Annotated in this window: 400 protein-coding genes, 7 tRNA genes, 3 rRNA genes, 4 pseudogenes and 3 riboswitches (2 of these 417 running past the window's edge); of the genes and pseudogenes, 252 read left to right on the forward strand and 162 right to left on the reverse strand. The window is 70.9% G+C overall.

Annotated features, from left to right (window positions below; all coding sequences use genetic code 11):
- Both ACVHNB_RS06055 and ACVHNB_RS06060 read left to right on the forward strand, forming a co-directional pair.
- On the forward strand, positions 1 to 1,651 hold the 3' portion of the coding sequence (locus tag ACVHNB_RS06055; RefSeq protein WP_456227567.1) for a tetratricopeptide repeat protein. 158 nt of this gene lie to the left of the window's left edge; only the last 1,651 of its 1,809 coding nucleotides appear in the window; its start codon lies beyond the left edge, outside the window; the stop codon is at positions 1,649 to 1,651.
- A gap of 123 nt (positions 1,652 to 1,774) precedes the next feature.
- Positions 1,775 to 1,848, forward strand: a tRNA-Met gene (locus ACVHNB_RS06060).
- A gap of 57 nt (positions 1,849 to 1,905) precedes the next feature.
- Here the strand turns inward: ACVHNB_RS06060 and ACVHNB_RS06065 are convergent.
- From ACVHNB_RS06065 to ACVHNB_RS06080, 4 genes are all read right to left on the reverse strand, one after another.
- Positions 1,906 to 3,042: an ABC transporter substrate-binding protein gene (locus ACVHNB_RS06065; RefSeq protein ID WP_428952428.1), complete on the reverse strand. Its 1,137-nt coding sequence runs from the start codon at positions 3,040 to 3,042 to the stop codon at positions 1,906 to 1,908.
- Positions 3,043 to 3,087: 45 nt separating this feature from the next.
- Positions 3,088 to 3,954, reverse strand: a complete 867-nt coding sequence (locus tag ACVHNB_RS06070) for an ABC transporter permease (protein WP_428952427.1) — start codon at positions 3,952 to 3,954, stop codon at positions 3,088 to 3,090.
- Complete coding sequence (locus tag ACVHNB_RS06075; RefSeq protein WP_456227568.1) at positions 3,951 to 4,706, reverse strand: ABC transporter ATP-binding protein; 756 nt, start codon at positions 4,704 to 4,706, stop codon at positions 3,951 to 3,953. Before ACVHNB_RS06075 ends, ACVHNB_RS06070 begins: the two co-directional genes overlap by 4 nt.
- A gap of 302 nt (positions 4,707 to 5,008) precedes the next feature.
- On the reverse strand, positions 5,009 to 5,428 hold the full coding sequence (locus ACVHNB_RS06080) for a Fur family transcriptional regulator (RefSeq protein ID WP_428952425.1): 420 nt from the start codon (positions 5,426 to 5,428) through the stop codon (positions 5,009 to 5,011).
- A 135-nt stretch (positions 5,429 to 5,563) separates the two neighbouring features.
- Between ACVHNB_RS06080 and katG the strand changes: the two genes are divergently transcribed.
- Positions 5,564 to 7,780: a catalase/peroxidase HPI gene (gene katG / locus ACVHNB_RS06085; protein ID WP_456227569.1), complete on the forward strand. Its 2,217-nt coding sequence runs from the start codon at positions 5,564 to 5,566 to the stop codon at positions 7,778 to 7,780.
- 175 nt (positions 7,781 to 7,955) lie between these two features.
- On the opposite strand, the gene ACVHNB_RS06090 is transcribed toward katG, so the two are convergent.
- Positions 7,956 to 8,357: a CBS domain-containing protein gene (locus ACVHNB_RS06090; protein WP_428952423.1), complete on the reverse strand. Its 402-nt coding sequence runs from the start codon at positions 8,355 to 8,357 to the stop codon at positions 7,956 to 7,958.
- A gap of 168 nt (positions 8,358 to 8,525) precedes the next feature.
- Positions 8,526 to 9,323 (reverse strand): histidinol-phosphatase, encoded by a 798-nt coding sequence (gene hisN, locus ACVHNB_RS06095; protein ID WP_428952422.1) that lies wholly within the window; start codon positions 9,321 to 9,323, stop codon positions 8,526 to 8,528.
- A 151-nt stretch (positions 9,324 to 9,474) separates the two neighbouring features.
- Between hisN and ACVHNB_RS06100 the strand changes: the two genes are divergently transcribed.
- Positions 9,475 to 10,086 (forward strand): TetR/AcrR family transcriptional regulator, encoded by a 612-nt coding sequence (locus ACVHNB_RS06100; RefSeq protein WP_456227570.1) that lies wholly within the window; start codon positions 9,475 to 9,477, stop codon positions 10,084 to 10,086.
- On the opposite strand, the gene ACVHNB_RS06105 is transcribed toward ACVHNB_RS06100, so the two are convergent.
- A complete protein-coding gene (locus tag ACVHNB_RS06105; protein WP_428952420.1) occupies positions 10,079 to 11,764 on the reverse strand; it encodes an ABC transporter family substrate-binding protein in 1,686 nt (561 codons plus the stop codon). The genes ACVHNB_RS06100 and ACVHNB_RS06105 overlap by 8 nt on opposite strands.
- Positions 11,765 to 11,967: 203 nt before the next feature.
- Here ACVHNB_RS06105 and ACVHNB_RS06110 point away from each other — a divergent pair, with 203 nt between their 5' ends.
- From ACVHNB_RS06110 to ACVHNB_RS06120, 3 genes are read left to right on the forward strand one after another with little or no spacing between them, the layout of a single operon-like run.
- Positions 11,968 to 12,951: an ABC transporter permease gene (locus ACVHNB_RS06110; protein WP_428952419.1), complete on the forward strand. Its 984-nt coding sequence runs from the start codon at positions 11,968 to 11,970 to the stop codon at positions 12,949 to 12,951.
- 13 nt (positions 12,952 to 12,964) lie between these two features.
- Positions 12,965 to 13,870: an ABC transporter permease gene (locus ACVHNB_RS06115; RefSeq protein ID WP_456227571.1), complete on the forward strand. Its 906-nt coding sequence runs from the start codon at positions 12,965 to 12,967 to the stop codon at positions 13,868 to 13,870.
- Positions 13,860 to 15,884 (forward strand): dipeptide ABC transporter ATP-binding protein, encoded by a 2,025-nt coding sequence (locus ACVHNB_RS06120; protein WP_456227572.1) that lies wholly within the window; start codon positions 13,860 to 13,862, stop codon positions 15,882 to 15,884. Before ACVHNB_RS06115 ends, ACVHNB_RS06120 begins: the two co-directional genes overlap by 11 nt.
- A 28-nt stretch (positions 15,885 to 15,912) precedes the next feature.
- Here ACVHNB_RS06120 and ACVHNB_RS06125 read toward each other — a convergent pair whose 3' ends face one another.
- From ACVHNB_RS06125 to ACVHNB_RS06140, 4 genes are all read right to left on the reverse strand, one after another.
- On the reverse strand, positions 15,913 to 16,236 hold the full coding sequence (locus tag ACVHNB_RS06125; RefSeq protein ID WP_188336959.1) for a DMT family transporter: 324 nt from the start codon (positions 16,234 to 16,236) through the stop codon (positions 15,913 to 15,915).
- A 128-nt stretch (positions 16,237 to 16,364) separates the two neighbouring features.
- Positions 16,365 to 17,375 carry a ribosome small subunit-dependent GTPase A gene (gene rsgA, locus ACVHNB_RS06130; protein WP_428952416.1) on the reverse strand — a complete coding sequence of 337 codons (1,011 nt, stop codon included), beginning with the start codon at positions 17,373 to 17,375 and terminating at the stop codon, positions 16,365 to 16,367.
- A gap of 11 nt (positions 17,376 to 17,386) precedes the next feature.
- Positions 17,387 to 18,718 carry a 3-phosphoshikimate 1-carboxyvinyltransferase gene (aroA, locus tag ACVHNB_RS06135; protein ID WP_428952415.1) on the reverse strand — a complete coding sequence of 444 codons (1,332 nt, stop codon included), beginning with the start codon at positions 18,716 to 18,718 and terminating at the stop codon, positions 17,387 to 17,389.
- Between the two features lie 36 nt (positions 18,719 to 18,754).
- Positions 18,755 to 19,456 carry a M50 family metallopeptidase gene (locus tag ACVHNB_RS06140; protein ID WP_428952414.1) on the reverse strand — a complete coding sequence of 234 codons (702 nt, stop codon included), beginning with the start codon at positions 19,454 to 19,456 and terminating at the stop codon, positions 18,755 to 18,757.
- A 60-nt stretch (positions 19,457 to 19,516) separates the two neighbouring features.
- Between ACVHNB_RS06140 and ACVHNB_RS06145 the strand changes: the two genes are divergently transcribed.
- The 10 genes from ACVHNB_RS06145 (at position 19,517) to ACVHNB_RS06190 (ending at position 30,181) form a co-directional block, all read left to right on the forward strand.
- Complete coding sequence (locus tag ACVHNB_RS06145) at positions 19,517 to 20,332, forward strand: SOS response-associated peptidase (protein WP_428952413.1); 816 nt, start codon at positions 19,517 to 19,519, stop codon at positions 20,330 to 20,332.
- Positions 20,333 to 20,902: 570 nt separating this feature from the next.
- On the forward strand, positions 20,903 to 21,553 hold the full coding sequence (locus tag ACVHNB_RS06150) for an alpha/beta hydrolase family protein (protein WP_428952412.1): 651 nt from the start codon (positions 20,903 to 20,905) through the stop codon (positions 21,551 to 21,553).
- Positions 21,554 to 21,782: 229 nt separating this feature from the next.
- Positions 21,783 to 22,457 (forward strand): RNA polymerase sigma factor SigR, encoded by a 675-nt coding sequence (sigR, locus tag ACVHNB_RS06155; protein ID WP_428952411.1) that lies wholly within the window; start codon positions 21,783 to 21,785, stop codon positions 22,455 to 22,457.
- Positions 22,454 to 22,744 carry a mycothiol system anti-sigma-R factor gene (rsrA, locus tag ACVHNB_RS06160; RefSeq protein WP_428952410.1) on the forward strand — a complete coding sequence of 97 codons (291 nt, stop codon included), beginning with the start codon at positions 22,454 to 22,456 and terminating at the stop codon, positions 22,742 to 22,744. Before sigR ends, rsrA begins: the two co-directional genes overlap by 4 nt.
- A gap of 177 nt (positions 22,745 to 22,921) precedes the next feature.
- Positions 22,922 to 24,253 (forward strand): HD-GYP domain-containing protein, encoded by a 1,332-nt coding sequence (locus tag ACVHNB_RS06165; protein WP_428952409.1) that lies wholly within the window; start codon positions 22,922 to 22,924, stop codon positions 24,251 to 24,253.
- Positions 24,254 to 24,315: 62 nt separating this feature from the next.
- On the forward strand, positions 24,316 to 25,542 hold the full coding sequence (locus ACVHNB_RS06170; RefSeq protein WP_428957556.1) for an HD-GYP domain-containing protein: 1,227 nt from the start codon (positions 24,316 to 24,318) through the stop codon (positions 25,540 to 25,542).
- A gap of 108 nt (positions 25,543 to 25,650) precedes the next feature.
- Positions 25,651 to 26,631, forward strand: a complete 981-nt coding sequence (locus tag ACVHNB_RS06175) for a tetratricopeptide repeat protein (protein ID WP_428952408.1) — start codon at positions 25,651 to 25,653, stop codon at positions 26,629 to 26,631.
- A gap of 126 nt (positions 26,632 to 26,757) precedes the next feature.
- On the forward strand, positions 26,758 to 27,417 hold the full coding sequence (def, locus tag ACVHNB_RS06180) for a peptide deformylase (protein ID WP_428952407.1): 660 nt from the start codon (positions 26,758 to 26,760) through the stop codon (positions 27,415 to 27,417).
- A 302-nt stretch (positions 27,418 to 27,719) separates the two neighbouring features.
- Positions 27,720 to 28,805, forward strand: a complete 1,086-nt coding sequence (locus tag ACVHNB_RS06185) for a terpene synthase family protein (protein ID WP_428952406.1) — start codon at positions 27,720 to 27,722, stop codon at positions 28,803 to 28,805.
- A complete protein-coding gene (locus ACVHNB_RS06190; protein WP_428952405.1) occupies positions 28,802 to 30,181 on the forward strand; it encodes a bifunctional albaflavenone monooxygenase/terpene synthase in 1,380 nt (459 codons plus the stop codon). The genes ACVHNB_RS06185 and ACVHNB_RS06190 overlap by 4 nt, the downstream gene beginning before the upstream one ends.
- Before the next feature lie 48 nt (positions 30,182 to 30,229).
- Here ACVHNB_RS06190 and ACVHNB_RS06195 read toward each other — a convergent pair whose 3' ends face one another.
- A complete protein-coding gene (locus ACVHNB_RS06195) occupies positions 30,230 to 31,219 on the reverse strand; it encodes a GlxA family transcriptional regulator (RefSeq protein WP_428952404.1) in 990 nt (329 codons plus the stop codon).
- Between the two features lie 94 nt (positions 31,220 to 31,313).
- Between ACVHNB_RS06195 and ACVHNB_RS06200 the strand changes: the two genes are divergently transcribed.
- Positions 31,314 to 31,481, forward strand: a complete 168-nt coding sequence (locus tag ACVHNB_RS06200) for a hypothetical protein (RefSeq protein ID WP_456227573.1) — start codon at positions 31,314 to 31,316, stop codon at positions 31,479 to 31,481.
- Here the strand turns inward: ACVHNB_RS06200 and ACVHNB_RS06205 are convergent.
- Positions 31,478 to 32,497, reverse strand: a complete 1,020-nt coding sequence (locus ACVHNB_RS06205) for a ribonucleotide-diphosphate reductase subunit beta (RefSeq protein WP_428952402.1) — start codon at positions 32,495 to 32,497, stop codon at positions 31,478 to 31,480. The two genes, ACVHNB_RS06200 and ACVHNB_RS06205, sit on opposite strands and share 4 nt — an antisense overlap.
- A complete protein-coding gene (locus ACVHNB_RS06210) occupies positions 32,497 to 34,863 on the reverse strand; it encodes a ribonucleoside-diphosphate reductase subunit alpha (protein WP_428952401.1) in 2,367 nt (788 codons plus the stop codon). Before ACVHNB_RS06210 ends, ACVHNB_RS06205 begins: the two co-directional genes overlap by 1 nt.
- 121 nt (positions 34,864 to 34,984) lie before the next feature.
- Positions 34,985 to 35,115, reverse strand: a riboswitch (cobalamin riboswitch).
- Positions 35,116 to 35,200: 85 nt separating this feature from the next.
- Here ACVHNB_RS06210 and ACVHNB_RS06215 point away from each other — a divergent pair.
- Positions 35,201 to 36,040 carry a hypothetical protein gene (locus tag ACVHNB_RS06215; protein WP_456227574.1) on the forward strand — a complete coding sequence of 280 codons (840 nt, stop codon included), beginning with the start codon at positions 35,201 to 35,203 and terminating at the stop codon, positions 36,038 to 36,040.
- Positions 36,041 to 36,061: 21 nt separating this feature from the next.
- On the opposite strand, the gene ACVHNB_RS06220 is transcribed toward ACVHNB_RS06215, so the two are convergent.
- The 6 genes from ACVHNB_RS06220 to ACVHNB_RS06245 form a co-directional block, all read right to left on the reverse strand.
- Positions 36,062 to 37,042: a nucleoside hydrolase gene (locus ACVHNB_RS06220; RefSeq protein WP_456227575.1), complete on the reverse strand. Its 981-nt coding sequence runs from the start codon at positions 37,040 to 37,042 to the stop codon at positions 36,062 to 36,064.
- A gap of 96 nt (positions 37,043 to 37,138) precedes the next feature.
- A complete protein-coding gene (mctP, locus tag ACVHNB_RS06225; protein ID WP_428952398.1) occupies positions 37,139 to 38,761 on the reverse strand; it encodes a monocarboxylate uptake permease MctP in 1,623 nt (540 codons plus the stop codon).
- Positions 38,758 to 39,015: a DUF3311 domain-containing protein gene (locus ACVHNB_RS06230; RefSeq protein ID WP_428952397.1), complete on the reverse strand. Its 258-nt coding sequence runs from the start codon at positions 39,013 to 39,015 to the stop codon at positions 38,758 to 38,760. The genes mctP and ACVHNB_RS06230 overlap by 4 nt, the downstream gene beginning before the upstream one ends.
- A 116-nt stretch (positions 39,016 to 39,131) precedes the next feature.
- Positions 39,132 to 39,335, reverse strand: coding sequence for a YbdD/YjiX family protein (locus ACVHNB_RS06235; protein WP_428952396.1), 204 nt, complete (start codon positions 39,333 to 39,335; stop codon positions 39,132 to 39,134).
- Positions 39,304 to 41,463, reverse strand: coding sequence for a carbon starvation CstA family protein (locus ACVHNB_RS06240; RefSeq protein ID WP_428952395.1), 2,160 nt, complete (start codon positions 41,461 to 41,463; stop codon positions 39,304 to 39,306). The genes ACVHNB_RS06235 and ACVHNB_RS06240 overlap by 32 nt, the downstream gene beginning before the upstream one ends.
- A gap of 81 nt (positions 41,464 to 41,544) precedes the next feature.
- Positions 41,545 to 42,309: a GntR family transcriptional regulator gene (locus ACVHNB_RS06245; RefSeq protein ID WP_428952394.1), complete on the reverse strand. Its 765-nt coding sequence runs from the start codon at positions 42,307 to 42,309 to the stop codon at positions 41,545 to 41,547.
- Between the two features lie 406 nt (positions 42,310 to 42,715).
- Here ACVHNB_RS06245 and ACVHNB_RS06250 point away from each other — a divergent pair, with 406 nt between their 5' ends.
- From ACVHNB_RS06250 to ACVHNB_RS06265, 4 genes are all read left to right on the forward strand, one after another.
- Entirely contained in the window at positions 42,716 to 43,993 is a 1,278-nt protein-coding gene (locus ACVHNB_RS06250) for an extracellular solute-binding protein (protein ID WP_456227576.1), read from the forward strand.
- Between the two features lie 83 nt (positions 43,994 to 44,076).
- Positions 44,077 to 45,069 carry a carbohydrate ABC transporter permease gene (locus ACVHNB_RS06255; protein ID WP_428952392.1) on the forward strand — a complete coding sequence of 331 codons (993 nt, stop codon included), beginning with the start codon at positions 44,077 to 44,079 and terminating at the stop codon, positions 45,067 to 45,069.
- Positions 45,066 to 45,896 (forward strand): carbohydrate ABC transporter permease, encoded by an 831-nt coding sequence (locus ACVHNB_RS06260; protein WP_428952391.1) that lies wholly within the window; start codon positions 45,066 to 45,068, stop codon positions 45,894 to 45,896. The genes ACVHNB_RS06255 and ACVHNB_RS06260 overlap by 4 nt, the downstream gene beginning before the upstream one ends.
- 9 nt (positions 45,897 to 45,905) lie before the next feature.
- A complete protein-coding gene (locus ACVHNB_RS06265) occupies positions 45,906 to 47,408 on the forward strand; it encodes a glycoside hydrolase family 3 protein (RefSeq protein ID WP_428952390.1) in 1,503 nt (500 codons plus the stop codon).
- Between the two features lie 99 nt (positions 47,409 to 47,507).
- On the opposite strand, the gene nagB is transcribed toward ACVHNB_RS06265, so the two are convergent.
- Entirely contained in the window at positions 47,508 to 48,293 is a 786-nt protein-coding gene (gene nagB / locus ACVHNB_RS06270; RefSeq protein ID WP_428952389.1) for a glucosamine-6-phosphate deaminase, read from the reverse strand.
- A 317-nt stretch (positions 48,294 to 48,610) separates the two neighbouring features.
- Between nagB and ACVHNB_RS06275 the strand changes: the two genes are divergently transcribed.
- The 3 genes from ACVHNB_RS06275 (at position 48,611) to ACVHNB_RS06285 (ending at position 52,206) form a co-directional block, all read left to right on the forward strand.
- Entirely contained in the window at positions 48,611 to 49,723 is a 1,113-nt protein-coding gene (locus ACVHNB_RS06275; RefSeq protein WP_456227577.1) for an SIS domain-containing protein, read from the forward strand.
- Positions 49,724 to 49,775: 52 nt separating this feature from the next.
- A complete protein-coding gene (locus tag ACVHNB_RS06280; protein WP_428952387.1) occupies positions 49,776 to 50,399 on the forward strand; it encodes a TetR/AcrR family transcriptional regulator in 624 nt (207 codons plus the stop codon).
- A gap of 340 nt (positions 50,400 to 50,739) precedes the next feature.
- Positions 50,740 to 52,206: a sensor histidine kinase gene (locus ACVHNB_RS06285; RefSeq protein WP_428957555.1), complete on the forward strand. Its 1,467-nt coding sequence runs from the start codon at positions 50,740 to 50,742 to the stop codon at positions 52,204 to 52,206.
- 235 nt (positions 52,207 to 52,441) lie between these two features.
- Here ACVHNB_RS06285 and ACVHNB_RS06290 read toward each other — a convergent pair whose 3' ends face one another.
- Positions 52,442 to 52,699: a WhiB family transcriptional regulator gene (locus ACVHNB_RS06290; protein ID WP_016639615.1), complete on the reverse strand. Its 258-nt coding sequence runs from the start codon at positions 52,697 to 52,699 to the stop codon at positions 52,442 to 52,444.
- Between the two features lie 319 nt (positions 52,700 to 53,018).
- Positions 53,019 to 53,987 (reverse strand): diacylglycerol/lipid kinase family protein, encoded by a 969-nt coding sequence (locus tag ACVHNB_RS06295; RefSeq protein WP_428952386.1) that lies wholly within the window; start codon positions 53,985 to 53,987, stop codon positions 53,019 to 53,021.
- 126 nt (positions 53,988 to 54,113) lie between these two features.
- On the opposite strand from ACVHNB_RS06295, the gene ACVHNB_RS06300 reads away from it, so the two are divergent.
- Positions 54,114 to 54,566: a hypothetical protein gene (locus ACVHNB_RS06300; protein ID WP_428952385.1), complete on the forward strand. Its 453-nt coding sequence runs from the start codon at positions 54,114 to 54,116 to the stop codon at positions 54,564 to 54,566.
- A gap of 75 nt (positions 54,567 to 54,641) precedes the next feature.
- Here the strand turns inward: ACVHNB_RS06300 and ACVHNB_RS06305 are convergent, their stop codons facing one another.
- From ACVHNB_RS06305 to ACVHNB_RS06315, 3 genes are all read right to left on the reverse strand, one after another.
- Positions 54,642 to 55,667, reverse strand: coding sequence for an RNA polymerase sigma factor SigF (locus ACVHNB_RS06305; protein ID WP_428952384.1), 1,026 nt, complete (start codon positions 55,665 to 55,667; stop codon positions 54,642 to 54,644).
- The gene (locus ACVHNB_RS06310; protein ID WP_428952383.1) at positions 55,664 to 56,077 is read right to left on the reverse strand and encodes an ATP-binding protein; all 414 of its coding nucleotides are present in this window, start codon (positions 56,075 to 56,077) and stop codon (positions 55,664 to 55,666) included. Before ACVHNB_RS06310 ends, ACVHNB_RS06305 begins: the two co-directional genes overlap by 4 nt.
- A 263-nt stretch (positions 56,078 to 56,340) precedes the next feature.
- Positions 56,341 to 56,601 carry a UBP-type zinc finger domain-containing protein gene (locus ACVHNB_RS06315; RefSeq protein ID WP_428952382.1) on the reverse strand — a complete coding sequence of 87 codons (261 nt, stop codon included), beginning with the start codon at positions 56,599 to 56,601 and terminating at the stop codon, positions 56,341 to 56,343.
- 51 nt (positions 56,602 to 56,652) lie between these two features.
- Between ACVHNB_RS06315 and ACVHNB_RS06320 the strand changes: the two genes are divergently transcribed.
- Positions 56,653 to 58,251, forward strand: coding sequence for a Na+/H+ antiporter (locus ACVHNB_RS06320; RefSeq protein WP_456227578.1), 1,599 nt, complete (start codon positions 56,653 to 56,655; stop codon positions 58,249 to 58,251).
- On the opposite strand, the gene ACVHNB_RS06325 is transcribed toward ACVHNB_RS06320, so the two are convergent.
- The 3 genes from ACVHNB_RS06325 to ACVHNB_RS06335 form a co-directional block, all read right to left on the reverse strand.
- Positions 58,230 to 59,171 (reverse strand): 1-aminocyclopropane-1-carboxylate deaminase/D-cysteine desulfhydrase, encoded by a 942-nt coding sequence (locus ACVHNB_RS06325; protein ID WP_456227579.1) that lies wholly within the window; start codon positions 59,169 to 59,171, stop codon positions 58,230 to 58,232. The genes ACVHNB_RS06320 and ACVHNB_RS06325 overlap by 22 nt on opposite strands.
- A 38-nt stretch (positions 59,172 to 59,209) precedes the next feature.
- Positions 59,210 to 59,800 carry an N-acetylmuramoyl-L-alanine amidase gene (locus tag ACVHNB_RS06330; RefSeq protein WP_456227580.1) on the reverse strand — a complete coding sequence of 197 codons (591 nt, stop codon included), beginning with the start codon at positions 59,798 to 59,800 and terminating at the stop codon, positions 59,210 to 59,212.
- Between the two features lie 151 nt (positions 59,801 to 59,951).
- A complete protein-coding gene (locus ACVHNB_RS06335) occupies positions 59,952 to 60,185 on the reverse strand; it encodes a hypothetical protein (RefSeq protein ID WP_428952378.1) in 234 nt (77 codons plus the stop codon).
- 188 nt (positions 60,186 to 60,373) lie between these two features.
- Between ACVHNB_RS06335 and ACVHNB_RS06340 the strand changes: the two genes are divergently transcribed.
- From ACVHNB_RS06340 to ACVHNB_RS06350, 3 genes are all read left to right on the forward strand, one after another.
- Positions 60,374 to 61,780, forward strand: coding sequence for a family 2B encapsulin nanocompartment shell protein (locus ACVHNB_RS06340; RefSeq protein WP_428952377.1), 1,407 nt, complete (start codon positions 60,374 to 60,376; stop codon positions 61,778 to 61,780).
- A gap of 112 nt (positions 61,781 to 61,892) precedes the next feature.
- A complete protein-coding gene (locus ACVHNB_RS06345; RefSeq protein WP_456227581.1) occupies positions 61,893 to 63,053 on the forward strand; it encodes a family 2 encapsulin nanocompartment cargo protein polyprenyl transferase in 1,161 nt (386 codons plus the stop codon).
- A gap of 227 nt (positions 63,054 to 63,280) precedes the next feature.
- Entirely contained in the window at positions 63,281 to 63,904 is a 624-nt protein-coding gene (locus ACVHNB_RS06350; protein ID WP_456227582.1) for a GNAT family N-acetyltransferase, read from the forward strand.
- Between the two features lie 19 nt (positions 63,905 to 63,923).
- On the opposite strand, the gene ACVHNB_RS06355 is transcribed toward ACVHNB_RS06350, so the two are convergent.
- Positions 63,924 to 64,514: a TetR/AcrR family transcriptional regulator gene (locus ACVHNB_RS06355; protein ID WP_456227583.1), complete on the reverse strand. Its 591-nt coding sequence runs from the start codon at positions 64,512 to 64,514 to the stop codon at positions 63,924 to 63,926.
- A 167-nt stretch (positions 64,515 to 64,681) separates the two neighbouring features.
- On the opposite strand from ACVHNB_RS06355, the gene ACVHNB_RS06360 reads away from it, so the two are divergent.
- From ACVHNB_RS06360 to ACVHNB_RS06385, 6 genes and pseudogenes are all read left to right on the forward strand, one after another.
- Positions 64,682 to 65,269 carry a dihydrofolate reductase family protein gene (locus ACVHNB_RS06360; RefSeq protein WP_428952373.1) on the forward strand — a complete coding sequence of 196 codons (588 nt, stop codon included), beginning with the start codon at positions 64,682 to 64,684 and terminating at the stop codon, positions 65,267 to 65,269.
- Between the two features lie 134 nt (positions 65,270 to 65,403).
- Positions 65,404 to 65,820: a YciI family protein gene (locus ACVHNB_RS06365; RefSeq protein ID WP_456227584.1), complete on the forward strand. Its 417-nt coding sequence runs from the start codon at positions 65,404 to 65,406 to the stop codon at positions 65,818 to 65,820.
- Positions 65,817 to 67,055, forward strand: coding sequence for an RNA polymerase sigma factor (locus ACVHNB_RS06370; RefSeq protein WP_428957554.1), 1,239 nt, complete (start codon positions 65,817 to 65,819; stop codon positions 67,053 to 67,055). The genes ACVHNB_RS06365 and ACVHNB_RS06370 overlap by 4 nt, the downstream gene beginning before the upstream one ends.
- Before the next feature lie 25 nt (positions 67,056 to 67,080).
- A pseudogene (locus ACVHNB_RS06375) lies at positions 67,081 to 67,416 on the forward strand (DUF952 domain-containing protein); the annotation flags it as partial.
- 18 nt (positions 67,417 to 67,434) lie between these two features.
- Positions 67,435 to 67,983: a sugar O-acetyltransferase gene (locus tag ACVHNB_RS06380; RefSeq protein ID WP_428957553.1), complete on the forward strand. Its 549-nt coding sequence runs from the start codon at positions 67,435 to 67,437 to the stop codon at positions 67,981 to 67,983.
- Complete coding sequence (locus ACVHNB_RS06385) at positions 67,980 to 68,897, forward strand: hypothetical protein (protein ID WP_456227585.1); 918 nt, start codon at positions 67,980 to 67,982, stop codon at positions 68,895 to 68,897. Before ACVHNB_RS06380 ends, ACVHNB_RS06385 begins: the two co-directional genes overlap by 4 nt.
- Before the next feature lie 22 nt (positions 68,898 to 68,919).
- Here ACVHNB_RS06385 and ACVHNB_RS06390 read toward each other — a convergent pair whose 3' ends face one another.
- A complete protein-coding gene (locus tag ACVHNB_RS06390) occupies positions 68,920 to 69,747 on the reverse strand; it encodes a hypothetical protein (protein WP_456227586.1) in 828 nt (275 codons plus the stop codon).
- Positions 69,748 to 70,036: 289 nt separating this feature from the next.
- Here ACVHNB_RS06390 and ACVHNB_RS06395 point away from each other — a divergent pair, with 289 nt between their 5' ends.
- Complete coding sequence (locus ACVHNB_RS06395) at positions 70,037 to 70,552, forward strand: hypothetical protein (RefSeq protein WP_428952369.1); 516 nt, start codon at positions 70,037 to 70,039, stop codon at positions 70,550 to 70,552.
- 122 nt (positions 70,553 to 70,674) lie between these two features.
- Here ACVHNB_RS06395 and sodN read toward each other — a convergent pair whose 3' ends face one another.
- Positions 70,675 to 71,070, reverse strand: coding sequence for a superoxide dismutase, Ni (sodN, locus tag ACVHNB_RS06400; RefSeq protein WP_428952368.1), 396 nt, complete (start codon positions 71,068 to 71,070; stop codon positions 70,675 to 70,677).
- Positions 71,071 to 71,237: 167 nt separating this feature from the next.
- On the opposite strand from sodN, the gene sodX reads away from it, so the two are divergent.
- On the forward strand, positions 71,238 to 71,681 hold the full coding sequence (gene sodX, locus ACVHNB_RS06405; RefSeq protein ID WP_428952367.1) for a nickel-type superoxide dismutase maturation protease: 444 nt from the start codon (positions 71,238 to 71,240) through the stop codon (positions 71,679 to 71,681).
- On the opposite strand, the gene ACVHNB_RS06410 is transcribed toward sodX, so the two are convergent.
- Positions 71,585 to 72,214 carry a CGNR zinc finger domain-containing protein gene (locus ACVHNB_RS06410; RefSeq protein ID WP_428952366.1) on the reverse strand — a complete coding sequence of 210 codons (630 nt, stop codon included), beginning with the start codon at positions 72,212 to 72,214 and terminating at the stop codon, positions 71,585 to 71,587. The two genes, sodX and ACVHNB_RS06410, sit on opposite strands and share 97 nt — an antisense overlap.
- A gap of 123 nt (positions 72,215 to 72,337) precedes the next feature.
- Between ACVHNB_RS06410 and ACVHNB_RS06415 the strand changes: the two genes are divergently transcribed.
- Positions 72,338 to 73,108 (forward strand): class I SAM-dependent methyltransferase, encoded by a 771-nt coding sequence (locus ACVHNB_RS06415; protein WP_428952365.1) that lies wholly within the window; start codon positions 72,338 to 72,340, stop codon positions 73,106 to 73,108.
- A gap of 135 nt (positions 73,109 to 73,243) precedes the next feature.
- Here the strand turns inward: ACVHNB_RS06415 and ACVHNB_RS06420 are convergent, their stop codons facing one another.
- The 3 genes from ACVHNB_RS06420 to ACVHNB_RS06430 are packed head-to-tail and all read right to left on the reverse strand — an operon-like array spanning position 73,244 to position 75,966.
- Entirely contained in the window at positions 73,244 to 73,996 is a 753-nt protein-coding gene (locus ACVHNB_RS06420) for an amino acid ABC transporter ATP-binding protein (RefSeq protein ID WP_428957552.1), read from the reverse strand.
- 11 nt (positions 73,997 to 74,007) lie between these two features.
- Complete coding sequence (locus tag ACVHNB_RS06425) at positions 74,008 to 74,961, reverse strand: amino acid ABC transporter permease (protein WP_428952364.1); 954 nt, start codon at positions 74,959 to 74,961, stop codon at positions 74,008 to 74,010.
- A 42-nt stretch (positions 74,962 to 75,003) separates the two neighbouring features.
- The gene (locus ACVHNB_RS06430; RefSeq protein WP_428952363.1) at positions 75,004 to 75,966 is read right to left on the reverse strand and encodes an ABC transporter substrate-binding protein; all 963 of its coding nucleotides are present in this window, start codon (positions 75,964 to 75,966) and stop codon (positions 75,004 to 75,006) included.
- A gap of 565 nt (positions 75,967 to 76,531) precedes the next feature.
- Here ACVHNB_RS06430 and ACVHNB_RS06435 point away from each other — a divergent pair.
- The 4 genes from ACVHNB_RS06435 to ACVHNB_RS06450 all read left to right on the forward strand — a co-directional run bounded on the left by ACVHNB_RS06435 (position 76,532) and on the right by ACVHNB_RS06450 (position 79,759).
- Positions 76,532 to 77,755: an NAD(P)-dependent malic enzyme gene (locus ACVHNB_RS06435; RefSeq protein WP_428952362.1), complete on the forward strand. Its 1,224-nt coding sequence runs from the start codon at positions 76,532 to 76,534 to the stop codon at positions 77,753 to 77,755.
- A 174-nt stretch (positions 77,756 to 77,929) separates the two neighbouring features.
- Positions 77,930 to 78,892, forward strand: coding sequence for a zinc-binding dehydrogenase (locus ACVHNB_RS06440; protein ID WP_428952361.1), 963 nt, complete (start codon positions 77,930 to 77,932; stop codon positions 78,890 to 78,892).
- A 100-nt stretch (positions 78,893 to 78,992) separates the two neighbouring features.
- Positions 78,993 to 79,202 (forward strand): helix-turn-helix domain-containing protein, encoded by a 210-nt coding sequence (locus tag ACVHNB_RS06445; RefSeq protein ID WP_207827323.1) that lies wholly within the window; start codon positions 78,993 to 78,995, stop codon positions 79,200 to 79,202.
- Positions 79,202 to 79,759: a Clp protease N-terminal domain-containing protein gene (locus ACVHNB_RS06450; protein ID WP_456228843.1), complete on the forward strand. Its 558-nt coding sequence runs from the start codon at positions 79,202 to 79,204 to the stop codon at positions 79,757 to 79,759. Before ACVHNB_RS06445 ends, ACVHNB_RS06450 begins: the two co-directional genes overlap by 1 nt.
- A gap of 28 nt (positions 79,760 to 79,787) precedes the next feature.
- Here ACVHNB_RS06450 and ACVHNB_RS06455 read toward each other — a convergent pair whose 3' ends face one another.
- Both ACVHNB_RS06455 and ACVHNB_RS06460 read right to left on the reverse strand, forming a co-directional pair.
- Positions 79,788 to 80,819: a helix-turn-helix transcriptional regulator gene (locus tag ACVHNB_RS06455; protein WP_456227587.1), complete on the reverse strand. Its 1,032-nt coding sequence runs from the start codon at positions 80,817 to 80,819 to the stop codon at positions 79,788 to 79,790.
- Position 80,820: 1 nt separating this feature from the next.
- Complete coding sequence (locus tag ACVHNB_RS06460; protein WP_456227588.1) at positions 80,821 to 81,696, reverse strand: DUF4097 family beta strand repeat-containing protein; 876 nt, start codon at positions 81,694 to 81,696, stop codon at positions 80,821 to 80,823.
- A 167-nt stretch (positions 81,697 to 81,863) separates the two neighbouring features.
- Here ACVHNB_RS06460 and ACVHNB_RS06465 point away from each other — a divergent pair, with 167 nt between their 5' ends.
- Positions 81,864 to 82,688 carry a hypothetical protein gene (locus ACVHNB_RS06465; protein WP_456227589.1) on the forward strand — a complete coding sequence of 275 codons (825 nt, stop codon included), beginning with the start codon at positions 81,864 to 81,866 and terminating at the stop codon, positions 82,686 to 82,688.
- A 12-nt stretch (positions 82,689 to 82,700) separates the two neighbouring features.
- On the opposite strand, the gene ACVHNB_RS06470 is transcribed toward ACVHNB_RS06465, so the two are convergent.
- Complete coding sequence (locus ACVHNB_RS06470) at positions 82,701 to 82,883, reverse strand: DUF6104 family protein (RefSeq protein ID WP_003961784.1); 183 nt, start codon at positions 82,881 to 82,883, stop codon at positions 82,701 to 82,703.
- A gap of 169 nt (positions 82,884 to 83,052) precedes the next feature.
- On the opposite strand from ACVHNB_RS06470, the gene ACVHNB_RS06475 reads away from it, so the two are divergent.
- The 7 genes from ACVHNB_RS06475 (at position 83,053) to fxsT (ending at position 94,600) form a co-directional block, all read left to right on the forward strand.
- On the forward strand, positions 83,053 to 83,451 hold the full coding sequence (locus tag ACVHNB_RS06475) for a CU044_2847 family protein (protein ID WP_428952357.1): 399 nt from the start codon (positions 83,053 to 83,055) through the stop codon (positions 83,449 to 83,451).
- Complete coding sequence (locus ACVHNB_RS06480) at positions 83,451 to 85,580, forward strand: VMAP-C domain-containing protein (RefSeq protein WP_456227590.1); 2,130 nt, start codon at positions 83,451 to 83,453, stop codon at positions 85,578 to 85,580. The genes ACVHNB_RS06475 and ACVHNB_RS06480 overlap by 1 nt, the downstream gene beginning before the upstream one ends.
- A 121-nt stretch (positions 85,581 to 85,701) precedes the next feature.
- A complete protein-coding gene (locus tag ACVHNB_RS06485) occupies positions 85,702 to 86,718 on the forward strand; it encodes an AAA family ATPase (protein ID WP_428952355.1) in 1,017 nt (338 codons plus the stop codon).
- 5 nt (positions 86,719 to 86,723) lie between these two features.
- Positions 86,724 to 89,981, forward strand: coding sequence for an SAV_2336 N-terminal domain-related protein (locus ACVHNB_RS06490; protein WP_456227591.1), 3,258 nt, complete (start codon positions 86,724 to 86,726; stop codon positions 89,979 to 89,981).
- A 67-nt stretch (positions 89,982 to 90,048) separates the two neighbouring features.
- Positions 90,049 to 90,228: a YxD-tail cyclophane-containing RiPP peptide gene (locus ACVHNB_RS06495; protein ID WP_456227592.1), complete on the forward strand. Its 180-nt coding sequence runs from the start codon at positions 90,049 to 90,051 to the stop codon at positions 90,226 to 90,228.
- 27 nt (positions 90,229 to 90,255) lie between these two features.
- Positions 90,256 to 91,512, forward strand: coding sequence for an FxsB family cyclophane-forming radical SAM/SPASM peptide maturase (locus tag ACVHNB_RS06500; protein ID WP_456227593.1), 1,257 nt, complete (start codon positions 90,256 to 90,258; stop codon positions 91,510 to 91,512).
- A 127-nt stretch (positions 91,513 to 91,639) separates the two neighbouring features.
- The gene (fxsT, locus tag ACVHNB_RS06505) at positions 91,640 to 94,600 is read left to right on the forward strand and encodes an FxSxx-COOH system tetratricopeptide repeat protein (RefSeq protein ID WP_456227594.1); all 2,961 of its coding nucleotides are present in this window, start codon (positions 91,640 to 91,642) and stop codon (positions 94,598 to 94,600) included.
- An 83-nt stretch (positions 94,601 to 94,683) separates the two neighbouring features.
- Here fxsT and ACVHNB_RS06510 read toward each other — a convergent pair whose 3' ends face one another.
- From ACVHNB_RS06510 to ACVHNB_RS06525, 4 genes are all read right to left on the reverse strand, one after another.
- The gene (locus ACVHNB_RS06510; protein WP_456227595.1) at positions 94,684 to 98,487 is read right to left on the reverse strand and encodes a multifunctional oxoglutarate decarboxylase/oxoglutarate dehydrogenase thiamine pyrophosphate-binding subunit/dihydrolipoyllysine-residue succinyltransferase subunit; all 3,804 of its coding nucleotides are present in this window, start codon (positions 98,485 to 98,487) and stop codon (positions 94,684 to 94,686) included.
- Between the two features lie 240 nt (positions 98,488 to 98,727).
- Complete coding sequence (locus ACVHNB_RS06515; RefSeq protein WP_428957549.1) at positions 98,728 to 99,786, reverse strand: HAMP domain-containing sensor histidine kinase; 1,059 nt, start codon at positions 99,784 to 99,786, stop codon at positions 98,728 to 98,730.
- 74 nt (positions 99,787 to 99,860) lie between these two features.
- Positions 99,861 to 100,598: a response regulator transcription factor gene (locus tag ACVHNB_RS06520; protein ID WP_428952343.1), complete on the reverse strand. Its 738-nt coding sequence runs from the start codon at positions 100,596 to 100,598 to the stop codon at positions 99,861 to 99,863.
- 94 nt (positions 100,599 to 100,692) lie between these two features.
- Positions 100,693 to 101,397, reverse strand: coding sequence for a spermidine synthase family protein (locus ACVHNB_RS06525; protein ID WP_428952342.1), 705 nt, complete (start codon positions 101,395 to 101,397; stop codon positions 100,693 to 100,695).
- 220 nt (positions 101,398 to 101,617) lie between these two features.
- Here ACVHNB_RS06525 and ACVHNB_RS06530 point away from each other — a divergent pair, with 220 nt between their 5' ends.
- Positions 101,618 to 102,421 carry a rhomboid-like protein gene (locus ACVHNB_RS06530; RefSeq protein ID WP_428952341.1) on the forward strand — a complete coding sequence of 268 codons (804 nt, stop codon included), beginning with the start codon at positions 101,618 to 101,620 and terminating at the stop codon, positions 102,419 to 102,421.
- A 28-nt stretch (positions 102,422 to 102,449) separates the two neighbouring features.
- On the opposite strand, the pseudogene ACVHNB_RS06535 reads toward ACVHNB_RS06530, so the two are convergent.
- The 3 genes and pseudogenes from ACVHNB_RS06535 to ACVHNB_RS06545 all read right to left on the reverse strand — a co-directional run.
- Positions 102,450 to 103,451: pseudogene (locus tag ACVHNB_RS06535) on the reverse strand (DUF3626 domain-containing protein); the annotation flags it as partial.
- A 93-nt stretch (positions 103,452 to 103,544) separates the two neighbouring features.
- Positions 103,545 to 104,501 (reverse strand): IS481 family transposase, encoded by a 957-nt coding sequence (locus ACVHNB_RS06540; RefSeq protein WP_456226486.1) that lies wholly within the window; start codon positions 104,499 to 104,501, stop codon positions 103,545 to 103,547.
- A gap of 101 nt (positions 104,502 to 104,602) precedes the next feature.
- Positions 104,603 to 105,253 carry a GNAT family N-acetyltransferase gene (locus ACVHNB_RS06545; protein WP_456227596.1) on the reverse strand — a complete coding sequence of 217 codons (651 nt, stop codon included), beginning with the start codon at positions 105,251 to 105,253 and terminating at the stop codon, positions 104,603 to 104,605.
- 177 nt (positions 105,254 to 105,430) lie between these two features.
- Between ACVHNB_RS06545 and lon the strand changes: the two genes are divergently transcribed.
- Complete coding sequence (gene lon, locus ACVHNB_RS06550; RefSeq protein ID WP_428952339.1) at positions 105,431 to 107,851, forward strand: endopeptidase La; 2,421 nt, start codon at positions 105,431 to 105,433, stop codon at positions 107,849 to 107,851.
- A 139-nt stretch (positions 107,852 to 107,990) separates the two neighbouring features.
- On the opposite strand, the gene ACVHNB_RS06555 is transcribed toward lon, so the two are convergent.
- A complete protein-coding gene (locus ACVHNB_RS06555) occupies positions 107,991 to 108,812 on the reverse strand; it encodes a lysozyme (protein WP_428952338.1) in 822 nt (273 codons plus the stop codon).
- 269 nt (positions 108,813 to 109,081) lie between these two features.
- Here ACVHNB_RS06555 and ACVHNB_RS06560 point away from each other — a divergent pair, with 269 nt between their 5' ends.
- Positions 109,082 to 109,582: a MarR family winged helix-turn-helix transcriptional regulator gene (locus ACVHNB_RS06560; protein WP_428957548.1), complete on the forward strand. Its 501-nt coding sequence runs from the start codon at positions 109,082 to 109,084 to the stop codon at positions 109,580 to 109,582.
- Positions 109,583 to 109,665: 83 nt separating this feature from the next.
- Here ACVHNB_RS06560 and ACVHNB_RS06565 read toward each other — a convergent pair whose 3' ends face one another.
- Positions 109,666 to 110,454, reverse strand: a complete 789-nt coding sequence (locus ACVHNB_RS06565; protein WP_428952337.1) for a protein phosphatase 2C domain-containing protein — start codon at positions 110,452 to 110,454, stop codon at positions 109,666 to 109,668.
- 475 nt (positions 110,455 to 110,929) lie between these two features.
- Here ACVHNB_RS06565 and ACVHNB_RS06570 point away from each other — a divergent pair, with 475 nt between their 5' ends.
- Genes ACVHNB_RS06570 through ACVHNB_RS06590 form a run of 5 tightly spaced genes read left to right on the forward strand, consistent with a single transcriptional unit; the run spans position 110,930 to position 116,421 of the window.
- Positions 110,930 to 113,623 carry a nitrate- and nitrite sensing domain-containing protein gene (locus tag ACVHNB_RS06570; RefSeq protein ID WP_456227597.1) on the forward strand — a complete coding sequence of 898 codons (2,694 nt, stop codon included), beginning with the start codon at positions 110,930 to 110,932 and terminating at the stop codon, positions 113,621 to 113,623.
- On the forward strand, positions 113,620 to 114,111 hold the full coding sequence (locus ACVHNB_RS06575; protein ID WP_428952335.1) for a roadblock/LC7 domain-containing protein: 492 nt from the start codon (positions 113,620 to 113,622) through the stop codon (positions 114,109 to 114,111). Before ACVHNB_RS06570 ends, ACVHNB_RS06575 begins: the two co-directional genes overlap by 4 nt.
- Positions 114,108 to 114,512 carry a DUF742 domain-containing protein gene (locus ACVHNB_RS06580; protein ID WP_324766390.1) on the forward strand — a complete coding sequence of 135 codons (405 nt, stop codon included), beginning with the start codon at positions 114,108 to 114,110 and terminating at the stop codon, positions 114,510 to 114,512. The genes ACVHNB_RS06575 and ACVHNB_RS06580 overlap by 4 nt, the downstream gene beginning before the upstream one ends.
- Entirely contained in the window at positions 114,493 to 115,122 is a 630-nt protein-coding gene (locus tag ACVHNB_RS06585) for a GTP-binding protein (RefSeq protein ID WP_428952334.1), read from the forward strand. Before ACVHNB_RS06580 ends, ACVHNB_RS06585 begins: the two co-directional genes overlap by 20 nt.
- Positions 115,123 to 115,164: 42 nt before the next feature.
- Positions 115,165 to 116,421: a styrene monooxygenase/indole monooxygenase family protein gene (locus ACVHNB_RS06590; protein ID WP_428952333.1), complete on the forward strand. Its 1,257-nt coding sequence runs from the start codon at positions 115,165 to 115,167 to the stop codon at positions 116,419 to 116,421.
- Positions 116,422 to 116,488: 67 nt separating this feature from the next.
- Here the strand turns inward: ACVHNB_RS06590 and ACVHNB_RS06595 are convergent, their stop codons facing one another.
- From ACVHNB_RS06595 to ACVHNB_RS06615, 5 genes are all read right to left on the reverse strand, one after another.
- Positions 116,489 to 117,097, reverse strand: a complete 609-nt coding sequence (locus tag ACVHNB_RS06595; protein ID WP_456227598.1) for a DUF4232 domain-containing protein — start codon at positions 117,095 to 117,097, stop codon at positions 116,489 to 116,491.
- Positions 117,098 to 117,479: 382 nt separating this feature from the next.
- On the reverse strand, positions 117,480 to 118,616 hold the full coding sequence (locus ACVHNB_RS06600; RefSeq protein ID WP_456227599.1) for an NlpC/P60 family protein: 1,137 nt from the start codon (positions 118,614 to 118,616) through the stop codon (positions 117,480 to 117,482).
- Between the two features lie 196 nt (positions 118,617 to 118,812).
- Positions 118,813 to 119,088: a hypothetical protein gene (locus tag ACVHNB_RS06605; RefSeq protein WP_428952330.1), complete on the reverse strand. Its 276-nt coding sequence runs from the start codon at positions 119,086 to 119,088 to the stop codon at positions 118,813 to 118,815.
- A 10-nt stretch (positions 119,089 to 119,098) separates the two neighbouring features.
- The gene (locus tag ACVHNB_RS06610) at positions 119,099 to 119,824 is read right to left on the reverse strand and encodes a TetR/AcrR family transcriptional regulator (RefSeq protein WP_428952329.1); all 726 of its coding nucleotides are present in this window, start codon (positions 119,822 to 119,824) and stop codon (positions 119,099 to 119,101) included.
- A 110-nt stretch (positions 119,825 to 119,934) separates the two neighbouring features.
- A complete protein-coding gene (locus ACVHNB_RS06615) occupies positions 119,935 to 120,873 on the reverse strand; it encodes an AurF N-oxygenase family protein (protein ID WP_428952328.1) in 939 nt (312 codons plus the stop codon).
- A gap of 124 nt (positions 120,874 to 120,997) precedes the next feature.
- Between ACVHNB_RS06615 and ACVHNB_RS06620 the strand changes: the two genes are divergently transcribed.
- Positions 120,998 to 122,113, forward strand: coding sequence for a ferritin-like domain-containing protein (locus tag ACVHNB_RS06620; RefSeq protein WP_456227600.1), 1,116 nt, complete (start codon positions 120,998 to 121,000; stop codon positions 122,111 to 122,113).
- 5 nt (positions 122,114 to 122,118) lie between these two features.
- Here ACVHNB_RS06620 and ACVHNB_RS06625 read toward each other — a convergent pair whose 3' ends face one another.
- The 7 genes from ACVHNB_RS06625 to ACVHNB_RS06655 all read right to left on the reverse strand — a co-directional run bounded on the left by ACVHNB_RS06625 (position 122,119) and on the right by ACVHNB_RS06655 (position 128,516).
- On the reverse strand, positions 122,119 to 123,591 hold the full coding sequence (locus ACVHNB_RS06625; RefSeq protein WP_428952326.1) for a penicillin-binding transpeptidase domain-containing protein: 1,473 nt from the start codon (positions 123,589 to 123,591) through the stop codon (positions 122,119 to 122,121).
- Complete coding sequence (locus ACVHNB_RS06630; RefSeq protein ID WP_456227601.1) at positions 123,588 to 124,979, reverse strand: FtsW/RodA/SpoVE family cell cycle protein; 1,392 nt, start codon at positions 124,977 to 124,979, stop codon at positions 123,588 to 123,590. Before ACVHNB_RS06630 ends, ACVHNB_RS06625 begins: the two co-directional genes overlap by 4 nt.
- Positions 124,980 to 125,019: 40 nt before the next feature.
- Positions 125,020 to 125,385: an SH3 domain-containing protein gene (locus tag ACVHNB_RS06635; RefSeq protein WP_428952324.1), complete on the reverse strand. Its 366-nt coding sequence runs from the start codon at positions 125,383 to 125,385 to the stop codon at positions 125,020 to 125,022.
- A gap of 137 nt (positions 125,386 to 125,522) precedes the next feature.
- Entirely contained in the window at positions 125,523 to 126,794 is a 1,272-nt protein-coding gene (locus ACVHNB_RS06640) for an ATP-binding protein (RefSeq protein ID WP_428952323.1), read from the reverse strand.
- Positions 126,791 to 127,540: a hypothetical protein gene (locus ACVHNB_RS06645; protein ID WP_428952322.1), complete on the reverse strand. Its 750-nt coding sequence runs from the start codon at positions 127,538 to 127,540 to the stop codon at positions 126,791 to 126,793. Before ACVHNB_RS06645 ends, ACVHNB_RS06640 begins: the two co-directional genes overlap by 4 nt.
- Positions 127,541 to 127,568: 28 nt before the next feature.
- Positions 127,569 to 128,189, reverse strand: a complete 621-nt coding sequence (locus tag ACVHNB_RS06650; RefSeq protein ID WP_428952321.1) for a class F sortase — start codon at positions 128,187 to 128,189, stop codon at positions 127,569 to 127,571.
- A 33-nt stretch (positions 128,190 to 128,222) separates the two neighbouring features.
- Positions 128,223 to 128,516, reverse strand: coding sequence for a hypothetical protein (locus tag ACVHNB_RS06655; protein ID WP_456227602.1), 294 nt, complete (start codon positions 128,514 to 128,516; stop codon positions 128,223 to 128,225).
- Between the two features lie 261 nt (positions 128,517 to 128,777).
- Between ACVHNB_RS06655 and ACVHNB_RS06660 the strand changes: the two genes are divergently transcribed.
- On the forward strand, positions 128,778 to 129,581 hold the full coding sequence (locus tag ACVHNB_RS06660; protein ID WP_428952319.1) for an NERD domain-containing protein: 804 nt from the start codon (positions 128,778 to 128,780) through the stop codon (positions 129,579 to 129,581).
- Positions 129,582 to 129,609: 28 nt separating this feature from the next.
- Here the strand turns inward: ACVHNB_RS06660 and ACVHNB_RS06665 are convergent, their stop codons facing one another.
- On the reverse strand, positions 129,610 to 130,500 hold the full coding sequence (locus ACVHNB_RS06665; protein ID WP_428952318.1) for an ATP-dependent DNA ligase: 891 nt from the start codon (positions 130,498 to 130,500) through the stop codon (positions 129,610 to 129,612).
- The gene (ligD, locus tag ACVHNB_RS06670; protein WP_428952317.1) at positions 130,497 to 131,381 is read right to left on the reverse strand and encodes a non-homologous end-joining DNA ligase; all 885 of its coding nucleotides are present in this window, start codon (positions 131,379 to 131,381) and stop codon (positions 130,497 to 130,499) included. The genes ACVHNB_RS06665 and ligD overlap by 4 nt, the downstream gene beginning before the upstream one ends.
- A 73-nt stretch (positions 131,382 to 131,454) precedes the next feature.
- Here ligD and ku point away from each other — a divergent pair, with 73 nt between their 5' ends.
- Positions 131,455 to 132,525, forward strand: coding sequence for a non-homologous end joining protein Ku (gene ku, locus ACVHNB_RS06675; protein ID WP_456227603.1), 1,071 nt, complete (start codon positions 131,455 to 131,457; stop codon positions 132,523 to 132,525).
- An 80-nt stretch (positions 132,526 to 132,605) separates the two neighbouring features.
- Here ku and ACVHNB_RS06680 read toward each other — a convergent pair whose 3' ends face one another.
- A complete protein-coding gene (locus ACVHNB_RS06680; protein WP_428952315.1) occupies positions 132,606 to 133,757 on the reverse strand; it encodes an acyltransferase family protein in 1,152 nt (383 codons plus the stop codon).
- Between the two features lie 248 nt (positions 133,758 to 134,005).
- Between ACVHNB_RS06680 and ACVHNB_RS06685 the strand changes: the two genes are divergently transcribed.
- From ACVHNB_RS06685 to ACVHNB_RS06705, 5 genes are all read left to right on the forward strand, one after another.
- The gene (locus tag ACVHNB_RS06685) at positions 134,006 to 134,401 is read left to right on the forward strand and encodes a BlaI/MecI/CopY family transcriptional regulator (RefSeq protein ID WP_428952314.1); all 396 of its coding nucleotides are present in this window, start codon (positions 134,006 to 134,008) and stop codon (positions 134,399 to 134,401) included.
- A gap of 3 nt (positions 134,402 to 134,404) precedes the next feature.
- The gene (locus tag ACVHNB_RS06690) at positions 134,405 to 135,328 is read left to right on the forward strand and encodes a M56 family metallopeptidase (protein ID WP_456227604.1); all 924 of its coding nucleotides are present in this window, start codon (positions 134,405 to 134,407) and stop codon (positions 135,326 to 135,328) included.
- Between the two features lie 316 nt (positions 135,329 to 135,644).
- Positions 135,645 to 136,724, forward strand: coding sequence for a hypothetical protein (locus ACVHNB_RS06695; RefSeq protein WP_456227605.1), 1,080 nt, complete (start codon positions 135,645 to 135,647; stop codon positions 136,722 to 136,724).
- Positions 136,721 to 136,948, forward strand: a complete 228-nt coding sequence (locus ACVHNB_RS06700) for a hypothetical protein (RefSeq protein ID WP_456227606.1) — start codon at positions 136,721 to 136,723, stop codon at positions 136,946 to 136,948. Before ACVHNB_RS06695 ends, ACVHNB_RS06700 begins: the two co-directional genes overlap by 4 nt.
- A 1,474-nt stretch (positions 136,949 to 138,422) precedes the next feature.
- On the forward strand, positions 138,423 to 139,070 hold the full coding sequence (locus ACVHNB_RS06705; protein WP_456228844.1) for a nucleoside monophosphate kinase: 648 nt from the start codon (positions 138,423 to 138,425) through the stop codon (positions 139,068 to 139,070).
- Between the two features lie 15 nt (positions 139,071 to 139,085).
- Here the strand turns inward: ACVHNB_RS06705 and ACVHNB_RS06710 are convergent, their stop codons facing one another.
- Together ACVHNB_RS06710 and ACVHNB_RS06715 are read right to left on the reverse strand one after the other, a co-directional pair.
- Complete coding sequence (locus tag ACVHNB_RS06710) at positions 139,086 to 139,655, reverse strand: GNAT family N-acetyltransferase (RefSeq protein ID WP_456227607.1); 570 nt, start codon at positions 139,653 to 139,655, stop codon at positions 139,086 to 139,088.
- A complete protein-coding gene (locus ACVHNB_RS06715) occupies positions 139,652 to 140,425 on the reverse strand; it encodes a GntR family transcriptional regulator (RefSeq protein ID WP_456227608.1) in 774 nt (257 codons plus the stop codon). The genes ACVHNB_RS06710 and ACVHNB_RS06715 overlap by 4 nt, the downstream gene beginning before the upstream one ends.
- A 613-nt stretch (positions 140,426 to 141,038) precedes the next feature.
- On the opposite strand from ACVHNB_RS06715, the gene ACVHNB_RS06720 reads away from it, so the two are divergent.
- The 13 genes from ACVHNB_RS06720 to ACVHNB_RS06780 all read left to right on the forward strand — a co-directional run bounded on the left by ACVHNB_RS06720 (position 141,039) and on the right by ACVHNB_RS06780 (position 151,220).
- Complete coding sequence (locus ACVHNB_RS06720; RefSeq protein WP_456227609.1) at positions 141,039 to 141,224, forward strand: hypothetical protein; 186 nt, start codon at positions 141,039 to 141,041, stop codon at positions 141,222 to 141,224.
- 170 nt (positions 141,225 to 141,394) lie between these two features.
- Positions 141,395 to 141,664 carry a DUF6284 family protein gene (locus ACVHNB_RS06725; protein WP_456227610.1) on the forward strand — a complete coding sequence of 90 codons (270 nt, stop codon included), beginning with the start codon at positions 141,395 to 141,397 and terminating at the stop codon, positions 141,662 to 141,664.
- A gap of 65 nt (positions 141,665 to 141,729) precedes the next feature.
- Complete coding sequence (locus ACVHNB_RS06730) at positions 141,730 to 142,767, forward strand: conjugal transfer protein (RefSeq protein ID WP_456228845.1); 1,038 nt, start codon at positions 141,730 to 141,732, stop codon at positions 142,765 to 142,767.
- A complete protein-coding gene (locus tag ACVHNB_RS06735; protein WP_456227611.1) occupies positions 142,767 to 143,150 on the forward strand; it encodes an RRQRL motif-containing zinc-binding protein in 384 nt (127 codons plus the stop codon). Before ACVHNB_RS06730 ends, ACVHNB_RS06735 begins: the two co-directional genes overlap by 1 nt.
- A gap of 28 nt (positions 143,151 to 143,178) precedes the next feature.
- Positions 143,179 to 143,718, forward strand: coding sequence for a hypothetical protein (locus ACVHNB_RS06740; protein WP_456227612.1), 540 nt, complete (start codon positions 143,179 to 143,181; stop codon positions 143,716 to 143,718).
- Between the two features lie 83 nt (positions 143,719 to 143,801).
- Positions 143,802 to 145,910 carry an ATP-binding protein gene (locus ACVHNB_RS06745; RefSeq protein WP_456227613.1) on the forward strand — a complete coding sequence of 703 codons (2,109 nt, stop codon included), beginning with the start codon at positions 143,802 to 143,804 and terminating at the stop codon, positions 145,908 to 145,910.
- Between the two features lie 206 nt (positions 145,911 to 146,116).
- Positions 146,117 to 146,566: a hypothetical protein gene (locus ACVHNB_RS06750; RefSeq protein WP_456227614.1), complete on the forward strand. Its 450-nt coding sequence runs from the start codon at positions 146,117 to 146,119 to the stop codon at positions 146,564 to 146,566.
- A gap of 18 nt (positions 146,567 to 146,584) precedes the next feature.
- The gene (locus ACVHNB_RS06755; RefSeq protein WP_456227615.1) at positions 146,585 to 146,851 is read left to right on the forward strand and encodes a hypothetical protein; all 267 of its coding nucleotides are present in this window, start codon (positions 146,585 to 146,587) and stop codon (positions 146,849 to 146,851) included.
- A 90-nt stretch (positions 146,852 to 146,941) separates the two neighbouring features.
- Positions 146,942 to 147,862, forward strand: a complete 921-nt coding sequence (locus tag ACVHNB_RS06760; protein ID WP_456227616.1) for a bifunctional DNA primase/polymerase — start codon at positions 146,942 to 146,944, stop codon at positions 147,860 to 147,862.
- Complete coding sequence (locus ACVHNB_RS06765; protein ID WP_456227617.1) at positions 147,859 to 148,215, forward strand: hypothetical protein; 357 nt, start codon at positions 147,859 to 147,861, stop codon at positions 148,213 to 148,215. The genes ACVHNB_RS06760 and ACVHNB_RS06765 overlap by 4 nt, the downstream gene beginning before the upstream one ends.
- The gene (locus tag ACVHNB_RS06770) at positions 148,212 to 149,357 is read left to right on the forward strand and encodes a DUF3631 domain-containing protein (protein ID WP_456227618.1); all 1,146 of its coding nucleotides are present in this window, start codon (positions 148,212 to 148,214) and stop codon (positions 149,355 to 149,357) included. The genes ACVHNB_RS06765 and ACVHNB_RS06770 overlap by 4 nt, the downstream gene beginning before the upstream one ends.
- Before the next feature lie 196 nt (positions 149,358 to 149,553).
- On the forward strand, positions 149,554 to 149,748 hold the full coding sequence (locus ACVHNB_RS06775; RefSeq protein ID WP_456227619.1) for a helix-turn-helix transcriptional regulator: 195 nt from the start codon (positions 149,554 to 149,556) through the stop codon (positions 149,746 to 149,748).
- A complete protein-coding gene (locus ACVHNB_RS06780) occupies positions 149,745 to 151,220 on the forward strand; it encodes a tyrosine-type recombinase/integrase (RefSeq protein WP_456227620.1) in 1,476 nt (491 codons plus the stop codon). Before ACVHNB_RS06775 ends, ACVHNB_RS06780 begins: the two co-directional genes overlap by 4 nt.
- A gap of 133 nt (positions 151,221 to 151,353) precedes the next feature.
- On the opposite strand, the gene ACVHNB_RS06785 is transcribed toward ACVHNB_RS06780, so the two are convergent.
- Positions 151,354 to 151,425 (reverse strand) — tRNA-Arg (locus ACVHNB_RS06785).
- 491 nt (positions 151,426 to 151,916) lie between these two features.
- On the opposite strand from ACVHNB_RS06785, the gene ACVHNB_RS06790 reads away from it, so the two are divergent.
- From ACVHNB_RS06790 to ACVHNB_RS06915, 26 genes are all read left to right on the forward strand, one after another.
- Positions 151,917 to 152,423 (forward strand): response regulator, encoded by a 507-nt coding sequence (locus ACVHNB_RS06790; protein ID WP_456227621.1) that lies wholly within the window; start codon positions 151,917 to 151,919, stop codon positions 152,421 to 152,423.
- A 328-nt stretch (positions 152,424 to 152,751) separates the two neighbouring features.
- A complete protein-coding gene (gene nrtL / locus ACVHNB_RS06795; protein WP_456227622.1) occupies positions 152,752 to 153,783 on the forward strand; it encodes an ArgS-related anticodon-binding protein NrtL in 1,032 nt (343 codons plus the stop codon).
- 26 nt (positions 153,784 to 153,809) lie between these two features.
- The gene (gene lysA, locus ACVHNB_RS06800; protein ID WP_428952308.1) at positions 153,810 to 155,201 is read left to right on the forward strand and encodes a diaminopimelate decarboxylase; all 1,392 of its coding nucleotides are present in this window, start codon (positions 153,810 to 153,812) and stop codon (positions 155,199 to 155,201) included.
- Positions 155,202 to 155,318: 117 nt separating this feature from the next.
- Entirely contained in the window at positions 155,319 to 156,611 is a 1,293-nt protein-coding gene (locus tag ACVHNB_RS06805; RefSeq protein ID WP_428952307.1) for a homoserine dehydrogenase, read from the forward strand.
- A gap of 14 nt (positions 156,612 to 156,625) precedes the next feature.
- Entirely contained in the window at positions 156,626 to 157,684 is a 1,059-nt protein-coding gene (gene thrC / locus ACVHNB_RS06810; RefSeq protein ID WP_428957547.1) for a threonine synthase, read from the forward strand.
- 366 nt (positions 157,685 to 158,050) lie between these two features.
- The gene (gene thrB, locus ACVHNB_RS06815; RefSeq protein WP_428952306.1) at positions 158,051 to 158,968 is read left to right on the forward strand and encodes a homoserine kinase; all 918 of its coding nucleotides are present in this window, start codon (positions 158,051 to 158,053) and stop codon (positions 158,966 to 158,968) included.
- A gap of 400 nt (positions 158,969 to 159,368) precedes the next feature.
- Positions 159,369 to 161,411: a transcription termination factor Rho gene (gene rho, locus ACVHNB_RS06820; protein WP_428952305.1), complete on the forward strand. Its 2,043-nt coding sequence runs from the start codon at positions 159,369 to 159,371 to the stop codon at positions 161,409 to 161,411.
- 317 nt (positions 161,412 to 161,728) lie between these two features.
- A complete protein-coding gene (locus ACVHNB_RS06825; RefSeq protein WP_428952304.1) occupies positions 161,729 to 162,829 on the forward strand; it encodes an LCP family protein in 1,101 nt (366 codons plus the stop codon).
- A 144-nt stretch (positions 162,830 to 162,973) separates the two neighbouring features.
- Entirely contained in the window at positions 162,974 to 163,195 is a 222-nt protein-coding gene (gene rpmE / locus ACVHNB_RS06830; RefSeq protein WP_018535357.1) for a 50S ribosomal protein L31, read from the forward strand.
- A 119-nt stretch (positions 163,196 to 163,314) separates the two neighbouring features.
- Positions 163,315 to 164,391 carry a peptide chain release factor 1 gene (prfA, locus tag ACVHNB_RS06835; protein ID WP_428952303.1) on the forward strand — a complete coding sequence of 359 codons (1,077 nt, stop codon included), beginning with the start codon at positions 163,315 to 163,317 and terminating at the stop codon, positions 164,389 to 164,391.
- A 37-nt stretch (positions 164,392 to 164,428) separates the two neighbouring features.
- The gene (gene prmC, locus ACVHNB_RS06840; RefSeq protein WP_428952302.1) at positions 164,429 to 165,274 is read left to right on the forward strand and encodes a peptide chain release factor N(5)-glutamine methyltransferase; all 846 of its coding nucleotides are present in this window, start codon (positions 164,429 to 164,431) and stop codon (positions 165,272 to 165,274) included.
- A 50-nt stretch (positions 165,275 to 165,324) separates the two neighbouring features.
- Positions 165,325 to 165,972, forward strand: a complete 648-nt coding sequence (locus tag ACVHNB_RS06845; protein ID WP_428952301.1) for an L-threonylcarbamoyladenylate synthase — start codon at positions 165,325 to 165,327, stop codon at positions 165,970 to 165,972.
- The gene (locus tag ACVHNB_RS06850) at positions 165,969 to 166,655 is read left to right on the forward strand and encodes an arsenate reductase/protein-tyrosine-phosphatase family protein (RefSeq protein WP_456227623.1); all 687 of its coding nucleotides are present in this window, start codon (positions 165,969 to 165,971) and stop codon (positions 166,653 to 166,655) included. The genes ACVHNB_RS06845 and ACVHNB_RS06850 overlap by 4 nt, the downstream gene beginning before the upstream one ends.
- A gap of 137 nt (positions 166,656 to 166,792) precedes the next feature.
- The gene (locus tag ACVHNB_RS06855; RefSeq protein WP_456227624.1) at positions 166,793 to 168,037 is read left to right on the forward strand and encodes a serine hydroxymethyltransferase; all 1,245 of its coding nucleotides are present in this window, start codon (positions 166,793 to 166,795) and stop codon (positions 168,035 to 168,037) included.
- Between the two features lie 157 nt (positions 168,038 to 168,194).
- Entirely contained in the window at positions 168,195 to 169,508 is a 1,314-nt protein-coding gene (locus ACVHNB_RS06860) for an MraY family glycosyltransferase (protein ID WP_428952298.1), read from the forward strand.
- 173 nt (positions 169,509 to 169,681) lie between these two features.
- Positions 169,682 to 170,023, forward strand: a complete 342-nt coding sequence (locus tag ACVHNB_RS06865) for a hypothetical protein (RefSeq protein WP_428952297.1) — start codon at positions 169,682 to 169,684, stop codon at positions 170,021 to 170,023.
- 404 nt (positions 170,024 to 170,427) lie between these two features.
- Positions 170,428 to 170,865: a hypothetical protein gene (locus tag ACVHNB_RS06870; RefSeq protein ID WP_428952296.1), complete on the forward strand. Its 438-nt coding sequence runs from the start codon at positions 170,428 to 170,430 to the stop codon at positions 170,863 to 170,865.
- Between the two features lie 225 nt (positions 170,866 to 171,090).
- Positions 171,091 to 171,912: a F0F1 ATP synthase subunit A gene (gene atpB / locus ACVHNB_RS06875; RefSeq protein ID WP_428952295.1), complete on the forward strand. Its 822-nt coding sequence runs from the start codon at positions 171,091 to 171,093 to the stop codon at positions 171,910 to 171,912.
- 73 nt (positions 171,913 to 171,985) lie between these two features.
- Positions 171,986 to 172,210 carry an ATP synthase F0 subunit C gene (atpE, locus tag ACVHNB_RS06880; protein WP_018521144.1) on the forward strand — a complete coding sequence of 75 codons (225 nt, stop codon included), beginning with the start codon at positions 171,986 to 171,988 and terminating at the stop codon, positions 172,208 to 172,210.
- 43 nt (positions 172,211 to 172,253) lie between these two features.
- A complete protein-coding gene (locus tag ACVHNB_RS06885) occupies positions 172,254 to 172,799 on the forward strand; it encodes a F0F1 ATP synthase subunit B (protein WP_428952294.1) in 546 nt (181 codons plus the stop codon).
- Positions 172,796 to 173,617, forward strand: coding sequence for a F0F1 ATP synthase subunit delta (locus ACVHNB_RS06890; RefSeq protein WP_428952293.1), 822 nt, complete (start codon positions 172,796 to 172,798; stop codon positions 173,615 to 173,617). The genes ACVHNB_RS06885 and ACVHNB_RS06890 overlap by 4 nt, the downstream gene beginning before the upstream one ends.
- 114 nt (positions 173,618 to 173,731) lie before the next feature.
- Entirely contained in the window at positions 173,732 to 175,327 is a 1,596-nt protein-coding gene (gene atpA, locus ACVHNB_RS06895) for a F0F1 ATP synthase subunit alpha (RefSeq protein WP_428952292.1), read from the forward strand.
- A 21-nt stretch (positions 175,328 to 175,348) separates the two neighbouring features.
- Positions 175,349 to 176,269 (forward strand): F0F1 ATP synthase subunit gamma, encoded by a 921-nt coding sequence (locus tag ACVHNB_RS06900; protein WP_428952291.1) that lies wholly within the window; start codon positions 175,349 to 175,351, stop codon positions 176,267 to 176,269.
- Positions 176,269 to 177,705, forward strand: coding sequence for a F0F1 ATP synthase subunit beta (atpD, locus tag ACVHNB_RS06905; protein WP_428952290.1), 1,437 nt, complete (start codon positions 176,269 to 176,271; stop codon positions 177,703 to 177,705). Before ACVHNB_RS06900 ends, atpD begins: the two co-directional genes overlap by 1 nt.
- 114 nt (positions 177,706 to 177,819) lie before the next feature.
- Positions 177,820 to 178,194: a F0F1 ATP synthase subunit epsilon gene (locus tag ACVHNB_RS06910; RefSeq protein ID WP_428952289.1), complete on the forward strand. Its 375-nt coding sequence runs from the start codon at positions 177,820 to 177,822 to the stop codon at positions 178,192 to 178,194.
- Positions 178,195 to 178,343: 149 nt separating this feature from the next.
- Positions 178,344 to 178,799, forward strand: a complete 456-nt coding sequence (locus tag ACVHNB_RS06915) for a DUF2550 domain-containing protein (protein ID WP_428952288.1) — start codon at positions 178,344 to 178,346, stop codon at positions 178,797 to 178,799.
- Between the two features lie 85 nt (positions 178,800 to 178,884).
- On the opposite strand, the gene ACVHNB_RS06920 is transcribed toward ACVHNB_RS06915, so the two are convergent.
- The 3 genes from ACVHNB_RS06920 to ACVHNB_RS06930 all read right to left on the reverse strand — a co-directional run bounded on the left by ACVHNB_RS06920 (position 178,885) and on the right by ACVHNB_RS06930 (position 182,745).
- Positions 178,885 to 180,744 (reverse strand): glycosyl hydrolase family 18 protein, encoded by a 1,860-nt coding sequence (locus ACVHNB_RS06920; protein ID WP_428952287.1) that lies wholly within the window; start codon positions 180,742 to 180,744, stop codon positions 178,885 to 178,887.
- Positions 180,745 to 180,886: 142 nt separating this feature from the next.
- Complete coding sequence (locus tag ACVHNB_RS06925) at positions 180,887 to 181,561, reverse strand: response regulator (RefSeq protein ID WP_456227625.1); 675 nt, start codon at positions 181,559 to 181,561, stop codon at positions 180,887 to 180,889.
- A complete protein-coding gene (locus ACVHNB_RS06930) occupies positions 181,558 to 182,745 on the reverse strand; it encodes a sensor histidine kinase (protein ID WP_456227626.1) in 1,188 nt (395 codons plus the stop codon). The genes ACVHNB_RS06925 and ACVHNB_RS06930 overlap by 4 nt, the downstream gene beginning before the upstream one ends.
- A 163-nt stretch (positions 182,746 to 182,908) precedes the next feature.
- On the opposite strand from ACVHNB_RS06930, the gene ACVHNB_RS06935 reads away from it, so the two are divergent.
- On the forward strand, positions 182,909 to 183,460 hold the full coding sequence (locus ACVHNB_RS06935; RefSeq protein WP_456227627.1) for a hypothetical protein: 552 nt from the start codon (positions 182,909 to 182,911) through the stop codon (positions 183,458 to 183,460).
- Here the strand turns inward: ACVHNB_RS06935 and ACVHNB_RS06940 are convergent.
- From ACVHNB_RS06940 to ACVHNB_RS06950, 3 genes are read right to left on the reverse strand one after another with little or no spacing between them, the layout of a single operon-like run.
- Complete coding sequence (locus ACVHNB_RS06940) at positions 183,457 to 184,029, reverse strand: cob(I)yrinic acid a,c-diamide adenosyltransferase (RefSeq protein ID WP_428952283.1); 573 nt, start codon at positions 184,027 to 184,029, stop codon at positions 183,457 to 183,459. The genes ACVHNB_RS06935 and ACVHNB_RS06940 overlap by 4 nt on opposite strands.
- 13 nt (positions 184,030 to 184,042) lie before the next feature.
- Positions 184,043 to 184,816, reverse strand: a complete 774-nt coding sequence (locus ACVHNB_RS06945) for an ABC transporter permease (RefSeq protein ID WP_456227628.1) — start codon at positions 184,814 to 184,816, stop codon at positions 184,043 to 184,045.
- A 5-nt stretch (positions 184,817 to 184,821) separates the two neighbouring features.
- Positions 184,822 to 185,604, reverse strand: coding sequence for an ABC transporter ATP-binding protein (locus tag ACVHNB_RS06950; RefSeq protein WP_456227629.1), 783 nt, complete (start codon positions 185,602 to 185,604; stop codon positions 184,822 to 184,824).
- An 82-nt stretch (positions 185,605 to 185,686) separates the two neighbouring features.
- On the opposite strand from ACVHNB_RS06950, the gene ACVHNB_RS06955 reads away from it, so the two are divergent.
- The 4 genes from ACVHNB_RS06955 to ACVHNB_RS06970 all read left to right on the forward strand — a co-directional run bounded on the left by ACVHNB_RS06955 (position 185,687) and on the right by ACVHNB_RS06970 (position 190,620).
- On the forward strand, positions 185,687 to 186,325 hold the full coding sequence (locus tag ACVHNB_RS06955; RefSeq protein WP_428952280.1) for a TetR/AcrR family transcriptional regulator: 639 nt from the start codon (positions 185,687 to 185,689) through the stop codon (positions 186,323 to 186,325).
- Between the two features lie 159 nt (positions 186,326 to 186,484).
- Positions 186,485 to 187,336: a 3-hydroxyacyl-CoA dehydrogenase family protein gene (locus ACVHNB_RS06960; RefSeq protein ID WP_428952279.1), complete on the forward strand. Its 852-nt coding sequence runs from the start codon at positions 186,485 to 186,487 to the stop codon at positions 187,334 to 187,336.
- 171 nt (positions 187,337 to 187,507) lie between these two features.
- Positions 187,508 to 187,831: an STAS domain-containing protein gene (locus tag ACVHNB_RS06965; protein ID WP_428952278.1), complete on the forward strand. Its 324-nt coding sequence runs from the start codon at positions 187,508 to 187,510 to the stop codon at positions 187,829 to 187,831.
- Between the two features lie 251 nt (positions 187,832 to 188,082).
- Positions 188,083 to 190,620 (forward strand): ATP-binding protein, encoded by a 2,538-nt coding sequence (locus ACVHNB_RS06970; protein ID WP_456227630.1) that lies wholly within the window; start codon positions 188,083 to 188,085, stop codon positions 190,618 to 190,620.
- 60 nt (positions 190,621 to 190,680) lie between these two features.
- On the opposite strand, the gene nucS is transcribed toward ACVHNB_RS06970, so the two are convergent.
- A complete protein-coding gene (nucS, locus tag ACVHNB_RS06975; RefSeq protein ID WP_456227631.1) occupies positions 190,681 to 191,352 on the reverse strand; it encodes an endonuclease NucS in 672 nt (223 codons plus the stop codon).
- A gap of 241 nt (positions 191,353 to 191,593) precedes the next feature.
- Between nucS and ACVHNB_RS06980 the strand changes: the two genes are divergently transcribed.
- Complete coding sequence (locus tag ACVHNB_RS06980; RefSeq protein WP_428952276.1) at positions 191,594 to 191,986, forward strand: SCO5389 family protein; 393 nt, start codon at positions 191,594 to 191,596, stop codon at positions 191,984 to 191,986.
- 101 nt (positions 191,987 to 192,087) lie between these two features.
- Here the strand turns inward: ACVHNB_RS06980 and ACVHNB_RS06985 are convergent, their stop codons facing one another.
- Positions 192,088 to 193,122, reverse strand: coding sequence for an LLM class flavin-dependent oxidoreductase (locus tag ACVHNB_RS06985; protein ID WP_428952275.1), 1,035 nt, complete (start codon positions 193,120 to 193,122; stop codon positions 192,088 to 192,090).
- A gap of 213 nt (positions 193,123 to 193,335) precedes the next feature.
- Between ACVHNB_RS06985 and ACVHNB_RS06990 the strand changes: the two genes are divergently transcribed.
- Positions 193,336 to 193,665, forward strand: coding sequence for an ATP/GTP-binding protein (locus tag ACVHNB_RS06990; RefSeq protein ID WP_428952274.1), 330 nt, complete (start codon positions 193,336 to 193,338; stop codon positions 193,663 to 193,665).
- A gap of 14 nt (positions 193,666 to 193,679) precedes the next feature.
- Here ACVHNB_RS06990 and ACVHNB_RS06995 read toward each other — a convergent pair whose 3' ends face one another.
- The 8 genes from ACVHNB_RS06995 to mce all read right to left on the reverse strand — a co-directional run bounded on the left by ACVHNB_RS06995 (position 193,680) and on the right by mce (position 204,206).
- The gene (locus tag ACVHNB_RS06995; protein WP_428952273.1) at positions 193,680 to 194,546 is read right to left on the reverse strand and encodes an ABC transporter permease; all 867 of its coding nucleotides are present in this window, start codon (positions 194,544 to 194,546) and stop codon (positions 193,680 to 193,682) included.
- Positions 194,543 to 195,670, reverse strand: a complete 1,128-nt coding sequence (locus tag ACVHNB_RS07000) for an ATP-binding cassette domain-containing protein (RefSeq protein WP_428952272.1) — start codon at positions 195,668 to 195,670, stop codon at positions 194,543 to 194,545. Before ACVHNB_RS07000 ends, ACVHNB_RS06995 begins: the two co-directional genes overlap by 4 nt.
- Positions 195,671 to 195,784: 114 nt before the next feature.
- Positions 195,785 to 196,534: a hypothetical protein gene (locus tag ACVHNB_RS07005; protein WP_428952271.1), complete on the reverse strand. Its 750-nt coding sequence runs from the start codon at positions 196,532 to 196,534 to the stop codon at positions 195,785 to 195,787.
- A gap of 27 nt (positions 196,535 to 196,561) precedes the next feature.
- Entirely contained in the window at positions 196,562 to 197,332 is a 771-nt protein-coding gene (locus tag ACVHNB_RS07010) for an ABC transporter permease subunit (RefSeq protein ID WP_428952270.1), read from the reverse strand.
- A gap of 1 nt (position 197,333) precedes the next feature.
- Positions 197,334 to 198,332, reverse strand: coding sequence for an ABC transporter ATP-binding protein (locus ACVHNB_RS07015; RefSeq protein ID WP_456227632.1), 999 nt, complete (start codon positions 198,330 to 198,332; stop codon positions 197,334 to 197,336).
- A 73-nt stretch (positions 198,333 to 198,405) separates the two neighbouring features.
- A complete protein-coding gene (locus ACVHNB_RS07020) occupies positions 198,406 to 199,341 on the reverse strand; it encodes a coiled-coil domain-containing protein (RefSeq protein ID WP_018535394.1) in 936 nt (311 codons plus the stop codon).
- 183 nt (positions 199,342 to 199,524) lie between these two features.
- Entirely contained in the window at positions 199,525 to 203,511 is a 3,987-nt protein-coding gene (scy, locus tag ACVHNB_RS07025) for a polarized growth protein Scy (protein ID WP_456227633.1), read from the reverse strand.
- Positions 203,512 to 203,765: 254 nt separating this feature from the next.
- Positions 203,766 to 204,206, reverse strand: a complete 441-nt coding sequence (gene mce / locus ACVHNB_RS07030) for a methylmalonyl-CoA epimerase (RefSeq protein WP_428952267.1) — start codon at positions 204,204 to 204,206, stop codon at positions 203,766 to 203,768.
- Between the two features lie 137 nt (positions 204,207 to 204,343).
- On the opposite strand from mce, the gene ACVHNB_RS07035 reads away from it, so the two are divergent.
- From ACVHNB_RS07035 to ACVHNB_RS07045, 3 genes are all read left to right on the forward strand, one after another.
- Positions 204,344 to 205,546, forward strand: a complete 1,203-nt coding sequence (locus ACVHNB_RS07035; protein WP_428952266.1) for an acetyl-CoA C-acetyltransferase — start codon at positions 204,344 to 204,346, stop codon at positions 205,544 to 205,546.
- A gap of 64 nt (positions 205,547 to 205,610) precedes the next feature.
- Positions 205,611 to 206,567: a methylmalonyl Co-A mutase-associated GTPase MeaB gene (gene meaB / locus ACVHNB_RS07040; protein WP_456227634.1), complete on the forward strand. Its 957-nt coding sequence runs from the start codon at positions 205,611 to 205,613 to the stop codon at positions 206,565 to 206,567.
- 121 nt (positions 206,568 to 206,688) lie between these two features.
- Positions 206,689 to 207,879 carry an MFS transporter gene (locus ACVHNB_RS07045; RefSeq protein WP_428952264.1) on the forward strand — a complete coding sequence of 397 codons (1,191 nt, stop codon included), beginning with the start codon at positions 206,689 to 206,691 and terminating at the stop codon, positions 207,877 to 207,879.
- A gap of 35 nt (positions 207,880 to 207,914) precedes the next feature.
- Here ACVHNB_RS07045 and ACVHNB_RS07050 read toward each other — a convergent pair whose 3' ends face one another.
- On the reverse strand, positions 207,915 to 208,553 hold the full coding sequence (locus ACVHNB_RS07050) for a PepSY domain-containing protein (protein ID WP_456227635.1): 639 nt from the start codon (positions 208,551 to 208,553) through the stop codon (positions 207,915 to 207,917).
- A 123-nt stretch (positions 208,554 to 208,676) separates the two neighbouring features.
- Between ACVHNB_RS07050 and ACVHNB_RS07055 the strand changes: the two genes are divergently transcribed.
- Positions 208,677 to 209,348: a response regulator transcription factor gene (locus ACVHNB_RS07055; RefSeq protein ID WP_428952262.1), complete on the forward strand. Its 672-nt coding sequence runs from the start codon at positions 208,677 to 208,679 to the stop codon at positions 209,346 to 209,348.
- Entirely contained in the window at positions 209,345 to 210,766 is a 1,422-nt protein-coding gene (locus ACVHNB_RS07060) for an ATP-binding protein (protein WP_456227636.1), read from the forward strand. Before ACVHNB_RS07055 ends, ACVHNB_RS07060 begins: the two co-directional genes overlap by 4 nt.
- 76 nt (positions 210,767 to 210,842) lie before the next feature.
- Here the strand turns inward: ACVHNB_RS07060 and ACVHNB_RS07065 are convergent, their stop codons facing one another.
- From ACVHNB_RS07065 to ACVHNB_RS07080, 4 genes are all read right to left on the reverse strand, one after another.
- Complete coding sequence (locus tag ACVHNB_RS07065) at positions 210,843 to 211,319, reverse strand: MarR family winged helix-turn-helix transcriptional regulator (protein WP_428952260.1); 477 nt, start codon at positions 211,317 to 211,319, stop codon at positions 210,843 to 210,845.
- Positions 211,320 to 211,448: 129 nt separating this feature from the next.
- The gene (locus ACVHNB_RS07070; protein ID WP_428957546.1) at positions 211,449 to 212,198 is read right to left on the reverse strand and encodes an AIM24 family protein; all 750 of its coding nucleotides are present in this window, start codon (positions 212,196 to 212,198) and stop codon (positions 211,449 to 211,451) included.
- 23 nt (positions 212,199 to 212,221) lie between these two features.
- Positions 212,222 to 212,872, reverse strand: a complete 651-nt coding sequence (locus ACVHNB_RS07075) for an AIM24 family protein (RefSeq protein WP_428952259.1) — start codon at positions 212,870 to 212,872, stop codon at positions 212,222 to 212,224.
- A complete protein-coding gene (locus tag ACVHNB_RS07080; protein WP_428952258.1) occupies positions 212,872 to 213,510 on the reverse strand; it encodes an AIM24 family protein in 639 nt (212 codons plus the stop codon). The genes ACVHNB_RS07075 and ACVHNB_RS07080 overlap by 1 nt, the downstream gene beginning before the upstream one ends.
- A 139-nt stretch (positions 213,511 to 213,649) precedes the next feature.
- Here ACVHNB_RS07080 and ACVHNB_RS07085 point away from each other — a divergent pair, with 139 nt between their 5' ends.
- The 4 genes from ACVHNB_RS07085 to glxA all read left to right on the forward strand — a co-directional run bounded on the left by ACVHNB_RS07085 (position 213,650) and on the right by glxA (position 218,131).
- The gene (locus tag ACVHNB_RS07085) at positions 213,650 to 214,003 is read left to right on the forward strand and encodes a DUF3817 domain-containing protein (protein ID WP_428952257.1); all 354 of its coding nucleotides are present in this window, start codon (positions 213,650 to 213,652) and stop codon (positions 214,001 to 214,003) included.
- Positions 214,000 to 214,296 (forward strand): MTH1187 family thiamine-binding protein, encoded by a 297-nt coding sequence (locus ACVHNB_RS07090; RefSeq protein ID WP_428952256.1) that lies wholly within the window; start codon positions 214,000 to 214,002, stop codon positions 214,294 to 214,296. Before ACVHNB_RS07085 ends, ACVHNB_RS07090 begins: the two co-directional genes overlap by 4 nt.
- Positions 214,297 to 214,408: 112 nt before the next feature.
- The gene (locus tag ACVHNB_RS07095; RefSeq protein WP_428952255.1) at positions 214,409 to 216,160 is read left to right on the forward strand and encodes a glycosyltransferase family 2 protein; all 1,752 of its coding nucleotides are present in this window, start codon (positions 214,409 to 214,411) and stop codon (positions 216,158 to 216,160) included.
- Between the two features lie 3 nt (positions 216,161 to 216,163).
- Complete coding sequence (gene glxA / locus ACVHNB_RS07100; protein ID WP_456227637.1) at positions 216,164 to 218,131, forward strand: radical copper oxidase GlxA; 1,968 nt, start codon at positions 216,164 to 216,166, stop codon at positions 218,129 to 218,131.
- A 28-nt stretch (positions 218,132 to 218,159) separates the two neighbouring features.
- Here glxA and ACVHNB_RS07105 read toward each other — a convergent pair whose 3' ends face one another.
- Positions 218,160 to 219,197, reverse strand: coding sequence for a glycoside hydrolase family 6 protein (locus ACVHNB_RS07105; RefSeq protein WP_428952253.1), 1,038 nt, complete (start codon positions 219,195 to 219,197; stop codon positions 218,160 to 218,162).
- 172 nt (positions 219,198 to 219,369) lie between these two features.
- Here ACVHNB_RS07105 and ACVHNB_RS07110 point away from each other — a divergent pair, with 172 nt between their 5' ends.
- The 4 genes from ACVHNB_RS07110 to ACVHNB_RS07125 all read left to right on the forward strand — a co-directional run bounded on the left by ACVHNB_RS07110 (position 219,370) and on the right by ACVHNB_RS07125 (position 223,362).
- A complete protein-coding gene (locus tag ACVHNB_RS07110) occupies positions 219,370 to 219,879 on the forward strand; it encodes a MarR family winged helix-turn-helix transcriptional regulator (protein ID WP_428952252.1) in 510 nt (169 codons plus the stop codon).
- Positions 219,880 to 219,935: 56 nt separating this feature from the next.
- Entirely contained in the window at positions 219,936 to 220,277 is a 342-nt protein-coding gene (locus ACVHNB_RS07115) for a DUF3817 domain-containing protein (RefSeq protein ID WP_428952251.1), read from the forward strand.
- Between the two features lie 83 nt (positions 220,278 to 220,360).
- Positions 220,361 to 222,061, forward strand: a complete 1,701-nt coding sequence (locus tag ACVHNB_RS07120) for an acyl-CoA mutase large subunit family protein (RefSeq protein ID WP_428957545.1) — start codon at positions 220,361 to 220,363, stop codon at positions 222,059 to 222,061.
- A 215-nt stretch (positions 222,062 to 222,276) separates the two neighbouring features.
- Positions 222,277 to 223,362, forward strand: coding sequence for an alpha/beta fold hydrolase (locus ACVHNB_RS07125; protein ID WP_456227638.1), 1,086 nt, complete (start codon positions 222,277 to 222,279; stop codon positions 223,360 to 223,362).
- A gap of 18 nt (positions 223,363 to 223,380) precedes the next feature.
- Here the strand turns inward: ACVHNB_RS07125 and ACVHNB_RS07130 are convergent, their stop codons facing one another.
- Positions 223,381 to 224,751 (reverse strand): sensor histidine kinase, encoded by a 1,371-nt coding sequence (locus ACVHNB_RS07130; RefSeq protein WP_456227639.1) that lies wholly within the window; start codon positions 224,749 to 224,751, stop codon positions 223,381 to 223,383.
- Positions 224,748 to 225,461 (reverse strand): response regulator transcription factor, encoded by a 714-nt coding sequence (locus ACVHNB_RS07135; protein ID WP_428952248.1) that lies wholly within the window; start codon positions 225,459 to 225,461, stop codon positions 224,748 to 224,750. Before ACVHNB_RS07135 ends, ACVHNB_RS07130 begins: the two co-directional genes overlap by 4 nt.
- Before the next feature lie 88 nt (positions 225,462 to 225,549).
- Here ACVHNB_RS07135 and ACVHNB_RS07140 point away from each other — a divergent pair, with 88 nt between their 5' ends.
- Both ACVHNB_RS07140 and ACVHNB_RS07145 read left to right on the forward strand, forming a co-directional pair.
- Positions 225,550 to 226,683 carry a UDP-N-acetylglucosamine--N-acetylmuramyl-(pentapeptide) pyrophosphoryl-undecaprenol N-acetylglucosamine transferase gene (locus ACVHNB_RS07140; RefSeq protein WP_456228846.1) on the forward strand — a complete coding sequence of 378 codons (1,134 nt, stop codon included), beginning with the start codon at positions 225,550 to 225,552 and terminating at the stop codon, positions 226,681 to 226,683.
- Positions 226,680 to 227,678 carry a GDP-mannose 4,6-dehydratase gene (locus ACVHNB_RS07145; protein WP_428952247.1) on the forward strand — a complete coding sequence of 333 codons (999 nt, stop codon included), beginning with the start codon at positions 226,680 to 226,682 and terminating at the stop codon, positions 227,676 to 227,678. The genes ACVHNB_RS07140 and ACVHNB_RS07145 overlap by 4 nt, the downstream gene beginning before the upstream one ends.
- Positions 227,679 to 227,899: 221 nt before the next feature.
- Here ACVHNB_RS07145 and ACVHNB_RS07150 read toward each other — a convergent pair whose 3' ends face one another.
- A complete protein-coding gene (locus tag ACVHNB_RS07150; RefSeq protein ID WP_428952246.1) occupies positions 227,900 to 228,517 on the reverse strand; it encodes a TetR/AcrR family transcriptional regulator in 618 nt (205 codons plus the stop codon).
- 296 nt (positions 228,518 to 228,813) lie between these two features.
- On the opposite strand from ACVHNB_RS07150, the gene ACVHNB_RS07155 reads away from it, so the two are divergent.
- From ACVHNB_RS07155 to ACVHNB_RS07170, 4 genes are all read left to right on the forward strand, one after another.
- On the forward strand, positions 228,814 to 229,791 hold the full coding sequence (locus ACVHNB_RS07155) for a tetratricopeptide repeat protein (protein ID WP_428952245.1): 978 nt from the start codon (positions 228,814 to 228,816) through the stop codon (positions 229,789 to 229,791).
- A 641-nt stretch (positions 229,792 to 230,432) separates the two neighbouring features.
- Positions 230,433 to 231,050: a DUF6230 family protein gene (locus ACVHNB_RS07160; RefSeq protein WP_428952244.1), complete on the forward strand. Its 618-nt coding sequence runs from the start codon at positions 230,433 to 230,435 to the stop codon at positions 231,048 to 231,050.
- 156 nt (positions 231,051 to 231,206) lie between these two features.
- Entirely contained in the window at positions 231,207 to 231,767 is a 561-nt protein-coding gene (locus tag ACVHNB_RS07165) for a DUF6114 domain-containing protein (protein WP_428952243.1), read from the forward strand.
- Positions 231,768 to 231,861: 94 nt separating this feature from the next.
- A complete protein-coding gene (locus ACVHNB_RS07170; RefSeq protein ID WP_456227640.1) occupies positions 231,862 to 233,034 on the forward strand; it encodes a hypothetical protein in 1,173 nt (390 codons plus the stop codon).
- Positions 233,035 to 233,133: 99 nt separating this feature from the next.
- On the opposite strand, the gene pyk is transcribed toward ACVHNB_RS07170, so the two are convergent.
- The 3 genes from pyk to pta form a co-directional block, all read right to left on the reverse strand.
- Positions 233,134 to 234,564, reverse strand: a complete 1,431-nt coding sequence (gene pyk / locus ACVHNB_RS07175; protein ID WP_428952241.1) for a pyruvate kinase — start codon at positions 234,562 to 234,564, stop codon at positions 233,134 to 233,136.
- Between the two features lie 74 nt (positions 234,565 to 234,638).
- Positions 234,639 to 235,865 (reverse strand): acetate kinase, encoded by a 1,227-nt coding sequence (locus tag ACVHNB_RS07180; RefSeq protein WP_428952240.1) that lies wholly within the window; start codon positions 235,863 to 235,865, stop codon positions 234,639 to 234,641.
- Complete coding sequence (gene pta / locus ACVHNB_RS07185; protein ID WP_428952239.1) at positions 235,862 to 237,952, reverse strand: phosphate acetyltransferase; 2,091 nt, start codon at positions 237,950 to 237,952, stop codon at positions 235,862 to 235,864. The genes ACVHNB_RS07180 and pta overlap by 4 nt, the downstream gene beginning before the upstream one ends.
- 303 nt (positions 237,953 to 238,255) lie before the next feature.
- Here pta and ACVHNB_RS07190 point away from each other — a divergent pair, with 303 nt between their 5' ends.
- On the forward strand, positions 238,256 to 239,281 hold the full coding sequence (locus ACVHNB_RS07190) for a 6-phosphofructokinase (RefSeq protein WP_428952238.1): 1,026 nt from the start codon (positions 238,256 to 238,258) through the stop codon (positions 239,279 to 239,281).
- A 49-nt stretch (positions 239,282 to 239,330) separates the two neighbouring features.
- Here the strand turns inward: ACVHNB_RS07190 and ACVHNB_RS07195 are convergent, their stop codons facing one another.
- The 4 genes from ACVHNB_RS07195 to ACVHNB_RS07210 all read right to left on the reverse strand — a co-directional run bounded on the left by ACVHNB_RS07195 (position 239,331) and on the right by ACVHNB_RS07210 (position 243,274).
- A complete protein-coding gene (locus ACVHNB_RS07195) occupies positions 239,331 to 239,951 on the reverse strand; it encodes an XRE family transcriptional regulator (protein WP_428957543.1) in 621 nt (206 codons plus the stop codon).
- Positions 239,952 to 240,120: 169 nt separating this feature from the next.
- On the reverse strand, positions 240,121 to 240,948 hold the full coding sequence (locus ACVHNB_RS07200) for a carbohydrate ABC transporter permease (protein WP_456227641.1): 828 nt from the start codon (positions 240,946 to 240,948) through the stop codon (positions 240,121 to 240,123).
- Positions 240,949 to 241,755, reverse strand: a complete 807-nt coding sequence (locus ACVHNB_RS07205; RefSeq protein ID WP_456228847.1) for a carbohydrate ABC transporter permease — start codon at positions 241,753 to 241,755, stop codon at positions 240,949 to 240,951.
- Positions 241,756 to 241,900: 145 nt separating this feature from the next.
- On the reverse strand, positions 241,901 to 243,274 hold the full coding sequence (locus tag ACVHNB_RS07210) for an extracellular solute-binding protein (RefSeq protein WP_428952235.1): 1,374 nt from the start codon (positions 243,272 to 243,274) through the stop codon (positions 241,901 to 241,903).
- A gap of 223 nt (positions 243,275 to 243,497) precedes the next feature.
- On the opposite strand from ACVHNB_RS07210, the gene ACVHNB_RS07215 reads away from it, so the two are divergent.
- Positions 243,498 to 244,541 (forward strand): YncE family protein, encoded by a 1,044-nt coding sequence (locus ACVHNB_RS07215; protein WP_456227642.1) that lies wholly within the window; start codon positions 243,498 to 243,500, stop codon positions 244,539 to 244,541.
- Between the two features lie 3 nt (positions 244,542 to 244,544).
- Here ACVHNB_RS07215 and ACVHNB_RS07220 read toward each other — a convergent pair whose 3' ends face one another.
- Both ACVHNB_RS07220 and ACVHNB_RS07225 read right to left on the reverse strand, forming a co-directional pair.
- Positions 244,545 to 245,222 carry a response regulator gene (locus ACVHNB_RS07220; RefSeq protein WP_428952233.1) on the reverse strand — a complete coding sequence of 226 codons (678 nt, stop codon included), beginning with the start codon at positions 245,220 to 245,222 and terminating at the stop codon, positions 244,545 to 244,547.
- On the reverse strand, positions 245,219 to 246,886 hold the full coding sequence (locus tag ACVHNB_RS07225; RefSeq protein ID WP_456227643.1) for a sensor histidine kinase: 1,668 nt from the start codon (positions 246,884 to 246,886) through the stop codon (positions 245,219 to 245,221). Before ACVHNB_RS07225 ends, ACVHNB_RS07220 begins: the two co-directional genes overlap by 4 nt.
- Positions 246,887 to 247,095: 209 nt before the next feature.
- Between ACVHNB_RS07225 and ACVHNB_RS07230 the strand changes: the two genes are divergently transcribed.
- The 4 genes from ACVHNB_RS07230 to rrf all read left to right on the forward strand — a co-directional run bounded on the left by ACVHNB_RS07230 (position 247,096) and on the right by rrf (position 254,364).
- Positions 247,096 to 248,493, forward strand: coding sequence for a cation:dicarboxylate symporter family transporter (locus tag ACVHNB_RS07230; protein WP_428952231.1), 1,398 nt, complete (start codon positions 247,096 to 247,098; stop codon positions 248,491 to 248,493).
- A gap of 710 nt (positions 248,494 to 249,203) precedes the next feature.
- Positions 249,204 to 250,729 (forward strand): 16S ribosomal RNA (locus ACVHNB_RS07235).
- Between the two features lie 308 nt (positions 250,730 to 251,037).
- Positions 251,038 to 254,158 (forward strand): 23S ribosomal RNA (locus tag ACVHNB_RS07240).
- Between the two features lie 89 nt (positions 254,159 to 254,247).
- Positions 254,248 to 254,364: ribosomal RNA gene (rrf, locus tag ACVHNB_RS07245) — 5S ribosomal RNA — on the forward strand.
- The 16S, 23S and 5S rRNA genes sit together here, the layout of an rRNA operon.
- A 64-nt stretch (positions 254,365 to 254,428) precedes the next feature.
- Here the strand turns inward: rrf and ACVHNB_RS07250 are convergent.
- Positions 254,429 to 255,031 (reverse strand): TetR/AcrR family transcriptional regulator, encoded by a 603-nt coding sequence (locus tag ACVHNB_RS07250; protein WP_428952230.1) that lies wholly within the window; start codon positions 255,029 to 255,031, stop codon positions 254,429 to 254,431.
- A gap of 159 nt (positions 255,032 to 255,190) precedes the next feature.
- Between ACVHNB_RS07250 and ACVHNB_RS07255 the strand changes: the two genes are divergently transcribed.
- From ACVHNB_RS07255 to ACVHNB_RS07280, 6 genes are all read left to right on the forward strand, one after another.
- The gene (locus ACVHNB_RS07255) at positions 255,191 to 256,885 is read left to right on the forward strand and encodes an MFS transporter (protein ID WP_456227644.1); all 1,695 of its coding nucleotides are present in this window, start codon (positions 255,191 to 255,193) and stop codon (positions 256,883 to 256,885) included.
- 160 nt (positions 256,886 to 257,045) lie between these two features.
- The gene (locus ACVHNB_RS07260; protein ID WP_428952228.1) at positions 257,046 to 257,594 is read left to right on the forward strand and encodes a cysteine hydrolase family protein; all 549 of its coding nucleotides are present in this window, start codon (positions 257,046 to 257,048) and stop codon (positions 257,592 to 257,594) included.
- A gap of 88 nt (positions 257,595 to 257,682) precedes the next feature.
- Positions 257,683 to 258,045, forward strand: a complete 363-nt coding sequence (locus tag ACVHNB_RS07265) for a hypothetical protein (RefSeq protein WP_456227645.1) — start codon at positions 257,683 to 257,685, stop codon at positions 258,043 to 258,045.
- Positions 258,046 to 258,266: 221 nt separating this feature from the next.
- Positions 258,267 to 258,716 (forward strand): MerR family transcriptional regulator, encoded by a 450-nt coding sequence (locus ACVHNB_RS07270; protein WP_428952226.1) that lies wholly within the window; start codon positions 258,267 to 258,269, stop codon positions 258,714 to 258,716.
- Positions 258,717 to 258,718: 2 nt separating this feature from the next.
- The gene (gene trxA / locus ACVHNB_RS07275) at positions 258,719 to 259,033 is read left to right on the forward strand and encodes a thioredoxin (protein WP_428952225.1); all 315 of its coding nucleotides are present in this window, start codon (positions 258,719 to 258,721) and stop codon (positions 259,031 to 259,033) included.
- A gap of 168 nt (positions 259,034 to 259,201) precedes the next feature.
- Positions 259,202 to 261,445 carry a HelD family protein gene (locus ACVHNB_RS07280; RefSeq protein WP_428957542.1) on the forward strand — a complete coding sequence of 748 codons (2,244 nt, stop codon included), beginning with the start codon at positions 259,202 to 259,204 and terminating at the stop codon, positions 261,443 to 261,445.
- Here the strand turns inward: ACVHNB_RS07280 and glgB are convergent.
- The 6 genes from glgB to ACVHNB_RS07310 all read right to left on the reverse strand — a co-directional run bounded on the left by glgB (position 261,432) and on the right by ACVHNB_RS07310 (position 271,182).
- Positions 261,432 to 263,654 carry a 1,4-alpha-glucan branching enzyme gene (gene glgB, locus ACVHNB_RS07285; RefSeq protein WP_456227646.1) on the reverse strand — a complete coding sequence of 741 codons (2,223 nt, stop codon included), beginning with the start codon at positions 263,652 to 263,654 and terminating at the stop codon, positions 261,432 to 261,434. The genes ACVHNB_RS07280 and glgB overlap by 14 nt on opposite strands.
- A gap of 122 nt (positions 263,655 to 263,776) precedes the next feature.
- Complete coding sequence (locus ACVHNB_RS07290) at positions 263,777 to 265,159, reverse strand: maltokinase N-terminal cap-like domain-containing protein (protein ID WP_456227647.1); 1,383 nt, start codon at positions 265,157 to 265,159, stop codon at positions 263,777 to 263,779.
- A gap of 176 nt (positions 265,160 to 265,335) precedes the next feature.
- Positions 265,336 to 265,779, reverse strand: a complete 444-nt coding sequence (locus ACVHNB_RS07295) for a hypothetical protein (protein ID WP_428952222.1) — start codon at positions 265,777 to 265,779, stop codon at positions 265,336 to 265,338.
- 57 nt (positions 265,780 to 265,836) lie between these two features.
- Positions 265,837 to 267,537, reverse strand: a complete 1,701-nt coding sequence (gene treS, locus ACVHNB_RS07300) for a maltose alpha-D-glucosyltransferase (protein ID WP_428952221.1) — start codon at positions 267,535 to 267,537, stop codon at positions 265,837 to 265,839.
- A gap of 37 nt (positions 267,538 to 267,574) precedes the next feature.
- Positions 267,575 to 269,758: a maltotransferase domain-containing protein gene (locus ACVHNB_RS07305; RefSeq protein ID WP_456227648.1), complete on the reverse strand. Its 2,184-nt coding sequence runs from the start codon at positions 269,756 to 269,758 to the stop codon at positions 267,575 to 267,577.
- 206 nt (positions 269,759 to 269,964) lie between these two features.
- Positions 269,965 to 271,182 carry a S8 family peptidase gene (locus ACVHNB_RS07310; RefSeq protein WP_428952219.1) on the reverse strand — a complete coding sequence of 406 codons (1,218 nt, stop codon included), beginning with the start codon at positions 271,180 to 271,182 and terminating at the stop codon, positions 269,965 to 269,967.
- 268 nt (positions 271,183 to 271,450) lie between these two features.
- On the opposite strand from ACVHNB_RS07310, the gene ACVHNB_RS07315 reads away from it, so the two are divergent.
- The 3 genes from ACVHNB_RS07315 to ACVHNB_RS07325 all read left to right on the forward strand — a co-directional run bounded on the left by ACVHNB_RS07315 (position 271,451) and on the right by ACVHNB_RS07325 (position 275,667).
- A complete protein-coding gene (locus ACVHNB_RS07315; protein WP_428952218.1) occupies positions 271,451 to 272,023 on the forward strand; it encodes a maltokinase N-terminal cap-like domain-containing protein in 573 nt (190 codons plus the stop codon).
- A gap of 107 nt (positions 272,024 to 272,130) precedes the next feature.
- Complete coding sequence (locus tag ACVHNB_RS07320; protein WP_428952217.1) at positions 272,131 to 272,658, forward strand: hypothetical protein; 528 nt, start codon at positions 272,131 to 272,133, stop codon at positions 272,656 to 272,658.
- A 390-nt stretch (positions 272,659 to 273,048) separates the two neighbouring features.
- The gene (locus ACVHNB_RS07325; protein WP_428952216.1) at positions 273,049 to 275,667 is read left to right on the forward strand and encodes a glycosyltransferase family 1 protein; all 2,619 of its coding nucleotides are present in this window, start codon (positions 273,049 to 273,051) and stop codon (positions 275,665 to 275,667) included.
- An 18-nt stretch (positions 275,668 to 275,685) separates the two neighbouring features.
- On the opposite strand, the gene ACVHNB_RS07330 is transcribed toward ACVHNB_RS07325, so the two are convergent.
- The 5 genes from ACVHNB_RS07330 to ACVHNB_RS07350 form a co-directional block, all read right to left on the reverse strand.
- Positions 275,686 to 278,964: an NACHT domain-containing protein gene (locus ACVHNB_RS07330; protein WP_428952215.1), complete on the reverse strand. Its 3,279-nt coding sequence runs from the start codon at positions 278,962 to 278,964 to the stop codon at positions 275,686 to 275,688.
- Between the two features lie 117 nt (positions 278,965 to 279,081).
- The gene (locus tag ACVHNB_RS07335) at positions 279,082 to 280,647 is read right to left on the reverse strand and encodes a M4 family metallopeptidase (RefSeq protein WP_428952214.1); all 1,566 of its coding nucleotides are present in this window, start codon (positions 280,645 to 280,647) and stop codon (positions 279,082 to 279,084) included.
- Positions 280,648 to 280,916: 269 nt separating this feature from the next.
- Positions 280,917 to 282,995 (reverse strand): M4 family metallopeptidase, encoded by a 2,079-nt coding sequence (locus ACVHNB_RS07340; protein ID WP_428952213.1) that lies wholly within the window; start codon positions 282,993 to 282,995, stop codon positions 280,917 to 280,919.
- A gap of 603 nt (positions 282,996 to 283,598) precedes the next feature.
- A complete protein-coding gene (locus ACVHNB_RS07345; RefSeq protein WP_456227649.1) occupies positions 283,599 to 285,482 on the reverse strand; it encodes an ABC transporter ATP-binding protein in 1,884 nt (627 codons plus the stop codon).
- Positions 285,479 to 287,335 (reverse strand): ABC transporter ATP-binding protein, encoded by a 1,857-nt coding sequence (locus tag ACVHNB_RS07350; RefSeq protein WP_428952211.1) that lies wholly within the window; start codon positions 287,333 to 287,335, stop codon positions 285,479 to 285,481. Before ACVHNB_RS07350 ends, ACVHNB_RS07345 begins: the two co-directional genes overlap by 4 nt.
- A 162-nt stretch (positions 287,336 to 287,497) precedes the next feature.
- Here ACVHNB_RS07350 and ACVHNB_RS07355 point away from each other — a divergent pair, with 162 nt between their 5' ends.
- From ACVHNB_RS07355 to ACVHNB_RS07370, 4 genes are read left to right on the forward strand one after another with little or no spacing between them, the layout of a single operon-like run.
- Entirely contained in the window at positions 287,498 to 288,418 is a 921-nt protein-coding gene (locus tag ACVHNB_RS07355; protein ID WP_428952210.1) for an ABC transporter ATP-binding protein, read from the forward strand.
- On the forward strand, positions 288,415 to 289,197 hold the full coding sequence (locus ACVHNB_RS07360) for an ABC transporter permease (RefSeq protein ID WP_428952209.1): 783 nt from the start codon (positions 288,415 to 288,417) through the stop codon (positions 289,195 to 289,197). The genes ACVHNB_RS07355 and ACVHNB_RS07360 overlap by 4 nt, the downstream gene beginning before the upstream one ends.
- 37 nt (positions 289,198 to 289,234) lie before the next feature.
- Positions 289,235 to 290,527: a sensor histidine kinase gene (locus ACVHNB_RS07365; protein WP_456227650.1), complete on the forward strand. Its 1,293-nt coding sequence runs from the start codon at positions 289,235 to 289,237 to the stop codon at positions 290,525 to 290,527.
- Complete coding sequence (locus ACVHNB_RS07370; RefSeq protein ID WP_428952207.1) at positions 290,520 to 291,161, forward strand: response regulator; 642 nt, start codon at positions 290,520 to 290,522, stop codon at positions 291,159 to 291,161. Before ACVHNB_RS07365 ends, ACVHNB_RS07370 begins: the two co-directional genes overlap by 8 nt.
- On the opposite strand, the gene ACVHNB_RS07375 is transcribed toward ACVHNB_RS07370, so the two are convergent.
- Positions 291,158 to 292,273, reverse strand: coding sequence for a haloacid dehalogenase-like hydrolase (locus ACVHNB_RS07375; protein WP_456227651.1), 1,116 nt, complete (start codon positions 292,271 to 292,273; stop codon positions 291,158 to 291,160). The two genes, ACVHNB_RS07370 and ACVHNB_RS07375, sit on opposite strands and share 4 nt — an antisense overlap.
- A gap of 145 nt (positions 292,274 to 292,418) precedes the next feature.
- On the opposite strand from ACVHNB_RS07375, the gene ACVHNB_RS07380 reads away from it, so the two are divergent.
- Positions 292,419 to 293,288, forward strand: coding sequence for a helix-turn-helix domain-containing protein (locus ACVHNB_RS07380; protein ID WP_428952205.1), 870 nt, complete (start codon positions 292,419 to 292,421; stop codon positions 293,286 to 293,288).
- A complete protein-coding gene (locus ACVHNB_RS07385) occupies positions 293,285 to 293,704 on the forward strand; it encodes a VOC family protein (RefSeq protein WP_456227652.1) in 420 nt (139 codons plus the stop codon). The genes ACVHNB_RS07380 and ACVHNB_RS07385 overlap by 4 nt, the downstream gene beginning before the upstream one ends.
- A 74-nt stretch (positions 293,705 to 293,778) precedes the next feature.
- On the opposite strand, the gene glgX is transcribed toward ACVHNB_RS07385, so the two are convergent.
- The gene (gene glgX / locus ACVHNB_RS07390) at positions 293,779 to 296,058 is read right to left on the reverse strand and encodes a glycogen debranching protein GlgX (RefSeq protein ID WP_456227653.1); all 2,280 of its coding nucleotides are present in this window, start codon (positions 296,056 to 296,058) and stop codon (positions 293,779 to 293,781) included.
- Between the two features lie 146 nt (positions 296,059 to 296,204).
- On the opposite strand from glgX, the gene ACVHNB_RS07395 reads away from it, so the two are divergent.
- The 6 genes from ACVHNB_RS07395 (at position 296,205) to ACVHNB_RS07420 (ending at position 302,685) form a co-directional block, all read left to right on the forward strand.
- On the forward strand, positions 296,205 to 297,422 hold the full coding sequence (locus ACVHNB_RS07395) for a L,D-transpeptidase (RefSeq protein ID WP_428952202.1): 1,218 nt from the start codon (positions 296,205 to 296,207) through the stop codon (positions 297,420 to 297,422).
- Positions 297,423 to 297,590: 168 nt separating this feature from the next.
- Positions 297,591 to 298,784: a L,D-transpeptidase gene (locus tag ACVHNB_RS07400; protein ID WP_428952201.1), complete on the forward strand. Its 1,194-nt coding sequence runs from the start codon at positions 297,591 to 297,593 to the stop codon at positions 298,782 to 298,784.
- Between the two features lie 43 nt (positions 298,785 to 298,827).
- Positions 298,828 to 299,595 (forward strand): enoyl-CoA hydratase/isomerase family protein, encoded by a 768-nt coding sequence (locus ACVHNB_RS07405; protein WP_428952200.1) that lies wholly within the window; start codon positions 298,828 to 298,830, stop codon positions 299,593 to 299,595.
- A gap of 283 nt (positions 299,596 to 299,878) precedes the next feature.
- Positions 299,879 to 300,382, forward strand: coding sequence for an ATP-binding protein (locus tag ACVHNB_RS07410; RefSeq protein WP_428952199.1), 504 nt, complete (start codon positions 299,879 to 299,881; stop codon positions 300,380 to 300,382).
- A 309-nt stretch (positions 300,383 to 300,691) separates the two neighbouring features.
- Positions 300,692 to 301,516 (forward strand): polysaccharide deacetylase family protein, encoded by an 825-nt coding sequence (locus tag ACVHNB_RS07415; RefSeq protein WP_456227654.1) that lies wholly within the window; start codon positions 300,692 to 300,694, stop codon positions 301,514 to 301,516.
- Entirely contained in the window at positions 301,513 to 302,685 is a 1,173-nt protein-coding gene (locus ACVHNB_RS07420; RefSeq protein WP_428952197.1) for a YVTN family beta-propeller repeat protein, read from the forward strand. Before ACVHNB_RS07415 ends, ACVHNB_RS07420 begins: the two co-directional genes overlap by 4 nt.
- A gap of 11 nt (positions 302,686 to 302,696) precedes the next feature.
- Here ACVHNB_RS07420 and ACVHNB_RS07425 read toward each other — a convergent pair whose 3' ends face one another.
- A complete protein-coding gene (locus ACVHNB_RS07425; protein ID WP_428952196.1) occupies positions 302,697 to 303,335 on the reverse strand; it encodes a GNAT family N-acetyltransferase in 639 nt (212 codons plus the stop codon).
- Positions 303,336 to 303,386: 51 nt separating this feature from the next.
- Between ACVHNB_RS07425 and ACVHNB_RS07430 the strand changes: the two genes are divergently transcribed.
- On the forward strand, positions 303,387 to 304,301 hold the full coding sequence (locus ACVHNB_RS07430) for a helix-turn-helix domain-containing protein (protein WP_456227655.1): 915 nt from the start codon (positions 303,387 to 303,389) through the stop codon (positions 304,299 to 304,301).
- A gap of 47 nt (positions 304,302 to 304,348) precedes the next feature.
- Positions 304,349 to 304,564 carry an EF-hand domain-containing protein gene (locus ACVHNB_RS07435; protein ID WP_456227656.1) on the forward strand — a complete coding sequence of 72 codons (216 nt, stop codon included), beginning with the start codon at positions 304,349 to 304,351 and terminating at the stop codon, positions 304,562 to 304,564.
- 82 nt (positions 304,565 to 304,646) lie between these two features.
- Here ACVHNB_RS07435 and ACVHNB_RS07440 read toward each other — a convergent pair.
- Positions 304,647 to 305,717, reverse strand: a pseudogene (locus ACVHNB_RS07440) (2-isopropylmalate synthase); the annotation flags it as partial.
- Positions 305,718 to 305,987: 270 nt separating this feature from the next.
- On the opposite strand from ACVHNB_RS07440, the gene ACVHNB_RS07445 reads away from it, so the two are divergent.
- A complete protein-coding gene (locus ACVHNB_RS07445) occupies positions 305,988 to 306,647 on the forward strand; it encodes an NADPH-dependent F420 reductase (protein ID WP_456227657.1) in 660 nt (219 codons plus the stop codon).
- Positions 306,648 to 306,668: 21 nt separating this feature from the next.
- On the opposite strand, the gene ACVHNB_RS07450 is transcribed toward ACVHNB_RS07445, so the two are convergent.
- Positions 306,669 to 307,220 (reverse strand): glycoside hydrolase family 25 protein, encoded by a 552-nt coding sequence (locus tag ACVHNB_RS07450; protein ID WP_456228848.1) that lies wholly within the window; start codon positions 307,218 to 307,220, stop codon positions 306,669 to 306,671.
- Between the two features lie 245 nt (positions 307,221 to 307,465).
- Between ACVHNB_RS07450 and ACVHNB_RS07455 the strand changes: the two genes are divergently transcribed.
- On the forward strand, positions 307,466 to 308,458 hold the full coding sequence (locus ACVHNB_RS07455; protein WP_428957540.1) for a L,D-transpeptidase: 993 nt from the start codon (positions 307,466 to 307,468) through the stop codon (positions 308,456 to 308,458).
- A gap of 15 nt (positions 308,459 to 308,473) precedes the next feature.
- Here the strand turns inward: ACVHNB_RS07455 and ACVHNB_RS07460 are convergent, their stop codons facing one another.
- The 4 genes from ACVHNB_RS07460 to gcvT form a co-directional block, all read right to left on the reverse strand.
- A complete protein-coding gene (locus tag ACVHNB_RS07460; RefSeq protein WP_428952192.1) occupies positions 308,474 to 309,844 on the reverse strand; it encodes an L-serine ammonia-lyase in 1,371 nt (456 codons plus the stop codon).
- A gap of 165 nt (positions 309,845 to 310,009) precedes the next feature.
- Entirely contained in the window at positions 310,010 to 311,275 is a 1,266-nt protein-coding gene (gene glyA / locus ACVHNB_RS07465; RefSeq protein ID WP_428952191.1) for a serine hydroxymethyltransferase, read from the reverse strand.
- 6 nt (positions 311,276 to 311,281) lie between these two features.
- The gene (gene gcvH / locus ACVHNB_RS07470; protein ID WP_428952190.1) at positions 311,282 to 311,659 is read right to left on the reverse strand and encodes a glycine cleavage system protein GcvH; all 378 of its coding nucleotides are present in this window, start codon (positions 311,657 to 311,659) and stop codon (positions 311,282 to 311,284) included.
- A gap of 68 nt (positions 311,660 to 311,727) precedes the next feature.
- The gene (gcvT, locus tag ACVHNB_RS07475) at positions 311,728 to 312,834 is read right to left on the reverse strand and encodes a glycine cleavage system aminomethyltransferase GcvT (protein ID WP_428952189.1); all 1,107 of its coding nucleotides are present in this window, start codon (positions 312,832 to 312,834) and stop codon (positions 311,728 to 311,730) included.
- 53 nt (positions 312,835 to 312,887) lie between these two features.
- A riboswitch (glycine riboswitch) is annotated at positions 312,888 to 313,006 on the reverse strand.
- Positions 313,007 to 313,117: riboswitch (glycine riboswitch) on the reverse strand. It abuts the riboswitch before it with no gap.
- Between the two features lie 141 nt (positions 313,118 to 313,258).
- Here gcvT and ACVHNB_RS07480 point away from each other — a divergent pair.
- From ACVHNB_RS07480 to ACVHNB_RS07530, 11 genes are all read left to right on the forward strand, one after another.
- Complete coding sequence (locus ACVHNB_RS07480) at positions 313,259 to 313,912, forward strand: AAA family ATPase (protein ID WP_456227658.1); 654 nt, start codon at positions 313,259 to 313,261, stop codon at positions 313,910 to 313,912.
- A gap of 40 nt (positions 313,913 to 313,952) precedes the next feature.
- Positions 313,953 to 314,729, forward strand: coding sequence for an enhanced serine sensitivity protein SseB (locus tag ACVHNB_RS07485; RefSeq protein WP_428952187.1), 777 nt, complete (start codon positions 313,953 to 313,955; stop codon positions 314,727 to 314,729).
- A 116-nt stretch (positions 314,730 to 314,845) separates the two neighbouring features.
- Positions 314,846 to 315,646, forward strand: coding sequence for an enhanced serine sensitivity protein SseB C-terminal domain-containing protein (locus ACVHNB_RS07490; protein ID WP_428952186.1), 801 nt, complete (start codon positions 314,846 to 314,848; stop codon positions 315,644 to 315,646).
- A 433-nt stretch (positions 315,647 to 316,079) separates the two neighbouring features.
- A complete protein-coding gene (locus ACVHNB_RS07495) occupies positions 316,080 to 317,078 on the forward strand; it encodes an ABC transporter permease (RefSeq protein ID WP_428952185.1) in 999 nt (332 codons plus the stop codon).
- A 57-nt stretch (positions 317,079 to 317,135) separates the two neighbouring features.
- Entirely contained in the window at positions 317,136 to 318,887 is a 1,752-nt protein-coding gene (locus ACVHNB_RS07500; protein WP_456227659.1) for an ABC transporter substrate-binding protein, read from the forward strand.
- Between the two features lie 72 nt (positions 318,888 to 318,959).
- Positions 318,960 to 319,967 carry an ABC transporter permease gene (locus ACVHNB_RS07505; protein ID WP_428952183.1) on the forward strand — a complete coding sequence of 336 codons (1,008 nt, stop codon included), beginning with the start codon at positions 318,960 to 318,962 and terminating at the stop codon, positions 319,965 to 319,967.
- Positions 319,964 to 321,058: an ABC transporter ATP-binding protein gene (locus ACVHNB_RS07510; RefSeq protein WP_428952182.1), complete on the forward strand. Its 1,095-nt coding sequence runs from the start codon at positions 319,964 to 319,966 to the stop codon at positions 321,056 to 321,058. The genes ACVHNB_RS07505 and ACVHNB_RS07510 overlap by 4 nt, the downstream gene beginning before the upstream one ends.
- Positions 321,055 to 322,305 (forward strand): ABC transporter ATP-binding protein, encoded by a 1,251-nt coding sequence (locus ACVHNB_RS07515; RefSeq protein WP_428952181.1) that lies wholly within the window; start codon positions 321,055 to 321,057, stop codon positions 322,303 to 322,305. The genes ACVHNB_RS07510 and ACVHNB_RS07515 overlap by 4 nt, the downstream gene beginning before the upstream one ends.
- 82 nt (positions 322,306 to 322,387) lie before the next feature.
- On the forward strand, positions 322,388 to 323,059 hold the full coding sequence (locus tag ACVHNB_RS07520) for a trimeric intracellular cation channel family protein (protein ID WP_428952180.1): 672 nt from the start codon (positions 322,388 to 322,390) through the stop codon (positions 323,057 to 323,059).
- 74 nt (positions 323,060 to 323,133) lie between these two features.
- The gene (locus ACVHNB_RS07525; protein ID WP_428952179.1) at positions 323,134 to 323,994 is read left to right on the forward strand and encodes a thioesterase family protein; all 861 of its coding nucleotides are present in this window, start codon (positions 323,134 to 323,136) and stop codon (positions 323,992 to 323,994) included.
- 99 nt (positions 323,995 to 324,093) lie between these two features.
- Positions 324,094 to 325,071, forward strand: a complete 978-nt coding sequence (locus ACVHNB_RS07530; protein ID WP_428952178.1) for a helix-turn-helix transcriptional regulator — start codon at positions 324,094 to 324,096, stop codon at positions 325,069 to 325,071.
- Here ACVHNB_RS07530 and ACVHNB_RS07535 read toward each other — a convergent pair.
- Positions 325,031 to 325,882, reverse strand: a complete 852-nt coding sequence (locus ACVHNB_RS07535) for an alpha/beta fold hydrolase (protein WP_428952177.1) — start codon at positions 325,880 to 325,882, stop codon at positions 325,031 to 325,033. The genes ACVHNB_RS07530 and ACVHNB_RS07535 overlap by 41 nt on opposite strands.
- Positions 325,883 to 325,948: 66 nt before the next feature.
- A complete protein-coding gene (locus tag ACVHNB_RS07540; RefSeq protein ID WP_456227660.1) occupies positions 325,949 to 326,566 on the reverse strand; it encodes a TetR family transcriptional regulator in 618 nt (205 codons plus the stop codon).
- 112 nt (positions 326,567 to 326,678) lie between these two features.
- Here ACVHNB_RS07540 and ACVHNB_RS07545 point away from each other — a divergent pair, with 112 nt between their 5' ends.
- The 3 genes from ACVHNB_RS07545 (at position 326,679) to ACVHNB_RS07555 (ending at position 328,520) form a co-directional block, all read left to right on the forward strand.
- A complete protein-coding gene (locus ACVHNB_RS07545) occupies positions 326,679 to 326,837 on the forward strand; it encodes a hypothetical protein (RefSeq protein ID WP_428952175.1) in 159 nt (52 codons plus the stop codon).
- 121 nt (positions 326,838 to 326,958) lie between these two features.
- Positions 326,959 to 327,267: a hypothetical protein gene (locus ACVHNB_RS07550; RefSeq protein ID WP_428952174.1), complete on the forward strand. Its 309-nt coding sequence runs from the start codon at positions 326,959 to 326,961 to the stop codon at positions 327,265 to 327,267.
- A gap of 83 nt (positions 327,268 to 327,350) precedes the next feature.
- Positions 327,351 to 328,520 (forward strand): cysteine desulfurase family protein, encoded by a 1,170-nt coding sequence (locus ACVHNB_RS07555; protein ID WP_456227661.1) that lies wholly within the window; start codon positions 327,351 to 327,353, stop codon positions 328,518 to 328,520.
- A 128-nt stretch (positions 328,521 to 328,648) separates the two neighbouring features.
- On the opposite strand, the gene ACVHNB_RS07560 is transcribed toward ACVHNB_RS07555, so the two are convergent.
- Positions 328,649 to 329,335 (reverse strand): N-acetylmuramoyl-L-alanine amidase, encoded by a 687-nt coding sequence (locus ACVHNB_RS07560; protein WP_456227662.1) that lies wholly within the window; start codon positions 329,333 to 329,335, stop codon positions 328,649 to 328,651.
- Positions 329,336 to 329,420: 85 nt separating this feature from the next.
- Between ACVHNB_RS07560 and mnmA the strand changes: the two genes are divergently transcribed.
- Positions 329,421 to 330,557, forward strand: coding sequence for a tRNA 2-thiouridine(34) synthase MnmA (gene mnmA / locus ACVHNB_RS07565; protein WP_456227663.1), 1,137 nt, complete (start codon positions 329,421 to 329,423; stop codon positions 330,555 to 330,557).
- Between the two features lie 52 nt (positions 330,558 to 330,609).
- Here mnmA and ACVHNB_RS07570 read toward each other — a convergent pair whose 3' ends face one another.
- The 5 genes from ACVHNB_RS07570 to ACVHNB_RS07590 form a co-directional block, all read right to left on the reverse strand.
- Positions 330,610 to 330,888, reverse strand: a complete 279-nt coding sequence (locus tag ACVHNB_RS07570; protein WP_456227664.1) for a hypothetical protein — start codon at positions 330,886 to 330,888, stop codon at positions 330,610 to 330,612.
- Between the two features lie 30 nt (positions 330,889 to 330,918).
- A complete protein-coding gene (locus tag ACVHNB_RS07575) occupies positions 330,919 to 332,037 on the reverse strand; it encodes a hypothetical protein (RefSeq protein WP_456227665.1) in 1,119 nt (372 codons plus the stop codon).
- Positions 332,034 to 332,387, reverse strand: a complete 354-nt coding sequence (locus ACVHNB_RS07580; RefSeq protein WP_428952168.1) for a hypothetical protein — start codon at positions 332,385 to 332,387, stop codon at positions 332,034 to 332,036. The genes ACVHNB_RS07575 and ACVHNB_RS07580 overlap by 4 nt, the downstream gene beginning before the upstream one ends.
- Before the next feature lie 196 nt (positions 332,388 to 332,583).
- Positions 332,584 to 332,958 carry a hypothetical protein gene (locus ACVHNB_RS07585; RefSeq protein WP_428952167.1) on the reverse strand — a complete coding sequence of 125 codons (375 nt, stop codon included), beginning with the start codon at positions 332,956 to 332,958 and terminating at the stop codon, positions 332,584 to 332,586.
- A gap of 39 nt (positions 332,959 to 332,997) precedes the next feature.
- The gene (locus ACVHNB_RS07590) at positions 332,998 to 333,324 is read right to left on the reverse strand and encodes a DUF427 domain-containing protein (RefSeq protein WP_456227666.1); all 327 of its coding nucleotides are present in this window, start codon (positions 333,322 to 333,324) and stop codon (positions 332,998 to 333,000) included.
- Between the two features lie 154 nt (positions 333,325 to 333,478).
- On the opposite strand from ACVHNB_RS07590, the gene ACVHNB_RS07595 reads away from it, so the two are divergent.
- From ACVHNB_RS07595 to ACVHNB_RS07675, 17 genes are all read left to right on the forward strand, one after another.
- Entirely contained in the window at positions 333,479 to 334,018 is a 540-nt protein-coding gene (locus tag ACVHNB_RS07595) for an LOG family protein (RefSeq protein ID WP_428952165.1), read from the forward strand.
- A gap of 7 nt (positions 334,019 to 334,025) precedes the next feature.
- Complete coding sequence (locus tag ACVHNB_RS07600; protein ID WP_456227667.1) at positions 334,026 to 334,724, forward strand: SDR family oxidoreductase; 699 nt, start codon at positions 334,026 to 334,028, stop codon at positions 334,722 to 334,724.
- A gap of 63 nt (positions 334,725 to 334,787) precedes the next feature.
- Positions 334,788 to 335,795, forward strand: a complete 1,008-nt coding sequence (locus tag ACVHNB_RS07605) for a methionine synthase (protein ID WP_456227668.1) — start codon at positions 334,788 to 334,790, stop codon at positions 335,793 to 335,795.
- 32 nt (positions 335,796 to 335,827) lie between these two features.
- A complete protein-coding gene (ligA, locus tag ACVHNB_RS07610; RefSeq protein ID WP_456227669.1) occupies positions 335,828 to 338,068 on the forward strand; it encodes an NAD-dependent DNA ligase LigA in 2,241 nt (746 codons plus the stop codon).
- 231 nt (positions 338,069 to 338,299) lie between these two features.
- Positions 338,300 to 340,783 carry a putative bifunctional diguanylate cyclase/phosphodiesterase gene (locus tag ACVHNB_RS07615; RefSeq protein WP_428952161.1) on the forward strand — a complete coding sequence of 828 codons (2,484 nt, stop codon included), beginning with the start codon at positions 338,300 to 338,302 and terminating at the stop codon, positions 340,781 to 340,783.
- Positions 340,784 to 341,062: 279 nt separating this feature from the next.
- Positions 341,063 to 341,359 (forward strand): Asp-tRNA(Asn)/Glu-tRNA(Gln) amidotransferase subunit GatC, encoded by a 297-nt coding sequence (gatC, locus tag ACVHNB_RS07620; protein ID WP_018531282.1) that lies wholly within the window; start codon positions 341,063 to 341,065, stop codon positions 341,357 to 341,359.
- Between the two features lie 5 nt (positions 341,360 to 341,364).
- The gene (gatA, locus tag ACVHNB_RS07625; RefSeq protein ID WP_456227670.1) at positions 341,365 to 342,858 is read left to right on the forward strand and encodes an Asp-tRNA(Asn)/Glu-tRNA(Gln) amidotransferase subunit GatA; all 1,494 of its coding nucleotides are present in this window, start codon (positions 341,365 to 341,367) and stop codon (positions 342,856 to 342,858) included.
- Between the two features lie 5 nt (positions 342,859 to 342,863).
- Positions 342,864 to 343,097, forward strand: coding sequence for a hypothetical protein (locus ACVHNB_RS07630; RefSeq protein WP_266873138.1), 234 nt, complete (start codon positions 342,864 to 342,866; stop codon positions 343,095 to 343,097).
- Positions 343,098 to 343,113: 16 nt separating this feature from the next.
- A complete protein-coding gene (gene gatB / locus ACVHNB_RS07635; protein ID WP_428952159.1) occupies positions 343,114 to 344,628 on the forward strand; it encodes an Asp-tRNA(Asn)/Glu-tRNA(Gln) amidotransferase subunit GatB in 1,515 nt (504 codons plus the stop codon).
- Between the two features lie 115 nt (positions 344,629 to 344,743).
- Positions 344,744 to 345,982, forward strand: coding sequence for an SLC13 family permease (locus ACVHNB_RS07640; RefSeq protein ID WP_456227671.1), 1,239 nt, complete (start codon positions 344,744 to 344,746; stop codon positions 345,980 to 345,982).
- A gap of 205 nt (positions 345,983 to 346,187) precedes the next feature.
- Positions 346,188 to 348,218 carry a phosphocholine-specific phospholipase C gene (locus tag ACVHNB_RS07645; RefSeq protein ID WP_456228849.1) on the forward strand — a complete coding sequence of 677 codons (2,031 nt, stop codon included), beginning with the start codon at positions 346,188 to 346,190 and terminating at the stop codon, positions 348,216 to 348,218.
- Between the two features lie 177 nt (positions 348,219 to 348,395).
- Positions 348,396 to 350,657 carry an MMPL family transporter gene (locus ACVHNB_RS07650; RefSeq protein ID WP_456227672.1) on the forward strand — a complete coding sequence of 754 codons (2,262 nt, stop codon included), beginning with the start codon at positions 348,396 to 348,398 and terminating at the stop codon, positions 350,655 to 350,657.
- The gene (locus tag ACVHNB_RS07655; RefSeq protein ID WP_428952155.1) at positions 350,635 to 351,204 is read left to right on the forward strand and encodes a GNAT family N-acetyltransferase; all 570 of its coding nucleotides are present in this window, start codon (positions 350,635 to 350,637) and stop codon (positions 351,202 to 351,204) included. Before ACVHNB_RS07650 ends, ACVHNB_RS07655 begins: the two co-directional genes overlap by 23 nt.
- Before the next feature lie 35 nt (positions 351,205 to 351,239).
- Complete coding sequence (locus ACVHNB_RS07660; protein WP_456227673.1) at positions 351,240 to 351,875, forward strand: hypothetical protein; 636 nt, start codon at positions 351,240 to 351,242, stop codon at positions 351,873 to 351,875.
- Positions 351,876 to 352,110: 235 nt separating this feature from the next.
- Positions 352,111 to 352,293, forward strand: a complete 183-nt coding sequence (locus ACVHNB_RS07665; protein WP_456227674.1) for a hypothetical protein — start codon at positions 352,111 to 352,113, stop codon at positions 352,291 to 352,293.
- A gap of 158 nt (positions 352,294 to 352,451) precedes the next feature.
- Positions 352,452 to 355,553, forward strand: coding sequence for a helix-turn-helix transcriptional regulator (locus tag ACVHNB_RS07670; RefSeq protein WP_456227675.1), 3,102 nt, complete (start codon positions 352,452 to 352,454; stop codon positions 355,551 to 355,553).
- A gap of 74 nt (positions 355,554 to 355,627) precedes the next feature.
- Complete coding sequence (locus tag ACVHNB_RS07675; protein WP_456228850.1) at positions 355,628 to 355,900, forward strand: DUF6191 domain-containing protein; 273 nt, start codon at positions 355,628 to 355,630, stop codon at positions 355,898 to 355,900.
- Positions 355,901 to 355,914: 14 nt separating this feature from the next.
- Here ACVHNB_RS07675 and ACVHNB_RS07680 read toward each other — a convergent pair whose 3' ends face one another.
- Together ACVHNB_RS07680 and ACVHNB_RS07685 are read right to left on the reverse strand one after the other, a co-directional pair.
- Positions 355,915 to 357,087, reverse strand: a complete 1,173-nt coding sequence (locus ACVHNB_RS07680) for a PQQ-dependent sugar dehydrogenase (RefSeq protein WP_456227676.1) — start codon at positions 357,085 to 357,087, stop codon at positions 355,915 to 355,917.
- A gap of 118 nt (positions 357,088 to 357,205) precedes the next feature.
- On the reverse strand, positions 357,206 to 358,207 hold the full coding sequence (locus tag ACVHNB_RS07685) for an aldo/keto reductase (RefSeq protein ID WP_428952151.1): 1,002 nt from the start codon (positions 358,205 to 358,207) through the stop codon (positions 357,206 to 357,208).
- A gap of 76 nt (positions 358,208 to 358,283) precedes the next feature.
- Here ACVHNB_RS07685 and ACVHNB_RS07690 point away from each other — a divergent pair, with 76 nt between their 5' ends.
- The 6 genes from ACVHNB_RS07690 to serA all read left to right on the forward strand — a co-directional run bounded on the left by ACVHNB_RS07690 (position 358,284) and on the right by serA (position 368,133).
- Positions 358,284 to 359,222 carry a 2-hydroxyacid dehydrogenase gene (locus ACVHNB_RS07690; protein WP_428952150.1) on the forward strand — a complete coding sequence of 313 codons (939 nt, stop codon included), beginning with the start codon at positions 358,284 to 358,286 and terminating at the stop codon, positions 359,220 to 359,222.
- Positions 359,223 to 359,662: 440 nt separating this feature from the next.
- Entirely contained in the window at positions 359,663 to 362,521 is a 2,859-nt protein-coding gene (locus ACVHNB_RS07695; protein WP_428952149.1) for a putative bifunctional diguanylate cyclase/phosphodiesterase, read from the forward strand.
- A 243-nt stretch (positions 362,522 to 362,764) separates the two neighbouring features.
- Entirely contained in the window at positions 362,765 to 364,615 is a 1,851-nt protein-coding gene (locus ACVHNB_RS07700; RefSeq protein ID WP_456227677.1) for an acetolactate synthase large subunit, read from the forward strand.
- A 29-nt stretch (positions 364,616 to 364,644) separates the two neighbouring features.
- On the forward strand, positions 364,645 to 365,172 hold the full coding sequence (gene ilvN, locus ACVHNB_RS07705; protein WP_363198694.1) for an acetolactate synthase small subunit: 528 nt from the start codon (positions 364,645 to 364,647) through the stop codon (positions 365,170 to 365,172).
- Between the two features lie 99 nt (positions 365,173 to 365,271).
- Positions 365,272 to 366,273 carry a ketol-acid reductoisomerase gene (gene ilvC / locus ACVHNB_RS07710; RefSeq protein ID WP_365511181.1) on the forward strand — a complete coding sequence of 334 codons (1,002 nt, stop codon included), beginning with the start codon at positions 365,272 to 365,274 and terminating at the stop codon, positions 366,271 to 366,273.
- Between the two features lie 258 nt (positions 366,274 to 366,531).
- Positions 366,532 to 368,133, forward strand: a complete 1,602-nt coding sequence (gene serA, locus ACVHNB_RS07715) for a phosphoglycerate dehydrogenase (protein WP_428952147.1) — start codon at positions 366,532 to 366,534, stop codon at positions 368,131 to 368,133.
- A gap of 82 nt (positions 368,134 to 368,215) precedes the next feature.
- On the opposite strand, the gene ACVHNB_RS07720 is transcribed toward serA, so the two are convergent.
- The gene (locus tag ACVHNB_RS07720; protein ID WP_456227678.1) at positions 368,216 to 371,203 is read right to left on the reverse strand and encodes a helix-turn-helix transcriptional regulator; all 2,988 of its coding nucleotides are present in this window, start codon (positions 371,201 to 371,203) and stop codon (positions 368,216 to 368,218) included.
- Positions 371,204 to 371,326: 123 nt separating this feature from the next.
- On the reverse strand, positions 371,327 to 372,910 hold the full coding sequence (locus ACVHNB_RS07725; RefSeq protein ID WP_456227679.1) for an MFS transporter: 1,584 nt from the start codon (positions 372,908 to 372,910) through the stop codon (positions 371,327 to 371,329).
- A gap of 83 nt (positions 372,911 to 372,993) precedes the next feature.
- Between ACVHNB_RS07725 and ACVHNB_RS07730 the strand changes: the two genes are divergently transcribed.
- From ACVHNB_RS07730 to ACVHNB_RS07740, 3 genes are all read left to right on the forward strand, one after another.
- On the forward strand, positions 372,994 to 373,575 hold the full coding sequence (locus ACVHNB_RS07730) for a TetR/AcrR family transcriptional regulator (RefSeq protein ID WP_456227680.1): 582 nt from the start codon (positions 372,994 to 372,996) through the stop codon (positions 373,573 to 373,575).
- A 129-nt stretch (positions 373,576 to 373,704) separates the two neighbouring features.
- Positions 373,705 to 374,004, forward strand: a complete 300-nt coding sequence (locus ACVHNB_RS07735) for a TetR/AcrR family transcriptional regulator C-terminal domain-containing protein (RefSeq protein ID WP_456227681.1) — start codon at positions 373,705 to 373,707, stop codon at positions 374,002 to 374,004.
- 371 nt (positions 374,005 to 374,375) lie between these two features.
- Positions 374,376 to 377,822: an nSTAND1 domain-containing NTPase gene (locus ACVHNB_RS07740; RefSeq protein WP_456227682.1), complete on the forward strand. Its 3,447-nt coding sequence runs from the start codon at positions 374,376 to 374,378 to the stop codon at positions 377,820 to 377,822.
- 281 nt (positions 377,823 to 378,103) lie between these two features.
- Here the strand turns inward: ACVHNB_RS07740 and ACVHNB_RS07745 are convergent, their stop codons facing one another.
- Positions 378,104 to 379,270 carry a PucR family transcriptional regulator gene (locus ACVHNB_RS07745; RefSeq protein ID WP_456227683.1) on the reverse strand — a complete coding sequence of 389 codons (1,167 nt, stop codon included), beginning with the start codon at positions 379,268 to 379,270 and terminating at the stop codon, positions 378,104 to 378,106.
- A gap of 185 nt (positions 379,271 to 379,455) precedes the next feature.
- Here ACVHNB_RS07745 and ACVHNB_RS07750 point away from each other — a divergent pair, with 185 nt between their 5' ends.
- Positions 379,456 to 380,382, forward strand: a complete 927-nt coding sequence (locus ACVHNB_RS07750) for a proline dehydrogenase family protein (RefSeq protein ID WP_428952141.1) — start codon at positions 379,456 to 379,458, stop codon at positions 380,380 to 380,382.
- Between the two features lie 62 nt (positions 380,383 to 380,444).
- Complete coding sequence (gene pruA / locus ACVHNB_RS07755) at positions 380,445 to 382,076, forward strand: L-glutamate gamma-semialdehyde dehydrogenase (RefSeq protein WP_456228851.1); 1,632 nt, start codon at positions 380,445 to 380,447, stop codon at positions 382,074 to 382,076.
- A gap of 81 nt (positions 382,077 to 382,157) precedes the next feature.
- Here pruA and ACVHNB_RS07760 read toward each other — a convergent pair whose 3' ends face one another.
- Positions 382,158 to 382,529 carry a MerR family transcriptional regulator gene (locus ACVHNB_RS07760; protein WP_428952140.1) on the reverse strand — a complete coding sequence of 124 codons (372 nt, stop codon included), beginning with the start codon at positions 382,527 to 382,529 and terminating at the stop codon, positions 382,158 to 382,160.
- 57 nt (positions 382,530 to 382,586) lie between these two features.
- On the opposite strand from ACVHNB_RS07760, the gene ACVHNB_RS07765 reads away from it, so the two are divergent.
- The 4 genes and pseudogenes from ACVHNB_RS07765 (at position 382,587) to ACVHNB_RS07780 (ending at position 384,769) form a co-directional block, all read left to right on the forward strand.
- Positions 382,587 to 383,699: an alkene reductase gene (locus tag ACVHNB_RS07765; RefSeq protein WP_428952139.1), complete on the forward strand. Its 1,113-nt coding sequence runs from the start codon at positions 382,587 to 382,589 to the stop codon at positions 383,697 to 383,699.
- Positions 383,696 to 384,280 carry a GNAT family N-acetyltransferase gene (locus ACVHNB_RS07770; RefSeq protein WP_456227684.1) on the forward strand — a complete coding sequence of 195 codons (585 nt, stop codon included), beginning with the start codon at positions 383,696 to 383,698 and terminating at the stop codon, positions 384,278 to 384,280. The genes ACVHNB_RS07765 and ACVHNB_RS07770 overlap by 4 nt, the downstream gene beginning before the upstream one ends.
- 14 nt (positions 384,281 to 384,294) lie before the next feature.
- A pseudogene (locus ACVHNB_RS07775) lies at positions 384,295 to 384,411 on the forward strand (LysR family transcriptional regulator); the annotation flags it as partial.
- A gap of 214 nt (positions 384,412 to 384,625) precedes the next feature.
- Positions 384,626 to 384,769: a hypothetical protein gene (locus ACVHNB_RS07780; protein ID WP_428952137.1), complete on the forward strand. Its 144-nt coding sequence runs from the start codon at positions 384,626 to 384,628 to the stop codon at positions 384,767 to 384,769.
- Positions 384,770 to 384,773: 4 nt separating this feature from the next.
- Here the strand turns inward: ACVHNB_RS07780 and ACVHNB_RS07785 are convergent, their stop codons facing one another.
- A complete protein-coding gene (locus tag ACVHNB_RS07785; RefSeq protein ID WP_456227685.1) occupies positions 384,774 to 386,342 on the reverse strand; it encodes a purple acid phosphatase family protein in 1,569 nt (522 codons plus the stop codon).
- Between the two features lie 155 nt (positions 386,343 to 386,497).
- On the opposite strand from ACVHNB_RS07785, the gene ACVHNB_RS07790 reads away from it, so the two are divergent.
- A complete protein-coding gene (locus tag ACVHNB_RS07790) occupies positions 386,498 to 387,538 on the forward strand; it encodes a 3-isopropylmalate dehydrogenase (protein WP_428952135.1) in 1,041 nt (346 codons plus the stop codon).
- A gap of 259 nt (positions 387,539 to 387,797) precedes the next feature.
- Positions 387,798 to 388,886 (forward strand): branched-chain amino acid aminotransferase, encoded by a 1,089-nt coding sequence (locus tag ACVHNB_RS07795; protein ID WP_428952134.1) that lies wholly within the window; start codon positions 387,798 to 387,800, stop codon positions 388,884 to 388,886.
- Positions 388,887 to 388,964: 78 nt separating this feature from the next.
- Here the strand turns inward: ACVHNB_RS07795 and ACVHNB_RS07800 are convergent, their stop codons facing one another.
- Positions 388,965 to 390,128 (reverse strand): FAD-dependent oxidoreductase, encoded by a 1,164-nt coding sequence (locus ACVHNB_RS07800; protein WP_456227686.1) that lies wholly within the window; start codon positions 390,126 to 390,128, stop codon positions 388,965 to 388,967.
- A gap of 147 nt (positions 390,129 to 390,275) precedes the next feature.
- Positions 390,276 to 390,968 (reverse strand): TetR/AcrR family transcriptional regulator, encoded by a 693-nt coding sequence (locus ACVHNB_RS07805; RefSeq protein ID WP_456227687.1) that lies wholly within the window; start codon positions 390,966 to 390,968, stop codon positions 390,276 to 390,278.
- A 131-nt stretch (positions 390,969 to 391,099) separates the two neighbouring features.
- Here ACVHNB_RS07805 and ureA point away from each other — a divergent pair, with 131 nt between their 5' ends.
- From ureA to ACVHNB_RS07830, 5 genes are all read left to right on the forward strand, one after another.
- Positions 391,100 to 391,819 (forward strand): urease subunit gamma, encoded by a 720-nt coding sequence (ureA, locus tag ACVHNB_RS07810; RefSeq protein ID WP_456227688.1) that lies wholly within the window; start codon positions 391,100 to 391,102, stop codon positions 391,817 to 391,819.
- Positions 391,816 to 393,528: an urease subunit alpha gene (locus tag ACVHNB_RS07815; protein ID WP_428952130.1), complete on the forward strand. Its 1,713-nt coding sequence runs from the start codon at positions 391,816 to 391,818 to the stop codon at positions 393,526 to 393,528. The genes ureA and ACVHNB_RS07815 overlap by 4 nt, the downstream gene beginning before the upstream one ends.
- A 10-nt stretch (positions 393,529 to 393,538) precedes the next feature.
- Complete coding sequence (locus tag ACVHNB_RS07820; RefSeq protein WP_428952129.1) at positions 393,539 to 394,564, forward strand: agmatine deiminase family protein; 1,026 nt, start codon at positions 393,539 to 393,541, stop codon at positions 394,562 to 394,564.
- 55 nt (positions 394,565 to 394,619) lie between these two features.
- A complete protein-coding gene (locus ACVHNB_RS07825) occupies positions 394,620 to 395,168 on the forward strand; it encodes a TetR/AcrR family transcriptional regulator (protein ID WP_456228852.1) in 549 nt (182 codons plus the stop codon).
- Positions 395,169 to 395,313: 145 nt separating this feature from the next.
- Complete coding sequence (locus ACVHNB_RS07830) at positions 395,314 to 396,612, forward strand: TolB family protein (RefSeq protein WP_456227689.1); 1,299 nt, start codon at positions 395,314 to 395,316, stop codon at positions 396,610 to 396,612.
- Here ACVHNB_RS07830 and ACVHNB_RS07835 read toward each other — a convergent pair.
- From ACVHNB_RS07835 to ACVHNB_RS07845, 3 genes are read right to left on the reverse strand one after another with little or no spacing between them, the layout of a single operon-like run.
- The gene (locus ACVHNB_RS07835) at positions 396,599 to 397,462 is read right to left on the reverse strand and encodes a 5-oxoprolinase subunit C family protein (protein WP_456227690.1); all 864 of its coding nucleotides are present in this window, start codon (positions 397,460 to 397,462) and stop codon (positions 396,599 to 396,601) included. The two genes, ACVHNB_RS07830 and ACVHNB_RS07835, sit on opposite strands and share 14 nt — an antisense overlap.
- Positions 397,459 to 398,181: a 5-oxoprolinase subunit B family protein gene (locus tag ACVHNB_RS07840; protein ID WP_456227691.1), complete on the reverse strand. Its 723-nt coding sequence runs from the start codon at positions 398,179 to 398,181 to the stop codon at positions 397,459 to 397,461. The genes ACVHNB_RS07835 and ACVHNB_RS07840 overlap by 4 nt, the downstream gene beginning before the upstream one ends.
- Entirely contained in the window at positions 398,178 to 398,930 is a 753-nt protein-coding gene (locus tag ACVHNB_RS07845; RefSeq protein WP_428957534.1) for a LamB/YcsF family protein, read from the reverse strand. Before ACVHNB_RS07845 ends, ACVHNB_RS07840 begins: the two co-directional genes overlap by 4 nt.
- Before the next feature lie 224 nt (positions 398,931 to 399,154).
- Here ACVHNB_RS07845 and ACVHNB_RS07850 point away from each other — a divergent pair, with 224 nt between their 5' ends.
- The 6 genes from ACVHNB_RS07850 (at position 399,155) to cimA (ending at position 406,043) form a co-directional block, all read left to right on the forward strand.
- Positions 399,155 to 399,898, forward strand: coding sequence for a DUF969 domain-containing protein (locus ACVHNB_RS07850; protein ID WP_428952125.1), 744 nt, complete (start codon positions 399,155 to 399,157; stop codon positions 399,896 to 399,898).
- Positions 399,895 to 400,860, forward strand: a complete 966-nt coding sequence (locus ACVHNB_RS07855) for a DUF979 domain-containing protein (RefSeq protein WP_428952124.1) — start codon at positions 399,895 to 399,897, stop codon at positions 400,858 to 400,860. Before ACVHNB_RS07850 ends, ACVHNB_RS07855 begins: the two co-directional genes overlap by 4 nt.
- A gap of 19 nt (positions 400,861 to 400,879) precedes the next feature.
- Positions 400,880 to 401,524 (forward strand): pyroglutamyl-peptidase I, encoded by a 645-nt coding sequence (gene pcp / locus ACVHNB_RS07860; protein ID WP_456227692.1) that lies wholly within the window; start codon positions 400,880 to 400,882, stop codon positions 401,522 to 401,524.
- 205 nt (positions 401,525 to 401,729) lie between these two features.
- Complete coding sequence (locus tag ACVHNB_RS07865) at positions 401,730 to 402,701, forward strand: DUF2891 domain-containing protein (RefSeq protein WP_456227693.1); 972 nt, start codon at positions 401,730 to 401,732, stop codon at positions 402,699 to 402,701.
- A gap of 92 nt (positions 402,702 to 402,793) precedes the next feature.
- Positions 402,794 to 404,107, forward strand: coding sequence for an MFS transporter (locus ACVHNB_RS07870; RefSeq protein ID WP_428952121.1), 1,314 nt, complete (start codon positions 402,794 to 402,796; stop codon positions 404,105 to 404,107).
- A gap of 316 nt (positions 404,108 to 404,423) precedes the next feature.
- The gene (gene cimA / locus ACVHNB_RS07875) at positions 404,424 to 406,043 is read left to right on the forward strand and encodes a citramalate synthase (RefSeq protein WP_428952120.1); all 1,620 of its coding nucleotides are present in this window, start codon (positions 404,424 to 404,426) and stop codon (positions 406,041 to 406,043) included.
- A 95-nt stretch (positions 406,044 to 406,138) separates the two neighbouring features.
- Here the strand turns inward: cimA and ACVHNB_RS07880 are convergent, their stop codons facing one another.
- The gene (locus ACVHNB_RS07880; protein ID WP_428952119.1) at positions 406,139 to 408,016 is read right to left on the reverse strand and encodes an RICIN domain-containing protein; all 1,878 of its coding nucleotides are present in this window, start codon (positions 408,014 to 408,016) and stop codon (positions 406,139 to 406,141) included.
- Positions 408,017 to 408,180: 164 nt separating this feature from the next.
- Between ACVHNB_RS07880 and ACVHNB_RS07885 the strand changes: the two genes are divergently transcribed.
- Positions 408,181 to 409,551 carry a hypothetical protein gene (locus tag ACVHNB_RS07885; protein WP_428952118.1) on the forward strand — a complete coding sequence of 457 codons (1,371 nt, stop codon included), beginning with the start codon at positions 408,181 to 408,183 and terminating at the stop codon, positions 409,549 to 409,551.
- Between the two features lie 24 nt (positions 409,552 to 409,575).
- On the opposite strand, the gene ACVHNB_RS07890 is transcribed toward ACVHNB_RS07885, so the two are convergent.
- The 3 genes from ACVHNB_RS07890 to ACVHNB_RS07900 all read right to left on the reverse strand — a co-directional run bounded on the left by ACVHNB_RS07890 (position 409,576) and on the right by ACVHNB_RS07900 (position 413,366).
- Positions 409,576 to 410,148 carry a shikimate kinase gene (locus ACVHNB_RS07890; RefSeq protein ID WP_456227694.1) on the reverse strand — a complete coding sequence of 191 codons (573 nt, stop codon included), beginning with the start codon at positions 410,146 to 410,148 and terminating at the stop codon, positions 409,576 to 409,578.
- 94 nt (positions 410,149 to 410,242) lie between these two features.
- Positions 410,243 to 411,868: a cytochrome bc1 complex cytochrome b subunit gene (gene qcrB / locus ACVHNB_RS07895; protein ID WP_456227695.1), complete on the reverse strand. Its 1,626-nt coding sequence runs from the start codon at positions 411,866 to 411,868 to the stop codon at positions 410,243 to 410,245.
- 121 nt (positions 411,869 to 411,989) lie between these two features.
- Entirely contained in the window at positions 411,990 to 413,366 is a 1,377-nt protein-coding gene (locus tag ACVHNB_RS07900) for an oxidoreductase (protein WP_456227696.1), read from the reverse strand.
- A gap of 373 nt (positions 413,367 to 413,739) precedes the next feature.
- Between ACVHNB_RS07900 and ACVHNB_RS07905 the strand changes: the two genes are divergently transcribed.
- The 5 genes from ACVHNB_RS07905 to ACVHNB_RS07925 all read left to right on the forward strand — a co-directional run bounded on the left by ACVHNB_RS07905 (position 413,740) and on the right by ACVHNB_RS07925 (position 418,291).
- Positions 413,740 to 413,868 carry a keywimysin-related RiPP gene (locus ACVHNB_RS07905; RefSeq protein ID WP_428952114.1) on the forward strand — a complete coding sequence of 43 codons (129 nt, stop codon included), beginning with the start codon at positions 413,740 to 413,742 and terminating at the stop codon, positions 413,866 to 413,868.
- Between the two features lie 74 nt (positions 413,869 to 413,942).
- Positions 413,943 to 415,856: an asparagine synthase-related protein gene (locus tag ACVHNB_RS07910; RefSeq protein WP_456227697.1), complete on the forward strand. Its 1,914-nt coding sequence runs from the start codon at positions 413,943 to 413,945 to the stop codon at positions 415,854 to 415,856.
- The gene (locus ACVHNB_RS07915) at positions 415,853 to 416,104 is read left to right on the forward strand and encodes a lasso peptide biosynthesis PqqD family chaperone (protein WP_428952112.1); all 252 of its coding nucleotides are present in this window, start codon (positions 415,853 to 415,855) and stop codon (positions 416,102 to 416,104) included. Before ACVHNB_RS07910 ends, ACVHNB_RS07915 begins: the two co-directional genes overlap by 4 nt.
- Positions 416,101 to 416,574 (forward strand): lasso peptide biosynthesis B2 protein, encoded by a 474-nt coding sequence (locus tag ACVHNB_RS07920; protein ID WP_428952111.1) that lies wholly within the window; start codon positions 416,101 to 416,103, stop codon positions 416,572 to 416,574. The genes ACVHNB_RS07915 and ACVHNB_RS07920 overlap by 4 nt, the downstream gene beginning before the upstream one ends.
- Positions 416,564 to 418,291 (forward strand): ABC transporter ATP-binding protein, encoded by a 1,728-nt coding sequence (locus tag ACVHNB_RS07925; RefSeq protein ID WP_428952110.1) that lies wholly within the window; start codon positions 416,564 to 416,566, stop codon positions 418,289 to 418,291. Before ACVHNB_RS07920 ends, ACVHNB_RS07925 begins: the two co-directional genes overlap by 11 nt.
- Positions 418,292 to 418,307: 16 nt before the next feature.
- Here ACVHNB_RS07925 and ACVHNB_RS07930 read toward each other — a convergent pair whose 3' ends face one another.
- Positions 418,308 to 418,919, reverse strand: coding sequence for a YceI family protein (locus tag ACVHNB_RS07930; RefSeq protein ID WP_428952109.1), 612 nt, complete (start codon positions 418,917 to 418,919; stop codon positions 418,308 to 418,310).
- 251 nt (positions 418,920 to 419,170) lie between these two features.
- Between ACVHNB_RS07930 and ACVHNB_RS07935 the strand changes: the two genes are divergently transcribed.
- The gene (locus ACVHNB_RS07935; protein ID WP_428952108.1) at positions 419,171 to 419,680 is read left to right on the forward strand and encodes a hypothetical protein; all 510 of its coding nucleotides are present in this window, start codon (positions 419,171 to 419,173) and stop codon (positions 419,678 to 419,680) included.
- An 18-nt stretch (positions 419,681 to 419,698) separates the two neighbouring features.
- Here the strand turns inward: ACVHNB_RS07935 and ACVHNB_RS07940 are convergent, their stop codons facing one another.
- On the reverse strand, positions 419,699 to 420,121 hold the full coding sequence (locus ACVHNB_RS07940) for a MarR family winged helix-turn-helix transcriptional regulator (RefSeq protein ID WP_428952107.1): 423 nt from the start codon (positions 420,119 to 420,121) through the stop codon (positions 419,699 to 419,701).
- A gap of 189 nt (positions 420,122 to 420,310) precedes the next feature.
- On the opposite strand from ACVHNB_RS07940, the gene eno reads away from it, so the two are divergent.
- From eno to ACVHNB_RS07960, 4 genes are all read left to right on the forward strand, one after another.
- Positions 420,311 to 421,651 carry a phosphopyruvate hydratase gene (gene eno, locus ACVHNB_RS07945; RefSeq protein WP_428952106.1) on the forward strand — a complete coding sequence of 447 codons (1,341 nt, stop codon included), beginning with the start codon at positions 420,311 to 420,313 and terminating at the stop codon, positions 421,649 to 421,651.
- Between the two features lie 83 nt (positions 421,652 to 421,734).
- Complete coding sequence (locus ACVHNB_RS07950; RefSeq protein ID WP_456227698.1) at positions 421,735 to 425,556, forward strand: endo-alpha-N-acetylgalactosaminidase family protein; 3,822 nt, start codon at positions 421,735 to 421,737, stop codon at positions 425,554 to 425,556.
- A gap of 170 nt (positions 425,557 to 425,726) precedes the next feature.
- A complete protein-coding gene (locus ACVHNB_RS07955) occupies positions 425,727 to 427,322 on the forward strand; it encodes an acyl-CoA carboxylase subunit beta (protein ID WP_428952104.1) in 1,596 nt (531 codons plus the stop codon).
- Positions 427,323 to 427,373: 51 nt separating this feature from the next.
- Positions 427,374 to 427,562 (forward strand): acyl-CoA carboxylase subunit epsilon, encoded by a 189-nt coding sequence (locus ACVHNB_RS07960; RefSeq protein WP_428952103.1) that lies wholly within the window; start codon positions 427,374 to 427,376, stop codon positions 427,560 to 427,562.
- A gap of 87 nt (positions 427,563 to 427,649) precedes the next feature.
- On the opposite strand, the gene ACVHNB_RS07965 is transcribed toward ACVHNB_RS07960, so the two are convergent.
- From ACVHNB_RS07965 to ACVHNB_RS07975, 3 genes are read right to left on the reverse strand one after another with little or no spacing between them, the layout of a single operon-like run.
- Complete coding sequence (locus ACVHNB_RS07965; protein ID WP_428952102.1) at positions 427,650 to 427,907, reverse strand: DUF397 domain-containing protein; 258 nt, start codon at positions 427,905 to 427,907, stop codon at positions 427,650 to 427,652.
- On the reverse strand, positions 427,904 to 428,134 hold the full coding sequence (locus ACVHNB_RS07970) for a DUF397 domain-containing protein (RefSeq protein ID WP_428952101.1): 231 nt from the start codon (positions 428,132 to 428,134) through the stop codon (positions 427,904 to 427,906). Before ACVHNB_RS07970 ends, ACVHNB_RS07965 begins: the two co-directional genes overlap by 4 nt.
- Positions 428,134 to 428,991: a helix-turn-helix domain-containing protein gene (locus ACVHNB_RS07975; protein WP_428952100.1), complete on the reverse strand. Its 858-nt coding sequence runs from the start codon at positions 428,989 to 428,991 to the stop codon at positions 428,134 to 428,136. Before ACVHNB_RS07975 ends, ACVHNB_RS07970 begins: the two co-directional genes overlap by 1 nt.
- 173 nt (positions 428,992 to 429,164) lie before the next feature.
- On the opposite strand from ACVHNB_RS07975, the gene ACVHNB_RS07980 reads away from it, so the two are divergent.
- Positions 429,165 to 429,611 carry an ATP-binding protein gene (locus tag ACVHNB_RS07980; protein WP_428952099.1) on the forward strand — a complete coding sequence of 149 codons (447 nt, stop codon included), beginning with the start codon at positions 429,165 to 429,167 and terminating at the stop codon, positions 429,609 to 429,611.
- A gap of 600 nt (positions 429,612 to 430,211) precedes the next feature.
- Here the strand turns inward: ACVHNB_RS07980 and ACVHNB_RS07985 are convergent.
- The 9 genes from ACVHNB_RS07985 to ACVHNB_RS08025 all read right to left on the reverse strand — a co-directional run bounded on the left by ACVHNB_RS07985 (position 430,212) and on the right by ACVHNB_RS08025 (position 441,956).
- Positions 430,212 to 430,688 (reverse strand): RNA polymerase sigma factor, encoded by a 477-nt coding sequence (locus ACVHNB_RS07985; protein WP_456227699.1) that lies wholly within the window; start codon positions 430,686 to 430,688, stop codon positions 430,212 to 430,214.
- Between the two features lie 562 nt (positions 430,689 to 431,250).
- A complete protein-coding gene (locus ACVHNB_RS07990) occupies positions 431,251 to 431,838 on the reverse strand; it encodes a GTP-binding protein (protein ID WP_428952097.1) in 588 nt (195 codons plus the stop codon).
- Positions 431,819 to 432,403 carry a DUF742 domain-containing protein gene (locus ACVHNB_RS07995; RefSeq protein WP_428952096.1) on the reverse strand — a complete coding sequence of 195 codons (585 nt, stop codon included), beginning with the start codon at positions 432,401 to 432,403 and terminating at the stop codon, positions 431,819 to 431,821. Before ACVHNB_RS07995 ends, ACVHNB_RS07990 begins: the two co-directional genes overlap by 20 nt.
- Before the next feature lie 93 nt (positions 432,404 to 432,496).
- Positions 432,497 to 432,910, reverse strand: a complete 414-nt coding sequence (locus tag ACVHNB_RS08000; RefSeq protein ID WP_026057603.1) for a roadblock/LC7 domain-containing protein — start codon at positions 432,908 to 432,910, stop codon at positions 432,497 to 432,499.
- Between the two features lie 84 nt (positions 432,911 to 432,994).
- Complete coding sequence (locus ACVHNB_RS08005; protein WP_456227700.1) at positions 432,995 to 436,156, reverse strand: nitrate- and nitrite sensing domain-containing protein; 3,162 nt, start codon at positions 436,154 to 436,156, stop codon at positions 432,995 to 432,997.
- 372 nt (positions 436,157 to 436,528) lie between these two features.
- Positions 436,529 to 437,119: a GTP-binding protein gene (locus ACVHNB_RS08010; RefSeq protein WP_324775236.1), complete on the reverse strand. Its 591-nt coding sequence runs from the start codon at positions 437,117 to 437,119 to the stop codon at positions 436,529 to 436,531.
- Positions 437,100 to 437,513: a DUF742 domain-containing protein gene (locus tag ACVHNB_RS08015; protein WP_428952095.1), complete on the reverse strand. Its 414-nt coding sequence runs from the start codon at positions 437,511 to 437,513 to the stop codon at positions 437,100 to 437,102. The genes ACVHNB_RS08010 and ACVHNB_RS08015 overlap by 20 nt, the downstream gene beginning before the upstream one ends.
- Before the next feature lie 183 nt (positions 437,514 to 437,696).
- Positions 437,697 to 438,110, reverse strand: coding sequence for a roadblock/LC7 domain-containing protein (locus ACVHNB_RS08020; RefSeq protein WP_164305831.1), 414 nt, complete (start codon positions 438,108 to 438,110; stop codon positions 437,697 to 437,699).
- A gap of 9 nt (positions 438,111 to 438,119) precedes the next feature.
- On the reverse strand, positions 438,120 to 441,956 hold the full coding sequence (locus ACVHNB_RS08025; RefSeq protein ID WP_456227701.1) for a nitrate- and nitrite sensing domain-containing protein: 3,837 nt from the start codon (positions 441,954 to 441,956) through the stop codon (positions 438,120 to 438,122).
- 600 nt (positions 441,957 to 442,556) lie between these two features.
- Between ACVHNB_RS08025 and ACVHNB_RS08030 the strand changes: the two genes are divergently transcribed.
- The 9 genes from ACVHNB_RS08030 (at position 442,557) to ACVHNB_RS08070 (ending at position 446,493) form a co-directional block, all read left to right on the forward strand.
- On the forward strand, positions 442,557 to 442,730 hold the full coding sequence (locus tag ACVHNB_RS08030) for a hypothetical protein (RefSeq protein ID WP_428952093.1): 174 nt from the start codon (positions 442,557 to 442,559) through the stop codon (positions 442,728 to 442,730).
- 71 nt (positions 442,731 to 442,801) lie between these two features.
- Complete coding sequence (locus ACVHNB_RS08035) at positions 442,802 to 443,587, forward strand: fumarylacetoacetate hydrolase family protein (RefSeq protein WP_428952092.1); 786 nt, start codon at positions 442,802 to 442,804, stop codon at positions 443,585 to 443,587.
- The gene (gene gltX, locus ACVHNB_RS08040; RefSeq protein WP_428952091.1) at positions 443,580 to 445,064 is read left to right on the forward strand and encodes a glutamate--tRNA ligase; all 1,485 of its coding nucleotides are present in this window, start codon (positions 443,580 to 443,582) and stop codon (positions 445,062 to 445,064) included. Before ACVHNB_RS08035 ends, gltX begins: the two co-directional genes overlap by 8 nt.
- Before the next feature lie 69 nt (positions 445,065 to 445,133).
- Entirely contained in the window at positions 445,134 to 445,865 is a 732-nt protein-coding gene (locus ACVHNB_RS08045) for an HAD family hydrolase (RefSeq protein WP_456227702.1), read from the forward strand.
- A gap of 90 nt (positions 445,866 to 445,955) precedes the next feature.
- A tRNA-Gln gene (locus ACVHNB_RS08050) sits at positions 445,956 to 446,027 on the forward strand.
- Positions 446,028 to 446,068: 41 nt separating this feature from the next.
- Positions 446,069 to 446,141, forward strand: a tRNA-Glu gene (locus ACVHNB_RS08055).
- Positions 446,142 to 446,203: 62 nt separating this feature from the next.
- Positions 446,204 to 446,276: transfer RNA gene (locus ACVHNB_RS08060), tRNA-Glu, on the forward strand.
- A gap of 32 nt (positions 446,277 to 446,308) precedes the next feature.
- A tRNA-Gln gene (locus ACVHNB_RS08065) sits at positions 446,309 to 446,380 on the forward strand.
- A gap of 40 nt (positions 446,381 to 446,420) precedes the next feature.
- Positions 446,421 to 446,493, forward strand: a tRNA-Glu gene (locus ACVHNB_RS08070).
- A gap of 152 nt (positions 446,494 to 446,645) precedes the next feature.
- Here ACVHNB_RS08070 and ndgR read toward each other — a convergent pair.
- Positions 446,646 to 447,362, reverse strand: coding sequence for an IclR family transcriptional regulator NdgR (ndgR, locus tag ACVHNB_RS08075; RefSeq protein ID WP_026245909.1), 717 nt, complete (start codon positions 447,360 to 447,362; stop codon positions 446,646 to 446,648).
- Positions 447,363 to 447,548: 186 nt separating this feature from the next.
- On the opposite strand from ndgR, the gene leuC reads away from it, so the two are divergent.
- The 4 genes from leuC to ACVHNB_RS08095 all read left to right on the forward strand — a co-directional run bounded on the left by leuC (position 447,549) and on the right by ACVHNB_RS08095 (position 450,944).
- Positions 447,549 to 448,973 carry a 3-isopropylmalate dehydratase large subunit gene (gene leuC / locus ACVHNB_RS08080; RefSeq protein ID WP_428952089.1) on the forward strand — a complete coding sequence of 475 codons (1,425 nt, stop codon included), beginning with the start codon at positions 447,549 to 447,551 and terminating at the stop codon, positions 448,971 to 448,973.
- Between the two features lie 6 nt (positions 448,974 to 448,979).
- Positions 448,980 to 449,573, forward strand: coding sequence for a 3-isopropylmalate dehydratase small subunit (gene leuD, locus ACVHNB_RS08085; protein ID WP_428952088.1), 594 nt, complete (start codon positions 448,980 to 448,982; stop codon positions 449,571 to 449,573).
- Positions 449,574 to 449,897: 324 nt separating this feature from the next.
- The gene (locus ACVHNB_RS08090) at positions 449,898 to 450,137 is read left to right on the forward strand and encodes an SCO5555 family protein (protein ID WP_428952087.1); all 240 of its coding nucleotides are present in this window, start codon (positions 449,898 to 449,900) and stop codon (positions 450,135 to 450,137) included.
- Between the two features lie 132 nt (positions 450,138 to 450,269).
- Positions 450,270 to 450,944 carry an HU family DNA-binding protein gene (locus tag ACVHNB_RS08095; protein WP_428952086.1) on the forward strand — a complete coding sequence of 225 codons (675 nt, stop codon included), beginning with the start codon at positions 450,270 to 450,272 and terminating at the stop codon, positions 450,942 to 450,944.
- 111 nt (positions 450,945 to 451,055) lie between these two features.
- Here ACVHNB_RS08095 and ACVHNB_RS08100 read toward each other — a convergent pair whose 3' ends face one another.
- On the reverse strand, positions 451,056 to 451,259 hold the full coding sequence (locus ACVHNB_RS08100) for a hypothetical protein (protein WP_428952085.1): 204 nt from the start codon (positions 451,257 to 451,259) through the stop codon (positions 451,056 to 451,058).
- Between the two features lie 13 nt (positions 451,260 to 451,272).
- The gene (gene cofC / locus ACVHNB_RS08105; protein WP_428952084.1) at positions 451,273 to 451,905 is read right to left on the reverse strand and encodes a 2-phospho-L-lactate guanylyltransferase; all 633 of its coding nucleotides are present in this window, start codon (positions 451,903 to 451,905) and stop codon (positions 451,273 to 451,275) included.
- 135 nt (positions 451,906 to 452,040) lie between these two features.
- Between cofC and ACVHNB_RS08110 the strand changes: the two genes are divergently transcribed.
- From ACVHNB_RS08110 to ACVHNB_RS08120, 3 genes are all read left to right on the forward strand, one after another.
- Complete coding sequence (locus ACVHNB_RS08110; protein WP_428952083.1) at positions 452,041 to 452,802, forward strand: lysophospholipid acyltransferase family protein; 762 nt, start codon at positions 452,041 to 452,043, stop codon at positions 452,800 to 452,802.
- Positions 452,799 to 453,809 (forward strand): NAD(P)H-dependent glycerol-3-phosphate dehydrogenase, encoded by a 1,011-nt coding sequence (locus ACVHNB_RS08115; protein ID WP_456227703.1) that lies wholly within the window; start codon positions 452,799 to 452,801, stop codon positions 453,807 to 453,809. The genes ACVHNB_RS08110 and ACVHNB_RS08115 overlap by 4 nt, the downstream gene beginning before the upstream one ends.
- A 69-nt stretch (positions 453,810 to 453,878) precedes the next feature.
- A protein-coding gene (locus ACVHNB_RS08120) for a D-alanine--D-alanine ligase family protein (protein WP_456227704.1) crosses the window boundary here: on the forward strand, positions 453,879 to 455,004 show its 5' portion. It continues 47 nt past the right edge of the window; 1,126 of the gene's 1,173 nt are visible here — the first part of the coding sequence; its start codon is at positions 453,879 to 453,881; its stop codon lies off the right edge, out of view.

Raw genomic sequence — 455,004 nt, forward strand, 5'->3', positions numbered from 1 at the left:
GCTGCGCCGCGGTGATCTCGACGGAGCCGAGCCCCTGCTGCGTGCCGCCACGGGCGCCGGTGACCGTGCCGCCGCCAACAACCTGGGTGTCCTGCTCCACCAGCGCGGCTACCCGGACGAGGCCGCCGGATGGTGGCGGGTCGCCGCCGTCGCCGGTTCGGCCCCCGCCGCGCACGCGCTGGGCCGTCACTTCCGTGAGCGCGGCGACGAGCCCGCCGCCGAGTACTGGCTGCGCCAGGCCGCCGAGCAGGGCCACACGCTCGGCGCGTACGCCCTGGCCGACCTCCTGGAGCACCGCAGCGACGTCGGCGCCGAGCGCTGGATGCGGGTCGCCGCCGAGCGCGGGCACCGCGAGGCCGCGTACCGGCTCGCCCGCGCCCTCGACCGCCAGGCCGCGCAGCTCGGCCCCGAGGACGTCCTGGTCACCGACGAGCACAAGAAGCCCGCCGCAGAGGCCGAGCAGTGGTACCGGCAGGCTGCCGCCCGCGGGCACCGCCGCGGCGCGCTGCACCTCGGCGCGATCCTGGAGAAGCGCGGCGACCTGAAGGAGGCCGGGCGCTGGTACCTGACGTCCGCCAAGGACGGCGAGCCGCGCGCCGCGTGCGCCCTCGCGTTCCTGCTGCGCGATGCCGGGGACGAGGAGAGCGCCGCCGTGTGGTGGCTGCGCGCCGCGCAGGACGGCGACGGCAACGCGGCGAACGCGCTGGGCGCGCTGCACGCCCGGCGCGGCGAGACCCAGACGGCCGAGCGCTGGTACCGCGCCGCCATGGACGCGGGCGACAACAACGGCGCGTACAACCTCGGCCTGCTGTGCGCCGAGCAGAAGCGCACCGCGCAGGCCGAGAGCTGGTACCGCCGCGCCGCCTACGCGGGTCACCGCGAAGCGGCCAACGCGCTGGCCGTGCTGCTCCTGCAGAACGGTGACGCGGTCGGCGCCGAGCCCTGGTTCTCCAAGGCCGCCGAGGCCGGCAGCGTCGACGCCGCCTTCAACCTCGGCATCCTGTACGCGGGCCGGGACGACGAGGCGGCCGCGCTCCAGTGGTACGAGCGGGCCGCCGCGGGCGGACACACGGAAGCCGCGCTGCAGGCCGGCATCGCGCGCCTGCGCGAGGGCGACGAGCCGAGCGCCGAGCGGCATCTGCGCTGCGCCGCGGGCGGCGGCAGCCCCGAGGCGGCGTACCGGCTCGCCTCGCTGCTCGACGTGCGCCGTCCGCCCGCTGTCCGGCACGAGCTGGGCGAGCCGGTCACGGAGAAGAGCGAGTGCGAGGAGTGGTACGAGCGGGCCGCCGAGCACGGGCACCGGCGCGCGCAGGTGCGCGTCGGCATGCTCGCCGCCGTGCGCGGTGACGTCGTCGAGGCGGCGCGCTGGTACCGGGAGGCCGCGGAGGCCGGCTCGCGCAACGGCGCGTTCAACCTCGGGCTGCTGCTGGCCCGCGAGGGGAGCGAGCCGGAGGCGGCCCTGTGGTGGACGCGGGCCGCGGACGCCGGGCACGGTCGGGCCGCGCTCAGACTCGCCCTGCTGTGCGCGCGGCGCGGCGATCTGGTCGACGGTCAGAAGTGGGCTTCCCGGGCCGTCGAGCTCGGACCGGCCGAGGTGGCCGAGCGGGCGGGACGGCTGCGCGACGCCCTGCGGCAAGAGCTGTCGGCCTGAGCTGTCGGCGTGGGCCGTCGGCCTGAGCCGTCGGGTGCGCAGGGCCCGGGGACCTGGGGTCCTGCGGCTCCGGGGTACGGATTTGCGCTGGTCGGAGCGGTCCCGTAAGGTTGTGTTCACCGACGCGGGGTGGAGCAGCTCGGTAGCTCGCTGGGCTCATAACCCAGAGGTCGCAGGTTCAAATCCTGTCCCCGCTACTGAAGACCTGAGGCCCGGAACCATTGGTTCCGGGCCTCAGGTGTGTCTCCGGCTCCCTACGAGGTGTGGCCCACCGCCTCCTCGTACAGCCGCCGGTCCACCGTCCTCGACTCCGGCAGCGGATCGCCCTTCGAGACGCCCGCCGCTTTGTACGCGGCCTGGAGGCGGTCCGTCGTGCCGGACCGGATCTCCCAGTCCATGCGCAGCGACGGCGTCGACTCGAGGACCGTCTTGTCCGTCTTCAGCAGGCCGGCCAGCTCGGTCACGAACGCGGGGTCCTTCTTGTAGTCACCCGCGAAGTACGTGTTCACGGTACGTATGTAGGCGCGCAGGAACGCGACGCCCGCGTCCGGGTCCTCCTTGAGCAGTTTCGGGCCGAACAGGAGGCCGCCGAGCGGTTCGCCCTCCGGCTGGCCGCCGAGGAACGCGAAGCGCTTGTCGCCGTCGACCTTGCGCCAGACCGGGTCGAGCAGCCAGGCCGAGTCGACGCCGCCGTTCTGCAGCGCGGTCAGCACGTCGGCCGAGCCCAGCTGCTGGAACTGGATCTTGTCGAGGCCGCCGCCGTGCTTCTTCAGCGCGGTGTTCATGGGGTACGAGATGACGGAACCCTTGCCGATCATCGTGCCCATCTTGCGTCCGGCCATGTCGACGCGGGACGCGGTCTGCCCCTCTTTGAGGCGTACCCACAGGCCGCTTCTGGACTTCGGGTCGGGGGAGAAGTTCCCGGCGACCCACTTGATGTCGAAGCCGCCGAGGATGCCGTTCATGACGGCCGCCTCGGGCGCGGCCCACTGGGCGTCGATGTCGCCCTTGGCGAGCAGGGGGAGGGCGTCGGGTGTGGGCAGGACCTTCAACGTCACATCGAGGCCCTCTTTCTTGAACTCGCCCTTCTTGACGGCCATTTCGAGCGGGGCCACGTACTCGGCGGCGAGCGTGCCCGTCGCGATCGTCAGCTTGCGGGTCCTGGCGAGCTTGACCGGGGCGGGGGCGCCCTCGGCGCAGCGGGCCGGTTTCCGGTCCGGGGCGAGGTCCGACGGGTCGGTCCAGCTTCCCTTGCCGCAGCCGTCGACCGCTTTGATCGTGCGGGGTTTCGCGGCGGCGTCCGAGGGGCCGTCGTTCGTGGCGCAGGCCGTCGCGGTGGCGAGCAGGGCGCCGGTCAGCAGCAGGGACGTACCGATGGAGCGCGTGCGCATGGAGCCTCCGTACACGTCATACGTAACACGTAACCGGAAAGGGATTCAGGACTGGCCGCGGCCGCGGTCGCGCGGTGCCCAGGGGGTGAGCAGCCGCCCCGCGAGGCGCACCAGCTCGGAGAAGACGACGCCGAGCACGGCCACGCAGACGATGCCGACGAACATGACGTCGTTCTGGAAGAGGGCGCGGGCGTCGAAGATGAGGTGGCCGAGGCCGTTCGCCGCGGCGATCTGCTCCGAGGCGACGATCACGAGGACCGCGACGCCCGCCGCGATGCGGGCCCCCACGAGGACGGCGGGCAGGGAGGCCGGGAGCAGGACGTGGCGGAACATCTGCCACGGGGAGGCGCCGAAGACCCGGCCCGCGTCGCGGTGTCCGGAAGGGACGGCGAGGACCGCCGCCATCGTCGAGATCCATACGAAGAAGAAGACCGTCGCCGCGACGAGCGCGACCTGGGGGCCCTCGCCGAGGCCGAACATGTTCAGGAACACGGGGAGCAGGGCCAGCTTCGGGACGACGTACAGCGCGTCGAGAAGGGGTTCGAGTGCGGCCCGTACCAAGGAGATCGAGCCCATGAGCAGGCCCAGGAGATAGCCCGTCACCGTGCCGATCGCGTAGCCCGCCAGGACGCGCTTGAGTGTGGCCCGCACGTCCGGCCACAGATCGCCGTCGGCGGCCCGGTCCCAGCCGTCGGCGAGGATCGTGGAAGGGGCCGGGTAGACGCGGTCGTCGATCCAGGACCGCGTGGCCGCGAGCTGCCAGAGCAGGACCAGGGCGAGGGGGACGGCGATCGCGAGGGAGAGTTCGAGGGCGCGGCGCCTGCGGCGGGTGCGTGCGGGGCGGAGCTCCTGGGGGCCGGGGGAGCGGACCAGGACGTCGTCGCCCTTGGCGGGGGTGGTGGCCGTCGTCATGCCGGGACCGCCTCCTGGTGCACCTCGCCACGCAGCAGATCCCACAACTCGCCCTTGAGCGCGGTGAATTCGGGGGTGTCGCGGATGTCCCCGGTGCGCGGGCGGGCGAACGGCGGGCGGCGTTCGGCGATCACCCGGCCGGGGCGGGCCGACATGACCAGGACGCGGTCGCCGAGGACGATCGCCTCCTCCAGGCTGTGCGTGATGAACAGGGTGGTGGTGCGGGTGGTCTGGGTGAGGGCGAGGAGTTCGTCCTGCAGGATCGTGCGCAGCTGCGCGTCGAGCGCGGCGAAGGGCTCGTCCATGAGCAGGATCTCCGGCTCGACCGCCAGGGCCCGCGCGATCGCCACGCGTTGGCGCATGCCGCCGGAGAGCGCGGACGGATAGGCGTCCGCGAAGTCGGCCAGGCCCATGCGGGTCAGCCAGTCGCGCGCCCGGGCGTTCGCCTCGCGGCGCGGGACCTTCTGGATGTCGAGGCCGAAGCGGACGTTCGCGAGGACCGTCTTCCAGTCGTAGATGCCGTAGTCCTGGAAGATCATCGCGGCCGGGCGGGGATCGGCGGTGCGGATCTCCAGGGTGCCGGTGGAGGGGCGGGTGATTCCGGCGGCGATGCGCAGGAGCGTCGACTTGCCGCAGCCGGAGGGGCCGACGACGCAGACGAACTCGCCGGGGGCGACCGTGAGGCCCAGAGGGCCGAGGGCGTGCGTGGGGCCGAAGGTTCGGGTGAGGTCGGTGGCGCGGAGTTTGTGCACGGGGCCCTCCGGGGGTGCGGATGGGTTCTGGTGGGCGCCCGCGAGAATATGACGGTGCGTCAGATTGCGGAAGGGGTCCGTGCGTTGTGCAGGTTTGTTGCCGGGTGCGGGGCGGGGTGGGGTGCTCGCGCAGTTCCCCGCGTCCCTCGGATGCGGGTGTGTGGGGGGGGGCGATCATGTAGTTCCCCGCGTCCCTCGGGTGAGGGTGTGGGGGGCGATCGCGCAGATCCCCGCGTTCCTTTGGGGTGCATCGAGAAGGCCCGCACCTCTTCGGTGCGGGCCTTGTCGGGAGCTGTGTCTCGCTACGCCTGTGTCGCGCAGGTCGGGCAGACGCCTCGGTACGTGACCTCCACGTCCGAGATCGTGAAGCCGAAGCGCTCGGAGTCGGGGAGGGCCGTCAGCGGGTTCCCCGTCGGGTGGACGTCGCGGATCTGGCCGCACTGGGCGCAGACCAGGTGCTGGTGCGGGCGGTGCGCGTTCGGGTCGTAGCGCTTCGCGCGCTTGTCCGTGGCGACCTCGATGACCTCGCCGAGCGACACCATCTCGCCCAGGGTGTTGTAGACCGTGGCCCGGGAGATCTCGGGGAGCTTCGCGGCGGCGCGCGCGTGCACCTCGTCCGCTGTCAGGTGGACGTGGTCCCCGTCGAGGACCTCGGCCACGACGCGCCGCTGCGCGGTCATGCGCCAGCCGCGTCCGCGCAGTCGTTCCAGAAGGTCACTCATAAAACCAGCCTAACAGCAAGGGGACTGAGTCCCGATCGAGTGTGACTTTGGAGCCTTACTTGACTTAGACATTGTCCATTGTAGGATCACGATTGGCTGAGGCCAAGCGACAGGACAGACTCCGGAAGGGTTCGCATGACCGAGAACCATGAAGCAATCGTCACGGACGCGAAGACGGAGGAGACGGGTGGTTGCCCGGTCGCGCACGGCCGTGCCAAGCACCCGACCCAGGGCGGCGGCAACACCCAGTGGTGGCCGGAGCGCCTCAACCTGAAGATCCTTGCGAAGAACCCGGCGGTGGCGAACCCGCTCGGTGAGGACTTCGACTACGCCGAGGCGTTCAACGAACTGGACCTCCCGGCCGTGAAGCGGGACATCGCCGAGGTGCTGACCACCTCGCAGGACTGGTGGCCCGCCGACTTCGGCAACTACGGCCCGCTCATGATCCGCATGGCCTGGCACAGCGCGGGCACGTACCGCATCAGCGACGGCCGTGGTGGCGCCGGCGCCGGTCAGCAGCGGTTCGCCCCGCTCAACAGCTGGCCGGACAACGGCAACCTGGACAAGGCCCGCCGCCTGCTGTGGCCCGTCAAGCAGAAGTACGGCCAGTCCCTCTCCTGGGCCGACCTGCTGATCCTCACCGGCAACGTCGCGCTGGAGACCATGGGCTTCAAGACCTTCGGTTTCGCCGGCGGCCGCCCCGACGTATGGGAGTCCGAGGAGGACGTCTACTGGGGCCCCGAGACCACCTGGCTCGGCGACGAGCGCTACACCGGCGACCGCGAGCTGGAGAGCCCGCTCGGCGCCGTGCAGATGGGCCTCATCTACGTGAACCCCGAGGGTCCCAACGGGAACCCGGACCCGATCGCCGCGGCCCGCGACATCCGTGAGACGTTCCGCCGCATGGCGATGAACGACGAGGAGACCGTCGCCCTCATCGCCGGTGGCCACACCTTCGGCAAGACCCACGGCGCGGGCCCCGCGGACAACGTCGGCGCCGACCCCGAGGCCGCCTCGATCGAGCAGCAGGGCCTCGGCTGGGCCAGCACGTACGGCACCGGCAAGGGCGGCGACGCCATCACCAGTGGCCTCGAGGTGACCTGGACCAGCACCCCGACCCAGTGGGGCGGCGAGTTCTTCAAGAACCTCTTCGGCTACGAGTGGGAGCTCACCCAGAGCCCCGCCGGCGCCAACCAGTGGGTCGCGAAGGACGCCGAGGCGACCATCCCGAACGCCCATGACGCGTCGAAGAAGCAGCTCCCGACGATGCTCACCACCGACCTGTCGCTGCGCTTCGACCCGATCTACGAGCCGATCTCGCGCCGCTTCCACGAGAACCCGGAGGAGTTCGCGGACGCCTTCGCCCGCGCCTGGTACAAGCTGACGCACCGTGACATGGGTCCGGTCGTCCGCTACCTCGGCCCGGAGGTCCCCTCCGAGGAGCTGCTCTGGCAGGACCCGCTGCCGCAGCGCACCGGTGAGGTCGTCGACGCCGCGGACATCGCCTCCCTCAAGGAGCAGGTCCTCGCCTCGGACCTCACGGTCGCGCAGCTGGTCTCGGCCGCCTGGGCCTCGGCCTCCTCCTTCCGCGGCAGCGACAAGCGCGGCGGTGCCAACGGCGCCCGTGTGCGCCTGGAGCCGCAGCGCAACTGGGAGGTCAACAACCCGGACGAGCTGGCGCAGGTGCTGCGCACGCTCGAAGGCATCCAGGAGTCCTTCAACGCGCAGGGCGGCAAGCAGGTCTCCCTGGCCGACCTGATCGTGCTCGCGGGCACCGCGGCCGTCGAGAAGGCGGCCAAGGACGGCGGCTTCGACGTCGAGGTGGCCTTCACCCCGGGCCGCGTGGACGCCACGCAGGAGAAGACGGACGTCGAGTCGTTCGCCGCGCTCGAGCCGTCCTCCGACGGTTTCCGCAACTACGTCGGCAAGGGCAACCGCCTGCCGGCCGAGTACCTGCTGCTCGACAAGGCGAACCTGCTGACGCTGAGCGCCCCCGAGATGACCGTCCTCGTCGGCGGTCTGCGCGTCCTCGGCGCCAACAGCGGCCAGTCGAAGCACGGCGTCCTCACGGACAGGCCGGGCACGCTGACGAACGACTACTACGTCAACCTGCTGGACCTGGGCACGACGTGGAAGTCGACGTCCGCCGCGCAGGACGAGTTCGAGGGCCGCGACGCGAGCGGTGCGGTCAAGTGGACCGGCACCCGTGCCGACCTGGTCTTCGGCTCGAACTCCGAGCTGCGCGCGCTCGCCGAGGTCTACGCGAGCGACGACGCCAAGGAGAAGTTCGTGAAGGACTTCGCCGCGGCGTGGAGCAAGGTCATGGACCTGGACCGGTTCGACCTGGTCTGAGTCCGGCCCGACGGTGCCCGGCCCGCACCGGGCCGGTCCGACGGTGACTTCGGCGGGCGCCGGGTGACGGCCGCGGTCATGGCCCTTCGCGGCCGCTCGCCCCGGCATCCGCCGTAAGGCAGGAGGGCCGGTTCCCCACGGGGAACCGGCCCTCCTCGTCATGTCAGGACGGGCCCTAGACCGTCAGGGGCGGTGCGTGCCGCCTGGCCGGTGTCCAGCAGCGGATGATGTCGCGGACCGAGACGATGCCGACCGGCTCCCGGCCGTCGAGCACGATGAGATGGCGGAAGCCGCCATGGGTCATGGCGTCCGCCGCGTCCACCAGGGTCCAGGCCGGGGCGGCGAACACGACGTCGGTGGTGGTGTGGGTGCCGGCCGTCTCGCGGTCCGGGTCCTGGTTCAGGCCGAGGGAGTTGAGGATGTCCCGCTCGGTCAGGATGCCGATGCCGGAGCCGTCCGGGTCGAGGACGACGGCCGCTCCGACGCGGCGCGTCGACATCAGCCGGGCCGCCTGGCGCAGGGTGTGGGTGGGTCCGATGGTGAGGACCATCGTGCTCATGGCGTCACGGACGAGCATGGATGGAGCCACCTTCCTGTGTGAGGTACCTGTGGAACCGATCCGGGAACGAGAAAAGGTTCACAAGTTCACAAGTGGGGGGACTCTCAGAGTTACAGGTAAAGGGAGTGTCAACAAGAGGGCGCGGGAGGCGAGTTCAGGGGCGCCCAGGAGTCGTACGGACGCCGGTCAGCGCGCGGAGAGGTAGCTCAGCAGCTCGTCGTGGAGCAGCCCGTTCGACGCCGCCGCGTTGCCGCTGTGCGGGCCCGGGCGCCCGTCGAGGCCGGTGAAGGAGCCGCCCGCCTCGGTGACCACGATGGCGGTCGCCGCCATGTCCCACAGCGACAGCTCCGGCTCCGCGCACAGGTCGATCGAGCCCTCGGCGACCATCATGTACGGCCAGAAGTCGCCGTAGCCGCGGGTGCGCCACACCGCGCGGGTCAGGTCCAGGAACCCGTCGAGGCGGCCCTGCTCCTCCCAGCCGGTCAGCGAGGAGTACGCGAAGGAGGCGTCGGCCAGCCGGTTCACCTTGGAGGCGTGCAGCCGGGACGCCGAGGTCAGGCTGCGGCCCGTGTAGGCGCCCGCGCCCTTCGCCGCCCACCAGCGCCGGCCGAGCGCGGGGGCCGAGACCACGCCGACGACCGGCTGGTAGCCGCCCTCGCCCGCCTCCATCAGGGAGATGAGCGTGGCCCAGACCGGGACGCCGCGGACGTAGTTCTTGGTCCCGTCGATCGGGTCGATGACCCAGCGGCGCGGGCCCGTGCCCTCGACGCCGTACTCCTCGCCGAGGACCGCGTCGCGCGGCCGCGCCCGCTGCAGATGGCCACGGATCAACTCCTCGGCGGCCTTGTCGGCCTCGCTCACCGGCGTCATGTCCGGCTTGGTCTCCACCTTCAGGTCGAGTGCCTTGAACCGGTCCATCGTGGCGGCGTCCGCGGCATCGGCGAGAACGTGGGCGAGGCGCAGATCATCGTGGTAGTCGGGCATGACTGCACAGTATCGATCGTGGTCCGTCCGGGGCCACAGGGCCTATGTCCGTACACGGACGTAGGCGCCTCGCACGGGCTATTGACAGTGCGGACAAGCCCGTCAACTCTGGCGGCAAGCCGTACGAAAGCGGCGGCCCGGGGAGGCGACGATGCCTGCAGCGCGGGAATCCTTACTGGACGCGGCCTACACGGCGCTCGCGCGGCGCCCCTGGTCAGGGGTGCGGATGGTCGACGTGGCGGCGGTCGCCGGGGTGTCCCGGCAGACCCTCTACAACGAGTTCGGCAGCAAGGAGGGGCTGGCCCGCGCCCTGGTGCGGCGCGAGGCCGACGCCTACCTCGCGGGCGTCGACCGGGCCCTGAGGGAAGGCGGGCTCGACACGGTCGCCGAGTGGACGGTGGCGAGCGCCCGCCGTAATCCGCTGGTGCGGGCCGCGCTCACCGGCTGCTGGAGCGAGCGGCTGCCCTCGCCGACGCTGTCCGCGGTGCCGTCCTCCTCGGCCGTGCCCGCGCAGCGCCGCGCGGACGGTCCGCTGCCCGCACCCGCCGACCTCATCGCCGCCGTACGCGACCGGGCCCTGGCCGTGCTCGGGGCGGCCGGCGCGGCCAAGACGGACCTGGAGGCCCTCGCCCGGGACTGCGAACTGGCGGCGCGGATCGCGCTCTCGTGCGTCATGGTGCCGCCGGGGGAGGGCGGGGCCGCACGCATGGTGCGCGAGGCGCTCCGCGCGGGACGCCCGAGCCCCGCCCCGGGCGCTACTTGAGCCAGCCGATCTTCGTGTAGTCGCTGCTGGCGAGGCCCTCGGCGCCGTAGTTCGCGAGACCCGAGCGGACCGCGAGGATCTGCGGGCGCTGGTACAGCTCGATGGAGTGGCCGAGCTTCCACAGCTCCTTGTCGGCCTCGTTGTAGAGCTTGTTCGCCTCGGCGGTGTCGGTGGTCCGCTGGGCCTTCTTCAGTAGCCCGTCGATCTTCGGGGAGCCGATGGAGCCGTAGTTCTGGAGCAGGTTCTTGCCCTGCGGCTGCAGGAACGTGGGCACGATGGTCGACTTGAACACGGCGTCCACGTTGCGGAAGCTCGTGATGTCGAAGGTGCCGGTGTTCACGAACTTCGGGAAGTAGTCGTTCGCCGGGACCTTCTTCAGCGTGACCTTGATGCCGACCGCCGCCAGCTGCTGCTGCACCAGCTCCGCCTGGTCGACCTGCGCCGACGCGCTGCCCGCGCTCAGCGTGTACTCCAGGGTGAGCTGCTTGCCGCCCTTGGTGCGCGGCTCGCCCTCACCGGCCGACTTCCAGCCGGCCGCGTCCAGCAGCTTGTTCGCCTTCTCGGGGTCGTACGTCCCGTACTCGCCCGCGTTGTTCTCGTACCCCTCCTGGTTCGGCATGAAGAAGTGGTTGTCGAGCGGCTTCAGTTCGAAGGAGAGGTCCTTGCTGAAGGCGGTGTTGATGCCCTTGCGGTCGATCGCGTTGCCGAGCGCCTGGCGCACACGGACGTCCTTCAGCGGGCCGTGCGCGCCGTTCAGCGCGATGTGCACCTCGTCCCAGCGGGCGCCCCGCCGGATGTCCGTGTCCTTCGCCTTCACGAGCCGCTTGTAGTCCTCCGGCAGCAGCGCGGTGGCGAAGTCGATCTCCTTGTTGAGATACGCCTCGGTGCTCGCCGTGAAGTCGATGACGCGGTAGACGACCGAGTCCAGCCTGGGCTTCGGGCCCCACCAATGGGGGTCGGGCGTGATCGTCACGGTCTGCGCCGTCTTGTCGTACGACGTGATCCTGAAGGCGTTGCCGGAGACCGGCACCTTCTCCTGCCACGCCGCGTTGAACTTCTTCGGCGTGCTCGTGTACGCCGCCGGGTACAGCGGGTCGAACAGGCGCTGCCAGTCCGCGTACGGCTGGTCGAAGGTGATCCGTACACCGTGGGCGTCCTTGCCCCGCTCGACCTCGGAGATCTGGTCGTAGCCGGAGGTGTCGGCCACTTCGTACGCCTTGTCGCGCCCGCTCTGCGCCTTCCACTGGGAGGCGAAGTCCTTCCAGCTCAGCGGCGTTCCGTCGGACCACTTCGCCTTCGGGTTCAGCTCGTACTCGACGACTTGGGGGTCCGTGGAGACGACCTTCGCCGAGGTCAGGAAGTTCGGGTTGGCGTGGACGGCGCCCTTCGCGTCGGAGTCGAAGAGGTCGGGCAGGACCGCGCCGATGATCTCCTGGGTGTCGCCCTGGGCGCCGTCGGGGGTGTTGACGTTGTACTGGACGGGCCACTGCGTGATGTACGTCTTCAGCGTCCCGCCCTGCTTGAGATCGCTCACCGGGTGCGCGTTGATGTCCTGCCCGTCCACCGCCGGCGCGGCCTGCTTCTTCACCGGCTTGTCGTCGTCGGAGGACCCGCAGCCCGCGACCACCAGGGTGGCCGACAGGGCAGCGGCTATGGCGGTGACGGTGGTTCTGCGCATGGTCAGTCTTCCTCCGGGTCGTGCGCGGCCGGATCCGCGGCCGCAGTCGGCGCGACCGTAAGCCCGCGGAAGCGGCCCGTGGAAGGGCTCCCGGGAGATGACATGTGCTCTTCATAGTGCGGCAACAAAACGCGATCATGCTTGCTGCTGCGCGTCGATGACCTGCATGAATACCGGCACGACGGAAGACGGGGGCAGAACGGGTGTGGGGTTATCTGGCGAAGCGGACCGGCTACTACGCCGTCCTGCTCGCCGTCGCCGTCGGCCTCTCGTACCTGATCGCCTCGCTGGCCCTGGACCCGCGCGCGTACTACGAAGGCCGCCAGCCGCCGCTCTCCGCCGCCTCGGTCGACCATCACCTCACCGCGATCGGCGTCAACGACCACAGGCCGCTGCCCGCCCGGTTCCTCTCCTGGGCCGGGCACGCCGTCCGCGGCGACCTGGGGCGGACCATCGACGGGTCGTCCGTCAGCGCCGAGTTCGGCCGCCGGATCGGGGTGAGCCTGCGCCTGCTGCTGCTCGGCACGGTCGCCGGCACCGTCCTCGGAGTGCTCGCCGGGGCGTGGACGGCGGTCCGCCAGTACCGGCTGTCCGACCGGGCCCTGACGGTCGCCTCGTTCGCCCTGCTCTCCACCCCCGTGTTCCTGCTGGCCGTGCTGCTCAAGATCGGCGCGATCTGGTTCAACCAGCAGACAGGCACGGACATCATCCAGTTCACCGGCGAGAAGAGCCCCGGCGTCGACTCCGGAATCTGGGCGGTACTGAAGGACCGCTCGGTGCACCTGCTGCTGCCGACGGTCTCCATCGCCCTCGGCGCCATCGCCTCCTACAGCCGCTACCAGCGCTCCTCGATGCTCGACGTCCTCGGCGCCGACTATCTGCGCACGGCCCGCGCGAAGGGCCTGCGGCACCGCACGGTGCTGCTGCGGCACGGACTGCGCACGGCTCTCATCCCCATGTCCACCTTCTTCAGCTACGGCTTCCTCGCCCTGTTCACCGGCGCCACCTTCACGGAGACGATCTTCGGCTGGCACGGCATGGGCGAGTGGTTCGTCTCCGCCATCGGCAAGAACGACGTCAACTCCGTCGTCGCCGTCAACGTCTTCGCCGCCGTGGTCGTGCTGCTGTCCGGCTTCCTCGCCGACGCCCTGCACGCCGCACTCGACCCGCGCGTCCGCCGCGCCTGAGTGAGCAACCGCCATGACAGCCATCCCTGTTGAGACACCGCCCGTCGCCCGCCCCCGGGGCCGCGGCTCCGTCGTCGCCCGCCGCTTCCTGCGCAACCGGAGCGCCCTCGCCGGAGCCTGCGTCCTGCTCCTCCTCGCCGCCCTCGCCGTGCTCGGCCCGCACCTCACCTCATGGACGTACGAGAAGGTCGACTACACGGCGCTGCGCGCGGCGCCCTCGGCCGACCACTGGTGGGGCACCAACCGCATCGGCCAGGACGTCTTCGCGCAGACCGTGCGCGGGCTGCAGAAATCCCTGGTCATCGGGGTGCTCGTGGCCCTGTTCGCGACCGGGCTCGCCGCGTTCGTCGGCGCGTGCGCCGGGTACTTCGGGGGCTGGGCGGACCGCCTGCTGATGTTCGTGGTCGACCTGCTCCTCGTCTTCCCCTCCTTCCTCATCATCGCGATCGTCTCGCCGCGGCTGCGCGGGGCCGGCTGGTTCGCGTTCGTGGGGCTGCTCGCCGTGTTCGGGTGGATGATCACGGCACGGGTCGTGCGGTCCATGACGGTGTCGCTGAAGGAGCGCGAATTCGTGCGCGCGGCACGGTACATGGGCGTCGGACCGTTCACGGTGATCCGGCGGCACGTGCTGCCGAACATCGCCTCGTTCCTCATCATCGACGCCACCATCGCCGTCGGCGGCGCGGTGATGAGCGAGACGGCCCTGTCCTACTTCGGGTTCGGCGTCCAGGCACCGGACGTCTCGCTCGGCACTCTCATCGCCTCGACGACCGGGGCCGCGATCACCTACCCCTGGATGTTCTTCTTCCCGGCCGGCCTGCTGATCGTCTTCGTCCTCGCGGTGAATCTGGTGGGCGACGGGCTGCGCGACGCGCTCGACCCGTCCGCCTCGGGAAAGGGCGCGCGCCGTGCTGCTTGAAGTGACCGACCTGCACGTCGAGTTCGACGGGAAGCCCGCCGTGCGAGGCGTCGACCTGAGCCTTCGGCGGGGTGAAGTCCTCGGCCTCGTGGGGGAGTCGGGGTCCGGCAAGTCGGCGACCGCACTCGCGCTCCTCGGTCTGCTGCCGGGCAACGCGACGGTACGAGGATCGGTGCGCCTCGACGGACAGGAACTGGTCGGGGCGTCCGACCGGGACCTGTCGCGGGTGCGCGGCGCGCGGATCGGCGTGGTCTTCCAGGACCCGCTGTCCGCGTTCACGCCCGTGTACCGGATCGGCGACCAGATCGCCGAGGCCGTGCGCGCGCACCGGGACGTCTCGCGCGAGGCCGCCCGCGAGCGGGCCGTCGAACTCCTCGACCTGGTCGGCATCCCGCGGGCCCGGGAGCGGGCGGACGCCTACCCGCACGAGTTCTCCGGCGGCATGCGGCAGCGCGCGATGATCGCGATGGCCATGGCGAACGACCCCGACGTCATCGTCGCCGACGAGCCGACGACCGCGCTGGACGTGACGATCCAGGCCCAGGTCCTCGACGTGCTGCGCACCGCCCGGCGGGAGACGGGCGCCGCCTTGGTGCTGGTCAGCCACGACCTGGGCGTGGTCGCCGGGACGGCCGACCGGGTGGCCGTGATGTACGCGGGCCGGGTGGTGGAGAACGGGCCCGTGGACGAGGTGTTCCGGGCGCCCGGGATGCCGTACACGCTCGGGCTGCTCGGCGCGGTGCCCCGGATCGACGAGGCGGCCCAGGTGCTGGTCCCGGTGCCCGGAGCGGCGCCGGGCGCGGGCGAGCCGGGGCAGGGGTGCGCCTTCGCGCCGCGCTGCCCGCTGGCCGAGGAGCGGTGCCTGGCGGGCGTGCCGGAGCCGGAGGCGGTGGGCGCCGGGCACACCGCGGCGTGCCTGCGGTCGGGGGAGGTGGCGGGGCTCGCGCCCAGGGACGTGTTCCCGGTGCCCGAGATCCCCCGGCCCGACAGCCACCTGCCGGACAGCAAGGCGGTATTGAAGGTACGCGGACTGGCCAGGACCTTCCCCGTGCACAAGGGGACCGCATTCAAGCGACGCGTGGGCAGCGTGTACGCCGTCGACGGCGTCGACCTCGACATCGGGCGCGGCGAGACCCTCGCTCTGGTCGGCGAGTCCGGCTCCGGGAAGTCGACCACGCTCTTCGAACTGCTGGAGCTGAAGCGGCCCGAGGGCGGCGACATCGAGCTGTTCGGGCGGTCCGTGGACGGACTCGGCACGGCCGGACGGCGGGCCGTGCGACAGCGCGTGCAGATCGTCTTCCAGGACCCGATGGCCTCGCTCGACCCGCGCATGCCCGTCGGCGACATCGTCACCGAGCCGCTGCGCGCGCAGGGCACCGACCGGGCCACCGCCGCGCGGCGCGCTCCCGCACTCCTCGAACTCGTCGGGCTCGACCCCGCGCACACGGAGCGCTATCCGTACGAGTTCTCCGGCGGGCAGCGCCAGCGGATCGGCATCGCGCGGGCCCTCTCGGTGGAGCCGGACCTGCTGGTCCTGGACGAGCCGGTGTCCGCGCTCGACGTGTCGGTGCAGGCGGGCGTGCTGAACCTGCTGCGCCGGCTGAAGGCGGAGCTGGGCCTCGCGTACCTCTTCGTCTCGCACGACCTGTCCGTGGTGCGGCACATCGCGGACCGGGTGAGCGTCATGTACCTCGGGCGGACCGTGGAGTCCGGGCCGGTCCAGGACGTCTTCGAGCGCCCGCTGCACCCGTACACCCAGGCGCTGCTGTCGGCGGTACCGGTGCCGGACCCGCCCCGGGAGCGGGCGCGGCAGCGGGAGCGGATCCTGCTGGCGGGGGACCCACCGAGCCCCACGGAGCGCTACGCGGGGTGCCGGTTCCGGGCGCGGTGTGCGGTGTACGCCGAGCTGGGGGCGCCGGAGCGGGCCCGGTGCGAGGGGGAGGTGCCGGTGGCGCCGGACCCCGGGCACCACGGGGCCGCGTGTCACTTCCCCCGGGTGCGGGAGGTCGTGTGAGCGGTGCGCCGGTGCGCCCGGCGCGGGGTCAGTGCGCCGACCCCGACAGCTGGAGACCGATCACGCCCGCGATCACCAGACTGATCGAGACGATCTTCAGGGTGGAGACCACGTCGCCGAGGAAGACCATGCCGTAGATCGCCGTGCCCGCCGCTCCGATGCCCGTCCACACCGCGTACGCCGGTCCCACGTCGAGCTTCTTCAGGGACAGCGTCAGCAGACCGAAGCTGCCCAGCGCGAAGGAGGCGAACGCGACCGTCGGCCACAGGCGGGTGAAGCCGTGCGAGAGCTTCAGACAGACGGCGAAACCGGTCTCCAGGATCCCCGCGACGATGACCAGCAGCCACGCCATGTGATGTGCCTCCCGCGTTCCACTGATCTCGTACGGCTTCGATCTTGCGTCCGGCTTGGTGCGATTATGCCTTTACCGGAGCGCCGGGGCAGCAAACAAGACAGAGGTCAGCGCGTGGCGGCCGGGGTTCAGTCGCCCTCGCGGCGCTCGCGCGTGGCCAGCAGCCGGCGCAGCGAGTACAGACGCGCCGGGTCCGCGTGCCCCTCCGCCACCCAGGCGTCCAGGGCGCAGTCCGGCTCGTCGTGGCTGCACGCGCGCGGACAGTTCTCGGTGCCGGCCTCCAGGTCCGGGAACGCGTGGATGACGCGCGACGGGTCCACGTGGAACAGGCCGAACGAGCGCACGCCCGGGGTGTCGACGACCCAGCCCGCGTCGTCCGACAGGGGGAGCGCCAGCGCCGACGTGGTCGTGTGGCGGCCGCGGCCCGTGACCGCGTTGACATGGCCCGTCGTACGCCGCCGGTCCTCCGGGACCAGGGCGTTGACCAGCGTCGTCTTGCCGACACCGGAGTGCCCGACGAACGCCGTGACCTTGCCGTCGAGCTGCTCGCGCACCCGCGCCACCGCCGTGCCGTTCTCCAGCTCCTCGCGGCTGGTCACCACGTACGGGATGTCGAGATCCCCGTACAGGCCGAGCAGCTTGTCCGGCGAGGCCAGATCCGACTTCGTCAGGACCAGCAGCGGGTCGAGCCCGCCGTCGTACGCCGCGACCAGACAGCGGTCGATCATGCGGGGGCGCGGCTCGGGGTCGGCCAGCGCGGTGACGATGGCGAGCTGGTCGGCGTTGGCGACGACGACGCGCTCGTAGGGGTCGTCGTCGTCCGCCGTGCGGCGCAGGACGGACGTGCGCGGCTCGATCCGGACGATGCGGGCGAGGGTGTCCTTCTTGCCCGACAGGTCGCCGACGACGGACACCCGGTCGCCCACGACCGCCGCCTTGCGGCCCAGCTCACGGGCCTTCATCGCCGTCACCGGGATGTCGTCGATGAGAACGGTCAGCCGCCCCCGGTCGACGGTGAGGACCATGCCCTCCGCCGCGTCCTCGTGCTTGGGCCGGATGTTCGTCCGCGGCCGGTTGCCCTTGCGGTTCGGGCGCTGGCGGATGTCGTCCTCGTCGGTGTGCTTGCCGTAGCGGCGCATCGCGATGTTCCCTACGCCCCGAGCATTCCGGTCCACATGTCGGGAAAGTCCGGCAGCGTCTTGGCCGTCGTCGCCACGTTCTCGATCTGCACGCCGTCCACGGCCAGGCCGATGATCGCGCCCGCCGTCGCCATGCGGTGGTCGTCGTACGTGTGGAAGATCCCGCCGTGCAGGCGGCGCGGGCGGATGTGCAGACCGTCGGCGGTCTCCGTCACGTCACCGCCCAGCTCGTTGATCTCCTTGGTGAGCGCGGCCAGCCGGTCCGTCTCGTGCAGGCGCAGGTGCGCGACGCCGCGCAGCGTGGAGGGGCCGTCGGCCAGGGCCGCGACCGCGGCGATGCCCGGGGTCAGCTCGCCGACCTCGCTCAGGTCCACGTCGATCCCGTGGACCGAGCCGGAGCCGGTGAACTCCAGGCCCTGCGCCGTGAGCTCGCAGGACCCGCCCATCTGCGTGAAGATGTCGCGCAGCGCGTCACCGGGCTGCGTGGTGTGCGCCGGCCAGTCGGGGATCGTGACCGTGCCGCCGGTGACCAGCGCCGCGGCCAGGAACGGCTGGGCGTTGGAGAGGTCCGGCTCGATGGTGATGTCCCGGCCGAGCAGGGCGCCCGGCGTCACCCGCCACACATTGGCCTCACCGCCCGACTCCGGGGTGTCGACCTGGGCGCCGACCGCGCGCAGCATGTCGACCGTCATCCGGATGTGCGGCATGGAGGGCAGTGAGGAGCCGGTGTGCCGGACCTCCACGCCCTGGTTGAAGCGCGGCGCGGACAGCAGCAGCGCCGACACGAACTGGGACGACGACGAGGCGTCGATCTCCACCGGGCCGCCGTCGAGAGCGCCGCCGCCGTGCACCGTCAGCGGCAGCGCGCCCCGGCCGTCGTCGTCGATCCGGGCGCCGAGCGCGCGCAGCGCGTCGATCACGCCGTGCAGCGGCCGCTCGTACGAACGGGGGTCGCCGTCGAACCGGATCGGCCCGTCGGCGAGCGCCGCGACCGGCGGCAGGAAGCGCATGACCGTGCCCGCGTTGCCCACGTCGACCGTGGCCGGGCCCTGGAGACCGGAGGGGATGACGCGCCAGGCCTCGCCCGAGCCGCCCGCGACGGAGGAGCTGGAGGACACCGTCTCCTCGATGCCCACGCCCATCGCGCGCAGCGCGCCCGCCATCAGCAGGGTGTCGCGGGAGCGCAGCGGGCGGCGCAGCCAGCCCGGCTCCGCGGCGAGCGCGGCCAGGACGAGGGCCCGGTTGGTGACGGACTTGGACCCCGGCACCGAGACGGTCGCGTCGACGGCTCCGCTCGCGAGAGGGGCGGGCCAGAGTGCGGTGGGCGCGGGGTTCGAGGTCATGCCTTTACTTTAGTGGGCCCATCCGGAGCCACCCGTTCACAGGTCCAGCAGCCAGCGGCCCCCGCCCAGCAGTGAGCACAGTGAGACGGCGTGGAAGAAAAAGAGCCACATTCCCGCGGGGACGTGCGTGAGGCGGGAGAGCTGGTCGGCGTCCGAGTCGCCGGCCCCGCCGCGACGGCGCTTCGACTGGAGCTCGAAGGCCGGCCGTACGCCGCCCAGGAGCAGGAACCAGACGACCGCGTACGCGAACGCCGCCTGGACCTGGGGGCCGGCCAGCCAGGAGACCAGGAGGAACGCGCCGCCGGTGACGACGACCGTCAGCACCCCGTACGCGTTCCTGATCATCACCAGCATCGCCACGAGCAGGGCCGTCGCCAGCCAGAGCAGGAGCGTGATGTGGCCGCTCCCCAGGAGGGCCGCGCCGCCGAGGCCGAGCAGCGGCGGGGCCGTGTACCCGGCCGCCGCGGTCAGGATCATGCCGAGGCCGGTCGGTCTGCCACGGCTGACCGTGAGGCCGCTGGTGTCCGAGTGCAGCCTGATGCCGTCGAGGCGGCGGCCCATGAGCAGCGCGATCAGGCCGTGGCCGCCCTCGTGGGCGATGGTGATGGCGTTGCGGGAGAGCCGCCAGATGTTGTGCGGGACGATCGCTGCGAGCGCGACGACGCCGGTGGCGATGACCACCCACTGGTCGGGGTCGGACTGGGTACCGAAGATCCGGTCCCAGAGGCTGGCGTCCATTTTTTGGCGGCGCTCCCGTTCGGTGGTGGGTCTGCTTCTCGCTCTGGCACTGTGGCACGTATGTGCGGACGGTATGCATCGAGTCGTAGGCCCGAGGATCTCGCAGGAATCTTTGAGATCGAGAAGTGGGAGCCGGAGGAGACCCTGGCGCCCGACTACAACGTGGCCCCTACGAAGGAGGTCTACGCCGTCCTCGATCGTCCGGTGAAAGACGCCGAGGACCCCCGTCCGGTTCGCCAGTTGCGCACGCTGAAGTGGGGGCTGGTGCCGTCGTGGGCGAAGACGCCCGAGGGCGGGGCCCGGATGATCAACGCGCGGGCCGAGACCGTGCACGAGAAGCCGTCGTACCGGCGGGCCTTCTCCACGCGGCGCTGCATTCTGCCCGCCGACGGCTATTACGAGTGGGTGACCGGGGTCGGGGAGCGGGACCTGGAGGTCGAGGGGAAGAAGAAGCGGCCGCGCAAGCAGCCGTACTTCGTGACGCCGGCGGACGGGTCGGTGTTCGCGATGGCCGGCCTGTACGAGTTCTGGCGCGACCGGACGCTGCCGGACGAGCATCCGCTGGCCTGGTGGGTGACGTGCTCGGTGATCACGACGGAGGCGGAGACCGCGCCGCTCGGGGTCGCGCCGAAGGAGGGGCCGCGGTCGCTCGCCGACATCCATCCGCGGATGCCGCTGATGCTGACGCCGGACCGGTGGGACGCGTGGCTGGACCCGGGGCGGACCGACGTGGACGATCTGCGGTCCCTGCTGGCGGCTCCGCCGGAGGGGCTGATGCGGGCGTACCCCGTGTCGACCGCCGTCAGCAACGTCCGTAACAACGGGGCGGAGCTGTTGACGGAGCTGGAGGGGCCGGAGGAGGGCACCTTGTTCTGACGTGGAGGGCTGGGCGGCTTGTTCGGGGCGGGGCGGGGCGGGACGGGGCGGGGCTGGGTGCGCCGTCCGTTGTGGGGTGGGGCGGGGCCGCGTCGGCGTACCTCCTCGGCCGGCTGGGTCTCGTCGCCTCCGTACGCCGTAGGCGCGTCATCCGGCGCTGAGTTCCCGCTGTGTCCTGCGGGGGCACCCCGACACGTCCCCTCCCGCCGGCTTGCGGCCTCCGCCCGGTGGGGCTTTCGACGCCGCTGGCTCATGTCCTTGCCGCTCGCGCGCGGCTGACCGCCGGTGGGGCTTTCGACGCCGCTGGCTCATGTCCTTGCCGCTCGTACGCGGCTGACCGCCGGTGGGCTGCCGCCCCGCCCGAGCAGGCGCCGCCCCGTCTTGGGCAGTCTGCCGCCTGGGGCGGCAGGGTGGGCAAGGCGGCAGCCCAGCGCCGGGCCACCGTTCAAGCAGGCCCGAGGGCAAGGCGGCAGCCCAGCGCCGGGCCACCGTTCAAGCAGGCCCGAGGGCAAGGCGGCAGCCCCGCGCCGGGTGACCGTTCAAGCAGGCCCGAGGGTGCACCATGATCCGATGAGCCGTACTGAGACCGTGCCCACCGACACCGGCGATGCCCGCATCACCTGGTACCCCGCCACCGCCCCCCACCTGGTCCTGGCGGCGAGCCACGGCGCGGGCGGCGGCATCGAGGCCAGGGACCTGCAGGCCCTCGCCGGCACCCTCCCGGCCCACGGAGTGACCGTCGCTCTTGTGGAGCAGCCCTGGCGCGTGGCCGGGAAGAAGGTGGCCCCGGCCCCGAAGACCCTCGACACGGGCTGGCGGGGCGTATGGCCCGCCCTCGCCGCAGCCGGCCTCCCCGTCGCCGCCGGAGGCAGAAGCGCCGGCGCCCGCGTCGCCTGCCGCACGGCGAAGGAGCTCGGCGCGGCCGCCGTGCTCGCGCTCTCCTTCCCCCTGCACCCGCCCGGCAAGCCCGAGAAGTCCCGCGCCGAGGAACTGCTGGGCGCCGGGGTGCCCACACTTGTCGTCCAGGGCGGGAACGACCCCTTCGGCAAGCCCGCGGAGTTCCCGGAATCCGATGCGTACGAGCTCGTCGAAGTGCCGTACGGGGATCACGGGTTCGCCGTGCCGAAGCGCGCCGGCATCGGGCAGGACGAGGCCCTCGCCGTCCTCACCGACGCCGTCACCGCGTGGACCCGGTCACTCGTCCGGCCGCCGGGAATGTAGAGCACGGGACTGCTGTTGTGCGGACTGTCGGTGCACACAGTTCGTACGAGAGGAAGTCCGCCGCATGGGTTCGACCATCTGCCCGAGCCGCGCCACCACTCCTGACCTGGAGTGGAGCGTGCTGAGCGCGGCCAAGACCGCTCCTATTCGGGCGGCGGGCGGACCGGATCGTCGTCTATCCTCCGATTCGAGTGGGACCTCTTTGGGTCCTGCGACGTCGTTTGAGGAGGTGGGTCCGGTCACAGGGACCGACGCAGGGACCGAACACGGCCAGGCGGACGAGGGGCCCGAGCCTGTGGAGAGCGCTGCCGAGCGCAGCGCGCGCTTCGAGCGGGACGCGCTGGAATTCCTCGACCAGATGTACTCGGCCGCCCTGCGCATGACGCGCAATCCGGCGGACGCAGAGGACCTGGTGCAGGAGACGTATGCCAAGGCGTACGCGTCGTTCCACCAGTTCCGTGAGGGTACGAACCTCAAGGCGTGGCTGTACCGGATCCTGACGAACACCTTCATCAACTCGTACCGCAAGAAGCAGCGCGAGCCCCAGCGCAGTGCCGCCGAGGAGATCGAGGACTGGCAGCTGGCGCGCGCCGAGTCGCACATGTCGACCGGTCTGCGCTCCGCCGAGTCGCAGGCGCTCGACCATCTGCCCGACTCCGATGTGAAGCGCGCGCTCCAGGCGATCCCCGAGGAATTCCGCATCGCGGTCTATCTCGCCGACGTAGAGGGCTTTGCGTACAAGGAGATCGCGGACATCATGGGGACACCCATCGGAACGGTGATGTCCCGGCTCCACCGGGGCCGTCGCCAGCTGCGCGGCATGCTCGAGGACTACGCCCGTGACCGCGGGCTCGTCCCGGCCGGCGCCGGAGAGTCGAACGAAGCGAAAGGCTCGGGCTCATGAGCTGCGGAGAGCCGCACGAGACGGACTGCAGTGAGGTCCTCGACCATCTCTATGAGTTCCTTGACCATGAGATGCCGGACTCCGACTGCACCAAGTTCGAGGTGCACTTCGAGGAGTGCTCCCCGTGCCTGGAGAAGTACGGCCTGGAGCAGGCCGTGAAGAAGCTGGTCAAGCGGTGCTGCGGGCATGACGACGTGCCGACGGACCTTCGGGCCAAGGTCATGGGGCGCATCGATCTGATCCGCTCCGGGCAGGCCACGCCCGACGAGGGCACGCCCCTCGCCTGAAGCTGAGGCGCGGGCAACTTCCGCATCGTGCGCGGGGGTTGGCCCCGTCCGCCACCCGGTTCACCCGATCGTGCTAATCCGGGGCCTCAGGCCCCGGCAATCCCCGCGATGCCGCCCGGAGGGCGCGGATCGCGTCCTATTCTCCGTGAACTGAACGCCACGGGGAGGGAGTTGGGCATGCGGTCGGTTCCGCCGGTGGCCCGCGCGTACGTACTCCTGACGGTCGTCGGCGCCCTCGTGTGCGCCGCTCCGGCCGTCTCCCGCGACACCTCCTGGTCCGCCGTGGCGCTGCTCGCCTGCGTGTACGCGGGCTGCGAGCAGGTCGGCCGCTGCCGGCTCGTCGGCCGGCGCGCCCCCAAAGGCATGGGCACGTTCTTCCCGGTACTGCTTGCAGGAGCGTTTCTGCTGCCGCCCGCGGCCGCCGCTCTCGTCGCCGTGCCCGGCGCCCTCCTCGCCCGGGTGGAACAGCGGCCCCGACGGCTGCGCCGCCTGTGGCGGGCGGCCCAGCTCGCCCTCGGCATCGGAGCGGCCGCGGAGGTCTTCGGCGCCCTCGGCGGCTCGGACGCCGTCTCCGGGGCCCGCCTCCCGTACGCGCTCGTGCCCGCTGCCGCCGCGGTGCTCACCTTCTGTGTCGTGCTCACCGTCCTCGACGGCGGCATCCTCGCCGCCGCCGAGCGCGTACCGCTGCGCTCCGCCTGGCGCGGCCTCTTCCTGCGGTCCCTGGCGCCGGTGGCCGTGCACGGTCTTGCGGGTCTGCTGATGGCGGTGCTGTGGGCGAGTTCCTACGGGCCGGTGGCCTCGCTGCTCGTGCTGCTGCCGATGTACATCTCCTGCTGGGTGTTCGCCCAGTACCAGCGCGAGCGCGCCGCTCATCAGGCGACCATCCGGGCCCTCGTCCAGGCCGTCGACATCAAGGACGGATACACGCGCGGGCACAGCGAGCGCGTCGGGCAGGCGTCCATGATGATCGCCAGGGAACTGGGCATGGCCGACGAGCGGGTGGAGGTCCTGCGGTTCGCCGGGATCCTGCACGACGTGGGCAAACTCGGCGTCCCCACCCGGCTGTTGCGCAAGGACGGGCCGCTCACCCCAGAGGAGCGCGAGATCATCCAGCTGCATCCCGAGTACGGGCACGAGATGGTGCGCGGCATCGGCTTCCTCGGCGAGGCCCGGGCGGCGATCCTGCACCACCACGAACGGCTCGACGGCAGCGGGTACCCGTACGGGCTCGCGGGGACGCAGATCCCGGAGTTCGCGCGGGTGGTGGCGGTGGCCGACGCGTTCGACGCCATGACGTCCACGCGCACGTACTCGCGGGCGCGGCCCGTGGACGTCGCCCTGGCGGAGCTGGAGCGGTGCGCGGGCTCGCAGTTCGACCCGGTGATGGTGCGGGCGCTGGTGCGGGTCCTCGGGCGGGACGGCTGGCATCCGGTGGTGACCGCCGACGAGAGCGTGCTGCCCGCACCCCGCCCGCAAGGCGTGGCCGTACCGGGGGCGGCCTCCCGGTGACGGCCTGGGCACCCGCCCGGGGCGGCAGCGCGGCCGGGGCGGCGGCGCGGGTGCCCGCTGCCGTGGTCCTCGTCCGCGTCCTCGCCGGCGCGGTCACCCTGCTCGCCCTCGGCGACACCGTCTGGCACGGGCTCGCCGACCGCGGGGTCGCCCTCGCCTTCGGGCTCCTCGTCGCCGTGGGGGAGCTGGCGCGCTGGGGCGGCGGCGAGGACCGGGAGTCCGCGCCGCTGGGGGCCGCGGGGGCCCTCGCGTACGCGCTGCTCGGCGAGGCGGCCGGCCGGCCCACGCACCACGGCGTGCTCCAGGTCGTCACGGTCGCCGTCGCGGGCGCGCTCGTCGGGTGCGTCCCGCACGTGGCCCGCGGCAAGGGGCCCTCGTTCGACCACATGGCGCGCCGGGTGCTCACCGTCGCCTTCGCCGCCGTCTGCTTCCAACCGCTCTACAACCAGGGAAAATTGGAGGAGTGGTTCGGCGACGGGGCGTCCTACGCGCTGCTCGTCGCCGGGCTGCTCGTGCTCACGGCGCTGTGCGACGCCGTGCTGGCCGCCGCCCTGGCCCACGCGCGCACCCGCTGGCCGTTCGGGCCGCTGCTGCGCGACGAACTGCGGGCGATGCTCGGCATCGGGTCGGCCGTCTGCGCCACGGGGGCCGTCATGGCGCTCGCGGTCGCCGTCGCCGGGGTGTGGGCGCTGCCCGTCATCAGTCTGCCGCTGCTCCTCACCCAGCTGGCCTTCCGGCGCTACTCCGCGGTGAAGGCCACCTACCGCCAGACCATCGCCTCGCTGGCCCGCGCCACCGAGATCGCCGGTTACACGCCGCACGGGCACGCCCACCGGGTGGCCGCGCTGAGCCGGTCGATAGGCCGTGACCTGGGGCTCTCCGGGCCCGATCTGACCGTTCTGGAGTACGCGGCCCTGATGCACGACATCGGGCAGCTGTCGCTGCTCGACCCGGTCGCCCAGGGCGCCACGGCCGGGCTGCCCGCCGCCCAGCAGCGCCGTATCGCCCTGCTCGGCGGCGCCGTCGTCCGGCAGACCGGAGTGGACGCCCAGGTCGCCGTGGTGGTCGAGCGGCAGGCCGATCCCTACCGGGAACAGCCGCTCACCGCGCGGATTGTGCGGACAGCGAACGCGTACGACGAAATGGCCAGGGAAGAGGGCCCCCAGGGCCCGCTCACGGCCCTGGAACGGCTGCGTCTGGCCACGGGCCGGGACTATCAGCCCGAGGTCGTCGAGGCGCTGGCCAGAGTGGTCGCGCACCCCGGTCTGAGCCTAGGGTCGGCTGGGTAACCCATGGGTAATGAGCGGGCGTCCGACCGTACGTGGTTGGATGCGAAGGAGCCCACAAAAGAGGAGTGTCCAGGGGGCACAGGCCTCGAGTATCGGCAGGCGGGAATCGTGAGGATCTTCGGCAAGGGACGACACCGGCCCTCCGCCTCGTGGCGGCAGGCCACGGACCGCGCGTTCACGCTGATCGGGGACGGCCGGTACGAGGACGCGGGCGCCCTGCTCACCCGCGCCGCGGACCTGGAGCCCTGGCTGTCGGAGTCCTGGTTCAACCTCGCCCTGCTGCACAAGTTCCGGCACGACTGGGAGCAGGCGCGCGCCGCGGGCCTGCGGGCCGTCGCGCTCCTCGACCGGGAGACCGGCGCCCCGGACTGGTGGAACGTGGGGATCGCCGCTACCGCCCTGCAGGACTGGCCGCTGGCCCGGCGGGCCTGGCAGGCGTACGGGCTGAAGGTGCCCGGTGGCGCGACCGCCGCGGGCGAACCGACCGGCATGGACCTGGGCAGCGCCGCCGTGCGGCTGTCGCCCGAGGGCGAGGCCGAGGTGGTGTGGGGGCGGCGGCTCGACCCCGCCCGCATCGAGGTGCTGTCCATTCCGCTGCCCTCGTCCGGGCGGCGCTGGGGCGAGGTCGTGCTGCACGACGGGGTGCCCCACGGGGAGCGGACCACCGCGACCGGGCACTCGTACCCGGTGTTCGACGAGATCGAGCTGTGGGCGCCCTCGCCGGTGCCGACCTGGGTGGTGCTCCTGGAGGCCGCCACCGAGTCCGACCGGGACGCCCTGGAGCGGCTCGCGGCCGATGCCGGGTTCGCCGCCGAGGACTGGTCGTCGTCGGTGCGGCTGCTGTGCCGGATGTGCTCGGAGTCGCGGATGCCGTCCGACGAGGGCGACGGTGAGCACCTCGATCCGCACGACCACAGCGAGCCGGGGCATCCCGGGCCGCTGGGGCACCGGACCGACGGGCAGCTGTGGGTGCCGGAGCGGGAGTGCGGGGTGGCGGCGCCGGCTTCTCTGGTGCGGGGACTGCTGGACGGCTGGGTCGCGGACTCGCCGGACTCGCGGGACTGGCGGGATCTTGAAGAGGTCTGTTAGCCGCCGCGGCCGGGTGCGGGGTTCTGCGTCGCCCGCGCCGTTCCCCGCGCCCCTGACGGGCCGGTCCTGAGCTCCCCGTACTCTGGTAAAGACATCCCCCGTTCCCTAGGAAGGCTTACGTCCGTCATGGCGCAGCAGGACACCGATCAGCAGCACGTTGCGGGCGCGGGCGTGCTCCCCGTGGACGACGAGGGCTTCGTCATCGACACCGAGGACTGCGAGGCGCGGGAGGCGGCGTACCGGGAGCGCGGGACGTCGCGGCCGATCACCGTCGTCGGGAACCCCGTCCTGCACAAGGAGTGCAAGGACGTGACGGAGTTCGACGACGAGCTGGCCGCGCTGGTCGACGACATGTTCGCCAGCCAGCGCACCGCCGAGGGCGTGGGCCTCGCCGCCAACCAGATCGGTGTCGACCGCAAGGTCTTCGTCTACGACTGCCCGGACGACGAGGGCGTGCGTCACACCGGCGTCGTCGTCAACCCGGTCCTGCGGGAGCTGCCCGCCGACCAGCGCCGGCTCGACGACTCCAACGAGGGCTGCCTGTCCGTGCCGACGGCGTACGCCGAACTCGCCCGTCCCGACTACGCGGTGGTCACCGGGCAGGACGAGAAGGGCAACCCGATCACGGTGCGCGGCACCGGGTACTTCGCGCGCTGCCTGCAGCACGAGACGGACCACCTGTACGGGTACCTGTACATCGACCGCCTGTCGAAGCGGGAGCGGAAGAACGCCCTGAAGCAGATGGACGAGGGCACGCCCCGCTACCCCGTGGTCCCCAACGACTGAGCCCAGCGGGGCAGTTGCGCGCCGAGCGGCGCCTGGTACGGATGTTTCCGGCCAGGCGCCGCTCTTGTGCATGCCCGCACCCTTGCTTGTACGGCCGCGTGTGCGAACAGGACCGGCCGCATGTGACCCATATTCGGTCATGTAAGGGGACGATTCCGGCGGTGGGGGGTAGTGAGGGGAGCAAATCCGTTCCCAGAACGGTCAGTTGTAGTGCTGAATAGAAAGCGCGGGGATACGCAACGGCGCGCGCCCGGCACTGCGGGAGGGGCGTACGCCATCAGGCAGCAGAGAGGGGTTTGTTCGTGCCTGCTTATCCACAGACAGCGGTCCCACCGGCGCTGGCGCTTCCGGTGATCGAGGACGCGTTTCCTCGCAATCTGCACCCGTATTGGCCGAAGCTCCAGGAGAAGACCCGCTCCTGGCTGCTCGAAAAGCGCCTCATGCCTGCCGACAAGGTGGAGAAATATGCCGATGGTCTGTGCTACACGGACTTGATGGCGGGCTATTACATGGGTGCCCCCAACGAGGTGCTGGCCGCGATTTGCGACTACAGCGCGTGGTTCTTCGTCTGGGACGACCGGCACGACCGTGACGTGATCCACGGGCGGACGACGAGCTGGCGGCGGCTCGCCGTCCAGTTGCACGCGGCCACGGAGGCACCACAGCTTCACCTGCGTCACAAGGATCCGCTGGTCGCGGCCTTCGCGGAGAGCGTCGACCGGCTCTACGGCTCGCTGAGCCGGACGTGGAGCGCCCGGTTCGCCCGCCACTTCCACGTGGTGATCGACGCGTACGACCAGGAGTTCCACAACCGGATGACGGGCACCGTTCCGTCCGTCGACGAGTACATTTCCCTGCGCAGGAATACGTTCGCGCACTGGATATGGCTCGACCTGCTGGAGCCGACCGCACAGTACGAACTCCCCGCGTGGGTGCGGAAGAATGCTGCTTTCACCCGTGCGGCACTCGCCTGCCAGGATTTCGCCGCCTGGTACAACGACCTGTGCTCATTGCCCAAGGAGCTCGCGGGCGACGAATTGCACAACCTCGGGATAAGCCTCATCAAGCACGAAGGGCTTTCCCTCCAGGAAGCAATCGTGGAAGTACGCCGAAGGGTTCAGGGAACCATCGAGGAATTCCTTGCCGCGGAGGTGGAGGTGGAGCAGCTCGCGGTCGCCACGGAAAATATCGGACCGCACGGCAGGGAACTCGCGACGGCCATCAGGTCGTGCGTGGGAAATATGCGGAACTGGTTCAGTTCCGTGTACTGGTTCCATCACGAATCCGGCCGCTACGCGGTCGACAGCTGGGACGACCGGTCCACGCCGCCCTACGTCACCGACGACGAGCCGACCGAACAGACCAACCAGGTAGGTGAGTGCGCATGACGGTCGAATCGACCCTGGCAGCGGCACCCGGTACGGACCCGGGGCAGCCGCCGCCCGCCCCCGGCGGCGCGCCGCTGATGGGCCACGCCTGGAACCTGCTGCGCGACCCGCTCGGCTTCCTGACCCGGCTGCGCGACGGCGGCGACGTCGTGCGGCTGAAGCTCGGCCCGAAGACGGCCTACGCGGTGTGCGACCCGGAGCTGGTCGCCACGCTGCTCAAGAGCCCGGACTTCCTGGTCGGGGGGCCGCTGTGGGAGACGATGGGCGTCCTGCTCGGCAAGGGCGTGGCGACCAGCAACGGGCCGCTGCACCGACGCCAGCGCCGGGCGATCCAGCCCGCGTTCCGGATGGACAAGATCCATGAGCACGCGACCGTGATGGAGGAGGAGGCGCGGGCGATGGCCGCGCGGTGGAGCGACGGGCAGACCGTCGACATCGCGGCCGAGGTGTTCCGCACGGCGACCCGGATCGTGGCCCGTTCCGTGCTCCAGGTCGAGTCCATCGACGAGCGGGCCGACCGGCTGAGCGCGGCGCTGCACACCGTCTTCGAGGGCCTGTACCGGAGGATGATCCTTTCCTTCGGCCCGCTGTACCGACTGCCACTTCCGGCCAATCGGCGATTCGAGAGCGCGCTGGCCGATTTGCATCGGCTGGTCGACGAGATCATCGCCGAGCGAAGGGCTTCGGGAAGCAATCCGGGCGATCTGCTCGCCGCATTGCTCGAGGACCGCGACGAGAATGGTGAAACCGTCAACGAACAGGAGGTGCACGACCAAGTCGTGTCCCTCGTCGTGGCCGGTGCCGAGAATGTCGCGAAGACCCTGACGTGGGTGTTCCAGCTTCTCGCCGAACACCCCGAGCAGGAAAAGCGGTTGCACGACGAGGTCAAATCCGTGACCGGTGGCAGGCCGGTCGCTTTCGGCGACCTCAAGGAACTCGCATATATGCGGAATCTGATCACCGAGTCCATGCGGATACGGCCCGCTGTCTGGATATTGACGCGGCTCGCCGCCGTCGACACGACACTCGGCGGGTATCGCATTCCGGCCGGTTCCGACATCGTCTACAGTCCGCTGGCCATGCAGCGCGACCCGCGCGCGTTCGCCGACCATCTGGCGTTCGACCCGGACCGCTGGCTGCCCGAACGCGCCGCGGACGTCACGCCGGCGGCGCACGCGCCGTTCAGCGTCGGCAACCGCAAGTGCCCCGGTGATCACTTCAGCATGGCCGAACTGTCCCTGGTCCTGGGCGCGGTGGTGTCCAAGTGGAGACTGGTTCCGACCGACAGGACGGACAGCACCGCCCGGATCGGCATCACGCTGCAGCCGCGCAGCGCGCTGCTGCGGGTCGAGGCGCGGGCCGCCTCGACGCCGTAGGGGCGCCGGGGCGCCGGTGAGGAGTCAGGCGCCGACGTCACCGGTGCCTCACGCGGACCGACGGCCCTCGGACAGGTGGCTGACCGACCGCACCCGGAACGTCCTCCGGAAGGCGTTGGGCGTCGTGCCCAGCGCCTTCATGAACTGGTGGCGCATCGCCGCCGCGTTGCCGAACCCGGCGCGGAAGGCGATCGCGTCCACCGTCTCGTCCGTGCTCTCCAGCAACTGCTGGGCGAACAGCACCCGTTGGCGCAGCAGCCAGCGGTACGGCGTCGTGCCCGTCTCCTGCTGGAAGCGGCGCGCGAAGGTGCGCGGTGACATGTGCGCCCGCGCCGCCAGCTCCTCGACGGTCACCGGCGCGTCCAGATGCCGCTCCATCCATGCCAGGACCTCGCCGACGGTGTCGCAGCGCGTCGCGGGCAACGGCCGCTCCACGTACTGGGCCTGGCCCCCGTCGCGGTGCGGCGGCACGACCATGCGGCGCGCTATCGCGTTGGCCACCTCGGAGCCGTGCTCGGTGCGCACGATGTGCAGGCAGGCATCGATGCCCGCGGCCGTCCCGGCGGAGGTGATGACCGGGCCCTCGTCGACGTACAGGACATCGGGGTCGACCCGGGTGCGCGGATACATGACGGAGAGCTCGCGCGCGTACCGCCAGTGGACCGCGCAGCGGCGGCCGTCAAGGAGTCCGGCCTCGCCGAGCACGAAGACCCCCGCGCAGAGGCTGAGCACGCGCGCGCCCCGGTCGACCGCCCGCCGCAGCGCGTCGAGCAGCTCGGGCGGGTACTGGTCGAACCGCCGCCCCGCCGAGGGGATCGCGATGAGGTCGGCCTCCTCCAGGCGCTCCAGGCCGTGCGGGGTCGAGACCGTCATACCGGGCACGTGCGTGGTGAGCGAGGGACCCTCCACGGAGGCGACCGCGAAGTCGTACACCGGAAGCCCGGCGTCGCTGCGGTCGAGGCCGAACACCTCGCAGACGACGCCGAGTTCGAAGGGATGCACACCGTCGAGCAGCACTGCGGCCACGTTCTTCAGCATGCCCGCCAGTGTGCCGCAGAGTTGGCAGTAAATCGAGGGTCAGTGACAGTCCTGCCACTGCCGGGCGGGGTCCGGCGGCGGGAGAGTGGAGGACATGAACACAGCGATGAACTACCTCACCGTCCTCTTCGTCTTCCTCCTCCTCGCCGCCCCGTCCCTGTACGGGATCGCCCACGACCGCCGCATCGACCGGCAGCTCCGGCAGGCGCGACGGGACGCCGAACAGGCCTCCCGCCGCGCCGAGTTCACCCGGGCCGCCTAGAACTCCTCGTCGAAACCGACCGAGCCCTCGACCGCGACCTGGTACGCCGAGGGCCGCCGCTCGAAGAAGTTGGTCAGCTCCTGGACACCCTGCAGCTCCATGAAGGAGAAGGGGTTCTCGGAGCCGTAGACGGGCGCGAAGCCGAGGCGCTGCAGGCGCTGGTCGGCGACGCACTCCAGGTACTGCCGCATCGACTCGGTGTTCATGCCCGGCAGCCCGTCCCCGCACAGATCGCGCCCGAACTGCAGCTCGGCGTCGACCGCCTCCCGCAGCATGTCGGTGACCTGCTGCTCCAGCGCGTCGTCGAACAGGTCCGGCTCCTCCTTGCGGACCGTGTCGACCACGTCGAAGGCGAAGCTCATGTGCATCGTCTCGTCGCGGAACACCCAGTTGGTGCCGGTCGCCAGGCCGTGCAGCAGGCCGCGCGAGCGGAACCAGTAGACGTAGGCGAAGGCGCCGTAGAAGAAGAGCCCCTCGATGCACGCCGCGAAGCAGATCAGGTTGAGGAGGAAGCGGCGCCGGTCCGCCTTGGTCTCCAGGCGGTCCAGCTTCTCGACCGAGTCCATCCACTTGAAGCAGAACTCGGCCTTCTCGCGGATGGACGGGATGTTCTCCACCGCCGCGAACGCCGCCGCCCGGTCGTCCGGATCGGGCAGATAGGTGTCGAGCAGCGTCAGATAGAACTGGACGTGCACGGCCTCCTCGAACAGCTGACGGCTCAGGTACAGCCGCGCCTCGGGGGAGTTGATGTGCTTGTAGAGCGTCAGGACCAGGTTGTTCGCCACGATCGAGTCGCCCGTCGCGAAGAACGCGACCAGCCGGCCGATCATGTGCTGCTCACCCGGGCTGAGCTTCGCGAGGTCGGCGACGTCCGAGTGGAGGTCGACCTCCTCGACGGTCCAGGTGTTCTTGATGGCGTCCCGGTAGCGCTCGTAGAAGTCCGGGTAGCGCATGGGACGCAGGGTCAGTTCGAAGCCCGGGTCGAGCAGGTTCTTCTCGGCAGTGGTGTCGGACATTACTGGCAGGCCTCGCAGGACTCGGGGTTTTCCAGGGAGCAGGCGACCGCGTCCGCCTCGACGACGGGCGTGGCGGTCTGCGCGGGGACGCTGGAGCGGCCCGCCGCGCGGGCGATGCGCGTCGCGGGGCGCGAGCGCAGGTAGTACGTCGTCTTCAGGCCCGACTTCCAGGCGTACGCGTACATGGAGGAGAGCTTGCCGATGGTCGGCGTCTCCATGAACAGGTTCAGGGACTGGGCCTGGTCGAGGTACGGGGTGCGCGCCGCCGCCATGTCGATGAGGCCGCGCTGCGGGATCTCCCACGCCGTGCGGTACAGCGCCCGCACCTCCTCGGGCACCCACGTGAAGCCCTGCACCGAGCCGTTGGACTCGCGCAGCGCCTCGCGGGTCTGCGCGTCCCACACGCCGAGCCGCTTCAGCTCGTCCACCAGGTACGAGTTGACCTGGAGGAACTCGCCGGACAGCGTCTCGCGCTTGAACAGGTTGGAGACCTGCGGCTCGATGCACTCGTAGACACCCGCGATGGACGCGATGGTGGCCGTCGGGGCGATCGCGAGCAGCAGCGAGTTGCGCATGCCGACCGCGGCGATACGTTCCCGCAGCGCGGCCCAGCGCTCCGGCCAGGTGAACTCGACGCCGTAGTGGTCGGGGTGCAGGACACCGCGCGCGGTCCGGGTCTTCTGCCAGGCGGGCAGCGGCCCGTTGCGCTCGGCGAGGTCGGCGGACGCCTCGTACGCGGCGAGCATGATGCGCTCGGCGATCCGCGTGGACAGCGCCCTGGCCTCGGGCGAGTCGAAGGGCAGCTTCAGCTTGAAGAAGACGTCCTGCAGGCCCATCGCGCCCAGACCCACCGGACGCCAGCGGGAGTTGGAGCGGCCCGCCTGCTCGGTCGGGTAGAAGTTGATGTCGACGACCCGGTCGAGGAACGTGACGGCCGTGCGGACGGTCTCGTCGAGCCGCTCCCAGTCGATGTCCCCGGTCGCCGTGTCCACGAAGGAACCCAGGTTCACGGAGCCGAGGTTGCAGACGGCCGTCTCCCCGTCGTCCGTCACCTCCAGGATCTCGGTGCACAGGTTCGAGGAGTGGACCGTGTGGCCGGGCTCCGCGGTCTGGTTGGCGGTCCGGTTGGCGGCGTCCTTGAAGGTCAGCCAGCCGTTGCCGGTCTGCGCGAGCGTGCGCATCATGCGGCCGTACAGGTCCCGTGCGGGGATGGTCTTCTGGGCCTTCCCCTCGGCCTCGGCCTTCCGGTACGCGGCGTCGAACTCCGCGCCCCACAGGTCGACCAGCTCGGGCACGTCGGCCGGCGAGAACAGCGACCAGGTGCCGCCCTCGTTGACCCGGCGCATGAACTCGTCGGGGATCCAGTGCGCGAGGTTCAGGTTGTGGGTGCGGCGCGCGTCCTCACCGGTGTTGTCGCGCAGCTCCAGGAACTCCTCGATGTCGGAGTGCCACGTCTCCAGGTAGACGGCGGCGGCGCCCTTGCGGCGCCCGCCCTGGTTCACGGCGGCGACCGACGCGTCCAGCGTCTTCAGGAACGGCACGATGCCGTTGGAGTGCCCGTTCGTGCCGCGGATCAGCGAACCCCGGCTGCGGATGCGGGAGTACGAGAGGCCGATGCCGCCCGCGTGCTTCGACAGCCGGGCCACCTGGTGGTAGCGGTCGTAGATCGAGTCCAGCTCGTCCAGCGGGGAGTCCAGCAGGTAACAGCTCGACATCTGCGGGTGCCGGGTGCCGGAGTTGAAGAGGGTGGGGGAGGAGGGCAGGTAGTCGAGGCGGCTCATCAGGCCGTACAGCGCGGCGACCTCGTCGACGGCGCGGGCGCTGTCGTCCTCGGCGAGACCGGCGGCGACGCGGAGCATGAAGTGCTGCGGGGTCTCGACGACCTGGCGGGTGATCGGGTGGCGCAGCAGGTAGCGGCTGTGCAGGGTGCGCAGGCCGAAGTAGCCGAAGCGGTCGTCCCCGGCCGGGTCGATCAGCGCGTTCAGCCGGGCGGCGTGGATCCGCACGAACTCGGCGGTGCGGTCGGCGACGAGCCCCTCGCGGTGGCCGACCGCGACCGACTCGGTGAACGAGGTCACGCCCTGCGAGGCGGCCTCGGCGGCGATGGAGAGCGTCAGGAGCCGGGCGGCCAGCCGGGAGTAGACGGGGTCCTCGGAGATGAGCCCGGCCGCTGCCTCGGTGGCGAGTCCGCGCAGCTCGGCCTCGTCGGCGCGGGCACTGCGGCCGCGCAGCGCGGCGGCTGCGACCCGGCCGGGGTCGGCGTCGGGGAGGTCGGCGGTCAGCTCGGTCAGGGTGCGCAGCAGCGCGGTCCCCGGAGCGTCGTCCGGTGCGGCTGAGACCGGTTCGGCGGGCGGCGCGATGGTCACGTGGAGGCTCTCCCTCGCTCGGCTCGGGGCCTGCGGGGAGGGAGTGGCTCGGGCGCACGGAGGCGCCGTCGTCACCGGCCCATTCCGCGAGGCCCGGACGTCGTCGACGCCCGGGCCGGACGGCTCGGGCGTGCTGTCGACAGGTCATCGGACTCACGCGGGCGCTTATGTGCGCTTACGTTCACCGTTGCGGGACAGTTCCGGATTTGCACCGGATTCCCCTGCGGCGACAGCGAGAGTGAGCATACATCTTGTGTCAGGCTTTCGCGGCAGGCCCACATCTTGTGTCGGATAGGGTGACGGCGATCTACGGGCGGGCGATCTTGGGGAGGGCTCGATGCGCGCGTGGCAGGGGACGGCCGTGGTGCCGCTGGTGACGGTGCTTCTGGCGGGGTGCGGCGGGGGAGCGGCGGACCGGGCCGCGGCCGGGCCGTCGTCGTCCGCCCCTTCGAAGACGTCCGCGAGTCCGAAGACGTCCGCGAGCCCGACGGCGCCGAGCCCCGAGGTGGTCCGGCCCACCGGCCCCGCGACCGCCCCGGGCCGGGACGCCGTCGCCGCGCCCCGGCAGGTCTTCACCGCCGAGCAGTTGAAGAAGGCGCTGCTGCCCGACGCCGCGTTCGGTACGGGGCTGGAGCGCGGGGAGACCCAGGCGGGCCCGTACGAGAGCACCCACGACCAGCGCAGCGGCCGCTGGTCGTACTGCCTGGACGCGGCCGGCGAGAAGGACCCGGCCTGGCTGGGCCCGGCGGCGTACCGGGGCGCCATGGCGCTGGCCCGCACCCAGTGGGTGGACCGTGCGACCCGGCCGCCGGAGGGGCACCTCGTGGCGACGCAGATGATCGTGTCGCTGCCCGTCGCCGAGGCCCGCGACCATCAGCGCGTCGAGCAGGACATCCTGCGGCACTGCCGGGAGTTCGCCTCCGACATGGAGGCGGGCTCGGCGACCGAGCGGTACGGGACCGTGCCGCTCAAGGGCCTGGGCGACGAGGCGTTCCTGGAGGTCCAGGACGTGATGTACGAGGGCGGGACGACCACCCGGTACCGCGCCCATGTGCGGGTCGGCGGAGTGCTCGTGCTCCTCCTCGGCGAGGAGGGCGCGGGCCGCGACGAGACCGTCCGCTGGGCCGCCCACCTCGCGCGCGAGGTGGGCGGGACGCTGTACGGCGCCGGCGCGTGAGCACCGGCCCCGGCGCCGGTGCTACCCGGCCGCGGGCCGCTTCAGGAGCGTGTTCACGAAGTCCTCGGTGAAGTTGCGCGGGCCCGTGCCCAGGGCGACCCGGCCGCGGTGCTCGGTGCGGGCGGCCACCAGGGGCGACTCCGAGTAGTACGCGCGCGGGTAGTCGGAGTCGTAGGGGACGAACACTGTCTTGCCGCGGGTGAGTTCGCTCGCGCACTCCACGACGACCGTGCCCTCGGCGGCGGTCACGAACGACTCGTCGGCGCACACCCCGACGGCCAGCGGGTCGTGCAGGGGGCTGCCCCCGGTCTCCTCGTACGCGCCGAGGTAGAAGCGCATCAGGCGCGCGGTCAGCTCCATGCCCTCGCCCGCCTCCTCCAGAGTCTTGAGCTCGTCGGGCCCGAACCGCCAGCCGTGCGTCGCGTCGAGCCCGACCATCGTGTACGGGATGCCCGACGACACGACCAGGTCCGCCGCGTCCGGGTCCGTCCACGCGTTGAACTCGGCGACCGGCGTGATGTTCCCGGGCACCTCGGCCGCCCCGCCCATGAAGACCAGCCGCTTCACGCGCCGGGCGAAGTCCGGGTCCTCGCTCAGGGCGAGCGCCACATTGGTGAGCGGGCCCGTCGCGCACACCGTCAGCTCCCCCTCGTACGCGCGCGAGAGCCTCAGCAGGGCCTGCGCGGAGGACTCGGGGTGCTCCGGCGCGGTCGAGTCCGGCAGCTGCTCCGTACCGAGTCCCGCGGAGCCGTGGAACTCGCCGGCGGCCGCGTACGGCAGGCGGGTCAGCGGGCGGCCGGCGCCCCGGTGCACCGTCACGTCGCCGTCGATGCCGAACGCCCGGGCGAGGGCCCGGCCGTTGCGGAAGGTCTGCCCGGCGGGCACGTTGCCGCCGACGGTCGTGTAGGCCTTGAGGTCCCACAGCCCCGTGCCGAGCAGGTACTGCAGTGCGACGGCGTCGTCGATTCCGGGATCGCTGTCGAGCACGATGGGGGCGGCCATGGTTCCTCCGGGGCAGATGGTGCGTTGTATCGATCACCGTAATGCGACGGGCCCCTCCGTGAAGGAGGGGCCCGTCGTCGGCGGGGGAGGCGATTCCTAGTGGCCGGAGGCCCCGACGGTGGGCAGGTCGACCTGCACGCCCTTGTCGCCGGCGTCCGCGGTGTAGTCCTCGGGGGACGTCTCGTCGACGCCCTCCGGGGCCTTCACGGCCTTCAGGACGAAGGTGAGGACCACGGTCACGATCACGTTCAGCACGAACGCGGTCAGACCGATGTAGCCGATCTCCCCGATGCCCGGGATCTCCTTCGAGGAGCCGCCGAAGTGCTTCTGCGTCGGCGAGGCCACCCCGTACGCGGCGAGGGTGCCGTAGACCATGCCGACCGCCCAGCCGGCGAGCAGCGCCCACCGGTGGAACCAGCGGGTGAACAGGCCGCCCACCAGCGCGGGCATGGTCTGCAGGATCCAGATGCCGCCGAGGAGCTGGAAGTTGATGGCGACGGTCTTGTCCATGGTCAGGACGAAGGCCAGCGCGCCGACCTTCACCAGCAGCGACACCAGCTTGGAGACCTTGGTCTCCTGCTGGGGCGTCGCGTCCGGCTTGAGGAAGTCCTTGTAGATGTTGCGGGTGAAGAGGTTCGCGGCGGCGATGGACATGATGGCCGCCGGGACCAGCGCGCCGATGCCGATGGCGGCGAAGGCCACACCCGCGAACCAGTCCGGGAACATGTCCTCGAACAGCTGCGGAATCGCCAACTGCCCGTTCTGCACCTTGATCCCGGCCGCGATCGCCATGAACCCGAGCAACGCGAGCAGGCCCAGCATGAGCGAGTACAGCGGCAGGATCGTGGTGTTGCGCCGGATGACCTCGCGGCTCTTGGACGACAGGGTCGCCGTGATCGAGTGCGGGTACATGAACAGCGCGAGGGCCGAGCCGAGCGCGAGCGTCGCGTACGTCCAGGTGCCCTGCGAGCCGGGCGCGAGCGCCCCGACGGGCTTCTCGGTCGCGGGGTTGATCGCCTCGAACTTCTTGCCCGCGGCGGCGAAGATGTCGTCGAACCCGCCCAGCTTGATCGGGATGTAGATGATGGCGACCGCGATCACGATGTAGATCAGCGTGTCCTTGACGAACGCGATCAGCGCGGGGGCCCGCAGACCCGACGAGTACGTGTACGCGGCCAGCACGCCGAAGGCGATGAGCAGCGGCAGGTCCTTGATGAACCAGTTGGTGTTCTCGCCGCCGCCGACGCCCATCACGTCCAGGACGGCCTGGATGCCGACCAGTTGGAGCGCGATGTACGGCATGGTGGCGAGGATGCCGGTGATCGCGACGGCCAGCGAGAGGCCCTTGGAACCGAACCGGCCGCGCACGAAGTCCGACGTGGTCACGTACCCGTGCTTGTGCGAGACCGACCACAGGCGGGGCAGGAAAGTGAAGATCAGGGGGTAGACGAGGATCGTGTACGGCACCGCGAAGAAGCCGGACGCGCCCGCCGCGTAGATCGCCGCGGGGACGGCCACGAAGGTGTACGCCGTGTAGAGGTCGCCGCCCAGCAGGAACCAGGTGATCCAGGTGCCGAACGACCGGCCGCCCAGGCCCCATTCGTCGAGCGAGTCGTTCTCGGACCGGCGCCAGCGCGCGGCCAGGAAGCCCATGACCGTGACGGCCAGGAAGAAGATGATGAAGACGGTGAGCGCGACACCGTTGACGCCGTCGTTCATCCCTGGCTCCCGGTGGCCTTGCGGGCGCGCTGGTCACGCTGCCACAGCTTGTACGCGGTCATCGTGAGCGCCGTCGAGATGAGCACCCAGAGCATCTGGTACCAGTAGAAGAACGGGATGCCGATGAAGGTCGGGTCGATCTTGGCGTAGGAGCTGACCCAGAGCATCGCCACGAACGGCGCGGCCAGGCACAGCGCGATGACTACGCGCACCGGTGTCACCACCGGTCTCCTCACTTCAGGCGCATCGGACATGTCGCGGCTCCGTCCCCTCGCTGGTCGCACTTATCTCGTGCTTAACGTGCGGGAAATCTAGGCGAGAGTCTTGATCTATGGAACCCCTGTCCGGATAACGGACGAGCTCTTTACCCTCAACAGCAGCGGAACCCGCGCCCCGGGTCCTTTTCCTGGCGGTCCGTCCGCATGCGCTCGAACTCGCGCCGCGAGGCCACGGAGGCACCCGGGTGCGCGGAGCGCGCGTGCGCGACATAGCGCTCGTACGCCGATTCGTCCGTCAACTCACGTACGTACCAGCGCACATGTCTAACCACCCGAAGCAGCACCGATGCCGGCATCGCGCGCCTCCTTCATCTCCGCCTTCTCCTGCCGGCTGGGGACGAGCCCGGCCGGTGCGATCAGCGTGGACTCGACGTACGGTGCCTCGCTGAGTTTCGACGATTCCGGATCCCGTACGTGCCTCAGGCACACCCGTGCCGCGTCCACGATCACCACGACGACGAGCACGGCGAGCGCGGCCGAAAGGACGCCGTCCACCGTGGAGTTGGTGACGACGGTGTGCATGTCGTCCATGGTCCGGGCGGGCGGCAGGACCTTCCCCGCGTCGATGGCGTCCTGGTAGTCCGAGCGCTGCTGGAAGAACCCGACGCGCGGATCGCCGGAGAAGACCTTCTGCCAGCTCGCGGTCAGGGTGACGGTGGCGTCCCAGGCGAGCGGGATCCCGGTGATCCAGGCCCACTTGAGCCGCCCGGACTTCACCAGCAGCGTGGTGCAGACGGTCAGCGCCACCGCGGCGAGCAGCTGGTTGGCGATGCCGAAGATCGGGAAGAGCTGGTTGATCCCGCCGAGCGGTTCGTGCACGCCGACCCAGAGGAAGTAGCCCCACAGGGCGACCACGAGGGCGCTGGTGAGCAGCAGGCCGGGCTTCCAGCTCACGTTCTTGAACGGCCTGTACACGTTGCCGAGCATGTCCTGGAGCATGAAGCGGCCCACGCGTGTCCCGGCGTCGAGCGCGGTCAGGATGAACAGCGCCTCGAACATGATCGCGAAGTGGTACCAGAAGGCGCGCAGTCCGTCCCCGGTCACCTTCGAGAAGATCTCTGAGACGCCGACGGCGAGGGTCGGCGCACCGCCCGTACGGGACAGCAGGCTCGACTCCTCGACCTGCTGGGCCGCCCGCGCCAGCTCCGCAGGTGAGATCGAGTAGCCCAGGTTCGCCACGGCCTGCGACGCGGACTGCACGGTGTCGCCGATGACGCCGGCCGGGGCGTTCATGGCGAAGTAGAGCCCCGGGTCGATGATCGAGGCCGCGACGAGCGCCATCACGGCCACGGACGACTCCATCAGCATGGAGCCGTAGCCGATCATCCGGACCTGCGTCTCCTTCTGGATCATCTTCGGCGTCGTGCCGGACGCGATGAGCGCGTGGAACCCGGAGAGCGCGCCGCACGCGATGGTGATGAAGACGAACGGGAACAGCGACCCCGCGAACACCGGCCCGTCCCCGCGCGAGGCGAAGCCGGTGACGGAGTCCATCTTCAGTGTCGGCAGCGTGACGACGACCCCGACGGCCAGCAGCGCGATCGTGCCCAGCTTCATGAAGGTCGACAGGTAGTCGCGCGGCGCGAGCAGCATCCACACCGGCAGCACCGAGGCGACGAAGCCGTACGCCACCAGCCAGATCACCAGCGTCGACGGCGCGAGCGTGAAGGTGTCCGCGAAGGACGACTCGGCGACCCAGCGCCCCGCGACGAGCGCGAACAGCAGCAACGCGACGCCGATCAGGGAGACTTCGCTCACCCGCCCGGGCCGCAGCACCCGCAGGTAGAACCCCATGAACAGCGCGATCGGGATCGTCATCGCGATGGAGAAGGTGCCCCAGGGGGACGCGGCCAGCGCGTTCACGATCACCAGCGCGAGCACCCCGAGCAGGATGATCATGATGGCGAACGCGGCGAGCAGCGCGGCGGCCCCGCCGAACGGGCCGATCTCCTCGCGCGCCATCTGCCCCAGCGAACGCCCGTCGCGCCGGGTGGAGAAGAACAGCACGACCATGTCCTGGACCGCGCCCGCGAAGATGACGCCGACGATGATCCAGATCGTCCCCGGCAGATACCCCATCTGCGCGGCGAGCACGGGTCCGACGAGCGGTCCGGCCCCGGCGATGGCGGCGAAGTGGTGGCCGAGCAGCACGCGCCGGTCGGTCGGGTGGAAGTCGATGCCGTTGTTCAGCCGCTCCGCGGGCGTGGCCCGGCGAGCGTCCACCCGCAGCACCTTGTGCGCGATGAACTTCGCGTAGAAGCGGTAGCCGATGGCGTACGAGCCGAGGGCGGCGGCCACCATCCACGCGGCGGAGATCTCCTCGCCGCGGGAGAGGGCGAGCACGGACCAGCCGGCCGCGCCGACGAGCGCGACAAGGGTCCACAGGGCGATGGTGCGCGGAGAGCGGCGAGATCCGGTACGCACGTGTGCGTCCTCCCGTCCATGCGACGACGGGAGGACCGTAGGGCAGAAAGGTGAGCCGCGCTACACCGCGTGCGGAGCCGTTCAGTCCATGGGCCGCTTGAGGCGCGCCACGAACTTGTAGCGGTCGCCCCGGTACACCGAGCGCACCCACTCCACCGGCTGGCCCGAGCCGTCGATGGAGTGGCGGGAGAGCATCAGCATCGGCAGGCCCACGTCGGTGCCGAGCAGGCCGGCCTCGCGCGGTGTGGCCAGCGATGTCTCGATGGTCTCCTCGGCCTCGGCGAGGTGGACGTCGTAGACCTCGGCCAGCGCCGTGTAGAGGGACGTGTACTTGACGAGCGACCTGCGCAGCGCCGGGAAGCGCTTGGCCGAGAGGTGCGTCGTCTCGATGGCCATCGGCTCGCCGCTGGCCAGCCGCAGCCGCTCGATGCGCAACACGCGTCCACCTGCGGAGATGTCGAGGAGCCCGGCGAGCGTGTCGTCGGCGGTGACGTACCCGATGTCGAGCAGCTGCGAGGTCGGCTCCAGGCCCTGCGCCCTCATGTCCTCGGTGTACGAGGTGAGTTGGAGGGCCTGTGACACCTTGGGCTTGGCGACGAAGGTGCCCTTGCCCTGGATGCGCTCCAGCCGGCCCTCGACGACCAGCTCCTGCAGGGCCTGGCGGACGGTGGTGCGGGAGGTGTCGAACTCGGCGGCGAGCGTGCGCTCCGGCGGCACCGGCGTGCCGGGCGGCAGGGTCTCCGTCATGTCGAGGAGGTGCTTCTTCAGGCGGTAGTACTTGGGCACGCGTGCGGTACGGACGGGCGCCCCGCTCTCGTTCTCCGCACTGCTGACGTCGGTGCTCATGCTCCGCCTTCCCGGCTCCGGTGCCGATGCGACCGGCGTACCCGTCGGTCACGGCTCACATCGTGGCACGGCTCGCTGCGGGGGACTCCCCGCACGCTCCGTGATCCCTCCTTATACCGTCCGGTGACCGTCTGGTCTAGTCCACGCTGCCGGGCGGTGGGAGCGGTCCCTCATTTCCGCTCAACACCCGTGCCGCGGTGGGCGGGTGTCGTTCCGATAACGGACGCACGGACCTTTCTCGGCCACTCTTGACACGCTTATTGGTCTGGGCCAAGCTCCCGGTACTGGTCTACACCATTAGTGGCCAGGTCCCAGTCCCATCAGCCGTATCCGCGTACGTATGTTGCGTACTCGCCGTATGTCATCGCTGTGGGTGGGGGGTTCAGGCATCCCTGAGGAGGGTGACATGAAGCGCAAGCTCATTGCGGCCGTCGGCGTCGCGGCGATGATGTCCGCGGTCGCGGCCTGTGGGGGCGACGACGGTGACAGCGGCAGCAAGGCGGGCCCGGACAGCTTCAAGGGCCAGACCCTGACGGTCTGGGCCATGGACGGCTCGACGCCGCCGAACTGGACCAAGGACCTCACGGCCGCCTTCGAGAAGAAGACCGGCGCCAAGCTGAAGTTCGAGACCCAGAAGTGGGACGGCATCCAGCAGAAGATCACGACCGCGCTGTCGGAGTCGACCCCGCCGGACGTCATCGAGGTCGGCAACACCCAGACCCCCGCCTACGCGGCCACCGGCGGCCTCGCCGACCTGAGCGACCTCAAGGAGGAGATCGGTTCGGACTGGACCGAGTCCGTCTCCAAGTCCTCGGTCTACGAGGGCAAGCAGTACGCCGCGCCGTGGTACTTCGCCAACCGCGTCGTCGTCTACAACAAGAAGGTCTGGGCCGACGCCGGCATCAAGGACACCCCGAAGACGCGCGACGAGTTCTACAAGGACCTCGAGGCCATCGGCAAGAAGACCAAGGCCGAGCCGATCTACCTGCCCGGTCAGAACTGGTACTTCTTCGACGGCCTGACCATCGGCCAGGGTGCCGACCTGGTGAAGAAGGAAGGCGACAAGTACGTCTCCAACCTGGGCGACCCGAAGGTCACCAAGGCCATGGAGATCTACAAGAAGTACGCCTCCTACTCCAAGGCCCCCAAGGACAAGGACGAGGCCACCCCGCAGCAGGCCGAGGTCTTCGCCAAGGGCAACGTCGGTGCCTTCATCGGCATGGGCTGGGAGGGCGGCACCGCCATCGCGGCCAACAAGAAGATCGAGAAGGACATCGGCTACTTCACCATCCCGGGTGAGACGGCCGACAAGCCCGAGGGCGTCTTCCTCGGCGGCTCGAACCTCGCCGTCGCCGCCGGCAGCAAGAAGCAGGAGCTGGCCAAGGAGTTCCTGAAGCTGGCGCTGTCCGACAAGTTCGAGGGCGGGCTCGCCAAGGAGAGCGGTGTCATCCCGAACAAGACGTCGCTCGAGTCCAACCTCAAGGGCAACGCCGTCGCCGAGGCCGCCGCTCCGGGCGCCGCGGTGGGTGGCACCACCCCGCTGATCCCCGAGTGGGCCGCGGTGGAGAACACCCCGAACCCGATCAAGAGCTACATGACCGCGGTGCTCAACGGCAAGTCGCCGGAGGAAGCCGCCAAGTCCGTCGAGGGCGAGATCAACAAGCGCCTCGCGCAGAAGAACTGATCACCCTCGGCCGGGGGCGCCCCTGACGGGGTGCCCCCGGCACAGGCGTGTCGACCGTACGGCCACGGAAGAGATGGCGAGTCATGTCAGTGCAGACTGAAGGCACGGACACGGCCGGGGTGACCGGTGTCCGCAAGACCGAGGCGCCGCCCCCGCGCAGGCCGGAGGGATCCGGCGAGAAACGACGCAAGGGCGCGCCCGCCCCCTACCTCCTGCTGCTGCCCGCCCTGGTGGCCACGATCGTCCTGCTGGGCTGGCCCCTGGTGAAGAACGGCATGCTGTCGTTCCAGAACCTCAATCCGCGCCAGCTGATCCTCCACCTGACCGAGTGGAACGGGGTCGAGAACTACAAAGAGGTCCTGGGCAGTTCGGACTTCTGGCGGGTCGTCCTCCGCTCGGTGATCTTCACCGCGGTCAACGTGGTGCTGATCATGCTGCTCGGCACCCTGGTGGGCCTGCTGCTCGCCCGGCTCGGCAAGAAGATGCGCCTGCTGCTGCTGTTCGGCCTGGTGCTCGCGTGGGCCATGCCGGTGCTCGCCGCGACCACCGTCTTCCAGTGGCTGTTCGCCCAGCGCTTCGGTGTCATCAACTCCGTGCTGGACTCGCTCGGCTGGCACTCCATGGCGGACCACAACTGGCTCGCCACCCAGCTGTCCACCTTCTCGGTGGTCACGCTCCTCATCGTCTGGCAGTCGATCCCGTTCGTGGCGATCAACCTGTACGCCGCCACGACCACCATCCCCAAGGAGCTGTACGAGGCCGCTTCGCTGGACGGTGCCGGCACGTGGAAGTCGTTCACCTCGGTGACCTTCCCGTTCCTCAAGCCGTTCCTGCTGGCCACGACGTTCCTCGAGGTCATCTGGGTCTTCAAGGCGTTCCCGCAGATCTTCGCGATGAACGAGGGCGGTCCTGACCGCCTCACCGAGACCCTGCCCATCTACGCCTTCGTCGAGGGCTTCGGCAACCAGCACTTCGGCATGGGCTCCGCCATCGCGTTCCTGACGATCCTGGTGCTGCTCGCGCTCACCTCGTACTACCTGCGTCTGGTGCTCAAGCAAGAGGAGGACGAGCTGTGAGGCGCTCACTCGTCGGACGGATCTGGCCGGGGACGGTCGCCGTCGCCCTGTTCGTCGTCTTCGCCTTCCCCGTCTACTGGATGTTCGCCACGGCCTTCAAGCCGACGAACGACATCGTCACGGACAGTCCGGTCTGGATCCCGACGAACGTCACGCTCGACCACTTCGACAAGGCGATCCACGCCGACCACTTCTGGACCCTGGTGGGCAACTCGCTCACCGTGACGATCCTCTCGGTGGTCTTCTCCCTGATCATCGCGCTGTTCGCGTCCTTCGCCCTGGCCCGCATGCGGTTCAAGGGACGGCGCGGCTTCATCATCGTCTTCATGATCGCGCAGATGGCCCCCTGGGAGGTCATGGTCATCGCGATCTACATGCTGGTCCGCGACAACGACATGCTGGACAGCCTGGTCCCGCTCACCGTCTTCTACATGATGATGGTGCTGCCCTTCACGATCCTGACGCTGCGCGGCTACGTCGCCGCGGTGCCCAAGGAGCTGGAGGAGTCCGCGATGGTCGACGGCTGCACCCGGCCGCAGGCCTTCATCAAGGTGATCTTCCCGCTGCTCGCGCCCGGCCTGATGGCCACCTCGCTGTTCGGCTTCATCACCGCCTGGAACGAGTTCCCGCTCGTCCTGATCCTCAACAAGGCCGTCGAGAAGCAGACGCTGCCGCTGTGGATCTCCCAGTTCCGCACCGCCTTCGGTGACGACTGGGGTGCGACGATGGCGGCGTCCTCGCTCTTCGCGATCCCGATCCTCATCCTCTTCGTCTTCCTGCAGCGCAAGGCCGTCAGCGGCCTCACCTCCGGCGCCGTGAAGGGATAACGCCACCTGATGACCACTCTCACCAGCGGCACCGACACGCTCACCCGCGACGCGCTGACCGTCCTGCAGCCGGGCTTCACCGGCACCACCGCCCCCGACTGGCTGCTGCGCCGCCTCGGTGAGGGCCTCGCGTCGGTCGGACTCTTCGGCCGCAACATCCAGACCGCCGAGCAAGTGGCCGCCCTGACCGCCCAGTTGAAGGCGGAACGCGGTGACCTCCTCGTCGCCATCGACGAGGAGAGCGGCGACGTCACCCGCCTCGAGGTCCGTACGGGCTCCTCGTTCCCCGGCAACCACGCCCTCGGCGCCGTCGACGACGTGGACCTCACCCGTGCCGTCGCCCACGAGCTCGGCCGCCGCCTCGCCGAGTGCGGCGTCAACCTCAACTGGGCGCCGTCCGCCGACGTCAACGCCAACCCCGACAACCCGGTCATCGGCGTCCGTTCCTTCGGCGCCGACACCTCGCTCGTGGCCCGGCACACCGCCGCGTACGTGGAGGGCATGCAGGCCGCCGGCGTCGCCGCCTGCACCAAGCACTTCCCCGGGCACGGCGACACGGGCGTCGACTCGCACCACGACATGCCGCTCATCGACGTCGGCCTCGACGTGCTGCACGCCCGCGACCTCGCCCCGTTCCGCGCGGCGATCGCGGCGGGCAGCCGGGCCGTGATGAGCGCCCACATCCTGGTCCCGGCCCTGGACCCGGACCGCCCGGCGACCCTGTCCCGCCGCATCCTCACGGGTCTGCTCCGCGAGGAACTCGGCTACGACGGCCTCATCGTCACCGACGGCATGGAGATGCAGGCCATCTCCTCGACGTACGGCATCGAGCGCGGCAGCGTGCTCGCCATCGCCGCCGGGGCCGACGCCATCTGCGTGGGCGGCGGCCTCTCCGACGAGGAGACGGTGAACCGGCTGCGGGACGCCCTCGTCACCGCCGTACGCACCGGCGAACTGCCCGAGGAACGGCTCGCGGACGCCGCCGCCCGGGTGCGTGCCCTGGCGGAGTGGACCGCGGCGGCGGGCCGGGCCGAGCGGTCGGCGGGCGCGTCGGGGGGCGCGTCCGGCACCGAGGTCGGCCTGGTCGCGGCCCGTCGCGCGGTCACCGTGACCCGCGACGGCTACGCCCCGCCGGTGCTGGACCCCGTGCACGTCGCGGCCTTCTCGCCGGTCGCCAACATCGCGGTCGGCGACGAGACCCCCTGGGGTGTCGCCGCCGAACTCGAGCGGCTCCTGCCCGGCACCACCACCGGCTCCTACACGGGCCCGGACGCGGGCGCGGCCGCACTGGCCGCGGCGGGCGAACAGCGCATCGTCGCCGTGGTCCGCGACGAACACCGTCACGCGTGGATGGCCGGGGCCCTGGACACCCTGCTCGCCGCGCGCCCGGACACGGTGGTCGTGGAGATGGGCGTGCCGCAGGCCCCGCCGCGGGGCGCGCTGCACATCGCCACGCACGGCGCGGCACGGGTGTGCGGGATCGCCGCCGCGGAGGTCATCGTCGCCGGCTAGCGGCCCGGGACACAGAGAAGGTGCCGGTCACCCCGCTCGGGGTGACCGGCACCTTCTCTGTGTCCGACGCGGTGATCCGGGCCGGCTTACACGCCTGGCTTACAGGCCCTGCCACTCCGGCTTGTTCACGTACGTGTGCCGGAAGTAGTCCGCGAGCTTCAGCTTGGACGCCGCCGCCTCGTCGACGACGACCGTCGCGTGCGGGTGCAGCTGCAGCGCCGACGCCGGCACGACCGAGGCGACCGGCCCCTCGACGGTCGCCGCCACGGCGTCCGCCTTGCCCTCGCCGGTGGCCAGCAGCACCAGGTGCCGGGCCTCCAGGATCGTGCCGATGCCCTGCGTGATGACGTGCCGCGGCACCTGGCTCAGGTCACCGTCGAAGAACCGCGCGTTGTCCGTGATGGTCTGCTCGGTCAGCGTCTTGATCCGGGTCCGGGAGGCGATCGACGAGCACGGCTCGTTGAACCCGATGTGCCCGTCGGTGCCGATGCCGAGCAGCTGCAGGTCGACGCCGCCCGCCTCGGCGAGCGCCTTGTCGTACGCCACGCACGCCGCCTGCACGTCGTCCGCGCTGCCGTCCGGGCCCATGAAGGAACCCTCGTCGAGCCCGAGCGGCTCCACGACCTCGCGCAGCACGGTCGCCCGGTACGACTCGGGGTGCCCGGTCGGCAGCCCCACGTACTCGTCGAGCTGGGCGATGCGGGCCTTCGACGCATCGACCTCACCGGCGCGCACCTTGGCCGTCAGCGCCTCGTAGATGGGCAGCGGGGTCGAGCCGGTGGCCACGCCGAGCAACGCGTCGGGCTTGCGCCGCAGCAGCTGGGCCATGGCCTCGGCGATCAGCTCGCCACCTGCCTTGGCGTCCGGAACGATCACAACTTCCACGCTGGGCCTGCCGTTCTGGTCGGAGGAGACTGAGGGGAATGTGGTATAGACCAATCTAGCAGAGCGAACCCCAGCCGGTCAGGCCCCGCGCGGGCCCCATTGCGTCCATGCTCGGCGCTGCGCCGGTGCTCGGCATGTCGAGGGGCCGGGCGTCAGGGAACGGCGGGGGCTCGGGGACCCGGTCGCCCGGCACCCGCGCCGCACCCCGGGGCCGCTCCGCTGGGCGGGCCGGACGGCGGGCGTTCACAGTGGAAGGTGCCGAAGGCGCCCGGACCACGTGGCCCGGGGGCCCGCGCCCACCCACAGGAGGTGCCCGCATGTCCGCCACGCCAGACACCCCACCCCCGCAGGACCGGCCGTCGGGTACTTTGTCGCGGGAGCCGGAGGGGGAGCGGCCCGGGCGGATCATGTCCCGCGAGATCCGCGAACAGCCCGACGTGCTGCGCCGCCTCCTCGACACCGGCGCCCCGCGCATCCAGGAGGTCGCCCGTCAGGTCGCCGCCCGCGGCCCCCGCTTCGTCCTGCTCGCCGCCCGCGGCACCTCGGACAACGCCGCTCTCTACGCCAAGTACCTCCTCGAGATCCGGCTCGGCCTGCCCTGCGGCCTCACCTCCATGTCCACCACGACGGCCTACGGAGCCCGGCCCGATCTGCGCGACGTCCTCGTGATCATCGTCAGCCAGTCCGGCGGTTCGCCCGACCTGGTCGCCTCGACGAAGGCCGCCCGCCGGGCCGGCGCGATCACCCTCGCCGTGACCAACAACCCGGACTCCCCGCTCGCCGCCGTCTGCGAGCACCACATCGACGTCCTCGCCGGACCGGAGAAGGCGCTCCCCGCGACCAAGACGTACACCGCCGCGCTGCTCGCGCTGTACCTCTTCGTCGAAGGGCTGCGCGGCGGCGACGGGTCGGCCGCCGCCGTGCTGCCCGGTCTCGCCGCCGACCTGATCGCCCGCGAGGACGAGGTCCGCACCCTCGCCGCCCGCTACCGCTTCGCCGACCGCATGGTGATCACCTCCCGCGGCTACGGCTATCCGACCGCCAAGGAAGCGGCCCTGAAGCTCATGGAGACCAGCTACATCCCGGCTCTCTCGTACTCCGGCGCCGATCTGCTGCACGGCCCGCTCGCCATGGTCGACAACGTCTCCCCGGTCATCGCCGTGGTGACCGACGGCCCGGGCGGGCGCGCGCTCCAGCCGGTGCTCGACCGGCTGCGCGGGCGCGGCGCCGACCTGGTGGTGATCGGCCCCGAGGCGCAGGTGGCTCAGGCCTCCGCCGGGTTCGTCCTGCCGACCGCAGGGGTGCCGGAGGAGCTGCAGCCGGTGCTGGAGATCCTGCCGCTGCAACGCCTCGCGTACGAGGTGACCATCGCCCGGGGCCAGGACCCGGACGCGCCGCGGGCCCTCGCGAAGGTCACGGAGACGCGGTAGCGGGGCCCCACGCCCGCCCTCGTTGTCTAGCGGGCGCTATAGAATTCGCCCCATGGCGACCAAGCAGCGCGGACGGCCCCGCTCCTTCGACCGGGATGCCGCCCTGGAGAAGGCCATGCGGGCCTTCTGGGAGCACGGGTACGAGGCGACCTCGGTCTCCGACCTGACCCGCGAGATGGGCATCGGCGCCCCCAGTCTGTACGCCGCCTTCGGTGACAAGCGGTCGTTGTTCGAGGAGGTCGTGCGGGTCTACGCCGTCACGCACGGCTCCCGGCCCGGCCGCGCCCTGACCGAGGAGCCCACGGCCCGCGGCGCCGTCGAGCGACTGCTGCGGGAGGCGGCCGACGAGTTCACCGACCCGTCCCATCCGCACGGCTGCCTCGTGATCCACGCCGCGGCGAACTGCGCGACCCCCGAGGTCGAGCAGGCCCTGCGCAAGCAGCGCGGCGCCAGCCTCGGCGCCATCGAGGACCGGCTGCGCCGGGGGGTGGCCGCCGGCGAGCTGCCGGAGCACACCGACGCGGCGGCGCTCGCCCGCTTCGTGGGAGCCGTCTTCCAGGGCATGTCCCAGCAGTCGCGGGACGGCGCGAGCAGGGCCGAGCTGGAGTCGATCGCCGGCCTCGCGATGGCCGCCTGGCCGGGCGGTGAACCGACGCGCCCCGGCACCCGTGAGTGAGGACGGGCGCCCCCGCGGGCTCGGAGGAAACGACGACAACAAACCTCTGCCGACGCATAGACATGGGAGAATGGTCTAGTCCACAATGCGTAATGAAGACCTCCGCCCTCCCCGCACAGGAGGACGGACAGAGGTTCCGCGCTCTCTGCCCTGACTGCGGCGGATCCTCGATCGGCACCCGGGAACCGCACACCTGGAAGCCGATGCACCTGAAGGGCTGCGGTGCCAGGGAAAGGGTTGAGGGTCCCGACCCCCGGCGCCGCGGCCCGTCGGTCTTTTCAGGAGCCTCCCGACTTTTCGGGCCCGTTCGGCCGCCGGGTACGCTCGGCTCGTGCCCTCCATGAACGATCTCGTACGCCAGCACACCGCCCTCGGTGACTCCGACCTCGAGTGGCTCCACCTGCTGGTCTCGGAGTGGCAGTTGCTCTCCGACCTCTCCTTCGCCGACCTCGTGCTGTGGGTGCCCACCCGCGACGGCACGCGCTACGTCTCCGTGGCGCAGATGCGTCCGAACACCGGGCCCACCTCCTACCAGGACGACATGGTCGGACATCTGGTGCCGCGCGGCCGCCGCCCCATGCTGGACGCCGCGCTCGACGAGGGCCGCATCGTGCGCGAGGGCGACCCCGAGTGGCGCGAAGAGGTCCCGGTGCGGGTCGAGTCCATCCCCGTACGCAGGGAGGGCCGGGTCCTCGGTGTCATCGCCCGCAACACGAACCTGCTGACCGTCCGCACGCCGTCCCGCCTGGAGCTGACCTATCTGCAGTCGGCCTCCGACCTGGCGCAGATGATCGCGGCCGGCTCCTTCCCGTTCCCGGGGCAGCAGGTGGACATGGACGCCTCCCCGCGCGTGGGCGACGGACTGATCCGGCTCGACGCCGACGGTGTCGTCCAGTACGCGTCGCCGAACGCCCTGTCCGCGTACCACCGGTTGGGCTTCTCGGCCGATCTGGTCGGACACCACCTGGGCCGGACCACGGCCGAACTGGCCCCGTCCCGCGGCCCGGTGGACGAGGCGCTCGCCAAGGTGGCCAGCGGGTGGGCGCCGCGCGAGTTCGAGATCGAGGGCGAGGAAGGGTCGATCCAGCTGCGCGCGATCCCGCTCAAGCCCAAGGGCGCGCGCATCGGATCACTGGTCCTGCTGCGGGACGTCACCGAACTGCGGCGCCGCGAGCGGGAGTTGATCACCAAGGACGCGACCATCCGGGAGATCCATCACCGGGTGAAGAACAATCTGCAGACCGTGGCCGCGCTGCTCCGGCTCCAGGCCCGGCGCATCGAGTCGGACCGGGGGCGCGAAGCGCTGGAGGAAGCCGTCCGGCGCGTCGGTTCCATCGCGATCGTGCACGAAACCCTCTCCCAGAACCTTGACGAGCGCGTGGAGTTCGACGAGATCGCCGACCGGGTGCTGGCCATGGTCGCCGAGATCTCGCCGGGCCAGGTGACCGGGCGGCGCACCGGCCGCTTCGGAATCCTGGACGCCGAGGTGGCGACCCCGCTGTCGATGGTCCTGACCGAAGTCCTGCAGAACGCGCTGGAGCACGGCTTCCGCCAGGGCGACACCGGCACCGTCGAGGTCTCGGCCGTGCGCGGCGGCACCAGCAAGGACGCCCGCCTGCTGATCACCGTTCAGGACGACGGCGTCGGTCTGCCCGAGAACTTCGACCCGAAGCGGGCCGGCAATCTGGGGCTGCAGATCGTACGCACGTTGGTGGAGGGCGAGTTGGGCGGAACGTTCGACATGGTTCCCGCACCCGAGCGCGGCACCCAGGTGGTCCTCGACATCCCGGTACGCACCCAGAAGTAGCTCCACCACATCCGCACATGTGACCCCGCCCGCAGATGTGGAGATGCTGCACAGAAGCAAACAGCAGTGAGCCCCGGACCGTTGAACGGTCCGGGGCTCACTGCTCGCGTTGCTCGGGTCATGTCCCGGGCTGAGCCTGGGGGAGCATCGGGGGTACTGCGCGCTGCGGCTCGGGGGCGGGAGATGCGTACTCGCTGTACGCGCCGCCGGGCTCAGGCTCGTGAGGGGTGGGGAATCAGGCGGAGGCCTGACGGGCCCGGTTGCGAGCGGCGCGGCGCTTCATCGCGCGGCGCTCGTCCTCGCTGAGGCCACCCCAGACGCCGGAGTCCTGGCCGGACTCGAGCGCCCACTGCAGGCACTGCTCCATGACGGGGCAGCGGCGGCAGACGGCCTTGGCTTCCTCGATCTGCAGCAGCGCAGGACCAGTGTTGCCGATGGGGAAGAAGAGCTCGGGGTCTTCTTCGCGGCAAACGGCGTTGTGACGCCAGTCCATGGCTGCTACCTCTCCTTGGTATTACATGCAGGTTGCTTGTGAATGTGAACGCTTTCACGAATCCCTCAACAAGTGAAGGGCCGAACGTCACATGGGCGACGGTGGTCCGTTGCTTTGAGGAGGGGATTCGGGCTCTCTGTGGGGCCGATGTTGCGGGCCGTCCCGAGCGCCATGTAGAGATTCGCAAACCTCGGCGGCGGATACAACCCCTTCTGGAAAGTTTTTTTTGATTCCTCGGTGTCGGCTAGGTCACAGCCGTACTTCCATGGGGTGGAGCCTGGCCCAAACGTTCGAGATAAAGGACTTTGGGCCCTTCCGCTCACACAATCACACGCAGTGCACGGCGTACGCCTGTGAACGTCACGCTCGTCCGCAGCCCCAGGTGGTCACCGTCCATCTGAAGGGGTAGCGGCACCTTGGAATGCAAGGTGAAGTCGGTGAGGTCGTGGAGCGTGACCGCGTTCCTGCCGCGGGGTCCGCGTTCGGGTGTCGACGTCAGCAGCTGGGTGCCGTAGCGGGCCACTGCGGGAGTCGACAGTTTCTTGAGTCCGAGCACGTCAAGGCCGGTGTCGAAGGATGCCTGGGGCGTCGGATAGAGCGGCCGGTTGCCCAGGAAGGACCACGGCGAGGTGTTGCTGACTATGGAGACGACCAGATCCGTGACCGGGTCCTCGCCCGGGCGTTCGAGCGTGATCGTGCCGTGCCGGCGGTCGGGCTCACCGAGGAACTGGCGCACGACCTGTCGCACATACAAGGCATGTGTCGAACGCTTGCCCCGCTCGCGCTGCTGCTCCACCCGGCCGACCACACCCGCGTCGAACCCGAGGCCCGCGCTGAAAGTGAACCAGCGGGACGGGACCGCCTCGTCCTCCGTGCCCGTGGTGCCCGCGGCGAGGCCGAGGCCCACCGTGCGCTCGCGGCCCTCGCGCAGGGCGTCCAGGAGCTGCCCCGTGGCCTCCACGGGCTCGTTCTGCAGCCCCAGGGCGCGCGCGAAGACGTTCGTGGAGCCGCCGGGCACGACGGCCAGGCCCGGCAGGCGGTCGAGGTCGGGGCCGTTGTGCAGCAGCCCGTTCACCACCTCGTTGACCGTGCCGTCGCCGCCGAGGGCGACGACCAGCTCGATGTCCTTGCTCTCCGCCGCCTGCCGGCCCAGGTCGCGGGCGTGGCCGCGGTACTCCGTGGTGACGGCCTCGAGCTTCATCTCGCTCGCCAGGGCGTGGATCAGGACATCGCGCGTGCGCGCACTGGTGGTGGTTGCCGCTGGATTGACCACAAGAAGTGCACGCATGCGATGCAGGGTACCTAGCGGCCTTGATCGCGCCCAGACCGAGGTAGGAGTCGGGTAAGAGTCCGGCGGGCCCGGGCCCGGGGTGCGCCCTGCGGGACGGCAGCGGGCGGGGGCTACTCTGCAAAGGTGACCTCAGAGCAGAACCCCGCCCCCGAGACCTCCGAAGAAGACGGCCCGCGCCCCGGCCGGCTGACCGCCGCGGCGGCCCTGGCCGGACTCGAGGGGGCCGCGCTCGTCGTGGGCGGTGCCTACATGCTGGTCGCCGGGCTCACCGGGAACCCCGACAACCCGGAGCAGGCCGTCACCGGCGGCGTGACCCTGATCGTGCTCGCGCTGCTGCCGCTGCTGGCCGCGCGCGGGCTGCTGGCCCGCAAGGGCTGGAGCCGCGGCCCCGCGATCATCACGCAGATCATGGCGCTGCCCGTCGCCTATACGTTGCTGCAGGCCGACAGCGTGGCCATCCCGGGCGGGATCGCGCTCGCCGCGGTGGCGATCGCCGCACTGGTGCTGCTGGTCAATCCGGCGACCACGCGCGCGCTGGGCATCCGCACGCCGGGGAGCGCACAGCAGCCCAAGTAGGCGCAATGGAGCGACACGAAGGCGCCCGGTGCGGTGAACGCACCGGGCGCCTTCATATGCGTACGTGCTCGGAGGTCACTCCTCGACCAGGAGCCTCTCGCGCAGCTGGGCCAGCGTGCGGGCCAGCAGGCGCGAGACGTGCATCTGGGAGATGCCCACTTCCTGGGCGATCTGCGACTGCGTCATGTTCCCGAAGAAGCGCAGCAGCAGGATGCGCTTCTCGCGCGGCGGCAGGTCCTCCAGGAGCGGCTTGAGGGACTCGCGGTACTCGACGCCCTCCAGCGCCTCGTCCTCGGCGCCCAGCGTGTCGGCGACCGCCGGGGACTCGTCGTCCGTGTCGGGGACGTCCAGGGACAGCGTGGAGTACGCGTTGGCCGACTCCAGGCCCTCCAGGACCTCCTCCTCCGAGATGGCCAGCTTCTCGGCCAGCTCGTGGACCGTGGGGGAGCGGCCGTGCAGCTGGGACAGCTCGGCCGTCGCCGTCGTCAGGGCCAGGCGCAGCTCCTGGAGGCGGCGCGGGACGCGCACGGCCCAGCCCTTGTCACGGAAGTGCCGCTTGATCTCGCCGACGACCGTCGGGGTCGCGTACGTGGAGAACTCGACGCCGCGCTCCGGGTCGAAGCGGTCGACCGACTTGATCAGGCCGATCGTCGCGACCTGGGTGAGGTCGTCCAGCGGCTCCCCGCGGTTGCGGAAACGGCGCGCCAGGTGCTCTACCAGGGGCAGGTGCATGCGCACGAGCTGATTGCGCAGCTCCGCGTACTCGACGCTGCCGTCCTTGAGAGTGCGCAGCTCGATGAACATCGCCCGCGCACCGCTGCGGTCGCGCGGATCGTGCCGGCCCTGCTGCTCACCGTGTCGCTCGTGGTCGCTCATCAATCCCGCCCGTCGCGCGTCCGATCCCCCAGGTCCCCCGCGAAGCCCGGTCCCGGGGGCCGACACTGCCTGCTGTGGCCCGTCGGCCGCCGGGTCCTCCGGGTGGGGCCGGGCCTGCTGCTCGGGAATACCGACGACCGGCCGCCGCACGCCGTCCGTGCCGCCGGCCGGGAGATCCCGTGTGCCGCGCTTGTCGTCCCGCACCGGACCGTCCCCGTTCATCACGTCGGGCCGGGGCCCGCGCCGCGCTTCTTGTAGAGGCTGATCGAGACGGTGTTGTCCTCGGCCACCGAGGAGTCGACCTGGCCCGCGAGGGCCGACAGCACCGTCCACGCGAAGGTGTCGCGCTCCGGCGCCCGGCCGTCGGTGGTCGGCGCGGAGACGGTCACCTCCAAGGAGTCGTCGACGAGACGGAACACGCAGCTGAGTACGGAGCCGGCGACGGCCTGCTGGAGCAGGATCGCGCAGGCCTCGTCGACCGCGATGCGCAGGTCCTCGATCTCGTCGAGGGTGAAGTCCAAACGCGCTGCGAGGCCGGCCGTGGCCGTCCGCAGCACCGACAGGTAGGCACCCGCAGCCGGCAGTCGGACTTCCACGAAGTCCTGATTCCCGGGCTCGCCTGCGATCTGGGACACCCTCACCTCCAAGGTGGTACAAGCACTTTCGGGCTCCGGAGGTCCTCCCCCGGGTGATGCGCCACATATATCTGCGGTGACGCTACCGCGCGCCCGACTTTCCTGTCCCGGGGACCCCCGGCCCGTTGCTGTCACTCATAGTAAGCCTACGGGTACGGACAGTGGCTAGAGGGTGTGCGGGCCCAATTGGAAAGAGCGGGCGCCGGGTTGACGTACCCAAGCACTCACCGGTCGAACCCCGACGCGGGTGCGGATCGCCCGTATCAGACAAGCACGTCGTCCACGAAGCACCAGCGCCAGCTCTCACCAGGCTCGAAGGTGCGCATCACGGGGTGGCCGGTCTCCTTGAAGTGCTCCGTCGCGTGCCGGTACGGCGAGGAGTCGCAGCAGCCGACGTGGCCGCAGATCAGACAAAGCCGCAGTTGCACAGGGTGACTGCCGACGGCGAGACACTCCGGACAGGTCTCACTGAGGGGAGCCGGTTCGGGGTGCGGCAGCGCGTCGACGTGCGAGCACTCGTTCATGATGGCCAGGTTACGACGGGCGGCGCGAAGAGGGATGGTGGAAAGCGGGCCATGGACGTATTGCCACTGGTGGGGCTGATCGCGGCGAGTGCCGCGGTGGCGGGGGCGGCACGCAGGACGCCGGTTCCGGCACCGCTCCTTCTTGTCGCGGTCGGGCTGGCGGCCTCCTATGTGCCGTGGATTCCGGAGTACACGCTCGACCCGCACATCGTGCTGCCGCTGATCCTGCCTCCGCTGCTGCACACCGCCGCTCTGGAGAGCTCCTATCTCGACCTACGGGCCAATATCAGGCCGGTCGCCCTGCTGTCGGTGGGCTACGTCCTGTTCGCCACGCTGGCGGTGGGCTGGCTCGCGTACGAGCTGATCCCGGACCTGCCGCTGACCGCGGCGCTCGTCCTGGGCGCGGTGGTCGCGCCGCCGGACGCGGTGGCCGCGACCGCGATCGCCCGCCGGGTGGGGCTGCCGTCGAAGCTCACCACGATCCTTCAGGGCGAGTCGCTCGTGAACGACGCGACCGCGATCACCGCCTACAAGGTGGCGCTCGCCGCCGCTGTGGGGGAGGGGGCCAGCTGGGCGGGCGGTATCCGGGAGTTCCTGGTGGCGGCCGTCGGCGGGGTCGGGGTCGGGCTGCTGCTGATGGTGCCGCTGCACTGGCTGCGCAAGCACCTCACCGAGGCCATCCTGCAGAACACGCTCTCGCTGCTGATCCCCTTCGTCGCGTACGCCGCCGCCGAGCAGGTGGGCGCCTCCGGGGTCCTCGCCGTCGTGACCGTCGCCCTGTATCTCGGGCACCGGTCCTGGCAGGTCGACTTCGAGACGCGGCTCCAGGAGGCCGCGGTGTGGAAGGTCGTCTCGTTCATCCTGGAGTCGGCCGTGTTCGCGCTCATCGGCCTCCAGTTGCGCGTCGTCCTGCAGGACCTCGGTGAGTACAGCGTGGGCCAGGCCCTCTGGTACGCGATCGCGGTGTTCGTCCTGGTGGTCGTGATCCGCTTCGTGTGGTCGTATCCGGCGACGTACCTGCCGTTGTGGCTGTCGTCGCGCATCCGGGAGCGGGAGAGCGACACCGACTGGAAGCGGCCGCTGATCGTGAGCTGGGCGGGGATGCGCGGTGTCGTGTCGCTGGCCATCGCGTTCTCCATCCCGCTCGTCACGGACGAGGGGGAGCCGTTCCCCGCACGCAACCTGGTGCTCTTCCTTACCTTCACCACCGTCATCGGCACCCTCGTCGTGCAGGGGCTCACGCTGCCGCCGCTCATCAAACTGCTGAAGCTCCCGGGCCGGAACGTGCAGGCCGAGACGCTCGCCGAGGCGCAGGCGCAGAACGTCGCCTCCACGGCCGCGGAGGAGCGCGTGGACGCGTTGATGCAGGACCGGCGCAACTGCCTGCCGCAGCCGCTCCAGGACCGTCTGCACACCGTTCTGGAGCGGCGCCGCAACTCCGTGTGGGAGCGGCTCGGCCAGCCCAACCCGGTGACCGGGGAGTCCGCCGACGACACGTACCGCAGGCTCGCGCGGGAGGCGATCGCCGCCGAGCGCGAGGTCTTCGTGCGGATGCGGGACGAGCGGCGGATCGACGACGAGATGATGCGGACCCTGCTGCGCAAGCTGGACCTGGAGGAGGCCGCCGCCTACCGGGAGGTCGACGACTGAGGGTCCTCGAACGGGCTCCCCGTGATGACGGCCGCCAGGGTCGTGCCGGATGCGAACGCGCCCTCCTCTGCGCGCGCGACGAGCGCGTACAGCATTTTGGCGACATAGAGCCGCTCGACCGGAAGGCCGTGGCGCTGCGCGAAATCGTCGGCGAAGGCGGCCAGCTCGGCCGGCACGCGCGCGTAGCCGCCGAAATGGAAGCGGTCCTCCATGCGCCAGGTGCCGCGGGGGCCGCCGAACGCCGCCGCTTGCAGGGCGCGGACGTCGGCCTCCAGGAAGCCGCCCTTGAGGACGGGGACGCCGAGGGCCGACTGGTCGGGCGCGAGCCCCGCGGCCAGACCCGCCAGGGTGCCGCCCGTGCCGCAGGCGAGCGCGATGACGTCGGCGCGGCCGCGCAGTTCCCGGCCGAGGTCCGTACAGCCCCGGACGGCGAGGGAGTTGCTGCCGCCTTCCGGGACCACGTACGCGTCGGCGGCGCCGGTGGAGTCGAGGAGCGCGGCGAGGACGCCGGGATCGCTCTTGTTCCGGTACGTCGATCTGTCGACGAAGTGCAGGCGCATGCCGTCGGCCGCGCAGCGGGCCAGGGACGGGTTGAGCGGGCGGTCGGCGAGCTCCTGGCCGCGGACGATGCCGAGGGTGGGCACGCCCAGGAGGCGGCCGGCGGCGGCCGTGGCCCGCAGATGGTTCGAGTAGGCGCCGCCGAAGGTGACGAGCGCGCGGCCTCGCGCCGCCGTCAGGTTCGGGGCGAGTTTGCGCCACTTGTTGCCGATCAGATCCGGGTGGATCAGGTCGTCCCGCTTGAGCAGCAGGCGCACGCCGCGGCGCGCGAAACGGTCGTCGTCGACCTCGGTGAGCGGCGAGGGCAGCCGGGGGCGCAGATCGGCGGTGGGCGGGCGGGGCACCCGGCCATTGTCGGACATGTGTCCGGGTGCCCGCGCGGCCGACGCGTCGTGGTGCGCTACTTGAGCCGGTCGCGCACACGCCCTCGCATCGACGCCATCGTGAAGCCCTTCGGGTCGACCTTCCCGGGCTGCCACTCCAGGTGCCCGATGACCGAGCGCTCCGTCCAGCCGTGGTGACGGCAGATCGCCGCGGCCGCCTTCTCGATGGCCTCCAGCTGGGCCGCCGGCCACGGGTCCTGCCCGTCGCCGAGGTTCTCGCACTCGAAGCCGTAGAAGTGGCGGTTGCCGTCCGTGTTCGCCTCGTTGTCGTGCGGCAGCGCCTTCTCCGCGATCACGGCCCGCAGCACGTCGTCGTCACCGAGCCCCGCGTGGTTCGCCCGCCCGTAGCCGACCAGATGGACCCGGCCGTCCTTGGTGATGACGCCGTGGCACAGCGGGCCCGGCAGGTCCGCGTGGCCTTTACGGCAGATGTCCACGGTGCGCGCGCTGCCCGAGGTGACGGTGTGATGGATCATCACGCCGTGCATCGGGCCCCAGGCGCCCTTGTGGTTGCGGTTGTGATGCTTCCAGTCGCCGACTTCGGCCACCGTCAGTCCCTCGCGCTTCAAGGCGGCGAGAAAACTGCTCGCGGACATGGGTGGGGCCATGGCCGTCTCCTTCGCGGGGCGCGACGGCCGCCGGTCGCGCACCGTCTCGTACCGCTTGCTTGTACCCGCAACTACCGCGCACGGACTACTCGTTCGTATTCCGTGCGAGCCGTTCCGGACACCGGTGGCCGGAGTGCGCTGCGCCGGGACCTCAGCCGCGCAGGAATCCGTCCCCGTTCGTCGCGATGTGTGCTTCGAGGGCCTGCAGCGCCTGCTGCGTGGCCTGCGGGCTGCCGGTGCCCTTGCGCTCCTCGTAGTACGCCGCGCCCAGCTTCTTGAGCAGGTCGCCGCCGGCCCGCTGTGCCTGTACGTCGTCCAGCTTCTGCTTGCCCTGCGTCAGGCCGCGCTGCGCCTGCTCCTTGGCACGGTCCAGGAAGCCCGCCATGGTCGTCTCCTCTGTCTGCTGTCTGCCGTTTCCCGATCAACGCGCGCCGGGATCTTCGAGTTCCGAAAAACGCGACCAATGCCCCGACTGCCCCAGATCCATTCCCGCTCATTTGTGTAATGGCGCGTGCACGATCCGTGCTGGAAGTCTTGTCCGCGCAGGTCAGTTCATGATCGGGAGGGCAATCCATGTCGGTAGGCGAAGAGATCCGCACGGAGCAGTCGGGGCCGCAGAAGAGCCTCGGGGCGTCCGCCGCGCGGAATCTGGCCACCACCACCAAGTCCGCGCCGCAGATGCAGGAGATCAGCTCCCGCTGGCTGCTGCGGACGCTGCCCTGGGTGAACGTGCAGGGCGGCACGTACCGGGTGAACCGGCGGTTGAGCTACTCGGTCGGTGACGGACGGATCACGTTCGTGAAGACAGGGGATCAGGTCCGGGTCATCCCGGCCGAGCTGGGGGAGCTGCCCGCGCTGCGGGACTTCGAGGACCCGGACGTCCTGGGGGAGCTCGCCCAGCGCTGTACGCAGCGGGAGTTCGCGGCCGGTGAGGTGCTGGCCTCGTTCGGCAGCCAGGCGGACGAGGTGTTTCTGCTCGCGCACGGCCGCGTGGAGAAGATCGGCACGGGGCCGTACGGCGACGACGCGGTGCTCGGCGTCCTCGCCGACGGCGCGTACTTCGGCGACCAGGCGCTGCTCGACCCGGAGACGATCTGGGAGTACACGGCCCGCGCGGTCACCGCGTGCACGGTGCTCACACTGCCGCGCCGCGACCTGGAGCAGATCGCGGAGCGGTCCGAGCCGCTGAGGGCCCATCTCCAGGCGCTGCGCTCGATCCCGGCGCAGCGGGCCAACAAATACGGGGAGAAGGAGATCGACCTCTCCGCGGGGCACGTCGGCGAGGCCGTGCTGCCCGGCACGTTCGTCGACTACGAGTCGGCGCCGCGCGAGTACGAACTGAGCGTCGCGCAGACCGTACTGCGCATCCACACGCGGGTCGCCGACCTCTACAACCAGCCCATGAACCAGACGGAGCACCAGCTCCGGCTCACCGTCGAGGCGTTGAAGGAGCGCCAGGAGCACGAGCTGATCAACAACAGGGAGTTCGGCCTGCTCAACAACTGCGAGTACGACCAGCGGCTGCAGCCGCACGACGGCGCGCCCAGCCCGGACGACATGGACGAGCTGCTCAGCAGGCGGCGCGGTTCCAAGATGTTCCTGGCGCACCCGAAGGCGATCGCCGCGTTCGGCCGGGAGTGCAACAAGCGGGGTCTGGTCCCCGAGAGCATCGACGTGGGCGGGCACCGCATCCCGACCTGGCGCGGTGTGCCGATCTACCCGTGCGCCAAGATCCCGATCTCGGAGGCGCGGACCACGTCCATCATCTGCATGCGTACGGGGGAGGACGAGCAGGGCGTCATCGGCCTGCGGCAGGCCGGCATCCCGGACGAGATCGAGCCGAGCCTGTCGGTGCGGTTCATGGGCATCAGCGAGCAGGCGATCATCTCGTACCTGGTGACCACGTACTACTCGGCGGCGGTCCTGGTGCCGGACGCGCTCGGAGTGCTGGAGAACGTCGAGATCGGCCGGTGGCGGTGACGATCCGCCCCCGGCACGTCGTGTCCCCGCCCGGAAGGGCGGGTACACCGAGGGGGTATGCGCCCAGCAGCAGCGGAACGGCCACCGTCCGTGGCCTCCCCGGGGTGAGCCCATGACACAGACGACCCAGACGACGCAGGCGCGAGCGACAGCTGAGTCCGCCGGGCCGGGCACAGCAGGAGAGGGGGCGTTGCCCGGCCCCGCGGGGGACGACGGCGCGGGCCGGGGCGGGGGAGAGGAGTGCGAGGCGCAGGAGGCGGCGCTGATCCTGGCGCAGACCAGGGCGTCCGTCGACCCCGAGATGCGCCGGGCCGTCGAGGCCCTGCCGGGGTCCATACGCCGCGTCGCCCGGTACCACTTCGGCTGGGAGCACGCGGACGGCACACCCGCGGCGGGGAACGGGGGCAAGGCCGTGCGGCCCGCTCTCGTCCTGGCCGCGGCGCGGGCCCTCGGCGGACGGGCCGAGCGGGTGGTACGGGCGGCGGCCGCCGTGGAGCTGACCCACAACTTCACGTTGCTGCACGACGACGTGATGGACCGGGACGCCACGCGCCGGCACCGGCCGACCGCGTGGACCGTGTTCGGGGACGCCGACGCCATCCTGACGGGCGACGCGCTGCAGGCACAGGCCCTGCGGCTGCTCGCCGAGGACGCGCATCCGGCGGCCCCGGCCGCGGCGGCCCGACTCGCCGCCTGCGTCGTGGAGTTGTGCGCGGGCCAGTCCACGGACGTGGCGCTGGAGGGGCGCGACCCGCGGGCGGTCTCGCTGGCGGAGACCCTGACCATGGCGGAGGCCAAGACCGGGGCGCTGCTCGGCTGCGCGTGCGCGATCGGCGGGCTGTACGCCGGGGCGGGGCAGGAGGAGGCCGCGGCGCTCGACGCGTTCGGGCGGGCGGCGGGGCTCGCCTTCCAGCTCATCGACGACGTGATCGGCATCTGGGGCGACCCGGCCCGCACCGGCAAGCCGGCCGGGGCCGACCTGGCCGTCCGCAAGAAGTCCCTGCCGGTCGTCGCGGCGCTCGCCTCCGGGGGCCCGGCCGCGGAGGAACTGGCCGCGCTGTACGGGCCACCGGGCCCGGGGAAGGAGGGCGAGGCCGAGCTGGAGGCGATCGCGATGGCCGTCGAGCGGGCCGGCGGGCGCGACTGGGCGCAGGCGCGGGCGGCGGACGAGATGGCGCGGGCGCTCGACCAGTTGGCGAGAGCGGTTCCGGTACCGGAGGAGGCGGGCGGGCTGCTGTCACTGGCGGAGTTCGTGACGCGGCGCGGCTATTGAGGGGGAGGTAATTGGGGGGGGCGCGGCCTGGGGTCGCGGTGACTCGTCGCCGCGGCCCCGGGCCGCTGCCGCAGCTCCGGGCCGCCGTGTCCGCCCCAGGGGCCGGGGCTGAAACCCGGGCCGCGATCCCGAGTGCGGGGCCCGTGTCCGGTGCGGGGAGTGATCGCTTAGGCTGCCAACGAGCGTACGAGCCAAGCCGGTTGGTGACGGGCCAGGGGGGATCCAGGGTGGGTGTGGGGATGCGGCGGGCGCAGGAGGCCGACCGGGACTTCGTCGTGGAGCTGCTCGACGAGGCGTTCATGGACGACCCGGTCAGCGGCTGGGTGTTCCCCGGCGAGGAGCACCGGCGGGCCCGGCACGCGGGCCTGATGGGGGTGTTCACCGATGTCACGTTCGCCGAGGGGTTCATCGATCTCGCGGAGGACGGCTCGGCCGTCGCGCTGTGGCTGGACGTCCCGGACGAGCCGCACGGCCCCGAGGGCGGCGAGGGCGCCGACGGTGACGAGGAGGACGTGCCCGCGCAGGTGCGGGCCGCCGTCGACCCCGACAACGAGCGGGTCGAGCAGATAGCCCGGTTGACGGACGCCATCCACCCGGTGGGCCGCGCGCACGTCTACCTGTGGATGATCGGCGTACGGCCGGACCGGCAGGGCGAGGGCCTGGGCACCGCGCTGATGGCGCCGGTCCTGGAGCGCTGCGACCGCGAGGGTCTGCCCGCCTATCTGGAGGCGAGCAACGCCCGCAGCCGAACCCTGTACGAGCGGCTCGGCTTCGTCTTCACCGGCACGGCTCTCGACCTGCCCGACGGCCCGTCGCTGTGGCCCATGTGGCGGGAGCCGCAGGCCGGCTGAGCCCGGACGCGGGGCTTGCTCACGCCTCGGGCACGATCCGCTCCACCAGGCGTTCCACCACGCCCTCCGGCACGCTCACGCCGGGGATCGCGCCGTCCAGCATGCCCGGCATCGTCAGGTGTTCCAGGATGAGCCCGAGCATGCCCAGATAGAGGAGGGTGATCTCCTCGGCGCCGCCGGGCAGTTCCGACTCGGCGTTGAACGCGATGCCGAAGTCGAGATCGCCGCGCAGCGACTTCATCAGGGACGCGCGCAGCTCGGGCCGTCGCCCGGCTTCGAGGCGCATCTCCATCATGGCGAGGAACCCGGTGCGGTCGCCCTGCGCGCGGCCGATCAGGTCGTACATGAACGCCAGGACCAGTTCCCGGTCCCTGGGCCGCTTCAGCAGGTCCTCGACGACCTTCGGGTCCGGGGCGAGCCGCTCGTGCAGCCAGCTGTCGATCTGGTGGAGCAGGTCGTCGCGGTTGGCGAAGTAGTTGGACGACGTGCCGGTCGGGACGCCCGCCGCCGTGTCCACCGCGCGGAAGGTCAGGCCGCGCGCACCCTCGGCCGCGAGCACCTCGACGGCCGCGTCCACGAGGGCGGCTCGGCGCTCCGGATTCCTCACCATGTCTGCCACTCCCATCCCCGGTCCCGGGAAAGCTCTTGCAACCACTACAGGTGAAGCACTATAACTGAAGTGGTTCGGGCGGAGTGTTTCGGGCGGAGTGCGCGGAGAGCCGCCGAGGACCGCTGAGAGTCGCCCACAGTCCTTGTCCTCCACGAAAAGAGACCAGCTTGCGCAAGCTCACGTACTTCGTCGCCGTGTCCGTCGACGGTTTCATCGGGGACGAGTCCGGTGACGGAATGATGTTCGTGCCGTTCGTCGACGAGGAGTTCCTGGGGTTCCTGAAGGAGGAGTACCCGGAGACGATCTCGACCGAGGGCCGCAAGATGCTCGGCTTCGACGGGATCACGAACAAGAAGTTCGACACCGTGCTCCAGGGCCGCGGCAGCTACCAGGTCGGTATCGACGCCGGCTTCCTCAGCCCGTACGGGCATCTGCGCGAGTACGTCGCCACGCGCAGCCTGAAGGAGTCCCCGCACCCGAACGTCGAGCTGATCCGCGACGACGTCGTCGGCACGGTGCGCGCGCTCAAGGCGGAAGAGAGCGAGCTGGGCATCTGGCTGTGCGGCGGCGCCCGGCTGGCGGGGCTGCTCGCGGACGAGATCGACGAGCTCGTGATCAAGACGTACCCGGTGGTCTTCGGCGCCGGCATGCCGATGTTCGCCGGCCGCGCATACGACCTCACCCGGTTCGACCTCGCGGAGAACCGCACGTTCGGGAACGGCGTGATCGTCCGCCGGTACAGCAGGAAGCGGTAGCGCTCCGCTGCCAGACTGGAGACCCGCGGAGAAAAAAGATGCGCGGGCGGTGTCGAGAGCGCTCCGGCCGCTCCGACGTCCCAGGTGAAGCCGCCCGCAGCGAGCGAGCGGCCGCACCGAAGGAGCGCAGGACCATGAAGTACATGCTGATGATCCAGGCCTCGCAGGCGGACTACGAGGCCATGGGCGGCAAGGCGTCACAGGGGGTTCCTGCCTGGGGCGAGAAGGACCTGCAGGCGATGTACGCCTTCATGGAGCAGCTCAACAACGATCTGGCCGAGACCGGCGAGATGATCGACGGGCAGGGTCTGGCCGAGCCGGCACAGACCCGGACCGTCTCCCCCGGCGGCGAAGGACGGCCCGTGATCAGCGACGGGCCGTACGGGGAGACGAAGGAACTCCTGTGCGGCTACTGGGTGCTGGACTGTCCGAACCTGGACCGGGTCACCGAGATCGCCGAGCGGATCCTCCAGTGCCCGGCGCCCGAGGGCTCGCCCGCCTACCCCGTCGTCATCCGGCCCGTCATGGAGGGCGGCGGCGACGTGTGCTGAGGCCCGACGCTCCGGACACCACCGAGGACCTGCTGCGCCGCCACGCGCCGCAGGTCCTCGGTGCGCTCGTGCGCCGGTACGGGCACTTCGACGCGGCCGAGGACGCCGTGCAGGAGGCGCTGCTCGCCGCCGCGCGGCAGTGGCCCGAGCGCGGGATCCCGGACAATCCGCGCGGCTGGCTGATCAAGGTCGCGTCCCGGCGCCTCACCGACGCGCTGCGCAGCGAGACGGCGCGGCGGCTGCGCGAACAGACGCAGGCCCAGCTGCTGCCGCGCGACGCCCACACGGCGCCGCCGCCGGACGCGCCGCGCGCCCCCGCCGAGGACGACACGCTCACCCTGCTCTATCTGTGCTGCCACCCGGACCTCAGTCCCGCGTCCCAGGTGGCGCTCACCCTCCGGGCGGTCGGCGGTCTGACCACCGCGGAGATCGCCCGCGCCTACCTGGTGCCCGAGGCGACGGCGGCGCAGCGGATCAGCCGGGCCAAGCGGCAGCTGCGCGGCGCGGAGTTCCGGCGGCCCGACCGCTGGCGGGAGCGGCTGCCCGCACTCCTCCAGGTGCTGTACCTGATCTTCAACGAGGGCCACACCGCGACCTCGGGCCCCGAAGTGCGCCGCGCCGACCTGGCCGCCGAGGCGATCCGGCTGGCCCGCGCCGTGCATGCCCTGCTGCCCGCCGACAGCGAGGTCACCGGGCTGCTCGCGCTGATGCTGCTCACCGACGCCCGGCGCGCGGCCCGCACCGACGCCGCCGGTGACCTGGTCCGGCTCGACGAGCAGGACCGGACCCTGTGGGACCGGGCCGCGATCGCCGAGGGCGTCGCGCTCGTCGAGCGGGCGCTGCCGCACGGGCCCGTCGGGCCGTATCAACTCCAGGCCGCCATCGCAGCCCTGCACGACGAGGCCGATCGCGCGCAGGACACCGACTGGCCGCAGATCCTCGCCCTCTACGACCTGCTCGTCCGGCTCGCGCCCGCCGGGGAGCCGATGGCCGCGCTCGGCCGGGCCGTCGCCGTCGCCATGGTGCACGGCCCGGCCGCCGGGCTCGCCGAGACCGACCGGCTGACCGACGCGCTCGGCGGACATCACCGGCTCGCCGCGGTCCGCGCGCACCTGCTGGAACGCGCCGGGGACCGCGACGGGGCCCGCACCGCCTACCAGGTCGCGGCCGCCTGCACGCTCAGCGGACCGGAGCAGCGGTATCTGCGGGTGCGCGCGGCCCGGCTCACCCCCTGACACAGCGGACTCATAGATTGGGCGCATGGCGATCGAACTGCTTCACATCACCGAGCGCGCCCTGTGGGAGAGCGCCCGGGCCACGGGCACGTACACGATGTCGACCCGCGGCAAGAGCCTCCAGGAGGTCGGGTTCATCCACTGCTCGTTCCCGCACCAGCTGCGCGGTGTCGCCGAGCTGCTGTACGGGACGGAGCCCGCGCCCGGCGAGCTGGTGGTCCTGGTCATCGACCGGGAGCTGCTCGACGTGCCGGTCCGGGTGGAGCCCGGGGAGCCCGGCGGGGCGGAATTCCCGCACATCTACGGCCCGTTGGCGGTCGCCGCGGTGACCGAGGTGCGTGACTGGCCGCGCCCCGAGAAGCGCAGCCAGAAGGAACGCATGCTCGCCGGTGACCTCTACCTCGCCGACGATCCCGACATCGAGGCCGACGCGCTGCGCGGCGCCGAGCTCGCCGAGCGCTACAACGCGAGCAGCGTCACCGACCTGCCCGCGCGCCGCGCCCTGCTCCACGAACTGATCGGCGAGGTCGGCGAGGACGTCGTGGTGCGCCCGCCGCTGTCCGTCGACCACGGGCGGTACATCAGCATCGGCGCGCGTACGTTCGTCAACTGCGGGGCCGTGATGCTGGACGTGGCGCCGATCCGGATCGGCGAGGACGTGCAGATCGGCCCGAACGTCCAACTCCTCACCCCCACGCATCCGTTGGAACCCGAGCCGCGCCGCGCCAAGTGGGAGGCGGCGAAGCCCATCACCCTCGGCGACAACGTGTGGCTCGGCGGCGGCGTCATCGTCTGCCCCGGCGTCACGATCGGCGCGAACACCGTAGTGGGCGCGGGCTCCGTCGTCACCCGGGACCTGCCGCCGGACGTGGTCGCCGTGGGCAACCCCGCGCGGGTCGTGCGGGGGCTCGGGGAGGCCGGGGCGTGAGACGACGGGGGGTGGCCTGCGTGGTCGCGGGGGCGGCACTGATCGGGTTCACCGGGGGCGACGGCTTCGCCGGCGGTCACGCGAAGACCTGGGCGGACGGGACGCCGGTCGTGTGGACGGACCAGGAGATGCCCGAACTGCCGCTGGAGAGGTACGAGTTCGACGGTACGGACAAGCAGGCGTACGACCGGATGGAGCGCGCGCGGCAGCTGCTCACGCAGCGCTGCATGGTCCGGCACGGCTTCGCCGACTTCCCGCGGGACCCGAAGTACCCGGGCTTCGGCAACCGGTACACCACCGTGATGGTCGCCGTCGGCACGGGACCCGTCGGCTCCTACGACCTGGAGAAGGCGCGGCGCTGGGGCTACGGCTGGGACCCGGGGAAAAAGGTCCGCCCGCGCGAGCCCGAGGGGCGGGAGATGACGACCGAGGAGTCCGCCGTCTACTACGGCGACCGGCGGGGCGAGCAGAGCGGCTGCGCCGGGGAGGCCTCCCGGCGGCTGGAGCGCGGTGTGCGGGACCGCAGGAACACGTGGGTGTACGTCTCCGGACGCGCCACCGCCGTCCGCAAGCAGGCCGGGCGGGACCCGCGCCTGCGCCGCGCCTACCGGGAGTGGGCGGACTGCGTCGTCGACAAGGGCTTCAAGCGGTACCCCGATCCCGTGAAGGCCTTCGGCGACAAGGCCTGGGGACGCGGCCAGGACGGCAACACCAGGCGCACGGAACGGGAGCTGGGCACGGCCGCCGCCGATGTCGAGTGCAAGCGTGCCCACAACACGGGCGGGGTGTGGTGGTCCGTGGTGAACCGCCTCCAGCGAGCCGAACTGACGCTCCACCGAAAGGAGTTCGCGGCGGTGCGCGCGGACCGGGACCGGATGCTCGCGAACGTGCGGGCGGTGCTCGAGACGGCCTGAGTCCGCCCGCGCCGCGCCCCGGCTAGCGAGCGACGGCCCCGCGCACCGACGCGGCCATCGCCCACACGAAGGCGTCCCGCGTCGCGTCGTCCAGCAGGTCGAGCGAGAGGTACGGGTTGAGGTCCTCCAGCTCCACGAGCAGCAGCTCGCCCTCCGGGGTGCGGCAGGCGTCGACGCGCTGGATGCCGTGCGGGAGGGTGTTCCACTCGATGAAACGGCGGGCGAACTCCCGGTCGGCGGCGGTGGGTTCGTACGGGCGCAGCTCCCAGCGCCGCCCCGGGTCCGGCGCGTACAAGGCGTACTGGAGCGTGTCGTCGACGAAGTAGAAGGAGACCTCGTACTGGAAGTCGACGTGCGGCTGCACCAACAGGCCGTCCGCGAAAGGCAGTTCGCCGAGCTCGGCCGGGGTGACGACGCGCAGGCCGATCGAGTCCGCGCCCAGCTTCGGCTTCGCCACGTAACGATCGGCCGCGGGCAGCCGCCGGAGGTCCGCGGCGCGGTCGACCGTCGGGATCACCGGGTACCCGGCGCCGGTCAGGTCCAGCAGGTACTGCTTGCCCGCCATGTCGGCGCGGCCGGTCAGCGGGTTGTAGACGTTCGTGCCCCGCTCCAGCGCCCGCGCGCGGAACGCCTCGTACGCGTCCTGGTAGCCGAGCACCGGCCCGCTGTTGCGGACCACGACCACGTCGAAGCCGTCCATGAGCGCGGCCGCGTCCAGGGGGTGGCACAGGGCGAGGTCGAACGACGGGCGGAGCCGGGACGTGAGGAAGATGTCCTCGTCGCAGTAGCGGCGGCCGCGGGCCTCGTAGGCGAGGTCGGTGACGTAGAGGACGCGCGGGTGGCGGGACATCGGTGACTCCTGGGTCGCGGTGTGGTCCGCCCATTCCACCAGGGGGAGGGGGGGACCGAACCGTGCGGTTCCATGGGGCCACGACCCGCGCCTTCCCGGCCGCGGTCGGCGGGACCCGCGGACCGGTTCGCGGAGCGGGACCTGCCGCTCCGCCGCCGGACTCTTTTCGTGTGACAAGCACACCGCCACGGGGCGGCGAGGGGCGAGATCCGGACATTCTGTGCATAGGTGAACGGGTTCGCGCGGGGTGTACCGCACCCCGTTCCCCGTTCACCGAAGGAAGCGCACCGTGACCTCTCGCTCGCTCACCCGGATCGCCGTCACCGCCGTCTCCCTGTTCGCCGTCGCCCTGCCGGGGGTGGCGCAGGCCGCCGATGCTGCGCCGAAGGGGCCGTGTCACCGGTACCAGGCGACCGTCAACCGGCACCAGGACCGTCTCGACGCGCTGAACGCGCAGATCGTCCCGGTCACGAAGAAGATCGAGCAGCTCGACCACGCGTACGAGGAGGCCAACAGCGCCGCCGAGTACCGCGCGACCGTCTGGGCCGAGGCCCGCGACTGGGTCACGTACCTGGAGGAGGACGAGTCGGGCGAGTTCTCCGCGGCCGACTACCAGCGCGCGGTCCAGGAGCGTGACGAGGCCCGCCAGGCGCTGGACAAGGCCAACGCGGAGGAGCGGAAGGCCTACGCGGCCCTGCGGGCCGTGCAGCAGGACCCGAAGCTGGTCGAGGAGCGCGCCAGGACGAAGAAGCTGCTGACCAGGGCCGAGAACGCGCTCGCCAAGTGCGAGGCGAACGCGGCCTGACGCCCGACCCATGCCGAAGGGGCCCGGCCGAGTTCGTCGGCCGGGCCCCTTCGGTGCGGCCCGGGACCCGCGAGGGTGCACCACCCGCCGGTCGGCCGGGGCCGGTGCCGGAACAGCCCGGATCAGGCCTTCTTGGTCTCCCAGAAGATCTTGTCGATCTGGGCGATGTAGTCCAGAGCCTTCTGGCCCGTGGCCGGGTCCGTCGAGCCCTTGGCGGCCGAGAGGGCCTTCAGGGTGTCGTTGACCAGCTGGTGCAGCTCCGGGTACTTCTCGAAGTGCGGGGGCTTGAAGTAGTCGCTCCACAGCACCGAGACGTGGTGCTTGGCGAGCTCGGCACGCTGCTCCTTGATGACCGTGGCGCGCGCCTGGAAGTGCACGTCGTCGTTGCCGGCCATCTTCTCCTGGACGGCCTTGACCGACTCGGCCTCGATGCGGGCCTGGGCCGGGTCGTACACGCCGCAGGGGAGGTCGCAGTGAGCGCTGGCCTTCACCTTGGGGGCGAACAGGCGGGAAAGCATGTTGCTGTCCTTCCTCGTGATCGTCTTCTCAGGTGGGACATTACTCCGTGCAGAACGGGTTTTCTCGAGTGCCCCCGGGGGCTTAGGACAAAAGTCCAGGGCGAGACTGGGACTGGTGGACGATGGGACCGGCGGATGGAAACCGGGGAGACCGGGGAGGATGTCTGATGCCCGAGGCGATCGAGGAAGCACGCGAGGCGAAAGTGCCGTTCCAGATCATCGAGGTGGTCGGTCCGTCCATGGTGCCGACCCTGTACCACGGTGACTGGATGCTGGTGCACTACGGCGCCCGGGTGCGGCCGGGCGACGTCGTCGTCCTGCGCCACCCCTTCCAGCAGGACCTTCTCGTCGTGAAGCGGATCGCCGAGCGGCGGGACGGCGGCTGGTGGGTGCTCGGGGACAACGCCGGGGCCGGCGGCGACAGCAGCGTGTACGGCGTCGTCCCGGACGACCTGGTGCTCGCCAAGGTCCGCGGCCGGCTGCGGCGGCGCAGGCCGTGGGCCGAGGGCGAGGGTCAGCGGTCCGTGGCGGCCGTGGTGTCCTGGGCGCTGCGCGCCGTGCGCCCGGTGCTGTCCGACCGGTCCGTCTCCAGGCGTTTGCGGGCCCGGTAGGCGGCGACGTTGGCGCGGGTCGCGCAGCGGTCCGAGCAGTAGCGGCGGGAGCGGTTCGTGGAGGTGTCCAGGTACGCGTTGCGGCACGGCGCCGCCTCGCACAGGCCGAGGCGGTCCACCCCGTACTCGGTGAGGTGGAAGGCGAGCCCCATCGCGGCGATGGAGGCGTAGCCGGCCGTCGCGTTGGACGGGTGGTCGGCCAGGTGCATGTGCCACAGCGGGCGCCCGTCGTCGTCCCGGTGGTTGTGACCGGAGATCTGCGGGCTCACCGGGAACTCCAGCAGGAGCGAGTTCAGCAGGTTCACCGCGAGCTCCTCGTCGCCGCTGTCGGCCGCGTCGAACACCGCGCGCAGACGGCCCCGGACGCTCCTGAAGCGGGTCAGATCGGAGTCCGTCGCGCGGCGGGCCGCCTCCTGGCTGGCGCCGAACAGGTCGCGCACCGCCTCCACGGAGGTCAGGTTGTCCTTGCCGCGGCCCGGCTCCTCGGTGTTGACGAGACGCACTGCGTAGTCCGAGTAATAGGCCAGTTCCACTTGTAGTCCTTACCGGGGCGGTCTATCGTCTGGGGCGAGCGAGAGTAATGCTCGCTCTGGCTTTCAGGGTATTACGCACCGTCGCTCGCGGTGCCGACCGTGTCGCTCGTACGGGAGGGCTTCATGACCGAGACCACCGCCGACACCCGGGCTGCCGACTGGCGGGCCTGGCAGGACAGCTGGGACCGGCAGCAGGAGTGGTACATGCCGGACCGCGAGGAGCGGTTCCGGGTGATGCTCGACATGGTCGAGGCGTGCGTGGGCCGGGCGCCCCGCGTGCTCGACCTCGCGTGCGGCACCGGCAGCATCACCGACCGGCTGCTCACCCGCTTCCCGGACGCCACGAGCGTCGGCGTCGACCTCGACCCGGCGCTGCTCGCCATCGCGCGCGGCACCTTCGACGGGGACGAGCGCGTCACCTTCGTGACGGCCGACCTCAAGGACCCGCAGTGGACGCAGGCGCTGCCGCACGACTCGTACGACGCCGTGCTCACCGCCACCGCCCTGCACTGGCTGCACTCCGGCCCTCTCGCGACGCTCTACGGTCAACTCGCCGGCCTCGTCCGCGACGGCGGCGTCTTCATGAACGCGGACCACATGATCGACCAGACGACGCCCCGGATCAACGCCGCGGAGCGTGCGCTTCGCCATGCGCGGATGGACGCGGCGAAGGCGGGCGGGGCGCTCGACTGGGCCGAGTGGTGGGCGCTGGCCGCTCAGGACCCGGTCCTGGCCGGTCCGACGGCCGAGCGGTTCGAGATCTACGGGGAGCATGCCGACGGGGACACGCCGCCGGCGGCGTGGCACGCGGAGGCGCTGCGCGGGGCAGGGTTCGGGGAGGCGCGGGTGGTGTGGGGCTCGCCCTCCGATGCGCTGGTGCTCGCGCTGAAGTGACGGTCGCGGCTGCGGGGTGAGCGTCTCGTCGCGGGCCGCGGCCCGGTGGGGCCGCGACCGCACCGGCCTCCCGCCCAAGAAGGGGCGCCCGGGGTCCACGACCCCGGGCGCCCCTTTCCTGTCGGCGTCGGACGACTACAGCACCTTGGAGAGGAACGACTGCGTCCGCTCGTGCTGAGGGTTCGTCAGAACATCGCGCGGGTGGCCCGATTCGACCACCACGCCCTCGTCCATGAAGACCAGGCTGTCGCCGACCTCGCGCGCGAAGCCCATTTCGTGCGTGACGACGACCATCGTCATGCCGGACTCGGCGAGGTCGCGCATGACGTCGAGGACGTCACCGACCAGCTCCGGGTCGAGCGCCGACGTCGGCTCGTCGAACAGCATCAGCTTCGGGTCCATCGCGAGCGCCCGGGCGATCGCGACGCGCTGCTGCTGGCCGCCGGAGAGCTGGGAGGGATAGTTGCCCGCCTTGTCGGCGAGGCCCACCCGGTCGAGCAGCTCCTGCGCGCGCGTCCTGGCCTGCGCCTTGGCGACGCCCTTGACCTGGACGGGCGCCTCCATGACGTTCTCCAGCGCCGTCAGGTGCGGGAAGAGGTTGAAGCGCTGGAACACCATGCCGATGTCGCGGCGCTTCAGGGCGACCTCCCGGTCGCGGAGCTCGTACAGCTTGTCGCCCTGCTGCCGGTAGCCGACCAGCTCGCCGTCGACGTACAGCCGGCCGGCGTTGACCTTCTCCAGGTGGTTGATGCACCGCAGGAAGGTCGACTTGCCGGAGCCGGAGGGGCCGATGAGGCAGAACACCTCGCCCTGCTTGACCTCCAGGTCGATGCCCTTGAGGACCTGCACGTTGCCGAAGGACTTGTGGACGCCCTCGGCCTTGACCATCGCGTTCGCGGTCATGCTCCCACCCCCGTGCCCGAACGGTTCGAGAAGGAGAGCATGTTGGCCTTCACCTTCTGCCAAGGCGTGTTCGGCAGCTGACGCAGGGTGCCCCGCGCGTAGTACCGCTCGATGTAGTACTGCCCGACGCTCAGGATCGACGTCATGATCAGGTACCAGGCCGCGGCGGTGAAGTACATCTCCACCGGCGAACCGGACTGCTGGCCGATGTCCTGGGCGTACCGGAAGAGTTCGTTGAACTGGACCGCCGCGACGAGCGAGGTGGTCTTCAGCATGTTGATGAACTCGTTGCCGGTCGGCGGCACGATCACCCGCATCGCCTGCGGGATCACGATGCGGCGCAGGGTCTTGGCGTGGCTCATGCCGAGCGCGTGCGACGCCTCGGTCTGGCCCTCGTCGACCGACATCAGGCCGGCGCGGCAGATCTCCGCCATGTACGCCGCCTCGTTGAGGCCCAGGCCGAGCAGGGCCGTGAGCAGCGGCGTCATGAAGGACGACCAGTAGTCCTTGTAGATCGGCCCGAGGTTGATGTACTCGAAGACCAGGCCCAGGTTGAACCAGATGAACAGCTGGACCAGGACCGGCGTGCCGCGGAAGAACCAGATGTAGAACCAGGCGATGGAGCTGGTCACCGGGTTCTTCGACAGGCGCATCACGGCGAGCGTGACACCGCCGACCACGCCGATCAGCATCGACAGGACGGTCAGCAGCAGGGTCTTGCCGACGCCCGTCAGGATGCGGTCGTCGAAGAAGTAGTCGGGGACCGCACCCCAGTTGATCTTGCCCTGGCCGAAGGCGTAGATGATCGAGCCGAGGAGCGCGAGGGCGACGACGGCGGCGAGGTACCGCCCGTAGTGCCGGACCGGAATGGCCCTGATGGCCTCCGGCGCGGCCGCGGGCGGCGGCGTGTCCTCGGGGCCGCCGCCCGTCTTCTCTATGTCAACAGACACGGATCTTGCCTTTCAACGACTTCGATGACGCGTCGTACGCGGTCACTTGCCGCCGTTGACGGTGGCTTCCTTCACGGCGCCGGCCTCGACGCCCCACTTGGCGATGACCTTGTCGTACTCGCCGTTCTTGATGATCGCGTCCAGCGCGGCCCGGAGCGCGTCGCGCAGTTCCGTGTTGCTCTTGGCGACGGCGATGCCGTACGGGGCGGCCTCGACCTGGTCGCCGACGATCTCGAAGTCCTTGCCGCCGCCCGAGGTCTTCACCGCGTACGCGGCGACCGGGAAGTCGGACGAACCGGCGTCGGCGCCGCCGGAGCGCAGCCGGGTCTGGGCCTGCTGGTCGTCGTCGAAGGCCTGGATGCCGAGCTTCTTGGAGCCGCACTTCTTGGCCTGCGCCTTGGCGAGGTCGTGGGAGACCGTGCCGCGCTGCACGACGATCTTCTTGCCGCACAGGTCTTCCCAGGTCTTGATGTCCTGGGTCTTGCCCTTGGGGGTGTAGATCGAGACGCCCGCGTTGAAGTAGTCGACGAAGTCGACGCCCTCGCCGACCTTCTTGCCGGTGTCCGAGTCCACGCCGTCCTGGCGGTCCTTGGTGTCGGTCATGGCCGACATGGCGATGTCGTAGCGGTTCGAGCGCAGGCCCGTGACCAGGGTGTCGAACGTGCCGTTCTGGAACTCGAACTTCACACCGAGCTGCTTGCCGAGCGCGTCGGCCAGGTCGGGGTCGATACCGATGGCCTTGCCGGACTTGTCCTTGAACTCGACCGGGGCGTAGGCGATGTCCGAGCCGACCCGGATGACGCCCTTGTCGCGGATCTCCTTGGGGAGCTTGTCCGCGAGCGGTGCGCTCTTGCTCGACGCGGAGCCGCTGTCGGCGTCCTTGTCCTTGGTCTGGTCACCGCAGCCGGTCAGCAGCAGGGTGCCGGCGACCGCGATCGCGCCGACCGCGGCTATCCGGGACTTCGCGGACTTCGCGGTCGTGCGACGGGTGGTGCTTGCGGTCATGGTGGGGTCCTCCGGCAGGGTGGGTGGAGTTGCCGTGTCGGTCGCCTTGGCACACACCTTCGGGTGTCGCGACCTCGCGTGATGACGGCATCTTGCCATTCGGACTGACCCGTGCAGGGCGTCAGAGATGTCAAAATCGGATAACAGGTGCGCCAAGAGCCCCAACAGGGCGGCATGTCACGGTGCATAGGGCCGCATCATCTGCGGACCCACTGTCCGGAGGCGGGAGATTCTCCGGCGAACTGCCCGCAGTCTCACCATTCGGGCGTGCTTCCACCGCGCTTCGAGCGCGACTTGATGACTTGTCCAGATATTCGGCTATGAGTCATGTCACCGGGCCGTGATCGATCACGTATGGGCTCGTCCGCAGCACCGTCCGTCAGGTAAGAAGGTTCTTTACACCCCTCATCCGGGGCTCAGGGCGCGCGTGCGGCGCGCCCGTCGCGTGCGGTCCCGTACAGCGGTTCACAAACGGGACCAGCTGGGCCGTACGCGGTGCCCGCCCGCTCCTCAACCAGGAGCGGACACCCTCAACTGATGTTTTAAGACTTAAGGGGTCAGACAAGTGGCAGCGGAGATCGTCAATCCTCGCAGCGACACCAGTACCGGCAACGAAGGCGACGTGGATCCCGTCGATTCCTTCGACCCGGCGTTCGCGCTGCACCGCGGCGGCAAGATGGCCGTGCAGGCCACCGTGCCGGTCCGTGACAAGGACGACCTGTCCCTGGCGTACACGCCCGGCGTCGCGAAGGTGTGCAGCGCGATCGCCGAGCAGCCGGAGCTCGTCCACGACTACACCTGGAAGCCGAACGTCGTGGCCGTGGTCACCGACGGCACGGCCGTGCTCGGCCTCGGGGACATCGGCCCCGAGGCGTCCCTCCCGGTGATGGAGGGCAAGGCCATTCTCTTCAAGCAGTTCGGCGGCGTGGACGCGGTGCCGATCGCGCTCGCGACGACCGACGTCGACGAGATCGTCGACACCGTCGTGCGCCTCGCGCCGTCCTTCGGCGGCGTCAACCTGGAGGACATCTCGGCGCCGCGCTGCTTCGAGATCGAGCGCAAGCTCCAGGAGAAGCTGGACATCCCGGTCTTCCACGACGACCAGCACGGCACCGCCGTGGTGACGCTGGCCGCGCTGAAGAACGCGGCCCGGCTCAGCGGGCGCTCGCTCGGCGAGCTGCGGGGCGTCATCTCCGGCGCCGGCGCGGCCGGTGTGGCGATCGCGAAGTTCCTGCTGGAGGCCGGTCTCGGTGACGTCGCGGTCACCGACCGCAAGGGCATCGTCAGCCGGGACCGCGAGGACCTCACGCCGGTCAAGCGCGAGCTCGCCGAGATCACGAACAAGGCGGGTCTGTCCGGCTCGCTGGAGGACGCCCTCGCGGGTGCCGACGTCTACATCGGCGTCTCCGGCGGTACGGTCCCCGAGCCCGCGGTCGCCTCGATGGCGCCGGGTGCCTTCGTCTTCGCGATGGCCAACCCGAACCCCGAGGTGCACCCCGACATCGCCCACAAGTACGCGGCCGTGGTCGCGACCGGGCGCTCGGACTTCCCGAACCAGATCAACAACGTGCTGGCGTTCCCCGGGATCTTCGCGGGCGCGCTGCAGGTGCGGGCCTCCCGGATCACCGAGACGATGAAGATCGCGGCCGCGGAGGCGCTGGCCGCGGTGGTCGGGGACGAGCTGACGGCCGAGTACGTCATCCCGTCGCCGTTCGACGAGCGGGTGGCGCCGGCGGTGACGGCCGCCGTCGCCGCCGCCGCGCGGGCCGAGGGCGTCGCGCGACGCTGAGTACCGCATGTGGTCGAGGCCCCGCTCCGGCGGGGCCTTCTCCATGCCCTTCCCCTGCCCTTCCCCTGCTCTTCCCGTGCTCGTCCAAGCCCTTTTCCGGGCTCCGCGCCAGGGGACGTGTGTCACAGGCGGAGGTGGTTCCCCGGCCCCCGCGCGGCGCCTATCGTCAAGGTCATGTTCGCTGCCTATGCCGCCCGCATCGACCGTGACCAGCCGCTGAACGGACTGGAGTTGGGGGAGCGGCCCGCCCCCGAGAACCGGCCCGGCTGGACCACCGTGAACGTCAGGGCCGCCTCCCTCAACCACCACGACCTGTGGTCCCTGCGCGGGGTCGGGCTCGGCGAGGAGGCGCTGCCCATGATCCTGGGCTGCGACGCCGCCGGGACCGACAGCGACGGCAACGAGGTCGTCCTGCACTCCGTCATCGGGCAGACCGGTTACGGGGTGGGGCCCCGCGAGGGCCGCTCCATCCTCACCGAGAAGTACCAGGGCACCTTCGCCGAGCAGGTCACCGTGCCCGAGTGGAACGTGCTGCCCAAGCCGAAGGAGCTCTCCTTCGAGGAGGCCGCGTGCCTGCCCACCGCATGGCTGACCGCGTACCGGATGCTCTTCACCAACGCCGGTGTGCGCCCCGGTGACTCGGTGCTGGTCCAGGGCGCGGGCGGCGGTGTCGCCACCGCCGCGATCGTGCTCGGCAAGGCGGCCGGTCTGCGGGTCTTCGCCACCAGCCGCGACGAGGCCAAGCGCAAGCGGGCCCTGGAGCTGGGGGCCGTGGAGGCCGTGGAGTCCGGGGCGCGGCTGTCGCAGCGGGTGGACGCCGTGATCGAGACGGTGGGCGCCGCCACCTGGTCGCACTCGGTCAAGTCCCTGAAGCCGGGCGGCACGCTGGTCATCTCGGGCGCGACCAGCGGACCGAGCCCGAAGGCCGCCGAGCTGAACCGCATCTTCTTCCTGGAGCTGAAGGTCGTCGGCTCGACCATGGGCTCCAAGGACGAGCTGGAGGACCTGCTGTCCTTCTGCGCCGCGACCGGAGTGCGGCCCGTCATCGACGAGGTGCTGCCCCTCGACCGGGCCCGCGAGGGCTTCGAGAAGATGGCCGGCGGCGAGCTGTTCGGGAAGGTCGTGCTGACCGTCTGAACCGCTTCGCGGAAAAGGGGCGCCGTGAAGGCGCCCCTTTTCCATACCCGTCATGTCAACTGTGGTTGACGCGGCGGGTGTGTCAACCTACATTGACATCATGACCGAGGCAACGGATCTCGCCGAGCAGGCGGGCGCCCGCGATCCGCGGGTCGGGCTGCGGGCGGTCGCCGCACTGCGGCGGCTGCTGGAGCAGCTGGAAGCGGTACAGGTGCGCAGCGCGCGCAATCAGGGCTGGTCGTGGCAGGAGATCGCGGCCGAGCTGGGAGTCAGCCGACAGGCCGTGCACAAGAAGTACGGGAGGCGATGATGTTCGAGCGGTTCACCAAGGGTGCCCGGGATGTGGTCAAGGGCGCCGTCGCCCACGCGGAGCGCGAGCGCGCCCCGTACATCGACGAGGGGCATCTGCTCCTCGCGGTCCTCGACGCCCGCGGCACCCGGGGCTCCTTCGTCCTCGGCGCGCTCGGTGCGGACGCCGAGGGGAAGCGCGCGGCCATCGGGGAGGCCCTCGTCGCCGCGCGCCGCCGGGCGGGCCTGAGCCAGGCGGACGCCGAGGCCCTCGCCGGGCTCGGCATCGACGTGGACGAGATCGTCGCCCGGGTCGAACAGGCCCATGGCGTCGGCGCGTTGAGCGGTGGCCGCCGGCTCGGCGGGCGGCGCCCCTTCGCCAAGGAGGCGAAGGGGGTCCTGGAGTCGTCCCTGCGGGCGGCCCTCGCGCACGGCGACCGGTCCATCGGCGACGAGCACCTCCTCCTCGCCCTCGCCTCCCGCCCCGGCATCGCGTCCGAGGTCCTCGCCGGGCACGGCGTGACCGTACCGGCGGTGGAGCGGGTGCTGTACGGCGGCGGGGAGGCGGCGGCGAGCTGAGCCGCCCCGGCGGCCCGCCGCCCGCGGCTCACGCCTTCGGCGCCCGCAGTGCCGCCCCGATGTGCGCGGCCGCCTCCGACAGATGGCGCCGGGCCGACCGGAGCTGGTCCTCGGAGACGCCGTGGTCGCGGGCCGCGTCGCGGATGTCGTCGCGGAAGCGGTCCAGGAGGCGGTCCAGGTCGCGGGCCGGGTCGCCGGTGGAGTCCGCCGTCGCCCAGGACGGGACGTACTCGGCGGGCACCTCGTCGGATGCCGGGCGGTACTCGGGCCCGGGCGGCGCAGGGGGCGTACGGCCGGAGTCCTTGCCGAGGTCCTTGCCGAAGGACTTGCCGAACTCGCCGAACTCCTTGGCCAGTTCGGACAGGCCCTCGCGCACGCCCGTCGGCCAGTCACCCCGCGCGAAGTGGTCCTGCACCTGGTCCTGGACCTGCTTGGCCACGCGCTGGAACTCCTCCTGCGCCTGGACCCGCACCCGGTCCTGGGCCTCCTTGGCCTGGCGGCGCGCCCGCTGCGCCTCCTCGCGGGCCCGGCGGCTCTCGTCCTTCGCGCGCCGCGCCTGCTCCTTCCACTCCTGCTTCGCGCGGCGCAGCTCCTCCTTGGCGGCGCGCCAGGAGTCCTTGTCCACGAAGTCCTTGAAGTCCCCGAAATCGGGGCCGGAGCCGGAACGGGCCCCGCCGGCCCCCGAGGTGGCCGCCCGCACCTCGCGGCGGAGCTCGCCCGCCGCGCCGCGCACGTCGTCCCGGATCTCGGCGGCCAGCTCGGCGACCGACTCCCGGATCTCCAGCTCCAGATCGGCCAGCTCACCGCTGCGGTCGGCCAGCTCGGCGCGGCCCGCGTCGGTGATCGCGTAGACCTTCCGGCCGCCCTCCGTGGTGTGCGTGACCAGGCCCTCGGACTCCAGCTTGGCCAGACGCGGGTAGACCGTGCCCGCCGAGGGCGCGTACAGCCCCTGGAAGCGCTCTTCCAGCAGGCGGATCACTTCATAGCCGTGGCGCGGGGCCTCGTCGAGGAGCTTGAGGAGGTACAGGCGCAGGCGGCCGTGGGCGAAGACGGGAGGCATGTCAGAGCACCTTCTTGTCGGCGGGCTGGTCCTTCGAGTCGTCCTGCGGCTCCGCGTCGAACGGCTCGTCCTCACCCGGCGGCCTGCGCAGCAGGGCGATCGAACCGGAGACCGTCGTCGCCTTCAGGCTGCCCGTGCCCGCGCCGAGCCGGCCCGTGATCTTGTGCGCGCCCCACTGGCCGGACACGCGCAGACCGTCGAACGCGTTGGACACCGCGCCGCTCGCCGTGTTCGCCTCGACCTCCGTGTCCGCCGGGTGCGGGATGCGGATGGCGATCTCGCCGGAGACGCTCGCCAGGCTCACGTCCGTCGGTCCGGCCGGGTCGAGGTCCACGATCATCGAGCCGCTGACCGTGTCCGCCTTCACGAAGGACCCCGAGCCCTCGACCACGGTCAGGTCGCCGGACACCGAATTGAACCGGAGGTCACCGGTGACCGCCTGGGCCTCGACGCTGCCGGAGACCGTGCTGGTGCGCACCGGGCCCGTGACGCCCACCAGGGTCGTGTCGCCGGTGACGCCCTTCACCTCCGTACGCCCCTCTATGCCGGAGACGACGGCGCCCGCGCCGACCACGCCCACCTCGACCCGGGTGCCGCTGGGCACGGCGAGCGTGACGACCGCGCTGCGGTGCCACCCCTTGGGGTCGAGCCACTTGAGGAAGCCCTTCCAGGGCAGATCGTCGTAGGCCACGGAGAGCGTGTCGTCCCGCTGCCGCACGATGAGCGGGGGCCCCTCGACGTCGGAGACCTCCAGACGGGCGGAACTCTCGTCCGTGCCCACCACGTTCACCGTTCCGTTCACGATGCGTACGTGCAGGGCCGTCACCGGCTCGTCGAAGGCGAGCTTCCGCGGCTCCGCGACGGACCACTCGGGCATGGTGCGACCTCCTCCGGAGTGAACGCGCCATATCGCGTCCTCTGCAAAACACGATATATCGCGGATGGGGAAAGTCAAGACAGGTCGCCGCGGGATCCGCCTCGCCCGCGGGCGGCGCGGGCGGACATCTGTGGTCCGATGCGGGCAAATTGCCCTAGCGTGGGGCCATGCCGTCGTCCCCTGAACCCGCCGGCGCGCTGCTCCTGTGCCGCGCCGACCCCGCCGCTGTCGGCCCCGCCGCCCAGCTGCTGCGCGAACGGATGCTGCTCGCCCCGGCCGGACCCGAGTGGAGCGTCCTCGTGCCCGAGTCGAAGCCCTGGCTCGCCGGGGCCGACGGCGGCGGCGAACCCGTCGACCGGGTCCTCGGCGGCTGGGCCGGCGCCCTCGCCGTCGGCGCGCCCTGGCCGGTGCTCGCCCTGTGGTGGGACGCCGACCGCAGCGGCTTCACCCTCGCCGCCGGCTTCCGCCGCCCCGTCGGCTACGTATGGCTGGCGAACGGCACCCCGGCCGGCGAGGGCGAGGCCATGCGCACCTTCGCCGCCCGCCTCGGCCTCGACCCGGTGCTCGACATGCAGTCCCTCGACGCCCTCACCGAGCCCGACACGGAGGCCGACGCCCGGGCCCGCATGCTCGGCCTGCTCGCCGTCCTCACCCGCACCGGGCTCACGCTCCCCGCGGGCCTGACCCCCGGCGAACCGGCCGACCGGCTGCGCGAGGTCGCCCGGGTGCAGCCGCACGCGGAGAGCGTCGAGTGGTCGGGATGGCGGGACGCCGTCCGCGCCGAGCTCGACGTCGTCGAGAACACCAGCATCGGCCCCTGGCTGCGCGGCCCCAGGGCGCGCTGCCTCGCCGCCGCCCAGCTGGCGGCCGGGGTGCCGCTCACGCTGCACGGCCTGCGGCGGCGCAGCGGGGGCTGGATCACCGCGGGGGCGCTGCTGCTGGTGCACGGGGCGCTCGGATTCGCGTACGACCGGATGCGCGCCCGCCCCTGAGGGCCCGGACGGCTACTCGTCCTCGTCCTCGTCGTCCAGACGCGCCAGCCACGTCGCCAGCCGTTCCACCGGCACCTCGAAGTCCGGGTTCAGGTCGACGAACGTCCGCAGCTGCTCGGCGAGCCACTCGAAGGTGACCTCCTCCTCGCCGCGCCTCTTCTCCAGTTCTTCGATGCCGCGGTCGGTGAAGTACAAGGGGTGCTCCGTGTGCCGGTGGATGCCGCTCTGGGCCGCTCTGTCCCCGCCAGGATAGGAGAGCGCGGGAGACTCTCGCCCCGTCGGCCGGTGCGGGTTAGCCTGATGAATCATCAATGCCTGTGAGGCGTACGTGATGCGGTGCGCCGCGGCGACGGGGGAGTGCGCCATGGGGGACGGGATAAGGCCGATACAGCTGCCGGACGGCACCGAGGTCTGGGTCAGAACCTCGCGGCTCGACGGACCCGGCGACGGCACCGACGATTACGACGACCTGTACGAGGACGTCGGCGTCTGGGAGACGGTGACCACCAAGGTCGAGGGGCTGAAGGAGACGGTCGAGGGCGTCGCCCGGTCGGTCCGCGCGGCCACCGCCGCGGCCGCGCCAGACGAGACCGCGGTGACCTTCGGCATCGAGGTCAGCGCCAAACCCGGGCGGGCCGTGGCCGTCCTCGCCGACGGCGAGGCCAAGGCGAACCTCTCGATCACCCTGACCTGGCAGCACGACCGGCGCCGTGCGGATCCCGGCGGCACCGGAGAAGGAGGCGGCGACCGGGCCGGGGCCTGATGCCGGCCCCCGACCGGGAGCCGCTGTGGCACCTCGCCGAGCAGGCGACCGTCGGCATGGGCCCGCCGCCCGCCGCGGCGGACCACGGCGGCCGGGACCTCCTCGCACCGCCCCGCGATCTGTGGGGCAGCGGCTTCTTCGTGGCGCCGGGCTGGGTGCTGACCTGCGCCCATGTGCTGGTCGACGGGACCGGGCGGCCGAGGCCGGGCGCCGCCGCGGGGCAGCCGGATGTCGGGGTGTACGTCGACGGCAGGGTGCTGCCGGGACGGCTCGCGTACTGCATGCCGCTGCCGCGCCGGTCCGTGCCGAGGAACGGCGGCGCCGGTGACCGGGAGACGTTCGCGTCCGCCGTCGAGGGCATCGAACCCGACCTCGCCCTGATCGCCCTGCTCGAACCGATGGAGCGCGAGCGCTGCGTCTGGCTCACCGACCGGCCGCCGGGCGAGTTCGCCCGCGACGACGGGGGCGGCGTCATCGGCCGGTTCGCGCCCAGGTCCCGCGACGGCGGGCACTGCGTCGTCGAACGGCTCACCTGCGGACACGGCAGCACGAAGGGCACCCGCATCAAGTTCGGGCTCAGCGTCGACATGCGGCCCGGCACCTCCGGCGGACCCCTCGTCGACCTGGAGCGCGGCGAGGTCGTCGGAGTGATCAAAGCCCGCTTCCGGGACGGGGGTTCGGGGCTCGCGGTCGCGGTCAGCGCCCTGCGCGAACTGTCGCCCGACGCGCACCTGGACGGCGCGCCGGACCTCGGACCCGAGCCGTACCACGAGCTGATGCGGCGGCACGACTCCTGGCACTGGCGGCGCCAGCACCCCGAGCACAGCGACGGCGAACCCACCTGGATCGACGTACAGCGCGAACTGCCCCGGCGGCGCGGCACCTGGGACGTCCTGGACCGCCTCGACGCGCTGCACCGCCTGGCCGGCGTGCCCGGACCGACCGCCCCCGCCGTCGTGCGGCAGCTCGCCAGGGACGCCCTGGGCCGGTCCCTCGGCCACCCCGTCGGACCCGTCAGCTGGCGCGACGGCCACGGCATGCTGCACGGCTTCGGCGGCCGCGACGACCTCGCCGTGCACCTGCGCTACCTCTCCCTCGTGGCCGGATGGATCACCGCCCACGCGGCCGGCGCCGAAGCCGCGGCCGCCGCGCGCGACCTGTACGAGTCCGTCATGCAGCGCGGACAGGCGCTCGGCGCCAAGGAACGGGCCGGGCTCGGCAGCCTGCGGCCCCGGCCCCGCGCCGTCCTGCTGGAGTTCGACCACGCGCCGCCGCCCGCCTACCTCGACGAGGGCGAGGTGGAGACCCGCCGGTACACCTGGACGCTCTTCAAGGGGTACGACGACGGGCGCTGGGAGCTGGCCGTGCCGCCGCCCGCCGAGGGACGCCCCTTCGAGCGGGCCAGGGCCGAGGCGCTGGACGCGCTCGCCGAAGTGCTGGCCGCGGCCGACGCGGCCCGGCCCGTGGAGGACCCGGTACCGCTCGAAGTCGCCCTGCCCGGCGTCGAGTTCGCCGCCACCGTCGCCGAGTGGGAGATCCGGGAGGACCCCCGCCCCAGCTCGCCGCGCAGCCCCATGGGGATCGACCGGCCCGTGGTGCTGCGCGACATCGAGCGGCGCGGCGAGGTGCTCGACCGGGACAGCGCCGCGGCGCTCGCCGAACGGTGGCAGGAGCGCTGGCGCGGCCTGGTCGGAGCGCCCCGCCTGGTACCGCTGCGCTCCGCCGCCGCACCGGCGCCGCTGCGCCGCCCCGACCTGCTGCGGGCGCCCCACGGATCCGTGCCCGTGCTGTGCCAGCAGGTCGGCGAGGGACCCGGCCACGACGCGGTCCAGCGGGCCGTGGGCCTGGGCTATCCGGTCGCCCTGTGGCGGGCGGACGGGCACCGGATCTCGGACGGCTGCGGCACCCGGTGCACCGCCTTCCACGACGGCGTCGAAGGGCTCCTGGACCGGGAGGGCGACGCCGTGCGCACCCTGCCGGGCCGGCTCTGGCGGCTGCGCAGCGAGCAGACCGACGAGTGGGTGCGCGGGGTGGTCCTCTTCTACGACAGCCCCGACCACCCCCTCCCGCAGGCGGCGGGCAGACCGCTCGAACCGCCCGGCTCCCGACCCGGCCGGAAACAGTCGTGAGCGGGTCGCGCGCCCGGCGCTCCCGCGGTCCAACACCCGCGCCCCCGGGCCGACTTGAAACAGACCAGAGGGGGCCGCGCCCCCGGTATTTTCGTGGCAGCCTGTCGCGGAGGGGGCCGACATGAGCGAGTGGCTGATCTACCGGGGCGCCGGAGCCCCGCACGACGAGATCCAGCGGCTCCCCCCACCACCGCCCTGGCGGGATTTCGACGGTGCGCCCGCGCTGCCCTCGCCCGGCGAGCTGGACAGCGCCTCCGTGCGCCGGCTCGGCGTGCGCAGCCGCCAGGCCCAGATGCACCGGCCCGGCGCCGAGGAGCGAGAGCTGGTCAACGCGGCCCTGTACCTGCGCAGACCGCTGCTCGTCACCGGGCAGCCCGGCAGCGGCAAGTCGACCATCGCGCACTCCGTCGCGTACGAGCTGAAGCTGGGCCGCGTCCTGTCCTGGCCCGTCGTCAGCCGCAGCACCCTGCGCGACGGCCTCTACCAGTACGACGCCATCGGGCGCCTGCAGGACCTCCAGATCCGCACCGCGCTCGGCGAGGACACCGCCGCGGGCATCGCCGACATCGGGCGCTACATCCGGCTCGGCCCGCTCGGCACCGCGCTGCTGGCCTACGACCGGCCGCGCGTCCTCCTCGTCGACGAGCTGGACAAGAGCGACATAGACCTGCCGAACGACCTGCTGAACGTGCTGGAGGAGGGCGAGTTCACCGTCCCCGAGCTGGAGCGGATCGCCGACGTCGCCCCCGAGGTCGAGGTGCTGACCGACGACGGAGCCAAGGTGACCGTGCGGCACGGCCGCATCCGCTGCCGCGCCTTCCCGTTCATCGTGCTGACCAGCAACGGCGAGCGGGACTTCCCCGCACCGCTGCGCCGGCGCTGCATCCAGCTGGAGATGACGCCGCCGGACGCCGAGCGGCTCGCCGGGATGGTGCGCGCCCACTTCGGCGAGGGCGCCGACCACGAACACGCCTCGCTCATCGAGCAGTTCCTCGACCGCGACCCCGGTGACGTCCTCGCGGTCGACCAGCTGCTCAACGCGATCCACCTGGTACGGCAGACGGGCTGGGACGAGGACAGCGGGGCCCGCGCCCGGCTGGCCGCGGAACTGATGCACCCGCTCGACCGGACCCGGTGACGGCGGTGCCCGGACAGGAGGCCCCCGACCCTCTCGCCCGGCTCGTCCGCACCCTCGACGAAGCAGGCACCCCCCTCGACAGCCGGGAGCTCGCCGACGCCCTCTGGCTGGCCCGCTGGACCCGCCCCGACAGCGCGCAGCGGCACCGGCCCGACGGGGCACCGGCGACCGGACAGCCGGCCGCCGAACCCCGGGAACCGCACCGCGACCCCGGTACGCACCGATCGGATCCGGCCAATCCCGGGCCGGCGCAGCCGACGGAGCCGCGCACCGCACCGGCCGGCGCGGCCGACCTCAGGGAGGCCGCGCCCGCCGAGGTGCCCGCCCCCTCGTCGACGTCCGAGCGCAGGCCCGGCGCCGCCGTGCTCCCCGGCCTGCCCCCGCTCCCCGCGCTGCGGCGCTCGCTGCGCTCCCTGCGCGCGTACCGCCCCTCGGGAGTGTTCGCGCCCAGCGAGCTCGACGAGATCGCCACGGCCGAACTCACCGCCACCACCGGCCTGGTGAGCCCGGTACGACGTCCCGTGCGGCGCCGCACCGCCGATCTGGTGCTGCTGATGGACGGTGCCCCGTCCATGGCGGTGTGGGACGGCCTGCTGGAGGAACTGCGCCGCGCCTGCGTCCAGGTCGGGGCGTTCCGCGACGTCGTCGTGCAGTACCTGCACCCGCTCGGCGCCGGCCTCGGCGTCACCGCGCAGCCCGGCCTCGGCCATGTGCTGCGCCCCGCGCAGGAGGTGTCCGACCCCTCGGGCCAGCGCGTGCACCTGCTGCTCAGCGACTGCACCGGGCCGCTGTGGCGCGACGGCACGTTCCAGCGGCTGCTGCGCGCCTGGGCGGCGACCGCCCCGCTCGCCGTACTGCAGCCCCTGCCGCGCCGGTTCTGGCAGCGGACCGCACTCCCGGCCACGGCAGGCATACTGACACGACGTCAAGGCCCGTACTGTGCACTGGAGTTCAGCCGACTCGGCCGGGGGAGCGAACCGGGACCGCCGCAGCCCGGCCTGCACGTCCCCGTCCTGATGCCCACCCCCGCCGCGCTCAGCACCTGGTCGCGCCTGGTGTCGGCCGACGGCGGACTGCGGCTGCGCGGCGCCGCGGCGCCCCTGGACCCCGCCGCGCACCCCGCCGAACCGGCCCCACTGCCCCCGGACCCGGCCGACGACGAGGCCGAGCGGCTCCTCGTGGAGTTCGACGAGACCGCCTCGCCCACCGCCCGCAACCTCGCCGTCCAGCTCTCCGCCGCGCCGCTCGCGCTGCCCGTGATGCGGCTGGTCCAGCGCACGATGCAGCCCGGCAGCGGCCCCGGCGAACTGGCCGAGATCCTGCTCGGCGGACTCGTCACCGAACGGCCGCCCGGCCCCGGACCGGGCCCCGGCCAGGAGCAGGAGAGCCGCACCGGCCCCTGGTTCGACTTCAAGCCGAAAGTGCGCACCCTGCTCCTGGAGCGGCTCAGCGCGGGCGAGGCGGCGCTCGTCCTCAAGCACTGCGCCCTGTACATCGAGCGGACCTTCGGCCGCGGCGCCCGCAACTACCCGGCCGCCGTCGTCGCCTACCTGGAAGGCACCGGGCGCCGCCCCGCCGGCGGCACCGACAGCGTCCCCGAACCCTTCGCGACGGTCTCGGACCTCGTGCTGCGCCACTTCGAACGCAGCCTCGCCGAACTGCCCGGCTCACCCCGGCTCCCCGGCCACCCCCTGCGCGCGGCCCAGAAGCGCCTGCGCCGCTACGAGAACGGGGGCGGCGCCGACGACCTCCTGGAGGCACTGCGCCTGCTCCGCACCCCGAAGGCCGCGGAGCACCCGGACGGGAACCGCCTGTACGCGCGAGCCCTGCTGCACGCCTGGCGGGAATGGCGGGACCCGCGGCAGCTCGCCGAGGCCGAGGACGTGGCGCGGCGCGAGGTCGACACCCTCGCCCGGCAGCCCGCGCCCGACCCCGGGGCGCTCGGCGCCGCCCGCCTCACGCTGGCCGAGGTGCTGCGGGCGCACGGCGAGGACCGGATCGCCGCGGCGGCCCGGCGGCGGCCCCCGGACGCCGCCGAGGAGCGGGCCCGCGGCGAGCTGCTGTTCGACGAAGCGCTGAGCCAGCTCGAACTCGCGCTGGAACAGCCCGGGTCGACCGCCACCACACGACTCGAATGCGCCGTGCTGCTCACCGCCCTGGTCAACCGCCGCCTGGACCGCTCACCCGCCGGCGACCTCGCGCCCCTCGACGTCTCCATCGCCCTCCTCGACCGCCTGACCCGGCACTGGCCCACCGCGCACCCGCCCGCCGACCTCTGGTACGCCCTGGGCCGGGCCCTGCTCCGGCGCGCCGAACTCGCCCCCGGCGCGACCCCCGAACAACGGGAACTCGCGCTGCGCGCCGCATCGGCCCTCGCGTCCGGGGTACAGCGCACAGGGGGCGCGAGTGGCAGCGGCGTACCCCCCGCGCGTGCGTTGTTTGATCTCGCCGAGGCACACGCGCTCGGCGCAGAGCCGTTCGGTTCCCCGGCGGAGGGGGAAGCCTTGAAGCGGGCCGCCCACGCGGCGCGGGCCGAAGGAGACACGCAACTGGAGGCGGCGGCGCGGGGCAGGCTCTCCGTATGGCTATGGAAACGTGACCAAGCGGAACTAGAGACGGCCGAGGCGGAGATGAAACGGGCACTGAGTCTGTTGCGACCGGGCGATCCACAACGAGCCGAACTTCTCGTCTCCTACGGTCAGATGCTGCTGGAGTCGCAGCGGGACCCCGAGGAGACCGACGACACGAACACGGTTTCCGAGGCCGTGCACAGCCTGCGCGAGGCCGTGGCCGACACCGCACCCAGCCACCCCTCCGCCATCGACCGCCGGCTCCTCCTCGCCGGCGCCCTGCGCAGGCGCTACCGCGCCGAGTCCATGATCGCCGACCTGTACGAGGCGTGCTGGACCCTGGACCAGGCACTGAGGGACACCGAAGGCGCCGCCCCGCGCGCCGCCGTCTGCCTCGAACTCGGCGTACTGCACCGCCTGCTGGCCCAGCGCACCCAGGAGCGCGAGGAATGGGTCCGCTCCGACGAGGCGTTCGCGCGGGCCGCGCAGGAGGCCGACGAGGCACGCGACCCGCGGACCGCGGCGCGGGCACTGCACGGACGCGGCGAGGTCCTGGAGTATCTCGCCGGCCCGGCCCGGGCCCTGGAGATGTACCGCGCGGCCAAGGAGCGCTGGACACGCACCCGCGCCGCCGACCCGGCCGAGACGCGCCTCACGGATGACCGGATCCGGCGGCTCGACGGCACGGAGTGACTCGTACGTGTTTCCGGGCCGGGGCGAGAGGGCATGCCCGGTGAGTTGATTGTCCCGAGGAGGCGATGTGCAGACCCCGGCCGCGAGCGCGTCCAGTGAGCCGCTGCCCGATTTCTCCGGGGTGGATCTGGCGGAGCTGCGGGACCGGAGTGAGCATCCTGTGCTGGGGGCGGTGCTGGACGGGCTCATGGAGCGGCCACGACCGGTGGGACGGACGGTGGCCATGTACGACGATTCGCCAGGCTGATCCGAGCCATGTGACGGGGGGCAGAGCGTGAGGCTCGACCGCGCGGCGCCGGGTGCACCGGGTGCCCTCGCCACCTGGCCGCTGCGCGACCTGGACGTGCCGGGGCTGCGCCGGTCCGGCGTACGGCCCGTGCCCTTCCGGCAGTTCGTGCTCAAGGTGCACAGCCGCTGCAACCTCGCCTGCTCGTACTGCTACATCTACGAGGGCGCGGACAGCACCTGGCGGGAGCGTCCCGTCCGGGTCGCCGACGCCACGATGCGGCACACCGCAGCCCGGATCGCCGAGCACGTCCGCGCCCACCGGCTCACCTCCGTACGCGTCGACCTGCACGGCGGGGAGCCCCTGCTCGCCGGTGCCGGACCCCTGCTGCGCCACATCGCCCTGCTGCGCGAGACGGTGCCCGCCGGCTGTTCCGTCGACTTCGGACTGCAGACCAACGGCACCCTGCTGACTCCGGAAACGCTGACGGGGCTCACCGCCGCCGGCGTCCGGATCGGGCTGAGCCTCGACGGCGGGAGCCCTCGGCACAATCTCCCGAGGGCCGATCACGCGGGCCGCCCGGCCTGGCCCGCCATGGCCCGGGCGGCCCGGCTGCTGAGCCGTCACCCCGAGGGGTACGCGGGCATCCTGTGCACCATCGACCTTGCCAACGACCCGCGCGACGTGGTGAGTTCACTCTTCGATCTGCGTCCGCCCGCCCTCGACCTGCTGCTCCCGCACGCCAACTGGAGCACCGTGCCGCCCGGTGTCGCCCCGGTCGACCCCGATACCCTGCGACTCCCGCACGAGCGTCCCACCCCGTACGGGGACTGGCTTGCCGAGGCCTTCGACCTGTGGTGGGGGCGGCGGGGGCGGCCCTCGGTACGGATCCGGCTGTTCTCCGAAATCATCGCGCTGTTGCTCGGCCGTCCCAGCGTGACCGAAGCCGTCGGCCTCTCCCCGGTGGCCACGGTCATCGTCGACACGGACGGCGCCATCGAGCAGGTCGATTCACTCAAGACGGCCTACGAGGGCGCCCCCGCCACCGGCCTCGACGTCCGCCGCAACACCTTCGACGAGGCACTCGACCACCCCGGCATAGCCGCCCGGCATCTGGGACGGGACGCCCTGGGCCAGGGGTGCCGCGACTGCCCGCTCGTCGCGGTGTGCGGCGGCGGCAACTACGCGCACCGCTACTCCACACGGAGCGGATTCCGGCATCCCACGGTCTACTGCGCCGACATGGCCCGTCTGATACGCCATGTCGCTGATCGCCTGAGCACCGTGATCGACGCGTCGCCGTAGGCCGCCCGGCCGAATACGGACGGTGCCCAACTCTTCGTCAGATCTTTCGGCTGGCCATGAACTACCGTGCCAGCAGCCCACGCTCCACCTCGCACGCCCATCGTTCGCAGGACAGGGAGACGGTCGCATGGCCGAGTTCATCACCATCAGTCACGCGGGTTCCAGCCGTCCCTGGGCGGCCTGGATCGCGCACGAACTGGAGCGGCAGGGCGTCGGTACCGCCATGCTGCGCTGGGATCCGGCGGTCGAGACCTCCCTCGTCGATGCCCTGACAGGTCTCCTCGAAGCGCCCGGCCGGATCCTGCTCGTCCTGGACGACTGGTACTTCGGGCTCGGCCCGCGGCCGATGACGGAGTGGGCGGAAGCCCTGCGCGAGGTGGTGTCCGCGCACGCCGACCGGTTCGCCGCGGTCAACATCGCCACGGGTGCGCTGCCGGCGGCGGCCGCGGGCCTCGCGCCGGTCAGTCTGCTCGGCCTCGACGCCCACGAGGCGAGCCGCCGACTGCTGCGCAGGCTCGGCCTCGAGCGGCCGCGCACGGCCGAGGGGAGCGAGGACGGCCCCCGCTTCCCCAACGACGACCAGGCGCAGTGGAACGTCCCCCCGCGCAACGAGCGCTTCACCGGCCGCGACGAGATCCTGGAGAAGATCCACGCCGTCTTCGCGGACAGCGGCGAGGGCGAACGCTGTGTGCTGCGCGGCATCTCGGGTGTGGGCAAGACACAGATCGCCCGCGAGTACGCGTACCGCTTCCGCAACGAGTACGACATCGTCTGGCAGGTCAACTCCGGCTATCCCGGCACCGCACGCGAGCAGCTCGCCGAACTCGCCATCCGGCTCGGCCTGCCCGCGGGCCGCGAGACCGGCGACCGGATCCGCGCCGTACAGAACACCCTGCGTAGTGGCCGCCCGTACCGGAACTGGCTGCTGATCTTCGACGGGGCGGACAACGTCGACGGCATCGAGGCGCTGCTGCCCGACGGCCCCGGCCATGTGCTGATCACCACCCTCACCCGGGACTGGGCCGCGTTCAGCCGCACCCAGGAGATCGAGGTCCACCCCTTCACCCGGCGCGAGAGCGTCGCCTTCGCCTGCCGTCGCGCGCCCCGGCTCAGCCCCGCGCAGGCGGACGCCCTCGCCGAGGCCGTGCAGGACCTCCCGCTCCTGGTCAACCAGACCGCGTCCTGGCTCGCCATCAACGAGACGATGCCCGTCGAGACGTACATCGAGAGCATCCGCAGCGGCAGGCCGAACGAGTTCGGGCTCAGCATCATCGACGACGACTACAAGAAGAGCGTGTGGACCAGCTGGTCCCTCACGCAGAACATGCTGCGCGAGAAGCACCCGGACGCCTCCGAACTCCTGAAGATCTTCGGCTTCTTCTCGCCCGACGCGATCCCCGTCGGCTTCATCCAGACCGCCCGGCCCGGCGACCTGCCGCCGCACCTGGAGGCACTCACCGCCGACCCGATCGGCTGGCACACCAACCTGCGCCGCCTGAACGAGGCGACCGCCGTGATGCGCATGGACTACCCGGCCGCCGACACCCGGATCGAGCAGGGTGTCGAGACCGTCCAGATGCACCACCTGTACCACAGCTATCTGCGCACGGGCATGCCCGAGACGGAGCGCGAGCAGGCCGCCGCGGCGGCCTGCCGGGTCCTGGTCAGCGCCTCGCCGCGCAACCCCAACGACACCCGCCTGTGGGAGCGTTACGCCCAGATCATTCCGCACCTGGACCACGCCGGGGTGTTCGACAGCGCCGACCCGGACGTCCAGGGCCTCGTCCTGGACTGCATCGACTATCTGCGCGTACGAGGAGAGTACTCGGCCGGACTCGAACTGATCCGGAAGGCGCTGCCCCGATGGCAGCAGCGCTTCCAGCCGACCGACCGCAGCCTGCTGCTCCTCGACTACTACCACTCGATCATGCTGCGCCGGGTCGGCCGCTACCGGGAGGCCGAGGCCGCGGGCCGCAACTCCGTGGCCCTGCTCGAGGAACACGCCCCGGAGAGCAACGAACTCCTGCTCGCCAAACAGGGGTTGGGCGGATCCCTGTGGGCGCTCGGCGCGTACGAAGAGGCGCGGGACCTGTTCGAGGAGGTGTGGGAGGCCTATCGCGGACTGTTGGGCGAACAGCATCCGCGGACCATGGGCGCGCACCACAACTACGCGGCAGTCCTGTCCCAGCTGGGGCATTACGAGGAGTCCCTCACCATCGAGCTCGCCGTCCTGCAGGCCCGGGAACGCGTCCTCAAGCTCCGCCACCCCCTCACGCTGGAGAGCGGCACCGTCTGCGCCAGCCTCATGCGCTGGCTCGGCCGTTACGCGGAGGCGTTGTCCCGCCAGGAGCAGAACGTCCGAGTCCACCGCCAGATCATGGACCTCTACCACCCCCAGACCCTGCGCGCCGAGCACAACCTCGCCCTCTGCCTGCGCCGCTCCGGCGAGTACCAGCAGGCCGAGTCACTGCTGATGACCGTCCTCACCCGCTCCGAACAGGTCCACGGACCCGGTCACCCGGACACCCTCGCCGTGCTCGCCGACTACGCGACCCTGCAGCGCTCCCACGGGGACCCCGGGCGGGCGAAGGAGCTGGCCGAGCGGGCCGTGGCCGGGTACTCCCTGCTGCTCGGCGACGGCCATCCCTTCTCCGCGGGTGTCCTCGGCAATCTCGCCCTGGTCCACGCCGAGTTCGGCGACCGCGACGAGTCGCTGCACATGGCGGAGCGGGCCCTGTCCCGGATGCGCGCGGCCGTCGGGGACCGGCATCCCTGGACGCTCGGGTGCTCGATGAACACCTCGGGTGCCCGCGCCCTCGCCGGCGATGTGGACGGCGCGGCGGAGCTCAGCCTCAGCACCGCCGAGACGGCCGGGGAGGTGCTCGGCGGGCGCCATCCCCTGACGCTCTCCGCGGGGGCCGCCTACGCCACCGATCTCCGGCTGCTGCGCCGCGGCAAGGAGGCGGGCGAGCGGGAGCAGGAGGTCATCCGCGCCCTGTCCGACACCCTAGGCGACCAACACCCCCACACCGTCAGCGTCCGCCGCCGCTTCCGCCCCTACTGGGACTTCGAACCCCAGCCGGTGTAGCGGCACACCCGGGTCGTCCGGACGCAGCAGGGCCCGGCACCCCCGAGGGGTGCCGGGCCCGACCGGTGTACGGGGGGCGAGACCTACGCCTCGAACACCTCACGCACCAGCTGCTCCTGCTCCGCCTGGTGGCGCTTCGCGGAGCCCACCGCCGGCGAGGAACCGTGCGGGCGGGAGATGCGGCGCAGCCGCTCGGCGCCCGGGACGTCGGCGCCGACCGCCAGGTCCAGGTGGTCGATCAGGTTGAGCGCGATGAACGGCCAGGCACCCTGGTTCGCCGGCTCCTCCTGCGCCCAGATGTACTTCTCGGCGTTCGGGTACTTGGCGATCTCGGCCTGGAGCTCGGTACCCGGCAGCGGGTACAGGCGCTCGACGCGGATGATGGCGGTGTCGGTGACACCGTTCTTCTTCCGCTCGGCCTCGAGGTCGTAGTACAGCTTGCCCGCGACGAAGACGACCTTGCGGACCGCGTTCGCGTCCACCGCGTCGTCGCCGATGACCGGACGGAAACCGCCCGACGTGAACTCCTCCACCTTCGACGCGGCGGCCTTGAGACGCAGCATCGACTTCGGGGTGAAGACCACCAGCGGCTTGTGGTGCGGGTTGTGCACCTGCCACCGCAGGAGGTGGAAGTAGTTCGACGGGAGCGTCGGCATCGCGACCGTCATGTTGTTCTGCGCGCAGAGCTGGAGGAAGCGCTCGACACGGGCCGAGGAGTGGTCCGGGCCCTGGCCCTCGTAGCCGTGCGGGAGCAGCAGGGTGACGCCGGACGTCTGGCCCCACTTCTGCTCGGCGGCCGAGATGTACTCGTCGACGACGGTCTGCGCGCCGTTGACGAAGTCACCGAACTGCGCTTCCCACATCACGAGGGACTCGGGACGCGCCAGCGAGTAGCCGTACTCGAAGCCCATGACCGCGTACTCGGAGAGCAGCGAGTCGTAGACGTTGTAGCGGGCCTGCTCGGGGGAGAGGTACAGCAGCGGCGTGTAGTCCTCGCCCGTCTCGCGGTCGATCAGCACCGCGTGGCGCTGGCCGAACGTGCCGCGGCGCGAGTCCTGGCCGGACAGGCGGACCGGGGTGCCCTCGAGGAGGAGCGAGCCGACGGCGAGGGTCTCGCCCATGCCCCAGTCGATCGTGCCGTCCTCGATCATCGCGGCACGGCGCTGCAGCTGCGGCAGCAGGCGCGGGTGCACCGTGACGTTGTCGGGGATGTTGACCTGGGACTCGGCGATGCGCTTGACGACCTCCTGGGAGATCGCGGTCTGCACGGCCACCGGGAACTCGGCCTGCGGGTCCGGGTGCTGGGACTCGCCCGGGTGCGCGACGGCCTCGCGGACCTCGGTGAAGACCTTCTCCAGCTGGCCCTGGAAGTCCTGCAGCGCCTGCTCGGCCTCTTCCAGGGTGATGTCGCCGCGACCGATGAGGGACTCGGTGTAGAGCTTGCGCACCGAGCGCTTCTTGTCGATCAGGTCGTACATCAGCGGCTGCGTGAACGCCGGGTTGTCCGACTCGTTGTGACCGCGGCGGCGGTAGCAGATGAGGTCGATCACGACGTCCTTGTTGAACGCCTGGCGGAACTCGAAGGCCAGACGGGCAACGCGGACGACGGCCTCGGGGTCGTCGCCGTTCACGTGGAAGATCGGCGCCTCGATCATGCGGGCCACGTCGGTGGCGTACATGGAGGAGCGCGACGACTCCGGGGCGGCGGTGAAGCCGACCTGGTTGTTGATGACGATGTGGACCGTGCCGCCCGTGCGGTAGCCGCGCAGCTGCGACATGTTCAGGGTCTCGGCCACGACGCCCTGGCCCGCGAAGGCCGCGTCACCGTGCAGGGCGACGGGCAGGACCGTGAAGTCCGTGCCGCCCTTGTTGATGATGTCCTGCTTGGCGCGGACGATGCCCTCGATGACCGGGTCGACCGTCTCCAGGTGGGACGGGTTCGCGGCCAGCGAGACGTTGATCTGCTCGCCGTCCAGGCCGGTGAAGGTGCCCTGGGCGCCCAAGTGGTACTTCACGTCGCCGGAGCCGTGCATCGACTTCGGGTCGAGGTTGCCCTCGAACTCGCGGAAGATCTGCGCGTACGACTTGCCGACGATGTTCGCCAGCACGTTCAGGCGGCCGCGGTGGGCCATGCCGATGACGACCTCGTCGAGGCGGGCCTCGGCGGCGGAGTCGATGACGGCGTCGAGCAGCGGGATGACCGACTCGCCGCCCTCGAGGGAGAAGCGCTTCTGGCCGACGTACTTGGTCTGCAGGAACGTCTCGAAGGCCTCGGCCGAGTTCAGGCGGCGCAGGATCCGCAGCTGCTCCTCGCGCTCCGGCTTGGAGTGCGCGCGCTCGATGCGGTCCTGGATCCACTTGCGCTGCTTCGGGTCCTGGATGTGCATGAACTCGACGCCGGTGGTGCGGCAGTACGAGTCGCGCAGCACACCGAGGATGTCGCGCAGCTTCATCATCGACTTGCCGGCGAAGCCGCCGACGGCGAACTCGCGCTCCAGGTCCCACAGCGTGAGCCCGTGCTCGGTGATGTCCAGGTCGGGGTGCTTGCGCTGCTGGTACTCCAGCGGGTCGGTGTCGGCCATGACGTGGCCGCGGACCCGGTAGGAGTGGATCAGCTCGAAGACGCGGGCGGCCTTGGTGACGTCGTCGTCGTGCGAGGCGTCGATGTCCTTGAGCCAGCGGACCGGCTCGTAGGGGATGCGCAGGGCCTTGAAGATCTCGTCGTAGAACTCGTTCTCACCGAGGAGGAGGTTCGCGACGATGCGCAGGAACTCGCCGGAGGCGGCGCCCTGGATGACCCGGTGGTCGTAGGTCGACGTGAGCGTCATGACCTTCGAGATGCCGAGCTTGTTCAGCGTGTCCTGGGACGTGCCCTGGAACTCGGCCGGGTAGTCCATGGAGCCGACGCCCATGATGACCGACTGGCCGGGCATCAGACGCGGGACCGAGTGGACGGTGCCGAGGCCGCCGGGGTTGGTCAGCGAGACCGTCACGCCGGAGAAGTCGTCCATCGTCAGCTTGCCGTCGCGGGCGCGGCGGACGATGTCCTCGTAGGCCTGCCAGAACTCGAAGAAGTTCAGCGTCTCGGCCTTCTTGATGCCGGCGACGACGAGCTGGCGGTCGCCGTTCGGCTTCACCAGGTCGATGGCCAGACCGAAGTTCACGTGGTCCGGCTTGACCAGGGTCGGCTTGCCGTCCTTCTCCTGGAAGGAGTAGTTCATCGACGGCATGGCCTTGATGGCCTGCACCATCGCGTACCCGATGAGGTGCGTGAAGGAGATCTTCCCGCCGCGGGCGCGCTTCAGGTGGTTGTTGATGACGATGCGGTTGTCGAACAGCAGCTTCACCGGGACGGCGCGCACGGACGTGGCCGTGGGGACCTCGATGGACGCGTTCATGTTCTTCGCGACGGCGGCGGCGGGACCGCGCAGCGTCACGAACTCGGGGCCGGCAGGGGCCTCGGTCGTCACTGGTTCAGCCTTCTTCGGTGCGGGGGTTGCGGGAGCGGGCTTCGCGGCGGGCGCGGGAGCCGGAGCGGCGGCAGCCTGTGCGGGAGCTGCGGCAGCGGGCTTCGCGGGGGCCGGAGCCTGAGCCGGGGCCTGCGCTGCGGGCGCGGGCTGGGCCGGGGCCGGAGCCGCGGCGGGGGCCGCGGGCTTCTGGGCCGGCGGCGCGGTCGGCGCAGCCCCCGCGGCCGCGGCACCGGGCTTGTAGTCGGCGAAGAAGTCCCACCAGGCTCGGTCTACCGAATTCGGGTCCTGGAGGTACTGCTGATAGATCTCGTCGACGAGCCACTCGTTGGGACCGAAGGCGGCGGCAGGGCTTTTGCCCTGCGCGGCTTGGTCGGTCTCGGTGGAGATGCTCGAGTTACTGGGGGACTGTGGCGACACGGCGGTAACCGCCCTCTTCCGCTTCTCACAAGGTGATGGACAGCGGGAATAAAGGCTACGCCTCCATCAGCGGCACGTGCAGACCGGGCCGGTGATCCGTCGCGTAAGTCACACTGGAAGCAGGGTTTCGGGCCGAGAAATGGCGGGAAACAAGCGGGGTTCCGGTACGTTCGGGCGCGCGCCCGGCGTGCTCGTGTACGCCTGCGCGCGGCTTGACCCGTGCCTGACCGAAACCCTACGTCAACTTTGCGTTCGGGGCTCTCCCGGAAGAGTGACCTTGATGCGGCAGCCCCGAGTCGATTCGGCCACACCTATCCGGCCGCCGTGGAGGTCCACGGCCCAGCGGGCGATGGCGAGGCCGAGGCCCGTGCCGCCGTCCCCCTTGCCCTTGGCCGTGTTTCCGGCGTTCCCCCGGTTGAAGCGCTCGAAGACCCGGTGCCACTCCGACTGCGGGATGCCCGGACCCTCGTCCAGCACCTCCAGCTCCAGGGACTCGGGGTAGGGGCCGCGCCGTGCCTGCACGGTGACGCGGCCGTGCGGCGGGGAGTGCTTCACCGCGTTGTCGATGAGATTCGCCACGACCTGGTGGATGCGCTCCGGATCGGCGTGCGCGGTCAGCTCGGGCGGCGAGACGTCGAGGTGGAGATGGACGTCCGTACGGGTATGGGTGCCGGAGCCGGAGGCGATGCCCGCGCGCTGGGACACCGCCATGTTCGCTTCCTTGAGCACGCCCGACAGGTACGGCCAGACCTCGAAGCGGCGGGCCTTGAGCGGGACCACGCCGTTGTCCAGGCGGGAGAGGTCCAGGAGCGTCTCGACCAGGCGGCCCAGGCGCTCCGTCTGCTTGAGCGCCGTGCGCATCGTCTCGGGGTCCGCGGACATCACGCCGTCCACGACGTTCTCCAGGACCGCGCGCAGGCCCGCGATCGGGGTGCGCAGCTCGTGCGAGACGTTCGCGACGAGCTCCTTGCGCTGCTCGTCCTGGGCCGCCAGCTCGTCGGCCATGCGGTTGATCGTGACCGCCAGGTCGCCGAGCTCGTCACGGCGGTCCGCACCCCGGACGCGGCGCGTGTAGTCGCCGTTCGAGATGGAGCGGGCCACCGTGTTCATCTCGTCGAGCGGCGCGGTGAGGCTGTGCGCCACGAACTGAGTGATCAGCAGGGTCGCGATGATCGAGAACACGGTGATGAAGCGCAGCTCCGTCGCCGTGTACATCGCCACCATGAGCAGGCCCGTGGTGATGAAGACGGAGACGACGACGAGCGTGCCGAGCTTCGCCTTGATCGAGAACGGCCGCAGACCGCCCGACGCCCAGTGCGCGGTGAGGGGATGCGGCCGGTGGGGGCGGCTGTACGGTGCCCGGTCCCCGGCGCTCATGGGGTCGGCGTCTCCAGCGCGTAGCCGACACCGTGCACGGTGCGGATGCGCTCCGCGCCGATCTTCCGGCGCAGCGCCTTGATGTGGCTGTCGACGGTGCGGGTGCCCGAGGCGTCGGCCCAGTCCCAGACCTCGGCGAGCAGCTGCTCGCGGGAGAGGACGGCACGGGGGGTGTTCGCCAGGCACACCAGGAGGTCGAACTCGGTCGGCGTCAGGTGCACGTCCTCGCTCCTGACCCGTACGCGACGCTGCGCGTGGTCGATCTCCAGCTCGCCGAGGCGGAGGATGCCGCTGCGCGGGGTCGACGCGGCGAGGGCCGCGCGCTCGACGCGGCGCAGCAGCACGTGGACTCTCGCGGCCAGCTCCCGCATGGAGAACGGCTTCGTCATGTAGTCGTCGGCGCCGACGCCGAGCCCGACGAGCATGTCCGTCTCGTCGTCGCGTGCCGTCAGCATCATGACCGGCACCGGTCGCTGCGCCTGCACGCGGCGGCAGACCTCGAGCCCGTCGAAGCCGGGCAGCATGATGTCGAGAATCAGCAGGTCCGGCTGCCATGCCTCGGCCGTGTCGACCGCGGCCGGCCCGTCCTGCGCGGTTTGCACGAGGAATCCCTCGGCCCGTAGCCGGGCGGCGATGGCGTCCACGATCGTGGGGTCGTCCTCGACGACGAGAATCCGTCGCTGGGCACCCGGGGTCGCCGTGCTGCCGTTCTGGGAGGTGTGTGTCTGCTCCATCGCCCCGCCCCTGAATGCGCGCCTTCGTGACGCGCTTGACGCTTGAATGATCTGGGTTTCGGACGTCAGCGTACGGGGAGTTACCGCCGGTCGGCTACGCGGCCCGTACTGCGAGGTGCACCACGTCGGGTACGCCTCGGACAACGGGGATCTCTTCGGTGCGGACCGCCTGGAATCCGGCATTCCGCAAGGTTCCTTCAAAATTTGCGGAGGGCTGTGCGGACCAGACGGCCAGCACGCCGCCCGGGTTCAGACGGGCCCGGCAGGCGGCCAGCCCCGCGGGTGAGTAGAGGCTGTTGTTGTCCTCGGTGACCGTCCAGTCCGGGCCGTTGTCGATGTCGAGGCAGAGGGCGTCGTAGGTCGTCGCCGTCGTGCGGACGTGCTCCACGAGGTCGGCCTCGACGATCTCCGTGCGGGGGTCCGCGACGGCGTCGGCGGACAGCGGGGCCAGGGGGCCGTCGAGGTGCCAGCCGATGATCGCCGGTTCGCGTTCGACGACGCTGATGCGGCCCCAGCGCGGGTTCGCCGCCGCGTGGGCCAGGGAGAAACCCACGCCGAGGCCGCCGATCAGGACGGCGGGCTCGGCCCGGTCGGCGGGCAGTGCGGCCAGCGCCGCGTCGATCAGCAGCCGCTCCGAGCGGCCGTCGGACGTGTCCATCAGGAACGTGCCGTTGGCGATGATCTGGAGCAGGTCGCCGTGGCGGCGCAGGACGACTTCGCCGTAGGGGCCGTCGCGGCGGTCCAGGACGACCGGGATGTCGAGCGGGTCGGGGCCTTCGGCGAGGTACGTGCTGCTCATCCGGCCATCCTCGCGCAGCGTGGGGGCGGCCGGCAGGCCTTTTCGGCCGGGCGCCGGCTGCCGCGGCCGGCCGCCGCGGCCCGGCCGGTGCGGACGGCTTGCGGACGCGGCCGGGGCCTGTGAGGTTGCTGTGGATCGCGTCTCACGTGGCGTCCGTCATAGACAGCGGTGCCGGGTGCGGCGAAGTGTGGGGTGGATCTGTACGAAAGGGGTGCCCCACGTGGAACCAGGCGTGACGGCCGGTGTCGAGGCGACACCCCCTCCCGACGTGCACGGTCCGCTGAACGGCATCCCGGCGCAGCCGCGGCCCCCGGCGCCGGAGGCGGCGCCGCGCAGGCGCTCCATACGGTTCCCGGCCGGCCGGCTGCTGCCGACGCCGACCGGGACCCCGTTCACCTTCGCCTACACCGCCGTGCTCCTCGGCACCTCGCTGTTCATGGAGTTCGCGAACCCGGACACCGTCGCGGCGGCGCTGCGGGCCTCCAGCACCGATGTCACCCATCTGGCCCAGTCCCCGCTGCTCGTCCTGGTGGCCAGCGCGCTGTGGATCGCGGGCGGCATCACCTCACCGTTCGTGATCGCCTTCGTGGTCGTGCTGACCGCGCTGGAGCGGCGCATCGGTGGGCTGCGCACCGCCGGTGTCTTCCTGCTCGGCCATGTCCTGGCGACCCTCGCCACCGAGATCCCGGTGGGCCTGTCGGTGATGGCGGGCCATCTCCCCGACAGCTCGCTGCACCGCCTCGACTACGGCATCAGCTTCGGCGTCGCCGCGAGCATCGGGGCACTGGCCGGGCTGCTCGCGCCGTGGCCGCGCCGGCTGGTCCTCGGCGGGTTCGGGGCGATGCTGGTCGAGGACCTGATCGCGTTCACCGACCCGATGACGAACTGGGGGCATCTGCTGGCCCTGGCGATCGGCGTCGCCACGTGGCCGCTGGTGCGCCGGTGGCGGACCCGGACGCGCCGGGCGTCCGCGCCGGGCGTGCGCTCGTCCCGAAGCGCACGACGCAGTGCCACAGCTGCTTGAGGTACTGCAGGACCTCGTCCGGTGTCCCGTACGCCGCCCAGTTCCCGGGTGATCTGACCGCGTCCGCGGCGGCCCGTCCGACGGCGGCCGCGTCGACGGCCCCGTTGTCGCCGTCCGCCACGAATCGTTCGCGCACGCGCGCCGCGACCGACGGCAGCGCGGGGCCGCGGAAGTCCGCGAGGTCCGGGTCCGGGACGTCGGGGCGCAGCTCGAACCCCGTGTGCCACTCCACGGGAAGGCCGATGCCGGTGAGCAGTTCGCCGGTGCGGGTGCCCCGGAACGAGGGGTCGAGGACGAGCGCCTCGGCGTCCCTGCGCAGGTCCACGTCGCCGTGCACCTGCGCCTCCACGTAGAAGTCGAGGGACCGGCCGACCCGGGGCGGCGCGGGCGGGTGCGGCAGAGCGTGGATCACCGCCGCCGGATCAGTGCCCGAGATCCCCAGCGACTGCCCGCTGTCCGCCGCGTCGGCCACCAGCGCGGCCAGCACCGGGTGCCATGCGTCGAAGGTGCCCAGGGCGGACGGCCCGACGTGGCTGTCCCCGAAGCAGAACGTCGACCGCTCGCCCACCCCGGCCCGCAGCCGCACATGGCACGAGCCGAACCGGGGAGCGGCCCCGTCGGCGTGCCGCATCACGTTCAGGGCGCCGTACTTGGGCCGCTCCACGGCGCCGGCACCCGTGTACGCCCCGCCGAACAGCCGCTCCTCCCAGCCGTCGCGCAGGCCGCCCGGGTGCGCGGTGCGGCTGCCGTTCGACAGGCCCGTCTCGTACTGGCCGCGGTACCGGCCGTCGGCGGCGAGCCGGTCGGCGACGGTGCTGCGCCGGTCCGCGAGCAGCCGGTCCGGATGGAAATTGAGGGTCACGCGCGCGTGGGCGCGCAGATTCGCGATCAGGGCGGCGGCCGCGTCCGGGCCGACGCCCCGCTCCCGCAGCCGGGCCAGGGCGGGGTCACGGCCCGCGCGCCCCGCCGCGCGCAGATGGCGCAGGGCGGCGTCCTGCGCGGCGGTCAGCAAGATCGTGGGCGCGGTCATCGCCGCAGTATCGGGCGGGCCCGCCGCGCCCGGCAAAGGAATTCGCCGGTGCTCCCGGGCCCCTCGCGGGCCGCCCGACCGCCTGATCAGGCCCTAGGTGTATTGACTCGCAGCGTTGTTGACGCGGCTGATGGGTGGGTGGCCGCCGAGTGCGGTGTGGCAGCGGTGGTGGTTGTAGGTGTGCAGGAAGTCTGCCAGGGCTGCTGTTCGTTCGTCGTTTGAGGTGTAGGGCCGCAGATAGGCCCATTCGTCGAGCAGGGTCCGGTTGAAGCGTTCGACCTTGCCGTTGGTCTGCGGCCGGTAGGCGCGGGTGAGTTTGCCGGCCGCCCCCAGGTCGGCCAGAGCCTCGCGCCAGGCGAAGCTTTTGCGGTAGGGCCAGGCGTTGTCGGTCAGGACCCGTTCGACGTGGTCGATGCCGTGTGCGGTGAAGAAGGCTGCCGCCCGCCGGAGGAAGGCTGCGCAGGTGGCGGCTTTCTCGTCGGGGTGGATCTCGCTGTAGGCGAGGCGGGTGTGGTCGTCGACGGCGGAGTGGATGTAGTCGAAGCCCATGTTGTTGCGGGTGACGCGGCCGGCCTGACGGCCCAGGACCTTGTGGCCGCCGCCGTCGGGGATCCGGCCGAGCTTCTTGACATCGACGTGGATCAGTTCGCCGGGCCGGTCTCGTTCGTAGCGGCGGATGACCTGCCCGGTGGGCCGGTCCAGGAAGGCCAGGCGGTTCAGCCCGTGGCGGGCCAGAATCCGGTGTGTGGTCGAGGCGGGCAGGCCCAGGATCGGGCCGATGCGGGCGGGTCCGAGCTTGCGGTCCTGGCGCAGCCGACACACCAGTTCCTCGGTCGTCGCCGCAGTGCGGTGCGGTGTGGTGAGGGGACGGCTGGAACGGTCATGCAGTCCTTGCTCGCCCTCGGTCCGCCAGCGGCGAACCCACTTGTGGGCCGTGACGCGCGAGATGCCCATCTCGGCCGCGACGTGCGCGACCGGACGGCCTGCGCGGACACGCTCGATGAGAAGCCGCCTGCCGAGAACGGTCAGCCGGGCATTACGGTGGGACACGAAGACCTCCGTGCGGTGCAGTCCTAGACAGCTCCACCACACCGGAGGTCTTCGCCATGATCAAGCCCAGTCGGTGTTAACAACGCTCGTGATCAATACACCTAGGCGCCCGCGTGCTTCGCGTTCGTCAGCGGTGCCACGATCCGCCAGCCCACCGACTCGTACAGGAGCCGTCCGTCGGGGGTGCAGGCGAGCACCGCGCGGGTCGCGCCCAGGGCGTGGGCCGCGGCGTGCAGCGTGCCCATGATCATCGTGCCGAGGCCCTTGCGGCGGTGGTGCTCGGACGTCTCGATCTGGTCGACGACCGCGCTCGCGCCGGTCGGGGCGACCTGGCCGCGCGCGGCGAACGCCCCGTCGGTGTCGGTGAGCAGGACGCGGGTGACGCCGGAGCGGGTCCAGGTGCGCAGCCGGTAGCCCGCGGGGACGTCCGGCGCGGCGGTGGCCGTCAGCTCCCGCGCCATCAGGAAGTCGCCCGAGCCGTAGGGGCGCCACTCGGGTCCGAGCCACGGCAGCACGCGCTCGGGGTCGGCGAAGACCTTGAGGTGGAAGGCGCGGGCGTGCGTCGACTCGGCCGCCTTGCGGACGTCGTCCTCGCGCACGCCGTCGTTCGTCGCGCCCAGGACGTGCCGGCCGACGTGCTCCTCGAGCCCCACATGGATCGTGTACCCCCAGGGCTCGGCGAGCGGGGGAGTGGCCCCGCGCGAGACGACCCAGCCGTCGACCCAGTCCCGTACGAGATCGTCGCCCGCCATGTGCACACTCCTCGGCCCGTGCGGCCTGTAATGGTCCGTTGCCTGGAGAGAACCTTACGAGGGTCGATTTCCGCTGTGACAGAGGCGATCGCTGAGAGCGAACGCGTGCTGGGGAACATCCACGGGCGCTCGTGCATTGAGTCGACATAGCTCAACTTGACTGCCGAAGGGGAGATCATGGCTTCGACGTCCACACCGCTCACCTTGCCCGTGCTGCCGCTCGACGACGAGGTCGTGCTGCCCGGAATGGTGGTGCCCCTGGACCTGAACGACACGGACGTACGCGCCGCGGTGGAGGCCGCCCAGGCCGCCGCCCGGTCCAGCGGATCCGGTGGGGGAACCAAGCCGAAGGTGCTGCTTGTTCCACGCATCGACGGCACGTACGCGAACACGGGGGTGCTCGGCACCGTCGAGCAGGTGGGACGCCTCGCCGACGGCGACCCCGGCGCCCTGATCCGCGCCCGCGGCCGCGTCCGCATCGGCGCGGGCACCACCGGGCCGGGCGCCGCCCTGTGGGTGGAGGGCCTGACCGTCGAGGAAGAGGTGCCCGAGCCGCTGCCCGGCTCCGTGACCGAGCTGGTCAAGGAGTACAAGGCGCTCGCCACGAACTGGCTGAAGAAGCGCGGCGCCTGGCAGGTCGTGGACCGCGTCCAGCAGATCGACGACGTGTCCGCGCTCGCCGACAACTCCGGCTACTCGCCCTTCCTGAGCACCGCCCAGAAGATCGAGCTCCTGGAGACCACCGACCCGGTCGCCCGCCTGAAGCTGGCCACCGCGCAGCTGCGCGAGCACCTCGCCGAGCAGGACGTCGCCGAGACCATCGCCAAGGACGTCCAGGAGGGCGTCGACAAGCAGCAGCGCGAGTTCCTGCTGCGCCGCCAGCTCGAAGCGGTCCGCAAGGAGCTGCGCGACCTGAACGGCGAGGCCGAGGGCGAGGAGTCCGACGACTACCGCGCCCGCGTCGAGGCCGCCGACCTGCCCGAGAAGGTCCGCGAGGCCGCGCTCAAGGAGGTCGAGAAGCTGGAGCGCTCCAGCGACCAGTCCCCCGAGGGCTCGTGGATCCGCACCTGGCTCGACACCGTCCTCGAACTGCCGTGGAACGAGCGGACCGAGGACCAGTACGACATCCCGGGCGCCCAGAGCGTCCTCGACGCCGAGCACTCCGGGCTGCAGGACGTGAAGGAGCGGATCACCGAGTACCTGGCCGTGCGCAAGCGGCGCGCGGACCGCGGGCTCGGCGTCGTCGGCGGGCGGCGCGGCGGTGCCGTGCTCGCGCTCGTCGGCCCGCCCGGCGTCGGCAAGACGTCGCTCGGCGAGTCCGTCGCGCACGCCATGGGCCGCAAGTTCGTCCGCGTCGCCCTCGGCGGCGTACGCGACGAGGCGGAGATCCGCGGCCACCGGCGTACGTACGTCGGCGCGCTGCCCGGCCGCATCGTCCGCGCCGTCAAGGAGGCCGGGTCGATGAACCCGGTCGTGCTCCTCGACGAGATCGACAAGGTCGGCTCCGACTTCCGCGGCGACCCGGCCGCGGCCCTGCTCGAAGTCCTCGACCCGGCGCAGAACCACACCTTCCGGGACCACTACCTGGAGGTCGAACTCGACCTGTCCGACGTCGTGTTCCTCGCGACGGCGAACGTGCTCGAAGCCATCCCGGAGGCCCTGCTCGACCGCATGGAGCTGGTCCGCCTCGACGGCTACACCGAGGACGAGAAGGTCGTCATCGCCCGCGACCACCTGGTGCCGCGCCAGCTGGAGCGCGCGGGTCTCGACAAGGACGAGGTCGTCATCGGCGAGGACGCGCTGCGCAAGCTGGCCGGCGAGTACACGCGCGAGGCCGGCGTGCGCAACCTGGAGCGGTCCGTCACGCGGGTGCTGCGCAAGGTGGCCGCCCAGCACGAACTCGGCGAGCGGGAGCTGCCGTTCACCGTCGGCGCGGACGACCTGCGCGCGCTCGTCGGACGGCCGCACCACGTGCCCGAGTCGGCGCAGGACCCGGCCGAGCGGCGCACCGCGGTGCCGGGTGTCGCGACCGGTCTCGCGGTCACCGGAGCGGGTGGTGACGTGCTCTTCGTCGAGGCGTCGCTGGCCGACCCGGAGACGGGCGCGGCCGGTCTGACCCTGACCGGTCAGCTCGGCGACGTCATGAAGGAGTCGGCGCAGATCGCGCTCTCCTTCCTGCGCTCGCACGGCGCCGAACTGGAGCTGCCCGTCGCGGACTTGAAGGAGCGCGGCGTGCACATCCACTTCCCGGCGGGCGCGGTCCCCAAGGACGGGCCGAGCGCGGGCGTCACCATGACGACCGCTCTCGCCTCGCTGCTGAGCGGGCGCCTGGTCCGCACGGACGTGGCGATGACCGGCGAGGTGTCGCTGACCGGGCGGGTGCTCCCCATCGGCGGCGTCAAGCAGAAGCTGCTCGCCGCGCACCGGGCCGGCATCACCACGGTGATCATCCCGAAGCGCAACGAGCCCGATCTGGACGACGTCCCGGCGGAGGTCCTGGAGAAGCTGGACGTGCACCCGGTGACGGATGTGCGCCAGGTCCTGGAGCTGGCCCTGGCTCCCGCCTCCGCGGACGTGGAGGTTCCGGTCGCGGCGTGACGGACGCGGGCGGATGACGAAGGCCCGGCCCCTTCCCGGGGGCCGGGCCTTCCGCGTGCTCCGAGGGCGCCGACCGGTCCGGGCCCGTGCGGGCTCTGCCCCGGACCCCGGTCCCCGATCGCCGGACGGGCTCGAACGGTCAGCCGTTGGCGAGCGCCTGGACCCGGTCCAGGGCGCCGTTGAACTTGTCGTGGTCGCCGACCGTCGGGCCGGTCGAGGTGTACTGCCACATCGTCTGGACGCCCCAGCCGGCCGGCAGGGTGCCCACGGTGGAGGCGTAACGGGCGATCCACAGCGGGTTGGTGGAGCCGAACGCGCCGGAGTTGCCGGTGCACTGGGTCCACCAGCTGGTGGCCGTGTAGATCACGGCGTCGCGGCCGGTGCGCGCCTTGTACTGGTTCACGAAGTCCCGGATCCACGTCACCATCGCGGCGGCCGTCTTGCCGTAGCACGCGGCGCCGTACGGGTTCCACTCGATGTCGAGCACACCCGGCAGCGTCTTGCCGTCCTTGGACCAGCCGCCGCCGTGGTCGACGAAGTAGTTGGCCTGGGTGGCCCCGCTCGTGGTGTCCGGCGTCGCGAAGTGGTACGCGCCGCGGATCATGCCCACGTTGTACGAACCGTTGTACTGCTGGGCGAAGTACGGGTTCGTGTAGTACGTGCCTTCGGTGGCCTTGGTGTAGGCCCACTTCACGCCGCTGCTCCAGAGTGTCGACCAGGCCACGTTGCCCTGGTGGCCGCTGACGTCGACCCCCTCGGTCTGGGTCACCCGGCCGACCGGGCCCTCACCGGTGTCGCCGTCGTGCTCGGCCACTCCCATGCCCATGTGGGCTTCACCCCGGGCGGGGACGTCGGCGGCCTGCGCGGCACTCGGCAGGGTGAACAGGAGGGAGAGGGCGGCGAGCAGGGCGCCGGCCGCGATGCTTCTGCGTCTGGGGGTTCCGGGTCTGTGCACGGGCATTGCATGCCTCCGAGGGCCTCGTGGGGGACCAGCGGGTCGCTGATCGGGGGACCTGTGCTGTGGTGACCTGTCGACATGTCGCCGTGACGCTACTGGTGTGGACATGCCATGCATGACGCTACGCATGTAGACCTGTGTGAGGGAAGGGGGCCTGGATGCTGCCGTTGGTCTACTCCTGCGAAATACTGACGGAGCTGCGGTAATGGCGGCGATTGGCGAAAACTTTCAGAATCGGGAAACCCGGGGAAACTCTGGCCATGGGCGCTGACGTGCACGAAGACGGGAACGGCGAGCGGCGGAACGCCGAACGCGACACGAATTCCGATGCCGCGCCGACTGGTGTGGACCACGAATTCCTCTCCCTGGAGCGAGAGTTGACCGTACTGCTGCGCCGCGCCCGGGCCTCCTCCGGCGAGATGGCCCGCGAGGTCCACCCGGACCTGGAGCCGGCCGCGTACGGGCTGCTCGTGCGCCTGGAGGAGTGCGGCGCGCAGCGGGCCACCGAACTCGCCGCGTACATCGGCGTCGGCAAGGCGACGATGAGCCGGCAGCTGCGCGCCCTGGAGGACCTCGGCTTCGTCGCCCGCGAACCCGACCCGGCCGACGGCCGCGCCTGGCTCGTCTCCCTCACGGAGCGCGGCCGGTCCGACTTCAGCCAGGTGCGGGACGCCCGGCGCATGCGGTACGTGCGGCAGCTCGCGGGGTGGGATCGGCGGGAGGTCGCCGAACTGGCCCGGCTGCTGCATCAGTTGAACGCCGGGGCCGAGTAGGCCTGGTCCGCCCGGCCTGCCCCCCCGGGCCCCGCTCCTCGATCGCCGGAGGGGATTGATCCATGCCGGAGGGGGCTCTGCGGCTACAGCTCCGCGTACACGACGCTCGCGTCGTCGTGGGTCTTGCCGCGGCGCAGATACGTCCGCGCTTGCGCGTCCGCGTCCTCCAGCGCGCGGACCCGGGCCACCGTCGCCTCCGCTCCCTCCTTGCGCACCAGCGCGAACAGCTCGGCCCAGTCGCCCTCGTGGAACTTCTCCACCCAGCGCGTCACCCCGTCGGTCAGCGCGGCCAGCGCCCGGACCTCGGCGCGGGGGAGTGCGCCGGTCACCGCCCGGTCCGCCACCGACGGGTCCGCCGCCGCCGTGAAGAAGCCGCCCTCCTTGTTGCGTACGGTCGCGTCCGCCACCTCGTCCGAGACCAGGGAGGTGCGCGGGACCCGGTCGAGGCGGTCGTCGAGCAGTGCGGTCACCGTGCCGTCCGGGGACTCGACCAGCAGCGCCGAGTCGGACAGCACCAGATGCTCGACCCGGTCCGCGTCCCAGCGGGCGAGGACGACGGTCGCCTGCGGAGTGCGCGGGTGAGAAAGGTCACAGGTCTCGCGGTGAACCCCGGCGGTCCGGGCGATCGCCGCCGCGAGGACGTCACGCAACGTCATATCCCGCCGCGAACTGGACAGTTCGGCCAGGGCGCCGCCCAGTCGGGCGGTGAACCAGGGGACGGAGTGCAGGCAGCCGTCGTCGCCGGCCGGCGGTGTGACGCCGTCGAGGACCACCAGCGATCCGCCCTGTCCGGAGGCCGGAACCGCCACCGATGCGTAGTCCTCGTTCGGGCGGGCGGGGTCACCGGGTTCGGTGGTCAGTTCGATGCGCATTCGGCCAGTCTGCACGAGGTCTTCACGGGGCCGGCCGATCGCCGCGAGTTGGCCTGCACCAGCAGGTCGACGCCGGTTTTGGGGCGGAATGATCGACTCCGACGGGGCGCGGCGGGGCATCTTGCCAAAGCCTGTGAAGGACGTCCAACCGGCGCACCGTGGAGGACTCGTGACCGTGCCGGGGGAACTTGCCCCTCAACTCCCCGTCGATGTTCACTCCTTCGGGTGGCGGGCAAGGTGATGTGCGCCCCCTGCTCAACGGCACTGGAATGGTCAGGAGCCATCCCAGCAGGGCGCGTGTGTTGACGGACCGTCACCTGGGCCCATGCGTACGACGAGTCAGGAATGCGAGCACCAGGTGCGGAACACCTCCGGCGGTAACAAGGCCAGTGGGCTGGATGGGCCGGACGGTGCGGGTGGCTCGGAATCGACCACGCCCGGTGCGGGCGGTCCGGGGCCGGCTCCGGCCTCCGGCGTGCCCGACACCCCCGTCGCCGCTGCTCCCGTCCCTGCCGCTCCCGTCGCCCAGGGCAAGCGCGCCCGCGTACGGAACCGGCTGATCGTCGCCGTCGCCGTCGTGGCCGCCGCCATCGCGGGCGCCGGTGCCCCCGCCATCATGGCCGCGTCCGGCCAGGTCGGGGAGTCACAAGGACTCGTCGACGACGCCCAGCGGACACAGCGCGCGCTCGCGCTCTCGCACGCCCTCGCCGACGAGCGGGACGAGGTCACCGCCTTCATCGCCGCCGGACGCCCCAAAGGCCAAGGGCTGAGCGAGGCCCGCAGCGCCCGTGTCGACCGGCAGGTGGACGAGCTGCGCGTCGACGCCGGCGGCTCGCTGCGGCGCACCGTCGACGACGTCGCCGCCGTCCGCCGCGCCGCCCTCACCGGCAAGGGCTCCGCCCTGGACGCGCACACCGCGTACTCCAAGACCATCACCGAACTGCACCGGCTCGCCGAGGAACTGGCCGACGCGATGCCGCCCCGCGCGGGCTCCGGCGCGCACGCGCTCGCCGACCTGGACCGGGCCGTCGACCAGGCCTCCGCCGCGCGCGGCCTGCTGCTCGCCGCGTACTCCGTGCCGCGGTCGACGTCCGGCACGACCGTCATCGACCCCGTCACCGGGCTGCCGAAGACCGTCGTGAACGAGGACTCCGCCGACAGCAGGCAGCGCGACGCACTGACCGCCGCCGCCCAGCAGGCCCGCGTCCGCGAGCAGGCCGCCCTGGACGACTTCCGGGACTCCGCCCCGGCCGCGTCCGTCGCCTCGTTCGACTCCACCGTCACCGGGCCCGACGTCACGAAGGCCGACAAGTACGCGGTGCGGCTCACCGACGCCCCGACGCTCTCCGACGACGAGCTGGCCTACAACAAGAAGAGCGTCGACGCCGCCCTGACCGCCCGCGTCGACCTGATGCGCGGCGCCGAGTCCGCGCTCGGGGACCAGCGCGTCAAGCAGCTGGAGCAGCTGCGTGACGACGACGTCACCGGCCTCGAGATCCGGATCGCGCTGGTCGGCGTCTGTCTCCTCGCCGCCGTCGGCTTCGCCATGGGCACGGCCCGGTCGCTGACCCGGCCGCTCGCCGTGCTGCGGATCGGCTCCACCCGCGTCGCCGGGTCCCCGGCGACCGAGGAACCCGTCAAGTTCACCGGGCGCAACGACGAGTTCGCCCAGGTCGTCCGCTCCGTCAACGCCCTGCACGCGCACGCCGTGGCCCTGCACGAGCGGCAGGGCACCCTGGAGTCCGACCGCAAGCACCTCATCGGCGAGCGCCAGCGCATGGCCGACGACCGCGACGCGCTGCGCGCCGAACTCGCCGCCGCGACCGAGCAGCTGGAGCGGGCCAGGCACTCCATCCACGGCACGTTCGTCAACCTCGCCCTGCGCACCCTCGGACTCGTCGAGCGGCAGCTCGGCGTCATCGAGGGCCTGGAGGAGCGCGAGCAGGACCCCGAGCGCCTCGCCACCCTCTTCAAGCTCGACCACTTCGCCACCGTCATGCGACGCCACAGCGAGAACCTGCTGGTCCTCGCCGGCGCCGAGCACGGCCAGCAGCACGCCGGATCCGTGCCGCTCGTCGACGTGCTGCGCGCCGCCGTCTCCGAGATCGAGCGCTACGAGCGGGTCCGCATCGCCGCGCTGCCGCCGCACGCGCACATCGCCGGGTTCGCCGCCGACGACCTCAGCCACCTCGTGGCCGAACTCCTGGAGAACGCCACGTCGTTCTCGCCGCCGGACGCCGCCGTCGAGGTCTCCGCCTGGCTGCTGGAGAACGGCGAGGTCATGCTCTCCGTCCAGGACGAGGGCATCGGCGTGACCGAGGAGAAGATGGGCGAGCTGAACGCGCGGCTCTCCTCCTTCTCGGCCGACCAGGCCCACGACCCGGAGGACGCCGACGGGCTCGGGCTCGGCCTGTACGTCGTCGCGCGGCTCGCCGCGCGGCACGGGCTGCGGGTCCGCCTGCGCGAGCAGAAGCAGGGAGGTGTCGCGGCCGTCGTCGTGCTGCCCACCACACTGCTCGCCGCCGTGCCCGCCGTCGCCTCGCCGCCGGCCGTGCCGGTGCCGGGCGGGGCGCCCGCGGTGCACCTGCCGGGCTCCGAGGCCGAGGCCAACTCCAATGTGCTCAGCGGCCGTTCCGCCGACCCGGTGACGGCGCCGATACCGGCGCCGGACGCCGCGGACCCGCTCATCGAGGCCGCCGAACAGGCCGTCCGCGAGGCCGAGTCCGGCGCCGCGGCCCCGGCGGAGTCCGAGTCCGAGACCACGATGGAGCTCGTCGCCCCGCTGACGGCCGCCGTCCCCGAGCCGGACACCCACGAGCGCACCCCGGACGAGAGCCCCGCCGAACCCGCGGCCGAGGCGGAGACCACGCCCGCGCCCGCCGCCGAGGTCCCGCCGCAGCACACCCCCCAGCGGGAGCGGCTCACCGACAAGGGGCTGCCCAAGCGCACCCCGAAGGTGACCGCGCCCGCCGCCGCTCCCAAGCCGCGCACCGGCTCCGTCGACGCGGACAAGCTGCGCCGCAGGCTCGGCGGCTTCCACCGCGGCGCCCAGGAGGGCCGGCGCGACGTGGAGGCCGAGATCCAGGACGGTACGGCCACGACCAGGGCCGGAGCACAGGAACGTAGTGGAGAAGCCAAGGGGGACACAGCCGAGGAGGCAAGCAGTTGACTGCGCCCCACCCTGCACTCAACAACCCCGCGCTCAGCACCGAAGCACGCAATCTGCACTGGCTGCTGACCAATCTGGTCGAGGAGGTGCCAGGGCTCCTCTCCGTCGCGGTCGTCTCGTCCGACGGGCTGCTCCTGCTCTCCTCCGACCCGGGAAGGAACAGCGAGGCCCCCGTCGACCACAGCGGCGGCCCCAAGGGCTCCAGCGCCGACCTGGCCACCATCGTGTCCGGCGTCGGCAGCCTCACCATCGGCGCCGCCAAGCTGATGGACGGCGGAGGCGTCAAGCAGACCATGGTGGCCATGGAGGAGGGCAGCCTCTTCGTCATGTCCATCAGCGACGGCTCCCTGCTCGGCGTGCACGCCACCCCGGACTGCGACATGAGCGTCGTCGCGTACCACATGGCGCTCTTCGTCGGCCGTGCCGGGCACGTCCTGACGCCCGAACTCCGCAGCGAACTGCGCCAGTCGATGGAGAGCACCCGGTGACCAGTCCGAAACTTCCGGTACGCGGCGGCGACCGCAAACCCGCCCGCGTACGCCCCTACTCCCTGACCGGCGGCCGCACCCGCTTCGGGCACGTGCTGCTCGTCGAGACGTTCATCGCGAGCACGGCCGCCATCGAAGGGCCCGACGAGCGCCTCGAAATAGGCAAGGGCACCCTGGCGGGCGTCATGCCGGAGATGCGGGCCATCGTCGAGCTGTGCCGCCGCATGCGCACGGTCGCCGAGATCGCCGCGCTCCTCAAGATGCCCCTGGGCGTGGTCCGCGTCCTGCTGAGCGACCTCGCCGACCAGGGAAAGATCCGCGTGTACGGAACCGGTCACGGCCCGGGACAGCCGGACCGCGCGCTCCTGGAAAGGGTGCTGAGTGGACTCCGCCGTCTCTGAGCTCTTCGCCGGACTCCCCGGCGAGGAGGAGCAGCTGCAGCCCTGGCAGACGGACCGGACCAGGGCCCCCATCGCCACGAAGATCGTGGTGGCGGGCGGCTTCGGCGTCGGCAAGACGACCCTGGTCACCGCCGTCTCCGAGATCCAGCCCCTCCAGACGGAGGCGCTGATGACCCAGGCGAGCGAGGACACCGACGACCTCACCGCGACGCCCGGCAAGACGACCACGACCGTGGCCATGGACTTCGGCCGCATCACGCTCGACGACGACCTGGTCCTGTACCTGTTCGGCACGCCGGGCCAGCAGCGGTTCTGGTTCATGTGGGACGACCTGGTGCGCGGCGCGATCGGTGCCGTCGTCCTCGCCGACACCCGCCGCCTGTCGGACTGCTTCCCCGCCCTCGACTACTTCGAGAGCTGCGGACTGCCGTACGTCGTGGCCGTCAACCACTTCGACGGATCAGAGGAGTTCGAGGCTGCCGACGTGCGGGAGGCCCTCACGGTGCCGCCGCACGTACCCGTGCTGATCATGGACGCGCGCCGCCGGATATCGGCGATCGAGACGCTGCTCGCCCTGGTCGGTCACGCCCTGGACGCCACCCCCGAATAACTTCCCCTGTCCGTAAGCCAGTTATCAGTTAGAGGCAGTCGTATGTCGCGGAAGATACTCGTCGTCGGAGCCGGCCAGTCCGGTCTCCAGCTCGCCCTGGGCCTGCAGTCCCACGGCTACGAGGTCACCCTGATGTCCAACCGCACCGCCGACGAGGTCCGCTCCGGCCGGGTCATGTCGACGCAGTGCATGTTCCACACCGCGCTCCAGCACGAGCGCGACCTGCAGCTCAACTTCTGGGAGTCGCAGGCCCCGAAGATCGAGGGCCTCGGCGTCTCCGTCGCCGCCCCGGGCTCCTTCGACCCCGGCCCCTCGCAGCGCGCCATCGACTGGGTCGGCAAGCTCGACGGCTACGCCCAGTCCGTCGACCAGCGCGTGAAGATGGCCGGCTGGATGGAGACGTTCGCGCAGCGCGGCGGCCAGCTCGTGATCCACGGCGCCGCCGTCTCCGACCTGGACTACTTCTCGCGTACGTACGACCTCGTGCTGGTCTCCGCGGGCAAGGGCGAACTGGTCTCGATGTTCGGCCGCGACGCGTCCCGGTCGCCGTACAGCGAGCCGCAGCGGGCCCTCGCGGTCGCCTACGTGCACGGCCTGGGCGTCCGCCCCGAGCACCCGGACTTCGACGCGGTGCGCTGCAACCTCGTGCCCGGTGTCGGCGAGCTCTTCATCATGCCGACGCTGACGACGACGGGCCGCGCGGACATCCTCTTCTGGGAGGGCATCCCCGGCGGGCCGCTCGACGCGTTCAAGGGTGTCAAGGACCCCTCCGAGCACCTGGCGCTGACCCTGGAGCTGATGGAGAAGTTCACGCCCTGGGAGTACGCGCGCGCCACGAAGGTCGAACTGACCGACGCCAACGGCACGCTGGCCGGCCGCTACGCCCCCACCGTCCGCAACCCCGTCGGCCGGCTGCCCGGCGGCGGCGCGGTCCTGGGCGTCGCCGACGTGGTCGTCGCCAACGACCCGATCACCGGCCAGGGCTCCAACTCGGCGTCCAAGTGCGCGGCCGCGTACCTCGCCTCGATCGTCGAGCGCGGTGACCAGCCGTTCGACGAGGAGTGGATGCAGTCGACGTTCGACCGGTACTGGGACACCGCCCAGCACGTCACGAAGTGGACGAACACGATGCTCCAGGCCCCGCCTGAGCACGTCCTCAACCTGATCGGTGCCGCGGGCCAGCTCCAGCCGGCGGCCGACCGCTTCGCGAACGGCTTCAACGACCCGTCCGACTTCGAGAACTTCTTCTACGAGCCCGAGAAGACGGGCGCCTATCTGGCGTCGCTGACGGGAGCCTGACGACCGGGCCCGCCGTGGCGAGGAGTCGTCCCTCGCCGCGGCGGGCCGCCGGGTGCGAAGCGCTCGGTCACTGCTTGCCGGTGCCGACCGGGTCGACCGTCACGGAGCTGTCGGCCTTGTCCGAGACGGGCAGGTTGACGGCGACCGGCAGCGTCTTGGAGTGGGTCTCGTTGGGCGGCGTGACGACCATGCTGGTGAAGTTCACGCCGCTGCCGCCGCTGTCGTTGCGCGGGTAGTGCAGGGTGAACCGGGTCTCCTCGCCGTTCTTGAGGACGACCACAGGGGCGGCGAGGCCGCTGCGCCCGGCGCTGATCGAGCCGCCGCCGTTCGCGGCCTTCAGGTCGACGCCGGGAAAGCCCTTGAGGGAACAGGCGTCGCCGGTGTTCTTGAAGCTCACCATGAGGGTGCCCTCGCCCATGCCGTGAGCGGAGTCGAAGTCGAGGTTCGCCGTCTTGCAGGGGCCGGTGTTGATCTGACCGCCGCCGCTGCCCTCGTCGGCCTGCGAGCCGGTGGCGTCGTCGCCGGTGCTCGTGGCGTTAGCGCCGTCCGAGGACGAGGACGAGGCGGACGCGGAGTCGTTCGTGCCCGCGGCGGAATCCCCGCTGCCCTGGCAGGCGGTGAGCGAGAGGCCCGCCGTCAGGGCCAGGGCGGCGAGGGTGAGCTTGCGAGCGCGCATCGTTTCTTCCTTTGCGGTCGGTACCTGCTGCTCGGTACGAGCGAGCCTTGCTGACCATGAGGACCCCGCCCGGCCCCCGGGCCGTTCCGTCCGGCCGCCGCCTTGTACATGCCTGTTACATGCGATTGCGCGGGGTGGGTGGATCCCGGGCCGGCGGTGCGTCGCCGGAACCCGGCGAAGCACCCCGGCTCGTACCCCAGTTCGGCCCGTGACATGGGCCCGAGCGCCGCCCCCGCCCCGGCGGCGACGCCCGTCCGGCGCCCCGTTCCCCTGTTCCCGCCCGGACGTGGGCGGCTGTCGGACGCCGGGACAGTTCCGTGACGCGGCGGGCATTGCACTCGGCGGACCCGGTGGACTCACCTGTTCCGCATGCGGCCGGTGGTCACTCGTCCCCGGGCGCCCCGGCCGCGGCGTACCCGGTGTCGCCGCCGTCCAGGGCCCCGGCCGGCAGCTCCGGCGCCCGGTAACCGGTCATCGGGCCGGCCCCCGGATCCGGCCGCACCGCCCCGAGCAGCGGATTCGCGGCGATCGGCGACACCTTGACGCGGGCCCCGGGCCGCGGCGCCTGCACCACCATCCCGTCGCCCAGGTACATCGCGACATGCGTGGCCTTGGGGAAGTACACGACGAGGTCACCGGGCCGCAGCTCGGACAGCGGCACCCGCGGCAGCGTCGCCCACTGCTCCTGCGACGTCCGCGGAATCACCTGCCCCGCGTGCGCCCACGCCTGCGAGGTGAGCCCGGAGCAGTCGAAGGCCTTCGGCCCCTCCGCGCCCCACACGTACGGCTTCCCGATCTGCCGCACCGCGTACGACAGCGCCGCGTCCCCGGCCCTCGACGGCGACCGGCCGACCGAACTGAGCGCCCCCGACGCCATGAACGACCGCTGCGCCTTCGCCATCCCCGCGTCCTCCAGCCGCGCCAGCTCGGCCAGCTGGTCGGCGGTGAGCGAGGCGAGCAGCTCCTCGACGTCCTTCAGCCGCTTCTGCACGGCGTCCCGGTCCTTCTTCTGCCGCTCGGCAAGCCCCATCTGACGGTCGAGCGCGGCCCGCGCCTCGGTGGCCAGCCCGTCCGCCTTCTTCTCGTCGCCCACCAGCCGGTCGACGGTGGCCTCCTGCTTCTTGGCGGCCCGCAGGATCACCCGCCCCTGGTCGAGCGCGTGCTCGGGGTCGCGGGCCAGCAGCAGTCGCACGTACGGGGAGATCTCGCTGCGCCCCTGGTACTGCTCCCGCGCGAGGCGCCCCGCCGCCACCCGGCTGCTGTGCAGCGAGCCGCGCGCCGTGGCCAGCTTCTTGGCGAGGGCCTCGGCCTCCTTGCGGCGCTCCTTCAGTTCCTCTTCGGTGGCGTTGTACGTCTCGGTGGCCTCCTCGGCCTCCTGGTACAGCGCCTGAAGATCCGTCAGCAGCTCGGCCACGGACTTCTCCCCGCCCGGCTCCGGCACCGCGTCGGCCGGCCCCGGCGCCAGCAGCACCCCCGCGACGGCCGCCGTGCACACCCACCGCACCAGCCTGACTGACACCTCATCACCTCCGGCGCCGGGCAGCGTTTGTGCCCCGCACCGTGTACATCAACAGACCGGCATCCGGTCCACGCGGCAGGCTGCGCGGTTCGGCGCAACTCCACCACTCCTCCGGAGGTCCCCCGGCGAGCCTTCTTTACGGCCCCACCACGAGGGGTGCTTCACCTGGTCGGCGAACCCGATCGCGGAGCCGCCTTCACGCCCCGCCGTCACGCCTCTTCGACCACGGCCACCGCACGGCCCGTTCCACCTTCCCGTCGGGCACGAACGCGTACCGCCACTTCTGCAGCCGGACGGCCTTCGTGCCGGGGACGGGTTCGCGTACGTACACGAGCACGGTGCCGGGCTCGCCGTCCGGGCCCGGCACCGGCACCTTGTACACCTTGGGCGGATTGCCGGTGGCGGTCACCAGGACGGGCAGCGTCCGTCCGTCCAGGGGGCCGCCGACAAAGGGGATGTCTTCGCTCTTCACGTCACCAGTGTCACAACAGATGCGCCGCGTCACTCACCACGGGCAGCACGCGCCGCGCGAGCTCGCCCACCGGGCCGTCCGGTGTCTCCAGGGCGAGGGCGTCGCGGACGACCTCGGCCGTCTGAGGGTCTCGGCCCGCCGTCGCCGTGAGGACCGCCATGAACTGGTCGACCAAGCCGTCCCGCAGCTCGTCCAGCGGCGGCTGCTTGTCCTCGTCGAGCCAGATCAGGGAGGCCGCCTCGACCGCGGTGATCCACATGCGGACCGTCATGCGCAGCCGCGGGCCGGGTTCGGCCACCGGCAGATGGCTGAGGATGTGGTCGGCGGCGGCCCGGCGCACCCCGTCCACGATCGCCGTCGTGCGGGAGGTCTCCACGACGCTGCCGCCCTGCAGCAGCGCCGCGAAGCCCATGTCGTGCCCGTCGACGAAGCCCAGGTAGCGGTCGAGCGCGCGGGTCAGGCGGGAGGTGAGCGGACCCTCGGGAGGCTCCGCGAAGCACTGCTCCAGCACGTCGGCCGCGGAGCGGAGCGCGGCCTCGTACAACTGCTGCTTGCCGCCCGGGAAGTAGCGGTAGACGAGCGGCCGCGAGACGCCCGCGGCCTCCGCCACGTCGTCGAGCGAGACCTCTTCGGGGGCGCGGTGCGCGAACAGGGACAGCGCCGCTTCGAGGAGCTGGGCGCGCCGTTCCTCGACGCTGAGCCTTCTGTAGGCGGGCGTGCCGGTCGCGGAGGTCATGCTTGGCAGCGTAACCGGCTCCTTCCGGGTGTCGTCCAGGCTGTGCCCCGCCAGGACGGCGGAGCCCACCGCGCCGGGGACCGCATCCCCGGGCGGCGCCCGCCCGGCTGTCAGGCCAGCAGCCCCGACGACCGCCACAGCTGCCGCCCCACGCCCCGCAGCACCCCGATGTCGTCCAGGAAGTCCGTGAGCCGCTTCGCCCCGGTCTGCATGATCTCGCGGCGGTGGCCGCTCGCCTTGACCTGGGCCATGGCCTCCTTCTTGTCGAGGCCGACGTTCGTATAGACCTCGGGGTTGATGAAGGCGACCGAGAAGACGCGGGCGAACTCGCCGGACGTGAGGCGCGTGAACTCCTGCGACCAGCGCGGCGCCGTCACCATCTGACGCCGCAACTCCTCACGCGCGTACCGGACATGGCGGGCCTCCTCGACCACGTGGATGCGCGTCACGCCACGCACCAGGGGCTGGACGCGCTCGTCCGGGAAGGTGAGACGCTGCATCCAGTCGAGGATCTCCTCGCCGAGCAGCGTCGCCGTGAAGGAACCCGGCGTCGTGGAGATCGTCTTGAAGAGACGGCCGAGATGGTGGTGGACGCGGGCCACCGGGTAGTGCGGCGTCTCGCCGCGCGTGATGAGCCGCGCGAACATCTTGGAGTGCCGGCACTCGTCCTCGATCTCGGTGAGGGCGTACCGGACGTGCGCGCTCGTCGCCGCCTTGTCGTAGACGTGCCGCACGAGCAGCTGCATCAGGATCAGCTCGAACCAGATGCCGAGCGAGGCGAGTGCCGCCGCCTCGTGCCGGGACAGGTCGATCCGCTGTTCCTCGCTCATCCTCTTCCACAGCGGGGTGCCGTACAGCGACACCAGCTCCGGCGGCCAGAACCACTTGCCGTCCTCGAACGGCGCGTCCCAGTCCAGTTCCTTGTCCGGGTCGAAGGAGTGCTTGGCGGAAGAGTCGAGCAGCCGCTCGGCCACCTGCTCCCGGTCCTTGAGCAGACCGAGCGCGTCACGCAGCCCTTCCAGCGCTTCGGCTTCCGTCATGGTCGTCATGGCACGTCCCGCTTCCGTGAGGGTTACCGGCGGTCACTTTTATGAGACTGCTTGTCAGCAAGGGCGTCAATCCCTTGCGCACGACTTGTTGACCCCGCGTCTACCACCGTGTGAGCCTGCCGGTATGTCGACGCATGAGCTGTACACCAGGGCGCCAGAAGAGCCCAACTGGTCGGTACCGTCGGCCAGTTCGGCCCGCTTCAGCTGGGATTACGACGACGGGCGCGACCGTCTGCTCGCCCTCTACCAAAAGGGCAAGGACAAGCAGTGGGACGGCGCCAAACGCATCGACTGGGACCTGGAGGTCGACCCGTACGACCCTCTCGGCACCCCGGACGAGGCGATGTCCCTGTACGGCACGCCCCACTGGGCGAAGATGACCGAGAAGGACAAGGGCGAGCTGCGCAAGCACTACGCCTCCTGGCAGTTCAGCCAGTTCCTGCACGGCGAGCAGGGCGCGATGGTGTGCGCGGCGCGCATCGTCGAGTCCGTGCCCGACCTCGACGCCAAGTTCTACTCGGCGACCCAGACCATGGACGAGGCGCGGCACGCGGAGATCTACGGCCGCTTCCTCCACGAGAAGATCGGGATGCTCTACCCGATCAACGACAACCTCCAGGCCCTGCTCGGCGACACGCTCCGTGACTCCCGCTGGGACATGCCGTACCTGGGCATGCAAGTCCTCATCGAGGGGCTGGCGCTGGCGGCGTTCGGCATGATCCGCGACACCACCGACAAGCCGCTGCCCAAGCAGATCCTCGCCTACGTGATGCAGGACGAGGCCCGCCACGTCGCCTTCGGGCGGATGGCGCTGCGCGACTACTACAAGCAGCTCACCGACGCCGAACTGCGCGAGCGCGAGGAGTTCGTCATCGAGGGCTGCTACCTGATGCGCGACCGGCTGCGCGGGGTGGAGGTCCTGGAGGACTTCGGTATTCCGAAGGCGCAGGCCGACGAGTACACCGAGCAGTCCGAATTCCTCGCGCTGTTCCGGCAGTTGCTGTTCTCGCGGATCGTGCCCTGCGTCAAGGACATCGGCCTGTGGGGCAAGCGCCTCCAACAGGCCTACGTCGACCTGGGGGTCTTCGAGATGGGCGACTCGAACCTGGACCTGCTCATGGCGCAGGACGAGGAGATCGCCGAGAAGCTGGACGCGGAGCGGTTCGCCGCCGAGGAGCACGACCGGGTCGCGGAGGTGGACGCGGCGATCAGCGCGGGATCGGAGGGCGCGGCGACGTAAGGACCCTACTGGTCGGCGGAGTTGAGCACCGCCTCCATCACCGCCCTGGCGATCGGCGCCGCGCTGCCGCCGCCGCTGACGTCCGCCCGGTCCGCCGCCGCGTCCTCCACCACCACGGCGACCGCCACCTGCGGCTGGGAGGCGTCGTCGGCCTGGGCGTAGGAGATGAACCAGGCGTACGGCACGCCCTCGTTGTTCACGCCGTTCTGCGCGGTGCCGGTCTTGCCGCCCACCGTCGCCCCGGGGATCTGCGCGTTCGTGCCGGTCCCCTTCGTCACCACGTCGACCATCATCTGCTGCAACTGGGTCGCCGTGTAGGGGGACATCGCCTGCTTGTAGGTCTTGCTGCCGGTGGTGGCGACGGTGTCGCCGTCGCTGGTCGTCGTCCGGTCGACCAGGTGCGGGGACATCAGCGTGCCGCCGTTGGCCACGGCCGCCGAGACCATCGCCATCTGCAGCGGCGTGGCCGCGGTGTCGTACTGGCCGATGGAGGAGAGCGCCAGCTGCGACTTGTTCATGTCCGTGTCGAAGTTGGACCTGGCGGCGGTCATCGGGATCCTGAGCCCGCTGTCGTTGAAGCCGAAGTTCTCCGACATCTTCACCATGTCGGAGAGACCGACCTCGACCCCGAGATGCGCGAACACCGTGTTGCAGGAGACCTGGAGCGCGTACTCCAGGGTCGCGTCCTCGCAGGCGGCGGACGCGGACTCGTTGGCCAGCTGGGTGGTGGTGCCCGGCAGCGTGTACGGGGACGGGGTGTCGGTCGGCGTGCTGACACCGTTGACGACGTTGTTCTCCAGCACGGCCGCGGCCGTGACCACCTTGAACGTCGAACCGGGCGGATACGTCTGCCGGATCGCCCGGTTGAGCATCGGCTGGTCGGGATCCGCGATCAGCCGCGCCCACGCGCCCGTCGTGGCCGAGCCGGTGCCCGCGATGTCCCCCGGGTCGTACGACGGCGTGGAGACGAGCGCCAGGATCTTCCCCGTCGCCGGGTCGACGGCCGCGACCGCGCCCTTCTTGCCGCCGAGCCCGGCGTACGCGGCCTGCTGCGCGGCGGCGTTGATGGTGGTCACCGCGTTGCCGCCGGGATCCTGGGTGCGGGAGATGTCGTTCCAGAACGGGATCGGGGAGAGCATCGGATCGGTCCCGGACAGGATGTCGTCCTCGGCGTTCTCGACGAACGTCGTGCCGTACGTCTGTGAGGCGTACCCGGTGACGGGGGAGTAGAGCGGGCCGTTCTTGTACGTGCGCTCGTAGCGCAGGGACTGGCCCGAGTCCCGGGAGCCGGTGACGGGCTTGCCGCCCACGAGGATGTCGCCGCGCGGCTGGTCGTAGCGCTGGATGGTGGAGCGGCGGTTGGCCGCGTTGTCGTCGAGGGACTCGGCCTGGAAGACCTGGACGCGGGCCGCGTTGACGAGCAGCGCGACCAGCAGGACCAGGCAGAAGACCGAGGCGCGGCGGATGTACTTGGTCATGCGGCGGCCTCCACCGTGCCGGCGTTCGCGGGGCTCTCGGGCGGCAGCGAGCCGCGGGCCCGGTCGCTGACCCGGACGAGGATCGCCACGATGACCCAGTTGGTGACGAGCGACGAGCCGCCCTGCGCGAGGAACGGCATCGCCATACCGGTCAGCGGGATCAGCCCCATCACACCGCCCGCGATGACGAAGACCTGCAGCGCGACGATCGAGGCCAGGCCGATGGACAGCAGCCTGCCGAACGGGTCGCGCAGCGCGAGCCCGGCCCGGTAGCCGCGCTCCACCAGCAGGGCGTACAGCAGGAAGATCGCGGTCAGGCCGGCCAGGCCCAGCTCCTCACCGGCCGTCGCCAGGATGAAGTCGGACTTGGCGGCGAAGCCGATCAGGATCGAGTGACCGAGGCCCAGCCCGGCGCCGAGCATGCCGCCCGCCGCGAACGCGAAGAGCGACTGGGCGAGCTGGCCGGGCCCGTTGCCCGCGTCGATGGAGGCGAAGGGGTGCAGCCAGTCCTCGACGCGGCTGTGCACATGCGGCTCGAAGGACGCCACCACGAAGGCACCGGCGGCGGCGAGCAGCAGCCCGATCGCGATCCAGCTGCCGCGCCCCGTCGCCACGTACAGCATCACGATGAACAGGCCGAAGAAGAGCAGCGAGGTGCCGAGGTCGGTCTCCAGGACCAGCACACCGACGCTGATCAGCCAGATCGCGAGGATCGGCGCGAACACCCGCATCGTCGGCAGTTGCAGCTTCCAGATCTTCCTGCCGGTGTATCTGAGGGCGTTGCGGTTGGCCGCGAGATAGCTGGCGAAGAAGATCGCGAGCAGGATCTTGGCGAACTCGCCGGGCTGGATGGAGAAGCCGCCGATCCGGATCCAGATCCGGGCGCCGTTCACGGCCGGGAAGAAGATCGGCAGGATCATCAGGATCAGCGCCGCGACGACGGAGAGGTACGCGTACCGCTGGAGCACCCGGTGGTCGCGCAGGAACACCACGAACGCGATGAACAGGCCCACGCCGAGCGTCGACCAGATCAGCTGGGTGGGGGCCGCCTCGTCGCTGGGGGTCTCCAGATCGAGGCGGTAGATCAGCACCAGGCCGAGGCCGTTGAGGAGCACCGCGATGGGCAGCAGCAGCGGGTCCGCGTACGGGGCGCGCAGCCGGACGGCGAGGTGCGCGAGGAGCGCGAGCACGCCGAGCCCGGCGCCGTAACCGGCGGCGCCGGGCGGGACGGTGCCGTTCTTCGCGAGCCCGACGTCGCAGTAGCCGTAGACGCTGAGCAGCACGGCCAGGACGAGCAGGGCGAGTTCGGTGCCCCGGCGCCGGGGGACGCGGACGGCGGGTACCGAGGACGGTGCTTTCGTTCCTGCCGAGCCCGTTGAACCGGTCATGGCGGGAACGTAGCAAGGCTGTCCGCGATATCCGGTTATGTCAGCACCAGCGGGGCGCGGCGCCGATGTTGTTGATGTACTTCGCCGAGCCCCAGGCCCAGGTGCCGTCGGTGAGCAGGTACCACAGGTGGTTGCCGCCCACGCTCTCGCCGCCCGTCTTGCAGAAGATCGGGACCTTCGCCCAGTACGGCTCGGTGCGGACCACACGGCTGCCGCGGGTGGGGGAGTCCCGCAGGACCAGTCCGGACTTGGCGACGACGCGTCCCCAGTAGACCGGCGGGTGGTTGTTGGCGCCGCTCGCGCTGTCGTCGGCGAGGGCGGGGGACGCGGTGGCGGTGACACAGGCCAGCGCGGCCGCGGCGGCGACGGCTATGCCGAGACGGTGGGTGACGGTCCGTGCGCTCACGAAAGCCTCCTGGGAACAGGGATCGAGGCGGACCCGGGGAGGGTCCTGTGCTCTCACCTAATGCGGCACGGGAGGGATGCGCACGGCGGCGGGCGCCGCCAGGGTGACCGGAGCCGCGCGACGTTCCGGGGCAGGCCCTAACCGGGCCAGACCGCCGGCTCCTCGTACGGGAGCGTCAGCGTCGCGAGGGCGCCGCCGTCCGGCGCGTTCGCGAACCGCAGCCGCGCGCCCAGGATCTCGGCCTGCCCGAGCGCGATCGTCAGGCCCAGGCCGTGGCCCTTCGCGCCGCCCTCCGTGCGGAACCGCTGCGGCCCGTGCTCCACCAGATAGTCCGGGTAGCCCTCGCCGTGGTCCCGCACCGTGATCACCGGGCCGTCCACCGTCAGCACGACGGGCGGACCGCCGTGCCGGTGCGCGTTCGCCACGAGATTGCCGAGCACCCGCTCCAGCCGGCGCCGGTCCGTCACGACGCACACGTCCCGGGCGACGACCACCTCGGTCCCGGTGCCGGACGCGCGCACCACCCGCTCGGCCACCGGACCCAGCCAGGCGGCGTCCAGGTCCACGCGCTCGCTGCGCGCGTCGAGCCGGGAGATCTCCAGCAGGTCCTCCGTCAGCGTGCGCAGCGCCGCCACCCGGTCCCGTACCAGCTCGGTCGGGCGACCCGGCGGCAGCAGCTCGGCCGCCGCGTGCAGTCCGGTCAGCGGCGTACGCAGCTCATGGGCGACGTCCGCGGTGAACCGCTGCTCGGTCAGGATCCGCGCCTGCAGGGACGAGGCCATGCTGTCGAGAGCGCCGGCCACATCGGCCACCTCGTCCTGGTGCCGGTCCGGATCCTTGGTCCGCGGGTCGTTGACCCGGGCGTCCAGATCGCCGGCGCTGATCTTGCGGGCCACCCGGGCCGTCGTGTGCAGCCGCCGCGTCACCCGGGTCACCGCGAACGCGCCCACCAGCAGCGTCGCCCCGATGGCCAGCACCGACGAGCCGAGGATCGCCTGGTCGAGCCCGTCGATGGTGCGGGCGCCCTGCGAGTAGTCGATCTGCACGGCCAGCGCCCGGTCACCCGCCGCGGGGCCCGCCGCCCACATCGTCGGGTTCGAGCCGTGCCCGCCGACCATGGTGCCGCGCTGCCCCCGCACGGCCAGCTCGCGCAGTTCCGCGGGGAGCCCCGGCGGATCCAGGCCCGCGCCCGGCGGCAGCCTGCTCCCCGCCTGATAGCGGGTGGTCGACTCCGCCAGCAGGGTGAGCGCCCGCTCCCGGGCCTGGCTCACGGTCTGGTCGGTGACCGAGACGTGCACGAGGATGCCGAGCAGCGCCGCCAGCGCACAGCAGATCACGGCGAGGAACGCGGCCGCCTTCCACGTCAGCGACGCGGTCCAGGCGGGCAGCCGCAGCCGGTGGCGTCTCATGAGCGGCCCGGCGACGGCTCGGGCGACGCGGCGTCGGACGGCGTGCCGGACGGTTCGTCGGGGGTCGGGGTCCCGGGCGGGCCGGTGCGGATGATCTCGTCGCGCGTCGGCAGCATCGCCTTCTGATGCGGGTCGTACGACCAGGAGGTGCGGTACTCGTACCCGGGCAGGTCGGCGACCGCGCGCACCACCACGTTGCGGTCGGCCAGCTGCACGTTGATGACCGCATCGCTGTCGTCCATGATCTGGGTCAGCCTGCCGTCCGCGTACATGTACGCCTGCGTGTACAGCGTCCCCTTCGAACCGCGGACGGCGATCAGCAGGTCGGCCTTCCCGTCGCCGGTCAGATCCGGGTAGTACGCCTTGAGGACCGGGCACTTCGAGCCCGCGCCGCCCTTGCCGCCCTTGCCGCCGTTGTCCCCGTTGTCTTCGCAGGCGTCGAGCTCCCCGACGACGTCCTTGTAGTCGTCCGGGGCCGCCGTCATGCGCGCGCGCACGACGGTCACCGGATTCACCTTGCGCAGATCGCCGCCGGGCACGTCCACGCCCTTGATCACATGCGTGTCGCCCGCGCTGTAGTCGTCGGCGGGCTGCGTCGCCGGCGGCAGCGTCGGCCACAGGTGCCGGGGCCCCACCGCCGTCGGGGTCGGGCCCGCGCCCTCCAGACCCCCGGTGTCCCCGCAGCCCGCGAGGAACAGGGCGGCGGGCACCGCGAGAGCCGCGATACCGAGGCGCCTGGGCGTCACTGCACTCCTGCCTGCCGGGCCGCTCGCCTCAGCGCTGGACGAGATCGGCGTAGAGAATGATGTTGTCGCTGCGGTGACCGTCCACGAGGGGGCCGCCGCAGGTGATGAGGCGCAGCGTGGGCCGGCCGGTCGCTGCATACACCTTATTGGTCGGGAAGTCCTTTTTATTGACCTGCTGGATCTGCCGCACCTCGAACGTCGCGGTCCGCCCGTCCGCCCGCGGCACCTCGACGCGGTCCCCGGCCCGCACCTTCGCGATGTTCCGCATCAGCGCAGGACCGTTCGCCGTGTCGTAGTGCGCGACCAGCACCGCGGCCCCCTTCTCGCCGGGCGTCGGGCTCCCCGTCCACCAGCCCGGCTCCGCGCCCTTGTCGGCCGGCGGGACCTGGAGCGCGCCGTCCGCGTCGAGCCCGAGGCGCAGCATGCCGGTGGCGTCGACCCCGGCGGCCGGGATGCGCAGGCCGGTCGGCGTCGAGCGGTCCAGCGCCGGGGCGGCCCCGGCCCGCGGGGTGACAGGGGCGGTGGTGTCGCGCACCGACACGTCGGGCGCCGGGCCGCCGCCGCTCGACCCCTGGCCGCAGGCGGTGACACCGGCGGCCAGGGAGGCCGTCAGGACGGCGGTCGTCACGACGCGCGCGGAGATCTTCACGGGTGCTCCTGTGGGGGGACGGAGGGGGCGGGCTCAGGCGTCGCCGCGGCCGCGGCGCATCGTCGAGTACACGAGGCCCGCGGCCCCGGCGGCGGCCATCGCGCCGCCCGCCACCAGGAAGTACGGATTGGCCGTCGCGTCGTCCGGGGCCTGGGCCGCCGGCCGCTCCTCGCCCTGCTGCTCCTGCGGGGCGTACCGGGTCCGGGCCTGGACCGTCGCGGCCGCCGGGGCGTGGGCCTGGGCGTTTGCGAACGCGGCGGTGGGGACCAGCACGGCGCCGCCGAGAGCGGCGGTCACGACGGCGCTGCGGAGGAGGGCGGGGCGCATGAGGGCTCCGATCGCTGATGAGGTGCACCGAGGTGTACCGAGGTGCCCGGACCGGGAGTGCTCCGGAGTGTCCGGTTTGACTTCCTCACCGTAAAAGTCGGCCATCACGGCAATTCGGCGGCTGTGTAACAGGGGGCCCTCGCTCTGCGCCCGATGCGGTTAATACCGCCGGTCCTGGCGGTTACGGACGTCCTGTCGGGCTTGCGGCCTTCTTGCCCTGTCGTGGTGCTTGCTGCTCCCATGGTCGTGGGGTGATGGGGCATGAGCGGACTGCGCGTCATACCGACCTGGCGGCATGGTCAGGAGCGGCTCTACGTATACGGGGAGGACGGCCGGACCCTCGCCTGGTACGACCGGGACACGGGCCGGGTGAACCTCCTCGCCGAGTCGCACGGAGAAGCCGTGCTCGACGTGCTCCGCCCCTTCGTCGCCGGGCACGTCACGGTCGGGCCGCCGCCGGTGCCCACGCCCGCCGAGCTCGCCCGGCTGAGCCTCCACCCGGACGACGACCTCGCGCCGAACCGTCCCGGCGAGGCCCTCGTCATCGCCCTCGACCGGGACCCGGCCCCGCAGCGCAGGCTGCGCACCGACCCGCGCCGCCGGGCGCTCGCCGCGCAGCAGCTGGTCGGCGAGGCGCTCGACGGGCTGGAAGGGGTGGGCTGGCGGACCCTGCACTCGGTGCCGCTGCCCGGCGGATCCTGCCTGCACCACCTGCTGATCGGTCCCGGCGGGCTGTTCGCGCTGCACGTGCTCCCGGCCCGCAAACAGCGGGTGCGGGTGAGCGACCCGATGGTCACGCTGGGCCGGGGCGAACCGGACCCGCTGCTGCGCCGGCTGCGCGGCGAGGCCTCCCGCGCCTCGTTCGCGCTCACCGCCGAGGTGCGCGGCGCGCTGGTCCTGGTCGGCGCGGGCCCGGTGGAGATCCGGCCGGCCCCGCGGGACGTACAGGTCCTCACCGACGACGACCTGGAGTCGTTCGCCCGGACCGGCGGCGCCCTCAAACCGGCGGACGTGGAGGCACTGTTCGCGATGGCCAGGGACCGCACCGCCTGGGTCAACCTCTGAACGGCCCCGCGGCAGCCCTGCCGAGGACTCAGCGGAACCTGACGGGCTCCGCCGAGAAGGCGCCGTGCCGGGTCGTCCGCTGCCGCACCTCCAGCGTCAACGGGGGCTCCGGCGGCAGCAGTCGATACGTGACCTCGCCCACGCCGACCGCCGTGATCCGCGCCTCCCGCCCCGTCGCGGGCGGCAGCAGGTCCGCCGCGTCCGCGCGCAGCGCCGCCGGCAGCGGTGTCGTCAGCAGGGGAGTGCCGTCGCCGGGCAGCGTGACCACCAGGGCGCGCGGTCCGGTCGCCGGGCCCGTGAAGCCCACGACCAGGGCGTCCCGGGTGTCGCTGTGCCGCAGCTTCAGCCAGCTGCGGCGGCCGCCGCGGTAGGGGCCGTCCAGACGTTTGGCCACCAGACCCTCGATGCCGGTCGCGGTCAGGGCCTCGTACCAGGTCAGAGCCGTCTCCCGGTCGGTCGTCGACGGGACCGGCTGCAGCGGCGGGCCGAGCGGTTCCAGCAGGGCGACCAGGCGGGCCCGGCGCTCGGCGTACGGCAGGGCGCGCAGGTCCGTGCCGCGCTCTGCCAGCAGGTCGAAGGCCGCGTACGAGGCGGGCAGCTCGCGTGCCAGGACGCGGGCCCGGGCCGTGGACGCCGCGGCCGCCCGGCGCTGCACCGCCGCGAAGTCGGTGCGCCCGGCGTGCCAGACGACGACCTCGCCGTCGAGGACGGTCCCGGCGGGCAGCGCCCGCGCCGCCGCGGCGAGATCGGGGAACGCCCGCGCCACGAGCCGCCCCGAACGGGCCTGGAGCAGGACGTCGTCGGCCCCGCGGAACACGACCATCCGGTGCCCGTCGAACTTCGGCTCGAAGGCCCAGCCGTCGCCCGGCGGCAGCGCCTCCACCGACTCGGCGAGCGCCACGTCCAGCGGCGGCCTCACGACGGCAGCCGCCCGGCCCGGTTCAGATTGATCAGCGGGCCGAGCAGATCCCCGTACCGCCGCAGCCGGGGCGCGATGTCGTCCGCCAGGAACACCAGGTCAGGGGCGTTCTCACAGGCCTCGACCTCCTCCCACGTCACCGGCGTGGACACGGTCGGCTCGGGGCGGGCCCGCAGCGTGTACGGGGCGGCCGTGGTCTTCGCGGCGGAGTTCTGGCTGTGGTCGACGAACACCTTGCCGGGGCGCAGGCTGCGCGTCATGCGGTGCACCACCAGATGCGGCAGGTCCGCCTCGGCCTCCTGCGCGAGCGCCTTCGCATAGGCGCTGACCTGCTCGGACGGTGTCGGAACGAGCGGGACCAGCAGATGCAGCCCCTTCGACCCGGACGTCTTCGCGTACGTGTGGAGCCCGTCCGCCGCGAGCCGCTCCCGCAGCCACAGCGCCACCTCGCAGCACTGGACGACGTCGGCCGGGGCCCCGGGATCCAGGTCGAGGACGAGGCGGTCGGCCCGGCCCGGCGCGTCCGCCTGCCACTGCGGGGTGTGGAACTCCGTGACCAGGTTCGACGCCCACATCAGCGTCGCGAAGTCCTGCACCACGATCTGCCGCGAGACGCCCTCGGAGCGCGGCACCTCCGCCGTCTTCACCCACGCGGGTGTCCCCGGCGGCACGTTCTTGGCGAAGAAGCGCTGGCCGTCGGGCCCGTCCGGGAAGCGCAGGAAGGAGACCGGGCGGTTGTAGAGGTGCGCGAGCAGGGAGCCGGCCGTCGTCGCGTAGTAGTGCAGCAGCTCGCCCTTGGTGAAGCCGGTGGCCGGGTAGAGCACCTTCTCCAGATTGCTGAGCGCGAGCCGCCGCCCCTCCACTTCTGTGATGGGCGTCATACCGTAATACTCTGGCAATCCGCATCAATGCGGAGCATTCACGAGCTAAACGGGGCGAACAGGGAGGTCCATCGTGCGCTCCATATGGAACGGCGCCATCTCCTTCGGCCTGGTCAGCATCCCGATCAAGCTGGTCAACGCCACCGAGAACCACTCGATCTTCTTCCGCCAGATCCACCTGGAGGACGGCGGCCGCATCCGCTACCGCAAGGTGTGCGAGCTGGAGGACAAGGAGGTCACCTCCGCCGAGATCGGCAAGGGGTACGAGGACGCCGACGGGTCGATCATCCCGATCACCGAGGACGACCTCGCGGCGCTGCCCATCCCCACGGCCAAGACCATCGAGATCGTCGCGTTCGTCCCGGCGGACCGGATCGACCCCCTCCAGATGGACACGGCCTACTACCTCTCGGCGAACGGCGTCCCCGCCGCCAAGCCGTACACCCTGCTGCGCGAGGCCCTCAAGCGCAGCCAGAAGGTGGCCATCGCCAAGTTCGCCCTGCGCGGCCGGGAGCGGCTCGGGATGCTGCGCGTCGTCGACGACGTCATCGCGATGCACGGGCTGCTGTGGCCGGACGAGATCCGCGCCCCGCAGGACGTCGCCCCCGACACCCACGTCACGGTGCGCGACGCCGAACTCGACCTGGCCGACGCCCTGATGGACACGCTCGGCGAGGTCGACATGGACTCGCTGCACGACGACTACCGGTCCGCGGTGGAGGAGATGATCGCGGCCAAGACGTCCGGCGAGGCACCGGAGGAGGCCCCCGCGGCGGCGAAGTCCGGCGGCGGCAAGGTGATCGACCTGATGGCCGCGCTGGAGAGCAGCGTGCGGGCCGCGAAGGAAGCACGCGGCGACACCACCTCCGACGGCGCGGGGGACGTGGCGGAGGTGACCCACCTCAAGGAGCGGACCCGCAAGAAGACGGCGACGAAGACCGCGGCGAAGAAGACGTCGTCGGCGTCCGGGGCGTCCGGGGCGTCCGGCGCGAAGAAGTCGACCTCCACGAAGGCGAGTGCCGCGTCGTCGAAGTCCGGAGCCGCCGCGAAGAAGAAGGCGGCCTCGGGGAAGAAGTCGACGTCGACCTCCGCCAAGAAGACCCCCGCCAAGAAGACGACGCCCCGCAAGAGGGCGTCGGCCTGACCCAGCGGGTGAACGGGTGAGGGGCTCGGCGGTGACATCACCGCCGAGCCCCTCACCCGTTCACCCGTTCACTGTGCGCGTCAGCGCCGTCGGGCCAGCGCGGCGGCATCCCGCTTGAAGGCCCACTCCATCTTCGGCTCCATCACGAACCGGAACATCCGCTGCACCGGTGGTGTGCACAACACGGTGATGATGCTCGCCGCGATCAGGGTCACCGCGATCTCACCGAGCGGCGAGTGCATCCAGTCGGCCTCGTACCAGTCCCAGAAGCGGGAGCCCTTGGCGAGGAAGCCATGCAGCAGGTAGCCGTACAGCGTGCCCGCGCCCAGCGCCGTGACCCAGAGCTTGCGGCCCGGCACCCACGCGAAGAAGCAGGCCGCCAGGACCACCGAGCAGCCGAACATCGCCAGCGTCATGACGGCGCCGCTCCAGCCGGGGGCCGCCAGCTCCTGCGCGCTGTCGCGCCGGTAGAACCAGGCGGCGTTCATCCGCGGCGCCGCCCAGTACGCGAACAGCAGCGCGGACGCGAACACCGGCACCGCCAGGAGCCGCGCCTCACGGCGCCGCACCAGCTGGAAGTGCTCCGGCTTGAGGCACAGGCCGAGGACGAAGAAGGGGAGGAACTGCAGGACGCGCTGCAGGTCCAGGTCGTCACCGATGTCGGGCGAGACGGACGCCAGCACGGCGATCGCGAGCGCGACCGGCAGCGGCCAGCGGATCACCTTCCACAGCGGTGTGCTCAGCCGCCACACGAACAGCGCGATGAGGAACCAGGTCAGGTACCACGGGTCGAGCAGACTGATCGGGTAGTCGGGATCGCCCCCGGCCGTCCGCTTGAACATGGTGTACGCCACCTCGAACACCACGTACGGCACGGCCACACCCGTGATCAGCCGCTTCAGCCGCTCCGGACTCGCATCGAAGCTGCGTGAGAAGTAGCCGGAGATCACGATGAACGCCGGCATGTGGAACGCGTAGACCGTCATGTACAGCGCGGCCGCCGCCCGGCTGTCACCGCGCAGCGGCTCCCAGGAGTGCCCCATCGCGACCAGCACGATCGCCAGGTACTTCGCGTTGTCGAAGAACGCGTCGCGCTTCTTGGCGGGCTTGGCCCCGTCGGCGGGCCTGCTCCCCGCCCCCGGGGCGGAGGTGCTCGCAGGAGCGGGTGCTGTGGTGGCGCGCTGTGGGGGCAGAGGCGTCCGCTGAGCCGTCACCCGTGCCGATTCGCTCATGAACCCTCCCGCGTGGAACCCCGACTCCAGAATTCACGTCTTCTCAGGTTTGCGGGATTCATGTGGCTGCGAGACATCCCACGCACCGTAGTCACCCATCGAGGCACACGTAAACCTGTGCTGGTCATGGGTGGCGCCTGTCACAACCCGACGAACGGTCGAGTCGGGCATTGTCGACGAAGTCGGACGCGACGTCGTGGTCACTACGATGAGGCGCGGTGCACAGGAGGAGGCCGAGGAGGGACGACGTGGCGAATCAGGACGAGAGCGGGCGCAGGCGCGGCCAGGGCGAGCTGGAGGGACAGGTGCTCGCGGCGCTGTGCGAGGCGCCGGACCCGGTGACGGCGGGATGGGTGCGCGAACGTCTCGGCGGCACCCTCGCCTACACCACCGTGATGACGATCCTCACCCGGCTCCAGGCGAAGGGCGCCGTCACCCGCGAGCGCGTCGGCCGCTCCTTCACCTGGACCGCCGCGTCCGACGAGGCAGGCCTCGCCGCGCACCGCATGCGCCGCGTCCTGGACGGCGAGACCGACCGGGCGGCCGTCCTCGCCAGCTTCGTGTCGAGCCTGTCCGCGCACGACGGGCAACTGCTGCGCGACCTGCTCGCCGAGGACGAGACGGAAGGCGCCGAGGACCGCTGAGCCATGGGCGTCGCCGTGTTCCTTCCTCTCGTTCTGCCGCTGACCGCCTGGCCGGTCGCGCGGCTCGCCGAACGGCACCTCCACCCGCGCGCGGCGACCCTGCTGCTCACCGCGGTCGGCGTCGTCCTCGGCCTGTGCAGCACGCTCTGTCTGGGCCTGCTCGCGGTCGTCGGCACCGCGCAACTGCCCGGCAACCCGCTGCCGGACGGCTGGGCCGATCCCGAGGTGCGCGAGGCGGTGCCGCACGACGAGGTCGTCGGCAAGGCCGCCGTCGGCGCGCTCGGCGCGGTCCTCACCTCCTGCGCGGCGTTCCTGCTGCACCGGCGCAGAACCGCCCGCCAGGCCGCGCGCGCCCTCGCCGGACTCCCGCCCCGCCGCCGGATCGCGGTCCTGCCCGACCGCATGCCGTACGCCCATACGCTCCCGGACGGCCGCATCGTCGTGTCGACCGGAATGCTGGCGGGCCTCAAGTCAGCTGAACGCAGAGCCCTGTTCGCGCACGAGCGGGCCCACCTGGCGGCCGGCCACCACCGCCACCTCCTGCTCGTCGGCCTCGCGGCCCGCGCCAACCCGTTCCTGCGCCCCCTGCGCACCTCGGTCACGTACACGGTCGAGCGCTGGGCCGACGAGGAAGCGGCCCGCACGGTCGGCGACCGCCGTCTCACGGCCCGCGCGGTGGGCAAGGCGGCCCTCCTCACCCCCCGCCCGCTCCCCGCACTCCCCGCCTTCGCCACCCCGGGCCCGGTCCCGCGCCGCGTAGCCGCCCTCCTCGGCCCGGCACCGGCCCCCCGCACCTGGCCCCCACTGTTCACGGCGGTTGGCGCGGCGGCCTGGGCGGCACTGGCGGGCACGGCGATCTCGGCCTTCGCCTCGGCCAATTCGGCGTTGACGCTGATCTTGATCTTGCATGCGGCTACGCCGCTCTAGCCCGACGCGACTTTCGAGACGCATTGCGGACTCCGGTACTGCCATTGCCTCGGCATCCGGGGTACGGAGTATCGGTCCGGAAGCCGAACCGGGAGACCAAATGCCTTTCCTTCAGGGCGCCTTGTGCACATCCAAGAGTGTTCGCTACTCTCCTGTCAGTCTTCACGGAGGCATGCCCTCGGGAACCAGGAACCGGTCTTCTTGGTCGAGGCAAAGGACTCTCCCGTAGTCCCCGTGGCGTGTAGCAGCACTGCAATGGATGTACAGAACTCTCTCTGAAGCGCTGGGGCCGGTAACAGCAGGAGACGGGTGACGTATGTCCAAACAGGACAATCATGGCCGAGCTGCTGCCGCCCACTCGAAGGCAACGGGGTCCTCGTACAAGACTTCTCGCCGCTGGGCCGAGCAAGGATTCATTTCTCTGCGGCGCCCGTTCCCAGAGCACCGCGACGAATCGCCCGAGAGCGCTGCTGAACTCTGCGTGGAGGCGACCGGATGGCGAGAAGTCGAGTGCCTGAAGTGGGCGGAGCAGGGCTTCATCTCCCACGCCTTTCCGATTCCGGATGCGTCGAGCGCTCAGCAGCGGCACCTTGAAGCATTCGTCGTGCACGTGCTGGCCGATGCGCTCAGGGACGGCCAGCTTGACAGTGCGGTATTCGGAGTGACGCGGCTCGTTCCTCTCCCGTCGTTCCCCGTCCTCTACCTCCATGCGGGCATGGCCGATGTGGTCGTGTCCGAGGTCTTGCCCAGGTATGAAGCGGGATACGGAGGGATCAGGGGAGTCCCGGGCCTGCGCCCCTCTCCTTCACCTCAGGGCGGCCTGGAACTGCGCCTGGTGGGGACCGGTGCGCGCATACGTCTCGTCAGCGAGGACGAGAGCTGGAGGCCGGAACTCCCCGGTGACGTTGCGCCTGGCGAGGCGCGTGCCGACGGCGAGGACGATCAGGAGGTGCGGCAGCTCTGGAGGTCCGCGAAAAGGATGGACCCCCTGGAGGAAGAGGAACTCAGATTCTGGAACATGGAGCCCTTCACGCACAGGAAGGAGGCCATCGAGCGAAACTGGCTTCTCAGCAGACTCCTGCGGAGGTCCGCGATCGTCAATCTCGCGGGAAAATCCCATGGTTGGGCCAACACCTACACCCACGCCTACGAAGACATCGTCGTGGAGTGGTGTTGCGGGGAAGACCCTGACCACGTGAAATCAAAGCTCTTCAGCAGCGGCCTGGTAAATCCGCCGCCGGGCCTGAGGGTGGCCCCCGAGCCGAATCTCACGCACCCTACGACGATCTGCTTCGGTTCCGGACGTGCCTACGTCCGCCGACTCCCGGACTGCACGATCACGGAGGGCTCGGCGGAGCGCATCAGGGGAATCATCCGCGAAAGGTACTCCCGATGATGCTCGCCGCCGGCGTGATCGTCGGAATTCTCCTGCGCTCCCTGCTTCCGGTTCTGACGCTCTACCGTGACGTAGTGATCGTGCGGCACATCCGAGACCTGATGAACGGCTGCTCACCGGAGGACCGGTCCCGCCTCTGCCGAGAACTCGTGGCCGCGCTTCAAGTATCCGATTTCCGAGATCCGGAACCCGCGGAACCGCCGCAGGAGGGCGCAGCGCGATAGGGCCAACGACATCGACGGCGACCGGGGAGGCTCACCGGTCGCCACTGCTGTGGCCCTGCGCCTTGTTGGCAGCGGGGGCTGTCGTCCAGGTACGGCTGTGAGGTGGATGTCAGGTGGGGTCTGCGCCTCAGCTACGTGCAGCAGCACAGGCTCACCGATACAAAAAGACCCCGTCGTCAGCGTCTCCGCTGGTGACGGGGTCTCTAGGCACCTAATCCAAGGTGCCCCCGGCAGGATTCGAACCTGCGCACACGGCTCCGGAGAGAACGCGCTGATCTAGACGCTAGCCCTCGTTGACCTGCGGTGGAGCTACGCAGCGGGACTTGGTGCGCCTGGGGCGTGTCGGAGGTGTGTCGCAGGACGAGTGGCGACTGATGGTTGGAACGCTTAGATCACTAGAGCACCATCCAGTAGGGCAGGAGCCCCAAGACTCCCGACATAGTGAGTAGCCAGGCAGCGAGAGACAACGACATAGACAGGGTGAGGTGGCGCCCACATCGCACGTCCACTCCGTGGCGCCCAAGGTGCAGACTCCACACCGTCTGCTCGGGCTCCTGGTTCTTCCTTTCGATCACTGTGCACCTCTCTACGGGGCTGTTCGACATGGCCCCATGGCAGCAGGCCAAGGGGCGGACTCTCCAGGCGACCGAATGAACCCGCTTGCTACCGAGCAGTCCCGTACGGCGGCCGAACGTCACCGTTTCGCTCTCGTTCGGTGATGTTCGGCGAACATCGCCGCTCTTCAGCGACCTTGCCTCTAAGCTGGCATTTCGAGACGACAGAGGGGGCGACTGTGTCCGAAAACGAACCGTCCGGTCCAAGAAGTGGAATCACCGAGTACGAGCCCGCCCTCAGGATGTTTGCGGAGGGCCTAAAAGCGCTGCATATTGATTATGGTGCTCCGCCTTTCCGTGTAATTTCAGAGCGAGCTCAAGCCGCTGGTCGTGTCAACCTATCCGTTTCTGCGATATCCGAAGCCCTTAACGGGAGGCGTCTACCTTCAATTGATTTCACCGTCGAGCTAGTACGGCAAATCTGCGATGGTGACATGGGCGTCGTCGAACAGTGGCGGGAGCGCTGGAAATCGACAAAATTGGTGCAGCGCAAGGCGACGCCTGGCCGAGGTGGCGGCCCAGGGGCCAATTCAGTGATTCGTGCAGAGGCTCGCGGCGATGCGCAATCTAGCTACCTAAAAGAATTGCAACTTCAGCGTCAGCAGCTAGAGAAGACGGTAGAAGGCCTACGTATCGAATTAAATGCAGCCCAGATGGCCATCAGTGAGGCGCATGATGAGGCTGCGCGAATTATTAGGTCAGCCCAAGAGGAGGCCGTACGGATACGGAATAGGACGGACAGTCGTCTGCTAAAGATGAGGGAGCATGCGGCTGAACTGATGCAAGCCGCAGACGAAGCGCTGGGAAGGTCGTATTCCGAGAGTAGCTCGACAATTATAGGGTTGCAGCGAACGTCGTCGCTGCGAATTATCCTGGCTGGCCCACCTGGAGCGGGAAAGAGCACCCAAGCTGTATTCCTCGCCCACTACCTTCGAGTCCCACATGTATCCATAGGTGACCTGTTCCGTCGGAATATAAGGCAGGGTACGGCCCTCGGGAAGATTGCCAGGCGTCAAATGGAAGCCGGGCAGGTCGTAGAAGACGAGGTCACCTTGGGGATGATGATGGAGCGAATTCAGAAGCCTGACGCGGATCGAGGTTTCCTTTTGGATGGCATACCGAGAACCGTACGCCAAGCGGAAGCCCTCAAAGGCGTGATTGAATTCGATTCTGTGCTTGACGTTGAGATCCCGGAAGCCGAGATCCTCATGCGCCTAACAAATCGCCGCATCTGTAGGAACGACTCAAGTCACGTGTATCACCTCGTCTACAAACCCAGCCGCGCGGGGAGGGATATCTGCGACCTCTGTGGCGGAGAGATATATTTGCGCGATGATGATGCAGAGGAAATCATCAGGAAGCGTATCGAGGTGTACAACCTTATGACATCCCCGATAATTGATTACTATCGAGAGTCGGGGCTGGTTTCAACGATATCCGGGCTAGGGAAGTTGCAGGAAATTACCGGACGAGCCATCGATGCACTTGCGCAAGCAAATGTGGCATAGGGAATCCCAAATCGGTCAGGCCGCGAAAGGGAGTCGTGCTGGTGCTGGCGTGAGGTCATGAAAGTCGTGAATCGATGGGCGCGCCTCTCGTTGCGCGAGCCATCCGGAGACCCGCGGACCACCATTGACCGCCGCACCCTCGCTCACGGTGCGAACATGCGTGAACCCTTGCGCTAGGTAGTAGTGCTGCAACGCCTTATTCGTTGTCCATGCGTCGAGACGCAGCCACTGAGCCCCGGCGCGGTGAGCCCGGTCTGCGGCCCAGTCGAGAAGGCGGCCGCCGAGATTCTGTCCGCCGTACTCGCGCCCCACGGTGAGCTTGTTGATGAACATGCAAGGTTCTCGCAGCTCGTCTTCCGTCCAGAGTCCTTCTTCGGCATCCGGGGTCAACGTGATCGTGGCGGCAGTCACGTGTCCGTCCCGAACCATGAAGACGTGCCCGGATTCGATCGTGGCGAGCAGCTTGTCGGCCGGGTACGGGCGCTGCCACTGGTCTGTTCCGAGCTGAGACAGCCAAGCCGCCGCCTCCTCTCGGAAGGCGAGCAGCTTGGCCACGTCATGCGGTTCCGCAGGGTAGATCTTCACTGGGGTTCGTTCTCTTCCCGTCCGGCCAGATTGCCGATCTCGTAGTTCATCTGGTTCAGGTCGCCGCGAAAGGTTGTGATCGTGCAGCGAATCGGCCGGTCCTCCGAGTAGCCGGTACGGGTCCACAGGAGCACGGGCACCCCGGCGCCGATCTCCAAGAGCCGCGCCTCTTCAGGAGTCGGCATACGCGCGGCGATCTCATCGAAATAGCCGATCTGCTCGATGCCGTACGACGCGAGGTAGCGGGTGGTGCCTTCCTCAATGTCGCCGGGCTGAGCGAGCCGAGGAGACTGCTCTGCGAGCCACCCCGGGTACCAGGTGGCCTGTGTGGACCACGGCACGTTGTCGACGTACCGGTGGCAGAACCGCAGGACCGTTGTCGAACCAGCATTGACCTTGAGTCGTTCGGAGACGTCCGGGGACGCGGGGGTCATCTCCACTCGGAAGGTCTGATGCGGGCGTCGGCCGGCGTTTGTGACGTCGGTGCTGTACGCGTCCCCGTTCTGAGGGAAGCTCAGGTTCTCGAACCGCGACGCGTTCAGCTTGAAGACCTCGTGGGACCGAACCTCGTACCCCAGCCCCTGGCTCGATGAGACGAGCCCTTGGGTCACCAGGAGGTTCAGGCCGTTCCGGACCGTGTTCCGCGAAGCGTCAAAGCGCTTCATCAGCTCGCTCTCTGAAGGCAGCCGCGCACCCGGCGCGTACGTGCCGCTGTCGATCTCTCGGCGCAGGGCGTCGGCCACCTGTTGGTACTTCGGCTGCTTACTCATGCCCCCATCATGACGCACTCGGTCAACTTGTTGGTACATGTGGGTCCCAATCCCTTGACGACTCACCGTCCGTGGGTGCAGCATCACTGCATCAGCTTGTACCAACAAGTTGAGCAAGCGGTGCAATGCCTTTGAGTTGCTTCCGCCTGCATGAATGCACAGGGCGGGGACGCTGCAATCCCGCTAAAGGCCAGAGGACAGGGCTTAGGCCTGACTGGCGAGGTGGCCCGGTGACCGCGAGCAACGGCCGGAGTGTGGGGACCCAAGTCCCCCTTGCAGTGCGTATCCCCTGTTCACCGGCCTGAAAGGAGTGGAAGTGAGCCGACGAAAGCGATGGGCGCGGCCGTGATCGACCGGCACGGCGGCGCCGTTCCTCCCTCGGCCCGTGAACGCGATCGAGCGTCACGGCCAACCGGTCGCCATCTTCGATCGCTGCGCGGCGGCTAGCGCTGCGCCGGTTGCCTCCTCCGTCCGTCCGGGCGCCCTGCGGGGCGGGCCCGTACGGGCGGGGTTGAGGGGAGCCGGATCTACCGACTTCAACGGCGCGCGGCCCCGGTGTCGGAACTCCGGGGGCCGCTGCTCATTGCCGTTGCATCCGCGAGAGGACCCCGTCATGTTCGGCAAGCGCAAGACCGCGACCGCTCCCACCACGCAGACCGACCAGTACCGCCTCAAGGCCACCGGCCGGCGGGTCACCGTCCTTGAGCGCCTCAGCGGCGGTGACGTCCGTATCGCCATGGACAGCGGCCACGTCACCCGGGACGACATCGTCAGCGCCCGCGACATCACCCCCGCCTGACCCCACATTCAGCCCCGGCGACGAGCCGTGAGGGCGCCGGATCGAAACCGGCCCGGGGCGCGAGCCGCACCACTCACGTGCGGCTACCACCACAACGGCGCGCGGCCCCGGTGCTCGAACACCGGGGCCGCTGTTCGGGCCGTTGCCACCTGCTAGGGAGAACACGACCCATGAACGACATCGTTACTGTTCAGGAAGCTGTTACCGCCGCCGAGTGCTTCGACTCGATGGAGCCCACGAACGCGGAGCTGGACGCCATCAACTTCGAGATGCCCGTCATCCGTGCGGACGTCGACCTCCTCGACGCCCACATCCTCACCCTCGACCGCACGCCGACCGAGGTCGACGAGCGGCGCATCCGCAGGGCCCGCCGCCGGGCGCTGGCCGCCCGCGTCGCTCTGCTCAACCGCACGGCCGAGCAGGCGGGCGGTGTGGCGTGAGTGCGACGGTTCGCAAGCCGCTGTCGAAGACGCAGAAGGTCGTGTTGGGTGCGGCGTTCGCGCCGATGCTCGGCACCGGCGTCTTCGGCGGGATCGGTACCTACTCCAACATCAGCGGCGCCTACGGCAAGGGCACCGCGCTCGGCGCCGTAGCCGCCGGCGAAGGAGCCACCGCCGTACTGGCCCTGGTGCTGCTCGGTCTGACGATGCTGGGCCAGGCTTCGCCGCGCGTCATCCGGCTCGGTCTGTGGGCGCTGCCGGGTGCGGCGTCCGCGATGGCTGCGATGGCGGCCGAGACGGCTGGTGAGACTGTCATCTACGCCATCACCCCGATGGGCATGTGCGTGTCTGCCGAGGGCATGGCGTTCCTCGCCCGGCGGATCGTGGTCCACACCGAGGGCCGTGACGCCGAGGGCGAGCGTCGCGCGGTCGAGGTCGTGCAGCAGCTCGCCTACCACCGCGCCCGCGCCGCCAACCACCCCGACAAGAACACCCGCAAGCGCTCCGATCGAGCCTCCTGGCGCCTGGCCCGCAAGGTCGGAGTCGGGGACGTGGCGCTCGGGTCGACGCTGCTCGATGTTCAACGTCAGCGCGTCACGATCGGCGCCGACACTGCTCTCGCCGACATGTTCGGACTCGGTGCGGTCCCCGATTCGATCGAGAACATGAATGCGGAGGAATCCACCGAGACCGACAGGAAACGGTCTACGGCTGACCTGCCGGTATCGACCCCGGCGCCGATCACGCCGAACGTGAAGGAGCTGCCCCGACCGGTCGCCGTCGGCTTCCTGAAGTCGACCCTGCCGACCAAGCCCGCGAAGGCGATCGAGTCGGCCCCGACCGACCCGATCGAAGCGCGTCCGGTGGCTGCTGAGTCGACCCGCCCGCGCGGTGTGACGGGTCGCGTCCCGGACGCCGCCAAGCCGACCCGACCCAAGCGCACCTTCGATGAACTCCTCGCCGAGACGCGCACGGCAACGGCTGACTGGCCCGACACCGACCTGACCGCCGAGGGCATCCGCCGGACCGTACACACGTCCCCGGCACGGGCCCGGACGCTGCGTGACACCCTGCGCGCCGAGCGCGCTGAGGCGGTGGCGTGATGTCGGCGCTGACGCTCGCCAAGTGCTACTGCCCTTCCGGGGGCAAATTCGGAATACCGACCTACCCCTGGCGCTACGCCCCGACCGGCCTCGCTACCCGCCGCCAACTCCGGGCCCTCGGTCTTCGACCGGGCGGTCAGGAGGTGGCCGCGCAGGTCCTGCGCCCGCGCTACCGGCGCGGGCCGCTGGTCGCCTACCTCTACCGCGTCGACCGCGCCAAGCCGGTGCGTCCGATGACGCCGGGCAAGCGGGCCGCGCTCGCCAAGGCGATGTGCGCCCGTCGCACCTGCCCCGTCTGCCGGCGCGATGCCGGATACGTCATCCCCGGCTCGCTCGGCATGTGCGTGCCCTGCGCCTACCCCGAAGACCAGCACGCCGCGTGAGCTGCGGCGATTCGTGATCGGAGACGCTGTGAAGCACACCATCACCACGCACCAGCTCCGGGCCCGCCGCGACCTGGAACGCGACACCAAACAGCTCACGCCGCACGCGATGCGGCAGGTCAGCCGGGCCGTGAACGGCCGCATGCCCACGGTCGAGATCACCCTGACCAACGCCAAGGGCATGGCTGAACTCGGGGTTCAGGCCGAGGTCGAGCTGTCCGGCTGCACCGACCGTCGGGCCATCGATAAGGCCCGCAAGGCCACCCTGCGCCACGCTCGTGACGCGGCCGGCCGCGCGATTCCCCGCCCCGACGGATCAGTCCTGGTCCTCGTCAACAGCGAGCAGCACCGCACCCGCGAGGACATCGCGACCACGCTCGTGCACGAGCTGACGCACGCCATGCAGTTCTCTCGCCGGGGCGTGTTGGACGTGATCGTGCGGGACCTGCGCGCCGCCTACGGCGTCGAGCGTCAGTCCCGGCGTGATGCCCGCACCTTCGAGCGGGCCCTGAAGGACCACGAGCGCGAGGCATACGACACCGAACGTCTCGCCGCCCACCTGCGCTAACCCACCTCTCGTCATGCCGGGGCCCGCCTGCTGTGGGCCCTGGTTCCTCGTGCCCGTTTGCGGGCTGTCTGGAGTCAACACGCATGAGTGACAACGTCGTTCACCTGCACAAGAACCCCGACACCACCCCCGAACCCGCGTCCAACGTCACCACCCTGAAGGTGGTGCCCGAGCCGCGTCCGGTGCCCCTGTGGGTGCGTTCCGGTCGGGCCGTGCGCAAGGTCACCACGGTCGACAACGCCCGCACCGCTGGCCGGATCGGCGTCCGGCACACCACCTACGTGCTCGGCGGTACCCGGATCGTGGCCCGTCGGGCGTGGGACGGACGCACCGCGGCCCGTTACGAGCGCATGTTGCGAGCCGCCGAGGCCGCTGGGAACTACGAGGTCGCCGCCGAGTGGGAAGAGCGCGGGCAGCGCTACCGCGAGGCCCGTCACCGCCGCCGCATGGACCTGCTGACCTCACCGATCGATGCGGCCAAGGGCGCCGCCGCCGGCGTCGGTCTCGGCATCGGCGGGTTGCTCGCGCTGGGCATCGCGATGGCCGTGGCCACCAAGGAAGTCGGCGACGTGGTCACGCCGTTGATGGCGGTCATCGGCTTCATCCGCCTGCTCATCACGATCGTTCAGGTCACCTGGGGACCGCTCATCACCATCGGCCCGCTGCTCGCCCTGCTCGGTCTCTGGGAGGTCGGACGCCGTGCGCAGGCGGCCCCGTACTGGGCGCTGCCGGACAACGTCCGCAGCAGTGAGGGCGAGCCGATTACCCCGTCGATCGTGGTCAAGGCCCTGCGCGACCTCGGCGTCGCCCCGCTGCGCAACGCCATCAAGGACATGGGCGACGCCGGGGCTTCCATGCTCGGACCGATCCGGATCGCCGGATGCGGCGTCGAAGTCGACGTCACCCTCCCCTCGGGAGTGTCGACGAACGAGGTCCAGAAGCGGCGCCGCAAGCTGGCGGAGAACCTGACCCGGCACGAGCACGAGGTGTTCATCACCATCCCCGAGGCGGCCCGCACGGTCCGCCTGTGGATCGCCGACAGTGGTGCGCTGGACGAGCCGATCGGCCCGTCGCCGCTGGTCACCGACGAGACGATGACCGCCGACTACGCCAAGGGCAGGGCCCCGTGGGGTCAGGACCTGCGCGGCGACGCCGCCGCCCTGTCCCTGTATCAGCGCCATCTACTCATCACGGGCCTGTCCAACCAGGGCAAGACCGTGGCCCTGCGCTCCCTGGCGCTGTGGCTGGCCCTGGATCGGTCGGTGGAGTTCTGGATGGGTGACCTCAAGGGCGTGGGCGACTGGGACATGTTCGACGGACTGGCGACCCGGCTGATTCAGGGCCCGACCGACGAGCACGTCATCCAGGTCACCGAGATGGCCGAGGATGCGGTCGAGGAGATGAACCGTCGTCTCCAGGCCCCGCCCGGAACACAGTTCCCCGCGCTGATCGTGCTGGTCGACGAAGCGCAGGTCGCGTTCATGTGCCCGCTCAAGGACAACGAGAAGCGGCCCTACGGCGGCTCGTCGTCCACGTCGCGGTACTTCATGGCGGCCCGCAAGATTCACAACCAGGGCCGTGCGGTGAACGTGCTGCTGTGGCAGGGCACGCAGGACCCCACCGACCAGAACCTGCCCAAGCTGGTCCGCGAGGGCGCCCACACCCGCGCCTCGCTCGCGCTGGGCACGGAGTCGCAGGCCCGCATGGCCCTCGGTGACAAGGCCGTGGACGGTGGCGCGACACCGAACCTGCTGCGCCCGGGCCTGGATCAGGGAACGCTCGTCGTCGCCTCCTCCGGTATCGACATGCCCAAGGGCCAGTCGTCCATCACCGTGCGCACGCACTACGTCGACGACGACGCGGCGAAGGCCATCATCGAGCGGGCCAAGGCCCTGCGCGACGGTGTCACGACCCTGCACGTGATCGAGCGGGGTGAGGACCGCGATGCGCTCGCCGACATTCTCACCGTGCTCGGCGACACGTCCCGGGTGCTCACACAGGACGTCCTCAAGCGGCTCGCGCTGCTGAGTGAGGACGCCTACGGCGACTGGTCGTTCGCCGACCTGACGCGGGTCCTCGACGGCACGGGCGCCGAGCCGTACAAGTCCGACGGGCGCATGGTCGTCGGCCGTGAGCGGGTCGCCCGTGCGATCGCCAACCGTGACACCGAGGGTTCCGCTTCCGCCAACTGACGGCAGGGAGCCGACCCCGTCCCGGGCAGGGAGGCAGGGAGAACTCCCTGACCGCATCCCTGCCTCGCCTCCCTGGCCCTGACCTGCACAAAGGATCAATCAGGGAGTCAGGGAGGCCCGCAGGTCAGCACCCCTGAAACCCCCTCCACAGCACACCCCAAGGGTGTGCCTCTGCCTCCCTGGCCATCGGCCGGAAGGGATTCCGCATGCTGCCCGAACGCACCCACCACACCGCCATACAGGCGCCCGCCATCGTCCACCAGCCCGCCCCGATACAGCCCGTCCAGGCCGCGCCCGTCGTCGTGCAGCCGGGGCAGATCCCCACGGTGCAGACCATCGTCCTGCCCGACGGGCGCGCGGTCACCGGCTACGCCATCAACCCCACCCAGCCCGAACCGCTCGTCGCCAAGCCGGTCGTGTCGCGGGCGGCGGTGAACGTCGCCCTCGGCGGCGTCGGCTTCCTCGCCGTGTGCGGCGGGCTGCTGCTGCTCACCACGTTCATCGCCGCACTCGCCGCCCTCGTGCAGCAGCTCATCATCCTCGCCGCGGTCGTCTTCGGCGGCTGGATCGCCGTGCAGGTCCTCAGCGCCTCGCGCGGCAGCACCACGGTCAACATCCGCAAGGCCGTCTTCAAGCGCAACGACTTCCACACCTGACAAGAAAGGCCCACACCCATGCTCCGACTGCGCATCGAACGCACCAGCTGGCCCCGCCCGGCGCTGATCCTGACCGACACCCCCAACCCCAACTGCCCCGAGTGCAAGGGCGACGGCGGGTTCGAGCAGGACTACGGCGACTACGAGACCGGCGAGTACGCGGGCACCAGCTACTGGCCGTGCACCTGCTGGAACGACACCCGCCGCTGGCTGCTGCTCCCGCTGCCCCGCCGCCGGCCGACCGGCCCGAACCGAGACCCGTGGTCCAACGAGCCCCCGTTCTAGCTACGCCAAGGGCGACCCCCGCTTCACGCCAATGACACCGGGGCCGCCCTTGCCAGCCAGCACCCGTCAAGGAACTGGAGATACCCCAGCATGACGCAACCGACCTCCCTCCGGCGAGACGACAACAGGTCGTTACTCGCCGCCGCCCTCACAGCGGCCGAACACGGCTGGCACGTCTTCCCTCTGCGGCCCGGCAGCAAGCGGCCCGCCCTGCACGGCGAGAGCATCTGCACGCGCACCGGAGCCTGCACGGGCGGGCACGTGAAGTGGGAGCAGCGCGCCACCACCGACCCTGAACGCATCCACGCCGCATGGTCCACCGGCCCGTTCAACGTCGGCATCGCCACCGGCCCCTCCGGGCTGCTGGTCGTCGACCTCGACAAATCGAAGGACAAGAGCAGTTCGGACGCGCCTGACGGCGCGGCAACCTTCGCAGCGCTCTGCGAGCGCGCCGGACACGCCGTCCCCGACACCTACCGGGTCCGGACCGCGAGCGGCGGAACCCACCTGTACTTCACCGCCCCCAACGGGACCCGATACGCCAACACCGCCGGAACCATCGGCGAGTTGATCGACACCCGAGCGTGGGGCGGGTACGTCGTCGCGGCGGGAAGCACCACCCCGACCGGAGCCTACGAAGCGCTCAGCGGCTCTGTGGCGCTCCCACTGCCCGAATGGATGCAAACCATCCTGAAACCGGACCCCAAGCCGTCTGTGGGCCCGCTGAGGCTTCCTGCGGCCGACGGGAGCCGCGCGGCACTCGCCGCACTCGACGCCGAATGCCACATCGTCGCCGGGGCGCCCGAGTCCCAGCGCAACACCACGCTGAACCGCAGCGCGTTCAAGGTGGGGCGGTTCGTCGCGTGGGGCGACATCGCCCGTCACGCGGTGGAGGAGGCCTTCCAAGGGGCGGGGGAGTCGAGCGGACTCACGCCGGCCGAGTGCCGCACGACCATCCGCAGCGCCCTGGACAGCTCCGCCCGCACCGTCCGGCCACGGGAGGCGGCATGACCACCGACCCCCGCCCCTCCTTGGAAGGCCAACCCGCCACACCGGCCCGATTGCATGCCGCCCCACAGCCTGTGGACGAGACGGGAGCGGGCGCCCGAAAGGTGGTCGCCGAAGGCGTCCGCACTGCCCTTGGTGTGGACCCGCACGGCGACGACGGACGCCGCCCCATCGCCTGGCTGACCATCAACGCGCCCGGTCGCGGCCACACCCCCACCGCGACCTCGTGGTGCGTGTGCGGCCGTGACCTGCGCGCCCGTGGACAAGCCGACGTGTTCGCCCTCGTGGCAAGCCACGACTACCACCGCACCGCGTGCCCCCTGCGCAACCCCCAGGAAGGAAGGGCCGCCGCATGACCAGCCCCATCGACGGCGCCGCACTGCTCGACGAGGTGGAAGCCTTCCACCGCCGCTTCAACGTCTTCCCCCACGAAGCGGCCTACGTCGCCGTGGCGTTGTGGGACGCGCACGCGCACCTGCTCGACTGCTTCGACTCCACACCCCGCATCGCGTTCCTCTCCCCGGAGCCGGGGTCCGGAAAGACCCGGGCCCTGGAGATCGTGGAAACGCTCGTGCCGCAACCCATGACGGCCGTCAACGCCTCTGCCGCCGCCCTGTTCCGCTCCGTCTCCTCGGGCAGCGGCAAGCCGACGATCCTGTTCGACGAGATCGACACCGTCTTCGGCCCCAAGGCCGGGGACAACGAGGAGCTGCGCGGATTCCTCAACGCCGGACACCGCCGCACCGGGGTCACCTACCGGTGCATTGGTGACGGTGGACAGCAGACTGTGCAGGCATTCCCGTCGTACTGCGCGGTCGCGGTCGCCGGTCTCGGCTCATTGCCGGACACGATCCTTAGCCGCTCCGTCATCATCCGCATGCGCCGCCGGGCTAGGAACGAGAGGGTCGAGCCGTTCCGGGCCCGCGTCCACGAGGCCGAGGGCCACAAGCTCCGCGACCGGCTCACCGCATGGGCCGAACACGCCCGAGGGTTCGTCATGGGCGCCTGGCCCGAGATGCCCGACGGCGTCTCCGACCGGCCGGCCGACGTGTGGGAACCGCTGCTCGCCATCGCGGACGCCATCGGTGGCCACTGGCCCGAGCGGGCCCGCGCCGCCTGCGTCACCCTCGTGACCGCCTCCCGCGCCAACGACAAAGGCAGCATCGGCGTCCGGCTGCTGACCGACCTGCGCGACCACGTCATGAACGGCATCGACCGACTGCCCACCGTCGCCATCCTGGATCGGCTCAACTCCATGGATGACGCGCCGTGGGCAGACCTGCACGGCAAGCCGCTCGACAACCGGCGGCTCTCCAAGATGCTCGCCGAGTACATGACGGCAGACAACGAGCCCATCGCCTCACGCAACATCAAGACCGGAGCGAGCGTCCTCAAGGGCTACTACGCGGCCGATCTGCACGACGCATGGCAGCGCTACTGCCCCCCACCCCCCGAAAGTCCGCTACCTCCGCTACCCGGCACCGAGAACGCGGTCTGACCTGCGTCAACGCGGTAGCGGCAAGCCCTCGTGCTTGCCGCTACCCATCCGCTACCGCTACCCCGTCCGCTACCTCCCACGGGCCCTCTGACCTGCGAGGTAGCGGCGGTAGCGGAAGTAGCGGACCTGAGAGAGGGGGGCCGGGCGCCTGGGCCTTCGACGCGCCCTCAACCACAAATGCAGAGAGGACCATGGCATGAGCGTCCGCGCGGGGGACGAGAAGCTGACCATCAAGGAAGTGCTTGCCGACCTCAGGGTTGCCCCGGCGACCTTCTATCGGTGGCGCCAACTCGGGAAGGCTCCCCGTTCCATCAAACTTCCGAATGGTGATATCCGAATCCGGAAGTCCGAGTATGAGCGCTGGCTCTCGGAGCGGGAGGACGCTGCGTGAGCACCGAGAAAAACAGCACGGCCGGGCGCCCTCGGGGGTCAGCCCGGCCGGGCTACACCTTCGATGTCAAGCTGTGGGAGATCTCGAAAACCGGGCGCAAATCCCGTCCCTGGCGCGTTCGCTGGGTAGTAGCCGGTCGGGTATGGGGCGGGACTTTCGCGACGTACCCCCTCGCCGAAAGTCGCCGGAACGAGCTATGGAACGCCATGAATCGACGTGGCGAAGCTTTCGAGATCGAGTCGGGGATTCCCGAGTCCGAAGTTCGGAACGCGCAAGCTGTCGAAGCGGAAAAGGCGAAGGAGAAGAACGATCCCAACTGGTGGTTCTTCGTTCGGGAGTTCATGAAACGTCGTTGGCGTACCGCAGCGGCAAAGACGCGCGAGGGGTTCGCAGACAGCCTGGCGTCCGCAGCCTTGGGGATGATGGGGGAGGGGGCCGACGCTCCGGACGCGCTGACCGTGCGACGTGCTGTGAGGTGGTCTGTTGTCCCGGCCCACGCGGACAAGGAGCCGCCGCCCGGTCTGGAGAAGGCGTGCGCCTGGCTCGCTGAGAATGCGCTGCCGCTCTCGGCGCTCACAACCTCCGATACAGCGGAAGACGTTCACTACCGGCTCGCCTACAAGCTTGACGGAAAGCTGGCAGCTAAGGACACGTACAAGCGTCGCCGCCGAGGATTCAACGCGGCGATGAACTACGCGGTCCAGCGTGGATACCTTGAATCGAACCCCATCGCGGAGCTGGAGCGGTACGCCACAGCAGGGCGCGGAGCGATTGACCCGCGCGTCCTCATGAATGCTCGTCAGGGTCGCGATTTCCTCACCGCCGTTTCGTACGTCGGGTCGGTGCACCGAAACCGGGGGAGGCGACTGGTTGCGTTCTTCGGATGCATTCTGTACGCCGCGATGCGTCCGGCGGAAGTCGTCGCTTTGAGGCTTAGGGACTGCCATCTACCCGAAACCGGATGGGGCGTGCTCACCCTCCGGGAGACCCGTCCCGTATCCGGCAAGAAGTGGACCGACTCAGGCGAGCGTCACGACAAGCGCGGGCTGAAGATGCGGGACCCCGACACCGACCGGCCCGTTCCCATCCCGCCCGTACTCGTGGCGATGCTCCGGGCCCACGTGAAGGAGTTCGGCACGGCGGCGGACGGTCGGCTGTTCCAGAACGAGCGCGGCGGTCTGGTGGGCACGTCCAGCTACTGGCGTGTCTGGCAGGAGGCCCGCCCGTTCGCGTTCCCGCCATACAAGGTCGCGTCGCCGCTCGCCGGAAAGCCGTACGACGCCCGAGCCACGTGCATCACGGACTGGCTCCGCTCCGGGCTCCCCGTGGCGGAGGTGGCCCGCCGTGCGGGCACGTCGCCGGAGGTCATCGATCGGCACTACGCGGGCTGCATCGACAACAGCGAAGCGGAGGACAACAAGAAGATCGAAAGAACCATGGGGTGGTCTGAGGACGACGCCGGCACGGCCTAAAAACTGTGTCGGAGGTGTGTCGCGAACACTGAGAGACAACGAGAAAGAGCGGGAGTCAGTGAGACTGACTCCCGCCCTCTTCTTCAGGCATCCGCCCTGGTCACCTACGGATTTTCGTAGGTGGTCTGGCGAGTGCCCCCGGCAGGATTCGAACCTGCGCACACGGCTCCGGAGGCCGTTGCTCTATCCCCTGAGCTACGGGGGCGTGCGCCGCGTGGTGTGCGGCGACGGGTAGAACCCTACCAGCTCCCCCGGGGTCCTCATGAACAGGTATTTCAGGGCCCGGTGACGGGGTGGGGGAGTGGTCGGCGATGAGCCCGGCCTTCGGCTCGGCGGATGCCGAACGAAGGGCTGAGCGAAGGCCCGAGGAAGGAGCCGGCCCAGGCCAGTCGGGGGCCGGGCGCAGGCCCGACGAGGTCGGGCGGAGGTCGGTACGAGGAGCCGGACTCGAGCCGGGCGCGGAGTCGGACGAAGGTCTGGCGAGAACCCGACGAGGAGCCGGACGAGGGACTGGCGAGAACTCGACGAGGAGTCGGACGAAGGCCTGGCGAGAACTTGGCGCGGAGCCGGATAAGGGCCCGGCCGCAGGCCAGGCAGGGGATGCCCGGGCCGCGCGGCTCCAGGCCCCTTCCCCGGTACGGGGTGGAAGTGGGGAAAACCCGGACGCGGTGCCGTGCGCCGACCTACTCTCGAGTTGTGCCAGGCGCGTCCGGCCGGGTCCTCGTTGTGGACGACAACAAGGTCATCCGGCAGCTGATCAGGGTCAATCTCGAGCTGGAGGGCTTCGAGGTCGTGACCGCGGCCGATGGTGCCGAATGCCTGGACGTGGTGCATCAGGTGCAGCCCGATGTCGTCACCCTCGACGTGGTCATGCCGCGTCTCGACGGCCTGCGGACCGCCGCGCGGCTGCGTGCCGACGCCCGGACCCGCGATCTGCCCATCGTCGTCGTCAGCGCCTGCACCCAGTACGAGATGGACAGCGGGCTGGATGCCGGCGTCGACGCCTTTCTGGCCAAGCCCTTTGAACCCGCTGAACTCGTGCGCCTCGTAACGCAGTTGAGCGAGCGGGGTCGGGCGTCATCCGCCCCGAGAGGGCAGAGTGAAGAAGGCGGAGGCGGCAGCCCGGCCGACGGCCCCCGGCGTGGCCCCTCCGCGCACACCGCGGACGAGTCCGAGCACGCGGGCCGCACCGCGGACGCCTGACCGTTCCTCAACGCCTGACCATCCCTCGGCGGCTCGGCGGCTCGGCGGCTCGGCGGCTCGGCGGCTCGGCGGCTCGGCGGGCGACCCGAGGACCTGTCCCAGCCCAGGACCGGATACCCCAGGCCCGGCAGCCCCCGCACCCAGGCCTCCCCGACGGCCCCCCGACCCAGCCGCACTCCGTCCAGCCCCAGCCCCGCCGACCCTTACCGCCGACCCTCACCCGGCAACTCCAGCGGGCGACCTCACCCGGCCCCACCGCGTCCGCATCCCGGACCATCCACCAAACCGACTCGCCTACCCACCCCCCTCCTCCCCTACGCTTACCCCCGTGACCCCCGCAGAGCTCTCCCACACCGTCCTGCGCGCCGTGCGCCGCGCGGTCGACGACGGTGAGCTCGGTGCGGGCACCGTGGAGAGTGTCGAGCGGGGCGGCGCGCGGATCGTCGTCGAGCGGCCGCGGGCCGGTGGGCACGGGGACTACGCCACGAACGTCGCTCTGCAGCTCGCCAAGGGAGCCGGACGGCCGCCGCGGCAGGTGGCCGAGATCCTGTCCCGGCGGCTCGCCGACAGCCCGGGGATCGCCGCCGTCGACGTCACCGGACCGGGGTTCCTGAACCTCACCCTCAGCCGGGGCGGAGCCTTCCGTGACGTACACGCGCTCGTCGACGAGATCCGGCGCCTCGGCCCCGCCTACGGGCACGGCGAGGCGCTCCGCGGCCACCGCATCGAGCTGCGCATCCCGTACGAGACCCGCGCGGAGATCGTCGCCGACGCCGTCGCCCGCATCGGCCGCAGCCAGGGCGCCGAGGCCGAGGTCGAGCGCGTCGCCGATCCGGCCGAGGTGACCTTCCGGCCCGTTCCCGCCGACCCGCAGGGGCTCGGCGCCGACGCCACCCGATGGGCCCTGCTGCACCCCGCCGCGCACGACCGGCCGCGTACCGACACGGCCGAGGACCGCGCCGCCCACCTCGCCCAGCGCGAGTCGAACCCGCTCTTCCGCGTCCGCTATGCCCATGCCCGCACCCGCGCTCTCAGCCGCGGCGCCGCCGACCTCGGCTACACGAGCGCCCCCGGTGACCCGGCGGCCGGGCACGACGACCTCGTGGCCGCCCTCGCCGACCACCCGCGGATCCTCCTCGCCGCGGCCCGCCACCGCGCCCCGGACCGGGTCGCCCGGCACCTCGTCGACGTGGCGGACGCCTTCCTCGCCGATCCGGGGATCTTCGCCGGCGCGCTGCCCAAGGGCGAGGAGAAACCCTCGGCCGCCCATCGCGCCCGGCTCGCCCTCGCCGAAGCCGCCGGGACGGTGCTGGCCGGTGGCCTGACCCTGCTCGGCATCGACGCCCCCGCATACCTGTAAGAAGACGAAGAGAGCGCCACGCAGCCATGAGCCGTTCCGCACACCCCGCAGGCCCCCGCCACGCAGACGTCCTGTCCGAGGGGCACTACGCCGCCCCGCCCGCCGACCTCAACGCCCTCGACCCGAAGGTGTGGGCGCAGACCGTGGCGCGTACCGCCGAGGGCGCCGTCAGCGTCGGCGGGATCGAAGTGGCCCGGCTCGCCGAGGAGTTCGGCACCCCGGCCTACTTCCTCGACGAGACCGACTTCCGCGCCCGCTGCGCCGCCTGGCGCGACGCCTTCGGTCCGGACGCGGACGTCTTCTACGCCGGCAAGGCCTTCCTGTCGCGTGCCGTCGTGCGATGGCTGCACGAGGAAGGGCTCAACCTCGACGTCTGCTCCGGCGGCGAGCTCGCCACCGCGCTGCTGGCCGGCATGCCCGCCGAGCGCATCGCCTTCCACGGCAACAACAAGACCGAGGACGAGATCGAGCGGGCCGTCGAGGCGGGCGTCGGGCGCATCGTCCTCGACTCCTTCCAGGAGATCGTCCGCGTCGCCCACATCGCCGACCGGCTCGGCAAGCGCCAGCGCGTGCAGATCCGGGTGACCGTGGGCGTCGAGGCCCACACCCACGAGTTCATCGCCACCGCGCACGAGGACCAGAAGTTCGGCATCGCGCTGGCCGGGGGACAGGCGGCGGAAGCCGTGCGCCGTGCCCTCAAGCTCGACGGGCTCGAGCTCATCGGGATCCACTCGCACATCGGGTCGCAGATCTTCGACATGGCCGGCTTCGAGGTCGCCGCCCGGCGTGTGGTCGGGCTGCTCGCCGAGGTGCGTGACGAGCACGGTGTCGAGCTGCCCGAGATCGACCTCGGCGGCGGCCTCGGCATCGCGTACACGAGCGACGACGACCCCCGCGAGCCGCACGAGATCGCCAAGGCGCTGAACGAGATCGTGACCCGCGAGTGCGAGGCCGCCTCCCTGGCGACTCCGCGCATCTCCGTCGAGCCGGGCCGCGCCATCGTCGGCCCGACCGCCTTCACGCTCTACACCGTCGGCACCGTGAAGCCGCTGGACGGGCTGCGCACCTACGTCTCCGTCGACGGCGGCATGTCCGACAACATCAGGACCGCCCTGTACGACGCCGAGTACACGGTCGCCCTGGTCTCGCGCCGCTCCGACGCCGAGCCGATGCTGGTCCGCGTCGTCGGCAAGCACTGTGAGAGCGGCGACATCGTGGTGAAGGACGCCTTCCTGCCGGCCGACGTCGCGCCGGGCGACCTGATCGCGGTCCCGGCCACCGGCGCGTACTGCCGCTCCATGGCCAGCAACTACAACCACGCACTTCGCCCGCCGGTCGTCGCCGTGCGCGACGGCGAGGCCCGGGTGATCGTCCGGCGTGAGACGGAGGAAGATCTCCTGCGTCTCGACGTCGGATAAATGAAATATCTGTCTCATCATCCGGACCGGGGGCAGAAAGCCCGGTCCGGTGGGTGAGACTGGTCCCACCGTAGAGATACGTCGAAGTATCAGCAGTAATAGAGGAGACGAGGTCGGATGATGCGTACGCGTCCGCTGAAGGTGGCGCTGCTGGGCTGTGGGGTAGTCGGCTCAGAGGTGGCGCGCATCATGACGACGCACGCCGACGACCTCACCGCCCGCATCGGTGCCCCGGTGGAGCTCGCCGGGGTGGCCGTGCGGCGCCCCTCCAAGGTGCGTGAGGGGATCGACCCCGCCCTCGTCACCACCGACGCCACCGCGCTCGTCAAACGAGGCGACATCGACGTGGTCGTCGAAGTCATCGGAGGGATCGAGCCGGCGCGCACCCTCATCACCACCGCCCTCGAGCACGGCGCCTCCGTCGTCTCGGCCAACAAGGCGCTGCTCGCCCAGGACGGCGCCGCCCTGCACGCGGCCGCCCTCGACCACGACGCGGACCTCTACTACGAGGCCGCCGTCGCCGGTGCCATCCCGCTGATCCGCCCGCTGCGCGAGTCCCTCGCCGGCGACAAGGTCAACCGGGTCCTCGGGATCGTGAACGGCACCACGAACTTCATCCTCGACAAGATGGACTCGACCGGCGCCGGCTACCAGGAGGCCCTCGACGAGGCCACCGCGCTCGGGTACGCCGAGGCCGACCCGACCGCCGACGTCGAAGGCTTCGACGCCGCCGCCAAGGCCGCCATCCTCGCCGGGATCGCCTTCCACACCCGGGTCCGTCTCGACGACGTGTACCGCGAGGGCATGACCGAGGTGACCGCCGCCGACTTCGCGTCCGCGAAGGAGATGGGCTGCACCATCAAGCTGCTCGCCATCTGCGAGCGGGCCGCCGACGGCGGCAGCGTCACGGCCCGCGTGCACCCCGCGATGATCCCGCTGGAGCACCCGCTGGCCTCCGTGCGCGGCGCGTACAACGCCGTGTTCGTCGAGGCCGACGCCGCGGGCCAGCTGATGTTCTACGGGCCCGGTGCCGGCGGTTCGCCGACCGCGTCCGCCGTACTCGGCGACCTCGTCGCCGTCTGCCGCAACCGCCTGGGCGGCGCTACGGGACCCGGCGACTCCGCGTACACGCAGCTGCCCGTCTCCCCGATGGGCGACGTCGTGACGCGGTACCACATCAGCCTCGACGTGGCCGACAAGCCGGGCGTCCTCGCCCAGGTCGCGACGGTCTTCGCCGAGCACGGCGTCTCCATCGACACCGTGCGGCAGTCGGGCAAGGACGGCGAGGCCTCCCTCGTCGTCGTCACCCACCGCGCGGCGGACGCGGCCCTCACCGGGGTCGTGGACGCGCTGCGTCAGCTCGACACCGTGCGCGGTGTCGCCAGCATCATGCGTGTTGAAGGGGAGTAGCAGGGATGACCGGAATGACCCACCAGTGGCGCGGCATCATCGAGGAGTACCGGGACCGGCTCCCGGTGACCGGGACCACGCCGGTCGTGTCGCTGCGCGAGGGCGGCACGCCGCTCGTGCCCGCGCAAGTCCTCTCCGAGCGCCTCGGCTGCGAGGTCCACCTGAAGGTCGAGGGTGCCAACCCCACCGGCTCCTTCAAGGACCGCGGCATGACCATGGCCATCACCAAGGCCAAGGAGGAGGGCGCGCAGGCCGTCATCTGCGCGTCGACGGGCAACACGTCGGCTTCCGCCGCGGCCTACGCCGTGCGCGCCGGCATGGTCTGCGCCGTCCTCGTGCCGCAGGGCAAGATCGCGCTCGGCAAGATGGGCCAGGCGCTGGTCTACGGCTCGAAGATCCTCCAGGTCGACGGCAACTTCGACGACTGCCTGAACCTGGCCCGCAGCCTCTCCGAGAACTACCCGGTGGCGCTGGTCAACTCGGTCAACCCGTTCCGTATCGAGGGCCAGAAGACCGCCTCGTTCGAGATCGTGGACGCGCTCGGCGACGCGCCCGACATCCACGTCCTCCCGGTCGGCAACGCGGGCAACATCACGGCCTACTGGAAGGGCTACAAGGAGTACGCCGCCGACAGCGTGTCGTCGCGCACTCCGCGCATGTGGGGCTTCCAGGCCTCCGGTTCCGCGCCGATCGTGCGCGGCGAGGTCGTCAAGGACCCCTCCACGATCGCGACCGCGATTCGCATCGGCAACCCCGCCTCGTGGCAGCACGCGATCGCCGCGCGCGACGAGTCCGGCGGCTTCATCGACGAGGTGACGGACCGTGAGATCCTGCGCGCCTACAAGCTGTTGGCGTCCCAGGAGGGTGTCTTCGTCGAGCCCGCGTCCGCCGCGTCCGTCGCCGGTCTGCTGAAGGCCGCCGAGCAGGGCAAGGTCGACAAGGGCCAGAAGATCGTCTGCACCGTCACGGGCAACGGACTGAAGGACCCGGACTGGGCCGTCTCCGGCGCCCCGCAGCCGGTCACCGTGCCCGTCGACGCGGCCGCGGCCGCCGAGCGCCTCGGTCTCGCCTGAGCCGGATCCCGACGCTGACGGCCCGTCAACCGGGCGTCTCGGCACAGGGGGTGCACGGGGGGCTTACGACACGCATCGTGCGCCTCCTGTGCGCCCTATGTCGCCACAGAACCTTCCTTCGATAGGCTGTACCGAACCCGCCCGCCGCATATGCCGCGGTGCCGCCGCCGTTCCGTCGTATTCCGGCGAATTTCCGCCGTGGTTCCGTCGTTCGTGGCCCGGGTGTCGACGTACGCATCACAAGACATCGGAAGTCTCGGAAGTTCTCGAATACCTCGACCGTCGTACATCTCCCAGATCTCGTCAGTCCCGCCAGTCTTCGGAAGTTCCAGAAACATCCCGCAGCTCAAGGAGAGTCATCGAGCGATGGCCGGTCCCGCGTTCCGCGCCGCCGCCGTCAGGGTGCGCGTCCCCGCCACCAGCGCCAACCTCGGCCCGGGCTTCGACGCCCTCGGCCTGTCGCTGGGGCTCTACGACGACGTGGTCGTCAGGGTCGCCGACTCCGGGCTGAACATCGACATCGCGGGCGAGGGCTCCGAGACCCTGCCGCGCGACGAGTCGCACCTCCTCGTACGGTCCCTGCGCACCGCCTTCGACCTGCTCGGCGGACAGCCGCGCGGCCTCGAGATCGTCTGCGCCAACCGCATCCCCCACGGCCGGGGCCTCGGCTCGTCCTCCGCCGCGATCTGCGCCGGCATCGTCGCCGCGCGCGCGGTGACCATAGGCGGCGACACCCGGCTCGACGACGCCGCGCTGCTCGAACTCGCCACCGAGATCGAGGGCCACCCCGACAACGTGGCCCCCTGCCTCCTCGGCGGCTTCACCATCGCCTGGACGGAAGCGGGCGCCGGGCGGGCGATCCGCCTCGACGCCGCGCCGTCCGTCGTCCCGGTGGTCTTCGTGCCGGGCAAGCCGGTCCTCACCGAAATGGCACGAGGCCTGCTGCCGCGCACCGTCCCCCATGTGGACGCAGCGGCCAACGCGGGCCGGGCGGCCCTGCTCGTCGAGGCCCTGACCAGGCGCCCCGAGCTGCTGCTGCCGGCCACCGAGGACCGCCTCCACCAGGAGTACCGGGCTCCCGCCATGCCGGAGAGCGCCGCACTGGTGGAGCGGCTGCGGGCCGACGGGGTGCCCGCCATGATCTCCGGGGCGGGCCCGACGGTCATCGCCCTGGTGGAGGACGGTGCGGCCGACAAGGTTGCCCGGCTGGCCGGAGAGGGATGGGCGGCCAACCGCCTGGCCCTCGACGTCGACGGAGCGAGCGTGCTGCCGCTTGGCTCCTGACACACGGTTGCCGGATTTGGAGAGGGGGAATGTTTGTTGGATCCGGTAGTGTTAACCTCAAGTCTGCACCCGACCCCACCATGGCGAGGTGCTGTGTGTCCCCGTCCGGGACAACCATTCTTCCGGGAGCCTCCCCAGCAATTCCGTGCATCGTCCTCGTATGTCGGGACGCGGCACTGAACGTTGGCGAGCATGCTCCGGAACCGGCGTGACCGAGCCGCGTGACACAGAAATTCAGTGCACCCGCGGAATCCGGAATCGCCGTCACCAATGAATTCTTCCGCCTCATCGGCGGACAACCGCCCCGGCACGGTCCGTACAGGCTGGACCACCACCGCCGGACAGCACGACCGGTCGCCGAGCCAGACAGGCCGACGTCCGCTCCAGGGAAGGACCCTTCGTGAGCGACACCACCGATCTGATGGGCGTGACTGCCGACAGCTCCGCTGCCGCGCCCGCCGCGTCCGCAGGGGACGCCTCTGCGCCTGCCGCCGGTGCTTCGGGCTCCCGGCGGCGCCGCGGTACCGGCCTCGAGGGCATGGTGCTGGCCGAGCTGCAGCAGGTCGCCTCGGGCCTCGGCATCAGGGGCACCGCGCGGATGCGCAAGAGCCAGCTGATCGAGGTCATCAAGGAGGCGCAGGCGGGCGGCGGTGCCCCCGCGAAGAGCGCCGACGCCGCTGAGACGAAGCCGAAGCGCCGGGCCACCTCGAAGGCCCGCACCGGCGAGGAGCCCGCGGCCGACGCCGCGCAGGCCAAGACGGAGAAGGCCGACACGGCCGACACCAGCGCGGCCAAGGCGAAGAAGGCCACCGCCCAGCAGCAGATCGAGATCCCGGGCCAGGGCGCCGGGGACGAGCAGCCGGCCGGCGAGCGCCGTCGTCGTCGGGCCACCGCCGAGGCGGGCAGCCCGGAGACGGTCACCGCCGAGGCCAAGGCGGAGACCAAGCAGGACAACCAGGGCGCCGAGAACAAGGGCGACGGCGGCCAGGAGAACAACAACGAGGGCCGCCGTGAGCGCCGCGACCGCCGTGACCGTGGCGACCGGGGCGACCGGGGCGACCGCGGTGACCGCGGTGGCCGCGACCGCCGCGGCAAGGGCGACGACCAGGGCAACAAGGACCAGGGCGGCGGCCGGCAGCAGCAGGGTGGCGGACGTCAGGACCGGGACCGCAACAACGGCCCGCAGGACGACGACGACTTCGAGGGCGGCCGGCGCGGCCGCCGGGGCCGCTACCGCGACCGCCGCGGGCGCCGCGGACGCGACGAGGGCTTCGGCAACGAGCCGCAGGTCTCCGAGGACGACGTCCTGATCCCCGTCGCGGGCATCCTCGACATCCTCGACAACTACGCCTTCATCCGTACGTCGGGCTACCTCCCCGGCCCCAACGACGTGTACGTCTCGCTGGCCCAGGTCCGCAAGAACGGCCTGCGCAAGGGCGACCACGTCACCGGTGCGGTCCGTCAGCCCAAGGACGGCGAGCGTCGCGAGAAGTTCAACGCGCTCGTCCGCCTCGACTCGGCGAACGGCATGGCGGCCGAATCCGGCCGCGGGCGCCCGGAGTTCAACAAGCTGACGCCCCTCTACCCGCAGGACCGGCTCCGTCTGGAGACCGACCCGGGCGTGCTCACCACCCGCATCATCGACCTCGTCGCGCCGATCGGTAAGGGCCAGCGCGGTCTGATCGTGGCCCCGCCGAAGACCGGCAAGACCATGATCATGCAGGCGATCGCCAACGCGATCACGCACAACAACCCCGAGTGCCACCTGATGGTCGTCCTGGTCGACGAGCGTCCGGAAGAGGTCACCGACATGCAGCGGTCGGTCAAGGGCGAGGTCATCTCCTCGACCTTCGACCGTCCGGCCGAGGACCACACGACGGTCGCCGAGCTCGCCATCGAGCGCGCCAAGCGTCTCGTCGAGCTCGGTCACGACGTCGTCGTCCTGCTCGACTCCATCACGCGACTGGGCCGCGCCTACAACCTGGCGGCGCCGGCCTCCGGCCGCATCCTGTCCGGTGGTGTCGACTCGACCGCCCTGTACCCCCCGAAGCGCTTCTTCGGCGCCGCGCGCAACATCGAGGACGGCGGCTCGCTCACCATCCTCGCCACCGCGCTCGTCGACACCGGGTCCCGCATGGACGAGGTGATCTTCGAGGAGTTCAAGGGCACCGGCAACGCCGAGCTCAAGCTCGACCGCAAGCTCGCCGACAAGCGCATCTTCCCCGCGGTGGACGTCGACGCGTCCGGTACCCGTAAGGAAGAGATCCTGCTCGGCAGCGACGAGCTCGCGATCACCTGGAAGCTGCGTCGCGTGCTGCACGCGCTCGACCAGCAGCAGGCGATCGAGCTGCTGCTCGACAAGATGAAGCAGACGAAGTCCAACGCGGAGTTCCTGCTGCAGATCCAGAAGACGACGCCCACGCCCGGTAACGGGCAGGACTGACGCCCAGCGGCGCCACATCGTCTCCAGGGGCCGGGCCCGTCACGCGAGTGACGGGCCCGGCCTTTTGCCGTCTCCACGGGGTAGGCGGTCCCAGAGACCTTCACCACAGGCATAAGAATTCGCGGCTTCTGTGAAGCATGCGCTCCATGAGGACAAAAGTGCAGGTGGGAGGGGTACGGGACCTTGGTCCCGTGACGATCCGTCGTGGCGGGAGCACGCTGTGACCACAGGACGCTGTGCAACCCTTCATGACGGTTCGCCGTCACACCGAGTGAAGAGCAAAGCGGACCGAAGGAAGACAAACCTGCGAGGGGTACATGCCGGACAGTGACAGCAAGCCCGGGCGCCACCGCGCCAAGGGCCGCCGCCGCAAGCCGCGCGCCGGACGCGGAAAGGCGCTGCGTGTCGTGGCGTGGAGCGCGGCGGGCGTGATCGTCCTCGGCGGCACCGGCCTCGGGTACGTCTACTTCAAGCTCAACGGCAACATCAAGAGCGTCGACATCAACCAGGCGCTGGGCAGCGACCGCCCCGAGAACGTCGACAACGGGTCGCAGGACATCCTGGTGCTCGGCTCCGACAGCCGCGCCGGCAGCAACAAGAAGGTCGGCGGCGGCCAGGACGAGGGCTCGGCCCGCTCGGACACCGCGATGGTCGTCCACATCTACAAGGGCCACAAGAAGGCGAGCATCGTCTCCATACCCCGGGACACGCTCATATCCCGGCCCGCCTGCACCGACAAGGACGGCACCGAGCACCCCGCCGCGCAGGACGTCATGTTCAACTCGGCCTACTCCACGGGCGGCGCGGCCTGCGCGGTCAAGACCGTCGAGTCCATCAGCGGTATCCGCATGGACCACTACGTCGAGGTCGACTTCAGCGGCTTCCAGCAGCTGATCGACGACCTCGGCGGCGTCGAGGTCACCACCAGCAAGGCGATCAACGACCCCGACAGCCATCTGAACCTCGACGCCGGCACCCACAAGCTCAACGGCGAGCAGTCGCTCGGCCTCGTCCGCACCCGGCACGGCGTCGGCGACGGCAGCGACCTGGGCCGCATCCAGCTCCAGCAGGCGTTCATGAAGGCCCTGATGGACCAGATCAAGCAGGTCGGCGTCTTCACCAGCCCCAAGAAGCTGTACGACCTCGCGGACACCGCCACCAAGTCGGTGACCACCGACTCCGACCTGGCGTCCGTCAAGGACCTGACCTCGTTCGCGAGCGGGCTCAAGGGCATCGGCTCGAACGACATGAACATGGTCACGATGCCGGTGCAGTACGACCCGGCCGACGCCAACCGCGTCCTGGTCGACCAGACCAAGTCCGACCAGGTCTGGAAGGCCCTGAAGGCCGACCGGGCCGTCCCGAAGTCGGCCCGTGAGGGCACCGCCAGCGGCACCGCGGACGGCGTCGTCAAGTAGCCCGGAAGGCCGCCGGGAATAGATCCTGGCCCACCCCGGTTTTGGGGGATGCGGCCAGTCCTGGCAGACTGGTACGTCGGCTCCGGTTCACGCTCCCGCAATCCGCGTCTGCGACCCGGCGCCCTCCCGAACCTAGGAGACACCTTGAAGCGCGACATCCACCCCGAGTACGTCGAGACGCAGGTCAGCTGCACCTGTGGCGCGTCGTTCACCACTCGTAGCACCATCGACTCCGGCACCATCCGTGCCGAGGTCTGCTCCGAGTGCCACCCGTTCTACACGGGCAAGCAGAAGATCCTCGACACCGGTGGCCGTGTGGCCCGCTTCGAGGCCCGCTTCGGCAAGGCTGCCGCTGCCAAGAAGTAGCGAGGCTCCAGCGCCGGTCTCCGGTGCCCCGATCGCTGGGGCACCGGGACCGGCGCTTTGCGGTGCAGCCCCCTTGTCGTTGGAATGACACAGCACTCTCGTACACGCAGGAGCCGGAGATGTTCGAGGCCGTCGAGGACCTCATCGGCGAGCACGCCGATCTGGAGCAGAAGCTCGCGGACCCGTCGGTCCACGCCGACCAGGCCAACGCGCGCAAGCTGAACAAGCGCTACGCAGAGCTCACCCCGATCGTCGCGACGTACCGCTCCTGGAAGCAGACCGGCGACGACATCGAGACGGCCCGTGAACTGGCCGCCGACGACCCGGACTTCGCGGCCGAGGTCAAGGAGCTCGAGAAGTCGCGCGAGGAGATCACCGAGAAGCTGCGCCTTCTCCTGGTGCCCCGCGACCCGTCCGACGACAAGGACGTCATCCTCGAGGTCAAGGCCGGCGCGGGCGGCGACGAGTCCGCCCTGTTCGCCGGTGACCTGCTGCGCATGTACCTGCGGTACGCCGAGCGCGTCGGCTGGAAGACCGAGATCATCGACGCCACCGAGTCCGAGCTGGGCGGCTACAAGGACGTCCAGGTCGCCGTGAAGACCAAGGGCGGCAACGGCGCGACCGAGCCCGGCCAGGGCGTCTGGGCGCGGCTGAAGTACGAGGGCGGAGTGCACCGCGTGCAGCGCGTCCCGGCGACCGAGTCGCAGGGCCGCATCCACACCTCCGCGGCCGGTGTGCTGGTCACGCCCGAGGCCGAGGAGGTCGACGTCGAGATCAACATGAACGATCTGCGGATCGACGTCTACCGCTCCTCCGGGCCCGGCGGCCAGTCCGTCAACACGACCGACTCCGCCGTGCGCATCACGCACATCCCCACCGGAGTCGTCGCCTCCTGCCAGAACGAGAAGAGCCAGCTGCAGAACAAGGAGCAGGCGATGCGTATCCTGCGCTCCAGGCTGCTCGCGGCGGCGCAGGAGGAAGCGGAGAAGGAAGCCGCGGACGCCCGGCGCAGCCAGGTCCGCACCGTCGACCGCTCCGAGAAGATCCGCACGTACAACTTCCCGGAGAACCGCATCTCGGACCACCGCGTCGGCTTCAAGGCCTACAACTTGGACCAGGTGCTCGACGGTGACCTCGACGCCGTGATCCAGGCGTGCGTCGACGCGGACTCGGCCGCCAAGCTCGCCGCCGCGTAACTCCCGTACGCCCACAGCTCAGCCCCGGAGGACCAGCGTGAACCTGCTGCTCGCGGAAGTGGCCCAGGCCACCCAGCGGCTGGCCGACGCCGGCGTGCCCTCGCCGCGCAACGACGCGGAGGAGCTCGCCGCCTTCGTGCACGGCGTGAAGCGGGGCGAGCTGCACACCGTCAAGGACGCGGACTTCGACGCCCGGTACTGGGAGGTGACCGCGCGCCGCGAGGCCCGCGAGCCGCTCCAGCACATCACCGGCCGCGCCTACTTCCGCTACCTGGAGCTCCAGGTCGGACCCGGCGTCTTCGTGCCGCGCCCGGAGACCGAATCGGTCGTCGGGTGGGCCATAGACGCCGTGCGCGCCATGGACGTCGTCGAGCCGCTCATCGTCGACCTCTGCACCGGCTCGGGCGCCATCGCGCTCGCGCTCGCCCAGGAGGTCCCGCGCTCCCGCGTACATGCCGTGGAACTGTCCGAGGACGCCCTCCAGTGGACGCGCAAGAACGTCGAGGGGTCCAGGGTCGACCTGCGCCAGGGAGACGCCCTGGAGGCCTTCCCCGACCTCGACGGCCAGGTCGACCTCGTCGTCTCCAACCCGCCGTACATCCCGCTCACCGAGTGGGAGTACGTCGCTCCCGAGGCCCGCGACTACGACCCGGACATGGCCCTGTTCTCCGGCGAGGACGGCCTCGACCTGATCCGGGGCATCGAGCGCACCGCGCACCGCCTCCTGCGCCCCGGCGGCGTCGTGGTCGTCGAGCACGCGGACACCCAGGGCGGCCTGGTGCCGTGGATCTTCACCGAGGAGCGGGGCTGGGCGGATGCCGCCGACCACCCGGACCTCAACAACCGGCCGCGGTTCGCCACCGCCCGCAAGGCGATGCCGTGACCGACCAGCTTCATCATTCCGAGCAGTACGCAGAGCAGGAGGCCCGTTAAATGGCACGGCGTTACGACACCAACGACGCTACCGACCGCGCTACCGGTCTGCGTGAAGCCGCGTCCGCCGTCCGCCGCGGCGAGCTCGTCGTGCTGCCCACCGACACCGTCTACGGCATCGGCGCCGACGCGTTCACCGCCGAGGCGGTCGGCGACCTCCTGGAGGCCAAGGGCCGCGGCCGCAACATGCCGAGCCCCGTCCTCATCGGCTCCCCGAACACGCTGCACGGCCTCGTCACGGACTTCTCCGAGATGGCCTGGGAGCTCGTCGACGCGTTCTGGCCCGGCGCCCTGACGATCGTCGCCAAGCACCAGCCGTCCCTGCAGTGGGACCTGGGAGAGACCCGGGGCACCGTCGCCGTCCGGATGCCGCTGCACCCGGTCGCCATCGAACTGCTCAACGAGGTCGGCCCGATGGCCGTCTCCTCCGCCAACCTGACCGGCCACCGCGCCCCCGAGGACTGCGACGCCGCCCAGGAGATGCTCGGCGACTCCGTCTCCGTCTACCTCGACGGCGGCCCCACCCCGGGCATCGTCCCGTCGTCGATCGTCGACGTCACCGGCAAGGTCCCGGTGCTGCTGCGGGCCGGCGCGCTCACCGCCGACGAGCTGCGCAAGGTCGTACCCGACCTCGAGGTGGCGAATTGACAGCCCCTGAGACGGGGCGTGGCATAGGCACCGAGTACGTGGGAAGCACAGCGCCGCTCGCGCTCCCCGGCGACTCCTTCCGCATCCTCCACGTCAGCACCGGCAACGTGTGCCGCTCGCCGATCACCGAGCGGCTGACCCGGCACGCCCTGGCGGACCGGCTCGGCGACCCGCTGGCCGGCGGGCTCATCGTGGAGAGCGCGGGCACCTGGGGCCACGAGGGCGCCCCGATGGAGGCCAACGCGGAGCAGGTCCTCGCCGACTTCGGCGCGGACGCCTCCGGCTTCGTCGGCCGCGAGCTCCTGGACGACCACGTCATAAGAGCCGACCTGGTGCTGACCGCGACCCGCGACCACCGGGCCCAGGTCATCTCCATGGGGCACAGCGCGGGCCTGCGCACGTTCACGCTGAAGGAGTTCACGCGGCTCGTGCAGGCCATAGACCCGACGACCCTCCCCGACCCGCTGGAGGGCGGCGTGGTGGGCCGTGCGCGGGCCCTGGTGCGTGCTGCCGCGGCTCTACGCGGGTGGCTGCTCGCCCCGAGCGTCGAGGCGGACGAGGTGTACGACCCGTACGGGGCGCCGCTGCCGTTCTTCCAGGCGGTGGGCGGCGAGATCAGCGAGGCGCTGGACCCGGTGGTCGCGGCGCTGACCGGCAAGCCCACCCCGTCCGCGCGCGCCTGAGCCGCACAGCGAGCCCTTCCGGCGATCGAGGAACGGGGTCCGGGGCCGAGCCCTGTGACAGCAACCCCAGGCGGCAGGAAGCTCTCGGATCTACATTGGGAAGCACCACCTCCCCTCCGCGAGGCCCGGAGCCGAAGATGCCGGTCACCACAGATCCAGCCCCCCTGGCGGAGCTACAGCGCCAGGACCCCGAACTGGCCGAGATCATCCTCGGCGAGGCGGCCCGCCAGGCCGAGTCCCTCCAGCTGATCGCCGCCGAGAACTTCATGTCCCCGGCCGTGCTGGAAGCCCTCGGCTCCCCCCTCGCCAACAAGTACGCCGAGGGCTACCCCGGCGCCCGCCACCACGGCGGCTGCGAACTCGTCGACCTGGCCGAACGCATCGCCGTCGACCGGGCGAAGGCCCTCTTCGGCGCCGAGCACGTCAACGTGCAGGCACACTCCGGCTCCTCCGCCGTGCTCGCCGCGTACGCGGTGCTGCTGCGTCCCGGCGACACCGTCCTCGCCATGGGGCTGCCGTTCGGCGGTCACCTCACGCACGGCTCACCGGCCAACTTCTCCGGCCGCTGGTTCGACTTCGTGCCCTACGGCGTCGACCCGGAGAGCGGGCTCATCGACTACGACCAGGTCCGCTCCATCGCCCGCGCCCACCGGCCCAAGGCCATCGTGTGCGGCTCGATCTCCTACCCCCGGCACATCGACTACGCCGCCTTCCGCGCCATCGCCGACGACGTGGGCGCCCACCTCATCGCGGACGCCGCGCACCCCATCGGGCTCGTCGCCGGGGGAGCGGCCCCGAACCCGGTTCCGTACGCCGACATCGTCTGCGCCACCACCCACAAGGTCCTGCGCGGCCCGCGCGGCGGCATGCTGCTGTGCGGCGCCGGGCTCGCCGACCGGGTGGACCGGGCCGTCTTCCCGTTCACGCAGGGCGGCGCCCAGATGAACACCATCGCCGCGAAGGCCGTCGCGTTCGGGGAGGCGGCGACGCCGGCCTTCAGCGGGTACGCGCATCAGGTCGTCGCCAACGCCCGGGTGCTGGCCGGGGCGCTGGACGCGCAGGGGTTCGCCGTCACCACGGGCGGCACCGACACCCATCTCGTGACCGTCGACCCGGCGCCGCTCGGCGTACCGGGCCAGGTGGCCCGCGGCCGGCTGGCCTCCGCCGCGATGGTCCTCGACACGTGCGCGCTGCCCCACGGCGACGGCCGCGGCCTGCGGCTGGGCACCGCCGCCGTCACCACCCAGGGCATGGGGGAGGCGGAGATGGCCCGGATCGCGGTGCTCCTCGCGGGTGTCGTACGAGGAGATCTCGACCCGCGCACGGCCCGCGAGGAGGTGCGCGTGATCGCCGGTACATTCCCCCCGTACCCCGCCGGATAACGGGTAGGCGGCACATCGGGACCCCACTCGCCCGGCACCGCGACGTCACCGGCCCGTCACTCGTGCAACCATCGTCGCTACCCGGAAGTCTCCATCCTCAAGCACGCGAAGCTAGGGTGTGGGGCTGAGATGGCCAGCGATACCTGTGGGGAAGCCCGTGCGTGAATACCTGCTGACGCTCTGCATCACGGCCGCGGTGACTTATCTGCTCACAGGCCCGGTGCGGAAGTTCGCGATCGTGGCCGGCGCCATGCCGGAGATCCGTGCGCGTGACGTGCACCGTGAACCCACGCCGCGGCTCGGCGGTATCGCCATGTTCTTCGGACTGTGCGCGGGACTCCTGGTCGCCGACCACCTCACCAACCTGGACACGGTCTTCGACTCGTCCAACGAGCCGCGGGCCCTGCTCTCCGGCGCCGCGCTGATCTGGCTGATCGGTGTGCTGGACGACAAGTTCGAGATCGACGCGCTGATCAAGCTGGGCGGCCAGATGATCGCCGCCGGCGTCATGGTCATGCAGGGCCTGACGATCCTGTGGCTGCCGATCCCGGGCGTGGGCACGGTCTCCCTGACCCAGTGGCAGGGCACGCTCCTCACCGTCGCGCTCGTCGTCATCACCATCAACGCGGTGAACTTCGTCGACGGCCTCGACGGCCTCGCGGCGGGCATGGTCTGCATCGCGGCAGCGGCGTTCTTCCTCTACGCGTACCGCATCTGGTACGGCTACGGCATCGAGTCCGCGGCCCCCGCCACGCTCTTCGCCGCGATCCTGATGGGCATGTGTCTGGGCTTCCTGCCGCACAACATGCATCCCGCCCGGATCTTCATGGGCGACTCCGGCTCGATGCTGATCGGCCTGGTCCTCGCGGCCGGCGCCATCTCCATGACCGGTCAGGTCGACCCGGACGCGCTCCGCCTGAACCTCGGCAGCGGCCGGGACGCCACGCACGCGATGCTCCCCGTCTTCATCCCGCTGGTCATGCCCCTCACGATCATCGCCATCCCGTTCGCGGACCTGGTGCTCGCGATCGTGCGCCGCACCTGGAACGGCCAGTCGCCGTTCGCCGCCGACCGCGGCCACCTCCACCACCGGCTCCTGGAGATCGGCCACTCCCACAGCCGCGCGGTCCTGATCATGTACTTCTGGTCGGCGCTCATCGCCTTCGGTGCGGTCGCGTACTCCGTGCACTCCGCGTCCGGCATGTGGGTCGTGCTCACCATCGTCGCGCTCAGCTTCGTCGGCCTGGTCCTGCTCCTGCTGCCCCGCTTCACCCCGCACGCCCCCCGCTGGGCCCAGCACGTGGTCCCGCCCCGCTACCGGCGCCGTACGGCCGTTGCCGAGGCCACTGAGCCCTCCGAGGCCCCCGAGGACGGGGACCGCACCCCGATCCCCGCGGGAGTCAACGGAGCGACCGCGATCGGCGCCCGTTCGCGGTTCACGGACCGGCGCAAGGACAAGAGCTTCAGCTGAGCCGTGCTCCGGCTGCCACGTGCGCTTCGGGACGTGCGCAGCCGTCGCTCTGTGATCAAAACCCCGTGCCCTGCGTGATCGTCTGTGCTAGGAATGTTCACGTCATAGGGGGAACGCGCCGCCCCTGACCAGGGTGGCGCCCTCCTCACTCATTCATGAGCAGAGGATGATCCATGCGTAAGTTCGCTGTGCTGGGCGTTGCTGTCGTGGCGCTCAGCGGTTCGCTGGGACTGATGGGGACCGCGGCCGTGGCCGCTCCCGGGACGCAGGCGGTCGCCGCTGGGGACGTCAGTGCCCAGGGTGCCGTCCCCAGCTGCGTCAAGGTCACCAAGACCCGCCAGGACGAGGGGTACAAGACCTTCAAGGTCAAGAACAACTGCGCCGGCACGAAGAAGCTCAAGGGCATCTTCAAGTACGGCTACGACTCGGCCTGCGAGTCCGTGAAGTCGGGCAAGACCGAGTTGCTCTCGTCCACGCAGCCCTGGGCCGACTGGGACAAGGTCGTCACCTGCTGAGCGGGCTCGGCGTGACCGCCGGCTGAACAGCACGACCGACGCCCCCGGGATCCGATCGGATCCCGGGGGCGTCAACGTGAGGGCCATCGGCAGGGTGGCCAAGTTGGCGACTGTCGACGAACGTTGGGGTGGTGGGCGTCCGAGATCGACACCCAAAACCGCCCATTACAGGATGAGTTCGCGTCGCGGGTGCACAGACGCGCAGGTTCCCCCTCACGTGTGACGGTTGGCACACCATCTAGGTAAAGACCGCATCAAATAGTTTGTGATACCGTTCACGAAACCCGGGGATAGAGCCGAAAGACCGTAGTGCGACGGTCCCTTGGCCCGAAATTCCCTCTCGGCCCCGGACTACGCTCGTCCATGACGACACCCTGCCCCCATCAATAAGCGGAGTTGCCGCCATGCCGTCCAATGACGCACGGACCCTTCTCAAAACTGCCGTACCCACAGCCGCAGTTGGCGTGATCACCATCGTGGTCAGCGCTGCTGTCGCGGGCGGCAAGGGGGCCCTCGGTGCGCTCGTCGGGACGCTGGTGGCGATCTTGTTCATGGGGCTCGGACTCGTCGTCCTCGAGCGCACTGCCAAATCGCTTCCGCACCTGTTCCAGATGATGGGCCTGATGCTCTACGCAGCCCAGTTGCTGCTCATGGTCATCTTCATGGCGCTCTTCAAGGACACGACGCTGTTCAACTCGAGGGCCTTCGCCATCGCCCTCGTGATCTCGACCCTCGTGTGGATCGCCGCGCAGACGCGCGCCCACATGAAGGCCAAGATTCTCTACGTCGATCCCGACTCCCAGAAGGGCGAGAAGCCCGAGAAGACGGGGCCGAAGTCGTGAACGGTAGGGGCGGGATAAGTGAGGCTTCACGACCCTGCTATCGTCCGGTGCCAACTGCGGCATCGCGGGCGCGGGCATCTGAGCTGACGCCTGCTGTAGCGCGAGGCTCGATGCCCGACCGCCGCCCCCACATCCGAAACACCAGTCCCGTGCCGAACTGCGGCTGCGCGCCGCGCCGACACAACGAGGTTGCCGTACCTATGCGCCACGCTGAAGGAGCCCGCGGTGAGTGCTGACCCGACGCAGGTGCTCGCCTTCGAGACCGACTGCCACCTTTTTGATGGGTGTGCCTTCCCGGCTCCCGGCCTGCACTCGTTCCTGTTCGAGCCCCTCTGGGGCGACGCGGACAGCAACCTGTACTTCAACAAGACGATGCTGCTGGCGCTGCTCGGCTCGATCATCATCGTCGGCTTCTTCTGGGCCGCCTTCCGAAAGCCGAAGGTCGTTCCGGGCAAGCTCCAGATGGTCGCCGAGACCGGCTACGACTTCGTCCGGCGCGGCATCGTCTACGAGACGATCGGCAAGCGCGAGGGCGAGAAGTACGTTCCGCTCGTGGTCTCGCTGTTCTTCTTCGTGTGGATGATGAACCTCTGGTCGATCATTCCGATCGCCCAGTTCCCGGTGACGGCGATCATCTCCTACCCGGCAGTGCTGGCCGCCATCGTCTACATCACGTGGGTCAGCCTGACGTTCAAGCGTCACGGCTTCGTCGGTGCCTTCAAGAACTTCACCGGCTTCGACAAGTCGCTCGGCCCGGTCGCCTACCTCGCTGCCTTCATCGAGCTGTTCTCGAACCTGCTGGTCCGGCCGTTCACGCACGCGGTCCGACTCTTCGCGAACATGTTCGCCGGTCACACCCTGCTGCTGCTCTTCACGATCGCCAGCTGGTACATGCTGAACGGCATCGGCATCGCCTACTCCGCCGTCTCGTTCGTGATGGTCATCGTGATGACCGCCTTCGAGCTCTTCATCCAGGCTGTCCAGGCGTACGTCTTCGTCCTGCTGACCTGCACCTTCATCCAGGGCGCGCTCGCCGAGCACCACTGAGTCCCGCCCTCCGCAATCCCCAGTCGTCCGGTGGCCAACCCCCACCGGTCCGTAAAGAGAAGGAAGAACTGGCATGTCCCAGACCCTCGCTGCTGTCACCGGTGACCTCGGCTCTGTCGGTTACGGTCTCGCCGCCATCGGCCCCGGCGTCGGCGTCGGCATCATCTTCGGTAACGGCACCCAGGCCCTGGCCCGTCAGCCCGAGGCCGCCGGCCTGATCCGTGCCAACCAGATCCTCGGCTTCGCCTTCTGTGAGGCGCTCGCCCTCATCGGTCTGGTCATGCCGTTCGTCTACTAGGACGAGTTCGGACGACCAGCCTCATTAGACGAAAGGCACTGATGTGAACCCCCTGGTTCAGCTCGCAGCGGAAGAGGCGGAGAATCCGCTCATCCCGCCGATCCCCGAGCTCGTCATCGGCCTGATCGCCTTTGTCATCGTCTTCGGCTTCCTCGCCAAGAAGCTCCTCCCGAACATCAACAAGGTTCTGGACGAGCGCCGCGAGGCCATCGAAGGCGGTATCGAGAAGGCCGAGGCCGCTCAGACCGAGGCGCAGAGCGTTCTTGAGCAGTACAAGGCTCAGCTCGCCGAGGCTCGGCACGAGGCCGCGCGGCTGCGCCAGGAGGCGCAGGAGCAGGGCGCCACGCTCATCGCCGAGATGCGCGCGGAAGGCCAGCGGCAGCGTGAGGAGATCATCGCCGCCGGTCACGCCCAGATCGAGGCCGACCGCAAGGCCGCCGCTCAGGCGCTGCGTCAGGACGTGGGCCAGCTGGCCACCGACCTGGCCGGCAAGCTGGTCGGCGAGTCCCTCGAGGACCACGCCCGGCAGTCGCGCACGATCGACCGCTTCCTCGATGACCTCGAGGAGAAGGCAGAGGCCGCTCGATGACCGCCCACGGAGCGAGCCGCGAGGCCCTCGCCGCCGCGCGTGAGCGCCTGGACGCGCTGACCGACTCCACGTCGGTCGACGCCAAGGCGCTCGCCGGCGACCTGGCCGCGGTCACCGCGCTGCTCGACCGCGAGGTCTCGCTGCGTCGGGTCCTGACCGACCCGGCGCAGGCCGGTGACGCCAAGGCCGAGCTTGCGGGCCGTCTGCTCGGCGGTCAGGTCAGCGGCGAAGCCGTCGACCTGGTGGCCGGTCTGGTCCGCTCCCGGTGGTCCGCCTCGCGTGACCTGGTCGACTCCCTCGAGGAGCTGACCAACACCGCGGACCTGACCGCGGCGCAGAACAGCGGCGAACTCGACGACGTCGAGGACGAGCTGTTCCGGTTCAACCGGATCGTCGGCGGCAACGCCGCACTGCGCTCCGCGCTCACCGACCGCACCGCCTCGGGTTCGGCCCGCGGCACCCTGGTCAAGGAGCTCCTCGGCGGCCGGGCCCGGCCCACCACCGAGCGGCTCGTCGAGCGTCTTGTGACCGCGCCCCGGGGACGTAGCCTGGAAGCGGGACTCGAGTCCCTCTCCAAGCTCGCCGCCGAGCGCCGGGAGCGCATGGTGGCGGTCGTCACCACGGCGGTCCCGCTGAGCGACCAGCAGAAGCAGCGCCTGGGCCAGTCCCTGGCGAAGCTCTACGGCCGCCAGATGCACCTGAACCTGGACGTGGACCCCGAGGTCCTCGGCGGGATCAAGGTGCAGGTGGGCGACGAGGTCATCAACGGCTCCATCGCGGACCGCATCGAGGCCGCCAGCCGCCGTATGGCCGGCTGACACCTCACCACGTACCAAATACGGCCCTAGTTGGGCCGTGCAGAGGATTCCTGGGGGCTGACCCCAGACCCCCCAAGAACACTTCGGGCCCAACAAGGAGAGCAGGGAACCCAGATGGCGGAGCTCACGATCCGGCCGGAGGAGATCCGGGACGCGCTGGAGAACTTTGTCCAGGCGTACAAGCCGGACGCGGCCTCGCGCGAGGAGGTCGGTACGGTCACCCTTGCCGGCGACGGCATCGCGAAGGTCGAGGGTCTCCCCTCGGCCATGGCCAACGAACTGCTGAAGTTCGAGGACGGCACCCTCGGCCTCGCGCTCAACCTGGAAGAGCGCGAGATCGGCGCCATCGTCCTCGGTGAGTTCAGCGGCATCGAGGAGGGCCAGCCGGTCACGCGTACCGGTGAGGTCCTGTCCGTCGGTGTCGGCGAGGGCTACCTGGGTCGCGTCGTCGACCCGCTCGGCAACCCGATCGACGGCCTCGGCGAGATCGAGACCACCGGCCGCCGCGCCCTCGAGCTGCAGGCCCCCACGGTCATGCAGCGCAAGTCGGTGCACGAGCCGATGGAGACCGGCTACAAGGCCGTCGACGCGATGACCCCCGTCGGCCGTGGTCAGCGTCAGCTGATCATCGGTGACCGCCAGACCGGCAAGACCGCCCTGGCCGTCGACACGATCATCAACCAGCGCGACAACTGGCGCTCCGGTGACGTGAACAAGCAGGTCCGCTGCATCTACGTCGCCATCGGTCAGAAGGGTTCGACCATCGCCTCCGTGCGTGGTGCCCTCGAAGAGGCCGGCGCGCTGGAGTACACGACCATCGTCGCCGCCCCGGCGTCCGACCCGGCCGGCTTCAAGTACCTGGCGCCGTACACCGGCTCGGCCATCGGCCAGCAGTGGATGTACGAGGGCAAGCACGTCCTCATCATCTTCGACGACCTCTCGAAGCAGGCCGACGCCTACCGCGCCGTGTCCCTGCTGCTCCGCCGCCCGCCGGGGCGCGAGGCCTACCCGGGTGACGTCTTCTACCTGCACTCCCGTCTGCTCGAGCGCTGCGCGAAGCTCTCGGACGACATGGGCGCGGGCTCGATGACCGGTCTGCCGATCGTGGAGACCAAGGCGAATGACGTGTCCGCGTTCATTCCGACCAACGTCATCTCCATCACCGACGGCCAGTGCTTCCTGGAGTCCGACCTGTTCAACGCCGGTCAGCGTCCGGCCCTGAACGTCGGTATCTCGGTCTCCCGCGTCGGTGGCTCCGCCCAGCACAAGGCCATGAAGCAGGTCTCCGGCCGACTCCGCGTCGACCTGGCCCAGTTCCGTGAGCTGGAGGCGTTCGCCGCCTTCGGTTCCGACCTGGACGCCGCGTCGAAGGCGCAGCTGGACCGCGGTCAGCGCATGGTCGAGCTGCTGAAGCAGTCGCAGTACCAGCCGATGCCGACCGAGGACCAGGTCGTCTCCGTCTGGGCCGGCACCACCGGCAAGATGGACGACGTGCCGGTCGCCGACATCCGCCGCTTCGAGCGCGAGCTGCTCGACCACCTGCACCGCAAGGAGCAGGGCCTGATGACCTCCATCAAGGAGGGCGGCAAGATGTCGGACGACACGCTCACCGCTGTCGCCGATGCCATCGCCGAGTTCAAGAAGCAGTTCGAGACCTCGGACGGCAAGCTTCTCGGCGAGGACGCTCCGGCCGTCAACGTCTCCAAGTGACGTAAGGAAGGGACCTGACTCATGGGAGCCCAGCTCCGGGTCTACAAGCGTCGCATCCGATCCGTCACCGCGACCAAGAAGATCACCAAGGCGATGGAGATGATCGCCGCCTCGCGCGTCGTCAAGGCGCAGCGCAAGGTGGCGGCCTCCACGCCGTACGCGACCGAGCTCACGCGCGCGGTCACGGCGGTGGGTACGGGGTCGAACACCAAGCACCCGCTGACGACCGAGGCCGAGACGGCGACCCGTTCCGCGGTTCTGCTCCTCACGAGCGACCGCGGTCTGGCCGGCGCCTTCAACTCGAACGCGATCAAGGCCGCGGAGCAGCTCACCGAGCGGCTCCAGGCCGAGGGCAAGCAGGTCGACACGTACATCGTCGGCCGTCGCGGTGTCGCCCACTACAACTTCCGCGAGCGCAAGATCGCGGAGCAGTGGGCGGGCTTCACGGACGAGCCGACGTACGCGGACGCCAAGACGGTCGCGGGCCCGCTGATCGAGGCCATCGAGAAGGACACGGCCGACGGCGGCGTGGATGAACTCCACATCGTCTACACCGAGTTCGTCTCGATGATGACGCAGACGGCCGTCGACAGCCGACTGCTGCCGCTCAGCATCGAGGACGTGGCGGAGGAGGCGTCGTCCCAGGGCGACGAGATCCTTCCGCTCTACGACTTCGAGCCGTCGGCGGAGGACGTCCTGGACGCCCTCCTGCCCCGGTACGTCGAGAGCCGTATCTACAACGCGCTGCTCCAGTCGGCTGCCTCCAAGCACGCCGCCACGCGCCGCGCGATGAAGTCGGCGACCGACAACGCGGGCGACCTCATCAACACGCTTTCCCGGCTGGCCTCCGCGGCCCGCCAGGCGGAGATCACCAACGAAATCAGCGAGATCGTCGGCGGCGCTGCCGCTCTGGCCGACGCGACCGCGGGGAGTGACAAGTAATGACGACCACTGTTGAGACGGCCGCTGCCACGGGCCGCGTCGCCCGGGTCATCGGCCCGGTCGTCGACGTGGAGTTCCCCGTCGACGCGATGCCGGACATCTACAACGCCCTTCACGTCGAGGTGGCCGACCCGGCCAAGGACGGCGAGAAGAAGACCCTGACGCTCGAGGTCGCCCAGCACCTCGGTGACGGCCTGGTCCGCGCGATCTCGATGCAGCCCACCGACGGTCTGGTCCGCCAGGCCGCGGTCACCGACACCGGCACGGGCATCTCCGTTCCCGTCGGTGACTTCACCAAGGGCAAGGTGTTCAACACCCTCGGTGAGGTGCTGAACGTCGACGAGCAGTACGACGGCGAGCGCTGGTCCATCCACCGCAAGGCGCCGAACTTCGACGAGCTCGAGTCGAAGACCGAGATGTTCGAGACCGGCGTCAAGGTCATCGACCTTCTCACCCCGTACGTCAAGGGTGGAAAGATCGGTCTGTTCGGTGGTGCCGGCGTCGGCAAGACGGTGCTCATCCAGGAGATGATCTACCGCGTCGCCAACAACCACGACGGTGTCTCCGTGTTCGCCGGTGTCGGCGAGCGCACCCGTGAGGGCAACGACCTCATCGACGAGATGAGCGAGTCGGGCGTCATCGACAAGACCGCGCTGGTCTTCGGTCAGATGGACGAGCCGCCGGGCACGCGTCTGCGTGTCGCCCTCGCCGGTCTGACCATGGCGGAGTACTTCCGCGATGTGCAGAAGCAGGACGTGCTGTTCTTCATCGACAACATCTTCCGCTTCACGCAGGCCGGTTCCGAGGTCTCGACCCTGCTGGGTCGCATGCCCTCGGCCGTGGGTTACCAGCCGAACCTGGCCGACGAGATGGGTCTCCTCCAGGAGCGCATCACGTCGACCCGTGGTCACTCGATCACGTCCATGCAGGCCATTTACGTGCCCGCGGACGACCTGACCGACCCGGCCCCGGCGACGACCTTCGCCCACCTCGACGCGACGACGGTTCTCTCCCGTCCGATCTCCGAGAAGGGCATCTACCCGGCCGTGGACCCGCTGGACTCCACGTCCCGCATCCTGGACCCGCGCTACATCGCGCAGGACCACTACGACGCCGCCATGCGCGTCAAGACGGTTCTGCAGAAGTACAAGGACCTCCAGGACATCATCGCGATCCTCGGTATCGACGAGCTCGGCGAGGAGGACAAGCTCACTGTCCACCGCGCCCGTCGCGTGGAGCGCTTCCTGTCCCAGAACACCCACGTCGCCAAGCAGTTCACCGGCGTCGACGGGTCGGACGTCCCGCTGGACGAGTCGATCGCGGCCTTCAACGCGATCATCGACGGTGAGTACGACCACTTCCCGGAGCAGGCGTTCTTCATGTGCGGTGGCATTGAGGACCTCAAGGCCAACGCCAAGGAGCTCGGCGTCTCCTGAGCCCTGTGCTCGCAGGGAGGGCCGGGTGTGTCCCGGCCCTCCCGCAACGCCCACTAGACTTTGACCCAACACCCGGCAGCGAGGGCCGCCGGGTGGTGACCCGAGGAGCCCACCTTGGCTGCTGAGCTGCACGTCGAGCTCGTCGCCGCGGACCGCAGTGTCTGGTCCGGCGAGGCCACCCTGGTCGTCGCGCGCACCACGTCCGGCGACATCGGCGTCATGCCCGGTCACCAGCCGCTGCTCGGTGTGCTGGAGTCGGGCCCGGTGACGATCCGTACGAGCGACGGTGGAACGGTCGTGGCGGCTGTCCACGGCGGTTTCATCTCGTTCGCGGACAACAAGCTGTCGCTGCTGGCCGAGATCGTCGAGCTGTCGGACGAGATCGATGTCCAGCGGGCGGAGCGGGCGCTGGAGCGCGCGAAGTCGGACGCGGACGCGTCCGCCGAGCGTCGTGCCGACGTCCGACTGCGTGCGGTGGCGGCCCGCTGATCCCAGCGAGCCCGTAGACGCGACTCAGCCGCGGCCCAGGCCGGAGAAGACCTCTCCGGACCGGGTCGCGGCTGAGGCGATCTATAACTGTTTTTGCTGTTCCGTTATCTGGCGTTTGGATCTGTCGAGAAGCGAGGAGGTCGGTGCAGATGGTCCTCGTTCTCGTGCTGTGCGTAGTCGCGGTCGTCGTACTCGTATTGCTGGGGCTCTTTGTCTTCGGGCTGCGGCGCCGGCTGATCCAGCGCTCGGGCGGCACCTTCGACTGCTCGCTGCGGTGGGACGCGCCGGCCCCCGATGCCGCGGACACCTCCGGCAAGGGCTGGGGCTACGGCATCGCCCGCTACAACGGTGACCGCATCGAGTGGTTCCGCGTCTTCTCGTACGCGCCGCGGCCGAAGCGGATCCTGGAGCGGGCGGCCATCGAGGTCACGGGGCGCCGGGCTCCGGAGGGCGAGGAGGAGCTGGCGCTGCTGTCCGACGCCATCGTCCTCGCCTGTACGCACCGGGGCACGCGCCTCGAACTGGCGATGACCGAGGACGCCCTGACCGGATTCCTCGCCTGGCTGGAGGCGGCGCCGCCCGGCCAGCGGGTGAACGTGGCGTAGCGGCCGGCCCCGGACATGGAAGAAGCCGGGCTGGTGGGGGGCGTTCCCACCAGCCCGGCTTCGGTCTTTTCGGGTGCTCCGGGGGCTACTTCAGGCCGGAGTCGATCGCGCTGACCAGCTCACCGTTCGACGTGTCGCCGGAGAACTCCCAGAAGAAGGCGCCGCCCAGGTTCTGCGACTTGGCCCAGCTCATCTTGGAGTTGATCGTCGCGGGGGTGTCGTACGACCACCAGTCCGAGCCGCAGTACGCGTACGCCGTACCGGCCACCGTGCCGTTCGCCGGGCACTTCGTCTTGAGGACCTTGTAGTCCTCGATGCCCTGCTCGTAGGTGCCGGCCGCCGGGCCCGTCGCGGTGCCGCCCGGCTCCTTCTGCGTGACGCCGGTCCAGCCGCGGCCGTAGAAGCCGATGCCGAGCAGCAGCTTGGCCGCCGGGACGCCCTGGGCCTTCAGCTTGGCGATGGCGTCCGCCGAGGTGAAGCCCTGCTGCGGGATGCCGGTGTACGAGGTGAGCGGGGAGTGCGGGGCCGTCGGGCCCTGGGCCGCCCACGCACCGAAGAAGTCGTAGGTCATGACGTTGTACCAGTCGAGGGACTGGGCAGCGCCCGCGTAGTCGGTCTTCTCGATCTTGCCGCCCGCGGAGCCGTCGGCCGTGATCGCGGCGGTGACCAGGTTGTTGGAGCCGAACTTGGCACGCAGCGCCGAGGTGAGGCCCTTCAGCGCGGCGGGACCGGACGTGTCGCAGGTCAGGCCGCAGGCGTTCGGGTACTCCCAGTCGATGTCGATGCCGTCGAAGACATCGGCCCAGCGCGGGTCCTCGACCAGGTTGTAGCAGGACTCGGCGAAGGCGGCCGGGTTCTTCGCGGCCTCACCGAAGCCGCCGGACCAGGTCCAGCCGCCGAACGACCAGAGGATCTTGAGGTTCGGGTGCTTGGCCTTCAGCTGGCGCAGCTGGTTGAAGGCGCCGCGCAGCGGCTGGTCCCAGGTGTCGGCCTGGCCGGAGACGGAGTTGGCGGCCGTGTAGGCCATGTCCGTGTCGGCGTAGGAGTCGCCCATGGTGCACTTGCCGCCCTGGACGTTGCCGAAGGCGTAGTTGATGTGCGTGATCTTCGCGGCCGAGCCGGAGGTCTCCAGGTTCTTCGGGTAGTACTGGCGGCCGTAGACGCCCCAGTCCGTGAAGTAGCCCAGCTTGACCTTGCCGCCGCCGTTGCCCGGGTCGGTGCCGCCGCCGCCAGTGGTGTGGACCTTCACCGCGCCGGAGACCGGGCCCGTCTGGTCGGCGGTGTCGCGCGCCTGGACCGTGTACGAGTAGTCGGTGCCGGCGGTCAGGCCGCTGTCGGAGTACGACGTCCCCGTCACCGTCGCGACCTTGGCGCCGTCGCGCAGCACGTCGTAGTTCTTGACGCCCTTGTCGTCGGTCGCCGCCGACCAGGAGAGCTTCACCGAGGTGTCGGTGACGGCGGAGGCGGTCGGGGTGCCGGGGGCGGAGGGGGCCGCGTCGCCGGGCACGTCGCCGCCGTCACAGGAGGCGCCGTTGATCTTGCAGCCGGTGGGGGCGCCGGAACCGGAGCCGTTGAAGCCGAAGGAGACCGAGGCGCCGGGGGCGAGCGTCCCGTTCCAGGAGAGGTTCTTGCCGGTCCAGTGGTTCGCGGAGTTGGTGACGGTGGCGTCCCAGGCGGAGGTCACCTTGGTGCCGGAGGGGTAGTCCCACTCGACGGTCCACGAACTGACGCTCGTGGTACCGGAGTTCTTGATCGTCCACTTGCCCTCGAAGCCGGTGCCCCAGTCCTGGGTCTTGGCGTACGTCGCCGTGACCGCGGTGGCCTCGGCGGCGGCGTGGGACGGGGTGGCGAGGCCGACCAGGGCGGCCGCGGGCAGCAGCAGCGTGGTCAGTGCCGCGGTGGTTCTGTGCCGGAGTCTGGGTCGGGGTACGTCACTTGAGCGCATCGAGTGCTCCTCGGGTGGTCCTGGGTTCATACGGGGACGGCAACGAACCCTGCGACGCCCGTGAGCACCGGAGTGGGGGGTGTGCTCACCGCAGTGCGGTGAGAATAGAAAGGTCTGGACCAACGGTCAAGGTCTAAACCAATTACGGGTTTCGGCCAACCTCCGGAGGAGCCTGGATGTCCAACTCCTGTGCCAGTACCGCCGCTTGCACCCGGCTGCGCAGCTCCAGCTTGCCGAGCAGCCGGCTGACGTGGGTCTTCACCGTGGCCTCGGCCATGTCGAGCCGGGCGGCGATCCCGGCGTTGGACAGGCCCTCGCCGAGACAGCCGAGCACTTCCCGCTCGCGACGGGTCAAGGTCGCCAACTGAGGTGGAGCGGCGGCCGTATCGCGGCGCGCCGCACCGGCCGCGAACTCGGCGATCAGGCGGCGCGTCACGGCCGGCGCGATCAGCCCCTCGCCGCGCGCGACCGTCCGCACGCCCTCGATCAGGTCCTTCGCGTCGGTGTTCTTGAGAAGGAACCCGCAGGCCCCGGCGCGCAGCGCCCCGAAGACGTACGCGTCGAGGTCGAAGGTGGTCAGGATTAGGACGTCGGCGAGGCCCTCGCCGACCACCGTGCGCGTGGCCGAAACACCGTCGAGGCGCGGCATCTGTACGTCCATGAGGACCAGGTCCGGCCGCAGTTCCCGGGCCCGGGCCACCGCCTGCTCGCCGTCCTCGGCCTCGCCGACGACCTCGATGTCGGGCGCGCTGTTCAGGATGAGCACGAGCCCGGCGCGCACGGCGGACTGGTCCTCGGCGACGAGCACACGGATCACGCGGGGTCTCCTTCGGATGAGGGGGTGTCCAGGGGCAGGGCGGCCCGCACCCGCCAGACCTTGCCGCCCGGGTCGGCCTCCGGACCGGCCTCGAACGTGCCGCCGAGCAGCGCCGTGCGCTCGCGCATGCCGACGAGCCCGGCACCCGAGCCGGGCGCGCGCGGGCCGTCCCGGTCCCCGTACGGACTTCTCACGCACACCTCGATCCGCTCGCCCGACCGATGGACCGTGACCGTGACACGGCCCGGCGCGGCGTGCTTGAGGGCGTTCGTCAGGGACTCCTGGACGATGCGGTAGGCGGCGAGCCCGACCGGCGCGGGCAGGTTCCCGGTGGCGCCGGTCAGGGTGAGACCGACGTCGAGACCGTTCGCCCGGGACTGCTCCACCAGCGCGCCCAGTCCGTCCAGGGTGGGCGCGGCGGCCGGCTCGGTGTCGCCGCTGGAGTCCCGCAGGATGCCGATCAGCCGGCGCATCTCGGCGAGTCCGTCGACGCTGTTCTCGCGGATCGTCTCCAGGGCGGTGCGGGTGGTGGCCGGCTCGTCGATGGAGAGCGCGGCCGTGGAGTGGATGGCGATCGCCGACAGATGGTTGGCCACCATGTCGTGCAGCTCGCGGGCCATCCGGGCACGCTCCGCCGTCACCGCCTGCGCCCGGTCCATCTCCGCGAGCAGCGCGGTCTGTTCGGCCCGCAGGCGTTCCTCCGCGGCCCGGTCCCGGTGGTTGCGGACCAGGACGCCCGTCGCGGCGGGCCCGAACGAGACGAGCCCGGTCGCGACGCCGACGAGGACCGCCTCCGGCTGCCGCCACCACGCCAGGAAGCCGAGCGTGACGGCGACCGTGATCAGCCCGGTGGTCACCGGGATGCGGCGGGCCGCGGCCGGGGTCCCGTACAGCACGGCCGCGTACATCAGGTCCGTGAACATCAGCACCGTCGCCAGGCTGCCCTGGGTGAACTGGTCGGCGACCACCACCAGGGTCCCGGCCAGCGCCGCGAACCGCGGCCGGGTGCGGCGCAGCAGCTCCAGGGCGGACATCGCGACGAGCGGGACGAGCAGCCAGGCCCCGTCGAGCAGCCGTCCCTGGTTCATGCCGAGCCCGATGCCCCACAGGGCGAGGCCGCCCAGCAGACCCACCGCGGCGATACGGACGTCGTCGCGGTGCGGGCGGGGGAGCGGCAGGTGCATGCCCCCATCCAACACGCACGGCGCGGGCCGGGCATGGTGCCGCGGGACGAAGCCCGGCGGGCGGCCGCTACATCGAAGGATGCAGTCGCACTTCGTCACTGACGACGACGATCACGCGACGTGCGGCGGCGAGGCTGGAGGGCAGGAGCGAGAGGAGTCCACCGTGATCGTCACGCTGATCATCATCTGCGAGGTCGGCTTCTGGGTACTGCTGGCCGCCGGCCTCGCCCTGCGCTACTGGGCGAGGATGCCGCGAGCGGGCGCCGCGGTGCTGCTGTGCGAGCCGCTCCTGGAGGCGCTGCTCTTCGTCGTCACGGTCATCGACCTCAAGAACGGCGCCGAGCCCGACTGGAAGCACGGCCTGGCCGCCGTCTACATCGGCTACTCGGTCGCCCTCGGCCACTACACGGTCACGTGGGTCGACGTCCGCGTCGCCCACCGCTTCGCGGGCGGTCCGCCCCCGTCGACCCCCAAGTACGGGGTACCGCGCGCGATCCACGAGTGGAAGATCGCCGCGCGCTGGATCCTGGCCGCCCTCATCGCGATCGGCCTGCTCCAGGGCGCCGTCTGGTACGTCGGCGGGGACGGCGACACCGGCTCCCTGGAGCAGTGGCAGCAGCGCATGCTGTTCCTGATCGCGATCAACGTGATCATCGCGCTGAGCTACACGGTGTTCCCGAAGGAGGCGCCGTCCGTGACGCACACCAGGGGCTAGCGCTCACCGCCCGGCACCCACAGCACGTCCCCGACCTCCTTGTTGGCCGTCCGCGCCAGGATGAACAGGAGGTCGGAGAGGCGGTTGAGATACGTCGCCGTCAGCGGGTTCATCGTCTCGCCGTGCACCTCGAGCGCCGCCCACGTCGAGCGCTCCGCCCGCCGCACCACGGTGCACGCCTGATGCAGCAGCGCCGCTCCGGCCGTGCCGCCCGGGAGGATGAACGAGCGCAGCTTCTCCAGCTCCGCGTTGAAGCGGTCGCAGTCCGCCTCCAGCTTGTCGACGTAGAACTGCTCGACGCGCAGCGGCGGGTACTCGGGGTTCTCCACGACCGGCGTCGACAGGTCGGCGCCGACGTCGAAGAGGTCGTTCTGGACGCGGGTGAGGACCTTGACGACCTCCTCGTCGAGGCCGCCGAGCGCGACGGCGGTGCCGATGACGGCGTTCGCCTCGTTGGCGTCGGCGTACGCCGAGATCCGCAGATCGGTCTTGGCGGTGCGGCTCATGTCGCCGAGGGCGGTGGTGCCCTTGTCTCCGGTACGGGTGTAGATGCGCGTCAGATTGACCATGCGGCCAGCGTAGTTATGCTCCTGCCCGGCGGAAGACACGTGTGCCCACTGTCACGGCGAGTCCGGCGAAGGCGGCCGCGACCAGCGCGCCGTACAGCATGTGCGCCGTCGCGTACCGGCCGACGTACGCGTCCCGCATCGCGTCGACCAGGTACCGGACCGGCATCACGTGCGAGACCGCGTCCAGCCACCCCGGCGCGAGCGCCATCGGCAGCATCAGGCCCGACAGCAGCATCGACGGCATGGTGACCGCGTTGATGACGGGCCCGAACTCCTGCGGTGTGGCGACCTTCATGGCGAGCGCGTACGACAGCGACGCCAGCGCGACCGTCAGGAGCGCCACGAACGCGAAGCCGATCAGGACACCGGCGAGCGGCGCCCGCAGCCCCATCACCAGCGCGGCGAGCACCAGCAGCACCGCCTGGAGAAGGAACAGCACGGTGTCCCGCAGCACCCGGCCGAGCAGCAGCGCGAGCCGGCTGACCGGCGTCACCCGCATCCGTTCCACGACGCCGTGGTGCTTCTCCAGGATGATCCCGAAACCGCAGAACGCGGCGCCGAACAGGCCGAGTTGCAGCAGCAGCCCCGGCACCAGGACCTGCCAGGAGCTGCCCGTGTCGCTCAACGGCAGATCGGTCAGCAGCGGCCCGAAGAACAGCAGGTACAGCAGCGGCATCAGGATGCCGAAGAGCATCTGGAACCGGGAGGAGAGCGTCTGCCGGGCGTACCGCCCGAAGATCAGCCGGGTGTCCGAGACGAGGTCGGCGAGGTGGGCGAGGCTCTTCATCCGGCTCACACCGCCACCGGGGTCGTGTCCACCGGCGCCGGACCTCGCCCGGTGATCGCCAGGAAGGTGTCCTGGAGCGTCGCGTCGACCGACCCGCCGTGCGCCAGTTTCAGCGCGCTGGGCGTGCCCTGCGCCGCCACCACGCCCCGGTCGACCACGACGATCCGGTCCGCGAGCGCGTCGGCCTCGTCGAGGTAGTGCGTGGTGAGGAACACCGTCGTGCCGAACTCGGCGCGCAGCCGGCGCACCAGGTCCCACAGGTCGCTGCGGCTGCCCGGGTCGAGCCCGGTCGTCGGCTCGTCGAGGAAGAGGACCGCCGGCCGGTGCGCGAGCCCCAGCGCGATGTCGAGGCGGCGCCGCTGACCGCCGGAGAGCGCGGCGGCCTTGCGGTCCATCAGCTCGGCGAGGCCCAGCGCGTCCGCCAGTTCGTCCGCGCGCGCCACCGCCTGACGCTTCGTGAGGCGGTACAGCCGGCCCTGGGTCACCAGCTCCTCGCGTACGGAGACGGCCGGGTCCACCCCGCCGGACTGGGCGACGTAACCGACCGCGCGCCGCACCCCCGCCGGATCGGTCGCCAGGTCGCAGCCGGCGACGGTGGCCGCGCCGCCGGTCGGCGGCAGCAGGGTCGTGAGCATCCGCAGGGTCGTCGTCTTGCCCGCCCCGTTCGGGCCGAGGAAGCCGAGGATCTCGCCGGGTCCGACGCGCAGGTCGATGCCGCGCACGGCGTCGACCGGGCCCCGTTTCGTCTGGAAGGTCCGGGCGAGGCCGGACGCGCTGATGACTGCCATGCGGGCCAGAAAAACAGAGTCAGTGAAATTTTGCAATGTCCCCAAAATTTAAGGGAGGCCAGGAACGGCTAGGATCAGGCCCATGGCAGAGGGGCTCAGGGAGCGGAAGAAGCGCCAGACCAGGCAGTACATCTCGGACGTCGCGACCGGGCTCTTTCTGGAACGAGGCTTCGACGCGGTGACCGTCGCGGAGATCGCGGACGCCGCGAACGTCTCCGTGAACACCGTCTACAACTACTTCCCGGCCAAGGAGGACCTGTTCCTCGACCGCTCCAGGGGAGTCGTCGACCGGATGTCCCGCTGGGTGCGCGGCCGCGCCCCGGGCGAGTCCGCGGCCGCCGCCGTCCTGCGCGAACTGCGCGAGGAGATCGAGGCGGTCTCGCCGCGCGTCGGCCTGATGGACGGCTACAGCGCATTCATGCGCGTCGTGCACGCCGCCCCGGCGCTGCGCTCCCGGCTGTGGGCCATTCAGCAGGAGGTCCACGACAACCTGACCGAGACACTGCGCCAGGAGACCGGCGCCGACGCCGACGACCCGCTGCCCGACCTGATCGCCGGTCAGATCGGCTGGGTGCACCAGACCGTCATGGCGGCCATCGGGCGGCGCATGCTCGCGGGCGGCACACCGGCCGCGGTCTCCCGGCACATGCTCGACGTCCTCGACGACATCGAGGAACTCCTGAGCGAAAAGGTGCTCAACTACGCCGTGCGCGACGCCTGATGCCCGCCGTGTGCCGCGCACCGGTGTGATGTCCGTCATTCGAGACGTGACGCGCATCTCTAAGCGGTCACACGGCCCCTCACGGACGCTAAGGTCCGCGAAAGAGCAATGTGAACAGTGGTCGAGCGGTATGCGGGTACGCGGTTAGGGGAGTCGCACGTGGCAGGGAAGCTTGCCGTCATCGGAGCCGGTCTCATGGGGTCCGGCATCGCCCAGGTCTCCGCCCAGGCGGGCTGGGACGTCGTCCTGCGCGACGTCACCGACGAGGCCCTCACCCGCGGCACCGATGGCATCAAGGCGTCGTACGACAAGTTCGTGGCCAAGGGCAGGCTGGCCGCCGATGACGCCGAGGCCGCGCTCGCGCGCATCACCACGACCACCGATCTCGACGCGGCCGCCGACGCCGACATCGTCGTCGAGGCCGTCTTCGAGAAGCTCGAGGTCAAGCACGAGATCTTCCGGGCGCTCGACAAGATCGTGCGCGCCGACACCGTGCTCGCCTCGAACACCTCGGCCATTCCGATCACCAAGATCGCGGCGGTCACCGAACACCCCGAGCGCGTCGTCGGGGCGCACTTCTTCTCGCCCGTGCCGATGATGCAGCTCTGCGAGCTGGTGCGCGGCTACAAGACGAGCGACGAAACCCTCGCCACCGCGCGGGAGTTCGCCGAGTCCGTCGGCAAGACCTGCATCGTCGTCAACCGCGACGTGGCCGGCTTCGTGACCACCCGGCTCATCTCCGCCCTCGTCGTCGAGGCCGCGAAGCTGTACGAGTCGGGCGTCGCGACCGCCGAGGACATCGATGTCGCCTGCAAGCTGGGCTTCGGGCACGCCATGGGGCCGCTGGCCACCGCCGACCTCACGGGCGTCGACATCCTGCTGCACGCGACCGGCAACATCTACACCGAGTCCCAGGACGAGAAGTTCGCGCCGCCCGAGCTGATGCGCCGGATGGTTGACGCCGGTGACATCGGACGCAAGAGCGGGCAGGGCTTCTACAAGCACGCCTGAGACAAGCAAGGCTGACACCGTGTCACCCCTGAGGGTGAATTCGGTATCGGTTCGCTTACAGACGGCAACTTCTGGCCCTCCGAGCCAGTCAGTTCCAGTGACATACACAGATCACCCGGATCACATGACCACCTGAGTACCCGAGTACTTCTGCTTTCACGGGGAGCGCATATGCACATCAGGGGCGACCACGTCGAGCTGGTCGTCGGGGGCCGCCTCGACGTCCGCAGCGCGGCGGACGCCCGTACGGTCCTGCACACCGCCGTCGACGACGGACACGGTGACCTGGTGCTCGACCTGTCCGAACTCGACTCGTGGGACGCGACCGGACTCGGCGTCATCATGGGCGCCCACCGGCGCGCGGGCCGCTGCGGACGCCGGCTCGTGCTGCGCGGGGTGCCGCCCCAGATGCAGCGCCTGCTCGTCGCGACCCGGCTGCACCGCATCCTGGCCATCGAGGGCGGCATCGGCGTCGAGTCGCTGCCGCGCGTCTGAAGCACACGCGCACGGGCCGCGGGGATGAATGCTTCCTTCCTGTCGGAAGCGACCACAATCCTCACGAGACTGTGACGTCTCGGACCGCGCGGTACCCCGCGTGTTCGTAGATACTGTGCGAAGGTCTAGGGTTCGCTCGCCCGCGGAATCATCACGAACCCGCCGCGCGGGGACCGGACCAGAAGCGACAGCGCAGTGTGCACAGGCCGGGAGGGGCAAGGGGCACACCACGCTTTTGGGGGGCTTTGACCATGGACCCGATGAACCGGGGACCGGAAGATTTCAGCCAGGAACGGCGCGACGACGTGTCCGGAAGCGGTGGCCGCCAGCGCCCGCCGCGTGACCCGCTCACGCCCGATTTCGGACAGCCGTCGCCCGCGCTCGCACGCACCGTGCAGCTCGTCTCCGGCGACTACCTCCTGACCGTCAACCCTGTCGACGGCAGCGAGATCGAACCCTGCCCGCCGGGCGAGCGCCCCGGCAGGCCCGTCAAGTACGACGCCACCGAGCGCATCGAGCTCGCGCGCGCCGCGCGACCGCCGCTGCCGCCCGGCCCCGCACTGCCCCGGCTGCCGCTCCTGGAGCGACAGGAGGAGCGCGAGCGCCTCGTCCGGCTCCTCGCGCGCGGCCGGTCCGTACGGCTCACCGGACCGTCCGGCTCCGGGCGCACCGCCCTGCTCGACCAGATCGCCGAGGACTGCCTCGACATCGCGCCGGACGGCGTCGTCCGCCTGTCCGGACACCGGCGCTCGGCCGACGACCTCCTGTACGACCTGTTCGGCGCCGTCTACAACGCGCCGCTGCACCGCCCCGACCGCGCCCTGCTGCTCGAACTCGTCCACGAGATCGGCGCCGTCGTCGTCCTCGACGACCTGGAGTTCGGCGGCGCCGCGCTCGACGAACTGCTCGAAGCGACACCCGAGTGCGCCTTCCTGCTGTCGGCGACGCCCGATGTCGCCGCGCCGTCCGCCGACTCCCACGTCGAGGAGGTCTTCCTCGCCGGGCTCGGCCGCGGCAGCAGCCTGGAGCTCCTGGAGCGGGCCGTCGGCCGCGTCCTCACCGACGACGAGGCGCAGTGGGCCGGCGACCTCTGGTTCGAGTCCGAGGGACTGCCGCTGCGGTTCGCGCAGGCCGGAGCCCTGCTGCGGCAGCGCGACCTGCTCCGCGCCGACCCCACCGCCTTCGACGCGTTCGGCTACTACGAAGGACCCGATGCCGCGCCGGTCGACGCGCCCTTCGACGCCGACGACGGCCACGACGTACCGCTGCCCTCGCTCGCCGACGGGGCCGCGCCCGCCGCGCTGCTCGCCGCCCGGCTGAGCGAGTCGGCCCGCGCCACCCTGCGGTTCGCCGTCGCGCTCGGCGGCGAGATCCCGCACCAGGCGCACCTGCCCGCGCTCGTCGGCGACACGCACGCCGACGCGGCGCTCTCCGAGCTCGTCTCCTGCGCGCTCGTCACCGCGGTCGGCGGCCGCTACCGCCTCGCGTCCGGCGTGGCGACCCAGCTGGAAGCCGCCGGGTACGGCGACGGCATCGTCGAGCGCACGGCCACCGCCGCCCGGCACTACGCCTGGTGGGCCGGACACCCGTCCGTCGGACCCGAGCGGGTCGCCGCCGAGGCCGACGCGGTGCTCGCCGCGCTCACCGGCCTCGTCCCGTCGACCACACCGCCCGTCGAAGGCGAGACCAGCGCCTCCGTGGAGCTGGCCCGCGCGGCCGCGCCCGCGTTCGCCGCGGGGCTCTCCTGGGGCGCGTGGGAGCGCGCCCTGCGCTCCGGCCAGGAGGCGGCCCGGCTCGCCGGCGAGGTGCCCGAAGAGGCCTATTTCCACCACGAGTTGGGCATCCTCGCGCTGCTCGGCGGGAACCTCGACCGGGCCCGCGCCGAACTGGAGGCCTCCATCGCCCTGCGCGGCGCCCTCGCCGACAAGCGGGGCACCATCGCCGGGCGCCGGGCTCTCGCGCTCGTCGCGGACCGCTCGGGCGGCGCGCTGCCCGGCGGGCGCACGCCCGCCGGTGAGGAAGTCCCGGACGCCATGTACGAGGAGTCGGCGTCGCCGCCCGGCGGCGTCCCGGCCGCGTACGCCCTGCCTGAACCGCCGCCCGCCCCGGACCCGCTGGTGACCCGGCAGGCCCCCGTCACCGCGCCGACGATCGTCGGCGGCAAGGCGCCCACGCGGAAGTCGATCGTCAGCGGCACCCGGCGCAATCTGGTCGCGGCCGGTGCCGGCGCCCTGCTCGCCGCCGTGCTCGGCACGGTCGTGACGCTCGGCGCCACGTCCAGCAACGACGAGCCGCCGTCCGACCAGGTCAACACCAACCCGTCGGCGACGGCGGGGGAGAACGGCGGCGACCTGGGCGCCGACAAGGCCGATCAGGGCGGCGGCGACAGCGGCGGCTCCGACGGCGCGGGGGCCGAGCCGAGCGATCCCGGCGAGGACGGGATCCCGGGCACGGCCGACGACCCGACGCCGTCCACGAGCGCCAGCGGCACGCCGTCGGACGACCCGACCGGCTCCAAGAAGCCGGACGACCCGACGAAGTCGCCCACCAAGTCGCCCTCGAAGCCGCCGACCAGCAAGCCGCCGACCTCGAAGCCGCCGACGAGCAAGCCGCCGACGTCGTCCGAGCCGCCGGAGACCTCCGAACCGCCGGAGACCTCCGAGCCGCCGTCGCCGCCGGAATCGTCGCCGGACACGTCCGACTCCGCCAGCAGCCCGGTCAGCAGCGCGCCGGTGAGCAGCAGCGCGGCGGGCTCGCCGAGCGCGAGCGGGGCCACGTCGGTCATGTGACCGCGTGCGAACGCCGGAGGGGCTGGACAGACGTCCAGCCCCTCCGGCGTTCGCGTGCTGTCAGAAGAGCCGGAGCTTGTCGTCCTCGATGCCCCGCAGGGCGTTGTAGTCCAGGACGGCGCAGCCGATGCCGCGGTCCGTGGCGAGCACGCGGGCCTGCGGCTTGATCTCCTGCGCGGCGAAGACACCGCGGACCGGGGCCAGATGCGGGTCGCGGTTCAACAGCTCCAGGTAGCGCGTGAGTTGCTCCACGCCGTCGATCTCGCCGCGCCGCTTGATCTCCACCGCGACGGTCTGCCCCTCGGCGTCCCGGCAGAGGATGTCGACCGGGCCGATCGCCGTCATGTACTCGCGGCGGATCAGCGTGTAGCCCTCGCCGAGCGTGTCGATGCGGTCGGCGAGCAGCTCCTGAAGGTGCGCTTCCACGCCGTCCTTGATGAGGCCCGGATCGACACCGAGCTCGTGCGAGGAGTCGTGGATGATCTCCTCCATCGTGATGATGAGCTTCTCGCCCGCCTTGTTGATGACGGTCCAGGTGCCGGCCTCGTCCCCGGTCCCCTCCTTCAAGGTGCACGGAGGCGACATCCAGTTGAGGGGCTTGTAGGCCCGGTCGTCCGCGTGGATGGAGACGCTGCCGTCCGCCTTCACGAGGATCAGGCGGGGGGCCGACGGGAGATGGGCGGTGAGCCGGCCCGCGTAATCCACGGAGCAGCGGGCGATGACAAGACGCATGGTCGGCAACGCTACTCGACGCTCACTGGTCCACGCGATTCGCCCCAATAGACGTGCGTTCGTTATTGGCCGGTTGTGTGCGAACGAGGCGCTCCACGCCCTGTTGCCGCCCCGTCGCGTTGCATACCGTAGATGCAGGAGGTCGCGGCGCGTGCACGCTGCGTGTTCGGAGGGTGGTACGCCCGTGGGCTCCTGGCCTGTCCGTCAACCCCCGCTCCGCGGGGGTGCGAGAGGAGAACCCATGTCGCTCGACGTCTCACCGGCACTGTTGGAACAGGCCGAGCGAGGCGAGGTTGACGAAGCGGAATTCGTCGACTGCGTCCGGACCTCCCTGCCCTACGCGTGGGAGATGATCAGCTCCCTGGTGGCCCAGCTGAAGGTCGACGGCGGAGAGTTCGCCGACAACCAGACGCCGCCGCCGGACGAGCAGGCACGTGGGCAACTGCTGCGTGCGCTCGCGAGCGACGCGATACGTGGCGCGCTGCAGAGGCACTTCGGTGTGCGCCTGGCGTTCCAGAACTGCCACCGGGTCGCGGTGTTCCCGCAGGACCCGTCGGTGGACGACACGCTGGCCCGCTTCACCTCGGTCCGCAACCAGCTGCTCAACCAGTCGCCGGAATTCCGTGACTGCTGACGGCTGAACCGGAATGCCTGCCGTCCCGTACGCGGGAGGTGCATCTGTACGGGACGACAGGCATCGCGGGTCAGGACCCTTCTGGATCAGCCGAGTTGAGATCAGCCGAGTTGAGGAAGCACCTCGGCACCGAGCCGCCGCACGTTCTCCTCCGTCGTCGCGAGGTCCCCGGAGCCCTCGACGAGAAGCGCGAAGCGTGTGATGCCCGTCCGCTCGGACGTGGCGGCGAGCCGGTCCGCGCACAACTGCGGGGTGCCGACCGGGTGCAGGGAACACAGCAGCTCCGTGTACGCGAGAGGGTCCCGCATCGCCCGCGCGCGTCCGTCCACCGTCACATGGGCGTCCAGGCCCTGCTTCAGCCAGCCCGGCATGGCCTTCAGCAGCGCCTCTGCGGCCTCCGCGTGGCGGTCGCCGATCTGGGCGACACCGGCGGAGACATGGGGCGCCCCGAGTATCTCCTCGGACGAGCGGCCTGCCTCGCGCGCGCAGCGCCGCCACAGAGCGACCATCTCGGCCTTCTCCTGGTCGCCGATGTGCATGCCCAGCAGCATCGGCAGACCCCGCTCCGCGGCGAGCCGCACGCTCTTCGGCGACGTACAGGCGACGACGACCTCGGGCCCCGCCGGATCCGTCTCGCCGATCGCCTCCGCGGGGCGCGGGACGACGGGCACCTCCCGGAAGGCGAACCGCTCTCCCTCGCTCGCCACCCGGGCGTCGCGCAGCCAGCGCAGCAGCAGGTCCAGGGAGTCCGGGAACCCCTGCTCGTACGCCTCGATGCCCGCGCCGAAGACCTCCAGGTCGACCCAGGGCCCACCGCGGCCCACGCCCAGCGAGAACCGCCCGCCGGAGGTCAGGTGCAGCAGGGCCGCCTGCTCGCCCAGGGCGACCGGATGGGCCGTCGGCAGGACGCTCACCGCCGTGCCGACCCGCAGCGTGCGGGTGCGGCCGAGCAGCAGCGCGGCCAGCGTGATCGCCGACGGGCAGGTCCCGTACGGCACGAAGTGATGCTCGGCGAGCCATGCCGAGTCCAGGCCGGCCTCCTCGGCGACCTCGGCCGAACGCACTGCCCGGTGCAGCGCCTCCCCCTGCCCCTGCCCCGGGAACTGGGCTGCCAGTACAAACGTTCCTACGCGCATCGCACTCCTGCCTTCCTTGGTGCCGACGCAGGCACTCCCCCTGAAGGCATTAACGGCTGGCAAGTGCCAAAGACACGGCCTGGCATGAAGATTGGCAGATTTTCCGCAGAACCTCGGTGCGGGTGCGCAGGAGGCGGCGGGCCGGTGCCCCGGTGACCTCGGCGTAGGCTGGACATGCCCCCCTACCGCGTACACACCCCCAAGAGGTGAGCCGTGTCCCCGCGTCGCAACCGCCCCAAGGCCGGCGGATCGTCCGCCGGCAGCAGCGAGGACGAGGGGAGGCGCTACGGCGGGTTCCAGTCCACCGAGCACTGGCAGGGCGAGGAGTGGTGCGTGCGCCACGTGGCGGGCGCGAGCGCGGCCGGCAAGACGTACCGCTGCCCGGGCTGCGACCAGGAGATCGCCTCCGGGGTCGCACACGTCGTGGCGTGGCCGCAGTACGGGGGAGTGGACGACCGGCGCCACTGGCACAAGGCGTGCTGGAACGCGAAGGACCGCCGCACCACGAAGGTGCAGCGGTCCCGGAACGCGCCGCGCTACTGAAGCGCGCAACCGCCTTACACGTCGCGGTTGTTGAGCGAGAGGAACGCGCCGCCCAGCGCCACGACGACGAGCCCGGCCATGATCCACAGCGGGTCCCAGCCGGACGGGCCCGAGCCGCCGGCCACCGAGTTGTCGTAGAGCACGGCGAGCTGGCTCGGGATCGAGTACTCGAACAGGGCCTGCTGCAGGTCCTTGAGCGAGTCCGAGAACATGAACATCGCGAGCACCAGCGGCAGCAGCACGACACCGATCATGATCGTGATGGCGCCCGCCGAGTGCCGCACCAGCGTGCCCACGGCGAGCCCCAGCAGCCCCAGCAGCGCCACGAACAGGCCGACGCCGACGGTCGCCTTGAACCACTGCGAGCCGCTCGGCGAGTCCACGCCCAGGATGCCCACCTGGAGCGCGGCGACGAGCGCCGCGAGCACGGTGGTCAGCACGAAGACCAGAGCGAAGAAGACGATGGCCTTGGCGGCGAGCACCCGGCTGCGGCTGGAGCAGGCGGTCATCGTCGTACGGATCATGCCCGTGCCGTACTCCGACGCGATGGTCAGGACGCCCAGGGTCATCACACAGATCGTGCCGAGGAGCACGCCGAAGAAGCCGAAGCTGAGCACCTCCTCCGGGCGGGGCTGCGCGGTGTCGGCCGCGGCGACGACGGCCGCCGAGGCCAGACCGATGCCGACCATCAGCAGGATCATCACGCCGAGCGTCCACATCGTGGAGCGCACCGAGCGGATCTTCGTCCACTCCGAGGCGAGCGCGTCGCCGAGGTGCGCGCGGCGCACGGGGATCGGCGAGGCGTACGAGCCGGCCGCCTGCCAGCCGGGCGTCGCCGGAGGCTGCTGCGGGGCGGCGTAGGGCGGGGGCGGCGTGCTCATCGGGCGTCCTTGTCCATGGTCGGGGCGGCGGCGGGCGGCTGAGGCGCGGGAGAGGCCGCGTACGGGTTCTCGGCCGGAACCTGCTGGGGCTGCGCCTGGGGCGGCGGCGGGGCGTACCAGCCCGGCTGGCCCTGCCCGGCCACCGGCAACTGCTGCGGCGCCAGCACGCCCGGCGGCAGCGGCTGCTGCAGGCCCGCCCGCTGGTCCGTGGTCGAGCGGTAGTCGACGGCGCCCTGCGTCATCCGCATGTACGCCTCCTCCAGCGACGCCTGGTGCGGCGACAGCTCCCACAGCCGCACGTCGGCGTCGTGCGCCAGGTCGCTGATCCGCGGCAGCGCCAGTCCGGTCACGCGCAGCGCGCCGTCCTGCTCGGGCAGCACCTGGCCGCCGGCCTCGGTCAGCGCCGCGCTCAGCTTCTCGCGGAGCTGCGGCTCGGTGTCCGGGGTGCGCACGCGCGCGAACCCCGCCGAGTTGTGGGCGATGAAGTCCTTGACGCTCATGTCGGCGAGCAGCTGGCCGCGGCCGATGACGATCAGGTGCTCGGCGGTGAGCGCCATCTCGCTCATGAGGTGCGAGGAGACGAAGACCGTGCGCCCCTCGGCGGCGAGCGACTTCATCAGGTTCCTGACCCAGAGGATGCCCTCGGGGTCCAGGCCGTTGACCGGCTCGTCGAAGAGCAGCACCTGCGGGTCGCCGAGGAGCGCGGCGGCGATGCCGAGCCGCTGGCCCATGCCGAGCGAGAAGCCGTTGGAACGTCTCTTGGCGACGTCCTGGAGGCCCACGACGCCGAGCACCTCGTCGACGCGGCGGGCCGGGATGCCGGCCAGCTGCGCCAGGCACAGCAGGTGGTTGCGGGCGGCCCGGCCGCCGTGCATCGCCTTGGCGTCGAGCAGCGCCCCGACCTGGCGCGGCGCGTTCGGCAGCTGCTTGTACGCGTAGCCGCCGATGGTCACATGACCGGTGGTCGGCCGGTCGAGGCCGAGGATCATGCGCATCGTCGTCGACTTGCCAGAACCGTTCGGTCCGAGGAAGCCGGTGACGGTTCCTGGCCGTACCTGGAAGGAAAGGTTGTACACGGCCGTCTTCGCGCCGTAGCGCTTCGTCAGGCCGACTGCCTCGATCATTCTCCGCACCCATCGGAAGTTTCTGAAAGGTTCAGGACGTCGGGGCACACGCCCCCGTAAGGGTTAGGAGGATATCCGGGCGCTGACGGTTCCGGCCAAGAGTGGGTAAAGGGTTCAGTGGGCCTGGAGCAGCCGTGTGCCCCGTTCCCGTACGTCGGCGGAGGCGGCCGCCCGGCGCACCCAGTCGGCCGGGGTCGGCCCGAGCAGCGCCCGCAGCGCCGCGGAACCGGCCATGAGGGTGCTCAGCAGCTCCGCCTGGTCGCCGCCGCCGGGCCGCGGGGCGCCCGTGCCCGGGTCGTGCAGCACGCCGTGCTCGCTCACGTAGAGCTGGATCCCGGGCAGCGGGGCGTCCGCGAGCGGCGTCCTGCGGTAGTTCGGCAGCTCGGTCGCGTCGACCGCCGCCAGCTGGGCCGCGTCGAGCCAGGAGACGACGAGTGTGCGCTCCTCGCCGGGCGCGACGTACGGGGCCGCCGCCACGTACCCGTTCCGCCCGATGTGGGCGGAGCAGCCGATGCCGACGCCGCGGACGCGCAGCGGGACCATCGGGACGGCCACGGGCGGGCCCAGCCGGCCGAGCTTGTACGCGACCTGCGCCGGGGAGGCGTTGGAGCCGACGGCCAGGACGGGCGTGCGGGCGGAGGTGCCCGGCAGGCCGGTGCCGGCGAGCACGTCGTCGAGGGGACCGCGCCCCGCGACCGTCCAGCGGGCCGGGTCCGGATCCCGTACGTCCAGATCGAGCAGCTCGTCGCCGAGCAGCAGGGACGGGGCGGGGACCGGCCGGCCCGGGTAGCTGAGCGGGGCCAGGGCGGGGACGGTGTCGTAGCCGAGGGACGCGAGGGTGCGGCAGGGGTCGGTGAGCGCCATAGAGCGGCAGGTTAGACCCGGGGAGCGCTACGCATCCCGCTTCTTCAGCAGCACGTACCCGACGAACAGCGCCGCGGCCACCCACACCAGCAGGATCGCCAGGCCGCCCCACGGCCCGTACGGGGCGTCGTCGTTCGGCGGTGTCACCACCTGCATGATCTTCAGGCCCGCCTGGTCGGGGAAGTACTGGGCCACCTTCTTCGTCGCCGACACGTTGCCGAGGATGGGGGAGACCAGGAAGAGGAACGGCATGAGGATGCCGAGCGCGAGCATGGGGGAGCGGAGGATCGACGCGACGCCCATGGAGAACATCGCCATCAGCGTCATGTAGACGGCCGCGCCGAGGACCGCGCGCAGCACGTTCGGCGAGCCCAGGTCCGTGCTGTGGTCCCCGAGCATCGCCTGGCCGAGGAAGAACGCCGCGAAGCTGGTGACCAGCGAGACGCCGAGCGCGAGCAGCGCCGCGACCGCGACCTTGGAGAAGAGGAACGTGCCGCGCTGCGGGACCGCGGCCAGCGATGTGCGGATCATGCCCGTGCTGTACTCGCTCGCCACCACCAGGACGCCGAAGACGACCAGCGCCAGCTGGCCGAGGGTGAGCCCGGAGAAGGCGATGACGGTCGGGTCGAAGGTCAGCTTGTCCTCGGCGGACAGGTTCTTGAACTCGTTCTTCGACAGCGCGCTGATCAGCATGCCGAGCCCGACGGAGACGATGACGGCCAGACTGAGCGTGAGGGCCGTCGAGTTCACCGACTTGATCTTCGTCCACTCGGACCGGAGGACCTGGGCCGCGGCCATCTCAGGCCCCCTTCCCGTCGTTGTTCCGCTGCCGCCAGCCCGCACCCCAGCCCGGCCCGGGCCCGGCCGGTGGGGGCCCGGCCTGCGGGGGTGCGCCGGAGTGCGCGTGGTACTCGACCGACTCGGCCGTCAGCTGCATGAACGCCTCTTCCAGCGATGCCTGCTGGGGACTCAGCTCGTGCAGGACCAGCTGGTGGCTCGCGGCGAGTTCGCCGAGCTGCTCGGGGGAGCCCCCGTCGACCTCCAGGCAGCCGTTGCCGGACTCGACGACGGTGATCCCGGCTTCGTGCAGGACGTCGAGGAGCCGCTCGCGCTGGGGCGAGCGCAGCCGGACGTAGCTGCGGGAGTTCTGCCGGATGAAGTCCGCCATCGAGGTGTCGGCGAGCAGGCGGCCCTGGCCGATGACCACCAGGTGGTCGGCGGTGAGCGCCATCTCGCTCATCAGGTGCGAGGAGACGAAGACCGTACGGCCCGCTCCCGCCAGGGACTTCATCAGGTTGCGGATCCAGTGGATGCCCTCGGGGTCGAGCCCGTTGACCGGCTCGTCGAACATCAGGATCTGCGGGTCGCCGAGGAGCGCGCCCGCGATGCCGAGCCGCTGGCCCATGCCGAGCGAGAAGCCCTTGGCCTTCTTCCTGGCGACCGCCGTCAGGCCGACCGTGTCCAGGACCTCGGCCACCCGGCGCTTGGGGATGCCGTTGGACTGGGCGAGGCACAGGAGGTGGTTGTAGGCGCTGCGGCCGCCGTGCATCGCCTTCGCGTCGAGCAGCGCGCCGATGTACTGGAGGGGGTTCTTCAGCTGGGCGTAGCGCATGCCGTCGATACGGACCGTGCCGGCCGACGGGTTGTCGAGCCCGAGCATCATCCGCATCGTGGTGGACTTGCCCGCGCCGTTCGGTCCCAGGAAGCCGGTGACGATGCCGGGCCGCACCGTGAAGGTGAGGTTGTTGACGGCCGTCTTCTCGCCGTAGCGCTTGGTCAGCCCCTCTAGCTCGATCATGCGGCCACGCTAAAACGGGCAAAAGCCCCCTGCCACTTAGACGTGGCAGGGGGCTCCTGTGCTGCTGAGTGTCCTAGCGGGACTGCTGTGCCGGAACCCCACGGGAGATGGGCTCGTCCTCGGCAGGCGCACCGGCGGCGGCCACCGCCGCACCGGTCAGCGTCGCCAGCATCTCGCGGACGTTCGTCAGCTGGGCGTTGATCGAGTCGCGGCGGTTCGTCAGCGCCGCCAGCTCGCGCTCCGATTCGCTGCGGATCCGGTCCGCCTTGGCGTTGGCGTCCGCCACGATGTCCTCGGCCTGACGCTGGGCCGTCTCCACCGTCTGGCGGGCCCGGCGCTCGGCGTCGGTGCGCAGCTTCTCGGCCTCCAGGCGCAGCTGCTCGGCCCGGTGCTCGATCTCCGCGAGACGCTTCTCGGCCTTGGCCTGACGCGAGGCCAGGTCGCGCTCGGACTGCTCGCGGCGCTTGGCCAGGTTCGTCTCGAAGTCCGCGGCGGCCTGGGCGGCCTTGGCGCGGGTCTCCTCGAAGAGGGCGTCCGCCTCCTCGCGCTTGGACTGCGCGTCCTTCTGCGCCTCGGTGCGCAGCGCGGTCGCCTCGCCCTTGGCCTTCTCGACGATCCGGACGCCCTCGTCCTCGGCCTTGGACTTGCGCTCGGCGGCGAACGACTCCGCGTCGTTGCGCACCTGCTGGGCCGCCGACTCGGCGAGCTCGCGGTGCTGCTCGGCGGCGCGGCGGGCCTCCTCGCGCAGGTCCTTCGCCTCCTCCTCGGCGAGGCGGAGGATCTTCTCGACGCGGGCGCCGAGCCCGGCGTACGACGGCTCCGCGTCGTTCACCTGGGCCTGGGCGTTCTGCGTCTCGAGGTGGAGTTCCTCGATGCGCTTTTCCAGAGCAGTGATACGGGCCAGAGCGCTGTCACGGTCGGAGACGAGCTTCGAAATGCGTTCGTCCACCTGAGCGCGGTCGTACCCACGCCGCACAAGCTCGAAGCCGTAGGGGGAAGTGTCGCTCATGGGGTTCCTGTCGAATGAGACCGGTGAGGTGATAGAGGGAATCCTAGGGGTCAAAGCGGCGTGTCATCGAGCAGATGCCCGTTTGATCTGGAGAATGACACCCCTTTTGAGTGGCGTAGCGGCGGAGTGCTTGCCAGATGAAGGGCCGAAGGTCCTTACCAAGCACGCCAGTTGCCTTCCTGGCTAGCCCTCTGCTCCCTTGCCACTCGAACGTGTGGATCCTGCCGCGGCGCCCGCCTTGACGCCACCGTCCTTGCCCCCGCCGCCGGACGGCGTCTCAAAAGACTCCAACGCCTCCAGGACGTCCTGGACACGGGAGATCTCGGCATTGATGTCCTCGCGGCGCCGGACCAGCACGTCGAGCTCGTGCTGACCCTTTTCGATCATGCTCGCGGACTCGGCCTCGGCATCGGCCTTGATCTTTTCCGCCTCGCGCGTGAGCTCGGCCTTTTTCTGCTCGGCTTCCTTGAGCAGTCCCTCGGCCTTCTTCACCGCGGCGATCCGGACCTTACCGGCCTCCGAATTGGCGTCGTTCAGCAGTTCCTTGGCCTTGGCCTGCGCCTCGGCGAGCTGCTCCTCCGCGGCCTTGACCAGGGCGTCGCAGCGCTCTCCCGCGTTGCGCATGGCCTCCGACGACTCGCGCCGGGCCCGCTCGTGCAGCTCCTCGATCTCGCCCGTGATGCGGTCGCGCAGCTCCTCGGAGCGCTCTCTTATCTGCGTCGCGTCCCGGCGGGCACCGACGAGCAGCTCGTCCGCGTCCGTACGGGCCTTCTCCACCAGCGCGTTGCCCTCGACGGTGCCCTCGGCGACCAGCCGCTCGGCCTCGGTGCGGGCCGCGCCGACCATCGTGTCGGCCTGCGCCTCCGCGTCCGCGGTCGTCTTCTGCGCCGCCTCCTGCGCCTCGCGGGTCAGCTTGTCGGCCTCCGCGGCGGACTCCGTGATGAGCTTGTCGACCTGCTCCGCGGCCTCCGTACGCCGCTTGTTGGCGTCCTTGCGGGCCTCGTCCAGGGTCTGATCGGCCTCGTCCCGCGCGGCCGACGTGATCCGCTCGGCCTCCGCCGCGGCGTCCGCCTTGACCCGCTCGGAGTCGCTGCGGATCCGCTCGGCGTGCTGCTGCGCGGAGCCGACCGTCTCGGCGGCCTCGGCGCGCAGCCGCTCCGCGTCGCCCGTCGCGTCCGAGATCAGCTTCTCGGCCTGGGCCACGGACTCGGTGCGCACCCGCTCCGCCTCGGTGCGGGTCTCGGCCGTCAACTGCTCGGCGGCGGCCGTCGATTCGGCGCGCAGCCGCTCGGCCTCGGTGGTCGCGGTACCGACCAGCTCCTCGGCCGTGGCGGTGGACTCGGCGCGGACGCGCTCCGCCTCCGCGTTCGTCTCCGACGTCAGGCGCTCGGCCTCGGCCGTCGCCTCGCCGATGAGGGTGTCGGCCTGCGCGGCCGCGTCGGACCGGATCCGGTTGGCGTCCTCGCGGGCCTCCGCACGGGTACGGGAAGCGTCCTGGTCGGCGGCCGAACGGAGCTCCGACACCTCCGTACGCACCCGCTGGGCCTGCTCGGACGCGTCCGTGCGCAGCCGCTCCGACTCGGTGATCGCCTCCGAGACGGTGCGCTCCGCAAGGGACTTGGCGGCCTCCGACTCGGCGGCGGCCTCGCTGCGGACCCGGTTCGCGTCCTCGGTGGCGCGCTCGCGCTCCGCGTAGGCGTCGGAGCGGACCCGGTCGGCCTCCTCCTGCGCCTCCTGCTTCGTACGCTCCGCCGCGTGCTCGGCGGCGCTGCGCAGCCCGGCGATCTCCTCCTGGGCCTGCTCCTGGAGCCCGGACACGGAGTCGCGGACCTGCTGCGCGGTCTGCTCGGCGGTGGTGACCATCTCGGTCGCCCGCTGGTCCGCCTCCTCGACGAGCCGCGCGGCCTCCGCCTGCGCCTCGTCGACCCGGGCCCGCGCCACCGCGAGGAGCTCCTCGCTCTGCTCGCTGGCCCGCTCGCGCTCCTGGTCGGCCTCCTGGCGGGCGCTGCCGAGCGTCTCCTCGGCCTCGCGGCGCCGGCGCCCGGCCTCCTCCTGCGCGGCGGCCAGCGTCTCGGCGGCCTCCGTGGAGATGCGCTCCGCCGCGTTCCTCGCCTCGGAGCGGATCCGGTCGGCGGACTCCTGCGCCTCCGTCTTGAGCCGCTCGGCCTCGGTGGCGGCCTCCGACCGCAGCCGCACCGCGACGTTCTCCGCCTCGGAGCGGGTCGTCGAGGCGTCCGCCGCGGCCTCCGTGCGCAGCCGCTCGGCCTCCGTCTCGGCCTGCGCCTGCAGCGTCCGAACCCGCTCGGCGGCCTCGGACCTGAGGCGCTCGCTCTCGTCGGCGGCTTCCTTGCGCAGCCGCTCGGACTCCGCGCGCGCGTCGTTCAGCGTCGTCTCCGACGCGGTCAGGCGCTCCTCGGCCTCGGTGTGCAGCCGGGTCAGCTCACGGGCCGCCTCGTCCTGCCGGGCGCTTATGGCCCGCTCGGTCTCCTCCTTCAGGGCCTGCGCGGCGCGCTCCGCCTCGGCCCCGGTGGCCTCCGCCTGCTCCTCGGCCTCGGCGCGGTACCGCTCGGCCTCGGCGCGCGTGCGCTCCAGCGTCTCCTCGGCCTGCTTGCGCAGCGACGTGGCCCGCTCGATCGCCTCGGTGCGGACGCGCTCGCTCTCCGCCGTCGCCGTGGCGCGCAGCTCGTCGCCGTCGGTGCGCGCCTTGGACAGCAGCTGCTCGGCGGTCTTGGCCGCCTCCTCGATCTGCTGGACGGCCTCGCGGCGGGCCTCGGCCCGGATCCGCTCGCCCTCCTCGACGGCCTCGGCGCGCAGCTGCTCGGCCTCGCCGCGCAGCCGCCGTGCCTCCTCCTGCAGCTCGACCGTCTTGGCCCGGTACTCCTTGGTGTCGTCCTTGGCCGCGCCCTTGAGCTCCTCGGCCAGGTCGTGCGCCTCACCGCGCAGCCGGTCCGCCTCGGCCTCGGCCTCGGTGCGGATCCGCTCGGCCTCCTCGGTGGCGGCCCTGGTCGTCGACTTCGCTTCCTCGGACGCCTTGTTGAGCACGTCCTCGGCGGTCCGGGCGGCCTTCGCGAGCTCGCCCGCGGTCTCCTCCGCGGTGACCGTGCGGGCCTTCTCCTTGGCCTCCGCGATCAGCTTCTCGGCCTCGGCCTTGGCGTCGGCGACGACCTGCTCGGCGTCCGTCTTGGTGGACTCGGCCTCCTTGGTGGCCTCCGCGACGAGGCGGGCCACCTGCTCCTTGGCCGTGCGCGTGCGCTGCTCGTTGGCCGACTCGGCGCTCGCGAGCTGCTTGGCCGCGGCCTCCTTGGCCTCGGTCAGGACCTTGTCGGCCTCGGCGCGGGCCTCGCGCAGCGCCGTCTCCGCCTCGGACATCCGCTGCTCGGCGGCGCGGCTCAGCTCGGCGGACTGGCGGCGGGCCTGGTCGGACTCGGCGGTGGTCGAGGAGCGCAGCTGCTCGGCGTGGTCGGTGGCCTCCTGCGCCTGCGTCGACGCGGCATTGAGCAGGCGCTCGGCGTCCTGCCGGGCGCGCGCCAGGATCGCCTGCGCCTGGGCGCTCGCGTTCTCCGCCTCGCTGGTCAGCCGCTGGCGGGCCTCCGAGGCGACCCGCTCGGCCTCCGCGCGGGCCGCGGCGAGCGACTGGTCGGCCTCGGAACGGGACTCGTCGAGCAGCCGTCGGGCCTGCTGCTCGGTGCGGGCCCGCAGCTGCTCGGCCCACTGCACGTTCTCGTTGACGTGGTTCTCGACCGTGCGCCGGCGCTCGGCCAGCTCCTGGTCGAGCTGCTGGCGCCGGTTGACCGCCTCGGTGTGCAGTTCCGCCTGGAGCCGGGACTGCTGTTCGGCGTGCTCCTGGAGGATGCGCTGGGTCTGCGCCCGGGCCTCGCGCAGCTCGCGCTCGGCATCGGCGCGCAGCTGGTCGGCCTGGATCTGGGCATTACGGAGCAGCTGCTCGGCCTGGTAGCCGATGTCCGCCCCGTCGTAGGAAGGCCGGGTCGCGAGGCTGCGCCGCGCCTCGTGCAGCTTGGCGCGCAGCACCTCCACCTGGTAGCCGAGGTCCTCGGCGTGCTGGACGGCCTTCTCCCGCTCGGTCTTCAGCCGGTCCATCTCGGCCTCGAACCGCGAGAGATGGTCGGTCTCAGCCGGCTTCCGGCCGTCCTGGCTCTCGTAGCCCCGCACTGCGCGGTCCCATCCGTCCCCTGGTCGCAAGTACTTCCTTACGAGCTCCGTCCATCCGCCGAACGGGGCCCCCGGGGAATGGTGTCAGATCGAAAACGTCGGCGCCTCGGGCTTGCGGTCTACTGCCCGCCTGGCTGCCCGACTGCTCCGACCCTTTGTCCCCCGATACCCGGACCCCGGCCCACGGCTGCCCCGTCACGTCCGCTTGCACGCGACAGCCGCCCCCCAACCCTACCGGCCCGAGTATGTGGAGGTCAGTGCTCCGCCGACTCCTGTGGGGCGGCAGTGACGAGTTCGGTCAGGACACCGTGGCAGTCCTTGGGGTGCAGGAACGTGATGCGCGACCCCATGGAGCCCCGTCGCGGCTCGTCGTACAGGACGCGTACGCCCTTCTCCCTGATGTCGGCGGCGTCCGCGTCGACGTCCGCCGTACCGAAGGCGATGTGGTGCACGCCCTCGCCGTTCTTGGCCAGCCACTTGCCGACCGCGGAGTCCTCGCGGGTGGGTTCGAGCAGCTGGAGGTAGGAGGCGCCCCCGTCGCTCGTCTCATTGATCTTGAGCATGGCCTCGCGCACGCCCTGCTCCTCGTTGACCTCGGTGTGGAACACCTCGAAGCCGTACGTGGCCTTGTAGAACTCGACGGTCGCGTCGAGGTCGTGGCAGGCGATCCCGATGTGGTCGATTCGCGTCAGCATGCTGACAGTGCAGCGCGGTCCGGGGTGGTTACGCAACGTGCGCGCGATCACACTTGCCGGGCGATGACGCGCGGCGTACCGCTCAGTACATTCGAGTAAACCCTCGTTCACTCCTCATCTCCAAGGGGCCGTGCCTCATGTCTGGAACGACCGGTACCACCTCAGTGATCGTCGCGGGCGCGCGGACGCCCATGGGCCGACTGCTCGGCTCGCTGAAGTCCTTCTCCGGGGCCGACCTCGGAGGTTTCGCGATCAAGGCCGCCCTCGACCGTGCGGGAATCGGTGGCGACCAGGTGCAGTACGTGATCATGGGCCAGGTGCTGCAGGCCGGGGCAGGGCAGATCCCGGCACGGCAGGCCGCGGTCAAGGCGGGCATTCCGATGAACGTCCCGGCGCTCACGATCAACAAGGTCTGCCTGTCGGGCCTCGACGCCATCGCGCTGGCCGACCAGCTGATCCGCGCCGGCGAGTTCGACATCGTGGTCGCCGGCGGCCAGGAGTCCATGACCAACGCCCCGCACCTGCTGCCGAAGTCCCGCGAGGGCTACAAGTACGGCGCGGTCGAGATGCTCGACGCGATGGCGTACGACGGCCTGACCGACTCCTTCGAGAACATCCCCATGGGTGCCTCCACGGAGAAGCACAACACCCGCCTCGGCATCGCCCGCCCCGAGCAGGACGAGGTCGCCGCGCTCTCCCACCAGCGGGCCGCCGCCGCGCAGAAGAACGGCCTGTTCGAGGCCGAGATCACGCCCGTCGAGATCCCGCAGCGCAAGGGCGACCCGGTCCTGTTCAGCAAGGACGAGGGCATCCGCGCCGAGACGACCGCCGAGTCGCTGGGCAAGCTGCGCCCCGCGTTCGCCAAGGACGGCACGATCACCGCCGGCACCTCGTCGCAGATCTCGGACGGCGCCGCCGCCGTCGTCGTGATGAGCAAGGCCAAGGCGCAGGAGCTCGGCCTGGAGTGGATCGCCGAGATCGGCGCGCACGGCAACGTGGCGGGCCCGGACAACTCCCTGCAGTCGCAGCCCTCGAACGCGATCCAGCACGCCCTGAGGAAGGAGGGCCTGGAGGTCGGCGACCTCGACCTGATCGAGATCAACGAGGCGTTCGCGGCCGTCGCGGTGCAGTCAATGAAGGACCTCGGGGTGTCCTCGGAAAAGGTGAACGTCAACGGCGGTGCCATTGCCCTGGGTCACCCGATCGGAATGTCCGGCGCGCGCATCGTGCTGCACCTCGCCCTGGAGCTGAAGCGGCGCGGCGGCGGCGTCGGCGCGGCCGCCCTGTGCGGCGGCGGCGGTCAGGGTGACGCGCTCGTCGTGCGGGTACCCAAGGCGTAACCGGTCGTTGTCCGTACGGCCCTTCGTACGGCCTTCCGTACGGAACTGAGTGAACGGAGCTGTGATGCAGGACGTCCCCACGCTGGTCGCCCAGGCGAGAGAGGGCAGGCCGCGCGCCGTGGCCCGGCTGATCTCGCTGGTGGAGGGGGCGTCCCCGCAGCTGCGTGACGTGATGGCCGCGTTGGCGCCCCTCACGGGCAACGCGTACGTGGTCGGGCTCACCGGCTCGCCCGGCGTCGGCAAGTCCACGTCGACGTCGGCGCTGGTGAGCGCGTACCGCCGGGCCAGCAAGCGGGTCGGGGTGCTGGCCGTCGACCCGTCGTCCCCCTTCAGCGGCGGCGCGCTGCTCGGCGACCGGGTGCGGATGTCGGACCACGCGTCCGACCCGGGCGTCTACATCCGCTCGATGGCCACCCGCGGCCACCTCGGCGGCCTCGCCTGGGCCGCACCCCAGGCGATCCGGGTGCTGGACGCCGCCGGCTGCGACGTCGTGCTCGTGGAGACCGTCGGCGTCGGGCAGTCCGAGGTCGAGATCGCCTCGCAGGCCGACACGAGCGTCGTGCTGCTCGCCCCCGGCATGGGCGACGGGATCCAGGCGGCCAAGGCCGGAATCCTGGAGATCGGCGACGTGTACGTGGTCAACAAGGCCGACCGGGACGGCGCCGACGCCACCGCGCGCGAGCTGAACCACATGCTGGGCCTCGGTGAGTCACGCGCGCCCGGCGACTGGCGGCCGCCGATCGTGAAGACCGTCGCGGCGCGCGGCGAGGGCGTCGGCGAGGTCGTCGAGGCGCTGGAGAAGCACCGCGCGTGGATGGAGGAGCACGGGGTGCTGGCCGAGCGCCGGGCGGCCCGCGCGGCACGGGAGGTCGAGACGATCGCGGTGACCGCGCTGCGGGAGCGGATCGGCGACCTCTCCGGGGACCGGCGGCTCGGCGCGCTGGCCGAGCGGATCGTGGCCGGGGAGCTCGATCCCTACCGGGCGGCGGACGAGCTGGTGGAGGGCCTCACGGGCTCCTGAGAAAGACCTGTTCCCGCGCGCCGCCCCCTGTTACGGTGCCGGCATGTCATTCCTCCGTGCGTAGAGCTCCGGTGCGTCCACGCCCCGTCGAGCTCTCCCGCATGCCCGGAGGACAACCGTCATGTACGCCGCTGTGTTGCGGTACCCGTACGCCCTGCGCACTTTCGGCGCCGCCCTGCTCGGGCGGCTGTCGTACGGGACCGTCGCTCTCTCCCTGATGCTCGCGGTCAACGCCGCCACCGGCTCGTACGCCGTCGCCGGTGCGGTGATGGCGCTGTACGGCGCCGCCAGCGTCCTGCTGTCGCCGCTGCGGGCCCTGTTCATCGACCGGTACGGCCCGCGCCGCGCGCTGCCCCCGATGGCCCTCGGGTACGCCGCGCTGCTCGCGGTCTTCGCCGCCCTCACCTGGCGGCCGGGAACGCCCGGCGCGCTGCTGGTGGCGCTGGCCCTGCCCATCGGCTGCCTCACTCCGCCGCTCGGGCCCACCATGCGCGCGGTCTGGGCCGGGCTCCTGCCCGACCGGAAGCTGCTGCAGCGCGCCTACAGCCTGGACGGCGTCGCCGAGGAACTGCTCCTCGTGGGCGGGCCCCTGCTGGTGGGCGTCCTCGTCCTGTTCGCACCGGCCGCCCTCGGGATCGCCCTGAGCGCCGCCCTGGTGGCGGTGGGCACGCTGGTGTTCGTGGCCTCGCCCCCGGTGGCGGCGGTGGTCCCGGAGCCGCGGACCCGGCGCCCGCGCGCGGCCCGCGGGAAGCTCGCCCGGGGGCTGCGCCGGCCCGTGATCGTGACGCTCGGGGTCGGGCTCGCGCTCGGCGCGGCCGATCTGCTCGTGCTGGCGTTCGCCGAGGACCGGGGGCGGGACGGGGCGGCCGCGTGGATCCTGGCCGCCCTGTCCGCGGGCAGCGCCGCCGGCGGTCTGCTCAACGGCGCACTGGACCTGCCCTGGGCCGCCCGCTCCCGGCTGCCGTTCCTGGCGCTCGGCCTGGCACTGGCGCTGGGCGGCGCGGCCCTCGCCCCCTCACTGCCCGCCCTCGCGGTGGCGGCGGCGTGCGTGGGCCTCTTCGTCGCACCGGCCCTGACCACCGCCTACCTGACCGCGGACGAGGCGGTCGATCCCGGGTTCCGCACGCAGGCCGGGGCGTGGGTCAACACCTCGCTGAACGCGGGGAGTTCGGCCGGCACGGCCGGGGTGGGGCTCCTGGTGGGCCAGTTCCCGCTGCCCGTGTGCTTCGCGGCGGCGGCGACGGCTCCGCTGGTGGCTGCGGCCGTGTCGGTGGGGTGGCGGCGGACTCCGGCCCTGGAGCCCGCCGCGTGAACCGCGCCCCGGTTCGGGCCGGCCGCTGCGGACGGTCAGTCGTCGTCCGCGTCGGAGGACGACGCCCGGTCCACCGTCACCGCACCGGACCCGAGGTCCACGTGCCAGTCCCGCTGCGTCCCGTCCGCCGAGGTCGTCTCGACCTCCCAGACCCGGACCGATCCGTCGTCGTCCGCGTCCACCGAGGTCACCGTGCCCTTGGCGGCCGCGGCGCGGGCCGCGTCCTCGGCGGACGTCGACGCGTTCTTCAGCGCGCCCGCGACGCGCGCCGGGTCGTCGTCCTCGTCCTTCTCGTCCTTCTCGACGTGCGAGCCGAGCACCTTGCCCGTGCCCGGGTCGACCTCGATGTGGTGCCAGGTGCTGCCCGAGCCGATGACGTCGACGTCCCAGACCAGGCGGCCGTCGTCGGAGTCGAGGTCGGCGCCCACCGCGACGCCCGGGGTCCGCTTCAGGGCGGCGGCGATCGCGTCCTCGGCCTTGACCTGGGCGCCCTTCGCCTCGTTCACGTTCTCCTGCGCGTCGCTCACGCCGTCATCGACGACCCGCACGCTGGAGCGGTTCGCGGTGGACTTCGCGGAGCCGTCGTCGCCGGAGACGGCGACCGCGGTGGCGGCGCCCGCGCCGATCAGCGCGACGGCGGCGACGGCGGAGATGACGGTGGTACGGCGCTTCATGAGGATCTCCCGTTCGGTACGGCATCGTGTGGTCCGACGGGAACCAAGCTGACTGAGTGATCCTGAAGCCCCGCTGAAGAAGCCTGAAGGAGTCTTCAGGTTCGGCCTGCCACCCTTGCCCGTATGCGCCTACTGATCGTCGAGGACGAAAAGCGGCTCGCCCTGTCGCTGGCCAAGGGGCTCACCGCCGAGGGCTACGCCGTCGACGTGGTCCACGACGGGCTCGAGGGACTGCACCGCGCGAGCGAGGGTGCCTACGACCTGATCGTCCTCGACATCATGCTCCCCGGCATGAACGGCTACCGGGTCTGCGCCGCCCTGCGCGCCGCCGGCCACGACGTGCCGATCCTGATGCTCACCGCGAAGGACGGCGAGTACGACGAGGCGGAGGGCCTCGACACCGGCGCCGACGACTACCTGACGAAACCCTTCTCGTACGTCGTCCTCGTCGCCCGGGTGAAGGCGCTGCTGCGGCGCCGGGGGAGCGCGGGCAGCGCCTCGCCCGTGCACACCGTCGGGCCGTACGCGGTGGACACCGCCGCCCGCCGGGTCACCCACGCCGAGAACGGTGAGGTCGCCCTGACCGCGAAGGAGTTCTCCGTCCTGGAGCAGCTCGTGCAGCGGGCCGGTGAGGTGGTGTCCAAGAGCGACATCCTCGAGCATGTGTGGGACTTCGCGTACGAGGGCGATCCGAACATCGTCGAGGTGTACGTCAGCGCCCTGCGCCGCAAGCTCGGCGCCTCCCTCATCCGCACCGTGCGCGGCGCCGGGTACCGGCTGGAGATCCCCCGGTGAGGCGGGTCTTCGGCTCGGTCAGGGCGCGCGCGGCGCTCGCCGCCACGCTCGTGGTCGCCCTCGCCCTCGTCGCGGCCGGCGCCGCCGTGCTGCTCGCCCTGCGCACCAACCTCACCGAGCAGGCGGGCAGCGCCGCCGACTCGGGGGCGCGCCGCGTCGCCACGTCCCTGGCCACCGGGACCGGGCCCGGCGAACTGGACCTGGACGACGAGGACCAGCCCGTCCAGGTCGTCGACGAGGACGGCAGACTGCTGGCCGCGTCCGAGGACCTGGAGCGGATCGAGGGGACCGGCACGAGCGCGGTGCGGCCCGTGCCGGCCCGGACCGACGACGACGGGGACGACTCCGGCGACGATGACGACCGCGGCCGCGGCAAGGTCTCCGACCGGACCGCGTACCACGAGGGCAGCGCGACCGTCGACGGCGACAGCGCCGACTACCGGTTCGCCGAGGTGGAGGTCGAGGACACCGCGTACGGCGAGCTGACCGTGTTCGCGGGCGCCCCGCTGTCGGCCGAACAGGGCGCCGTGTCCACGGCGTTGACCGCCATGCTGATCGGCTTCCCGGTGCTGCTCGTGGTCGTCGGCGGCGTCACCTGGCTGGTGACGCGGCGCGCGCTGCGGCCCGTCGAGGGCATCCGCGCCGAGATGGCCGCCGTCACCGCGTCACAGGACCTGGCGCGCCGGGTGCCCGAGCCGGACACCCATGACGAGGTGGCGCGGCTGGCGAGGACGACGAACGAGACGCTCGCGGCCCTGGAGCACTCGGTCGAGCGGCAGCGCCGGTTCGTCGCGGACGCCTCGCACGAGCTGCGCAGCCCGATCGCGAGCCTGCGCACCCAGCTCGAAGTCGGCGCCGCGCACCCGGAGCTGCTCGATGTGGAGGGCGCCGTCGAGGACACCGTACGGCTGCAGGAGCTGGCCGCCGATCTGCTGCTGCTGGCCCGGCTCGACGCGGGCGAGAAGCCCGGCGGCGCGGGTGTCGACCTGGCCGCGCTGGTCCGCGAGGAGCTCTCCCAGCGGACCGGGGACCGTCTCCCGGTCACCGTGGACATCCGGGGCAGTGCCCAGGTCACCGGCTCCCGGGGCCAGTTGGCGCGGGTGCTCGGCAATCTGGTGGACAACGCGCAGCGGCACGCCCGCACCGGCGTCCGGGTCACGCTGACCGTCGGGGGCGCCGCCGGGGACCGGGTGAATCTTGCCGTCGCCGATGACGGGGACGGCGTGCCCGAGAGCGAGCGGGAGCGGATCTTCGAGCGGTTCGTGCGGCTCGACGACGCACGCTCCCGGGACGGCGGCGGGGCGGGTCTGGGCCTTGCCATCGCCCGGGACGTGGCCGTGCGGCACGGCGGCACGCTGACGGTGCGCAGCGCGCCGGAGGGCGGGGCCCTGTTCGAACTCGGGCTGCCCGTCGGCTAGTCGGGAAAAATCGCCGTGCTGCGACGGGGCCCGGAGAAGGTCGGCGGTCCTCCGTGGCCCCGGGGATTCGCAACTGTCACGGTTTGCCGCGCTGCGAACGCAAGTGCTCGGCGATGGGGCTGAGTGCCTTGTGGAGGTTGCTCAGGCCCTCCGGCGGGACGAGGTCCACGAAGTGCTGCCGCACGGACGCCACATGGTGCGGGGCGACCTTCTGCATGGTCTCCATGCCGAAGTCCGTGAGCACGGTGTAGAGGCCGCGCCGGTCCGACTCGCAGTTCTCGCGGCGCACCAGGCCCGCGTTCTCCATGCGGGTGATCTGGTGCGAGAGCCGGCTCTTGGACTGCAGGGTCGCCGCAGCCAGGTCGCTCATCCGCATCCGTTGGTCCTCGGCCTCGGAGAGGTTCACCAGGATCTCGTAGTCGTTCATCGTCAGGCCGAAGGGCTGGAGATCCTTCTCCAGCTGGTAGTTCAGCAGCCTGTTGACCTCCAGGTGGGTGCGCCAGGCGCACTGTTCCTCGTCGGTCAGCCACTGCGTGGCCGTTTCGGTCTCCATGAAATCGATTCTACCTAAGAAGTTGAAAGGCGAACGAACGTGGGGATTGTGACGCCTCCCACCCCGGTGCGCCCGCGGGCCGCACGGAAAGGGGTCACGCGTTCGACGTCACACTCCGCAGACTACCGCTCACAGCCCGAAGCGACGCTGGAGGTCTCCGAGCTGTCCGGGAAGACGCGGTGCCGCCGGCTGGCCCGTGGCGCCGGCCGGGCCGGCGCCCGGGACGCCCGCCTGGTGAGGCACGTCACCCGCCACCCGCTCCGGCATCAGCGCCTCACTGGACTGCAGCAGGACCGTCCCCGCGCCCACGAACTCGAACTGGTGCTCCTCGCCGGAGACCCCGCCGACGCCCGTCATCGCACGTAGACCGCCGATCACGCCGGTCAGATAGCCGTGGTCGTAGTGGTGGCACGGCGACGGACAGTCGGCCCAGCCGACGAGGGCCTGCGGATCCACCCGGATCGGCGGCTCCATGAACACCACCGGACCATTTGATGCCGCAACGAATTTGCCGGTGCCAATGAGTGTCAGAAAGCCCGGCACGATGGACTGCTTCAGCGCGAGAGTTGGCTGAAAAGCGAGCAGATTGCCCGCGCGGATGGTCAGGTTGCCGTCATCGAGGTCGTACGAGTTCACATCGAAGGCCCGGTCCGCGAGCAGCATCTTGCCGCTGCCCTCCGCCACCACCCAGTCGCTCGCGTGCAACGGCGAGTGGAACGACGTACGGATCAGCCGGTCGAGCCGGCCGTGCCCGATGCCGTTGAACTCCATGCGCCCGTAGTAGGCGATCATCTTGCCCTTCTGCAGGAACCACTGGCTGTTCTTGAGTTCCACGCAGAAGGTGTACGCGTTGACGTTGTCGTCGACGGGCAACGTCATGGGGTCGAAGACCACAGGGCCGGTCACAGCTTCTCCTCCGAGGCCTGGACGTACACCGCGCCGTTCCCGCTGAGCTCCAGCTGGAACGCCTCGCCGCTGCCGCGGCCCACCATGTCCCGCCAGCCGAGCGCCGTGGACAGCTTGTTGCGCACGTCGCCGTGGTGGGCGACGTACGCCTGCGGGTCGACATGTACGGCCCGCCCGGGGGTGATCGGCACCTCGATGACGCCGCCGTGCGCCATCACGGCCACGGCCCCCTGACCCTTGAGCGTCGTCGTGAAGAGCCCCTGCCCGGTGACCTGCCCGCGCACCATGCCCATGACGCCGCCCTGCGCGCCCATGAACATCGTGCCCTGCTGCAGCGACCCGTCGAAGGCGAGCAGCCGGTCCGCCTCCACGTACAAGGTGTCGCCCGACAGGCTGATCACCTGCACATGGTGGCCGCCGTGCCCGAACAGCACGGTCCCGCTGCCCTCGACGGTCATCAGCGGCGTCGCCTCGTTCGCGACCCGCCGCCCGAGCATGGACATCAACCCCCCTTGCCCGCCCTGGAGGTTGGGCGTGAAGGAGACGTCCCCCTTGTACGCGAGCATCGCGCCGCGCTGGCTGTAGAGGCGCTGCCCGGGCAGGACGGTCGCCTCGACCATCTTCGAGTTGATCTCACGGAAAGGCATCAGACGTCCCCCGCGATCGTGTTGCGCTCGCTGGGCTGGACGTAGACGAGCCCGTCGCCCTCGAACCGGATCTGGAACGCCTCGCCGCCGCCTTCCCCCAGGAACGTACGGAAGGTGACGCCCGACTGGAACGACTGGTGCAGATTCCCCTGGTGCGCGATGTACGCGCCCGGGTCGACGGTCAGCGGGTGGTCGCGGCCGACCCGGAGCACCACGGCCGGACCGTCGCTCATGATCGCCGCCTGGCCGTGCCCCTCGACGGTCGTGGTGAACAGGCCGTTGCCCTGGGAGGCGCCGCGCATCCCCGTGAAGGAGGTCCCGGTCCGCAGGCCCGCGTCCGTGCACAGCAGATTGCTCGACTCGACGTACAGCCTGTCCCCGCGCAGATCCACCAGGTTGATCTCACTGGCCCGGTCGGCGAACCAGCAGGTCCCCTGGCCCTTCACCTCCATCACCACCATCTGCTCGCCGGTGATGCGCCGGGTCACCATGCCCCGTATCCCCTCGCCACCCCCGCTCAGCTTCTTGAACGTCATCCGGCCGTCGTAGGCGACCATCGATCCGTTCTTCGCCTTGACGCTGTCGCCCGTCATGTCGACGGCCAGCATCTTGCTGCCCTGGAGTCGGAACGTTGCCACGAGGTCGAAGGTAGCTGGCGCGGGGAGCCCGCCGACAGGCCCCGACGGGCGCGATGCCACAATGGGAAACGCTTGTGCGTACATTCACAAGATCAATGACCGCTTGCCCGTAGCCCGCCGCTTCTGCCGAAGGTGCCCCGTGGACATCAAGACCGCCTCCGCCCTCCGACGCCTCCGCCTGGTCTCCGCGCCCGAGGCCGTCTCGTTCATCCTGCTGCTCGTCTGCTCGGTCCTGAAGCGCACGACCGAGTTCAACGCGGTGCCGGTGATGGGCATGGTGCACGGCGTCCTGTTCGTGCTCTACGTCCTCTTCTGGCTGGACGCGTGGAACCGCGCCAAGTGGGGCTTCGGCCGGGCCGCGCTCTACTTCGTCCTGTCCGTCCTGCCGACCGGCGGCTTCTTCGCCGAGCGCAAGCTCAAGCGGGAGGCCGAGACCGCGGTCGACGCGGCCATCGCCGCCCGCGCCCGCCAGGAAGGGATCGTGAACGCATGATCGTCGCCTTCTCCGTGACCCCGCTCGGGGTCGGCGAGGACGTGGGGGAGTACGTCGCCGACGCGGTCCGCGTGGTCCGCGAGTCCGGCCTCCCGAACAGCACCGACGCCATGTTCACCTCCGTCGAGGGCGAGTGGGACGAGGTCATGGACGTCGTCCGGCGCGCCGTCGCCGCGGTCGAGGAGCGGGCGCCGCGGGTCTCCCTGGTCCTGAAGGCCGACATCCGGCCCGGCGTCACCGACGGCCTGACGTCGAAGGTCGCCACCGTGGAGCGGCATCTGGCCGACGGCTGAGCCGTCCGCGTTCTTTACCTCACTCGTACGCGCCCTCTGGTTCGACACGCCGAGAAATCTCACCTTTTGTGAGGGTATCGGCACGCTCGATCACCAGAACCTGGAGGGCGCTGTGCGGCCTGAGGGCTATGACTACGACACCTACAGCAGAATCGCGGGGCCGCTCACCGAGCCGCCGCGCGACCGCGGCTACAAGGTGCAGTACATATCGCTGCTCTCGCGTGAGCCCCACCGAATACGCGCCGTCCTGCTGATGACCCTGGCGCCGGTGCTCACCGGGGTGCTGCTCGTCTATCTCGTGTGGCCCACCCACTGGGTGGAACGCGAGGGCGGCGAGAGCTGGCTCGTCTCGCTCGACATCGCGATGCTCGTCGCGATCGGGCTCATCGAGCTGTTCATGCTCATCAACGTCATCTCGATCGCCCACGCGACGATGGTGGCCAGGGACCCCGTGCCCGTCGTCCCCGAACGGGGCACCCGGGTCGCGTTCCTGACGACGTACGTCCCCGGCAAGGAACCCCTCTCGATGGTGCGGGCCACCCTCGAAGGGGCCGTGCGCCTCACCCACGACGGGCCGCTCGACGTCTGGCTGCTGGACGAGGGCAACGACGAGACCGCCAAGGCGCTCTGCGCCGAACTCGGCGTCCGCCACTTCACCCGCTTCGGCGTCCCGGAGTGGAACCAGAAGAAGGGCGCCCACAAGACCCGCACCAAGCACGGCAACTACAACGCCTGGCTCGCGATGCACGGCGAGGACTACGACTTCTTCGCCTCCGTCGACACCGACCACGTGCCGCTCCCCGAGTTCCTGGAGCGGATGCTCGGCTACTTCCGCGACCCGGACGTCGCCTTCGTCGTCGGACCGCAGGTCTACGGCAACTACACCTCCCCGGTCACCAAGGCCGCCGAGTCCCAGCAGTTCCTCTTCCACGCGCTGATCCAGCGCGCCGGGAACCGCTACCGGGCGCCCATGTTCGTCGGCACCAACAACGTCGTACGGATCAGCGCCCTGAAGCAGATCGGCGGACTCGTCGACTCGATCACCGAGGACATGGCGACCGGCTTCGAGATCCACCGCCACAAGAACCCGCGCACCGGCCACAACTGGCGCTCCGTCTACACGCCCGACGTGCTCGCGGTCGGCGAGGGGCCCGCCTCCTGGACGGACTTCTTCACCCAGCAGATGCGCTGGTCGCGCGGCACGTACGAGACGCTGTTCAAGCAGTACTGGAAGGCACCGTTCTCGATGCCGCCGGGCCGTCTCTTCTCGTACACGATGATGCTCGTCTACTACCCGATGACGGCCGTCAACTGGCTGCTCGGCGTGCTGAGCTGCGTGCTGTTCCTGTGGTTCGGCGCCTCCGGCACCGAGGTCTCCGCGTCCGTGTGGCTCATGCTCTACAGCGACGCGGCCGCGCTCCAGATCGGCCTCTACCTGTGGAACCGGCGGCACAACGTCTCGCCGCACGAACCGGAGGGCTCGGGCGGTCTGGCCGGTATGGCCATGTCGGCGATCTCCGCGCCCATCTATCTGAAGTCGCTCGGCGCGGCCCTGCTGCGCCGCCCCAGCCGCTTCGTCGTCACCCCCAAGGGCGGCGACGCCAGCCCCGACCGGGTGCTGACGTTCCGTATCCATCTCTTCTGGGCGGCCGTGCTCGCCACGTCCCTCGCGGCGTCCGTCGTCCTCGTCCACACCCATGTGGCCATGCGCACCTGGGCGGCTCTCGCGCTGTGCATCGCGCTCGCGCCGGTCGCGGTGTGGGCCGTCTCGCAGCGCCGGGCCGCCCCCAGGACCGAACCGGAGCCGGCCCCCATCACCGTCACGCGGCGGGTCACCAGCACGACGAGTACAGGAGGGAACTGAGTCATGGCCTACCGGCCTTCCAAGCGCATGAAGAAGACGGTCCTGGGAGCGGGCGGTATCACCCTCCTCGTCGGCCTGAACGCCCCGGCCGCCTGGACCTTCGCCTCCGAGCAGTACTACGACTGGAAGATCGCCCAGCCCGGCTACCAGGCGAAGTACGGCTCGTGGTCGTCGGTCGACATCCCCGAGGAGTTCCGCACCAACGCCATCCACGCGACGCTCCTGCACACCGGCAAGGTGCTGATCGTCGCCGGGTCAGGCAACGAGCAGAAGAAGTTCGACGCGGGCTCCTTCGACACCGTCCTGTGGGACCCGAAGGCGAACACCTTCAAGAAGATCGCCACCCCCGAGGACTTCTTCTGCTCCGGGCACGCCCAGCTCCCCGACGGGCGGCTCCTGGTGGCGGGCGGCACCGCCCGCTACGAGCTGCTCGACGGCGAGGTCAAGCGGGCCGGCGGCGGCATGCGGGTCAAGAACGAGAGCCCGGACAAGGAGGTCGTGCTGAAGAAGGGCACCAGGTTCCGCTCGCCGTCGGGCGTCACGTACGTCTCGCAGTTCGACGTCACCGTGCCCAAGGCGAAGCGGTCCTTCGACATCACGTACAACCGGGTCGGCGTCATGCAGCCCTGGAAGACGAAGATCAAGGCGAGCGAGGCCCGCGTCTTCGTCCAGGCCACCCAGGACGGCAAGCAGTTCGAGACGAAGAAGCAGGCGCAGTACGAGGTCGAGGGCCTCAGGGGCGACGAGGCCGACAACGTCTACGGGCTCTCCGAGAAGATCACCATGGACAAGGAGGACTTCCAGGGGATCAGGGCGGCCTACGAGTTCGACCCCGTCGCCGAGAAGTACGTACCGGTCGACCCGATGGAGAAGGCCCGCTGGTACCCGACCCTGGTCGGTCTGGAGGACGGCAAGGTCCTCGCGGTGTCCGGGCTCGACGACGTCGGTGTCATCGACCCCGGCGACAACGAGATCTACGACCCGAAGACGAAGAAGTGGACGATGGGGCCCAAGCGGTACTTCCCCACCTACCCCGCTCTCTTCCTCACCAAGGGCGGCAAGCTCTTCTACCCGGCCTCCAACGCCGGGTACGGGCCGGCCGACAAGGGCCGGGTGCCGGGCCTGTGGGACCTGAAGACGAACAAGTTCGAGAAGGTGCCGGGCCTGACGGACACGGACCAGACGGAGACGTCGGCGTCACTGATGCTGCCCCCGGCGCAGGACCAGAAGTTCATGATCCTGGGCGGCGGCGGGGTCGGCGAGTCCAAGAAGGCGACCTCGCGCACGGCGGTGGTGGACTTGAAGGAGGACAACCCGTCCTTCAAGACCGGGCCCCAACTCCCGCAGGGCACGCGGTACTTGAACAGCGTCATCATGCCGGACGACTCCGTGTTCACCACGAACGGCTCCTCCGACTACCGCGGGCGCAGCGCCAGCAACATCCTCAAGGCGCAGTTCTACAGCCCCAAGGACAACGCGTTCCATGACGCCGCGTCCCCGACGGTCGGCCGCAACTACCACTCGGAGGCGCTGCTGCTGCCGGACGGGCGTGTGGCCACCTTCGGCTCGGACCCGCTGTACGACAACGAGCAGAACACCAAGCTCGGCCACTTCGAGCAGCGCATGGAGATCTACACCCCGCCCGCGCTGCACCGCGGCGGCGACAAGCGCCCCTCGCTCGGCGCGGGTCCCGAGACCCTGCCGTCGGACGGCAGGGCCACGTACCGCACGGACCAGGCCGACCGGATCGTCAAGGCGCGGCTGATGCGCCCGTCCTCCGTCACCCACACGACGGACGTGGAGCAGCGCTCGATCGACGTGGGCGTGACGAAGGGCGACGGCTCGGTGACGGTCGACGTCCCCAAGGACCCGACGCTGGTCCCGCCGGGCTGGTACATGCTGTTCGTCTCGGACGCGGACGGTGTGACGTCCGAGGCGAAGTGGGTGAAGGTCGGCGGCGCCGACGACTGAGGAGCGGGGCCCGGGACGGTGGCGGGCGTCAGGACTGCGCGTTGCGGGCCAGCCCCAGCGCGTAGTCCGCCCACCATGTCCCGGCCGCGGGACCGCCCCGGCACGAGCCGTCCGACTCCCCGGGCCGCTTGACCCACAGATACGCGTCGACCAGCGGGTCGCCGGTGTCCGTGGTCGGGGCGGAGCCCAGCGCGCGGCCGGGCGGATTGCACCAGGCGTCCGCCTGGCCGTCCGCGTAGGGGCCGATGCCGTTGCGGCTGGTGTCGACGACGAAGTGGGTGCCGCCCAGCCGCTGCGAGAGCCCGCGCCCGTAGGCCGTGCTCGCCTTGTCCGTCTGGAAGTTGGAGACGTTGAGCGCGAAGCCGTCCGCCTTGTCGACCCCGGCCCGGCGCAGCGGCTCGACGAGCTTGCCGGCGTCGGGGATCCAGGCCGGGTTGCCCGCGTCGACGTACACCTTGGTGTGCGGCTGCTTCTTCAGCCGGTCGATCGCCCCGGAGATCAGCTGGTAGCGCTCCTCCTGGTACTCGGCCGGGGTGCAGCCGTCGACGATGTGCCCGAGCGCGTCGGGCTCCAGGACGACGAGCGCCTTGGCGTCACCGATGCCCGTCGCGAACGCGTCGATCCACTGGTAGTAGAAGGCCGCGTCGTGCGCCCCGCCCGCCGAGTGCTGTCCGCAGTCGCGGTGCGGAATGTTGTACGCGACCAGGACCAGGGTCTTGTCCGACCGCTCGGCCTGCGCCCCGGCCTGCGCGATCGCGGGCCGGGGGTAGTCGCCCGGTGCCCACATGGCCTGAGGGTGCCGGGCGATGCGCCGGATGACGGCAGCGTCGGAGGCGCGGCCCTGCTTCTCCCACTGGTCGGCCTGGACGGCGGCGGCCGAGGCCGGGTCGACCCAGAACGGCGAGGAGTCGGCGGCCTGCTTCGTGGGGGCGGTCTGGCCCCCGGCCTCGGCGGCGGAGTCGGGCCCGCCGCCGTCGGAGCAGCCGGTGGCGAGGGTGGACAGGAGGAGTGCGGCGGTGGCGAGGGCGAGCGTGCGTGCCGGTGTACGGGTGGACGGGACGGACATCCTGACCCCTGGTTCGGAGCGGTTCGATCAACGGCGGATTCCGGCAATCGTGGCATAAGGGACGGCTGTGAAGGGGGATTGCCGCCGCGGCCCAGCGGGCCGTGTGCGAGGCAACCGGCCAAAGAGTGGGACGGGGCTGACCAGCATGTGACCGGCCGGTAGGGTCGGAGGCGTGCCGAAGCCGCTCAGTCTTGCCTTCGATCCGATCGCCCGCGCCGACGAACTCTGGAAGCAGCGCTGGGGATCCGTGCCGTCCATGGGCGCGATCACCTCGATCATGCGCGCGCACCAGATCCTGCTGGCCGAGGTCGACGCCGTCGTCAAGCCCTACGGGCTGACCTTCGCCCGCTACGAGGCGCTGGTGCTGCTCACCTTCTCCAAGGCGGGCGAGCTGCCCATGTCGAAGATCGGCGAGCGCCTCATGGTGCACCCGACGTCGGTCACGAACACGGTGGACCGGCTCGTGAAGTCGGGCCTCGTCGACAAGCGGCCCAACCCGAACGACGGCCGCGGCACCCTCGCCACCATCACCGACAAGGGCCGCGAGGTCGTCGACGCGGCGACCGCCGACCTGATGGCGATGGACTTCGGGCTCGGGGTGTACGACGCCGAGGAGTGCGGCGAGATCTTCGCGATGCTGCGGCCCCTGCGGGTGGCGGCGCACGACTTCGACGAGGAGTGAGCGAGGCCACCGGGCCCGCCTGAAGATCCCGCAAAACGGGCGGTTACGCTCGACCCATGAAGAAGAGCGTGCTGACCCGCTACCGGATCATGGCCTACGTGACCGGTGTGCTCCTGGTCCTCCTGTGTCTCGGCATGATCGCCAAGTACGCGTTCGAGATGGACGGCGCCGGTGACGTCACCCGGGTCATCGCCATCGCGCACGGCTGGCTGTACGTGCTCTACCTGGTGTTCGCCTTCGACCTCGGGTCCAAGGCGAAGTGGCCGGTCGGCAAGCAGCTGTGGGTGCTGATCGCGGGCACCATCCCGACGGCCGCGTTCTTCGTGGAGCGCAAGATCTCCGCGGAGCTGGACGCCAAGGTCGCCGACGGCGACGACGCGAAGCTGGCCAAGGCGTAACACCCCACCGCTCGCACGATGTGCGAGCGGTTGCCCATCGACATTTACTAGGACGTCCTAGTAAATTGGAGTGCATGGGAAGCATGGACGCTGACGCCATCGCAGAGGGCCGCCGCCGCTGGCAGGCCCGGTACGACTCCGCCCGCAAGCGGGACGCCGACTTCACGACGCTCTCCGGCGACCCGGTCGAGCCGGTCTACGGACCACGGCCCGGGGACACGTACGAGGGGTTCGAGCGGATCGGCTGGCCGGGCGAGTACCCGTTCACGCGCGGCCTCCACCCGACGGGCTACCGGGGCCGGACCTGGACCATCCGCCAGTTCGCGGGGTTCGGCAACGCCGAGCAGACCAACGAGCGGTACAAGATGATCCTGGCCGCGGGCGGCGGCGGCCTCTCCGTCGCCTTCGACATGCCGACGCTGATGGGACGCGACTCCGACGACCCGCGCTCGCTCGGCGAGGTCGGGCACTGCGGTGTCGCCATCGACTCGGCCGCCGACATGGAGGTCCTGTTCCGGGACATCCCGCTGGGCGACGTCACGACCTCGATGACGATCAGCGGCCCGGCCGTGCCCGTGTTCTGCATGTACCTCGTGGCGGCGGAGCGGCAGGGCGTCGACCCGGCGGTCCTCAACGGCACGCTGCAGACCGACATCTTCAAGGAGTACATCGCGCAGAAGGAGTGGCTCTTCCAGCCCGAGCCGCATCTGCGCCTGATCGGCGACCTGATGGAGCACTGCGCCGCGTCCATCCCGGCCTACAAGCCGCTGTCGGTCTCCGGCTACCACATCCGCGAGGCCGGTTCGACGGCCGCGCAGGAGCTGGCGTACACGCTCGCGGACGGGTTCGGCTACGTCGAGCTGGGCCTGAGCCGCGGCCTCGACGTGGACGTCTTCGCCCCCGGCCTGTCCTTCTTCTTCGACGCGCACCTCGACTTCTTCGAGGAGATCGCCAAGTTCCGCGCGGCCCGGCGCATCTGGGCCCGCTGGATGCGCGACGTGTACGGGGCGACCAGCGACAAGGCGCAGTGGCTGCGCTTCCACACCCAGACGGCCGGCGTCTCCCTGACCGCCCAGCAGCCCTACAACAACGTCGTACGCACCGCGGTCGAGGCCCTCGCCGCGGTCCTCGGCGGCACCAACTCGCTGCACACGAACGCGCTGGACGAGACGCTCGCGCTGCCCAGCGAGCAGGCGGCGGAGATCGCGCTGCGCACCCAGCAGGTGCTCATGGAGGAGACCGGCGTCGCCAACGTCGCGGACCCGCTGGGCGGCGCCTGGTACGTGGAGCAGCTCACCGACCGCATCGAGGCCGACGCCGAGAAGATCTTCGACCAGATCAAGGAGCGCGGGCTGCGGGCGCACCCCGACGGGCAGCACCCCATCGGGCCCATCACGTCCGGGATCCTGCGCGGCATCGAGGACGGCTGGTTCACCGGGGAGATCGCCGAGTCCGCCTTCCAGTACCAGCAGTCCCTGGAGAAGGGCGACAAGCGGGTCGTGGGCGTCAACGTCCACCACGGTTCCGTCACCGGTGACCTGGAGATCCTGCGGGTCAGTCATGAGGTGGAGCGCGAGCAGGTACGGGTTCTCGGCGACCGGAAGTCGTCCCGGGACGACGCCGCTGTGCGCGAGGCACTGGACCGGATGCTCGGCGCGGCGCGCGACGGGTCCAACATGATCGGGCCGATGCTCGACGCGGTGCGGGCGGAGGCGACGCTGGGCGAGATCTGCGGGGTGCTCCGCGAGGAGTGGGGCGTGTACACGGAGCCGGCCGGGTTCTAGCGGTCTCCCGTCTGCCGGGTGACGTCTCGTTGCCGGGTGCGGGCCGGTGGGGCTTCTCGCGCAGTTCCCCGCGCCCCTGGAGGCGCGAGTAGCCCCCGCCCACCGTTCGCCCGCGACACGACAGAACCAGGCAGACGCAAACGGCATCCCCCGGCCCCGGCAGGGTAGGCGCGGCACGTCACGTACACCCGCCGCCACTGGAGTCACCCGTGCCGATGCCCCGCCCCAGCCGCACCGCAACCACCGCCGCCATAGCCACCCTCGCCCTCCTCGGCGGCGTGGCCATCGGCGGATCCGGCGCGGTGAGCGCGAGTCCGCCGGCGGAGCCGAAGGTGCAGAACACGTTCGACTCCCTCGGCCCGGACGTGCACGCGGCCAAGCTGCCGAGCGGGCGCACCGCGCACTACACCGACTCGGGCCCCGCGGACGGCACCCCGGTCCTCTACATCGGCGGCACCGGGACCAGCGCCCGCGCCGTCCACATGACCGACTTCTTCCGCACCACCAGACAGGATCTGGGGCTGCGGATGATCTCCGTCGAGCGCAACGGCTTCGGCGACACCGACTACGACCCCGCCCTGGGGAAGGCCGACTTCGCCGCCGACGCCCTCGACGTCCTCGACCGGCTCGGCGTGAAGGACTTCAAGGTGGTCGCGATATCCGGCGGCGGCCCGTACGCGGCCGAGCTCGCCGCCAGCGCCCCCGGACGCGTCTCCGCCCTGCACCTCGCCGCCGCGCTCCCGCCCTACGGCACGAAGCCCGCCTACTGCGGCCTGTCCGACGACGCGCTCGCCGCCGCCGTCAAGGACCAGATCAAGGACCCGCGCACGTGGTGGGCCTTCCCGGACGACAGCCCGGTCAAGTCGATCCCCGGCTTCGCCGACACCGCGTACGAGGACGGCGCACGGACGTACAACCAGCGCGGCCAGCAGGCCGACCCGGCGCCGCAGGTGCACGAGCAGAAGCTGTACTGCGAGCGCCCGGGCCCCGACCTGTCGAAGCTCTCCGCGTCCGTCCACCTGTACGGCGGCGACAAGGACACGACCGTCCCGCCCGCCACGCTCAAGACCTGGCGGGCTCAGCTCCCGTCCGGCGCCACCGTGAAGACCCGTACGTACGCCGACTCCGGCCACGACGTCCAGTACCGCCACTGGGACCAGATCCTGGTCGACCTGGCCGGCCGCGCGGACCGCACCGTCGTCTGCCGCGGCAAGCACACCCGCGCCCTCCCGGCGGTCGAGGCGGACCGGCTCGTCGCCAAGAAGCGCGCCACGCTCGGGAGTTGTGCCTGGAACGACTGACGCCCGGCCCGGCAGGCCTCATGCGCGGGGCGGGAACGCCAGCCGGAACAGCGCCCCGCCGCCCGGCGCCGCCTGCGCGGTCAGCTCCGCCCCGTGCGCCTGCGCGATCTGCCGGGCCATCGCCAGACCGAGCCCCGACCCGGGCAGCGCGCGGGACGCCTCGGCGCGGTAGAACCGGTCGAAGACATGGGGGAGGTCCTCGGGCGCGATGCCGGGGCCGTGGTCCCGTACCGTCAAGTCCCCCGCGGACAACGTCACTTCGACCTCGGCGCCCGGCGGGCTGAACTTGGCCGCGTTGCCGAGCAGGTTCGCCAGCAGGCGGGAGAGGCGGGACGGGACGCCGGGGAGCGTGGCCGACGCCGCCTCCGGCGCCACCGTGAGCGTGAAGGCGACCAGCGGCCAGTGGGCGTGGGCCGCCTCCACCGCGTGCGTCACCAGCGGCGCCAGCGCCACCTCCTCGACCAGCGGCCGCGGCTCCTCGTCACGGGCCAGCTCGATCAAGTCGTTGACCAGAGACGTCACTTCATGGATCTGGCGGCCCAGCGCGGCCGAGGCCCGGTCGCGCTGGGTCGGTGTCAGACGGTCCGCGCGGGCGAGGAGCTCCGCGTTCGTGCGCAGCGCGGTCAGCGGCGTACGCAGTTCGTGGGAGGCGTCCGCGACGAGGCGGCGGCGGGCCGTCACCGAGTCCTCCAGCTCGCCCAGCATCGTGTTGAACGAGGCGGCGAGGCGCGTCACCTCGTCCCGGCGGCCCGGCGGCAGGTCGATGCGCAGCCGGGCGTCCCGCGTCTGCGCGATCCGCTCCGCCGTCGCCGTGAGCCGGGCGACCGGCGCGAGACCCCGCCGCGACACCCAGTACCCGCCCGCCGCCGCCAGCGCGATCCCCGCCAGGCTGATCGCGGCCAGCAGCGCGGTCGCCTGCCGCAGCCCTTTCGCCGTCGTGTCCGAACGCAGCGCCACCTGCAGCGCCTTGCCCTCGCCCGCGGTGTACGGGGTGGTGAGCATCCGCACCCGGTGCCCCTGCAGCGTCAGGTCCGTGTAGTACGGGGCCCGCGTGCCCGCCGCGACCTCGCGCGTGCTGTCCGCGACCGGCAGCAGGTACGGCTCCCGCGGGTCGTCCGCCGGGTCCGCGGGGGCGAGCTGCGCGCAGGCCGGGGCCGCCAGGAAACGGCACTCGCCGGACAGCACGCCGGGCGGCTCGCCCCGGTTCTGCTGCGTGGCCAGGGTCGCCGCCTGGGTGAGCTGCAGATCGAGCTGGTGGCCGAGCTCGTAGCGGATCACGGCGTACGAGGCCGCGCACACGCCCACCGTGATCAGCGCGACCGTGGCGGAGGCGAGCAGCGCGAGCCGGGTGCGCAGCGGCGTGCGGTCCTTGATCCGGGCCCGGCTCACGGGGTGCCCAGCCGGTAGCCGACGCCGTGGACCGTGTGGACCAGGCGCGGCTCCCCGGGCGTCTCCAGCTTGCGCCGCAGATACCCCACGTACACCGCGAGGGAGTTGGAGTCCGGACCGAAGTCGCGGCCCCACACCGTCTGCTGGATCACGTCCCGTGGCAGCACCTGCCCGGCGTTGCGCACCAGGACCTCCAGGAGCGCGAACTCCGTGCGGCTGAACTCCAGGGCCCGGCCGCCGCGCCGGCCCGTGCGCGTCGCCGGGTCGAGGACCAGGTCCCCGTAGGCCAGTGCGCCGGGCGAGTCGTCGGGCTCCGGACCCGGTGCCGCGCGGCGCAGCAGCGCCCGTACCCGCGCCGTGAGCTCGTCGAGCGCGAACGGCTTGACCAGGTAGTCGTCCGCGCCCGCGTCCAGGCCGTCCACGCGCTCGCTCACCGAGTCCAGGGCGGTCAGCACGAGCACCGGCGTGCGGTCCCCCACGGCGCGCATCTGACGGCACACGGCGAGCCCGTCCAGGACCGGCATCATCACGTCGAGGACGACGGCGTCCGGCTCCCAGCGGGCGAGCGCGGTCAGCGCCCGCTGGCCGTCCGGCGCGGACGCCACCCGGTAGCCCTCCACCGTCAGCGCGTCCTCGACCGCCGAACGGACCTCGGGGTCGTCGTCCACGACCAGGATCCGAGCCGGGGCGGGTGTGTTCCCTGTCGTCATGGCACAAAGGTGCCAAACCGGGCTCTTAAAACCCTCTTAGAGCGGCCCGCGACGCTCACTTCTCATGCGAAGCGACTCGCGCAGCGCCCTGCGCACCCCTCTGTCCGTCGTCATCGGCGCGGGCGGCACCGGCGGGCACATCTACCCCGGTCTCGCCCTCGCCGACGCGCTGCGCCGGGCCGTCCCGGACGCGGTGATCTCGTTCGTCGGCACCGAACGCGGCCTGGAGACCCGGCTGATCCCGGACGCCGGGTACCGCCTCCACACCGTCGACATGATCCCCTTCGACCCCGCCCTCGGCGCCCGCCGCTACCTCCTGCCCGCGGCGCTGATGAAGTCCGGCGCCCAGTGCAGGGCCGTCCTGCGCGAGCAGGGCGCCCAGGTCGCCGTCGGCATGGGCGGCTACCCGAGCGCGCCGGTGATCGTCGGCGCCCGCTCGGCCGGACTGCCCAGCCTCATCCACGAGTCCAACGCGGTCCCCGGCCGCGCCAACCGGTTCGCCGCCCGCCTCACCCCGCACATCGCCGTCGCCTTCGACCGCAGCCGGGCCCATCTGCCGGGCGGCACCCGGGCGTTCACCACAGGCATGCCGATCGCCGCGGCCCTCGCCGACCTCGACCGGCCGGCCCTGCGGGACACCGCCCGCCGCGCACTCGGCGTCCCCGACGGCGCCCGGCTCGTCCTCGTCAACGGCGGCAGCCTCGGCGCCGCCCGGCTGACCGAGGCGGCGGTGGGCCTGGCCGCGCGCTGGCGCGGCCGCGCCGACGTCCACCTCCTGATCAAGACCGGCCCGGCCGCGCTGGAGGACACCCGGCGCCGGCTGCTCGGCACCTCCGCCGTCGCCGTGCCCTACCTCGACCGGATGGACCTCGCCTACGCGGCCGCCGACCTGGTGGTGTGCCGGGCCGGTTCCGCGACCGTCGCCGAACTCGCCACGACGCGCGTGCCCGCGGTCCTAGTCCCGTACCCGCACGCGCCCGGCGACCACCAGACCCACAACGCGCGGGTGCTCTCCGACGCGGGCGCGGGGCTGCTGCTCCCGGACGCGGAGGCGACCCCCGGCACCCTCGCCGCCCTCGTCGAACCGCTGCTCGCCGATCCGGCGCGGCTCGCGGCGATGTCGTCGGCCGCACCCGCCGGGCCGCACGCCAGGGCGGCCGATCTCCTGGCGGACCACGTACTCGAACTGGCAGGACAATCAAGGGAGTTGCAGTACATATGAGCACCACGTCCACCTGGACCGGCCGGACCGTACTCGTCACCGGCGCCGAGGGCTTCATCGGCTCGACACTCGTCGACCTGCTCCTCGACGCGGGCGCGCACGTCCGGGCCTTCGTCCACTACAAGCCGTACGCGGAGAAGGGCCATCTGGCGCATCTGCTCGACGACCCCCGGGTGGAGATCCTCGCGGGCGACGTCCGCGACCCCGGCCGCGTCGCGGACGCCGTCGCCGGCTGCGACACCGTCTTCCACCTGGCCGCGCTGATCGGCATCCCGTACTCGTACGACTCCCCGGGCGCGTACGTCCAGACGAACGTCGTCGGCACGGAGAACGTCGCCGAGGCCTGCCGCAGGCACGCCGTCCGCCGCCTCGTCCACACCTCCACCAGCGAGGTCTACGGCACGGCGCTCACGGCCCCGATCTCCGAGGAGCATCCGCTCCAGCCGCAGTCCCCGTACTCCGCGTCGAAGATCGGCGCCGACATGATGGCGCTCTCGCACTGGCACGCCTTCGAACTCCCGGTGACCGTGGTCCGCCCCTTCAACACGTACGGCCCGCGGCAGTCCGCGCGGGCCGTCATCCCGACGATCCTGGCCCAACTGCACGCCGGGGCACGGGAGATCAAGCTCGGCTCGCTGACCCCGACCCGCGACTTCACGTACGTCTGCGACACGGCGCGGGGCTTCATGGCGGTCGCCGAGTGCGACCGGGCGCTCGGCCGGGTCGTCAACCTCGGCACGGGCCAGGAGATCTCCATCGGCGACCTGGCCCAGGCCCTGATCACGGCCTCGGGCCGCGACGCCCGCATCGTCTCCGACACGGCACGCCTCCGCCCCTCGGGCAGCGAGGTCCATCGCCTGCTGTCGGACAACACGCGGGCGCGTGAATGGGCGGGCTGGGAGCCGGAGTTCTCGTTGACGGAGGGGCTGAAGCGGACGTCGGAGTGGGTGGCGTCGAACCTCGACCGATTCGCTCCCGCTCGGTACCAGGTCTAGCTCCCCGGTGGTCGGGTGCGGCTTGCGTCGTGGCTGCTAGCGCCCTGCGGCGGAGTCGCTGATCGGATACAGCCCCGCGCCCCTGAGATGCGCACTTCGTGCCGCATCTCATCGATGAGGCAGCAGCGAAGCTGCATGCCTCAGGGGCGCGGGGAACTGCGCGAGAAGCCCCACCGGCCCGCACCCGGCAACGCGACCGACGCGCCCCACCGGACCGGCCCCTACTCGGACGCGGCCGCCAGACCACCCAGCAGCAACGCCGTGAACCTGCGCACCCACTCCGCATCGACCGGCTCCGCACTGACCAGCGTCCGGTGCACGACCGCCCCGGCCGCCACGTCGAAGATGAGATCCGCCGTCGCCGCCGCGGCCACCGGGTCCGGCGGCGCGGGCAGCTCCCCGCGCCGCTCGGCGCGCGCCCGGCCGAGGAGCACCAATCGTTTCTGCCGGTCCACGATCGACGTCCGGATCCGCTCCCGCAGCGGAGCGTCCCGCGTGGACTCGGCGACCACCGCCATCAGCGCCGTCTTCGTCTCGGGCCGGTCCAGGATCGCCGCGAACTGGAGCACCACGCCCTCGATGTCCGCGGCGAGGGAACCCCGGTCGGGAAGCTCCAGCTCGTCGAACAGGACCGCGACCGCGTCGACGACGAGCTCGTTCTTGCCGGCCCAGCGCCGGTACAGCGTCGTCTTCGCGACGCCCGCCCGCGTCGCCACGTCGCCCAGCGTCAGCTTCGACCAGCCGAGATCGACCAGGGCAGCGCGCGTCGCCTCCAGGATCGCCTCGTCCGCTGCGGCGGATCGGGGGCGACCGGTACGGGACGGGCTGCGGCTCTGCATGATCGGACCATACCGGCCGGTAGGGAAAGTGGCGTGCGTGAGGCAGATCACCGGAACCGGGTTCCATCGGCGGAGCCCCGGCAGTTACGCTACGACGCGTAGCGAAAGCTCGATCTCGTACGACCGACTCGGCTCTGCACCCCGAGCGGCCCCGGCGAGCGGCAACCACTGGTGCCGGGTGGGGACCCGGCGCCGAGCGTCCCGGCCGAGTCCGCTCCGTACGTCTCGCAATCCGGCGGGAGGCGACGGAGGCGGACCCGGCCCACAACCGTCCGCGGAGGGGGGAGACTGTACGCATGCAGCCACGGAACATGTCCATGAGCGGAGTCGTCGATCTCGCCGCGGTGAAGGCGGCCCAGGAGGCCAAGGCGAAGGCGGAGCAGGCGCGCGCCGAAGCGGCCCGGCAGGGCGGCGGCGGGGCCGTGTCCCCGTCGAGCCTCGTCATCGACGTCAGTGAGGCGGACTTCGAGCGCGACGTACTGCAGCGCTCCACCGAAGTGCCCGTCGTCATCGACTTCTGGGCCGAGTGGTGCGAGCCCTGCAAGCAGTTGAGCCCGTTGCTCGAGCGCCTCGCCGCCGAGTACAACGGCCGCTTCGTGCTCGCCAAGATCGACGTCGACGCCAACCAGATGCTGATGCAGCAGTTCGGGGTCCAGGGGATCCCGGCCGTCTTCGCCGTGGTCGCCGGCCAGGCGCTGCCCCTCTTCCAGGGTGCGGCCCCCGAGGCCCAGATCCGCGGCACCCTCGACCAGTTGATCCAGGTCGCCGAGGAGCGCTTCGGGCTCACCGGCATCGTCGTCGACGGGAACGCCGGGGATGCGGAGGGCGCCGCACCGGTCGTGGAGGCTCCGGCCGGTCCGTACGACGCGCTGCTCGAAGCGGCCGTGCAGGCCCTTGACGCCGGTGACATGGCGGGCGCCGTCCAGGCGTACAAGAACGTGCTCTCCGACGACCCCGGCAACACCGAGGCCAAGCTCGGCCTCGGCCAGGCCGAGCTGCTGCAGCGGGTGCAGGACCTCGACCCGCAGCAGGTCCGCAAGGACGCCGCCGAGAAGCCGGGCGACGTGGCGGCGCAGATCGCGGCGGCCGACCTGGACCTGGTGGGCGGTCATGTCGAGGACGCCTTCGGGCGGCTCGTCGACGTGGTGGCCCGCTCGGCCGGCGACGAGCGGAACACGGCGCGGGTCAGGCTCCTCGAACTGTTCGAGGTCGTGGGGTCCGACGACCCCCGCGTGACCACGGCCCGTACGGCTCTGGCCCGGGTTCTTTTCTGAGCCGCCGGTGACCTGTCCGTAAACGCCACGGCTTGTGATGCCGGGGTGAAAGTTCTGCCTCCAGAGGCGCACAGCGGCCGCGCTTTACCAAAACTTGGTAAACGCGGCCGCTGTTACTTGGAGTAAGTCGAGGGCATCCTTCTGCCCGGTTTAGTCACTGAATCAACCACATTGGTAACTCGGTTGACGGCACCCTGTGTTGCTGTCCGATGCCGGGCGGTCGTGGTTCGGTTATCCGTCCGTTACCCGTGAGTAACGAACCCCCTTGTGCGAGCGCCGGGAATGCACCACGATCGGGCACGCTCGGTCCACTTCCCACCGTCCGACAGCCATTCGGGCAGCGGGGTTGTTGGGTCCCCACCGGGCAGGTCGGCGGCGGAACCAAGGGGAGCGCCGCTGATCTGGGACAGGGGGGTCTCAGCCGTCCGGCTGAGCCTGTCCGGCAGGTTGCGCGTGATGGCTCAGGTGCGACCAGTGGTTGTCGCTCGGGGGTGATCGCCGGTGATCAGGGTGCGGATGCGCGCCTCCGATGCGGGCGCTCTCCTTCCCGAGGACGTAGCACTTCTCCCATCCCTGCCCGGCTGAGCCGCCGCAAGGGGCAGTCAGGGCCGGAGATGTACGTCCGAGAAGGAGGAACAGTCATGAAGTCCGTGACTCGTGGCGGAACCAGATGGAAGCGGTTCGCCGTAGTCATGGTGCCGAGCGTCGCGGCGACTGCCGCGATAGGTGTCGCCCTGTCCCAGGGCGCGCTTGCGGCATCGTTCAGCGTTTCCGGTCAGTCGTTCAAGGTGACGGCGGACTCTCTTGATGGCGAGGGCTTCGCCCAGTACGGCGCCATCGACAGTGGCAAGACGGGTGTCCACCCGGTCGCCGTGGTCGGCATGAAGTCGGCGACGATCAACAATCTCTGCCAGTCCGTCGTCGTCCCGGTCCCGGTCTTCGGCGACGTGTCGATGAAGCTGTCGGCCGGTAGCGACCCGAAGAACCCCGTCAAGGCCAAGACGCTCTACATCGACGCCGATGACCTGAAGGCCGACGCGACCTTCAAGAACATCGACATCGGTGTGGCGGCGGGTGACGCCAACAAGGGCCCGGGTATCCACCAGGGCGACAAGGCCGACCCGAACTCGTTCGCCCAGCAGGCCGACTCGGTGCACTTCGAGAACGTCCAGCAGCGCGCGTGGGCCACGACGGCTGGCACCTTCCAGCTCTCCGGCCTCAAGATGAGTGTCTCGAAGGGCAAGAACGAGTGCTACTAGTCCACAAGGGTCCGAAGCGGGCCCGGGACTAGGCACTTGATGTGCTGAACGGCCGGGCGCGGGGACGTGCGGGAAACGCTCCGGGCCGTCCCCGTGCCCGTATCCGGACAGCCATCGTCACCACAGATCAACGCCATTCCCGAGGAGCTGTACGACATGAGCGCCGAAGCGCACGCAGGGCTGGGCCCGAAGCTTGGTCACATGCGCCAATCGTTCCGAGGGTGGCGCGGTCAGCGCCCGTTCTGGGGTGGCCTGCTGGCCATTCTCGGCGGCATCCCGATCATGTACTTCCCGTACGCGAATCTGACGCTCGGCAGCATGACGATTCGGATGGCGACGACGGCGGGAGCCGGGTCGCTCATCATCGGCGTCCTGCTGGTCGTGCTCGGCCTGACGATGTGGTTCCAGCCGCACTCCCGGGTGTTCGCGGGTGTGGCGGCGATTCTTCTCGCCCTGGTCTCCCTGGTGGTCTCCAACTTCGGAGGCTTCGTCATCGGTTTCCTGCTCGCCCTCATCGGTGGCGCTCTCGGCGTCTCCTGGGCTCCGGGCAGGCCGCAGGAGAAGACGGCCGCGCAGGGCGGTGACGGCGCCGGGTCGGACGACCCGAACGTCGTGCCGCCGATCGCGGGTGCCACCTATCGGGTCGCGGGCGCAAACGACGACGTGTCAGGGACGAGCCCGGACAACGGGACGAACGGGAGGCACCGTGCCGGCTGACGAGGTGCACCACGAGGACTCGCTCTTGGAGTCCCGTGCGAGAACCGGGCCGCGGCATGCAGCACCGAGGAAGCACCTGTTCACCAGGTTGCACATGCCCGCGGGCAAGGCGATAGCCATCGCGGCCATGCCCACGGCCGTACTGATGGGACTTGGTCTGACGCCCACGCTGGCGGCGGCCAAGGACAACCCGACCAAGTTCTCGGCGGACGACTACAAGGCGTGCGCCGACGCGGTGGAGGCGGAGCGGGACGCCAAGGACGGCACCGCCGCGGACAAGGACAAGGCGGAGGAGTCCAAGACCCCGACGCCGTCGGCCTCGGCCTCCACGGACAAGGACGGCGGCAAGGACGCGGACTCCGGCGCGGGCGGCGCGGACGACAAGGAGACGGCGCAGCCGACTCCCTCGCCGTCGGCCTCCTCCGGGACCAAGTCCGGCGCGGACGACAGCAAGGACACGGCCACGCCGTCGCCCTCGGCGTCCGAGACCAAGAACCCGCTCGACCCGCTGGGTGTCGGCGACGCGCTCAAGGACCTGTTCACGCCGAAGGACAAGGAGACGGCCGAGCCGACTCCCAGCCCGTCGGCGTCGGAGTCCGGGTCCAAGGACGTCGGCGACGCGGTCAAGGACACCGTCGACGGTGTCGGGGACACGGTCAAGGACACCACCGACAGGGCCGGCGACGCGGTCAAGGACACCAAGGACAGCGTCGACAAGGCCACCGAGGACGCCGCGAAGAAGGCCGAGGAGGCGGCGACCCCGTCCCCGAGCGCCAGTGGCATCCCGGACGACTGCCCGGTCGCGACCGACGCCGCGGGAGCCGACGAGGACACCCCGGCGCAGCTGCCCAACGACGTCTGGAAGCTGCAGGCCAGCTCGCTCCTGCTGAAGGGCGCGGACTACAAGGGCCTCGTGGACGTCCGGATGGCCGACGGCACCACCAAGCGCGTGATGAAGTACATCATCTCGGACGGTACGGACATCGGGGATCTGCACCAGATCGCCCCCGGCCCGGACGGCAAGTACTTCCACATCCGGTCCGACAAGGGTTCCACGTCGACCATCCGGGACGGGAAGACGACGATGTACACGGAGGAGCTCTCGGGCAATCTGCTCGGGCTCATCCCCATGACGTTCAACGCGAAGAACCCGCCGCCGATCAACCTGCCGATCCTGTACTTCACCAACGTGAAGGTCACGCAGGCCGCGCAGTTCGGCGGGAACCTGCACGTGCCCGGGCTGCACACCACGGTCGAGGACAGCTGACCGTACCTTCAGGACCCGTTCGGGAGCCGCACAACGCCGAGGGCGCCCCCTGTCTCGTACAGGAGGCGCCCTCGGTGCGTGTTCCGGGCGGTACCGCGGTCAGTCGCGGTCGCCGCCGCCCAGGTGGTGCACCCGGACCATGTTGGTGGTGCCGGGGACGCCGGGGGGCGAGCCGGCCGTGATGACCACGGTGTCGCCGTCGTTGAAGCGGCTCAGCTTCACCAGCTCGGCGTCGACCAGCTCGACCATCGCGTCGGTGGAGTCCACGTGCGGCACGACGTACGTCTCGACGCCCCAGCTCAGCGACAGCTGGTTGCGGGTGTTCTGGTCCGTGGTGAAGGCCAGGATCGGCTGGGCCGCGCGGTAGCGGGACAGCCGGCGGGCCGTGTCACCGGACTGCGTGAAGGCGACCAGCGCCTCACCGTTCAGGAAGTCCGCGATCTCGCAGGCGGCGCGGGCCACGGAACCGCCCTGGGTGCGCGGCTTCTTGCCCGGGACCAGCGGCTGCAGGCCCTTGGAGAGCAGCTCCTCCTCGGCCGCCTTGACGATCTTCGACATCGTCTTGACGGTCTCGATCGGGTACGCGCCGACCGAGGACTCGGCGGACAGCATGACCGCGTCGGCGCCGTCCAGGATCGCGTTGGCCACGTCGGAGGCCTCGGCGCGGGTGGGGCGCGAGTTGGTGATCATCGACTCCATCATCTGGGTCGCGACGATCACCGGCTTGGCGTTGCGGCGGCACATCTCCACGAGGCGCTTCTGCACCATCGGGACCTTCTCCAGCGGGTACTCGACCGCGAGGTCGCCACGGGCCACCATCACCGCGTCGAACGCCGCGACGACGCCCTCCATGTTGGCGACGGCCTGCGGCTTCTCCACCTTGGCGATGACGGGGACCCGGCGGCCCTCCTCGTCCATCACCTTGTGGACGTCCTTCACGTCGTTGGCGTCGCGCACGAAGGACAGGGCGACCATGTCGCAGCCCATCTTCAGGGCGAAGCGCAGGTCCTCGATGTCCTTCTCGGACAGGGCCGGGACGTTGACGGCCGCGCCGGGCAGGTTGATGCCCTTGTGGTCGGAGATGACACCGCCCTCGATGACGATCGTCTTGACCCGGGGGCCCTCGACGTCCATCACCTTGAGCTCGACGTTGCCGTCGTTGATCAGGACCTGGTCACCGCGCGAGACGTCGCCCGGCAGCCCCTTGTACGTCGTGCCACAGATCGACTTGTCACCCGGGACGTCCTCGGTGGTGATGGTGAACTCGTCACCGCGCACCAGCTCGACGGGGCCCTCGGCGAAGGTCTCCAGGCGGATCTTCGGGCCCTGGAGGTCGGCGAGCACGCCCACCGCGCGGCCCGTCTTCTCGGCGGCCGCGCGGACGCGGTCGTAGCGGCCCTGGTGCTCGGCGTGGGTGCCGTGGCTGAAGTTGAAGCGGGCCACATTCATGCCGGCCTCGATCAGCGAGACGAGCTGCTCTTCGGAGTCGACGGCGGGGCCCAGCGTGCAGACGATTTTGGAACGGCGCATGGGGGCGATCCTATCGGTTTGTTTCGCTACGGAATATTCCGTCTGGTGGAATCTACAAATGGGCGGACGGGTGCTCAGGCGTTGCGGTCGTCACGGTCCCCGACCAGCGCGTAGGTCTGCTGCGCGATCTCCAGCTCCTCGTCGGTCGGGACCACGGCGACGGCGACCCGTGCGTACTCCGGCGAGACGATCCGGGCCTCGTCGGAACGTACGGAATTGAGCTCGCCGTCGACCGCCAGGCCCAGCTCCTCCAGGCCCGCGACCGCAGCTTCCCGCACCGGCGCCGCGTTCTCGCCGACCCCGGCGGTGAACGCGATCGCGTCCACCCGGCCGAGCACCGCGTAGTACGAGCCGATGTACTTCTTCAGGCGGTGGATGTAGATGTCGAAGGCGAGCTGCGCCTCCTGGTCGCCCTCGTCGATCCGGCGCCGGATCTCCCGCATGTCGTTGTCGCCGCACAGGCCGACCAGACCGCTCTTCTTGTTGAGCAGGACGTCGATCTCGTCCGCCGACATGGTGCCCACCCGCATCAGATGGAAGATGACGGCCGGGTCGACGTCCCCTGAACGCGTACCCATCACCAGGCCCTCAAGCGGCGTCAGACCCATGGATGTGTCCACGCACACCCCGCCGCGCACGGCCGACGCCGAGGCGCCGTTGCCCAGGTGCAGCACGATGACGTTGACCTCCTCCGGCTCCTTGCCCAGCAGCTCGGCGGTCCTGCGGGACACGTACGCGTGCGACGTGCCGTGGAAGCCGTAGCGGCGGATGCGGTGCTCGTCGGCGGTCTTCACGTCGATCGCGTAGCGCGCCGCGGACTCCGGCATCGTCGTGTGGAACGCCGTGTCGAAGACCGCGACCTGCGGCAGGTCGGGCCGGAGCGCCATCGCCGTACGGATGCCCGTCAGGTTCGCCGGGTTGTGCAGCGGCGCCACCGGGATGAGCCGCTCCACCTCCTTGAGCACCGCGTCGTCGATCACCGTCGGCTGCGTGAAGAACATGCCGCCGTGCACCACCCGGTGGCCGATCGCGGCGAGCTCGGGGGAGTCCAGGCCGAGCCCGTCCCGCGTCAGCTCGTCGGCGACCGCCTTGAGGGCCTCCTCGTGGTCGGCGATCGGCCGGTTCTGCTCCCGGGCCTCGCCGCCCCCGCCGAGCAGCGGCGTGTGCTTGAGCCGGGAGGTCTCCTCACCGATGCGCTCCACGAGGCCCGCGGCGAGCCGCGCGCCGTCGCGCATGTCGAGCAGCTGGTACTTCACCGACGAGGAGCCGGAGTTGAGGACGAGGACACGGGTGGCGGTCACTGAGCGGCTGCCTTTTCGGTCGGGGTCTGGGCCTGGATCGCCGTGATGGCGACGGTGTTCACGATGTCCTGCACGAGCGCGCCGCGGGACAGGTCGTTGACCGGCTTGCGCAGACCCTGCAGGACCGGGCCGACGGCGATCGCGCCGGCCGAGCGCTGCACGGCCTTGTACGTGTTGTTGCCGGTGTTGAGGTCCGGGAAGATCAGCACGCTGGCCTGGCCCGCCACCTCCGAGTCCGGCAGCTTGGTGGCCGCGACGCTGGGCTCGACCGCGGCGTCGTACTGGATCGGTCCCTCGATCCGCAGCTCGGGGCGGAGCGAGCGCACCAGCTCGGTGGCCTCGCGGACCTTGTCGACGTCGGCGCCCGAGCCGGAGGTGCCGGTGGAGTACGACAGCATCGCGATCCGCGGGTCGACGCCGAACTGCTCGGCGGTGGCGGCCGACTGCACGGCGATGTCGGCGAGCTGCTGGGCGTTCGGGTCCGGGTTCACGGCGCAGTCGCCGTAGACGAGGACCTTGTCGGCCAGGCACATGAAGAAGACCGAGGAGACGATCGCCGCGTCCGGCTTGGTCTTGATGATCTCGAAGGCCGGCCGGATCGTCGCGGCCGTGGAGTGCACGGACCCCGACACCATGCCGTCGGCCAGGCCCTCCTGGACCATCAGCGTGCCGAAGTAGTTCACGTCGGCGACCACGTCGTGCGCCAGCTCCACGGTCACGCCCTTGTGGGCGCGCAGCTGCGCGTACTCCTGGGCGAAACGGTCCCGCAGCTCGGAGGTCTGCGGGTCGATGAGCTGGCTGTCCGCGAGGTCGACACCGAGATCGGCGGCCTTCTTGCGGATCTGCTCGACCGGGCCGAGCAGTGTCAGGTCGCACACGCCCCGGCGCAGCAGCACATCGGCGGCGCGCAGCACCCGCTCCTCGGTGCCCTCCGGCAGGACGACGCGACGCTTGTCCGAGCGGGCCTGCTCCAGCAGCTTGTGCTCGAACATCATCGGGGTGACCCGGTCGGTGGACGGGGCCTGGATCGTCTTGAGCAGCCCGGCCGTGTCGACGTACCGCTCGAAGAGGCCGAGGGCCGTCTCCGCCTTGCGGGGCGTCGCCGCGTTCAGCTTGCCCTCCAGCGCGAAGAGCTCGGCCGCCGTGGGGAACGAGCCGCCGGACACCGCGATCACCGGGGTGCCGGGCGCGAGCCGGTCGGCGAGCTTGAGGATCTCCTCGCCGGGCCGCTCGTTCAGGGTCAGCAGCACGCCCGCGATCGGCGGCGTGCCCGCGCTGTGCGCCGCGAGCGAGCCCACCACCAGGTCCGCGCGGTCGCCGGGGGTGACGACCATGCAGCCCGGGGTCAGTGCGTTCAGGAAGTTCGGCAGCATGGCACCGCCGAAGACGAAGTCGAGGGCGTCGCGCGCCAGGCCCGAGTCGTCGCCGAGCAGCACCGTGCCGCCGAGCGCGTGGGTGATCTGCGCGACGGTCGGCGCGGAGAGCGCGGCCTCGTCGGGCAGGACGTAGGCGGGCACCGGGAGACGGGCCTGGAGCCGCTCGTGTATCTCGTCGCGGTCCTCGGGGGCGACCCGGTTGGCGATCATCGCGAGGACGTCGCAGCCCAGGCTGTCGTAGGCGCGGTAGGCGTTGCGGACCTCGGCGCGCACCGACTCGGCCGTCTGCTTCTTCCCGCCGACGACCGGCAGCACGGACGCGCCGAACTCGTTCGCCAGGCGGGCGTTGAGCGCCAGCTCGTCCGGCAGCTGGGTGTCGGCGAAGTCGGTGCCGAGCACCAGCACGACGTCATAGTCGCGGGCCACGGCGTGGAAGCGGTCGACCAGGAGCGAGAGCAGCTCGTCGGTGCCCTGCTCGGCCTGGATCGCCGAGGCCTCGTGATAGTCGAGGCCGTACACGCTCGCCGGGTCCTGGGACAGGCGGTAGCGCGCCCGCAGCAGGTCGAAGAGCCGGTCGGGGCCGTCGTGGACGAGCGGACGGAAGACGCCCACCCGGTCGACCTGGCGGGTCAGGAGCTCCATGACTCCCAGCTCGACGACCTGGCGGCCGTCGCCCCGGTCGATCCCGGTCACGTACACGCTGCGCGTCACGCGTGCTCTCCGTTCCCCTAGTGGTCCTGCGTCGTCCTACGCGGTCGAACCCGGCTGATCCGGGTCGATCCGGCCTCTTTCGGGCAGAAAAAATGGCCGTAATGGAAGCCATGCCCTCTTGACAATACCTCCGGCGATGGCTAGGTCGCCCGCCGGACAAAAGTCCTGAACAGCAGGGTCCCCGTGCCCGTGGACAGTGTGCCCAAGCTCCCCTCCTGAGCGCGCGCGAACGCGGCGCCCCGCGGAGCGTGGAAGAATCGACCTGGCTCACACGTACCGGCAGCGAGCAGGAGACACAGCACGATGCGTATCGGAGTTCTCACCGCAGGCGGCGACTGTCCTGGCCTGAACGCCGTGATCCGTTCGGTCGTGCACCGCGCCGTCACGCACTACGGCGACGAGGTGCTCGGTTTCGAGGACGGCTACGCGGGACTGCTCGACGGGCGCTACCGGCCCCTCGACCTGAACGCGGTCAGCGGCATCCTCGCCCGTGGCGGCACCATTCTCGGCTCGTCCCGCCTGGAGCGCGACAAGTTCCGCGCGGCGTGCGAGAACGCCAAGCAGCTCGCCGAGGAGATCGGCTTCGACGTCCTCATCCCGATCGGCGGCGAGGGCACCCTCACCGCGGCCCGGATGCTCTCCGACGCGGGCCTGCCCGTCGTCGGCGTCCCGAAGACGATCGACAACGACATCTCCTCCACCGACCGCACCTTCGGCTTCGACACCGCCGTCGGCGTCGCCACCGAGGCGATGGACCGCCTCAAGACGACCGCCGAGTCCCACCAGCGGGTGATGGTCGTCGAGGTCATGGGCCGGCACGCCGGCTGGATCGCCCTGGAGTCCGGCATGGCCGGCGGCGCCCACGGCATCTGCCTGCCCGAGCGGCCCTTCGACCCGGCCGACCTGGTCAAGATGGTCGAGGAGCGCTTCGCCCGCGGCAAGAAGTTCGCCGTCATCTGCGTCGCCGAGGGCGCGCACCCCGCCGACGGCACCATGGACTACGGCAAGGGCGCCATCGACCAGTTCGGCCACGAGCGCTTCCAGGGCATCGGCACCGCCCTCGCCTACGAGCTGGAGAGCCGCCTCGGCAAGGAGGCGCGGCCCGTCATCCTCGGCCATGTGCAGCGCGGCGGCACCCCCACCGCCTACGACCGGGTGCTCGCCACCCGGTTCGGCTGGCACGCCGTGGAGGCCGCGCACCGCGGCGAGTTCGGCAAGATGACCGCACTGCTCGGCACCGACATCTCGATGGTGCCGCTCGCCGACGCGGTCACCGAGCTGAAGACGGTCCCCAAGGACCGCATGGACGAGGCCGAGTCGGTCTTCTAGTCCGTCGCGTTCCCGCACGGATCACGGATCACGGATCACGGATCACGGATCACGGGTTACGGATCCTGGACCAGAACTCGTCCAGGATCCGCTCCAGGAAGTCCCGCCCCGCGTCCCCCGCCTCGGGCGACGAACCGCCGCCCCAGCTCAGCGTCGCGGCCATCAGTGCCTGGTACTCCAGGTGCATCTCGTGCAGCACGTCCTCCGTCTCGCGCCGCTGCACGGGTACGAGCCGGGTCACGGGCCGCACATAGCCCTGCCAGCGGGTGGTCGCCGCGCTGCGCAGCAGTTCCGTCAGCTGTCCGTCCCGCCCGGTCACCGTCGCGAACGCGCGCGGCGCGAGCCGCAGCGTCCCGGCGAGCGCGCTCGACTGACGGTCGGTGCCCCGCCACTCGCCGGTCTCCTCCATGCGCAGATACGCGTGGATCTCGATGCCGACGTCCCGCGCCACGTCCTCCGGGGGCAGCCCGAGCGCGAGCCGGTGCTCGCGCAGCGTCCGCGGGGCGCCGATGAGTTCACCCGGCGAGCACCACAACGCCCCGGCGAGCGCGGTGAGTTCACCCGCCGTGGGCGACGCGTCGCCGCGCTCCCAGGCGATGATGATCTCCGGGGTGATGTGCGCGAGCCCGTAGGAGGCGCGCATCCCGTACGCGACATGGCCCGGCGCCATCCCGAGCGCCTCACGGAGGCGGCGGGCGGCGGAGGCGTTGAATGGTGGGGTGGGCTGATGCGCCGCGGCGGTGTGCTGCACGGGCACAAAGTAGGGGGGAACGGGCCGCTTGGCTACGGTGTGTTCGTCTTGCGTGACATATCGTAGGAACGTACAGCCGTGGTTTCGGTCAGCCCTTGACGGCACCGCCGAGCGCGAAGCCCCCGCCGAAGCGGCGCGACACCAGGACGTACAGCAGGATCACCGGCGTCGAGTAGATGATCGAGAACGCCGCGAGCTGGCCGTAGACCACCGTGCCGCGGTTGCCGAAGAAGTCGTTGATGCTGACCGACGCCGGCATCTGGTCGGGGGAGAGCAGCAGCATGAACGGGACGAAGAAGTTGCCCCACATCATGGCGAAGCAGAACACCGTGACGACGGCCATCCCCGGCCCCATCAGCGGCAGCACGATCCGCACCAGCGACTGGAAGGTGCCCGCGCCGTCCGTCCAGGCTGCCTCCTCCAGCTCCTTCGGGACGCCGTCCATGAAGTTCTTCATCAGCCAGATGGCGAAAGGGAGTTGGGACGCGGTGAAGAAGTAGATGGTGCCCGCCATCGTGTCGATCAGGTTCACCTGCACGAACAGCGCGTACACCGGGACCATGATCGCCGTGATCGGCAGACACGTGGCGAACAGGATCGTGCTCAGGTACGGGGTGTTCAGGCGCGAGCGGTAGCGGGACAGCGGATACGCGGCGAGCGCCGCGCAGGCGACGGTGAGGGCCGTCGCGCCACCGCACAGGATCAGGCTGTTCAGCAGCGGGGTGAAGGTGATGTCCGGCTTCAGGATCGCGTCGAAGTTGTCGAACGTGGCATGCGCCGGCAGCTTCACCTTGAGGTTCGCGTCGGCGTCGAGCGAGGACAGGACGACCCAGGCCAGCGGCAGCGCGAAGGCGAGGGCGACCAGCAGCAGCGTCGCGTCGGCCGTCAGACGGGTACGGGTACGTCGGCGGGTCACTCATGCCTCCGAGCGCAGCAGGCGCATGTAGACCAGCGAGAACAGGGCACCGACGACGAGCAGGAGCAGGGCGACCGCGGTGCCGTAGCCGATCATGCTCTTCTGGAAGGCCTGCTCGTACATGAACAACGGGAGGGTCTGGCTGCGATTGCCGGGCCCGCCGCGGGTCATCACCCAGATCAAGCCGAAGACGGACAGCGTCTGCAGGGTGTTGAGCATCAGGTTCGTGCCGATGGAGCGGCGGATCATCGGCAGCGTGACGTGCCACAGCCGCTGCCAGGCGTTCGCACCGTCGACCTCGGCGGCCTCGGTGACCTCCTTCGGGATCTCGGAGAGCGCCGCCGAGTAGACGAGCATCGAGAAGGCCGTGCCGCGCCACACGTTCGCGAACGACACCGCGAGGATCGGCAGCGTGAACAGCCAGTTCTGGCCGGGCAGATGGAGCCAGTCGAGGATCGCGTTGAGGGTGCCCTCGCGGCGGAAGAAGGCGTAGAGCAGGAATCCGGCGACGACCTCCGGCAGCACCCACGCCGTGACGACCACGGCCCCCGTGACCGTGCGGACCGGTTTCGAGGCGCGCTGCATCAGCGCCGCGAGGGCCAGGCCCAGCGTGTTCTGGCCGACGATCGACGACAGGAACGTGAAGACGAGGGTGAGCCGGACGGCGTTGAGGAAGGCGTCGTCCTCGAACGCGGCCCGGAAGTTGTCGAAGCCGACGAACGACGACTCGGCCTGCCCGGTCAGCTGGAGATCGGTGAAGGCGATATAGGCGCAGTAGGCGATCGGCCCCGCGAGGAACAGGAGCATGATGATCGTGGCGGGGGCGATCGGGAGGGCTCGCAGTGCTGTGGTGCGACGGGTCACGAGGTTGCGGTCACCTTTCGTTCCGGCCCCCGCGGCGTGCGAGGAGCGGGGCCCGGGACAGCGCCCCGGACCCTCGACGCGGAGGGGCTCAAGGCTTCTCGACGACCTTGCCGTCCGCCGCCGTCTTCACCTGCTCGTCGTACGTCGCCGCCGCCTTGTCCACCGAGGCGTCACCGGTCGTCACCGACTCCATCGCCTCCTGGATCGCCGTGGAGACCTTCGGGTACGCCGGATAGGCCGGGCGGTAGTGCGTCGTGGCGACCAGGTCCGTGAAGAACTTGATGCCGGGCTGCGCCTTCACGTACTCGGGGTCCGCGGCGACGTCCTTGCGGACCGAGATGCCGGAGTTGGCGATGTACCAGCGCTGCGCGTTCGCCTTGGTCTGCATCGTCTTGATGAACTCGAAGGCGAGGTCCGGGTTGCTCGACTTGGCCGGGATCGCCCAGGTCCAGCCGCCGGACATGGAGACCTTGCCGGGCGCCTGCCCGTTCTGCGTCGGCATGTGGGCGAGGCCCAGCTTCTGCGACCACTCGGGCCATTCGTGTCCGGCGCCCTTGATCCAGTCCTGCGGGAGCCAGGAGCCGTCGAGGTCGATGGCGAGCTTGCCCTTGGGCAGGAGATCACCGCGGACGGTGGTGCCGATGTTCGGGTCGAGCGCGTCGGAGACGTCGGGGCCGAGCTTCTCCTTGTAGACCGTCTCGACGAACTCCAGGCTGTCCTTGAAGGCCTGTGAGCCGGCCACCCACTTGCCGGACGACTTGTCGTAGAGCGGATCCGAGCCGCCGTCGCCCGTGCCGTACAGCAGCATCTCGAAGCCCTGCATCGTCGACTGCTCCCCGCCCGGCTTGCCGGTGTAGACGTTCAGCGGGGTGACACCGGGGACCTTCTTCTTGATGGTGCGGGCCGCGTCGAGGACCTCGTCCCAGGTCTTCGGCTGCCAGGGGGTCTCGATGCCCGCCTTCTTCAGGGTGGCCTTGTCGTACCAGAGGCCGCGGGTGTCGGTGCCGTCCGGAACGCCGTACGTCTTCCCGTCCTCGGCCTTCGCGGCGGTCTTCGCGGTGTCGATGAACTGGTTCCAGTCCGACCACTTGTTCAGATACGTGTCCAGGGGCCTCAAGTACCCGCTGGTGATGTCGGAGTTGATGAGGAACGTGTCCTCGTAGACCAGGTCAGGGGCCGTCTTCGGCGACCGGAGCATCTGCTGGAGCTTGGTGTAGTAGTCGGCGTCGGCGGCCTTGATCGGCACGAGTTCGACCTTCTTGCCCGGGTTGGCCTTCTCGAACTGCTTCTTCATCGCGGCCAGATAGATGTCCGGGACCCGGCTCTTGTTGTCCGTGGACTGCTTGAACGAGACCTTGATCGTGTTCGAGTCGCTGCCGGAGCCGCCGCCACAGGCGGTGAGCGTTCCGGCGGCCAGCAGGGCAGTGGCGACGAGGAGCGGGGCGGTGGGGCGCACGGGCACGACCTCCTACGGAGCGCCGCGGGCATCGTTGCCTCGCGGGGCTGCCCGTGAACGTAAGGGCCCGTTCGTCGCAAGGTCAATGGGTGTGCGGCGACGCACGTCACCACGGTGACAACGTTGTTGTCGAGTCCGGGGAGCCGAGTGGAAAGTTAGGTAAGGCTAAGCTAAGTTAATCTTCGGTTGGTCTCGCAACACCCCTGTCCCTGAAGGAGATTGACGCCGCATGCCTCGCATCACGCCCAGGATCCGTCGTTCCGCCGCCGTCGTGGTGGCTCTCGTCGCGGGTGCGACGACGGCCCCGGCCGCCGTCGCCACGGCCGGCACCGGAGCCCCCGCCGCCGTCTCCGCCCCCGTCACCAAAGGCCTCTACCAGTCGGCGTACTCGGAGCGGAACCACGTCCTGTGGACCGCGTCGGCCGTCGGCCGGCCCCCGGTGACCACCTCCGCGCTGAGCAAGGTCGACCCGAAGACCCTGAAGGTGCTGGCCACCTACACGCCGCCGGTCACCGACGCGGCCACCGGCGCCCTCGAGGCGGTCTACGGCGTCGCCGTCGACGACGAGCACAACACCGTCTGGGTCACCAACACCCGCAACAACAGCGTCGCCGTCTACAGCCAGCGCGACGGCGCGCACCTCGCGACCCTGCCGAACGTCGCCCACGCCCGCGAGATCGTCGTCGACGAGAGGCACGACACCGTGTGGGCGAGCGGCTTCGGCGACGGCAGCCTGGTCGCCTTCGACAGCCGCACCTACGCGGAGAAGAAGCGCGTCACCGTCGAGGGCGCGGGCCCGACCGGCCTCGCCGTGAACGAGCGCACCGGCACGGTCTACGCCGCCGACCTCACGAACGACCAGCTCATCGAGGTGGCCCGGAAGTCCGCCACGCCGCGGCTCATCCCGACCGGCGACGGCCCCCTCTCCGTGGCCCTCTCCAAGAACGGCCGCACCGCCTACACGGCCGACAACACCGCGGGCACCGTCTCCGTCGTCGACCTCGACAAGGGCCTGGTCAGCAAGTCCGTCCCGACCGGCGCCGGCCCGCTGTCCGTGGCCGCCGACGACCGCTCCGGCGCCGTCGTCGCCGTCAACCGCACCGACGCCACCGCGACCGTCGTCGACCCGCGCAAGGGCACCGTCGTCAAGACCGTCACCACCGGCGCCAACCCCAACCACGTCGAGATCGCCCACGGCACCGCCTACGTCGTCGACAAGTCCGGCACGGGCCCGACGGGCGAGGACCTGCTCACCCGCTTCCGGGTGCGCTGACCGCTACTTCCAGCAGTAGATCAACTCGGGCCGGCCGACCTGCCCGTACTGCGGACTGCGCACGGCCAGCCCCGCGTCGACCAGATGCTCCAGATAGCGGCGCGCGGTGATGCGCGAGATACCGACCGTCCCGGCGGCCGCCGCCGCTGTCACGCCCTCGGACGCGGCCTCGCGCACCGCCTGCGTCACCCGCTCCAGCGTGGGCGCGCTCAGCCCCTTGGGCAGGGCGGCCGGAGCCGGGGAGCGCAGGTTGGCCAGGGCCCGGTCGACCTCGTCCTGCCCGGTCGCCTCGCCGCTCGTCGTGCGGTACTCGGCATAGCGCGCCAGCCGGTCCCGCAGCGTGGCGAACGTGAACGGCTTCAGCACGTACTGGACGACACCCAGCGAGACCCCCTCCCGCACGACCGCCAGATCACGGGCCGACGTCACCGCGATGACGTCCGCCTGGTGCCCCGCGGCACGCAGCGACCGGGCCAGCGCGAGACCGTGCCCGTCCGGCAGGTGCAGATCGAGCAGGATCAGGTCGACCGGCGCCCGGTCCAGCGCACGACGCGCCTCGGCGGCCGTATGGGCCTTGGCGACGGTCACGAAGCCGGCCACACGGTTCACATAGAGGGCATGGGCGTCGGCCGCCACCGGGTCGTCCTCCACCACCAGGACTCTGATCTGCGGATCTGTCATGACATGCCGTCCTGGGTCGTGGTCGAGGCCGTGCGCACAACGCCCGGCGCGGGAATACTGCCGGCCCTGGCCGCCCCCTTCAGAGGCAGCGCCACCGTGAACTCGGCTCCGCCGTCCGGCGGTCGGGTCAGCTCCAGGGTGCCCGCGTTACGGCGCACCGCCTGCCGTACGAGAGCGAGGCCGAGCCCCCGCCCGCCCGGACCGGCCGGCTTCGTCGACCAGCCCCGCTCGAACACGGCGTCCGCGTGCTCCGGATCCACCCCGGGACCGGTGTCCCTGACCCGCAGCAACAGGGCGTCGGACGTGGCCCGGGCCGTGACGGTGACCCGGGCGCGCGGCGAGCCCTGCGCCGCGTCGACCGCGTTGTCGACGAGATTGCCGAGGACCGTGACCAGGTCCCGCGCCGCCAACTCCGGCGGCAGGAGCCCGTCGTCGATCCGCGTATCGGCGGACACCACCAGCTCCACCCCGTGCTCATTGGCCTGCGCCGCCTTGCCCAGCAGCAGCGCGGCCAGCACCGGCTCGCTGACGGCACCGACGACCTGATCGGTCAGCGTCTGGGCCAGCTCCAGCTCCGCGGTGGCGAAGTCCACGGCCTCCTCCGCGCGCCCCAGCTCGATCAGCGACACGACCGTGTGCAGCCGGTTCGCCGCCTCATGAGCCTGCGACCTGAGCGCCTGCGTGAACCCCCGCTCCGAATCCAACTCGCCCATCACCGACTGCAGTTCGGTGTGATCGCGCAGGGTCACGACCGTGCCGCGCCGCTCACCGCTGGCCACCGGCGAGGTGTTCACGACCACGACCCGGTCGGCGGTCAGATGCACCTCGTCGACCCGCGGCTCGGCCGCCAGCAGCGCACCGGTCAGCGGCGCGGGCAGCCCCAGCTCGGCGACGCCCCGGCCCACCGCGTCCTCACCGACACCGAGCAGCGCCCGGGCCCCGTCATTGATGAGCGCCACCCGCCGCTGCCCGTCGAGCATGACGAGCCCTTCCCGCACGGCGTGCAGCGCGGCCTGGTGATAGGCGTGCATCCGGCTCAGCTCGGTGGCGTTCATCCCGTGGGTGTGACGGCGCAGCCGGGCGTTGATGACGTACGTGCCGATACCGCCGAGCACCAGCGCCGCCCCCGCCACCCCGGTCACCGCGAACACCTGACCGCGGGCCTGCGCCGTGATCTCGTCGATGGTGATCCCGGCGCTGACCAGGCCGACGATCCGGTTCCCCGAGTCCCGGACCGGAGTGATGACCCGCACCGACGGCCCCAGGGTCCCGGTGTACGTCTCCGCGAACGTCCGCCCCCGGAGCGCCGGCCCGATGTGCCCGAGGTACCGCTTGCCGATCCACTTCTCCGTCGGATGCGTCCACCGGATGCCCCGCGGATCCATGATCGTCACGAAGTCGACGCCGGTATGACGCTGCACGTCCAGGGCGTACGGCTGCAGGGACACCGTCGGATCCCCGGCCCCCGTGATCGCCTCGCGCACCGAGGGGGCGTCGGCCACCGCCGTCGCCGCGGCCGTCGCCTGCCGCCGCGCCGCGGTCTCCGCCTGGTTCCGGTCACTGACGTACGTGAACAGCGCGCATCCCGCGACCACGACCGCGACGAGCACGGCCTGCATCGCGAAGAGCTGGCCCGCCAGGCTGCGGGGGAGGGGGAGACGCATGGCGCCAGTCTGCCCGCTCGTACAAGTGCGAACTAAATGAACGGAAGGGTGACGGTCCTCACGGGCTGGGAGATAGTCACCGGGATCCGCAGACCGTGAGCCGCACGGCCCCTGCGTACGTGAACCCTTCCGGAACCCCCTCAACGGGCCCCTTTCCGGAACCCCTTCCGAATCGTTCCAGTACGCCGACGTCGTCGTCAGGAGGAACCGTGGCCGAAACCGGGACCAAGACCACGCCCCCCGCCGCCAAGCGGGACCGCACGCACTATCTCTACATCGCCGTCATCGTGGCGGTGCTGCTCGGCATCGCCGTCGGCTTCATCTGGCCCGACTTCGCCAAGGAGCTCAAGCCCATCGGCACGGGCTTCGTGAACCTGATCAAGATGATGATCTCGCCCATCATCTTCTGCACGATCGTGCTCGGCGTCGGCTCGGTACGGAAGGCCGCGAAGATCGGCAAGGTCGGCGGCCTCGCCCTCGGCTACTTCATCGTCATGTCGGTCGTCGCCCTGGCCATCGGCCTCCTCGTCGGCAACATCCTGCACCCCGGCGACGGCATGCACCTGACCGAGGCCACCAAGGAGGTCGGCCACACCGCGGCGGAGGACGCCGCGGAGGGCCCGGTCGACTTCATCCTCGGCGTCATCCCGACGACGCTGGTCTCCGCCTTCACCGAGGGCGAGGTCCTGCAGACCCTCCTCGTCGCCCTCCTCGTCGGCTTCGCCCTCCAGGCCATGGGCCGCGCCGGCGAGCCGGTCCTGCGCGGCGTCGAGCACATCCAGAAGCTCGTCTTCCGCGTCCTCGGCATGATCATGTGGGCCGCCCCGCTCGGCGCGTTCGGCGCGATGGCCGCCGTGATCGGCGAGACCGGCGTCGACGCACTCAAGGCACTCGCCACGATCATGATCGGGTTCTACGTCACCTGCGCCCTGTTCGTGGGCATCGTCCTGGCGGCGATCCTGCGACTGGCGACCGGATACAACATCTTCTCCCTGCTGAAGTATCTGGCCCGGGAGTTCCTGCTGATCCTGTCGACGTCATCCTCCGAGTCGGCCCTGCCGCGCCTCATCGCGAAGATGGAGCACCTGGGCGTGAGCCGCCCGGTCGTCGGCATCACCGTCCCGACGGGCTACTCCTTCAACCTCGACGGCACCATGATCTACCTGACCATGGCGTCCCTGTTCATCGCCGACGCCATGGACCAGCCGATGAGCGTCGGCCAGCAGATCGGCCTGCTCCTCTTCATGATGATCGCGTCGAAGGGCGCGGCAGGCGTCTCCGGCTCCGGCATCGCGGTGCTCGCGAGCGGACTGCAGTCCCACAAGCCGGCACTGGTCGACGGGGTCGGCCTCATCATCGGCATCGACCGTTTCATGAGCGAGGCGCGCGCCCTGACGAACTTCGCGGGCAACGCGGTGGCCACGCTGCTGATCGGCACCTGGACCGGCGAGGTCGACCGGGACCGGGTCAAGCGGGTGCTGGCCGGCGATCTGCCGTTCGACGAGCGGACCCTGCTGGACTCCAAGGACGGCGACACGGACGTCCCCGAACCACGGGACGGCGGGGCCGGCACGGGAGCCGGAACCAAGGAGCCCGTGGGGGCCTGACCTGGTCATTCCCCGAGCGGGGTCCGGTGCGCCGTGTCGCACCGGACCCCGCTTTTGTCGTACCGGGCCACGTGGCGTAGAGTCCTGCGAGTTGTCCGGGTCACCACGGCTCACGGCAGCGCTCCCGCCGCTGAAGCGGCACCCAAACCACCAGCACGATCTCCCCCTGGGATTGATTTCGGCTTGCCCGAATTCAATTCGATTTCGGGGCGCGTCCGACCTGATCGACCCGATTAGGAACCGCCGCGAGGATCCGCTAAAGTCTGGGACGTCGGAACGGCCCAACAGCCGCGAAGACAAACCCGGTTGACAGGGAATCAGGCCCGAAAGGATCTGATAGAGTCAACACCGCCGGAAGGCCGAAAGGCCGGAAAGCGGAGCACGACCCCGAGGAAATCGGCCGGTGAAACGGTCTGATAGAGTCGGAAACACGCAGTAACATTAAAAAGAAGTACCGAAGGGAAGCGCCCGGAGGAAAGCCCGAGAGGGTGAGTACAAAGGAAGCGTCCGTTCCTTGAGAACTCAACAGCGTGCCAAAAATCAACGCCAGATATGTTGATACCCCGACTCACTTCGGTGAGTTGAGGTTCCTTTGAAAAAGTCCTGCCGGTCCTGGTGGCTGGTAGGCGCACAGCGAGGACGCTGTGAACAAGGGGATTATTCCTCTCCTTGTTCCGCTCTCGTGGTGTCACCCCGAGTACGGGGAAACATTCACGGAGAGTTTGATCCTGGCTCAGGACGAACGCTGGCGGCGTGCTTAACACATGCAAGTCGAACGATGAAGCCCTTCGGGGTGGATTAGTGGCGAACGGGTGAGTAACACGTGGGCAATCTGCCCTGCACTCTGGGACAAGCCCTGGAAACGGGGTCTAATACCGGATGACACTCCTTCAGGCATCTGAGGGGGTTGAAAGCTCCGGCGGTGCAGGATGAGCCCGCGGCCTATCAGCTTGTTGGTGAGGTAGTGGCTCACCAAGGCGACGACGGGTAGCCGGCCTGAGAGGGCGACCGGCCACACTGGGACTGAGACACGGCCCAGACTCCTACGGGAGGCAGCAGTGGGGAATATTGCACAATGGGCGAAAGCCTGATGCAGCGACGCCGCGTGAGGGATGACGGCCTTCGGGTTGTAAACCTCTTTCAGCAGGGAAGAAGCGAAAGTGACGGTACCTGCAGAAGAAGCGCCGGCTAACTACGTGCCAGCAGCCGCGGTAATACGTAGGGCGCAAGCGTTGTCCGGAATTATTGGGCGTAAAGAGCTCGTAGGCGGCTTGTCGCGTCGGTTGTGAAAGCCCGGGGCTTAACCCCGGGTCTGCAGTCGATACGGGCAGGCTAGAGTTCGGTAGGGGAGATCGGAATTCCTGGTGTAGCGGTGAAATGCGCAGATATCAGGAGGAACACCGGTGGCGAAGGCGGATCTCTGGGCCGATACTGACGCTGAGGAGCGAAAGCGTGGGGAGCGAACAGGATTAGATACCCTGGTAGTCCACGCCGTAAACGGTGGGCACTAGGTGTGGGCAACATTCCACGTTGTCCGTGCCGCAGCTAACGCATTAAGTGCCCCGCCTGGGGAGTACGGCCGCAAGGCTAAAACTCAAAGGAATTGACGGGGGCCCGCACAAGCAGCGGAGCATGTGGCTTAATTCGACGCAACGCGAAGAACCTTACCAAGGCTTGACATACACCGGAAAGCATTAGAGATAGTGCCCCCCTTGTGGTCGGTGTACAGGTGGTGCATGGCTGTCGTCAGCTCGTGTCGTGAGATGTTGGGTTAAGTCCCGCAACGAGCGCAACCCTTGTTCTGTGTTGCCAGCATGCCCTTCGGGGTGATGGGGACTCACAGGAGACCGCCGGGGTCAACTCGGAGGAAGGTGGGGACGACGTCAAGTCATCATGCCCCTTATGTCTTGGGCTGCACACGTGCTACAATGGCAGGTACAATGAGCTGCGATACCGCGAGGTGGAGCGAATCTCAAAAAGCCTGTCTCAGTTCGGATTGGGGTCTGCAACTCGACCCCATGAAGTTGGAGTTGCTAGTAATCGCAGATCAGCATTGCTGCGGTGAATACGTTCCCGGGCCTTGTACACACCGCCCGTCACGTCACGAAAGTCGGTAACACCCGAAGCCGGTGGCCCAACCCCTTGTGGGAGGGAGCTGTCGAAGGTGGGACTGGCGATTGGGACGAAGTCGTAACAAGGTAGCCGTACCGGAAGGTGCGGCTGGATCACCTCCTTTCTAAGGAGCACTTCTTACCGGGCTTGCTCGGTCAGAGGCCAGCATGCGAGCGAATGTCTCGCACTGGTTGCTCATGGGTGGAACGTTGATTATTCGGCACACTTGATCGTCTTCTCCTTCCAGTACTGCTCCTTGTGAGCGTGGAACGTTGAGGGAAGCGGCGAGGGTGTCGGGCACGCTGTTGGGTATCTGAGGGTACGGACTTGTTCCCGACCTCAATGCCGGCCCCGGTAAAGCGCCAAGGTTCTTGGTGTGTGACGGGTGGTTGGTCGTTGTTTGAGAACTGCACAGTGGACGCGAGCATCTGTGGCCAAGTTTTTAAGGGCGCACGGTGGATGCCTTGGCACCAGGAACCGATGAAGGACGTGGGAGGCCACGATAGTCCCCGGGGAGTCGTCAACCAGGCTTTGATCCGGGGGTTTCCGAATGGGGAAACCCGGCAGTCGTCATGGGCTGTCACCCGCTGCTGAACACATAGGCAGTGTGGAGGGAACGCGGGGAAGTGAAACATCTCAGTACCCGCAGGAAGAGAAAACAACCGTGATTCCGGGAGTAGTGGCGAGCGAAACTGGATGAGGCCAAACCTACGACGTGTGAGACCCGGCAGGGGTTGCGTCGTGGGGGTTGTGGGATCTCTTTTCTACGGTCTGCCGGCCGTGGGACGAGTCAGAAACCGTTGATGTAGGCGAAGGACATGCGAAAGGTCCGGCGTAGAGGGTAAGACCCCCGTAGTCGAAACGTCAGCGGCTCGTTTAAGAGACACCCAAGTAGCACGGGGCCCGAGAAATCCCGTGTGAATCTGGCGGGACCACCCGTTAAGCCTAAATATTCCCTGGTGACCGATAGCGGATAGTACCGTGAGGGAATGGTGAAAAGTACCGCGGGAGCGGAGTGAAATAGTACCTGAAACCGTGTGCCTACAAGCCGTGGGAGCGTCGGATATGTGCTTGCACATATCTCGTGACTGCGTGCCTTTTGAAGAATGAGCCTGCGAGTTTGCGGTGTGTTGCGAGGTTAACCCGTGTGGGGAAGCCGTAGCGAAAGCGAGTCCGAATAGGGCGATTCAGTAGCGCGCTCAAGACCCGAAGCGGAGTGATCTAGCCATGGGCAGGTTGAAGCGGAGGTAAGACTTCGTGGAGGACCGAACCCACCAGGGTTGAAAACCTGGGGGATGACCTGTGGTTAGGGGTGAAAGGCCAATCAAACTCCGTGATAGCTGGTTCTCCCCGAAATGCATTTAGGTGCAGCGTCGTGTGTTTCTTGCCGGAGGTAGAGCACTGGATAGGCGATGGGCCCTACCGGGTTACTGACCTTAGCCAAACTCCGAATGCCGGTAAGTGAGAGCGCGGCAGTGAGACTGTGGGGGATAAGCTCCATGGTCGAGAGGGAAACAGCCCAGAGCATCGACTAAGGCCCCTAAGCGTACGCTAAGTGGGAAAGGATGTGGAGTCGCAGAGACAACCAGGAGGTTGGCTTAGAAGCAGCCACCCTTGAAAGAGTGCGTAATAGCTCACTGGTCTAGTGATTCCGCGCCGACAATGTAGCGGGGCTCAAGCGTACCGCCGAAGTCGTGTCATTGCAGCAAGAGGGCCAACGCCTGCTGTGATGGGTAGGGGAGCGTCGTGTGCCGGGTGAAGCTGCAGCGGAAGCTAGTGGTGGACGGTTCACGAGTGAGAATGCAGGCATGAGTAGCGATACACACGTGAGAAACGTGTGCGCCGATTGACTAAGGGTTCCTGGGTCAAGCTGATCTGCCCAGGGTAAGTCGGGACCTAAGGCGAGGCCGACAGGCGTAGTCGATGGATAACCGGTTGATATTCCGGTACCCGCTGTGAAGCGTCAAACATCGAATCCAGTGATGCTAAGGCCGTGAAGCCGTTCCGGACCCTTCGGGGAATGGAAAGTGGTGGAGCCGCCGGCCCAAGTTGGTAGTAGGTGAGTGATGGGGTGACGCAGGAAGGTAGTCCAGCCCGGGCGGTGGTTGTCCCGGGGTAAGGGTGTAGGACGTGATCCAGGTAAATCCGGTTCACATGAGTCTGAGACCTGATGCCGAGCCGATTGTGGTGAAGTGGATGATCCTATGCTGTCGAGAAAAGCCTCTAGCGAGTTTCATGGCGGCCCGTACCCTAAACCGACTCAGGTGGTCAGGTAGAGAATACCGAGGCGTTCGGGTGAACTATGGTTAAGGAACTCGGCAAAATGCCCCCGTAACTTCGGGAGAAGGGGGGCCATTCCTGGTGATGAGTCTTGCACTCTGAGCTGGGGGTGGCCGCAGAGACCAGCGAGAAGCGACTGTTTACTAAAAACACAGGTCCGTGCGAAGCCGTAAGGCGATGTATACGGACTGACGCCTGCCCGGTGCTGGAACGTTAAGGGGACCGGTTAGTCAAGATTCGTCTTGGCGAAGCTGAGAACTTAAGCGCCAGTAAACGGCGGTGGTAACTATAACCATCCTAAGGTAGCGAAATTCCTTGTCGGGTAAGTTCCGACCTGCACGAATGGCGTAACGACTTCTCGACTGTCTCAACCATAGGCCCGGTGAAATTGCACTACGAGTAAAGATGCTCGTTTCGCGCAGCAGGACGGAAAGACCCCGGGACCTTTACTACAGTTTGATATTGGTGTTCGGTTCGGCTTGTGTAGGATAGGTGGGAGACTGTGAACTCTGGACGCCAGTTCAGGGGGAGTCGTCGTTGAAATACCACTCTGGTCGTGCTGGATGTCTAACCTGGGTCCGTGATCCGGATCAGGGACAGTGTCTGATGGGTAGTTTAACTGGGGCGGTTGCCTCCCAAAGGGTAACGGAGGCGCCCAAAGGTTCCCTCAGCCTGGTTGGTAATCAGGTGTTGAGTGTAAGTGCACAAGGGAGCTTGACTGTGAGACCGACGGGTCGAGCAGGGACGAAAGTCGGGACTAGTGATCCGGCGGTGGCTTGTGGAAGCGCCGTCGCTCAACGGATAAAAGGTACCCCGGGGATAACAGGCTGATCTTCCCCAAGAGTCCATATCGACGGGATGGTTTGGCACCTCGATGTCGGCTCGTCGCATCCTGGGGCTGGAGTCGGTCCCAAGGGTTGGGCTGTTCGCCCATTAAAGCGGTACGCGAGCTGGGTTTAGAACGTCGTGAGACAGTTCGGTCCCTATCCGCTGTGCGCGTAGGAGTCTTGAGAAGGGCTGTCCCTAGTACGAGAGGACCGGGACGGACGAACCTCTGGTGTGCCAGTTGTCCTGCCAAGGGCATGGCTGGTTGGCTACGTTCGGAAAGGATAACCGCTGAAAGCATCTAAGCGGGAAGCCTGCTTCAAGATGAGGACTCCCACCCCCTTTGAGGGGTTAAGGCTCCCAGTAGACGACTGGGTTGATAGGCCAGATCTGGAAGCACCGTAAGGTGTGGAGGTGACTGGTACTAATAGGCCGAGGGCTTGTCCTCAGTTGCTCGCGTCCACTGTGTTGGTTCTGAAACCACGAACAACCGTCGAAGCCGATTGGCTACGGCTCCGGTTGACAGTTTCATAGTGTTTCGGTGGTCATAGCGTGAGGGAAACGCCCGGTTACATTCCGAACCCGGAAGCTAAGCCTTACAGCGCCGATGGTACTGCAGGGGGGACCCTGTGGGAGAGTAGGACGCCGCCGAACTATTGTTGAGAAAAGCCCCGGACCGGGATACGGTCCGGGGCTTTTCTGCGTTTACGGCGCCTTTTCAGGCGGCCTCGGCGAGACGTTCGGCCTCCTTCGGCGGGTAACCCGCCGAGGCCAGAACCGCGACGACTGCCGCGCGGCCGGCGTCCGCCGCCGGGATCGCCCCGTCGTTCACGGCCTCCATCAGGCCGAACAGCACCTGCTCATGCACGTACGCGAGAGCCTGCGCCGGCAGCGGGGAAGTGAACTGGCCCTGGTCCAAGCCCTGTTGGATCAAGGCCACGCAGATCTCGCGGACCGGGGCGAGGGCCGCCCTGATGCCCTCCATCGTCATGCTGCGCTGGGCCAGACTGACCAGAAGGCGGTAGCGGTCCGCGATCGGCCAGATCGCCAGAATCGAACGGGCCACCGCCTCGGCCGGTTCCGTGATGCCCTCGCGGCCGGCCCGGTGAGCCTCGGCGACCGCCTGGGCCGCATCGTCCACCAACGCCCCGACGAGCGCGTCACGGCTCGGGAAATGACCGTAGACCGTACGGCGCACCACGCCCGCCGCGCGGGCGATCTGATCCATGGAGGCCTCGGGATCGCGCAGCAGCTCGGCGAGCGCGACGTCGAGGATGCGGCGGCGGTTGGCGTCGGCCCGTACGGAAGTCACGCCGTTCATTGTGCCTGCACCCCGGCCCGCCCCCGACACGCGCTCGGGCCTCACGCGACCCACCCATTTTGCACACTCCTGTGCAACGGCGTAGATTGCACAGCGCTGTGTAATTGCACAGCCTTGTGCAAGTCCTGTCCGCTGTTCACCCGGGAGGGTCTCCGCGCCATGCGCCTCGTCATGAACGAGCCGGTCGCCACGATGGACCGGCCGTACACCCGCCGCTGGTCGGCGCTGCTCGTGCTCTGCCTGAGCCTGTTGATCATCGTGATGGCCAACACGGCACTCACGGTCGCGGCGCCCGACATGACCCAGGACCTCGGGCTCTCCAGCGCCGACCTGCAGTGGGTCATCGACGGCTACACCGTTCCGTACGCCGCGCTGATGCTGCTGCTCGGTGCCATCGGCGACAAGTACAGCCGGCGCGGGGCCCTGATCCTCGGGCTCGTCGTGTTCGGCGGCGGGGCCGTCGCCGGGTCGCTCGTCGACAGCTCCACCGGGGTCATCGCCGCCCGCGCCGTCATGGGTGTCGGCGCAGCGATGATCATGCCCGCCACCCTGTCGCTGCTCGCAGCCACGTTCCCGCGGGCCGAGCGCGCCAAGGCCATCGTGCTGTGGACGGCGACGGCCGGACTCGCCATCGCCGCGGGACCGTTGGTGGCCGGCGCGCTGCTGCGCAACCACGGGTGGTCGTCGACCTTCCTGATCAATGTGCCCGTCGCCGCCGTCGCGATCGTCGGCGCGCTCGTCCTCGTACCGCCGTCGAAGGCCGACCACCACAGCCGGATCGACTACGTGGGCGGGCTGCTGTCCGTGATCTGGGTCGGCGCGCTGGTCTACATGATCATCGAGGGGCCGCACTTCGGGTGGGGCGCGAAGGCGGTCACCGCCGCCGTGGGGGCGGGAGTGGCGCTCGTGGCCTTCATCGGCTGGGAGCTGCGGCATCCGCGCCCGGTGCTGGACGTACGACGGTTCACGAACCGCCGCTTCGCGGGGTCGAACCTCGCCGTCGCCCTCTTCTTCCTGGCCGTCTTCGGGGCGTTCTACTACCTCACCCAGCACCTCCAGTTCGTCCTCGGGTACGACGCCCTGGAGACGGGTGTGCGGATGCTGCCGCTGGCCGCCGCGGTGTTCGTCGGCTCGGCGCTCACCGGGTACCTCACGCCCCGGATCGGCATGAAGATCACGGTGACGGCGGGCATGGTCGGCGGCACGGCGGCGCTCGCGCTGCTGACGCGGGTCGACGTCGCGTCCACCTACGGCGACTTCGTCCTGCCCCTCGTGATTCTGGGCCTGGCCATCGGCCTGGCGCTGTCACCCTGTACCGACGCCATCATGGGCGCGTTCCCGGAGTCCGAGCTCGGTGTCGGCGGCGCCGTCAACGACACGTCGCTCGAACTCGGCGGCTCCCTAGGGATCGCCATCCTCGGCTCCGTGCTGGCCGGCTCGTACTCCTCGCACCTCTCCGACGCCGCGTCCGGCACCAAGCTGCCCGGCAATGCGCTGGCCACGGCGCAGGACTCGGTCGGCGCCGGATACGTCGTCGCGCAGCGGATCGGCGAGCAGGCGCACAAGCTCGCCGAGCGCGCGGCCGGTGCCACCGATCCGCAGCAGGCGGCGCAGCTCAAGGCGCAGGCCGCCCAACTTGCAGACGGGGCACGGCAGATGACGCGGGCGGTCGGATCCTCGTTCGCCGACGCGGTGGCGCACACCAGCGTCGTCGGAGCCGTGATCCTCGGCGTGGGGACAGTGCTGGTGGCGGTGCTGCTGCCGCGCAAGGGCAAGGCGGCCGCCGGGCCCGAAGCCCCTGAGGACGACACGGAGCAGCGGCCTGCCGGCGAACTGGCCGCGAACAAGGGTTAGGCAGAGAGGGCCGCAGGACCGCAGCAGCTCGGCATCCCCGGCGCGGACAGGGGGGCGATGGTCATCAAAGGCGAGCCTGTCCGCACCATGCGCAGGTCGGGGGCGTTGTCAGTGGCACCGTCTACTGTGGCGGCAGTCCGCAACGACCAGGAGGCCCGCCATGACGACCCTGCCCGACCGGCCCGGCACCGCACTGCTCGTCATCGACGTACAGAACGGGGTGGTGGAGGGTGCTCCACGCCGCGACGAGGTCGTCGCGCACATCAACACCCTCGTGGACAAGGCCCGAGCCGAGGGCGTCCCGGTGATCTGGGTGCAGCACTCGGACGACGGCCTCAAGGAGGGCACGGAGGCCTGGAGTTACGTCCCCGAGCTGGTGCGCCGGGAGCAGGAGCCTCTGGTGCACAAGAAGTACGGCGACTCGTTCGAGGCCACCGACCTGGAGGCGCTGCTCGCCGAGCGCGGCGTCGGCAGACTCGTCGTCACTGGGGCCCAGAGCGACGCCTGCATCCGCTCGACGATCCACGGTGGCTTCGTGCGCGGGTACGACGTGACGCTCGTCGGTGACGCGCACACCACGGAGGACCTCAGCGCGTACGGGGCGCCGGCCCCGGAGCTGGTCATCGCGCACACCAATCTGTACTGGAAGTTCCAGAGCGCGCCGGGCCGCAGCGCGGGGACGGTGGACACGGCCGACGTGACGTTCTGAGGTCCCTTGGGGCACGGGGTACTCAGGGGACTGAGTAGCACCACTCATGTCATGCCCACCGCCCGAGCGTTGGATGGTGGGCATGACAATGGACCTCGCCGCAGACGCGCCCGCACGACCCGCCCGGTACGCCCGTCACTGGGTCGCCCCGCTGCTCTCGTCGCTGGTGACGCTGCCGGCGGCGTTCTTCGCGTACGTCTTCGCCGGGCTCTCGCCGATGGCCTGCGACTCGTGCACGGATGCGCAGCTGGACCGGTTCGAGCCTAGCTTCGACCGGGCCTTCACGGTCTTCGGACTGAGCCTGACCGTCTCGCTGCTCGTCCTGGCGACGGCGTGGTTGTTGCCGTGGCAGGAGCGGTATGCGGAGCGCAGGACCGGGTTCGCGGTGCTGGCGCCGATAGCGGTGGTGGTCACGTACGTCGTGTTCGTGGCGATGGTCGACTGGCCGTGAGCCGGGCTGTGCGATGCGTGTTCTCTTGCCCCGCGCTGTAGCCCAGCCCCGGGGCTCTGCCCCGGCCCCCGCTCCTCAATCGCCGGAGGGGCTTGATGTGCCCGGCCCCCACTGGCGTCCGGTCGCGTACGAGAGGGGAGAAGCCGGTCTGGGTGTGTGCGCGCGCCCTTCAACGCGCAGCGCTGGCCTTGACGTCGGCGGCAAGGTTTACCGTCGTACGCATGCGCATCGGAGAGCTCGCGGCCCGTGCCGGTACCAGTACGCGGACGCTCAGGTACTACGAGTCGCGCGGGCTGCTGCCCGCGCGGCGTGGCGGCAACGGATACCGGACCTATGACGAGGCGGACCTGCGCGCGCTGCGGCAGATCCGCACGCTCCAGGACTTCGGGTTCGACCTGGAGGAGACCCGCCCGTTCGTGGAGTGCCTGCGCGCGGGCCACCCGGAGGGCGACTCGTGCCCGGCGTCCCTCGCCGTGTACCGCAACAAGCTCTCCGAACTCGACGCGCTGATCGGCGAGTTGACCACCGTACGGGAGAAGGTCGGCGCGCAGCTGGAGCGCGCCGAGCAGGCGATCGTCGCGCTGGACGCGGAGCAAGCCGCCCCGCGCTGCGAGCTCAGCGAAGCACTCGACGACGCGCACAGCGAAGAACACGGCGAACGACAGGAGTGATCATGCGGGACGTGACCGACGCGGACTTCGACGAGCAGGTGCTGAAGTCCGGGCGACCGGTGCTCGTGGAGTTCACGGCCGCCTGGTGCGGGCCGTGCAAGCAACTGGCACCGGTGCTGAAGTCCATCGCGGAGGAGGAGAGCGAGCGCCTCGACGTCGTGGCGATCGACGTCGACGCCAACCCGGAGACGGCGGTGAAGTACGGCGTGCTGTCGATGCCGACGCTGATGGTCTTCAAGGAGGGGGAGCCCGTGTGGTCCCGGGTGGGCGCCAGGCCCAAGCGGCGACTGCTCGAGGAATTGGCCGAGACCGTCTGAGAACGGCAGGGCGGAGATAACCGCGGTTGGAATTAACCCCTGCCCGGGGTATATTCGGTGTTTCTGTGTGCCCACAGAAAAGGCCCCTCACCGGGGGCCAACTAAACACACCGTACCGGGCAGGGAGCAGTTTTGTCAAGCCGGGAATCCGCCGCATCGCAGAAAGAACTGCAAAAGGAACAGGAATTCATCGACCGGCTCTACGCGCGGGTCGACGCGCTGCGCGGCCTGGCCGCGGACTCGGTCACGGACGCCCTGACACCCGTCGGCACAGGTCAGCAGGCCCGGCTCGAACGCGACCTGCTGGTCGTGGAGCGCTCCGGCCTGCTCGCCGCGCTGAATGCGGTCGACGGTTCGCTCTGCTTCGGCCGAATCGATCTCACGGACGGAGTGACGCATCACATCGGCCGTATCGGAATTCGCGACGACGACACCGAACACACCCCGATTCTGATCGACTGGCGCGCACCGGTCGCCCGCCCCTTCTATCTCGCCACCGGTCATCTTCCGATGGGCCTGCGCCGGCGCCGCCACCTCACCACCGAGGGCCGCACGGTCACGGAACTCCACGACGAGATCCTCGACCTGGGCGACGACGAGCGCACCGGCTTCGAGGACCCGACCGGCGACGCCGTCCTGCTCGCCGCGCTCAACTCGGCCAGGACCGGCCGCATGGGCGACATCGTGCAGACGATCCAGGCCGAGCAGGACCGCATCATCCGGCACGACCACCGCGGCGTCCTCGTCGTCGAGGGCGGCCCGGGCACCGGCAAGACGGCGGTCGCGCTGCACCGCGCCGCGTTCCTGCTCTACGAGCACCGGGAGCTGCTGGCCAAGCGGGCGGTCCTCATCGTCGGCCCGAACCCGGCGTTCCTGTCCTACATCTCCGAGGTGCTGCCCGCGCTCGGCGAGACGGGCGTGCTGCTCGCGACGGTGGGCGAGCTGTACCCCGGCATCAAGGCGACCGCGACGACCGACTCGCCCCGGGCCGCCGCCGTGAAGGGCGCCGCGTCGATGGCCGAGGCCCTCGCGCTCGCGGCCCGTGACCGGCAGCAACTGCCCGAGCCGGGAGCGCCGTTGGTGATCCCGCACGACGACGGCGACCTGATCATCGACTGGGAGATCGCGTACGAGGCACGGCAGGCGGCGCGCGACACCCTGCTGCCGCACAACCTCGCCCGGCCGCACTTCGCCTTCCGCATCCTCGACGCGCTCACCGAACAGCTCGCGGAGCGGATCGGCGCGGACCCGTACGGCGGGCCGAACTTCCTGGGCCCGGACGACCTCGCCCAGCTCGGCAAGGGCATCGCCGCGAGCGCCGACGTGCACGCGGCCATCGAGGAGCTGTGGCCGAGGCTCACCGCGGAGGACTTCGTCGGGGACTTCCTGGCGGAGCCGGTGCACCTGGCGGACGAGGACGCGCGGGCCATCCGCCGCCCCGTCACCGGACCGGCCGACTGGACGCCCGCGGACGTACCGCTGCTCGACGAGGCGGCCGAGATCCTCGGGTACGACGACGCCGCCGAGCGGGCCGCCGCCGAGGCCGCCCGGCAGGAGCGGATCGCCTACGCGCAGGGTGTGCTCGACCTCTCCCGGGGCTCGGAGACGTACGAGTTCGAGGACGAGGACGAGTCCGAGGTGCTCGCCGCGCACGACATCGTCGACGCGGAGCGGGTCGCCGACTGGTACGGGGAGGACGACCACCGCAGCGCCGCGGAGCGGGCCGCCGCCGACCGGACCTGGGCGTTCGGGCACATCATCGTCGACGAGGCGCAGGAGCTGTCGCCGATGGCGTGGCGGCTGCTGATGCGGCGCTCGCCGACCCGCTCGATGACGCTGGTCGGCGACCCGGCGCAGACGGCCGAGGAGGCCGGGGTCGGGGCGTGGGACAAGATCCTCGCCCCGTATGTAGAGGACCGCTTCGAGCACACCCGGCTCGGGGTCAACTACCGTACGCCGTCAGAGATCATGGACGTCGCGGCGGCCGTGCTGCGTGCCGCGCACCCGGACTTCGAGCCGCCGTCGTCGGTGCGCTCGACGGGCGTACGCCCCTGGCGGCGGGCCGTGACGGGAGATCTCGCCGAGGCGGTCGCGGAGCTCGCCGCGGCCGAGACCCCCGAGGAGGGCCGGCTCGCGGTGATCGCGCCGCGCCGGCTGCACCAGGCGCTGGCGGCGCGGCTGCCCGGGATCGAGGCCGGGGCCGCACCCGACCTGACCCGGCACCTCGTGCTCCTCGACCCGCGCCAGGCCAAGGGGCTCGAGTTCGACCGGGTCGTCGTCGTCGAGCCGGGGGAGTTCGGGACGAGCGACCTGTACGTCGCGCTGACCCGGGCCACCCAGACGCTGGGCATCGTGCACAGCGCCACCGAACTCCCCGCCGCACTCGCCGAGTCGGATCTCAGGCAGGCCTGAACCAGACCGTCGCCAGCGGCGGCAGCGTCAGCCGGATGCTCGCCGGACGGCCGTGGGCCCCCACGTCGTCCGGCTTCACCGGCTCGGGGTTGCCCACACCGCCGCCGCCGTAGCGAGTGGCGTCCGTGTTCAGGACCTCGTGCCAGGCCGGGACGTCGTCGGGCACCCCGAGGCGGTACTCGTGGCGCACCACCGGCGAGAAGTTCGACACCGACAGCAGTGGAGCGCCGTCGGCGGCGTGCCGCAGGAACGCGAAGACGTTGTCCTCCGCCGCGTCGCCGACCACCCACGAGAACCCCGCGGGATCGGTGTCACGCTCCCAGAGCGCGGGCTCCTGCCGGTAGACGCCGTTCAGATCTCTGGTCAGGTCGCGCACGCCGCGGTGGTCGGGCTCGGCGCCGTACGCCGGGTCGAGCAGCCACCAGTCCGGGCCGTGCGCCTCCGACCATTCGGCGCCCTGCGCGAACTCCTGGCCCATGAAGAGGAGTTGCTTGCCGGGGTGGGCCCACATGAAGCCCAGGTAGGCGCGGTGGTCGGCGCGCTGCTGCCACCAGTCGCCGGGCATCTTCGAGACGAGTGAGCGCTTGCCGTGCACGACTTCGTCGTGGGAGATGGGCAGGACGTAGTTCTCGCTGTACGCGTAGACCATCGAGAACGTCATCTCGTGGTGGTGGTACTTGCGGTGCACCGGCTCGTGCTCCAGATAGTCGAGCGAGTCGTGCATCCAGCCCATGTTCCACTTCAGCCCGAAGCCGAGCCCGCCGAAGCCGCCGGGCCCGACGTGGTGGGTCGCCCGGGTCACGCCGTCCCAGGCCGTCGACTCCTCGGCGATGGTGACGACACCCGGCACCCGCCGGTACAGCGTGGCGTTCATCTCCTGGAGGAAGTCGACCGCGTCCAGGTTCTCGCGGCCGCCGAACTGGTTCGGGGTCCACTGCCCCTGCTCGCGCGAGTAGTCGAGGTAGAGCATCGAGGCGACGGCGTCGACGCGCAGGCCGTCGATGTGGAACTCCTCGCACCAGTAAAGAGCGTTCGCGACAAGGAAGTTGCGCACTTCCTTGCGGCCGTAGTCGAACTCCAGGGTGCCCCAGTCGGGGTGCGCCGAGCGCAGCGGGTCCTCGTGCTCGTACAGGGTGCGGCCGTCGAACTCCGCCAACGCCCAGTCGTCGCGCGGGAAATGGGCCGGCACCCAGTCCATCAGCACCCCGATGCCGGCCTGGTGCAGGGCGTCGATCAGGAACTTGAAGTCGTCGGGGGTGCCGAGCCGGGCCGTGGGCGCGTAGAAGCCGGTGACCTGGTAACCCCAGGAGCCGCCGAAGGGGTGCTCGGCGACGGGCATGAGCTCCACGTGCGTGAAGCCCAGGTCGGACACGTAGGCGGGGAGCTGCTCGGCGAGCTGGCGGTACGTCAGGCCCGGTCGCCAGGACGCGAGATGGATCTCGTAGACGGAGAACGGCGACGCATGGACGGGGCGTTCGCCGCGCGCGCTGAGCCAGGCCTCGTCGTGCCAGGTGTGATGGGAGGCGTGCACGACGGACGAGTTCGCCGGGGGCGTCTCGGTGCGGGTGGCGAGCGGGTCGGCGCGCTGGGTGCGGCTGCCGTCGGGGCGGGTGATGTCGAACTTGTAGAGCTCGCCCTCGCCGATGTCCGGGACGAACAGCTCCCAGATCCCGGTCGAGCCGAGCGAGCGCATGCTGTGGGCGGCGCCGTCCCAGTAGTTGAAGCCGCCGATGACGCGAACGCCCCGGGCGTTGGGCGCCCAGACCGCGAAGCGGGTCCCCTGGATGCCCTGGTGCTCCATGGGGTGCGCGCCCAGCGCCGTCCACAGCTGTTCGTGCCGGCCCTCGCCGATCAGGTGGAGGTCGAGTTCACCGAGGGAGGGCAGCAGCGCGTAGGCGTCCGCGATGGTCTGCGTGGCGTCGCTGTAGGCGATCTCCAGCTCGTACGACGCCGGGACCTCGGTCAGCGGGAGCAGGGCGGAGAAGAACCCGTCGCCGTCGTCGTGGAGCGCGGCGAGACCCGCCGGGGTGCGCACGGAGACCCGCTCGGCATAGGGGCGCCAGGCCCGGAAGACGGTGCCGCCGCCGGCCGGATGGGCGCCCAGGACGGAGTGCGGGTCGTGATGGGTCGCCGCCAGGAGGCGGGCGCGGTCGGTCTCCGGGACGGGAGCGGGGACCGGGGGCGGGGTCTGCGTCGAGCGGCGGGTCACGGGTGGGGCCTCCTTGGTGGCCTACGCGTCTGCCGGGCTTCTCGTTCGTCGGCTGATACGGCTGGTGGTCGGTTGCTCGCGCAGTTCCCCGCGCCCTTGGGCGGGCTGTCCGTCCCTGCGCCCTAACCTCCCTCCGCCAGCCGTGCCAGGGCCGCCAGGGGGACCGGCAGCCAGTCGGGGCGGTGGCGGGCCTCGTACAGGGCCTCGTAGACCGCCTTGTCCGTCTCGTAGGCACGCAGCAGGACCGGTTCCGTACGCGGATCGGTGCCGGTGACCTCCGCGTAGCCGGTGCAGTACGCGGCGCGGCAGGCGTCCGACCAGGCGGGGTTCCACGGGGACGGGTTCTCCGCGGTGGGCGGCAGGGAGCGGGCCGCGTAGTCGAAGGAGCGGAGCATGCCGGCGATGTCGCGGTGCGGCGGATGCGGCATGCGGCGCTCGGCGAGCGGACGGGACGGCTCGCCCTCGAAGTCGATGAGCTGCCAGGTGCCGGAGGGCTCGCGCAGGCACTGGCCCAGGTGCAGATCGCCGTGGACGCGCTGGGCCTGCCAGGTGGTGCCCTCGGCGGCGAGGTCGGTGAGCGCCTCGAACGCGGTGCGCAGCGCGGGCACATGGGGCAGCAGCGCGGGCACCTGGTGGGCGGTGGTCTCCAGGCGGTGGATCATCGCCTCCGCCAGCTGCTCGGTGTGCGCGCGGGAGCAGGTCACGGTGGGCAGGGCCCGGGCGAGCGCGGCGTGCACCTCGCCGGTCGCGCGGCCCAACTCCCGTGCCTCAGCGGTGAAATCCTCTTCCTTGGCGAGGTGGCGCAGGGCCAGGTCCCAGCCGTCGGCGGCGCCCTTGAGGTAGGGCTGCAGGACACCCAGCGTCTTGCTTCCCGTCTCGAACCACGCGATCGGGGCCGGGACCCGCGGGCAGCCCTCCCGGGCCAGGGCCAGGGGGAGTTCGAGGTCGGGGTTGGTGCCGGACCGCACCCGGCGGAAGAACTTGGCGATGAGCCGGTCGCCGTAGACCACCGACGAGTTGGACTGCTCGGCGCGCAGCGGCCGGGGCATCAGGCCGCGCAGCACCTCGCCCTGCGGGCCGCGGTGGAAGCGCAGGTCACCGAGGGTGCCGGGGATGCGGAGACGTTCCAGCAGGACGGACGCGAGGCGCGGGTCGTGCAGCGCCTCGTACGCGGTACGGCCGGCCAGCGGGCCCTGGGTGATGTGGCCGATGGCGGCCGCCGCGAGGCGCGGAGGCAGGGCGTCGCTGATGCCGATCAGCAACTGGTAGCAGTCGCCGGGGCCCTCGTCGGCGGGTGGCTGGTGAGCGCGCAGCAGCAGGTGCAACAGGCCCGAGCGGGGCAGGAGTTCGGTGACCGAGTCCAGCGTGAAGCCGGTGATCGGGCGTCCTTTCCCGGCGAACCAGCGCTGCCGCGGCAGCCATTCGCGGAGCAGCGGATCGAGGGACGAGAGCAGTTCCGGATTCCCCTCGGCGGGGGCGGCGGGCCGGGCTGCGGCTTCCGACATGGCGTCGCGTCCTTTCCCCAGGGGAGAGCGACGGGCGTTCCGCACGGTATTGGTGGAGAGTGCCCAGGGCCCGGGGGCGGAAACCGGGTTTTGAGCGCTTTTTGGCGACCCGGGACACGGGTCACCGGCCACGGTCGCGGGGCCCGCGCCACACTCGGCACGGCCCCGCGACCGGCTCACCGCCGGCGCGCGTAGGCCTCGAAGTAGTACTCGGCCTCCGACACGACGACGAGGCTGTCGAGCGTGCCCGACAGGAACATCCACGGCTCCCCGACCGCCGCGCGCACCCGGGCCGTCCAGCCGCCCGGCGGGACACGGCACTCCAGCCAGGGCAGCAGGCTCACGTTGCTCGCCACGTAGAGCCGCCCGGTGATGCCATGGGCCGTCAGGAGCTCCTCGATCCAGCCGTCGAGCTCCTGCGACGTGGTGTCGTCCGAGATCAGCTCGTCCGGCTCGGCGTGGAGCCCGCGGGACACGTCGATCGCGGCGCGCGCCCACGCGGGCTCCTCGCCGGGCCGCAGGGCGCCGCCCGTGCGCAGGTCGCCCAGCCGGACCTCGACGGTCTTCAGGGCGGCCTGCTCCCGGCGCTCGCGCAGCTTCTGCTGGAGCCTGCTTTCCATTGCATCGTTCCTGCGTCGGTACGGGCGGTGGCGGCCCGGCCGGGCCGGGGAGCACGGTCAGGCGCCCTCCTTGCGCAGCCGGAACCAGTAGAACCCGTGTCCTGCGAGGGTCAGCAGGTAGGGCAGCTCACCGATCGCCGGGAACCGCACGCCGCCGATCAGCTCCACCGGATGCCGTCCGTTGAAGGCCTGGAGGTCGAGTTCGGTGGGCTGCGCGAAGCGGGAGAAGTTGTGGACGCACAGCACCAGGTCGTCCTTGTACTCCCGCAGGAAGGCGATGACCGCCGGGTTCGTGGACGGCAGCTCGGTGTACGAGCCGAGGCCGAACGCCGGGTTCTGCTTGCGGATCTCGATCATGCGTCGGGTCCAGTGCAGCAGCGACGACGGGGAGGACATGGAGGCCTCGACGTTGGTGACCTGGTAGCCGTAGACGGGGTCCATGATCGCGGGCAGGGACAGGCGGCCCGGGTCGCAGGAGGAGAAGCCCGCGTTGCGGTCCGGGGTCCACTGCATCGGGGTGCGCACCGCGTCGCGGTCGCCCAGCCAGATGTTGTCGCCCATGCCGATCTCGTCGCCGTAGTAGAGGATCGGCGAGCCGGGCAGGGACAGCAGCAGGGCGGTGAAGAGCTCGATCTGGTTGCGGTCGTTGTCGAGGAGCGGGGCCAGGCGGCGGCGGATGCCGATGTTCGCGCGCATCCGCGGGTCCTTGGCGTACTCCGCGTACATGTAGTCGCGTTCCTCGTCGGTGACCATTTCGAGGGTGAGCTCGTCGTGGTTGCGCAGGAAGATGCCCCACTGGCAGCTCGACGGGATCGCCGGGGTCTTGGCGAGGATCTCCGAGACCGGGTAGCGGGACTCCCGGCGCACCGCCATGAAGATGCGCGGCATGACCGGGAAGTGGAACGCCATGTGGCACTCGTCGCCGCCCGACTGGAAGTCGCCGAAGTAGTCGACGACGTCCTCGGGCCACTGGTTCGCCTCGGCGAGGATCACCACGTCCGGGTACTGGGCGTCGATCTCCTTGCGGACCCGCTTGAGGAAGTCGTGGGTGGCGGGGAGGTTCTCGCAGTTGGTGCCCTCCTCGGCGTACAGGTACGGGACCGCGTCGAGGCGGAACCCGTCGATGCCGAGGTCCAGCCAGAACCGCAGCGCGGCCAGGATCTCCTCCTGGACGGCCGGGTTCTCGTAGTTGAGGTCCGGCTGGTGGGAGAAGAAGCGGTGCCAGAAGTACTGCTTGCGCACCGGGTCGAAGGTCCAGTTCGAGGCCTCGGTGTCGACGAAGATGATCCGCGCGTCCTGGTACTGCTTGTCGTCGTCCGCCCAGACGTAGTAATCGCCGTACGGCCCCTCGGGGTCGGAGCGCGACTGCTGGAACCACTCGTGCTGGTCACTGGTGTGGTTCATGACGAAGTCGATGATGACGCGCATCCCGCGCTGGTGCGCCGCGTCCACGAACTCGACGAAGTCGGCCAGGTCACCGAACTCGGGGAGCACCGACGTGTAGTCGGAGACGTCGTAACCCCCGTCCCGCAGCGGTGACTTGAAGAACGGGGGCAGCCAGAGGCAGTCGACCCCGAGCCACTGGAGATAGTCCAGCTTCGCCGTGATGCCCTTGAGGTCGCCGACGCCGTCTCCGTTGCTGTCCTGAAAGGAACGGACGAGCACCTCGTAGAAGACGGCGCGCTTGAACCAATCGGGGTCCCGGTCCTTGGCGGGGGTGTCCTCGAAGGTGTCCGGGACGGGCTCATTCATGATCATGGTGTGGGTGACCCTCCGAATCCCTTTTCCAGAGAATTCATCGCGGCGTGGACGGTCGCAGGACGGTGAGGATGTGCGCGGGTGCGCGGCCCGGTTCGAGCCGTACGTAGTTCGTCCTGCCCCAGTGATGGATGTCGCCGGTGAGCTCGTCGCGCACCGGGGTGGACTCGTGCCAGCCGAGCCCCAGTTGCGGCATGTCCAACGAGACGGTCGCCTCCTGGGTGTGGTGCGGGTCGAGGTTCACGACCACCACAACCGTGTTCGAGCCACTCTGTTTCGAGTACACGATCACCTCGTCCTTGTCGGCGTGATGGAAGTGCACCTGACGTAGTCCGCGCAGGGCGGGGCTACGGCGGCGGATGTCGTTGAGCGCGGTCAGGAGCGGGGCGATCGTGCGCCCTTCGCGGGCAGCCGACTCCCAGTCCCGAGGCCGCAGTTGGTACTTCTCGGAGTGCAGATACTCCTCGCTACCGGGTCGTAGCGGTGCGTTTTCGCAGAGTTCGTATCCGCTGTAGACGCCCCAGGTCGGCGAGAGGGTCGCGGCGAGCACCGCGCGGAGCTCGAAGGCGGGGCGGCCGCCGTGCTGCAGGAACTCGTGCAGGATGTCCGGGGTGTTCACGAAGAAGTTCGGTCGCATGACGGCGGCCGACTCCCCGGCCAACTCCTGTACGTACTCCGTGAGTTCGGACTTCGAGTTGCGCCAGGTGAAGTACGTGTACGACTGCTGGAAGCCGATCTCGGCGAGGGTGCGCATCATCGCCGGACGGGTGAACGCCTCGGCCAGGAAGATCACGTCGGGGTCGGTACGGTTGATGTCCGCGATGACCTGCTCCCAGAAGACGACCGGCTTCGTGTGCGGGTTGTCGACGCGGAAGATGCGTACGCCGTGCGCCATCCAGTGGCGCAGGACGCGGGTGGTCTCCGCGATCAGCCCCGGCATGTCCTGGTCGAAGGCGATGGGATAGATGTCCTGGTACTTCTTCGGCGGGTTCTCGGCGTAGGCGATGGTGCCGTCGGAGCGGTGGTGGAACCACTCCGGGTGCTTCTCCACCCAGGGATGGTCCGGCGAGCACTGCAGCGCGAAGTCGAGGGCGATCTCCAGGCCCGCGTCGCGCGCGGCCGCCACGAACCGGTCGAAGTCCTCGATCGTGCCGAGGTCCGGGTGGATCGCGTCGTGACCGCCCTCCGGGGAGCCGATGGCCCACGGCACACCGACGTCGTGCGGGCCGGGCGAGAGACTGTTGTCCGGGCCCTTGCGGTACGTCGTGCCGATGGGATGGACCGGCGGCAGATAGACCACGTCGAAACCCATCGCGGCGATGGCCGGCAGCCGGCCCGCGGCGGTGGCGAACGTGCCGCTCACCGGCGGCGCGCCCGCTTCCACCACGGCGCCCTCCGAGCGGGGGAAGAACTCGTACCACGCCCCGTACAGCGCCCGCTCGCGCTCCACCAGCAGCGGCAGCTCCTCGGAGGAGGAGACCGGCTCGCGCAGCGGATGGCGGGAGAGGACCGCGTCGACGTCCGGCGCGAGCGCGGCGGCGAGCCGGGCGGCGGCCGGGCGGGTCGTGTCGCGGAGCGCGGCAACGGCCTGCAGAACCGTTTCGCGCAGCGGTTTGGGAAGGTCCGGTACGGCGCGTTCGTACAACAACGCGCCGTCCTCCAGGACCAGTTCCGTGTCGATCCCCGCGGGGATCTTGATCCCGGCGGCGTGCCGCCAGGTCGTGACCGGGTCGCCCCACGCCTCCACGGCGAAGGTCCACGCCCCGGTCGCGTCGGGGGTGACCTCGGCGCCCCAGCGGTCGGTGCCCGGGGCGAGTTCGCGCATCGGGGTCCAGGGGCCGGGCGTCCCGTCGGGGCCGCGCAGTACCACGTTCGCCGCGACGGCGTCGTGGCCCTCGCGGAAGACGGTGGCCGTGACCTGGAACGTCTCGCCGACGACCGCCTTGGCCGGGCGGCGGCCGCGGTCGACGACCGGACGGACGTCGCGGACGGGGATACGGCCGATGGTGACTTCCGCCGGCGGCGACGGGACCTTGGCGGGGGCCGGCTTCTTCGGCGCGGCGGTTTTCTTCGAGGCGGTTTTCTTCGCGGCGGCTTTCTTCGACTTGCCCGGGGCTGCCCCGTTCGTGCGGGTGCGCTGCGCCGATGACGCGGCCGCGGGGGCTGATGACTTGCCGGACGACTTGCCGGAGGACGTCGATGACGGGCGTTGTGCGGGCATGACCGCTCCTGTCCGCGGGGCTCGGGGGTTGCGGAGACGACATTCGGGGAGAGGGCCGTGCAGTGGTGCCGAAAGGCGTACCGGGGGAGCCTTCCACGCTCTTCGGGCGGGCAATCCGGTGCTTTGTTAACTACTCGCGCGTAAGAGCACACACAAGACCGGTCCCGCTCGAGGAGACGGGACCGGCTCATGAACTCACCTTTCGCCTAGGGGGTGTTGACCTGGAGCAGCTTGTTCGGTGAGCCGAGTCCGGCACCGGTCACCCGGTCCGATGCGGTCCGGTCGGCCAGTGCCTTGCCCACCTCCGCGGGCGTGGCCCCCGGATGGTCGGCGAGATAGAGCGCGGCCGCGCCCGCGGCGTGCGGCGTGGCCATCGACGTACCGGAGAAGGTGGCCTTCCCGGTGTCACTGGCGTACGACGCGGACGTGATGTCCACCCCGGGTGCGAACAGGTCGACTCGAGTACCCCAGTTGGAGAAACTTGCACGTGCGTCCTGCTGGTCGGTCGCGCCGACCGTGACGGCCTCCTGGACCCGAGCCGGGGAGTACAGGCTCGCCGGGAGACCGTCGTTGCCCGCGGCCACGGTGTAAGTGACCCCGGAAGCAATGGAGTTGCGTACCGCTGCGTCGAGCTGGGCATTGGCGTACCCGCCCAGGCTCATGTTGGCCACTGCGGGTTTCTTCGCGTGCTTGGTCACCCAGTCGATGCCCGCGATGACCTGGGCCGTGGTCCCCGACCCCTCGTCGTCGAGCACTCGCACGGCGACCACGTTAGCCTTCTTCGCGACCCCGTAGCTCGCGCCCGCGACGGTTCCGGCCACGTGCGTGCCGTGCCCGTTGCCGTCCTGCGCGGTGGCGTCGTCGTCCACGAAGTCCCAGCCGTAGGACGCCCGTCCGCCGAAGTCCCGGTGACTGATGCGGACGCCCGTGTCGATCACGTACACGGTCGTGCCGGCCCCCGCCGACTCCGGCCAGGTGTACGACGTGTCGAGCGGCAGATCGTTCTGGTCGACGCGGTCCAGGCCCCACGAGGGCGGGTTCTTCTGGGTGTGGTCGTTGGCGACCTTCGTGTCCTGTACGACCGAGGCCACGCTCGGATCGGCCGCGAGCTGTCCGGCCCGCGCCTCGTTGACCTTCACCGCGTACCCATTGAGCGCCTTGCTGTAGGTGTGGCGTATTTTCGCCCCGTACCTGTCGGCGAGGTCCTTGCCGGCCTTGGACGGAGCGCTGGTTCCCCCCTTCAGTGTCACGATGTAGCTGCCCGTCACGGCGCCGGGGTCACCGGCCCCGAATATCCGCCCCTGCGCGGGGGCGGCGTGTGCGGGCAGTGTGATGGCCGAAACCACCGCGGCCGTGGCGATGGCGATGAGCCCGCCGGTCCAGCGCGTCCGCCGCTTCCGTGTCACTGGCACGGTCACTGCCATGTGTGAGTTCCCCTCCTCAACTCGACGCATTCAAGCGCCAGTTGGCAGCCTCTCGTGCGGTGTGAAGTGCCACAAGGATGCACGAGGGGGCGGAATCGGCCATATCGCCCGTGGTCGAGTCGTGGCGGAGGCATGAGGGTTGCGGCGACTTCCGGCCGTTCGAGGTGCCGATCCGGGGCCGCCCCATCTCTCCCGTCGCCCGCCGACGGGAAAGAGAGGGCGGCAGAAGAAGCGGCGGGGCCTTGCTCGGGCGTGCGAGCCTGAGCGCATGTCGATCATTCACCGCACCACCCTCCGGCCCACCAAGCTCGAACTCCTCACCGACTGGCTGCCGAAGCAGTCCTGGTTCGAGGGTTCCGGCAGCCCGGAGCTGACCAAGGCCGGCGGATTCCGGCTCGACGACCCGGACGGCGAGGTCGGGATGGAGTTCATGGCCGTCACCGACGAATCCGGCGCGCGCCCGGTGACGTACCACGTGCCGATGACCTACCGCGGCGCCCCGCTGCCGGACGCGGCCGAGGACGCGCTCATCGGCACCCTCGTGCACGGCGTGCTCGGCGAGCGGTGGGTGTACGACGGCGCCCGGGACCCGCTGCTCGTCGGCCAGTTGGCGGCGCTTCTGCGGGGCGAGGTGCCGGCGCACGCGCAGAGCGTCGACGGCGCGCTCGACCCGGCGGTGCGCGTACGGCTCGACGGAGCCGCCGCGTCGCGGCCGCAGATCGTCCGCGTGCTGGAGCCGGGCAGCTCGGTGCCCGACGCGCCGGGCGAGGTCGGCGCCGAGTGGCGGCGCGCGGACGGGAGCGTGGTGCGTGGGGTGTTCGTGACGGTTCGGGCGGACTGAGCTGTTCCGGGCGTTGCGGGGTGGTCCGTGCCGAAGTGATCTGCCATCGTGGACGGGCCTCCGGTGACCGCCGGGCGGCGTGTTTCCCGAGCGGGGGAGAGGTACGGATGAGCGCGACACGACGGCTCGCGAGGCTGTTCACGGGGGCTGCCCTGGCGACGGGGGCCCTGATCGGTACGGCCGCCGCCCCGGCGACGGCCTACAGCCCGAACCCGACGGTCAGTGCCTACTACCGCGACACGGGGTCCTGCCCGTGCAGCGGCGGCACGCTCGACGACCCGTTCGACGGCACGTACTTCGGGAAGGACGCGGGCGGGTACGCGGTCAAACTGGAGCTGAACCAGGGCGGTTCGTTCGTCGGCAAGGTGGAGTTCCACCCGAACGACGAGAAGCTCCGGGTCTACGACACCAAGAACGACGGCGACACGTTCCACGTCCGGATCTCGTACACCTCGGGCGGCACCACCCACAACCTCGGCACGTACGTGGCGCCCGGCACGGACGCCGTCGCGGACCGCGTCGTCAAGGACTTCGACATCCCCGAGGGCGCGGGCGTCGACATCTCCGTGTACGACGACGCCGGGCTCACCGACTACATCGGCGGGGCGCGCGGCACGGGCGGGGCGGTCGCCTGACCTGATCGCGGTGCGGGGCGCCCGCCGCGTGCACGGCGGACAGCGCGCGAGCCGTGCCCTCGCCGAGTCGGGACGCGGCGAACTCGCCGCCGGGCGCGACACGTTCGGGCCAGTGTCACGTACGGTCCCGCCGCTCTCGGGGACGGCTCCCGCAGCTGCCCCGGCATCATGCGTTCCTCCAAGTCACCTGCTCCCCACGCGTGTTCTGTCGGCGTTCCAGGAGGTCGCGCCGCGGGTGGCTCCATGCGCCGTGGCCCACGGGGCCGCCGCGCACTAACGTCGTGGATGACGTCCGGGACGCGCGACGTGGTGCGTCCCGCAGCGGAGCACCCGGCCGCGCTCCCCCCGACCGACCGCCGACGCCCCCGCTGCACGCGCGAAAGGGGAACTGTGAAGGCCATCCGTCGTTTCACCGTCCGCCCGGTCCTGCCCGAACCGCTCGCCCCGCTCCATGAACTGGCCCGCAATCTGCGCTGGTCGTGGCATACCGCCACCCGTGACCTGTTCGCCGCCGTCGACCCGGAGCGCTGGGCCGGCTGCGACGGCGACCCGATGCGTCTGCTGGGCAGCGTGGCCCCGTCCCGGCTCGCCGAACTCGCCGGGGACGAAGGGTTTCTGGCCACCCTCAGCGAGGTCGCCGACGATCTGCGCGGCTACCTCCAGGACGACCGCTGGTACCAGACACACGCGCAACAGGCCGAACTCCCGTCCGCCATCGCCTACTTCTCGCCGGAGTTCGGCATCACGGCCGCCCTGCCGCAGTACTCCGGCGGCCTCGGCATCCTCGCCGGCGACCACCTCAAGGCCGCCAGCGACCTCGGCGCCCCGCTCATCGGCGTGGGCCTGCTCTACCGGCACGGCTACTTCCGCCAGTCACTGTCCCGGGACGGCTGGCAGCAGGAGACGTATCCCGTCATCGACCCGAACGAACTGCCGCTGACCCTGTTGCGCGAGCCCGACGGCACGCCCGCACACCTCGCGATCGCGCTGTCCGGCGAGCGCCGGCTGCTCGCCCGCGTCTGGGTGGCGCAGGTCGGCCGCGTACCCCTGCTGATGCTGGACTCGGACGTCGAGGAGAACGACGTCCACGAACGCGAGGTGACCGACCGGCTGTACGGGGGCGGCAGCGAGCACCGGCTGCTCCAGGAGATGCTGCTCGGCATCGGCGGCGTACGGGCCGTGCGCACGTACTGTCGCCTCACCGGCCACCCCGCCCCCGAGGTCTTCCACACGAACGAGGGCCACGCGGGACTCCTCGGCGTGGAGCGCATCGCCGAACTGGTCGCCGAGGGGCTGGACTTCGACGCGGCGCTCGAAGCGGTCCGGGCCGGCACGGTCTTCACCACGCACACCCCCGTCCCGGCCGGTATCGACCGCTTCGACCGCGAACTCGTCGCCCGGCACTTCGGATCCGCCGCCGAACTCCCCGCGCTGGACGTGGAGCGGATCCTCGGCCTTGGCATGGAGACGTACCCGGGCGGCGACCCGAACGTCTTCAACATGGCGGTGATGGGGCTCCGGCTCGCCCAGCGCGCGAACGGCGTCTCCACGCTGCACGGCGCGGTCAGCCGGGAGATGTTCTCCGGGCTGTGGCCGGGCTTCGACCCCGAGGAGGTGCCGATCACCTCCGTCACGAACGGGGTGCACGCCCCGACCTGGGTCGCGCCCGAGGTCTTCCGGCTCGGCGCCCGCCAGATCGGCGAGCGGCGCACCGAGGACGCCCTGTCGGTCGGCGGCTCGGACCGCTGGGACGCCGTCGGCGAGATCCCCGACCGGGACATCTGGGACCTGCGCCGGGAGCTGCGCGGCCAGCTGGTCGACGAGGTGCGCGCACGGCTCACCGCGTCCTGGCGGCAGCGCGGCGCCGGAGCCGCCGAACTCGGCTGGATCGACGGGGTGCTGGACCCGGACGTCCTGACGATCGGCTTCGCCCGCCGCGTCCCCTCGTACAAGCGGCTCACGCTGATGCTGCGCGACCCGGACCGGCTGATGCGGCTGCTGCTCGACGAGGAGCGGCCGGTGCAGATCGTCGTCGCGGGCAAGGCCCACCCGGCCGACGACGGCGGCAAGCGCCTCGTCCAGGAACTGGTCCGCTTCACCGACGACCCGCGCGTGCGCCACCGCATCGTGTTCCTGCCCGACTACGGCATGGCGATGGCGCAGAAGCTCTACCCCGGCTGCGACATCTGGCTCAACAACCCGCTCAGGCCGCTGGAGGCGTGCGGCACGTCCGGCATGAAGGCCGCCCTGAACGGCTGCCTCAACCTGTCGGTCCTGGACGGCTGGTGGGACGAGTGGTTCGAGCCGGACTTCGGCTGGGCGATCCCCACGGCCGACGGCACCGCCACCGACGAGCACCGCCGCGACGACCTGGAGGCGGCCGCGCTCTACGACCTCCTGGAACGCCGGGTGACCCCGCGCTTCTACGAGCACGGCCCCGACGGGCTGCCCGACCGCTGGATCGACATGGTCCGCCAGACGCTCACGCACCTCGGCCCGAAGGTCCTGGCCGGCCGGATGGTCCGGGAGTACGTCGAGAAGCTGTACGCCCCCGCGGCCCGCTCCGACCGGGCGCTCACCCCGGACACGGCACGGGAGCTGGCGGCCTGGAAGTCCCGGGTCCGTACGGCCTGGACCCGCGTCGCGGTCGACCACGTCGAGGCGTCGACGGCCACGGCGGAACTCGGCGCGACACTGTCCCTGCACGTCCGGGTGGCCCTCGGCGACCTGGTCCCCGACGACGTGGAGGTACAGGCGGTGGCGGGCCGGGTCGACGCCGAGGACAGCATCGCGGAGGCCACCACGGTCCCGCTGAAGTCGGTCTCGGGCCCCGACGAGGAGGGCCGCTGGTCCTACGAGGGCCCCCTCGCCCTGGACCGCACCGGCCCCTACGGCTACACGGTCCGCATCCTGCCCACCCACCGGCTGCTGGCGTCGGCGGCCGAGGCGGGCCTGGTCACGGAGCCCTCGGAGACGCTCGGGGAGGGGGCCGGGGTGCTGATGCGGTGACCCCGCGGGCGCGCACGGTCAGTCGAGGGCGAGGAGCACGATGCTCTCCGAGGCCGGGCGCGCCCTGTCGTAGCGGTCCTCCAGCCAGGCCAGTGACGCGGCGGCGAAGCGGAACTCCGTGGCCGACGCCTCGTCCCCGGGGCCGCCGCGGTCCGAGGGGCGCTCCGCTTCGGCGGCGAGGATCGCGAGGGCGAGCCGGGCCCGCCGGAACGTCCGGGCGTCGGGGCGGTGCCCGCGGCGCAGCAGCGAGACGGCGTGCTCGTCGACGGCGCGGGCCTGTTCGGCGAGAAAGCGGTGTGCCGCGGCGTCGCCACGGACGGTCTCCACCAGGCGGTGCGCCAACGGGCCGATCCGCCGGGCCGCCTGATGGGGCTCGGCGATCCACTCCCGCGGGGACCCGAGGGGGAGTTCGAAGGCCACCGTGTCCCGCTTGTCCGACGGTGTGTGATGCAGCCGGGCGGAGTACCGCGACGCCGCCAGTGACAGGGATCCGCCCACGTCGAGTGCGTACACGTCCTTGCGCAGGGCCAGGATCCGTTTCGTCGCCGCGTCGGGGCGAGGGGCCGTCGCGGCGCGGTCGCCGTCGGAGCGTCGGGCGGCCGCCCTGAAGCGGTCGCCGTCGGAGCGACTGGTGGCCGCGCTGGCGAGGTCCCCGGCGAGTGCCGTCTCCACGAGGTCCAGGTGCGGGCGTCGCTGGCGGCGCCGCTGGTCGGAGCCCGGAGCCGACAGCTCCTGCACCGTCACCTGGACCCGCTGCCAGACGCCGCTCAGCGAACGGGCCGCCTCGTCGTTCCTTCCCTCGGTCAACCTCCTGGGCAGGGAACCGAGTTCACGCAGGACATCCTCCTCCAGGAGCGTGATGAACCGGTTGCAGTCGTCGAGGTGCAGCTGACGGGCGTGCCGGGCCACGGCGTCGACCGCCGCGAGATCGTCGGTGACGCCCAGACCGAAGTCCGGGTCGAGGGCGAGGCTCTGCCGGTGCAGCGTGCTCAGCGTCTGTTCTAGGTGCGCCCACTGGGCACGGAGCGGCTGGTCGGTGTCCGTGGTCAGCCGCACCACGAGCTTGACCGCGCGCCGCACCCGCATGACCAGCACCGCCGTCCGCAGGCTCAGGGCCAGCGACGGCCCGGAGACGTCCTTGCCGACCCGGGCCTGGAGTTCGGCGGTCGTCACCCGGCGCGGGTCGAGGCGGGCGGCCCCGACCCACAGCGGATCGCGGCCGAGGCCGTCCGGCGGCTCCGCCGTCCAGACGTCGTACACCTGCTGCGGGTCCATCTCCGCCGTGTGCGGCAGCCGGAACCGGGCCGGTCCGCCCACCGTCTCGTTCACCCAGTCCACGAACGCGCGGGCGTCGCGCCAGCGCACGCCGGTCACCACTTCGTGATCGGCGGGAACGTCGGCGCAGTCGGGGCGTGCCGCTCCGTCCCAGCCGCCGCGGTCGCGCAGGAAGCGGGCGTAGGTGTGGGCGTCGACCGGGGCGCACAGCCGTCCTCCGTCGCCGGTCCGCTTGGTGCCGCGCAGCCGTCGCAGCAGGAAGACGCCGTCGACCAGCTTGCGGTGCTCGTCGTCGAACCGGGCGTCGGCGGGCGCGTCCAGCAGCCGCTCCAGGCGGGCCCGCAGCTCCGGGTCCAGCTCGTTGCCCTCCTCGGCGCACTCGAAGGCCAGGGCGAGGGCCGACACGCTGCCCGCGCGCAGACCCGCCTCCACCACCGGACCGACATCGGCTCCGGCCGCGTACAGCAGGGTGCACTCCCGCCACCAGTCGTCCTCCACGGCGTCGACCAGTGTCTCGACGAGTCCCTTCTCCCGTACGTGTTCGGCGGCGAGGTACTCCTGGATGGTGAGGTGAGCGAAGCCGTACAGGCCCTTCTCGCGCTCCACCAGCAGACCGTTCGAACTGACGTCGTCGAGGAAGGCCTCCGCGGTGAGCTGTGCGGAGACGCGCGGCAGGACCTGGCGCAGGGCCTCTTCGCACTGACTGCGGCTGTGGGTGGCGGTGCGCGCGGTCATCATCTTGAACGCCAGCTCCCGCAGGACCGTCTCCTTCTGCGCGCCGCGCGGCTGCACCACGAGCTGTTTGGCGTCGTGCCGGCGCCACAGCATCACCTGGCAGATCTCCCGGTACAGATCGGCCCGGCTGCCGGGCAGCGCGCCCCGGTAGCGGTGCACATTGGCGATCATGGTGAGGAGCAGCGGGTTCACCGTCAGGTCGTAGAGGTCGGGGTTGGCCCGCAGCCGGGTCAGCAGGTCCCCGGCCTGGTCCTCCGCCCGTGACGTGGTGTCCTCCGCGCCCTCGGGGCTCGCGTGCCGTTCGACCGCCAGGTACCAGCTGTGGATGAACCTGGCCATCTGCTCGTCGGTGAACTGCCGGGTCTGCAGGACCGTCGCGCCTTCCACCGGGGCGCTCAGATAGCCGCGGGGCCGGGACGTGATGACGTAGTCGTTGCCGGGGTACTCCTTGATCTGCCGCTCGACCCAGTTGACGACGATGCGGCGGTCCAGCAGATCCGCGACCTCGTCGAGGCCGTCCAGCAGGACGAGGCAGTCCCCGGCCTCCAGCCGTTCCTCGAACCAGCCCGGCGGTTCCTCCTGCGCGTACCGCCCGAGGCCCGACCGGATCACGTCGGCCAGCGGGAGCCGTTCGTTCGCCACGAGATCGTCGGCGACGCTGCGCAGGTACAGCAGCACGGGAACGCCACGGGTCCGCCGCTCCCTGGCCAGGCAGGCGCGGCGGGCCGTGTGCCGCAGGAGCGTCGTCTTGCCGGTGCCGGGAGCGCCGACGACGGCGAGGACCTGGCCCTGTTCGCCGTCGAGGAAGTCGGTGATCGAGCGGCGCTCGTCCGTGGGGTGGTCGGTGAGCACGTCCTCGGGGATCTGTCCCGGGGCCCGGTAGGCGAGGCTCACGTTGACGTAGACGTCGTCGAGCTCGGGCGCGTAGTGCCCGATGGTCGCGAGTCCCTTCTGCTCCATGACGCGCAGGCTCTGCGCCAGGAACTGCGTGTAGACGCGCCCGAAGGAGCTCATCCGGCGGCTGAGGGCGCTGTCGGCGCTGTCCAGCCAGCGCCGGCGGCGCATCGCCACGAGATCCCGGGCGAATCCGCCCGCGAACCGGCCCGCGGTGAGGACCACCGCGTACCCGAGGAAGAGCACGGCGGCCACCACGTAGTGCTCGCGGACCAGATCGTGGAAGAACCCGGTCAGCGCGGAAGGCGGTACGAGGAGAGCGGCGAGCCAGCCGAGTCTGGGCAGCAATTCCGCCTTGGACGCCGTCTCTTGGCGGTCCGCATCCGCAGTCATCCGTCAATTATCGGGCAGACAGGGGACGTTGGGGCTGCGGATGCGCCCAACAGGACAGAATCAGGGGCGCACGGGAGTCGGCTCCCGTGCGCCCCTCGGATCAGGCTCGGTGATCGGCTACTTGACGTTCACGCCCGCCCAGGCCGCGTCCACGGCCTTGTACTCGGCGGAGTCCGCGCCGTACAGGTCCTTCGCCGCGCTCAGCGTGCCGGTGCGCGCCGCCGCGTAGTTGGTGCTCGACGTGAAGTACGTCGTCAGCGCCTTGAACCAGATCTGCTCGGCCTTGTCGCGGCCGATCCCGGTGACCGTCGAGCCGTCCGAGGTCGGCGAGTCGTAGTCGACGCCGTTGATCGTCTTCTTGCCGCTGCCCTCGCTGAGCAGGTAGAAGAAGTGGTTCGCGATGCCGGACGAGTAGTGCACGTCGACGTTGCCCGCGCCGGTCTTCCACGCGTCGAGCGAGGCGCCGTCCTTGCTCGGCTTGTCCATGTAGCGCAGCGGGGAGCCGTCGCCGTTGATGTCGATCTTCTCGCCGATGAGGTAGTCACCGGCGTCCTCGCTGTTGTTCGCGTAGAACTCGACCGAGGTGCCGAAGATGTCCGAGGTCGCCTCGTTCAGGCCGCCGGACTCACCGCTGTAGATCAGGCCGGCGGTGGCCGCCGTGACGCCGTGGCTCATCTCGTGCGCGGCCACGTCGAGGGCGGTGAGCGGGTTCTTGTTGCCCTCGCCGTCGCCGTACGTCATGCAGAAGCAGCTGTCGTCCCAGAACGCGTTGACGTACGCGTTGCCGTAGTGGACGCGGGAGTAGGCGCCCTTGCCGTCGCCGTTGATGCCGCTGCGGCCGAAGACTTCCTTGTAGAAGTCCCAGGTCTCCTGGGCGCCGTAGGCGGCGTCGACACCGGCGGTCGCCGGGTCGTTGACCGTGCCGTCGCCCCACTTGTCGTCGGCGTCGGTGAACAGCGTGCCCTTGCCGGACGAGCCGTTCTTGAGGTCGTACGTGGAGTGGCCGCCGCGGGTGCCGTCGGTCAGCGCGTACGACGAGCCCGACTGGGTCGTGCCGATCTCGACGCTGCCGCTGTACTCGGACTCGCCGGTGCCGGTCTTGATCTCGTCGAACTGGGTGATCTTCTTGCCGGTCGCGGCGTCCGTGACGACGTGCAGCCGGCTCGGCGTGCCGTCCTTCTTGGTGGACTTCACGACCTTCTCGTACGCGAGTCTGGGCGTGCCGGTGGCCGCCCAGACGATCTTGCGGGCGCCGGACGGGGCCGCCTTGAGGGAGGCGCCGCCGGTCGCGACGTCGATCGACTTCGACGTGGCCTTGGTGACGCCTTCGCGCTTGCCGGACTTCGACTCGTGCACGACGAGGTCGCCGCCGAGGACGGGCAGGCCGTCGTAGGTGCGCTCGTAGCGGGTGTGCGTGGTGCCGTCGCGGTCCTTGACCACGTCACGGACGACCAGCTTCTCCTTCGAGTCGAGCTTCAGCTCCTTCGCCGTGGCGGCGGTCTTCGCGCTCGCGTCCTGGATCAGGTCCGCCCGGGCCGATGCGCTGAGGGCCAGTGGGGTGGCCGCGGGCGCGGAGGGCTGGGCGGAGGCGCCGGTGGTGGTCAGCGCGGTGGTCAGCAGAGCGCCGGCGGCGACGGCCGTGGCGATGGACAGGGTCGTGCGACGGGATATGTGGGGAGTCACGAAGAAAGCTCCTTGAGTGATGTGGGGGGAGTGAGCTTTGCCGTGCGGGTGGTGCGGATGATGCTTGCGGTGCGAACACTGCGGGAAAACTTTGACAGTTGAGGACCGGCTGTGTCATGTACGCGATCGCAGGTTGGCCGGAATTCGTCCGTTGAGCGAAAACTGACGCACGTATTGCGAACGGAACATGAACGGGCCGGCACGTGAACGGGCGCGCCGCCCCGGGGAGTCGAACCACCGGAGCGACGCGCCCAGCTGGGGCGGGACGGTTACGGGAACGTCAGCTTGAAGCTGTTGATGTAGCCCGTGTCCTGCGCGCCGAGGTCCTGGACCTTCAGCTTCCAGACGCCGTTGGCCGTCTCCGTGGAGGCGTTGACCGTGTACGTGGTCTGGATGTTGGGGGTCGGGTCGTACACCGACGAGTGCAGCCGGTACGCCTTCCCGCTCGGGCCGACCAGGTCGACCTGGAGGTCACCGCTCCACGTGTGCACGATGTCGACGCCGACCTTCAGGGTGGACGGCGCCTTGCCGGTGATGCCGGAGACCGTCACGGACGAGGTGACCGCCGCGCCGGGGGAGTCCGGGATGTTGACGTTGGCGTCGTTCGTGAACGTCTTGCCGGTGCCCGGGTCGCCGCCGCCGGAGCGGGCGCCGACGTTGATCGCGGCGAACGCGTCCTGCACCGCCTTGTACTCGGTGGACGTCGTCCCGTACAGCTCACCGGCCGCCGCGAGCGCACCGGTGCGCGCCCCCGCGTAGTTGGTGGTCGACGTGAACTTCGTGGTCAGCGCCTTGAACCAGATCAGCGCGGCCTTGTCGCGGCCGATGCCGGTGACGGGCAGGCCGTCGGAGGTCGGCGAGTCGTAGCTCGTCCCGTTGACGACCTTCGCGCCGCTGCCCTCGCTGAGCAGGTAGAAGAAGTGGTTGGCCGGGCCCGACGAGTAGTGCACGTCGATCGAGCCGATACCGGAGTACCAGGCGTCCTTGGACGCGCCGTCCTTGCTCGGCTTGTCCATGTAGCGCAGCGGGGTGCCGTTGCCGTTGATGTTGATCTTCTCGCCGACGAGGTAGTCGCCCGGGTCGGAGGTGTTGCCCGCGTAGAACTCGACGGCCGCCGCGAAGATGTCGGAGGTCGCCTCGTTCAGACCGCCGGACTCACCGCTGTAGTTGAGGCCCGCGGTGTTCGAGGTGACGCCGTGCGTCATCTCGTGCGCGGCCACGTCGATCGAGGTGAGCGGCTTGGTGTTGCCGCTGCCGTCGCCGTACGTCATGCAGAAGCAGCTGTCGTCCCAGAACGCGTTCACGTACGCGTTGCCGTAGTGGACCCGGGAGTACGCGCCGACGCCGTCGCCGCGGATACCGGTGCGGCCCTGCACGTTCTTGTAGTAGTCCCAGGTCAGCGCGGCGCCGTAGTGGGCGTCGGCCGCGGCCGTCTCGGTGTTGGAGGCCTGGCCGTTGCCCCAGGTGTCGTCGGTGCCCGAGTAGAGGGTGCCGGTGCCCGACGTGCCGCGGTTGAGGTTGTACGTCTTGTGGCCGCCGCGCCCGGTGTCATTGAGGGTGTACGACGATCCGGACTGCGCGGTGCCGAGCGTCACGGTCCCGCTGTACTGGGTGTTGCCGGTGCCGGTCTCGATGGCCTGCCACTCGTGCAGCTTGTTGCCGGTGGCCGCGTCCGTGATGACGTGCAGCTCGTTCGGCGTGCCGTCCTCCTGGAGACCGCCGACCACGGTCTCGTACGCGAGCGTGGGCTGCCCCTTGGCCGCACCCTGCCCCAGCCACACGACCTTGCGCGGCGCGCGGGACGCCTCGGTCTTCTTCGAACCGTCGGCCTTCGCGAGCTTCAGCGCCTGCGTCTCGGCGACGGCCGGCTTGACGTCGGCCGTCGTGTCCACGCCCTTGAGCTGGGCCTTCGACGCCTTCGTGACACCCTGCTCGGCACCGGACTTGGCGGTGTCGACGATCAGGTCGCCGCCGAGGACCGGGAGTCCGTCGTAGGTGCGCTCGTAGCGGGTGTGGGTGGTGCCGTCGCGGTCCTGCAGCACGTCACGGACGACGAGCTTCTCCTTGGCACCGAGGCCCAGGTCCTTCGCGGTGTCGGCCTTCGCCTTCGTGGAGTTCGCCGAGCGCAGCAGTTCGGCGCGCTTGGAGGGGGAGAGCTTCACGGGCAGGGCGCCCGGGTCGGCACCGCGCGTGGCGTTCGCGGTGGCCTGTGCCGCCGGACTCGCGTCCCGGGCGTCGGCCGCGGTGGCCGGGCCCGACTGGAACGCGACGGCGAGCAGGGCGGTGACGGCTCCGACGGCCGCGGCGGCAGTGGCCCGGCGTCTGTGGGAGGTGGAGGTGCTTCTCAACGCTGACTCCTTCTGCGTGGCCGCGGTGGTTGCGCGGCCAGTGGGGACCGGACGGCGGGTGGCCGTGCGGGCAGAACGCAGTGCAGGCAGTGCGGGTTTGACGCATGGAGAAGGTGCGGTGGCCGCGCGCTTCGGTGCTGTGGGGCAGCTGTGCGGCGGCCGTTGGGAAGAGTGGCAGCAGAGAGCGCCGTCTGTCAGGAGCGCGCCAACAGGTTGGCCAGAAATGGTTCGGTGCGCGGGGGGCCATGTTCGATATGCGGGGTGGGGGTGGGTGGGGTGGGAGTGGTCCGGAGGGTGGGGGTGTGGGGCGTCTACCTCGCGGTACGTCGTGGTGAGGAGTCTTGCCGGGTGTCCGGAATGGTGGGGTCCGGCTGGTGGGCGGGGGTGGGGTGTGCATGTGGGAGCGGTGGGGTGGGTGGGGGGCCTTGCTCGGCCGTGGCTGCTTTTCGTCCCCCGTGCTGGTGTTGAGGCCGCGGGGCTCTGTTGTGGGCCTCGCGTGTCGAGCGGCTGGGTGTGTGTTGAGGTTGCGGGGCTCTGCCCCGGGCCCCGCTCCTCAAGCGCCGGAGGGGCTGGATTTGCTTGAGGTCGCGGAGGCGGGCGGGGTCAGGACACCAGGCTTTCGCGCCAGGCCCGGTGCAGGTCCGCGAAGGAGCCCGTGCCCGCGATGAGTTCCGCCGGGGAGCCGTCCTCGACCACCCTGCCGTGCTCCATCACCAGGACCCGGTCCGCGATCTCCACCGTGGACAGGCGGTGCGCGATCACCACGGCCGTGCGGCCGCGCAGCACCGTGAGCATCGCCCGCTGCACCGCCCGCTCCCCGGGGATGTCGAGGGAGCTCGTCGCCTCGTCGAGGATCAGCACCGCCGGGTCCGCGAGCAGTGCCCGGGCGAATGCCACCAACTGCCGCTGCCCCGCGGAGATCCGGCCGCCGCGCTTGCGCACATCCGTGTCGTAGCCGTCGGGCAGCGCGGTGATGAAGTCGTGCGCGCCGATCGCCTTCGCCGCGCGCACGATCTCCTCGCGGCTCGCCTCCGGCCGCCCGATCGCGATGTTCTCGGCGACGGTCCCGGAGAACAGGAACGCCTCCTGCGTCACCATCACCACCCCGCGCCGCAGCTCCGCGTTGGACAGCTCGCGCAGGTCGACGCCGTCGAGCAGGACCCGCCCGTGCGAGGGGTCGTAGAAGCGGGCGAGCAGCTTGGCCAGCGTGGACTTGCCCGCACCGGTGGAGCCGACCACGGCGACCGTCTGTCCGGCGGGCAGGGTGAGGTCGAAGCGGGGCAGCACCTCGCCGCCCGTGCGGTAGCCGAAGGAGACGTCGTCGAACGCGACCTCGCGGCCCGGCCGTTCGTCGGCGAGCGCGGGCAGCGGGCGCGGCGTGCCCGGCTCCGGCACCGACGGCGTCTGCTCCAGCAGGCCCGCGATCTTCTTCAGGGACGCGGCCGCGGACTCGTACGAGTTGAGGAACATCGCGAGCCGGTCGATCGGGTCGTAGAGCCGGCGGACGAAGAGCACCGCGGCCGCCAGCACGCCCAGCGCCAGGGTGCCGCCCGCCACCCGGTACGCGCCCCACAGCACCATGCCCGCCACCGCCGTGTTCGCGATCAGGCGGGAGGCGACGACATAGCGCGCCATCTCCAGCATGGCGGTGCCGTTGGCCCGCTCGTGCCGGTGGTTCAGCACGCCGAAGTGCTCGTCGTTCGCCCGCTCCCGGCGGAACGCCCGCACCGGCCGGATCCCGTTCATCGTCTCGACGAACTTCACGATGACCGCCGCGATCGCCGACGACCGCTCCCCGTACGCCTGCGCGGCCCGCCGCCGGTACAGCCGGATCAGGAAGTACAGCGGCACGAAGGACAGCGCCGCGACCGCGCCGATGCCCAGGTCCAGCCAGAGCAGCATCGCCGTGATGTAGAGCGAGGCGAGGATGACGTTGACCAGTTCCTGCAGGCCCTCGGAGAGCAGCTCGCGCAGCGACTCGACGTCCGTCGTGGCCCGCGAGATGACCCGGCCCGAGGTGTACCGGTCGTGGAAGTCGACGCTGAGCGCCTGCGCGTGCCGGAAGATCCGGCCGCGCAGATCGAGCAGCACGTTCTGGCTGACGCGGGCGGACAGTTGGACGTACGCGTACTGGAAGGCGGCCGAGCAGCACGCGGTGAGCAGGAAACCGACGCCGACCGCGACCAGCGGACCGTAGTCGTGCGTCCGGAACGCGGGCACCGCGCTGTCGATGGCGTACGCGACGATCAGCGGTCCGGACTGCACCGCCGCCTGCTGCAGCAGCAGGGCGAGGACGGTGAGCCAGGCCGTGCGCCGGTGCGGCGCGAGCAGCGAGCGCAGCAGCACGCCCGTCGCGCCGCTCGACGTGGGCAGGTCGTCCTGGTCGAACGGGTCGCCGGGGCCGCCGGGGCCGCCGGGGGAGGGGAGCCGGACCTCCTCGTCCTCCTCGGGCTCCGTGGTCATGTCCGTGTTCGTGGTGGTCGTCATGCCCGCGCCGCCTTCCCCGTGTCGCCTGCCGTGTCCGCCGTGTCCGCCGTGTCCCCCGACATCAGATGCCGGTACTCCGCGTTCGTGCGCAGCAGTTCGTGGTGGGTGCCCACCGCCGTGACGCGCCCCTGCGAGAGCAGGGCGACCCGGTCGGCGAGCAGCACCGTGGACGGGCGGTGCGCGACGACGAGTGCGGTGCTGTCCGCGAGGACCCGGCGCAGCGCCGCCTCCACCGCGGCCTCCGTGTGCACGTCGAGCGCGGACAGCGGGTCGTCCAGGATCAGGAAGCGCGGCCCGCCCACGACGGAGCGGGCCAGCGCGAGGCGCTGCCGCTGGCCGCCCGACAGGCTCAGCCCCTGCTCACCGACCTCCGTGCCGACGCCACCCGGAAGCCGCCGCACGAAGTCGGCCTGCGCCACCCCGAGCGCCCGCTCCAACTGCTCCGGCGTGCTGTCCGGCGCGCCCATCAGCACGTTCTCGGCGACCGACGCGGAGAACAGGGTCGGCTCCTCGAACGCCATCGACACCAGCGTGCGCAGCTCCTCGCGCGGGACGGCGGTGATGTCCCGCCCGTCGAGCGTGATGCGCCCCGCCGTGACGTCGTACAGCCGGGGCACGAGCGCGGTCAGCGTCGTCTTGCCGCTGCCGGTCGCGCCGACCAGGGCCATCGTCTCGCCGGACCGGATGTGCAGATCGATGCGGCGCAGCGTCGGCTCGGAGTCCTCGGCGGCGTCCGGGTAGCGGAACTCCACGCCGTCGAAGCGGAGTCCGCCGTCCGTGCCGTCGGCATCGGCCTGCGGGCGCACGCGTGGATCCTCCTCCGCGGCGTCCATCACCTCGAAGTACCGCCGGGTCGCCGTCGCCGCCTCCTGGCTCATCGCCAGCAGGAAGCCGATGGACTCGATGGGCCAGCGCAGCGCGAGCGCCGTCGACAGGAACGCCACCAGCGTGCCCGCCGACAGCGCGCCGTCCGCGACCTGGACCGTGCCGATGACGAGGGCCGCGCCGAGGGCCGCCTCCGGCAGCAGCGTGATCACCGCGAGGATGCCGGCGAGCAGCCGCGCCTTGGCCAGCTCGGTGCCGCGCAGCGTACGGGACAGGTCACGGAAGGCGCGGGCCTGGCTGCGGTGCCGCCCGAACCCCTTGATGATCCGGATGCCGAGCACCGACTCCTCGACGACGGTCGTCAGATCGCCGACCTGGTCCTGGGCGCGGCGGGACGCCTGCGCGTACCCGTGCTCGAACCGGTAACAGACCACGATCAGCGGCACGGCCGGCGCGAGCAGGACCAGGCCGAGCCCCCAGTCCTGCACGACGAGCAGGGCGAGCCCGGCGGCGATCGTCACCCCGTTCACGATCAGGAACGTCAGCGGGAAGGCGAGGAACATCCGCACGACCATCAGGTCCGTCGTGCCGCGCGACAGCAGCTGGCCCGAGGCCCACCGGTCGTGGAACGACACCGGCAGCCGCTGCAGATGCCGGTACAGATCGGCCCGCATCGCCGCCTCCACCCCCGCGAGCGGCCGCGCCACGAGCCAGCGCCGCAGCCCGAACAGCAGCGCCTCCGCGACGCCGAGCGCGAGCAGCACCCCGGCCCCGAGCCACACCCCGCCCGGATCACGGTCCGTGACCGGCCCGTCCACGATCCACTTCAGCACCAGCGGGAACACGAGCCCCAGACACGACGCGAGCACGGCCACCACGGCGGCGCCCGCCCACCGGGCCCGCACCGGCCGTACGTAGGGCCACAGCCGCAGCAGGGTCCGTACCGCCGACTGCGGTACAGGCGCCGCGAGTTGGGACGGTGGGTCGATCCGGCCGGGGTCCGTGGTAGCTGCATCATCAGTCGCCATCAGGGGTGAGACTACGGTTCGGCACTGACATCGCCCACCGGGTTTCGGACGGCGTCCGGCCGCCGGCGTCCGAGGTCGTACCCCTCATCAACCGATCGGTTGATCCCCCTTCGAGCGCGATGGCCGATGCCCCGGCCGCCCCCGTCCGGCGACGCTGGTGCCATGACCACCACCGCCGCACCACTCATCGAGGTCGCCGGGCTGCGCAAGGCGTACGCCGGGCGGGCCGTCGTCGACGGGATCTCGTTCGCCGTCGAGGAGGGCGAGATCTTCGGGATCCTCGGGCCGAACGGAGCGGGCAAGACCACCACCGTCGAGTGCGTCGAGGGCCTGCGCGTCCCCGACGAGGGGCGGGTGCGGGTCGCGGGCCTCGACCCCGTACGCGACCACGACCAGGTCACCCGCATCCTCGGCGCCCAGCTCCAGGAGAGCGAGATCCAGCCGAAACTGACCGTCAAGGAGGCCCTGGAGCTGTACTCGGCCTTCTACCCGGACCCGCTCGACTGGCGGCCGCTGGCCGAGCGGCTGCGGCTCGACGAGAAGCTCGGCACGCGGTTCGCGGGGCTCAGCGGAGGCCAGAAACAGCGCCTGTTCATCGCGCTCGCCCTCGTCGGCAACCCGCGCGTCGTCGTCCTCGACGAATTGACCACCGGACTCGACCCACGCGCCCGCCGCGACACCTGGCAGCTCATCGAGGACGTACGGGACAGCGGAGTCACCGTCCTGCTCGTCACGCACTTCATGGAAGAGGCGCAGCGGCTGTGCGACCGCATCGCCGTCATCGACCGCGGAAGGATCGCCGCCCTCGACACCCCCGACGGGCTGATCCGCCAGGCCGCCGGGGCGACCGTCATCTCCTTCACCCCGTCCGCGCCGCTCGACGACCGCGAGCTGACGGCCCTGCCCCAACTGGCCTCCGTCGAGCACAAGGACGGCCGGGTGACCCTCACCGGCAGTGACGAGACCGTCGACGCCGTGCTCACGCTGCTCGCCCGGCACCGCATCACCGCCCACCAACTCCGCGTCGCCGACGCCACGTTGGACGACGCGTTCCTCGACCTGACGGGAGCCGGCCAGTCATGAGCACCGCCACCGCCACCCCAGCCACCCCGCGGCGCCGGCCCGCCGCCGACACCGCCGTCCTGAAGGCCGAGATCCGCCTCTTCCTGCGGGACCCCGGAGCCCTCTTCGGCGTCATGGCCTTCCCGCCGCTCCTCCTGGTGATCCTCGGCTCCGTCCCGGCGTTCCGGGAGCCCGACTCGGGCCCCGGCGGGCTGCGCCTGATCGACGCCTACGTGCCGATCACCGTGCTGCTCCCGCTCATCGTCGCGGGCCTGCAGGCCATGGCGCCGGTCCTCGCCGGATACCGGGAGCACGGCGTCCTGCGCCGCATGTCGACGACGCCGGTACGGCCGTCCGCCCTGCTCGGCGCGCAGATGGCCATCCACGGCGCCGCGGCCCTCGCCTCGTCGCTGCTCTCGCTCGCCATCGGACGGCTCGCCTTCGACGTCGCCCTGCCCGAGCAGGCCTTCGGCTATCTCCTCGCGCTCGTCCTGTCCGTCGTCGTCGCCCTGTCGCTCGGCGCGCTGGTCGCCGCCCGCGCCCGCACCCAGAAGCTCGCGAGCGCCATCGGCTCCTCCGTGTTCTTCCCCAGCATGTTCTGCGCCGGGGTGTGGCTGCCGGTGCAGTCGATGCCGCGCGTCCTCGCCGACATCGTGCAGGCCACCCCGTTCGGCGCCGCCGCGCAGGCCCTGAACGAGGCCGCCGCCGGACACTGGCCGTCCTGGATCCACCTGGGCGTGCTCGCCGCGTGGGCCGTCCTGCTGTCCGGCGCCGCCGCGCGCTGGTTCCGCTGGGAGTGACCCGATGAGCGAGGCCGCGGCCGTGCAGACTGGACGCATGACGACGGGAACGGGACCGGACAGCGCCGCTGCCGCCGCGGCCATGAGCGTGGAGGAGCGCTGGGCCAGCTTCCACCGCTACGGGCCCCTGGGCCTGCTCGGCGTCTCCGTCGTCCTGTCCGCCGCGACGGCCGACGTCGTCGGCATGAACCGCCTCGACTTCTTCGTCTGCGTGCCGCTGTCGCTCGCCGCCCTGGCCCTCCAGCTGTGGTGGTACCGGGCGATGCGCACCAGGCCCGGCCGGACGCCGGTCAGCGTCGCGTACTTCTGGATCCGCTGGGCGCTCGCGTTCGTCCTCGCCCTGACCAATCCGTTCTTCTCGTTCTACGCGGCCGCCGCCTACTTCGACGTCGAGCGGCTGGTGCCGCGCCGGATGGTCCGGCCGGGCGTGTTCGCCGCGGTCGTCATCGTGGCCGGAGCCCAGTCCGGCGGGCTGCCGCCGCAGGGCGCCGTCGCCTGGGCCGTGTTCGGCGGGCTCCTCGCCGTCAACCTGACCCTCGCCGCGATCATGGGGCACCTCAACGCCAAGGAGAACGAGCGGGCCCTGATCCAGGCCGAGACGATCGCCGAGCTGGAACGCACGAACACCGCGCTCCAGCAGGCCCTCGACGAGAACGCCCAGCTGCACACCCAACTCCTGGTCCAGGCGCGGGAAGCGGGCGTCGCCGACGAACGCCGCCGGCTGGCCGCCGAGATCCACGACACCATCGCCCAGGGCCTGACCGGGATCATCGCCCAGCTCCAGGTCGTCGCCAACGCCCCCACCCCGGAGGCCGCCCGCGAGCACCTCGACCGCGCGTCCGGCCTCGCCCGGCACAGCCTCGGCGAGGCCCGCCGCTCCGTGCACAACCTCTCCCCGGCGGCGCTGGCCGACGCCTCTCTGCCCGAGGCGCTCAAGAAGACGGTCGCCGACTGGGCCGACCGCACCGGGGTACGCGCCGAGTTCACCCTCACCGGCGCCGCCGAGCCACTGCACGACGAGATCGAGGCGACCCTGCTGCGCATCGTCGAGGAGGCCCTGTCGAACGCGGCCCGGCACGCCCGCGCCACCCGTCTCGGCGTCACCCTGTCCTTCATGGCCGGCGAGGTCACCCTGGACGTCCGCGACGACGGCATCGGCTTCGACCCGCTCACCGTGTCCCATCGCACCGCCCGCACCGGCAGCGGCGGCTTCGGCCTCGACGGCATGCGGGCCCGGGCCGAGCGCATCGCGGGCGACCTGACGGTCGAGGCGGAGCCGGGCGGCGGCACGGCGATCTCGGCTCGCGTACCGTTGGTGCGCCATGACTGACCCAGTGATCACGCTCCTGATCGTCGACGACCACCCCGTGGTCCGCGACGGCCTGCGCGGCATGTTCGACTCCGCCGCCGGATTCCAGGTGCTCGGCGAGGCCGCGAACGGGGTCGAGGCCGTCGCCCGCGTCGCCGAACTCGACCCGGACGTCGTCCTGATGGACCTGCGCATGCCGGGCGGTGGCGGCGTCGACGCCATCCGGGAGCTGACCCGGCGCCGGGCCCGCGCCCACGTCCTCGTGCTCACCACGTACGACACGGACTCCGACACCCTGCCCGCGATCGAGGCGGGCGCCACCGGCTATCTGCTCAAGGACGCCCCGCGCGAGGAGCTGTTCACCGCGGTCCGCGGTGCCGCCGAGGGCCGCTCCGTGCTCTCCCCGGCGGTCGCCTCGCGCCTGGTCACCGCCGTGCGGACGCCCACCGCCCCCGCCGACGAGACACTCTCCTCGCGCGAGCGCGAGGTCCTGCTCCTGGTGTCCAGGGGCACCTCGAACAAGGAGATCGCGCGCGAGCTGTTCATCAGCGAGGCGACGGTGAAGACCCATCTCACGCACATCTACGCCAAGTTGGGCGTGAAGGACCGGGCGGCGGCGGTCGCGGTCGCGTACGACCGCAAGATCCTCGGCTAGCCGATCTGGTCCGGTGTGACCGTCACCCACCGCTTGTCGGCGGTGACTTTCTGGCCCAGCTCCTTCTGCCGCTTCACGCCGTCCGCCTTCATGGCGTCCAGCTCCTTCATGTAGCTGTCCTTGCGATTGACCCACACGCGGACCCCGCCGTGCGCCACGTCCACCGACCGGAACAGCATCGGACCGTCGCTCTTCGGCGTGTCCCCGGCGGCGAGAACCGGCTTCCGCCACGCGTCGACGTACGTGCTGATGGCCGCGGGCTTGCCCTCGTACCAGGTCGCCGGGGCCCACAGCGTCGGCGTCAACTCGCGCTTCTCCAGGGCCTTCTGGTCGAACGTACCGGCGGCGATCTCCTTGCGGGAGCTCGTCACGTCACCCGTCTTGCGGTCCTTCAGGAGCGCGGCGACACCGATGACGTTCTCCGGCTTCACGTCGTAGCCGTACTTCGGATCGGCCAGCACCATCCGTACGAGGTCCTCGCTCGCGGCGCTCACCACGTACACCTCGATGCCGTGCGAGCGCAGCGCGTGGTACAGCTCGCGCATCCCCTCGGAGAACTCCGGCGGCTCCGCGCCGCCCGGCAGCGGCTTGTCGTAGGCCAGCAGCTCGTCGACGTACCCCTTGAGCTGCTTCAGCGTGAACCCGGAGAAGATCTGCGCGGCCCACGGGTAGCAGACCTGGTCGTCGACCTCGCACAGCCGGTCGTAGTACTCGGTCAGCGTCTCCTTGTGCGCGGCCGTGTCCTTGAAGGGGATCACCTTCAGCGACGGGTCCATCGTGTCCCGCGTCAGGACGCCCTTCGTCTCCAGGAACGGCAGCAGCGACTCTTCGAGGTCGTTGCGGTACGTCGTGTTGTCCGCGTCGAAGGTGGCGTACGCGCCCTGGTCCGCGTGCGCCGCGATCACCCGGGCGAGCCGGGTGGCCTCCGGCCGCGGCCAGTGCTTCAGCTCGGCGGCCACGCTCCGCACGGCGGCGTCGTCACGGCCTGCCGCCGCGGTCGCGTCGGCGCCCGGCCACAGCACGGTCGTGGCGACAGCGGCGGCGACCGCGACGCCCACGGCACCGAACAGGAAGGGCTTCTTGCGCAGGGAGTCTCTCTTGGCGAGGTTCACGGCGGGCCACGGTAGGGCGGCCCCGGTCCCCGCGCCATGATCGAAGTCACCGCGCGTGACGGGCATGCACCTGACGGACACGGGTAGCGGCAAGCCCCGTGAGACCGCCCGGCGAGCTCCGCCCCGGCGCCGCATACTGGAAGGCATGAGCCCCGGCTCCCGCGAATTCGTCCGGGCCACGCCACGGCCCGGCGGGCCGATCGTCTCGGCGGTCGGCTACCGCACGCAGGGCATGCGCCCCGCGCTCCACCGTGGCCTGCCCTCCCCGTACCTCACGGTGATCTTCTCCCTCGACGGTCCCGTCGTCAGCGGCGGGACCCCCGAGCAGGCCACCGGCGCGGACGCGCACCGCACCGACATCGTCGTGGGCGGCCTGCACCAGCGTCCGGCGTTCATCGCGCAGCCCGCGCACGAGGCCGGCGTCCAGCTCGCCGTGCACCCGCTGGCGGCCCGCGCTGTCCTCGGCGTGCCGAGCGCGGAACTGACCGGGCACGTGGTCGTCGACGGGACGGACGTCCTGGGGCCCTCCGCCGCCCGGGTCCGCGAGGAACTGGCCGAATCCGCCGACTGGCGCGCACGGTTCGCCCGGCTGTCCGGCTACCTGACAGAGCGGGCCGGCGACCCGTTCGCGGGCGTACGGCCCGAGGTCGTCGAGGCCTGGACCTGGCTCGCCCGGCACCGCGGCGCGGGCACCCTGCCCGGCCTCGCGGCGCACGTCGCCCTGAGCGAGCGCCGCCTGACCACCCTCTTCCGCGCCGAGACCGGCCTGAGCCCCGGGCAGGCCGCCCGCCTCATGCGCTTCGGGCACGCGAAGGCCGCCGTGGTGCGTGCCGTCGCGGCCGGCGCCCCGCCGGACCTGTCCCGGGTCGCCGCCGAGCACGGCTACTGCGACCACTCCCACCTGGTAAGGGCGTTTCACCGGTACACGGGGCTGAGTCCGACCGGGTGGATCTCGGAGGAGTGCCGGAACATCCAAGCCGGCGGCCACCTCAACGGCGAAGAATCGACGTCATGAACGCCCACGAGAACACCCCGCGCGAACCGGCGATCTGGCCCTCCCTCCAGGCCGAGGACGCCCACGCCCTGATCGACTTCCTCGTGAACACCGTCGGCTTCCTGCGCACGGCCGTCTACGAGGACGGCGACCGCGTCGCCCACGCCCAGCTCGACTGGCCCGAGGGCGGCGGCATCATGATGGGCTCCCACAAGCCCGACGCCGATCCTGGCACCTGGTGCCTGAAGCCGGGCACGTTCGGCGCGTACGTCGTCACCGCCCAGGTCGACGAGCTGTACGCCCGGCTCGTCGACGCGGGCGTCAAGATCCTCCGCGAGATCGAGGACCAGCCGTACGGAAGCCGTGAGTTCGCCATCCTCGACCCTGAGGGCAACAAGTGGTCCTTCGGCACGTACCGGGGTGAGCCCCGGGCCTGACCGCCTTGGAGGCGCACGGAGTGTGCCTTTCAGGGGCGCGGGGAACTGCGCGACCAGCCCCCGCCCACCCGCGGCTAGGACCGGACCCGCAGCAGCAGAACGCTCCGCGCCCCCACGGTCACCACATCCTCCGCGGCATGCACGACCCCGGGCTCCGCACCCTGCGCCTCCAGACCCGTGTCCACCACCACCTCGTACGCCCGGGCCCACGGCTCACCCGGCAGCACGAAGCTCTCCGCACGGTCACCCGCGTGCAGGACGGCAAGGAAGCTGTCGTCCTCGACCGGCTCGCCCCGCGCGTCCCGGCCGGGTATGTCCCGCCCGGACAAGTACATGCCGAGCGTCGCCGCGGGCGCGTACCAGTCCCGCTCCGTCATCTCCGTACCGCGCGACGTGAACCAGGCCAGGTCGCGCAGCCCGTCCGCCGAGTGCGCGCGCCCGGAGAAGAACGCCCGCCGGCGCAGCACCGGATGCGCGTGCCGCAGCGCGATCAGCCGGGACGTCAGGTCGAACAGCGCCCGCCAGCCGGGATCGTCCAGGAGCCCCCAGTCGACCCAGCTGATCTCGTTGTCCTGGCAGTACGCGTTGTTGTTGCCGCGCTGGGTGCGCCCGAACTCGTCGCCCGCGACCAGCATCGGCACGCCCGTCGACAGCAGCAGTGTCGTCAGCAGATTCCTCAACTGCCGCCTGCGCAGGGCGAGTACGGCGGCATCGGCCGTCTCGCCCTCGGTGCCGCCGTTCCAGGACCGGTTGTCGTTCGAGCCGTCCCGGTTGCCCTCGCCGTTCGCCTCGTTGTGCTTGCGCTCGTAGCTCACCAGGTCGCGCAGCGTGAAACCGTCGTGCGCGGTGATGAAGTTGACCGACGCGTACGGCCGCCGCCCGCCCCACGCGTACAGGTCGCTCGATCCCGACAGGCGGTAGCCGAGGTCCCGTACGTCGGGGAGCGCACCGCGCCAGAAGTCCCGTACGGCATTGCGGTACCGGTCGTTCCACTCCGTCCACAGCGGCGGGAACGCGCCCACCTGGTACCCGCCGGAGCCCACGTCCCAGGGCTCGGCGATCAGCTTCACGCGGCGCAGCACCGGATCCTGCGCGATCACCGCGAGGAACGGGGACAGCATGTCGACGTCGTGCATCGAGCGGGCCAGGGCCGCCGCCAGGTCGAAGCGGAAACCGTCGACGCCCATCTCCGTCACCCAGTAGCGCAGCGAGTCGGTGATCAGGCGCAGCACGTGCGGCTGGACCACGTGCAGCGTGTTGCCGCAGCCCGTGTAGTCGGCGTAGCGGCGCGCGTCGCCCTGCAGCCGGTAGTAGCCGCGGTTGTCGATGCCCTTCAGGGACAGCATCGGGCCCAGCTCGCCCGCCTCCGCCGTGTGGTTGTAGACCACGTCGAGGATGACCTCGATCCCGGCGTCGTGCAGCGCCCGCACCATCCGCTTGAACTCGCCGACCTGCTGCCCGGCCGTGCCGGACGCCGCGTAGCCCGCGTGCGGGGCGAAGTAGCCGATCGAGTTGTAGCCCCAGTAGTTCCTCAGGCCCCTGCGCAGCAGATGGTCCTCGTGGGCGAACTGGTGCACCGGCAGCAGCTCCACCGCCGTCACCCCGAGCCGGGTGAGATGCTCGATCGCCGCGGGATGCGCGAGGCCCGCGTACGTCCCCCGCAACTCCTCGGGGACACCGGGATGCCGGCGGGTGAAGCCGCGCACATGGAGCTCGTAGATCACCGAGTCCGCCCACGGTGTCTTCGGGCGCCGGTCGTCGACCCATTCGTCGTCGGGCGCGTCGTCGTGGACCACGACGCCCTTCGGCACGTACGGCGCCGAGTCCCGGCTGTCGCGCACGGTGTCGGCCACGTGCTGCTCGGGCCAGTCCCGCACATGCCCGTACACCTCGGGCGGCAGCCGGAACTCGCCGTCCACGGCCCGCGCGTACGGGTCGAGCAGCAGCTTCGCCGGGTTCCAGCGGGCGCCGGTCCACGGGTCCCAGCGGCCGTGCACCCGGAAGCCGTAGCGCTGCCCGGGCAGCACGCCCGGCACGAAGCCGTGCCAGATCTCATGGGTCAACTCGGCCAGCGGCGCCCGGCGTTCACGCCCCTCCTCGTCGAACAGGCACAGTTCGACGGACTCGGCGCCCCCGGCCCACAGCGCGAAGTTCGTCCCCGCGACCCCGTCCGGGCCGACCCGGAACCGGGCGCCGAGCGGCACGGACGTCCCCGGCCACACGGGCGCGACCCGGGCAGCGGGCTCGCGCTCGCGGCCGTACGGCGCCGACGCGCGGGCCGGTGGCCGTCCGTTCCCCGTCCGTCCGGCCGGAACGCCGGCCTGCACTGCCTCCTGCTCGGGTGCGCTCGACACCTGACAGCCTCCCGCGGCTCCACGACCGATGGGCAGCAGGGCGCACGGCGTCCCGGCCGCGCTCCCTTGCGTCCCCCCTCCCTGTTCTGCCCAGAGCTCGGGTCGCACTCACGTTTCCCCAGCGGGGGGAGCGTCGTTGGCCTGACGTGAGAACAGCTGTGAGGCGCGCGCGGCGCGCAGGGGCGACACTGGCCGCCGTACTGACATGGGCAGGACTGGTCGGCGGGCTCGCCGGATGCGACTCGGGCGAGGTGTTCGGCAAGCCACGCTCGCCCGAGGACCTGATCCGGGTCACGCCGGACGACGCGAGCAAGGAAGTGAAGGCGGACGGACGGCTCCAGGTCGAGGTTCCCGAGGGGCGGCTCGAGTCGGTCAAGGTCGTCCGGATCCAGGACGCGCAGGAGGAGCGGGTGCCGGGGCGCCTGGAGGAGGACGGCACGCGCTGGCGGCCCACGGGCCCGGGCGCGGACCGGCTGACGCTCGCCGCGAAGTACACGGTCGACGCGGTCGCGGTCGACGACGCCGGCCGCCGCATGGCCCGCCACACCACCTTCACCACGTTCGTCCCCGACGAGCGCTTCATCGGCTACGTGACGCCCGAGAACCGCGCCACGGTCGGCACCGGCATGATCGTGAAGCTGGAGTTCAACCGGGAGATCGAGAACCGCGCCGCGGTCGAGCGCGCCGTCCGGGTCACGTCCCGGCCCGCGGTGAAGATCGCCCCGCACTGGTTCGGCAAGACGCGGCTCGACTTCCGCCCCGAGAAGTACTGGAAGCCGGGCACCAAGGTCACCGTCGGCCTCGGCCTGCGCGATGTGGAGGCGGCCCCCGGCGTCTACGGACTGCAGGACAAGTCGTTCTCCTTCACCGTCGGCCGCAGCCAGGTCAGCCTGGTCGACGCGGCGGCCCACACCATGGAGGTCCGCAGGAACGGCGAGCTGGTCGACACCCTGCCGATCACCGCGGGGGCGCCGCGCTCGACGACGTACAACGGGAAGATGGTCGTCACCGAGATGCTCGACGTCACCCGGATGAACAGCCGCACCGTCGGCTTCGGCGGCGAGTACGACATCCCCGACGTGCCGCACGCGATCCGGCTCACCGACTCCGGCACGTTCCTGCACGGCAATTACTGGTCGGGCGGTGTCTTCGGCTCCAGCAACGTCAGCCACGGCTGTGTCGGTCTGCGCGACGTGAAGGGCGGCAGTTCGCTCACGCCGGCGGGCTGGTTCTTCGACCGCACGCTGATCGGCGACGTCGTCGAGGTCAGGAACAGCGCTGACAAGAAAGTGGCTCCTGACAACGGCCTCGGGGGCTGGAACATGGACTGGAAGGAGTGGCGGGCCGGCGCCGCGGCGGGCTGACCCCCCGGGAGCCGCGGAAAGGGGGCTGCCGCGCGGGCGTTGGGACCGAACGGTGACATTAGCGGGGATCCGTTTTCCCAGGTCGTGCGGTTAATCTTTCGCAGTGCGCGCGCAGACGCGCAGGGGTGCGGGCCTTGGACCGAGGCCGTGCGAGGGGAGAAGAACATCTTGAACGGGCGACGACCGATATCGGCGGCTCTGCTGGGGGCGGCTCTGCTGCTGGTCACCGCGTGCGGTGGCGGGGGCACCGACTCGGGTCACGACGGCAAGGGGAAATCCGGCAAGGCGGCCGAGGCGAACAAGCCGTCGCAGGCCGTCGTGACCGTCGCGCCGAAGGACGGCGCCGACGACGTCGCCACCAGCGGGGCCCTCAAGGTCACCGCGGACAAAGGCAAGTTGACCGAGGTGAAGGTCGCCGACTCCAAGGGCAACGCGGTCGAGGGCGAGATCACCGGCGGCAGCAGCTGGACCCCCGCCCACCACCTGGCCGCGGCCACCAAGTACAAGGTGCACGCGGTCGCGAAGGACGCGGACGGCCGGGAGTCGGCCAAGGACACCACCTTCACCACGCTCACTCCGAAGAACACCTTCATCGGTACGTTCACACCGGAGGACGGTTCCAAGGTCGGCGTCGGCATGCCGTTCTCGGTCCGCTTCACCCGGGGCATCACGCACCCCGAGGACGTCGAGAAGGCGATCACGGTCACGACCGAGCCCTCCGTCCCGGTCGAGGGCCACTGGTTCGGCAACGACCGCCTGGACTTCCGCCCCGAGGAGTACTGGGCGTCCGGCACCAAGGTCACGGTCAAGCTGAACCTCGACGGCGTCGAGGGCCGGCCCGGTGTCTACGGCAAGCAGGTCCGCACGGTGAAGTTCACCATCGGCCGCAGCCAGGTCTCCACGGTCGACGCGAAGACGCACACGATGACGGTCAAGCGGGACGGCAAGACCCTCAAGAAGATCCCGATCACGACGGGCAAGCCGGGCTACGAGACCTGGGACGGCCAGATGGTCATCAGCGAGAAGCTCGCGGTGACCCGGATGAACGGCGAGACGGTCGGCTACGGCGGCGAGTACGACATCAAGGACGTCCCGCACGCCATGCGCCTGACCACCTCCGGCACGTTCATCCACGGCAACTACTGGGGCGGCGACGCCTTCGGCAACTACAACGCCAGCCACGGCTGCGTGGGCCTGCGCGACGTCCGCGGCGGCTACGACAGCAAGGTCCCGGCGGCCTGGTTCTTCAACCAGTCGATGATCGGCGACGTGGTGATCGTCAAGAACACCCACGACAAGACGGTGGCCCCGGACAACGGGTTCAACGGCTGGAACATGTCCTGGGCGGACTGGAAGAAGTAGGGCGACAGCCGCGCGGGTGTGAACGCCCGCTAACGTGCGGGGCATGACCGTACACCTGGAAATCGCCGACGGGGTGGGCACGATCCGCCTCGACCGCCCCCCGATGAACGCCCTCGACATCGCCGCCCAGGACCGCATCAGGGAACTGGCGGCAGAGGCCACGGCCCGTACCGACGTACGGGCCGTGGTCGTCCGCGGCAGCGAGAAGGTCTTCGCGGCCGGTGCGGACATCAAGGAGATGCAGGCCATGGACCACGCGGCCATGGTGGTCCGGTCCCGCGCGCTCCAGGACTCGTTCAGCGCGGTCGCCCGCATCCCCAAGCCGGTCGTCGCCGCCGTCACGGGCTACGCCCTGGGCGGCGGCTGCGAGTTGGCGCTGTGCGCCGACTTCCGCATCGCCGCCGACAACGCCAGGCTCGGCCAGCCGGAGATCCTGCTCGGCCTGATCCCCGGCGCGGGCGGCACCCAGCGCCTGGCCCGGCTGGTCGGCCCCTCCAAGGCCAAGGACCTGATCTTCACCGGCCGGCACGTGAAGGCCGACGAGGCGCTCACCATCGGCCTGGTGGACCGGGTCGTCCCGGCCGACGAGGTCTTCTCGGCGGCCCACGCCTGGGCGGCGAAGCTGGCCCAGGGCCCGGCGATCGCGCTGCGCGCCGCGAAGGAGTCGATCGACGCCGGTCTGGAGACGGACCTGGAGACGGGGCTCGCCATCGAGCGCAACTGGTTCGCGGGTCTGTTCGCGACCGAGGACCGGGAGACCGGAATGCGCAGCTTTGTGGAGGAGGGTCCGGGCAAGGCGAAGTTCGCCTGAGGGGCCCTCAGATGGCGCGGTCAACTCCCTTGTCACTGAGTCGAGTTGATCGCGTCCCCCATTGGGGCACATTATCCTGGCCTTAAGAGAACCTTAAACAAACCTTGCCCGTGACGATCACGATCCGGTCGCGCACGGTAAGTCATCGCAGGTCAGGCGGTGCGCGCCGGACCCTTAACTGCCGGCGGCATATGCCAAACCGGCCCTCCGGAATGAGGCGTTCCGGGGGGCTTATTCAGCCGGAACGGCCCCACGGCCGCCTTTGTGCAGCCATCATGGGGGCATGGCGGGGCTTGAGGGTGTGGAACATCCACGGCGGCACGGGAGTGCGACCGCGGCGCGCTGGTCTCCCGCGGTCGAGGACGAATACGCGCTGAGGGCGCTGGAGTTGTTCGGGAATCCGACCGAGGCGGAGGTACCGCTGCCGTCGCGTCCCGAATCGGCGGCGACCGCCCGGCGGCTGGCCCAGGTGGTCGTCCTGCGGCACTGGGGACTGTCCCCGAAGATGACCGAGGACGCGGTCCTGCTCGTCTCCGAGCTCGTCGGCAACGCGGTGCGGCACACCGGTGCCCGTGTCTTCGGGCTGCGCATGCTGCGCCGCCGCGGCTGGATCCGCGTGGAGGTGCGCGATCCGTCCCGCGGCCTGCCGTGCCTGATGCCCGTGCAGGACTTCGACGTCTCCGGGCGGGGCCTCTTCCTCGTCGACAGGCTCTCCGACCGCTGGGGCGTCGACCTGCTGCCGCGCGGCAAGACGACCTGGTTCGAGATGCGGGTCGCCGACCGCTGACCCCCCGCGCGGACCCCGGACGCACGAAAGCCCCCGTTTTCGCCGTCGTGCGGCGCCGCGGGGGCTTTCGTGTGATGCGCCGCGAACAGTGGGGGGTGTAGTCCGCGGCGTCTGACGACGACCTGGCCCGGGTCAATGGGGGTCGTGCCACCGATCATGGCAGACAAGGTCACCCAGGGCCAAATGAATCATTGGTGATGTGGGCCACGGGGCTGGTAAATGAAGAATGAATACACCCGGCATCCAGTAATCCTTAAGGCCCCCGGGTCGGTAAGAGGCTTTTGTCGGTGATCCCCCTTAAATGGGCGGGTGACCAAGGCAGAACCGATCCGACGCCGCTCGGCCCTGCGCGTCGGCGCCGGGCTCACCGCCGCCCTCGCCACCGGCTGCGCCGCCGACCAGCAGACGGCCACCCCCGCACCGGCCGCCCACCCTGCATCCCCCCGGCCCGCCCACCCGGCATCCCCCCGGCCCGCCCACCCTGCATCCCCCCGCCCCGCGCGAGCCGCCCCCGCACCCCGCCGGCTGCCCGGTCTGCCCGCCCAGATCGCCCACGGCCCGCGCACCGGCGACCGCGTCGCCCTCACCTTCCACGGCCAGGGCGACCCGGCCATCGCGAACGCGGTCCTGAAGGAAGCCGAGCGGGCCGACGCCCACGTCACCGTGCTCGCCGTCGGCACCTGGCTCGACGCACACCCGGCCGTCGCCCGGCGCATCCTCGACGGCGGCCACGACCTGGGCAACCACACCCTCCACCACATCGACATCAACACCCTGTCCGAGGCGGACGCCTACGCCGAGATCACCGGCTGCGCCGACCGCATCCGCCGCCTCACCGGCTCCATCGGCACCTGGTTCCGGCCCTCGCGCACCCAGACGGCGACCCCGCTCGTCACCCGCCTCGCCCAGCGCGCGGGCTACCCGCACCTGCTGTCGTACGACGTCGACTCGCTGGACTTCACCTCGCCGGGCGCGAGCGCCGTCGTCGAGAACGTCACCTCGGCCGTACGGCCCGGCTCGGTCGTCAGCCTGCACTTCGGATACGCGGACACGATCGCCGCCCTGCCGCCCCTCCTGGACCACCTCGACCGCCGTGGCCTGACCGCGGTGACCTGCACGGAGCTGCTCACGTGAACATCAACTCCCGCCGCACCGGTGTCCTCCTCGCGGCCGCCGGCACCGTCGTCCTCGCCGCGCTCACGGGCTGCGGAGCCGAGCGGGCCGAGATCGCCAAGCCGGTCCGGCCCGCCGTGCCGAAGCAGCAGGCCGTGTACGGGCTGCCCGGCATGCCGCCCGTCCTCGACCCGAAGGACGTCTACGCCGCCGACCGCCCGAACAAGCTCTCACCGGTGGTCAAGGACTTCCCGTCCCGCGTCTACGTCCCCAACACCGAGTCCGACACGGTCAGCGTCATCGACCCGAAGACGTTCGAGGTCATCGAGACCATCCCCGTCGGCCGCGAGCCCCAGCACGTCGTCCCCTCCTGGGACATGAAGACGCTGTGGGTCAACAACGACAAGGGCAACAGCCTCACCCCCATCGACCCGAAGACCGGCAAGGCCGGAAAGACGGTCGACGTGCACGACCCGTACAACCTCTACTTCACGCCCGACGGCAAGCACGCCGTCGTCATGGCCTCGCTCGACCGCGAACTGGTCTTCCGCGACCCGCACACCATGAAGGTCCAGCACACCGAGCCGGTCAGCTGCTACGGCGTCAACCACGCCGACTTCTCCCTCGACGGCCGCTACTTCATCGTCAGCTGCGAGTTCAGCGGCGAACTCCTCAAGGTCGACACGGCGAAGATGAAGGTCGTCGGACAGCAGAAACTCCCCTTCGAGGGAGCCATGCCGCAGGACGTGAAGATGTCGCCCGACGGCAAGAAGTTCTACGTCGCCGACATGATGGCCAACGGCATGTGGATCCTCGACGGCGACACCTTCTCCAAGCCGAAGCTGCTGCCCACCGGCAAAGGCACCCACGGCCTCTACGTCGGCCGCGACTCCAAGGAGATGTACGTCTCCAACCGCGGCGAGGGCACCGTCTCCGTCTTCGACTTCGCCCAGGACAAGGTGACGAAGAAGTGGAAGCTGCCCCAGGGCGGCAGCCCCGACATGGGCGGCGTCTCGGCGGACGGCAACACGCTGTGGCTGTCCGGCCGGTACGACTCCGAGGTCTACGCCATCGACACCCGCACCGGTGTCCAGATCGCCCGCATCCCGGTGGGCCGGGGCCCGCACGGCCTCGCCGTGTACCCGCAGCCGGGGCGCTACTCCCTGGGGCACACCGGAATCTTCCGGTAGGAGCGGCCCCGCTACTCGGCCATCTTCAGCATCAGCGCTTCGGAGCCGGCCGCCCGATACCCCGCCGCCTGGAACACCCGCACGCTGCGCGCGTTGCCCGGCGACTGCTGGGCCCAGACGAACCCGTCCGGGACCACGTGCCGGGCCGCGCGCGCCAGCTGGCGGCCGAGCCCACGGTGACGTGCCGCCTCGTCCACCTCCAGGGACGCCTCCCAGCGCCCGCCGAGCCCCCGGCCGAGGGCCAGCACCCCGCCGTCCGTCTCCCACACCCGCACGTCGTCCCGGTGCGCGAGCGCCCGGACGACCCGGGGGTGCGCGCGGTCGTGGATCTCGCGCAGCGCGAGCGGAGGCGGCCCCGCCAGCGCCGGAGCCACCGTCACCAGGTCGATCGTCTCGTGCGTGCGTCCCGTACGGTCCATGAACGCCGTCAGGAACCGGGCGTTCATCGGCGCCGAGAACGGATCGCAGTCCACCGCCGCGAGCGTCTCGCGCACCCACGCCGCCGGCTCGTCCGTGACCACCACCGTGTGCGCCGTGAACGCGAGGATCCCGGCGTCCCGCTCGTTCGTCTGCGGGACGACCGTCAGGGTCCCGTCGGGCGCGGGGAAGACACCCTTGGCCGCCGCGTCCAGAATGTCGCGCAGATTCACTTCGGCTCCTGACTTGAGTCTCCACCCACTGGAAGGCCCAGACTCCCAGACATGATCGACGACGGCCCGCCGCTGCTCACGATCGGACAGCTGGCCCGCCGCACCGGACTCACGGTGCGCACCATCCGCTACTGGTCCGACGAAGGTGTCCTGCACCCCGTGACCCGTAGCGACGGCGGCTACCGACTGTACGACGCGGAGTCCGTCGCCCGCCTGGAACTGATCCGCACGCTGCGCGAGTTGGGCCTCGGCCTGGACGACGTACGCAAGGTGCTGGGTGGCGAGCGGGACATCGCGTCCGTGGCCGCCGCCCACGTGCGGGCCCTCGACGCGCAGATGCGCGCGCTGCGGCTGAACCGGGCGGTGCTGTCGACGGTCGCGAAGCGCAACTCGACCACCGAGGAGATGGCCCTCATGAACAGGCTGGCGCGGCTCTCCGCCACCGAACGCAAGCACATCATCGACGACTTCATGGAGCAGACGTTCGGCGGCCTGGACGCCGCCGACCCCGACATCCGCAACCGGCTGCGGGTCATGGTCCCCGATCTGCCCGACGACCCGTCGAGCCGGCAGGTCGATGCCTGGGTGGAACTGGCCGAACTGATGCAGGACCGGGCGTTCCGGGCCCATATGCGCAAGATGTCCGAGTTCAACGCGGCGGACCGGGGCCCCGACGTGCCGCCCGGCAGCTCCCTGTGGTTCATGAGCCGGCTCGTGCAGCTCGCCGGGGAGGCCCGGCAGCGCGGCGTCGAGCCCGGATCGGGCGAGGCGGGCGAGGTGCTGCGGGGCCTGCTCGGCGACGCCGACCTGGCCGACGTCCTGGAACGCCTGGAGGCCGCGGCCAACGACGACGTCGCCAGATTCCGCGACCTGGTGTCCCTGGTGCGGGGTCTCGACCCGCTGCCGCGTCACAACGAGGAGTTCGCCTGGGTACTCGCCGCACTGCGCGCACGGCTCGCCAGCTAATCTGACCCCCGTCAACACAGCAGTAAGCAAAACGAGGGGTGGTCCCGGTGGCGGACATCGAGGAAGCACGCAAGGCGTTCGATCGGTTCGACGCGGACGGCGACGGCTTCATCACGGCGGCCGAGTACAAGAGCGCCATGGCGCAGATGGGCGACTTCAACGTCACCGAGTCGGTGGCCGAGGTCCTCATCGCCCGGCAGGACGCCAACGGGGACAAGGTCCTCTCCTTCGACGAGTTCTGGGCCAACCTCAACAAGGCCTGAGCCGGGAACCGAACCCCGTCCGCCGGGGCGGGAGCCGTCCGCTCCCGCCCCGGCGGACGCATGCCGGGCCTCTGGCGCCTGCTCACATCGCGTGGGCCGCGGCCCGGTTCACCGCGGACAGCACCGCCCCCACGGAGGCGGTCAGCACCGAGGTGTCCCGGGCCGCGCCCCACGCGTGGACGTCGCCGACCCGGCAGAGGACATAGGCCGCGGCCTCGCTGTCCGGGCCCGCGGCCAGGCCGTGCTGGGTGAAGGACTCGATGCCGACGTCGAGACCGGCGCCGCGCAGCGCGTCCGTGAACGCGGCCAGCGGGCCGTTGCCCTTGCCGGCCAGCTCCCGCACCGCGCCGTCGATCTCGGCCGTGCAGGCGAAGCGGTGCACGGCGCCGTCCTGCCGGGTCGTCCAGTCGACGAGGCGGACCGGCCCGGTGACGTCCAGATAGGTCGTGCGGAACAGCTCGTACAACTCCTCCGCGCTCGCCTCCCGGCCACTGTCGTCGGTGGCCTCCTGCGCGACGCGCGCGTACTCCGGGCGCATCTCCCGCGGCAGATCGATGCCGTGGTGCTCCTTGAGCAGATACGCCATCCCACCCTTGCCCGACTGGGAGTTGACGCGGATCACGGCCTCGTACGTGCGCCCGACGTCCGCCGGGTCGATCGGCAGGTACGGCACCTCCCACAACTCCTGCGGATGCTCCGCCCGGTGGGCCAGGCCCTTGCTGATGGCGTCCTGGTGCGTCCCGGAGAAGGCGGTGTACACGAGGTCGCCGCCGTAAGGGTGGCGCGGGTGCACCGGGAGGCGGTTGCAGTGCTCGACCGTCTCGCGCACCGCGTCGATGTCCGAGAAGTCGATCATCGGGTCGACGCCCTGCGCGTACAGGTTCAGAGCGAGGGTGACCAGGTCGACGTTGCCGGTGCGCTCGCCGTTGCCGAACAGGCAGCCCTCCACGCGCTGGGCGCCGGCCAGGACCGCGAGTTCGGCACAGGCGACGCCGGTGCCGCGGTCGTTGTGCGGGTGGACGGAGAGGACGACCGACTCGCGGCGCTCCAGGTTCCGGTGGACGTACTCGATCTGGTCCGCGTAGATGTTGGGCGTCGCGATCTCCACCGTGGCGGGCAGATTGTGGGTGACCGGGCGGTCCGGGCTCGCGTCCCGACGTACGGCACGCCGAGCGCGACCACGGAGACGCCGCGCACGCGGAACTGGTGGAGGCCGTCGCCGCGGGGGACGCGGAGCGGGCGGGGCGGGCGGCGCGGGAGGAGCTGACGGCGATCCAGCGGAAGCTGACCGCACCGGCGCCGGCGCCGGCCGAAGACTGACGCGAAGCCCGCGTCACTCTTTGAGCCGACCCGAGGAATAGCCCGCGCACCCCGGAGGTTCGTACTCCATGCACATGCATGAATCTCTCGCGAAGGGCATGACATGAAGATCGGCATCATCGGCGCGGGCAACATCGGCGGCAACCTCACCCGGCGCTTCACCGCCGTCGGCCACGACGTCCACGTGGCCAACTCGCGCGGACCGCAGACCCTCACCGCGCTCGCCGAGGAGACCGGCGCCACGCCCGCCACCATCGAGGACGCCGTGCGCGACGCGCAGGTCGTGGTCGTCACCGTCCCGCTCAAGGCCGTCCCGAACCTCCCCGACGGCTTCCTGGACGCGGCCGCCGCTGACGTCACGGTCATCGACACCGGCAACTACTACCCGCAGCAGCGCGACGGGAAGATCGCCGAGATCGAGGAAGGCCTGACCGAGAGCCGCTGGACCGAGCGCCAGATCGGCCACCAGGTCGTCAAGGTCTTCAACGGCACCTACGCCCAGGACATCCTCGACAAGCCCCGCCCGGCCGGCGACCCGGCGCGCGTCGCCCTGCCGATCGCGAGCGACGACGCCGCGGCCAAGCAGGTCGTCACCGCACTCCTCGACGAGATCGGCTTCGACGCCGTCGACGCGGGCGGCCAGGACGACTCGTGGCGCCAGCAGCCCGGCACCCCGGTCTACGGCCTCGCCTCCGACGCCACCGCCGTCCGCAAGGCCCTGGAGGCGGCCTCCCCGGAGCGCACCCCGGACTGGCGCGCCTGACCCGCACCGCGTCGACTCCCGTCAGGGCGTGGCCCATTCACGCAGCGCCGTCTTGGTCGTGAAGCGGGCCACGTTCTTGTCGAGGGGACGGTCGGTGTACTGGTGGACGGTCCAGTCGGCCTTGATGCGCGGCTTGCCCGCCGTCACGTAGTCGGCGATCCAGAGGCCGTCGCCGGCGTACGAGGTCGTATCCCGATTGAGCCAGAAATCGCGGTTGCAGTACAACATGACCCGGTGGTTCGGCCGCAGCCGCTTCACCTCCCGGATGAACTTGTCCTTCTCCGCGTTGCTCGCCCGCGACCCGTCCCCGGTCGTCTCCCAGTCGACGGCCAGCAGATCACCGGCCTTCTCGGGGGCCTTGCTCACGAAGTACTCGGCCTGCGCCGTGAGGTTCCCCGGCCACAGGAAGTGGTAGAACCCGACGACGCAGCCGCCGTCGCGGGCCAGTCTGGTCTGCGCGGCCAGCCGCGGATTGACGTAACTGCGGCCCTCCGTCGCCTTGATGAGGACGAATGACAGGCCGTCCGTGTCGAACGTGGTCTGGTACGCGCTGACGTCGATACCGCGGATCATGCGGGCCTCCTGGTCGGTGGGGGCGACGAGATCGGCATACCCATCGTCGACGACCGGGCACCGCCGGCCCGTCATCTTCTCCGGCAGGCCAGAAGCCCGCCGTTTGCCCACCCGCAGTCTTGGAACACGCTTTACACAGAGGTACGCAACTACCGCGGCCCGCTGAGCTGTCTGAAAGGGAGTCGGAACAGGGAGAGTCGGCCCCGTCAGGGGCGCGCGGGGTGACGGAGAGAGCGGGGCAGTTCGTGGGACGGCGCAAGGGTGGCGGCATAGGGGTCGCGCTGGTGACGGTGCTGGCGCTGGCGGGCGTGAGCGCCTGCGGCGGGAGCGGCAGCAGCGACAAGGCGGGCGGGGACGACGGAAAGGCGTCGGGGAAGCCGAGCGCGAGCGCGTCGCCGTCGCCGACGAAGCCCAAGGGGCCGCCGATGCTCCTGGAGACGATCATGCCGCAGACCGGCACCACGGTCGGCGTGGCCATGCCGGTCTCGGTGGTCTTCACCGACCCGGTGGCCGCCAAGGCGCGCGCCTCCGTGGAGAAGCACATGAAGGTGAGCACCTCGCAGCCGGTCGAGGGCGCCTGGCACTGGTTCGGCGACAAGCGCGCCGACTGGCGTCCGAAGGAGTACTGGCCCTCCGGTACGCAGGTGAAGGTCGTCGCCGACATGGAGGGCGTCAGCAACGGCAACGGCCGCTACGGCGTGCACAGTTACACCCACACCTTCAAGGTCGGTGACGATGTGCGCGCCGACGTGTCCGTCACCGGACACACCATGAAGGTCACCAAGAACGGCTCGACGGTGCGCACCCTGTCGATCAACGCGGGCAGTGCCGAGTACCCCACGTGGAACGGCACGATGGCCGTCATCGACAAGCAGAAGGAGGTCCACATGACCTCCTGCAGCGTCGGCATCAGCTGTGACAAGGGCAGCGCCAACTACTACGACCTGACGCTGCCCTGGGACGTCCACCTCACCCAGTCCGGCACCTACGTCCACTACTCCACCGGCGACCCGAACCCGGGCAGCGGCAGCGCCCGCGGTTCCCACGGCTGCGTGCATCTGTCCATGTCGGACGCCAAGTGGTTCTACGACCAGGTCAAGCAGGGCGACCCGGTGACCATCTCCGGCTCCCCGCGCGCGAAGGCCCCGGCCGACAACGGCTACGCGGCCTTCAACCTGAGCTGGGACCAGTGGCTGTCGGGGAGCGCCTCGGGGGAGGGGACGAGCGCGGCCCTGTGAGGCCGCGCCCGGCCGTCAGCACTCGATGATGTTGACGGCGAGCCCGCCCCGCGCCGTCTCCTTGTACTTGACGCTCATGTCCGCGCCGGTGTCCTTCATGGTCTTGATGACCTTGTCGAGGGACACCTTGTGGGAGCCGTCGCCGCGCATCGCCATCTTCGCGGCGGTGACGGCCTTCACGGCGGCCATGCCGTTGCGCTCGATGCAGGGGATCTGGACGAGGCCGCCGACCGGATCGCAGGTCAGACCCAGGTTGTGCTCCATGCCGATCTCCGCCGCGTTCTCCACCTGCTCGGGGGAGCCGCCGAGGACCTCGGCGAGGGCGCCCGCCGCCATCGAGCAGGCCGAGCCGACCTCGCCCTGGCAGCCGACCTCGGCGCCGGAGATCGAGGCGTTCTCCTTGAAGAGCATGCCGATCGCCCCGGCGGAGAGGAGGAAGCGGACCACGCCCTCCTCGTCGGCCCCGGGCACGAAGTTGACGTAGTAGTGCAGGACCGCGGGGATGATGCCGGCCGCGCCGTTCGTCGGCGCGGTGACCACGCGGCCGCCCGCCGCGTTCTCCTCGTTCACCGCCATCGCGTAGAGGGTGATCCACTCCATGGCGTGGGCCAGCGGCTCGCCCTCGGCGCGCAGCTTGCGGGCCGAGCCGGCGGCGCGGCGGCGGACCTTGAGGCCGCCGGGCAGGATGCCCTCGCGGGACATGCCGCGCGACACGCACGCCTGCATCACGCGCCACAGCTCCAGCAGACCGGAGCGGATCTCGTCCTCGGTGCGCCAGGCCTTCTCGTTCTCCAGCATCAGCGCCGGAATGGACAGGCCGGTCTCGCGGGTGAGGCGGAGCAGCTCGTCGCCGGTGCGGAAGGGGTACTTGAGGACGGTGTCGTCGGGCACGATCGGGTTCTCGCCGGCCACGGCGTCCTCGTCGACGACGAAGCCGCCGCCCACCGAGTAGTACGTCTTCGAGAGCAGCTCGGTGCCCTCGGTGTCGTACGCCCACAGGGTCATGCCGTTGGCGTGGTAGGGCAGGGTCTCGCGGCGGTGCAGGATCAGGTCGTCGTCGAAGGAGAAGGCGATGTCGTGCACGCCGAGCAGACTGATCCGGCCCGATTCCTTGATCGTCTCCACCCGCTCGTCGGCGCGCTCGACGTCGACGGTGCGCGGGGACTCGCCCTCCAGGCCGAGCAGGACCGCCTTCGGGGTGCCGTGCCCGTGGCCGGTCGCGCCCAGCGAGCCGTACAGCTCGGCGCGTATCGAGGCGGTGTGGGCCAGCAGGCCCTCGTTCTTCAGGCGGCGCGCGAACATCCGCGCCGCGCGCATGGGGCCGACCGTGTGGGAGCTGGACGGGCCGATGCCGATCGAGAACAGGTCGAAGACCGAGATGGCCACGGTGGAACTCCAATGGTGGTTGGTAGACGCCGTTGTCTGCCGGGTCGTGCGGAACGTTCAGGAACACGGGCGGGGCACCGTGCGCGCTGGATGCTTCTGGTTCCAGTGTGCGCGGTGCCCCGGAAGTGTGTACGTACGCAAGGGTACGTAACTGCCTCTAAACCCTTACAGGCCGGGGTACAGCGGGTGCTTCTCGGCCAGAGCGGTCACCCGGGCCTTGAGGGCGGCCGCGTCGTAGGCCGGCTTGAGGGCCTCGGCGATCACGTCGGCGACCTCGCGGAAGTCCTCGGCGTCGAAGCCGCGGGTGGCGAGGGCCGGGGTGCCGATGCGCAGGCCGGAGGTGACCATCGGCGGGCGCGGGTCGTTCGGGACCGCGTTGCGGTTGACCGTGATGCCGACCTCGTGGAGGCGGTCCTCGGCCTGCTGGCCGTCGAGCTCGGAGTCGCGCAGGTCGACGAGGACCAGGTGCACGTCCGTGCCGCCGGAGAGCACGTTCACGCCGTTCGCGCGGGCGTCCTCGGAGGTCAGACGCTCGGCGAGGATGCGGGCACCCTCGACCGTGCGCTGCTGGCGCTCCTTGAAGTCCTCGCTCGCCGCGATCTTGAAGGAGACCGCCTTGGCGGCGATCACGTGCTCCAGGGGGCCGCCCTGGAAGCCCGGGAAGACCGAGGAGTTCAGCTTCTTCGCGAAGTCCTTCTTGGCGAGGATGATGCCGCCGCGCGGACCGCCGAGCGTCTTGTGCGTCGTGGACGTGACGACGTCGGCGTGCGGGACCGGGTTCGGGTGCAGGCCCGCGGCCACGAGGCCCGCGAAGTGCGCCATGTCGACCCACAGGTACGCCTCGACCTCGTCGGCGATGCGACGGAACTCGGCGAAGTCCAGCTGGCGCGGGTACGCCGACCAGCCCGCGATGATCACCTTGGGGCGGTGCTCCTTGGCGAGCGCCTCGACCTCGGCCATGTCGACCAGGCCGTTGTCGTCCACGTGGTACGGGACCACGTTGAACTGCTTGCCGGAGAAGTTCAGGCGCATGCCGTGCGTGAGGTGACCGCCGTGCGCCAGGTCCAGGCCGAGGATCGTGTCGCCCGGCGTGGCCAGCGCGAACAGGGCGGCCTGGTTCGCGGAGGCGCCCGAGTGGGGCTGCACGTTGGCGTACTCGGCGCCGAACAGCTCCTTGACCCGGTCGATCGCGATCTGCTCGGTGACGTCGACGTGCTCGCAGCCGCCGTAGTAGCGGCGGCCGGGGTAGCCCTCGGCGTACTTGTTGGTGAGGACCGAGCCCTGGGCCTCCATGACGGCGACCGGCGCGAAGTTCTCCGACGCGATCATTTCCAGCGTCGACTGCTGGCGGTGCAGCTCGGCGTCGACGGCCTTGGCCACGTCCGGGTCGAGCTCGTGCAGGGACTCGTTCAGTACGGACTTGTCGGACATCTTCGGTCAGCTCCCGGAGAACTCGGTGTACTCGTCGGCGGTGAGCAGGTCCTTCGGCTCCTCGGCGATCCGGACCTTGAACAGCCAGCCGCCCTCGAAGGGGGCCGAGTTCACCAGGGACGGGTCGTCGACGACGTCCTGGTTGGTCTCGGTGACCTCGCCGGACACGGGGGAGTACAGGTCGGAGACCGACTTGGTGGACTCCAGCTCGCCGCAGGTCTCGCCCGCGGTGATGGTGTCGCCGACCTCGGGGAGCTGGACGAACACGATGTCACCGAGCGCGTTGGCCGCGTGCTCCGTGATGCCGACCGTGGCGACGCCGTCCTCGACGGCCGACAGCCACTCGTGCTCCTTGCTGTAACGCAGCTGCTGGGGGTTGCTCATGATGCGAATTCTCCTGTACGCGGGACGGTGCTGGTGACAGTGGGGTGAGCGCTACGGGGTGGCGCGGGTTACTTCTGGCGCTTGTAGAACGGCAGCGCGACGACCTCGTAGGGCTCGTGCGTACCGCGGATGTCCACGCCGACACCCGCCGTGCCCGGCGCGGCGTGCCCGGCGTCGACGTAGGCCATGGCGATCGGCTTGCCGAGCGTCGGGGACGGGGCGCCGGAGGTGACCTCGCCGATCACCCGGCCGTCGTGGACGACCGGCATGCCCGCGCGCGGGACCCGGCGCCCCGCGGCGACCAGGCCGACGAGCTTGCGGGGCGGGGCGGTCTCGGCGCGCTCGGCGGCGGCCGTCAGCGCCTCGCGGCCCACGAAGTCGCCCTCCTTCTCGAACTTCACGACCCGGCCGAGGCCCGCGTCGAACGGCGTCAGCCCGGTGGTCAGCTCGTGCCCGTACAGCGGCATGCCCGCCTCCAGGCGCAGCGTGTCGCGGCAGGACAGGCCGCACGGGACGATGCCGTACTCCGCGCCCGCCTCGGTCAGCGCCTGCCACAGCTTCTCGGCGTCGGCGGGGGCGACGAACAGCTCGAAGCCGTCCTCGCCGGTGTAGCCGGTGCGCGCGATGAGCGCCTCGACACCGGCGACGGTGCCGGGCAGACCCGCGTAGTACTTCAGTCCGTCCAGGTCGGCGTCCGTGACGGACTTCACGATGGCGGGGGAGTGCGGGCCCTGCACGGCGATCAGCGCGTACGCGTCCCGGTCGTCGCGGACCTCGGCGTCGAACCCGGCGGCGCGCTCGGTCAGGGCGTCGAGGACGGTCTGCGCGTTGCCCGCGTTCGCGACGACCATGTACTCGGTCTCGGCGAGGCGGTAGACGATCAGGTCGTCGAGGATCCCGCCGTCCGCGCGGCAGATCATGGTGTAGCGGGCGCGGCCGACGCCGACCGTGGCGATGTTGCCCACGAGGGAGAAGTTCAGGAACGCGGCCGCGTCCGGCCCGGTGACCGTGATCTCGCCCATGTGGGACAGGTCGAAGAGCCCGGCCTTCGTACGCACCGCGTTGTGCTCGTCGCGCTCGCTGGCGTAGCGCAGCGGCATGTCCCAGCCGGCGAAGTCGGTCATCGTGGCGCCCAGCGAGCGATGCAGGGCGTCGAGGGCGGTGGTACGGGTCATGGCTGGTGCTCCCGGGCGTGACGGCGATGGCGAGGGGTCCCCCGTGGCGGAGGTCCTCCCCATCTGTCATCGGAACCTGAGAGGTTCGCCCCGACCACACGTACTGGTGGTCATGGCTTGCACCTTGGGTGGGGCCGCCGTGCTGGACGGACGGCCCGCTTTTCAGATGTGCCTCGCCCGCGCGGTACGGGGCCTGAGAGATTCAAGGGAGGAACTTGCTCCTTCGGCGTCCGGGTACCCGTATGTCTCGAGTAGGTGTCCGGAACTCTCCCGCGCGGATTCAAGCGGCCGGTATGCGGTTGTGTGCGCTTGGCGCGCACATCATTGCATGCCCGCCGAACGGGGAAACCCCTTGTAGGGCATTACCTTCTCTTTACACTTGGCGGGCAGGAGTGGCGTGACCGGAACGGGGAGGACGATCACGGTGCATAAGGCAGTCGTGGGGGCGTACGCGACGACGGCATCAGCCGTCACGGTGGTGCCGGGGGTGCGGGTGCCGCGGCAGCGTTCGGTGCGGGATCTTCGCGGGCGCGGCGGCCGTACGCCGCGCCGGATCGGGTTCGCGGCGGGCGACCTCGTCGTGCTGTCGGGGCTGCCGGGCAGCGGCAAGTCGACCCTGATGCGGCGGGCCGTCACGGTCGTGCGCATCGACTCCCAGGACACCCGGGAGCGCTGGGCCGCCCGGCTGCCGCGCGGCGTGCCGTACGCGCTCTACCGCCCGCTGGTCCGCATCGCGCACTACGTGGGCCTGCGGCGGGCGATGCACTCCGGCGCGAGCGTCGTCGTGCACGACTGCGGCACCCAGGCCTGGGTGCGCCGCTGGGTGATCCGCACGGCCCGGCGGCGCGGCGTCGCCGTCCATCTGGTGCTGCTCGACGTCCCGCCGCGGGCGGCGCTCGACGGGCAGCGGGAGCGGGGCCGCGGGGTGTCGCGGTACGCGTTCGCGCGGCACCGCCGGGCGGTGGGCGCGCTGGTGACGTCGACGGAGCGGGGCGAGCTGCCGGAGGGCATCGAGTCGGCGGTGCTGCTGGACCGGGCGGCGACCGACGCGCTCGGCGGGATCACGTTCCGGGAGTAGCCCCGCCGGGCCCGGCCGGCGACGCGTATCGTCGGCGGCTATGGAACACCCGGCACACCACGAGGGCGCCCACGCCCACCCGGCCCAGGGCTGGCCTGCGAACGAGCTGGAGGAGGTCCTCGCCGCGGCGCTCGGCGTCGACGGGGCGGGCGGCCGCATCGTCGAGGTCCTGGGCCGCAGCCCGATCTGGATCCCGCTGCCCCAGGGCGGCAGCGCCGCGAGCCGCGACCTCGATCTGCCCACGCTGGAGATCGAGGGACAGGCCTACGTCCCCGTCTTCAGCTCCGAGCAGCAGTTCATGCAGGTCACCGGCGGACGGATGGACTGCACCGTGGCCCCGGCCGCCGAGTTCGCGCGGGGACTGCCGGCCCAGGTCGGGCTCGCCCTGAACCCGGACGGCGCCGTCGGTGTCCCGCTGCCCCCGGCCGCCGTCGCCGAGCTGGCCCGCAGCGGCCGCACCCCGCTCGACGGCCCGTCCTCCGGCGGCCGCGTCGTCCTCTCCGAGCCGGACTGGCAGCACGACCCGGTGGACTTCCTGACGGCAGTGCGCGAGGAGTTCGCGGCGGCCGGCACCGTGCTGAGCGCCCGCCGCTGCCTCGCCGTCGTCGAGGACGGGGCCCCGTCCCTGTTCATCGGCGTGGAACTGACCCAGTGGGAGGGCTCCGCGCGCGACATCCCGCTGGACGCGCTGGGCCGTGCGCTGGGCCGGACACCGGTCGGCTGGCCGGTGAACCTGGTCTTCCTCGACGTCACGCAGGACCCGGTCGCCGACTTCCTGCGCACCCGGGTACGCCCGTTCTACGTACAGGAACGGTGACCCCGTCCGTCAAGTCGGTGTCAGTAACGCCGCTTAAGCTGGTTTCATGACCTGACCGGGCGGCACTGTGCCCCCGGTCACGGCGAACACGGACGTTCACGAAGGGGCGGTTACGGGTGAGTGCGTCGGGCACGGCCGCGGCCGGACAGGTCGAGCACATGCTGCGCCAGGTGACTCCCGGGCGCTACGACGCGTACGAGGCGCTCCTCGCGGCCCTCGCCGACCCCGCGGCCGGACAGGTCTGGATGCTGCTCTGGCACGGCCAGGCCGGCTCGCCCGACGCCCAGTACGGGAACATGGACGTCGACGGATTCTCGTACGCCCCCTGCGTCACCTCCGCCCAGGAGCTGTCCGCGTCCGGCTGGTCGCGGGCCTACGAGGTGGTCGGCGGCGTCGACGCGGCCCGCACCCTCTACCCCGACCACTACGGCCTGTGGCTCAACCCGCACGCGCCCGGCGGCGGCGTCGGGGTGCCCTGGCTCGATCTGCGCCGCATCGCCGGCGGCCTCGACCGCCAGCCCGCCGGACCGCTGCGGCTGTCCGACCCGACCATCGAGATCCCGCAGTTCTACGCGGTCCTCGCGCAGAACGCGCACCGCACCACCGCGATCCGCTCGCTGCGCCGCGCCTGGGTGCAGCCCGCGCTCGGCGCCCCGTATCTCGCGATCGGCCTCGACGTCTACGACACGTCCCCGGCGTCCGTCGACTCCGTGCGGGCGATGATGCAGCAGTCCATCACGGCGGTGCCGGACGGACTGCCCGTCTCGACGGTCGCCATGTCCGACGAGTACGACCCGGTGGCGATGTGGCTGCGGGCCAATGCCCGGCCGTTCTACGACCGGGAGGCGCACGCGGCCCCCGCGGCGCCGGCCGGCGGGGGCTACGGCTACCCGCCGCCCTACGGCGCGTCCTACTGACCGGTCCCGCCCGCTGACCGGCCCGCTCGCCTCCTCCATCGGTTCCCGCCCGGTTCCCCGCTCAACTCCCCGCGTACGGCCGTGATTTCGAGTACGGGCGGGTTGGGGAGAGAAGCGCACATGTGGGCCCAATGTCCGACCTGGCGCCGCTTCCATCCCAACTGCCCACTGTCCGACCGTCGTTCACGGCCGTCCGGATAACGGAACACCCCTGACCGCATCACGTTTAGGCATCCTTTCAACGTGAGATCTGGCGGCTGATCGCACGCGCGTTGAAGACTCCCCGAATGCAGGGCCGTTCGGGCCCTTGTGCGAGTCGCCCGCGCCGGAGCCCGGTCCGCGGAGCAGCGGCATCCGCACCGCAGTCGAGTACGGGGCCGCCACAGCGGCAAGCGCGGGCCGGTCATCCCCGGCCGGGAAGGGGCAGTCACTCGTGACCGCACCGATCGAGACCACCGGAGCAGCGACCGAAGTGTCGCCGGAGGCGGTCCTTGCCGGGGCGGGGGCCGAGCGCATCGAAGGCCGGTCTCTCGGGCGGATCGCCTGGAACCGCTTCAAGAAGGACAAGATCGCTGTCGCCGGCGGCGTCATCGTCGTCCTGCTCATCCTCATCGCCGCCTTCGCACGCCCCCTCCAGCACCTCTTCGGCCTCGACCCGAACACCTTCCACCAGGACCTCATCGACCCGACGACCTCGCTCCCCAAGGGCGGGCTCGGCGGCATGAGCGCCGACCACCCGCTGGGCGTGGAACCGAAGTTCGGGCGCGACATCCTCGCCCGCATCCTCGAGGGCTCCTGGGTCTCGCTCGTCGTCGCCTTCGGCGCCACCGTCCTGTCGAACGTCATCGGGGCGATCCTCGGCGTCGTCGCCGGGTACTACGGCGGCCGCGTCGACTCGATCATCAGCCGCATGATGGACACGTTCCTCGCGTTCCCGCTGCTGCTGTTCGCGATCTCGATCTCCGCGACGCTGCAGGGCGGCGCGTTCGGCCTGAACGGTCTGCCGCTGCACATCTGCGTCCTGATCTTCGTGATCGGCTTCTTCAACTGGCCCTATCTGGGCCGGATCGTGCGCGGCCAGACCCTGGCGCTGCGCGAGCGGGAGTTCGTGGACGCCGCGCGGGGCATGGGTGCCCGCGGCCCGTACATCCTCTTCCGCGAACTGATGCCGAACCTGGTCGGCCCGATCATCGTCTACTCGACGCTGCTGATCCCGACCAACATCATCTTCGAGGCGTCCCTCAGCTTCCTCGGCGTGGGCATCCAGCCGCCGCAGGCCTCCTGGGGCGGCATGCTCAACCAGGCCGTCGACTACTTCCAGGTCGATCCGCAGTACATGATCGTTCCGGGCCTCGCCATCTTCGTCACCGTGCTGGCGTTCAACCTGCTCGGTGACGGTCTCCGCGACGCTCTCGACCCGCGCAGCCGCTGACCCCGGCCACTTCGAGAGCTCCACAAGTTTCCGACAATGGAGGGGAATTCGACCATCATGCGAAGGTCATCAATCGCCGCGGTCGCGGCCATCGGCAGCGTCAGCCTGCTGCTCGCCGGCTGCAGCAAGGCAGACGACGGCTCGGACGACAACGCGAAGTCGGCCGGTGCGAACGCCGCCACGAAGGACGTCGTCAACGCCTCCACGAAGAAGGGCGGCACGGTCACCTACGCGATGTCGGACGTCCCCGACTCGTTCGACCCGGGCAACACGTACTACGCCTACATGTACAACTTCAGCCGGCTGTACGCCCGCCCGCTGATGACGTTCAAGCCCGACGCGGGGGAGAAGGGCAACACGCTCGTCCCCGACCTCGCCTCGGCGCCCGGCAAGTCCTCGGACGGCGGCAAGACCTGGACGTACACGATCCGCAAGGGTCTGGAGTACCAGGACGGCACGCCGATCACGTCCAAGGACGTCAAGTACGCCGTCGAGCGCTCGAACTTCGCGCGTGACGTGCTCTCGCTCGGCCCCAACTACTTCCAGCAGTTCCTCAAGGACGGCGACAAGTACAAGGGCCCCTACAAGGACAAGAGCGACGAGGGCCTGAAGTCCATCGAGACGCCGGACGACAACACGATCGTCTTCCATCTCAACCAGGCTTTCCAGGAGTTCGACTACCTGGTCGCCACCCCGCAGACCGCGCCGGTGCCGAAGGCCAAGGACGACGGCATCGACTACGTCAAGCACATCGTCTCCTCGGGCTCGTACCAGTTCCAGAGCTACCAGGAGGGCAAGCAGGCCGTCCTGGTCCGCAACAAGAACTTCGACCCGAAGACGGACCCGCTGCGCAAGCAGTACCCGGACAAGATCGTCGTCAACCTGAAGGTCAACCAGCAGACGATCGACAAGGACCTGCAGTCCGGCGACACCCTGATCGACCTGCAGGGCAAGGGCGTCGACACGCAGACCCAGGCGCAGCTGGTCAACGACAAGTCGAAGATGGCGAACACGGACAACGCCTACGGCGGCCGTCTCGTCTACGCGGCGATCAACACCAAGCTGAAGCCCTTCACGAACGTCGAGTGCCGCAAGGCCGTCGAGTACGCGATCGACAAGGTCTCGGTGCAGACCGCGCAGGGCGGCCCGATCCGCGGTGACATCGCCACCACGGTGCTGCCCCCGGACATCACGGGCTACGCCAAGGAAGACGTCTACGCCACCAGCGGCAACAAGGGTGACGTGGCCAAGGCCAAGGACGCCCTGAAGGCCTGCGGCGAGAAGAAGATCAACACCACGATCACGGCGCGCAGCGACCGTGACGAAGAGGTCTCCGGCGCCCAGGCGCTCATCGAGTCGCTGAAGAAGGTCGGCATCAACGCCAGCCTGAAGCAGTACCCGTCGGGCAAGTACTTCACCGACTACGCCGGTGTCCCGAAGTTCAACCAGAAGAACAACGTCGGCATCATCATGATGCAGTGGGGCGCCGACTGGCCGTCCGGCTACGGCTTCCTGCAGCAGATCCTGAACAGCAAGGCGGTCGGCCAGTCCGGCAACACCGCCCTGTCGGAGCTCGACGACAAGAAGGTCGACTCGATGCTCGCCGAGGCCATCGGGACGCCCGACGAGGCCAAGCGCAACGAGCTGTACGCGCAGGTCGACAAGCAGGCCATGGAGGACGCGGCGCTCGTTCCGCTGACCTACTTCAAGGTCCTGCTGTACCGCTCGCCGTACGCCACCAACCTGGTGTCCACGGCCGCCTTCAGCGGGCAGTACGACTACCTCAACGTCGGCACCACGAAGAAGTAGCAGCCCCGGAAGGCAGGTGAAGGCATTGGTGCCCGCGGGCCGCACGGTCCGCGGGCACCAGCGCCGGTCCCCGTGATCTCGTACATCATCCGCCGGTTGATCGCGGCAGTGATCCTGCTGCTGGTCGTCACCGCGGTCACCTTTGGCATCTTTTTCCTGCTGCCGAGAATTGCCGGCCAGACCGCCGACCAGCTCGCGCAGCAGTACATCGGCAAGAGTCCCTCGGCCGCGGACATCGCGGCGGTCAAGCGCAACCTCGGCCTGGACGAGCCCGTCTACACGCAGTACTGGCACTTCATCAAGGGGATCTTCGCGGGCTCCACCTACGACCTCGGCCCCACCACGGTGCACTGCAACGCGCCGTGCTTCGGCTACTCCTTCAAGAACCACGTCGCGGTGTGGCCCGAGCTGACCGACCGGCTGCCCATCACCCTGTCGCTGGCCGCCGGTGCCGCCGTCATCTGGCTGCTGTCCGGTGTCACGGTCGGTGTGATCTCGGCACTCAAGCCCGGATCGTTCTTCGACCGCGCGTTCATGGGCGTCGCCCTCGCCGGTGTCTCGCTGCCCATCTTCTTCACGGGCCAGCTGGCGCTGCTCGTCTTCACCTACCAGATTCCGATCTTCGGGCGAACGTACGTACCGTTCACGGAGAATCCGGCGCAGTGGGCCAACACCCTCTTCCCGGCCTGGTGTTCACTCGCTCTGCTGTACTCCGCCATCTACGCCCGGCTGACCCGCTCGGGGATGCTGGAGACGATGAACGAGGACTTCATCCGCACCGCGCGCGCCAAGGGCCTGCGCGAGCGCACGGTGGTGGGCCGGCACGGCCTGCGCGCCGCGCTCACCCCGATCATCACCGTCTTCGGCATGGACGTCGGTCTGCTGCTCGGCGGCGCCGTGATCACCGAGAACGTCTTCTCGCTGCACGGCATCGGTGAGTACGCGGTCCAGGGCATCACCGACAACGACCTGCCCAAGGTCCTCGGTGTGACGCTGCTCGCCGCGTTCTTCGTCGTCTTCTGCAATCTCCTGGTGGACCTGCTCTACGCCGCCGCCGACCCGCGGGTGAGGCTCTCGTGACCGAACTGTCCAAGACCGGCGCGGCAGTCGGCGAACCCGTCGCCGCCACCGAACCGCCGAGCGCGTTCCTCGAAGTGCGTGACCTCAAGGTGCACTTCCCGACCGACGACGGCCTGGTCAAGTCCGTCGACGGGCTCAGCTTCTCCCTGCAGAAGGGGGAGACGCTCTCCATCGTGGGCGAGTCCGGGTCCGGCAAGTCCGTGACGTCGCTGGCCATCATGGGCCTGCACCGGCTCGGCGCGCGCGGCAAGAACGTGCGGATGTCCGGCGAGATCTGGCTCGACGGCAAGGAACTGATCGCCGCCGCCCCCGACGAGGTCCGCCGGCTGCGCGGCCGCGACATGGCGATGATCTTCCAGGACCCGCTGTCCGCGATGCACCCGTACTACACGATCGGCAACCAGATCGTGGAGGCGTACCGCATCCACAACGACGTCAGCAAGAAGGTCGCCAAGGCGCGGGCCGTCGAACTCCTCGACCGGGTCGGCATCCCCGAGCCCGCCAAGCGCGTCGACAGCTACCCGCACGAGTTCTCCGGCGGTATGCGCCAGCGCGCGATGATCGCGATGTCGCTCGCCAACAACCCGCAGCTGCTCATCGCCGACGAGCCCACCACGGCCCTCGACGTGACGGTGCAGGCGCAGATCCTCGACCTGATCCGGGATCTGCAGAAGGAGTTCGAGTCGGCGGTCGTGCTGATCACCCACGACCTGGGTGTGGTCGCCGAGATCGCCGACCAGGTGCTGGTGATGTACGGCGGGCGGTGCGTGGAGCGCGGCCCCGTCGAGCAGGTCTTCGAGGCGCCGCAGCACCCCTACACCTGGGGCCTGCTGGGCTCGATGCCGCGCATCGACCGGGAGCAGACCGAGCGTCTGGTGCCGGTCAAGGGACAGCCGCCGAGCCTCATCAACGTGCCGTCCGGCTGCGCCTTCCACCCGCGGTGCCCGTACGCCGACGTGCCCAAGGACAACGTCACCCGTACCGTGCGCCCCGAACTGGCGCTCGCCGAGGGCGGCCACTGGTCGGCCTGCCACCTGTCGCCCGAGGACCGCACGCGGATCTGGACCGAAGAGATTGCGCCGAAGCTGTGAGTGACACCGAGTCTGTAGAGACGAAGAAGACGGCCGGCGTCCCCGCACCGGCGAAGTCCGCCGAGAACTCCGGGAACGCCGAGGTGCTGCTCGACGTCCAGGGTCTGGTCAAGCACTTCCCGATCAAGAAGGGCCTGCTGCAGCGCCAGGTGGCGGCCGTGCGTGCCGTCGACGGCATCGACTTCCAGGTGCGCAGGGGCGAGACCCTCGGCGTCGTCGGCGAGTCGGGCTGCGGCAAGTCGACCATGGGCCGCGTGATCACCCGGCTGCAGGAACCGACCGGCGGAAAGATCGAGTTCGAGGGCACGGACATCACCCACCTGAAGACCGGTGGGATGCGGCCGATGCGCCGGGACATCCAGATGATCTTCCAGGACCCGTACGGCTCCCTGAACCCGCGGCACACCATCGGGTCGATCGTCTCCGCGCCGTTCCGGCTGCAGAACGAGACGCCCGAGGGCGGGGTGAAGAAGGAGGTCCAGCGCCTCCTGGAGCTGGTCGGCCTCAACCCCGAGCACTTCAACCGCTACCCGCACGAGTTCTCCGGCGGGCAGCGCCAGCGCATCGGCATCGCCCGCGCGCTGGCCCTGAAGCCCAAGCTCGTGGTGGCCGACGAGCCGGTCTCGGCCCTCGACGTGTCGATCCAGGCCCAGGTCGTGAACCTGCTCGACGACCTCCAGGACGAGCTCGGCCTGACGTACGTGATCATCGCCCACGACCTCTCGGTCATCCGGCACGTCTCGGACCGGATCGCGGTGATGTACCTCGGCAAGATCGTGGAACTCGCCGACCGCGACGACCTGTACGCGGCGCCGATGCACCCGTACACCAAGGCGCTGATGTCCGCGGTCCCCGTCCCGGACCCCAAGCGGCGTGGCACCAAGAGCGAGCGCATCCTGCTGCGCGGCGACGTCCCCTCGCCGATCAACCCGCCCGCCGGCTGCCGTTTCCACACGCGCTGCTGGAAGGCGACGGAGCTCTGCGCGACGAAGGAGCCCCCGCTCCTGCAGATCGGAACCCACCAGGTCGCCTGCCACCACCCGGAGAACGCCCCCGACCAGGCCCCCGAGGACACCAAGCTGCTCTCGGCGGCCAAGGAGGCGATCGAGATGGTGTCGGTCCAGGCCCCGCCAGACGCGGCGGACGCGGCGGACACGCCTGACACCTCTGAGACCTCTGGCACCTCCGACACGTCCGGCACGGCGGACGCGGTGAAGGACCAGCCGGAGTCCCCCGAGGAGAAGTAGCGCGACGGCGCGGGGCCCCGGCCCCGCGCCGTACCGGGCGGCGCGACACGGTCCGGGAAGTCCGCGCTGCAACAATCATCGGGTGCTCCAGGATCTGTTCACCCCCTCTGTCCAGCATTGGCTCGACCTCATCGGCATCTTCGTCTTCGCGATCTCCGGTGCGCTGATGGCCGTACGCAAGAACTGGGACGTCTTCGGCATCGCCGCCCTCGCCGAGGTCACCGCGCTGGGCGGAGGGCTGTTCCGCGATCTGGTCATCGGGGCGGTGCCCCCGGCCGCCTTCACCGATCTCGGCTACTTCCTGACCCCGCTGATCGCCGCGGCCCTGGTCTTCTTCCTGCACCCCGAGGTCGAGCGGACCCAGACCGCGGTGAACGTCTTCGACGCGGCCGGCCTCGGCCTGTTCTGCGTCACCGGCACGACCAAGGCCTACGACTACGGGCTCGGCCTCACCGCGTCCGCCGCGCTGGGCCTCGCCACCGCGGTCGGCGGCGGCGTGACCCGCGACATCATCGCCAACGAGGTGCCGTCCCTGGTCCGCTGGGACCGTGACCTCTACGCGGTCCCGGCCATGGTGGGCGCCGCGATCGTCGTCCTGTGCATCCGCTTCGACAGCCTGAACGGCATCACCAGCGGCATCGCGGTCCTCACCGCGTTCGTCCTGCGGCTGCTCGCGATGCGCTACCACTGGCGCGCCCCGCGCGCGTGGAACCGCCGGTCGGCCGCGGTGGAGGTCACGGAGGAGACCCCGTAGCCCCGGCGTACCCGTAACAAGGGCTTCACAGTCGAAAGCTACCGCTTAGTAATTTCTTGTTGTACGTTGCCGGTATGGCAGAAGCAGCATCTGTGCAGGCCCGAATCGGCGACAGCGAGTTCGACCGCGACACGACCGTCACCCGGCGGGAGCCCGGTGTCTACGACATCGACCTCTCCGCCGGGTGGACGATCATCAACGCGGTCAACGGCGGCTACCTCCTCGCCGTCCTCGGCCGCGCCCTCGCGGACGCCCTGCCGCACAGCGACCCGTTCACGATCTCGGCGCACTACCTGACGGCCTCCGCCCCGGGCCCCGCCGTGATCCGCACGGACGTGGTCCGCACCGGCCGCACCGTCTCCACCGGCCAGGCCTCCCTGTTCCAGTACGCCGAGGACGGCACCGAGGTCGAACGCATCCGGGTCCTCGCCTCGTACGGCGACCTGGACGCGCTCCCCGACGACGTCCGCACCAGCGCGCAGCTGCCGCCCATCCCGCCCATCGAGCAGTGCTTCGGCGCGGGCGACGCCCCCGAGGGCGCACCCCCGGTGCCCGGCAGCTCCGCGATCACCGAGCGCCTCGATCTCAAGCTCGACCCGGCCACCCTGGGCTGGGCGATCGGCGCCCCGTCCGGCAAGGGCGAGATGCGCGCCTGGTTCGCCCTGGCCGACGGCCGCGACGCCGATCCGCTCTCGCTGCTGCTCGCGGTCGACGCGCTGCCGCCGACGGCCTTCGAGATGGGCCTCAAGGGATGGGTGCCGACGGTCGAGCTGACCGTGCACGTGCGGTGCCGGCCCGCGCCGGGACCGCTGCGGGTCTCCATCACGACACGGAATCTGGCCGGGGGTTTCCTGGAGGAGGACGCGGAGGTCTGGGACTCGGCGGACCGTCTCGTGGCCCAGTCGCGACAGCTGGCCAGGGTGCGGCTGGGCTGACGTGCCCGGTCGGGTGCGGGTGATGTGCGGCCGGGTGCGGAGCCTCGACCGGCGCGCGGCCGGGGCGGACGGCGGGGCGCCCTGGGCCAGACTGGCCCGGTGAAGTCCGACCGCCTGCTCTCCGTCCTCCTGCTCCTGCAGACCCGCGGCCGCGTCCCCGCCCACGAACTCGCGGACCGCCTGGAGGTCTCGGTCCGCACGATCTACCGGGACATCGAGGCGCTGAGCGGCGCCGGCGTACCCGTCTACGCCGAGCGCGGACGCCACGGCGGCATCACCCTCCTGCCCGGATACCGCACCGACGTCACCGGACTGACCGCCGACGAGTCCCGCGCCCTGTTCATCCTCGCCGCGCAGGGCGCCCACGCCGCCCTCGGGCTCGACTCGGCGATCGGCTCGGCCCTGCGCAAGGTCATGGCCGCCCTGCCCGAACCGCACCGCCCCGCGGCCGAGTTGACCAGCCGGCGCATCCTGGTCGAGCCCTCGCGCTGGATGGGCCCGCCCCCGGCCGAGGTCGACGTCAGCGACCTGCGGGACGCGGTCTTCGCCGACCGGCGGCTGCGCATCCGCTACCGGCACAGCGGCACCGACGCGCCCCGCACGTACACCGTCGACCCGTACGGACTCGTCTCCAAGGCGGGCGTCTGGTACCTGATCGCCGACCGCCGATCCGTGCCGCGCCTGTTCCGCGCCGACCGGATGCACTCGGCGACGCTCACCGACGCCCCGGTCCGGCGCCGCGCGGGCGTCGAACTCGCCGACGTATGGGCCGTGTTGAAGCGCCAGGTCGAGGTGCGGCCGGGCGGCATCGACGTCACCGCCCGGGTCCGGCGCAGCCGCTTCGACCTGTTCCTGCGGATGTGCGGGAACTCCCTGACCGAGCAGCCCGAGGACGACGGCGTCAGCGAGTGGATCACGGTCCGCCTCGGCTACGGGGTCGTGGGGGCGGCCCGTACCCTGGCGCCCTTCGCCGACAACCTGGAGGTCATCGAACCGCCCGAGGTGCGCGCGGAGCTGGCGCGCTGCGCCGCCGCGATCACCGCCCTGTACGCAGGAACCGACCCAGCGCGGCCGTGAGTTCGGCCGGCGCGTCCTCCTGGACCAGATGCCCGGCGCCCTCGATGACGCGCAGCTCCGCGCCGGGGATCAGCTTCGCCAGCTCCTGCCCGCGCGCGAGCGGGATCCAGGTGTCCTCGGCGCCCCAGCAGACCAGTACCGGCAGGTCCAGCTCCCCGTAACGGCCCTGGATGTCGTCGGTGCCGTCCTGAGGGATGTTCTGCTCGATCTGCCGGTAGAACGCGTCCTTGCCGGCCCCGGTCAGCCAGGGGGCGACGAGCCGTGCGTGCGTGTCCGGGTGCAGCCCGGGGTGACTCGCCGAGCTGACGTAGCGGTGCACCAGCGCCTCGTGCAGATCGTCCGGCAACTGCCGGAAGACATCGGCTTGTTCGGCGATCAGGCGGTACGTGGCGGAGCCCCACGGCGCGATCGCCACCGGGTCGACCAGGGCGAGCCGGGAGTAGGCGGCACCGTGCAGCAGACGCGCGCGCAGCGCGACGCAGCCGCCGAAGTCGTGCGCCACGACGGCGGGTTCGGCCAGGCCCCAGTGGTCGAGCAGACCGGTCAGGGCGCGGGCCTGCGCGTCCAGGGTGACGTCCTGGCCCGGGCGCATCTCGGAGGCGCCGTAGCCCGGCAGGTCCCAGACGTACACGCGGTGCTCGGCGGCCAGTGCCCGCGCCGGTCCCCGCCACACGTACGACGAGAACGGCGTGCCGTGGACGAGCACGACGGGCGGGGCGTCCGCGGGGCCGAGCGCGGTCCAGCGGATCTCGCCGGACGGGCCGTGATGGCCGCGGTCGAGATTCCAGTCGTTCCGATCGGCTGCTGTCATGACCGTAAGGCTAGTCACTCCTTACGTGAGGGGGAAGGGGCGCTCCGTGCGAACGGGGCGGCCGGGTCAGTCCAGCCAGTGTCTGCGGCCCAGGCTCACCAGCCGCAACTGCCGTTCCGCCAGGCCCGCCACGCGTGCGAAGTCCTCGGGCGGCGCGGTGAGGAACATCGACGCCGTCATCACCATGTGGTCGACGTACAGGCCCGCGAGCATCAGCAGGTCCTCCTCGGTCCAGCCCGCCGACTCCGGGTCGTGACGCAAAGCCTCGCGCACCTCCTCGGCGAACTGCCCGAGCTGCGCCCCGATCGCCTCGCTGACCCGCAGCGCCCCGCCGTGCCGCTCACGCGCGATGAAACGCACATGGGCGGGGTGGGCGCGCACGTGCGCGGCGATCAACTCCACGGTGCGCGCGATGCGTTCGTCGCTGTCCCAGGTCGCCGTGAGCAACTCGGAGACGACCGCGTGCAGACGGCCGAGCGCCTCGTCGACCAGCGCGACGCCCAGGTCGGCCGTGCTCTCGAAGTGCCGGTAGAACGCGGTCGGTGCCACCCCTACGGCGCGCGTGACCTCCCGCAGGCCCAGGCTGCTCAGGCTCTGCTCCTCCAGCAGCTCCAACGCTGCGTCCAGGAGGGCCTGCCGGGTCTTCTGCTTCTGCGCCTGCCGGATGCCGAGTGTGTGACTCATGTCATCCAGTTAACAACTGTTCTCTGTGATGGGGAAGCCGCGTGCGGCGCTAGACTCATCAGTCAGTGAACAGTTGTAACCCAACTCTGCATCCGACTCCGAGAGGTCTCCCATGCTGTTCCTCGTAGCGGCCCTCCTGCTCCTGGGCTTCGCGCTCGGCACCGTGGCCCACGCCCCGCTGTCCTTCACTCTCGTCGCCGCCGCCGTCATCGGCGTCTGGCTGACCGTCTTCGCGGTCCGCGAGCGGCACGGCCGCCGCCACCAGAACTGACGACTCCGACCGTCGGCACGTCTCGCCGGCACCTCTTGTCAGTGGTGCGCGGCAGCAGTTCACGTCAGCAGTTCACGTCATCGGTGCACGTCATCGGTTCACGTCATCAGGGGGTACCACCATGCAACTCACCACCGAGCCCGTCACCCGGCCCCGGCCCGACGGCGAGCGTCCCGCCGAGCGCCCCACCGGCCGCCGGGACACCGACGGCATGGCCGTCGCCTCGTTCGTGCTGGGCCTGGTCGGCCTGCTCGTCCTGAACGTCTTCCTCGGCCCGATCGCCATCGTCCTCGCGGGCATCTCCCTGTGGCGCGGCACCGCACGCCGCGGCCGCGCCCTGCTCGGCCTCGGACTCGGCGTCGCCGACCTCGTCGTGCTCGGCGCGCTCGTCGCCGCCGACGGCACACTGTCCTGGAGCATCGCCGGCTGACACCCGGTGCGGCCCACCGTGTGGGAACGGGACCCCACGCGGCGGCCGAGGACCATCCGCGGGCTCGTAGAATCGTGCCCACCATGGCCTACCTCGACCACGCCGCGACCACTCCGATGCTTCCGGAGGCGGTCGAGGTGATGACCGCCCAGCTCGGCGTCACCGGCAACGCCTCGTCCCTGCACGCCGCGGGCCGCCGCGCCCGGCGCACCGTCGAGGAGTCCCGCGAGACCCTCGCCGCGTCCCTCGGCGCCCGCCCCAGCGAGGTCGTCCTGACCTCGGGCGGCACCGAAGCCGACAACCTCGCCGTCAAGGGCCTGTACTGGGCCCGCCGCGCCGCCGACCCGGCCCGCACCCGCGTCCTGGCCAGCCCCGTCGAGCACCACGCCGTCCTCGACGCCGTGCACTGGCTCGCCGAGCACGAGGGCGCCACCGTGGAGTACCTGCCGGTCGACCCGCACGGGCGCGTGCACGCCGACGCCCTGCGCGAAGCGATCGAGCGCAACCCGGACGACGTGGCCCTGGCCACCGTCATGTGGGCCAACAACGAGATCGGCACGATCCAGCCCGTCCGTGAACTCGCCGACGTGGCGAGCGAGTTCGACATCCCGCTGCACGCCGACGCGGTCCAGGCCTACGGGCAGCTCCCGGTCGACTTCGCCGCCTCGGGCCTCGCCGCCATGACCGTCTCCGGACACAAGGTCGGCGGCCCCTACGGCATCGGCGCGCTCCTCCTCGGCCGCGCCTACACCCCCGTCCCCGTCCTGCACGGCGGCGGCCAGGAGCGCCACGTCCGCTCCGGCACCCTCGACGTCCCGGCCGTCGCCGCCTTCGCCACCGCGGGCCGGATCGCGGCCGAACAGCGCGACTGGTTCGCCCGCGAGATCGGCGCCCTGCGCGACGAACTGGTCGCAGGGGTCCGCGCGGCCGTCCCCGAGGCGATCCTCGGCGGTGATCCGACCCCCGGCGGCCGGCTCCCCGCCAACGCCCACTTCACCTTCCCCGGCTGCGAAGGCGACTCCCTCCTGCTGCTCCTGGACGCCCAGGGCATCGAATGCTCGACGGGCTCGGCCTGCACCGCGGGCATCGCCCAGCCCAGCCACGTCCTGCTCGCCACCGGCACCGCCCCGGACCTGGCCCGCGGCACACTCCGCTTCTCCCTCGGCCACACGTCGACGAGGGCGGACGTGGAAGCGGTGGCGAAGGCGATCGGCCCGGCGGTGGAGCGGGCGCGGTCGGCGGGGCTGACGTAGCGCAGCTGACGTGGCGGGGGCCGACGCAGCCGGGCTGCCGTGGCTGGGGCTGACGTGGCGGGGGCCGACGCAGCCGGGCTGCCGTGGCTGGGGCTGAAGTGGCGGGGGCTGACGTGGCGGGGCGGGGCTCAGGCCGTGGCCTTGCCGGCCCGCTCGTACGCCGCCCGCACCAGTCGCATGTACCGGTCCCAGTCCCAGTGCGGCCCGGGATCGGTGTGGTCGGTGCCCGGCACCTCCACATGCCCGATGATGTGCTTCCGGTCCGCCGGGAACCCGTAGCGTCTGCATATCGCCGCGGTCAGCCGGGCCGAGGACGCGTACATGGCCTGAGTGAAATCCGCCGGACGGTCGACGAACCCCTCGTGCTCGATGCCGACACTGCGCTGGTTGTAGTCCCGGTTCCCCGCGTGGAACGCGACGTCCAGCTCCCGGATCATCTGCGCTATGTGTCCGTCCTTGCGCACCACATAGTGCGCGGCCGCGCCGTGCCACGGGTCCTTGAAGACCTTCAGCGTCCCCTGATAGCTGCCCTGCGTGACATGGATGACGACCCGGTCGACGGGGTAGTCGGCGGGCCGGTCCGCCCGCCGCCAGTTCGCCGCGGCCGCCGCCACCCACTCCGCGCCGCCGAAGTCCACCGCGCCGGCCTTGCGGGGCTTGTCGACCCCCGGCACCTGCCACCACATGTGCGCGAGATCGCTGCGCGCGAGCAGGCCCACGCCCACGGCCGACGCCGCACCGGCGATGATCAGGTTCCGCCGGCTGACCACTCGGTCCCGGTCCCGGCCGCCCGCCGTGGCTCCCTGCTTCCCCATACGACACCCCCCGTCGTCCCCGTACGAGATCCACAACGGATATCCGACGGATTCGGTTCCCGCGGCCCCGTACCCTGTTAGGGCTATGACTTCGCAGACCTCGATGCTCCCCGCCGACCGCCCCCTCCGCGTGCTCGCCGCCATGTCGGGCGGCGTCGACTCCGCCGTCGCGGCGGCCCGCGCCGCCGAAGCGGGCCACGACGTGACGGGCGTACACCTCGCCCTCTCGGCGAACCCGCAGTCCTTCCGCACCGGGGCCCGCGGCTGTTGCACCATCGAGGACTCCCGCGACGCGCGCCGCGCGGCCGACGTCATCGGCATCCCGTTCTACGTCTGGGACCTCGCCGACCGCTTCCGCGAGGACGTGGTCGAGGACTTCATCGCCGAGTACGAGGCCGGGCGCACCCCGAACCCGTGCCTGCGCTGCAACGAGAAGATCAAGTTCGCCGCGCTCCTCGACAAGGCGCTGGCCCTCGGCTTCGACGCGGTCTGCACGGGCCACTACGCCCAGGTCGTGGTGAACGAGGACGGCGACCGCGAACTCCACCGCGCCTCCGACATGGCCAAGGACCAGTCCTACGTCCTCGGCGTCCTGGACGACCGCCAGCTCGCCCACGCGATGTTCCCGCTGGGCGACACGGTCACGACCAAGGACGAGATCCGGGCGGAGGCGGAGCGCCGCGGACTGGCCGTCGCCAAGAAGCCCGACTCCCACGACATCTGCTTCATCGCCGACGGCGACACCCAGGGCTTCCTGGCCTCCCGGCTCGGCAAGGCGGAGGGCGACATCGTCGACGAGTCCGGCACCAAGCTGGGCACGCACGAAGGTGCCTTCGGCTACACCATCGGCCAGCGCAAGGGCCTGCGCATCGGCACCCCGGCGCCCGACGGCAAGCCCCGCTACGTCCTGGACATCTCCCCGGTGGACAACACGGTGACGGTCGGCCCCGCGGCCGCCCTCGACGTCACCGCCCTCACCGCGATCAAGCCCCGCTGGTGCGGCGCGGCGCCCTCCGGCCCCGGCACGTACACGGCGCAGCTGCGCGCGCACGGCGGGGAGACCCAGGTATCGGCAGAACTGATCGACGACACCCTGCAGGTGTCCTTCAGCGAGCCAGCCCGGGGGGTGGCCCCGGGCCAGGCGATCGTTCTTTATGACGGGACGCGGGTTGTGGGGTCGGCGACCATTGCGACGACCACTCGGGCTGCGGCGGTGGCGTAGGTCCGGCAGGGCGGCTGTTCCGTCGATGACGGCCCGGATCCGGATCCGGCGCCTACCTCATGAGGTGAGCGGCGAACAACATTCCGGGCAGCACCAGCATGGCGGCGCAGGAGAGCCGTGTTTCTTTTTGTCGCCATCCCTGAAACGCCAGATACACGCCGTAGAGCAGCACCGAGTTCACGCCGATCATCGGCAGTGCGAGCGTGCCGTCCAGTGCGTTCGTCACGGTTCCAAATGTCGTCAGCGCGGTGAATAAAAGCACGCTGACGGCGGTGAACCGCCGGTCACGGTTTTCTCGCGTCTCGTCGGCCAGTTTCTTTTCGAGGTTCATGCGATCTTCCTGCTGGAACTGATGGATGTGCTACACCAGTGCGTTGTCGTAACTCTTGCCCACTACGGGGAACTTCCGCATTTCTCCGACGAGAGCACACATCCCACCGGCGCCGGCGAAAGTCACATTGACCGCGGCCATGAGCCGGTCGTACTGCTCCGTGAGTTCCCGATACCGCTTGACCATGGCAGTCAAGCGCTCGGCCGCATAGGCCGCGCCGACGAAGGAGCCGGCGATGCCGACACCAGAGGCTGCCATCGCGGTGGAGGCGGCGGCTGAGATGGCGACCTGAATTCCCCAGTCGCAGAGTTCCGCAACGCCTCCTTTCACAGTTTCGGCGAACGAAAAGACGAGCGTGGCCACGTTGTGGTATCGGTCCCGAAGGTCATGGAAGGCCTCGCACGCCGATTCGAGTTTTCTCGCCGAGTTGTCGAAGTACTTCCATGCGGCGTCCGCGGCGTTTCCGTGCCACGTGATGCCGAGCACGGAATTTCCGTGGCGGATGTTCGCGGCCATGTCCGCGCACGCGTTCCCGAGACAGTCCCATGCGTCGGCACAATCGGCGTAGCTCTGCCAGTCGCCCGCGAGCCAGTTGGCGATGAGCCCGAGGACGTCCCAGCCGAAAGCCAACTTGAGGCCTTCGTTCGCCAAGGCGGACACACTGCCGAAGTCGAGCAGACTTCCCGCAACTTTGTTGGCGGGCGCGAACTGGAGTTCCGCCAGGTGCCCCTGGAGCCAGCCGTCCGCGCCGCCGGGCGGTTTGAGGCGGCTGACGGCGTCACGAACGTCCCGGAACGACGCACCGCCGCTCGGGCGGACCCTGAGGACGGCGGAGGGCTTCGCGGCCGGATAGGTCGCATCGATCTTGCGTGCCTGCTCCAGGTCGACCGAGTCGTACCAGACGGCGGTCTTCTTCAGCTCGCCCACCGAGGCGCCGAGGACCGTGTCGAAGCGGCTCAGGACGTCGCGGGCGTCACGCACCCGCTGTGTGTGATCACCAAGGGCCCAGTTCCAGAGGTCCCCGACGAACGAGGAGTCGATACCGGTGGTGCGATCGAGGTAGGCGCGGGCACTCCCACAGTCCCCACCAGTCCTGTGCACCAGCCCCGCATAGCCGACCAGGTCCTCCGACTTCACCGCCAGCGTCATGCTGGCCTCAGCCCCGTGCGTTCCGCCCTCATGAGGGCCCGTTCCGCCGTCAGTTGCCAGTCGCCGCTCCGCGCCAGCGCGTCTCGTTCCCTGTCCGGCATCACATTCCAGCTCTGGCGGAACTCCTGCCCCCCTTCGATGAGCGCCTCCGCGTAGGCGGAGATCCGGGTGGCCTCACGCAGCCCCACCCGCCCTGCCAGCACCTCCTGAGCCATCTCTTTCAGAACGGGCCCGGCGTCGCCCTGTCGGAACACCTCCATGGCCTTACGTAAGAGGCGTTGCTGGACCGGATCGTCGGTCAGGTCCATGTGCGCGGCTCCGTCGAGCCGTTGCGTTTTCTCGGTGGTCACCAGAACTCCTCGGTGCGTTATCGCAGGAAGCGGCACATTAGCGATGCCGAACGCTGCGAAACGCACACCGGGAGAGCAGGATCGCCGCAGGTCGCGGCGGGGTCCCAAGGGGCCCTTGACCGGGCCGGGGTGCGCGGCTCATCCGATCGGGCGAGGCGTCAACTCCCGGCAGGGGGAGGTGAATCGGCGGGGCGGATCAACCCCGCCCCTGAAGATAGTGATGGAGCACCCCGGCCAGATCGGTGCACCACGTCGGTACCTGTGACCGGCGCCGAGCCCGCACCCGGCATACGTAGAGGTGCCCCTCCAGCGTCACCGCGGTCACGGACAGCCCCGCGTCCAACGGCTGGAACTGCACCGTGCGCACGGCCTCCCAGGGCAGCTCGACGCTGTGCGGGCCCTGCTCGAAGTGGACGCCCTCGGAGTCGATCACCAGCCCGTTGTACTCGTCCGCGGCCACGAACTCGGGCCCGGCCGGGGGAGCGGGCGGCGTCGGGTCGAACGTCGGTGGCGGCGGCCCGAACCCGCCCGCCGCTCCACCCTGTTGCCCGTACTCGTACCCGTGCGTCACGCCACCCGCCCCGCTCCTACCTAGCGACCCGTACGCCCCTCATCCCACCACCTCGACCTCGTAGAAGCACAAGTGGTCCTTGATCGCACTCACTTCGGACTTCGGCTCCGGATACGACCAGACCAGGTCGGCGGCGTCCGGAAGCGACCAGTAGGAGGCCGTTCCCTTGAAGGGGCAGTACGTAGTGGTGTCCGACGGCGCGAGGAGCTCCGTGCGGACGTCCTCCGGCGGGAGGTAGTAGCGCACGGGACACCCCGTCTCCCGCAGCAGGAGCGGCCGCGCGCTCTCGGCCAGCACCTGCCCGTCCCGCACCACACGCACCCGCTGCGAACCCTGCTCGATCGTGATCGTGTGTCCTTGAGTCATACCTGGTTCAGCGCCTCTCGCCGCGGGGTTCTTCCCGGCCTGACCATTCCCTTCCCTCGACCATGGCCGTTCCTTCGACCATTCCTTCGCCGACCCTTCGCGGACCGGTACTCCCGACGGATGACTCCGTCGGCCGGGTCGTACCGTGGACCCCATGAACATCTGTGTCTTCCTCTCCGCCGCCGACCTCGACGACCGCTACACCCGCCCCGCCCGCGAGTTCGCCGAGCTGCTCGGCAAGGCCGGGCACACGCTCGTGTGGGGCGGGTCGGAGAGCGGGCTGATGAAGGTCGTCGCGGACGGCGTGCAGGAGGCCGGTGGGCGGCTCGTGGGGGTCTCCGTGGACTTCCTCGCCGCGAAGGCGCGGCAGAACGCCGACGAGATGGTCATCGCCAAGGACCTCGCCGAGCGCAAGGCGCTGCTCCTGGAGAAGGCCGACGCCGTCGTGATCATGGTGGGCGGCACCGGGACGCTCGACGAGGCCACCGAGATCCTCGAGCTCAAGAAGCACGGCAAGACCGACAAGCCGATCGTGCTGCTCAACTCGGCCGGCTTCTACGACGGCCTCAAGCAGCAGTTCCGGCGCATGGAGGACGAGGGCTTCCTGCCGATCCCCCTCACCGACCTGGTGTTCTTCGCCGAGGAGCCGGTCGGTGCCCTCGCCTACCTGGAGGAGTCGCAGGGCATCGAGTAGTGCGAGCATGGCGGGCATGGCTACACATGTGATCACCGGCGCCGGTTCCGGCATCGGCGCCGCCGTCGCCCGCCGTCTCCACGCGCGCGGGGACGAACTCTTCCTCCACGCGCGCGATGCGGGCCGCGCCAAGGAGCTCGCCGCCGAGTTCCCCGGCGCCCGGACTCTCGTCGGCGACCTCTCCGACCCCGACAAGCTGTCCTGGGCGTTCTCGCACCAGACCCTGCCGGACCGCATCGACTCGCTGCTGCACATCGCCGGCGTCGTCGACCTCGGCCCGGTCGGCGAGCTCACCCCCAAGGCGTGGCGCCACCAGCTCAACGTCAACCTCGTCGCGCCGGCCGAGCTGACCCGCCACTTCCTGCCGCAACTCCGCGTCGCCCAGGGCCACGTGATCTTCGTGAACTCCGGCGCGGGGCTCAACGCCCACGCCGACTGGTCCGCCTACGCCGCCTCCAAGCACGGCCTCAAGGCCCTCGCGGACTCCCTGCGCCAGGAGGAGCACGGCAACGGGGTGCGCGTCACGTCCGTCTACCCCGGGCGGACCGCCAGCGCCATGCAGGCCAAGGTGCACCAGCAGGAGGGCAAGGAGTACGACCCGTCGCGCTGGATCGACCCCGAGTCCATCGCCACGACGATCGTCATGGCCCTCGACCTGCCCCGCGACGCGGAGGTCAACGACCTGACGGTGCGCCCGGGCCGCTGACCGGCCCCGCATCGTTCCCGGACCGGGACACCGCCCGCCGGAGGCGTTACGTACCCTTCCTGAGTGAGTGAAAAGAGCGACTTCAGGTGGGGGCCGGCCACAGGCGTCGGCTCGATGCCCGGCGGTGACGCCCGGGAGGCGGCCAAGACCGTCACCGGGTCCTTCGAGGACTTGCCCTTCCTCGCCGAGCTGCCCGCACGCGGTCCCGGCGCCGACATGATCGGCCGGACCGCCGGGCTGCTGGTGGACCTGTACGCGCGCGTGGAGCCCAGCGGCTGGCGCATCGGCGACCGCCCGGGCCGCGACACCAAGCGCGCCAGGTCGTGGCTCGGCGAGGACCTCGACGCGCTCGAGGAGTTCACGCAGGGGTACGAAGGCCCGCTCAAGGTGCAGGCCGTCGGGCCGTGGACCCTCGCCGCCGCACTGGAGCTGCGGAACGGCGAGGCCGCGCTCTCCGACCCCGGCGCCTGCCGTGACCTCGCCGGATCGCTCGCCGAAGGCCTGCGCGCCCACCTCGCCGACGTCCGGCGCCGCATCCCCGGCGCCCGGATCGTCCTCCAGCTCGACGAGCCCTCCCTCATCGCCGTCCTGCGCGGACAGATCAAGACCGCCAGCGAGTACCGCACGCACCGCGCCGTCGACCGCCAGCTCGTCGAGAGCGCGCTGCGGGACGTCCTCGGGGTCCATGAGGACGGGCCCGTCGTCGTGCACTCCTGCGCCCCCGACGTGCCGTTCGCCCTGCTGCGCCGGGCCGGAGCCGACGCGATCTCGTTCGACTTCTCCCTGCTCACCGAGCGTGACGACGAGACGATCGGCGAGGCCGTCGAGGCAGGTACCAAGCTCTTCGCCGGTGTCGTGCCCGGCGTGGACGGCCCATTGTCGGACCCTGCCGGTAGCGTCATGGGTGTCAGGACGCTGTGGCGCAGGCTGGGGCTGAATCCGGGGTCGCTCGCGGAGTCGGTCGTGGTCACCCCGTCGTGCGGTCTCGCGGGTGCCTCACCCGCGTACGCCCGCGCGGCACTCGCCCACTGCGCCCGGGCGGCGAGATCACTCGCGGACAACCCTGAGTGACCGGGGACCGAAGGCAACGGGAGGACGAGACGGTGGCTGCCGGAAAGGCTGAGCAGGCCGGACAGGCCGAGAAGATCGACCAGGTCGCACAGCAGAGCGCCGTGCCCGCCGAGGCGCGGGACGAGCACGGCCGGCTGGCCGAGCAGATCGAAGAACACCGCTTCCGCTACTACGTGAACGACGCGCCGGTCGTCTCCGACGCCGACTTCGACAAGCTGCTGCGCGCCCTGGAGGCGCTGGAGGAGAAGTACCCGGAGCTGCGCACCCCGGACTCGCCGACCCAGAAGGTCGCCGGGGCCTACCAGACGGAGTTCACGTCCGTAGAGCACCGCGAGCGCATGCTCTCCCTCGACAACGCCTTCGACGACCTCGAACTGGCGGCCTGGGCCGAGCGCGTCGCCAAGGACGTCGGCGCTCCCGGCTACCACTTCCTGTGCGAGCTCAAGGTCGACGGCCTCGCGGTCAACCTCACCTACGAGGACGGACGACTGACGCGCGCGGCCACGCGCGGCGACGGCCGCGTCGGCGAGGACATCACGCCGAACGTGCGCACCATCGCGGAGATCCCCGACCGCCTCAAGGGCGACCGTATCCCCGCCCTCGTCGAGATCCGCGGCGAGGTCTACTTCCCGATGGAGGAGTTCGAGGCGCTCAACGCACGGCTCGTCGAAGCCGGCGACAAGCCCTTCGCCAATCCCCGTAACGCGGCGGCGGGTTCGCTGCGCCAGAAGGATCCGCGCGTCACCGCCACCCGCCCGCTGCACATGGTCGTCCACGGCATCGGCGCCCGCGAGGGCTTCGACATCGACCGCCTGTCGCAGGCGTACGACCTGCTGCGCGAGTGGGGCCTGCCCACCGCCCAGCACAACAAGGTGGTCGACGACCTCGACGGCGTACGGAAGTTCATCGCGTACTACGGAGAGAACCGGCACTCCGTGGAGCACGAGATCGACGGCGCGGTCATCAAGCTCGACGAGATCCCGCTCCAGGGCCGCCTCGGCTCCACCGCGCGCGCCCCGCGCTGGGCCATCGCCTGGAAGTTCCCGCCCGAAGAGGTCAACACCAAGCTGGTCAACATCCGCGTGGGCGTGGGCCGTACCGGCCGTGTCACACCGTACGCGCAGGTGGAGCCGGTGACGGTGGCGGGCTCCGAGGTCGAGTTCGCGACGCTGCACAACCAGGAGGTCGTCAAGAAGAAGGGCGTCCTGATCGGCGACACCGTCGTCATCCGCAAGGCCGGTGACGTGATCCCCGAGATCCTCGGGCCCGTCGCCGACCTGCGCGACGGCAGCGAGCGGGAGTTCGTGATGCCCGCCGAGTGCCCCGAGTGCGGCACACCGCTGCGGGCCATGAAGGAAGGCGACATCGACCTGCGGTGTCCCAACGCCCGCACGTGCCCCGCCCAGTTGCGCGAGCGTCTCTTCTACCTCGGTGGCCGTCAGTGCCTGGACATCGAGAACTTCGGGGCGGTCGCCGCCGCCGCGCTCACCGCGCCGCTGGAGCCCGCCGAACCGCCGCTCACCGACGAGGGCGACCTCTTCGACCTCGTCATCGAGCAGCTGCTGCCCATCAAGGCGTACGTCCTCGACCCCGACAGCGGTCTGCCCAAGCGCGACCCGAAGACCGGCGAGGACAAGGTCGTCACGGTCTTCGCCAACCAGAAGGGCGAGCCGAAGAAGAACGCCGTCTCGATGCTGGAGCACATCGCGGCGGCCAAGGACCGCCCACTGGCCCGCATCATCAACGGCCTCTCCATCCGGCACGTCGGCCCCGTCGCCGCCGAGGCGCTCGCCCGCGAGTTCCGCTCCATCGACCGCATCGACCAGGCCACCGAGGAGGAGCTCGCCGCGACGGACGGCGTCGGCGGGATCATCGCCGCGTCCGTGAAGCAGTGGTTCGCCGAGGACTGGCACCGCGAGATCCTGCGCAAGTGGCGCGAGGCCGGCGTGCGCATGGAGGAAGAGGGCGGGGGCGAGGACGAGGGGCCGCGGCCCCTCGAAGGACTCACCGTCGTCGTCACCGGAACGCTGCAGCGCCACACGCGCGATGGTGCCAAGGAGGCCCTGCAGAGCAGAGGGGCCAAGGTCACCGGTTCCGTTTCCAAGAAGACGTCCTTCGTGGTCGTCGGGGAGAACCCTGGGTCCAAGTACGACAAGGCCATGCAGGTGAAGGTTCCGGTTCTGGACGAGGACGGGTTCGCCGTGCTCCTCGACCAAGGCCCGGAAGCGGCCGCCGAAGTGGCACTTCCTGCTGAAGAACCGACCCCGGAGTAGCGGTTGAAGGCCACCCGTTCGGCGCATACCAGATGCATACGGGTGGCCGGGTCGCATTCGGGCAACCGCGCTCGGGCGCATCCGTCTGGTGCCCGTGGAAGCCTTCTGCGGCCTACTGTTGAGGGTGTGCGCCTGCCGAGTCCTGCTGCGGATGGGGCAAATCCCCCGGCTCTCCGGAGCCGGAGGAGCGGGCAGTGGACGTGGGCACCGCCGGCTGTGAGAGGGACGGGAATGGAACCGACCGAGAGCGCCGCTGCGGACTCACGGCTGCGCCCGCGACGACGTGCGCGGCGCGGGACGACTCATGACGACGGGGGCGACGGCGGCGAGAGCGGTCGCGGGGAGAACGAGCGCGGTGGTGTGGTGAACTGGCGCAATTGGTGGCGCGAGGCGGGACGGGGACTCCTCGGACCGCGCGGAGACCGGATCCGGACGGCCCTCGACCGTACGGGCGGGGCCCGGGGCCCTCACACCCCGGCGACCGGCCCCGGCGGCGCGGTCGCGCCCGGCGGCGAGCGTCGCTCGACCGGAGCACGGACCACGGGCGGACCGGCCCCGCTCGGCGTGACGGCCACCGGCACGGCATCGCCCGGGGGCGGTCACGTCGGCGCGGCGACGCCGGCCCACAACCAGCACACCGGACAGGCCGACAGCACCTCCCGGGCCGCCGCGCTGCCGCTGCTGCCCGGCGCGATCGTCACCCTCGCCGCGGTCGTCCTCGGCGCCGGGTTCTACCGGGCGTTCACCGGCGACCACGCCCTCTTCCCGTCCGGCACCGTCGGCTGGTCGCTCGCCGTCCTGACCGGCATCATCGTCGGCCATCTCGTCGCGCTCGGCCGCGACCGCTGGTGGGGCGGCACCGCATCCGGCGCCGCCCTCACCCTCGCCGTGCTGCTGCTGTACGGCTGGGTGCCCGCCGGGATGGTCAGCCTCACCGTCGTCGTGCTCGTCGGCATCGCCCGCCGGCACCGCTGGCGCCAGGGCGTACTGCACGGGGCGATCGACATCCTCGGGATCGGCGCCGGCGCCCTCGTGCTGGCCGCGTTCGGCCGCGTACCGTCCGTCGAGGCCCCGTGGGAACCGGAGACCTGGAACTTCTACGCGGTGCCCGAGGTCGTGCTCGTCGCGGCCGCGTATCTGCTGGTCACCCGTGGTCTGCTCTGGTACGTCCACGCGCCGCGCCCCTCCGGCCTGCCGACGGTCGCGCGCACCGCGCTGGTGCGGCAGGGCCTGGTCGGAGTCGCGCTGCTCGGCATCGCCCCGCTGGTCTGCGTCGTGGCGATCGCCCTGCCCGTGCTGCTGCCGCTGTTCGCGATCCCGCTGATCGCGCTCGACTCGACGCTGTGGATCGCGCGGGCCCGCGCCGAGGAGCAGTTGCGCGACCCGCTCACCGGACTGCCCAACCGGCAATGGCTGTTGGAGCGCACCTGGACCGCGCTCGACGACGCCGAGCGGATCGGGGCGCGCAGCGCGCTCATGCTGATCGACCTCGACCGCTTCCGGTCGGTGAACGACACGCTGGGGCACCTCGCCGGTGACCGGCTCCTGCTGCAGATCGCGGATCGGCTGAGAGCCGCACTGCCGCGCGGGGCGGAGGCCGCGCGCCTCGGCGGCGACGAGTTCGCCGTGCTCCTCCCCGTCGCCGACTCCACGACGTCCGCGTCACGCGTCGCCCGGAACCTCGTCGCCGCGCTCGGCTCACCGCTGGACCTGGACGGGCTGACGCTGGTCCTGGAGGCCAGCGCCGGGCTCGCCGTCTTCCCCGACCACGCGCTCGACGCCGAAGGGCTGCTGCGGCGCGCCGACGTCGCGATGTACCAGGCCAAGCGGGACCGCACCGGCGTGGAGGTGTACGAGTCGAAGCGGGACTCCAACACCCCCGACCGGCTGGGCCTGTTGGGCGATCTGCGGCGCGCGCTCGACGCCGGGGACGTGGAGCTGCACTACCAGCCGAAGGTGCGGTTCGACGGACAGGTGGCCGGCCTCGAAGCGCTCGTACGGTGGGTGCATCCCGAGCGAGGGAAGGTTCCTCCGGACGAGTTCATCGCCATCGCCGAGTCCTCCGGGCTGATGCCGCACCTGACCGAGTACGTCCTGGAGACGGCGCTGGCCCAGGTGGCGCGCTGGCGTGCCCAGGGGCTGCACGTGCCGGTCGCGGTGAACGTGTCGCCCAGAGACGTGCACACCCCCGGGTTCGCGGGCGCGGTCGCGGCGCGGCTCGCCCGGCACGGGGTCCCGGCCGGATCGCTCCAGCTGGAGATAACGGAACACGTGCTCTTGGAGGACCCGCAGCGGGCCGCGGACACCCTCGCCGGGCTGACCGGCCACGGCGTGAAGATGTCCCTGGACGACTTCGGCACCGGCTACTCGTCCCTCGTGCACCTGCGGCGGCTCCCGGTGAGCGAGCTGAAGATCGACCGCTCGTTCGTGGCCCGGCTCGCCGTGGACAACGAGGACGCGGAGATCGTGCGCTGCACCGTCGACCTGGCCCATTCGCTCGGCCTGCTGGTCGTCGCCGAGGGCGTCGAGGACGACGAGACGTGGGAGCGGCTGCGGGACCTCGGCTGCGACGCGGTGCAGGGCTGGCTCGTCGCCGCCGCGATGCCGCCGGACGAGACGACGGCCTGGCTGCGCGCCCGTGGCTCCCGCGGCTGGCAGCGGACGCCCGCGGCGCTCCCGGCGGCCAAGGGCGACGACCCTCATCCGCTGGGCTGAGGGCGCCCGCGCAGGGGAGACCGTCACGTGAACGGCGTACGCCTCGGGCCGAGCCGTTCGCGTGGGCCCTGAAGCCGGCGACCAGGAGCGCCGGTCGCCGGTCCCCTGTGCGCCGGTGTGCGCCGGCTGAATGCGATGGGTGCCGTCGCCGCGAGGCGCGGTGCCGAACCGGACAAAAGGCGCTGAGTCGGCGCCGGGAACAAACCGTTTACCGGGCACGGTGTCGGGCCCCATAGGATTGGGCTCAAACCACACACTCTCACCCCAGAGGATCGCTGCATGCCTGGCATCACGCGCGAGGAGGTCGCCCACCTCGCCCGGCTGGCGCGTCTGGAGCTGAAGCCCGAAGAGCTCGACCACTTCGCCGGCCAGCTCGACGACATCATCGGCGCGGTCGCCCGCGTCAGCGAGGTCGCCGACCAAGACGTACCGCCGACCTCCCACCCGCTGCCGCTGACGAACGTCATGCGCGCGGACGAGGTCCGTCCGTCGCTCACCCCCGAGCAGGCGCTCTCCGGCGCCCCGGCCCAGGAGCAGCAGCGTTTCAAGGTGCCGCAGATCCTGGGGGAGGACTAATCACCATGACGGACATCATCAAGCTCACCGCCGCCGAGACCGCCGCGAAGATCGCTTCCGGCGAGCTCACGGCCGTCGAGGTCACCGAGGCCCACCTGGCCCGGATCGAGGCCGTCGACGAGAAGGTGCACGCCTTCCTGCACGTCGACCGCGAGGGCGCCCTCGCGCAGGCCCGCGCCGTCGACGAGAAGCGCGCCAAGGGCGAGAAGCTCGGCCCGCTGGCCGGCGTCCCGCTCGCGCTGAAGGACATCTTCACCACCGAGGGCGTTCCGACCACGGTCGGCTCCAAGATCCTCGAGGGCTGGATCCCGCCGTACGACGCGACGGTGACGAAGAAGCTGAAGGCCGCCGACGTCGTCATCCTCGGCAAGACCAACATGGACGAGTTCGCCATGGGGTCGTCGACGGAGAACAGTGCGTACGGCCCGACCGGCAACCCGTGGGACCTCACCCGCATCCCCGGCGGCTCCGGCGGCGGCTCGTCCGCCGCGCTCGCCGCCTACGAGGCCCCGCTCGCCATCGGCACGGACACCGGCGGCTCGATCCGCCAGCCCGCCGCCGTCACCGGCACCGTCGGCGTCAAGCCCACGTACGGCGGCGTCTCGCGGTACGGCATGGTCGCGTTCTCGTCCTCCCTGGACCAGGGCGGCCCGTGCGCCCGCACCGTCCTCGACGCCGCGCTGCTGCACGAGGTCATCGCCGGGCACGACCCGCTCGACTCGACGTCCATCGACGCCCCGGTCCCGCCGGTCGTCGAGGCCGCCCGCAACGGCAGCGTGCAGGGCATGCGCGTCGGCGTCGTCAAGCAGTTCCGCGGCGAGGGCTACCAGGCCGGCGTCGTGCAGCGCTTCGACGAGTCCGTCGAGCTGCTCAAGTCGCTGGGCGCCGAGATCGTCGAGCTGGACTGCCCGACCTTCGACCTGGCCCTGTCGGCGTACTACCTGATCGCGCCGTCCGAGTGCTCCTCGAACCTCGCCCGGTTCGACGCCATGCGCTACGGCCTGCGGGTCGGCGACGACGGCACGCGCTCCGCCGAGGACGTCACCGCCCTCACCCGTGAGGCCGGCTTCGGCGACGAGGTCAAGCGCCGCATCATCCTGGGCACGTACGCGCTGAGCTCCGGCTACTACGACGCGTACTACGGCAGCGCCCAGAAGGTCCGCACGCTCATCACCCGCGAGTTCGAGGCCGCCTTCGAGAGCGTGGACGTCATCGTCTCGCCGACGACGCCGACCACCGCCTTCCCGATCGGCGAGCGCGCCGACGACCCGATGGCGATGTACCTCGCGGACCTGTGCACCATCCCGACCAACCTGGCCGGCAACTCCGCCATGTCGCTGCCCTGCGGCCTGGCTCCGGAGGACGGGCTGCCGGTCGGCCTGCAGATCATCGCCCCCGCCATGAAGGACGACCGCCTGTACAAGGTGGGCGCCGCCGTCGAGGCCGCCTTCGTGGAAAAGTGGGGCCACCCGCTGCTTGAGGAGGCTCCGTCGCTGTGAGTGCCATGGCAAAGAAGGCCAAGAACTTCAAGAAGTCCAAGACCGGCGTCTACGTCTCGCTGGCCAGCACCGCCTTCGGCGCGATCAGCGTCGCGAAGCAGGCGAAGATGGCCCGCAACGACAACGACACCCTGCGGCTGATCGACGCCGCCGTGTCCGCCGCCGCCATCGCTACCGGCCTGGCGATCCTCTACCGGGAGCTCAAGCGCCTGGGCGACGACGACGTCCTGCTGGGCTGAGAGGGAAAGTTTCACCGTGACTGCCACGACTGACCTGGTGTCGTACGAGGAAGCCCTCGCGACGTACGACCCCGTCATGGGCCTCGAGGTCCATGTCGAACTCGGCACCAAGACGAAGATGTTCTGCGGCTGCTCCACCGAGCTGAAGCAGGACGCCAACAGCCAGACCTGCCCGACCTGTCTCGGCCTGCCCGGCGCGCTGCCGGTCGTGAACGAGATCGGCGTCGAGTCCGCCATCAAGATCGGTCTCGCGCTGAACTGCGAGATCGCCGAGTGGTGCCGCTTCGCCCGGAAGAACTACTTCTATCCGGACATGCCGAAGAACTTCCAGACCTCCCAGTACGACGAGCCCATCGCCTTCAACGGCTACCTCGACGTACAGCTGGAGGACGGCGAGGTCTTCCGCGTGGAGATCGAGCGCGCCCACATGGAGGAGGACACCGGCAAGTCGACGCACGTCGGCGGTGCCACCGGCCGCATCCAGGGCGCCTCGCACTCGCTGCTCGACTACAACCGCGCCGGCATCCCGCTCATCGAGATCGTCACCAAGCCGATCGAGGGCGCGGGCGAGCGGGCCCCCGAGGTCGCCAAGGCGTACGTCGCCGAGCTGCGCGAGGTCATCAAGGCGCTCGACGTCTCCGAGGCCCGCATGGACAAGGGCCAGATGCGCTGCGACGTGAACCTCTCCCTGCGTCCCAACGGGACCAAGGAGTTCGGCACGCGCTCCGAGACGAAGAACGTGAACTCCCTGCGTTCCGTCGAGCGCGCCGCGCGTTTCGAGATCCAGCGGCACGCGGCCGTCCTGAACTCCGGCGGCACCATCGTGCAGGAGACCCGTCACTTCCACGAGGAGGACGGCTCCACCACGTCGGGCCGCATCAAGGACAACGCCGAGGACTACCGGTACTTCCCGGAGCCCGACCTGGTGCCCGTCGCCCCGTCCCGCGAATGGGTCGAGGCGCTGCGCGCCGAGCTCCCGGAGCTGCCGCTCGCGCAGCGCAACCGGCTGATCGAGGAGTGGGGCATCACGTCCCACGACATGCAGTCGATCCGCAACGCCGGCGCCATCGGCCCGATCGTCGCCACGATCAACGCCGGTGCCGACTCGGCCTCCGCCCGCAAGTGGTGGATGGGCGAGCTGGCGCGCAACGCCAACGAGCAGGGCGTAGAACTCGGCGAACTGCCCATCACGCCCGAGTACGTGGCCCGCGTGTCCGAGCTGGTCGCCAAGGGCGACCTCAACGACAAGCTGGCCCGCCAGGTCATCGACGGTGTCCTGAAGGGCGAGGGCACGCCGGACGAGGTCGTCGACAAGCGCGGCCTGAAGGTCGTCTCGGACGAGGGCGCGCTGTCCGCGGCCGTGGACGAGGCCATCGCCGGCAACGCCGGGATCGTCGCCAAGATCCAGTCCGGCAAGGTCGCGGCCGCCGGTGCCCTCGTGGGCGCCGTGATGAAGGCGACCCGGGGTCAGGCCGACGCGGCGCGCGTCAAGGAGCTGATCCTGGAGAAGCTGGGCGTCAGCGAAGGCTGAGCCGTTCCGGGCGGGGGGGCACCGGTTCTCCGGTGCGCCGCCGCCCGCTTGTGTCCACGTCACGGGGCTCCGCCCCGGACCCCGCTGCCTCCCGTCCGAAAGGCGGGGCTCGTCCGTGCTGCTCGTCTCCCTCGCCCTTCTCGCCGTCGTCCTCGCCTTCGCGGTCGTCCGTCCCCGCAACTGGCCCGAGGCCGTGGCCGCCGTGCCCGCCGCCGGTGTCGCCGTCGCCCTGGGTCTGGTCACGCCCGGCCACGCCTGGGCCGAGACCAAGGACCTCCTCCCGGTCGTCGGGTTCCTCGCCGCGATCCTGCTCCTCGCGCAACTCTGCGCCGACGAAGGGCTGTTCAAGGCGGCCGGTGACGCCGTCGCACGGGCCTGTCACGGCAGTCCGAAGCGGATGCTCGGCGGGGTCTTCGCGGTCGCCGCGGGCGTGACCGCCGTGCTCAGCCTGGACGCCACCGTCGTCCTGCTCACCCCGGTCGTCTTCGCCACCGCGGCCCGCATCGGCGCCCGCCCGCGCCCGCACGTCTACGCGAGCGCCCACCTCGCCAACTCGGCGTCCCTGCTGCTGCCCGTCTCCAACCTCACGAACCTGCTGGCGTTCGCGGCGAGCGGCCTGACGTTCAGCCGGTTCGCGGGGCTGATGGCCCTGCCGTGGCTGGTCGCGATCGGCGTCGAGTACGCGGTGTTCCGGTGGTACTTCGCCGACGATCTCGCGGCGCCCGCACACGACCCCGACCCCGAGGAGCCGCCCGGCGTCCCGGTGTTCACCCTCGTGGTGCTGGCGCTGACGCTGGCCGGGTTCGTCGTCACGTCGTTCGCGGGGATCGAGCCGCTGTGGGCGGCGCTCGCGGGCGCGGCCGTGCTCGGGGCCCGGTCGCTCGGGCAGCGACGCAGCACCCCCGGCGAACTCCTCAAGGCCGCCAACCTGCCCTTCTGCCTCTTCGTCCTCGCCCTCGGCATCGTGGTCAAGGCGGTCGTCGACAACGGACTCGGCGACGGCATCGCGCACCTCCTGCCCGACGGCTCGTCCCTGCTCACCCTGCTCGCGATCACCGGCGTGGCCGCGCTGCTCGCCAACCTCATCAACAACCTGCCCGCGATCCTGGCCCTGCTGCCCGTGGTCGGCCCCGCGGGCCCCGGCCCGGTGCTCGCCGCGCTCATCGGCGTCAACCTCGGCCCGAACCTCACGTACGTGGGATCCCTGGCGACCCTGCTGTGGCGGCGCATCGTGCACGCCCACGGCACGGAGCCCGACCTCGGCGACTTCACCCGGCTCGGCCTGCTCACGGTGCCCGCGACGCTGATCGCCTCGACGGCGGCCCTGTGGGCCGGACTGGCGCTGCTCGGCTAGCACCCACCGGAGCGCGCCCTCGCGGTTGGACCTTTGTCCTGGATGCTTGGACGTTTACGTTTCGGCTGGTTCGCGTACTTCCCAGGGACATCTGGCGTCGCTACCGTCCCCGCCGAACCAGTCAATGGGTCAGTTGCAGACCATTACACGCGGAGGTCCCGTGTCACCGTCCTCGGAGTCCCCGGAGTTGTCCCGCAGACGCCTCATGGCCATCGGCGGGGGAGCGCTCGGCGCCGCAGCCGCCGGATCCTTCCTGCCGCCCTCGCTGCAGCAGGCCCTCGCCGCCCAGGCCGAGACGGGCGCACCGCCCCGCGGCGGGCTCGACGCGATCGAGCACGTCGTGATCCTGATGCAGGAGAACCGGTCCTTCGACCACTACTTCGGCACCCTGCGCGGCGTGCGCGGCTTCGGCGACCGCAACGCGATCCGGCTCCCGAGCGGCAGAAGCGTCTTCGAGCAGCCGGGTGTGCTGCGTACCGTCCTGCCGTTCCCCGTACGAGAAGCGGCCGCGACGCAGAAGAAGGACCTCCAGTACATCGGCGCCCTCGACCACTCCTGGTCCGGCGGCGCCAAGGCCTGGCACGACGGCTGGCACGACGGGTGGATCACCGCGAAGACCGCGGCCACGATGGCGTACTACACGCGCGAGGACATCCCGCTCCACTACGAACTCGCCGACACCTTCACCGTCTGCGACGCGTACCACTCCTCCATCCACTCCTCGACCAGCCCCAACCGCAACCACCTGTGGAGCGGGAAGACCGGCTTCGAGGCGAACGGGAACCGGGCCGTCGGCAACGACGCCTACGACGAGGGCACCCACCCCGGGTACGACTGGGGCACGTACGCCGAGCGCCTGGAGAAGGCGGGCGTGAGCTGGCGGACGTACACCGAGTGGGAGAACTTCACCGACAACCAGATCGAGTTCTTCACCACCTTCAAGGCCATCGCGCGCAAGGTGCTGGCCGGCACCGGCCTCACGTACATGGAGGCCTTCTACGCCAAGGTGCGCGACGCGAAGGACGACGCCGAGCGCGCCGCACTGCTCGCCACGCTGGACAACGGCGTCGCGACGCTGAGCAAGAGCGAGCGCTCCCTGTTCGAGCGGGCGCTGCGGCGCGTGCCGACCGGGAAGCTCGCGGAGACCTTCGCCGCGGACGTCGCCGCCGGGAAGCTGTCGCGCGTCTCCTACCTCGTGCCGTCCGCCGTCGACTCCGAGCACCCCTCGGTCTCCTCGCCGATCCACAGCGCGACCATCGTCTACAAGGTGCTCGACGCGCTCGCCTCGCACCCGGAGGTGTGGAAGAAGACCGCCGTGTTCATCAACTACGACGAGAACGACGGCTTCTTCGACCACGTGCCGCCGCCCGTCCCCGGACCCGACGTCACCGAGGAGCGGTGGCAGGGTCTGCCCACCGGGCTCGGCGTGCGGGTGCCGATGCTCGTCGTCTCGCCGTGGACCGTGGGCGGGTACGTGTGCTCGGAGGTCTTCGACCACACCTCCGTGATCCGGTTCCTGGAACAGTGGACCGGCGTGCGCGAACCGAACATCGGCGCCTGGCGCCGCCAGGTCACCGGCGATCTGACCGGCGCCTTCGACTTCCGGCACGGCCACCGGCAGCCCGAGGTCGAACAGCCCGGCGCCATCCCGGAGTTCAGCGGACGCTGGGCCCCGCAGCCGCCCCTGAAGCAGTCGATGCCCGAGCAGGAGCCCGGCACCCGACCGGCCCGCGCCCTGCCGTACCAGCCCGACGCCCACGTGCGCGTGCACGACGGGAAGCTGACGCTGAACCTCGCCAACACCGGCCGCTCCAGCGCCCACTTCACGCTCTACCCCTACGCGGGGGAGTTCGCGCTGCCCCAGCACTTCGACGTCGTACGGGACGCGACCGTGACCGTGCCCGTCCGCGACGGCGCCTACGACTTCGTGGTGACCGGCCCCAACGGATTCCGGCGCGAGTTCCGGGGACGTACGGACTTCGGGGCCGACGTCACGACCACCGTGGACGCCCGCGCACGTGCCCTGCGTATTCGGCTGCGTGGCACGGGGGAGACGGCGCGGACGTTCACCGTAGGAAAGCGGACGGTTGCCGTCCGGCCCGGCCGGACCGTCACCGTGGTGCACGAGACGGAGCGGACGCACGGCTGGTACGACGTCGAGGTCAGCTCCGGCGGCGACTTCGAACGGCGTCTCGCGGGGCACATCGAGAACGGCCGGACGAGCGTGTCCGGCTGATCGGTACACCCCGCGCCGACCCATGTGAGTAAACCCACGAAAGCGACAAAGGATCACTTCTGCCTGTAAGAGTGGCTGGCCACTGCTCAAGTGTTCTTTGCGGGTTAGTTCAGATGGTTTCAGCTGATCACCGACTGTTCCCGATAAAGATCCATAAAACCCCCAGGGAGCACGTCCGTGGCCGCACTCGCACGGTGGTGTGTCAGGCACCGGCTCGTCGTCGTTCTGCTGTGGCTGCTCGCGCTCGGCGGTACGAGCGCGGCGGCCGCGGTCGCCGGATCCGCGTACTCGAACGACTACGAGGCACCCGGCACCGAATCGGGGCGGGCCACCCAGCTCCTGAACGAGGGCTTCGCCGGCCTCGGCGGCGACAGCGACACCGTCGTCTGGCACATCGACGGCTCCACCGTGCGCGCCGCCGACGTCGAGACGGCGATGAGCAACACGCTGCGCCAGATCGGGAAACTGCCCGGCGTCTCGTCCGTCGTCTCACCCTACGACGCCCAGGGCGCCGGGCAGATCAGCGCCGACGGGCACACCGCCTACGCCACGATCACCTTCGAGCGGCAGGCCGACGACATCCCGAAGAGCCAGGCCCAGACCGTCGTGGACACGGCGCGCGACGCCGAGGCGCACGGGCCCGACGGACTGCAGGTCGAGCTCGGCGGCAGCGCCGTCGCGCTCACCGAACCGGCGTCGGCCCATCTGTCCGAGATCGTCGGCGTCGTGGTCGCGGCCGTCGTGCTCTTCCTCGCCTTCGGATCCCTCGCGGCGGCCGCCCTGCCCATCGCCACCGCGCTCGTCAGCGTCGGCACCGCCTACGCGGGCATCGTGCTGCTCGGCCACGCGATGACCGTCGCGGACTTCGCCCCGATGCTCGGCATGCTCGTCGGACTCGGCGTCGGCATCGACTACGCGCTGTTCATCGTCACCCGGCACAGACGCGGCCTGAAGCGCGGCCTGCCGGTCGCGGTCGCCGCCGAGCGGGCCGTGGCCACCACCGGACGGGCCGTCGTCTTCGCGGGCGCCACCGTCTGCATCGCCCTGCTCGGCATGCTCATCCTGCGGCTCAGCTTCCTCAACGGCGTCGCGATCGCCGCGTCCGTGACCGTGCTGCTCACCGTCGCCGCCTCGGTGACCCTGCTGCCCGGGCTGCTCTCCTTCATCGGGATGCGGGCCCTGTCGCGGCGCGAGCGGCGCCGGCTCGCCGCCCACGGGCCGGAACCGGAGATCCCGACCGGGCTCGCCGCCCGCTGGGCCGCCTTCGTCGAACGCCACCCGAAACTGCTCGGCGGCCTCGCCCTCGCCGTCATCACGGTCCTGGCCCTGCCCACCCTCTCCCTCCACCTCGGCACCTCCGACCAGGGCAACAACCCCAGGTCCAGCACCACGCGCCAGGCCTACGACCTGCTCGCCGACCACTTCGGCCCCGGCGTGAACGGGCCGCTCACCCTGGTCAGCGAGGTGGACGGGGCCCAGGACAAGCGCGCCCTCGGACAGCTCGCGGGCCAGCTGCGCCACACCGAGGGCGTCGCCGCCGTCTCCCCGGTGACGTACAACCACGACGACAGCGCCGCCCACCTCACCGTCGTCCCGGCCTCCGCGCCCCAGTCCGACCGGACCAGCGACCTCGTCGACCGGCTGCGCTCCGACATCGTCCCCGACGCCGAGCAGGACAGCTCGCTGAACGTCCAGGTCGGCGGTGTCACCGCCAGCTACGACGACTTCGCCGAGGTCATCATCGGCAAGCTGCCGCTGTTCGTGGGCGTCGTGGTCGGCCTCGGCTGCGTGCTCCTGCTGCTCGCGTTCCGCTCGCTCGGCATCCCCCTGAAGGCCGCCGCGATGAACGTCGCCGCCGTCGCCGCCGCCTTCGGTGTCGTCGTCGCGATCTTCCAGTGGGGCTGGGGGAGCGAGCTCCTCGGTCTCGGCAGATCCGGCCCGATCGAACCGTTCCTCCCGGTGATCATGGTGTCGGTCCTCTTCGGGCTCTCCATGGACTACCAGGTGTTCCTCGTGAGCCGGATGTACGAGGAGTGGCTGGAGACCGGGGACAACCGGCGGGCCGTCCGCGTCGGCCTCGCCGAGACCAGCCGCGTGATCAACTCCGCGGCGGTGATCATGATCTCGGTCTTCCTGGCCTTCGTGCTCAGCGGGGACCGGGTGATCGCGATGTTCGGCATCGCACTGGCCGTCGCGGTCGCCGTCGACGCGTTCATCCTGCGTACGCTCCTGGTACCCGCCCTGATGCATCTGCTCGGCGGCGCCAACTGGTGGCTGCCCAAGTGGCTCGACCGGTGCCTGCCCCGCCTCAGCATCGAGCCTCCGGAGTGCCGGGCGGCCGCCGCGGGTGCGAGGATCCCCGGGCAGCGCGGCGCGGTGGGCGACGCGCTGGACGACGTGACCACGAAGGAGCCCGATGTACGCGATACCGCTGGGTGACGGCAGCGCCGAGCTGCGCCCCCTGGAGACCTGGCACGCCGAGGACCTCCTGAGCCACCTCGACCGCGGCCGCGAGTTCATCGGGCGCTTCATCCCGTTCGGGCAGGACGCCACCGATGCCGACTCCGCGCGCGCCCTCATCCAGCGCTACGCGGACAAGCGCGCCGCGGACAACGGCAGCCTGCACGGCATCTGGCTGGACGGAAAACTCGTCGGCGGCGTCCTCTTCCGGGTCTTCGACGCGGCCGCCGGCACCTGCGAGGTCGGCTGCTGGCTGGAGCCCGCGGCCACCGGACGCGGCCTCGTCACCCGCGCGGCCCGGATCCTCATCGACTGGGCGGTCGAGGAGCGCGGCATCCACCGCGTCGAGTGGATCGCCGCGGCCGGCAACGCACCCAGCATCAATGTCGCCCGCCGCCTCGGAATGCGGCGCGACGGCGTACTGCGCGAGGCCTTCCTCTACGACGGAGTACGGCACGACGAGGAAATCTGGTCCGTCCTCGCCCCGGAGTGGCGCAGCGCACGCGACGCGCACAGGAAACATTAAGAGACCTCTCAGACTCCGTCCGTACGGTGCGCAGCATGACTACGAAGACTGATGCGCAGCCCGACGCCGCCGAGCGGAAGGAGAACGAGGAGGCCGTCGAGGCGACCGAGCCGACGGCCGGCCCCGAGGCCGCCGAGGTGCCCCGGACCGAGGCCACCCAGACCGAGGACAGCGCGCCCGAGGACAACGCCGACGCCGCGGACGACGTGGCCGCGGACGACGAACTCGACGCCGATGACGCCGAGGCCGCCGAGGCCGCCGAGGCCGCCCCGCGTCCGGTCGGTGTCGGCCAGGGCGCCGGCGCCATCGTGTCCGTGGCCCTCGGCGTCGTCGCGCTCAGCGGCGGCTGGCTCGGCACCATCGCCTCGGCCCGCGAGTCGCTCATCGGCCAGCTCAACACCACGCAGACCGCGAGCGTCGCCAAGCAGGTCTCCGAGGTCTACGGCGACTCCTGGCACGCCGCCGCCGTGGTCGGCGGGATCTTCTCCCTGGTCGCCCTCCTCGTCGGCGCGTTCGTCCTGGTGAAGCCCGCGTTCGGCGTGCCCGGCAAGGCGCAGGCGACCTGGATCAAGTCGACCGCCTGGGCCGGCGTCTCGCTCGGCGTCCTCGGACTGCTGCTCGCCGTCGCCAAGTACTCCGACCTGATCCTGGGCCTGCCGAAGACCAGCTGAGGCAGTGCCGGTACCTGCCTCGGCCGCCTCAGGCGCCTTAGGCAGCTCGGGCGCCTTAGGCGGTCGCGGCCGTCCGGCCCCGGGCACCTAAGGCCCCCCTGGTCCGGCGTAAGGCATCCCCGTCCCCGAACATGCGGCACTCTCCCGATGTGGCGCACCCCCCTGGGAAACGAAAGTTGAGGCATCGCGGAAAACGGTCCGCGAGAACCGCAGCGATCGTCACCAGGGAGACGACATGTTCGAGTACGAGATCCACCAGATCCGCTCCGGCGAACTCATCCAGCAGGCCGAGGCCCACCGTCTGGCCCGCACCGCCTCCAAGGCCCGCCGCGCCGCGCGCCGGTCCGGCGGCCAGGAGGCCGAGGGGCGGGTGAGTACCCACCGGCCGCGCCGGCACCGTGCCGCACGCACGGCATGAGCGCGACACCTCGGTCCGGGGGAACGGTGACGGGGGAGCCCACCGGGGAGGGCGGACTGCCTGCCGCCCTCCCTTCCCGCCCGGCCCCGGGCCCCCAAGGCCGAGCACCCCTTCTGCCCAGCGCCGAAAACCCTGCCGCCCTCTCGTATCCGTGTGCGATGCTCGGCGATGTGGAAACCAGGTCCGTCAGCCCGGTCTTCGTCGGCCGCGCCGACGAACTGGGCGCACTCAACACCGCTCTCGCACGCGCCGTCGCCGGCGAGCCGCAGGCGCTGCTGCTCGGCGGTGAAGCCGGGGTCGGCAAGACCCGGCTCGTCGAGGAGTTCGCCGCCGGAGCGTGCCGGCGGGACGCCGTCGTCGTCACCGGCGGCTGCGTCGAGATCGGCGCCGACGGGCTGCCCTTCGCCCCCTTCTCCACAGCCCTGCGCGCCCTGCGCCGCAAGCTCCCCGACGCCTTCGACACCGCCGCCGCCGGCCGCGAGGACGAACTGGCCCGGATCCTGCCCGAGCTGAGCGACCGGGCGCACCGGGGCCGGGGCCTCGACGGACGCAGCGACGAGAGCACCACCGCCCGCCTCTTCGAACTCACCGGGCGCCTCCTGGAGCGCGTCGCCGCCGAACACACCGTCGTCGTGGTCCTCGAAGACCTGCACTGGGCGGACGCCTCCACCCGCCACCTCCTCTCGTACCTCTTCCGCACGCTGCGCAGCGGCCGCCTCGCCCTCGTCGCCACCTACCGCGCCGACGACGTGCACCGCCGCCATCCGCTGCGCCCCCTGCTCGCCGAACTCGACCGGCTGCGCACCGTCACCCGCATCGAACTCGGCCGCCTCAACCGCGGCGAAGTGGCCCGTCAGGTCGCCGGGATCATGGCCGCCGAACCCGACCGGACCGTCATCGACGACATCTTCCGGCGCTCCGACGGCAACGCCTTCTTCGTCGAGGAACTCGCCGTCTCCGCCGCCGAGGGCTGTGCCACCGGCCTCACCGACTCGCTGCGCGACGTCCTCCTCGTCCGTGTCGAATCGCTGCCCGAGTCCGCCCAGCGCGTCGCCCGGATCTGCGCCGAGGGCGGCTCCACCGTCGAGTACCCGCTGCTCGCCGCCGTCGCCCGGCTCGGCGAGGACGAACTCATCGACGCCCTGCGCGCCGCCGTCGGCGCCAACATCCTGCTCGCCTCCCAGGACGGCGACGGCTACCGCTTCCGCCACTCCCTGGTCCGCGAGGCCGTCAGCGACGACCTGCTGCCCGGCGAGCGCTCCCGCCTCAACCGCCGCTACGCCGAAGCACTCGAGGCCGACCCGGCGCTCGTCCCCGCCGACGCCCGCGCCATGCGCCTGGCCACGTACTGGTACCACGCCCACGACCCCGCGAAGGCCCTGCCCGCCGTCCTCGACGCCTCCGTCGAGGCCCGCCGCCGGCACGCCTACTCCGAGCAGCTCAGGCTCCTGGAGCGGGCGATGGAACTGTGGGACGCCGCACCCGAGGAGATCCGCGCGGCCCTGCGCATGGGCGACTACGCGGAGGCCTATCTGGCCTGCAACTGCGACCCGGCCGAGACCCCGCTCACCTATCTCGACCTGCTGGCCGAGGCCGCCGACGCCGGCCGCCTCTGCGGGGAGCGGGAACGCGCCATGAAGATCGGCAAGCGTGCGCTCGGGCTCCTGGAGGAGGCCGCGGCGGGCGGCGACGGCGACCCGCTGCGCGCCGCCTGGTTCTGGATCCAGCGCTCCCGGATCATCTCCCACACCGGCCGCGGCGACGGCTGGCACGAGATCGCCACCGCCCAGGAACTGGTCCGCGGCCTGCCACCGTCCGAGGTGCACGCCGAGGTCCTCACCCACGCCGCCGCCTGGGGCATGCTGCACAGCCCGGGCGCGGAGACCCTGGCCGCGGCCGAACGCGCCGTCGAGTACGCCCACATGGTCGGCGCCGCCGAGACCGAACTGCACGCCCGCCTCATCCTCGGCGGCCTCCTCGTCGACGCCGGCGACATCGAGCGGGGCTTCGCCGAGATGTACGCCGCCCGCGACGGCTCCATCGAGCTCGGCCTGCTCACCCGCATCAACAACGTCAACGTCAACCTGCCCTCCGTCCTCGAGGGCGTCGGCCGCTCCGAGGAGGCCGTCCGCATCTGCGACGAGGGCATCGCCCTGTGCCGCCGCTACGGCCTCACCGACACCAAGGGCTGGGTCCGCTCCAACAAGGCCGAGTCCCTGCTCTCCCTCGGCCACTGGGACGAGGCCTTCAAGGCCGCCGACTGGACCCGCCGCTCCGCCCTCAGCACCAAGCCCCGCGGCACCTCCTGCGTGCACCTCGCGACCCTCGCCCTCGGCCGCGGCGCCCTTCAGGAAGCGGCCGACCAGCTGGCGGCCGCCCATGAGCACCACGGCACGCACGACCCGATGCCACAGCACTCCCTGCCCCTCGCCCATCTCGCCCTCGCTCTCGCCGCCGCCCAGGGCCGCCTCCTCGACGCCCGTGCCGAACTCGACGCCCTCGTCACCGCCGGCCTGCCGCACTCCAGTCACCGCTACATCTGGCCGTTGCTGCGCACGGCCGCCGCCGCGGAGGCCGACGCCCGCGGCCTGCCCGCCGCCGACACCGGCCGCGCCGACGCCATCGCCCGCATCAGGGACGCCGCCAAGCACCAGGCCGCCCTGGTCCCCGTCTGGCACGCCCACGAACAGTGGGTCCGCGCCGAACTCCTGCGCGCCGAGGGCCGCGACACCCCCGACGACTGGTCCGCCACCGTCACCTCCCTCGAACCCCTCGACCGGCCCTACGACCTGGCCCGCGCCCGCCTCCGCCTCGCCGAGTCCCTCCTCGTCCCCGCCCCCACGAGCGGCGGCACGACCGAGAACGACCGCGACCGCGCCACCCCACTGCTCCGCCTCGTCAGCGCCGTCGCCGACCACCTCGGCGCCCGCCCGCTCAGCGAGTCCGTCGCCCTGCTCGCCCAGCGCGCCCGGATCAGCCTCCACCGTGACGAGCCACGCCGGGACGCCCCGGCCGACCCCGCCGAGGAGTTCGGCCTCACCAGCCGCGAGCGCGACGTCCTGCGCCTGGTCACCGCCGGCCGCAGCAACCGGCAGATCGCCGAGGAGCTCTTCATCTCCCCGAAGACGGCCAGCGTCCACGTCTCCAACATCCTCGCCAAGCTGGGCGTCGCGGGCCGCGGTGAGGCGGCGGCCCTGGCCCACCGGCTGCGCCTCTTCCCGGAGCATCCGGCGCTCGTGCCGCCCGGCACCACGGCCTGACCCGACGGCCGGGCCCTCCCGTACGCTGAACGGGAGGCTCGGCTGTCACGCCATCTGGAGGCGCGGTGTTCAACATGTTCGAGGAGTTGTTCGCCCCCGGCCGCAAGCACACCAACGACGAGCGCAAGCGCCTGGAGCTCACCCGGGTCGACCTGAACGACGGCGACCCCGGCCGCGGCCCCATAGACCTCTCCTCCGGCAAGGTCGTCGTCCGTCCCCCGGGCAGGACCGAGGCGCAGCCCGAGACGGAGCCCGAGTCCGAGGCGGAGCCCGAGGCAGGGACATCGCCGCCGGAGGCCTCCGGGACCGCGGCGGCCGTGGAGGGCCCGGCGCCCGCGCGCGACTGAGGGCACCCCCGGGGTCAGCTCACCTTCAGCTCCAGAATCCGGTCGTCCCCCTTCCCCGGCGTGCCCCGTGTGTCCGTCTCGCTCGTCACCAGCCACAGCTTGTCGCCACCCGCGGAGACCACCGTGCGCAGCCGCCCGTACTTCCCCTTCAGGAACGCCTGCGGATCATGCGCCGCCTTGGTCCCGTCGAGCGGAACGCGCCACAAGCGCTCGCCCCGCAGTCCCGCCATCCAGATCGAGCCCTCCGCGAAGGCGACCCCGCTGGGGGAGGCGTCCTGGGTGTGCCACTGGGCGATCGGATCGTGATACCCGGCCTTGCCGCTCTCGCCCTCGGCGTCGGGCCAGCCGTAGTCGTCACCCGCCACGATGTTGTTCAGCTCGTCCCAGGTGTCCTGGCCGAACTCCGAGGCCCACAGCCGCTTGTCCTCGTCCCAGGCCAGGCCCTGCACATTGCGGTGCCCGTACGAGTACACCGGAGAGTCGGCGAACGGATTGCCCGGTGCGGGGGCGCCGTCCGGAGTGAGCCGCAGGACCTTGCCGCCCGTGGACTTCTTGTCCTGCGCCAATTCGGTGCGGTACGTCTCGCCCGTGCCCACGTACAGCAGGTCGTCCGGGCCGAACGCGATCCGCCCGCCGTTGTGGTTCGTGCCCTTGGGGATGCCCTTGAACACCGTGTCCGGAGCGCCCAGCTGCTCACCGGCGGGCTTCTTCTCGTCGTACAGCATCCGCGCGATGCGGTTGTCCGACTCCGTCGTGAAGTACGCGTAGACCATGTGGTCCGAGGCGTAGGAAGGCGAGAGCGCGAGGCCCAGCAGGCCGCCCTCGCCGGCCGGTGCCACACCGGGCACCGCGCCGAGCTCCGTCTTCTTCCCGGTCTTCGTGTCGACGCGGGTGATCGTCCCCTCGTCCCGCGACGAGACCAGCAGGTCCCCCTCGGGCAGGGGAGCCAGCCCCCACGGCGATCTCAGGCCCTCGGTGACCGTGCGCACGACGGTCACCGACCCCTTGGCCGGCGGCACGTCGCCCGACTTCGGAGTCGTGGACCCGCCCGGATCGCTCGCGCTCGGCGCGGATGTCTTGTCTTTGTTCGGCGGCCCGTCGCCACCGGACGAGCACCCCGCCACCGTGAACAGGAGCGCGGCACAGGCGGCCACGGCACACGCGGGCCGCACAGCTGAACGTTGCACGATCAGGATCCCTTCGACGCGACGGTTCTACCGTTCATACACCGCTCGCCCCGCGCAGGTTCCCGATCTCCGTCCACCGAATCCGACCCGGTCGGATCCCGATGGCGCGCGGCCGCCGTCAGTCCCAGGACCCCTGCGCCGCGGGCAGCTCCGCGATCTCCGCCAAGTCCGCCTCCGTCAGCGTCAGTTCGGCGGCCGCCGCGTTCTCCACCGCCCACCGCTCGTGCTTGGCCCCGGGCACCGGCACCACGTTCCGCCCCTGCGCGAGCACCCAGGCCAGTGCCACCTGCGCCGGTGTCACGCCCTCGCCGTGGCGCGCCGCGACCCGTCGCAGGCCCGCCACGATCGGCTGGTTCGCGGCCATCATCTCGGCGGTGAAACGGGGATGCCGGGCCCGCACGTCGTCCGGCTCGAACCCCTGGCCAGGCGTCAGCGTCCCGGTCAGGAACCCGTTGCCCAGCGGCATCGCCGCCAGGAAACCGATGCCGCGCGCCGCACACCACGGCACCAGCGACTCCAGCGCCTCGGGGGACCACACCGACAACTCGGCCATCACCGAACTCACCGGGAACACCTGCTGGACCCGCTCCAGCTGCCGGATCGTTTCGCCGTACAGCCCGGCGCGGCCGCCGCGACGCGTGGCCCGCGCGCCCACCGCGCACAGCCCCAGGGAGCGCACCTTGCCGGCGCGCACCAGCTCCGCCATCGCGCCCCAGGTCTCCTCGACCGGGACCTCGGGGTCGGCCCGGTGCAGCTGGTACAGGTCGATGACGTCGGTCTGCAGGCGCCGCAGCGACGCGTCGCAGGCCCGCTTCACATAGCCCGGCCGGCCGTTGGCGACGATGTGCTGCTCGCCGACGAGCAGCCCTACCTTCGTCGACACGAAGGCATCCGCACGCCGTTCCTTCAGGACCCGGCCGAGCAGCAGCTCGTTGGTGAACGGCCCGTACATGTCGGCGGTGTCGATCAGGGTGCAGCCCCGGTCCAGCGCGGCGTGCGCGGTACGCAAGGACTCCTCGCCGCGCTGCCGGGATCCGGTGTAGGCCCAGTTCATCGGCATGCAGCCGAGTCCGACCGCACCCACCTCGAGCGCCGCCGCCCCGATCGCCTTGCGCTCCACCTGCTCGTGACCCTCCCTGTCTTTGGTCCCCAACCTAACCTCTGCACGTCGGAGGGTCTGACATAGCCTCCTGACCATGACTGGTGATGTATGGCTGCCCTTCCGCGCCGACGAGGTCCCCGGCCTTCCCGAAGGCCTCAACTACCGTTTCTGGAACGGTGAGCCGGACTTTCCCGCGGACCCTGCCGACTGCGCGTACTACGTCGTCCCCTACATGAAGAGCATCGAGATCGCCGTACGGCCCCTGCCGGAGATGGCGTCCCTGCGGGTGCTGCAGACCCTCTCCGCAGGGGTCGATCACGTACAGAGCGGGCTCAAGTACCTGAGCCCGGGCGTGGAGTTGTGCAATGCGCGCGGTGTGCACGACGCCAGCACCGCCGAACTCGCGCTGACCCTGATCCTCGCCTCCTTGCGCGGAATCCCGGACTTCGTGCGCGGACAGGACCGCGGGGAGTGGCGCTCCGGGTTCCGTCCCGCGCTCGCCGACAAGAACGTGCTCATCGTGGGATACGGGGCGATCGGCGCCGCCATCGAGGACCGGCTCGTCCCCTTCGAGGTCGCGCGGGTGGCGCGCGTCGCACGCTCCGCACGCACGGCGGAGCGCGGGCCCGTGCACCCGCTCACCGACCTGCCGGAGCTGCTGCCCGAGGCCGACGTCGTCATCCTGGTGACCCCGCTCACCGAGGACACCCGCGGCCTGGTGAACGCCGAGTTCCTCGCGCGCCTCAAGGACGGCGCACTCCTGGTGAACGTCGGCCGCGGTCCGGTCGTCGACACCAAGGCGCTCCTCGCGGAGTTGGAGAGTGGCCGTATCAATGCGGCCCTGGATGTCACCGACCCCGAACCGCTGCCCCGGGACCACCCGTTGTGGCAGGCTCCGGGAGTGCTTATCTCCCCGCACGTCGGTGGTCCCACGTCCGCCTTCCTGCCGCGCGCCAAGCGACTCCTTGCCGCCCAGCTCACCCGCTTCGCGGCCGGACAGCCGCTCGACAACATCGTCCTCACCATCAGCTGACCGACGCACCACCGGCCCCACGGACAACTCCCGTGCGGCCGCCCGCCTTTGGGCGCGCACGCTCCGCGCCCGTCCGGCTGCACCCCGTGCCTTCATCGTCGCTGGTCGTCACGGAGAGTAGAGGAACTATGTCCCTGAGTGACGAGACTGGTGTATCGTCCCGACTGGGGCAGCGCCGCTCAGTACGCGGCGCCGGGGACGAATGTCGGACTGCGAGGGGGGCGACGGGCGATGCACGGCCTATGGGCGAACGATCCGACGCGGCGGGGCCGCCGGCGGCTGGTCTGTCTGGCCTCACGCGCACCGATACACGGGCGAAGTCCGGGCTGCCGCAGGAGCCATACGCACCGGGCCGGGGCCCGCGGAGGCCGCAGAAGGCACCCGCACGCCAGGCAGGGCGAGCGGGACACCGGAGCGGCCCGATGGACCGAGGCGGTCCGATGACCGCCCAGTCGACGCCGACCACCGCTCTGGGCGCCCCCCTGCATTCCGGAGGGCCGGTACCCGCCCGCGCCCCGCGGGGCGGCGCGGGCATGGGCCCCCAGCTGGCACTCACCCTGCTCTGCGCGGCCTACGCCACAGGGTCCGCGATCGGCTGGGGAAGCGACGGACTCGCCCTCTTCATGGGCGACTTCGGGCTGAGTATCGCCGCCGCCGTCGCCGCTGTATCGAACTTTCTGTACGCGCGCAGCCGGCGCAGCCGCTTTCGACCCGCCTGGCTCCTCTTCGCACTCTCCTCCCTGATGGCTTCGCTCGGTAACGGGGTGTGGGGCTGGTACGAGGTCGTCCTGCGCGCGCCCGTGCCGACCCCGAGCCTCGCCGACCTGTTCTTCCTCTGCTTCGCGCCGCCCGCGATCATCGGTCTCCTCGTCCTCGCCAAGCGGCCCGTGACGAAGGCCGGCTGGATCTGCCTCGCACTCGACGCGTGGCTCATCGCCGGATCCCTGGTCACCCTCTCCTGGAGCCTCGCCCTCGCGCACACCGCCGAATTCGAGGGGCAGAGCGTCACCCGCACCGCGCTGTCACTCGCGTACCCGCTGCTGGACATCGCGCTGGTCAGCATGGTGCTCGCGCTGCACTTCCGGCGCTCGCCCGGCAACCGCACGGCGGTGAACACCGCGATCGGCGCGCTCGCCCTGACCGTGATGTGCGACGCGCTGTTCACCTCCCCCCTGCTGCACGCCAGTTACCGCTCGGGGGAGATCCTCGACGCGGGCTGGTTCGCGGGGTCGCTGCTGCTCGCGTACGCGCCGTGGGTGGGGCCCAAGGCGGGGCCGTCGCACGAGGAGCGTCCGCAGGGACCCGGCGGGCGCTACCAGGTCAGCTACACCCGGCCCATCTCGGGTTCGCTGGCCGCGCTCACGCCGTATCTGGCCGCCGCCGTCTGCACGTTGGGGATTCTCTACAACGTCCTGAACGGGCACAGCGTGGACCGGGTGGTGCTCTTCACGGCCTGCACCGTCGTCCTGGCCCTCGTCGTGCGCCAGGGCATCATGCTCCTCGACAACATCACCCTCACCCAGGAGCTGGCGCAGAAGGAGAACCACTTCCGCTCCCTGGTGCAGGGCTCCAGCGACGTCATCATGATCGCCGCTCCGAACGGGATCCTGAGGTACGTCAGCCCCGCCGCCGCCGGGGTCTACGGACGGGAGGCGGAGGAGCTCGTCGGATCCGAGCTCGCCTCGATCATCCACCCCGAGGACCTCGGGCGCGTGGTGCACGAGGTACGCCGGTTCCTCGCCGCGAGCCAGGTCGAGGAGCCCACCACCCGCATCGAGTGCCGCTTCCGGTCCGGCACCGGAGCCTGGCTGAACGTGGAGTCCACGATCAACCGCCACCACGGCGGCCTGATCCTCAACAGCAGAGACGTCACCGAACGGGTGCGTCTCCAGGCGCAGTTGCAGCACAACGCCGAGCACGACCCGCTCACCGACCTGCCCAACCGGGCCCTGTTCACCAAGCGGGTCGGTCAGGCCCTGACCGGACGACGGGCCACCGACCGGGGCACCGCCGTGCTCTTCATCGACCTCGACGGCTTCAAACAGGTCAACGACACGATCGGCCACCAGGCGGGCGACGAACTGCTCGTGCAGGCGGCAAGAAGGCTGGCCGACTCCGTACGTTCCGGAGACACCGCGGCCCGTCTCGGCGGTGACGAGTTCGCGGCACTGATCGTCGGCGACGGAAGTCGCGACCACACCGCCAGGGAACAGCAGATCTACGAGCTGGCCGACCGGCTCAGGATCCGGCTGTCCCAGCCCTACACGATCGGCAGCCACGACAACGTGCGCGTCGCCGCCTCCATCGGCGTCTCCTTCGCCGAGCCCGACATCACGGCGGGCGAGCTGCTGCGCAACGCGGACCTGGCGATGTACCGGGCCAAGGCCGCGGGCAAGGGCCGCGTCGAGCTGTACGCGCCCCAGATGCAGGCCGACGTGGTCCGCAAGGCCGAGCTGGCCACGCGGCTGCGCTCGGCCCTGCACGACGGCGAGTTCGCGCTCCTGCACCAGCCGATCGTCTCCCTCGACGACGGACGGATCACGGCGGTCGCCGCGCAGGCGCGCTGGCGCTCGGCGCAGGGCATCCTCTTCACGCCCGCCGAGTTCCTGCGCGTGGCCGACGACAGCGAGCGCACCGCGGAGCTGGGCCGCTGGATGCTGGAGGAGGCCGTCGAGCAGGCCGCCGAGCGCGGCCACAGCGGCCACGCGACGCCGGTCGCCGTGCGGATAAGCGCCCGCAGGCTCCTCGACCGCGCCATGCCGCTCGGCTCCATCGAGGCGCTGCTGACCCGCCACGGGCTGCCGTCGGGCGCGCTGATCATCGAGCTCGCCGACAGCGACCCGAGGGCGCCTCTGGACGAGCTGGAGCGGCGTCTCACGGCACTGCGCAGACTCGGCGTCCGCATCGCCCTGGACGGATTCGGCAGCGGCTATGCGGCGATCACCGCGCTGCGCAGGCTCCCCGTGGACGTACTGAAACTGGACAGGTCGCTCGTCGAGGGAGTCGTCGAGTCCGCGCGCCTGCACAAGATCACCAGCGGGCTGCTGCGGATCGCGGGCGACCTCGGGCTGACCTCCGTGGCCGACGGGGTGGACCTGCCCGAGCAGGTTCTCGCGCTGCGGGAGATGGGGTGCACGCACGGTCAGGGGATGGCGTTCTCCGGGCCGCTCGACGAGTACCGGCTGCGGCGCGCGCTGGCCTCGGGGGAGTACCCGGTGCCGACGGGACCGGCCGAGCCGGTGTTCGCCGGCATGCCCGCACTGCGCTCACATAATGAGACTCCCGTCCCACCCACTTGACACGCCCTGTGTGCCGGGGGGAGGGTCAATGCCATGCGCACCCGAATTCTCGTACTTGGAAAGCGCGTCGGCTGAAGCTGGGACCCACCGGTCCGCACCGGAATCCCCAGCAACCGCTCCCGGCGCGCTCCCCTCGCTTGCCCCACGGCACGAGGGGTTTTTTGTTGCACCGGCACAGGACGCAACCCGTAAGACCCCTGCACAACCCTCGCAAAAACCCTCAGCATCGAGAAGAGAATGCCGATGACCGAGCAGGCCACCGGGGCCCACCATCCGCAGCCGCGGCCCCGTTCCGGAGGACAGCAGTCCGCCCCCGTCGAGCACGTCACGGGTGCGAAGTCCCTCATCCGCTCGCTTGAGGAGGTCGGGGCCGACACCGTATTCGGCATTCCCGGCGGCACGATCCTTCCCGCGTACGACCCGATGATGGACTCGAGCCGCGTGCGCCACGTGCTCGTCCGTCACGAGCAGGGCGCGGGGCACGCCGCCACCGGTTACGCGCAGGCCACCGGCAAGGTCGGGGTGTGCATGGCCACATCGGGCCCGGGTGCCACCAACCTGGTGACGCCGATCGCCGACGCGTACATGGACTCGGTGCCGCTGGTCGCGATCACCGGCCAGGTCGTCTCCGCCGCGATCGGTACGGACGCCTTCCAGGAGGCGGACATCGTCGGCATCACGATGCCGGTCACCAAGCACAACGTTCTCGTCACCAAGGCCGAGGACATCCCGAAGGCGATCGCCGAGGCGTTCCACATCGCCTCCACGGGGCGTCCGGGTCCGGTCCTCGTGGACATCCCCAAGGACCTGCTGCAGGCGCAGACCACGTTCTCCTGGCCGCCGCAGGCGGACCTGCCCGGCTACCGCCCGGTGACCAAGCCGCACGCCAAGCAGATCCGCGAGGCCGCGAAGCTGATCACGGGTGCGAAGCGGCCCGTCCTGTACGTGGGTGGTGGCGTCCTCAAGGCGCACGCCACCGCCGAGCTCAAGGTCCTCGCCGAGCTCACCGGAGCGCCCGTCACCACCACCCTGATGGCGCTCGGCGCATTCCCCGACAGCCACCCGCTGCACGTGGGAATGCCGGGCATGCACGGTGCGGTCACCGCCGTCACCGCGCTGCAGAAGGCCGACCTGATCGTCGCCCTCGGTGCCCGTTTCGACGACCGCGTCACCGGCAAGCTGGACAGCTTCGCGCCGTTCGCGAAGATCGTCCACGCCGACATCGACCCCGCGGAGATCGGCAAGAACCGCGCCGCCGACGTGCCGATCGTCGGGGACGCCCGCGAGGTCATCGCCGACCTGATCCAGGCCGTGCAGAAGGAGCACAGCGAGGGCCAGATCGGCGACTACAGCGCCTGGTGGAAGGACCTGAGCCGCTGGCGCGACACCTACCCGCTCGGCTACGAGCAGCCCGAGGACGGTTCGCTCTCCCCGCAGCAGGTCATCGAGCGCATCGGCCAACTCGCCCCCGAGGGCACGATCTTCGCCGCCGGCGTGGGCCAGCACCAGATGTGGGCCGCGCACTACATCCAGTACGAGAAGCCGTCGACCTGGCTCAACTCGGGCGGCGCCGGGACCATGGGCTACGCGGTGCCCGCCGCGATGGGCGCCAAGGCCGGCGCACCGGACAAGCCGGTCTGGGCGATCGACGGCGACGGCTGCTTCCAGATGACCAATCAGGAGCTGACCACCTGCGCCCTGAACAACATCCCGATCAAGGTCGCCATCATCAACAACGGCGCCCTCGGGATGGTCCGCCAGTGGCAGACGCTGTTCTACAACCAGCGCTACTCGAACACCGTGCTGCACGCCGGCCCCGAGGGTGACACCCCGCCCAACAAGGGCACCCGCGTCCCCGACTTCGTGAAGCTGTCCGAGGCGATGGGGTGCTACGCGATCCGCTGCGAGCGCCCCGAGGACCTCGACAAGTGCATCGAGGAGGCGAACGCGATCAACGACCGCCCCGTCGTGATCGACTTCATCGTCCACGAGGACGCCATGGTGTGGCCGATGGTCGCCGCCGGCACCTCGAACGACGAGGTCATGGCCGCACGCGGTGTCCGCCCCGACTTCGGCGACAACGAAGACGACTGAGAGCTGTCAGGAAGCAGGGAACACACACCATGTCCACCAAGCACACGCTCTCCGTCCTGGTCGAGAACAAGCCGGGCGTGCTCGCCCGCATCACCGCACTGTTCTCACGCCGCGGCTTCAACATCGACTCGCTCGCCGTCGGTATCACCGAGCACCCCGACATCTCCCGCATCACCATCGTCGTGAATGTCGAGGGCCTCCCGCTCGAACAGGTCACCAAGCAGCTCAACAAGCTGGTCAACGTCCTGAAGATCGTCGAACTGGAGCCGGGCGCCGCCGTCCAGCGCGAGCTCGTGCTCGCCAAGGTCCGCGCCGACAACGAGACGCGCTCGCAGATCGTCGAGATCGTCCAGCTGTTCCGCGCCAAGACCGTGGACGTCTCGCCCGAGGCCGTCACCATCGAGGCCACCGGCTCCAGCGACAAGCTCGAGGCGATGCTCAAGATGCTGGAGCCCTTCGGCATCAAGGAGCTCGTCCAGTCCGGGACCATCGCGATCGGCCGCGGCTCGCGCTCCATCACCGACCGGAGCCTGCGGGCGCTCGACCGCACGGCCTGATCCACGCGTCACCGTGCTCGCATAGCGAGACCTGAAAACTTTCCGTCCTTCTCCCGCCGTACGGTGGGACGCAACACCAGCACACCAAGGAGAACCCCAGTGGCCGAGCTGTTCTACGACGACGACGCCGATCTGTCCATCATCCAGAACCGCAAGGTCGCGGTGATCGGATACGGCAGCCAGGGCCACGCCCACGCGCTGTCCCTGCGCGACTCGGGCGTCGACGTGCGCGTCGGTCTGCACGAGGGCTCCAAGTCCAAGGCGAAGGCCGAGGAGCAGGGCCTGCGTGTCGTCACGCCGTCCGAGGCCGCGGCCGAGGCCGACGTCATCATGATCCTGGTGCCGGACCCGATCCAGGCCAAGGTCTACGAGGAGTCCATCAAGGACAACCTGAAGGACGGCGACGCGCTGTTCTTCGGTCACGGCCTCAACATCCGCTACGACTTCATCAAGCCCCCGGCCGGCGTGGACGTCTGCATGGTCGCCCCCAAGGGCCCGGGTCACCTGGTGCGCCGCCAGTACGAGGAGGGCCGCGGCGTTCCGTGTATCGCGGCCGTCGAGCAGGACGCCACCGGCAAGGCCTTCGAGCTCGCCCTGTCCTACGCGAAGGGCATCGGCGGCACCCGCGCCGGCGTCATCAAGACGACCTTCACCGAGGAGACCGAGACCGACCTCTTCGGCGAGCAGGCCGTCCTCTGCGGCGGTACGGCCGCGCTGGTGAAGGCGGGCTTCGAGACCCTGACCGAGGCCGGCTACCAGCCGGAGATCGCGTACTTCGAGTGCCTGCACGAGCTGAAGCTCATCGTGGACCTCATGTACGAGGGCGGCCTGGAGAAGATGCGCTGGTCGATCTCCGAGACCGCCGAGTGGGGCGACTACGTCACCGGCCCGCGGATCATCACGGACGCCACCAAGGCCGAGATGAAGAAGGTTCTCGCCGAGATCCAGGACGGCACCTTCGCCAAGAACTGGATGGACGAGTACCACTCGGGCCTGAAGAAGTACAACGAGTACAAGACGCAGGACGAGAACCACCTCCTGGAGACCACCGGCAAGGAGCTGCGCAAGCTCATGAGCTGGGTGGACAACGAGGAGGCGTAAGCCTTCGCAGAACGGGGCCGCGGCACACGCCGCGGCCCCGTTCTCCATAGGTTGTCCACACGGTTGTCCATGGCGTCCAGCCACGGACGAGTGATCCTTCCAGGGAGGCGCAAGACGGCCTCCCGCGCGCCACTACACTGCTGAACTATTCGCGTCGGGCCCACAGCGTCGTGCGTCTTCCACGCGGCCATGCACCCACCCCTCCACCGCTTGCGGCCGTCGGGACGGCCGTCCGCATTGGGACTTGTGAGGACTCACGTGAGCACTGCTGCCAACGGCAAACCCGTCGTACTCATCGCTGAAGAGCTGTCGCCCGCGACCGTGGACGCGCTGGGCCCGGACTTCGAGATCCGCCAGTGCAACGGCGCGGACCGGGCCGAGCTGCTGCCCGCCATCGCCGATGTCGACGCGATCCTGATCCGCTCGGCCACCAAGGTCGACGCCGAGGCGATCGCCGCCGCCAAGAAGCTGAAGGTCGTCGCACGAGCCGGCGTCGGCCTCGACAACGTGGACGTCTCCGCCGCCACCAAGGCCGGCGTGATGGTCGTCAACGCCCCGACGTCGAACATCGTGACCGCCGCCGAGCTGGCCTGCGGCCTCCTCATCGCCACCGCGCGCAACATCCCGCAGGGCAGCCAGGCTCTCAAGGGCGGCGAGTGGAAGCGCAGCAAGTACACGGGTGTGGAGCTCGCCGAGAAGACCCTCGGTGTCGTCGGCCTGGGCCGCATCGGTGCCCTCGTCGCGCAGCGCATGTCCGCCTTCGGCATGAAGGTCGTCGCGTACGACCCGTACGTGCAGCCCGCGCGCGCCGCGCAGATGGGCGTGAAGGTGCTGTCGCTGGACGAGCTGCTCGAGGTCTCCGACTTCATCACCGTCCACCTGCCCAAGACCCCCGAGACGCTGGGCCTGATCGGCGACGAGGCGCTGCACAAGGTCAAGCCCTCGGTGCGCATCGTGAACGCCGCGCGCGGCGGGATCGTCGACGAGGAGGCGCTGTACTCGGCGCTCAAGGAGGGCCGCGTCGCCGGCGCCGGCCTGGACGTGTACGCGAAGGAGCCCTGCACGGACTCCCCGCTGTTCCAGTTCGACCAGGTCGTCTGCACCCCGCACCTCGGCGCCTCCACCGACGAGGCGCAGGAGAAGGCCGGTATCGCCGTCGCCCGCTCGGTGCGCCTCGCGCTCGCCGGTGAGCTCGTGCCGGACGCGGTGAACGTCCAGGGCGGCGTCATCGCCGAGGACGTCAAGCCGGGTCTGCCGCTCGCCGAGCGCCTCGGCCGGATCTTCACCGCGCTCGCGGGCGAGGTCGCGGTCCGGCTCGACGTCGAGGTGTACGGCGAGATCACCCAGCACGACGTGAAGGTGCTCGAACTCTCCGCGCTCAAGGGCGTGTTCGAGGACGTCGTCGACGAGACGGTGTCGTACGTGAACGCGCCGCTGTTCGCCCAGGAGCGCGGTGTCGAGGTCCGGCTGACCACGTCCAGCGAGTCGCCCGACCACCGCAACGTGGTCACCGTGCGCGGCACCCTCGGTGACGGCCAGGAGGTCTCGGTCTCCGGTACGCTCGCCGGCCCCAAGCACCTGCAGAAGATCGTCGCCGTCGGCGACTACGACGTGGACCTGGCGCTCGCCGACCACATGGTGGTGCTGCGCTACGAGGACCGTCCCGGCGTCGTCGGCACGGTGGGCCGCGTCCTCGGTGAGGCGGGCATCAACATCGGCGGCATGCAGGTCGCCCGTGCGGACATCGGCGGAGAGGCGCTGGCCGTGCTGACGGTCGACGACTCGGTGCCGCAGAGCGTCCTCACCGAGGTCGCCGCGGAGATCGGCGCGACGTCGGCGCGGTCCGTCAACCTCGTCTGAGGCCTGACGACCACGGCGGTTTCCCGAACGGCCGAGGGCCGGGTCACCCACGGGTGGCCCGGCCCTCGGCCGTCGCGGCACGTCAGCCCGAGCTGCCCGTCTCCGGTTCGATCAGGCCCTCGCGGTAGGCGATGCCCACGGCCTCGGTGCGGCTCGTGGCGCCCAGCTTCGCGAGGATGTTGGAGACGTGGACGCTCGCCGTCTTCCCGCTGATGAACAGCTCCTCGCCGATCTGGCGGTTGGTGCGTCCTCGGCCGAGCAGCCGCAGCACGTCGCTCTCCCGGGCGGTCAGGGCCGCGATCCGCTCCTCGGTGGCCGGTGCGTCGGCGAGGCGGCCCCGCCGGACCAGGTCGTCGAGCGCCTCGCGCAGCGGCACGGCGCCGAGCCGCACGGCCGTGTCCCGGGCCGCGGCCGCCTGCTCGGCGGCCTCCTCGCGGCGGTCGGCGGTGAGCAGGGCCTCCGCGAGCCGGCGTCGGCACCGGGCCAGCTCGTACGGATCGCCGTAGCCGAACGCCGTCACGGCCCGCTCCCAGGCGGCGACGTCCGGGCCGGTGGCCGCGCGTACGGCCTCGGCCTCGGCGCGGGCCAGCCAGGCCAGCCCCTCGGGCCCCTGCTCGGTGCCGTCCTCGCCCTGGGCCGCCGTGCTCCGGGCCAGCTCCACGAGCTCGGTCGCGGTGTGCGCCCAGCGCCCGGCGCCCGCCGCGTCGCCGGACAGGCGGGACTCCTCCGCCGCGTCCGCGACCGCCGACAGGGCGAGCGCGGCGAGCCGGACCACGGCGTCGGGCCGGTCGGAGCCCGAGCCCTCCGTGAGCCGCTCGACCGAGGCCTCCATCTGCCGCACGCAGCCCTCGGCGTCACCGCGCAGTGCCGCGGCGTCGGTCAGCACGATGCTCGCGACGAGCGACGCCATCCAGTCCTGGGGGCCGTCGAGCAGCGCGCGGGCGCCGGTGACCGCCACGTCGAACTCGCCGCGCGCGACCGGGACGTACAGCGCGGGCGCGGTCGCGAAGCCGGACGTGGCGGTGAGCCGTTCGACGTCGGCGGCGGCCGTGCGCGTGCACTCGTCCCAGCGGCCCAGCGTGTAGAGCAGCAGGGACTGCATGTAGCGCAGTTCCACGGCGTACGGCGAGGAGAGCAGCCCGGCGCGGCGGGCGCGGTCGAGGCCGTCGCCGATCCAGCCCAGGCACGCGTCCAGTTCGCCGCACTCGTAACAGCCGATCGCGAGGTTGTAGAGGGCGCGCATCTCCACCTGGAGGTTCCCGGCGGCGCGGGCCAGTCCACGGGCTTCGAGCAGTCGCTCGCGGCCCTTGGGGGTGCGCCGGTTGTGCTCCTCCAGGCCGACCAGCGAGATCGTCAAGTCGGCCTGGGCGTCGGTCAGCCGGAGCCGTTCGGCGATGCCGATCGCCTGCCCGGCGACACGCTCGGCGTCCTCGTCGCGGCCCACGTACCGGGCCGCCATGACGTAGGTCGCGGCCGCCCACACCCAGGTGCGCGAGGGCGGCTGGGCCGGGATCAGCGCGAGCGCCTCGCTGCTGTACGTGAACGCGGCCTCCAGGTTGTCGATCCGCATCAGGTTGCCCGCGAGGGTGTAGCGCACCCGCGCGGCGAGTTCGGAGTCGGCGTCCGAGCCGGCCCGCGCGAGCGCGGAGCGGGTGAGCTGGACCGCGCGATGGGGCTCGCCGGCGTGGGCGGCGGCGGCCGAGGCACGCAGGGTGAGGGTGACCGGGTCGCTGTGCTCGGGACGGGCGGACGCGTCCACCACGGACCACAGTTCCAGCGCGGTCTCCAGGTGACGCAGTTCCTCGGCGGGCGCGCGGACGCGCTGGGCGTGGTCGGCGGCTTCGAGGGAGGCCGCCAGCGCGTCGGCCAGGTCGTGGCTCTCGCGTGAGTGGTGGGCCCGCTCCGCCGCGCTCTGCGCCGAGCGGCCCTCGCCCCCGAGGAGCGCGGCGAACACCCCGTGCAGCCGGACCCGTTCGCCGGGCAGCAGGTCCGCGTACACGGCCTCGCGGGTCAGCGCGTGCCGGAAGGAGTACGTCGCGTCGTCGTCGGGCAGCAGCAGCTGGCGGCCGACCGCCTCGCGCAGCGCCGACTCCAGTTCCTCCTCCGGCAGTTGGACGGCGTCCCGCAGCAGGTCGTGCCCGACCCGCCGCCCCGCCACGGCCGCCGTGCGCAGGACCTGCTGGGCGGTCTCGGTCAGCTGGTCGATCCGGATGAGCAGCACATCGGCCAGACCGCCCAGGCCGCCGGGCACGGCGGGGGAGCCGGGGTCCTCGTCGTCGCCGGGCAGCGCGGCGAGCAACTCCTCGGCGTAGAAGGCGTTTCCCTCGGCGCGGTCGACGATGCGGCGGACCGTGCTGTCGGGGACGGGTCCGGTGCGCTGCGAGCGCACGAGCCGGGCCACGTCCGCGTCGGCCAGCGGGCGCAGTTCGAGCCGGTCGACGGCGGGCAGCCTGACCAGCTCGGCGAGCAGGGGCCGCAGAGGGTGGCGGCGGTGCAGGTCGTCCGTGCGGTACGACGCGAGGACCGCGAGGCGGTGGGGCGGTCCACCGGGGGTGGGCCGCTGGAGGACGCCCCGGCTGAGCAGGAAGCGGAGCAGGTCGCGGGAGGACTGGTCCGCCCAGTGGAGGTCCTCGATGACGAGGAGGAGCGGGGTGAGGTCGGCCAGTTCGGCGAGGAGTCCCGCGACGCCCTCGAAGAGCTGGAGGCGGCTGCCGGGGTCGGGGGCGGGACCCGTCCCGGGGGCGGTGCCGAGCAGGCGGTCCACCGCCGGGTAGGCGGCGACGGCCGGGGCGAGCCGTTCGTCGGCGGCCGCCGCGCCGAGGATCTCCGTGAACGGGAGGTACGGCAGACCCACGTCGCCGAGGTCCACGCAGTGGCCGGTCAGGACGGTCATGCCGGTGGCGGCGGCATGCGCCGCGGCCTCCGTGAGCGTGCGGGTCTTGCCGACGCCGGCGTCCCCGGCCACGAGGACGGCGCGCGGATCGCCGGCCGCGGCCCGCTCCAGCACGCCGGTGAGCCGGGCGAGTTCGTCCGCCCGGCCGATGAACGGCGTCTCGAATGTCTGTGCCACGGGCCCATCCTGGCACGCTCCGTCGTTGCCGCAGGTGGGTCCGGGTTCTCCGGTGTGCTGAGTACGGCGGTGCCGGGCGGGCCGACGCGGTCCGGCCGGCCCGGCACCTGACCGACGAGGGCGTCAGGCGGTCGCCTTCCCGCACGTCGCCGTGGCGGGAGCCGCAGGCTCGGGCGCCGCCGGCCCGGCGGCCGGGCCGGCGGCGGCAGGGGTGTTCCGCAGACCGCGGGCCGCGAGGAACGCCGCCGCCAGGAGCACCGCGATCCCCGCGAACGCCGCCATGTGCATCCCGCTGGTGAAGGCCTCCCGCGCGGTGGCGAGCAGCGTCTCGGCCGCGCGGGGCGGCTGGTGCCGGGCGGCGGCCAGAGCCCCGCCCAGGGTCTCCCGGGCCGCGTCCGGCGCGCCGGCCAGGTCGTGGCGGTAGACCGCGGTGCCGATCGAGCCGAGGACCGCCATGCCGAGCGCGCCGCCGAACTCCTGGCCCGTCTCCAGGAGGGACGAGGCCGCGCCCGCCTTCTCCGCCGGGGCCGCGCCGAGCGCCAGGTCGGTCAGCTGGGAGCCGACGATGACCGCGCCGGACGCCAGCACCCCCGCTCCCGCCAGGGCGGTCCACAGCGAGTCGGTGCCGGTGAGGGCCAGCAGGCCGTAGCCGCAGGCGCTGGTCAGGAAGCCGATCGCGACGACGGTGGCGCGGTGCACGCCCCGCTGGACGAGGACCATGGAGACGGGCGCCGCGACGCCGACGAGGACGGTGGGCAGCAGGGCCCACAGAGCCGCTTCCAGAGCGCTCCTGCCGAGGACCGCCTGCAAGTACTGCGTCGTGAAGTACGCCGAGCCCATCATCGCGAACGCCGAGACGAGGTTCAGGGCGACGGCCGGGCCGAAGCCGCGGTGCTCGAACAGGGCCGGTGAGATCAGCGGCGACGCGACCGTGCGCTGGCGGCGGACGAACAGGGCCGTGAAGAGGAGTCCGACGACGAGCGAGACGACGTACTGCGGTGCGAAGCCCTCGGAGGGGATCTCCTTGATGCCGTAGACGAGCGGGAGCACGGCGGCCATCGACAGCGGGACGCTCAGCAGGTCGAAGCGGCCCGGCTCCGGGTCCTTGAACTCCGGGAGAAGAACCGGGGCGAGGACCAGGAGCAGCACCATCGCGGGGATGTTCACCAGGAACACCGAGCCCCACCAGAAGTGCTCGACGAGGATGCCGCTCATCACCGAGCCGAGCGCGACGCCGCCGGTCATGACGCCGGACCAGATGCCGATGGCCTTCGCGCGCTGCTTGGCGTCGCGGAACATGTTGCGGATCAGGGCCATGGTGGACGGCATCAGGGTCGCCCCGCCGATGCCCAGGACCGCGCGGGCCGCGATGAGCATCTCGGCGCTGTTCGCGTACGCCGCGCAGACCGACGCGGCGCCGAACGCGACCGCGCCGATCATCAGGAGCCTGCGGCGCCCGATCCGGTCGCCGAGCGAGCCCATCGTCATCAGCAGGCCGGCGAGCACGAACGCGTAGATGTCGAAGATCCACAGCTGCTGGGTGCCGGTCGGCGCCAGGTCCGCGCCGATCGCGGGGATCGCGAAGTAGAGGACGGAGACGTCCATCGAGACCAGGAGCAGCGGCAGCATCAGGACGCCCATCGCGGTCCATTCGCGGCGCCCCGCAAGGGAGTTGGAGGGCGTGGTGGTGCTCGTCGAGTTCGTCATGTTGGGAACTGTACGAGCGTCTTAAACGCTTGTCTAGTACGGGCGTATAGAACGGCTGTATGGATCGGGGGTACGGTGACCGCATGGGACATCGCGAGGATCTGCTCGAAGGCGCCAAGCGCTGCCTTCTGGAGAAGGGGTTCGTGCGCACGACCGCGCGCGACATCGTCAAGGAGTCGGGGACGAACCTGGCGTCCATCGGCTACCACTACGGCTCGAAGGACGCGCTGCTCGCGCAGGCCTACGTGGCGCTGGCCGAGACGGCCTCGGACGACTGGGGCGACGTCGGTGAACTGCCGGGCGAGCCAGGGTCGTTGGAGCGGTTCCGTGCGGTGATGTCGGGGATCACCGACAGCCTCGGCAAGCCCGGCTCCCTCTGGCACCTGAGCATCGAGCTCATCACGATGGGGGACAAGCTCCCGGCCGTACGGGAGTACTTGTCGGCGGCTCAGCGCGAGGCCGGGCGCGGCTTCATCGGCATGATCATGGGGGGCGAGGAGCCCCCCGCCGACGACCCGAGCGTGGACACCCTCGGCAAGTTCTTCTCGGTGCTGGTGCTCGGCCTCATCGCCCAGCACACCTTCGACCCGGAGTTCTCGCCGAGTGCGGATCAACTTGCCCAGGGGCTCGGGCAGTTGGCGGCCGCGATGGCCGCCGCGGACTAGGGCCGGTCCGGCAGGTCGCCGGACGAACCCCGCGCGCGGCTCCGCGATCCCGGCGACGATCTGCGAGCGGATCTGGAGGACGTCGGGCACCGGTTGCTGACGGTGCGCTGCGGTCAACGGGAGCGTGCGTTGCGGGCGTTGACGTACGCGCAGCTCGCGACGTTCCCCGATCTCGCCGAAGTGGTGCAGGGGCGGACCGCGGAGCGGCTGGGCGAGGCGCTCGCCGACCGGTTCGCGCGGCTGGTCCTCGCCGGTCGGCTGGGCGCAGCGGACCCGGCCGTCGCCGCGGAGCAGTTTCTCGCCCTGCTCACCGGCCCGATGGAGGCGCGCTCCCGTCTCGGCACCAAGGCCGTGACCGCCGCCGAGACGGGGGAGATCGCACGGGCGGCCGTCGACATCTTCCTGCGGGCGTACGGGACGGTGGGCTAGAGCCGGGGTCCTGCGGGCGTACGGGACGGTGGGTGTAGGGTCCGCGGTTTCGTTGGCAGGGTTTCCTGGCGAAACTCTGGAATCCGCGTGCGGTTGGCAACGGCAGCGTCGGTTGTTTGCTGACAATCAGTGGTCACTCCTCGGTCGAGCTCCTGACAGCGAGTGAGGTTCTATGGTCTGGTTGATCGCCGGTTTCGCTGACCTGGGGTCGGCGGCCTGCTCGCCTGACCACCCTGCGACACGGCTGCGGGGCGTGGAAGGTCCTGGAGCCTGCCGAGTTGTGATTCGTCGGCGAAGTGGACATGCCGCGGCCCCGGGTTGTTATGAGGATCTGCCCATCTCGGCCTCGGTGACAGCTAAGTTGTCGATCTATGGATCGACGCCCCATCAAGCTCGTGGTCGATGTCCTGCTCATGCTGGTCGGGACCCTGTTGGGTATCGCGACGAACTACGCGACCGGCCAGTCGGACCATGTGCCGCTGGCGCTGCGGCTGTTGCGGGACTGGTCGGCGCCGCTGATCGGCGTCGCGCTGGTGCTGCTGGTCGGGGGCCAGATCGCGCTGCACCTCCTCGATCGGCCGGCGCCGGTGCGCCGGGTGTGGAACAACGCCCAGCCGCCGTACCCGGGGCTTGAAGCTTTCACGGCGGACGACGCGGCCGTCTTCTTCGGGCGGGACCGGGAGATCGCCGAGATGGTCGGGCGGCTGCATCCGGCGGTGCCGGGGCGGGCGCGGCGGTTTGTGACCGTGGTCGGGCCATCGGGGAGCGGAAAGTCGTCGTTGGTGCGGGCCGGGCTGCTGCCGGCGCTGGCCCGGCGGCGGGGGCGCTGGGCGGTCGCGGTACCGTTCTCGCCCGGTGTGGACCCGGTCGGCACCTTGCAACGGCGGCTGGCCCAACTGCCCGACGAACGGCCAGCGTTGCTGGTGATCGACCAGCTGGAGGAGTTGCTCACCCTGTCCGGTCGCGAGGAGCGGGACGCGTTCCTCACCGCCGTGTGCGACGCGCTGCGGCGTGACCCGCGGCTGTGGATCGTGGCCACCTTGCGCTCGGACTTCCTCACCGGGTTCTTGGAGTCCGGTTTCGCCGAGCTGGTGCGTAACCCGGCCGTCGTCGGCGCACTCGCCCGGGACGCGCTGTATGAGGTCATCGAAAAGCCCGCCGAGCAGGCCGGGCTGACCTTCGCACCTGGCGTCGTGGCCCGCATGGTCGATGAATGCGGCGGAGGCGACGCGCTGCCGTTGCTCGCCTACACCCTCCAAGAGCTGTACCTGCGCGCCGGAGGGTCCGGCGGGACGGTGACCGAGGAGGCTTACCGCGCCCTCGGCGGCGTCGCCGGGGCCCTGTCCGAGCGAGCCGACCAGATCACCAGCGAGCTGGCGGACGCACCCGTGATCCCCACCTTGCTGCGTTTCGTCACCATCGACCGCAACGAAGCCACCCGCCGCCGGGTCCGTCGTACCGACCTCACCCCGCGGGAACAGGAGGTCGCCGACGCCTTTGTCGCCGGACGCCTGCTTACCGGCGACGGGGGCGTCCTGGACGTGGCGCACGAGGCGCTGTTCCGCCAGTGGGCGCCGCTGCGCCAAGCGGTCGCCGCCCGCACCGATGACCTGCGCCGCCGCACTGAGCTGGAACGCTGGGCGCAGGACTGGGACCACGCGGAGCGCCAGGACGCCTACCTCCTCACCGGGGAGCGGCTGTCTGTCGCCCGGCGGTGGCTGGCGCAGTCCTCGCGGACGGTCGGTGCGACGCTACTGGTCGAGGAGTTTGTGGACCGGTCGCTACGGGCGGACCGGGCGACGATGGAACGTGCCGCGGACGCGGTGGCCGTCCGGGCCCTCGGAAGCCTCGACACGGAGCCGGAGACCGCCGTGCTCGCCGCCCTTGCGGCGGTCGAGGAGTGCGCGGCCACACCCGGCGCGGTCCAGGCGCTGCACACGGCCCTGGGCGCCTCACGGCTGCGAGCTGTGCTGCGCGGCTTCGAACGCGGCGCGTCCGGGGTGGCCTGGTCGCCGGACGGGCTGCGGCTGGCCGTGTCTAGCGACGACGGCACCGTACGGGTGTGGCGTCTGGACCGCGACGACCAACCGGTAGTGCTTGCGGGGGACGGCGCCTGGGTACAGGGGGTGGCCTGGTCCCCCGACGGACGCAGGCTTGCGGCCGGCTGCAGGGACACCACCGTGCGCGTCTGGTCCTCCGACGCCTGGGCCGAACTGGCCGTCCTGCGCCACACGGCGGCGACCGGCGACCGGGAGGAGGGGGTCGGTGGTGTCGCCTGGTCGCCTGACGGCAGCCGCCTCGCGTCGGTCGGCAGCGACTGCGCCGTGCGGATCTGGGACGCCGACACCTACGCTGAATCCGCAGTGCTGCGCGGGCACCAGCGCATGGTCTGGAGCGTGACGTGGTCACCTGACGGGAAACACGTGGCCAGTGGCGGAGAAGACGGCACGGTACGGGTCTGGGCCGCGGCCACCGCAGCCGTCGTCACTGTGCTCACCGACCACCAGAACAACGTCGAGTCGATCCGGTGGTCGCCGGATGGCCGCTGGCTCGCTTCGGCCTCCGGTGACCGAACCATACGGATCTGGGACACCGGCAGCTGGCAGGTGCAGCGCACGCTGGAGAGCCCGGAGGTCATCAACTCCTTGGCCTGGTCACCGGACGGCACGCGCCTCGCCGGTGGTGACGCGGACCGTACGGCCTGGGTCTGGAGCCTCAATGGGGCCGAGGGCGAGGTCCGGCTCACCGGGCACGCCGACACCATCTACGGCGTCGCTTGGTCTCCCGACGGGAAGCGGCTGGCGACTGCCTCCCGCGACCGGACCACGGCCGTGTGGAACGTCACCGAAACCACCAACGTCTTCAGCGACCGCGATGGCGCGGTCCTCCGAGTCGCCTGGTCGCCCGACGGGACGTCCATCGCCTCCGTCTACCAGGACGGCTCCCTGAGCATCCGGGACTTCGCCACCGGCCGTTCGACCGGCGGGTGGCACGGCGGTGAGGTGTCCGATGCGGCCTGGTCCCCCGACGGCACCCGTCTGGTCATCGCCCTGCGCGATGGCGCGGCCGTCGTGTGGCGGGAGGACGGCAGCGACGATGACATCAACCTGGTCGGACACACCGAGGAGCTGTCCCACGTCTCCTGGTCCCCTGACGGCACCCGCATCGCCACCGGATCCCGCGACGGCACAGCCCGCGTCTGGGACGCCGCCACCGGTGCGACCGTCCACATCCTGCGGGGCCACGAGGACTGGATCGGCGGCACAGCCTGGTCACCGCAGAGCCGCTATCTCGCCACGTCCAGCACGGACCGCACCGCCATCGTCTGGGACACCACCGACGGCACGGCTGTCACCACCCTGCACGGTCACCTGGACTACGTCTGGAAGGTCCACTGGTCACCCGATGGCCGCCGCCTCGTCACCGGCTCCCGCGACCGCACGATCCGTCTGTGGGACCCCTTCGCGGGCGCCGAACTCGCCGTCCTGGCCGGCCACGAGGAGCGAGTCCAGGACGTTGCCTGGTCGCCCGACGGCACCTGCATCGCGTCCGTGTCCCAGGACCGCACGGTCCGGCTCTGGGACCCGGACAGCGCCACCCAGACCGCAGTACTCGGCGTCCACGCCGACCGGGTGAGCGGCCTCGCCTGGCACCCCGACGGCTCGCGGCTGGCGACCGCCTCCCGCGACCGCACCGTACGCATCTGGACGTTGGCCGATCACGACGTCGACGGCCTGCTGCGCCGCGCCCGCCGGCGGGTCTTCCGGGAACTCAGCGTCGAGGAGCGCCGCGCTTTCCTGCTACCTGACAGGAACTGACGCCCACGTTCGGCGCCTGCCCAGTGGAAAGGAGTGGTGTAAAGGATCGCGGACGAATCGACGCCGTAGGAACCGTGCACGTCCGACGGGCGCCGCCCGAACTCCGTACTGCCATGACGGAGACGGTACGCCGCACGGGCAGCACACACCCGGTGAAGATCGAAAGAGACCCAGTGAGTACCGCTACTGAACGTAGCCGTTGTCAACGGGACCCCGGATTTGCCAATCCACTGTCAATGAGGCGCCTTCATTGTCAGCGAAGTCGCGGATCCTAGAGTGGGCTAGAGACGCGCCGCCTTCAGCCCCATGTGGAGCAACAACCGGTCCTCGCCCTCGTCCAGGTCGAGGCCGGTGAGCTGTTCGACGCGGGAGAGGCGGTAGTACAGCGTCTGGCGGTGGATGCCGAGGGCCGCGGCCGTGCGGCCCGCCTGGCCCGCGCAGTCGAGGAACACCTCGGCGGTGTGCGCCAGCTGGCGGTGGGCGGGGGCGAGCAGCGGGGTCACCACCGGGTCGTGGGCGGCCTCCGCGGGCAGTGCGGTGAGCAGGCGGTAGGGGCCGATCGCCGACCACTGGGCGTCGGGGCCGAGATGCGGGGCGGCCAGGGCCGTGCGCGCCGCGGCCGTCGCCTCGTGCCAGGCCGCGGCGAGCTCCGCGAGGTCCGTGCGGGGCGCGCCGATGCCCGCCGCCACCGGGCCCGCACCGGCCCGCGCCCGCAGTTTCCCCGCCGCCGTGAGCGCCGGCGTGAGCACCTCCGCCGAGCGCAGCCTGACCAGCAGCGCCAGACACTGGCCCGTCGCCCCCCACGGCACCGTGCACAGCGCGTCCGCCGCCGGGATCGTCCGTACGGACGGGGCGTCGTCCGGGTCGGCGGACGGCCAGGGGGCGACGCAGACCACCGTGTGCAGCCCCTCGGCGCGGCTGCCCAGCGCGGTGCGCAGCGCGGCCACCGCCATGTCCCGCTGCCAGCCGCGCTCCGCGGTCAGCACCGAGTGGAACTCGCGGGTGAGGTCGGCGCCCGCCTGCGCCTCGTCCGCCAGCAGCGCGCCGATCCGGCTCGCCACCTCCATCGCCGCGTCCAGCTGCTCCCGGGTGGGCCCCGGATCGTCGTCGAGCAGCCACACGTAGCCGAGGACGATGCCCCGGTGCCGTACGGGAAGGCAGACACGGCCGCGGTAGACCCCGGCCTCCGGCGTCGCCGGGATGCGTACCGGCTGCGTCGCGCGGGCGATGCCGAAGCCCTCGAACCAGGCCCGGACGGCCGGTGTGGAGCTGCGCGTGAGGATCGAGCGGGTGCGCACCGGGTCGAGCGCCGACGCGTCGAAGTCGGCGTCGGCCTCGCTGGCCTGCGCCCCGAAGGCGATCAGCCGGAAGTCGCGGTTCTCCAAGGTCGCGGGGGCGCCGAGCAGCGCCGAGATCTCGTCGACCAGTTCCTGGTAGTCGCCTTTCACCCCACCATTCTCACGCACCCCACGCGTTGCTTCATACAGATGTCTGAGGTGGCGGCCACAGATGCGTGACAGCTGTCGATGGCACAGGATCGGAGGGATCCTTAGATTTCACGGTGGTTCCCCGTGCCGTACCCGCTTTGCGGTGGTTCGGCCTGTCCGCAACTCATGCTCCGTGGAGGTGCCCCGTGCTGGCTCCCCTGATCCTCGCCGCGTCGCGCAGCGACAAGATGCGCGCTTTTGTGTCGGCGGCGCCGGGCACCAAGCAGGTCGTCGACCGCTTCATCGCCGGTGAGAGCGTCGACGACGTCGTGCCCGTCATCGAGGACGCCGCCGCCAAGGGCCTGGAGGTCACCCTCGACGTCGTGGGTGAGGACATCACCACCGTCGAGCAGTCGCACGCCGCCCGCGACGCCTACCTGGAGCTGATCGGCCGCCTCAAGGACCTCGGCCTGGGCGCCCGCGCCGAGATGTCCGTGAAGCTCTCCATGTTCGGCCAGGCGCTGGAAGGCGGCCACGAGCTGGCCCTCGCCAACGTCCGCCCGGTCGTCGAGGCCGCCGCCGAGATCGGCACCACGGTCACCCTGGACGCCGAGGACCACACCACCCTCGACTCGATGTTCGCCATCCACGAGGAGCTGCGGAAGGACTTCCCGCAGACCGGCTGCGTCATCCAGGCCTACCTCTTCCGCACCGAGGACGACGCCCGCCGCCTGGCCGGGAACGGCTCGCGCGTGCGCATCGTGAAGGGCGCCTACAAGGAGCCCGCCGAGGTCGCGTACCAGGACAAGGCCGAGATCGACAAGGCGTACGTGCGGATCATGCGCATCCTCATGGAGGGGGACGGGTACCCGATGATCGGGTCCCACGACCCGCGCCTGATCTCCATCGCGCAGGAGCTCGGCCGCCGCGCCGGCCGCAAGCTGGACGAGTACGAGTTCCAGATGCTCTACGGCATCCGCAGCGAGGAGCACCTGCGGCTCGCCGCCGAGGGCCACCGGATGCGTGTCTACACCGCGTACGGCACCGACTGGTACGGATACTTCATGCGCCGCCTCGCGGAGAAGCCGGCCAACCTGCTCTTCTTCGCCCGCTCCGTCCTCACCAAGGACTGAGCCCCACCACTTCCGTAAGACCCGACTCCCCGACCCCCCGAAGGAGATACGGACCCATGACGCTGGACGCCGTGACCCAGGTCCCCGCCCCGGTCAACGAGCCGGTGCACGGCTACGCCCCCGGTTCCCCGGAGCGCGCCCGCCTGGAGGCCAAGCTCAAGGAGCTGGCCGAGAACCCGATCGAGCTGCCCTGCACCATCGGCGGCGAGAAGCGGATGGGTGGCGGCGAGCGCTTCGACGTCGTGCAGCCGCACAATCACAAGGCCGTCATCGGCACGTACGCCAACGCCACGACCCAGGACGCCCAGGACGCGGTCGACGCCGCCCTGGCCGCCGCCCCGGCCTGGCGCGCGATGTCCTTCGACGACCGCGCCGCGATCATCCTGCGCGCCGCCGAGCTGCTCTCCACCACGTGGCGCGAGACGCTGGCCGCCTCCACGATGCTCGGCCAGTCGAAGACCGCCCAGCAGGCCGAGATCGACACCCCCTGCGAGCTCGTCGACTTCTGGCGCTTCAACGTCCACTACGCCCGCAACCTGCTCGCCGAGCAGCCGCCGGCCAACTCCACCGGCGTGTGGAACCGCATGGACCACCGCCCGCTCGAGGGCTTCGTCTACGCGATCACGCCGTTCAACTTCACGGCCATCGCGGGCAACCTGCCCACCGCCCCCGCCCTCATGGGCAACGTGGTGGTCTGGAAGCCGTCCCCGACGCAGACGCACGCCGCCGTCCTGCTGCTCCAGCTCCTGGAGGAGGCGGGTCTCCCGAAGGGCGTCATCAACCTGGTGACCGGCGACGGCCTCGCCGTCTCCGAGGTGGCCCTCAACCACCGCGACCTCGCGGGCATCCACTTCACCGGTTCGACCAAGACCTTCCAGCACCTGTGGAAGACGGTCGGCACGAACATCGAGAAGTACCGCACCTACCCGCGTCTCGTCGGCGAGACCGGCGGCAAGGACTTCGTCGTCGCCCACCCGAGCGCCGACCGCGCCGTCCTCAAGACGGCCCTGACCCGCGGCTCCTTCGAGTTCCAGGGCCAGAAGTGCTCCGCCTCCTCGCGCGCCTACATCCCGGCGTCCATCTGGAACGACGGGTTCAAGGAGGAGTTCGCGGCCGAGGTCGACGGCATCACCATGGGTGACGTCACCGACCTGTCGAACTTCATCGGCGCCGTCATCGACGACCGCTCCTTCGCCAAGAACAAGGCCGCGATCGACCGCGCCAAGGACGACGCGTCCTGCACGATCGTCGCGGGCGGCACGTACGACGACTCGACCGGCTACTTCGTGCGGCCGACCGTCATCGAGTGCACGGACCCGGAGAACGAGGTCTTCAAGACGGAGTACTTCGGTCCGATCCTCGCCGTGTACGTCTACGAGGACGACCAGTACGACGCCATGCTGGAGCAGATGGAGTCGGCGTCGGACTACGCGCTGACCGGCTCGGTCATCGCCAACGACCGTGCCGCCGCCGCGGCCACGATGGAGAAGCTCCGCTACGCCGCGGGCAACTTCTACATCAACGACAAGTCGACCGGCGCCGTCGTCGGCCAGCAGCCCTTCGGCGGCGGCCGCGCGTCCGGCACCAACGACAAGGCCGGTGCCCCGCAGAACCTGATGCGCTGGACGCTGACCCGCGCCATCAAGGAGACGCTGGTCCCGCCGACGGACTACACGTACCCGCACATGGGCTGACGTCCGTCCTCCCACCCCCGCCCCCGGTCCTGGGCCCCACCCCGGCCGGGGGCGGTGTCGTACCCGGACGGCGCGAGGCGGTCAGTGGGGCGCCGGCCCGTCCGTCGCCGCGTCGATCACCTCGTCGAGGACCGCGCGGGCCCGCAGCAGGTCGGCGATCGTGGTGTCGATCCGGGCCCGCTCCTGCGCCAGCTCGGTCAGCAGCCACGGTGTGGCGCTCGCCGAGGGACCGCCGTCCTCGTCGCGGGTGCAGGGCAGGAGCTGGGCGATCTTCGCGCTGCACAGGCCCGCCGCGAAGAGCTCCTGGATGCGGACCACCCGGGCGACGGCGCTGTCCGGATAGGACCGGTGGCCGCCCGGGGTACGGTCCGCGGTGAGCAGGCCCTGCTGCTCGTAGTAGCGCAAGGAACGCTCGCTCACCGCGGTGCGCTGCGCCAACTCACCGATGCGCACGGGCCGTTCACCTCCGGGCTTGAAATTGACACTGGTGTCAGGATCTACCGTCCCGGCATGACGAACAGCTCACTCCTCACTCCCTATTCCCTCGCCCGGGCCGGCCTGTCGCTGCCCAACCGCATGGTCATGGCGCCGATGACCCGGTACCGCGCCGCCGAGGACGGCACCCCGCTGCCGGTCGTCGCCGACCACTACGCCCAGCGGGCGAGCGCCGGCCTCATCGTCACCGAGGGCATCTGGCCCAGCAGCCGCGGGCAGAGCGGCTGGCGCATCCCCGGACTGCAGACGCCGGAGCACATCACCGGGTGGCGGCACGTCACCGACGCCGTGCACCGGGCGGGCGGACGGATCGTCGCGCAGCTCATGCACGGCGGACGGCAGGGGCACCCGCTGTCCCGGCTCGACGGCGACGTGCCCGCCGGCCCGTCCGCCGTCCCGCAGCCGGGCCCCGTGCACGTACGGGACGGGGGCAAGGCCGACGCGGTCGTGCCGCGCGTGATGAGCGCCGACGACATCCGGACCGCGATCGAGGACCATGTCGCCGCCGCCCGCAACGCGCTCGCCGCGGGCTTCGACGGCGTCGAACTGCACGGCGCCAACAGCTACTTGATCCACCAGTTCCTCGCCGACAACACCAACCTGCGCACCGACCGGTACGGGCGCGGTTCGGTCGCCGACCGCATCCGGTTCGCCGTGGAGATCGTCGGTGCCGTCGCCGACGCGATCGGCGCCGGGCGGCTCGGACTGCGCCTGTCGCCCGGCAACCCGCAGTTCGGCATGGCCGAGGCCGACCCGGCACCCGTCTACCGCGCCCTGCTCGACGAGATCGACGGGCTCGGGCTCGCCTACCTCCACCTCACCGACGACGACCACTACCCGGCCCTCGACGACCTGCGGCCCCGCTGGAGCGGCACGCTCATCGCCAACGTCGGCGAGAACCACGAACCCACCACCCAGGCGCAGGGCGAGGCCGTCCTCGACGCGGGGCGCGCCGACCTCGTCTCGTACGGCCGCGCCTTCCTCGCCAACCCGGATCTGCCCCGCCGGTTCGCGACGCCGGGCGCCCCGCCGCTCAACCAGGTCGACGAGACGCACCTCTACACGCACGGCGCCGAGGGCTACACCGACTACCCGTCCCTGGACGACCTGATGACCCGCGCCGGGTGACGGCCGGGCCGGCCGCGCGTCACCCGTACCGTGTCCGGGTGACCACGATCCGCACGGCCCACACCGCCGATCTCACCGGCCCCGAACTCGCCTCCGCCCGCGCCCTGTTGGACGACGCCTTCGACGGCGACTTCTCCGACGCCGACTGGGCGCACGGCCTCGGCGGCGTGCACGCCCTCGTCCACGACGGCTCGGGCGCGCTCCTCGCCCACGGCTCCGTCGTCCAGCGCCGCGCCGTGCACGACGGGCGCACGCTGCGCGTCGGGTACGTGGAAGCCGTCGCCGTCCGCGCCGACCGGCGGCGGCGCGGCCTCGGGGGACAGGTGATGGACGCCCTGGAGCGGGTGATCGTGGGTGCCTACGACATCGGCGCGCTCTCGGCGTCGAGCGACGGGGCGCTGCTGTATCCCGCGCGCGGCTGGGCCGCCTGGACCGGCCCGTTCGCGGCGTACGGGCCGAGCGGGGTCGTCCGGCTGCCCGCCGACGAGGCTCCGCCGTACCTGTTCCCGGCGCCGGCCGCCCGGGCCCTCGACCCGGCCCGTGAGCTGCTCTTCGACTGGCGCGACGGCGATCTCCTCTAGAGGCCGTCCGCACGCACGATCTCGGACCGGACCGTCCCGTGCGTTCCATCGGCTACGTCACCACGCCCGAGCTGGCTGGAACCGCACCGGTGCGTGGCCTGATCCGCGAGCTCAGAGGGCTGAAGGCATGAGGTCCGTCTCAGATAGTAGGAAGTCCGAGTAATTGTGGAGACAGAAGCGAAGACCTGTCCTAGCTTTGTAGAAGCCGAACGTCTCGCTTACCTGGCGAATGGCGGCCGCGAGCCGGAGCACCACGCAGGCAACCCCTGCCGCTCCTGGCTCCCCGCCCCTTCCGGCGCCTCGAAATCCCCGCCTTCCCAAGGATTCTCAAGGAGTCGATCCGTCATGGCCACTGCGACGCCCGTCCGCCGCCGAGTCCGTCACGTCTCCCCGTCGAGCGAAGCCGACCGACACACCGCCAAGAACGCCGCCGCCGCCCTCCAGCGCGCGCTGGACCGCAGGGACAACGGCGGCGAGACCGGTCACTGACCGGTCAGGAACCCCGCCGTACCTCGAAGTGGTCGATGCGCCGGCCGCTCTCGGCCAGCGCGGAGACCTTCATACGCCCCTTCTCCACCTCCACCGCGAGGAACGAGAAGCCGGTGTACCGCACCCGGGACCACTCCACGGTGTCCGGGTCGGGCAGGCGTGACCTCGTCCAGTGGAAGGTGACGATCGACTCGCGATCGTGCACGTCGCCTTCAAAGCTGTCCGGCACGCCGGGCCCGAAGCCGTAGAGGTCCTTGCCGGCGCCGCCCGCGGTGACGTACACGATGCCGTCGCGCGTCGGATCGGTCGACGCGCCGACCGGCACCGGCTTGCCGACCTCTCCCTTGCCACCGCCCCTGATGGCGTCCGTGCGCTCGTAGACGTGGTTGTGCCCGTTGATCACCAGGTCCACCTGGTGCTTGGTGAAGAGCGGCACCCACGCGTCACGCACCCCGCCGTCCGAGGCGTGCGTGGACGTCGAGTACGCGCAGTGGTGGAAGAACACGACGACGAACTCGATGTCGTCGCGCGCCCGCAGCTCCCCGAGCCGCCGGTCGAGCCAGGCGGTCTGCTTCCCGTCCGTGCAGCCCCTGTTGGCGGGGATCTCGTACGAGACGTCGTTCGCGTCCAGCGCGACCACGCCCAGGTTCCCGTACGTGAAGGAGTAGACACCCGGCGCGTCGCGCGGGTCCGGGCCGTTGTCCGGCAGCGACCAGCGCGCGCTCTGCCCGCCGTAGCCGTGGGGCGAGTACCAGGCCTCCATGTCGTGGTTGCCGGTCGTCACCATCCACGGCACCGACTTCGCGACCGTCTCCGTCTGCGCGAGGAACTGGTCCCACACCCGCGCGTCGTAGGTGTCCGACTCCTTGCCGTGGCCGGTGGAGTCGGCGTAGCAGATGTCGCCCGCGTGCAGATGGAACGACGGGTTCTGGCCCAGGATCACCTGGTCGTTGGCGAGCGCGTCGTAGCTCACGCCCTGGTCCCCGAAGGCGGTGAAGACGAACGTCTCCGCGGCGGCCGGCGCCGTACGGAACGTGCCGAGGGTGCCCATGCGGTCGGCGGCCGCCGGGTCGAAGCCGTCGTGGCCGACGCCGTAGTAGTACGTCGTGCCCGGCTTCAGGCCGTCGAGCGCGACATGGAGGTAGTGCTGCTCGACCGCCGGCAGCTTTCCGGACAGCGCCGGTGTGTGCAGCGCCCGCACCTCCGCCGCGATCTTCCCGCTCAGCTCCCACGGCTTCGACCCCACCCGCACATAAGGGTTGTCGACCGCGAAGGGCACCTGCCAGGAGATCCGCATCTGCGTCCTCGGGTCGGCGCCGAACGCGAGATGCCGTCCGAAGGGGGCGACCAGCGAGCCGTCCACCTTCGCCGCGGAGCCGCGCACCGGCGCCGCCGCGTACACCGGCCCCGCCGTCGCGGCCCCGCCGCCGAGCAGAGCCGCCCCGCCCACGGTGGCCGCCGCCCCGGTCAGGGCCCGCCGCCTGCTGAACTTCGTGCGGAGGTACTCGTGCTGTTCGGGCATGCTCATCCGCCGGGCGAGCCGCTCGGGGATGCCGACATCGGGGGTGTCCATGACGGGAGAACTTCCCAGTGACCGTCAACACCCGCCATACGTAAGGGTGAACAACTTCTGGCGAGGAGAGAACGGCCCCGCGGCCCACCCCTCGTCCGAGTCCGGATGCTGGACACCGCGTGTCATCCCATGGGACAAGGAGTACGGTGCTGTGCATGTCTCGCAGCATCAATCTCGCAGTGATCCCCGGTGACGGCATCGGCCAGGAGGTCGTGGCCCAGGGTCTGAAGGTCCTCTCCGCCGTGCTTCCGCAGGATGTGAAGCTGGAGACCGAGGACTTCGACTTCGGCGCCAAGCGGTACCACGCGACCGGTGAGACGCTCACCGACGCCGACCTCGACGCCCTCAAGAAGCACGACGCCATCCTGCTCGGCGCCATCGGCGACCCGTCGGTCCCGTCCGGAGTCCTGGAGCGCGGCTTCCTCCTCAAGCTCCGCTTCGCCTTCGACCACCACGTGAACCTGCGTCCGTCGAAGCTCCTCCCGGGTGTCTCGACGCCGCTCGCCGGCCAGCCGGAGATCGACTTCGTCGTCGTCCGCGAGGGCACCGAGGGCCCGTACACGGGCAACGGCGGCACGATCCGCAAGGGCACCGAGCACGAGGTCGCCACCGAGGTCTCCGTCAACACCGCCTTCGGTGTCGAGCGCGTGGTCCGGGACGCCTTCGCCCGCGCCCAGGCCCGCCCCCGCAAGAAGCTCACGCTGGTCCACAAGAACAACGTGCTGACCTTCGCGGGCCACCTGTGGACGAACGTCTTCAACAAGGTGGCGGAGGAGTTCCCCGAGGTCACCACCGACTACATCCACGTCGACGCGGCGACGATCTACCTCGTCACCGACCCGGCCCGCTTCGACGTGATCGTCACCGACAACCTCTTCGGCGACATCATCACCGACCTCGCCGCGGCCGTCTCCGGCGGCATCGGCGTCGCGGCCTCCGGGAACATCAACCCGAGCCGCGAGTTCCCGTCCATGTTCGAGCCCGTCCACGGCTCGGCCCCGGACATCGCGGGCCAGGGCAAGGCCGACCCGACCGCCACGGTCCTCTCGGTCGCCCTCCTCCTGCGTCACCTCGGCTACGAGCCGGAGGCCGCGCGCATCGAGACCGCCGTCTCCGCCGACCTCGGCGAGCGCGGCGACTCGGTCCGCTCCACCGAGGAGATCGGCGACGCGCTCGCCGCCCGAGTAGCCGGCTGACCCGGCGCTCATCCACGTAAGAGAAGCCGCCGGGTCATATGACGCCCCGGCGGCTTCTCGTATGCGGCCCCGGGGTGCCACCATCAACCCTGGGCCGCACTACACACCACCGCACTCACCGGGCCCGTCCGGAGCACGCCTCCCCACGCGCGATAATCGAACGTGAGGCCGCGACGTACGTGAAAGCTCGGACGTCCTAGTACAAGGAGTGCAGACGTGAGCGCGGTCCGTCACAACCAACGGTGAAGGACACGCAACCATGACGACGCCCACGATCGAGCTCAAGCCCTCATCCACCCCGCTGTCCGCCGCGGAGCGCGAGGGGATCCTGGCCCATCCGGGATTCGGCCGCCACTTCACCGACCACATGGTGACGATCAAGTGGACCGAGGGCCGCGGCTGGCACGACGGGCAGCTCGTGCCCTATGGCCCGCTCTCCCTCGACCCGGCGACGAACGTCCTGCACTACGCGCAGGAGATCTTCGAGGGGCTCAAGGCCTACCGCCGTCCCGACGGCACGGTCGCCACGTTCCGCCCCGACATGAACGCCAAGCGCTTCCAGCACTCGGCCTGGCGCCTGGGCATGCCGGAGCTGCCGGTCGAGACGTTCATCGAGGCCTGTGACGTGCTCGTCCAGCAGGACAAGGACTGGGTCCCGGCGCACGGCGGCGAGGAGTCCCTCTACCTGCGCCCGTTCATGATCGCGACCGAGGTCGGCCTGGGTGTGAAGCCGGCCTCCGAGTACCTCTTCATCGTCATCGCCTCGCCGGCCGGCGCGTACTTCCCGGGCGGTGTGAAGCCCGTCTCCATCTGGCTCTCCGAGGACCGCGTGCGCGCCGTCCCCGGCGGTGTCGGCGACGCCAAGACCGGCGGCAACTACGCCGCCTCGCTGCTCGCGCAGGCCGAGGCCGCCGCCAAGGGCTGCGACCAGGTCGCCTACCTCGACGCCGTCGAGCACAAGTGGGTCGAGGAACTGGGCGGCATGAACCTGTACTTCGTGTACGGGAACAAGATCGTGACGCCGACGCTGACCGGCTCGCTGCTCGCCGGTGTCACCCGCGACTCGCTCCTCCAGGTCGCCCGCGACCTCGGCTACGAGTCCGAGGAGGCCCGCGTCTCCATCGACCAGTGGCAGGCCGACTCCGAGTCCGGCGCGCTCACCGAGGTCTTCGCCTGCGGCACCGCCGCCGTGATCACGCCGGTCGGCACCGTCAAGCGCGCGAGCGGTGAGTGGCAGCAGTCCGGCGGCGAGGCGGGCGAGGTCACGATGAAGCTGCGCAACGCGCTCCTCGACATCCAGCGCGGCACGTCCGAGGACACGCACGGCTGGATGCACCAGCTCGGCTAGTCCTCGGCCGCGAAGGCCGAAAGGGCCGCGCACACGACGTCCCCCGTCCCGCAGCCGCGGGACGGGGGACGTCGTGTGTCAGGCCTGGGCGTCGGGGGCGTCGGGGGCCGTGATGATGCCGAGCAGGTCCTCGCGCGCGTTCGGGCCGAACATCATCGTGAGGTTGGCCGCGGACTCGGCCGCCTTCTCCTCGCCGCGCGGGAACATCTCCTTCTCGTAGGCCGCGAGCGCCGCCTCCGGGTCGTCCGGGTGCTCGACGATCGCGCGGGCCAGCTCGGCGCCGTCGAACATCGCGAGGTTGGCGCCCTCGCCGGCGAACGGCGACATCAGGTGCGCCGCGTCGCCGAGGAGGGTGACGCCCGGCGTCCGCTCCCAGGTGACGCCGACCGGCAGGGCGTGGATCGGACGCGGCGTCAGGGGCAGTTCGGCGTCCGCGATCAGGGCGCGCAGCCGGTCGTCCCAGCCGTCGAAGACGGCGAGCACCGCGGCGCGGGCGGCCTCCGGGTCGGTGAAGTCGATCGTGCCGAGCCAGTCCTCGGGCGCCTTCACCGCGGCGTACGTGTGGACGCGGTCGTCGCTCTCGCGGTGCGTGAGCAGGGCGCGCTCGTCACCGAGCGCGAAGGCGCTGCCGCCGCCGGTGAACGCGGCGATCTCCGCGTGCCGCTCGCTGCCCGGCAGCACGTCGGCCTCCACGAAGGAGATGCCGGTGTACGCGGGACGGGCGTCGGTCAGCAGCGGGCGGATCCGGGACCAGGCGCCGTCGGCGCCGACGAGCAGGTCCGTGGTGAAGCGCTCGCCGTCGGCGAGGGTGACCAGGTGGCGGCCCGGGACGTCGGTGGGCTCGGCGGCGGTGACCTTCGCGCCCCAGCGGATCGTGCCGTCGGGGAGCGAGTCCAGCAGGAGGCGGCGCAGGTCGGCCCGGTTGATCTCGGGGCGGCCGCCGTTCCCGTCGTCCGGCTCGTGGTGGCGCAGGGTGCCGTCCGGGTCGATGACCTTGGTCTCCTCGCCGCCGGTGAGGACCAGGGCGCGGAACGCGTCGTGGAGACCGGCGGCGCGCAGCGCGACCTGCGCGGTGTCCTCGTGCAGGTCGAGCATCCCGCCCTGGGCGCGGGCGTCAGCAGAGGCGTCCAGGTCGAGGAGGGTGCAGGGGATGCCGTGCACGTGCAGGACACGGGCGAGCACGAGGCCGCCGAGGCCCGCGCCGACGACGGCTATGGGGTGGTGGGGCGTGGTGGTGGTCATGGTGGCCTCCCTGGGTGCCGCGGCACGGGCACGGTCGTCATGGTGTCCCCGAGGTGTCCGGTTCTTCCCTTTCACGATAACGAACATGTTCGTAACGAACAAGTTCGTCGCAGGGCCGCCGGAAGCCCGGTGCCGGTGCCGGGTGGGTCAGGGGCTCGTGACGGGCGGCTCGGGCGCCGCCGTGATGCCGGCGATCAGGGCGGCGAATCCCCAGTTCAGCCGTCCGGGGGCGCCCGCCGTGAGCACGTCGGCGAGCCGGACGAGCTCCGGGTGCCGGGCGGGAGAGGCCGAGGTGATCGCGGCGAGGGCGGCGTCCATCGTGCCCGCGTCGTCGCCCGCGTGTTCGGTCGCCGTCGCGGTCGCGTACTGCAGGAGCAGGTCCACCCCCCAGGCGGCCCGGGTGTCCGGCACCCCGCCCTCGCGGAGCAGCACGAGCACGGCCTCCACCAGGTCCAGGTAGTGGTCCCCGGCGGGGTGCACGGTCAGTGCGGACCTGGCCAGCGACGGATAGCGGAACAGCATGTCCAGGTACGAGGTCAGCAGGCGGGTCAGCCGCTCCTGCCAGTCGCCGGACGTCTCCCGCGCGGGCCCGAGATCCACCTCGGCGAGCAGCTCGTCGAGGACCGCCGCGTGCAGCTCGTCGGTGTTGCGGACGTAGACGTACAGCGAGGCGGGGCCGGTGTCGAGCTCGTGGGCGAGGCGGCGCATCGTCACCTTGCCGAGGCCCTCGGTGCGCAGGACGTGGACGGCGGCGGCCACGATGCCGTCCCGGCTCAGGGCGGGCTTCGCGGGCCGCTCGCGGCGGCTGCGCGGGGTGCGGTTCGGGTCGGTGCTGGTCACGGGCCTACGGTAGCCGCAGCGCCCGCCCGACCCGGTTGTTAGAACAGTGCTCAAACGAATAATGCAAGCATTTCCCCGATGCCCGGTCCTGTGTTTAGAGTGGCATTCAAACCACGAGGAGGTGCGACGGCGTGCGACTGACCCCCACCGAGCGCGACCGGCTGCTGCTGTTCGGCGCGGCCGAGCTGGCCCGCGCCCGCAAGGCGCGCGGCCTGCGGCTGAACGTGCCGGAGGCGACGGCCCTGATCGCCGACACCGTCTGCGAGGCGGCCCGGGACGGGAAGCGGCTCGCCGAGGCGATCGAGGCGGCCCGGTCCGCGCTCGGCCCGGACGACGTACTGCCCGGTGTCGCCGACGTCGTCACCGAGGTCCACGTCGAGGCCGTCTTCGACGACGGCTCGCGGCTCGCCGTCGTGAGCGACCCGATCGGCGCGGGCGCCGGGAGCGAGGCCCCGGGCGCTCTGCTGCCGGGCCCCGAGCACACCGACCGGGAGCCGGAGGTGACGCTCACCGTCACCAACACCGCGACCGTCCCCGTCTCCGTGACCTCCCACTTCCACTTCTTCGAGGCCAACCCCCGCCTGGACTTCCCGCGCGCCGCCGCGTACGGCATGCGGCTCGCGGTGCCCGCCGGCTCCTCGGTGCGGTTCGGGCCCGGCGAGAGCGCCGAGATCGGCCTCGTGCCCATCGGCGGCGCCCGGATCGCCGTCGGCTTCGCCGGTCTCGTCGACGGACCGCTCGACGCGCCCGGCGCCCGCGAGGAGGCCCTGCGCCGCGCGGCCGCCTGCGGCTACCTGGGCGTCGCCGGACCCCCCGAGGACCCCGCGACCGATGAGGAGGCCGCCCGATGAGCCGCCCCGGAGGCCACCCGGCCGAAGCCCGCCGCCTCACCCCGTACGAGTACGCCGCCACGCACGGCCCGCGCGCCGGTGACCGCGTCCGGCTCGGCGACTCCGGGCTCACCGTCAAGGTCGAGTCCGACTCCCAGGCGTACGGCGACGAGTTCCTCGCCGGGTTCGGCAAGACCGCGCGCGACGGGCTGCACCTGAAGGCCGCCGCCGTCCGCGACACCTGCGACGTCGTGATCAGCAACGTGGTCGTCATCGACGCCGCGCTCGGCATCCGCAAGGTCTCCATCGGCATCCGCGAGGGCCGTATCCACGCGATCGGCCGCGCCGGGAACCCGGACACGCTCGACGGGGTCGACGTCGTCGTCGGGACCGGCACGTCGATCGTGTCCGGTGAGGGGCTGATCGCCACCGCCGGAGCCGTCGACACCCACGTCCACCTGCTGTCGCCGCGCATCATGGAGGCCTCGCTCGCCTCCGGCGTCACCACGATCATCGGCCAGGAGTTCGGCCCGGTGTGGGGCGTCGGCGTGAACTCGCCGTGGGCCCTCAAGCACGCCTTCTCCGCGTTCGACGCCTGGCCCGTCAACATCGGCTTCCTGGGCCGGGGTTCGTCCTCCGACGGCGCCCCGCTCGTCGAGGCGCTCGCCGAGGGCGGCGCCTGCGGATTCAAGGTGCACGAGGACATGGGCGCGCACACCCGCGCCCTGGACACCGCGCTGCGCGTCGCCGAGGAGCACGACGTCCAGGTCGCCCTGCACAGCGACGGACTGAACGAGTGCCTCTCGGTCGAGGACACCCTGAAGGTGCTGGAGGGCCGGACCATCCACGCCTTCCACATCGAGGGCTGCGGCGGCGGTCACGTACCGAACGTGCTGAAGATGGCGGGCGTCCCGAACGTCATCGGGTCCTCCACCAACCCCACCCTGCCCTTCGGCCGGGACGCGGTCGCCGAGCACTACGGCATGATCGTCTCCGTCCACGACCTCAAGCCCGACCTGCCCGGCGACGCCGCCATGGCCCGCGACCGGATCCGCGCCGGGACGATGGGCGCCGAGGACGTCCTGCACGACCTGGGCGCCATCGGCATCACCTCGTCCGACGCGCAGGGCATGGGCCGGGCGGGCGAGACCGTCCGCCGTACGTTCGCGATGGCCGGGAAGATGAAGGCCGAGCTCGGCGACCCGGGTGTCGGCCACGACAACGACCGCGTCCTGCAGTACATGGCCAAGCTGACCATCAACCCCGCCATCGCGCACGGCCTCTCGCACGAGATCGGCTCGCTGGAGCCCGGCAAGATGGCCGACATCGTGCTGTGGCGCCCCGAGTTCTTCGGCGCGAAGCCGCAGCTCGTGCTCAAGTCCGGGTTCCCCGCCTACGGCGTCGTCGGTGACCCGAACGCGGCCACCGACACCTGTGAACCCCTCGTCCTCGGGCCCCAGTTCGGGGCGTACGGCGCCACGGCCGCCGAGCTGTCGGTCGCGTTCGTCGCGCAGGCCGCCGTCGACCAGGGCCACGACGGGATGCCGACCCGCCGGCGCCGCGTCGCCGTGCGCGGCACCCGCGGCATCGGACCGGCCGACCTGCGCCTCAACTCCCGTACCGGCGCCGTCGACGTGGACCAGCGCACCGGCCTGGTCACCCTCGACGGCGAACCGCTCAGCTCCGAGCCGGCCGAGTCCGTCTCCCTCAACCGTCTCTACTTCCTCTGAGGTCCTCGCGATGACGTACTTCATGCCGCCCGAGTGGGCCCCGCACCAGCGCACCTGGATGGCGTGGCCGGGCCCCAACCCGACCTTCGCCGACGACACCGAGCTGGCCGAGGCGCGCTCCGCCTGGGCCGCCGTCGCCCACGCCGTACGCCGCCACGAGCCCCTGACCATGGTCGTGGGAACGGGCCAGCTCGACTCGGCCCGCGCACTCCTCACCCCCGACATCGAGGTGGTGGAACGGGATCTCGACGACGCGTGGATGCGCGACATCGGCCCGACCTTCGTCAAGGACCCGGCGAGCGGCGAACTCGCCTCCGTGGACTGGACGTTCAACGGCTGGGGCGCCCAGGACTGGGCCCGCTGGGAGCACGACTCCAAGATCGCCCGGCACGTCGCCGACCTCGCGGGCACCCCCGTGCACTCCTCGCCCCTGGTCAACGAGGGCGGCGCCATCCACGTCGACGGCGAGGGCACCGTCCTGCTGACCGAGACCGTGCAGCTCGACCCCGACCGCAACCCGGGCCGGACCAAGGAACAGGTCGAGGCCGAGATCCACGCCCGTATCGGCACGTCCAAGGCGATCTGGCTGCCGCGCGGACTCACCGGCGACTACGGCGAGTTCGGCACCCGCGGGCACGTCGACATCGTCGCCGCGTTCGCCGCGCCCGGTGTCGTCATGGTGCACTCCCAGCGCGACCCGGCCCACCCCGACTTCGAGGTCAGCCGGGAGATCACCGGGCTGCTCGGCGCCGCGACCGACGCCCAGGGCCGCCCCCTGGAGGTCGTCGAGATCCCCGCCCCGACCCTGCTCGCCGACGACGAGGGCTGGGTCGACTACTCCTACATCAACCACTACCTGTGCAACGACGGCGTCGTGCTGTGCGGCTTCGACGACCCGCGCGACCAGGAGGCCGCCGCCCTGTTCCGCCGCCTCTTCCCGGGCCGGGAGGTCACGCTCGTCGACGCGCGGACGATCTTCGCGGGCGGCGGCGGCATCCACTGCATCACGCAGCAGCAGCCCGTCGCCGGGGTCTGAGGTGAACCGCCGCCGCACCCCGGCCCCGCCCCTGGACACCGTGCTGGCCGCGGCCATGGCGATGATCGCCGAGAGCGGTCTGGAGCGGCTCACCATGGCCGCGCTGGGCCGCGAGGTCGGCATGAGCAGCGGCCACCTCGCGTACCACTTCGGGTCCAAGGACGAACTGCTGCTGCGGACACTGGAGTGGAGCGAGGGTCAACTGGGCCGCGAACGGAGCCAGTTGCTCTCCCGGGAGGGCAGTGTGCGGGAACGCCTGGACGCGTACGTCGACCTGTACGTGCCCGAGGGGCACCGCGATCCGCACTGGACGCTGTGGATGGAGGTGTGGAACCGCTCGCGCAACGCCGACGACGACGCCCGCGCCCGGCAGGCCGCCATCGAGCGGGCCTGGCACCGCGACCTCGTGGCGCTGCTGGCCGAGGGGATCTCGCAGGGCGCGTTCCGGGCCGTCGACCCGGACCGGTTCGCGGCGCGGCTGCGCGCGCTGCTCGACGGGTTCTCCATCCACGTGGCGATCGGTCTCAGAGGGGCCGGCCGGGACCAAGTCCTCACCCACGTGCGGGAGTTCCTGGACGACGGGCTCGCCGTTCCCGACGCATAGCGGCGCGTCCAGGTTGTACGTCTTACGAAGGATTGCCCCCGTTGTGAGGGTTGCGCTTGTATCGGTGCGGGCTCCCGGTGTCGGACCGGGACGCCCGTGCCGGTCAGCGGCACTCATGACACCGACACCACGGGGGAACCACCACATGCACCGCACCGCACGCGTCGGCCTGCCCGCCGTCCTCGCCGCCGCGGCCGTCGCGCTCGCGACGACGTCCGCGTCCGCCGCGCCACCGGCGCCCCGCACCGAGCGGATCTCCGTCACGGCCACGGACGCCGAGGCGGACAGCGGCTCCGGCGGAGCGCAACTGAGCGCCGACGGCCGCTACGCCGCGTTCACTTCGTACGCCGGCAATCTCGTGCCCGGCGACCCTCACGACACGAACGACGTCTTCGTGCGCGACCTCGCGAAGGGCACCCTGGAGCGGGTCAGCGTCGCCTCCGACGGCACTCCCGGGGACCGCCAGTCCGAGGCCGCCGGGATCAGCGCCGACGGCCGCTACGTCGTCTTCCGCTCCAACTCCACCAACCTCGCGCCCCGCGATCCCGCGGCCGCCGACTGGGCCTACGACGTCTACGTCCACGACCGCAGGACCGGCACCACCGAGCGCGTCAGCACCACACCCGACGGCGCTCCCGCGTACGCGAACTGGACGGCCGGCATCTCCGACGACGGCCGCTACGTCGCGTTCAACGCCCGCCCCTCCCAGCTGGAGCCCGGCGAGACGGACATCAACCCGGCCGTCTACGTCCACGACCGCACCACCGGCGCCACCGAGCGCGTCAGCAACCGCGCCCACCCGGCGCTCGCCGGGTACGGTCTCGCGATCAGCGGCAACGGCCGCTACGTCGCCTACACCCAGAACGGGGTGCGCAGCGGCGACGGCCTCGTCCACGTCCACGACCGGCGGACCGGCACCGAGCAGCAGGTCAACGTCACCCCGGAGGGCGCGCCGTCCGCCCTCGGCGGCTGGTCCCCGTCGCTCTCCGACGACGGCCGGACCGTCGCCTTCGTGTCGTCCGCGCAGGACCTGGTGGCGGGCACCCCGGACGTCTCGCCCCGCCAGTACGTCCGCGATCTGCGCACCGGCACCACGCGGCGCGTCGACCCGGTGGACGGCGGTGAACCCGGTTCGTACGCCGGACAGTTGAGCGGCGACGGCCGCTATCTGGCCTACGGGGTGCGGTTGCGGGTGCCCGGCACCGAGTACGACGTCGCGGAGAACGTGTACGTACGCAACCTGCGTACGGGCGCCTCGACCCTGGCGAGCGTGTCCGCCGGCGGCGGGCCCGTGACGGACGCGGACGTGTACGCGGGATCCCTCGACGCGCACGGCCGCCGCATCGGCCTCGGCACGGGCTCGGCCCAGCTGGTGCCGGGGGACACCAACGGGCTGTCGGACGCCTTCGTGCGCGGGCTCCGGCCGGGCTCTAACCGACGGTGAAACGCACGGGCGTACCCGGTACGGCCTGCGCCGCCGCGGCCAGGGCCGCCTCCGGGACGACGGCGATCACCGGGTAGCCGCCGGTCGTCGGGTGGTCGTGCAGGAAGACCACCGGGCGGCCGTCCGGCGGCACCTGCACCGCGCCGAGCACCATGCCCTCGCTGGGCAGTTCACCCGCCGACTTCCGCTCCAGGGCCGGGCCCTCGGTGCGCAGGCCGATGCGGTTGCTGTGCACCGAGACCGTGAACGTCGCGGTCAGGAAGGTCCGCAGCGCCGCGTCGGTGAACCAGTCGGCACGGGGGCCGCAGCGGGCCGGGAGGACCAGCTCGGCGGGCGGCGCGGGCCAGGGTGCGGCCCCGGACAGCGCCGGGGGAGCGGTGCGGGCGGACCGGCCGACGGGGAGCAGGTCGCCCTCCGCGAGCGGGGCCGGGCCGAGGCCCGACAGCAGGTCGGTGGAGCGGCTGCCGAGGACCGGCTCGACGGTGATGCCGCCGGCCAGGGCGACGTAGCTGCGGATGCCGTGCGTCGCCGGGCCGATGTCGAGGGCGGCGCCCGCCGGGACGCGGACCGGGGCGCCCCAGGCCGCGGGGCGGCCGTCGACGGTGACCCGGCACGGGGCGCCGCCCACGACGGCGGTGACCGGCCGGTCGGGGCGCAGGGCGCAGCCGGTCAGGGTCGTCTCCAGGACAGCGGTGCCCTCCGGGTTGCCGGCCAGTCTGTTCGCCAGGTGCATCGCGGGGGCGTCCAGGGCGCCGGAACGGGGGACGCCGAGGTGGGCGTGGCCCGTGCGGCCCGTGTCCTGGATCGTGGTGAGGGCGCCGGGCCGGGTGACCGTCAGTTTTGTCGTCATCGTTCGTCCGGTTTCGGCTGGGCGCCGTGGGGGGTGCTGTCGTTCGCCGGCCGGCTGTCGTTCGTGGCTGGTCGCGCAGTCGGGGCGAACTCGACGCGGGTTCCGGGGGAGAGGAGGGCCGCCTGCTCCCTCCCGGGGTCCCACAGGGCGGTCGGGTCCGGCATCGTGCCGATGATCTGCCAGCCGCCGGGGGTCGCCCTCGGGTACACCGCCGCGTACGGGCCCGCCAGGGCCACCGCGCCCGCCGGGACCCGGGTGCGCGGGGTGGACCTGCGCGGGACGTGCAGTTCCCGCGGGAGTCCGGTCAGGTAGCCGAAGCCGGGGGCGAAGCCGCAGAACGCGACGCGGTAGGAGCACGCGGCATGGCGCGCCGCCACCTCGTCCTCGGGCACGCCCCACAGCGCGGCCACCTCGGCCAGGTCCGGACCGTCGTACACGACCGGGATCGTCACCACGTCACCGTCCGCCGGGGGCGTCGCCGGGACGTCCCAGGTGGTCAGCGCGCGGGCGAGCACGGCGGGGTCCGGGACGCCGTCGAGCAGCACCGTGCGCGCCCCGGGCACGATCTCGGCGACCGGCGGCAGCGTGCCCGCCGCCCGCCGCCGCAGCAGCTCCGCGTGCAGCGCGCCCGTGCGCTCGGCGTCGGGCAGTTCCACCAGGAGCGCGTGGCGCCCGGCGGGCCGGACCACGAGGCCGGTGCCGGTGGCGTGTGCGGTCACGCGAACGCCCCCACCCGCACCCCGGCGTCCTCCAGCGCGGCCCGGACCCGGGCCGCGATCCGGGCCGCGCCCGGGGTGTCGCCGTGCACGCACAGGGAGCGGGCGGCGACCGCCACGCGCGTGCCGTCGACGGCCTCGACCCCGCCGTCCACGGCGAAGCCGACGGCCCGGCGCACGACCGTGTCCGCGTCCTCGACCACGGCGCCGGGCTCACGGCGCGGCACCAGCGTGCCCTCTGGGGTGTAGGCCCGGTCGGCGAAGGCCTCGCGGACCGGGGTCAGGCCCGCCTCCTCGGCGGCGGCCAGGAGCCGTGAACCCGGCAGCCCGAGCACCGGCAGCGCGCCGCCCGCGAGCCGGACCCCCGCCACCACGGCGTGCGCCTGCGCCTCGTCGCGCACCGTCCGGTTGTAGAGGGCGCCGTGCGGCTTCACGTACGCCACCTCGGCGCCCGCCGCTTCGGCGAAGACTCTCAACGCGCCGATCTGGTACGCCACTTCGGCCGCCAGCTCGTCCGCCGGTACGTCCATGGCGCGGCGACCGAATCCGGCGAGGTCCCGGTAGGAGACCTGCGCCCCGATCCGCACCCCGCGCGCGGCGGCCAGGTCGCAGACCCGGCGCATCACGGAGGGGTCGCCGGCATGGAAGCCGCAGGCGACGTTGGCACTGGTCACCACGGAGAGCAGGGCCTCGTCGTCGGTGAGGGTCCAGCGGCCGAAGCCTTCGCCGAGGTCGGCGTTGAGGTCGATCACGCCGGGAGTGTCACCGGGGGTGCCGCCGTGGATGTCGTCCTGGATCACCCCCTCAACGTAAGCGATCGTTCAACAATCCGACAAGGGGTCGATTTGATGGCTGATGCGCCACAACCTCTTGTTCGATCGTTGAACGATCACCTAGGGTCCGTGCATCCCCCACGGAAGCGGACCATCCGTTTCCGTGCCCCTCCCCGTGCCCTCGTCCTGAAGAAGGCGGCCGCATGATCGTGCTTCTCGGCGTGCTCGTGGTGATCCTCGGATTCGTCACGCGCCGCAATCCCGTCCTGGTGGTCGGCGTCGCCGGTATCGTCACCGGACTGCTCGGCAAGATGAACCCGCAGGAGATCCTCGCCGCCTTCGGCAAGGCGTTCGCCGACAGCCGGTCCGTCACCGTCTTCGCCATCGTGCTGCCGGTGATCGGCCTCCTGGAGCGCTACGGCCTGCGCGAGCAGGCCCGCACCCTCATCGGGAAGCTCGGCAAGCTCAGCGCCGGCCGCTTCCTCACCGTCTACCTGCTGGTCCGCCAGGTCACCGCCGCCTTCGGGCTCAACAACCTCGGCGGCCCCGCGCAGACCGTGCGCCCGCTCGTCGCGCCCATGGCCGAGGCCGCCGCCGAACGCACCGCCGGGGCGAAACTCCCCGACAAGCTGCGCGAGAAGGTCCGCTCCTACTCCGCCTCCGCCGACACCGTCGGTCTCTTCTTCGGTGAGGACTGCTTCATCGCGATCGGCTCCATCCTGCTGATCACCGGCTTCGTGAACTCCACGTACCACCAGGAACTCGAACCCACCCAACTCGCGCTGTGGGCCGTGCCGTTGGCCGTCTGCGCCTTCGTCATCCACGGCGCCCGGCTGCTCCTGCTCGACAAGAAGCTGGAGCGCGAGATGGCGCTCGCCGCCGCCGAGCACGACCTGCCGCTGCCGCAGCAGACGCCGGGACAGTCCCGTGAGGAGTCCGCCAAGTGATCAAGGTCGAGTGGCTCTACTGGCTCATCGGTCTCGTCTTCGTCGTCATGGCCGCGCAGATGGCCATGGACCGCAGCAACCCCAAGCGCTGGACGTCCGCGGCGTTCTGGGGGCTGCTCGGACTGACCTTCCCCTACGGCACCGGCGTCGTCGAGGGCGGCGCGAGCTGGACCCTGCCCGCCGAACCGCTCGGCGTCGCCGTCCTCGCGCTGATCGTGCTCGCCGGGTTCAACTTCATCGGCAAGGGCGTGCCCGTCACGACGACGGGGGAGCAGCGCGAGGCCTCGGCGGCCCGGCTCGGCAACAAGCTCTTCGTCCCGGCGCTGACGATCCCGCTCGTCGCCATCGTCTGCGCGTCCTTCCTCGACGAGTCGGGGCTGTTCGAGACCGGCAAGGCCACGCTCATCGGGCTCGGGCTCGGCTGCATCGTGGCGCTGGCCGTCGGCATGCTCGTGACCGGCGAGCGCAAGGTGTCAGTCCCGGTCCACTCCGGCCGCTCGATGCTGGAGGCGATGGGCTCGGCGCTCCTGCTGCCCCAGCTCCTCTCCGTGCTCGGCTCGATCTTCGCGGTCGCCGGGGTCGGCACCCAGGTCGGCAAGATCGTCAACGACGTCCTGCCGGACAACTCCACGTACTTCGCCGTGGTCGCGTACTGCGTCGGCATGTTCCTGTTCACCGTGATCATGGGCAACGCGTTCGCGGCGTTCCCCGTGATGACGGCGGCGATCGGCTGGCCGGTCCTCATCCAGCAGATGCACGGCAACGAGGCCGGGGTGCTCGCGATCGGCATGCTCGCCGGGTTCGCCGGCACGCTCTGCACCCCCATGGCGGCCAACTTCAACATCGTTCCGGCGTCGCTGCTCGAACTGAAGGACCAGTACGGGCCGATCAAGGCCCAGCTGCCGACGGCGCTCGCGCTGCTCGTCTGCAACATCGTGATCATGGCGCTCTTCGCCGTCTAGCCCTCCAGGAGGTTTGTCGATGACCCGGGTCCTGCTCACCGGATTCGAACCGTTCGGCGGGGAGTCCGTGAACCCGTCGTGGCAGGCGGCCGAGCTGGTCGCCGCGGCGCCGCCGGAGGGCCTCGACGTGCGGGCCGTCCAGCTCCCCTGCGTCTTCGGGGAGTCGCTCACCGCGCTGCGGGCCGCCGTCGAGGAGATGCGGCCCGAACTGGTGGTGTGCCTCGGGCAGGCGGGTGGACGCCCCGGTGTCACGGTCGAACGGGTCGCTCTGAACGTCGACGACGCGCGCATCCCCGACAACGCCGGGGCCCAGCCGATCGACGAGGCCGTGGTGGCCGGCGGGCCCGCCGCGTACTTCTCTTCCCTGCCGGTGAAGGCGTGTGTCGCGGCGATGCGTTCCGCCGGGGTTCCGGCGGCGCTCTCCAACACCGCCGGAACCTTCGTCTGCAACCACGTCGCGTACGGCCTCGCGCATCTGCTGGCGACCGAACTCCCGGGCGTCCGGGGCGGGTTCGTCCATGTGCCCTGGGCCCCGGAGCAGGTACCGGACGGCTCGGCGCCGTCCGTCTCCGCCGGGTTGGTGGCCTCCGGGCTCGGCGCGATGCTGGTTGCCGCCGCGTCCACCCGGGACGACCTGAGGGTGACGGAGGGCGCGACCCACTAGGCGCCGTCGGGGTACCGCCTCTCCGCCGTTCGCGGGTTTCGTCGTGGCTGGTCGCGCAGTTCCCCGCGCCCCTGGAGCATGCGGCTTCGCCGCTGCTCCCTCGATGAGATGCCGCGCGCAGTGCGTGCATCTCAGGGGCGCGGGGAACTGCGCGACCAGCCCCCACCGGAGCCGCACCCACCCACTCACCCCGAAAGGTCACCCCATGCTCACCCCGGAGGAAACCGCCAAGCTGGCCGCGGCCAACGTGACCCGCGAGTTTCCCAACTTCCCCGCCCACCTGGTCACTTCCCCCACCGAGGACACCCGCCCCCGCACCCTCCACCCCGCCTTCTACGGCGCCTACGACTGGCACTCGTCCGTCCACATGCACTGGCTGCTCGTACGGACCCTGCCGGACCTCCCGCCCGCCGCCTCGGCGACGTACACCGGCATCCTCGACCGGCACCTCACCACCGCCCACCTCGGCACCGAGGCCGCCTACCTCCTGGACCGCCCGGGCTTCGAGCGGCCCTACGGCTGGGCCTGGCTGGTCGCGCTCGCCGCCGAGTGCCGGGACACCCCGTGGGGCGACGCGTTCGGGCCCGCCGTCGACGCCGTCGAGCGGCTCCTCGCCGGGTGGCTGCCGAAGGCCACGTATCCCGTGCGCCACGGCATCCACACCAACAGCGCCTTCGCTCTCGGCCTGATCCTGGACAGCGCCGAGCGCGCCGGGCTCACGGCCCGCACCGCCGACGCCGTACGGGACCGGCTGCACACCTGGTTCGCCGACGACCACGACGCCCCCGCCCACTGGGAACCCTCGGGGCAGGACTTCCTGTCGCCCGCGCTGACGGAGGCCGACGCCATGCGCCGCGTCCTGACCCCGGACGCGTTCGCCGGCTGGCTCGACCGGTTCCTGCCCGCCCTGCGCACCGGCGCGCCCTGCGCCCTGCTCGACGTGCCCGTCGTCTCCGACCACGCCGACCCGCAGATCGGCCATCTGCTCGGCCTCGCCCTCTCCCGCGCCGCCGCGCTCCGCTCCATCGCGGGCGCCCTGCCCGCCGGACCGGTCCGCGACCGGCTGACGGCGGCGGCCGCCGCGCACCTCGCCGCCGGTCTCCCGGCCGTCGACCGCGGCGACTTCACCACGGACCACTGGCTGGCCACCTTCGCGGAACTCGCACGCCGGGCATGAACCGGCCGTGAACGCAATGAACGCAAGTACGCGCGATCGTTGCGCGTTACACCCTTGTCACCCGGCGCCGCGGTCCTCCATCGTGGCGCCTCATGGGACGAGAGCAATGGAAGAAAGTCCTGGTCGGATCGGCCGGGAACATGGTCGAGTGGTTCGACTGGTTCGTGTACGCGAGCTTCGCCACGTACTTCGCGGGGGCCTTCTTCCCCGACGGCAATCCGACCGCGCAGCTCATGAACACCGCCGGCATCTTCGCCGTCGGCTTCTTCATGCGCCCGGTCGGCGGCTGGCTGCTGGGCCGGGTCGGTGACCGCAAGGGCCGCAAGGCGGCACTGACCCTCACCGTCACCCTGATGTCCGCGTCCGCGATCCTCATCGCCGTCGCGCCCACCTACGCCGTCGCCGGGTACGGCGGCGCGGTCGTCCTGCTCCTCGCCCGGCTCCTGCAGGGGCTCTCGGTCGGCGGCGAGTACGCGGCCAGCGCCACCTACCTCACCGAGGCGTCCGACCCGAAGCGGCGCGGCTTCGCCTCCAGCTTCCAGTACGTGTCCATGACCGCGGGCCAGATCGTCGGCCTCGGGCTCCAGATCGTCCTGCAGCGCACCATGTCCGACGACGCCCTGCACAGCTGGGGCTGGCGCATCCCGTTCATCGTCGGCGCCCTCGGCGCGGCCATCATCTTCTACCTGCGCCGCAACATGCTGGAGACCGACGTCTACGAGGAGTCCGCCGACGACGACGCGGGCGTGGGCGGCGACGACAAGGGCACCATGAAGGCCCTGTGGGCGCACAAGCGCGAGGCGTTCCTCGTCATCGCGCTCACCATGGGCGGCACCGTGGCGTACTACACGTACACGACCTACCTCACCAAGTACCTGTCGAACTCGGCCGGGCTGAGCAAGCAGACGGCGACGCTCGTCTCGTTCTGCGCGCTCATCGTCTTCGCCTGTCTGCAGCCGCTCGCCGGAGCGCTCTCCGACCGCATCGGGCGCCGCCCGCTGCTGATCACCTTCGCGGTCGGCTCGACCTTCCTGACCGTGCCGATCATGACGCTGCTCCAGCATGCGGGGTCCTTCTGGCCGGCGCTCGGCCTGTCGCTGCTCGCGCTCGTCGTCGTCACCGGCTACACGTCCATCAACGCGTGCGTGAAGGCCGAGCTCTTCCCGACCGGCATCCGCGCCCTCGGCGTCGCCCTGCCGTACGCCATCGCCAACGCCCTGTTCGGCGGCACCGCCGAGTACGTCGCCCTGTGGTTCAAGAACGGCGGCATCGAGTCCGGCTTCTACTGGTACGTCGCCGGCTGCGCGGCCGTGTCGCTCATCGTGTACCTGACCATGCGCGAGACCCGCGACATCGACCTGAACCGGGTGAAGCCGACGGACGACGCCCTGGAGCCGGTGGCCTGACCAGCGGCCCGAGAGGACGCCTGTTCGCATCGTGAGACCACGGCCCGGGCGCCGCCCGGGCTGTGGCAGACTGCCGCCGTGCTCTCGTTCGCCATGATTATTGGCAGCAGGCGCGCCGGTCCGCAGTGACCGCCTCGTACGACCACGTACGGGCGGACACCGTCGTCCTCGACCCGCGCGCAGACCTCTCGCACCCGCGAGAGGTTTTTCTGTTTCTGGCCCACCCCCAGCCAGGCGGAGAGCGCGAGGGATCATAGATGGACGGTGGAGCCGGTCATTCCGGTAGACCGAGATCCCATACAGGAGCCAGATCAGCATGAGCAGCAGCCCGAGCGAACGTTCCGACGAACTCGACGATTCCTTCCACGTCTTCGACACGACGCTGCGCGACGGCGCGCAGCGCGAGGGCATCAACCTCACCGTCGCGGACAAGCTGACCATCGCACGGCACCTGGACGACTTCGGCGTGGGCTTCATCGAGGGCGGCTGGCCCGGCGCCAACCCCCGCGACACCGAGTTCTTCGCCCGCGCGCAGGAAGAGATCGACTTCCAGCACGCGCAGCTCGTGGCCTTCGGCGCGACCCGCCGCGCCGGCGCGAAAGCGGCGGAGGACCCGCAGGTCAAGGCACTTCTCGACTCCGGCGCACCGGTGATCTGCCTGGTCGCCAAGTCCCATGACCGGCACGTCGAGCTGGCCTTGCGCACGACCCTCGACGAGAACCTGGAGATGGTCCGCGACACCGTCTCCTACCTGGTCGCGCAGGGCCGCCGGGTCTTCGTCGACTGCGAGCACTTCTTCGACGGCTACCGCGCCAACCCCGGGTACGCGAAGCAGGTCGTGAGCACCGCGCACGAGGCGGGCGCCTCGGTCGTCGTACTCTGCGACACCAACGGCGGCATGCTGCCCGCCCAGGTCCAGGCGGTCGTGCACACCGTGCTCGACGACACCGGCGCCCGGCTCGGCATCCACGCCCAGGACGACACGGGCTGCGCCGTCGCCAACACCCTCGCCGCCGTCGACGCGGGCGCGACCCACGTGCAGTGCACGGCCAACGGCTACGGCGAGCGGGTCGGCAACTCCAACCTCTTCCCGGTCGTCGCGGCCCTGGAGCTCAAGTACGGCAAGAAGGTCCTGCCCGACGGCGCGCTGCGCGAGATGACGCGCATCTCGCACGCCATCGCCGAGGTCGTGAACCTCACCCCGTCCACGCACCAGCCCTACGTCGGCGTCTCCGCCTTCGCGCACAAGGCGGGCCTGCACGCCTCCGCGATCAAGGTCGACCCGGACCTGTACCAGCACATCGACCCCGACCTCGTCGGCAACCGCATCCGGATGCTGGTCTCCGACATGGCGGGCCGCGCCTCCATCGAGCTCAAGGGCAAGGAGCTCGGCGTCGACATCTCCGGCGACCGCGAGCTGGTCGGCCGCGTCGTCGAGCGGGTCAAGGAGCGCGAGCTGCGGGGCTACACCTACGAGGCGGCCGACGCCTCCTTCGAGCTCCTGCTGCGCGAGGAGGTCGAGGGCCGCGCCCGCCGCTACTTCCGCGTCGAGTCCTGGCGGGCCATCGTCGAGGACCGCCCCGACGGCACCCACGCCAACGAGGCCACCGTGAAGCTGTGGGCCAAGGGCGAGCGCATCGTCGCCACGGCCGAGGGCAACGGCCCGGTCAACGCCCTCGACCGGGCCCTGCGCGTCGGCCTGGAGCGCATCTACCCGCAGCTCGCCAAGCTGGAGCTGGTCGACTACAAGGTCCGCATCCTGGAGGGCAAGCACGGCACGTCCTCCACGACCCGCGTCCTGATCTCCACGACCGACGGCGCCGGCGAGTGGTCCACGGTGGGCGTCGCCGAGAACGTGATCGCGGCGTCGTGGGGTGCGCTGGAGGACGCGTACACGTACGGTCTGCTCCGCGCCGGTGTGGAACCGGTCGAGTAGTCCTGCCCCTCGGTGCCAGGTCACGGGGCTCCGCCTCGGGCTCCGCTCCTCGATCGCCGGAGGGGCTTGATCCTCCCCTCCGGCGATCGTTCGGCCTACTGCAAGTGCCACTTCTGGTTGGCCGCTCCCGTGCACGACCAGATCTGCGTCAGCGTCCCGTCGGCCGACGAATTCCCGGTCACATCAAGGCACTTGTCCGCCGGAACACTCACCAGGTCACCGGACGGTTCGAGCCGCCACTGCTGCGCACCCGAGCCGTTGCAGTCGTACAGCTGGACCTTCGCCCCGTTCGCCGTCGACCCCCCCGACACGTCCAGGCACTTGCCCCGCGCCCGCACGGTCCCGTCGGCGCGGACCGTCCAGGTCTGATTGGCGGAGCCGGTGTAGCACGTCCAGATCTGCGCGGCCGTCCCGTTGGCCGTCGAACCGTCCTTCACGTCGAGGCACTTGTCGCCCAGACCGTGCAGCGCACCGGACCTGTCCGCCCCGCCGGCCTGCGTCCCGCTCCACGTGAACGTCGCCGAGGTCTTGCCCGGCAGCGAGTACGTCACGTGCTGGCCGCCCCAGTTGAGGGTGACGTCCTTCGCCGACGAGGCGTCGTTGTAGGCGATGACGGCCTTGGAGCCGTCGGTGTTGCGCCAGGCGACGTTCGGCACGGCGGCCGAACCCGTCGAGGCGATGCGGGACGCCCCGGGCCGGACGAACTTCGTCAGGTGACCCATCGTGTAGTACTCGATGGTGTAGTCGACCTGGCCGGAGCGGCTGTCGCCGTTGTGGACGGTGACGAGGCCGTCGCACGTGCCGCAGCCGCCGTTGTGCGGCCCCCGGTTCTGGTCCACGGCCAGCGACCACTTCGTCACCGACTTCGCCCAGTTACGGGTGTAGTCGATGATGTTCATCATGTCCTCGCGCTGCTGGTTCGCGATCCAGGTGCCGCCGGAGTGCTCGGTCTGGAAGGCGTCCAGCTGCGGGTACTTGGTGTGGATCTCGGTCTGCTTGGCGATGTCGCCGCCGTAGCCGTGCCAGGCGATCCCGCCGAAGTTCGGGTGGCTGCGCACGGCCGCGTCGTCCACGGTCGGCGCGGCGTACGCGTCGTAGGTGTCCCAGTTCCAGTCGTGGGCGAGGACCTTGGTCTTCAGCCCGGCACCCGCCAGCTTCGGCAGCAGCTCGCTCTTGGTGAAGTACGCGAGACCCGAGCCGTTCCAGCTCATCGACGGGTACCCCGAGCAGCACGTCGGCTCGTTCTGCGCGGTGACGTAGTCGATGGGCACGCCCGCGGCCTGGTAGCCCTGGATGTACTTCACGAAGTAGTTCGCGTACGTCCCGTAGTTCTCGGCCTTCAGCCAGCCGCCGTTGAGCTGCCCGCTGTCCTTCATCCAGGCGGGCGCGGTCCACGGCGAGGCCATCACGGTGGCCGCCGGGTTCAGCTGCTTGGCCTGCTTGGTCAGCGGCAGGACGTCGGCCTGGTCGTGGGCGAGGGAGAACTTGGCGAGCGAGGTGTCGCTCTGCCCGGCCGGCACGTCGTCGTAGGTGTAGCCGAAGCGGGCCAGGTCCGAGCCGCCCATCGGGTTGCGGATGAAGGACAGGCCGATGCCGTCCGTCGGCGAGAACAGCTTCCTCATCGTCGCGTCGCGCGTCGCCGCCGACAGGGCGCCGCTGCTGTTCATCAGCCAGGCCGCGGTGTCCGTGAAGGACGCGCCGCCGCCCGTGAACGTCTGGTAGCGGGTGTTCTCGTCGACGGTGATCGCGGTGCCGCCGCCACCGGTGCCCGACTGGAACGACACCGGGGTCTGCTGCTGCAGCCCCCGGGTGACATGGCGGCCGCCGGTGTCGTCGGTCGTGGTGAGCCAGACGGAGACCTGCTCGCCCGCGGCATGCGCCGGGCCGGCGCCGGCTCCGGCGAGTCCTGCGGTGGTCAGGGCCCCGGCCAGCAGCAGTCTGGCCAGGCGCCCGGAGCGTGTGGGGGTGCGCACGAATGCCTCCTGAATCGAGAAGCTGTGTCCCGACAGCCTCAACAGTCAACTCTCATGGCTTAGTTCAAGACGTGAGTTAAAGGGCGTTCCCTGCCGGCGTCAAGACTTCACGTCGCGAACACCCCGACCCGTCATTCACACCCCGACTGGGTTAGCGTCGAGGTATGAGGCCCCTCATAGCGGCCCTCGCCGCTCCGCTGCTCGCCCTCGGCGCGACGCTCACCGTCACGCCCGCCGCCTTCGCCGCGACGGACGTCTCCACCGTCGCGGACGCCCTGGAGAAGAGCCCCGTGTACGTCGATCCGGCCCTCTCCGGATCGCTGACCTCGGCGGACGTCGACGCGCTCGAGAAGAAGATCAAGGACGCCGACAAGCCGGTGATGGTGGCGGTGCTGCCCGCCGACTTCCCCCGGCAGGACCTGTTCACCGACCTCCGCACGAAGACGGGGGTCGTCGGTGTGTACGGGGTCCGGCTCGGCGACGCCTTCGACGCGCGCGCCGATCACCAGGTCATGTCGGCCGACGCCGTTCGCAACCTGACGACGAGTGTCCGCGGCGAACCGGTCGGGCGGCAGCTCGACGACTTCGTCGACGGCGCCGTCCGGACGGCCAAGGGCTCGGCGCCCTCGTCCTGGGGCGCCGCCGGCGGTGACGACGACGGGGTGCCGGTCGGTGCGCTGATCGGCGTCGGCGCGGTCGTCGTGGCCGGCGGCGCGGGCGCGTACGCCCTGGTCCGGCGCAATCGACGCCGGCGCGAGGAGGAACAGCGCCAGGCCCTCGAAAAGCTGCGGGTCGTCGTCGACGAGGACATCACCGCGTTCGGCGAGGAGCTGGACCGGCTCGACTTCCACCCCGCGGAGGCGGGCGCGGACGACGCGATGCGCGCCGACTACGAGCGGGCGCTCGACGCGTACGAGAAGGCCAAGCAGTACATGGCCGAGGCCCGGCGCCCCGAGGACGTACGCGGTGTCACCCAGGCCCTGGAGGACGGCCGCTTCTCCCTCGCCCTGCTGGCCGCCCGCCGCGAGGGCCGCCCGCTGCCGGAGCGCCGCGCGCCCTGCTTCTTCGACCCGCGTCACGGCCCCTCCGTGGCGGACGCCGAGTGGACGCCGCCCGGCGGCGCGCCCCGCGAGGTCCCGGTGTGCGCGGCGGACGCGACCCGGCTGCGCGACGGGGACGAGCCGATGGTGCGCACGGTCGACGCCGGGTCGGGCGAGCGCCGCCCGTACTACGACGCGGGCCCGATGTACGGCCCGTGGGCCGGCGGCTACTTCGGCGGCGGCATCCTGCCCGGCCTGCTCGTCGGCACGCTGCTCGGCTCCATGATGGCGAGCCCCGCGTACGCCGCGGACTACGGCTCCGGGTACGGGGACTTCGGCGCCGACGCCGGGTACGACGGCGGTGACTACTCCGGCGCCGACTTCGACTCCTCGGACTTCGGGGGAGGGTTCGGCGACGGCGGTGGGGGCGACTTCGGGGGCGGCGGCGACTTCGGCGGGGGCGGCGGGGGCGACTTCGGAGGCGGCGGCTTCTGACCCCGGCCGCCGGTCGTGCCCTGATCAGCCGCCTGCGAGCAGGCGCGTGGCGGTCCGGTCGGGCGTCTCGTCGCCGGTGTGCACCGTTCGCGTCGTGACCGGCCCGGCCCCCGGGTCGTCGAGCCAGTGGGCGAGGAAGTCGTGTCCGTCGACGATCCAGGAGCGGCCCTTGTCCGCCGTGCAGCGTTGGCGCAGGACGGCCAGCGCGGTCTCGCGGTCGGCCGAGGGCAGGACGCGGACCACCTCCCGGCAGCGGCTCAGCGCGGTCCGGGCCGTGGCCAGGTGGCGCGGGTCGGTGTAGCTGGTGTGGCCCGCGCCCAGCGCGATCACGGCGTCCGGGTGGTCGGCGACGGCACATGCCACGGCGTGCGCCCGCGCCGGTTCCCACTCGGCCTCCGCCGCGAGCCGCCCGACGGCGGCGATGCGCTCGCGGAGCCGGTCCAGGCTCCAGCCCACCTGCGCGTAGTACCCGTCGGCGACGGCGTCCAGGTCGACGAACGGCCGCCGCGTCCGCGCCGCTATCTCCCGGCCGAGCACGGTCTTGCCGGCGCCGGCCGGTCCGACCAGAACCATCCAGGGCGCCGCCGCGGTGTTCATGGGTCTCCTGGCAGGGTGACCAGCAAGCGGGCGCTGCGCTGGGGTGGTGCCTGCGACCGCAGCATTCCATACGGAGCCGCCGCGGGTGCGGGGTTCAGTGACGCGTGCGCCCCGACTCCAGTTCCTCCGGCCGCACCTTCGGGACGTGCGCCCCCTCCCCGTACATCCACCGGGACAGCGCCACCCGCAGCCGCAGCGCGGACCGCACCCGGCGCCGTACCCCGTGCTCGTCCGTGTCGGGCACGGGGTCCAGGGCCACGGGCTCCTCGTGCTGGGTCAGGCGGTACACCTCGGCCTGCGGCAGGGGCTCGTGGACCTCCACGTACGCGCCGTGGGGGAGCCGCTTGATCACCCCGGTCTCCCGGCCGTGCAGCACCTTGTCCCGGTCCCGCCGCTGGAGCCCCAGGCACACCCGCTTCGTCACGATGAACGCGAGCACCGGCCCGGCGAACAGCGCGATCCGCGCGCACCAGGTGATGGCGTTCACGGAGAGGTGGAAGTGCGTGGCCCACAGGTCGTTGCCGCCGGCCGCCATCGCCACCAGGAATCCCGTCAGCCAGGCCACGCCGAGTGCCGTGCGCACAGGGCGGTTCCGGGGCCGGTCCAGGAGATGGTGCTCGCGGCGGTCGCCGGTGATCCACGCCTCCACGAACGGATACACCCCGATCAGGACCAGCCACAGCGGGAACGCGAGGAACGGGACGAGGATGCCGAGGTTCAGGGTGTGGCCCGCGAACACGATCTCCCACCCGGGCATCACCCGGACCAGCCCCTCCGCGAACCCCAGGTACCAGTCGGGCTGGGCGCCCGTGGAGACCTGGTCGGGGCGGTAGGGCCCGTACACCCAGACCGGGTTGATCGACGCGACGGCCGCGATCACCGCGAGTACACCGAACACGAGGAAGAAGAACCCGCCGGCCTTGGCGACGTACACGGGGAAGAACGGCTGGCCCACGACGTTGCGCTCGGTCTTTCCGGGCCCGGGGAACTGGGTGTGCTTGTGGTAGAAGACGAGGATCAGGTGGGTGACGACGAGCACCGCCATGATCCCCGGCAGCAGCAGGACGTGGATCGAGTAGAAGCGGGCCACGATGTCGTCGCCCGGGAACTCGCCACCGAAGAGGAAGAACGACAGGTACGTCCCGACGACCGGGACGGAGAGCGTCATCCCCTCGATGAGGCGCATGCCCGCCCCGGACAGCAGGTCGTCCGGCAGCGAGTACCCCAGCAGGCCCTCGAACAGGGCGAGGAACATCAGCAGCCAGCCGAACAGCCAGTTCAGCTCCCGGGGCTTGCGGAACGAGCCCGTGAAGAAGTGCCGCATCATGTGGACGAACATCGCCGCGACGAAGATCAGCGCGGCCCAGTGGTGGATCTGCCGGATGAGCAGTCCGCCGCGCACGTCGAAGCTGATGTCGAGCGTCGAGGAGTACGCCTCCGACATCCGGACGCCGTTCAGCGGGACGTAACTGCCGTGGTACTCCACCTCGTTCATGGACGGGTGGAAGAAGAGCGTCAGATAGACACCGGTCAGGATCAGGACGACGAACGTGTAGAGGCAGACCTCGCCCAGCAGGAACGACCAGTGGTCCGGGAAGACCTTCCGCAGGTACTTCCGGCCCAGGCCGTGGATCCCGAGCCGGCCATCGGCCCAGTCGGCCACGCGCTCGCCCGCCCCGGGTGCGCGCGGCCGCTCGACGCGGGTGGTGCTGTCGGACATGACTGCCTCCCGTCGGTGCTCACAGTCGAGACGGCCGGGGAGGGGCGGGATGTGACATCACGGAGGCGCCTTGTGAGCCACGTCACTTGATCCGTGGGTCCGGCGGCCCGGGCGGCGGGGCCTAGTTCCGGCTCAGCGTCCGCGTCACCCCGGCCACCACCGCCGTGGTCAGCACCCAGCCCACCGCGATCAGCCCGTACGCGAGCCCCTGCACGCCCGCCTCGGCCCAGTGCCACGCGCCGCGCTGCCCGAGCCCGCCGACGGGGATCAGCAGGTCGAGCGTGTACGCCACCGGGTTGAAGGGCGGGCCCTCGCCCTGCTTGTTCGCCACCGGGGTGAACGCGTGGAAGACGAGCGATCCGGCGAGCGTGAGCAGCGCCAGCCAGATCCCCGCGAGCCACGGCCGGTAGCCGTACCCGACGGTGGCGTCCAGCAGCCGTCCCCAGGCCCGCCCGGCCGGCTTCTGCGTCACCCGTCGCTGCCGCTCCCGCGTCAGCAGGACCCGCCGCGCCTCGTCGTCGTGGCCCAACCGGCGGTAGTGCGCAGCCAGTTGCTCGTACGGCTGCGGCGCGTACGCGGGCTGGAAACGCAGCCAGGCCAGCCGGTTGGTGATGTCGTCGCGGCGCGTGGAGGCCGTCGACTCCAGCCAGTCGTACGTCAGGCCGTCCAGGCCGAGCGGGGAGCGCCAGGTGTACGTGTGGTCCTGGATGCGCGACGCGTGGGCGTTGCGCAGGTTCACGCCACCGGCGGGCTGCCTGCGCAGCCGCAGGTCCAGCGACTCCACCCGCGCCCCCACGCACATCAACGACGAGCCCTCGCCGAGGAGTTCGGCGTCGTGGAACGAGAGCAGGTCGTCGATGTGCGCCCCGCGCAGCCGCACCCGTCCCTCGGCCCGGAACCCTTTCTGGAGGCGGACGGTCGAGGCCCGCAGCCCGTCCCCGTTGAACGCGATCCCGGACCGCTCCGCGACCGTGATCCGCGCCCCGCGCATCCACAGCCCTCCGGCCAACTCGGCTCCGGGAAACAGTACTTGGCCATGTGCGACGAATCCGTCGTCGCAGAACACGCCGCCCTGCATGACCACGCCGCCCGCGTTCAGCGCGATCTGCTCCGTCGACGTCAGGCGCGCCCCGTCGAGCCGCAGCCCGCCCGTGATGTGCGTGTGCACGAGGTTCACGGCGCCGCGCCGGCCCCCGCTGATCGTGGATCCGCGCAGGTCGAGTCGCCCGCCTATCTGCGCGGTCGGCGCGTGGAAGCCCGGGAGGTCGCAGCCGGTGACGGTGAACGCGAGGGTGCTCGCGCCCTCCAGGGTCACCGGCTCCTCGAACCGGCACCCCTCGAACCGCACGAGCCGTCCGATCCCGGCCCCGTCCAGCCGCAGCGCACCCCTGACCAGGGCGCCCCGCAGCTCGTACGGCAGTGATCCCGCGTCCGCGTCGAGGATGTCGCGTCTGACGTCCTCCGCGTCGACGCTCCGCTCAGGAGTGGGCGTCGGCACGGGCGTCGGGTCGTGCTGCGGTGTCCATCACGCTCCTGGCGGTCCGTCCGGCGTACAGGCGCTCTCGTCGAAAGGCGGCGCCGGTGGCCGCAGCATTCCACAGTTCGAGTGCGGTGCGCCCGTGGTCCGGACCCCGCCCTCGTTCCGGCTTCAACCGCTGGCCCGTTCCCCGGCCTTACCGGCGGTTACCCCGACCGGACTTCCGCTGCCCCGTCATGACAAGTCCGACTCGATCCGGAAGTGATCAGGTCAATCATCGAAAACGGTCGCTCTATGCGCATGTCCGCTCACGAACTGGCTATGCATCGTCATGGCGTTCACACGCTGCACACCAATCACATCCGTTACGTACACGTGAGAGGGAGCGATGGTCTTGAAGAAGCAGGCGCAGAAGCAGAGTTACGCCAAGCCGACCATGGTCAAGCAGGGCGACTTCACCAAGACGACGGCCGGCTACTTCGTCGGCGCCTACAAGGAGTGGGTCGTCCGCCGCTTCACCTGAGAGACCCGACGGACCTGACGGAGCCGTCGGCCCCGTTGCCCGGTGCCGTTGCCAGTGAGCGAGGAAAGGTGAAGATGCCCGGCCGTCCCGTCCAGCCGCCCCACGCGCGCGACTGCTTCGTCGTCCTGCCGGACACCCCGGCGGGGCAGGCGGCGGCCGGGCGTCTTCCCCTCGGTGCCGAGCGGGACAGCGAGGGCGATGCCGCCCGCGCCCGGGTGTTCCGGTACCCCTCCGGCCGCCCCTGGGTGGTCGTCCGCACCCCGCTGCGCCGCGTGAGCAGCGCCCTCGTCGGAACGGACGCCGTCGTCCTCGTCGGGCCCGACGAGATCCCCGGACCCGACCTCGCGCAGGACCTGCGCGCGGCCCGCGACAACGCCGACCTGCACGAGCGCCTGGCCCGGCGGCTGCCCGGCGCGCACCACGTGGTGTCCCGCGTCGGGGACGTGACCTGGGCGCGCGGCACCGCGTCCGGCCTGCGCCGCGTGTACGCCACGAGCGGCCCGGAGCCCTGTCTGGCCTCCGACCGGCCCGCCGTCCTCGCCCATCTCACCGGCGCCGCACTCGACGAGACCGCGCTCGCCCTGCGCCTCCTCGACTTCGTGCCGCACCCGCTCGGCGGGCGGCCCGTATGGCGCGGTGTCACCGAGACCGACGCGGGACACGCCCTCGTCCTGCGCGCCGACGGGACCGCCGCAACCCGTCGCTGGTGGCGGGCGCCCGACGCCGAACTCCCCATGGAAGAAGGGGCCGCACGGCTCGGCGACGCGCTCGACCGGTCCGTCCGCGCCCACCTCGCCGACCGCACCCGGGCCAGCTGCGAACTCTCCGGCGGATTCGACTCGACGTCCCTCGCCTTCCTCGCCCGCCGCGCGGGCCCCGCCGAACTCGCCCTGCTCACCGTGGCCTCCAGGGAACACGGCGCACAGGACGAGACCTGGGCGCGCCGCGCCGTCGACCTCGCCCGGACCGAGGCCGGCCCCGGCCCCCGCCTCACCCACACCGTCGTCCCCGCCGACGAGACGCCCCTCTTCTACGCGGGCGTCGGCGCACCGCAGGCCGGCCCCGACGACATCCCCACCGACGAACCGCTGCCCGTCGCGCCCGCCCGGGCCCGCGCCCGGATGCTGCTCGCCCGCGCCGCGGCCACCGGCTCCGAGTGCCACCTCACCGGCTACGGCGGCGACGAGCTGTTCATGGCACTGCCCGCCACCGCCGGCGACCTGTTCCCCCGGCGGCCCCTGGCGGCCTGGAACCGGATCAGCGCCGTGCGCCACCAGCTGGGCTGGCCGCTGACCGGCACCGTGCGCGACCTGCTGATCCGGCCCTCCTTCCGTACGTGGCTCGCGGGCGCCGTCACCGAAGCGGCGCCGCCGACCGCCCGGACTCCGCAGCTGTCGTGGGGAGTTCGCCAGTCGCTGCCGCCCTGGCTGACCCCCGACGCACGCACCCTGATCCGCGACACGTTCCGCACGGCCGCCGCGCACGCCGAACCGCTCGCCCCGCGGCCCGGCCGCCACCTCGACCTCGACACCGTCCGCATGGGCGCCCGCCACTTCCAGGCCATGGAGGACCACGGGCTCGCGCTCGGGCTGCCCGTGGCCGCGCCGATGTACGCCGACCACGTGATCGAGGCGACCCTCGCCGTGCGCCTCACGGACCGGCTCGATCCCGCGCGCTACAAACCACTGCTCGCCGAGGCCGTGCGCGGCGTCGCACCCGAACCGCTGCTCGCCCGCACCACCAAGGACCACATGAGCAGCGACACCGTCCAAGGGCTGGTCCAGCACGCCGATGAACTGCGGCAGTTGTGGGGACCCGGCCTCTCGCGCCTGGCCGCCCTCGGCCTGGTCGACGCGGCGCAGCTCGACGCGCTCGCCGCCGACCCGTACTCACCCCTGCACACCCGGTACTCCATCGACTCGACGGTCGCCTGCGAGATGTGGCTGCGCGCCGCCGACATCCCCCACGGAAAGGCGGTCACCCCGTGAGGCTCAGACCCGGCATCACGGTCACCAGCACCGACTTCGGCGGCGTGCTCCTCGACCAGCGCACCGGCACCTACTGGCAGTTGAACGCGTCCGGCACGGTCGCCGTGACCGCCCTCGCCGACGGCCTCGGCCCGCACGAGGCGGTGGAGCGGATCCTCGCCGCCTTCGACGTGGACCGCGCCCGCGCCGAGGCCGACGTCGCCGACCTCACCCGCCAGCTCGTCGAGGCGAGGATGGCCACCCCGTGAGCACCGAGATGACGATGCCGGACCGCGGTGTGCGCGGCCCGCGCGTGCGGGCCGCGGTCGCGGTGGCCCTGCTCATGGCGCGGCTGCGCCCCGACCGGCTGCGCCGCCTGCTCGCGTTCCTCAGCCGCGGCGCCCGCCCCGCGCCGCATGCCACAGCGCTCGCCGCCCGCGCGTCGGTCGTCGCCACCAGCCGGCGCTGCGCCGGCTGGTACGGCTGCCTCCCGCGCTCGATCGCGACCGCCCTGCTGTGCCGGACGACGGGCACCTGGCCCGCCTGGCACGCGGGCGTCCGCGCCGCCCCCCCGTTCGCCCCGCACGCCTGGGTCGAGGCCGAGGGCCGGATGGTGGGGGAGGGGACGGAACCGGACGCGTACCGGCCTCTCATGACGGTGACGGTCGCGGGCGACCTCGTCACCGCCCCCGGACGGCCGGCCGAGCCCGGCGAGAAGGCAGCCGGGGATGCCCGCTGAACTCGGCCGTCTCCTCGCCCATGCCCGCCCGCACGCCCGCACCCTCGCACTCGGCGGCGTGCTCGCGCTCGCCGGTTCGGGGGCCGGGCTCGCCATGCCGGTCATGGCGAAGCACGCGGTGCGGGCCTTCGCCGAGGACCGCTCACCCGCCCCGGCCCTGGCCCTGCTCACCCTCGTCGTGCTCGGCGGGGCCGCGCTCACCGCGGGCGGCAGCTACCTCATGGCGCGCACCGGGGAGGCCGTCGTGCTCGGCGCCCGCGAACGGCTCGTCGCCCGCATGCTCCGGCTGCACGTCGCCGCCGTGGACCGCCTCACCCCCGGCGACCTCCTCACCCGCGCCACCGGCGACACCACGCTGCTGCGCACGGTCCTGTCGCGCAGCCTCGTCGAGTCGGCGAGCGGCGCCCTGACCCTGCTCGGCGCCGTCGTGCTCATGGGCGTCATGGACCTGGTGCTGCTCGGTGTGACCCTGCTGGTCCTCGCCGTCGTCGCGGCCGCGGTCGCGCTGCTCATGCCGCACATCCGCCGCGCCCAGACCGAGGCCCAGGAAGCCGTGGGGGAGATGGGTTCGACGCTCGACCGCGCCCTGCAGTCCTTCCGCACGGTCAAGGCGAACGGCGCCGAGGAGCGCGAGCGGGCCGCCGTCACCGCGGCCGCCCGCCGCGCCCGCGACAAGGGGCTCGGCGTCGCCCGCTGGACCTCCGCGTCCGACGTGTCGATGCTCGTGTCGGTGCAGGTGGCGTTCCTGTGCGTGCTCGGCGTCGGAGGGGCACGCGTCGCGTCCGGCGCGCTCGACATCGCCTCACTGATCGCGTTCCTGCTGTACCTGTTCTATCTCGTCGCGCCCCTGGGGCAGTTGACGGAGGGCTGGATCGGCCTCAACAACGGCATGGCGGCGATCGACCGGATCACGCAGATCGAGGACCTGCCGGGGGAGAGCGGTCAACTGCCCCCGTCCGCAACGGAACCGGGGCCCGTCGCCGTCGCCTTCACCGACGTGGTCCTGCGGTACGACGCGGCACGCGCCCCGGCCCACGACGGCGTCACCTTCGACGCCCCGGCCGGCGGTCTCACCGCGCTCGTCGGCCCGTCCGGCGCGGGCAAGTCCACGGTCTTCGCGCTCCTGGAACGCTTCTACGACCACGACGGCGGCACCGTCACCGTCGCGGGCCGCGACGTGCGCGACTGGCCGCTCGCCGACCTGCGCGCGAGCCTCGGGTACGTGGAACAGGACGCGCCCGTCCTGGCGGGCACCCTGCGCGACAACCTGCTCTACGCGGCTCCCGGGGCGACACAGGACGAGCTCCTCGACGTCGTGGCCCGCACCCGGCTCGACGACCTGCTGGCCCGGCTTCCCGACGGCCTCGACACACCGGTCGGGCACCGCGGAGTACTGCTGTCGGGCGGCGAGCGTCAGCGGGTCGCCATCGCCCGCGCGCTGCTGCGCCGGCCCCGCCTGCTCCTGCTCGACGAGGTCACGGCCCATCTGGACGCGGTCAACGAACAGCATCTGCGCGAGGTCGTGCGCGGCCTGGGCACGGACACCACGGTCCTGGTGATCGCCCACCGGCTCTCCACGGTGGTCGACGCGGACCGTATCGTGGTCCTGGAACGCGGCCGCGTACGGGCCCAGGGCAGCCACGCCGAACTGCTCGCGTCCGACGCCCTGTACGGCGAGTTGGCGGCCACGCAACTCGTGGCCGCCTCAACTCGCTGAGTGTCCCGCCGCCGTGTCAGGCGTTCTTGATCGCCGAGATGTCGAAGTTCAGCTTGATCTTGTCGGAGACGAGGACGCCGCCGGTCTCCAGCGCGGCGTTCCAGGTCAGGCCCCACTCGGAGCGCAGGATCTCGGCCTTGCCCTCGAAGCCGGCGCGCTCGTTGCCGAACGGGTCCTTCGCGGAGCCGTTGAACTCCAGGTCGATGCTGAGCGGCTTGGTCGTGCCCAGGATCGTCAGGTCACCGGTGATGCGGTAGTCGTCGCCGCCCAGCGCCTCGGCGGACGTCGAACGGAACGTCATCGTCGGGAACTCGTCGATCTTGAAGAAGTCGGCGCTCTTCAGGTGGCCGTCACGGTCGGCGTTGCCCGTGTCGATGCTGGCCATCTGCACGTCGAACGACGCGGTGGACTTCGCCGGGTCCGAGCCGTCGAGGTGCAGCTCACCGGTGAAGTCCGTGAAGCTGCCCTTCACGTTGGTCACCATGGCGTGCCGGGCGACGAAGCCGAGCGTGGTGTGCGCGGGGTCGACCGTGTAGTCGCCGGTGACGGCGGCCAGGTCCGGGCCGACCGCGGCGGGGGTGCCGGCGGCGCTGTCGGTGGTCTCGTTCTTGCGGCCGAAGATGCCCATGACGTGCTCCTTGGGGACGGTCGGCACGGTGGGTGCCGGGTGATGTTGAAAGTTGAACCATCAACTGAGGGAGACTCTAGCGCGGTGATGTTCAACTTTCAACATCAAGCGCAGCGTGTCTCTCCGATTACACCCGGTGGATCCGGGAGGCGCTCTTCCGGACGCGCGTAGAACACGGCACCATCTCCTTGCTCCACCTGCACCACAGCCGTCTCACAGTCAGCACGGTCAACAGCAGGAAGGAATCCCCCATGCGCATCCGCTCAGCGCTCACCGCGCTCGCGCTCACCACCGGCGCCCTCGTCGCGCCCGGCTTCGGCGTCCTCGCCACCGCGACCGACGCCTTCGCCGCCACCAAGATCAGTCACGCCACCGCGACCTCGATGTTCAGCTCGGTCGGCATCACCTGGTCGTCCTCGGGCGGCTGCTCGAACCGCAACAACTCCACCTGTACGTCGTTCGATCAGCTCAACCTCGCCACGGCCCAGGGTGCCCAGACCCTGAAGAAGGCCACCGGCTGCGCCCTCAACATCACCGGCGGCACCGAGACCGGCCACGCGAGCGGCACGTACTCGCACTGGAACGGCTACAAGCTCGACTACGGCAAGAACACCTGCGTCACCAACTACATCAAGGGCACCTTCACCTACATCGGCCTGCGCGGCGACGGCGCTCCCCAGTACAAGTCGGGCTCCGGCAACATCTACGCCGACGAGGGCAACCACTGGGACGTCCTCTACTACAACTGCGGCGGCTGCTGAGCCGGCGCGCACGCAGGGCTAGCGCGCGGCGAGACGCTCCATGAGGGCGGCGCCGCGCGCCAGCAACTCCCGCTCCTGGTCGGTGAGTTCGGCCTCGATGGCCTGGGCGAGCCAGCCGGCCCGGCGGCCGCGCTCGGTCTCGAGCGCGGCCCGTCCGGCGTCCGAGAGCTCCACCAGGGACTTGCGCCCGTCCGTGGGGTGCGGGCGGCGGGTGATCAGCCCCTGCTCCATCAGCAGGCCCACGGCGCGGGCCATCGACTGGGGGCGCACGCGCTGGTCCGTGGCGAGGTCGCTGGTGGTCATGGCGCCGTCGCGGTCGAGCGCGCCGAGCACAGCGACCTGCCCGAGCGGGATCCGGTCCTCGTGCTTCACGCGCCGCGTGAGCTTGCCCATCGCGGTACGCAGTTCGGCGGCGACGGCGGCGGATTCCGGGGTGGGCATACGGCACCTTAACCCGCCGGTATCCGGCGCGACCGCCGATCTGACCTGCGCAGGCGTGCTGTGCGGCGCGGGCCCTGGAGAAGTAGACAGCAGAACTGAACAGCAATGCTGTAGAGTTTTCCTCGGTCGGGCCCAGCGCCAGCGTCGTCGCAGCCGGGGCCCGGCACGCGACCACGCGAAGGAACTCCCATGCCCGCACCGGCAGCCGGACCCACCACCATCAGCACCGTCACCGCCCGCGCCGTCCTCGACAGCCGCGGCAACCCCACCGTCGAGGTCGACGTCGTCCTCGCCGACGGATCCCTGGGCCGCGCCGCGGTCCCCTCCGGCGCCTCCACGGGCGCCCGCGAAGCCGTGGAACTGCGCGACGGCGAACCGCGCCGCTGGCACGGCAAGGGCGTCGACCGGGCCGTCGCCCACGTGAAGGAGGAGATCGCGGCCGCCGTCACCGGGCGCGACGCCGACGACCAGGCCGGCCTCGACGCCGCCCTCGTCGCCCTCGACGGCACACCGGCCAAGTCCCGGCTCGGCGCCAACGCGCTGCTCGGCGTCTCCCTCGCCGCCGCCAAGGCCGCCGCGGCCGCCCACCGTCTGCCCCTGTACCGCTACCTCGGCGGCTCCGACGCCCGCGTCCTGCCGATGCCGATGATGAACATCGTCAACGGCGGCGCCCACGCCGACAATCCGCTGGACTTCCAGGAGTTCATGATCGCGCCGGTCGGCGCGGCGACCTTCGCCGAGGCCGTCCGGATGGGCTCCGAGGTCTTCCACACGCTGCGCCGCGACCTGCTCGCCGCCGGCCACTCCACCGGCGTCGGTGACGAGGGCGGCTTCGCGCCCGCGCTGCGTACGGCCGAGGAGGCGCTCGACTTCGTCATGGCCGCGATCGAGCGCACCGGCTACCGGCCGGGCGCGGACATCGGGCTCGTCATGGACCCCGCGTCGTCGGAGTTCTACCGCGACGGGGTGTACGCGTACACGGGCGAGGGGGTCCGCCGCACCTCGGCCGAGCAGGTCGACTACCTGGCCGGGCTGATCGACGCCTACCCCGTCCTGTCCGTCGAGGACCCGATGGCGGAGACCGACCTCGACGGCTGGCGCGAGCTGACCGCCCGGGTGGGGGACCGCTGCCAGCTCACCGGCGACGACGTGTTCTGCACGAACGAGGCGCTGGTCAAGGAGGGCATCCGCACGGGTGTCGGCAACGCGGTCCTCGTCAAGGTCAACCAGATCGGCACGCTCACCGAGGCGCTCGGCACGGTCTCCGCGGCCCGCCGGGCCGGCTGGGCCGCGGTCATCTCGCACCGCTCCGGCGAGACGGAGGACACCACGATCGCGGACCTGGCGGTCGCCACGGGCTGCGGCCAGATCAAGACGGGCTCCCTGTCCCGCTCCGACCGCACGGCCAAGTACAACCGCCTCATCAGGATCGAGGAGGAGTTGGGGGCCGCGGCGATCTACATCTCACGCCCCTCCGGCGACCGAGGAGCGGAGTCCGGGGCGGAGCCCCGTGGCGGCGACTTGGACTAACCGGAACCACTTCTTGGACTGCCAACCCGGTTGAAGGCCGACGCCGTTGACCCGAGGCACCCGCCACGGATACCCAGAGCGGCATGTCCCGAAGATCCCGCGCCACCCAGGCCCTGCTCCTGGCGGCAGCCACCGGCATCGCGCTGGCGTCCCCCGCCACGGCGAAGGAGGACCAGGACGAGGCCCCCGGCCTCGTCCTGACCTCCCCGCGGCTCACGGTCACCGTCGCCGACGACTTCCCCCGAGTCCTGTCCTACGCCGACGCGTCCGGCGCCCGCCTCCTCGGCAGCACGCACGCCGTCACCGAGGTCACCCTCAACGGCAGGGCGTACCCGGTCCGCCTCAAGGCCGCGCCCGAGGTCACCGGGTCCACGGCCGCGTACACGCTCACCTTCCCCGATCTCCCGGACGTGGAGCTCGACGCCACCCTCGGCGTCTCGGGCCGGACGACGACGTTCAAGGTCACGGCCGTCCGCGACACGACCGCCTTCCGTGTCGGGACCATCGACATCCCGGGCCACGACCTCGTGTCCGTGGGCAGCGCCGACGGCGGCGCGGAGACCGCCTTCACCAAACTGGACCCGGACTCCACCCGCACCGCGGACGTCTTCGGCAAGGTCACCGCCGGCACCCCCGCGGAGCAGGCCGCGACCGGCGCCGCGTACGTCCTCGTCAACACCGGGAAGCTCGCGGCGGCCGTCGAGTCGAACTCCGCGTACGACAAGCCGAGCGGGGCGACGAACGGCGACGACGCCCGCTTCTGGCACCAGGCCCGCAAGGACGCCGACGGCGGTACCCGGGTCGGCGTCTGGTCCGGCCAGTGGACGTACCGCGGCGCCGGGTCCCCGGCCGCCGCCACCGGCAAGGACCTGCCGTGGGCCAAGGTCGTCGTCACGCCCGACGCGAACGGTGACGGCGCCGTCGACTGGCAGGACGGCGCGGTCGCCTTCCGCTCCATCGGCATCCGGGCCAAGGGGAGCGAGGACACGGCCGACCGGGTCGTCACCCATATCCCGTTCAACTTCGCGAGCCAGGCCCAGCACCCGTTCCTGCGCACCCTCGACGACGTGAAGCGGATCTCCCTCGCCACCGACGACCTGGGTCAGTTCGCCCTGCTCAAGGGGTACGCGTCCGAGGGCCACGACTCCGCGCACCCCGACTACGGCGGCACCATCAACCGGCGGGCCGGCGGCCTGAAGGACCTCAACAAGCTGCTGAGGACCGGCAAGAAGTACGGCGCCGAGTTCGGCGTCCACGTCAACGCCACCGAGGCGTACCCGGTGGCGAAACACTTCAGCGACAAGCTCATCGACCCCAAGTCCCCCGGCTGGAACTGGCTCGACCAGAGCTACTACATCGACCAGCGCCGCGACATCACCAGCGGCGACCTCGCCGCCCGCTTCAAACAGCTGCGCGACGAGACCGACAAGAACCTCACCACGGTCTACGTCGACGTGTACTACACCCACGGCTGGATCGCCGAGCAGACCGCCAAGGCCATCAACGGCCAGGGCTGGAACATGGCCACCGAGTGGGCCGACAAGTTCGAGCGGCAGTCCCTGTGGTCGCACTGGGCCAACGACCTCGACTACGGCGGCGCCACCAACAAGGGCCTCAACTCGAAGATCATCCGGTTCATCCGCAACAGCGAGAAGGACGTCTGGAACAACGACCCGGTCCTTGGCCAGAGCGCCCTCGTCGACTTCGAGGGCTGGACCGGCGAGAACGACTGGAACGACTTCTACGCCAACATCTGGCAGCGCGACCTGCCCGCCAAGTACCTCCAGCACCAGCAGATCACCCGCTGGGACGGCAACGACATCACCTTCACCGGCGGCCTGCGCGGCACCGTCGAGGACGGCCGGCGCACCTTCTACGACCACGACCGCAAGGTCCTCGACGGCGACAGCTACCTGCTCCCGTGGGACGGCGGAAAGAAGCTGTACCACTACAACAAGCAGGGTGGCAGCAGCAGTTGGGTCGTGCCCCGGGGCTCGTACACCGTCTACAAGCTCACCGGCAACGGCCGCGTGAAGACCGGCACGGTCCGCACCGGCGCCGACGGCAAGGTCACCCTGAAGTCCGCCGCCGGTCAGCCCTACGTCCTCTACCGGTCCGGTGACACACCCCGCGCCGCCGACCCCGCCTGGGGCGAGGGCACCGGCCTGACCGACCCCGGCTTCAACGACGCCCGCCTCACGGGATGGGACAAGAGCGGCACCGTCGCGCGCGACACGGACGCCAATGGCCGCAACAGCGCGGCGCTGAGCGGGACCGGCGCCGCCTCGATCGCCCAGCGGATCACGGGACTTGAGCCCGGGAAGCGCTACACCGCCTCCGCCTGGGTCGAGGTCGCGCCAGGAAAGACGCGCCGCACGACCCTGAGCGCGGGCGGCGCCTCCGTGGGCATCGACCGCTCCACGCTGCCCGACACCATGGCCGCGAGCGACTGGCACGGCACGAACATGCAGCGCGTGAAGGTCAACTTCACCGCGCCCGCGCACGGCGCCCCGGCCCTGCGCCTGGCGACGGCGAAGGACCCGGACGCCGCGAAGGTCCGGGTGGACGACATACGTGTCGTGCGCAACGCCCCGGCCACCCGCCCCGGCACGGTCGTCCACGAGGACTTCGAGGACGTCGACCAGGGCTGGGGGCCCTTCGACAAGGGCGACGCGGGCGGCGTCACCGACCCGCGCACCCACATCGCGCAGAAGAACTCCCCGTACACACAGGCCGGTTGGAACGGGAAGCTCGTCGACGACGTCATCGGCGACGGCGAGTCCCTCAAGTCGCACGAGGAGAACGACGGCGTCGTCTACCGCACCTCGCCCGCGTCCGTCCCGATGAAGGACGGGCACGCGTACCAGGTCGACTTCGCCTACCAGTCGAGCCACGCCGGCGCCTACCAGTGGATCAGCGGCTACGACCGCGGCGACGACGCCGTCGAAACCGCCGCCGTCCCCGTAGGGGAGCAGCGCACCACCGGCCGTCTCACCACCACCGTCACCGCGGGCTGCGGCGACACCTGGACCGGACTGCGCAAGCTGCCCGGCGCCCCGGACGGCGCGGACTTCGTGCTCGACGACTTCACCGTGACCGACCTCGGCCCGGCGAAGGAGCCCGCCGCCTGCGGCACGCTCGCCCTCAAGGCGGGGCAGACCCTCGAACCCGGACGGGCCAACAAGGTCGAGGCCACCTTCACCAACTACGAGAAGGACCCGGTCACGGACGCGTCCGTCACCCTCGGCCTGCCCGAGGGCTGGAAGGCGGATCCCGCCGGACCCACCGCCCTCGACCCGGTCGCCCCGGGCGCGAAGGCCACCACCGTCTGGCAGGTCACCCCGCCCGCCGACGCGACGTACCAGCCGTACGAACTGACGGCGAAGGCCGCGTACTCCGTCGGCGGCGCGCACCGGACCCTCACGGCGGTCGCCCCCGTCCGCACGCTCCCGCCGCCGCCCGCCCACGACGCCTACGCCAGCGACCTGGACTGGACGTCGGCCGAGAACGGCTGGGGGCCGGTCGAGAAGGACCTCTCCGTCGGCGAACAGGGCCAGGGCGACGGCACCCCGCTCACGATCGGCGGAGTCTCCTACGCCAAGGGCCTGGGCACCCACGCACCCGCCCAGGTCCGGTACTACCTCGGCGGGCAGTGCACGTCCTTCACCGCGGAGGTCGGCGTCGACGACGTCCAGGCCGGCCGGGGAAGTGTGCAATTCTCGGTGGTGGCCGACGGCGCCGAGAAGGTGAAGTCGCCCGTCCTCAAGACCACCGACCAGGCGTGGTCGCTCAGTGCCGACGTCACCGGCGCCGCGTACGTCGACCTGATCGTCGGCGACGCCGGCGACGGCAACGGCAACGACCACGCGGACTGGGGGAGCGCCCGGTTCCGCTGCGGAGTGTGACCGGCCTCTCACGCGCCACCTTTGTGTGACCCCTACAACGCGACGGGGCCCTGAGCAGTAACTTCGGCTGTACGACGCCGCGGTTCTGTTCGGGGCTACCAGGAAAACGGGCCGGAGACTGTACAGAGTCGACGGCCCGTTTTCCTTGGTCGCTTTCGTAAGGTCACTACATGACCGTTTTGGACGACACCGCCTCCACCCCCGGGGACGAGCCCACCGACGCCCGCGGGCGGGTGGCCGAGCTGCACGCGATCCGTGAGCAGGCCCTGCGCGGCCCGAGCGACAAGGCGACCGAGGCCCAGCACGCCAAGGGCAAGCTGACGGCGCGCGAGCGCATCGAGCTGCTCCTTGACGAGGGGTCGTTCAACGAGGTCGAGCAGCTGCGCCGGCACCGCGCGGTGGGCTTCGGCCTGGAGGCGAAGAAGCCGTACACCGACGGTGTCATCACCGGCTGGGGCACGGTCGAGGGCCGGACGGTCTTCGTGTACGCGCACGACTTCCGGATCTTCGGCGGCGCGCTGGGCGAGGCCCACGCCACGAAGATCCACAAGATCATGGACATGGCCATCGCGGCCGGTGCCCCGCTGGTCTCGCTCAACGACGGCGCGGGTGCCCGCATCCAGGAGGGCGTCTCGGCGCTCGCCGGGTACGGCGGCATCTTCCAGCGCAACACCAAGGCGTCCGGTGTCATCCCGCAGATCAGCGTGATGCTCGGCCCGTGCGCGGGCGGCGCGGCCTACAGCCCCGCCCTCACCGACTTCGTGTTCATGGTCCGTGAGACCTCGCAGATGTTCATCACGGGCCCGGACGTGGTCAAGGCCGTCACCGGCGAGGAGATCACCCAGAACGGTCTGGGCGGCGCCGACGTGCACGCCGAGACCTCGGGCGTGAGCCACTTCGCCTACGACGACGAAGAGACCTGCATCGCCGAGGTCCGCTACCTGCTGTCGCTGCTCCCGCAGAACAACCGGGAGAACCCGCCGACGGTGGACTCGGACGACCCGGCGGACCGCCGCAGCGACGTGCTGCTCGACCTGGTCCCGGCCGACGGCAACCGCCCCTACGACATGGCCAAGGTCATCGAGGAGCTCGTCGACGACGGCGACTACCTGGAGATCCACGAGCGCTGGGCGCGCAACATCATCTGCGCCCTGGCCCGCCTCGACGGCCAGGTCGTCGGTATCGTCGCCAACCAGCCGCAGTCGCTGGCCGGCGTCCTGGACATCGAGGCCAGCGAAAAAGCTGCCCGGTTCGTCCAGATGTGCGACGCTTTCAATATCCCCATCGTGACCCTCCTCGACGTGCCGGGCTTCCTTCCCGGGGTCGACCAGGAGCACGGCGGGATCATCCGGCACGGCGCCAAGCTGCTGTACGCGTACTGCAACGCCACCGTGCCGCGGATCTCGCTGATCCTTCGCAAGGCGTACGGAGGTGCGTACATCGTCATGGACTCGCAGTCCATCGGCGCCGACCTCACCTATGCCTGGCCGACCAACGAGATCGCCGTGATGGGCGCCGAGGGCGCGGCCAACGTGATCTTCCGCCGTCAGATCGCCGAGGCCGAGGACCCCGAGGTCATGCGCACCCGCATGGTCAAGGAGTACAAGGCCGAGCTGATGCACCCCTACTACGCGGCCGAGCGCGGCCTGGTCGACGACGTCATCGACCCCGCCGAGACCCGCGAGGTGCTGATCAGGTCGCTGGCGATGCTGCGCACGAAGCACGCCGACCTGCCGTCCCGCAAGCACGGCAACCCGCCGCAGTAAGCGGCCCCGGACCACACGATCTTTCCCATCTGACCGAGGAGACCTGCCGCAATGTCGACTCCTGACATCCGCGTCGAGAAGGGCCACGCCGAGCCCGAGGAGGTCGCGGCCATCACCGCGATCCTGCTGGCCCGCGCCGCCACCCCGCCGGCCGCGCCCGCCCGGGGCCGCGACAAGGCCGGCTGGCGCCGCCTGGAGCGCCAGCACGGCTTCCGTGCCCCGCACTCCTGGCAGGGCTGACCCCGCCTCGCACCGGCGCGCACGACCTGCGGAAGTGGGCCCCGTCCTTTCGGACGGGGCCCACTTCTTCGTGTGTCAGGGGCTCACTCAGTCGAACTCGCCGTGCAGCGCCCCGAGTTTGAACGCCTCCCATTCGTGGGCGGTGAAGCGCAGGACGAGCCCGCGCGGGTCCGCCGGGTTACGCATCGCCACCCCTCCGTCCCGGAGTGCGGCGATCTCCACGGGGCCGCCCGCAGGGCTGCCCGGGGCGCTTCGCCACTGGGCGTCGGAGAGATCGAGGGAGTACAGCAGTTCCTTTTCCCGGTCGAGACCGGTGGAAGGGCTGTCCGTTGTCCGCGTACTCATAGCGACAAGGCCCCCGAGTTGACGCCTGAAACAAATGCTCGCCAGGCCGGCGATTCGAAGATGATCGCTCCGGACTCCCGGTTCTTGGTGTCACGGATCGCACGCCTTTCTGATGAAAGCTCGGCGTGTTCGACACATCCGTTGGATGCGCCGCTGAAAGTGCTCTTGTGCCACACCGCTGACCCGATTTCGAGGTGCGTTGCGGTGGGTGCGGAAGTGGGGGGCATCACAACCCGCTTTCTTGCTTGATTCGGTCATTGATGTACCGGCGGGACTGTGCCGGCGAAAGCGCGGCAGCTGTCAGGTCGTCCCACGCCTTGGTGTACATCTCCACGTCGGGGCGTTGCTCGAGGAGCGTGCCCCCGGTCATGTGCTCCAGCCATGCCACCTGTACCGGAGGCTCTCCGCGCATGGTGAAGAGCGTGTACGGAGCGTACTGCGCGAGGGGCAAGGTTATGTCCAGGGGCAGGACCTGGAGGGTGACATTCGGCAACTCACCTGTTTCCATCAGGTGTTCGAACTGTTCACGGATCAACGTCCGTGGCCCGGGTATCCGGTGCAGCGCGGGTGTGTCGATGACCACTCTCAGGCGGAATTCTGCAGCTCCGCTGAGCAGATCCTTGCGCTTCATTCGAGTATTCACAAGGGGTTCGACCCGATCCGCTTCCGCCCCTGCGGTGAATATCTCGCGCATATATGCCTCTGTCTGGAGCAGTCCCGGCAGCACCGATGGCTCGAAAGAGCGAACGAGTGAGGAATCCGCTTCCAGGGTCAAGTAATCGCGCAAGTCGTCGCTGAGCAGCGGCCCTTGGCCGGACCACCAGTCGACCTTGTGGACGTCCTTGGCCAGCCGCTTGAGGTTCGTCCGCTGCCGGTCGTCCACAACTCCGTACAGGTTGAGCAGAGTTGTCAGATCGAGTTGGCGTATGCCTCGTTTGCCCGTCTCGATCTGACTGATCTTCGGCTGTCCGCACTCGAGTGCCAGGGCCGCGTCGTTGACCTTCAGGCCGGCATCGGTGCGCAGTCGGCGCAGCTCGGCTCCGAGCCGGCGGCTGCGCATCGTGGGCATCTCGCTCTGGGACATGGCCACATGATGTCCCGCGCCTTCTGGCCACACAACTGTCATATGCCTTCCCATCGCATCGGCATAGTACTCGTGCGTAATACTTGCCTACGGAATACTTTCGACGCCATGCTGTTCGAGCAACGTCCTTTGCCCACAAGCGAGTTGACCGCTACGCAACCCCCGGAGGGGTAATGCCGGACCAGCCAACGGATGAGGTCGACGTCATCGACGTGATCGATCGGCCGTGCGCGATCCGTATGGAGTACAGCCCGCACCGCCTGGAGCAGATCCGCAGGATCGTGGGGTCCCGCCTGCGGCGTTGGGGTCTGGAGAAGCTGGTGTACGACACCTCGTTCGTGGCGACGGAGCTGTGCAGCAATGTGCGGCACTGCGACGACGGCGTGTTCGAGTTCGTCATACGCCGTACCGACGACGGTGTCCGTCTGGAGGTGGCGGACTCGTCGCCCGACCTCGTGGTCATCCCCACCGAGCCGCCGGACCTCTTCGAGACCGGCGGGCGGGGCCTGTTCCTGGTGGCCGCCCAGGCCTCCGCGGTCGGCATGACGCCGACGCCCACCGGCAAGGTGGTGTGGGCCGAGCTGGCTCTCGGAGACGTCGACGCGGGCGCGTCCGGCTGACGGAGCCGACGCCGCGCGGGCCCTCGGGAGAGGGCCGTACGCCACCGTCACCGACGGCCTTCGGGCCGACGGGGGCGGTGGCGTTGTCGTGTCTCTGTGCGTATGCATCCGAATCCTCTGCGTGGTCGTTCTCGGGCGTGCGGAATCGCGGCCGCCCGGGCGGTGCGCCCGGTGCGGGCCGATGTGCGGACAGATCCCCGCGGACCGGCCGTACGCGCCCTGGAGGGCCCGTACGGGGCTGTCGGAGCCGGACGGGCGCGAGGGGCGGGCGGTATCCGCGCGCCGGGCCCGGTGAGGGGGCGGCGCGGAGGGTGGGGCCCGTCCTCGCGACCGGTCCGGGATCGACCGGTGACGCGGGTGTGGACGCGACCCGGGGACACGCTCGATCCCGCTCCGTGTCGACGGAGCCGTGTGTCCGGTGGGTGCGTCCGCGCCGGGGGCCTGGGCGCGCCTTCCGCGACGTGCGGAAGGTGTGGCGGGGGCTCTTGGCGCCGGATGGGCCGCCAGGAGGTCCCGGGGCGGTACGGGCGTCGCCGGGTACCGGGGCGCCGCCGAACCGTCAGGGTGCGGGTGCGGGCCGAAGCCCACCCTGCGGGCCCGTCAGGGGTGTGCGGTCTCCGTCACGAGACAGGAGAGCTTGCGGATGCCGCGGTGCGCGGCCGTGCGGACGGCACCGACACGCTTGCCGAGGATGCCGGCCGCCCGCTTGGCGTCGAGTCCGACGACGGCCAGCAGCATCACCGCCTCCGCCTGCTGCTGCGGGAGCTGGGCCACGAGGGCCATCGCCCGCTCGGTCCCGATGGTGCTCAGGGCCTGCTCGGACGTGTCGTCCGGCGCGGGCCGCTCCAGGATCTTGGTCATGTCCTCGGTGGACTCGGGGCGGCGCTTGTGCCAGCGGATGTGGTCCAGCGCCCTGTTGCGCACGATCCGGTTGCACCAGCCGTGGAAGCCCGCGCCGTCACCCCGGAACTTGTGCAGGTCCCGGGCGATCTGGAACCAGCTGTCCGACAGCACGTCCTCCGCTTCCGTCGCGCCCACCAGGGCGCGCGCGTAGGCGAGGAGCCGGGGCTGCAGCATCTCGTAGACGGTACGGAAGGCCCGTTCATCGCCTTTCTGTGCCTCGCGGACCGCGTCGTGCAGAGGGTGCTGTTCACCCTCGCAGGCGGTGTGCGTTGTCTCTGGCCTTGGACTCGGGGGCCGTGCGGGTCGCGCGATGGCGGCACCGACTCTGGTGGCCCTGGTGCCCGAGTGGGACAAGCTCATCGGGTGGCTCCGCTTCCTGCTCTCAATTCGCCCGGAGTTGGGCGGGCACGGCACATCGTCCCGCCCCTAATAGGTCAGCGCGAGAGCCAGCGAAATCATCACTGTGGCAGGTATGCGGATCCGGTCAGATGTCCGCCCGGACATTGCGGACGAACTCGACCTCTAGCCAAGGGTGTTACTACGTGTACGCACTGTTGTCGAGGCAAGACGCGCTGTGAGGGGCATCGTGATTGCGGCCGGGAACACTGTCGGAGCATGGCCGAGACATGGCCGAGACATGGCTCGGCGCTTCGTGCGGTGGCACTGATCCGGAGAACGACATCGCCCCGCTGGTACACACCAGCGGGGCGAAGGTACCGGGCGAACCGCGATCCGGCTAGCGCAGGCGCGCCATCAACGCGTGTTCGACCAGAGTGATCAACGAGGACTTTGCATCCGCACGGTGTCGGGCGTCCGTCGTGATGATCGGGGTGTCCGGCCCGATCTGCAGCGCCTCACGCACCTCGTCCGGGCCGTAGGGCTGGTTGCCGTCGAAGCCGTTGAGGGCGATGACGAAGGGGAGGCCGGAGTTCTCGAAGTAGTCGACCGCGGGGAAGCAGTCGGCGAGGCGCCGGGTGTCGACGAGGACGACGGCGCCGATCGCGCCGCGTACGAGGTCGTCCCACATGAACCAGAAGCGGTCCTGGCCGGGGGTGCCGAACAGGTAGAGGATCAGGTCCTGGTCGAGCGTGATGCGGCCGAAGTCCATGGCGACCGTGGTGGTCGTCTTGTCCCCGGTGTGGGTGAGGTCGTCGATGCCGGCACTCGCCGACGTCATGACGGCCTCGGTGCGCAGCGGGTTGATCTCGGAGACGGCACCGACGAACGTCGTCTTGCCGACACCGAAGCCGCCCGCCACCACGATCTTCGCGGACGTGGTGGAGCGACTCTGAGAAGGCCCTCCGCTAGAGCTTGCGAAGTCCACTGAGCACCCTTTCGAGCAGTGTCACGTCTGGCTGGCCGCCGGCGTTCTCGTCGCCGCCGGGCTGATGAATGGCGACCAGGCCCGCCTCCGCCAAGTCGGCGACGAGAATCCTGGCCACGCCGAGGGGGATGGTGAGCAGGGCCGAGATCTCGGCCACCGACTTGATCTCCCGGCAGAGGTTGCAGATCCGCTGGTGCTCGGGCAGTTGGCCCTGCAACTGGTGCGGCTGCGCGGTGGTGTGCACCAGCGCCTCGATGGCGAGCTGGTAGCGCGGCCTGGTGCGGCCGCCCGTCATGGCGTACGGGCGCACCAGGGGATTGTTCGCGGCGGCGGGCTTCGCGTCAGGACGCGGCTGCGGCTGCACAGGCTGGATGCGCGGCGCCGGCGGCTGGTCGTAGGGACCGGGCTGCCGGGTCGGCCGGGCGTGGCTCGGCGCGGAAGGGAAGTTGTACCGGTTCTGCGACCCGTCCTCACGGCCCGCGCCGGCCTGTCCCTGACCCTGGGCAGGGCCGTAGGGCGGCCAGTGGGCCGACGAACCGCTCGGGGGTGTTGCTGAACCAGACACGTACTCCTCCTCCGACTGCGCTGGGCACCATCACTGTGGAGCCGCGTCCCGAAACTTTACGGCCACGGGACGCGAAAACGCACCGCCTGTCTGTTAGTTGAGAAGGCTTCCCTGAAGCTCCGCACGCAGGTCGGGCGTGAGAACCGTGCCCGCGCGGTCGACAAGAAGTGCCATCTCGTACCCAACGAGACCAATGTCCGCCTCGGGGTGTGCAAGGACAGCGAGCGAAGAACCGTCAGAAATGGACATGATGAAGAGGAATCCTCGCTCCATCTCCACAACTGTCTGGTTCACGGCGCCGCCCTCGAAGATGCGGGACGCGCCCGCGGTCAACGAGGTCAGACCCGACGCGACAGCCGCCAACTGATCGGCGCGGTCACGGGGGAACCCTTCGGACATCGCCAGAAGGAGTCCGTCGGCGGAGACCACCACGGTGTGGGACACCCCGGGGGTGTTGTCCACGAAGTTGGTGATCAACCAGTTCAGGTTCTGTGCCGCCTGGCTCATCGGGCTCACACTAACGCTCCTGGTGGTAGGTGCTGTCAGGGCCACCGGGAAACCCGCTGTCCTGGCCGTTCATCGTCACTACGGTCACTGCTGCTCACTACTGCCTTCACTGCGCCCGCGCTGCACGCCCCGGCGCAGATTGCTCAGCCTGCCCCGCACGTCCTCGGGAGCGCGGGAGATCTGGGGACCACCCTGCGGCGTCGCCTCCGCGGTGCCCTCGACCAGGTTGGCCTTGGGCACCCGGCGCGGCAGGCCGGACGAGGTGACCCCGCCCGCCTTCGGCCGCTTCAGCGACTCCGCGCGCTCCCACCGCTCGTCGTTGGACGAGCGCCAGTTGTCGTCGGAGGCGGCCTCCGCGGGCTGGTCCTGCGCCGGTTCCTGATGCTGGGGGGCGCTGGAGCCGCGGCGCGGAAGCCCGGCGTCGGTCAGATCATGCGCGACGGAGGGGGACGGGCCGGCCGTCATTCCTGAACCGGCGGGAACGTGCGGGTCGAAGCCTACGCTCTCGCGGTCCGCCGCGTCAGCGGCCTGCGCCGATTCCGCTTCGGTGGAGTAGGACGTCTGGAAGCCGTTCTGGAAAGCGCCCTGCGCCTGCCAGTCAGCCTGCCGGACGGGCTCCTCGAAGGCGTTGTACGAGCCCCGGGGAGCTTCCGTATAACCGTCCCGCTGCGCGTGGCCGGGCTCGTACGCGCCCTGCTGGGCATCGTCGTAGGCCGTCTGCGCGGGAGCGTAGCCGTCGTACGAGATCTGCTGCCGCTCGTCGTAGACACCTTGGCCCTGATCGTCGTACGCGATCTGCTGCTGGTCGTCGTATCCGAGCTGCTGCCCGTCGTAGGCGGCCTGCTCCGCGTAGGGCTGCTGGTTCTGCTGGGACTGCTGAGCCGCGATCTCGTCCCGGAACAGCGGCCGGTCGTCCGCGGAGTCCGGGCCCTGCGTCTGCGCCTCCAGGGCCGCACGACGCTCCTCGCGCATCAGGGACCGGCCGACCGGGTCCAGCTCGCGCGCGTCGTCCGGCACGTCGTAGCGGCTGTCGTCGAAGCCGAGCTCGGCCGCCGTGCGCAGCGGTGCCTTCTCGAAGGCCGGCTGCTGCGGAATCATCGTCGAGACGGTGAACTCGGAGAACTCGGAGTCGCCCTGCTGCTGCTGGCCGCCGCCACCGTGCGTGATCACGTCCGGGAGCATGACCAGCGAGGTCGTGCCCGCCTGCTCGCCCGAGGGGCGCAGCTGGACGCGGATGCCGTGCCGGTCGGACAGCCGCCCGACCACGAACAGGCCCATGCGCTGGGAGATCGCGGCGTCCACGGTCGGCGGGTTGGCCAGCTTGTGGTTGATGTCCGCGAAGTCCTCGGCGGTGAGGCCGATGCCCTTGTCGTGGATCTCGATCATGACGCGGCCGTCGGGGAGACGGGTCGCGGTGACGCGGACCTTGGTCTGCGGCGAGGAGAACGTGGTCGCGTTCTCCAGGAGCTCGGCGAGCAGGTGCACGAGGTCGGTGACCGCGCGGCCGTGGATCTCGGCCTCCGGGACGCCCTGCAGCTCGATGCGCTCGTACTGCTCCACCTCGGAGGTGGCGGCGCGCAGCACGTCGACCAGCGGGACCGGCTGGTCCCAGCGGCGGCCGGGCTCCTCGCCCGCGAGGACCAGGAGGTTCTCGCCGTTGCGGCGCATACGGGTCGCGAGGTGGTCCAGGCGGAAGAGGTTCTCCAGCTGGTCCGGGTCGGCCTCGTTGTTCTCCAGGTCGGTGATGAGGGTCAGCTGGCCCTCGATCAGCGACTGGTTGCGGCGCGACAGGTTGGTGAAGATCGCGTTGATGTTGCCCCGCAGCAGCGCCTGCTCGGCGGCGAGCCGCACGGCCTCGCGGTGCACCTGGTCGAAGGCGCGGGCGACCTCGCCGATCTCGTCGGTCGTGGTGATCGGGATCGGCTGGACGCGGGTGTCCACGCGGCCCGGGTCGGTGCGCGAGAGCTGGTCGACCAGCGTCGGCAGCCGCTGCTCGGCCACGTCGAAGGCGGCGGAGCGCAGCCGGCGCATCGAGCGCGACATCTGGCGGGCCATCATCCCGGCGAGCAGGAACGCGGCGAGCAGCGCGACCACGACGGCGGCACCGATGATGACGGCTTCCTGCTTCGCGTCGGCGGCGATGCCGGAGGCCTCGGTCACGGCCTTGTCGGCGAGGTCCGACTCGATGGTGCGGTAGGCGTCGAACTTCGCGGTGTTGACCGCCCACCAGTTCTCGGGCGTCACGCCCTTCTCGGCCAGGGCGAGACGGGCGCTGGGCTGGGTGCTGGGCAGGGCCACGATGTCGCCGACCATCTCGGTGGAGTCGGCCGGCGGCGGGACGTACGAGGGGTCCTTGGCCTTGGCGGCGGCGGCCTGCTTGGCGCCGTCCGACTTCAGCTTCTTGATCGCGGCGTTGAGCTTGTCGAGGTCCTGCTGCGTACCGCCGCCCTTGTACTCCTCCAGGGCGATGCCCTCGAGGTAGGCGTAGCTGCCGAGCGCGGTGCGCTGCTTGGCGAAGCTCGTCATGGTCGGGCCCGGCTTCACCAGCAGGTGCATACCGATGGAGCGCTCCAGGGAGAGCGCCGCCTTGGTGAGCGAGATCGCGTAGACGGTGCGGCCGTAGCTGGTGATGTTTCCGGTGCCGAGGCCCAGCTCGTTGGCGAACTCCATCAGCGGGTGCTGGATGGCGACGTAGCCCTCTTCGGTCTGCACACCGTCGAGCTTCGAGGTGTAGGCGGCGGCCCGCAGCTTGCTCAGACCGCCCTCGACCTTGTTGAACTGCGCCATGCGGCGCTCCAGGCCGGCCTTGTGCGGCATGCTCTGCGCCGCGGCGTGGAAGGCGTCGGCGGCGGCGTCCGTCGCCGCGCGGGCCTTGACGACCGAAGGGTCGTTCTTCTTTCCCTGGAGCAGGGGCGCGGCGGAGATGTCGCGCTCCTGGATGAGCTGGTCGCCGTACTTCAGCGACGCCTGGACCAGACGTGCGGTGTTCTCGGCGTCCTGGGCCTCGTGCCAGGTGTCGATGGAACCCTTCACCTGGAAGCCGCCCATGACCAGGCCGACGACCACGGGTATGAGCAGGATCGCGTTCAGCTTGGTGGGCACGCGCCAGTTGCGCGGCGACATCCGTCCGCCCGAGGGCTTCGGCGCCGCCGTCTCGGCCGGTGCGGCCTGTGCCGCTGTGCGCGGCGGCGGGGTGAAGTTGCCCCGTGCCGACGCCGGCTCGGGACTGTTCTTGCTTCGCCTCACTCGACCAACAACCTCTCGGCGTCGGCACCTACGTTGTGCCGCTGTATGTCTCCAGGCCCGTTCTTACTGGGCAGTTCAGCGCATTCCAGCACGTCAGGAGGTGCACTTCCAAACAGTCGGAACCGGAAGCTCCGCGTGATGTATGCCCTAGATAAAACGGTCATAAAGAGCGAGCCCCGCCAAAAGGCGGGGCTCTTGTGAGCACAGTGGAACCGGCTGTGCGCGACGTGTGTCGGCGTCCCCGGAATTCTCTGTCGAAACGTTATGAACACAGCGGCCCCGCGTGTCAAAGGCCACAGGAGCCGCTGAACGGACTGGAACAACTGCCGTACGAATCTGGCCACTTGGTGGCCGAGTTCCGACTGCTTCTGTCTACTTGAGCCGGGCCATCAGTGCGTGCTCCACCAGCGTGATCAGCGCACTCTTTGCATCCGCACGGTGTCGGGCGTCCGTCGTGATGATCGGGGTGTCCGGCCCGATCTGCAGCGCCTCACGCACCTCTTCGGGGTTGTACGGCTGGTGCCCGTCGAAGCCGTTCAGCGCGACGACGAAGGGGAGGCCGGAGTTCTCGAAGTAGTCGACCGCGGGGAAGCAGTCGGCGAGGCGCCGGGTGTCGACGAGGACGACGGCGCCGATCGCGCCGCGTACGAGGTCGTCCCACATGAACCAGAAGCGGTCCTGGCCGGGGGTGCCGAACAGGTAGAGGATCAGGTCCTGGTCGAGCGTGATGCGGCCGAAGTCCATGGCGACCGTGGTGGTCGTCTTGTCCCCGGTGTGGGTGAGGTCGTCGATGCCGGCACTCGCCGACGTCATGACGGCCTCGGTGCGCAGCGGGTTGATCTCGGAGACGGCACCGACGAACGTCGTCTTGCCGACACCGAAGCCACCGGCCACCACGATCTTGGCCGAGGTGGTCGAACGGGGAGCGGCCCCCGTCGCCCCGTCAGAGCTTGCGAAGTCCACTGAGCACCCTTTCGAGCAGAGTCACGTCCGGCGCACCGCCGTTGTTCTCGTCGCCGCCCGGCTGATGGATCGCGACGAGGCCGGCCTCGGCCAGGTCCGCGACGAGGATCCGGGCCACCCCGAGCGGCATCGACAGCAGGGCCGACACCTCCGCCACCGACTTCACCTCGCGGCACAGGTGGCAGATGCGCTGGTGCTCGGGCAGCAGCGTCATCAGGGCCGCCGGGTCGGCGGTCGTGGAGACGAGCGCCTCGATGGCCAGCTGGTAGCGCGGCCGGGTCCGGCCGCCGGTCATCGCGTACGGGCGGACCAGCGGCTGGTCGCCCTCATGACCGTAGGCGGCGTGTGCGGCTGCACTGCCGTACGGATCGTGAGGAGCGGTGGGCGGGGTCATGGATCCTCCGGGCGGGACGGCAGGGCGGGGGCCTGCCGTCTGAGGGTGGGCCGGTGGGGGGATTGTGACGGCCGTACGGTGACGGGACGCAGATCGGAAGGGGATTACGTGACTTCTCTGGATTCTGGGGCTGATGGTGCGCCAGACTTCAGGTGTGGCCGGGGTTACCGGCCGTCACCCCGGTCAGTGCAGCAGGCTGCCCTGCAGCTCGGCGCGCAGATCAGGCGTGAGCACGGCGCCCGCCCGGTCGACGAGGAGCGCCATCTCGTACCCGACGAGGCCGATGTCGCAGTCCGGGTGCGCGAGCACGGCGAGAGATGATCCGTCGGAGACGGACATGATGAAGAGAAAGCCGCGCTCCATCTCCACGACCGTCTGATTCACCGGCCCGCCCTCGAAGATTCTCGAGGCCCCCGCCGTCAGCGAGGTCAGACCCGACGCCACGGCCGCCAGCTGGTCCGCGCGGTCACGCGGAAAGCCCTCGGACATCGCGAGCAGCAGACCGTCCGCGGACACCACGACGGTGTGGGAGACCCCCGGCGTGTTGTCCACGAAGTTGGTGATCAACCAGTTCAGGTTCTGTGCCGCCTGGCTCATCTGGCTCAACTAACGCTCCTGCTGGTGAGTGGGGCGGGGGTAGCTGCCGGTCTGACCGGTGCCACCGGCCTGCCGGCCCTGCTGGATGCCCCTACGGAGATTGGTCAGCCGTCCCCGCACGTCGTCGGGCGCGCGCGAGACCTGAGGACCGGTCTGGTTCTGCTGCTCCTGGGCCGTGCCCGCCACGAGGTTCGCCCGGGGCACACGACGCGGCAGACCCGACACGGTGACGCCGCCCGCGGCGGGCTTGCGCACCCGCTCGGCCTGACGCATCAGCTCGTCGTTCGGGGACTGCCGCCAACTGGCCTGGTTCTGGCCGGAAGTGGGGGAGGCGGGCGCCGGTCGCGCGGGCGCCGCCGGGGCCTGTGCCTGCGGACGCTGCGGAGCCTGCTGCTGCGGGGCCGCCTGCTGGGCGCCGCGCTGCGGCAGGGACCGGGCCTGCTGCCCGTACTGCGCATCCTGGCTCTGACCCTGGGGCCGGCCCTGAGCCTGCGCCTGGCCCTGGCCCTGCTGCTGACCGTGGAACCAGTTGGTCTCCAGCGTGTCGTACAGCGGCGTGCGGCCGTCACCCGCATCGGTGGCCGGCGGCAGGTAGTCCTGCTGCGGCTGCGCCGGGATGCTCTGGTCCTGCGCCGGGCGCTGTACGGGCGGGAAGTCCTGCCCGCCGCCGCGCTGCCGCGGAGCCGCCGGACGCTCGTACTGACCGGTGCCCTGGGGCTGCCCGTACTGGCCGGTGCCCTGGGGCTGCCCGTACTGGCCCGTGCCGGACGGGTCCTGCGGACGCGCGTACTGGCCCGTGCCGGACGGGTCCTGGGCACGCTCGTACTGGCCGGTCGTCGACGGATCCTGCGGACGCTCGAACTGGTCGGTGCCGGACGGGTTCTGACGGTTCGGCAGACCGTTGTCCCGGAAGCCGCCCGCACCCGCGGCCGGCCCCCCGTTCCCGTTCGGTACGGCACCGAAGACATCGGGGCGCACGAACTGACCGGTGCCCTGGCCCTGGCCCTGGTTCTGGTCCTGGCCGGACCGGGGCGCAGGCGGCGGCGCGTCGTAGTCGGGGCGCGCGAACTCGGCCGTGGAGCCAGGACCCTGACGATCGTCCCGGACCGCCGGGAACTGCGCCGTCGAGTCCGGCTCGTCGTGACCGCGCGGCGCGTCGAGGTGCGGCTGCGCGTTCTCGTCGCTCCAACTCGGCACGCGCGGCTGCGGGTTGCCGCCCGGCAGCTCGGCACGCGGACCACCGCGCGGCGGCAGCACCGGACGTCGGCCCTGCTGCTCGGCCGGGTCGTTGTGGGTGCGCTGCTGCGGCGGCACGGGACCCTGACCGGCGCCGTTGAAGACACCGGTACCCGGGCCGGTCGGGGCCTGCGGGTTCTGGGCACGAGCCGGCTGCGGGCGCTGCGGCGCCTGCGGGTTCAGTGGACCGCGCTGCTGCCCCGGGTCGCGCGGACCCTGCGGGTTCTGCGGGCCCTGCGGGTTCTGGGAGCCGCCGTCCCGGGCGGGCAGCGCCGCGCGCGGACCGCCGCCACCGGCACCGACCTGCGGCCGCGCCGCACCGGGCCCGGCACCGAGCCGGCCCGCGGCGCCACCACCGGCACCCGGCGTGACACCGCGCCGCGCGCCTGCGGCACCGGCGGAGGCCTGCGCAGCGGCCGGACCGCCGCCGGGGCCACCCTGACCGGGGAGCTTCTTGCCCTGGGCGACGTCCACGGGAAGCATGACCAGCGCGGTCGTGCCACCGGAGTCCGAGGGACGCAGCTGGATACGGATGCCGTGGCGCTGCGACAGACGACCGACCACGAACAGACCCATGCGGCGGGAGACCGACACGTCCACGGTGGGCGGCGACGCGAGCCGCTCGTTGATCGCGGCGAGGTCCTCGGGGGAGAGGCCGATACCGGTGTCGTGGATCTCGATCAGCACACGGCCGTCGGGCAGCGCGTGACCGGTGACCTTCACCTTGGTCTGCGGCGAGGAGAACGAGGTCGCGTTCTCCAGCAGCTCGGCGAGCAGGTGCACGAGGTCGTTGACGACGCGGCCGGCGACCTCGGTCGCGGGCACGGCGGCGAGCTCGATCCGCTCGTACTGCTCCACCTCGGACGCGGCGGCACGCAGCACGTCGACGAGCGGCACGGGCCGGGTCCACCGGCGGCCCGGCTCCTCACCCGCGAGGACGAGGAGGTTCTCACCGTTACGGCGCATGCGGGTCGCGAGGTGGTCGAGCTTGAACAGCGAGGAGAGCTGGTCCGGGTCGGCCTCGCGCGACTCCAGCTCGGAGATGAGCGAGAGCTGGCGCTGGATGAGGCCCTGGGAGCGGCGCGAGAGGTTGGTGAACATCGCGTTGACGTTGCCCCGCAACAGGGCCTGCTCGGCGGCGAGGCGGACCGCCTCGCGGTGCACGTCGTCGAAGGCCGCGGCCACCTGGCCGATCTCGTCCCGGGAGTGCACACCGACCGACTCGACGGAGGTGTCGACGTCCTGCGGGTCCGACTCCGAGAGCTGCTTGACCAGCTCGGGCAGCCGGTCCTGGGCGACCTTGGTCGCGGTGTCCTGCAGCCGGCGCAGCGAGCGGATCATGGAGCGGGCCACGACGAACGCGCCGACGAGCGAGACGCCGAGCACGATCAGGATCAGCGCACCGTTGATGATGGCGGACTGCTCGGAGGAGTTGCGCAGCTCGCGCGCCTGCTGCTCCATCTGGTTGAGCAGCGTCAGCTCGATCTTGGACATCTCCTGGATACGGGAGCTGTCCGCGTCGACCCAGTCCTTGTAGGAGCGCTTGTCCTGGCTCCTGATGCCGTCCGTCTTGGACAGGACCCGCTCGGCGTACTTGTCCGCCGCCGTGATGGTGGCGTTGTTCTCGGTGAGCGGCTTGAGCAGTTCCTGCGCGGCGACGACGCCGTAGACGCTCTTGAAGGAGTCCAGCTGGGACGCCTGGTTGTCGTGGGCGGCGTCGGCGTACTGCCGGTCGACCTCGGTGAGCTTGCCGAACGTGGTGCTGTTCGGCGGCAGGGCCGCGGCGATGACGGCGCGCTGCTCGGAGGCGTACTCCTTGGCGGACGAGAACGCGGCGAGGGCGCGGGTGCGCTGGATCATCTCGGGGCTGCTCGTCGCCTGCGCCATGTCGGTGGACAGCGAGAGCAGCTGGTTGATGATGCGGGCGTACGCCTCGACGGTCTGCGAGGAGTTGGACTTGGTGGCGTAGGCCTCGGTGCGGATCTTCTTGAGCCGGATCAGGTCACTGGCGATCTGGACCGCGTGCTCCCGCACACCGTTCAGGCTGCCGGACTCGCTGTCGCCCTCGATGTCCGTCGTGCTCTGCAGGAACGTGGCACGGGCGCGGTCCGTCTTCTCCCGCGCCGCCTTGATGCTGAAGTCGTCCGTCGCCTTGGGGTCGTTGGACAGCGGCCCCGCCGACTGGTCGCGCTCCTCCTGGAGCGCCGACGCCAGGTCGGTGGCCTGCTTCGTCATCTCCGTCAGCAGCTTCATGTTGTCGAGCTGCTGGATGTCGTCCAGGGACTCCGCGATACGCAGGGCGCCCAGCGAGGTCGCGGCGACCACGGGCAGCGTCAGCAGAGCGACCAGGCGGGTCGAGATGCGCCAGTTGCGCAGGGCTATTCGGGGGCCGGGCCCGGTGGGCCCCTTGGCCTTGACCGAGGGAGGCGCGGGCGTGGTCGAACCGCCGGACACACCGGAGCGCCCGTCGCGCTCACCGACGTCGACGGACGCCGTGCGCCCCGGGTTCTGGGCGTGCGGGGGCTGGGAGCCGCCTGTTATCGGGCCGGTCCCGCCGCGCGGCTCCGGCTCCGCCGCAGCGCTGCCATCCCTGTTCTTACGTCCCTGCACTAGCGTCGCAACCTCTGGACCAGGCGCCCCACCCGCATGCGCGGACAGGACGGTGTCGGCGTAGTTCGAAGGGCGACCTGAAACGCCCCCCTGTTGGTCGTGAGTGACCGGCGCTGGCTCCCCCTCCCGCCGCTGCTCGACGCTGTCTCGCGCCCCTGTGCGTCGGTTCGATCCCGCGGTGGTCTCGGGAATTCCAGCACAGTGCAGGATCTCCAACAAGGCCCGAGAGACACGGCGTACCACCCGTGACCCCATGTGAGGAGGTTGTTACGAGCCGTAGAAAGTGATCTAGGGGAAACCGGGCATTCGCGGGCGTATCTGGTACGGCCAGGGGGTGTCCCAGTCGCCATGATCGGGAGCGGAATGGTGCCTTCAGTGATGCAATGTCCGTTTCACGGACGGCGCTTGGCGGCCCGAAGTGCCCCATTTGCGTGTCCACGGGTGAGCAAACTCACATGCGTCGGATCACAACTTCCCGGCTTTCGGCGGGAATCAGATGTTTAGCCTGACGCTTTACAGGGATGGCCCATCAGACAACCGCGTCGAACGACCAGGTCGGACGACCACGCCAGACAACCGAGAAGGTTCCAGAGCGCAGCCATGAAGACGACGACGATGTTCCTCAACCTCGCCAACCCGCGGCGCACCACGCTGGCGCACCTCAAGGACGCCGAGGAGATCCAGGCCGCGCCGTTCCTCCCGGAGCACTCCCTCGCGCTGCCGACGAACACGGCCAACCCGAAGCGCACCATCCTGATGGAGAAGCCGCAGTAGGGGCGCCGCGTTAGCCTGGAGCGGTCACATCCCACCCGGGCCCAACGCAAGAATGAGGGGCGCAGCCACCCGTGCGCATCGCCAGATTCTCCATCGACGGGAACGTCGCCTTCGGCGCGGTCGAGGGCGACAAGCCAGACGAGCTCGTCCTCGACATCATCAAGGGCATCCCGTTCGCGGACTTCGAGCTCTCCGGCACCAAGGTCCCGCTGAGCAAGGTCCGGCTGCTGCCGCCCGTGCTCCCGAACAAGGTGATCGCCTTCGGCCGCAACTACGCGGAGCACGCGAAGGAGCTGGGCAACGAGGTCCCCGACACCCCCTTCGCCTTCTTCAAGCCGTCCACGTCCGTGATCGGACCCGGCGACGAGATCCAGTACCCCTCCTTCTCGCAGGAACTGCACCACGAGGCGGAGCTGGCCGTCGTCATCGGCCGCATGTGCCGCGAGGTCCCCCGTGAGCGTGTGAACGACGTCATCCTCGGCTACACCGCCGCGAACGACGTGACCGCCCGCGACGTGCAGAAGCGCGAGAAGCAGTGGGCCCGCGCCAAGGGCTTCGACACGTCCTGCCCGCTGGGCCCCTGGGTGGAGACGGGCCTGGACGTGGCCGCCGCCTCCGACCTCGCGATCCAGTGCACGGTCAACGGGCAGCAGCGCCAGCTCGGCAGCACCTCCCAGATGATCACGTCCATCGCGGACCTGATCGCCAACATCTCCGAGGCCATGACCCTCCTCCCCGGCGACGTCATCCTCACGGGCACCCCGGAAGGGGTCGGCCCCCTCAGCGTCGGCGACGAGGTCGCCGTCAGCATCGAAGGCATCGGCACTCTCACCAACAAGGTTGTCAAGCGTGGCTAGCGCATCCGCCCCAGCAGTCCGTGTCCGTTTCTGTCCCTCGCCCACCGGTAACCCCCACGTGGGCCTGGTCCGCACCGCCCTGTTCAACTGGGCCTTCGCGCGCCACAACCAGGGCACCCTGGTCTTCCGCATCGAGGACACCGACGCGGCCCGCGACAGCGAGGAGTCGTACAACCAGCTCCTCGACGCGATGCGCTGGCTCGGCTTCGACTGGGACGAGGGCCCCGAGATCGGCGGCCCGCACGCCCCGTACCGGCAGTCGCAGCGCATGGACATCTACAAGGACGTCGCCGAGAAGCTCCTCGCCGCCGGCCGCGCCTACCACTGCTACTGCTCCACCGAGGAGCTGGACGCCCGCCGCGACGCCGCCCGCGCCGCCGGCAAGCCCTCCGGCTACGACGGCCACTGCCGCGACCTGACCGCGGAGCAGAAGCAGGCGTACGAGACCGAGGGCCGCAAGCCCATCGTCCGCTTCCGGATGCCCGACGAGACCATCACGTTCACGGACCTGGTCCGCGGCGACATCACGTACGAGCCGGAGAACGTGCCGGACTACGGCATCGTCCGCGCGAACGGCGCCCCGCTGTACACGCTGGTCAACCCGGTCGACGACGCCCTGATGGAGATCACCCACGTCCTGCGCGGCGAGGACCTGCTCTCCTCCACACCCCGCCAGATCGCCCTCTACAAGGCGCTCATCGACCTGGGCATCGCCAAGCTCGTCCCCGAGTTCGGCCACCTCCCGTACGTCATGGGCGAGGGCAACAAGAAGCTGAGCAAGCGCGACCCGCAGAGCTCGCTCAACCTCTACCGCGAGCGCGGCTTCCTGCCCGAGGGCCTGCTCAACTACCTCTCGCTGCTCGGCTGGTCGCTCTCCGCCGACCGCGACATCTTCTCGATCGACGAGATGGTGGCGGCCTTCGACGTCAAGGACGTCCAGCCGAACCCGGCCCGCTTCGACCTCAAGAAGTGCGAGTCGATCAACGGCGACCACATCCGCATGCTCGACCCCAAGGACTTCGCGGCCCGCTGCGAGCCCTGGCTGAAGGCCCCGGTCGCCCCCTGGGCCCCGGAGGACTTCGACGAGGCGAAGTGGGCGGCGATCGCCCCCCACGCCCAGACCCGCCTCAAGGTCCTCTCCGAGATCACGGACAACGTCGACTTCCTGTTCCTCCCGGAGCCGGCCTTCGACGAGCCCAGTTGGACGAAGGCCATGAAGGAAGGCTCCGACGCCCTCCTGGTCACGGCCCGCGAGAAGCTCGAAGCGGCCGACTGGACCTCCCCGGAGTCGCTGAAGGAGGCCGTCCTGGCCGCCGGCGAGGCGCACGGCCTCAAGCTCGGCAAGGCCCAGGCCCCGGTCCGCGTGGCCGTCACCGGCCGCACGATCGGTCTCCCGCTCTTCGAGTCCCTGGAGATCCTCGGCAAGGACAAGACGCTGACCCGCATCGACGCGGCCCTGGCGAAGCTCGCCGGCTGACCGCGCCGTACAGCACCGAAAGACCCGGAAGCCGACCGCTTCCGGGTCTTTCGGCGTTACGGTCGTGACATGCGAGCCGGGGCCCCGATCAGAGCCGTCGTCTGGGACATCGACGACACGATCTTCGACTACGCGACGGCCGACACGACCGGCATGCGCGCCCACCTCACCACCGAGGGCCTCCTCGGCGCCTTCGGCACCGCCGAGCGGGCCCTCGCCCGCTGGAAGGCCCTCACCCGCGAGCACTGGGCCCGTTTCGAGACGGGCGAGGTCGACTGGGAGGGGCAGCGCAGGGACCGGGTGCGCGCCTTCGTGGGGGAGGCGCTGGACGACGCCGAGGCCGACGCCTGGTTCACCCGCTACCTCGCGCACTACGAGGCCGCCTGGAGCCTGTTCCCCGACACGGTGCCCGCCCTCGACACCCTCGCCGGCACCTACCGGCACGCCGTCCTCTCCAACTCCTCGCTGCGCAACCAGGACCGCAAGCTCCGCGCCCTCGGTGTCCGCGACCGCTTCGAGGCCGTCGTCTGCGCGGCCGAACTGGGCGTCGCCAAGCCCGAGGCCGCTGCATTTCACGCCGTCTGTGAGCAGCTTGATCTGGCCCCGCACGAGGTCGCCTACGTGGGCGATCAACCGGACACCGACGCGCGCGGAGCGGTCGAGGCGGGCCTGACCGGCATCTGGCTGGACCGCGCGGAGATCGGCGGTCGGCCCGAGCTCGTCCGCATCACCGGTCTTGACCAGCTGCCCCCGTTGCTGGCGCGGGATACCCGTTTTGGAGCGCCGGAGACCTTCAGGTAATGTTCTTCCTGCGCCGAGGGGAGCGGGCCGAAAGGGCCGGAACCCGGAAGCGCAAGCCGAGCAAAGATCCCCGAGGGGTTGGCGTTCCGGTGGCCTATGGTGTAATTGGCAGCACGACGGTTTCTGGTTCCGTTAGTCTAGGTTCGAGTCCTGGTAGGCCAGCTCGCAGAGCTCATCTGCACCGTGGATTCCAGATCCACAAAGCCCCCGTTGTGTAGCGGCCTAGCACGCTGCCCTCTCAAGGCAGTAGCGCCGGTTCGAATCCGGTCGGGGGTACAGATCCTTCCCGCGAGGACGGCATGGGTAGCTCCCACCGACCTTGATGCAGGATCGCTAGGGCCCCCGTTGTGTAGCGGCCTAGCACGCCGCCCTCTCAAGGCGGTAGCGCCGGTTCGAATCCGGTCGGGGGTACTGGTCTAAACCAATATTGGTCTAAACCACCATGGCCTATGGTGTAATTGGCAACACTACGGTTTCTGGTACCGTCATTCTAGGTTCGAGTCCTGGTAGGCCAGCTCGCAGAGCTCATCTGCAACCGCGGATCTGATCCGCAAGGCCCCCGTTGTGTAGCGGCCTAGCACGCCGCCCTCTCAAGGCGGTAGCGCCGGTTCGAATCCGGTCGGGGGTACGTGAAGAAGAGGCCCTCCCCATTGCGGGGAGGGCCTCTTCTCGTGCGGCAGCCGGTCTGACCTCGAATTCAACGGAAGACAACTCCGGCCGGTCGCTGCGGCGTTGAAGCGACCGGCCGGGAACTGGCAGGAGAATAGGGCGCGTTGTGAGTCAGCCGGTGCGGCGCAGGGCCTCGGAGAGGCGGCCCGCGGCGTCGATCACGGCCTGGGCGTGCATCCGGCCCGGATGGCGCGTCAGGCGCTCGATGGGACCGGAGACCGACACGGCGGCCACCACGCGGTTCGACGGGCCGCGCACGGGCGCGGAGACGGACGCGACGCCCGGCTCCCGCTCGCCGATCGACTGGGCCCAGCCGCGGCGGCGTACGCCCGACAGAGCCGTCGCCGTGAAGCGGGCGCCCTGCAGACCGCGGTGCAGACGCTCGGGCTCCTCCCAGGCCATCAGGATCTGCGCGGACGAGCCCGCCTTCATCGTGAGCGTCGAGCCGACCGGCACCGTGTCCCGCAGTCCGGACAGGCGCTCCGCCGCGGCGACGCAGATACGCATGTCGCCCTGGCGGCGGTAGAGCTGCGCGCTCTCGCCCGTGACGTCCCGCAGATGTGTCAGCACCGGGCCGGCGGTCGCCAGCAGGCGGTCCTCGCCGGCCGCCGCCGAGAGCTCCGCGAGGCGCGGGCCGAGAATGAACCGGCCCTGCATGTCTCGAGCCACCATCCGGTGATGCTCGAGGGCCACTGCGAGACGATGGGCCGTGGGTCTTGCCAGTCCGGTGGCCGCGACCAGCCCTGCAAGGGTCGCGGGTCCGGACTCCAGGGCGCTCAGGACAAGGGCTGCCTTGTCCAGAACGCCGACGCCGCTACTGTTGTCCATGCGTCGATACTCCCGTCTCACTCTGTGAAACGCAAGTTCAATTTCCCGTGGAACTTGCCACTCTGTACGGACACCGGCCCGCGGACCAACGGGCCCGGCAGCCGACGTCCGGTACGAGGGGTACGAGCGACGGCGATCCGAATCTCTAGTTGGGCCGGCGTACCTGAGCCGGCCGGAGGGAAAGCGATGGGTAGGACACTCGCGGAGAAGGTCTGGGACGACCACGTCGTCCGGCGCGCCGAGGGCGAGCCCGACCTCCTCTTCATCGATCTGCACCTGCTGCACGAGGTGACCAGCCCGCAGGCCTTCGACGGCCTCCGGCAGGCGGGCCGCCAGGTGCGGCGCCTCGACCTCACCATCGCCACCGAGGATCACAACACCCCGACCCTCGACATCGACAAGCCGATCGCCGACCCGGTCTCCCGGGCCCAGCTGGAGACGCTGCGCAAGAACTGCGCCGAGTTCGGCGTGCGCCTGCACTCCCTGGGCGACGTCGAGCAGGGTGTCGTCCACGTCGTGGGCCCCCAGCTGGGTCTGACCCAGCCGGGCACCACCGTGGTCTGCGGCGACTCGCACACCTCCACCCACGGCGCGTTCGGCGCGCTGGCGTTCGGCATCGGCACCTCGCAGGTCGAGCACGTGCTGGCCACCCAGACGCTGCCGCTGGCCCGCCCCAAGACCATGGCCATCACCGTCGACGGCGAGCTGCCGGAGGGCGTCACGGCCAAGGACCTGATCCTGGCGATCATCGCCAAGATCGGCACCGGCGGCGGCCAGGGCTACATCCTGGAGTACCGCGGCTCCGCCATCGAGAAGCTGTCGATGGAAGCGCGGATGACCATCTGCAACATGTCCATCGAGGCCGGTGCCCGCGCGGGCATGATCGCCCCCGACGAGACCACCTTCGCCTACCTCGAGGGCCGCGCCCACGCGCCCCAGGGCGAGGACTGGGACGCCGCGGTCGCGTACTGGAAGACCCTGCGCACCGACGAGGACGCGGTCTTCGACGCCGAGGTGTTCATCAAGGCGGAGGAGCTCTCCCCGTTCGTCACCTGGGGCACCAACCCCGGTCAGGGCGCGCCGCTTTCGGCGGACGTCCCCGACCCGGCTTCGTACGAAGACGCTTCGGAGCGCCTCGCCGCCGAAAAGGCCCTGGAGTACATGGGGTTGGAGGCCGGACAGGCGCTGCGCGACATCAAGGTCGACACCGTCTTCGTAGGTTCGTGCACCAATGGCCGTATCGAGGACCTCCGGGCGGCCGCCGCGATCGTCGAGGGCCGCAAAGTCGCCGACGGCGTACGGATGCTGGTCGTCCCCGGCTCCGCGCGGGTGGGCCTGCAGGCCGTCTCCGAGGGCCTGGACAAGGTCTTCAAGGAGGCCGGCGCTGAATGGCGGCACGCGGGCTGCTCGATGTGCCTGGGCATGAACCCGGACCAACTCGCCCCCGGCGAGCGCTCCGCGTCCACCTCCAACCGCAACTTCGAGGGCCGGCAGGGCAAGGGCGGCCGTACGCACCTGGTCTCGCCCCAGGTCGCCGCCGCCACCGCCGTGCTGGGCCATCTGGCCTCCCCGGCCGACCTCGCCGACGACCGTACGCCTGCTGGAGTCTGATCAGCCATGGAAGCATTCACCACGCACACCGGCCGGGCCGTCCCGCTGCGCCGCAGCAACGTAGACACCGACCAGATCATCCCTGCTCACTGGCTCAAGAAGGTGACGCGGGACGGGTTCGAGGACGGGCTGTTCGAGGCCTGGCGCAAGGACTCCGAGTTCGTCCTCAACAAGCCCGAGCGCGCCGGGGCCACGGTGCTGGTCGCCGGTCCCGACTTCGGCACCGGTTCGTCCCGTGAGCACGCGGTGTGGGCCCTGCAGAACTACGGGTTCAAGACCGTCATCTCCTCCCGGTTCGCCGACATCTTCCGCGGCAACTCCCTCAAGAACGGTCTGCTGACCGTGGTCCTGGACCAGAAGGTCGTGGACCGGCTGTGGGAGCTGGTGGAGAGCGACCCGCAGGCCGAGATCACGGTCGACCTGCAGGAGCGCGAAGTTCGCGCCGAGGGCGTCACGGCCTCCTTCGAGCTCGACGAGAACTCCCGCTGGCGGCTGCTGAACGGGCTCGACGACATCAGCATCACCCTGCGCAACGAGGCCGACATCGCCTCCTACGAGGCGCAGCGCCCCGCCTACAAGCCCAAGACCCTCCAGGTCTGAGTCCGGCCCGGCCGCCGAGCCGGCTCCGCCCGGTCTGATCCGCCGCTGGGCAAGGCTCATTCAGGCCACATCTGCAGGACACGTACCCCCAATCGTGCACCGGTTGGGGGTACTTCTATGTCCGGCCCCGACGGCCCTCGGCCGACCCGCGCGGGCGGTCTCCGCGGCCTGTCAACTCCCTTGAATACCAGGGGTGTTCCTGGGGTACGCGAGCCTCGGCGCGGCTCCGGGCGGACGCGTCGCGCAAGGGGCCAGGAGGCCCCTGTGGGGCGGGAGTTACCCCCTGCGGAGGCGACAACTCGCCCCAGATGGCACAATCTGTGCATGGAACACGACGGCCAACTCCAGCTGTACGCGGCGGTCGCGAACCAACTCAAAGAAGCGCACGCCCGAGTGCGCTCACTGCAAGTCCCGGAGGGCGTACGGATGGCGCTGACCCGGAAGCTGCTGGCCATTACGGCCGCGGCCAAACACGACGTGGCCGGTGCGGCAAGGCGTCTGGAGCGATTCAGGGCGGACCTCGACGACTTCGAAGAGGGCTCCGGCACTGAAGAGGAACTCTGAGACTGCCGAGTTCGTTGCGGCACAAGGGTGATTAGCCCGTTTCGCGTTTGATTTGCGGTATATATCTGCCTAACGTGCGAAAAAGCCGGGTCGAAAGAGATTCGCTCCGGCAATGTCTCCGAAGGGGAAGACGTGAACAAGGCGCAGCTCGTAGAAGCGATTGCCGACAAGGTCGGTGGCCGTCAGCAGGCCGCCGAGGCTGTCGACGCCGTACTCGACGCCGTCGTCCGTGCCGTGGTCAACGGTGACCGCGTCTCGGTCACCGGCTTCGGTTCGTTCGAGAAGGTCGACCGCCCGGCCCGTTACGCCCGTAACCCGCAGACGGGTGAGCGCGTCCGGGTCAAGAAGACGTCGGTTCCGCGCTTCCGTGCGGGCCAGGGCTTCAAGGACCTCGTCGCGGGCTCGAAGAAGCTCCCGAAGAACGACGTCGCGGTCAAGAAGGCGCCCAAGGGCAGCCTGACCGGCAGCGCTTCGGCGACGGTCAAGAAGGCCGCGGCCAAGAAGACGACGGCCAAGAAGGCCGCCGCCAAGAAGGCGACGCCGGCGAAGAAGACCGCTGCGAAGAAGACCACCGCCGCCAAGAAGGCGACGACGGCCAAGAAGGCGACCGCCACGAAGAAGGCGACCACCGCCAAGAAGGCGACGACGGCGAAGAAGGCGGCTCCGGCCAAGAAGGCCACCACCGCCAAGAAGGCCACCGCGAAGAAGACGGCTCCCGCCAAGAAGGCCACGGCCAAGAAGGCGCCCGCCAAGAAGTCGACTGCGCGCAAGACCACCGCCAAGAAGGCCACCGCCCGCAAGAAGTAAGGGCGTATGCCACCAGGCTGCTCACGCGCCGGGCCGGGCTCCCCTCGGGGAGCCCGGCCCGCGGCATGTCCGGCGCCCTGAACCCCGCTCCCGAGGTCCGCGGAGCGGAGTTCAGAAGGTCTGCAGGGTCACCAGCGCGATCCGGCGCGCCTCGCCCTCTCCCTGTACCTCGATACGCACCCGCTGGCCGGGCCGCAGCAGGCGCAGCCCGCCGGCGTCGAAGGCGGCGGGGTCGAAGGGCATCGGCGTCCCGTCATCCAGAAGGACGCTGCCGGAGCGGGTATCGGGGTCGTACGTGTACGCGGTGGCCTGCATGCAGGCAGCGTACTCAGTCCACGGTCAGCAGCCCCGCCGTGGCCTTCGCGGTGTACGGGCCCACGCCCAGGGCGAGCGCGGCGCGCAGATCGTCGCCGGTGTCGACGTCCTGACGTACGGAGTCCACGCCGTCGAGGGGAAGTTCCGTGGCGCCCGACGCCGTGTGCCGGGCGCGGGAGGCCGCGCCGAATGCCGGAAGCAATTCCGTGCCCGGAGCCGCGGACAGGAGCGTGGTGCCGATTCCGGCGGCATCGGGCAGAAAAGCGCGGGGGAATGCGGTGGCCGCCGCGAGAACGCGGGCCAATTCGGCGGGACGCAGCGCGGGCAGGTCCGCGTTCAGGGCCGCCAGCGACGCGGCGGGGCGCAGGGAGCGTACGGCCGCCGCACCGTGCGCGAGAGCGGCATTGAGACCCGCCTGCGGGGTGTCGGCGACGATGCGGGCCCCCAGGGCCGCCAGTTCGCGGCCAGCCCGGGCGTCGTCCGTGACGACCACCACATCGCGGACCGCCGCACAGGCCCGTGCGGCGGCCACCGTGTCCTGCGCGAACGCCAGCGCCAGGCCCGGGCGCAGGGCCCCGGCCGCGGGCGCCAGCCTGCTCTTGGCCCGCACCAGCGGTTTCAGCGGTATCACCAGGGTCCACTGCACGCGCCTATTGTGACCTGTGCATGAGGTGCAGCTGTTCGCGCGGGCGTACGGTGTTCTCGACAGACCGGTGGCCTGGGGCGACACTTGTGCGGCCCGCCAGGCCCCGCCTGCAAGGTCCTAGAGGAAGGTGTCCGAGTGTCCCGCCGCAGAATCGGCTTCTGGTACCGCTTCGCAGCGGTCCTCTGCAAACCGCCCCTGGTGGTTCTGTTCAAGCGGGACTGGCGCGGAATGGAGAACATTCCTGCCGACGGCGGATTTATCACCGCGGTCAACCACAATTCGCATCTGGACCCGTTCCTGTACGCCCATTTTCAGTACAACAGCGGACGAGTCCCGCGATTCCTCGCCAAGCACGGCCTCTTCAAGAAGGGGTTCGTGGGGGCCGCGATGCGCGGCACCGGGCAGATTCCCGTCTATCGCGAGTCCACGAACGCGCTGAGCGCCTTCCGCGCCGCGATCAACGCCGTGGAGCGCGGCGAGTGCGTCGCCTTCTATCCCGAAGGAACGCTCACCCGGGATCCCGAACTGTGGCCCATGACCGGTAAGACCGGCGTCGCGCGCGTCGCGCTGCAGACACAGTGCCCGGTCATTCCCGTCGGCCAGTGGGGAGCCACCGAAGTACTTCCGCCCTATACGAAGAAGCCGCATTTCTTCCCGCGCAAGACGCACCATGTCCTCGCCGGTGAGCCCGTCGACCTGTCGCGTTTCTACGACAAGGAGATGACGCCGGAGCTGCTGAAGGAGGCGACCGAGGTCATCATGACCGAGATCACCTCGCTCGTGGCGGAGTTGCGCGGCGAGAAGGCTCCGCAGAAGCGCTACGACCCGCGCGAGGCGCGCATCGAGCAGCGCCGCAAGTCGCAGGAGCAGAGCGGCAGTTCGGAGGAGAACAAGTGACCCGACCCGTGAAGGCCGCAGTCTTCGGGACCGGCTCATGGGGTACGGCATTCGCCATGGTGCTCGCGGACGCGGGGTGCGATGTCACGCTGTGGGGCCGCCGCGCCGAACTGGCCGACGCCGTCAACTCCACCCGTACGAACCCGGATTACCTGCCCGGCGTCGAACTCCCCGCCGGTGTGCGTGCGACCACCGACGCGGCCGAGGCCGCGGCGGGCGCCGACTTCACCGTGCTCGCCGTGCCGTCGCAGACGCTGCGTGTCAACCTCGCCGACTGGACCCCGGTGCTCGCCCCCGACACCGTCCTCGTCTCCCTGATGAAGGGCGTCGAGCTCGGTTCGGCGATGCGGATGAGCGAGGTCATCGAGGACGTCACGAAGGTCGGCCAGGAGCGCATCGCGATCGTCACCGGCCCGAACCTCGCGCGGGAGATCGCCGCCCGGCAGCCCGCCGCCGCGGTCGTCGCCTGCCGCGACGAGGCCGTCGCCCAGCGCCTCCAAGTCGCCTGCCACACCCCGTACTTCAGGCCCTACACGAACACCGACGTGGTCGGCTGCGAGCTCGGCGGCGCCGTGAAGAACGTCATCGGCCTCGCCGTCGGCATCGCGGACGGCATGGGGCTCGGCGACAACACGAAGGGCTCGCTCATCACGCGCGGCCTCGCGGAGACGACGCGCCTGGGGCTGGCCATGGGCGCCGACCCGATGACGTTCTCCGGACTCGCGGGCCTCGGGGACCTGGTGGCCACCTGCTCCTCCCCGCTGTCGCGCAACCACACCTTCGGCACCAACCTCGGCAAGGGTATGACCCTGCAGGAGACCATCGCGGTCACCAAGCAGACCGCCGAGGGCGTCAAGTCGTGCGAGTCGGTGCTGGAGCTCGGGCGCCGCCACGGCGTCGACATGCCCATCACGGAGACCGTCGTCGGCATCGTCCACGAGGGGAAGCCGCCGGTCGTCGCTCTCAAGGAGCTGATGTCGCGCTCCGCCAAGCCCGAGCGACGCTGAGCGACGGCGGCGCGGCGGGGCTCTGCGGGCGCTGACTCCTGTGCTACCAGCAGGTACCCTCAACGCGATATGAGCAGCGAGAACCTCCCCCAGAGCCCTGCGTCCGCCGCGTCCGCCACCGGCGGACAGAAGCCGCGGGTCGCCGTCGTCTTCGGTGGTCGAAGCTCCGAGCACGGCGTCTCCGTCGTCACCGCCGGCGCCGTGCTGCGCGCCATCGACCGCTCCAAGTACGACGTGCTGCCCATCGGCATCACGCGTGAGGGGCGCTGGGCGCTGACGTCGGACGACCCCGAGCGGATGGCGATCACCGACCGCAAGGTGCCGGACGTGGCCGATCTCGCCGATTCGGCCGAGGGCGGGGTCGTGCTTCCGGTCGACCCGGCCTCGCGCGAGGTCGTCTACAACGAGCCCGGCTCCGTGCCCAAGGCCCTCGGAGACGTCGACGTCGTCTTCCCCGTGCTGCACGGCCCGTACGGCGAGGACGGCACGATCCAGGGACTCCTGGACCTGTCCGGGACGCCGTACGTCGGCTGCGGTGTGCTCTCCTCGGCCGTCGGCCAGGACAAGGAGTACATGAAGCGGATCTTCACGTCCTTCGGGCTGAAGGTCGGGCCGTACCTCGTCGTCCGGCCGCGCGAGTGGGAGCAGGACCAGGAGGGTGCGCGGCGCCGCATCGCGGAGTTCGTCGGCGAGCAGGGCTGGCCGCTGTTCATCAAGCCCGCACGCGCCGGTTCCTCGATCGGCATCACGAAGGTCGACTCCTTCGAGGGGCTCGACGAGGCCATGGAGACCGCCCGCGCCCACGACCCGAAGGTCATCGTCGAGGCGGCCATCGTCGGGCGGGAGATCGAGTGCGGCGTGCTCGAGTTCGAGGACGGCCCGCGTGCCTCCGTCCCGGCCGAGATCCCGCCGGTGCAGGCCCACGACTTCTACGACTTCGAGGCCAAGTACATCGACTCCGCCGCCGGCATCGTGCCCGCGCCGCTCACCCCGGAGCAGACGGCGGAGGTCCAGCGGCTCGCCGTCGCGGCCTTCGACGCCGTGTCCTGCGAGGGCATCGTGCGGGCGGACTTCTTCCTCGGGGAGGACGGCGAGTTCGTGATCAACGAGATCAACACGCTGCCCGGCTTCACGCCGATCTCCATGTACCCGCGGATGTGGCAAGAGAGCGGGGTCAGCTACCCGGAGCTGGTGG

This window comes from Streptomyces sp. YJ-C3, assembly GCF_053891275.1.

What these genes read in the sequence shown, in the direction of transcription:
- ACVHNB_RS06525 (WP_428952342.1), bottom strand. Translation starts at nt 101,397, where the DNA reads ATGAGCAGCACGTACCTCGCCGAAGGCCCCGACCCGCTCGACATCCCG.
- ACVHNB_RS07035 (WP_428952266.1), top strand. Translation starts at nt 204,344, where the DNA reads ATGTCTGGAACGACCGGTACCACCTCAGTGATCGTCGCGGGCGCGCGG.
- ACVHNB_RS07980 (WP_428952099.1), top strand. Translation starts at nt 429,165, where the DNA reads ATGCCGGACCAGCCAACGGATGAGGTCGACGTCATCGACGTGATCGAT.
- atpD (WP_428952290.1), top strand. Translation starts at nt 176,269, where the DNA reads ATGACGACCACTGTTGAGACGGCCGCTGCCACGGGCCGCGTCGCCCGG.
- ACVHNB_RS06775 (WP_456227619.1), top strand. Translation starts at nt 149,554, where the DNA reads ATGAGCGTCCGCGCGGGGGACGAGAAGCTGACCATCAAGGAAGTGCTT.
- thrB (WP_428952306.1), top strand. Translation starts at nt 158,051, where the DNA reads ATGGCCGGTCCCGCGTTCCGCGCCGCCGCCGTCAGGGTGCGCGTCCCC.
- ACVHNB_RS06195 (WP_428952404.1), bottom strand. Translation starts at nt 31,219, where the DNA reads ATGCTGAAGAACGTGGCCGCAGTGCTGCTCGACGGTGTGCATCCCTTC.
- ACVHNB_RS06335 (WP_428952378.1), bottom strand. Translation starts at nt 60,185, where the DNA reads ATGGCGGGCTTCCTGGACCGTGCCAAGGAGCAGGCGCAGCGCGGCCTG.
- ACVHNB_RS07485 (WP_428952187.1), top strand. Translation starts at nt 313,953, where the DNA reads ATGGAACACCCGGCACACCACGAGGGCGCCCACGCCCACCCGGCCCAG.
- qcrB (WP_456227695.1), bottom strand. Translation starts at nt 411,868, where the DNA reads ATGTCCGACAGCACCACCCGCGTCGAGCGGCCGCGCGCACCCGGGGCG.
- ACVHNB_RS06630 (WP_456227601.1), bottom strand. Translation starts at nt 124,979, where the DNA reads ATGACCGGTTCAACGGGCTCGGCAGGAACGAAAGCACCGTCCTCGGTA.
- lon (WP_428952339.1), top strand. Translation starts at nt 105,431, where the DNA reads ATGGCTTCGACGTCCACACCGCTCACCTTGCCCGTGCTGCCGCTCGAC.
- ACVHNB_RS06660 (WP_428952319.1), top strand. Translation starts at nt 128,778, where the DNA reads ATGAGCGGACTGCGCGTCATACCGACCTGGCGGCATGGTCAGGAGCGG.
- ACVHNB_RS07015 (WP_456227632.1), bottom strand. Translation starts at nt 198,332, where the DNA reads ATGATCGAGCTAGAGGGGCTGACCAAGCGCTACGGCGAGAAGACGGCC.
- ACVHNB_RS07150 (WP_428952246.1), bottom strand. Translation starts at nt 228,517, where the DNA reads ATGCAGAGCCGCAGCCCGTCCCGTACCGGTCGCCCCCGATCCGCCGCA.
- ACVHNB_RS06250 (WP_456227576.1), top strand. Translation starts at nt 42,716, where the DNA reads ATGAAGCGCAAGCTCATTGCGGCCGTCGGCGTCGCGGCGATGATGTCC.
- ACVHNB_RS06420 (WP_428957552.1), bottom strand. Translation starts at nt 73,996, where the DNA reads ATGGTCAAGGCCGAGGGCGTCCACAAGTCCTTCGGCAACGTGCAGGTC.
- ACVHNB_RS06620 (WP_456227600.1), top strand. Translation starts at nt 120,998, where the DNA reads ATGTCGACGCATGAGCTGTACACCAGGGCGCCAGAAGAGCCCAACTGG.
- ACVHNB_RS06340 (WP_428952377.1), top strand. Translation starts at nt 60,374, where the DNA reads ATGTCGGTAGGCGAAGAGATCCGCACGGAGCAGTCGGGGCCGCAGAAG.
- katG (WP_456227569.1), top strand. Translation starts at nt 5,564, where the DNA reads ATGACCGAGAACCATGAAGCAATCGTCACGGACGCGAAGACGGAGGAG.
- ACVHNB_RS07600 (WP_456227667.1), top strand. Translation starts at nt 334,026, where the DNA reads ATGGCGGGCATGGCTACACATGTGATCACCGGCGCCGGTTCCGGCATC.
- ACVHNB_RS06690 (WP_456227604.1), top strand. Translation starts at nt 134,405, where the DNA reads ATGGGCGTCGCCGTGTTCCTTCCTCTCGTTCTGCCGCTGACCGCCTGG.
- ACVHNB_RS07500 (WP_456227659.1), top strand. Translation starts at nt 317,136, where the DNA reads ATGCGAAGGTCATCAATCGCCGCGGTCGCGGCCATCGGCAGCGTCAGC.
- ACVHNB_RS06290 (WP_016639615.1), bottom strand. Translation starts at nt 52,699, where the DNA reads ATGGACTGGCGTCACAACGCCGTTTGCCGCGAAGAAGACCCCGAGCTC.
- ACVHNB_RS07780 (WP_428952137.1), top strand. Translation starts at nt 384,626, where the DNA reads ATGGCCACTGCGACGCCCGTCCGCCGCCGAGTCCGTCACGTCTCCCCG.
- ACVHNB_RS06245 (WP_428952394.1), bottom strand. Translation starts at nt 42,309, where the DNA reads ATGAGCACCGACGTCAGCAGTGCGGAGAACGAGAGCGGGGCGCCCGTC.
- ACVHNB_RS06465 (WP_456227589.1), top strand. Translation starts at nt 81,864, where the DNA reads ATGCCGTCGTCCCCTGAACCCGCCGGCGCGCTGCTCCTGTGCCGCGCC.
- ACVHNB_RS07295 (WP_428952222.1), bottom strand. Translation starts at nt 265,779, where the DNA reads ATGGAAAGCAGGCTCCAGCAGAAGCTGCGCGAGCGCCGGGAGCAGGCC.
- ACVHNB_RS07170 (WP_456227640.1), top strand. Translation starts at nt 231,862, where the DNA reads ATGCCCGCGGGCAAGGCGATAGCCATCGCGGCCATGCCCACGGCCGTA.
- ACVHNB_RS06755 (WP_456227615.1), top strand. Translation starts at nt 146,585, where the DNA reads ATGCTCCGACTGCGCATCGAACGCACCAGCTGGCCCCGCCCGGCGCTG.
- ACVHNB_RS06695 (WP_456227605.1), top strand. Translation starts at nt 135,645, where the DNA reads ATGTCCAAACAGGACAATCATGGCCGAGCTGCTGCCGCCCACTCGAAG.
- ACVHNB_RS07525 (WP_428952179.1), top strand. Translation starts at nt 323,134, where the DNA reads ATGGCAGAAGCAGCATCTGTGCAGGCCCGAATCGGCGACAGCGAGTTC.
- ACVHNB_RS06730 (WP_456228845.1), top strand. Translation starts at nt 141,730, where the DNA reads ATGCTCGGCACCGGCGTCTTCGGCGGGATCGGTACCTACTCCAACATC.
- ACVHNB_RS07410 (WP_428952199.1), top strand. Translation starts at nt 299,879, where the DNA reads ATGGCGGGGCTTGAGGGTGTGGAACATCCACGGCGGCACGGGAGTGCG.
- ACVHNB_RS06940 (WP_428952283.1), bottom strand. Translation starts at nt 184,029, where the DNA reads ATGGTCAATCTGACGCGCATCTACACCCGTACCGGAGACAAGGGCACC.
- ACVHNB_RS06445 (WP_207827323.1), top strand. Translation starts at nt 78,993, where the DNA reads ATGACCGAGGCAACGGATCTCGCCGAGCAGGCGGGCGCCCGCGATCCG.
- ACVHNB_RS06980 (WP_428952276.1), top strand. Translation starts at nt 191,594, where the DNA reads ATGTCGCTCGACGTCTCACCGGCACTGTTGGAACAGGCCGAGCGAGGC.
- thrC (WP_428957547.1), top strand. Translation starts at nt 156,626, where the DNA reads ATGACCCACCAGTGGCGCGGCATCATCGAGGAGTACCGGGACCGGCTC.
- ACVHNB_RS06140 (WP_428952414.1), bottom strand. Translation starts at nt 19,456, where the DNA reads ATGGACGCCAGCCTCTGGGACCGGATCTTCGGTACCCAGTCCGACCCC.
- ACVHNB_RS06625 (WP_428952326.1), bottom strand. Translation starts at nt 123,591, where the DNA reads ATGACCAAGTACATCCGCCGCGCCTCGGTCTTCTGCCTGGTCCTGCTG.
- ACVHNB_RS07570 (WP_456227664.1), bottom strand. Translation starts at nt 330,888, where the DNA reads ATGAACCTCGAAAAGAAACTGGCCGACGAGACGCGAGAAAACCGTGAC.
- ACVHNB_RS06655 (WP_456227602.1), bottom strand. Translation starts at nt 128,516, where the DNA reads ATGCGCCCCGCCCTCCTCCGCAGCGCCGTCGTGACCGCCGCTCTCGGC.
- ACVHNB_RS07815 (WP_428952130.1), top strand. Translation starts at nt 391,816, where the DNA reads ATGAGCCGCCCCGGAGGCCACCCGGCCGAAGCCCGCCGCCTCACCCCG.
- ACVHNB_RS07220 (WP_428952233.1), bottom strand. Translation starts at nt 245,222, where the DNA reads ATGACAGATCCGCAGATCAGAGTCCTGGTGGTGGAGGACGACCCGGTG.
- ACVHNB_RS06890 (WP_428952293.1), top strand. Translation starts at nt 172,796, where the DNA reads ATGACCGCCCACGGAGCGAGCCGCGAGGCCCTCGCCGCCGCGCGTGAG.
- ACVHNB_RS06545 (WP_456227596.1), bottom strand. Translation starts at nt 105,253, where the DNA reads ATGGCGGGCGACGATCTCGTACGGGACTGGGTCGACGGCTGGGTCGTC.
- ACVHNB_RS07045 (WP_428952264.1), top strand. Translation starts at nt 206,689, where the DNA reads ATGTACGCCGCTGTGTTGCGGTACCCGTACGCCCTGCGCACTTTCGGC.
- ACVHNB_RS06615 (WP_428952328.1), bottom strand. Translation starts at nt 120,873, where the DNA reads ATGACGACCATGACGGAAGCCGAAGCGCTGGAAGGGCTGCGTGACGCG.
- ACVHNB_RS07370 (WP_428952207.1), top strand. Translation starts at nt 290,520, where the DNA reads ATGACTGACCCAGTGATCACGCTCCTGATCGTCGACGACCACCCCGTG.
- ACVHNB_RS06805 (WP_428952307.1), top strand. Translation starts at nt 155,319, where the DNA reads ATGATGCGTACGCGTCCGCTGAAGGTGGCGCTGCTGGGCTGTGGGGTA.
- ACVHNB_RS07790 (WP_428952135.1), top strand. Translation starts at nt 386,498, where the DNA reads ATGTCTCGCAGCATCAATCTCGCAGTGATCCCCGGTGACGGCATCGGC.
- ACVHNB_RS07675 (WP_456228850.1), top strand. Translation starts at nt 355,628, where the DNA reads ATGTTCGAGGAGTTGTTCGCCCCCGGCCGCAAGCACACCAACGACGAG.
- ACVHNB_RS08045 (WP_456227702.1), top strand. Translation starts at nt 445,134, where the DNA reads ATGCGAGCCGGGGCCCCGATCAGAGCCGTCGTCTGGGACATCGACGAC.
- cimA (WP_428952120.1), top strand. Translation starts at nt 404,424, where the DNA reads ATGAGCAGCAGCCCGAGCGAACGTTCCGACGAACTCGACGATTCCTTC.
- gatC (WP_018531282.1), top strand. Translation starts at nt 341,063, where the DNA reads ATGCCTGGCATCACGCGCGAGGAGGTCGCCCACCTCGCCCGGCTGGCG.
- ACVHNB_RS07940 (WP_428952107.1), bottom strand. Translation starts at nt 420,121, where the DNA reads ATGCCCACCCCGGAATCCGCCGCCGTCGCCGCCGAACTGCGTACCGCG.
- ACVHNB_RS07950 (WP_456227698.1), top strand. Translation starts at nt 421,735, where the DNA reads ATGTCCCGAAGATCCCGCGCCACCCAGGCCCTGCTCCTGGCGGCAGCC.
- ACVHNB_RS06765 (WP_456227617.1), top strand. Translation starts at nt 147,859, where the DNA reads ATGACCACCGACCCCCGCCCCTCCTTGGAAGGCCAACCCGCCACACCG.
- ACVHNB_RS06080 (WP_428952425.1), bottom strand. Translation starts at nt 5,428, where the DNA reads ATGAGTGACCTTCTGGAACGACTGCGCGGACGCGGCTGGCGCATGACC.
- ACVHNB_RS06825 (WP_428952304.1), top strand. Translation starts at nt 161,729, where the DNA reads ATGCCGGACAGTGACAGCAAGCCCGGGCGCCACCGCGCCAAGGGCCGC.
- ACVHNB_RS06165 (WP_428952409.1), top strand. Translation starts at nt 22,922, where the DNA reads ATGCGGTCGGTTCCGCCGGTGGCCCGCGCGTACGTACTCCTGACGGTC.
- ACVHNB_RS08020 (WP_164305831.1), bottom strand. Translation starts at nt 438,110, where the DNA reads ATGAGCCAGGCGGCACAGAACCTGAACTGGTTGATCACCAACTTCGTG.
- meaB (WP_456227634.1), top strand. Translation starts at nt 205,611, where the DNA reads ATGCAGGACGTCCCCACGCTGGTCGCCCAGGCGAGAGAGGGCAGGCCG.
- ACVHNB_RS07730 (WP_456227680.1), top strand. Translation starts at nt 372,994, where the DNA reads ATGGGACATCGCGAGGATCTGCTCGAAGGCGCCAAGCGCTGCCTTCTG.
- ACVHNB_RS07315 (WP_428952218.1), top strand. Translation starts at nt 271,451, where the DNA reads ATGTCGATCATTCACCGCACCACCCTCCGGCCCACCAAGCTCGAACTC.
- ACVHNB_RS07195 (WP_428957543.1), bottom strand. Translation starts at nt 239,951, where the DNA reads ATGGCGCCGGGCCATGTCGCGTACGGGATGCGCGCCTCCTACGGGCTC.
- ACVHNB_RS07795 (WP_428952134.1), top strand. Translation starts at nt 387,798, where the DNA reads ATGACGACGCCCACGATCGAGCTCAAGCCCTCATCCACCCCGCTGTCC.
- ACVHNB_RS06475 (WP_428952357.1), top strand. Translation starts at nt 83,053, where the DNA reads ATGGGGGACGGGATAAGGCCGATACAGCTGCCGGACGGCACCGAGGTC.
- ACVHNB_RS07930 (WP_428952109.1), bottom strand. Translation starts at nt 418,919, where the DNA reads ATGGGCATCTTCGGCCGCAAGAACGAGACCACCGACAGCGCCGCCGGC.
- ACVHNB_RS06565 (WP_428952337.1), bottom strand. Translation starts at nt 110,454, where the DNA reads ATGCGCATCGAACTGACCACCGAACCCGGTGACCCCGCCCGCCCGAAC.
- ACVHNB_RS06920 (WP_428952287.1), bottom strand. Translation starts at nt 180,744, where the DNA reads ATGCGCTCAAGTGACGTACCCCGACCCAGACTCCGGCACAGAACCACC.
- ACVHNB_RS06285 (WP_428957555.1), top strand. Translation starts at nt 50,740, where the DNA reads ATGAACGATCTCGTACGCCAGCACACCGCCCTCGGTGACTCCGACCTC.
- ACVHNB_RS07985 (WP_456227699.1), bottom strand. Translation starts at nt 430,688, where the DNA reads ATGCTGCAGCCCCGGCTCCTCGCCTACGCGCGCGCCCTGGTGGGCGCG.
- ACVHNB_RS07910 (WP_456227697.1), top strand. Translation starts at nt 413,943, where the DNA reads ATGCCCGGCCGTCCCGTCCAGCCGCCCCACGCGCGCGACTGCTTCGTC.
- mnmA (WP_456227663.1), top strand. Translation starts at nt 329,421, where the DNA reads ATGACTTCGCAGACCTCGATGCTCCCCGCCGACCGCCCCCTCCGCGTG.
- mctP (WP_428952398.1), bottom strand. Translation starts at nt 38,761, where the DNA reads ATGAACGACGGCGTCAACGGTGTCGCGCTCACCGTCTTCATCATCTTC.
- ACVHNB_RS07075 (WP_428952259.1), bottom strand. Translation starts at nt 212,872, where the DNA reads ATGCCTTTCCGTGAGATCAACTCGAAGATGGTCGAGGCGACCGTCCTG.
- ACVHNB_RS07250 (WP_428952230.1), bottom strand. Translation starts at nt 255,031, where the DNA reads ATGAACGGCGTGACTTCCGTACGGGCCGACGCCAACCGCCGCCGCATC.
- ACVHNB_RS07595 (WP_428952165.1), top strand. Translation starts at nt 333,479, where the DNA reads ATGAACATCTGTGTCTTCCTCTCCGCCGCCGACCTCGACGACCGCTAC.
- ACVHNB_RS06265 (WP_428952390.1), top strand. Translation starts at nt 45,906, where the DNA reads ATGACCACTCTCACCAGCGGCACCGACACGCTCACCCGCGACGCGCTG.
- gcvT (WP_428952189.1), bottom strand. Translation starts at nt 312,834, where the DNA reads ATGACCCGTACCACCGCCCTCGACGCCCTGCATCGCTCGCTGGGCGCC.
- ligD (WP_428952317.1), bottom strand. Translation starts at nt 131,381, where the DNA reads ATGACGCCCATCACAGAAGTGGAGGGGCGGCGGCTCGCGCTCAGCAAT.
- ACVHNB_RS07615 (WP_428952161.1), top strand. Translation starts at nt 338,300, where the DNA reads ATGGAACCGACCGAGAGCGCCGCTGCGGACTCACGGCTGCGCCCGCGA.
- ACVHNB_RS07925 (WP_428952110.1), top strand. Translation starts at nt 416,564, where the DNA reads ATGCCCGCTGAACTCGGCCGTCTCCTCGCCCATGCCCGCCCGCACGCC.
- ACVHNB_RS07725 (WP_456227679.1), bottom strand. Translation starts at nt 372,910, where the DNA reads ATGACGAACTCGACGAGCACCACCACGCCCTCCAACTCCCTTGCGGGG.
- ACVHNB_RS06150 (WP_428952412.1), top strand. Translation starts at nt 20,903, where the DNA reads ATGAGCCGTACTGAGACCGTGCCCACCGACACCGGCGATGCCCGCATC.
- atpE (WP_018521144.1), top strand. Translation starts at nt 171,986, where the DNA reads ATGTCCCAGACCCTCGCTGCTGTCACCGGTGACCTCGGCTCTGTCGGT.
- ACVHNB_RS07820 (WP_428952129.1), top strand. Translation starts at nt 393,539, where the DNA reads ATGACGTACTTCATGCCGCCCGAGTGGGCCCCGCACCAGCGCACCTGG.
- ACVHNB_RS06145 (WP_428952413.1), top strand. Translation starts at nt 19,517, where the DNA reads ATGTGCGGACGGTATGCATCGAGTCGTAGGCCCGAGGATCTCGCAGGA.
- rsrA (WP_428952410.1), top strand. Translation starts at nt 22,454, where the DNA reads ATGAGCTGCGGAGAGCCGCACGAGACGGACTGCAGTGAGGTCCTCGAC.
- ACVHNB_RS06845 (WP_428952301.1), top strand. Translation starts at nt 165,325, where the DNA reads ATGGCACGGCGTTACGACACCAACGACGCTACCGACCGCGCTACCGGT.
- ACVHNB_RS07555 (WP_456227661.1), top strand. Translation starts at nt 327,351, where the DNA reads ATGGCCTACCTCGACCACGCCGCGACCACTCCGATGCTTCCGGAGGCG.
- ACVHNB_RS07160 (WP_428952244.1), top strand. Translation starts at nt 230,433, where the DNA reads ATGAAGTCCGTGACTCGTGGCGGAACCAGATGGAAGCGGTTCGCCGTA.
- ACVHNB_RS07430 (WP_456227655.1), top strand. Translation starts at nt 303,387, where the DNA reads ATGATCGACGACGGCCCGCCGCTGCTCACGATCGGACAGCTGGCCCGC.
- ACVHNB_RS07205 (WP_456228847.1), bottom strand. Translation starts at nt 241,755, where the DNA reads ATGCTCCTGTTCCTCGCGGGGCCGATCGCCTACTGCGCCTATATCGCC.
- ACVHNB_RS06365 (WP_456227584.1), top strand. Translation starts at nt 65,404, where the DNA reads ATGAAGTACATGCTGATGATCCAGGCCTCGCAGGCGGACTACGAGGCC.
- ACVHNB_RS07365 (WP_456227650.1), top strand. Translation starts at nt 289,235, where the DNA reads ATGACGACGGGAACGGGACCGGACAGCGCCGCTGCCGCCGCGGCCATG.
- ACVHNB_RS06190 (WP_428952405.1), top strand. Translation starts at nt 28,802, where the DNA reads ATGACGGTCGAATCGACCCTGGCAGCGGCACCCGGTACGGACCCGGGG.
- ACVHNB_RS06440 (WP_428952361.1), top strand. Translation starts at nt 77,930, where the DNA reads ATGTTCGCTGCCTATGCCGCCCGCATCGACCGTGACCAGCCGCTGAAC.
- aroA (WP_428952415.1), bottom strand. Translation starts at nt 18,718, where the DNA reads ATGACCTCGAACCCCGCGCCCACCGCACTCTGGCCCGCCCCTCTCGCG.
- leuC (WP_428952089.1), top strand. Translation starts at nt 447,549, where the DNA reads ATGGGTAGGACACTCGCGGAGAAGGTCTGGGACGACCACGTCGTCCGG.
- ACVHNB_RS06215 (WP_456227574.1), top strand. Translation starts at nt 35,201, where the DNA reads ATGCGCGCGTGGCAGGGGACGGCCGTGGTGCCGCTGGTGACGGTGCTT.
- ACVHNB_RS06450 (WP_456228843.1), top strand. Translation starts at nt 79,202, where the DNA reads ATGTTCGAGCGGTTCACCAAGGGTGCCCGGGATGTGGTCAAGGGCGCC.
- ACVHNB_RS08000 (WP_026057603.1), bottom strand. Translation starts at nt 432,910, where the DNA reads ATGAGCCAGGCGGCACAGAACCTGAACTGGTTGATCACCAACTTCGTG.
- ACVHNB_RS06725 (WP_456227610.1), top strand. Translation starts at nt 141,395, where the DNA reads ATGAACGACATCGTTACTGTTCAGGAAGCTGTTACCGCCGCCGAGTGC.
- ACVHNB_RS06105 (WP_428952420.1), bottom strand. Translation starts at nt 11,764, where the DNA reads ATGCGCAGAACCACCGTCACCGCCATAGCCGCTGCCCTGTCGGCCACC.
- ACVHNB_RS07165 (WP_428952243.1), top strand. Translation starts at nt 231,207, where the DNA reads ATGAGCGCCGAAGCGCACGCAGGGCTGGGCCCGAAGCTTGGTCACATG.
- ACVHNB_RS07120 (WP_428957545.1), top strand. Translation starts at nt 220,361, where the DNA reads ATGGACGCTGACGCCATCGCAGAGGGCCGCCGCCGCTGGCAGGCCCGG.
- ACVHNB_RS07590 (WP_456227666.1), bottom strand. Translation starts at nt 333,324, where the DNA reads ATGACTCAAGGACACACGATCACGATCGAGCAGGGTTCGCAGCGGGTG.
- glxA (WP_456227637.1), top strand. Translation starts at nt 216,164, where the DNA reads ATGGCCTACCGGCCTTCCAAGCGCATGAAGAAGACGGTCCTGGGAGCG.
- ACVHNB_RS07695 (WP_428952149.1), top strand. Translation starts at nt 359,663, where the DNA reads ATGACCGCCCAGTCGACGCCGACCACCGCTCTGGGCGCCCCCCTGCAT.
- ACVHNB_RS06320 (WP_456227578.1), top strand. Translation starts at nt 56,653, where the DNA reads ATGGACGTATTGCCACTGGTGGGGCTGATCGCGGCGAGTGCCGCGGTG.
- ACVHNB_RS06985 (WP_428952275.1), bottom strand. Translation starts at nt 193,122, where the DNA reads ATGCGCGTAGGAACGTTTGTACTGGCAGCCCAGTTCCCGGGGCAGGGG.
- ACVHNB_RS07010 (WP_428952270.1), bottom strand. Translation starts at nt 197,332, where the DNA reads ATGGCCGCGGCCCAGGTCCTCCGGTCCGAGTGGACGAAGATCAAGTCG.
- ACVHNB_RS06770 (WP_456227618.1), top strand. Translation starts at nt 148,212, where the DNA reads ATGACCAGCCCCATCGACGGCGCCGCACTGCTCGACGAGGTGGAAGCC.
- ACVHNB_RS06455 (WP_456227587.1), bottom strand. Translation starts at nt 80,819, where the DNA reads ATGCCTCCCGTCTTCGCCCACGGCCGCCTGCGCCTGTACCTCCTCAAG.
- ACVHNB_RS06950 (WP_456227629.1), bottom strand. Translation starts at nt 185,604, where the DNA reads ATGGCAGTCATCAGCGCGTCCGGCCTCGCCCGGACCTTCCAGACGAAA.
- ACVHNB_RS07800 (WP_456227686.1), bottom strand. Translation starts at nt 390,128, where the DNA reads ATGACCACCACCACGCCCCACCACCCCATAGCCGTCGTCGGCGCGGGC.
- ACVHNB_RS07545 (WP_428952175.1), top strand. Translation starts at nt 326,679, where the DNA reads ATGCTGTTCCTCGTAGCGGCCCTCCTGCTCCTGGGCTTCGCGCTCGGC.
- pcp (WP_456227692.1), top strand. Translation starts at nt 400,880, where the DNA reads ATGACCCGGGTCCTGCTCACCGGATTCGAACCGTTCGGCGGGGAGTCC.
- atpA (WP_428952292.1), top strand. Translation starts at nt 173,732, where the DNA reads ATGGCGGAGCTCACGATCCGGCCGGAGGAGATCCGGGACGCGCTGGAG.
- ACVHNB_RS06315 (WP_428952382.1), bottom strand. Translation starts at nt 56,601, where the DNA reads ATGAACGAGTGCTCGCACGTCGACGCGCTGCCGCACCCCGAACCGGCT.
- ACVHNB_RS06520 (WP_428952343.1), bottom strand. Translation starts at nt 100,598, where the DNA reads ATGGAGCAGACACACACCTCCCAGAACGGCAGCACGGCGACCCCGGGT.
- ACVHNB_RS07350 (WP_428952211.1), bottom strand. Translation starts at nt 287,335, where the DNA reads ATGGCGACTGATGATGCAGCTACCACGGACCCCGGCCGGATCGACCCA.
- ACVHNB_RS06700 (WP_456227606.1), top strand. Translation starts at nt 136,721, where the DNA reads ATGATGCTCGCCGCCGGCGTGATCGTCGGAATTCTCCTGCGCTCCCTG.
- ACVHNB_RS06610 (WP_428952329.1), bottom strand. Translation starts at nt 119,824, where the DNA reads ATGACCTCCGCGACCGGCACGCCCGCCTACAGAAGGCTCAGCGTCGAG.
- ACVHNB_RS07975 (WP_428952100.1), bottom strand. Translation starts at nt 428,991, where the DNA reads ATGTCCCAGAGCGAGATGCCCACGATGCGCAGCCGCCGGCTCGGAGCC.
- ACVHNB_RS06870 (WP_428952296.1), top strand. Translation starts at nt 170,428, where the DNA reads ATGCCGTCCAATGACGCACGGACCCTTCTCAAAACTGCCGTACCCACA.
- ACVHNB_RS06640 (WP_428952323.1), bottom strand. Translation starts at nt 126,794, where the DNA reads ATGAGACGCCACCGGCTGCGGCTGCCCGCCTGGACCGCGTCGCTGACG.
- ACVHNB_RS07020 (WP_018535394.1), bottom strand. Translation starts at nt 199,341, where the DNA reads ATGAGCGACACTTCCCCCTACGGCTTCGAGCTTGTGCGGCGTGGGTAC.
- fxsT (WP_456227594.1), top strand. Translation starts at nt 91,640, where the DNA reads ATGGCCGAGTTCATCACCATCAGTCACGCGGGTTCCAGCCGTCCCTGG.
- ACVHNB_RS07000 (WP_428952272.1), bottom strand. Translation starts at nt 195,670, where the DNA reads ATGATCGAGGCAGTCGGCCTGACGAAGCGCTACGGCGCGAAGACGGCC.
- ACVHNB_RS06970 (WP_456227630.1), top strand. Translation starts at nt 188,083, where the DNA reads ATGGACCCGATGAACCGGGGACCGGAAGATTTCAGCCAGGAACGGCGC.
- treS (WP_428952221.1), bottom strand. Translation starts at nt 267,537, where the DNA reads ATGATCATGAATGAGCCCGTCCCGGACACCTTCGAGGACACCCCCGCC.
- ACVHNB_RS07665 (WP_456227674.1), top strand. Translation starts at nt 352,111, where the DNA reads ATGTTCGAGTACGAGATCCACCAGATCCGCTCCGGCGAACTCATCCAG.
- ACVHNB_RS07055 (WP_428952262.1), top strand. Translation starts at nt 208,677, where the DNA reads ATGCGCCTACTGATCGTCGAGGACGAAAAGCGGCTCGCCCTGTCGCTG.
- ACVHNB_RS07260 (WP_428952228.1), top strand. Translation starts at nt 257,046, where the DNA reads ATGACGACCCTGCCCGACCGGCCCGGCACCGCACTGCTCGTCATCGAC.
- ACVHNB_RS06915 (WP_428952288.1), top strand. Translation starts at nt 178,344, where the DNA reads ATGGTCCTCGTTCTCGTGCTGTGCGTAGTCGCGGTCGTCGTACTCGTA.
- ACVHNB_RS07960 (WP_428952103.1), top strand. Translation starts at nt 427,374, where the DNA reads ATGTCGACTCCTGACATCCGCGTCGAGAAGGGCCACGCCGAGCCCGAG.
- hisN (WP_428952422.1), bottom strand. Translation starts at nt 9,323, where the DNA reads ATGCCCGACTACCACGATGATCTGCGCCTCGCCCACGTTCTCGCCGAT.
- ACVHNB_RS06485 (WP_428952355.1), top strand. Translation starts at nt 85,702, where the DNA reads ATGAGCGAGTGGCTGATCTACCGGGGCGCCGGAGCCCCGCACGACGAG.
- ACVHNB_RS06200 (WP_456227573.1), top strand. Translation starts at nt 31,314, where the DNA reads ATGAACACAGCGATGAACTACCTCACCGTCCTCTTCGTCTTCCTCCTC.
- nucS (WP_456227631.1), bottom strand. Translation starts at nt 191,352, where the DNA reads ATGCGTCTTGTCATCGCCCGCTGCTCCGTGGATTACGCGGGCCGGCTC.
- ACVHNB_RS07135 (WP_428952248.1), bottom strand. Translation starts at nt 225,461, where the DNA reads ATGACGACAGGGAACACACCCGCCCCGGCTCGGATCCTGGTCGTGGAC.
- ACVHNB_RS06230 (WP_428952397.1), bottom strand. Translation starts at nt 39,015, where the DNA reads ATGTCCGATGCGCCTGAAGTGAGGAGACCGGTGGTGACACCGGTGCGC.
- ACVHNB_RS07310 (WP_428952219.1), bottom strand. Translation starts at nt 271,182, where the DNA reads ATGGCAGTGACCGTGCCAGTGACACGGAAGCGGCGGACGCGCTGGACC.
- ACVHNB_RS06115 (WP_456227571.1), top strand. Translation starts at nt 12,965, where the DNA reads ATGACAGCCATCCCTGTTGAGACACCGCCCGTCGCCCGCCCCCGGGGC.
- ACVHNB_RS07115 (WP_428952251.1), top strand. Translation starts at nt 219,936, where the DNA reads ATGAAGAAGAGCGTGCTGACCCGCTACCGGATCATGGCCTACGTGACC.
- ACVHNB_RS06955 (WP_428952280.1), top strand. Translation starts at nt 185,687, where the DNA reads ATGGCAGAGGGGCTCAGGGAGCGGAAGAAGCGCCAGACCAGGCAGTAC.
- gcvH (WP_428952190.1), bottom strand. Translation starts at nt 311,659, where the DNA reads ATGAGCAACCCCCAGCAGCTGCGTTACAGCAAGGAGCACGAGTGGCTG.
- prfA (WP_428952303.1), top strand. Translation starts at nt 163,315, where the DNA reads ATGTTCGAGGCCGTCGAGGACCTCATCGGCGAGCACGCCGATCTGGAG.
- ACVHNB_RS06460 (WP_456227588.1), bottom strand. Translation starts at nt 81,696, where the DNA reads ATGCCCGAGTGGTCCGTCGCGGAGCCGCGGAAGCTCGCCTTCGACGAG.
- ACVHNB_RS07345 (WP_456227649.1), bottom strand. Translation starts at nt 285,482, where the DNA reads ATGACGACCACCACGAACACGGACATGACCACGGAGCCCGAGGAGGAC.
- ACVHNB_RS07145 (WP_428952247.1), top strand. Translation starts at nt 226,680, where the DNA reads ATGAGCACCACGTCCACCTGGACCGGCCGGACCGTACTCGTCACCGGC.
- ACVHNB_RS07385 (WP_456227652.1), top strand. Translation starts at nt 293,285, where the DNA reads ATGAACGCCCACGAGAACACCCCGCGCGAACCGGCGATCTGGCCCTCC.
- ACVHNB_RS07660 (WP_456227673.1), top strand. Translation starts at nt 351,240, where the DNA reads ATGACTACGAAGACTGATGCGCAGCCCGACGCCGCCGAGCGGAAGGAG.
- ACVHNB_RS06855 (WP_456227624.1), top strand. Translation starts at nt 166,793, where the DNA reads ATGCCGGTCACCACAGATCCAGCCCCCCTGGCGGAGCTACAGCGCCAG.
- ACVHNB_RS06430 (WP_428952363.1), bottom strand. Translation starts at nt 75,966, where the DNA reads ATGACCGCAAGCACCACCCGTCGCACGACCGCGAAGTCCGCGAAGTCC.
- ACVHNB_RS08015 (WP_428952095.1), bottom strand. Translation starts at nt 437,513, where the DNA reads ATGACCCCGCCCACCGCTCCTCACGATCCGTACGGCAGTGCAGCCGCA.
- ilvN (WP_363198694.1), top strand. Translation starts at nt 364,645, where the DNA reads ATGTCCACCAAGCACACGCTCTCCGTCCTGGTCGAGAACAAGCCGGGC.
- ACVHNB_RS06750 (WP_456227614.1), top strand. Translation starts at nt 146,117, where the DNA reads ATGCTGCCCGAACGCACCCACCACACCGCCATACAGGCGCCCGCCATC.
- ACVHNB_RS07630 (WP_266873138.1), top strand. Translation starts at nt 342,864, where the DNA reads ATGGCAAAGAAGGCCAAGAACTTCAAGAAGTCCAAGACCGGCGTCTAC.
- ACVHNB_RS07935 (WP_428952108.1), top strand. Translation starts at nt 419,171, where the DNA reads ATGCGCATCCGCTCAGCGCTCACCGCGCTCGCGCTCACCACCGGCGCC.
- ACVHNB_RS07830 (WP_456227689.1), top strand. Translation starts at nt 395,314, where the DNA reads ATGCACCGCACCGCACGCGTCGGCCTGCCCGCCGTCCTCGCCGCCGCG.
- pyk (WP_428952241.1), bottom strand. Translation starts at nt 234,564, where the DNA reads ATGCGCCGTTCCAAAATCGTCTGCACGCTGGGCCCCGCCGTCGACTCC.
- ACVHNB_RS07320 (WP_428952217.1), top strand. Translation starts at nt 272,131, where the DNA reads ATGAGCGCGACACGACGGCTCGCGAGGCTGTTCACGGGGGCTGCCCTG.
- ndgR (WP_026245909.1), bottom strand. Translation starts at nt 447,362, where the DNA reads ATGGACAACAGTAGCGGCGTCGGCGTTCTGGACAAGGCAGCCCTTGTC.
- ACVHNB_RS06735 (WP_456227611.1), top strand. Translation starts at nt 142,767, where the DNA reads ATGTCGGCGCTGACGCTCGCCAAGTGCTACTGCCCTTCCGGGGGCAAA.
- ACVHNB_RS06590 (WP_428952333.1), top strand. Translation starts at nt 115,165, where the DNA reads ATGTCGCGGAAGATACTCGTCGTCGGAGCCGGCCAGTCCGGTCTCCAG.
- ACVHNB_RS07850 (WP_428952125.1), top strand. Translation starts at nt 399,155, where the DNA reads ATGATCGTGCTTCTCGGCGTGCTCGTGGTGATCCTCGGATTCGTCACG.
- ACVHNB_RS06090 (WP_428952423.1), bottom strand. Translation starts at nt 8,357, where the DNA reads ATGCTCGTCCGTGACGCCATGAGCACGATGGTCCTCACCATCGGACCC.
- ACVHNB_RS07785 (WP_456227685.1), bottom strand. Translation starts at nt 386,342, where the DNA reads ATGGACACCCCCGATGTCGGCATCCCCGAGCGGCTCGCCCGGCGGATG.
- ACVHNB_RS06065 (WP_428952428.1), bottom strand. Translation starts at nt 3,042, where the DNA reads ATGCGCACGCGCTCCATCGGTACGTCCCTGCTGCTGACCGGCGCCCTG.
- ACVHNB_RS06415 (WP_428952365.1), top strand. Translation starts at nt 72,338, where the DNA reads ATGACCGAGACCACCGCCGACACCCGGGCTGCCGACTGGCGGGCCTGG.
- lysA (WP_428952308.1), top strand. Translation starts at nt 153,810, where the DNA reads ATGAGCCGTTCCGCACACCCCGCAGGCCCCCGCCACGCAGACGTCCTG.
- ACVHNB_RS06555 (WP_428952338.1), bottom strand. Translation starts at nt 108,812, where the DNA reads ATGCCCGTGCACAGACCCGGAACCCCCAGACGCAGAAGCATCGCGGCC.
- ACVHNB_RS06945 (WP_456227628.1), bottom strand. Translation starts at nt 184,816, where the DNA reads ATGAAGAGCCTCGCCCACCTCGCCGACCTCGTCTCGGACACCCGGCTG.
- mce (WP_428952267.1), bottom strand. Translation starts at nt 204,206, where the DNA reads ATGCTGACGCGAATCGACCACATCGGGATCGCCTGCCACGACCTCGAC.
- ACVHNB_RS07355 (WP_428952210.1), top strand. Translation starts at nt 287,498, where the DNA reads ATGACCACCACCGCCGCACCACTCATCGAGGTCGCCGGGCTGCGCAAG.
- ACVHNB_RS06390 (WP_456227586.1), bottom strand. Translation starts at nt 69,747, where the DNA reads ATGTCCCGCCACCCGCGCGTCCTCTACGTCACCGACCTCGCCTACGAG.
- ACVHNB_RS06995 (WP_428952273.1), bottom strand. Translation starts at nt 194,546, where the DNA reads ATGAGCACGCCGCCCCCGCCCTACGCCGCCCCGCAGCAGCCTCCGGCG.
- ACVHNB_RS06280 (WP_428952387.1), top strand. Translation starts at nt 49,776, where the DNA reads ATGGCGACCAAGCAGCGCGGACGGCCCCGCTCCTTCGACCGGGATGCC.
- gatA (WP_456227670.1), top strand. Translation starts at nt 341,365, where the DNA reads ATGACGGACATCATCAAGCTCACCGCCGCCGAGACCGCCGCGAAGATC.
- ACVHNB_RS06235 (WP_428952396.1), bottom strand. Translation starts at nt 39,335, where the DNA reads ATGCCGGCATCGGTGCTGCTTCGGGTGGTTAGACATGTGCGCTGGTAC.
- ACVHNB_RS07005 (WP_428952271.1), bottom strand. Translation starts at nt 196,534, where the DNA reads ATGGCGCTCACCGACCCCTGCCGCACCCTCGCGTCCCTCGGCTACGAC.
- ACVHNB_RS07575 (WP_456227665.1), bottom strand. Translation starts at nt 332,037, where the DNA reads ATGACGCTGGCGGTGAAGTCGGAGGACCTGGTCGGCTATGCGGGGCTG.
- ACVHNB_RS07965 (WP_428952102.1), bottom strand. Translation starts at nt 427,907, where the DNA reads ATGAGTACGCGGACAACGGACAGCCCTTCCACCGGTCTCGACCGGGAA.
- ACVHNB_RS07450 (WP_456228848.1), bottom strand. Translation starts at nt 307,220, where the DNA reads ATGATCCGCGGTATCGACGTCAGCGCGTACCAGACCACGTTCGACACG.
- ACVHNB_RS06720 (WP_456227609.1), top strand. Translation starts at nt 141,039, where the DNA reads ATGTTCGGCAAGCGCAAGACCGCGACCGCTCCCACCACGCAGACCGAC.
- ACVHNB_RS07700 (WP_456227677.1), top strand. Translation starts at nt 362,765, where the DNA reads ATGACCGAGCAGGCCACCGGGGCCCACCATCCGCAGCCGCGGCCCCGT.
- ACVHNB_RS07535 (WP_428952177.1), bottom strand. Translation starts at nt 325,882, where the DNA reads ATGACAGCAGCCGATCGGAACGACTGGAATCTCGACCGCGGCCATCAC.
- ACVHNB_RS06965 (WP_428952278.1), top strand. Translation starts at nt 187,508, where the DNA reads ATGCACATCAGGGGCGACCACGTCGAGCTGGTCGTCGGGGGCCGCCTC.
- def (WP_428952407.1), top strand. Translation starts at nt 26,758, where the DNA reads ATGGCGCAGCAGGACACCGATCAGCAGCACGTTGCGGGCGCGGGCGTG.
- ACVHNB_RS07190 (WP_428952238.1), top strand. Translation starts at nt 238,256, where the DNA reads ATGCGTATCGGAGTTCTCACCGCAGGCGGCGACTGTCCTGGCCTGAAC.
- ACVHNB_RS06380 (WP_428957553.1), top strand. Translation starts at nt 67,435, where the DNA reads ATGCTCGCCGGTGACCTCTACCTCGCCGACGATCCCGACATCGAGGCC.
- ACVHNB_RS07105 (WP_428952253.1), bottom strand. Translation starts at nt 219,197, where the DNA reads ATGTCCGTCCCGTCCACCCGTACACCGGCACGCACGCTCGCCCTCGCC.
- ACVHNB_RS06330 (WP_456227580.1), bottom strand. Translation starts at nt 59,800, where the DNA reads ATGGCCCCACCCATGTCCGCGAGCAGTTTTCTCGCCGCCTTGAAGCGC.
- ACVHNB_RS06680 (WP_428952315.1), bottom strand. Translation starts at nt 133,757, where the DNA reads ATGAGCGAATCGGCACGGGTGACGGCTCAGCGGACGCCTCTGCCCCCA.
- ACVHNB_RS07050 (WP_456227635.1), bottom strand. Translation starts at nt 208,553, where the DNA reads ATGAAGCGCCGTACCACCGTCATCTCCGCCGTCGCCGCCGTCGCGCTG.
- ACVHNB_RS07690 (WP_428952150.1), top strand. Translation starts at nt 358,284, where the DNA reads ATGACTGGTGATGTATGGCTGCCCTTCCGCGCCGACGAGGTCCCCGGC.
- ACVHNB_RS07865 (WP_456227693.1), top strand. Translation starts at nt 401,730, where the DNA reads ATGCTCACCCCGGAGGAAACCGCCAAGCTGGCCGCGGCCAACGTGACC.
- ACVHNB_RS07870 (WP_428952121.1), top strand. Translation starts at nt 402,794, where the DNA reads ATGGGACGAGAGCAATGGAAGAAAGTCCTGGTCGGATCGGCCGGGAAC.
- ACVHNB_RS07330 (WP_428952215.1), bottom strand. Translation starts at nt 278,964, where the DNA reads ATGACTGCGGATGCGGACCGCCAAGAGACGGCGTCCAAGGCGGAATTG.
- ACVHNB_RS07090 (WP_428952256.1), top strand. Translation starts at nt 214,000, where the DNA reads ATGATCGTCGCCTTCTCCGTGACCCCGCTCGGGGTCGGCGAGGACGTG.
- ACVHNB_RS06220 (WP_456227575.1), bottom strand. Translation starts at nt 37,042, where the DNA reads ATGGCCGCCCCCATCGTGCTCGACAGCGATCCCGGAATCGACGACGCC.
- ACVHNB_RS06930 (WP_456227626.1), bottom strand. Translation starts at nt 182,745, where the DNA reads ATGCACCTGCCGCTCCCCCGCCCGCACCGCGACGACGTCCGTATCGCC.
- ACVHNB_RS07890 (WP_456227694.1), bottom strand. Translation starts at nt 410,148, where the DNA reads ATGAACACCGCGGCGGCGCCCTGGATGGTTCTGGTCGGACCGGCCGGC.
- trxA (WP_428952225.1), top strand. Translation starts at nt 258,719, where the DNA reads ATGCGGGACGTGACCGACGCGGACTTCGACGAGCAGGTGCTGAAGTCC.
- ACVHNB_RS07270 (WP_428952226.1), top strand. Translation starts at nt 258,267, where the DNA reads ATGCGCATCGGAGAGCTCGCGGCCCGTGCCGGTACCAGTACGCGGACG.
- ACVHNB_RS07540 (WP_456227660.1), bottom strand. Translation starts at nt 326,566, where the DNA reads ATGAGTCACACACTCGGCATCCGGCAGGCGCAGAAGCAGAAGACCCGG.
- ACVHNB_RS07255 (WP_456227644.1), top strand. Translation starts at nt 255,191, where the DNA reads ATGCGCCTCGTCATGAACGAGCCGGTCGCCACGATGGACCGGCCGTAC.
- ACVHNB_RS06345 (WP_456227581.1), top strand. Translation starts at nt 61,893, where the DNA reads ATGACACAGACGACCCAGACGACGCAGGCGCGAGCGACAGCTGAGTCC.
- ACVHNB_RS06760 (WP_456227616.1), top strand. Translation starts at nt 146,942, where the DNA reads ATGACGCAACCGACCTCCCTCCGGCGAGACGACAACAGGTCGTTACTC.
- ACVHNB_RS07380 (WP_428952205.1), top strand. Translation starts at nt 292,419, where the DNA reads ATGAGCCCCGGCTCCCGCGAATTCGTCCGGGCCACGCCACGGCCCGGC.
- ACVHNB_RS07825 (WP_456228852.1), top strand. Translation starts at nt 394,620, where the DNA reads ATGGCGATGATCGCCGAGAGCGGTCTGGAGCGGCTCACCATGGCCGCG.
- ACVHNB_RS08030 (WP_428952093.1), top strand. Translation starts at nt 442,557, where the DNA reads ATGAAGACGACGACGATGTTCCTCAACCTCGCCAACCCGCGGCGCACC.
- sodX (WP_428952367.1), top strand. Translation starts at nt 71,238, where the DNA reads ATGCCCGAGGCGATCGAGGAAGCACGCGAGGCGAAAGTGCCGTTCCAG.
- ACVHNB_RS07305 (WP_456227648.1), bottom strand. Translation starts at nt 269,758, where the DNA reads ATGCCCGCACAACGCCCGTCATCGACGTCCTCCGGCAAGTCGTCCGGC.
- ACVHNB_RS07445 (WP_456227657.1), top strand. Translation starts at nt 305,988, where the DNA reads ATGAAGATCGGCATCATCGGCGCGGGCAACATCGGCGGCAACCTCACC.
- sodN (WP_428952368.1), bottom strand. Translation starts at nt 71,070, where the DNA reads ATGCTTTCCCGCCTGTTCGCCCCCAAGGTGAAGGCCAGCGCTCACTGC.
- ACVHNB_RS06745 (WP_456227613.1), top strand. Translation starts at nt 143,802, where the DNA reads ATGAGTGACAACGTCGTTCACCTGCACAAGAACCCCGACACCACCCCC.
- ACVHNB_RS06295 (WP_428952386.1), bottom strand. Translation starts at nt 53,987, where the DNA reads ATGCGTGCACTTCTTGTGGTCAATCCAGCGGCAACCACCACCAGTGCG.
- rsgA (WP_428952416.1), bottom strand. Translation starts at nt 17,375, where the DNA reads ATGCGCCGCTACGGCAAGCACACCGACGAGGACGACATCCGCCAGCGC.
- ACVHNB_RS07655 (WP_428952155.1), top strand. Translation starts at nt 350,635, where the DNA reads ATGTACGCGATACCGCTGGGTGACGGCAGCGCCGAGCTGCGCCCCCTG.
- ACVHNB_RS07155 (WP_428952245.1), top strand. Translation starts at nt 228,814, where the DNA reads ATGCAGCCACGGAACATGTCCATGAGCGGAGTCGTCGATCTCGCCGCG.
- ACVHNB_RS06595 (WP_456227598.1), bottom strand. Translation starts at nt 117,097, where the DNA reads ATGCGCGCTCGCAAGCTCACCCTCGCCGCCCTGGCCCTGACGGCGGGC.
- eno (WP_428952106.1), top strand. Translation starts at nt 420,311, where the DNA reads ATGCCCGCACCGGCAGCCGGACCCACCACCATCAGCACCGTCACCGCC.
- ACVHNB_RS07885 (WP_428952118.1), top strand. Translation starts at nt 408,181, where the DNA reads ATGAGGCCCCTCATAGCGGCCCTCGCCGCTCCGCTGCTCGCCCTCGGC.
- ACVHNB_RS07835 (WP_456227690.1), bottom strand. Translation starts at nt 397,462, where the DNA reads ATGACGACAAAACTGACGGTCACCCGGCCCGGCGCCCTCACCACGATC.
- leuD (WP_428952088.1), top strand. Translation starts at nt 448,980, where the DNA reads ATGGAAGCATTCACCACGCACACCGGCCGGGCCGTCCCGCTGCGCCGC.
- ACVHNB_RS07765 (WP_428952139.1), top strand. Translation starts at nt 382,587, where the DNA reads ATGACGAACAGCTCACTCCTCACTCCCTATTCCCTCGCCCGGGCCGGC.
- ACVHNB_RS07670 (WP_456227675.1), top strand. Translation starts at nt 352,452, where the DNA reads ATGCTCGGCGATGTGGAAACCAGGTCCGTCAGCCCGGTCTTCGTCGGC.
- ACVHNB_RS06125 (WP_188336959.1), bottom strand. Translation starts at nt 16,236, where the DNA reads ATGGCGTGGCTGCTGGTCATCGTCGCGGGGATCCTGGAGACCGGTTTC.
- ACVHNB_RS06205 (WP_428952402.1), bottom strand. Translation starts at nt 32,497, where the DNA reads ATGTCCGACACCACTGCCGAGAAGAACCTGCTCGACCCGGGCTTCGAA.
- ACVHNB_RS07405 (WP_428952200.1), top strand. Translation starts at nt 298,828, where the DNA reads ATGACCGTACACCTGGAAATCGCCGACGGGGTGGGCACGATCCGCCTC.
- ACVHNB_RS06480 (WP_456227590.1), top strand. Translation starts at nt 83,451, where the DNA reads ATGCCGGCCCCCGACCGGGAGCCGCTGTGGCACCTCGCCGAGCAGGCG.
- ACVHNB_RS07070 (WP_428957546.1), bottom strand. Translation starts at nt 212,198, where the DNA reads ATGACGTTGCCCGTCGACGACAACGTCAACGCGTACACCTTCTGCGTG.
- ACVHNB_RS06355 (WP_456227583.1), bottom strand. Translation starts at nt 64,514, where the DNA reads ATGGTGAGGAATCCGGAGCGCCGAGCCGCCCTCGTGGACGCGGCCGTC.
- ACVHNB_RS07970 (WP_428952101.1), bottom strand. Translation starts at nt 428,134, where the DNA reads ATGCCCCCCACTTCCGCACCCACCGCAACGCACCTCGAAATCGGGTCA.
- ACVHNB_RS07215 (WP_456227642.1), top strand. Translation starts at nt 243,498, where the DNA reads ATGCCTCGCATCACGCCCAGGATCCGTCGTTCCGCCGCCGTCGTGGTG.
- glyA (WP_428952191.1), bottom strand. Translation starts at nt 311,275, where the DNA reads ATGTCCGACAAGTCCGTACTGAACGAGTCCCTGCACGAGCTCGACCCG.
- ACVHNB_RS07265 (WP_456227645.1), top strand. Translation starts at nt 257,683, where the DNA reads ATGGACCTCGCCGCAGACGCGCCCGCACGACCCGCCCGGTACGCCCGT.
- ACVHNB_RS07645 (WP_456228849.1), top strand. Translation starts at nt 346,188, where the DNA reads ATGGCCATCGGCGGGGGAGCGCTCGGCGCCGCAGCCGCCGGATCCTTC.
- ACVHNB_RS07360 (WP_428952209.1), top strand. Translation starts at nt 288,415, where the DNA reads ATGAGCACCGCCACCGCCACCCCAGCCACCCCGCGGCGCCGGCCCGCC.
- ACVHNB_RS06865 (WP_428952297.1), top strand. Translation starts at nt 169,682, where the DNA reads ATGCGTAAGTTCGCTGTGCTGGGCGTTGCTGTCGTGGCGCTCAGCGGT.
- ACVHNB_RS06715 (WP_456227608.1), bottom strand. Translation starts at nt 140,425, where the DNA reads ATGAGTAAGCAGCCGAAGTACCAACAGGTGGCCGACGCCCTGCGCCGA.
- ACVHNB_RS08100 (WP_428952085.1), bottom strand. Translation starts at nt 451,259, where the DNA reads ATGCAGGCCACCGCGTACACGTACGACCCCGATACCCGCTCCGGCAGC.
- ACVHNB_RS07065 (WP_428952260.1), bottom strand. Translation starts at nt 211,319, where the DNA reads ATGGAGACCGAAACGGCCACGCAGTGGCTGACCGACGAGGAACAGTGC.
- ACVHNB_RS07955 (WP_428952104.1), top strand. Translation starts at nt 425,727, where the DNA reads ATGACCGTTTTGGACGACACCGCCTCCACCCCCGGGGACGAGCCCACC.
- ACVHNB_RS06255 (WP_428952392.1), top strand. Translation starts at nt 44,077, where the DNA reads ATGTCAGTGCAGACTGAAGGCACGGACACGGCCGGGGTGACCGGTGTC.
- ACVHNB_RS06325 (WP_456227579.1), bottom strand. Translation starts at nt 59,171, where the DNA reads ATGTCCGACAATGGCCGGGTGCCCCGCCCGCCCACCGCCGATCTGCGC.
- ACVHNB_RS07290 (WP_456227647.1), bottom strand. Translation starts at nt 265,159, where the DNA reads ATGTCGGAAGCCGCAGCCCGGCCCGCCGCCCCCGCCGAGGGGAATCCG.
- ACVHNB_RS06070 (WP_428952427.1), bottom strand. Translation starts at nt 3,954, where the DNA reads ATGACGACGGCCACCACCCCCGCCAAGGGCGACGACGTCCTGGTCCGC.
- ACVHNB_RS07560 (WP_456227662.1), bottom strand. Translation starts at nt 329,335, where the DNA reads ATGGGGAAGCAGGGAGCCACGGCGGGCGGCCGGGACCGGGACCGAGTG.
- ACVHNB_RS06900 (WP_428952291.1), top strand. Translation starts at nt 175,349, where the DNA reads ATGGGAGCCCAGCTCCGGGTCTACAAGCGTCGCATCCGATCCGTCACC.
- ACVHNB_RS08090 (WP_428952087.1), top strand. Translation starts at nt 449,898, where the DNA reads ATGGAACACGACGGCCAACTCCAGCTGTACGCGGCGGTCGCGAACCAA.
- ACVHNB_RS07225 (WP_456227643.1), bottom strand. Translation starts at nt 246,886, where the DNA reads ATGCGTCTCCCCCTCCCCCGCAGCCTGGCGGGCCAGCTCTTCGCGATG.
- ACVHNB_RS07125 (WP_456227638.1), top strand. Translation starts at nt 222,277, where the DNA reads ATGCCCCGCCCCAGCCGCACCGCAACCACCGCCGCCATAGCCACCCTC.
- ACVHNB_RS06275 (WP_456227577.1), top strand. Translation starts at nt 48,611, where the DNA reads ATGTCCGCCACGCCAGACACCCCACCCCCGCAGGACCGGCCGTCGGGT.
- ACVHNB_RS06100 (WP_456227570.1), top strand. Translation starts at nt 9,475, where the DNA reads ATGCCTGCAGCGCGGGAATCCTTACTGGACGCGGCCTACACGGCGCTC.
- ACVHNB_RS07550 (WP_428952174.1), top strand. Translation starts at nt 326,959, where the DNA reads ATGCAACTCACCACCGAGCCCGTCACCCGGCCCCGGCCCGACGGCGAG.
- ACVHNB_RS07740 (WP_456227682.1), top strand. Translation starts at nt 374,376, where the DNA reads ATGGATCGACGCCCCATCAAGCTCGTGGTCGATGTCCTGCTCATGCTG.